Annotated in this window: 324 protein-coding genes and 3 pseudogenes (2 of these 327 running past the window's edge); 169 read left to right on the top strand and 158 right to left on the bottom strand. The window is 39.6% G+C overall.

Annotated features, from left to right (window positions below; translation table 11 throughout):
* The 6 genes from UABAM_RS04990 to UABAM_RS04965 form a co-directional block, all read right to left on the bottom strand.
* Nucleotides 1-1,147, bottom strand: the 5' portion of a protein-coding gene (locus UABAM_RS04990) for a C40 family peptidase (protein WP_173013139.1). It extends 23 nt beyond the left edge of the window; 1,147 of the gene's 1,170 nt are visible here — the first part of the coding sequence; it begins with the start codon at nucleotides 1,145-1,147; its stop codon lies beyond the left edge, outside the window.
* Between the two features lie 162 nt (nucleotides 1,148-1,309).
* Nucleotides 1,310-2,404: a type II secretion system F family protein gene (locus tag UABAM_RS04985; RefSeq protein WP_151966899.1), complete on the bottom strand. Its 1,095-nt coding sequence runs from the start codon at nucleotides 2,402-2,404 to the stop codon at nucleotides 1,310-1,312.
* Between the two features lie 70 nt (nucleotides 2,405-2,474).
* The gene (gene gspE, locus UABAM_RS04980; RefSeq protein ID WP_151966898.1) at nucleotides 2,475-4,178 is read right to left on the bottom strand and encodes a type II secretion system ATPase GspE; all 1,704 of its coding nucleotides are present in this window, start codon (nucleotides 4,176-4,178) and stop codon (nucleotides 2,475-2,477) included.
* An 18-nt stretch (nucleotides 4,179-4,196) separates the two neighbouring features.
* Nucleotides 4,197-5,270, bottom strand: a complete 1,074-nt coding sequence (locus UABAM_RS04975; protein WP_152021962.1) for a type IV pilus twitching motility protein PilT — start codon at nucleotides 5,268-5,270, stop codon at nucleotides 4,197-4,199.
* A 20-nt stretch (nucleotides 5,271-5,290) separates the two neighbouring features.
* A complete protein-coding gene (locus UABAM_RS04970) occupies nucleotides 5,291-6,997 on the bottom strand; it encodes a GspE/PulE family protein (RefSeq protein ID WP_151966897.1) in 1,707 nt (568 codons plus the stop codon).
* Nucleotides 6,998-7,122: 125 nt separating this feature from the next.
* Nucleotides 7,123-9,177 (bottom strand): plasmid pRiA4b ORF-3 family protein, encoded by a 2,055-nt coding sequence (locus UABAM_RS04965; RefSeq protein WP_151966896.1) that lies wholly within the window; start codon nucleotides 9,175-9,177, stop codon nucleotides 7,123-7,125.
* Nucleotides 9,178-9,207: 30 nt separating this feature from the next.
* Here UABAM_RS04965 and UABAM_RS04960 point away from each other — a divergent pair, with 30 nt between their 5' ends.
* The 3 genes from UABAM_RS04960 to UABAM_RS04950 all read left to right on the top strand — a co-directional run bounded on the left by UABAM_RS04960 (nucleotide 9,208) and on the right by UABAM_RS04950 (nucleotide 14,554).
* The gene (locus UABAM_RS04960) at nucleotides 9,208-9,660 is read left to right on the top strand and encodes a hypothetical protein (RefSeq protein WP_151966895.1); all 453 of its coding nucleotides are present in this window, start codon (nucleotides 9,208-9,210) and stop codon (nucleotides 9,658-9,660) included.
* Between the two features lie 144 nt (nucleotides 9,661-9,804).
* Nucleotides 9,805-13,188 carry a hypothetical protein gene (locus tag UABAM_RS33705; protein WP_151966894.1) on the top strand — a complete coding sequence of 1,128 codons (3,384 nt, stop codon included), beginning with the start codon at nucleotides 9,805-9,807 and terminating at the stop codon, nucleotides 13,186-13,188.
* A 1-nt stretch (nucleotide 13,189) separates the two neighbouring features.
* Nucleotides 13,190-14,554, top strand: a complete 1,365-nt coding sequence (locus UABAM_RS04950) for a hypothetical protein (protein WP_151966893.1) — start codon at nucleotides 13,190-13,192, stop codon at nucleotides 14,552-14,554.
* A gap of 3 nt (nucleotides 14,555-14,557) precedes the next feature.
* Here UABAM_RS04950 and UABAM_RS04945 read toward each other — a convergent pair whose 3' ends face one another.
* The 3 genes from UABAM_RS04945 to UABAM_RS04935 are packed head-to-tail and all read right to left on the bottom strand — an operon-like array spanning nucleotide 14,558 to nucleotide 16,199.
* The gene (locus tag UABAM_RS04945) at nucleotides 14,558-15,322 is read right to left on the bottom strand and encodes a class I SAM-dependent DNA methyltransferase (protein ID WP_151966892.1); all 765 of its coding nucleotides are present in this window, start codon (nucleotides 15,320-15,322) and stop codon (nucleotides 14,558-14,560) included.
* 12 nt (nucleotides 15,323-15,334) lie between these two features.
* Complete coding sequence (locus UABAM_RS04940) at nucleotides 15,335-15,817, bottom strand: GNAT family N-acetyltransferase (protein WP_151966891.1); 483 nt, start codon at nucleotides 15,815-15,817, stop codon at nucleotides 15,335-15,337.
* A 1-nt stretch (nucleotide 15,818) separates the two neighbouring features.
* Nucleotides 15,819-16,199 carry a nuclear transport factor 2 family protein gene (locus UABAM_RS04935; RefSeq protein WP_151966890.1) on the bottom strand — a complete coding sequence of 127 codons (381 nt, stop codon included), beginning with the start codon at nucleotides 16,197-16,199 and terminating at the stop codon, nucleotides 15,819-15,821.
* A 101-nt stretch (nucleotides 16,200-16,300) separates the two neighbouring features.
* On the opposite strand from UABAM_RS04935, the gene murD reads away from it, so the two are divergent.
* Nucleotides 16,301-17,587, top strand: a complete 1,287-nt coding sequence (gene murD, locus UABAM_RS04930) for a UDP-N-acetylmuramoyl-L-alanine--D-glutamate ligase (RefSeq protein ID WP_151966889.1) — start codon at nucleotides 16,301-16,303, stop codon at nucleotides 17,585-17,587.
* A gap of 154 nt (nucleotides 17,588-17,741) precedes the next feature.
* Here murD and UABAM_RS04925 read toward each other — a convergent pair whose 3' ends face one another.
* The 3 genes from UABAM_RS04925 to UABAM_RS04915 are packed head-to-tail and all read right to left on the bottom strand — an operon-like array spanning nucleotide 17,742 to nucleotide 23,312.
* Nucleotides 17,742-19,100: a hypothetical protein gene (locus tag UABAM_RS04925; RefSeq protein ID WP_151966888.1), complete on the bottom strand. Its 1,359-nt coding sequence runs from the start codon at nucleotides 19,098-19,100 to the stop codon at nucleotides 17,742-17,744.
* On the bottom strand, nucleotides 19,100-21,484 hold the full coding sequence (locus UABAM_RS04920) for a serine/threonine-protein kinase (protein ID WP_151966887.1): 2,385 nt from the start codon (nucleotides 21,482-21,484) through the stop codon (nucleotides 19,100-19,102). Before UABAM_RS04920 ends, UABAM_RS04925 begins: the two co-directional genes overlap by 1 nt.
* 10 nt (nucleotides 21,485-21,494) lie before the next feature.
* Entirely contained in the window at nucleotides 21,495-23,312 is a 1,818-nt protein-coding gene (locus tag UABAM_RS04915; protein WP_151966886.1) for a bifunctional serine/threonine-protein kinase/formylglycine-generating enzyme family protein, read from the bottom strand.
* Between the two features lie 163 nt (nucleotides 23,313-23,475).
* Here UABAM_RS04915 and UABAM_RS04910 point away from each other — a divergent pair, with 163 nt between their 5' ends.
* The gene (locus UABAM_RS04910; RefSeq protein WP_151966885.1) at nucleotides 23,476-24,381 is read left to right on the top strand and encodes a DMT family transporter; all 906 of its coding nucleotides are present in this window, start codon (nucleotides 23,476-23,478) and stop codon (nucleotides 24,379-24,381) included.
* Nucleotides 24,378-25,154 carry an SDR family NAD(P)-dependent oxidoreductase gene (locus tag UABAM_RS04905; RefSeq protein ID WP_151966884.1) on the top strand — a complete coding sequence of 259 codons (777 nt, stop codon included), beginning with the start codon at nucleotides 24,378-24,380 and terminating at the stop codon, nucleotides 25,152-25,154. The genes UABAM_RS04910 and UABAM_RS04905 overlap by 4 nt, the downstream gene beginning before the upstream one ends.
* A gap of 72 nt (nucleotides 25,155-25,226) precedes the next feature.
* On the opposite strand, the gene UABAM_RS04900 is transcribed toward UABAM_RS04905, so the two are convergent.
* A complete protein-coding gene (locus tag UABAM_RS04900; RefSeq protein WP_151966883.1) occupies nucleotides 25,227-26,534 on the bottom strand; it encodes a cytochrome c family protein in 1,308 nt (435 codons plus the stop codon).
* 320 nt (nucleotides 26,535-26,854) lie between these two features.
* Nucleotides 26,855-27,721, bottom strand: coding sequence for a hypothetical protein (locus tag UABAM_RS04895; protein WP_151966882.1), 867 nt, complete (start codon nucleotides 27,719-27,721; stop codon nucleotides 26,855-26,857).
* A gap of 40 nt (nucleotides 27,722-27,761) precedes the next feature.
* Here UABAM_RS04895 and UABAM_RS04890 point away from each other — a divergent pair, with 40 nt between their 5' ends.
* Nucleotides 27,762-28,187 carry an ABA4-like family protein gene (locus tag UABAM_RS04890; RefSeq protein ID WP_151966881.1) on the top strand — a complete coding sequence of 142 codons (426 nt, stop codon included), beginning with the start codon at nucleotides 27,762-27,764 and terminating at the stop codon, nucleotides 28,185-28,187.
* A 46-nt stretch (nucleotides 28,188-28,233) separates the two neighbouring features.
* On the opposite strand, the gene UABAM_RS04885 is transcribed toward UABAM_RS04890, so the two are convergent.
* Nucleotides 28,234-30,150 (bottom strand): hypothetical protein, encoded by a 1,917-nt coding sequence (locus UABAM_RS04885; protein ID WP_151966880.1) that lies wholly within the window; start codon nucleotides 30,148-30,150, stop codon nucleotides 28,234-28,236.
* A gap of 345 nt (nucleotides 30,151-30,495) precedes the next feature.
* Between UABAM_RS04885 and UABAM_RS04880 the strand changes: the two genes are divergently transcribed.
* Nucleotides 30,496-32,337, top strand: coding sequence for a serine/threonine-protein kinase (locus UABAM_RS04880; protein WP_151966879.1), 1,842 nt, complete (start codon nucleotides 30,496-30,498; stop codon nucleotides 32,335-32,337).
* Nucleotides 32,338-32,731: 394 nt separating this feature from the next.
* Here the strand turns inward: UABAM_RS04880 and UABAM_RS04875 are convergent, their stop codons facing one another.
* The 7 genes from UABAM_RS04875 to UABAM_RS04845 form a co-directional block, all read right to left on the bottom strand.
* Nucleotides 32,732-35,530 (bottom strand): bifunctional aconitate hydratase 2/2-methylisocitrate dehydratase, encoded by a 2,799-nt coding sequence (locus UABAM_RS04875; protein ID WP_151966878.1) that lies wholly within the window; start codon nucleotides 35,528-35,530, stop codon nucleotides 32,732-32,734.
* A 251-nt stretch (nucleotides 35,531-35,781) separates the two neighbouring features.
* A complete protein-coding gene (locus UABAM_RS04870; RefSeq protein ID WP_151966877.1) occupies nucleotides 35,782-36,117 on the bottom strand; it encodes a HesB/IscA family protein in 336 nt (111 codons plus the stop codon).
* Between the two features lie 172 nt (nucleotides 36,118-36,289).
* The gene (locus UABAM_RS04865) at nucleotides 36,290-37,213 is read right to left on the bottom strand and encodes a hypothetical protein (protein WP_151966876.1); all 924 of its coding nucleotides are present in this window, start codon (nucleotides 37,211-37,213) and stop codon (nucleotides 36,290-36,292) included.
* Nucleotides 37,214-37,273: 60 nt separating this feature from the next.
* Nucleotides 37,274-38,167 carry a hypothetical protein gene (locus UABAM_RS04860; RefSeq protein ID WP_151966875.1) on the bottom strand — a complete coding sequence of 298 codons (894 nt, stop codon included), beginning with the start codon at nucleotides 38,165-38,167 and terminating at the stop codon, nucleotides 37,274-37,276.
* Nucleotides 38,168-38,199: 32 nt separating this feature from the next.
* A complete protein-coding gene (locus UABAM_RS04855) occupies nucleotides 38,200-38,811 on the bottom strand; it encodes a DUF4328 domain-containing protein (protein WP_151966874.1) in 612 nt (203 codons plus the stop codon).
* Between the two features lie 10 nt (nucleotides 38,812-38,821).
* Complete coding sequence (locus tag UABAM_RS04850) at nucleotides 38,822-39,745, bottom strand: hypothetical protein (RefSeq protein WP_151966873.1); 924 nt, start codon at nucleotides 39,743-39,745, stop codon at nucleotides 38,822-38,824.
* 244 nt (nucleotides 39,746-39,989) lie between these two features.
* Nucleotides 39,990-41,390 carry a neutral/alkaline non-lysosomal ceramidase N-terminal domain-containing protein gene (locus tag UABAM_RS04845; protein ID WP_151966872.1) on the bottom strand — a complete coding sequence of 467 codons (1,401 nt, stop codon included), beginning with the start codon at nucleotides 41,388-41,390 and terminating at the stop codon, nucleotides 39,990-39,992.
* 135 nt (nucleotides 41,391-41,525) lie between these two features.
* Between UABAM_RS04845 and UABAM_RS04840 the strand changes: the two genes are divergently transcribed.
* Nucleotides 41,526-42,797 (top strand): TMEM143 family protein, encoded by a 1,272-nt coding sequence (locus UABAM_RS04840; protein ID WP_173013138.1) that lies wholly within the window; start codon nucleotides 41,526-41,528, stop codon nucleotides 42,795-42,797.
* A gap of 96 nt (nucleotides 42,798-42,893) precedes the next feature.
* Nucleotides 42,894-45,089, top strand: coding sequence for a serine/threonine-protein kinase (locus UABAM_RS04835; protein WP_151966870.1), 2,196 nt, complete (start codon nucleotides 42,894-42,896; stop codon nucleotides 45,087-45,089).
* A 13-nt stretch (nucleotides 45,090-45,102) separates the two neighbouring features.
* Here the strand turns inward: UABAM_RS04835 and UABAM_RS04830 are convergent, their stop codons facing one another.
* Nucleotides 45,103-45,705, bottom strand: coding sequence for a hypothetical protein (locus tag UABAM_RS04830; protein ID WP_151966869.1), 603 nt, complete (start codon nucleotides 45,703-45,705; stop codon nucleotides 45,103-45,105).
* A 114-nt stretch (nucleotides 45,706-45,819) separates the two neighbouring features.
* On the opposite strand from UABAM_RS04830, the gene UABAM_RS04825 reads away from it, so the two are divergent.
* Nucleotides 45,820-46,389 carry a prolyl hydroxylase family protein gene (locus tag UABAM_RS04825; RefSeq protein ID WP_151966868.1) on the top strand — a complete coding sequence of 190 codons (570 nt, stop codon included), beginning with the start codon at nucleotides 45,820-45,822 and terminating at the stop codon, nucleotides 46,387-46,389.
* On the opposite strand, the gene UABAM_RS04820 is transcribed toward UABAM_RS04825, so the two are convergent.
* Genes UABAM_RS04820 through UABAM_RS04805 form a run of 4 tightly spaced genes read right to left on the bottom strand, consistent with a single transcriptional unit; the run spans nucleotide 46,390 to nucleotide 51,047 of the window.
* Nucleotides 46,390-47,271, bottom strand: coding sequence for an NAD(P)-dependent oxidoreductase (locus UABAM_RS04820; protein WP_261343965.1), 882 nt, complete (start codon nucleotides 47,269-47,271; stop codon nucleotides 46,390-46,392). It abuts the gene before it with no gap.
* Nucleotides 47,272-47,286: 15 nt separating this feature from the next.
* Entirely contained in the window at nucleotides 47,287-48,258 is a 972-nt protein-coding gene (locus tag UABAM_RS04815; protein WP_151966867.1) for a C2 domain-containing protein, read from the bottom strand.
* A gap of 43 nt (nucleotides 48,259-48,301) precedes the next feature.
* Nucleotides 48,302-49,600, bottom strand: coding sequence for a PQQ-binding-like beta-propeller repeat protein (locus UABAM_RS04810; protein ID WP_151966866.1), 1,299 nt, complete (start codon nucleotides 49,598-49,600; stop codon nucleotides 48,302-48,304).
* Between the two features lie 25 nt (nucleotides 49,601-49,625).
* Nucleotides 49,626-51,047, bottom strand: coding sequence for a pyridoxal phosphate-dependent decarboxylase family protein (locus tag UABAM_RS04805; protein ID WP_151966865.1), 1,422 nt, complete (start codon nucleotides 51,045-51,047; stop codon nucleotides 49,626-49,628).
* 120 nt (nucleotides 51,048-51,167) lie between these two features.
* Between UABAM_RS04805 and cdd the strand changes: the two genes are divergently transcribed.
* Nucleotides 51,168-51,572, top strand: a complete 405-nt coding sequence (gene cdd / locus UABAM_RS04800; RefSeq protein ID WP_151966864.1) for a cytidine deaminase — start codon at nucleotides 51,168-51,170, stop codon at nucleotides 51,570-51,572.
* A 26-nt stretch (nucleotides 51,573-51,598) separates the two neighbouring features.
* Here the strand turns inward: cdd and UABAM_RS04795 are convergent, their stop codons facing one another.
* A complete protein-coding gene (locus UABAM_RS04795; protein ID WP_151966863.1) occupies nucleotides 51,599-54,253 on the bottom strand; it encodes a serine/threonine-protein kinase in 2,655 nt (884 codons plus the stop codon).
* A 292-nt stretch (nucleotides 54,254-54,545) separates the two neighbouring features.
* On the opposite strand from UABAM_RS04795, the gene UABAM_RS04790 reads away from it, so the two are divergent.
* Nucleotides 54,546-55,619, top strand: coding sequence for an L-threonylcarbamoyladenylate synthase (locus tag UABAM_RS04790; RefSeq protein WP_151966862.1), 1,074 nt, complete (start codon nucleotides 54,546-54,548; stop codon nucleotides 55,617-55,619).
* Between the two features lie 220 nt (nucleotides 55,620-55,839).
* Complete coding sequence (locus tag UABAM_RS04785; protein WP_151966861.1) at nucleotides 55,840-57,180, top strand: leucine-rich repeat domain-containing protein; 1,341 nt, start codon at nucleotides 55,840-55,842, stop codon at nucleotides 57,178-57,180.
* Between the two features lie 464 nt (nucleotides 57,181-57,644).
* Here UABAM_RS04785 and UABAM_RS04780 read toward each other — a convergent pair whose 3' ends face one another.
* Nucleotides 57,645-58,127 carry a hypothetical protein gene (locus tag UABAM_RS04780; RefSeq protein ID WP_151966860.1) on the bottom strand — a complete coding sequence of 161 codons (483 nt, stop codon included), beginning with the start codon at nucleotides 58,125-58,127 and terminating at the stop codon, nucleotides 57,645-57,647.
* Nucleotides 58,128-58,285: 158 nt separating this feature from the next.
* Between UABAM_RS04780 and UABAM_RS04775 the strand changes: the two genes are divergently transcribed.
* Complete coding sequence (locus tag UABAM_RS04775) at nucleotides 58,286-59,188, top strand: tyrosine-type recombinase/integrase (RefSeq protein WP_151966859.1); 903 nt, start codon at nucleotides 58,286-58,288, stop codon at nucleotides 59,186-59,188.
* Nucleotides 59,189-59,224: 36 nt separating this feature from the next.
* Here UABAM_RS04775 and lhgO read toward each other — a convergent pair whose 3' ends face one another.
* From lhgO to UABAM_RS04750, 5 genes are read right to left on the bottom strand one after another with little or no spacing between them, the layout of a single operon-like run.
* On the bottom strand, nucleotides 59,225-60,430 hold the full coding sequence (gene lhgO, locus UABAM_RS04770) for an L-2-hydroxyglutarate oxidase (RefSeq protein ID WP_151966858.1): 1,206 nt from the start codon (nucleotides 60,428-60,430) through the stop codon (nucleotides 59,225-59,227).
* Between the two features lie 3 nt (nucleotides 60,431-60,433).
* A complete protein-coding gene (locus UABAM_RS04765; protein WP_151966857.1) occupies nucleotides 60,434-61,405 on the bottom strand; it encodes a hypothetical protein in 972 nt (323 codons plus the stop codon).
* A complete protein-coding gene (locus tag UABAM_RS04760) occupies nucleotides 61,405-62,235 on the bottom strand; it encodes a hypothetical protein (RefSeq protein ID WP_151966856.1) in 831 nt (276 codons plus the stop codon). The genes UABAM_RS04765 and UABAM_RS04760 overlap by 1 nt, the downstream gene beginning before the upstream one ends.
* A 3-nt stretch (nucleotides 62,236-62,238) precedes the next feature.
* Entirely contained in the window at nucleotides 62,239-63,447 is a 1,209-nt protein-coding gene (locus tag UABAM_RS04755) for a protein kinase domain-containing protein (RefSeq protein WP_151966855.1), read from the bottom strand.
* Nucleotides 63,448-63,459: 12 nt separating this feature from the next.
* A complete protein-coding gene (locus UABAM_RS04750; RefSeq protein ID WP_151966854.1) occupies nucleotides 63,460-64,560 on the bottom strand; it encodes a prenyltransferase/squalene oxidase repeat-containing protein in 1,101 nt (366 codons plus the stop codon).
* Nucleotides 64,561-64,828: 268 nt separating this feature from the next.
* Here UABAM_RS04750 and queC point away from each other — a divergent pair, with 268 nt between their 5' ends.
* Together queC and UABAM_RS04740 are read left to right on the top strand one after the other, a co-directional pair.
* Nucleotides 64,829-65,509, top strand: coding sequence for a 7-cyano-7-deazaguanine synthase QueC (gene queC, locus UABAM_RS04745; RefSeq protein ID WP_151966853.1), 681 nt, complete (start codon nucleotides 64,829-64,831; stop codon nucleotides 65,507-65,509).
* Nucleotides 65,510-65,513: 4 nt separating this feature from the next.
* Entirely contained in the window at nucleotides 65,514-66,200 is a 687-nt protein-coding gene (locus UABAM_RS04740; protein ID WP_151966852.1) for a 7-carboxy-7-deazaguanine synthase QueE, read from the top strand.
* 3 nt (nucleotides 66,201-66,203) lie between these two features.
* On the opposite strand, the gene UABAM_RS04735 is transcribed toward UABAM_RS04740, so the two are convergent.
* Nucleotides 66,204-67,157 carry a ParB/RepB/Spo0J family partition protein gene (locus UABAM_RS04735; RefSeq protein WP_151966851.1) on the bottom strand — a complete coding sequence of 318 codons (954 nt, stop codon included), beginning with the start codon at nucleotides 67,155-67,157 and terminating at the stop codon, nucleotides 66,204-66,206.
* 322 nt (nucleotides 67,158-67,479) lie between these two features.
* Between UABAM_RS04735 and UABAM_RS04730 the strand changes: the two genes are divergently transcribed.
* Nucleotides 67,480-68,454, top strand: coding sequence for a Ppx/GppA phosphatase family protein (locus UABAM_RS04730; protein WP_151966850.1), 975 nt, complete (start codon nucleotides 67,480-67,482; stop codon nucleotides 68,452-68,454).
* A 55-nt stretch (nucleotides 68,455-68,509) separates the two neighbouring features.
* Here the strand turns inward: UABAM_RS04730 and UABAM_RS04725 are convergent, their stop codons facing one another.
* The 6 genes from UABAM_RS04725 to UABAM_RS04700 form a co-directional block, all read right to left on the bottom strand.
* Entirely contained in the window at nucleotides 68,510-69,559 is a 1,050-nt protein-coding gene (locus UABAM_RS04725) for a glutamine synthetase beta-grasp domain-containing protein (protein ID WP_151966849.1), read from the bottom strand.
* Between the two features lie 320 nt (nucleotides 69,560-69,879).
* Nucleotides 69,880-70,545 (bottom strand): response regulator transcription factor, encoded by a 666-nt coding sequence (locus UABAM_RS04720; protein WP_151966848.1) that lies wholly within the window; start codon nucleotides 70,543-70,545, stop codon nucleotides 69,880-69,882.
* Nucleotides 70,538-72,271: a c-type heme family protein gene (locus UABAM_RS04715; protein WP_151966847.1), complete on the bottom strand. Its 1,734-nt coding sequence runs from the start codon at nucleotides 72,269-72,271 to the stop codon at nucleotides 70,538-70,540. The genes UABAM_RS04720 and UABAM_RS04715 overlap by 8 nt, the downstream gene beginning before the upstream one ends.
* 89 nt (nucleotides 72,272-72,360) lie before the next feature.
* The gene (locus UABAM_RS04710; protein ID WP_151966846.1) at nucleotides 72,361-73,623 is read right to left on the bottom strand and encodes a glycosyltransferase family 4 protein; all 1,263 of its coding nucleotides are present in this window, start codon (nucleotides 73,621-73,623) and stop codon (nucleotides 72,361-72,363) included.
* Nucleotides 73,624-75,252: a sodium:solute symporter gene (locus UABAM_RS04705; RefSeq protein ID WP_151966845.1), complete on the bottom strand. Its 1,629-nt coding sequence runs from the start codon at nucleotides 75,250-75,252 to the stop codon at nucleotides 73,624-73,626.
* A 15-nt stretch (nucleotides 75,253-75,267) separates the two neighbouring features.
* Nucleotides 75,268-78,714, bottom strand: a complete 3,447-nt coding sequence (locus tag UABAM_RS04700) for an outer membrane protein assembly factor BamB family protein (protein ID WP_151966844.1) — start codon at nucleotides 78,712-78,714, stop codon at nucleotides 75,268-75,270.
* A gap of 168 nt (nucleotides 78,715-78,882) precedes the next feature.
* Here UABAM_RS04700 and UABAM_RS04695 point away from each other — a divergent pair, with 168 nt between their 5' ends.
* Entirely contained in the window at nucleotides 78,883-79,419 is a 537-nt protein-coding gene (locus UABAM_RS04695; protein ID WP_151966843.1) for a DUF4416 family protein, read from the top strand.
* Here the strand turns inward: UABAM_RS04695 and UABAM_RS04690 are convergent.
* From UABAM_RS04690 to UABAM_RS04660, 7 genes and pseudogenes are all read right to left on the bottom strand, one after another.
* The gene (locus UABAM_RS04690) at nucleotides 79,416-80,948 is read right to left on the bottom strand and encodes a sensor domain-containing diguanylate cyclase (RefSeq protein ID WP_151966842.1); all 1,533 of its coding nucleotides are present in this window, start codon (nucleotides 80,946-80,948) and stop codon (nucleotides 79,416-79,418) included. The two genes, UABAM_RS04695 and UABAM_RS04690, sit on opposite strands and share 4 nt — an antisense overlap.
* An 85-nt stretch (nucleotides 80,949-81,033) precedes the next feature.
* Complete coding sequence (gene ribH / locus UABAM_RS04685) at nucleotides 81,034-81,513, bottom strand: 6,7-dimethyl-8-ribityllumazine synthase (protein WP_151966841.1); 480 nt, start codon at nucleotides 81,511-81,513, stop codon at nucleotides 81,034-81,036.
* Nucleotides 81,514-81,517: 4 nt separating this feature from the next.
* Nucleotides 81,518-82,159: pseudogene (gene ribB, locus UABAM_RS04680) on the bottom strand (3,4-dihydroxy-2-butanone-4-phosphate synthase); the annotation flags it as partial.
* 10 nt (nucleotides 82,160-82,169) lie between these two features.
* Complete coding sequence (locus UABAM_RS04675; RefSeq protein WP_151966839.1) at nucleotides 82,170-82,796, bottom strand: riboflavin synthase; 627 nt, start codon at nucleotides 82,794-82,796, stop codon at nucleotides 82,170-82,172.
* Nucleotides 82,789-83,871, bottom strand: coding sequence for a bifunctional diaminohydroxyphosphoribosylaminopyrimidine deaminase/5-amino-6-(5-phosphoribosylamino)uracil reductase RibD (gene ribD, locus UABAM_RS04670; protein ID WP_151966838.1), 1,083 nt, complete (start codon nucleotides 83,869-83,871; stop codon nucleotides 82,789-82,791). The genes UABAM_RS04675 and ribD overlap by 8 nt, the downstream gene beginning before the upstream one ends.
* Nucleotides 83,872-83,936: 65 nt before the next feature.
* Nucleotides 83,937-85,289, bottom strand: a complete 1,353-nt coding sequence (locus tag UABAM_RS04665) for an ATP-binding protein (RefSeq protein WP_151966837.1) — start codon at nucleotides 85,287-85,289, stop codon at nucleotides 83,937-83,939.
* 8 nt (nucleotides 85,290-85,297) lie between these two features.
* Nucleotides 85,298-88,012: a hsp70 family protein gene (locus UABAM_RS04660; RefSeq protein WP_173013137.1), complete on the bottom strand. Its 2,715-nt coding sequence runs from the start codon at nucleotides 88,010-88,012 to the stop codon at nucleotides 85,298-85,300.
* Between the two features lie 285 nt (nucleotides 88,013-88,297).
* Between UABAM_RS04660 and UABAM_RS04655 the strand changes: the two genes are divergently transcribed.
* The 5 genes from UABAM_RS04655 to UABAM_RS04635 all read left to right on the top strand — a co-directional run bounded on the left by UABAM_RS04655 (nucleotide 88,298) and on the right by UABAM_RS04635 (nucleotide 95,443).
* Complete coding sequence (locus UABAM_RS04655; protein WP_151966835.1) at nucleotides 88,298-88,756, top strand: DUF2760 domain-containing protein; 459 nt, start codon at nucleotides 88,298-88,300, stop codon at nucleotides 88,754-88,756.
* A gap of 16 nt (nucleotides 88,757-88,772) precedes the next feature.
* Nucleotides 88,773-90,548 carry an Hsp70 family protein gene (locus UABAM_RS04650; RefSeq protein WP_151966834.1) on the top strand — a complete coding sequence of 592 codons (1,776 nt, stop codon included), beginning with the start codon at nucleotides 88,773-88,775 and terminating at the stop codon, nucleotides 90,546-90,548.
* A 39-nt stretch (nucleotides 90,549-90,587) separates the two neighbouring features.
* Complete coding sequence (locus tag UABAM_RS04645; RefSeq protein ID WP_151966833.1) at nucleotides 90,588-92,348, top strand: redoxin domain-containing protein; 1,761 nt, start codon at nucleotides 90,588-90,590, stop codon at nucleotides 92,346-92,348.
* A gap of 5 nt (nucleotides 92,349-92,353) precedes the next feature.
* Nucleotides 92,354-93,100 carry an MBL fold metallo-hydrolase gene (locus UABAM_RS04640; protein ID WP_151966832.1) on the top strand — a complete coding sequence of 249 codons (747 nt, stop codon included), beginning with the start codon at nucleotides 92,354-92,356 and terminating at the stop codon, nucleotides 93,098-93,100.
* 81 nt (nucleotides 93,101-93,181) lie between these two features.
* Complete coding sequence (locus UABAM_RS04635) at nucleotides 93,182-95,443, top strand: serine/threonine-protein kinase (protein WP_173013136.1); 2,262 nt, start codon at nucleotides 93,182-93,184, stop codon at nucleotides 95,441-95,443.
* A gap of 200 nt (nucleotides 95,444-95,643) precedes the next feature.
* Here the strand turns inward: UABAM_RS04635 and UABAM_RS04630 are convergent, their stop codons facing one another.
* A complete protein-coding gene (locus tag UABAM_RS04630; RefSeq protein ID WP_151966830.1) occupies nucleotides 95,644-96,870 on the bottom strand; it encodes an NADH:flavin oxidoreductase/NADH oxidase family protein in 1,227 nt (408 codons plus the stop codon).
* Nucleotides 96,871-97,093: 223 nt separating this feature from the next.
* Between UABAM_RS04630 and UABAM_RS04625 the strand changes: the two genes are divergently transcribed.
* From UABAM_RS04625 to UABAM_RS04565, 13 genes are all read left to right on the top strand, one after another.
* Nucleotides 97,094-98,041, top strand: a complete 948-nt coding sequence (locus UABAM_RS04625; protein WP_151966829.1) for an FAD-dependent oxidoreductase — start codon at nucleotides 97,094-97,096, stop codon at nucleotides 98,039-98,041.
* A 42-nt stretch (nucleotides 98,042-98,083) separates the two neighbouring features.
* Complete coding sequence (locus UABAM_RS04620; RefSeq protein ID WP_151966828.1) at nucleotides 98,084-99,394, top strand: hypothetical protein; 1,311 nt, start codon at nucleotides 98,084-98,086, stop codon at nucleotides 99,392-99,394.
* Between the two features lie 125 nt (nucleotides 99,395-99,519).
* Nucleotides 99,520-101,121 carry a hypothetical protein gene (locus UABAM_RS04615; RefSeq protein ID WP_151966827.1) on the top strand — a complete coding sequence of 534 codons (1,602 nt, stop codon included), beginning with the start codon at nucleotides 99,520-99,522 and terminating at the stop codon, nucleotides 101,119-101,121.
* A 40-nt stretch (nucleotides 101,122-101,161) separates the two neighbouring features.
* Nucleotides 101,162-106,162 carry an NACHT domain-containing protein gene (locus tag UABAM_RS04610; RefSeq protein WP_151966826.1) on the top strand — a complete coding sequence of 1,667 codons (5,001 nt, stop codon included), beginning with the start codon at nucleotides 101,162-101,164 and terminating at the stop codon, nucleotides 106,160-106,162.
* Complete coding sequence (locus UABAM_RS04605) at nucleotides 106,159-107,130, top strand: GDP-mannose 4,6-dehydratase (RefSeq protein ID WP_151966825.1); 972 nt, start codon at nucleotides 106,159-106,161, stop codon at nucleotides 107,128-107,130. Before UABAM_RS04610 ends, UABAM_RS04605 begins: the two co-directional genes overlap by 4 nt.
* Nucleotides 107,123-107,530 (top strand): thiol-disulfide oxidoreductase DCC family protein, encoded by a 408-nt coding sequence (locus UABAM_RS04600; protein ID WP_151966824.1) that lies wholly within the window; start codon nucleotides 107,123-107,125, stop codon nucleotides 107,528-107,530. The genes UABAM_RS04605 and UABAM_RS04600 overlap by 8 nt, the downstream gene beginning before the upstream one ends.
* Nucleotides 107,527-108,912, top strand: a complete 1,386-nt coding sequence (menE, locus tag UABAM_RS04595) for an o-succinylbenzoate--CoA ligase (RefSeq protein ID WP_151966823.1) — start codon at nucleotides 107,527-107,529, stop codon at nucleotides 108,910-108,912. Before UABAM_RS04600 ends, menE begins: the two co-directional genes overlap by 4 nt.
* Nucleotides 108,909-109,994 (top strand): molybdopterin-synthase adenylyltransferase MoeB, encoded by a 1,086-nt coding sequence (gene moeB / locus UABAM_RS04590; RefSeq protein ID WP_229759357.1) that lies wholly within the window; start codon nucleotides 108,909-108,911, stop codon nucleotides 109,992-109,994. The genes menE and moeB overlap by 4 nt, the downstream gene beginning before the upstream one ends.
* Before the next feature lie 100 nt (nucleotides 109,995-110,094).
* The gene (locus UABAM_RS04585; RefSeq protein ID WP_151966821.1) at nucleotides 110,095-111,405 is read left to right on the top strand and encodes an ATP-dependent 6-phosphofructokinase; all 1,311 of its coding nucleotides are present in this window, start codon (nucleotides 110,095-110,097) and stop codon (nucleotides 111,403-111,405) included.
* 95 nt (nucleotides 111,406-111,500) lie between these two features.
* The gene (locus tag UABAM_RS04580; RefSeq protein WP_173013135.1) at nucleotides 111,501-112,463 is read left to right on the top strand and encodes an NUDIX domain-containing protein; all 963 of its coding nucleotides are present in this window, start codon (nucleotides 111,501-111,503) and stop codon (nucleotides 112,461-112,463) included.
* A 357-nt stretch (nucleotides 112,464-112,820) separates the two neighbouring features.
* Nucleotides 112,821-113,408 carry a TIGR00645 family protein gene (locus UABAM_RS04575; protein ID WP_151966819.1) on the top strand — a complete coding sequence of 196 codons (588 nt, stop codon included), beginning with the start codon at nucleotides 112,821-112,823 and terminating at the stop codon, nucleotides 113,406-113,408.
* Nucleotides 113,409-113,489: 81 nt separating this feature from the next.
* Nucleotides 113,490-114,533, top strand: a complete 1,044-nt coding sequence (corA, locus tag UABAM_RS04570; protein WP_151966818.1) for a magnesium/cobalt transporter CorA — start codon at nucleotides 113,490-113,492, stop codon at nucleotides 114,531-114,533.
* 58 nt (nucleotides 114,534-114,591) lie between these two features.
* Nucleotides 114,592-117,987 carry a mechanosensitive ion channel domain-containing protein gene (locus UABAM_RS04565; protein WP_151966817.1) on the top strand — a complete coding sequence of 1,132 codons (3,396 nt, stop codon included), beginning with the start codon at nucleotides 114,592-114,594 and terminating at the stop codon, nucleotides 117,985-117,987.
* 53 nt (nucleotides 117,988-118,040) lie between these two features.
* Here the strand turns inward: UABAM_RS04565 and UABAM_RS04560 are convergent, their stop codons facing one another.
* The 9 genes from UABAM_RS04560 to UABAM_RS04525 all read right to left on the bottom strand — a co-directional run bounded on the left by UABAM_RS04560 (nucleotide 118,041) and on the right by UABAM_RS04525 (nucleotide 126,934).
* Complete coding sequence (locus tag UABAM_RS04560) at nucleotides 118,041-120,212, bottom strand: cation:proton antiporter domain-containing protein (protein ID WP_151966816.1); 2,172 nt, start codon at nucleotides 120,210-120,212, stop codon at nucleotides 118,041-118,043.
* 143 nt (nucleotides 120,213-120,355) lie between these two features.
* Nucleotides 120,356-120,505 carry a hypothetical protein gene (locus UABAM_RS33320; RefSeq protein ID WP_173013134.1) on the bottom strand — a complete coding sequence of 50 codons (150 nt, stop codon included), beginning with the start codon at nucleotides 120,503-120,505 and terminating at the stop codon, nucleotides 120,356-120,358.
* A gap of 6 nt (nucleotides 120,506-120,511) precedes the next feature.
* Nucleotides 120,512-121,183: a hypothetical protein gene (locus UABAM_RS04555; RefSeq protein ID WP_151966815.1), complete on the bottom strand. Its 672-nt coding sequence runs from the start codon at nucleotides 121,181-121,183 to the stop codon at nucleotides 120,512-120,514.
* A 69-nt stretch (nucleotides 121,184-121,252) separates the two neighbouring features.
* Nucleotides 121,253-121,633: a hypothetical protein gene (locus tag UABAM_RS04550; protein WP_151966814.1), complete on the bottom strand. Its 381-nt coding sequence runs from the start codon at nucleotides 121,631-121,633 to the stop codon at nucleotides 121,253-121,255.
* A 2-nt stretch (nucleotides 121,634-121,635) separates the two neighbouring features.
* Entirely contained in the window at nucleotides 121,636-123,141 is a 1,506-nt protein-coding gene (locus UABAM_RS04545; protein WP_151966813.1) for a GspE/PulE family protein, read from the bottom strand.
* A 28-nt stretch (nucleotides 123,142-123,169) separates the two neighbouring features.
* Nucleotides 123,170-123,565 carry an STAS domain-containing protein gene (locus UABAM_RS04540; protein ID WP_151966812.1) on the bottom strand — a complete coding sequence of 132 codons (396 nt, stop codon included), beginning with the start codon at nucleotides 123,563-123,565 and terminating at the stop codon, nucleotides 123,170-123,172.
* Nucleotides 123,566-123,630: 65 nt separating this feature from the next.
* Nucleotides 123,631-125,052, bottom strand: a complete 1,422-nt coding sequence (locus tag UABAM_RS04535; protein ID WP_151966811.1) for a hypothetical protein — start codon at nucleotides 125,050-125,052, stop codon at nucleotides 123,631-123,633.
* Nucleotides 125,053-125,060: 8 nt separating this feature from the next.
* Nucleotides 125,061-125,945, bottom strand: a complete 885-nt coding sequence (locus UABAM_RS04530; RefSeq protein WP_151966810.1) for a DUF58 domain-containing protein — start codon at nucleotides 125,943-125,945, stop codon at nucleotides 125,061-125,063.
* Complete coding sequence (locus tag UABAM_RS04525) at nucleotides 125,942-126,934, bottom strand: AAA family ATPase (protein WP_151966809.1); 993 nt, start codon at nucleotides 126,932-126,934, stop codon at nucleotides 125,942-125,944. The genes UABAM_RS04530 and UABAM_RS04525 overlap by 4 nt, the downstream gene beginning before the upstream one ends.
* Nucleotides 126,935-127,601: 667 nt before the next feature.
* Between UABAM_RS04525 and UABAM_RS33885 the strand changes: the two genes are divergently transcribed.
* Genes UABAM_RS33885 through UABAM_RS04510 form a run of 3 tightly spaced genes read left to right on the top strand, consistent with a single transcriptional unit; the run spans nucleotide 127,602 to nucleotide 130,517 of the window.
* Entirely contained in the window at nucleotides 127,602-129,248 is a 1,647-nt protein-coding gene (locus UABAM_RS33885; RefSeq protein WP_151966808.1) for a DUF819 family protein, read from the top strand.
* Between the two features lie 52 nt (nucleotides 129,249-129,300).
* Entirely contained in the window at nucleotides 129,301-129,723 is a 423-nt protein-coding gene (locus UABAM_RS04515) for a hypothetical protein (protein WP_151966807.1), read from the top strand.
* A 17-nt stretch (nucleotides 129,724-129,740) separates the two neighbouring features.
* On the top strand, nucleotides 129,741-130,517 hold the full coding sequence (locus UABAM_RS04510) for a nitroreductase family protein (RefSeq protein WP_151966806.1): 777 nt from the start codon (nucleotides 129,741-129,743) through the stop codon (nucleotides 130,515-130,517).
* Nucleotides 130,518-130,685: 168 nt separating this feature from the next.
* Here UABAM_RS04510 and UABAM_RS04505 read toward each other — a convergent pair whose 3' ends face one another.
* A complete protein-coding gene (locus UABAM_RS04505) occupies nucleotides 130,686-131,027 on the bottom strand; it encodes a hypothetical protein (RefSeq protein WP_151966805.1) in 342 nt (113 codons plus the stop codon).
* Nucleotides 131,024-131,449, bottom strand: coding sequence for a GNAT family N-acetyltransferase (locus tag UABAM_RS04500; RefSeq protein ID WP_173013133.1), 426 nt, complete (start codon nucleotides 131,447-131,449; stop codon nucleotides 131,024-131,026). The genes UABAM_RS04505 and UABAM_RS04500 overlap by 4 nt, the downstream gene beginning before the upstream one ends.
* 92 nt (nucleotides 131,450-131,541) lie before the next feature.
* On the opposite strand from UABAM_RS04500, the gene UABAM_RS04495 reads away from it, so the two are divergent.
* Nucleotides 131,542-137,832: a transcription antitermination NusB family protein gene (locus UABAM_RS04495; protein ID WP_151966803.1), complete on the top strand. Its 6,291-nt coding sequence runs from the start codon at nucleotides 131,542-131,544 to the stop codon at nucleotides 137,830-137,832.
* A 732-nt stretch (nucleotides 137,833-138,564) separates the two neighbouring features.
* Here UABAM_RS04495 and UABAM_RS04490 read toward each other — a convergent pair.
* Complete coding sequence (locus UABAM_RS04490; protein ID WP_151966802.1) at nucleotides 138,565-139,794, bottom strand: amidohydrolase family protein; 1,230 nt, start codon at nucleotides 139,792-139,794, stop codon at nucleotides 138,565-138,567.
* The gene (locus UABAM_RS04485; protein WP_229759356.1) at nucleotides 139,794-141,092 is read right to left on the bottom strand and encodes an amidohydrolase family protein; all 1,299 of its coding nucleotides are present in this window, start codon (nucleotides 141,090-141,092) and stop codon (nucleotides 139,794-139,796) included. The genes UABAM_RS04490 and UABAM_RS04485 overlap by 1 nt, the downstream gene beginning before the upstream one ends.
* A gap of 183 nt (nucleotides 141,093-141,275) precedes the next feature.
* Here UABAM_RS04485 and UABAM_RS04480 point away from each other — a divergent pair, with 183 nt between their 5' ends.
* A complete protein-coding gene (locus UABAM_RS04480) occupies nucleotides 141,276-143,468 on the top strand; it encodes a VIT domain-containing protein (protein WP_151966801.1) in 2,193 nt (730 codons plus the stop codon).
* Nucleotides 143,469-143,516: 48 nt separating this feature from the next.
* On the opposite strand, the gene UABAM_RS04475 is transcribed toward UABAM_RS04480, so the two are convergent.
* Both UABAM_RS04475 and UABAM_RS04470 read right to left on the bottom strand, forming a co-directional pair.
* The gene (locus UABAM_RS04475) at nucleotides 143,517-144,326 is read right to left on the bottom strand and encodes a lysophospholipid acyltransferase family protein (protein ID WP_151966800.1); all 810 of its coding nucleotides are present in this window, start codon (nucleotides 144,324-144,326) and stop codon (nucleotides 143,517-143,519) included.
* 147 nt (nucleotides 144,327-144,473) lie between these two features.
* On the bottom strand, nucleotides 144,474-145,673 hold the full coding sequence (locus tag UABAM_RS04470; RefSeq protein ID WP_151966799.1) for a serine hydrolase domain-containing protein: 1,200 nt from the start codon (nucleotides 145,671-145,673) through the stop codon (nucleotides 144,474-144,476).
* Between the two features lie 167 nt (nucleotides 145,674-145,840).
* Here UABAM_RS04470 and UABAM_RS04465 point away from each other — a divergent pair, with 167 nt between their 5' ends.
* The 3 genes from UABAM_RS04465 (at nucleotide 145,841) to UABAM_RS33315 (ending at nucleotide 149,379) form a co-directional block, all read left to right on the top strand.
* Nucleotides 145,841-147,775, top strand: coding sequence for a protein kinase domain-containing protein (locus UABAM_RS04465; protein ID WP_173013132.1), 1,935 nt, complete (start codon nucleotides 145,841-145,843; stop codon nucleotides 147,773-147,775).
* On the top strand, nucleotides 147,762-149,111 hold the full coding sequence (locus UABAM_RS04460; protein ID WP_151966797.1) for a serine/threonine protein kinase: 1,350 nt from the start codon (nucleotides 147,762-147,764) through the stop codon (nucleotides 149,109-149,111). Before UABAM_RS04465 ends, UABAM_RS04460 begins: the two co-directional genes overlap by 14 nt.
* A 94-nt stretch (nucleotides 149,112-149,205) precedes the next feature.
* Nucleotides 149,206-149,379 carry a hypothetical protein gene (locus tag UABAM_RS33315; RefSeq protein WP_173013131.1) on the top strand — a complete coding sequence of 58 codons (174 nt, stop codon included), beginning with the start codon at nucleotides 149,206-149,208 and terminating at the stop codon, nucleotides 149,377-149,379.
* A gap of 9 nt (nucleotides 149,380-149,388) precedes the next feature.
* Here UABAM_RS33315 and UABAM_RS04455 read toward each other — a convergent pair whose 3' ends face one another.
* The 7 genes from UABAM_RS04455 to UABAM_RS04425 form a co-directional block, all read right to left on the bottom strand.
* Nucleotides 149,389-150,051, bottom strand: coding sequence for a hypothetical protein (locus UABAM_RS04455; protein ID WP_151966796.1), 663 nt, complete (start codon nucleotides 150,049-150,051; stop codon nucleotides 149,389-149,391).
* A gap of 170 nt (nucleotides 150,052-150,221) precedes the next feature.
* Entirely contained in the window at nucleotides 150,222-153,869 is a 3,648-nt protein-coding gene (locus tag UABAM_RS04450; RefSeq protein WP_151966795.1) for a serine/threonine-protein kinase, read from the bottom strand.
* Between the two features lie 224 nt (nucleotides 153,870-154,093).
* Nucleotides 154,094-155,941 (bottom strand): acyl-CoA dehydrogenase family protein, encoded by a 1,848-nt coding sequence (locus UABAM_RS04445; protein WP_151966794.1) that lies wholly within the window; start codon nucleotides 155,939-155,941, stop codon nucleotides 154,094-154,096.
* Nucleotides 155,942-156,065: 124 nt separating this feature from the next.
* A complete protein-coding gene (locus tag UABAM_RS04440) occupies nucleotides 156,066-156,704 on the bottom strand; it encodes a TetR/AcrR family transcriptional regulator (protein WP_151966793.1) in 639 nt (212 codons plus the stop codon).
* Nucleotides 156,705-156,802: 98 nt separating this feature from the next.
* The gene (locus UABAM_RS04435) at nucleotides 156,803-160,360 is read right to left on the bottom strand and encodes a WD40 repeat domain-containing serine/threonine protein kinase (RefSeq protein ID WP_151966792.1); all 3,558 of its coding nucleotides are present in this window, start codon (nucleotides 160,358-160,360) and stop codon (nucleotides 156,803-156,805) included.
* Between the two features lie 98 nt (nucleotides 160,361-160,458).
* Nucleotides 160,459-161,517: a mandelate racemase/muconate lactonizing enzyme family protein gene (locus UABAM_RS04430; protein ID WP_151966791.1), complete on the bottom strand. Its 1,059-nt coding sequence runs from the start codon at nucleotides 161,515-161,517 to the stop codon at nucleotides 160,459-160,461.
* Nucleotides 161,508-162,179, bottom strand: a complete 672-nt coding sequence (locus UABAM_RS04425; protein WP_151966790.1) for a nucleoside/nucleotide kinase family protein — start codon at nucleotides 162,177-162,179, stop codon at nucleotides 161,508-161,510. Before UABAM_RS04425 ends, UABAM_RS04430 begins: the two co-directional genes overlap by 10 nt.
* A 335-nt stretch (nucleotides 162,180-162,514) precedes the next feature.
* On the opposite strand from UABAM_RS04425, the gene UABAM_RS04420 reads away from it, so the two are divergent.
* Nucleotides 162,515-162,979, top strand: a complete 465-nt coding sequence (locus UABAM_RS04420) for an Hsp20/alpha crystallin family protein (RefSeq protein WP_151966789.1) — start codon at nucleotides 162,515-162,517, stop codon at nucleotides 162,977-162,979.
* Nucleotides 162,980-163,025: 46 nt separating this feature from the next.
* On the opposite strand, the gene UABAM_RS04415 is transcribed toward UABAM_RS04420, so the two are convergent.
* Together UABAM_RS04415 and UABAM_RS04410 are read right to left on the bottom strand one after the other, a co-directional pair.
* Nucleotides 163,026-164,438 (bottom strand): MBL fold metallo-hydrolase RNA specificity domain-containing protein, encoded by a 1,413-nt coding sequence (locus tag UABAM_RS04415; protein ID WP_151966788.1) that lies wholly within the window; start codon nucleotides 164,436-164,438, stop codon nucleotides 163,026-163,028.
* Nucleotides 164,419-164,811, bottom strand: coding sequence for a DoxX-like family protein (locus tag UABAM_RS04410; protein ID WP_151966787.1), 393 nt, complete (start codon nucleotides 164,809-164,811; stop codon nucleotides 164,419-164,421). The genes UABAM_RS04415 and UABAM_RS04410 overlap by 20 nt, the downstream gene beginning before the upstream one ends.
* Before the next feature lie 173 nt (nucleotides 164,812-164,984).
* Between UABAM_RS04410 and UABAM_RS04405 the strand changes: the two genes are divergently transcribed.
* From UABAM_RS04405 to UABAM_RS04360, 10 genes are all read left to right on the top strand, one after another.
* Nucleotides 164,985-167,189: a HEAT repeat domain-containing protein gene (locus UABAM_RS04405; protein ID WP_151966786.1), complete on the top strand. Its 2,205-nt coding sequence runs from the start codon at nucleotides 164,985-164,987 to the stop codon at nucleotides 167,187-167,189.
* A 10-nt stretch (nucleotides 167,190-167,199) separates the two neighbouring features.
* On the top strand, nucleotides 167,200-169,449 hold the full coding sequence (locus UABAM_RS04400; RefSeq protein WP_151966785.1) for an outer membrane protein assembly factor BamB family protein: 2,250 nt from the start codon (nucleotides 167,200-167,202) through the stop codon (nucleotides 169,447-169,449).
* A gap of 23 nt (nucleotides 169,450-169,472) precedes the next feature.
* Complete coding sequence (locus UABAM_RS33880; RefSeq protein WP_261343962.1) at nucleotides 169,473-171,479, top strand: AAA family ATPase; 2,007 nt, start codon at nucleotides 169,473-169,475, stop codon at nucleotides 171,477-171,479.
* Entirely contained in the window at nucleotides 171,448-172,347 is a 900-nt protein-coding gene (locus tag UABAM_RS04390) for a DUF58 domain-containing protein (RefSeq protein ID WP_151966784.1), read from the top strand. Before UABAM_RS33880 ends, UABAM_RS04390 begins: the two co-directional genes overlap by 32 nt.
* A 36-nt stretch (nucleotides 172,348-172,383) precedes the next feature.
* On the top strand, nucleotides 172,384-174,690 hold the full coding sequence (locus UABAM_RS04385) for a VWA domain-containing protein (RefSeq protein WP_151966783.1): 2,307 nt from the start codon (nucleotides 172,384-172,386) through the stop codon (nucleotides 174,688-174,690).
* A gap of 41 nt (nucleotides 174,691-174,731) precedes the next feature.
* Complete coding sequence (locus tag UABAM_RS04380; RefSeq protein ID WP_151966782.1) at nucleotides 174,732-177,074, top strand: VWA domain-containing protein; 2,343 nt, start codon at nucleotides 174,732-174,734, stop codon at nucleotides 177,072-177,074.
* An 86-nt stretch (nucleotides 177,075-177,160) separates the two neighbouring features.
* Entirely contained in the window at nucleotides 177,161-178,120 is a 960-nt protein-coding gene (locus UABAM_RS04375) for an endonuclease/exonuclease/phosphatase family protein (RefSeq protein ID WP_151966781.1), read from the top strand.
* Nucleotides 178,121-178,164: 44 nt separating this feature from the next.
* On the top strand, nucleotides 178,165-179,610 hold the full coding sequence (locus UABAM_RS04370) for a hypothetical protein (RefSeq protein WP_151966780.1): 1,446 nt from the start codon (nucleotides 178,165-178,167) through the stop codon (nucleotides 179,608-179,610).
* Nucleotides 179,611-179,624: 14 nt separating this feature from the next.
* Nucleotides 179,625-182,870, top strand: coding sequence for a tetratricopeptide repeat protein (locus UABAM_RS04365; protein ID WP_151966779.1), 3,246 nt, complete (start codon nucleotides 179,625-179,627; stop codon nucleotides 182,868-182,870).
* A 7-nt stretch (nucleotides 182,871-182,877) separates the two neighbouring features.
* Nucleotides 182,878-184,860 (top strand): tetratricopeptide repeat protein, encoded by a 1,983-nt coding sequence (locus UABAM_RS04360; protein WP_151966778.1) that lies wholly within the window; start codon nucleotides 182,878-182,880, stop codon nucleotides 184,858-184,860.
* 86 nt (nucleotides 184,861-184,946) lie between these two features.
* Here UABAM_RS04360 and UABAM_RS04355 read toward each other — a convergent pair whose 3' ends face one another.
* Nucleotides 184,947-185,801, bottom strand: a complete 855-nt coding sequence (locus UABAM_RS04355) for a hypothetical protein (protein ID WP_151966777.1) — start codon at nucleotides 185,799-185,801, stop codon at nucleotides 184,947-184,949.
* 17 nt (nucleotides 185,802-185,818) lie between these two features.
* On the opposite strand from UABAM_RS04355, the gene UABAM_RS04350 reads away from it, so the two are divergent.
* From UABAM_RS04350 to UABAM_RS04335, 4 genes are all read left to right on the top strand, one after another.
* Nucleotides 185,819-186,709: a DUF58 domain-containing protein gene (locus UABAM_RS04350; RefSeq protein ID WP_151966776.1), complete on the top strand. Its 891-nt coding sequence runs from the start codon at nucleotides 185,819-185,821 to the stop codon at nucleotides 186,707-186,709.
* Nucleotides 186,710-186,718: 9 nt separating this feature from the next.
* A complete protein-coding gene (locus UABAM_RS04345) occupies nucleotides 186,719-190,861 on the top strand; it encodes a serine/threonine-protein kinase (RefSeq protein WP_151966775.1) in 4,143 nt (1,380 codons plus the stop codon).
* A 56-nt stretch (nucleotides 190,862-190,917) separates the two neighbouring features.
* A complete protein-coding gene (locus UABAM_RS04340) occupies nucleotides 190,918-195,570 on the top strand; it encodes a protein kinase domain-containing protein (protein WP_151966774.1) in 4,653 nt (1,550 codons plus the stop codon).
* 96 nt (nucleotides 195,571-195,666) lie between these two features.
* Nucleotides 195,667-196,593: a serine/threonine protein kinase gene (locus UABAM_RS04335; protein WP_151966773.1), complete on the top strand. Its 927-nt coding sequence runs from the start codon at nucleotides 195,667-195,669 to the stop codon at nucleotides 196,591-196,593.
* Nucleotides 196,594-196,800: 207 nt separating this feature from the next.
* Here the strand turns inward: UABAM_RS04335 and UABAM_RS04330 are convergent, their stop codons facing one another.
* Together UABAM_RS04330 and UABAM_RS04325 are read right to left on the bottom strand one after the other, a co-directional pair.
* The gene (locus UABAM_RS04330) at nucleotides 196,801-199,773 is read right to left on the bottom strand and encodes a CHAT domain-containing tetratricopeptide repeat protein (RefSeq protein WP_173013130.1); all 2,973 of its coding nucleotides are present in this window, start codon (nucleotides 199,771-199,773) and stop codon (nucleotides 196,801-196,803) included.
* 40 nt (nucleotides 199,774-199,813) lie between these two features.
* The gene (locus UABAM_RS04325; RefSeq protein ID WP_151966771.1) at nucleotides 199,814-203,248 is read right to left on the bottom strand and encodes a WD40 repeat domain-containing protein; all 3,435 of its coding nucleotides are present in this window, start codon (nucleotides 203,246-203,248) and stop codon (nucleotides 199,814-199,816) included.
* A gap of 195 nt (nucleotides 203,249-203,443) precedes the next feature.
* Between UABAM_RS04325 and UABAM_RS04320 the strand changes: the two genes are divergently transcribed.
* From UABAM_RS04320 to UABAM_RS04295, 5 genes are all read left to right on the top strand, one after another.
* Nucleotides 203,444-203,965 carry an ankyrin repeat domain-containing protein gene (locus UABAM_RS04320; RefSeq protein WP_151966770.1) on the top strand — a complete coding sequence of 174 codons (522 nt, stop codon included), beginning with the start codon at nucleotides 203,444-203,446 and terminating at the stop codon, nucleotides 203,963-203,965.
* Between the two features lie 4 nt (nucleotides 203,966-203,969).
* On the top strand, nucleotides 203,970-204,851 hold the full coding sequence (locus UABAM_RS33310; RefSeq protein ID WP_173013129.1) for an ankyrin repeat domain-containing protein: 882 nt from the start codon (nucleotides 203,970-203,972) through the stop codon (nucleotides 204,849-204,851).
* Nucleotides 204,852-204,854: 3 nt separating this feature from the next.
* Nucleotides 204,855-207,722, top strand: coding sequence for a serine/threonine-protein kinase (locus UABAM_RS04305; protein ID WP_151966767.1), 2,868 nt, complete (start codon nucleotides 204,855-204,857; stop codon nucleotides 207,720-207,722).
* Between the two features lie 10 nt (nucleotides 207,723-207,732).
* Complete coding sequence (locus tag UABAM_RS04300) at nucleotides 207,733-208,857, top strand: hypothetical protein (RefSeq protein WP_151966766.1); 1,125 nt, start codon at nucleotides 207,733-207,735, stop codon at nucleotides 208,855-208,857.
* An 889-nt stretch (nucleotides 208,858-209,746) separates the two neighbouring features.
* On the top strand, nucleotides 209,747-210,373 hold the full coding sequence (locus UABAM_RS04295; protein ID WP_229759355.1) for a phosphoribosyl-AMP cyclohydrolase: 627 nt from the start codon (nucleotides 209,747-209,749) through the stop codon (nucleotides 210,371-210,373).
* A 264-nt stretch (nucleotides 210,374-210,637) separates the two neighbouring features.
* Here the strand turns inward: UABAM_RS04295 and UABAM_RS04290 are convergent, their stop codons facing one another.
* From UABAM_RS04290 to UABAM_RS04245, 10 genes are all read right to left on the bottom strand, one after another.
* Nucleotides 210,638-211,033 carry a hypothetical protein gene (locus UABAM_RS04290; RefSeq protein WP_151966765.1) on the bottom strand — a complete coding sequence of 132 codons (396 nt, stop codon included), beginning with the start codon at nucleotides 211,031-211,033 and terminating at the stop codon, nucleotides 210,638-210,640.
* Between the two features lie 13 nt (nucleotides 211,034-211,046).
* Nucleotides 211,047-212,174 (bottom strand): coiled-coil domain-containing protein, encoded by a 1,128-nt coding sequence (locus tag UABAM_RS04285; protein WP_151966764.1) that lies wholly within the window; start codon nucleotides 212,172-212,174, stop codon nucleotides 211,047-211,049.
* Between the two features lie 8 nt (nucleotides 212,175-212,182).
* Complete coding sequence (locus tag UABAM_RS04280) at nucleotides 212,183-212,893, bottom strand: hypothetical protein (protein WP_151966763.1); 711 nt, start codon at nucleotides 212,891-212,893, stop codon at nucleotides 212,183-212,185.
* A 125-nt stretch (nucleotides 212,894-213,018) separates the two neighbouring features.
* On the bottom strand, nucleotides 213,019-213,411 hold the full coding sequence (locus tag UABAM_RS04275) for a hypothetical protein (protein ID WP_151966762.1): 393 nt from the start codon (nucleotides 213,409-213,411) through the stop codon (nucleotides 213,019-213,021).
* A 50-nt stretch (nucleotides 213,412-213,461) separates the two neighbouring features.
* The gene (locus UABAM_RS04270) at nucleotides 213,462-213,737 is read right to left on the bottom strand and encodes a hypothetical protein (RefSeq protein ID WP_151966761.1); all 276 of its coding nucleotides are present in this window, start codon (nucleotides 213,735-213,737) and stop codon (nucleotides 213,462-213,464) included.
* A gap of 74 nt (nucleotides 213,738-213,811) precedes the next feature.
* Entirely contained in the window at nucleotides 213,812-215,209 is a 1,398-nt protein-coding gene (locus UABAM_RS04265; protein WP_151966760.1) for a hypothetical protein, read from the bottom strand.
* Nucleotides 215,210-215,221: 12 nt separating this feature from the next.
* Nucleotides 215,222-215,803, bottom strand: a complete 582-nt coding sequence (locus UABAM_RS04260; protein WP_151966759.1) for an OmpH family outer membrane protein — start codon at nucleotides 215,801-215,803, stop codon at nucleotides 215,222-215,224.
* A 180-nt stretch (nucleotides 215,804-215,983) separates the two neighbouring features.
* The gene (gene mce, locus UABAM_RS04255; protein WP_151966758.1) at nucleotides 215,984-216,385 is read right to left on the bottom strand and encodes a methylmalonyl-CoA epimerase; all 402 of its coding nucleotides are present in this window, start codon (nucleotides 216,383-216,385) and stop codon (nucleotides 215,984-215,986) included.
* Nucleotides 216,382-216,924 (bottom strand): GNAT family N-acetyltransferase, encoded by a 543-nt coding sequence (locus UABAM_RS04250; protein ID WP_151966757.1) that lies wholly within the window; start codon nucleotides 216,922-216,924, stop codon nucleotides 216,382-216,384. The genes mce and UABAM_RS04250 overlap by 4 nt, the downstream gene beginning before the upstream one ends.
* Nucleotides 216,925-216,961: 37 nt before the next feature.
* Nucleotides 216,962-218,281, bottom strand: a complete 1,320-nt coding sequence (locus UABAM_RS04245) for an MATE family efflux transporter (RefSeq protein ID WP_173013127.1) — start codon at nucleotides 218,279-218,281, stop codon at nucleotides 216,962-216,964.
* A gap of 369 nt (nucleotides 218,282-218,650) precedes the next feature.
* Here UABAM_RS04245 and UABAM_RS04240 point away from each other — a divergent pair, with 369 nt between their 5' ends.
* The 9 genes from UABAM_RS04240 to UABAM_RS04200 all read left to right on the top strand — a co-directional run bounded on the left by UABAM_RS04240 (nucleotide 218,651) and on the right by UABAM_RS04200 (nucleotide 229,773).
* Nucleotides 218,651-219,586: a hypothetical protein gene (locus UABAM_RS04240; protein WP_151966755.1), complete on the top strand. Its 936-nt coding sequence runs from the start codon at nucleotides 218,651-218,653 to the stop codon at nucleotides 219,584-219,586.
* A gap of 79 nt (nucleotides 219,587-219,665) precedes the next feature.
* A complete protein-coding gene (locus UABAM_RS04235) occupies nucleotides 219,666-220,460 on the top strand; it encodes a hypothetical protein (RefSeq protein ID WP_151966754.1) in 795 nt (264 codons plus the stop codon).
* A gap of 86 nt (nucleotides 220,461-220,546) precedes the next feature.
* Nucleotides 220,547-222,376, top strand: coding sequence for a hypothetical protein (locus tag UABAM_RS04230; RefSeq protein ID WP_151966753.1), 1,830 nt, complete (start codon nucleotides 220,547-220,549; stop codon nucleotides 222,374-222,376).
* 212 nt (nucleotides 222,377-222,588) lie between these two features.
* Entirely contained in the window at nucleotides 222,589-223,839 is a 1,251-nt protein-coding gene (locus UABAM_RS04225; RefSeq protein WP_151966752.1) for a hypothetical protein, read from the top strand.
* A gap of 121 nt (nucleotides 223,840-223,960) precedes the next feature.
* Complete coding sequence (locus UABAM_RS04220) at nucleotides 223,961-224,650, top strand: hypothetical protein (protein WP_151966751.1); 690 nt, start codon at nucleotides 223,961-223,963, stop codon at nucleotides 224,648-224,650.
* Between the two features lies 1 nt (nucleotide 224,651).
* The gene (locus tag UABAM_RS04215) at nucleotides 224,652-225,416 is read left to right on the top strand and encodes a hypothetical protein (RefSeq protein ID WP_151966750.1); all 765 of its coding nucleotides are present in this window, start codon (nucleotides 224,652-224,654) and stop codon (nucleotides 225,414-225,416) included.
* Nucleotides 225,417-225,917: 501 nt separating this feature from the next.
* Nucleotides 225,918-226,628: a hypothetical protein gene (locus tag UABAM_RS04210; protein ID WP_151966749.1), complete on the top strand. Its 711-nt coding sequence runs from the start codon at nucleotides 225,918-225,920 to the stop codon at nucleotides 226,626-226,628.
* A gap of 278 nt (nucleotides 226,629-226,906) precedes the next feature.
* Complete coding sequence (gene hflX, locus UABAM_RS04205) at nucleotides 226,907-228,271, top strand: GTPase HflX (RefSeq protein WP_151966748.1); 1,365 nt, start codon at nucleotides 226,907-226,909, stop codon at nucleotides 228,269-228,271.
* Entirely contained in the window at nucleotides 228,268-229,773 is a 1,506-nt protein-coding gene (locus UABAM_RS04200) for an ATP-binding cassette domain-containing protein (RefSeq protein WP_151966747.1), read from the top strand. Before hflX ends, UABAM_RS04200 begins: the two co-directional genes overlap by 4 nt.
* 148 nt (nucleotides 229,774-229,921) lie before the next feature.
* On the opposite strand, the gene UABAM_RS04195 is transcribed toward UABAM_RS04200, so the two are convergent.
* Entirely contained in the window at nucleotides 229,922-233,077 is a 3,156-nt protein-coding gene (locus tag UABAM_RS04195) for a protein kinase domain-containing protein (protein WP_151966746.1), read from the bottom strand.
* A 186-nt stretch (nucleotides 233,078-233,263) separates the two neighbouring features.
* Here UABAM_RS04195 and UABAM_RS04190 point away from each other — a divergent pair, with 186 nt between their 5' ends.
* A complete protein-coding gene (locus tag UABAM_RS04190; protein WP_151966745.1) occupies nucleotides 233,264-233,878 on the top strand; it encodes a protein phosphatase 2C domain-containing protein in 615 nt (204 codons plus the stop codon).
* Nucleotides 233,879-233,963: 85 nt separating this feature from the next.
* Here UABAM_RS04190 and UABAM_RS04185 read toward each other — a convergent pair whose 3' ends face one another.
* From UABAM_RS04185 to UABAM_RS04170, 4 genes are all read right to left on the bottom strand, one after another.
* The gene (locus UABAM_RS04185) at nucleotides 233,964-234,530 is read right to left on the bottom strand and encodes a hypothetical protein (RefSeq protein WP_151966744.1); all 567 of its coding nucleotides are present in this window, start codon (nucleotides 234,528-234,530) and stop codon (nucleotides 233,964-233,966) included.
* A gap of 270 nt (nucleotides 234,531-234,800) precedes the next feature.
* Nucleotides 234,801-235,067, bottom strand: a complete 267-nt coding sequence (locus UABAM_RS04180; protein ID WP_151966743.1) for a hypothetical protein — start codon at nucleotides 235,065-235,067, stop codon at nucleotides 234,801-234,803.
* A 49-nt stretch (nucleotides 235,068-235,116) separates the two neighbouring features.
* Entirely contained in the window at nucleotides 235,117-237,708 is a 2,592-nt protein-coding gene (locus tag UABAM_RS04175; protein ID WP_151966742.1) for an AAA family ATPase, read from the bottom strand.
* A 7-nt stretch (nucleotides 237,709-237,715) separates the two neighbouring features.
* A complete protein-coding gene (locus tag UABAM_RS04170; RefSeq protein ID WP_173013126.1) occupies nucleotides 237,716-239,167 on the bottom strand; it encodes a lipid II flippase MurJ in 1,452 nt (483 codons plus the stop codon).
* A 99-nt stretch (nucleotides 239,168-239,266) separates the two neighbouring features.
* On the opposite strand from UABAM_RS04170, the gene UABAM_RS04165 reads away from it, so the two are divergent.
* The 4 genes from UABAM_RS04165 (at nucleotide 239,267) to UABAM_RS04150 (ending at nucleotide 242,924) form a co-directional block, all read left to right on the top strand.
* Nucleotides 239,267-239,665, top strand: a complete 399-nt coding sequence (locus UABAM_RS04165) for a hypothetical protein (RefSeq protein ID WP_151966740.1) — start codon at nucleotides 239,267-239,269, stop codon at nucleotides 239,663-239,665.
* Between the two features lie 9 nt (nucleotides 239,666-239,674).
* Complete coding sequence (locus UABAM_RS04160; RefSeq protein ID WP_151966739.1) at nucleotides 239,675-240,133, top strand: hypothetical protein; 459 nt, start codon at nucleotides 239,675-239,677, stop codon at nucleotides 240,131-240,133.
* Nucleotides 240,134-240,194: 61 nt separating this feature from the next.
* A complete protein-coding gene (locus tag UABAM_RS04155) occupies nucleotides 240,195-241,160 on the top strand; it encodes a YheT family hydrolase (protein WP_173013125.1) in 966 nt (321 codons plus the stop codon).
* 483 nt (nucleotides 241,161-241,643) lie between these two features.
* Nucleotides 241,644-242,924 (top strand): protein kinase domain-containing protein, encoded by a 1,281-nt coding sequence (locus UABAM_RS04150; protein ID WP_151966737.1) that lies wholly within the window; start codon nucleotides 241,644-241,646, stop codon nucleotides 242,922-242,924.
* Between the two features lie 90 nt (nucleotides 242,925-243,014).
* Here UABAM_RS04150 and UABAM_RS04145 read toward each other — a convergent pair whose 3' ends face one another.
* The 5 genes from UABAM_RS04145 to UABAM_RS04125 form a co-directional block, all read right to left on the bottom strand.
* Nucleotides 243,015-243,758, bottom strand: a complete 744-nt coding sequence (locus tag UABAM_RS04145) for a patatin-like phospholipase family protein (protein ID WP_151966736.1) — start codon at nucleotides 243,756-243,758, stop codon at nucleotides 243,015-243,017.
* Between the two features lies 1 nt (nucleotide 243,759).
* Nucleotides 243,760-244,536, bottom strand: a complete 777-nt coding sequence (locus tag UABAM_RS04140; RefSeq protein ID WP_151966735.1) for an enoyl-CoA hydratase-related protein — start codon at nucleotides 244,534-244,536, stop codon at nucleotides 243,760-243,762.
* Nucleotides 244,537-244,541: 5 nt separating this feature from the next.
* Complete coding sequence (locus UABAM_RS04135; protein ID WP_151966734.1) at nucleotides 244,542-246,011, bottom strand: protein kinase domain-containing protein; 1,470 nt, start codon at nucleotides 246,009-246,011, stop codon at nucleotides 244,542-244,544.
* Nucleotides 246,012-246,029: 18 nt separating this feature from the next.
* Nucleotides 246,030-247,814 carry a phosphohexomutase domain-containing protein gene (locus UABAM_RS04130; protein WP_151966733.1) on the bottom strand — a complete coding sequence of 595 codons (1,785 nt, stop codon included), beginning with the start codon at nucleotides 247,812-247,814 and terminating at the stop codon, nucleotides 246,030-246,032.
* A gap of 121 nt (nucleotides 247,815-247,935) precedes the next feature.
* Nucleotides 247,936-248,859 carry a Type 1 glutamine amidotransferase-like domain-containing protein gene (locus tag UABAM_RS04125; protein WP_151966732.1) on the bottom strand — a complete coding sequence of 308 codons (924 nt, stop codon included), beginning with the start codon at nucleotides 248,857-248,859 and terminating at the stop codon, nucleotides 247,936-247,938.
* 319 nt (nucleotides 248,860-249,178) lie between these two features.
* Here UABAM_RS04125 and UABAM_RS04120 point away from each other — a divergent pair, with 319 nt between their 5' ends.
* The 9 genes from UABAM_RS04120 (at nucleotide 249,179) to UABAM_RS04080 (ending at nucleotide 261,059) form a co-directional block, all read left to right on the top strand.
* A complete protein-coding gene (locus tag UABAM_RS04120) occupies nucleotides 249,179-250,021 on the top strand; it encodes a lysophospholipid acyltransferase family protein (RefSeq protein WP_151966731.1) in 843 nt (280 codons plus the stop codon).
* A gap of 10 nt (nucleotides 250,022-250,031) precedes the next feature.
* On the top strand, nucleotides 250,032-250,949 hold the full coding sequence (locus tag UABAM_RS04115; protein WP_151966730.1) for an NAD-dependent epimerase/dehydratase family protein: 918 nt from the start codon (nucleotides 250,032-250,034) through the stop codon (nucleotides 250,947-250,949).
* A 779-nt stretch (nucleotides 250,950-251,728) separates the two neighbouring features.
* The gene (locus UABAM_RS04110) at nucleotides 251,729-252,277 is read left to right on the top strand and encodes a deoxynucleotide monophosphate kinase family protein (RefSeq protein WP_151966729.1); all 549 of its coding nucleotides are present in this window, start codon (nucleotides 251,729-251,731) and stop codon (nucleotides 252,275-252,277) included.
* Between the two features lie 8 nt (nucleotides 252,278-252,285).
* On the top strand, nucleotides 252,286-254,592 hold the full coding sequence (locus UABAM_RS04105) for a hypothetical protein (RefSeq protein ID WP_151966728.1): 2,307 nt from the start codon (nucleotides 252,286-252,288) through the stop codon (nucleotides 254,590-254,592).
* A gap of 48 nt (nucleotides 254,593-254,640) precedes the next feature.
* The gene (locus tag UABAM_RS04100) at nucleotides 254,641-256,470 is read left to right on the top strand and encodes a 2-oxoacid:acceptor oxidoreductase subunit alpha (protein WP_151966727.1); all 1,830 of its coding nucleotides are present in this window, start codon (nucleotides 254,641-254,643) and stop codon (nucleotides 256,468-256,470) included.
* A 9-nt stretch (nucleotides 256,471-256,479) separates the two neighbouring features.
* Nucleotides 256,480-257,502 (top strand): 2-oxoacid:ferredoxin oxidoreductase subunit beta, encoded by a 1,023-nt coding sequence (locus UABAM_RS04095; RefSeq protein ID WP_151966726.1) that lies wholly within the window; start codon nucleotides 256,480-256,482, stop codon nucleotides 257,500-257,502.
* Nucleotides 257,503-257,508: 6 nt separating this feature from the next.
* Nucleotides 257,509-258,255, top strand: a complete 747-nt coding sequence (locus UABAM_RS04090) for a thioesterase II family protein (RefSeq protein WP_151966725.1) — start codon at nucleotides 257,509-257,511, stop codon at nucleotides 258,253-258,255.
* A gap of 7 nt (nucleotides 258,256-258,262) precedes the next feature.
* Nucleotides 258,263-258,973, top strand: coding sequence for a 4'-phosphopantetheinyl transferase family protein (locus UABAM_RS04085; RefSeq protein WP_151966724.1), 711 nt, complete (start codon nucleotides 258,263-258,265; stop codon nucleotides 258,971-258,973).
* Nucleotides 258,963-261,059 (top strand): serine/threonine protein kinase, encoded by a 2,097-nt coding sequence (locus UABAM_RS04080; RefSeq protein WP_151966723.1) that lies wholly within the window; start codon nucleotides 258,963-258,965, stop codon nucleotides 261,057-261,059. The genes UABAM_RS04085 and UABAM_RS04080 overlap by 11 nt, the downstream gene beginning before the upstream one ends.
* Nucleotides 261,060-261,299: 240 nt before the next feature.
* On the opposite strand, the gene UABAM_RS04075 is transcribed toward UABAM_RS04080, so the two are convergent.
* Together UABAM_RS04075 and UABAM_RS04070 are read right to left on the bottom strand one after the other, a co-directional pair.
* Nucleotides 261,300-262,070 carry a class I SAM-dependent methyltransferase gene (locus UABAM_RS04075; protein ID WP_151966722.1) on the bottom strand — a complete coding sequence of 257 codons (771 nt, stop codon included), beginning with the start codon at nucleotides 262,068-262,070 and terminating at the stop codon, nucleotides 261,300-261,302.
* Nucleotides 262,071-262,118: 48 nt separating this feature from the next.
* Complete coding sequence (locus UABAM_RS04070) at nucleotides 262,119-262,940, bottom strand: aspartate dehydrogenase domain-containing protein (RefSeq protein WP_151966721.1); 822 nt, start codon at nucleotides 262,938-262,940, stop codon at nucleotides 262,119-262,121.
* A 137-nt stretch (nucleotides 262,941-263,077) separates the two neighbouring features.
* Here UABAM_RS04070 and UABAM_RS04065 point away from each other — a divergent pair, with 137 nt between their 5' ends.
* The 3 genes and pseudogenes from UABAM_RS04065 to rho all read left to right on the top strand — a co-directional run.
* Complete coding sequence (locus UABAM_RS04065; protein ID WP_151966720.1) at nucleotides 263,078-264,301, top strand: ComEC/Rec2 family competence protein; 1,224 nt, start codon at nucleotides 263,078-263,080, stop codon at nucleotides 264,299-264,301.
* 81 nt (nucleotides 264,302-264,382) lie between these two features.
* Nucleotides 264,383-265,210, top strand: a complete 828-nt coding sequence (locus tag UABAM_RS04060; protein WP_151966719.1) for an inositol monophosphatase family protein — start codon at nucleotides 264,383-264,385, stop codon at nucleotides 265,208-265,210.
* Between the two features lie 817 nt (nucleotides 265,211-266,027).
* Nucleotides 266,028-267,206: pseudogene (rho, locus tag UABAM_RS04055) on the top strand (transcription termination factor Rho); the annotation flags it as partial.
* A 5-nt stretch (nucleotides 267,207-267,211) separates the two neighbouring features.
* Here rho and UABAM_RS04050 read toward each other — a convergent pair.
* Nucleotides 267,212-270,487 carry an efflux RND transporter permease subunit gene (locus tag UABAM_RS04050; RefSeq protein ID WP_151966717.1) on the bottom strand — a complete coding sequence of 1,092 codons (3,276 nt, stop codon included), beginning with the start codon at nucleotides 270,485-270,487 and terminating at the stop codon, nucleotides 267,212-267,214.
* On the bottom strand, nucleotides 270,484-272,328 hold the full coding sequence (locus UABAM_RS04045) for an efflux RND transporter periplasmic adaptor subunit (RefSeq protein ID WP_151966716.1): 1,845 nt from the start codon (nucleotides 272,326-272,328) through the stop codon (nucleotides 270,484-270,486). The genes UABAM_RS04050 and UABAM_RS04045 overlap by 4 nt, the downstream gene beginning before the upstream one ends.
* Nucleotides 272,329-273,367: 1,039 nt before the next feature.
* Between UABAM_RS04045 and UABAM_RS04040 the strand changes: the two genes are divergently transcribed.
* The 8 genes from UABAM_RS04040 (at nucleotide 273,368) to UABAM_RS04005 (ending at nucleotide 282,362) form a co-directional block, all read left to right on the top strand.
* Nucleotides 273,368-273,748: a hypothetical protein gene (locus UABAM_RS04040; RefSeq protein ID WP_151966715.1), complete on the top strand. Its 381-nt coding sequence runs from the start codon at nucleotides 273,368-273,370 to the stop codon at nucleotides 273,746-273,748.
* Nucleotides 273,730-275,283, top strand: a complete 1,554-nt coding sequence (hflK, locus tag UABAM_RS04035; RefSeq protein WP_173013124.1) for a protease modulator HflK — start codon at nucleotides 273,730-273,732, stop codon at nucleotides 275,281-275,283. The genes UABAM_RS04040 and hflK overlap by 19 nt, the downstream gene beginning before the upstream one ends.
* A gap of 10 nt (nucleotides 275,284-275,293) precedes the next feature.
* Nucleotides 275,294-276,574 carry a protease modulator HflC gene (locus tag UABAM_RS04030; RefSeq protein ID WP_151966713.1) on the top strand — a complete coding sequence of 427 codons (1,281 nt, stop codon included), beginning with the start codon at nucleotides 275,294-275,296 and terminating at the stop codon, nucleotides 276,572-276,574.
* Complete coding sequence (locus tag UABAM_RS04025; protein WP_151966712.1) at nucleotides 276,574-277,677, top strand: SPFH domain-containing protein; 1,104 nt, start codon at nucleotides 276,574-276,576, stop codon at nucleotides 277,675-277,677. The genes UABAM_RS04030 and UABAM_RS04025 overlap by 1 nt, the downstream gene beginning before the upstream one ends.
* Before the next feature lies 1 nt (nucleotide 277,678).
* Nucleotides 277,679-279,562: a heavy metal translocating P-type ATPase gene (locus tag UABAM_RS04020; RefSeq protein WP_151966711.1), complete on the top strand. Its 1,884-nt coding sequence runs from the start codon at nucleotides 277,679-277,681 to the stop codon at nucleotides 279,560-279,562.
* Nucleotides 279,563-279,634: 72 nt separating this feature from the next.
* Complete coding sequence (locus tag UABAM_RS33875; protein WP_151966710.1) at nucleotides 279,635-280,768, top strand: ABC transporter ATP-binding protein; 1,134 nt, start codon at nucleotides 279,635-279,637, stop codon at nucleotides 280,766-280,768.
* A 12-nt stretch (nucleotides 280,769-280,780) separates the two neighbouring features.
* On the top strand, nucleotides 280,781-281,539 hold the full coding sequence (locus UABAM_RS04010) for a metal ABC transporter ATP-binding protein (RefSeq protein ID WP_151966709.1): 759 nt from the start codon (nucleotides 280,781-280,783) through the stop codon (nucleotides 281,537-281,539).
* Between the two features lie 4 nt (nucleotides 281,540-281,543).
* Complete coding sequence (locus UABAM_RS04005; protein WP_151966708.1) at nucleotides 281,544-282,362, top strand: metal ABC transporter permease; 819 nt, start codon at nucleotides 281,544-281,546, stop codon at nucleotides 282,360-282,362.
* Between the two features lie 92 nt (nucleotides 282,363-282,454).
* Here the strand turns inward: UABAM_RS04005 and UABAM_RS04000 are convergent, their stop codons facing one another.
* The 3 genes from UABAM_RS04000 to UABAM_RS03990 all read right to left on the bottom strand — a co-directional run bounded on the left by UABAM_RS04000 (nucleotide 282,455) and on the right by UABAM_RS03990 (nucleotide 289,021).
* Entirely contained in the window at nucleotides 282,455-284,668 is a 2,214-nt protein-coding gene (locus tag UABAM_RS04000; RefSeq protein ID WP_151966707.1) for an ankyrin repeat domain-containing protein, read from the bottom strand.
* A gap of 135 nt (nucleotides 284,669-284,803) precedes the next feature.
* Complete coding sequence (gene ftsH / locus UABAM_RS03995) at nucleotides 284,804-286,987, bottom strand: ATP-dependent zinc metalloprotease FtsH (RefSeq protein WP_261343961.1); 2,184 nt, start codon at nucleotides 286,985-286,987, stop codon at nucleotides 284,804-284,806.
* Nucleotides 286,988-287,362: 375 nt separating this feature from the next.
* A complete protein-coding gene (locus UABAM_RS03990; protein WP_151966706.1) occupies nucleotides 287,363-289,021 on the bottom strand; it encodes a HEAT repeat domain-containing protein in 1,659 nt (552 codons plus the stop codon).
* 107 nt (nucleotides 289,022-289,128) lie between these two features.
* On the opposite strand from UABAM_RS03990, the gene pruA reads away from it, so the two are divergent.
* From pruA to UABAM_RS03975, 3 genes are all read left to right on the top strand, one after another.
* Nucleotides 289,129-290,757: an L-glutamate gamma-semialdehyde dehydrogenase gene (gene pruA / locus UABAM_RS03985; protein WP_151966705.1), complete on the top strand. Its 1,629-nt coding sequence runs from the start codon at nucleotides 289,129-289,131 to the stop codon at nucleotides 290,755-290,757.
* A gap of 151 nt (nucleotides 290,758-290,908) precedes the next feature.
* Entirely contained in the window at nucleotides 290,909-293,080 is a 2,172-nt protein-coding gene (locus UABAM_RS03980) for a dynamin family protein (RefSeq protein WP_151966704.1), read from the top strand.
* A 157-nt stretch (nucleotides 293,081-293,237) separates the two neighbouring features.
* Nucleotides 293,238-293,831 carry a DUF6655 family protein gene (locus UABAM_RS03975; RefSeq protein WP_151966703.1) on the top strand — a complete coding sequence of 198 codons (594 nt, stop codon included), beginning with the start codon at nucleotides 293,238-293,240 and terminating at the stop codon, nucleotides 293,829-293,831.
* Between the two features lie 182 nt (nucleotides 293,832-294,013).
* Here the strand turns inward: UABAM_RS03975 and ftcD are convergent, their stop codons facing one another.
* Entirely contained in the window at nucleotides 294,014-295,486 is a 1,473-nt protein-coding gene (gene ftcD, locus UABAM_RS33305) for a glutamate formimidoyltransferase (RefSeq protein WP_173013123.1), read from the bottom strand.
* A 164-nt stretch (nucleotides 295,487-295,650) separates the two neighbouring features.
* Between ftcD and UABAM_RS03965 the strand changes: the two genes are divergently transcribed.
* The 6 genes from UABAM_RS03965 to UABAM_RS03940 all read left to right on the top strand — a co-directional run bounded on the left by UABAM_RS03965 (nucleotide 295,651) and on the right by UABAM_RS03940 (nucleotide 301,710).
* Entirely contained in the window at nucleotides 295,651-296,187 is a 537-nt protein-coding gene (locus tag UABAM_RS03965; protein ID WP_173013122.1) for an RNA polymerase sigma factor, read from the top strand.
* Nucleotides 296,188-296,199: 12 nt separating this feature from the next.
* Nucleotides 296,200-296,802, top strand: coding sequence for a type II secretion system protein GspG (locus UABAM_RS03960; protein ID WP_151966701.1), 603 nt, complete (start codon nucleotides 296,200-296,202; stop codon nucleotides 296,800-296,802).
* A gap of 26 nt (nucleotides 296,803-296,828) precedes the next feature.
* Nucleotides 296,829-297,143 (top strand): ATP-dependent Clp protease adaptor ClpS, encoded by a 315-nt coding sequence (locus UABAM_RS03955; protein WP_151966700.1) that lies wholly within the window; start codon nucleotides 296,829-296,831, stop codon nucleotides 297,141-297,143.
* A gap of 22 nt (nucleotides 297,144-297,165) precedes the next feature.
* On the top strand, nucleotides 297,166-298,350 hold the full coding sequence (locus tag UABAM_RS03950; RefSeq protein ID WP_151966699.1) for a serine/threonine protein kinase: 1,185 nt from the start codon (nucleotides 297,166-297,168) through the stop codon (nucleotides 298,348-298,350).
* A gap of 42 nt (nucleotides 298,351-298,392) precedes the next feature.
* Nucleotides 298,393-299,757 (top strand): C2 domain-containing protein, encoded by a 1,365-nt coding sequence (locus tag UABAM_RS03945; RefSeq protein ID WP_151966698.1) that lies wholly within the window; start codon nucleotides 298,393-298,395, stop codon nucleotides 299,755-299,757.
* 198 nt (nucleotides 299,758-299,955) lie between these two features.
* Entirely contained in the window at nucleotides 299,956-301,710 is a 1,755-nt protein-coding gene (locus tag UABAM_RS03940; RefSeq protein WP_151966697.1) for a sphingomyelin phosphodiesterase, read from the top strand.
* An 82-nt stretch (nucleotides 301,711-301,792) separates the two neighbouring features.
* On the opposite strand, the gene UABAM_RS03935 is transcribed toward UABAM_RS03940, so the two are convergent.
* Together UABAM_RS03935 and UABAM_RS03930 are read right to left on the bottom strand one after the other, a co-directional pair.
* On the bottom strand, nucleotides 301,793-302,056 hold the full coding sequence (locus tag UABAM_RS03935; protein ID WP_151966696.1) for a hypothetical protein: 264 nt from the start codon (nucleotides 302,054-302,056) through the stop codon (nucleotides 301,793-301,795).
* A 311-nt stretch (nucleotides 302,057-302,367) separates the two neighbouring features.
* Nucleotides 302,368-304,092, bottom strand: a complete 1,725-nt coding sequence (locus UABAM_RS03930) for a redoxin domain-containing protein (RefSeq protein ID WP_151966695.1) — start codon at nucleotides 304,090-304,092, stop codon at nucleotides 302,368-302,370.
* A 111-nt stretch (nucleotides 304,093-304,203) separates the two neighbouring features.
* Here UABAM_RS03930 and UABAM_RS03925 point away from each other — a divergent pair, with 111 nt between their 5' ends.
* The 5 genes and pseudogenes from UABAM_RS03925 to UABAM_RS34110 all read left to right on the top strand — a co-directional run bounded on the left by UABAM_RS03925 (nucleotide 304,204) and on the right by UABAM_RS34110 (nucleotide 309,836).
* Nucleotides 304,204-305,709: an ankyrin repeat domain-containing protein gene (locus UABAM_RS03925; RefSeq protein ID WP_151966694.1), complete on the top strand. Its 1,506-nt coding sequence runs from the start codon at nucleotides 304,204-304,206 to the stop codon at nucleotides 305,707-305,709.
* 115 nt (nucleotides 305,710-305,824) lie between these two features.
* Entirely contained in the window at nucleotides 305,825-306,307 is a 483-nt protein-coding gene (locus tag UABAM_RS03920; protein ID WP_151966693.1) for a hypothetical protein, read from the top strand.
* Between the two features lie 476 nt (nucleotides 306,308-306,783).
* Entirely contained in the window at nucleotides 306,784-307,740 is a 957-nt protein-coding gene (locus UABAM_RS03915; RefSeq protein WP_151966692.1) for a coiled-coil domain-containing protein, read from the top strand.
* A 209-nt stretch (nucleotides 307,741-307,949) separates the two neighbouring features.
* Nucleotides 307,950-308,879: pseudogene (locus UABAM_RS34115) on the top strand (L-tyrosine/L-tryptophan isonitrile synthase family protein); the annotation flags it as partial.
* A gap of 126 nt (nucleotides 308,880-309,005) precedes the next feature.
* Nucleotides 309,006-309,836: a TauD/TfdA dioxygenase family protein gene (locus tag UABAM_RS34110; RefSeq protein ID WP_152021956.1), complete on the top strand. Its 831-nt coding sequence runs from the start codon at nucleotides 309,006-309,008 to the stop codon at nucleotides 309,834-309,836.
* A 235-nt stretch (nucleotides 309,837-310,071) separates the two neighbouring features.
* On the opposite strand, the gene UABAM_RS03900 is transcribed toward UABAM_RS34110, so the two are convergent.
* Nucleotides 310,072-311,358: an IS4 family transposase gene (locus UABAM_RS03900; protein ID WP_261344000.1), complete on the bottom strand. Its 1,287-nt coding sequence runs from the start codon at nucleotides 311,356-311,358 to the stop codon at nucleotides 310,072-310,074.
* 547 nt (nucleotides 311,359-311,905) lie between these two features.
* Between UABAM_RS03900 and UABAM_RS03895 the strand changes: the two genes are divergently transcribed.
* The gene (locus UABAM_RS03895; protein ID WP_151966691.1) at nucleotides 311,906-312,436 is read left to right on the top strand and encodes an RNA polymerase sigma factor; all 531 of its coding nucleotides are present in this window, start codon (nucleotides 311,906-311,908) and stop codon (nucleotides 312,434-312,436) included.
* On the top strand, nucleotides 312,433-313,197 hold the full coding sequence (locus UABAM_RS03890; RefSeq protein ID WP_151966690.1) for a hypothetical protein: 765 nt from the start codon (nucleotides 312,433-312,435) through the stop codon (nucleotides 313,195-313,197). Before UABAM_RS03895 ends, UABAM_RS03890 begins: the two co-directional genes overlap by 4 nt.
* Before the next feature lie 55 nt (nucleotides 313,198-313,252).
* On the opposite strand, the gene UABAM_RS03885 is transcribed toward UABAM_RS03890, so the two are convergent.
* Both UABAM_RS03885 and UABAM_RS03880 read right to left on the bottom strand, forming a co-directional pair.
* Nucleotides 313,253-316,276, bottom strand: coding sequence for an efflux RND transporter permease subunit (locus tag UABAM_RS03885; protein ID WP_151966689.1), 3,024 nt, complete (start codon nucleotides 316,274-316,276; stop codon nucleotides 313,253-313,255).
* Nucleotides 316,273-317,367: an efflux RND transporter periplasmic adaptor subunit gene (locus UABAM_RS03880; RefSeq protein ID WP_151966688.1), complete on the bottom strand. Its 1,095-nt coding sequence runs from the start codon at nucleotides 317,365-317,367 to the stop codon at nucleotides 316,273-316,275. The genes UABAM_RS03885 and UABAM_RS03880 overlap by 4 nt, the downstream gene beginning before the upstream one ends.
* A gap of 267 nt (nucleotides 317,368-317,634) precedes the next feature.
* On the opposite strand from UABAM_RS03880, the gene UABAM_RS03875 reads away from it, so the two are divergent.
* Complete coding sequence (locus UABAM_RS03875; RefSeq protein WP_151966687.1) at nucleotides 317,635-318,264, top strand: TetR/AcrR family transcriptional regulator; 630 nt, start codon at nucleotides 317,635-317,637, stop codon at nucleotides 318,262-318,264.
* 40 nt (nucleotides 318,265-318,304) lie between these two features.
* Here the strand turns inward: UABAM_RS03875 and UABAM_RS03870 are convergent, their stop codons facing one another.
* Nucleotides 318,305-319,120, bottom strand: coding sequence for a fatty acid desaturase family protein (locus tag UABAM_RS03870; protein WP_151966686.1), 816 nt, complete (start codon nucleotides 319,118-319,120; stop codon nucleotides 318,305-318,307).
* A gap of 296 nt (nucleotides 319,121-319,416) precedes the next feature.
* On the opposite strand from UABAM_RS03870, the gene UABAM_RS03865 reads away from it, so the two are divergent.
* The 9 genes from UABAM_RS03865 to UABAM_RS03825 all read left to right on the top strand — a co-directional run bounded on the left by UABAM_RS03865 (nucleotide 319,417) and on the right by UABAM_RS03825 (nucleotide 332,528).
* Nucleotides 319,417-320,199 (top strand): DUF1295 domain-containing protein, encoded by a 783-nt coding sequence (locus UABAM_RS03865; RefSeq protein ID WP_151966685.1) that lies wholly within the window; start codon nucleotides 319,417-319,419, stop codon nucleotides 320,197-320,199.
* Nucleotides 320,200-320,208: 9 nt separating this feature from the next.
* On the top strand, nucleotides 320,209-320,901 hold the full coding sequence (locus tag UABAM_RS03860) for a hypothetical protein (protein ID WP_151966684.1): 693 nt from the start codon (nucleotides 320,209-320,211) through the stop codon (nucleotides 320,899-320,901).
* A gap of 63 nt (nucleotides 320,902-320,964) precedes the next feature.
* Nucleotides 320,965-322,737: an SLC13 family permease gene (locus UABAM_RS03855; protein ID WP_151966683.1), complete on the top strand. Its 1,773-nt coding sequence runs from the start codon at nucleotides 320,965-320,967 to the stop codon at nucleotides 322,735-322,737.
* A gap of 9 nt (nucleotides 322,738-322,746) precedes the next feature.
* A complete protein-coding gene (locus UABAM_RS03850) occupies nucleotides 322,747-323,769 on the top strand; it encodes a permease (protein ID WP_151966682.1) in 1,023 nt (340 codons plus the stop codon).
* An 11-nt stretch (nucleotides 323,770-323,780) separates the two neighbouring features.
* Nucleotides 323,781-324,869 (top strand): alpha/beta hydrolase, encoded by a 1,089-nt coding sequence (locus UABAM_RS03845; protein ID WP_151966681.1) that lies wholly within the window; start codon nucleotides 323,781-323,783, stop codon nucleotides 324,867-324,869.
* Nucleotides 324,870-324,881: 12 nt separating this feature from the next.
* A complete protein-coding gene (locus UABAM_RS33685) occupies nucleotides 324,882-329,315 on the top strand; it encodes a hypothetical protein (RefSeq protein ID WP_229759354.1) in 4,434 nt (1,477 codons plus the stop codon).
* Between the two features lie 9 nt (nucleotides 329,316-329,324).
* A complete protein-coding gene (locus tag UABAM_RS03835; RefSeq protein WP_151966680.1) occupies nucleotides 329,325-329,759 on the top strand; it encodes a hypothetical protein in 435 nt (144 codons plus the stop codon).
* 122 nt (nucleotides 329,760-329,881) lie between these two features.
* Entirely contained in the window at nucleotides 329,882-331,009 is a 1,128-nt protein-coding gene (locus UABAM_RS03830; protein ID WP_151966679.1) for a hypothetical protein, read from the top strand.
* Nucleotides 330,990-332,528 carry a hypothetical protein gene (locus tag UABAM_RS03825; RefSeq protein ID WP_173013121.1) on the top strand — a complete coding sequence of 513 codons (1,539 nt, stop codon included), beginning with the start codon at nucleotides 330,990-330,992 and terminating at the stop codon, nucleotides 332,526-332,528. Before UABAM_RS03830 ends, UABAM_RS03825 begins: the two co-directional genes overlap by 20 nt.
* A 66-nt stretch (nucleotides 332,529-332,594) precedes the next feature.
* Here UABAM_RS03825 and UABAM_RS03820 read toward each other — a convergent pair whose 3' ends face one another.
* The 3 genes from UABAM_RS03820 to UABAM_RS03810 all read right to left on the bottom strand — a co-directional run bounded on the left by UABAM_RS03820 (nucleotide 332,595) and on the right by UABAM_RS03810 (nucleotide 337,880).
* The gene (locus UABAM_RS03820) at nucleotides 332,595-333,380 is read right to left on the bottom strand and encodes an enoyl-CoA hydratase/isomerase family protein (RefSeq protein WP_151966677.1); all 786 of its coding nucleotides are present in this window, start codon (nucleotides 333,378-333,380) and stop codon (nucleotides 332,595-332,597) included.
* A gap of 69 nt (nucleotides 333,381-333,449) precedes the next feature.
* Nucleotides 333,450-334,577, bottom strand: coding sequence for an SGNH/GDSL hydrolase family protein (locus UABAM_RS03815; RefSeq protein WP_151966676.1), 1,128 nt, complete (start codon nucleotides 334,575-334,577; stop codon nucleotides 333,450-333,452).
* A gap of 105 nt (nucleotides 334,578-334,682) precedes the next feature.
* Entirely contained in the window at nucleotides 334,683-337,880 is a 3,198-nt protein-coding gene (locus UABAM_RS03810; RefSeq protein WP_229759353.1) for a S41 family peptidase, read from the bottom strand.
* A gap of 218 nt (nucleotides 337,881-338,098) precedes the next feature.
* On the opposite strand from UABAM_RS03810, the gene UABAM_RS03805 reads away from it, so the two are divergent.
* Complete coding sequence (locus tag UABAM_RS03805) at nucleotides 338,099-338,659, top strand: VTT domain-containing protein (protein ID WP_151966675.1); 561 nt, start codon at nucleotides 338,099-338,101, stop codon at nucleotides 338,657-338,659.
* Between the two features lie 50 nt (nucleotides 338,660-338,709).
* Complete coding sequence (locus UABAM_RS03800) at nucleotides 338,710-339,315, top strand: hypothetical protein (protein WP_151966674.1); 606 nt, start codon at nucleotides 338,710-338,712, stop codon at nucleotides 339,313-339,315.
* A gap of 332 nt (nucleotides 339,316-339,647) precedes the next feature.
* Here the strand turns inward: UABAM_RS03800 and UABAM_RS03795 are convergent, their stop codons facing one another.
* From UABAM_RS03795 to UABAM_RS03770, 6 genes are all read right to left on the bottom strand, one after another.
* Nucleotides 339,648-340,304, bottom strand: coding sequence for a hypothetical protein (locus UABAM_RS03795; protein WP_151966673.1), 657 nt, complete (start codon nucleotides 340,302-340,304; stop codon nucleotides 339,648-339,650).
* A gap of 65 nt (nucleotides 340,305-340,369) precedes the next feature.
* Nucleotides 340,370-341,125: a hypothetical protein gene (locus tag UABAM_RS03790; RefSeq protein WP_151966672.1), complete on the bottom strand. Its 756-nt coding sequence runs from the start codon at nucleotides 341,123-341,125 to the stop codon at nucleotides 340,370-340,372.
* Between the two features lie 5 nt (nucleotides 341,126-341,130).
* Complete coding sequence (locus tag UABAM_RS03785) at nucleotides 341,131-342,120, bottom strand: sucrase ferredoxin (protein ID WP_151966671.1); 990 nt, start codon at nucleotides 342,118-342,120, stop codon at nucleotides 341,131-341,133.
* Between the two features lie 3 nt (nucleotides 342,121-342,123).
* Nucleotides 342,124-342,846, bottom strand: coding sequence for a Rossmann-fold NAD(P)-binding domain-containing protein (locus UABAM_RS03780; RefSeq protein WP_151966670.1), 723 nt, complete (start codon nucleotides 342,844-342,846; stop codon nucleotides 342,124-342,126).
* Nucleotides 342,843-343,583 (bottom strand): YqjF family protein, encoded by a 741-nt coding sequence (locus UABAM_RS03775; RefSeq protein ID WP_151966669.1) that lies wholly within the window; start codon nucleotides 343,581-343,583, stop codon nucleotides 342,843-342,845. Before UABAM_RS03775 ends, UABAM_RS03780 begins: the two co-directional genes overlap by 4 nt.
* Before the next feature lie 3 nt (nucleotides 343,584-343,586).
* A complete protein-coding gene (locus UABAM_RS03770) occupies nucleotides 343,587-345,269 on the bottom strand; it encodes a hypothetical protein (RefSeq protein ID WP_151966668.1) in 1,683 nt (560 codons plus the stop codon).
* Between the two features lie 210 nt (nucleotides 345,270-345,479).
* On the opposite strand from UABAM_RS03770, the gene UABAM_RS03765 reads away from it, so the two are divergent.
* On the top strand, nucleotides 345,480-346,871 hold the full coding sequence (locus UABAM_RS03765; protein WP_151966667.1) for a serine/threonine protein kinase: 1,392 nt from the start codon (nucleotides 345,480-345,482) through the stop codon (nucleotides 346,869-346,871).
* On the opposite strand, the gene UABAM_RS03760 is transcribed toward UABAM_RS03765, so the two are convergent.
* Nucleotides 346,866-347,405, bottom strand: coding sequence for an HD domain-containing protein (locus UABAM_RS03760; protein WP_151966666.1), 540 nt, complete (start codon nucleotides 347,403-347,405; stop codon nucleotides 346,866-346,868). The two genes, UABAM_RS03765 and UABAM_RS03760, sit on opposite strands and share 6 nt — an antisense overlap.
* 506 nt (nucleotides 347,406-347,911) lie before the next feature.
* Between UABAM_RS03760 and UABAM_RS03755 the strand changes: the two genes are divergently transcribed.
* The 3 genes from UABAM_RS03755 (at nucleotide 347,912) to UABAM_RS03745 (ending at nucleotide 351,696) form a co-directional block, all read left to right on the top strand.
* Nucleotides 347,912-349,783 (top strand): serine/threonine-protein kinase, encoded by a 1,872-nt coding sequence (locus UABAM_RS03755; RefSeq protein WP_151966665.1) that lies wholly within the window; start codon nucleotides 347,912-347,914, stop codon nucleotides 349,781-349,783.
* Nucleotide 349,784: 1 nt separating this feature from the next.
* Nucleotides 349,785-351,134: a hypothetical protein gene (locus tag UABAM_RS03750; protein WP_151966664.1), complete on the top strand. Its 1,350-nt coding sequence runs from the start codon at nucleotides 349,785-349,787 to the stop codon at nucleotides 351,132-351,134.
* A 157-nt stretch (nucleotides 351,135-351,291) separates the two neighbouring features.
* A complete protein-coding gene (locus UABAM_RS03745) occupies nucleotides 351,292-351,696 on the top strand; it encodes a hypothetical protein (protein ID WP_151966663.1) in 405 nt (134 codons plus the stop codon).
* Between the two features lie 433 nt (nucleotides 351,697-352,129).
* On the opposite strand, the gene UABAM_RS03740 is transcribed toward UABAM_RS03745, so the two are convergent.
* Nucleotides 352,130-353,446 carry a hypothetical protein gene (locus tag UABAM_RS03740; protein WP_151966662.1) on the bottom strand — a complete coding sequence of 439 codons (1,317 nt, stop codon included), beginning with the start codon at nucleotides 353,444-353,446 and terminating at the stop codon, nucleotides 352,130-352,132.
* Nucleotides 353,447-353,747: 301 nt separating this feature from the next.
* Nucleotides 353,748-354,227, bottom strand: coding sequence for a CBS domain-containing protein (locus UABAM_RS03735; protein WP_151966661.1), 480 nt, complete (start codon nucleotides 354,225-354,227; stop codon nucleotides 353,748-353,750).
* A gap of 384 nt (nucleotides 354,228-354,611) precedes the next feature.
* Here UABAM_RS03735 and UABAM_RS03730 point away from each other — a divergent pair, with 384 nt between their 5' ends.
* Genes UABAM_RS03730 through UABAM_RS03715 form a run of 4 tightly spaced genes read left to right on the top strand, consistent with a single transcriptional unit; the run spans nucleotide 354,612 to nucleotide 356,674 of the window.
* Nucleotides 354,612-355,007, top strand: a complete 396-nt coding sequence (locus UABAM_RS03730) for a CBS domain-containing protein (protein WP_151966660.1) — start codon at nucleotides 354,612-354,614, stop codon at nucleotides 355,005-355,007.
* A gap of 29 nt (nucleotides 355,008-355,036) precedes the next feature.
* Nucleotides 355,037-355,474 (top strand): universal stress protein, encoded by a 438-nt coding sequence (locus UABAM_RS03725; RefSeq protein WP_151966659.1) that lies wholly within the window; start codon nucleotides 355,037-355,039, stop codon nucleotides 355,472-355,474.
* 12 nt (nucleotides 355,475-355,486) lie between these two features.
* Complete coding sequence (locus UABAM_RS03720; RefSeq protein WP_151966658.1) at nucleotides 355,487-355,921, top strand: CBS domain-containing protein; 435 nt, start codon at nucleotides 355,487-355,489, stop codon at nucleotides 355,919-355,921.
* Between the two features lie 6 nt (nucleotides 355,922-355,927).
* On the top strand, nucleotides 355,928-356,674 hold the full coding sequence (locus UABAM_RS03715) for a metallophosphoesterase family protein (RefSeq protein ID WP_151966657.1): 747 nt from the start codon (nucleotides 355,928-355,930) through the stop codon (nucleotides 356,672-356,674).
* A 37-nt stretch (nucleotides 356,675-356,711) separates the two neighbouring features.
* Here the strand turns inward: UABAM_RS03715 and UABAM_RS03710 are convergent, their stop codons facing one another.
* On the bottom strand, nucleotides 356,712-357,740 hold the full coding sequence (locus UABAM_RS03710; RefSeq protein ID WP_173013120.1) for a M42 family metallopeptidase: 1,029 nt from the start codon (nucleotides 357,738-357,740) through the stop codon (nucleotides 356,712-356,714).
* 223 nt (nucleotides 357,741-357,963) lie between these two features.
* Here UABAM_RS03710 and UABAM_RS03705 point away from each other — a divergent pair, with 223 nt between their 5' ends.
* Nucleotides 357,964-358,959, top strand: a complete 996-nt coding sequence (locus UABAM_RS03705; protein WP_151966655.1) for a M42 family metallopeptidase — start codon at nucleotides 357,964-357,966, stop codon at nucleotides 358,957-358,959.
* Nucleotides 358,960-358,968: 9 nt separating this feature from the next.
* Nucleotides 358,969-359,979: a serine/threonine protein kinase gene (locus tag UABAM_RS03700; RefSeq protein ID WP_151966654.1), complete on the top strand. Its 1,011-nt coding sequence runs from the start codon at nucleotides 358,969-358,971 to the stop codon at nucleotides 359,977-359,979.
* Nucleotides 359,980-360,019: 40 nt separating this feature from the next.
* Here UABAM_RS03700 and UABAM_RS03695 read toward each other — a convergent pair whose 3' ends face one another.
* Both UABAM_RS03695 and UABAM_RS03690 read right to left on the bottom strand, forming a co-directional pair.
* Nucleotides 360,020-360,676 (bottom strand): Pycsar system effector family protein, encoded by a 657-nt coding sequence (locus tag UABAM_RS03695; protein WP_151966653.1) that lies wholly within the window; start codon nucleotides 360,674-360,676, stop codon nucleotides 360,020-360,022.
* A 40-nt stretch (nucleotides 360,677-360,716) separates the two neighbouring features.
* On the bottom strand, nucleotides 360,717-361,322 hold the full coding sequence (locus UABAM_RS03690; protein WP_151966652.1) for a hypothetical protein: 606 nt from the start codon (nucleotides 361,320-361,322) through the stop codon (nucleotides 360,717-360,719).
* Between the two features lie 347 nt (nucleotides 361,323-361,669).
* Here UABAM_RS03690 and UABAM_RS03685 point away from each other — a divergent pair, with 347 nt between their 5' ends.
* The gene (locus UABAM_RS03685; RefSeq protein WP_151966651.1) at nucleotides 361,670-362,380 is read left to right on the top strand and encodes a Bax inhibitor-1/YccA family protein; all 711 of its coding nucleotides are present in this window, start codon (nucleotides 361,670-361,672) and stop codon (nucleotides 362,378-362,380) included.
* Between the two features lie 297 nt (nucleotides 362,381-362,677).
* Here the strand turns inward: UABAM_RS03685 and UABAM_RS03680 are convergent, their stop codons facing one another.
* Nucleotides 362,678-366,082: a pilus assembly PilX N-terminal domain-containing protein gene (locus UABAM_RS03680; protein WP_151966650.1), complete on the bottom strand. Its 3,405-nt coding sequence runs from the start codon at nucleotides 366,080-366,082 to the stop codon at nucleotides 362,678-362,680.
* A gap of 203 nt (nucleotides 366,083-366,285) precedes the next feature.
* Here UABAM_RS03680 and UABAM_RS03675 point away from each other — a divergent pair, with 203 nt between their 5' ends.
* The 3 genes from UABAM_RS03675 (at nucleotide 366,286) to UABAM_RS03665 (ending at nucleotide 369,754) form a co-directional block, all read left to right on the top strand.
* The gene (locus UABAM_RS03675) at nucleotides 366,286-366,714 is read left to right on the top strand and encodes an HIT family protein (RefSeq protein ID WP_151966649.1); all 429 of its coding nucleotides are present in this window, start codon (nucleotides 366,286-366,288) and stop codon (nucleotides 366,712-366,714) included.
* Nucleotides 366,704-367,876: an MFS transporter gene (locus tag UABAM_RS03670; protein WP_151966648.1), complete on the top strand. Its 1,173-nt coding sequence runs from the start codon at nucleotides 366,704-366,706 to the stop codon at nucleotides 367,874-367,876. Before UABAM_RS03675 ends, UABAM_RS03670 begins: the two co-directional genes overlap by 11 nt.
* A gap of 204 nt (nucleotides 367,877-368,080) precedes the next feature.
* Nucleotides 368,081-369,754 (top strand): S8 family serine peptidase, encoded by a 1,674-nt coding sequence (locus tag UABAM_RS03665; protein ID WP_151966647.1) that lies wholly within the window; start codon nucleotides 368,081-368,083, stop codon nucleotides 369,752-369,754.
* Between the two features lie 109 nt (nucleotides 369,755-369,863).
* Here UABAM_RS03665 and UABAM_RS03660 read toward each other — a convergent pair whose 3' ends face one another.
* The gene (locus tag UABAM_RS03660; protein ID WP_229759352.1) at nucleotides 369,864-370,727 is read right to left on the bottom strand and encodes a formylglycine-generating enzyme family protein; all 864 of its coding nucleotides are present in this window, start codon (nucleotides 370,725-370,727) and stop codon (nucleotides 369,864-369,866) included.
* Between the two features lie 415 nt (nucleotides 370,728-371,142).
* Here UABAM_RS03660 and UABAM_RS03655 point away from each other — a divergent pair, with 415 nt between their 5' ends.
* From UABAM_RS03655 to UABAM_RS03645, 3 genes are read left to right on the top strand one after another with little or no spacing between them, the layout of a single operon-like run.
* Nucleotides 371,143-372,204, top strand: a complete 1,062-nt coding sequence (locus UABAM_RS03655) for an alkaline phosphatase D family protein (protein WP_151966646.1) — start codon at nucleotides 371,143-371,145, stop codon at nucleotides 372,202-372,204.
* Nucleotides 372,201-373,085 carry a M48 family metalloprotease gene (locus tag UABAM_RS03650; RefSeq protein WP_151966645.1) on the top strand — a complete coding sequence of 295 codons (885 nt, stop codon included), beginning with the start codon at nucleotides 372,201-372,203 and terminating at the stop codon, nucleotides 373,083-373,085. Before UABAM_RS03655 ends, UABAM_RS03650 begins: the two co-directional genes overlap by 4 nt.
* A 10-nt stretch (nucleotides 373,086-373,095) precedes the next feature.
* A complete protein-coding gene (locus UABAM_RS03645; protein WP_151966644.1) occupies nucleotides 373,096-374,742 on the top strand; it encodes a mechanosensitive ion channel family protein in 1,647 nt (548 codons plus the stop codon).
* 547 nt (nucleotides 374,743-375,289) lie between these two features.
* On the opposite strand, the gene UABAM_RS03640 is transcribed toward UABAM_RS03645, so the two are convergent.
* Both UABAM_RS03640 and UABAM_RS03635 read right to left on the bottom strand, forming a co-directional pair.
* Nucleotides 375,290-376,981, bottom strand: coding sequence for a CoA-transferase (locus UABAM_RS03640; protein ID WP_151966643.1), 1,692 nt, complete (start codon nucleotides 376,979-376,981; stop codon nucleotides 375,290-375,292).
* Between the two features lie 320 nt (nucleotides 376,982-377,301).
* Nucleotides 377,302-377,973: a hypothetical protein gene (locus UABAM_RS03635; protein WP_151966642.1), complete on the bottom strand. Its 672-nt coding sequence runs from the start codon at nucleotides 377,971-377,973 to the stop codon at nucleotides 377,302-377,304.
* Nucleotides 377,974-378,013: 40 nt separating this feature from the next.
* On the opposite strand from UABAM_RS03635, the gene hspQ (UABAM_RS03630) reads away from it, so the two are divergent.
* From hspQ (UABAM_RS03630) to UABAM_RS03615, 4 genes are all read left to right on the top strand, one after another.
* Nucleotides 378,014-379,183, top strand: a complete 1,170-nt coding sequence (gene hspQ, locus UABAM_RS03630) for a heat shock protein HspQ (protein ID WP_151966641.1) — start codon at nucleotides 378,014-378,016, stop codon at nucleotides 379,181-379,183.
* A gap of 30 nt (nucleotides 379,184-379,213) precedes the next feature.
* Nucleotides 379,214-381,256, top strand: coding sequence for a S9 family peptidase (locus tag UABAM_RS03625; RefSeq protein ID WP_151966640.1), 2,043 nt, complete (start codon nucleotides 379,214-379,216; stop codon nucleotides 381,254-381,256).
* A gap of 11 nt (nucleotides 381,257-381,267) precedes the next feature.
* Nucleotides 381,268-381,942: a sulfotransferase family 2 domain-containing protein gene (locus UABAM_RS03620; RefSeq protein ID WP_151966639.1), complete on the top strand. Its 675-nt coding sequence runs from the start codon at nucleotides 381,268-381,270 to the stop codon at nucleotides 381,940-381,942.
* 77 nt (nucleotides 381,943-382,019) lie between these two features.
* A complete protein-coding gene (locus UABAM_RS03615) occupies nucleotides 382,020-383,339 on the top strand; it encodes a sugar transferase (protein WP_151966638.1) in 1,320 nt (439 codons plus the stop codon).
* A gap of 92 nt (nucleotides 383,340-383,431) precedes the next feature.
* Here UABAM_RS03615 and UABAM_RS03610 read toward each other — a convergent pair whose 3' ends face one another.
* The 13 genes from UABAM_RS03610 to UABAM_RS03550 all read right to left on the bottom strand — a co-directional run bounded on the left by UABAM_RS03610 (nucleotide 383,432) and on the right by UABAM_RS03550 (nucleotide 413,504).
* Complete coding sequence (locus tag UABAM_RS03610; protein WP_151966637.1) at nucleotides 383,432-386,572, bottom strand: hybrid sensor histidine kinase/response regulator; 3,141 nt, start codon at nucleotides 386,570-386,572, stop codon at nucleotides 383,432-383,434.
* Nucleotides 386,573-386,589: 17 nt separating this feature from the next.
* On the bottom strand, nucleotides 386,590-387,240 hold the full coding sequence (locus tag UABAM_RS03605) for a thioredoxin domain-containing protein (RefSeq protein ID WP_151966636.1): 651 nt from the start codon (nucleotides 387,238-387,240) through the stop codon (nucleotides 386,590-386,592).
* 159 nt (nucleotides 387,241-387,399) lie between these two features.
* Nucleotides 387,400-388,128: a metal-dependent hydrolase gene (locus UABAM_RS03600; protein WP_151966635.1), complete on the bottom strand. Its 729-nt coding sequence runs from the start codon at nucleotides 388,126-388,128 to the stop codon at nucleotides 387,400-387,402.
* A gap of 79 nt (nucleotides 388,129-388,207) precedes the next feature.
* On the bottom strand, nucleotides 388,208-390,580 hold the full coding sequence (locus UABAM_RS03595) for a serine/threonine-protein kinase (RefSeq protein WP_151966634.1): 2,373 nt from the start codon (nucleotides 390,578-390,580) through the stop codon (nucleotides 388,208-388,210).
* Entirely contained in the window at nucleotides 390,558-392,996 is a 2,439-nt protein-coding gene (locus UABAM_RS03590) for a serine/threonine-protein kinase (protein WP_151966633.1), read from the bottom strand. The genes UABAM_RS03595 and UABAM_RS03590 overlap by 23 nt, the downstream gene beginning before the upstream one ends.
* Before the next feature lie 5 nt (nucleotides 392,997-393,001).
* Nucleotides 393,002-395,815, bottom strand: a complete 2,814-nt coding sequence (locus UABAM_RS03585; protein WP_151966632.1) for a serine/threonine-protein kinase — start codon at nucleotides 395,813-395,815, stop codon at nucleotides 393,002-393,004.
* 2 nt (nucleotides 395,816-395,817) lie between these two features.
* Nucleotides 395,818-398,277, bottom strand: a complete 2,460-nt coding sequence (locus tag UABAM_RS03580) for a serine/threonine-protein kinase (RefSeq protein WP_151966631.1) — start codon at nucleotides 398,275-398,277, stop codon at nucleotides 395,818-395,820.
* A 36-nt stretch (nucleotides 398,278-398,313) separates the two neighbouring features.
* A complete protein-coding gene (locus tag UABAM_RS03575; protein ID WP_173013119.1) occupies nucleotides 398,314-400,767 on the bottom strand; it encodes a serine/threonine protein kinase in 2,454 nt (817 codons plus the stop codon).
* Nucleotides 400,768-400,771: 4 nt separating this feature from the next.
* On the bottom strand, nucleotides 400,772-403,663 hold the full coding sequence (locus UABAM_RS03570; RefSeq protein WP_151966629.1) for a serine/threonine protein kinase: 2,892 nt from the start codon (nucleotides 403,661-403,663) through the stop codon (nucleotides 400,772-400,774).
* On the bottom strand, nucleotides 403,653-406,628 hold the full coding sequence (locus tag UABAM_RS03565; protein WP_151966628.1) for a serine/threonine protein kinase: 2,976 nt from the start codon (nucleotides 406,626-406,628) through the stop codon (nucleotides 403,653-403,655). Before UABAM_RS03565 ends, UABAM_RS03570 begins: the two co-directional genes overlap by 11 nt.
* Before the next feature lie 31 nt (nucleotides 406,629-406,659).
* Nucleotides 406,660-409,476, bottom strand: coding sequence for a serine/threonine-protein kinase (locus tag UABAM_RS03560; protein WP_151966627.1), 2,817 nt, complete (start codon nucleotides 409,474-409,476; stop codon nucleotides 406,660-406,662).
* Nucleotides 409,466-412,213 (bottom strand): serine/threonine-protein kinase, encoded by a 2,748-nt coding sequence (locus tag UABAM_RS03555; protein WP_173013118.1) that lies wholly within the window; start codon nucleotides 412,211-412,213, stop codon nucleotides 409,466-409,468. Before UABAM_RS03555 ends, UABAM_RS03560 begins: the two co-directional genes overlap by 11 nt.
* Before the next feature lie 49 nt (nucleotides 412,214-412,262).
* Nucleotides 412,263-413,504, bottom strand: a complete 1,242-nt coding sequence (locus UABAM_RS03550) for an NAD(P)/FAD-dependent oxidoreductase (protein WP_173013117.1) — start codon at nucleotides 413,502-413,504, stop codon at nucleotides 412,263-412,265.
* Between the two features lie 281 nt (nucleotides 413,505-413,785).
* Between UABAM_RS03550 and UABAM_RS03545 the strand changes: the two genes are divergently transcribed.
* The 3 genes from UABAM_RS03545 to UABAM_RS03535 are packed head-to-tail and all read left to right on the top strand — an operon-like array spanning nucleotide 413,786 to nucleotide 418,580.
* Nucleotides 413,786-414,100 carry a translation initiation factor gene (locus tag UABAM_RS03545; protein WP_151966624.1) on the top strand — a complete coding sequence of 105 codons (315 nt, stop codon included), beginning with the start codon at nucleotides 413,786-413,788 and terminating at the stop codon, nucleotides 414,098-414,100.
* The gene (locus tag UABAM_RS03540) at nucleotides 414,100-417,945 is read left to right on the top strand and encodes a DUF4062 domain-containing protein (RefSeq protein WP_173013116.1); all 3,846 of its coding nucleotides are present in this window, start codon (nucleotides 414,100-414,102) and stop codon (nucleotides 417,943-417,945) included. The genes UABAM_RS03545 and UABAM_RS03540 overlap by 1 nt, the downstream gene beginning before the upstream one ends.
* A gap of 8 nt (nucleotides 417,946-417,953) precedes the next feature.
* The gene (locus UABAM_RS03535; protein ID WP_151966622.1) at nucleotides 417,954-418,580 is read left to right on the top strand and encodes an ATP/GTP-binding protein; all 627 of its coding nucleotides are present in this window, start codon (nucleotides 417,954-417,956) and stop codon (nucleotides 418,578-418,580) included.
* Between the two features lie 94 nt (nucleotides 418,581-418,674).
* Here UABAM_RS03535 and UABAM_RS03530 read toward each other — a convergent pair whose 3' ends face one another.
* Nucleotides 418,675-419,448, bottom strand: a complete 774-nt coding sequence (locus UABAM_RS03530; RefSeq protein WP_151966621.1) for a site-2 protease family protein — start codon at nucleotides 419,446-419,448, stop codon at nucleotides 418,675-418,677.
* A 212-nt stretch (nucleotides 419,449-419,660) separates the two neighbouring features.
* On the opposite strand from UABAM_RS03530, the gene UABAM_RS03525 reads away from it, so the two are divergent.
* The 3 genes from UABAM_RS03525 (at nucleotide 419,661) to UABAM_RS03515 (ending at nucleotide 421,839) form a co-directional block, all read left to right on the top strand.
* On the top strand, nucleotides 419,661-420,059 hold the full coding sequence (locus tag UABAM_RS03525) for an ACT domain-containing protein (protein ID WP_173013115.1): 399 nt from the start codon (nucleotides 419,661-419,663) through the stop codon (nucleotides 420,057-420,059).
* 99 nt (nucleotides 420,060-420,158) lie between these two features.
* Nucleotides 420,159-421,337, top strand: a complete 1,179-nt coding sequence (locus UABAM_RS03520) for a polynucleotide adenylyltransferase PcnB (protein WP_151966619.1) — start codon at nucleotides 420,159-420,161, stop codon at nucleotides 421,335-421,337.
* A 301-nt stretch (nucleotides 421,338-421,638) separates the two neighbouring features.
* Entirely contained in the window at nucleotides 421,639-421,839 is a 201-nt protein-coding gene (locus tag UABAM_RS03515; RefSeq protein WP_151966618.1) for a hypothetical protein, read from the top strand.
* Between the two features lie 80 nt (nucleotides 421,840-421,919).
* Here the strand turns inward: UABAM_RS03515 and UABAM_RS03510 are convergent, their stop codons facing one another.
* Together UABAM_RS03510 and UABAM_RS03505 are read right to left on the bottom strand one after the other, a co-directional pair.
* Nucleotides 421,920-422,849 (bottom strand): threonine ammonia-lyase, encoded by a 930-nt coding sequence (locus UABAM_RS03510; RefSeq protein WP_151966617.1) that lies wholly within the window; start codon nucleotides 422,847-422,849, stop codon nucleotides 421,920-421,922.
* Nucleotides 422,850-422,909: 60 nt separating this feature from the next.
* The gene (locus UABAM_RS03505; RefSeq protein ID WP_151966616.1) at nucleotides 422,910-424,376 is read right to left on the bottom strand and encodes an amidohydrolase family protein; all 1,467 of its coding nucleotides are present in this window, start codon (nucleotides 424,374-424,376) and stop codon (nucleotides 422,910-422,912) included.
* Between the two features lie 186 nt (nucleotides 424,377-424,562).
* Between UABAM_RS03505 and UABAM_RS03500 the strand changes: the two genes are divergently transcribed.
* From UABAM_RS03500 to UABAM_RS03480, 5 genes are all read left to right on the top strand, one after another.
* Entirely contained in the window at nucleotides 424,563-425,969 is a 1,407-nt protein-coding gene (locus UABAM_RS03500) for a PAS domain S-box protein (protein WP_151966615.1), read from the top strand.
* A gap of 8 nt (nucleotides 425,970-425,977) precedes the next feature.
* Nucleotides 425,978-427,915 carry an SUMF1/EgtB/PvdO family nonheme iron enzyme gene (locus UABAM_RS03495; RefSeq protein WP_151966614.1) on the top strand — a complete coding sequence of 646 codons (1,938 nt, stop codon included), beginning with the start codon at nucleotides 425,978-425,980 and terminating at the stop codon, nucleotides 427,913-427,915.
* Nucleotides 427,915-429,045, top strand: a complete 1,131-nt coding sequence (gene hspQ, locus UABAM_RS03490; RefSeq protein WP_173013114.1) for a heat shock protein HspQ — start codon at nucleotides 427,915-427,917, stop codon at nucleotides 429,043-429,045. Before UABAM_RS03495 ends, hspQ (UABAM_RS03490) begins: the two co-directional genes overlap by 1 nt.
* 4 nt (nucleotides 429,046-429,049) lie before the next feature.
* Nucleotides 429,050-429,730: a metallophosphoesterase family protein gene (locus UABAM_RS03485; RefSeq protein WP_151966612.1), complete on the top strand. Its 681-nt coding sequence runs from the start codon at nucleotides 429,050-429,052 to the stop codon at nucleotides 429,728-429,730.
* Between the two features lie 154 nt (nucleotides 429,731-429,884).
* Nucleotides 429,885-430,919 carry a hypothetical protein gene (locus tag UABAM_RS03480; protein ID WP_151966611.1) on the top strand — a complete coding sequence of 345 codons (1,035 nt, stop codon included), beginning with the start codon at nucleotides 429,885-429,887 and terminating at the stop codon, nucleotides 430,917-430,919.
* Nucleotides 430,920-430,969: 50 nt separating this feature from the next.
* Here UABAM_RS03480 and UABAM_RS03475 read toward each other — a convergent pair whose 3' ends face one another.
* Together UABAM_RS03475 and UABAM_RS03470 are read right to left on the bottom strand one after the other, a co-directional pair.
* On the bottom strand, nucleotides 430,970-431,251 hold the full coding sequence (locus UABAM_RS03475; protein ID WP_151966610.1) for a hypothetical protein: 282 nt from the start codon (nucleotides 431,249-431,251) through the stop codon (nucleotides 430,970-430,972).
* Nucleotides 431,252-431,409: 158 nt separating this feature from the next.
* Nucleotides 431,410-434,616, bottom strand: coding sequence for an amidohydrolase family protein (locus tag UABAM_RS03470; protein WP_151966609.1), 3,207 nt, complete (start codon nucleotides 434,614-434,616; stop codon nucleotides 431,410-431,412).
* 150 nt (nucleotides 434,617-434,766) lie between these two features.
* Here UABAM_RS03470 and UABAM_RS03465 point away from each other — a divergent pair, with 150 nt between their 5' ends.
* The 3 genes from UABAM_RS03465 to UABAM_RS03455 are packed head-to-tail and all read left to right on the top strand — an operon-like array spanning nucleotide 434,767 to nucleotide 438,949.
* Nucleotides 434,767-437,262 carry a serine/threonine-protein kinase gene (locus UABAM_RS03465; RefSeq protein ID WP_173013113.1) on the top strand — a complete coding sequence of 832 codons (2,496 nt, stop codon included), beginning with the start codon at nucleotides 434,767-434,769 and terminating at the stop codon, nucleotides 437,260-437,262.
* A 14-nt stretch (nucleotides 437,263-437,276) separates the two neighbouring features.
* Nucleotides 437,277-438,800, top strand: coding sequence for a cryptochrome/photolyase family protein (locus UABAM_RS03460; protein WP_151966607.1), 1,524 nt, complete (start codon nucleotides 437,277-437,279; stop codon nucleotides 438,798-438,800).
* The gene (locus tag UABAM_RS03455) at nucleotides 438,797-438,949 is read left to right on the top strand and encodes a DUF2256 domain-containing protein (RefSeq protein ID WP_151966606.1); all 153 of its coding nucleotides are present in this window, start codon (nucleotides 438,797-438,799) and stop codon (nucleotides 438,947-438,949) included. The genes UABAM_RS03460 and UABAM_RS03455 overlap by 4 nt, the downstream gene beginning before the upstream one ends.
* Nucleotides 438,950-439,175: 226 nt before the next feature.
* On the opposite strand, the gene UABAM_RS03450 is transcribed toward UABAM_RS03455, so the two are convergent.
* Nucleotides 439,176-441,401, bottom strand: a complete 2,226-nt coding sequence (locus UABAM_RS03450) for a serine/threonine-protein kinase (protein ID WP_151966605.1) — start codon at nucleotides 441,399-441,401, stop codon at nucleotides 439,176-439,178.
* A gap of 331 nt (nucleotides 441,402-441,732) precedes the next feature.
* Here UABAM_RS03450 and UABAM_RS03445 point away from each other — a divergent pair, with 331 nt between their 5' ends.
* Entirely contained in the window at nucleotides 441,733-444,519 is a 2,787-nt protein-coding gene (locus UABAM_RS03445) for a hypothetical protein (RefSeq protein ID WP_151966604.1), read from the top strand.
* Between the two features lie 112 nt (nucleotides 444,520-444,631).
* On the opposite strand, the gene UABAM_RS03440 is transcribed toward UABAM_RS03445, so the two are convergent.
* Nucleotides 444,632-445,447 carry a hypothetical protein gene (locus tag UABAM_RS03440; protein ID WP_151966603.1) on the bottom strand — a complete coding sequence of 272 codons (816 nt, stop codon included), beginning with the start codon at nucleotides 445,445-445,447 and terminating at the stop codon, nucleotides 444,632-444,634.
* Between the two features lie 287 nt (nucleotides 445,448-445,734).
* On the opposite strand from UABAM_RS03440, the gene UABAM_RS03435 reads away from it, so the two are divergent.
* The 4 genes from UABAM_RS03435 to UABAM_RS03420 are packed head-to-tail and all read left to right on the top strand — an operon-like array spanning nucleotide 445,735 to nucleotide 448,975.
* Nucleotides 445,735-445,953, top strand: coding sequence for an RNA polymerase sigma factor (locus UABAM_RS03435; protein ID WP_173013112.1), 219 nt, complete (start codon nucleotides 445,735-445,737; stop codon nucleotides 445,951-445,953).
* Nucleotides 445,950-446,516 (top strand): anti-sigma factor family protein, encoded by a 567-nt coding sequence (locus UABAM_RS03430; RefSeq protein WP_151966601.1) that lies wholly within the window; start codon nucleotides 445,950-445,952, stop codon nucleotides 446,514-446,516. The genes UABAM_RS03435 and UABAM_RS03430 overlap by 4 nt, the downstream gene beginning before the upstream one ends.
* Nucleotides 446,513-447,871 (top strand): hypothetical protein, encoded by a 1,359-nt coding sequence (locus UABAM_RS03425; RefSeq protein ID WP_151966600.1) that lies wholly within the window; start codon nucleotides 446,513-446,515, stop codon nucleotides 447,869-447,871. Before UABAM_RS03430 ends, UABAM_RS03425 begins: the two co-directional genes overlap by 4 nt.
* A gap of 27 nt (nucleotides 447,872-447,898) precedes the next feature.
* Nucleotides 447,899-448,975 (top strand): serine/threonine protein kinase, encoded by a 1,077-nt coding sequence (locus UABAM_RS03420; protein ID WP_151966599.1) that lies wholly within the window; start codon nucleotides 447,899-447,901, stop codon nucleotides 448,973-448,975.
* Nucleotides 448,976-448,983: 8 nt separating this feature from the next.
* Here the strand turns inward: UABAM_RS03420 and UABAM_RS03415 are convergent, their stop codons facing one another.
* From UABAM_RS03415 to UABAM_RS03395, 5 genes are all read right to left on the bottom strand, one after another.
* Nucleotides 448,984-450,024 (bottom strand): MFS transporter, encoded by a 1,041-nt coding sequence (locus UABAM_RS03415; protein WP_151966598.1) that lies wholly within the window; start codon nucleotides 450,022-450,024, stop codon nucleotides 448,984-448,986.
* Complete coding sequence (locus UABAM_RS03410) at nucleotides 450,024-450,668, bottom strand: hypothetical protein (protein WP_151966597.1); 645 nt, start codon at nucleotides 450,666-450,668, stop codon at nucleotides 450,024-450,026. The genes UABAM_RS03415 and UABAM_RS03410 overlap by 1 nt, the downstream gene beginning before the upstream one ends.
* An 11-nt stretch (nucleotides 450,669-450,679) precedes the next feature.
* Nucleotides 450,680-451,006, bottom strand: a complete 327-nt coding sequence (locus UABAM_RS03405) for a hypothetical protein (protein WP_151966596.1) — start codon at nucleotides 451,004-451,006, stop codon at nucleotides 450,680-450,682.
* A gap of 261 nt (nucleotides 451,007-451,267) precedes the next feature.
* Nucleotides 451,268-453,556, bottom strand: coding sequence for a TerB family tellurite resistance protein (locus UABAM_RS03400; RefSeq protein WP_151966595.1), 2,289 nt, complete (start codon nucleotides 453,554-453,556; stop codon nucleotides 451,268-451,270).
* 93 nt (nucleotides 453,557-453,649) lie between these two features.
* Nucleotides 453,650-454,123: a CBS domain-containing protein gene (locus UABAM_RS03395; protein WP_173013111.1), complete on the bottom strand. Its 474-nt coding sequence runs from the start codon at nucleotides 454,121-454,123 to the stop codon at nucleotides 453,650-453,652.
* Nucleotides 454,124-454,371: 248 nt separating this feature from the next.
* Here UABAM_RS03395 and UABAM_RS03390 point away from each other — a divergent pair, with 248 nt between their 5' ends.
* Together UABAM_RS03390 and UABAM_RS03385 are read left to right on the top strand one after the other, a co-directional pair.
* The gene (locus tag UABAM_RS03390; protein ID WP_151966593.1) at nucleotides 454,372-455,412 is read left to right on the top strand and encodes an RNA ligase (ATP); all 1,041 of its coding nucleotides are present in this window, start codon (nucleotides 454,372-454,374) and stop codon (nucleotides 455,410-455,412) included.
* A gap of 5 nt (nucleotides 455,413-455,417) precedes the next feature.
* Nucleotides 455,418-456,167 (top strand): dimethylarginine dimethylaminohydrolase family protein, encoded by a 750-nt coding sequence (locus tag UABAM_RS03385; protein ID WP_151966592.1) that lies wholly within the window; start codon nucleotides 455,418-455,420, stop codon nucleotides 456,165-456,167.
* A 92-nt stretch (nucleotides 456,168-456,259) separates the two neighbouring features.
* Here UABAM_RS03385 and UABAM_RS03380 read toward each other — a convergent pair whose 3' ends face one another.
* The 4 genes from UABAM_RS03380 to UABAM_RS03365 form a co-directional block, all read right to left on the bottom strand.
* Complete coding sequence (locus UABAM_RS03380) at nucleotides 456,260-457,033, bottom strand: leucine-rich repeat domain-containing protein (protein ID WP_173013110.1); 774 nt, start codon at nucleotides 457,031-457,033, stop codon at nucleotides 456,260-456,262.
* A gap of 220 nt (nucleotides 457,034-457,253) precedes the next feature.
* On the bottom strand, nucleotides 457,254-458,210 hold the full coding sequence (locus UABAM_RS03375) for a HEAT repeat domain-containing protein (RefSeq protein WP_151966590.1): 957 nt from the start codon (nucleotides 458,208-458,210) through the stop codon (nucleotides 457,254-457,256).
* A 14-nt stretch (nucleotides 458,211-458,224) separates the two neighbouring features.
* Nucleotides 458,225-459,106: an MBL fold metallo-hydrolase gene (locus tag UABAM_RS03370; protein WP_151966589.1), complete on the bottom strand. Its 882-nt coding sequence runs from the start codon at nucleotides 459,104-459,106 to the stop codon at nucleotides 458,225-458,227.
* A 65-nt stretch (nucleotides 459,107-459,171) separates the two neighbouring features.
* Nucleotides 459,172-461,373, bottom strand: the 3' portion of a protein-coding gene (locus UABAM_RS03365) for a HEAT repeat domain-containing protein (protein WP_151966588.1). 6,117 nt of this gene lie beyond the right edge of the window; the window shows 2,202 of its 8,319 coding nt (coding positions 6,118-8,319); the start codon falls outside the window, past its right edge — the gene reads right to left on this strand; the stop codon is at nucleotides 459,172-459,174.

The raw sequence follows: 461,373 nt of genomic DNA, 5'->3' as shown, positions 1-461,373 counted from the left end.
AATAAATCTTTCTTAAATATTTTTCATAATCACTTTCACCGCTTAAACTATTGATTTTCACTCCTGAGTAAGGGCCAGAAGCTGAGCAGTGAATAAATAAATCATTATCGATATGTAAACCTACATGGGTAGGATGTTTACCGTGTTTACTGAAAAAAATTAGATCACCCGATTGCGCATTTTCTAATTTTATTTTTTTGCTGTATTGATATTGTTGATCTGAATCGCGAGGCAAAAGTATATTATGCATGCGATAGGTTAGTTGTACAAATCCACTACAGTCGGTTTGTGGCGTTGTTGTTCCACCCCACAAATACTTTTGTGTTGCCAACAGCGATTTGGGGAGGAATTTACGCGCTGTGTCGATTATTTTCTCTTGTTGACTAAGGTACATGCTGAAATCTTCTTTCGCAAACTCCCATTTATTGTTTGCAAAATCGCGAACATGAATGGTTTTACCCTTGTAGGACAGCAGCGCGAATCGTCCGCCTGCTGGAATTGCCATATTTTTCAACATGATTTCTTTGGTGTTACAAGTCACAACACTAGCATTCCATTCATCCCAGTGGTCCTGTGTTACAAAACGAAAGTCGCGGCTATTTATCCACCCCAAGTAGCCGTCACTACAACCTTGTACACGGAAAAAAGTGTTGTCTTCGTTACTCTCCAAAATGAGCAAAGGTGTACCAAATGCCAACTGACTAGCCAAGTTGTCCCCAGCCTCGTCTCGCGGTTCTACATATAAATTACAGACACCCTTCTTCGAAATTCCCCAAGCAATAGGACCAACGATTATAGTTTCATTTGCATTGTACTCACTTATAAAAATACGCAGAGCACTTTTTATAATTTGTTTTTCTTCAGGGTAAAGAACCACTGCATTTGTGTCCAGAGTTTGTTGCTCTTTTCGTACAACAACGCTAAATAAAGTATCGCGTTGACTTCTTCGCGACAAAAAGAAATTCATCTGATTTTCACTTACAGAAAATTCAATCCCTAGACGCGGTTGAGATCGCTGAGTTTTTTGCGCTAAGTTTTTTTCGAGGAGAGGTTTTATATACGATTGAATATTTTTGGCTAAAGTTTCGGAAAATTCAATGGCATGTAGAGAAGTGACAAATAAGAATATCCAAACAAAAACTTTCATATGGTTATTACGAGGTTGCCCCCGCATCTCCTTTCTGATTTATGTGAAAGGTATAGATAATGCGAAATGTTGTGTGTCGGAGTTATTAATAGAAAATGTTATTCCTGCCTATTGCAGGAATAACATTTCAACGGTTTGCTAAAGCTGGTTTTAAAGCTGTGGTTATTGTCCCATATCTTGTACTAGTTTGATTAGCGGTAAGAATAGGGCGATTACAATAAAACCAATGACCAAACCCATTCCGATAATAAGCGCTGGTTCCATCAAACTTACCATGGAAGTAACGAGTACATCTACCTCTTCGTCGTAGTTGTCTGCAACCTTGATAAGCATCTTATCCAGTTCACCGGTTTCTTCACCTACATCGATCATATTTACAACGATGTCGTCAAATTCACCACTATTCGCCAGAGGTTCTGCAATACTTTCCCCTTCGCGAATACTATCTTGAACAGCTTGAATTGCCCTAGCAATGATTTGGTTACCAATCGCATTTTTTACAATTTGTAACGCTTCTAAGATCGCTACACCAGAAGTAATCAACGTTCCTAGTGTTCGGGTAAAACGACTGATACTAGATTTACGAACGATGTCGCCAAACACCGGTAAACGCAAGACAATTGTGTCAAGCATCAGTTTTCCGCGTTTGTTACTAGCAATAAGTCGGAATATAGTCATGACAGCAAAAATAACAAGTAGAGCTACCCACCATAAAGAGGCCATGTTGTCACTCATGTTGATAAGAAGTTGAGTGATAAATGGTAGATCAACTCCCATGTCTCTAAAAATTTCTTTAAACTGTGGTACAACGAGAATCATAATGATTGCCAAGATACCACCCGCAACAGTAAGTACCGCAATCGGGTAAACCGCCGCTCCGATAATTTTCTTTTTCAGTTTTTCGGACTTCTCCATGAAGTCTGACAAACGACGGAGAATGGTGTCTAGTACCCCCCCCATCTCACCAGCTTTAATCATGTTTACAAATAAACGGTCAAAAATTTTGGGGTGTTTAGACAACGCTTCTGAAAACGTACTACCGCCTTCAACATCGTCAGCAACAGTGTAAATAGTACGTTGCAAGGTCCCTGGTTTTAACTGGCCCGCTAGAATTTTTAAACTTCGCACAATGGGAAGCCCCGCGTCTTGTAGAGTAGAAAGCTGAGTGGTGAAAGTTGTTAGTTCTTTTGAACTAACTCCTTTACTAAAACTCAAAGATAGTGATTTACCTTTTTTTGCTTCACCAGCATTAGCCATAACAAATCCTTTCTTATCGAACTACTGGCATGCCAATAATTCTGTTTTTACAAAAGCAAACATAGATCTTCTAAAACAACGTTTCTCGCACAACCTCTTCCACGGTGGTTATACCATCAAAAATAGCGAGTAAACCACTTTCGCGTAGTGTTCGCATACCTTGTTCTCGCGCTAAATCGCGTATTTGTCCTGTAGAACCTCTTTCGAGAATCATCTGCGCAATATTATCATTCGCAACTAAAATTTCATATAAGGCTGTTCGTCCACGATATCCGGACTTATTACAGTTTGCACATCCTTTTCCGTAGGCAAACTTCTTAGAACCAATATTCTCAGGTTCCATACCTAGCTCGTGAACTTCTTCCAGAGCAGGGCTATATTCTACTTTGCAGTTTGTGCATATTCGACGAACAAGACGTTGGGCAATTACCCCCTGCACAGTCGCTGCAATCAAGAATGGCTCTATTCCCATGTCGACCAAACGCGCTACAGAACCAGCGGAGTCGTTGGTGTGAAGAGTCGAAAATACTAAGTGTCCTGTCAGGGCGGCTTCGATTGCGATACCCGCAGTTTCTTTATCGCGAATCTCACCCACTAACACTTTATCAGGGTCTTGACGCAAAATACTACGGAGTGCTGCTGCATATGTCAAACCCACATCATGATTCACCTGACACTGCATAATTCCATCGATGTCATATTCGACAGGATCTTCCGTCGTAATAATTTTCACTTCAATTTTATTTGCTTCACTTAGCGCTGAATATAAAGTGGTTGTCTTTCCAGATCCTGTTGGGCCGGTTACCAAGACAATTCCATTCGGTTTTGCGATAAAGTTGCGCATAGTTTCTAGTTCACGTTCACGTAGCCCTACACTTTCGAGGTCAAGGTTTACGACAGTACGGTCAAGAATACGCATTACACAACTTTCACCGAACATTGTTGGTAAAGTCGATACACGAAGGTCAACCGGACGACCACCAATGGTTAATTCGATACGACCATCTTGAGGAAGTCGCGTTTCAGAAATGTCAAGGTTACTCATTACCTTAATACGCGAGATAAGTGCTAAAGCTAAGTTTTGCGGTGGTGGCATCATTTCGTATAGTACACCATCCACACGGTAGCGAATTTTAAAGTCACGTTCAAAAGGCTCAAAGTGAATGTCAGATCCCTTGTCTTTAATCGCCTGCATAAGTATCAGGTTGAGTAGTTTAATTACCGGAGCCGACTCCGCCATGCGGTTAACATCATCTAAGTCGTAGCCCTCTTTTGCCTCGGAAACTTCCACCATTTCTTCTTCTTGTTTGAACTCGTTGATGAGTTCGTCGAAGTTTCCACCACCATCATCACTGTAGTATTTGTCGATAGCACGTTGAATTTGCTCTTCGTTGGATACAGCCCCTTGCACTTCACAGTGTAGCATCATACGCAAGTCGTCAAGAACTTGTACATTCATAGGATCAGCCATCGCGATGGTCAACATATCATCTTTAAAAGAAACAGGTATTACACGATAGATATTGGCCATGGAATAAGGCACTTTTTTAATAATGTCTGTATCGAGTTCTTTTTCATCGAGATTGATCGCACTCATGCCAAACTGTTCACCAAGAGCAAACAGTACCTCTTGGTCTGACACCCATCCTTGGTCAATAAAAATTTTCCCAATAGCACCACCTTGATTTTTTTGGATGGAAAGTGCTTGCTGAATTTGCGGTTCTGTTATTAAGTTTTTATCTTTTAATATTTGTCCTAATAATCTTCTCGCCATATTTTAGTACCTTCTAAGTTATTGAGACTGAGCCTGTTCACTTGCCTGCTTGATTCGTTCCTGTAGAGCGATAGGATCTTGCGCTCGTTGCATTGCATCCGAGTACTTTATCTTCTTTTCGGCAAAGTAACGAAACAATGTATCATCAAGCAGTTTCATACCATATTTTTTACCCGTTTGTATAGAAGAGTCTATACGAAATGTTTTATTTTCACGGATTAAGTTTGAAATAGCTGAGGTTACGATCATAATCTCATGAGCAGCGATAACTCCTTGCTTATCACATCGTGGTACTAGTAACTGCGATATTACAGCGACGAGAGATCCTGCCAACTGTACCCGAACTTGTTCCTGTTGTGCTTGAGGGAAAGCATCGATAACACGGTCGATTGTTTTTGCTGCTCCCGTGGTGTGAAGTGTCCCAAAAACAAGGTGTCCTGTTTCCGCTGCGGTAATGGCAGCACTGATTGTTTCTAGGTCGCGCATCTCACCAACGAGAATTACATCGGGGTCCATACGCAAAGCACGTCGCAATGCCTCGGAAAACGAATCAACATCTACACCTACTTCACGCTGGGTGATAATAGATTTCTTGTGTTCGTGATAAAACTCAATAGGATCTTCAATAGTAATAATGTGATGATCATGCTCTTCGTTGATAAAGTTAATCATCGAAGCCAAAGTCGTCGACTTCCCACTTCCTGTAGGACCGGTTACAAGTATCATTCCTCGAGGTTTCGCCAATAAACTTTTAATGTTATGCGACAAACCGATTTGTTCCATTGTCAGGAGTGTATTGGATATTTGGCGCAACACTAATCCAATGTTACCTCTTTGTTTAAAAACAGCCGAACGAAAACGAGCCTGCTCACCAAACGCAAAACCGAAGTCAGTGCTTCCCAATTCGTCCAACTCTTGTTGATAACGTTCCCCAGTGATACTTTTCATTAAGTCATTAGTATCTTCTGGTGTCAAAGGAGGGGTATTTAGAGTTCGCATTCTTCCGTGTAAACGCACAACAGGAGGACGCCCAACCGTAAGATGTAAGTCAGAGCCACCTTTGTCAATTACTAACTGTAACAGTTGATTCATATCAGGCAATTTTTCTCTCCTTAATGTTTTGCGTGTGTAACACGTAGTACTTCATCAATTGTTGTTGTTCCTGCTAAAATTTTGCGTACCCCATCTTCTTGTAGGGTAGCCATTCCACCTGAGAGCTTTGCTTCATCGCGTATTTTGATGGTAGATGCTTGGTGGAATACCAGTTCACGTAATTGAGGAGACATCTCCAGCATTTCGTACACTCCCATACGTCCTCGGTAGCCAACGCCTTTGCATTGATCACAACCGACAGCTCTGTAGATTCGCGTATGACGTGTCGCATCAGGGTTTAAACCTACGGAAATAAGTTCCGCATCGTCAGGAACATATTGTTCTTTACAGTGAGGACATATTTTACGAATAAGTCGTTGCGCAAGTACTGCCTGTACCGCGGAAGAAACAAGGAACGGTTTTACGTTCATGTCAATAATACGAGTTAAGGAACTTGGGGCGTCGTTGGTGTGCAGCGTTGAAAATACTAAGTGCCCAGTAAGCGCCGCTTGTATCGCAATTTCAGCTGTTTCTTGGTCACGAATCTCCCCAACAAGTACTACGTTGGGCGCCTGACGTAACATCGCTTTGAGAATTGTGGCAAAATTTAGGCCAATATCGTGGCGTACTTGGCATTGGTTAATACCAGTAATATTGTATTCCACAGGGTTTTCTGCGGTAATAATCTTTACGTCTGGACGATTGAGTTCTTGCAGTGCCGCGTATAGAGTCGTCGTTTTACCACTTCCCGTAGGTCCTGTTACTAGAAAGATACCATTCGGTTTTTTGATAATGCGTTGAAATCGCTCGAAGTCAGATTCGTGAAAACCGAGGATATCTAGACTTACCAGCGCTTTCTCTTTGTCAAGTATACGCATAACCACACTTTCGCCATGGTAGCACGGTAGAGAAGAAACACGCAAGTCGATTCCGCGACCTTGTAGAGTTAGTTTTATACGACCGTCTTGAGGAATTCTTTTTTCGGCAATGTTCATATCCGACATAATTTTTAAACGACTCAAAATCGGACCTTGCAATTTTTTCGGCGGTGAGTCCACCTCTTGACAAACACCGTCAATACGATAACGTACGCGGATTCTGTTTGCCAATGGCTCAATGTGGATATCGGAAGCTCTATTTTTCAACGCTTCGTTGATAATTAGCGTCACTAAGCGAATTACAGGAGCGTCATCATCTTCTTCTTCGACATCTTCCTCTTCCACTTGATCTACGGTATAGTCTAGATCAGCTGCCGTTACTTGTTCATAAAAATCTTCCAGATTACTTTTTTCGATGTTGTAGTATTTCGCAATAGCTTCTTGCATGGATGCTGGGGTTGTTAGTGCGCAGTCGACATCACATGCGAGTAAGAAACGTAAATCTTCTAAAGTGGCTAGGTCCAATGGATCTGTCATTGCCACAATTACCGAACGTGCGGTTTTTTTCACAGGAAGAATTTGCTTCTCTTCTACTATTTGCCTAGGAATACATTCTATTACTTCCATCGGAATATTTCCCTGCGCTACGTCAACAAACGGTAAACTAAACTGTCTTGCTAATGCTTGAGTAACTTGAACAGTTGTTGCAAACTGCATTTGGATTAGCGCTTCGCCAAGTTTAACCCCGTGCTCTTGTTGGTATGCAAGAGCTTTTTTCAGTTGCCCATCGTTTATAATTCCGAGTGCTCGAAGAATAGAGCCTAACCTTCTTCGTTTTTGTTCAGCCATTTTCAACTTTCTATATTGAAGTATTCTTGCATAAATTTGTAAACCAACGACTGTTTATATTCATCTTGATATTTTAACTGGATTTCGAAGTTTTTTTCAAGATTTTTTCAACGATACCTTGTAGATTATAAATTTTCTAAATACTTGTTGACTTCTTTCACGCTAAAAAATTTAGGATCAAATCCCTCTAGCCAATCTTGCAAATCTAAATATTCAGGGTCAGAGGAGTCCTTCAAGATTTGTAACATCTCTTCGTACCCGTAAATACCGCCACAATTTTCGGGCGGGCAGGCATTTTTTCCCGCAAGACATTTAATTTTTACTTCTTTGTCTTTGTGGGTGACAATTTTTTCAACAACGATTTTGTGCTCCCACGAGTCTTGAAAATCATATTCATAAAAGAATGACTTTTTATTTTCTTGGATTAATTGGTTTAAGGTATGTTGGTGTTCATCCTTCATATGATAATCACTATTCATGTCACCGTAAACAACCTCATCAATCGTGAAGCAATGTTCATGGTTGTTTTCCCACCCCATAACAATTTGAATAATATTATGCAGCGCCGCTAAACTAACGTTCCCTGGTACACATATGCGCCGCCAAATAAGTGGTTTTGATTTTTTTAATGAAATTTTGAGGTAGTAGACTGTCGAATCTTGCTCTAAAGAGGTAATGTGATTATTTACTATTTTTAAAATAGGACGCATTGCCACTTTAGCCTCACGCTCTATGACTTCCATAAAAGCTTTGCTAGATTGTTCGATATCTTCTAAAGCAAGCATCATGTCTTTCTGCTTTGCTAAATCTTCACTGTCTCCACTGTTAAAGCCTGCCACAAGGTGCATTAGCATTACCTGCATTTCCCCTAAGGCAAGGGTTTCGCGTTTCGGGCAATTTTTTTCTTCAATACCTTTTTTTTCCAAGCTGTACAACCAAGTGTAATACTCTTCCAAAGTGGCTAGCGCTTTATTGCGGTATTTTCCTGCGTATTTATCGCAAAATACATTATAGCTTTTTTGAGTTTTATTCCACAGTTTTTTGATGAGTTTATGAAAGGACTTTTCTTGGTCCTCATCATAAAACTCTATAATTTGCATTGGTAGGCAACGCTCTAAAGCGTTTGTAAGGCTGTTGCGCTTGGTGTAAAACTCATCGCGCATGAAAGCTTCCACAACCTGCTCATTTAATGCGACCCCCAAATCTTGAAGTATACCATCAATACTGTCGGTGTTTCCCGTCATACCAATTTGATATTCCACAGAATCAAAATCGATGGCATCTTCTGGAGACTGCCCTTTATGCCACAATATACTTGTCATCCCCAGTGGAGCGATCTCCATTTGTTCACTGATCGCTAACATACCGCCTATATGCGCCAGTGGATTTTTGAGCATGTTTTTGCCGCCTTTAAAAAAAGCGATGGCAAGTTGTTCGTAAATGCTCGTGAGTGTTCCCTCATCTTTAAATGTTTCCAACATACTTGTTTCAAAATCTTTGATCCACTGTTTTTTGTTGTTGTGATAGTCTAAATCGCTGTTTATGGTTTCTCTGTATTCTACCGTATATTTTCCCTGTGCCCAATCTTTTACCGTGGTTAAAATATAGTCCCCTTCTTTGAAGTTATGCTGTGCATAAAATTCTTTCATATCAAAAGCATGTAGCAGTACATTTTCGATCATTATATTGGGTTTGGAAAGAATATCAGCATTATCTTCATGGTCGACAAGAAGATAACTGATAATATTCTCCTTGCCAAGTAAGGTGTGATACACTAAAATATCTTGGAACCTTTTTTTCACTGAAATTGCTTTTATTTTGCGCCTCCCCCACCGTAGTTGACAGGCTGTGGGAAAAATCTCCCAATGACAAAAAGGTATAAATCGATGTCCTGGATATAAAATTCCTTCGTTAATTTCTTCAAGCGTGGGTTTAATTAAAAATTGTGTATTCTTAAAAAAATAAGATCTAGGAACATACAATTCTTTGAAACTATCATAAAAAAAACGTCGATCACGGCGAAGCATTCTATCCACCGAAATATATAAGTTTTTTGGAATTTTTTTGAGTATTGGCACAATAAACTGAATTACCTTTTCTAAACGATATGGTCTTTTTGTATTTTCTATAAACTGGTCTAGTGCCTTTTCCAGCGACATTTTATTATGAACTTCGGTCATTTTTTCAACCTTTATTTTTGGAACAACATTATGAATCTAGAGCAAATCCAATCAAAAATGATGATGGCGGTAGACGAAGAAGATTACCATTTGGCATTAGAGTTAGCTCACAAAGCTGTAGACATAACCGACGGTGAAAGAAAAGCGTGGTGCTTACTCAACGTCGCAGATGTTTTAATGAAACAGGAAAATTACAAAGATGCCGGAAAAACAGCAATTAAAGCTGGCCAAATTCTGCAACCTATGTACGGAGCGGATTCTTACGAATATGCTTATGTTTGTTTGTATTTAGGAAAAGTTTATTTTCATTTAGATAAGTACGAAGTTTCACGGCAGTGTCTGGATTTTTTTGTGCAAAGTGCGCAAAACCATCTACAGGATATTACCGATGCTGAAGAAAGAGCGAATATCGAATTGCTTATCGAAGACGCACACATGGGAATTTTAGCAAACAATGAAGTGATACAGAGTATTTATCAGTAACACTATTTTGTAAGCACTTACCATTTTTTTATTTGGAAGCACTAATCACTTTTATTATACTAAGAAAAAGCGCAAAAATAAATACAATAAGTTAAAAATAGTTCAAGATTTTTCGCCAAATTACCACTTCATTAAGGAGGGGGTATGCAAAAAAGAAAAAAAGAAAAAGCTTTTGCACTAATCCTATGTACATCCGTACTATTACTTCTCAGTACCATGGCAGTGACGTTCACTCGTGTTGCTGTTTTACAAAGGGGGGTTTCCGTTAGTTATACCGACGGAGTAACTGCTGATATGCATGGTTTTGGCTCCATTGATATTGCCGTTGCAAATCTCATTGATGGTTTTAAAGATAATATTTATTATCGCGATTATCTTTGTTTTACCGAAGATGCCCCCACACAGTTTAATGGTATTGATATTGCGGACGATGAAACTGCCGCAGGTTTAAACATAAACGATTTGCAAAAAACTTTTGACAACAATGTCAACGAACCTTCATACTCGACGAATGAAATCTTTGAAGGACGCAACATATCGAGCTTTATGAACGACGCCGAGCATATGTACACGCTGAAAGTTTTTGACAGTACATCGCAAATTAACATCAATAGCGACCTGGCTTCTTTAGGACAAATTCTGTCGAATCTAGCAGAGGCCGTCGAGATGAAGCATTTTGGCCCAACAGATGATCCTTCTGTGCCACCATATACTTTTGATGTTGATATTACACAAATAGGCAACATTATTGTTTCTAGTCGTCCCAATGATGGCGTGGGCTATCGTTCTAAAGACAGTATTATTGGTCTTACAGATGGCCAAACCACTATTTCGAAAAGTGACTTTGAAGCGATACAGGACTTCATCACTGTATTCCCCGATCGTTCGGAAATGGACGAAGGTGTATTTTTTCAGCAGATTACTTTTCGTACCATTGGAAACGAAGATAATCTCGAAACAAAATCGGTAGCGCCCATCAACATTAACACCGCAGCGTGGCCTGTTCTCTATGCGCTCACAAAAGGTATCTCCATGGAGAAAAGGCGCAGAGGCGAAACAATTCTCGTAGAAGTAACACAAGACGAGGCTATTCGCCTTGCAAATTTAGTTTGCGTGCGTCGTCAACAAGACATATTTCCAGACTTTGACACTTTTATCAAACTGGTAGATAGTAAACGCAATAAAATTTTCGACGATTTTGAACGCGACAAGGCGAAGATGTTGGATGCCAATTTCAATCCCGATGTGTCACTAAAAAAACAAAACGGCAATCGTTTGAAATTTCAAAATCCTAATAGATCCGATCTAGTGTACCACACAGCGAACCTATGTTTTTTCCCTGGTGGGCACTTTGAGATTACGGCTCTTGTACAAAGATCTTCTCCCACATTGGGAATGGTAGTTTCGCAAAAATATTGTACGACCGCACAAATTTTTGAAATTGATCAATACGATAGTCAGGAAGATTTTGAAGTGGCACGTAGACGACAAAATGTGGATGAAAAAATCGAACAAAATTCGTTTACAGCACCGAACAATTTACAAGTTGACAACTTCGACAATTCCTTTTTAAAATCCAGTGATATTTCGGGTTTTTTTGATCCCGTTCAATTCGATGCCGTAACAGGTTTCGTTGGTTTAGATGAGTCACCAAACCCAGAAGACAGGGGAGGAAATTATTTATTTCGTGCTGATTTTAACGGAAGTGTTACACCAAACAAATCGACGACAGGTCTAGACAATGCTCTTATCAATGAGGAACTTCCTCCGGTACTTGGCGTTTTTGAGATAAAGAGAAGAGCCAATAATTTGCAAAAAATCAACTTGGCCGCCGACGGTTTTGTTCTCAAAAAAGACGACGAGAGGAGTTTGCTATCATTCGATTCTTTTCCTGCCCCAAATATCGCAAACTTGGAAGAGGATGGAAATCTACCTGCTCTCTTGAACGGAAATGCCACAGACAGCATTGATAATCAAGGAAATATTTCCAGTAACAGCGGATCTATCATGTTTTGGTTTAAGATCAACGACGACTGGGGAAGTGAAGACGATGACAACGCGGAACAATTTCGCACCGTATTTTTTAGTAACTCCACATTGAAAAAAGATGCCAATGCTGGCGGAAGTTTTCAAATAGGTGTACAACGACAAATCGAAATGCGCGCCATAAAACCAGAGGCTTCTGGTGATGATGCATTACGTAAATTAGATGTGCGCGTTACCAATAAATTTGTTGTACAAAAATTTGTAGACGGTCAACCCGAAGAACTTTCCGTGGAAGATAAACTGCAATTAGGATCTGAATTTAATTTTGGACAAGTTATCCAAAATGGAAAATTCATCACTTTTACGAAACAATTAACCATTGATCCTGCAGTGGATGGTGCGGGTATTCACACCCAAGAATTCTACCACCTCGCAGTGCGATGGCGCGACGGTCTTTCGATGGAAAGTTTCGGAGATGGTGGCGACGCAATAAAAGTCACCGGGCAATTTTACCGCAATAACGGTGGACTTTTTCAAAGAGGACTATTGTCGAGTCTCACAGATTTTCAAATTTCCGAAGGCCAAACAACAGCTTCTCCGTTGAACTTCATACAAGACATCTTGTCGACTCTCGATATGGATGCCAATAACTTTTCACCTTTAGGTACACCATTCATTGGCGAAGGTGAAGAAGGTGAAGAAAGCGAAGAAGGCGAAGAAAGCGAAGAGGAAGAAGAAAGCGAAGAGGAAGAAGAGGAAGACGAAGGTGATTCTCCACAAGCGGTGGCCAGCAGTTTGACGTTACAAAATAAAATATTCATCGGTCCTCCGGCACCTACTTTTGGTCAGATCCCTGATATTACCATTGATGATCTTCGCATCAGTAGAAATATTGATTGGATGACAGATCCTTCTTTTCTACCATCGCGATATGAGTTAAACCAAGATCCGGACAGTAACTTCTTTGCACAGTTTGACGTTATTGTCGATACACCAAACGGAGCAAATATTCTGTTTGTGAAACCCGAGATTTTGCAAGTGGACAATGCAACAGATGTCGAAGCTACCTTTAACGACGTTTTGGGGATTAGTAATCGTCAACTACCTAATCTTTCTGAATTTTTGGATAAAACAGTAGAGACACTAGACATTGAAGTCGTAGAGGATAAGCGCGGCAGGAAAAAACGCGAAATCAAAATGCATCTCAAGGATCGTAACGGAGAAGATTTAATTGATTCGACATTCAAAGTGAAATTCAAAAATGATCATGAAAAATTTACAGCGACTCCTGGGCAAACTTTAGAACAGAGTCTTCAAGACTATCTTGCCTTTATTGATGAACCACTTAATGTAGGTAGTTTAATTTCCGAATTCAATGTTCTAATACCGTTACAGCAAAATCCAGGAGAGCCGGTATCGATTAAATTTACATTTAATCGCCAAGACCGAAACCCTATTTTTCAGTCACCGCTTCTCGACAAGATCACTTTTGCATATTTTACCCATTTACGACTTTTGGAATATCGCTATATAGGAAAATAATATGAGAAGTTTGCTTCTGCTGTGGATTGTTTTTCATTGTACTTTTGCCCAAGAAGTGTATTTTTCGGAACAAAGAAAAAATAATGACTTATTTTGGAAATTTGAAATAAAGAACCTTCCACACCAAAGCGGCTTTTTATACACAAAAATAGTCTTTGCCGGCGGAGAAGTCAACTCGAGTCGGCAAAGACTACTTATACGCAATAACCGCACAACGTTTATTTATGGTCCCATATCAAAAAAAGCATTAAGTGGTACATATGAACTGCAAATGCTACTTGCCTACAAAAAAATACGCGAAAACTATCGTTATTCATATTCGCAGGGCAATCCTTTTCAAAAAAAGCAACAACAGTTAAACCATATAGACTTCTTAGAAAAGTTCATCGCCACTATTCGCGAAATTCAAGATTGCCTCGGCAAAGAGGACTGTGATACGGCAAAATGCACAGAGTTATTACAACCAATAGAAAAAGAGCTTCACCTTTTGTCTTCAAGTGTACTCGCGCCATATTTTCCACAAAGCATTTTTCACGCAAAAAAAATTAGTCAACTACAAAAGCAGATGACTTTCGAATACCATCGCAATAAAAAAAGAGGTAGATACAAGGCATACCGAGCAAACATCCAGCATTATCTCCATGAAATCGACGCAAAAATTGTCCCGGAGGAATCTTTTGACGACAATTCAGTAAAAGAAGATCTTTTATGGTGCGACAGCATCATGAAAACACTACAACGATATATCGACAATAAAAATCATCGCCACAAGCAAATAAAAATCATGTACGACTACTTCTCTCTCGAAATTCAACATTTACAAAAGCGTGAAAATCAATACAAAAATTCTCCGTTTTGTCAAAAAAAGATTTACCGCCACTTCAAAAAAATTGTATTGTCCATACAAAAAATTGTGCAGCTACATTTTGCCAACTTGAGCCGCAAATATGATGTAAAAATCAAATTACACAACATTCCCACACAAAGTGCCCAGAATATAACGCAACAGTACAAGGGAGCTGTACAAAAAATACAAATTGTGCTAGAAGAGAAACATAAAGCACGAGAACTTGCTTTGAACAAATTACATGCTCGTTATGCCTCGATGTTTGACGCATACAAAAAAGCAAAAGTGGCTCTGTGGAAAAACGATCAAAAACTACCACTACAAAAATTAAAAAAACAACTGCAACAACTTCCTCCTCAGCTCCCAGAGCTACGGCGTAACATGGCGCAAATGATTCATTTTACCGAAAAAGTTCATGAACTTCGTACACAAGACAATGCCGTTGCATCTGTGTATATTTCGCAATACAAGTTGTATATCCAAGATTTGGAAAAATACTTCCACCAAAAGTCACAATAATATCTAAGCTTTCTTTACCACAAAAATCATTTCTGGCCCATCGGCAATAGGGGTTTCATCAAACGAACCATACTCTTCCATTATTTCAAAGCCACAGCATTTGATCAATGCTTGCATTTGCGGATATGTGTAAAAGCTCATTTTTAACTTTGAGCGTTCTTCCTGAATCATTTGATCATTTTCGAAAGTGCGAAATATGAACTCGCCACAGAAAAATTGATAAAAGGGGTTTGCTTCTGTGCGTATAAAACTGCGTTTAATCGTCCGCTGTGGATTTTTAGGATCTTGCCATTCTAGTTCCAATTGTTCGGTATTTACATCTTCCAAAATTTTGTGCCACAGTGGATAAAAAACGTCAAAGACAAGCACTCCATCGTCGGCCATGTGATTTCGCGCACATGTAAGTGCTTTTACTTGATCTTCGAAAGTATACATGTGTTGCAGGGGACGAAAAGGTATTGTCACCAAGGCAAATTTTTTCTCCAAAGAAAAATCTCTCATGTCTGCGTGGTGTAGAGAAACGTTTTCGCCTTGTGTTTTATTGCGTAAAATTTCCAAAAATTTCTCGCAAAAATCTACTCCTGTGGTTTCAAGACCCAACTTGGCTATTTCGAGAAGTACACGCCCTGTTCCACAGGCGATTTCTAAAACAGGTCCACCGTATTTTTTGGCTTGTTTTACATAAAAAGAAACATCTTGAAGATCGGTCTTCGCAGCATATGCCGGGTCATAATAATGAGCGACATCACCGTAGTCTTTCACTTCCATTGTAAATTTCCTTTATAATTTTTTATACATAATATAGGCGTCGACAAATTGTTGCCTTTTAAAGTGAAACGCCTGAGGAATGGTTCCAATAATTTCAAAACCAAATTTTTTCCATAAGTGTACAGCACGCTCATTATTGCTGACGACAAGGTTATACTGCATTGCCAAAAATCCCATTTCTTTTGCCACTTCTAATGAATGCGCGCACATAAACTTACCAACGCCTCGTCCCTGCGCCTTTGTTGAAGTGATGTATCCGCAATTGCAAATATGTGCTCCTAAGTCTGGTTGATTCTCTTTGATATAATATGTTCCGAGAACAACATTGTCTTGCCGCACAACATAAGTCGCTTTAGTGCGATCCATCCACAATTTTTGGGCTTCTTCTTCGCTGATATTGGCAGAATAAACATACGTTGCCTCTGTGGCAAAGGCTTCGCGTAAAATTTCCCAAATTTGTGGCCAGTCATGTTGCTGCGCAATGCGAATGTCCATATTATCCCTTAAGCTTTGCCATCGTTCCTTTTAAATCCCAATACGCTTTGAGTTCGACGATTTCGCCGTCGTCGTTCATTTCAAAAGTGTCGATACCACTAAACGAAACCTCCACCCCGTTGTGTCCTGTGCCATTGGCATTCCACTTAACAGCAGCGTATTGCCCACAAACATAGGTACTTTCTTCGACAAATGATACTTTGGCGAAAGCTTTATTAATACCCGTAAAAAACTTTTCGAGTTGTTCGTGTCCGGTGTACGAAGCCATTCCGATCGGATCGTGGCTGACACCGTCTTTTGCAAACAACTGAACCCAAGTATTGGTATCTCCCTCACGAATAGCCGCAAAATACTTTGCAACTGTATCAGCAAATTTATCCATTTTTTGTTCTCCTTTTGGTAAAATATATAAAATGTACTGTTGGAGTACTATATCCGAATAGACAAATTTATACAAGAGTATGTTTACAGAGATTTCAAGACATGGAAGATAAAAAAATAGCCATTTGGGGCTGGGGAAAAGAAGGAATTTCTACTGCAAAATTTTTACAACGTCGCGGTATATCATTTACACTTCTCAATGACACAGATGTAAAGGTGGACAAAAGCTTTTCTAATGTAGAAGATGTTGTCATCGGCAACAAAATTTCCAACGTATTGCGCCACTTTGATATAGTAATCAAATCCCCAGGTATTAGTCTATATCGTAAAGAAATACAACTTGTAAAACGCAACGTCGTTTTTACTTCCGCCACAAATTTGTGGTTTGAATATTATGCACCCAAGTACAAAACTATCGCCATTACTGGTACGAAAGGTAAAAGCACCACAAGCTCGTTACTTACTCATATCTTGCGCAGCAACGGTTTCGTTGTGACATTGGCAGGCAATATCGGCACACCGCTTCTCGATACTTGCGATGCGGTCTGCGATATTTATGTAATAGAACTGTCCAGCTATCAAATTGCCGATTTAGAGTACAGCGCAGATATTAACATATTGTTGAATCTTTATCCAGAACACCTTGATTGGCATCAAAGCATCGAACAATATTTTCATGACAAAACGAAAATTTTTCGCAATAACGAAAATGCCTTCAATATTGTCAACGCCGCATGTATTAGTAAAAAGCTGCCACACAACGCCACTTTTAATGACAAAGACCTCTATGCTATCGATGACGGGATCTACGACAAACGACAAAAAATAATTTCCGATAGTGATATCTCTTTGCGTGGCGTACACAATTACACCAACATTTGCGCTATTTTACTTGCTTGCCAATGTCTGTGCCTACCGCTCAACAAAATCAAAGAGTCGCTAATCACATTTGAACCATTAGAATATCGCATGCATAAAGTCGCAACACGCGAAACAATTACCTACGTTTGCGACAGTATATCCACAACTCCACAGTCAACACTAGCGGCAATAAAAACATTTCACAATGATAAGTTGGTGGTAATTCTAGGCGGACAAGATCGCGGCTTAGATTGGGAAGAATTTGCCAAAGAGCTACAGCAGTGCAAGGTGCATTTTGTCATAAATACATACGAAACCGGCAAGAAAATTCACACATTTTTACAACAAGATGGCTATGAACAAACAGCCTATGCCATTGATTTAGCGCGCGCCGTATCCTTTGCAAAAAAAATAACGCCACGCGACGGCGTAATTTTACTTTCACCAGCAGCACCAGGCTACGATGCCTTTCTTAGTTTCAAAGAAAAAGGGGATGTCTTCGTAAAATTGATCGATAGTCCGTCTTGATAACGGGCATCCAACTGTAATGACCATTTAAATCAATAGTTCGCATACCAATGGCTTCTTTTATGTACATGTTAGATGTACTTGGCTTCCCCTGTAGGGGGAGCAATCGCTGCTTCGCAGCGATGTGGGGCATCGCACACCAGAAATAAAACGACTACTTACTACCAATAGGTACATTAAAGAATAATATTTGCAAATAACGTTTGTAGCGATTTTCCGAATAGCCAAAGCCAAATAATCGCCACTGAAATCCCGAATCGTTTTGTAAAAAGGCAAACAAGATACCAAAAGGAAGGAACTCTAGTACTTTTTGCTTCCGATCTTCCGAGTAGTGGAATAAAAATTGTTCGGCAATATTCAGGTTTTTAGAAATATTTCCTTCTGAATCTTGTTGCCAAGTGTACTCAAACAGAAAACGTACATTAAAAGATATCTTGGGGTATTCGGGATTGTTTTCATAGTGAATTAGTGGCCACAAAATATCCCATCGATTGAATTGTTCGTCGTGATAAAAAAGAGGAAATATCTTGGGTTGTAGTGAAAATTGCATTCCTTTTGAACCAAAGGTCATGCCAAAAGGGATGATGCTAAACTGGTAGCCTTCTTCGTCGGAAACGTAGTGAAAAAAAGGTAGAAACTGCCACGAAAATTTACCATTGGGGTCCGACTCTATCTGAATAAATGGTGAGAGAAAACCAATACGCGTTGTGGGGGACTTTTTGTCAAGATATAGCTCGCGAAAGGCATGGTTGGGATTAGTGTCATATTCGCGAAAATAGTCGTACTTTGCACCCGGATATTTGTGAAAAGTCGTTGAGAGTTCAAAGAGTGCGAAACTAAATAAAGAAGCGAATTTAAACCATGTATCTTTGCCCCAGTTTTGGTATTGTAATAACTTAAAACCATCTTTGCCAAATGCAACAAAGCTGGGGTTTATTGACCAATTATTTGCATTGTATATCTGTTTTTGTTGGCGAATGAGCGTTTCTTCAAATAGAAATAGCGGGCCACCAAATGCCAAGTGGTCAAATTGCAGCTCTTTGTCGTACAATAATTCGCGGTTGTAATACGATAACGCCGGTAACGAAAACCAACTCGTGGAAAAATATTTTTCGCTAATGTGACGGTTTTGGTAAAAGCTAAGGAGTGAAAAAGAAACAAATGTATTTGTTTCAATATAATCGTCCCCTCCGGTTGTTGTTGAGTGACCACTTAAGGTTAGAATAGGAACCGAATACCAACGAAATTGTTTGGCAAAAGGTAATTCTTCGGGGTAGAGATTCTTGCGCATTTTATAACCAATAAGAAGTGGCCACAGCACGAAATCTTCGGAAGCTTGGTCGCTGTTACGATTATAAGAGTAGAGTGGAACTACCCGGTTATATGTGTTTGCACCTATTTTTTGGTATAAATAGAAAAGCCAGTTGGTACGTTCGACTTCTTCTGCACTATCAACTTCTTGGCAAAACAAGCACGAAATAATTAGGGTAAATACAATGGTGTGTTTTATCATTATTTTTCTCTTGTTGCTATTTCTATATAGTCAAACCACACGTGAGCAGAATTGCCGGCATAATATATCGAAAATACGTTCAATCCCTCGCGCAACATACTTTTATCTATACACCACGTTTTTTTAAGATACTCTGTATTTGGCCATGTACTGCGATTTTCGAGAATGTGGTTATTCATTTCGACATTCACAAGTCCAGGTATAGGGCTCGCGGATACAAGTCCTTTATAACATATAAACACTTTCGCTGGTACTTTTTTCAAAATGAACTGCGCTGCAAATTTTCCCCCGGCGTCGGCGATAATAAAACGATTATGCTTCGGATTCCATCCCAAAGATCTCGGAGCTAAACCAATTTTGTCGAGGCCGATTAAATTTTGCGTTCCTGACTGTTGGCTTAAACGACCGATTACCACCTCTTTTGTCGACACATTAGGAAGTGGGGCAGTGCTAGTAACTACGGGCAAAATAGGACGTACATCCACACGATCTGCACTACTAGTATAACGCTTAACCCCAAATCGACGGAAAATATTGTATTGCCCTTCTTTGCAAAGAGGATCGACGTTGTCATCGACATAGGTGTTGGGTGTACGCACACAGTTTTTATTGCGATACAATGCAACGTCAGCACGATCAAAACACCATTCGCCGATGTGATCAAAGTTTTCGACACCCCAAGTATTGTCTTTTGTAAGAAACTTTTCTTCCACAACTCCGGCGCGAAACATATATTCCCACTGTGCTTCACTTGGTAAAACCCAACCAAGCATTTCACAGTAATCCACCGCATCTTGCCACGATAAACCAAAAAATTTAGGTGGCGACATTTGTAATAATTTTGCGAGGGTTTTGCGATCTAACTTATTTTTTAAAACATAAAATGGTTGTGAAATGGTAACGCGATGTTGTGCGTTGTCGGCATTTTCATCGCCTTTTTGCCCCATGAAAAACTTACCTGGTGGAATTAAACACATCGTTACTTCGTTTTCAGAGATAGTGAACGTTTTATGTCTGTTGATATTGTGTTGTTGCGCGTACCACTTTTGGTAATGGTTACTATACTTTTTTTGATCACTAGACGATAAATTCATCCAGACGGACTCGGTAAAATCAAAATAAGATTTTTTCCAACAAGAGCGCCACAGATTTTTAGGGATCGTTGCTGGTGATTTTGAGTTCTGCACATGACGGCTATCTTTTTGCTGTTGTTCGTAGTCCACTTGATTGACCGTACTCGTCCAACCAATCAAGAAGAAACATGTCGCGACGATCACCATCGTCAATACTTGAGATAGCTTCATATTTTTCCACGATCGCTTTTGTGAAATCTTCTCTCCCGCCAAGGCTCTTTTTAAATCACGCATCATTTTTTCCACACTAGTATAGCGGTCGTGTTTGTCTTTTTCCATCGCCTTTAGACAAATCGTCTCTAAATTTTTTGAAACATAGGGTTTTACTTCACTAGGTGGAACTGGTTTGTGATTTAGAACATAATTGAGTAAATTAAAATAAGATCCTTGAAACGGTGGACGACCGGTGAGCAACTCATAAAGAATTGCTCCAAGAGAATACACATCACTACGCAAATCTAATTCGCGTTTTTTACCGGAAAGCTGCTCGGGAGGCATATAGACAAGTGTACCGACAATGGCACCACTTTTTGATAATTTGGTGTTCTCTGCACTTCTAGCCAAGCCGAAATCCATAATTTTCACCACACCATTTTTCTTGATCATTATATTTTGAGGTTTTAGGTCGCGGTGGATCACCCCCTTGGTATGTGCATAGGCAATACCAGCACACATTTTTAGCATAATTTCAGTTATTTGTGTAGTTGATAAGCGGTTTTCGGCAGCATAACTTTTTAAAGTCTGTCCTTCGATGTACTCCATTGTGAAAAAGTAACGGCCATGCTCGACATTGGAATCATAAAGCTCAATAAGGTTTTCGTGTTTCAGCTGTGCACAAGTTTGCGCTTCGCGCAAAAATCTCTTTACGGCAACTTCGTCGGTATTGCTCTCTAAGAGCATCTTCAGCGCGACGGTTCTCTGAAGGTGAAGATCTCGTGCTTTATACACAATTCCCATACCTCCACGCCCCAGCTCGGTAATTACCTGATAGCGTTCGAATAATGTATTGCCACTCAGAATTTTTGAATTAAAAAGCCCCGTGGAGAAATGAATATTATTTGAAGTTGTGGTTTGCGACATCAACGCAACAACTTGCTGTTGTGTAAGGTATCTTTTTTCCAGCAATATGTCCGCCATAGATTTTGATGCATCGATTTTTTTGAGTGTCAGGCATTCTTGAATCTGCTCACGTGTAACATAGTTCATTTGCAATATTTTTTCGATGAAAACTTTGTCTTGTGCAGTAACCATATTGAAATCCTTACTCTGTGACAAATGGCGTGGAAAGAAAAATATTAGGTTGCTTATTTACAAGATACGACAATGATAGGATGGGGCGAAATCCGATATTTGTACGTGCCCTAGTAGATGAAAATCGCGCTGCAGAGCGGCAATTTTTTTTGTTGTTTTTGCCTCCCCAACTTCCACCGCGCATGATATTACCTTGTGACGGAAGTTTAAAATACGCATCTCCCACTACAGGCTTCACGTTTTTGGCAGACCGTGCTTTATCACGGCACCACTCACGAACATTGTGATGCATGTTGCTACATCCCCAACTATTCACTCCCTGCTCATTAGTGACATTAGCAATGGAACGCGAGGTTTGTAAGTCATTTCCTGTGGCAAAAGGAGTCGTGGTTCCCGCGCGACATGCATACTCCCATTCAACTTCCCGAGGTAGTAACATACCATTTGCAACACAAAAGTCTCTAGCTTCCTCCCATGTGATGTTACTAATGGGGTGCAGTTTATTACGTTCTTTAGTATCGCTGTCCCACTGGGCAACGCTTATTTCATATTTGGCGATGTAATACGGGGCAAATATCGTTTCCTCGCGTTCTAACTCATGCTTTTGATGTCCTTTTTCACTAGGCGAAGATCCCATAATGAATTTACCCGGTGGAATGAGAATCATCATGACACCTGTTTTATGAACAAATTCCTGCGGCACATTTACTTTATTTGCGTACCATGTTTGGTAAGAACGTGCATAGAGTTGCTGGTCTTTTAACGAAAGTTCTCGCCATTTCTTCGCAGAGAAATCCACATAATGTCCGTTCCAACAATCACTCCACAAAGAAGTGGTCCAGTTGTGTGGCATGTCGTGCACGGGACTAAAGTTAGCTCCTAAAATAAAACCGGTAATGACAACAACGAGCCATAAAACGTAACTATGCAAGTTCTTTTTGTGTTTAAGGGTATCGCGAACAACAGCAAATTTCATGAAAAAAGAGTCTTTACGCTTCACTTTTTTCCCTTGCTGTACGAGTTGTATGTCTCTTGCCATTTCCGCAGCATTTGCGTAGCGGTGGTTTCGATTATTGGCCATAGCTTTAGAACATATGTACTGCAAGTCTTTAGGTAAATTACCTTTTATTTTGTGAAGAGGTATGAGTTGTCCTGTTCTGACTTTATTGATAATCTGTGCTGATGTACCAAAAAAAGCGTCGCGTCGGGTAAGCATTTTATACATGATTACTCCTAGGGAGTAAATATCGCTGCGTCGGTCGACGTGGCCTCTTTTGCCCTCTAACTGTTCTGGAGACATGTAACCAATCGTCCCAACCATTACATTCGAGCGAGATAACTGCACACTTTCATCAAGAGAAAGCGCCACACCAAAATCCATAATGATAGGCTTTTTCTGACTATCTAACATGACATTTGCTGGTTTTAAATCGCGGTGTATGACACCGTTTTTATGAGCAAAATCAATAGCTTTGGCAACGGTGACTAAAATTTCAAGTGTGGAGTTGTATGTCAATAGTCTATTGCCAATGGCATCGTCTAGAGAACAACCATTGATAAAGTCCATGGCAAAAAAGTAATAGTTGCCTTCCCAACCGACATCCAAAACATTGATAATATTTGGATGGTTGAGTTTGGCAATTGTTTTTGCCTCGCGTATAAATCTTTGAACAGCGGCACTTTGTGCGTTTTCTCCGACCATCACCTTTAGAGCAACAATGCGATTTAACTTAAGATCTTGGGCTTTGTATACAATGCCCATCCCACCGCGTCCGACTTCTTCGATCACAGCGTAATGCCCCAGACGAATCTCTTGTTCAGTTGTCATTGAAAATTTCCATTAGATTTTGATATTTTTATGTAATATGCTAACATCTGATAATTTATATTGGTTACGTTTTAGATACATTTTTCACAAATAAGTTCCACGAAAACGTGACAAATTATACAATTTTCTCAAAAGTATGTAAAAACAAATCGAGTTGTTACTTATGTTGCATATCATTAATAAATATCGTTATCATCTCTATCTGCATGTGATTGTTTTCATATGGGGCTTTACTGGCATACTCGGAAAGCTCATTTCTTTGAAATCTATTCCACTGGTGTGGTACCGCATGTTGATTGCTTCTGCCGGACTCGCTTTTTTTGCGTGGTTTACCAACAAAAAAATCAACATTCCTAACAAAATGCGTATACTTGGTGTGGGTTTCTTGATCGCCTTACATTGGATTTTATTTTTTGCGGCGATAAAAGTCTCCAATGTCTCGGTGGCGTTAGTATGTATGTCCTCAACTCCTTTTTTTACAGCGTTCTTACAACCGCTCCTTCTAAGAACGCGCCTTGTTGCCTACGAAGTGATTCTGAGTCTTTTTGCCATTTTCGGCCTGTACTTGATTTTTGAATTCGAAATACAGTTTATGTGGGGAATTATATTTGCCATTTGCTCGGCGTTTCTCGCGGCAGTCTTTACCATCATCAATAGTCGATGGATCAAAAAATACGCGGCACTATCCATTAGTTTGTACGAAATGCTTGGAGGATTCTTAGGCATCACAATTACTATGTTCGCAATGCTGTATTACGGATCTCTAGAGAGTATACCTCTTCCCAATGTCAATGATACTGTTTACCTGCTAGTATTAGGTCTGATTTGTACTTCGTTGGCTTTTTTAGTTAGTATCGAAATCATGAAAGAAATCTCCCCTTACACAGTCACAATTAGCGTAAATATGGAACCAATATATGCTATTTTACTTGCCGTGGCTATTTTTGGTGAAAGCGAAACGATGACGCCAGGTTTTTACTTAGGGGCTTCGATTATATTTGCAACTGTATTTGCAAATATTGCGATAAAATACTACACAAACCTCAAAAAACGATCGGAGATAACATGACAAAAATTGCTTTAGTTACGGGAGCTTCTTCAGGAATCGGCAAAGTGTTTGCGCAACACTTGGCGGCACAAAACTACAATTTATTTATTACGGCGCGTCGCGACGAACTCCTGAAACAATTGGCAAACGAACTCCAAGAAAAACATAAAGTTCAAGTAACTCCTCTGGCATTAGACTTGGCCACAGTAGCAGGACGCGATCAATTGTTTGCTGCCACAGAGGGAGAAGGGCACAAAATAGATCTACTTGTCAACAATGCTGGGTTTGGCTATACCGGTTCTTTTTTAGAGCAAACCCGTGAATCTGCATTGCGTATGGTTGAATTGAATGTGAGTGCTGTTACTGACATAACTCACTTTTTTGCAAAGAAAATGGCAGAACGCAAACAAGGAGAAATGATCATCGTCGCCTCGGTAGCCGCTTTTCAACCAATACCGTATTTTTCTGTCTATACAGCAACAAAAGCCTACGATAAATTCTTGGCGCAATCGATATATCATGAAATGCGCAGGCACAATGTTCATGTATTGGCACTGTGCCCGGGAAAAACTGACACAGAATTTGGACAAGTCGCACGAATGAGCAAAGAGAAATTTGCCGACGGCAGTATGACAAGTGATGAGGTAGTTGCAGGATGTTTGAAAGCCTTACGCCGAAAAAAATGGTTATATATCCCTGGATTAAAAAACCGCTTCATCGCAACAGCACAGGTATTCTTTTCGAAAAAATTTGTCGCAAAAGTAGCGGGAGGGTTGGTGCGTAAGGAATTGTAGTGTGAGTAAAATATTTTGTTTTTTGGCTTGTGTTAATTTTGATGCTCAATTTGAGCATCAAAATTAGTAACACTACTTAGTGCGTGTTGGCTTCCACTTATAGTCGCTTTCTTTTGGTAAAGCAGCGTCTACGCCAGAAAGTTTAGACCCATCGTGATTTTGAGTAAACTTACGTGCTTGTAAAGTGATGAAGTTTGCCGCGGTTGTTAAGTTCTTCTTGTTGTTGAAGTTTAACTTTTTAAATAGTGTTAGTAGTGTCTGGATTTCAGGAATTCCACCCGATTTGCTATTAATCGCCTTAAGACGTTTAAAAGCGACATTGGTACGCTTCATTTTTGCATCGTAGTAACGGCCTTTCTTTGTAGCTAGGGCTACTCCGCGCAATCCATACTCAAGGTCAAGCATTGCACCGGTTATAAACATAACACGTAATCTCTCGATAGAACTCTTGGCGTTGGTAGAGTTGTTGCCACGTACAAAATTGTGACGAACCATACCTTGTGACCATCGAACAACTTCGAAATTGTCACTTCCCGCTTTGTGTCCACCGACATTTACCAATTTTTCGTTACCAACACTGTGGCACTGGTAACAGTTTTGTGCAATGTTGTAAACGTCTGTAGTATTGTTCATACCTTTTGCCGACGCTTCTTTTAGTCTTTGCATTCTATCAGCAGCTTTGTTGTTGTGGATGTTTACCCAGTCTCTTGATGCGCCATGGCAAGATTCGCAGGATACACCAGAGATTGCTTTAGGTTTTCCACGAGACATTTGTTGGGTGTAGTGGCATGTTGCGCAAAAACCATTGCGCTTGATACTTCCCTTTAGGCCCATTTTCTTTACAATTTCTTTTGCACGTGGGCGCTTGTGAAGTTGCTTAAAGGTGTTGTGGTGAGGTGTTTTCTTCCATACCTGCACAGCTTGCTTATGGCAATCGTTACATTTATTGAAGGTAAGTACTTTGGCAGGATCTACCTTCAAAGGTTTTTGGCTATCAATTACTTTTAACATTGCTCTATCTTCAGCGGTTAAGGTAATTTTTGCGCCGCCACCGTTGTTTGCATTGCCGGTGTCTCCGCTACTTGCGGAACTTGAAAGTGCTTGCACTTTTGCTTGAGCAGCTTTTAAACGTGCTTGCGCAACTTTCATACTTTTTTGATATTTAACTGCTAGACCTCTGTACTTTTTTGCTTTTGCAGCGTTGCCACTTTTCTTGGCTTTGCTATAAAGGCTTTTGGCTTTTTTGAAGTTACTAGAATATTTTTTCGCTAGTCCTTCATACTTTTTTACCATACCTTGCCACTTGCTCAGTTCAGCATTATCTGCATAGATAGCAGTCATCAAAAAGCAAGCAACTATCAAAATTATGCACTTTTTCATAACACTGTTCAAGAATCATTACGAAACGTATTGGCACTTACAACAATCCCTATACTTTGCGTAATATTCTCGTTCTCCTTCTAAAATAGTATAGATTGTATTGTAATTTTGTGTTGATTTATATTTATAACAGCAATTTTGTGATAGTGCAAACAGCAAATTGTGTTTCTCGTCAATTATTTATCTTCACTATCTTAAAGTCATTTGTGACAAATACAAATATGCTATCTTTTCTATTATGTACTATATTTGCCACAGGTTCAATAAAGTTATGTATTATATTCGCCACAGATTCAATAAAGTACACAATTTTACAAATATTATTTTGAGGCTTCGAGTTTCTCAAACCACAGCAATGCATTAGAAAATTGTGACCGAGGAAGAAGTTTATAACTGGATATCGCAAAGTGGCGATTAAATTTACGCCACACAGTGATGGGCTTTTGTTTTTGGCGTCGTACTTTATCTCTCAAGATATTAATTTGTTGTGTGTCGATCGTATCTTCGGTATTTGCGTCTGTTTGGAATTTAAAGTATTGTTGCTCTAGAAATGCAATGCGTTCACTATTTTGTGCGATGCGATCCTTATTATTGTAAACTTCTTTCACTACCGCTTTTAGTAAATTTGCTTGTAAGATTAATTGTTGTGCGTTGTCATTGGAAAGCTGAGCACTACGTGCTAATTCCGTCGAGTGTCTTTCGAGAACCTTTGATTGTTCACTGAGTTGCAACGCGTTATTGGCGACAACATACGCTTGGTCAGACAGTTGTCCAGCCACATTAAATAAAACCGGAGTAGAGTTTTTTTCCGCCGTTAGTAGGTATTCTCTTATCTGCTGTGCGATTTTTGATTTTGCTAAAATCATACCTGCACGCAAGATAGCTCTACGCGGGAAAATACCTATCTTGCGCATCCGCGTATGAACTTTTTGCCCATAGAGTTTTTTAAAAGTTTTCGAATCTATGATATGATAACCATCTTGGTTAAATTCTTCACGGTGACGTAGTACGTTGGTCTGTAGTGTTTTTACAGGAACTTCATAAAAAGTCGCCACTTGTTGTGTTGTTGCGTATCCATTTTCGTTTAAAGTAATCAATTCGCCTACGCGTTCTAAAACGTTTGTATTTTCATCTTGGCAAAGTTCTTGTCGTAGACTTTGACTTTCTAACAAAACTTTTTCGTTCATCGCGCTCTCTTATTTTTTCTTTTCACAGAAAGGTTTTCCCATGGATGAATATCTCTTCCATCTATCAGCCTACAGTGTTTTAATTTTTTGGTTTCCGATGATTTTTTTTCCCCATAGTGAATTTGTTAAAAAAGTTGTTCGCTCACCATGGATTATTTTACCTCCCACAATATGCTATCTCATTATCTTAATGCCACACCTTAAAGAATCGATTATGTTGTTTTACAAACCGAATCCTCAGGCAGTGGCTGCACTTATGGGGGAAGTTTGGGGCGCTAGTTTATTTTGGGCTTATGCCGGAGCGTTTGATCTTTTTGTCGGGCGTTGGATATTTTTAGATGCCCACGAACACAGTATATCGTTTTGGTTGGTTTCCCCCATTATGTTTGTATGTATTTTATTTGGACCACTTGCTTTTGCGTTGTATGCTATTTTGCGTTTTATTTTTAGCTTTTCTTCTCGCTAAATTTTCTGATAAAGCCTGCTCAGTGTACTGAGCAGACTCGATTTAACTACTTATTTTGCGAGTACATCTTTGCCATTTTTTCTAATTGTTTATATCCACGTGTGAACTCTTTTACACCTTCGCTCAAAGCTTCGAAAAGATCCTCAGGTGACTCACTTGGTCCTTCTTTATCTATATGACGAAAAAAAGTACCCATCGCGCGCATCGCTCTTTGCATTTTTTCTGGTGTCATTTTCGGAGGAGTCTCACCGCGAAACAGAACGCGCTTTGGCTGCGCTTGTTGCGTATCGTTTGTGTTGTTTTGGTACGGCTGTTTTGCTGTTGTCTCATGTTGGGGTTGCTTTGTTGTTTCTTGTGACTTTGTTGTTTCTTGCGGTTTCGTGGCTTCTTGCGGCTTTGTCGCTTGATTTTTATATTCGTCCACTTGGCTTTTGAGTTTTTCCAGTTGTGAACTGTAGCCTTTCACTTGTTGCGAATATTTTTGCTTTTGCAATTTGAGTGTTTGCAGTTGTGTCAATAGAAGCTTTTCGTTTTTCTTATATGTGTTTATTTTTGTTTCATAGCTTTCGACTTCTTTTTTGCACTTTTGTTGCTGCTTTTCCAAGGTCGCAATATTGGAGTTCAATTGCTTTTTTTTGGTGAGAAGTTGCACTAATTCTTGTTGGTATTTTTTTTGTGCACCACTTTGTTGACTATTTTGCTTCTCTACCAACTCTTTGTGTGAAGCTATTTGTGTTTTGTATGTCTTCAGTTGTGTTTTCGCTACATTGGACATCGTCTGTAGATTTTTCACTTCCGCTCGCAAAATTTTCGACTTCGCTTCGAGGATTCTTAATTCACTTTGATGTTTTTTCTGCGCTTTTTCTGCTTCTAATTTTGCCTTTTCCTGCTTCGCTGCTAAGTCAGCAACCTCTTTTTTGAGTTTTGCTTTTTCATTTTTCAGGCCAACAATGTAAAGCTTTGCGGTTTTTTGCGCTATTGCGTACTGCTTTTCTTTCGCCGACATCTCTTTCTGTTTTTTGGCGACTTGTTGTACAATTTTTTGCACTTTGGCTTTGTGCATCTCAATTTCCGCGTTGGCTTTCTCTTGTTCTGTTGCAACTAGAGTTTTGATATTTTTTTCTACAAGTAATTTACGCTCTTGAAGTTCTCTTTCGTACTGTGCTCTTTTCGTTACCATTTCTCTGTCGGCGTTAGCTCTTTTTTCTACAATCTCTTTTTCGGCCTGTGCTCTTTTTTCGGCAATTTTCTTTGCTGCGAGTGCTTCTTTTTCTGCAATTTCTTTCTCGGCTTGTGCTTTTTTTTCCGCAATTTTTTTATCTGCCTCGATTTGCTGTTGCATAATTTCTTCATCAGCAGTCGACTTTTTTTGCGCAATTTCGTTCATCAAATCCTGAAGCATTTTGGTCTTTATTTTTTCCAACTCGCTCTTCATCATTTCTTTATTTTGTTGTTGCTTTGCCAGCCATTCTTTTTGAGCTTGTGTTTTCTTTTGCTGTTCAAGCATTTGCTCCTGTTTTTTTTGTGCAGCGATATGACTTTTTCTTTCCTCTAAAGATTTATGCGCCGTCGAAATATAGGTAAAACTAGTCACTTTAGAGAAATTTGTATTGTACTCATCGTCTTGTTCTGCCACAGTAAAAGTATGACTACCAATACTATCGTTGTTTGTTAAATCCTTGTCGACAATATTGACAGTAACCTTATCTCCCACTCGGAACATATGGTCAATGGCGATAGTTTCTTCTAAGATTAAGTGATTTTGGTATGTCTTACTTTTGAAAATGTTACTACCATTTTTGGAAATACTGATGATCAAATCAGGTGCACCCTTAAATGAATCCCAATATTTCGCACCATTTTTATTTGTCACCTTGATTTTCGTGATAAAAATATAACGAGTTTCACTGTAACAATGGCTACCCAAAATGAACAGTAACAAAACTAAAAAAGTTGTTCTCATCGTAAAATCCTTTGTTAACAATAACTTGAAATAACGGTCTCGTGCAAGTATCCGCCAATAACAGATTTTACCATTTTTGTAAATGTGATTTTTCTAACGCATCTATAAAAATGTATATTGAGATACTTGTAACCATCCGATAGTTCCATAATATTAGCAAAAATTTATCATACTCCTTAGAAAAATTTTAAATAGTTATGTATAATAAATTTTTGTTTTATCTAGGGCCAGCCTAATACATACCTATAATACTACCTCCTATAAAATGATCGCTAGGTAATCCATCATGCTCTAAATAAACTTGTAAATACGCACAAACTCTAAATGAGAAAGTAAGGAACGAAATTGGACCAATTTCGAGACACGCAAACCTCAAACGAAGCTCGTTATTTCGGTAAAGCCAAACGCTATCAAATTTTGCAAGAAATAGGGGCGGGCGGAATGGGACGCGTTTACAAAGCTTTTGACGCAAAAATCAATAGAGTTATTGCTCTCAAGGTTCTGTTATCTGGAAAAAATGCCAACGAAACCGAGAATCGACGTTTTCTTCGCGAAGCAAAAACTCTAGCCAGTCTACAACACAAAAATATTATTCGCGTTTACGATATCGATGTTTTTGAAAAACAATACTTTTTTACTATGGATTACATAGATGGCACCACGTTAAAAGAAGCAGCAAAAAAACTCAAAAAGAATCAAATCATCGACATTATGATCCAAGTAATCAATGCAATACATTATGCCCATGGCCAAGGAGTGATTCACCGCGATATAAAACCAAGTAACATCCTCGTTACTCAAAACAACGAACCAGTAGTGATGGATTTTGGCTTGGCGCGCGCTACGGACTGTAGCACTCTAACGCAATCAGGTAGTATGCTAGGTACATTGCTGTATGCTTCCCCGGAGCAAATCTCTGGAAAAAAAGTCGACCATCTTACCGACATTTATGCGTTGGGTGCCACGTTGTATGAAGTTTTAGCACAGCGTCCTATTTTTAAATCCGAAGGCCAAGCCAATTTATTGTTTCTGGTACTTAATAAACCTCCACAACCTATGCCACGAACAATAGCTAAAGAGTTGCAAGATATATGTTTTTGTGCATTGCAAAAGGACAAGGCAAAACGCTACTCGAGTGCGGCAAAGATGGCCCGGGATTTACGAAACTTCCGTAAAGGCCTTGCCGTACGCAATACCGGACGGGTAAAAATAAAACGCAAAAAATTTCCGATATCTTACATAGTTGCTGTTAGTGTGGTGGTGATTTTGGTGACGAGTTTCCTATTTCTTCGCCAAACGTCTAAACCGAGAAACGTAGGAAAGAAAAAAACAACACAAAAACACGACCCACAAAAAATACTAGAAGAGCAAAATCGCAAAAAAGCGCAGCATCATTTTGCGGAGAGTAAAAAACAACATCACTTGTATCGTATTGAAAAAGCTTGGCTAGAGATCAAAGAAACGATTAGGTGGGATAAAAATCCGCGGTATTATGTCTATGGTTATCGCATTTTTTGGTTAATTATACGCAATCGCTTCATGCCAGAAAAACAAGAAAAAGAGCTCCTTAGACAGGCTGATAGGGACATAGCCACTTTTCTTAGGAGAAAAGGCTATATTCAACCACTACTTGCCGCAACAGACGATGACGCGTTATACTGCCAGGGGCTTATGTATTACCGCGGTTTAGGGGTAGAGAAAAATTTGCCATTGGCTTACGAAAAGTTACACGCGTTACACCGTAAGGGTTTTTTCGAAGCAACATTACAGCTTGTCAATTACTACACATTAACCAATCAAATGCAAAAATTGCAGGAGTGTTACGAATTGGGCGAGGAAAAGCAATTTGCACCTCTCATCATATCTTATGCTAATCGCAGTAAAAAGAGATATTTGTATGTTAAAGCCGCGGAACTTGGCTATCGTGAAGCGATGTGTATGTTGGGGTATTTCCATTCTTTGCCAGGGAGTCCCGATTTGCATTTGCAAAAGTCACTGGGTTATTATCTACAGGCAGAAAAACTAGGTTCATATCGTGCTTTGCGCGGAATCGTCGATACATATAATTTTTATCAACAAAATGCGGTGCAAGTACCACATTCGCTACAATATTGGATAAAAAAAAGAGATCGCAAACAGCAGGAATTGATGCGTATTCAATTACAAGATTTGTTTGACATAAAATAGAGTTAGAAGTGATTTTGTGGTAGGGATTCGTTTTCAGATTGGTGCCCTCACCATCGAATTTAAGGTTTTAGCTTCGCTAAAAGCCTCAATTCTCATGCCTCTCCCACAGGGAGAGGCGTAACGCGTCTGAATTTGATTCCATTCGTTTTCTATGATGCGTATCACAATGCAACATCCATCAAAAGAGTGTATTACATCCCTACTTTGTCCCGCAACTCAAGCAAATTTAGTTTTTAACAAAAGAGAAGCATTACACCTCTCCCTGTGGGAGAGGTATAAGAATAGCAGATTACAGCCTAGCTGTAACTGCTAATTCGATGGTGAGGGCACCCAATCTGAAAAACTCAAACTAATACGAAAATAAATTCGATGGTGAGGGCACCCAATCTGAAAACTAGTAAGAAAGTAAATGAGATGGTGCGGAGGTCATCTGTTTCAACGGCGGTGCAAATTTTGTCAACTCGATACCTTGTACCGCGGACTTGTATTCATCGATCGTAGGTATTCTACCAAGAATCGCAGAAAGAACCACGACGGGTGTTGATGCAAGTAATGATTCCCCCTTCTTGCGATCCGAGTCTTTTACAACTCTTCCTTGGAATAAACGCGTAGAAGTAGACATCACCGTATCACCTTTTGCAGCCTTTTCTTGGTTCCCCATACATAGGTTACAACCCGGTCTTTCCAGATACAAGATATTTTCGTACTCGGTACGAGCTTGTTGTTTAGGGGCCGCATCATCAAATTCAAAACCGGAATACCTCTGTAGTATTTCCCAGTCACCTTCCTCTTTGAGTTCCTCAATGATATTGTAGGTAGGCGCTGTAACGACAAGAGGTGCTTTAAACTCTACCATTCCCGACTGTTCTTCTAAATTTTTGAGCATTTTAGCAACAATCTTGATGTCACCCTTGTGAACCATGCAAGACCCTACAAAACCAAGATCTACGTGCTTTTCGCCCTTATAGTAGGTAAGATCGCGAATGGTGTCGTGAGTGTAACGTTTGGATACATCTTCGTTGTGAACATCAGGATCGGCAATCATTGGCTCATCGATAGCATCTAAGTCAACGACAAATTCTGCGTAGTACTTCGCATTTTCGTCAGGGGTTAATGGCGGCTTTTTGCCGGTCTTCACCTCTTCAATTCTGTTGTTTGCTCTATCGATAAGACCTTGAAGGACTTGCTTCTCATTGTCCATGCCCTTATCGATCATTGTTTGAATTCGACTCTTTGCAATCTCAAGCGACTCGATAAGGGTATCCGCTTCAGAAATACAAATAGACGCTTTTGCTTTCATCTCTGCTGTCCAGTCGGTAAAGGTGAAAGCCTGATCAGAAGGCAGGGTTCCTATATGAACTTCGATAACTCTACCTTGGAATACATTTTCGCCACCAAACTTCTTGAGCATTTGCGATTGTGTTGCATGCACAACATCGCGAAAGTCCATGTGATCTTTCATTTCGCCTTTGAAGGTTACTTTTACAGATTCCGGTATTGGCATAGAGGCTTCACCAGTGGCAAGTGCGAGTGCAACAGTTCCCGAGTCAGCTCCGAAAGCAACCCCCTTTGACATTCTCGTATGAGAGTCACCACCGATAATCACCCACCTGTCGTCTACCGTAAGATCGTTGAGTACCTTGTGAATTACGTCGGTCATGGCATGATACTTATCTTCTGGGTCACGACCGGTAATCAGGCCAAAATCATTCATAAACTTCATCAATCTTGGTGTGTTTCTTTGCGCCTTCACATCCCATACCGAAGCGGTGTGACAACCTGACTGATAAGCGCCCTGAACAATTGGTGAAATCACCGTAGCCGCCATCATTTCCAATTCCTGAGAAGTCATGAGACCTGTGGTGTCCTGAGAACCGACAATATCTACATTCACACGAACGTATGAACCAGCATGCAATGTGGCACCCGAAGTCCCCACAGCATTTTTGTTGAATATTTTTTCGACGGCCGTAAGACCTTGTCCTTCGTGAGAGATTTCTTTGGATGTAGCAAAAACTGGTGGAACTTCGATCCCAAGTGCTTTTGCGGCAAATGCCTGAAGTTTTTTACCAAATACAATGGCGTATGAACCTCCGGCTCTCATAAATTCCATTTTCTGTGGGGTAAAAGCAGATGAGATGTCCATTAACTCCTGGTCGCCATTGTACAGTTTTTTGGTTTTGGTATTAATGGTAAGAACGGTACCTGTATCCACAGAATATGCTTGTTCTAAAACGGGTTCGCCCTCTTCATCGACGACGACATTCCCCTCTTCATCACGTTTTTTCACCCAGTTTTTGAGATCTAAACCAATACCACCTGTTACACCAACAGTGGTAAGGAAGATAGGTGAAATACCGTTGGTACCTGCCACGATGGGAGCAAAGTTAATAAATGGTACATACGGACTGGCAGGTTTTCCGATCCAAAGTGCGACGTTGTTTACGCCTGACATTCGCGAAGAACCTACTCCCATAGTTCCCTTCTCGGCAACTAACATGACTCTCTTATCGGGATGTGCTTCCTGTAGAGCCTTGAGTTCGTTTTGTTTCTCTTTGTTGTGCTCAAACATACATTGACCATGTAACTCACGGTCTGATCTAGAGTGGGCATCACTACCTGGTGACAGTAAATCTGTAGAGATATCGCCTATCCCGGCGACAAAAGTAACCACTTTAATCTCTTCTTCTATCTCCGGCAGTTTAGTGAAAAATTCCGCTTGTGCATAACTTTCAACAATATCTTTCGCGATTTCATTACCATTTTTCAAAGCTTCTTCTAGACGTTCTGTATCCGCTTCATAAAGGAATACCTGAGTCTTTAAAACCTTTGCCGCCTCACCGGCAATCGCAGCATCATCACCCAACGCTAAATCGAGTAGAACCTTAACAGAAGGTCCTCCTTTCATGTGGGATAATTGCTCAAAGGCAGAAGCAGGCGAAATTTCTTCTACGGTCGCTTTACCAAGAATGATTTCCTTTAAAAACTCCGCTTTTACACCAGCCGCACTGGTGGTTCCTGGCAAGACATTGTAGATAAAGAAATTAAGAGAGTCTTTGCGATGCTCATTATTCAAATCTTTGATTTGCGCAATAACTTCGCTTAATAATTCAGCAGTGTCAATTGGCTTCGCATGAAGTCCTTGACCTTTTCTTTCTTCAATCTCTTTTAGATATTCACTATATCTGCTCATAAAAGATTTCCTTAATTTATAGAGACTTTTGAATTTCCTGTTCCGCTAGAATACTCTAGAAAAGAGTACAGGTGTTTTCGTTTAAGGGACCTGGCCGAAAATAACTTACCAGACTAAAAGATCATAAGGTTAGGAGAGAGTCCTGTTATACATGAGATGTATATATGAGGTGTGTAAATTTGTATTATTTTGAAGTTGTATAGATTGGTTGAATTTTCAAAATTTAGAGAAACAAGTGTTACCTTGTTTCTCTAAATTGCAAATGAGCTACCACAGCCGCAAGTGCGTACTGCATTGGGATTTGTAAATTCAAATCCAGAGCCATTAAGCCCACCACTGTAATCTAGTGTGGTTCCGCTCAAATACAGTGCAGATTTTGCATCTACATGTAACTGAACATCGTGTTCAGCGACAACAATGTCGTCTTCTCGTTTTTCACTCTCAAATGAGAGTTTATAAGAAAATCCAGAACACCCGCCTCCTACAACAGAAACGCGTAGAAATTGGTCGTCGGGTATGTTGTCGTTCTTGCGTATTTTTTGGATTTGTTTTGCTGATTCTTCTGTAATTGTTATTATGTTGACCATCACAAATCCTCCATTTATAAAATTGTTATAAAATAACAGAGATTTAGTATAAAATTATACTTATTTTTTCGACAAAATGCAATAGAAATTTTGAACAATAACAATCCACTATACCGTTTTGTCATTGTTCACAGGATGCTTCCATTTTACGAAGCACCCTGTAGTAATTCATTTATAAAACAATAACGACTAAAACGAGCATTGCGATTATGTGTGGTACAAAATGCACGAGTTTGTGACTGGCTTCGACATAATGGATTTGTTGCTGAATGACGTCAGGATCGGGAACTCCATAGTATTGACGTCCCACACGTGTTATGTCAAGCCCACTGCCAATGAGCATACTTTCCCACATTGGACTCACACACTCAATTTCTCCCATATGCACGCGCTGATAGTAATAGTCGGCGATTCTGTACTGACGATCGAGCACTTGAATCTTTTGCATCGCGATCTTTGCACTATACTTTTCCAAAAACTCTCCGATGTATGTCACAAATGCTAGTTCCAATCCAAACAGATAAAAAAGTTCGGAGACCGAGAAACGTAGTGTGTCGTTGATTGCAGCAATTTGTAAACACCTTGGATCGGCAATCACATGAAAACGCGTCAATATCACACCGACTGCGCCACTAACAATTAGAGTTAGAGATAGCATTTTTAGGAAAGATAAGCGGCGAAAAAGAATGTTACTCATACACATAAACGCCAGCGAAAATAGATAAAAACATGCCGCCATAGCACATATATTTTGAATGGAAATCAGATCGACAACTGCTACAGAGTAAATCGTAGATCTAGCGAGAATATCAGCAACAGAGCTCAGTATCATTCCAAGAGTACAAAATACGACCGTTGATATAATAAGAATTAAACGGATAATATTGCGACGAATAATCGTAATGTAACAGAATAAAATACAAAGCTCTACCGCCTCAAATATTCCTAAGAAATTTGGTGGGGCAATGGTTGCGTTTTCCGCAAAAGATTCTGGTGAAATTTCACAAAAACCAACACCAAATAAAAATTGTCGATATCCAAATATATCTATCACAAAGGGAATACAGAGTAAAAATACACAAAAGATTTTTTTCATATACACTCCTTAAATGAAAAAAGAGGATGCCATATAACACAACATCCTCTTCTTAAAAAATTATTTAAAATCAACCCAACAATGTATGTGGTGAGTTGCAACAACCATCATTTCTTGGGCTTTTCTTGCAAAACTTTGCGAATAGTTCTTTTTGGAAAATTTATAAACACGATCCCAAGTCCAGATGGGTTGTTCGTTATAATAAACGACGATAACACTTGCCTTAAAGCGACGATTGCGTCCTCCGACTTTAAAGTTACCATCGTGTGGCATGATGTAAGCATTTAGATCAAATGTACGTTTGCCAACCTTTGGAATTTCAAAGGAGTCTTTCCAACTCTTGGCAGGTGGTAGTTTGTCTCTCAATTGTTTACGCTCTCCGTCCACATTCACTTTTTGCGATACAACACTTGATGCAATTAAAGATGACTTTTCAGCATCTCCACTTAAAGCACAAATCGTGATATAACCATTACCGGCTTCAAGCGTCTCTGTAGGGATTTCGATGCTAGCCTCAGAGTTGTAAAAATATTTTTCAAAAGATGCACCATTATTGTTTTCATAGCTAAAGTACATGAAAGGACTTGTCGCTTGCCATTGATAAACAGTGGGATAGAGTTTATCCATTTTAAGTTGTGGATCAATCAAACTAGGCACAAGTGGTAACACTACATCGTCTGCAAATACGACATCTCCGTTTGTATTTGTCACGACTACCGATGCTGTATCACCTGGTTTCAAAGAAGGGAAACCGCTTATGTAACCTAAAACGGGGTGGTAACCTATTTTTTCGTCGTTGACAACAACGTTTAAATCTTTTCTTACACGGCCATCTTCATAAGCTGTGGCGGAAAATATTACTTCATTATTTTCACAAACTACATTGGCTTGAAATTGTATTTCCGCGTATAAAAAACTGCAAAAAAGCGCTAATAAAATTGGTATTCTAAACATTAATTCATCCTCTCCAAAGTTTCACCTAAAACTCAATTGGTGGCATAACTCTCTTTTTGTAGTTTTTCAATACTACGAACCATAGAAAAAGCAAACATCGCCGCAAAAACGCCCAGCGCATCCGCAGCGATCAGAGCTAAGATGGAGTTTTTGAAAGTTTCCACATCGTCAGAAAAAGCGACCAATAAGCCACTTACATACCCTAAAACGATCGTAAGTAGTACACTAAGCCACCAAAATAAAACCACAAATGACTTTTTTGCTGAGTCTTTGGAACTTTGTGTCCACACTTCTTTCGCAATACGGTAAGGACGAACAATATTGACAATAGGAATAATAAAGCCCCAAAATGTCTGCCCGTGACTATATTTTAGGTCTTTTGCCCCTAAACTTTCTAGATCTTCATGCACCCCATAGAACCACAAACAAAAAGTGATAAATATCAAAATATATAAAATCATTTGTGTAATCGTCAGTAACTGCATTTGCACATTACTTTCTTCGACAGTTTCCACAGAAAGGATATTATTTTGTGAAGCTTCGTTGTAGATACTGTATTGATCAAAAAGCGATACTATACTCCAAGCATTCACAATAACAATAATCACAAACAAAACACTTAGAAATCCAACACTCTTCTTCATCGCACTCCCCTTATTCTAGCTTTTTGAGATATTCCTGTAGTAGTTTATTTAAATATTTATTGTATTCTTGAGCTTCTTCTGCACTCATTTGTTTTGTTGTATAGTCAATTTTTAGACCATCGTTAAAATGTTTTTTTGCCTTTTTATAATCTTTAATAAGATAACTCATTGCTCCGGCAATAAAGTAACACTCTTTGTGAGGAAAAAAGTCCTGTTGAGGTTGCTTTAAAACTTCTTCGGCAATTGCGAGTGCCTTTTTACGATCTTCGGTGGCTTCTTTGTAAAGAATGTCTTGCTCTTCACTCATTTGTTGGTGCCGATAATGTTGCAAGAAATCTTTTGTTTGTTGTGTAATTAAAAACTTCAACACAGGATAAAATACTGCCGATAGTATCGACCGTGTTGCGCCAGGGTGTTTGCGCTTTTCCAAAACCTGTGGCTGTTTTCTCTCAAGAGCCTTCTTCTTGTTTTTCGAATTATCCGCTTCTTTTTCAAGATGATATGCTTTGGTTCGGTAAAATTCAGCCCAAAAGTGATCATGCCCAAGTCCCCAAACCTCATAAACTTTCTCCGCAATCCTCATACGCGTAGAAATAGGAATTGCCGTGTAATCTTCGTATTTAGATAAATCGTGATTCATTTCCTTCAACGCATCGGTAACGGCAATCAATTTATTTGCAGGAAGGGCATGAAAATGCCAGGAAAAAGTAGAGTAAGAGCACTTCTGACAACAGTAAATAGAGCGTGTATCTGTAAATGGCCAAAACACGTATTGAAAACGCGATGGACGCATGTATATTTCATTGGAAAATGATGCAGGTTGCAAAAATGCAGTTTGTTTTAAACAAACAGGACAGGTGGCAATTTTTTCACGCCAATCAGCTTGCACAAAACAAGCGCAGAATAAGATAACAAGTGTGAAATAACGAATCATTTTTTCTAACTCCTAGTATCAGCGATCATTAGTGAGGAGAACTCAATAGGTATTTGTGGAATTTGGTTTTTCGTAGAGCAAAAAACAACCTGAAACGGCAAATTTTTGCCCTATTTTATTAGTTATGAGAACTTTAGTCAAAATCAAAATGATTTATGATGATTATATTCTTCAAATCGCGTTCTGAAAATACCCAAAAACTACTTTTTTTATTAAAAGCTTTTCGTTAGATATTTTATAAAAATCATTTTCTCTCCATGGAACTGTTTTTCATCTCAACAGCAACACTATACGCGTAATCCATGACGCATTCGCCGTAGCCGGGATCAAAAAAACTTTCAATATATTCGGGGCCTGATGGTGGCCACATCGCACTATAGGAGTGCATGAGATAACTGTACCAGCTATTACTCAAAGAAGTCACAATTCCCACATCATAGTGCCTTTCCAACTTCTTACGTAGATCAATGGTCAATGTAGATGAAATTTCGAAGGGAAAGTTTGCAATAGCTGTTTGGTGCAATGTGTTATCGATTGTACTAATTTCTAAATGAGATTCCTCAGGCATATATCCCCAGTCTACCCAAACTCTTCCTACAATTTCAAGAGGTATGAGAAAGTCAGGAATGGCATTGACATTGACATTGCCCAAAATAAACTTGGGCGAATGGTGTTGTAAACGAACCACGGGAGACGTTTGTACTGTACTGCGTATTTCCTTTACCTTGTCGGAAATAAGTTTTCCCATGATTTCAATTTTTTCCATACGCTGTGGTACACGTCCACTGATATGTTTCCAATATTTTGCAGGGGGTCTGGTCGTGACATCTCCTAGCCCTCCTTGAAAAAACAACGCCACATAAGATGGATCTTGCTCTTTTTCTAAAATACGTGCAAAAGCCCCAGGAAAGTCAGAAGAGTACTTCCATAATTCAGGAGGCATGAGTATTGGGTGTCCGGCAAACCACACCATATCCGCCATTATTTTATCATTCTGGTCTTTAACATGGATCAACGTCAGCCTTGTGTCCACAGGGTCGTTTTTACGTCTTCTATTTTTTGTGGTGTTTTGTAGTTGCGCATGGGTAATGCCAATCTTCGCTGGTTGCATGTTCTTTTTTGCGGTGAGAATACTCTGGGAGATTTTTTGTGCCAGGTATTCTAAATTTTCGGCATCAAAAGAGCCCATTGCAATAGATGGTAAAGTACAACACCAATATCCACCGATTGCCGAATGCGGATGTGTGGCACATAAATTCACCACGATTTCAGGACCGACTTGCTCGCGAACTTTTTTTGTCAAAGCGTCTGTTAAAATAAGTAGGTCCACGGACACATAGGCAATGTATTTTTTGTTAGACGCAATTTGCGCGTTGTTATGTAAAAGTACGGCACGGCTGTACAAATGGTGATATAGCTCACGTTTTTCATCGTAATATGTTCCAGAGGCAATGCGATTTCCTGGAGCATATCCCGCCATGTAGGTGTTTTTGTATGGGGTTAAAGCGACGCGACTTGTACCACAATATAACTGTGCGTAGTCCTGTGCAACAGCGATTTTTTTGACAACAGGCTGTTGTTTATAGCCTCCTGAACATCCAAATAAAAATACGACCAGTACGAGGATTTTAATCACGTTGTGCATTCTTTATCTCCTAGTAAAAAAAGATTGCCCGTTGTTTTCTTTTTATATAATATGATACCTGTGTAAACACGGCATGTCCATAAATACAGCATGCCAGTACAAACTGTTTTTTACAACATTTATGAGAGGTATAACATGGCGGTATACGATGATCGAGAAAGGTTTATTCCTTATCAAAAATTCGAATTAGTCAATATGATATCTAAAGACTTAACGGTAGAAAGTCAAAGAGATTTTAAAAGATTTTGCCGTATCCTTGAAAGTGTATATCACTTCAAGTTTCACGAAAAGTTAGAAAAAATGAAGCAATGTTATTATCCCTTTAATCCCGACATCGACACCAGAAAATTCCGTAAATATACTCCTGAAGAGCTAAAGCAGTCCGAAGACGAGCTAGAAGAAGTTTTTAGTGAAATTTTAAACAATGCCAATTATCGACAGATTTCAGAAGAGGAACTGCACGAAGCTCTTGTTAGGGAATCTCTTTTCAAGATAAGTCTCTTTGTAGACTTTGCTCAGTTCGATAAATGTTTACTATTTTGCCGTGGTGATGTTACCAACAAAGTGGTCATTCGCACCTGGAATTTTAAGAAAAAAACCATCGAAGTTCCCACATACAAACGCATAGCAATGTTAATAAAATTCCGCGAAGAAAAACACATTGCAAAAGAGGATAGAGACGGCATCATGTTTACACCAGGAACCATGGTAGTAAAACTGTTCCGTAACATTCCCAAGGCGGATATGGAGATGCTTTTCCCCAACACCAAAGTACGCATGCGTTTGAAAGACAAACTTTTCTTAGGAGTTCCTGCTGTCCTTGGTGGTTTGTTTGTCGTATTGGCAAAAGGGGGATCTGTTCTTTACGCTTTGCCGATTATCTTTACGATCATGTATATATTGTTGACAACAGGAAACTTATCCGAAATAGACTCACAACAAGCGGCCATTTTGATCGCTGGAGGAACAGCGTTAATTGGTATTTTCGCCTATGCTTGGCGTCAATGGGTGAAGTATCGTTCGCGAAAAATAGAGTTTATGAAAACCCTGTCGGAAAATCTGTATTTCAAGAACCTAGACAACAATGCCGGAGTTTTTCATCACTTGGTCGATTCGGCAGAAGAGGAAGAATGCAAAGAAGTGATCTTAAGCTACTTCTTTTTACTACAAAATCCGCAAGGACTAACAGAAGAACAAATAGATGATTCCATTGAAAAATGGTTCGAAACAAAACACAAAACGCGTATCGATTTTGAGATAGACGACGCATTGCGTAAACTTGTGGAATTAGAACTTTGCACAACAAGCGAAATAGAAGGAAAGACTATTTATCAAGCGATTGCCGTAGAAGAGGCATGTAAGAAATTGGATTATATTTGGGATAATTATTTCCAATATAACGAGTAATTGTGAGTGTAGAAGGCTTTGTGTTGTTTTGCGATATAAAGCCTTCTATATGTTATAAAATTGTCTTGTCTAGTAGTAATGTAGAAAGGGTAAATAATGCAAACTCTCTTAAAAAATCGTTATCAATTAAAACAGGAAATTGGTAGAGGAGGAATGGGCACTGTTTATCTTGCGCTGGACACAAAAACAAATACACAAGTTGCAATTAAAGAATGTAATGCTAATGAAGATCTGGATTTACAAGAGCGTATAAAACGCGAATATCAATTTATGACTAGTATAGATCACCCTTGTATTGTAAAAGGACAAAATCTTTTCAAAGTTAATAAAAAGTATTTTATTGTTATGGAATATGTTGAGGGTATATCTCTAAAAGACTTTATTAGCAATAATTCATGGTCTATTAGTTTTAGCCAACAACTACAAATTGTAAGAGATATTTGTAGTGCTGTTGTCGCTTTGAACAATAATGGAATTATACATAGAGACTTAAAGCCAGAAAACATTATCTTGCAAAGAAATCTAACACCTAAAATTTTAGATCTTGGAATTGCAAGGTCCACAAACGGAGAACTTCCAACAATAACAAACACAGGAAGTATTATTGGTACCCCATGCTATGTTAGTCCAGAACAAATCGACGGCGAAAATTCGGTGAATAATATAGATGTTTTTTCTTTAGGAATTATATTCTATCAATTTTTTTCGTGGCAAAAATATTCACCTTTTTATGCTGGTGGTATAGTACAAAGTATAGATAAAGTTTACAACTATAACCCACCTGCTTTGACTTCCATACTCCAGGAAAATAATTCAGTCACCTCGGCTATTTCAGATTTAATAGATAAAGCGTTAAAAAAAAATCCTAAAGAAAGAATCGAATCTACACAAAAAATGTTGACAATGCTTGATAAGATAGTTTCGAAAAGTAATTTGGCTAAACCAAAGAATAGAAACAAATTAAAAAAAGTTTCTCAGGTAAATAAATCAAAATCTTACTTTATTCTATATTCATCTTTTAGCACTATTTTATGTATATTTTTCTTACTTGAAATCAACAATATTTATAAAGAAAAAAATCAAAAAGATAATCAAGTAAAGATATTACAAGATGACTTAAATAACCTAAGAAATATTTATAAGGAAAAGGTTTTAAGTATCAACTCGAAAAAATACATTTCTGTAGAAAAAATGAGTGAGGAAATTCTTTTTCTTTATAATATTGATTCGCAATGGTACAAAAAAGTAGATAAAAAAAATATCTACACGTTTATGAGCAAAATGTTAGCATCTACACTTAAATCGCCTTTTTTACGAGGTGATAACAGTGTTTTATTACATGATAATAGGTTTTTAGTTAGCAAACTTTTCGAATTATTTGACAATGTTTTGAAAAAGAATAGAGGTAGCTTTGCAAGCCAAGAATTACAAAAATTTTATTTTTTGTACAAAAAGGCTGGAATAGAACATTCTCTGCATCCTTTTTGTGAAAAAAAATTTTTATCTAACCTTTGTGCACTCCAAATAGATGATGAAAGTGTTAAAAGAGATCAAGATTTAGTAAAGTTATTCATTAATAGAAAAACAAGGTACCAGTTGACTAGATCGCGTGAAAAAAGTCTTCTTTTGGCTTATTTTCGATATGTAAATCCAGGAAATATTTTTCGGAGAAAAGACAAAGTTGCCTTCTTAAAAGAAAACATAAATTTTTTGAAATCTCTAGTCAATAACAATTTTAGTACTTCTAAACATTACTACCTTTTGGCTAAAGCGTATCAGGAACTTCGACGAGAAGACAGAAATCCGACAAACCGGGCCGATTATCTTTTTCAATGGAAGTTTTTTTTGGAAAAAGCTTTAGAAATGAATAATAGCAATTCTATCTATCTTGAATCTTGGTTTGAATGGTATAGAAAAATGACTTCTTTTGTTAATGACTACCCTAAAATTTCACCTGAACTTTTAAATCGTATATATACAAAAAAATCTGGGTCTCTTAACATGGAGAAAATGCAAGCTAAAGATTGGAAACTGGACTTCTCAAATTACAACAAGACACAAATTATTAACAATTTTTCATTCTTAGCTTTTAATATAAATGAAAGAGAAAGTTTCTTATTCAATTACTTTTATTTTTCAATGCCTGAAGCGCTAAGAAGTGATTATTTAATTAAAAATAGAGAAACGAAGAAAATGTTAAACAACAAGCTCTTGAATTTGAGAGAGGCTAAAAATTATGAAAACCGTCAAAAGATTCTTCGAATTTTTAAAGTCAAACTTGTTAAGTACTAAGGGAAGTCTCAAATCAATCCCCAGAGTTTAAATGCAAAACGTATAGATCATCTTCTTTGTTAAAACCCATTTTTTCTAGATAAATTTGATGCCAATCTCCTTGGCATGAGGAAGTAATCAGCTCTTTTGTAAAACAATTTTTGTTGTAAAAAAAATGTCCTATCTTGAAATCACGGTATTGCGGTACGACATAATCGAGAATAACGTGTAGTCTGTCTTGGTGTTCCTCTAACAAAATGAGCCCTGCTGGTACAGTATTGCGCAATACAAAGAAACTAAGGTAATCTTTTTCCTTGTCTAAAGAAAGTTGCGGATAGAATTTTTGGATGTCTTCGGAGTGAAAATTTAGAAAATGTTGAGTGTATTGCTCCGTATATGTGGTGTTGAGAATGTAAAAATATTCTTTCGCAAATAAAACTTGCACAAGATAGTAGACATTGATGCACACGATTAAGAAATTGACAAAAGCGACGGGGTATGCCGGTAGCATTAAGCCATAAACCACAAAGGTTATCGCCCCAACTAAATTAATAATACGTAGTTTTAAAATAGAACTCATCATCAAAGAAACAGCGACTAGTATAGACGCAGCATAACCAATAAACTCTTCTAACATTTCTTCCTCTTTGTCATCTAATTCTATGGTATAATTGTTTGAAGTAAACTATCGGGCGGGTCATCATAGCAAAACAAATAATAAATTGGTATGTTTTTTTTAGAAAGAAACGTCATGCAAAAAACCGAATTTACGGAAGATATATTTACAGTTACGGATGTTTTATCACCAGAGGAATGTCAAAAATATATTGATTACACGGAAAATATTGGATTTGCGGATGCACCGATTACAACCGCTGCGGGACCTATTATGAGTCCCGGAATTCGCAATAACACGCGTGTCATGTTTGATAATGAGAAAATGGCGGATAAGTTGTGGCAGCGCGTACAGACTTTTCTCCCTCAAAAATGTAAAGGAAGAGATGCTCTAGGTCTAAACGAACGTTTTCGTTTTTATCGTTACGAGCCTGGGCAACGATTTGCTCCTCACGGCGATGGATACTACCAGAGAGAAAACGGTGAGCGCAGTTTTTTTACGTTCATGGTATATCTAAACGACGATTGTGAAGGCGGAGAAACCAAATTCTTTTTCCCTTTGCTAATCGGACAAGAGGATGTTGTCATAAAACCTAAGGCGGGGATGGCCTTATTTTTTAAACATGCCATTATTCACGAAGGGACTACAGTCGTTTCAGGAAAAAAATACGTACTGCGCTCTGATGTCATGTATAGCAGTGAGTAATCACCAATGGGGATTTTCTTCCCACAGCATATATAGGCCTTGTGTTCCCATGTCTTCTCCACCTGACTTAGCGGCTTTTTCGTAATACTCAATCGTTTTTGATAAGACCGGGACGCTCATATTTATACTTTGAGATTCTTTGGCTGCGATTTGCATATCTTTAAGAAAATGTTTGATCAAAAATCCAGGAGAGCTATCTTTGGCAATGATACGCGGTGCAAGATTGTCCAAACTCCAACTGCCAGCAGCTCCCTTGCTAATGGATGCGAGTAGCTCTTTTTGGCAAAGTCCGTATTGTTTTGCATAACGTAATGCTTCAATCATTCCCATCATTGTCCCCGCAATGGCTATTTGGTTACACATCTTACAATGTTGACCGCTGCCAGATTTACCTTGATACACGATATTTTTTCCCATTAGTTGAAAAAGCGGTAGTATGCGATCAAAGGTTTCCTTATACCCTCCGACCATAATAGATAAGGAAGCGTTCTTTGCTCCGGTATCTCCACCGCTAACCGGCGCATCTAGGGTTTCGATTTGCCTTTGCGCGGCTTGCTCCGCTATTTCTATTGCCAATGATGGTTCGCTTGTTGTCATATCACAGAGAATGCTATTGCTCTTTGCGTTTGCAACCAATCCGTTTTCTCCCAAATACACTTCGCGAACATCGTCGGGAAAACCGACAATCGTAAAAATAACATCGCATTCCTGGGCTATTTCTTTTGGAGAATCACACCACTTCGCTCCCATGGAAATTAAATGCGCGGCTTTTGGCTTGCTGCGTGTGTAAACGTGTAAAGAGTGACCGGCATTACGGAGATGAGAGGCCATTTGTGCTCCCATAATACCCAGTCCAATAAAACCAATTTTTTGATTTTCCATATTCACCATCATCTCCTATTTTCTGTGGTCTTTTGTGTTTTCTTTTGGCAAACTTTCTTCTTTCTTCAATTGTTGATTCAACCGATGCAGGCGATTGACAATGCTCATAAATTTAGGCTGTTTTTCGTTAAACTTACCTCGGTGAGCTTTTTGTACATTATCAAAATAGTATTGAGCGGAATCCATTGAAATTCTGGCACTTTTTAAATAATATTTATATTTTTTTTGTAGCGCTTCTTCCACTTCATCAAGCGCTTTCGTCACTTTTTCCAAATCAAATTGCACAAATGCAGGTAATTCCTGTGGCTTCGTTTTTGGAACATACTGCTTTTGTTGTTTTAAGCGCTCTTCCAAAATATAATATCTTTGCTGTAACTCGTTTTTTTCTATCTCTTTTTTTTCAAACTCTTTTTTCCAGTACGCGAGGTCTTCTTTTAATTGCTTAATAAGGCGGTTTGTTTTGGCAACTTGCGAATTTTCGAAATTTAACCTATTTTCTAGAGAGCGAAGTTCTTGCTCCTTTTTCTGTAAACGCTTCTCCCACGATTCCATTTCTTTACTCGCAAGGTAGTTTTTTGCCTCGGGGTCAGAGATGACAAAGTTAAATTTTTGAACTGAACCAAAAGATACTTGGTCTTCCTGATACTGAAAAATGGTAACTTCGTAGCTTCCAATAAAATCATTTCCGTCTACCGCGTCGTGATCACTGACATCAATACGCAATTGTTGTTTTTCTTTTACACTTAGTTTAAACATCTTATCTTTTAAAGTGTGGGTATTCTTAAATACCTTACTCTTAGATATTTGTTGCCAAGCGCCTTTGATCTTCACAAAAAACTTCATTTGAATGTCAGGTTTCCCCAACAAATCCCAGTTTTTGCTATTTTCTTTTTTTTGACTAACCGTCAATTCGCGAATGTATAAACTCTTGATATTTTCGGCTTGAATAAATAATGTGATCAAGACAAAGCACAGTAATAGTTTCATTGAAAGCCTTTCTCTTTTGTATTTTCGACTTGTCGTCTAGTATTTACTTACGTAAGGAAAAACACATTAGCGATTTTTTATCACGTATGAATAGTTTCCCATTTGCAACACTTGGTGTTGTCCAACAAGTCGTCTTTCTGTTAAAAGGATTGAACTGCTGCTTTAATATATACTTGTCTGGGTTGGCAGCAACTAGTCCCAAACGTCCATCCTCACCAAGGACAATGAGATTGTCTCCGAAAGCAACCATAGATCCCTTGCTAAATCCTCTAGCCTGCCACTTTTCTTTTCCCGTGACAGCATGCATACATTTTAATATTCGATTGTGGAAACCATAAATGTGCTCTTTTAACAAAATAGACGAAGAAAAATGATTCTTCATACGTGGAGTTTTCCACGAAAGTTGTGGCTGAATACCCTGATTACTCTTCTGTAGCTTTATAAGTCCAGCCCCCGTATGATAACCAGAAGAAATAAACACATAATTTTTGTACACAATAGGAGCCGCGGCATGAATTTGTTGGAATGTCTTCCACGGAAAACGCCAAATATAACTCTGCTTTTGTGGATTTATACTGACAATCCCCTCTTGGTTAAAAAATAAAATTTGCGATTGCCCAAGGATATTTGCCACCACAGGTGTCGCGTAAGAGGGACCTTGCCCAGACATTGTCCACGCAACAGAACCCGTTTTTTTATCGAAAGCTGCTATTGAATTTTTCCCCTTCCCTACTTGATAGATCAGCCACTCCTTATAGATAATCGGTGAAGAAGAAATTCCAAATAATAAATTATCACTTGCGAATTGTTTAAATATATTCACTTGCCAAATGATTTTGCCACTCTTTAGATCTAAGCAAGACAAATTTCCCTTACCACTCACAGTATAGACCCTGTTGCCATCAATTGCTGGTGTAGCTCGTGGACCGTTGCCCATTTGATTGTAGTAGAGATCGTTAATCTTTGTTTTCCAAAGTACTTTACCTTTTTCAATATTTATCGCAACAACGTATTCGTATTTGTCGACCTCTTGTTCATGAATAGGGATATCAAAATTATAGCCACCATATGACTTTTTCGGTTGTGGTGTTGTTGGTTTCTTTTTCTTAATACCACCTGGAGGATCACCATACATGGTAATGGCCGTTGTACCCGAAACTGAGACTCCTGAAAGACCTTCTCCCAGTGGAAACTCCCACAATTTTTGAAGTCCTCCTTCGGGCCAAGTATTCATAATACTTGTTTCTGTGGATATCCCGTTCCCCTCAGAACCACGCCATTGTAGCCAATCATCACAATATGCAATAGAAAACAATAGAATTGTTGTAAGTAATATACGCATAAATTTTCCTATCTATGAAAAATATTTAAAGAGCTATTTTTTGTATGTGACTTAGTAAATCTTGTAACGTTTCTTCTTTTGTAAATGGATTCATGATGGTTGTACGAAGGTATACTTTATTTTTTAAGGTGGTGCTCACAATATAGAAAACTCCGCTTTGCATAACATTTTTGCAAATATCGCGTTGTAGTTGATCGAGATCACCAGAGAACTCTTCGGGAACGAAGCGAAAACACACGATATTGCCTTGGGGAAATACCGCTAACGTGAAGTTAGGATTTTTCTCAATCAAATTTGCCAAATGTTGTGCCATTTCGAAGGTATATTCTATGTACTTTGCAAAAAATTCTTCTCCATAGTGACGTAAACAAAAATACGCCTTGAGCCCCATAGAGGGTTTTGTACACTCCATGGTACGTCGACTGATGGCGTGCCAATCCTGCTCATCACTATCTTCAGAATATAAGTATGGTGCGTGTTGCTTTAGAGCAAAGTGAGAGTTTCTTTTGTCGCGAAAGATAACACCCGTACACAAACTCGGCATCATCATCATTTTATGTAGATCCCAAACAACAGAATCGGCGCGGTGTATTTGCTGTGCTAGGTGTTGGTATTTTTTGGACAAAACAACAGGGGCTCCATGGGCACCATCAACATGAAACCACAAATCATGTTCCTCGCAGAAATCAGCGATCATCTGTAAATCTTCAAAAGTACCTGGTCCTGTATTACAACAACTTCCCACGACCGCGATCACCTTTCGATATTTTTTTAGGGCTTCTTGGTAGGCAGTCTCAAGAGCTTTACGCGTAATTTGAAATTTTTCATTGCTAACAATGGGAATAGCACCGTCTTGTCCTAGTCCCATAATTTGCGTTGCGCGTTTAACACAATAATGAGCTTCACTAGAAACAAGCACTGATAACGGTTCTTGCACTCCTTCATTCCAAACATCATAACCCGCCTTGATTTGCCTAGCAGCGAGAAGAGCCATCAAGTTACCTAAAGATCCACCGGCGGTGATGAACCCACCGGCATTGCCATAACCTATTTTTTTTGCCATCCATTCAATAATCCGCACTTCAACTGCGGTATGCATGGGTCCCATCTCAACAATCGCAGTACTGTTATTCAAAAAAGAACTCAATAGATCAACGGCGGCGGCCATTGGCAAAGGAACAGCGACTTGATGCCCAATGTAGTGGGGATGGTGCAAATGCTGAGAATGTTCCACCACTTCACGAAGAAAAGTATCCCAGCTATTGGTAAAACGACGATCCATTTGCGAACAACGATCGAGAATCGACTCCCAATCTGTTGTTTCTAACACTTTTTTGTCCGCACGATGCATGGATTTTAAGTGTTCCTGCAATATAAGAACTATTTTGTTGGTGTTATCAGTAAAGGCTTCTGGAGAAAACGCTTGTGAAAATAATTTATCGGTCATTTTTTTCTCTAAAATACAGTTCTATAAAAAAATTAAATAACTTGATTTTTCATAATATCTTATTGTAGAATATAAATCTTTTCCCTTTTTACTAATTTAACCTAAATATGAAATGCTAATATGGAAATACAAAAATATCAAAATCTAATCGAAGCCGCAAAAGAAGTGCGAAAAAACTCTTATGCTCCGTACTCTAAATTTAAAGTTGGAGCGGCTATTTTATGCCAAGATGGTGAAGTTTATGTAGGTTGTAATGTAGAAAATGCTTCTTTTGGTTTGACCTGCTGCGCGGAAAGAAATGCGATTTTTAATGCTGTGGCAATGGGAAAGAGTAAATTTAGCGCGATAGCTGTGGTCGTAAACTCTCCTCAACCTTGTACCCCATGTGGTGCGTGTCGTCAGGTCCTAAACGAATTTTGTAATGATATGGATATTATTATGGTGAATATCCGTGGAAGAATGAAAGTGGAAATTACACCCCTAAATGAACTTCTCCCGCGATCTTTTGATGCGAAAAGTCTTTAGAACAAGTCTAAAGACTTTTACTTTTTCTATTTCCCCGCACGTCTTATTTTATTTTCAAGATCAGCACGAACCTGTCCTCGAATTGGTGGAGGGGCAAACTGCAATAAACCAATCGCCTTTTTCCAGCTTTTTATCGCTCTCTTTTTTTGGTTCATAATTATATAACAATCTCCCTTTAATGCATGAGCAGCAAAGAAACGTGGGTCTTTTTTAGACACTTCCTTCGCTATCTTTAGCGCTTTTTTATGGTCGCCATTTCTCAAAGAAATTTGCCCAATATGAAACTGCGCTTCCACATACCCAGGGTTTATTTTTACTACCTTTTCAAAATCTTTCAACGCTTTATCGAAATTCTTTAAAAGACTCAAATGTACCCAGCCTCGTTCAAAATGAGCATGTGCACTTTGTGGATATTTTTTTATATGGTTCGTAAAAAATGTAATGGATTTATAGGGATCTCCCATTTGCTCTAACACACGCCCTACATTGGTAAATGATACTCTATCGTTGGGTTTTTCATCTATAATTAAAGATAAATCGGCCAAAGCTTTGTCATATTCATGTAAATGTTGTGCATAAATAAGAGCTCTCTCGTTGTAGCAATGAAAGCATTTGCGTTTATTGATAGCTTTTGTATAAAATTGCGCCGCTTCTTGAAAACGGTTTAGCATTTTCAGTATGTGGCCTTTGTAGCTAATGACTCCTGCAGGAGGAGAAGGAATATTCAGAGCTATGTCTACATGCTTCAACGCTTCACTATATTGTTTTTTGTGAACTAAAATGACACTTTTCTCATAGTTCGCCTGTGAATTTTTTGGAAAATCTTTTAAGATTTGATCCACATATTTTTCGGCAAGAGCATAATTTTTCTGCCGAACATAAACGGTGACTTGTTGCAACTTTTGTCCTAATTCAGCAGGAGACATTTTGGTTCTTGGCAAGACTTTAGGATTATTGTTGGCATTTTGTTTATTGGAGTTTTGATTGTTGTCTGTATTCGCTTGTTTATTTGTGTTTTTATTCTTATCTGTATTCGCTTGTTTATTTGTGTTTTGATTCTTGTCTGCGTCGTTTTCCCATTTTTTCGGTGTTTTATCTTTTTTTCGGTTGTTCTCTTGTGTGTATTCAAATTCATTTTCGTAAGTATTATCTTCAGAAGATGACGATGATGATGACGCAAATATCACTAAAAAGAGTATCATGACAAAGATAGAGGCAACGGTGATAATCACATTGGTGTTTTTTGATTGCCCACGACGCCTTCCCGCTTTTTTTCTTGCCTTTTTGGGAACGCTACTTCGTGAGGTGGCGCCCGAAGCCCTGGAAGGTTTTGCTTTTCCAGCAGCGTTTTCTAAATCTTTGGCAAAACGTTGTGCACTAGAGTAACGATCCTTTTTCTTTTTTGCAATCGCCCGCATACAAATGCGCGAAATTTCTTCTGGAATTTCTTTGCGTACGAGATGTGGGGGCTTGGCTTTTCCTTCCGATATTTTTCTTAAGAGTGCCGGAAATGTATTTGCATCATAAGGGGGCTTTCCCACAATCAGAAGATAAAAGACAACACCTAAAGCATATATATCACACTTGGCATCTACCGATTCCGGATGATCTATTTGCTCGGGGGCCATGTAGGCGGGTGTCCCCATAAAACTTCCTGCCTGGGTGAGTTCTTGAATTCCCTCTTTGTCTTTCGCTAAGCCGAAGTCCGTTAGCCATGGCTTTCCCTCGTTATCAATCATTATATTCGCAGGCTTGATATCACGGTGTATAATGCCAGTCTGGTGAGCTGTGTGGAGTGCGTTTGCTATGGGAGTTAATAGTTTGATCGCCTTGCGATAGTGCATAGGGACTTTCTCACGATCCAAGCCATGCCCACTCACAAATTTCATGGCAAAATACGGCATGCCATTTTCACTACCTAAATCGTATACAGGTATGATGTGTTCATGCTGAATCTTGTATACCGACCGCGCTTCTCTTTCAAAACGGGCAACATCTAGTTGCGATGACCCTTCTCCACGAATTAATACTTTAAGAGCAACTGTACGTTGAAAAGATGGGTCATAAGCCTTGTATACGATACCCATTCCACCACGGGCAATTTCTTGTTCTATTTCGTAACGCCCGAAGTTTTTAGGCACACTAGCTCCGACCTGTAAGACACCCTCGCGAAACTGGACTCGCCCGAGACCTTCTTCTATTTCTCCTGCTTTTTTGAAAAGTGTTTGTAGTACATTGCCCTCGATAAAACGGTTTTCCACGGCAAATTTTGCAATATGGCATTGTGTCTGAGTGTACTCCTTTGACCATTTTGCAAGAATTTGATTCACCTGTTGTAAATTAAACATACCTTCTTTCATCGCAACCATACCAAATATGGCAGCTTGCTTTTGATCATTATTCAAACGAAAGTAGTCTTGTTGATGTTGTGGAATATTGTCGATAGAAATAACACCTTCAGTCAGGAGCGAATTTCCTGCAAGTGTAAATGTGCTCATTGAAGTATGAGAAAGCTTTAAATCTTCATTACACAATACCTTTTGCGCTTTATCTTTTACGCCATTTTTGCGAGCTTCGATCAAGATTTTAGTATACGCAGTGATCACGTTTTTCGACTTTGACTGTTGCAGTAAAGTCCCTAGAAATACAATATCTTCTTGTGTTAAATATGCTTGTTCCATAGCTCATTTCTATCAAAGAAAGTTATTATTTTTTGACTCCAGGCGTTCTATTATACTAGAGTTGGAAAATTGATGACACGCCACAATACATTTTGTTTTTGGTTTTTATCGTGGTTTCACATATAAGATATTAGTATGTGAAAATATACTTTTTAGCTCTATTTTTTGATATTTGGAATCTAGTATTGAATATAATTTTACAGCGTTTTATTGTACTGGAAAAAAAACAGGTATTGCAATAAAATTTTTGCAAATAGCAATTTCAAATCGTTTTAAATCGAGAATTTTAATCATGGATATAATAAAACTACAAGACAATTATGAAGAAGTTGTTGCAAAAGCTGTTGCAACATTAAAAGCAGGTAATATTGTGATCTATCCCACAGAAACATGCTATGGTGTGGGGGTTGACGCAACGAATCAGCAAGCGGTGGACAAAGTACTTGCATACAAGAGTAAACGTGCAGACAAAGCGCTATCGGTCGCTGTTCCCCACCGAGAAATGGCGGAAGAGTATGTGGAATTAAACAATACCGCAATAAATCTCTACAACTTATATTTACCAGGGCCAATCACCGTCATTTCGCGTGGAAAAAATAAGGTCGCCAATCATGTACAGGCCGCAAATGGAACTTTGGGAATACGTATACCCGATTATAAACTAGTACGCGATATAGCACAAAGCTTTGGTAAACCAATCACCGCAACGTCTGCCAATGCGTCTTACAAAAAGACTCCGTACAAAATAGACGATATACTGCAAAACACTTCGCAAAAACAACAAAGTCTCATTGGTCTCATCATTGATGCTGGACAACTTCCCAAAAGAAAACCGAGTATTGTTACCGATACGACAGTCGAAGACTTAAAGGTATTGCGCCGCAGCAATTTTGACTTCAAAAACTTTTCACAACTTACTCTTTCTTGCGAAAAAGATACGGAGAATTTTGCAAAAGAAATTTTTGACAAAATCAATGAATATGTCGGGAAAAATTTAATCGTTTTTCTTTTGCAAGGCGATCTTGGTACAGGAAAAACTTTTTTTACCCGCACATTATCCAAGCATCTTAATGTAGAAGGAGCCGTGTCCTCGCCTACATTTATACTATGTCGCGAACATAAACTTCCGCAATCCGAAGGGCGTTTGTATCACATAGATACCTATCGCATGTTTGATGCCAAAGAAATGGACGATTTACGCTGTGAACAGATGTTCAACCCACCCAACATTGTTGTGATCGAATGGGCGGATAAAGTACGTACGCATATTCAACCATTTTTTCACGATGCAATTGTTGTAGATATGCATTTAAAGCATATTGAGGGAGAAAAAAGAGAGCTACTTTACGCAATGAGAAATTTCTAGAAAATCAACGTTTAAATAAAAAACAAAAATAACATTAAGTTATAATATAAATGTAAATTAATTTAAATTTATATTTAATATAAAATCATAACAAAACATGATATTTTTGTTTTTTATGTTTTTAACAAAATAACGAGAAACATATAACTTGCGTTTTCTACGAAAAACTTTCGCGTTTGTTCCTTGCTTAACACAGGGTCTGCGTTATGGGGAGATTTAATTGAAAATACTAGAATTCAAGTTAAAAAAACTCTCAAATATCTATACGAAAGCGAAATACTACGGATGTACTTTCAACATAAAAAACCCGATCTCTTTTCGGGAAACGGAATTCTACAATTGTAATTTTCGTGATGAAGTCGGTTTTCGTAATATCGACAATGTTGTATTTTCGAACTGTAGTTTTAGTAATAAACTAAATTTATCTTTTGGGAAAGAAAGTCGCGTAAAGGAAGGTGAAGAGTTAGATCTCATCATAAAGCAACTTCCACAAACAACAAGCCTATCTCTACATCAGTTAGATCTAACACATATGCCAGATTCTATTGCCACATTAAAAAAAGTGGAATTTTTAGCTGTAACGCAAAGTCGCTTAACCGAAATAGCAAAGACAATTTTTGAAATGCCCTTTTTAAGAGAGTTACATTTGAGTTATAACAACTTAAAAACTTTGCCATCGCAAATAGGCAACTTAAAAAAATTAACCTCACTACATTTGGATAATAATGAACTAGAATTATTGCCGCCTTCCCTCAAAAATTTAAAGTCGCTAGACTTGCTAACCTTAGGGTCAAATCAACTTAAAGAAATTCCAAGAGAATTAGGCGAGCTACATTCATTGACGTATTTGGATTTATCAAACAATCAATTACTGCGATTACCCAACGAAATAGGCAACATGCATAATTTGAAATATTTAATCGTATCATCAAATCAATTGCGAGAATTGCCTTCCAACATTGGTAATCTATTAAACATTGAGGAAATGACCCTGACGCATAATCGTTTGGTGGGTTTACCTTATGAAATGAAAAATTTACAAACATTGCGATCTTTACATGTGCAGAGTAATTCAATTAAAAATTTTCCGCACTGCATTTTTCATCTCAAAAATTTAGAAATTCTGGACTTATCTTTTAACAGGTTGGAGGAACTTCCTAAAAGTTTTGGACAATTAGTTTCCCTAAAAAGTTTTTACTTACAGGACAACCAACTACAAAATTTACCTGCAAAAATTTCGCAACTACAAAGCCTCTCGTACATCGACTTAGCACATAATTGTTTATCGGAGTTACCAAAAGAAATAGCCCAATGTAAAAAACTATCATCTTTAAGATTGGACTCCAACAATATAACTCACCTACCTGATAGTATCACGCAAATGGAACAACTATATTCGTTGGAACTTGAATCAAACCCACTTGTAGATTTACCAACAACGATGAAAAACCTAACAAACTTAAAGCATTTAAATATACGTGGTACACTTCTAAGTACAAAGCAAATAGAAAAAATAAGAAACGATTTACCTTACTGCAATGTGGTTAGCAATGATCCCTAAACGGTTATATTACAAAACTAGTGTATTTCAAAAAAGATGATAGGCAATAATGCCGAACTCGGATCGAAAATAATAATAAGTAGATGTAAACGAAAAAAAGCATTTCGGTATTTCGCTTTAAATTCCGAAAATACAAGAACAAGTAGCGCAATGAACGCGATTCCTATCATAAAAATAACAGGATATATTAATAGTAAAGTTCCAACAGCTTCTCGATATATTACTGAGTTGTAGAGGCATGAACATATAAAGATGATATATAACACCTGAGGAAAAACCACATCGTGTTGATTTTTACATTTGTAACACGAAGTAAACAGACCATTATACAACAATAGAATATAATACTTTTTCGAAGCTCATATATGAACTCTCTTATAGTTGGAGTCAAATTAGTAAAACAACAGAAAAAGCCTTCTACAAAATCGATCTAATTAAATTGCAAAGTTAATCTATTAATCCCGTCAAAAATTTTTTTCCATCGCATCGCGTAGTGCAAAAAATTTTGCTTCGTTCATTTTATATAACCAACCGTTGTATCGATATTCATAATACCCACTGTTGTGTCCCGACAAACAATCAATCACAATTTTTTTGCTCGCGTAGTACAAAGTAATTTTTGCAAGGCTAGCACATTTGTGATTTCTTCCGGGCGAAGAAGCGTTGAGGACATCAATTATTTTTTCCATCAAAATTTTGTCTTGCGTTGTGTATTTTATTTTTTGTGTTTCGTATTTTACACTGGGTATTTTATTTTTTCCTTTTAGTTTTTCTATCTTGTCATTTTTTTTCGCGAGTGCATTTTTTATTTTTTTGAAAGTTGTCACTTCATACGTAATCATACGTAAATCTTTTTTAGAAAATTTTATCGAAATATAAAATACAAAAACAACGGCAAATAAAATCACACACGATGACGCGACAATAATTTTTTTGTTCATTTTCATTTTTTCTCTCCATAAAAAATTTATCTCATCTATTCTATCGCGATCAATGTCATTCCACAAAAATTTTTCAGCAAACAATTGACAGATCATCTATTCAAAAGTACAATAGTTACATAATAACAATTATGTAACTACATATTTTTTATTAGGTGACCTATATGAATATTGTTTTACAAGGAAATAACGATGAGAACCTTCTAAGAATATTGAATAAAAGTATATATGAGACTATAGATGAATATATATATGAAAAATACAGTAATCCCAACACAATATCTTCCTATAAGTCTTATATAATAAGGCATGTAAATAAGATACATTTCGAAAAATTGCAAGATTTAAATCACATCCACTACATTGACATACGCAAGACGATTGTGGCTTTTATAAAAAGTTTTTCGTCACCAAATACAAAACGCGTCGTCATTTCTTGTCTACGTGGTTTTTGGAATTATCTGTGCGATGTTTACGGTTATAAAAAAAATCCCGTGCCCGCCAAAATGAATTTGCCACCGCGACAAAGTAAGAGCCTTACCAAAAGTCTTACTTTCGACAAGATAAAACGTCTTCTCGACAAATTACAATCGTACACAAAATTCGGTTTTTGCGATCATGTCAAATACGTTTTAACAGCAACTTTGGCAACAACAGGTTTACGTATATCGGAAGTTTTGCAGATAACAACACAGATGGTAGAAGAAGGTTGTGTGTCAATTGTTCAAAAACGCGGTAAGACACGAAAATTAGATTTACCAACACAAATACAAAAAGCGCTATGGGACTTTATTTGTCTCTATGAAATCAAAGGTCAAGTTTTCCAAACGTCAACCAGGCAAGCAATGGGGCGTGTATACGCACATCGTATTGTAAAAAAAGCAACGGGAATTAGTCCCCACGGTTTCCGTAAATCAGTAATTGAGATGCTGATAGAGAAGGGAATTCATAATCACGAGGTGGCAAAAGTAAGTGGGCACAGTTCAATTAATATGGTTTTTTATTACGATAATCGCGACACAATTGCGGAAGCTCATAAAGGATTGGCGATGGACTTAATGCAGTAATTTTATCGTAGGTCTGAGGAATAGTTAAAGGTATCGCTACGACAAATCGCTCATTGTGACAATACTTTCGGCAATCGCTAACGAAGCCGTTGCTGCTGGAGAAGGGGCATTTAACACATGAAAAACATTGTGGCTTTTCTCTACACAGAAATCATCCACTAAGTTTCCGTTGTGATCTAAAGCTTGTGCGCGAACACCTGCTTTGTAGTAGACCATATCTCTTGCTGTGATGATAGGCATTAAACGCCGGACGCTTTTAACAAAAGCACTTTTGAAAAAAGAACGTTGGTATTCGGCAATTCCAGTGCGCCAGTGGCGTGAGGTAAATTTCCAAAAGCCTTTATATGAGATGATGTTGAGGAAGTCTTTTGTAGAAAAAGACGTTTTGCGATACCCTTCTTTTTTAAAAGATAAGACGGCATTTGGTCCCATTTCAACACTACCATCAATCATCTTGGTTAGGTGCACTCCAAGAAAAGGGAATTGAGGATTAGGAACTGGGTAAATCAAACCACGTACTAAGTCATTTTGTTGGGGAATGAGTTTGTAGTACTCTCCGCGGAACGGAATCAAACGAATTTGTGGAGTAACTCCCGAAAGTTTCGCGATGTAGTCGGCGTTGAGTCCAGCACAATTGAAAGTATAACGACTCTTGATTACTTTTCCTTGCGTTGTTTTCAGTATACAAGCGTTTTCTTCGGTGTGAATCTCTTTTATATTGCACTTGAAAACAATTTTTGCTCCCCGTGCTTTTACAATTTCTGCTAGTTTAGCACATACACTTGCATAATCAACAATGCCAGTAATGGGAACCCATATGCCTTTGGTGGCATTGACGTTTTTTTCTATTTCTAGTAGTTTTGGTTTGTCGATAATCTCAATGCCTGACACGTTATTTTCAATACCGCGCTCATATAAACGCTGTAAATAGATTTCTTCTTCTTTGTCACTTGCGACAATTACTTTACCAATACGGTTATGTGCAACACCATGTGTTTTGCAAAAATCGTAGAGCTTTTGAACCCCAAGAACGCAAGTTCGGGCTTTTAATGAGCCTGGCCGATAGTAAATACCTGAGTGAATTACTCCACTATTTCGTCCTGTTTGGTGCAAAGAAGGAGCATGTTCTTTTTCTAGTATCACTATTTTTTTTTGTGGGAAACGCTGATTGATTGTATATGCTGTGGCAAGTCCGACAATTCCTGCGCCAATAACCGCAACATCATATGTATTTTTCGTCATAAACTACAAATCAAAACTACTATTGATTTCCTTCAAACATTTTACCCAGGAGTCTTTCTTTTCCTCTGCGGAAAGGTCACTATTAAAAATTTCCTGTGTCTTTTTCCAACGTAGATAATCGATAAAGACCTTCTCGAGCTTTTCGATCTTTTTCTCGTGTTTTTCTAACTTATATACATGCTGACTTTGAGAAATAATTTCAAAAAAATATTTGTTTTCAAATGTGGAGCTAAAGTTTCCAAACTCAGGAGACAAACGGCGTGCGTTGGCGGCATTGTGTATATGTTGTTGATAAATCTCTTTTCCAATATACCACCATGACTTATGTTGTTTCGTTTCGGGAGTGTACAGGGTGCCCACTGTTGTCCGTGCATTTTGCATATCTTGTAGTGCTTCATCTATGCTTTCGCAGGCAAATTCGGTGTAGACTTTTTGCTTGTAATGAGCAATCAGGTTGTCGGAGCCGCCTACTTTGGCTAGTTTGTAGTAAGAGGCAATTTTTTTCGCAAAAAGAGATTCACGTTCTGTAGAGATATTCGCAACATCTATTGCGTAAAAGTTGTCAAAATATTGATACAAACATTCTATAACTTTGTCATTGATAGGAATGCCCCACGCTACTCTGGTTAAATAAAAGGGTATATTCTCATTTTTGAGTAGAGAGATAAAATATAAGATTCCTCTTAAACGAGCGGACATTAGTTTCTGATGGTGTTTATCTTCTATGTTTAAACAAACGACATGCACAGGAAAATTTTTCTCAACAACTCGATATTCACAACCGACAATAATAAATTGCGGGAACTCTTCTTTTAAAGTGAAAGCGTTGCCTACGTTGTGATAGTTTGTAACTGCAATACCATCTAAACTAGGATAGAGAATTTTTGTTGTGTAAATCGCTTCGATATCTTTTTTTAAAAATTTATCGTTGGGTTCTCTATAATCAAAAGTATGATTGTGAAGATCTAGGCGCACTATTCCGCCTTTATTCTGATGATCTCGTCGGTAACTTTTTCCAAATTACTTTCCCACTTTTTTATCTTGTCAATGTAGTACTTGTACTCTTTGTTTACATACTTTTCCGCTTGTTTTTGTGTAAAACCCCTCTTGGTTTTTTCCAAAGTAATTTGCATATCTATCGACCGTTTTGCCATCTTGATCGCGTTATCGTAGAGAACAGCTGATTTGCGAAAATAAATGAGAGCATTGTTCTTATCTTGCTTTCGCAAACGTTCTTTTGCATAGTTGATGTTTACGTAGGCCTTAGAGACTTTTTTCTCCGCATTGGTCCACAATTTTGCTTCGCTTGACTTCTCTGTTGTATTGTCATTGTTGTTGTTATTGTTGTTTTGTATACTTCGGTAACGTAAGATCACCAGTAAACCTAACAACAAAATCACAAATATAATACTTCCATAAAAGCCTATGTAGTAATGAAGTGGGTATTTACGCTTTACCTTGTTTTTACTCATTCGCCTTGTTGAACTAGAACGCGAACCTCTTGTGGGTACTTTTCTGCGCTGTGTTTTTCCCAAACCATCATCTGTAGGAGAAAATAAATGATTTTCAACTTCTTTCTCTTCTGGCCGCCATATGATGTCACCCTCTTCTTCGGATGTACTGTCGATGATGTTAAATAGACGCTCTTTTGAATGGGAAATTTTAATAAAGTTTTGTCCTTTGATAGTGACGGATTCATCCTTTGGGCTATCAGGCAGAGGAAAATCGCTTTTATTGTCATTATCAAAGATCTTTATTTTATCTGTTTCATGAGGATTTTTATCATCCATGTTAAAACCATTCACAAATTATTCCTTTTTTCTTTTGTTTGCAATTTCAGCCAATCGTCCTTCTACGTCTTTGTCATTACTCAAAATAGTAATAACGTTTTCCAACCCTAAAGCTGATAAAATTGTAAAGACTTTCTCGTCCACGTTGAACAAAAATATATCACCGCCTACTCCTTGAACTTTGTCGCTAAAGTTAATGAGGAAACCTATTGCACTGGAGTTCAAGTAATCTATCTTCGCAAAGTCAAAGGCAATGAATCGCAACTTTGTCGATGTAATTTCATCGAGATTTTTTGATAACGTATTGAGGTTTTTTGCATCAACGTAGTTTTTTTCGCCTCCTAAGCTGAAAACAGAGATAATTGCTGTTTGTTCACTAGTGGGTTTAATACCAGGCAAAGCCTTAGGTGCTTGTTTAACAATATCTGCTTTGATAAATTTTAAGAATTCTGTAATGTCTTGAAATACACTATCTGATTTTCCACAGCAATGAGCATATAATTCGTCTATTTTATTGGGAAGGCTGGGATCTATATCACTAGGAAAACCTGCTTGTAAACTGGGGTATGTACCGGTTGCCATTTCAAAAATCAACATACCCAAGGAAAATATATCTGCGCTTTGGTCAAACGAAAAACCTGTTCTTTGTCTCTTTGATTTGTATACAAGTAAGCGCATGATCGGTTTAGGAATTTTGACACTATTCTCAGAATATTCTCGGTAATACTCCGCAATGGTAAGTGTAATGACCTTGCCTATAGGATAATCGATTAGACGCGCATAACCACTTTTTTCTAGTATGATATGTTCAGGCCTTAAGTCCAAGTGCGCGATATTTTTTTGGTGAAGTTTAGATAAAGCGTAAGCTATTTTACCGATTAGCCGTATCGTAAGTTGTGGGGAAAGTTTTTTTCGTTCGCGCAGTAGTTGACGTAAGTTTTTTCCCGACAGTAGCTCTTGGGCAAGATAAGCAGGATTAGAGGTCGGATCGTAATCTTCGACATGCGCTAAGTACTTGGGTGCCTTGACCACAGGTAAGAATTTTTGAGTTCTTAGGTGATGACATATTCTCTCATTTGTAAAGATCTTAAGACATGTCTCTTTACTTTCTAAGTATGAATGCTCTGCTAACCATGTTTCACTAAATACTCCCTGTCCTAACTTTACAGTTAGGATGTAGTTTCCCAAGCGCATTCCTGAACGAGGAGCTCTATATTCTGGGCTCACGTTGTACTCCTGTTATTTTTGAAAAATGGGCAAATATCTGTACGGTACTTGTAGGATTAATGTTGCTACAGCGGTTGCATATACTTCACCAATTACACTATGACCGGTGGTGTTAAAGGGAGTTCGTCCTCCCCAAGAGCCTTTTTTCTTATTTTGCAATCTCAAAAACTCTTTGCGAACAGCAGGGTACCATGTTTTCCAGTAGCCCGTATGGCTTGGTGCTTGAAACATTGCCTGAACAGCATAAAAATGTCCGTAGTAAAAGAAACGGTTGTAAAACTGATCTTTCTTACCGTTAGGTGGTAAGTATTGCATCATGAATTTCAGACCTCTTTTTATTTCAAGAGAGTCATACTCTCCTGTTCCGTTTAAACTCGAAACGCCGGCGGCTGCCAGAGGGAAACTTTTTCTTCGTTGTGTCATCCCCAAGCGATACATAAAAGTTCCATCATCATTTGCCGAACGCCGAATATAAGTTATTGCTCTTTCGATAGTTTTCTTGGGTACGCGAATTCCCACATTTCTTGCGGCGCGTAGTGCTTGAATCGCACACACGGTAATCGAACCTTCATGGTCCTTGTCGTGAGGAAGATATCCCCATCCGCCCTCGGCTGTTTGGGAATCAATAATGATTTTGATAGATCTTTCCAAAGCTCTACGCACATTTTTTACAGAATAAGCTGTATTTTGACTTAACTCCTCACTATAATCCCTAGATGTGCCACATATTTGGGCTAGAAATAGTGCTGCATAGCAATGCCCATGCATTTTTGATTCGTCAATGTTGGTTGTAATATAACCACTTCTGTTAACAGAAGCGAGTATGTATTGCAATGCTTTGTATAAAGCAACTCCATGCTTTCCTCGCTGTGGTAAATTACCAGCGGCCATTAGTGATAAACCTGCAAAACTCGTTACGGAGATAGCATACTTCTTATCGGTTGCCCCGGCAAAAGAACCATCCTCGTCTTGATGTTTTAGCAAATAATTAAGCCCGAGGTCGATAGCTCGTCTATTTTCACGATGTTCTTCAGGAGTCAATTGCAATTCATCATCACCATACACTAGAGCTATGCAAATGAGTGCTAAAGGTAGTAATTTCCAAATGTTCATTTTTACACCAATCACTGTCGGAATTATCAATAAAACATAATTTGCGCTAACTATTTCGCCGTAACTTAAACCTTGTTTTTGGTCTCTTTTTAAAAGTTTAAGTTAAAAAAATCATGTAGTATTTTATAGCTAGAGTTTTATACTACAACAATGAAAATTTGTTCTTTGATTGTTCTTGATTTGTAAGGAAAATGTCTTTTATTTTTGAGGTTAGTATAATCCAAAGACTACAAGTTTTCAAGGTTTTTTTGCAGGATATACATAGAACATGGAAAAAAATAATCGCCACAAAAAAGCAATTGTGCTACTAAGCGGAGGAATGGATTCTGTCACTGCTTTGTATTGGGCAAATGAGAATTTGCAAGTGCAAGGGGCGGTGAGCTTTGACTACGGAGCCAAACACAATCATAAAGAAATCCCTTTCGCACAAAAACACTGTGCTCTTTTAGGAATAAAACACAACATTATTTCTCTACAATTTATGAACGATTTGTTTACATCAAACCTCCTAAAAAGTGGGGGCGATATCCCCGAAGGACACTACGAAGAAGAAAACATGAAACTTACCGTCGTCCCCTTTCGCAATGGCATCATGCTGGCGATTGCTGCGGGCTATGCGGAAAGTATTCAAGCACAGCACTTAGTCATTGCCGCCCATGCTGGAGACCATGCTATTTACCCCGATTGCCGTGAATCTTTTATGCAATCAATGTCCAATGCTATCAAAAATGGAACTTATTCGCAAACAGAGATAATACGTCCGTTTATCGAAGATCGCAAAGAAGATATTGCCCAAAAAGGCAACCTGTTAGGTGTCGATTATGCGCTTACATGGTCTTGTTACAAGGGGAAAGAATTACATTGTGGTAAATGCGGTACTTGTGTCGAGAGAAAAGAAGCTTTCGCAAAAGCGAATTTAAATGACCCCACTCAGTACGAATTGGATTAGGAAAATGTGGATTTCGGAAATATTTTATACTGTTCAAGGCGAAGGAATTTTACTCGGTGTTCCTTCTGTTTTTGTGAGAACATCTGGTTGTAACTTACGTTGCGCTTGGTGCGATACCAAGTATACGTCGTGGAATGCTAGTGGACAGCACATTAACGTGGAAGATGTACTGAAAAAAGTGATGTCCTTTCCCTGTGATCATGTAGTGCTCACCGGTGGCGAGCCACTGTTGGATAAAGACATTACGACATTAACACATTTGCTGCACCAAGAAAATAAGCATATTACCATCGAGACTGCAGCGACCATTTTTAATGAAGATATCATTTGCGACTTGGCCTCTCTGAGTCCTAAATTGAGTAATTCAAAACCGCAGGGGTTGAGTGAAGATTGGATTCAGCGTCACGAGAAACAACGTTTACAACCACAAATAATCAACAAGTGGATAGAAAAGTACGACTATCAACTAAAATTTGTTGTGAGTGAGAAGAATGACCTGCAAGAAATCTTGCAACTCCTGGAGTCATTAACGAATGTTACACGCCAAAACGTTGTATTAATGCCAGAGGGAACGCAGGCCGCGGCACTTTACGAAAAGTCTATATGGCTTACAGAAGTATGTAAAGAATATGGTTTTCGCTACACTCCGCGCATGCATATCGATCTTTTCGGTAACAAAAGAGGTGTATAAGCTCTATTCTTCTTGCGGAGGAGTCAATGTCACTTTTTGACTAAATACATCTCTTTCGCGTTTTGGTCTACCATCTACCTTCACAATCCAATTTGCTTTGGCACAGGTTTTTTTTAGCTCGTCGAGAACCTTGTGAGCATTGCCATCTGTCCACGTAAGGAGAAATGTCGCAGAGTGTTGTGCTTGCGACTCTATCACTTGACTTTTTTTACGCAGTAAGCCTTTTAGATGTTTGAGATGTCCATCTAGCTTGGCGCGTAATTCACTATTTTCCTCCTCAACGATTTCTTCACAAATATTCACAAACTCATTCCAGTGTTTTTGTGGAATTTTTTGCGCTTTATGCATCTCAAAAACCTCTAACCACAATTGAATCTTAGGGTCTTTCGTCTGGCGCAAGCATTTCACAACACATTCATCTATTTCTTTTTCATGTATGAAAGTGTATATCTTACGCATTTGTGCATACTTCACATATGACCAGGAAAGTCCCACGGCTCGCGCAAGAAGTTCATCTACACGATACTTTTTCTTTACCTTGACTCCTCGCCTTTGCCTTTGCTGCGCTTTTTTCTCGTATATGTTTCGTAAAACATTTTCCGCTATACGAAAACGATCAAACCAACTACGTTTTGAAAAAGTGTATTGGTCCTGAGCATTTGTTTGTACCGAAGCTTCAAGAGCTTGTTCTGGCGTTGAAAAAAAAACTATTCGAGCAGGAATGGTTTTCCATCCTAGTTTTTTTGCACATTCAATACGATGGTATCCGCCAATTAAGATGTTGTCTTCTCCTCTACGCCAGAGTAAAACAGGTACGAGAAGACCTTTTTCGCGAATATCTTCCGTTAAACGTTCTATTCCCTCTATATCCAGTGCAAAATGTCGATACTTGTCTGGTTCAAGGCGAATACGGCTTATTTTAACCTCTTCCACCAAACTTTTCGGTAAATCCGACATAGTATCCCCCTATGTTAAACACTTAACACATGCGCAAGTATTCCGCAAGTAAGACTTATTCGTCTTAGTATAATTTATGTTAATTTAATAAAAAACGTATTTTTTTATATTTTTTATATAAAAAACAAAAACACAAACAATTTAGTTTTTTATTTAAATAAAAAAAATATTGTTTTTTACGTTTTTTATTAAAAGATATTATACTTGACAATTTTGTTTTTAGCAATAATAATTATCACAAACTGGCAAAAATATCAAGCATTTAGCCGGAAGTAGCACTTACACTATCCTTTTAACCCCTCTAAAACTACGAAGGAAACATATGAAAAAGATTATTTTAACGCTTGTCATCCTGATGGCTTTCGTCCATGCCGAAACAGTACGGCGTGCCGCTTTTGATATCGGATCTGGCTCAACGAAAATGGTTGTTGCAGATGTTGATACTACAACAAATAAAATGACAATTATTTATACCCAAGATGAGAAAGTAGACTACCAAGAAGCTTTGGAAGGGCAGGACTCCTTTAGCAAAGAAATAAGAAACCTCGGAACTCTAACTTTAGCAACACTAAAGTGGACTGCAATACAAAAAGGCGCCACACAATTCCGCGCAGTGGCAACAGCTTCTTTTCGCACCGCGAAAAACGGTAAAGAGTTTGCGGATTTTATTTCGAAGGTATTAGGGATTCATGTCACCATCATTACCCAAGAGCAAGAAGCTGTTTTAGGTTTTTATGGTGCTCTAGCAGGAGAAGATGTACAAGCACAGAACGTCGTCGTGTGGGATATCGGAGCAGGAAGTATGCAAATGATAGCCCTTAAGGATAATGAGCATGTGATTTATAAAGGAAACCTCGCTTCCGTTACTTTTGCAAATCACATCATTAAAGAGATACAAAAAAAAGACGGCAACTCTCCCAATCCCATAAGCTCAGAAGAAAAAGAGAAAGCACATAAATATGCTCGTGGAGTGGCAAAGAACGTTCCTCAAGCCATCAAAGACAAATTGAAAGATGGAAAGACTCACGTATTAGGTATTGGTGGCGTACACTACTATAGCATTCGCGGTCAGCTAAAAATGGGAGATAAATATGGAATAAGTGCTTTTTCTGAAGCTCTAGTATACAACGGTATTGGTAAGACAGACGCCGATATCGGCAGCAAATATGCTAGTACTGAAATTAGCAATATGATATTAGTAGAAGCATTCATGGCGGAGTTGGGTATTAATGTGGTGAAGCCAAAGAAAGTCAACATGGCGAATGGTGTTCTTTTACATCAAGCGATGTGGAAATAAATTCGTATTTTGTGAGCGCAAAATTGCGCTCACAAAGTGAAATTTTGCAATAAAATTATACGTTACAAACCGTCTTCACTAAACGCGCAGATACTTGATAAGGATCGGCATTTGCATTAGGACGACGGTCTTCAAAGTAACCGTAACCTTTTTCCTGTACATGAAGAGGTATGCGAATAGAAGCTCCACGGTCTGACACCCCGGACTTAAATTCTGTAATATGACATGTCTCATGCAAACCGGTAAGTCTTTCATCTAAACCATGTCCATATACAGCAACATGTTCCATATGTTTCGATTCTAAAGACTTAATGGCATTGTGAATGAAATCTAATCCACCTTCTTTTCGCGTTTCGTTCACCGAAAAATTTGTGTGCATTCCCGCGCCATTCCAATCCCCCTTCACCGGTTTTGCGTCAAAAGAAACCGTAACTTCTTCGTCTTCTGCAATGCGGTGCATCAGCCAACGCGCCAACCATAAATGGTCAGAAATTGTCAGTGGATCTGCTGATTCACCTTCAATGCCACGATAACCAATTTGGAATTCCCACTGTCCTGGCATTACTTCAGCATTAATACCATAAATGGACAAACCAGACTCCAGACAAGCCTCGGTGTGGCGTCGTACGATTTTTCTTCCAAAAGCGTTCTTCGCTCCGACACTGCAATAGAAAGGTCCTTGCGGTGCAGGATAACCCCCCTGTGGCCATCCCAATGGATGACCGTTATTGCTGAAAAATGTGTACTCTTGTTCAAAACCAATCCATGGTTGGTGTTTCTTACCGCCGTTATCGAGAACTTCACGTAATACTGCACGGGTATTTGTCGCGTGTGGCTTACCTTGCTCATCAAAAACTTCGCAAAGTACCAAGTAGTTGCCTTCTCCTTCGATCGGGTCATTGACAACGCGTACAGGTCGTAATACTAAGTCAGATGAATGGCCTTCTGCCTGGTAAGTGGATGAACCGTCATAACCCCACTCTGGAAATTTATCGAGATTGGCATCCACAGGAGAAAAATAAGGCAGTATGCGTGTTTTACAGCGTAGAGCCGCGGTTGGTTGTGCTCCATCGAGCCAAATATATTCAGCTTTGGAGAATTTCATGTATTCTTCCTTTTTTAAAATAGCACTTAATCTATCGCAATAATTTGCATTACGATAGATTAAATCACAATGGTGTTTATAAGTCTTGCGTCATCAATATACAATTCAGTGCCGCAAAAATATTAAGTGGTGATTTGATAGAACTCTTTATATAGAGGTAAAACGTTTATTTACTATAGTAAAAATAAAAAATCTCACAATAAGGGATTCTACTCATTTTTTTATAAGATCTCTCTTATTTTAAGAGATGAGTTCATCTCAGACAAAGCATAAATACAACAAAGTAGGTCTAGACTTTGCAAAAGCCATGAATAAATGCTTTATAGGTATTTCGGTAAATTTCCCGTGGCAATCCATATTTTTGCTACGCGGATCACGTCTTCACCTTTACTGAAGTTCAGTTTTTCTCTAATGTTTAACTTATGTGTTTCTACTGTTTTTACGCTGATATGCAATTTTTCTGCGATACCTTTCACTGTCATTCCTTCGCCAAAGAGACGAAAAATTTCGAGTTCACGTTTTGTTAACTTTTCAAAAAGCGAGTCGTTATCATTTTTATTATTTAAATATTTGGAGAGTAATTTGGAAAACATTTGGTGGTTTAAGTAAATTTCTCCGGAGTGAACAGTGCGAATGGCATTGATAATTTCTGGCGGAGGAGATTGTTTACTTATATAACCGTTTGCTCCAGAACGCAACGCTCGTTCGGCGTAGACATTTTCGTCATACATTGACAAAATTAATACGGGAAGTGACGGATAATTTTCGCGAATCCATTTTAGTACCTCCAGGCCACTTACCTCTTCCAGAGATAAATCCAAAATGATAACATTGACATTGTTCGTGGGAAGCTTTTGCTTTACTTCAATAAAGTTACACGCTTCTAAACAGACTTGTATGTCTTCCTGCTGGTTAAGGAGAAGGGTCAATCCATGACGAAGGATAGGATGATCATCTATTAAGAATACTTGTATTTTTTTACTCATTGTTATCCCCTCTCGGTATTTTACAAATTACAGAGGTTTTACCCACCGTACTATTGATAAATAAATCACCTTGCAGTCTATTGGCGCGATAACGCATGGTGTTCAATCCCATACCGTGTTTTTTCTCCATAACTTCGGGAAAACCGATACCATTGTCACTAATTGTTAGGGTTAGTTGCTCATCCTCGTAAAGAGAAATATCAATTTTTTCTGCTTTGCTGTGTTTCACCGCGTTGTGGATTGCTTCTTGTGCAATACGATATAAATGTTCGCGAACAATGGATTTTACGGTAATCTCTTGTACTGCGACATGCAAAGAGCACTTTATATTGTACAACTGCTGCGTTTGCTGCGTAAGTTTTTGCAGCGCACCTATAATTCCATGCTCATCAATTTCAATCGGATAAAGCCCCCGGGCTAAAGTTCGTGACTGTTCAATTGATGTGCGAATCAAGTCCTCTACCATTTCGAAATCTTTTATATCACCACCAATTTTTTGGTGCTTATCTTTGAGTACGTTCGTTATATAAGCTATACTCGCAAGGCGCTGCCCTAAGTCATCATGTAGATCTTGGCCAATTTTTTTCCGCTCATATTCACTGATATTCAAAATTTCATTTTCCATCAAACGCTTCTGAGTAACATCGCGAATGAAAGCGAGTCCTTCGTCCTCGTTTACCACGTTCACATAAACTTCATAGTCACGTAAGTCTCCTTCGACTTTCTGTCGTAGCTTGAAAAACTGCACTTGCTGTGTTTTTTGCGCCTTATGAAAATAATCATAAAAGATTTGCGGCAACTCTGTATCCGTATAACAATTGCTCAATTCAATAACCCGATCAGGGATTGCCTCAATAATCGCTTTATAACGGCGATTGCTTTCCTCTAACACTGTTTTCGAAACAGTGTTTTCTTCTAATAATTTTTTACTTTCAATAAGTCTCTTTTCCGTTTTTTTGTGTTTTTCTATTTCATCGTGCATTTTTTCACTGTGTTGCTCCATTTTAAGGTAATTATTGCGTAATTCCTTAAAAATAAAAGCTATTCCGACTAGACCGAGTATGGTTATAGCGAAAATTAAAGCTGTAATCGAAAATAAACGATTATTGACCTCGGTAGCGAACACATCCATGGGTAAACGTATTTCAACAATGCCACGCACATCGCCAACACGCCAATCGCTTTTTGGGGTATGCTTGTGAGTGTTATGACATTTTACGCAACTTGGATGCATGATATCGGCACTGGCATAACGAAGTACCCTTTTACCATTTGCCGACTCGTAACGATAGAATGGTTTTTCCTTGTTATTCGTTATTTTTTTCCATGCGTCGCGACGGAACGAATCATTAAGCCCTTCGTTTTTTCTCCATGGAAATGGATACGCGCTATACAAATAGGTTTTAATATCGCTAGATTGGCCTAGTTTGTTACCTATCATCATACTCAATGTGGCTGGTAGAGGGATCGCTTTTTTATTTCTATAGTCATGCGTAATTTCCATTCCGTGCTTTTTTGCTGGTTTTACCACCTCTGAAGTATAAAACTTACGAAAAATGCGCAAAAGCTTAACGTAATCCTTGGCATTTTGTAAAGCAATATTTTCTTCGAAAGTCTGGTAAACATGTGATAAGTACAGAACGACAACAACCACACCTGTGAGAGAAAAAGTAGAGAGGATAACTATTGTATGTTTTTTTAAGATGGCTGAAATTTTATGATGCATGGACGAATTTTACCACAACAAAAATGTAAAATGAAAAAGCAACAAACCCCTAGTTTTACTTAAGGGGTTTGATAAAAAATCTGGTATCATCATGAAGATTTTTTTTCGCAAAACAAACGATAACATACTTTTTCTAAAGCATTTATAGATAAATGCTCCTTTGCTATATCATAGTTTTTTTGCAAAATCTGAGGCTGTGGATTTTCAATAAATTCAAGGACACTTTGCGCGGTGTCTTTCACTCTTTGTCGAGGAAGCTGCAAAACATCTCCAGCCTTTGTGTATGAATCCCCTAAAGAAAAAAGCTCAAAGCCCAATGGCTTTATGTTACTCTTGTATACAGGGTATTCATAGATCACAATGGGTTTCATTGCGGCAATAGCCTCGATAAGTTGATTTCCCCAGCCCTCGTAAGTACTTGTATACGTTACGACATCGGCAGTGACATAAAAGTCCCACAACGAAAATGTTCCCTCCTTACGCGTATGCGTACACAAATCGGGAACAAACGTAGGGGAAAAACCAATTTCTTTGGCATAGCGGTGTAACATTTCGTAGTAAGGAGGATCCTCCTCTAAACCTGGAAATATTAAGTGTACTTTTCGTTGGGTACATTTTTGCATCTGTGCGCACACTTCCAAGGCAAACTCAATGCTTTTGCGTTTTACAATGCGTGTCGCATGTAGAGCAAAAATATCATTTTCCGCTATTCCCAAAGTACTACGCAACTGACTGTTGTAATCGTCTTTGGCAAAAGTCACTTCCTCAAAATCGAAGTAGTTATCCACTACCTTAGATGGTAGATCTTTGCGCTCGCTAAGAGATTGCTGAGCAATGGAGTTTATCACTAAATGCCGTGCTAAATTTTGCGGAGGAAAATACTCTTCTACAAGTTCTGCGATAAATGGACAAGTCACATTATAAATTTCGCGCTCCCAGTAAAAATCATGGTGAAAACCAATAATTTCAATACCGCGCTTTCCACATACATCGCTAATAGCAACGGCTAGCGGAAGATTTAATGGAAGTGAATAGATATTGTTTACCACAACACTATCGGGCTTGACAGAATTAAAAATAGACGTTAACGCACGGCATGCATGACTATAAATTTCTTTGTATGCTACACGTAATTCGTCTTCCGTAACCGATAGTTTTGTAAAAGCATTTGCAAAAAACTTCACGACATCGTCGTGGCGATAGCTCAAATACGGATCGTTATAATCTCCTCCAGAACCCGCGATAATTGTGCATTCGCCACCAATGTTACCAATAGCTTTTTTCCACTTGTCCATTTCTAGGGAAACCCCATCGGTTTCCCCAGCACGAAAATGTAAAAGAGCAATTTTCATCTATGCTTTGCCTCCCCAACTACTTATGATTTGCAACATGTAAATCATAAATACGCAGTAGCCTACAAGAATAGCGTAGTACATCGGCCAATTGCGTTTGTAGTTAAAGAATTTCTTGGCATCCTTGCTGAAGACCAAATCATCGATATTTTCAGGATTGAGTTTTTCACCGCCAACGCGAACACTTACATAGTATCCATAAGAAAAAGTAACCACACAACCGATGAAATTCCACCATAGCCATGAAATTTCTGGATGAAAAATCCACAAATAGGTGTTGACAGCAAAACCGAGCACGATACCACAAACAGCCCCAACACCGTTTGCTTTTCTCGTTAAAATTGCGAGTAAAAATGTCGCGAGAATAGAACCGTTTGCCAGAGAACCAATCTTATTAATCGACTCAATAATCGAATCGGAGATATTGCCAACGAAGAAAGAAAATCCCACACACACAACGCCCCAAAATACCGTCATCATTCGCGACCATAGCAGTTGTGTTTTATCATCCATTTCACCTTCAACAAAAAAGCGTTCAACAATGTCGCGAATTGTTGTCGCCGAAAGGGAGTTGATCGTTGAGTCAAGAGAGGACATCGCCGCGGAGAATAGCGCCACCATAATTAGGCCAATAATCCCGTGAGGTAGATACGTAGTACAGAATATCGGAACGGCTAAATTGTAATCGGGTTGCCCACCAGGTGTCAAAATCAGTTTTTCTATAAACTCAGGATTTTTGACAATAAATGCCGCGAGAGCTACCCCAACAAAACAGTAGGTAACCACCAAAGGAAAACGCAGTACCCCGTTTACAAAAAGCGACATATTGGTGTCATCGATATCTTTTGATGATAGTTCACGCTGTACCTGAGTTTGGTCACAGCCATAATAACTAACGTATAGAAAAAATCCACCGATGAGCATCGGCCAAAAAGCATATGTCTTACCATCACCAAAGCCATGGTGTGCAAAATCAAGTGCATTTGCCTTATCTGCGGGAAGAATACTCCAAATCTCTGCCCATCCTCCGGTGAGAGTAATCGCGTAGTACAAACAAACAGCAATTCCACCATAGAGTACGATCATTTGGATGACATCGGAATAGATCACCGCCTTCATTCCACCAAACATATCATAAATAATGGTGATAATTCCCAAAATCAGTACCGAAATCCAAAAAGGAATTCCCGTTATTTTAAACAGGACAATGGAGATACCATAAACGGTAACTCCAGTGGCGAACGCACGTAAAAATTGGAAAAGGACCGACATAAAAGTCCGCGTCCCTACTCCGAAGCGTTTTTCGAGATACTCATAAACGGAAATAATATTTTGTTTACGGAAAAAAGGAAGCAAAAAAATCATGACACCTATCATCGCAAGTGGTACAGCCAATTCGTACTGTAACCACAACAAACCACCAACAGATATAACAAAAGCAGGGGCTCCTAGGAGACTGTTTGTCGAACACTGTGTTGCCATTGTCGAAATAGCAATCGCAAAATAGTTGACGTCGTTTCCTCCGAGATAGTAATCTTTTTCATTTTTTTGCGATCTTCCTAGATAAATAGCAAGCGCAATCATTGATGATAAATAAACAGCTACAACTGTCCAGTCTAAAACATTCATTTTGATTTTTACCCTTTAGTTTTTTATTGCGTGAATTTGACCTGATTGAGAAAATACAAAAGTGGCATATTCGTCGGTAACCACATGAACCTTTTTACTCTCCTTCATTAATTTTTCACTCCAAACAACAGAACCTTCGAAATTAATCAACAAAATCTCACCTTGAAGATTGGCACCATACATGTGCTCTCGATCATAAGCTACTGTTAAATTAGATTGAATATTGACATTCTTTTTCCAATTTGTAACCCCGTCGTCACGAGATATACTAAAAATGAAACCGTTTTCACTACTGACATATAGATTTTTTCCCCAGACAATGGGAGAAAAATTGATTTTTTGGTCCAAAAACTTATGCCATACTTTATCGCGTTTCTCCATATCAAAACAATACACGTAGCCTTCTTCGGTTGTGATGTATACAAATTCCCCTCTGGTTACAGGTTTGGACACAGCTTTTCCTAGAATTTTGGTATTCCACTTTCTTTCGCCACTAAAGATATCCAAACTCACTAAGTTACCACGTAATGTGACAAACAGTACTTGCGATTTGTAGATAACCGGTTGCGAGTATACAGCACTATCGAGTTTTTTCCGCCACACTTGTTTACCAGAACTACGATTTAAGCAATAAACATCCCCCTTGTTTGTGGCGAAAAATACATTTTTTTCATCCACCGCGGGAGTATTTTGTACAAAATAGTTCGCCTTAAAGCGCCACGTTTCGCGACGTCTTCGTAAATCAACACTATAAAGGTAGTAGTCATTACTCCCGAAGTACACATTGTTGTTATAAATCTCCACTCCGCCAATAATGTCTCCAAAACCCTTCTTTGTCGAAAACGACCATATTATTTTGCCTTTATTTTGCGATAAAGAGAGAATATGGCCACGCGTGTCTGCCACTACGATTTTCTTTTTGTGAACAACCGGCATGGTGGAAATACGAACTTTTAGTTTTTGTCGCCACAGCTTTGGCTTTTTCAACTTAATGTGGTGCTCAGCATTTAACCAGCTAATGGTTGCGGTTTGCTGACGAAAGGATTTATGAACGAGTACGATTTCCTGTTCATCATTCTCTAGCTCGTAAAAACATGGCGTTACAAACGCGGTATTTTTTATCTTTGCCCCTGAGGGAGTCGAGGTAATGTACGTGGCTAACTTGACTTGCTGTGCAATCTTTGTTTTTGACAAACGAGTGTCCTGAACTAATTTCCAGGCCTTTTGATGCGCTTTCTTTATTTCTAAACGTTTGCGAAGTTGTAAAACTTCGTTCCACTCAAGATTCGCTTGGCGTTCCCACTTTTCAATCCGGCTCTTACCGTTCTCCACCTGCTGTAGCGTATCTGTCACAAAGAAAATATCGCGTTCGAGTAGTGTTTTCGTTTTAATTTCTTGCAAAAGTTTTTCTGTTTGCTTGTAATTTGCATATGCCAGCTGCAATTTGCCATCTCTTTCGTTTTGCTCCGCTTTCTTAAACTCGCTTTTTATTGCCGAAGACAATATAGAAATTTCATTTTTCTCAATACGAGTAATGGCATCTGTCGCTTCTTTTTTATATCGCGGTATTTTTTGCAATTCACGCCATATTTCAAGAGCTTCTGCAATCTCGGCCTTCTGCTCTTTTTCGACGGCTTTATTGCGCAATTCTTGTAAAGACTTTTTGCGCTGATCTTTTTCTGCCTTTTCGATAAGATTTTGCACGTTTTCAATTTCAATGTCTATGCGACCGCGTAGATTTCTCCATTTTGGGGAAGAATACTCCCACTCGTATTCTTTCAGTTTGGCGCGCGCCTTGTCAAAAAGACCTATTTCTACAATTTTTTTGATCTCTTCAAGGCGTTCCACAACTTTTTTAAACTGTATTTGTTCTAATTTTCGTTGTTTTTGTTTCATCAAGGCGAAGTGTGCATTAATTTTTGCGATGTTGTTTTTTGCATCGTTGAATACAGTACTCCACGAATAGTTATTCACAATATCTTGGTTTAAATTTAAGGCCTTTTTGTACTCTTTCAATTGGAAAAAAGCATTCGCCGAATTGTGAAGTGACTGTGCAGACAACTCGTAAAAGACCGCATATGCCACAACAACAACCACTACCACACTTGCCGTGAGCATTGTATACACAAAATTGCGCTTTTTTTCCCACTGTAGACTCTTTTCCATCTGCAATATATTTTTTTGTACCTCTTGGTTTTCAACAGGTATATTTGCAATTTTATGTAGCGTTTCTGGATCATCTTTGTTTTCAAGTTGCCGAACCAAAATGTAAGATTTAAAAGCTTCTTCTCCATTTTGATTTTCGATATACAAATCCATCAAGTATTTTTGAAAGGTAAGGTTAGGATGTTCGCGAAATTCTTCACAAAGAGAAATAGCTTCAACAATCGCACCGATTTTTTTCTGCAGATCGGCCAATTTCATGGTGACATTGACGACTTTATCCAAATTGTTTTTCGTTTTCAGTAACGCTATTTTTTCTCTATAGGCAACGACCATATTCGGATTCAAATGCAATGCACTGTCAATATACTTCTCTTTTTTATCGTCATCGTTTTCAATAGTGCTCAGGTCTAAATACCAATGAGCCGCTTGATTCTGGTTACTTATGTTTTCATATGCCTTGGCAATGTTCAACATAATCTCTTGGTCGTTGGGATTTAAAGCCAGCGCTTTTTTCAACAAGTTAATTTGTAGCTGTACTTTTCCCTTAAACTGCGCCTCTTCCGCTCGTGCTACGAAATCTTCGTATTCCGCTGGCTGTATCAAATCTTGTAACAGCATCAAAGAAAACAGCCCGCAAACGGCAATCACAGGAGAATTGGTAATGCGAATAATATCGCGAATATCATGCGTTCCATCAATAAGCTTGCGAATTTCCTTAAATTCATCTCCAAGATTTTCATCTCCCCAACTATCATTTTCTTTGATCACAAATACGATATCTAATGATGGTATTTTTTCGCGGATCTTTTTCCATTCTTCTAATTGCTCTGCTATGCGAAATAATAAACTTTGCACATCAAAGGTGAAAGAAACTTGTTGTTGTGAACCGAAGTTACTTTCTGAAGGAGGACCATCAGTGAAAGAAAAACGAGCATTTTCCCAAAAGAAAATGTCGCAAATCTCTTCTTCCATGTGCTCATAAATGAAATCTTCCACTTCTTCTTCAGCGACTAAACCTTGTTCTACAAGAATCACCTCTAAATTTTGCCCTGTTTGCTGTTGTTCCTCAATGGCGTTTTCCAACTCCCAATCTTTCAATTTCCCTTCCTGGACCAATTTCTCGCCCAGTAAGTTCATCTGGCGGTCTCCGACAAGAGTCACACCATTATCGCGAAAATGGATTATTTTTTTATTTTTGTCATCGAAAACAACAAGAGTACCTTCTTTGTTGATTTTGCATAAAGTGTTGAGAATGTCGGCAAATGAAACGCTATCTAAACTTCCTTCAAAACCCATGTTAATTACCTTAAATACATAAATAAACTTTTCTAACAAAACTAGCTTGACGAACCTTCACGGTGAGGTTAAGTTACAGAGCGTAGTTCCAGGCATGTAATCTTCCAAGATTAATCATATGCCACGAAATTTTTCACATTATACAGTTACCTTGATACGGATATAAAAATGGCACACATTTCACCCCCTAAACCCGTTAAACTTTTTGTTGGTTGCATTTTCGCCGACAAAAAAGTTTTTGAAGACGCTTACCTAATACTTTCAAAAAAATACGGCACCATTGATATTTTTAGCGATATTTGGGATTTTTCACACACCAACTACTACGAAAAAGAAATGGGAAAAAATTTATATAAGACTTTTATAAGTTTTAAAGATTTGATTTTACCAGAAACGATAAAAGATATAAAAATTTTTTCTAACGAATTAGAAGAATCATTTCAAGAAACGCTGGATATGAAGCGTCCGATTAACCTTGATCCAGGATATTTAGATGCGGCCAAAGTCATTCTGGCGACTACAAAAGACTACACTCATCGCATTTACTTAGCATCGGGAATTTATGCAGAGGTGGAATTATTTTACCAACAAAAAACTTATCATGCTTGGCCATGGACATACCCCGATTACCAATTTCCTCACTACATTGATTTTTTCTTAGGTGTAAGGAAAGTATATCGTGAACAACTACGGCATATCAACTAGTCAGCAATAACAACTTCGTTGCGTCCATGTTTCTTACCTTTGTAAAGGGCATCATCGGCTTTCTTGATACATTCATCGATGTCGCTATCACTATTGTGCATTGCTACCCCTGCGGTGATTGTGACGGACATTTCTTTATTTTGGTAAGTATATACTTGCGAGGCTACTTTATTTTTTATTTTTTCGGCAACTGTTTTACATCCAGTAATCGATGTCTCAGGAAGCATTATAATGAACTCTTCGCCTCCCCAGCGTGCAACAATATCCTGTTTGCGTATCGTCTCTTTCATTATATTCGCAATAGATTGTAGTACAAAATCTCCGCAACTGTGTCCATAAGAGTCGTTAAAGGATTTGAAGTGGTCAACATCAATAAGCACGATACTAAAAGGTTTACTCGAACGTCCACTACGATTTTTTTCTTCCTCAAGCTTTTCTAAAAAATAACGGCGATTGAATAATTTCGTCAAAGGATCTGTTCGTGCAAGTTCCTCCATCTTTTTCGCCATTTTTTCTAACTGTTGGTATTGATTTTCGCGTGTTTGAAGCTCTTGCGTACGTAGCTTTACAATTTCCTCGTTTTTTTGATGCTTGTCCAATACCACTTTAACATACAAACAAATGATAAATGTGAAGCACAAACTAATGGACATAATGACGAGTGAGTTACTTTTCAGATGCATGGTTTTAAAATGGCTTGTCACATAAACGATCATTTGCCATTTGCGTTGCGCAATGAGAATTGTTTGTTTGTGTGTTGCCCAAACGCGATCGTAACGAAAGACATCTTGATAAAGAGATTTTCGCTGGTTATTTGTTCGGTCAAAAATGGCAAATGAAAGACCCGAAACGTTTCCACCTGCATGCTTCATCGCCACCTGAAAAATTTTTTCGATGTCAAAAACCCCCGCAACAAAACCGCGTAAAATTTGCGGGGTGCTTTTATCCCCCTCTACTTTATCATACACAGGAATAAACACCATAAAACCTTTTTGTTTTTCTCTGCTTTGAATAAGAAGAATGGGGATGGTTCCGGTCATCTTTTTGCTGCTAATAGCTTGTTGTAACGCTTTTTTTATCACAGAATCTGATGATAAATCAAAGCCCAAGACCGATTCGTTTTCTTGAAGTGGAGCTGTGTAGTATACCGGAAAATACACTTGACGATTCTTTACAGGAATCATCACTCCGTTATCTCTTTCAGTAAACACAAAATTTGTCAGTCCCTCGTTTTGAGCAAGCTGTTCATAGCGCAAACGGTCTTCTGTTTTTACTCTGGGAATCCACTCCAAAGCCTGTACACTCGGGCGTCCTTTTAAGACAGAGTTTGTATAAGCAAAAAACATATCACGCGAAATCGTAGGTGACGCCGAAAAAAATCCCTGTAATCCGGTCAGCACTTCTAAATTGCGCACAATCTCACGCTTAAATGAATTGATGCAGGAGTCACCGCGTTTTTGGAGTTCAAGCTGTAAGTTTTCGTATTCCACAGCTTCCATAAAATGAAAGCTACTAACAGAAAAAAACACTCCCCCACATAGAATAACAAATAAGCTGAGATATTTGAAAAAAGGACGTTTAGGCGCCAAAGTGACATATTCCCTAATAAAGTCTTTAGTTGACGTTTTCGGATAAAGTGTTATTTAAATTTGCCATTTCGATTGCGGCAGTTGCTGCTTCAAAACCTTTATTACCCGCCTTGGTTCCGGCACGTTCAATGGCTTGTTCGATGCTATCTGTTGTCAAAACTCCAAATATAACAGGTGTATCGCTATGTAAAGAGGCCGCAGCAACTCCTTTTGCAGCTTCCGCAGCAACATAGTCAAAATGTGAAGTGGCACCGCGAATAAGAGCTCCCAGGCAAACAACCGCATCGTAGCGACCACTACAAGCTAGTTTTTTTGCAATAAGTGGTATTTCGAATGCCCCAGGGACCCATGCGATATCCACGGCCTCGTCTTCTACTCCATGGCGATGAAGAGCGTCCTTTGCACCTGAAAGCAGTTTTTCGGTGATGAAATTATTGTATCGTGCGACAACTACTGCTATTTTTAAACCTTGTCCAGTTAACTTTCCACTAAAAATTTTTGCCATGTTATTCCCTTTCTCTTCGGTATGCGATCAACTCGGCGATTGTGAAAATTTTCAAATCATGTTGTTGGGCAAATACTTGCAATTGTGGTAAACGCGCCATCGTTCCATCTTCAGACATAATTTCACAAATTACCCCAGCAGGATACATGCCCGCTAGTTGAGCAAAATCTACCGCAGCTTCTGTATGCCCAGGACGTGCTAACACCCCCTCACGGTGAGCGCGCAATGGAAACATATGTCCAGGCATTAACAAGTCTTCTGTTGTTGCGTGTGGATCAATCAACGTGTGAATTGTTTTCGCTCGGTCAAAACTGGAGATTCCTGTGGTTGTTCCGTTTTTTGCATCAACAGAAACCGTAAATGCTGTGCGAAATTTGTCCTTGTTATCTTTGTCACTAATCATCATCGGGATGCGTAGTTTCTCGATACGTTCTTTGGTAAGTGCAATACATATCAATCCACGTCCGTGTGTTGCCATGAAATTGACGATATCTGGGGTTATTTTTTCTGCTGGTATAACTAAATCCCCCTCGTTTTCGCGATCTTCATCATCAACGACAATAATCATTTTTCCACATTGAATTTCATGAATCGCTGTTTCAATTGTGTGAGTTTCGAATTTTTGCTCGCTTACAACAGATGTCATAATACCATCCTTACATAAATCCATTTTCATTGAGAAATTCTCTATTTATTGTTGTGTTCGTGCGTTTAGTTGTGAAGTTTTCTATGTACTTTGCGAGAATGTCAACTTCAATGTTAACAACTGTACCATAAGAATAATTTTTCGCAACCGTATTCATAAAAGTATGTGGAATAAAAGCAACGCTAAAACAGTCTTTTTGAGGATTGACAACCGTGAGACTCATCCCATCAATTGCAACATATCCCTTTTCAACTATATAACGCATTAGTTTTGCATCAAGGGTGAACGTAACTACATAAGAATTACCTTCTTTTTTTACAAAGCTAACTTTTGCTGTAGAATCGACATGACCTTCGACAAAATGACCACCTATGCGATCTCCGACACGCAGACTGCGCTCAAGGTTTACGACACTACCAGCACGTAAAAGTTCTAAGTTACTACGTCGTGTTGTTTCAGGTGTTACATCAACAGTAAAACTATCTTCGTTAAACGTCGTCACCGTCAGACAGACACCATTCACTGATATGCTATCACCTATTTTTGTATTTTGCAAAACAACATTTGCGGTTATTTCCCAAGAAGAAGATGCTATTTTGCGTACTTTCCCTAACTCTTCGACAATACCACTAAACATTTTCACCTCTTTTGCAGTAGCCACTAATTAAGATGTCTCCTGCTAATCTGCTCACTTGTAAATCTTTCAATACAAATGCCTCTTCAATGTAGTTTATTCCTTCTCCTGCCACAGGTGAAGGAGCTTCTTTGCCACCAATAATCATGGGCGCAATGAATGCTAATATTTTATTTACATGATTATTGGCGAGAAAACTAGAGAGTATTGTTCCGCCCCCTTCCAAAAGTACAGAAGTAATCCCTCTTTTTCCCAATTCTTTCAGTAACGCGTTTGTGCAAACACCTTGATCACTTTGCGGTAGTACCATAACTTCGACATTTTTTGGAAAACGCTGCGGGATTGTTGTTGCCAAAATGGTCTGTCCAGGTAAACCGTCACTAAAAATTTTTGCCTCGTGAGGAAGTCCTCCTTTTGAATCAATGACCACCCGAATAGGATGTTGCACTTCGGTGTTCTCTAAACGCGTTGTCAGCATCGGGTTATCTTTCTTTACGGTATTCGCCCCGACAATAATTGCATCAATTTCATTGCGTATTCTATGGCCAAACAAACGCGATTCCTGGGAACTAATCCATCGAGAATGACCTGTTTTTGTAGCAATTTTGCCGTCAAGACTCATCGCAAATTTAGCAATAACAAATGGAAGTTTATGCTCAATCCAATAACAAAAAACTTCATTGAGTTGTAGCGCCTGTTGAGCACAACAGCCGACAGATGTCTCGATACCTGCTTCTTCGAGGATACGTTTTCCCTTACCTTGAACCAAAGGATTGGGATCTAAAATTGCCATATGAACTTGGCGAATACCTGCGGCAATAATAGCATCTGTACATGGAGGCGTTTTTCCATAGTGACAGCAAGGTTCTAAATTGATGTATAAGGTTGCTCCGCGGGCATTTTCTCCCGCCTGTTCTAAAGCAATAATTTCAGCATGGTGCTCTCCTGCACGCAAATGAAATCCTTCACCAACAATGGCACCATCGCGGACGATTACCGCTCCTACCATTGGGTTAGGACTTGTTTTTCCTCTTGCTTTCTCAGCAAGTTCAAGAGCACGTAACATAAACTGCGACATACAAATATTTCCAAGATACTGAGGTGTCTAACATTTTCAAACCACGGGAATTTACTCCCACTTTACTATGCGGATTGATGGTTGAGTGTTTGGCGAATCACATACAGTAAATCGGAGACACTGTATGGTTTTTTCAATAAGCGTAAATGATTTTGACTGGTAAAATGCGTAGGCAATTTTTGATCCGCATATCCCGTCGACAAAATAACTGGTAGATTACTTTTTTCTTGAACAAGATATTCCGCCAACTCTAAGCCATTCTTTTTCGGTAAAATAACATCGCTTATCATCAAATCAAACTTACAATTCTTCTCAAAAAAAATGTCTATCGCCTCTTCGGCACTGTGGGCTTTCAGAACATCATATCCGTTGCGTTGTAAAATTCTACTTGTAAAGCGACATACCTGTACGTCATCTTCCACCAATAAAATTTTCTCTCCTTGACCTTGATAAAGCTCAACAGATACTTGCGGGTCCTGCTCTTCATGACAGTAAACGTTTTTACAAAAAGGCAAGAAGACCTTAATACAAGTTCCACGCTTTGCCGAACTTTCTAGGTGAATCCATCCATCGTGCTGTTTAACAATTCCATAAACCACCGACAGTCCTAACCCAGAATTTTCATTGAGTTTTGTCGTAAAAAAAGGTTCAAATACATATGGAAGGTGTTCCTTGTCGATGCCACAACCATTGTCGGCAACACAAATACATACGAAATCACCAAAAACGGCATCTACCATAAACTCAGAAACACGAGGATTAATATGTACATGCTCCGTTGTAATGGACAGCTTTCCACCATTAGGTATCGCATCACAGGCATTGAGAACCAAATTCATGATAACTTGCTCAATCTGACCAGGGTCAATCTCTACGTATGTATTATCAGAGTGAAAATTTATGGTAAATTCGATATCTTCACGAATCATACGCGTTAGAAACTTGCTCATCTTCTGTAACATACTGTTGACATTGACGATTTCAGACTGTAACACTTGCTTACGGCTAAATGCCAGAAGTTGCCTTGGTAACGAAGTCGCTTGTTGTGCCACTTGTTTAATTTCTTGGGCCAACTCATACACATCGCCGTTGTCAGATGTCTCTTCCATAATTAAATCACTATAACCGAGAATTACGGTAAGTAAGTTGTTAAAATCATGGGAAATTCCCCCGGCAAGACGGCCAATAGCCTCCAACTTTTGCGTATGCAAAAGCTGCGTGTGAATTCTGTGTTTTTCACGAATAGTTTTTTCGTGCTGTTCTATCTCACTTTGTAATTTTGCATTGGCTTTTTGGAGCTTATTGTGCGCTTGTTTTAACTCAGTTTCCCATCTATTGCGCTTGACAATATGCCAAAATAATAAAGAAATCAATGCCAACATAATGAGAAATATATAAACAATAATAGCTTTTACCATACATACTCCTATTTTAGGAGAAGACCTGTAGGGAGAGAGTCTCCAAAGTAATGTTTTTGTAACTTTTCATTGAGAACAGTTATCGTTTCTACAGAAGAACACAATTCATTTATTTTGGCAGAGTCATCGTATTTTTGCAATTCTTCTATTACGCGCTGGCGCAAATCATCGTCGATATCAATACTGCGATCTCCTGATTTTCGCGCAAGTTGCGCTAGCGCGGAAAGACGATGAAAATTATCATTTTCCATAGCGAGAAGAGTCTCAATCCACGGAGTAATTTGGTCTTTTTCTAAAGGGTTTTGATTGTAAAAAAGAATACGCGCTCCCAATCTTCCCAAAGCCCAATACAAATGATCGAGATTTTTTTCCTTAGAGAACAAACGTATAATTTCATCTCCAAGCTGTTGTTTTACCTTGGCAGGCAAATTTTCGAAACTAGACACAGTACGCCACATTTCTACCTTCTCGGCCGGTTTTACATGTTTACGTGTTGTTTTTTTCATCTTCCATTTTGTCGATGGCCCTAACAAATGCTCCGCAAAAAGCTTTAATAAATTAAGCTGCTGCTCTCCTCGTAAACTAGCGGCAATTCTTCTCAGTAGAATCCAATATTCCATCCAATTCTGGATGTTGCGCGTAAAGTGTACACGATTTTGTATAATGGGAAGTAATTTTTTTATGCGCCAATCATCTCCAGGGAATCCAATTCCTGGACGCAAACAGAATCCAACAAGGTGTAGCCAGCGTTCCTCGTGGTTTTCGCTGCGATTTTTTTGTGTAGCAAAAGAAATGAGAATGTCCCATATCTTTCGATTTAATTGTAAATCCCAGGCGTCTTTTTTGCAACCAAGTATTTTTTCAATGTCGTTTTTCAAGGTGCGTGGTGCTAGATCTTTACAGAAAACTCCTTCGATAACCTCTCGTATCTTTTGCTCGGGAAAGACTATTTTCTTTTTGCTAACTTGTTTTTCTATTTTTTTAGGTTCCTGAGCATGGCTCATTTGAAATTGTAAGCGCCAAATACGGTCAGAATCTTTGGCCACCAACCTAATTTCCAAAAGCCCAATCTCATTCATTTGCGCTTGCAAATTTACCGGAATTTGGCGTTTCTTAGCCGTTTTCCCCACTTTAATAACTGTTTGAACAGGAGGAAGTAACACCATGTTTTCTTCGAGGTCCACAACCTGACCTAACTCATCCTCCTTGCGCTCGTTACTAGAATAAATTTTAAAAGACACTGGTTGCTTTGCAATCACCTCTAAAGTATGTTGGTTGATTTCAAAAAATTGCTGTTGTCGCGAAGCAAACGGTAAAATACACAGTCCCTTTTTCTTGCCCTGGTGCTGTTTTATTTCGAGATAGTATGAACGCGGAATACCACCACCGATTTGAATGCCTTCGCCACGTTGCACAAGATGAAAATACGCTGCTCCAATAGCCACGGCCAAATCGAGCTTGTTGTTGGTTAAAACAATAGGTTTCCATGAAGAGCTACCAAACCATTCTTTTAATTGCGACACGATTCGGTCGCGAATTGCCTTAGGAGTCAATACTCCCCCGTTAAACAAAATCAAATCAGGTTTAGTGTTTTCTTCGAGATGTCGATGAAGAAAGTCACAAAGGTGCTTTGTGATTCGCGGATCTGTTTCATAAGGAAGTCCCCAATCCTTCAACCCGGATTGTTTCGATTCCCCTGGAGCTTCCCAAGGTAAAATCGGGAAAAATTGTTCCACGATAACTTCTTGTAAAAGTTCGTGACTTACCTCGAATTTTTTCGCTCCCTTAACAAGAGAACTCCCGCCGCCCATGATCGTAATGTCCGAGTTTTTATCTTCGTTACCGCTTGTCCATAGATACTCTTTTGCATGGCGTGCGGCCGAGACTAGTTCTAAAAACTGATTACTCGAAAGTTTACTCTTTTCCAGTCGGTAAGCAAGAGCAAGATCCATATTATCTCCCCCCAACAGAAGGTGCTTACCAACGGCCACTCTTTTAAATTGGAAATTATCTTCGTTGCGCTGTAACTCGATAAGACTAAAGTCTGTAGTTCCGCCTCCTAAGTCGCACACCAAAGCCAACATATTATCCTGAACTTTTTTTGGCCACTTAAATTGATAAAAATAAATCCATGAATAAAAGGCGGCCATGGGCTCTTCGAGTAAGTTTACATTTTTAAATCCCGCTTTATTCGCCGCTTCTAAAGTAAGTTCTCGCGCATCCTGATCAAAAGCCGCAGGTACCGTCAGTACAATCTGTTGCTGTTGTAGATGCTCATGGGACTCTTTGGCGACATAGTGATTCCAAGCTTCTTGTATGAACTTCAGATATCTCACCGCCGCTTCCACTGGTGAAATTTTTTGTGTGCTTTTGGTTCCCCAGGGTAAAATAGGACTACGGCGATCAACACGTGAATGGCATAACCATGACTTTGCAGAATGCACAATGTTGTCGGGAATTTTTTGTTTCTTGGCAAATTCCCCCACGATATACGATGGTTTGTCTTCCCAAGGCATGGCGACGGATAAGGTATCGAACTCAGACAAACTATAATGAAAAGAAGGTAACGTTTTGCGCTCCTCAATAGCATTTGCCGACACAATTTGTGGTATTTCAAATATTTTTATCTTGTGTTGTGAACGCTTACGCGAACGATGAATATATGCGACACTACAATTCGTCGTCCCTAAATCAATCCCCACTAAATAAGGTGTTTCTTGCATAAATTTTCCCATCGTGTATATGGTCATGGTGCTATTGTAGAAGTAGTCTATACGACTTGCGCCATTAAAAAGAGTAGATCGTTTCCCATCCTGATCTCGAAAAATAAGTAAGTTTCGGGATCGGGAACGGGGTCGGGATCGGGATCGTTTTTAGGCACAAATCATTTATTTATACCAATAGTATCCTGAAAATAAATTGATTGCAAAAGCCATTTATTGTTTGCTCAAATATCACTGATGGATTACAATACTAAAAATTTTTAACAAAATCAAAAGGAGTTTCTGATGAAGAGGTTGTTAAACGCCTTCCGTTGTTTTTTTCGCGCCCTTGCTGATGGAAATTTTGCCAACAATTTGCAAAGTAAAGAAGAACCACTGAAGGATGCAAAATTGTTATTGGCATTCTTGCAAGAGGAAGGTCGCTTAGTCGACTTTTTACAAGAGGATATCTCAGAATTTGATGACGAACAAATTGGAGCTGCGGTTCGCGAAGTTCACACCAAAACGCGTCAAGCACTTCACAAAGTGTTCACCATCGAAGCAATCACCGAACAATCTGAAGGCGAAACAATAAAAATAGTTGAAAATTTTGACAAAAATGCCATAAAATTAGTAGGGAAGGTAACAGGAAATCCTCCTTTCAAAGGAACTGTACAGCACCATGGATGGAAAATCGTCGCAAGTAAAAAACTTCCCACACAAGAAAGTGTATCGGTTATTGCAAAAGCAGAAGTAGAAATATAGATAGAGGCAACGCGAGATGGATGGAAACTACATTATTGGAATAGACCTAGGAACGACAAACTCTGTCGTCGCATACAAGAAAAGGGGTTCAGATTCTGCAATTGAATTGTTTCAAATACTGCAACTGACCAAGGAGGGTCATGTTGAAGAGCGCAAGTCTTTACCATCTTTTTTATACATTCCAGGAGAACACGATTTAAACAAGAAACAAATTGCTCTACCCTGGAATAAAAATATGGGGTACTGTAGCGGAGAACTAGCACGTAAACAGGGTAACAAAGTTCCCGGAAGAATGATCAGTTCTGCGAAATCATGGCTATCTCACCAACAGGTAGATCGCGAAGAAAAGTTACTTCCCTTCCAAGGAGAGGAAGAGCTGGAAAAAATTTCGCCGGTAGAGGCTTCCACAAGATACCTATCGCATATCAAAGAGAGTTGGGATCACCAATTTCGCAAAGAAAAAAACGCAGCATTTGTTGACCAAGAAATTTATTTAACGGTTCCTGCCTCATTTGACGCTGTTGCCCGAGAGCTGACAGTAAAAGCAGCCAAAGCTGCGGGAATTGAGGCCACCTTACTCGAAGAACCACAATCCGCTTTTTACGCTTGGCTATATCGAGAAGGAGAAAACTGGCGTAATAAACTCCAAGTTGGAGATGTAGTTTTAGTTGTCGATGTAGGAGGTGGGACAAGCGACTTTTGTCTCGTTGCTGTTGAGGAACAAGATGGTAACTTAGAGTTAAATCGTATTGCTGTAGGAAACCACATTTTACTAGGTGGCGACAATATCGATTTGGCCCTTGCGCATTTGATTAGTGCAAAGCTCCCCAAGGCCAAACTCGATCCATGGCAATCGCTATCCTTGTGGTACAGTTGCTGTGAAGCCAAAGAAGCATTATTCAGCGATCCAACACTCAAAAAAGCCAATGTTGCTATTTTAGGACGCAGTAGTAGTTTAATCGGTGGAACACTGAAAGCAAAACTAACTCGCGAAGAATTAGAGAATGTAGCGAAGAATGGTTTTTTCCCCGAAGTAGATATTCATAATTTTTCTGTACAAAAACACAAAGTAGGTCTCATGCAAATGGGCTTACCGTATGCAACAGAACCGGCGATTACAAAACATATCGCAGAATTCTTACAACAAAATTCTAACAATCAGGAACTTATTCGTCCGACAGCTGTCTTATTTAATGGCGGCGTTTTTAAAGCCGATGTCTTACAGCAACAAGTCACATCTGTCATTAACTCGTGGCTACCCGACGCCCAGGTAAAAACTCTTAACAGCCACGATCTTGACACTTCGGTGGCAATTGGTGCCGTGTACTATGGTACGACAAAACACGGAGAAGGGATTCGCATTCGCGGAGGTGTCGCACGTTCTTACTACCTCGGGATTGAAACCGCTATGCCCGCCATTCCAGGCGTACCTCCTCCACTAAGGGGACTATGCGTTATTCCCAGTGGAATGGAAGAAGGAAGCGAAAGTGACGTACCAGGTACAGAATTGGGACTTATGATCGGCGAGCCAGTAGAGTTTCCGTTTTTTAGTTCCAATACACGCAAGGAAGACCTCATTGGAGACGATGTGGATGACCTAGAAACATTGCAAAGTAGTTCCCCCCTAGAGACAACTCTAAGTGTAAAAGAAGGCGTTAAAAAAGGAGAAATGGTACCTGTGAAACTACATAGTAAGGTCACAGAGGTGGGGACTTTGGAGATTTCATGTCGCACAACAGATAATAAGCACTCTTGGGATTTACAATTTAATGTTCGAAAACACGACCAATAGTTATGCGAAATTTCGTATAGAAGTTTTAAGGAACGTATTATGCAGAAAATGGTATTGATATTAGTATTATTATTTTCTTGTATTTGTCTGAATGCAGAAAAAATGCCGGATTTTGAAGTGAAAAATTTAGATGGCAAAGTATACAGCAGTAAAGATCATAAATCTGCCAAAATTATCCTCTTTTTTGACGAGGCAGAAACGATAAGCAGTCCTCTTTTATACTCGATAAAATTACTGAAAAAAAAATATTCTGACATAGAATTTGTCTGTTTATTGTCGTCTCTAGAATTTGAGCCTGACACCGAAGCGCTTAAAGATCTGAGTGATAGACTTTCTCTAGACTTTTCTCTTTATATAGATCAAGATCGCTCGTTGCTCAACGAAGTTGGCTATGAGAGCGTACCCGCAACTATTGTAGTTGACCAGAAAAACAACATAGTTGACAAGATAACTTCTCAAAATCAATATTATGATTTGCTACGCGTTAATATACAACTTCTTCGCGGAGAGATAGTTCGAGAAGAAGCGATCAAAAGAGCAAGTACTTTCACAAACAGCATCGCAATGCCAGAGAACATTTACGATGCAGTTGTCAATGCAGGTGAAGATCGCGCAGAAGAGACCAATGACAGCGACGATAACATTGAAGACGGCGAAGATTTTACCGACGAAAACGGCGAAGATGAAAAGGATTTCACAACACCCGAAGACAACACAGATAGCAACATACCTGATATCGATGCGGATATGAACACTGACACGGATGTAAACGCTGGCATCAATACCGACATGAACACCGACACCGACATGAACACCGACACCGACATGAACACCGACACCGACATGAACACCGACACCGACATGAACACCGACACCGACATGAACACCGATACCGACATGAACACCGACACCGACATGAACACCGACACCGACATGAACACCGATACCGACATGAACACCGACACCGACATGAACACCGACACCGACATGAACACCGATACCGACATGAACACCGACGCCGACGTGAATACCGATACCGACGTGAATACCGATACCGACATGAATACCGATACCGACATGAATACCGATGCCGACGTGAATACCGATACCGACATGAACACTGATACCGACGTAAATACCGACACCGATGTAAATACCGACACCGATGTAAACACCGACACCGACGTAAACACTGACACCGACATGAACACCGATACCGATGTGAATACCGACACAAATACTGATGCAAATACCGACACAAATACTGATGCAAATACCGACACAAATACTGATGCAAATACCGACACAAATACTGATGCAAATACCGACACAAATACTGATGCAAATACCGACGCAAATACTGATGCAAATACCGACACTGGTGTAAACACCGACGCTACAAACAAAACGGAAACTCCTCAAGAGAGTGATCGAAAACAAACTTCACCACTTACTTCGCCAGAAAACGCTGTATTTATGGGAACAGTGAATTTTGTGAGTCAGGCACTCCTCGTTTTCGTATGGTTGTGGGGCGTACTATATTGCTTAGTAAAAGTAAAGCTATATAAAAGAATGCTAATAGGTGCTTTAGCATGCTTAGGTTTTTGTGCATGGACATCTCTATACATGATGACGAACGTTCCACAAGAAGTGGTGGTGCTCCACAGTGCAATCGGTGAATGGCAGGGGCATGCAAATGTGGCTCTTGGTTATGTTGCGGATTACACAAAACTCATCTACTTAGGCTTGGTAAGTCTTGTAGTTGTTGCCATCTCTGGTCGCTTTAAAAATGAGGAATAGTAGATATGAGCGTTAAAATCACTTTCCTTGGTACAGGAGACGCCTCCAATTCAGGGGGGCGTGCCCAACAAGCGTTATTATTGACAACTTCTAACTTTACGTTGTTAGTTGATTGTGGAGCCAACACTCTACAACGTCTACAAAAAATGCAAATAGACCCCAATACCATTGATGCGGTGCTATTTACACATTTTCATGCGGACCACTTTTTGGGCACCGTACACTTAGATCTATCTTTAATATTTGACTTTCCCAGAAAGCGCAATTTGCTATACTTGGGTCCTGTTGGTTTAAAAGAACGTTGTCAGCAACTTTTTTCTTTAAGTTATCCACGATTATATCCGAATGATAATTTTGTGAGAGAAATGGTTGAATACGCGCCACACCAAAAATACACTATTTTAGATAATAAGGCGATCGTCGAAACATTTCCGATGGAACATGCTCCCGAATCTTTGGGATATCGAATTTCTATCGGAGGCAAATGTATCGCAATTACCGGAGATACACAGTGGCATGACGGTATTGTTGATTTAGCCAAAGATAGTGATTGTCTAATCTGTGAATGTTTCCACTATAAAAAACCGCAACCGCGGATAGGTCACTGCTCCTATGAAGAGATCCATGAAAACAGCACTCGCATAGATACCAAAAAAATCATCTTACTCCACGCCCATCGCGAAGTGCTGGAACATAGAGAAAAAGTAGACTTTACCATCGCGAATGATGGAGACATTCTAGATATAGAGTAAAGTAAAGCTAGATTTTATCAGGAGAGACTCCTAAAACTCTCTTTTGATAAAATCTAGCAAATGTGTTGGAGGCAATTTCCTATGTCAGATAGCAAACCTGAAGATGTACTATTCGCCCAAAAAGCATTGGAATTAAAGATAACAACTCCCCAAGCCATCAGTGTAAGCCTCAAACTGCAACAACACTTAAGGCAACTTGGCCGCCATGTCAGTCTTTCAGACTGTCTAATGCAAAATAAACATGTCAATAACAGCCAAGTAGACATTGTGCGCTCCGCTTTGTCATGGCAAAGCCAAAGTCGGCAGAGCCAAGCAGTTACTCAACCATTTAGTTCACAACATACCGTTCTTAAAGATAAATTTTTGCACTACCATGTTTTGCAAGAGTTAGGACGTGGTGGGATGGGAGCGGTTTACAAAGTTTACGATCCACGTAGCGAAAGACCTGTGGCATTAAAAATTTTGCTTTCTAGTGGTGGAAGGAGCGAAATAGGACGCTTTTTACAAGAGGCAAAAACCTTAGCAAAACTCGATCACCCAAACATCGTCAAGGTTTATGAAGTAGGAGATCACGACAACCTATATTACACAATGGAATACCTCGTTGGACACGATCTGTCGTTCTACACCGAGTCACAAAATCATCTCTCGCCCAACGTTGTCGCAGATATTTTTTGCCAAATCGCAAATGCTGTGCATGGTATACATGAGGAAGGTATCGTACATCGCGACATAAAGCCAGCAAATATTGTTCTTACAAAAGACAACCATCCCAAATTGATGGACTTTGGCCTTATAAAAAAGAAACAAAGTGATCGGCAATTTTCATGTAGTGGACAAGTCATAGGGACGGCTTACTACATGTCACCGGAACAAATCAATGGCCAAAAGATAGGTAAACGCAGCGACATATACTCCATTGGAGCGACAATGTATGAAGTCCTAACAGGGACCTTACCTTTTTATAGTCCCGTTTATGCCACCGTTGCCTACAAAATTACGAAAGAAGATCCACTACCTCCACGCAGTATCAATCCACAAATACCCACGGAACTAGAAGCTATTTGTTTGCAATGTCTCCAAAAAAATCCTTACAAAAGGTACAATGATGCAAAAAGTTTAGAGCAAGATCTGCGAAATTTTCTCCGCGGAGATATCGTTAGCGCGCGACGTTACACGAAATTAGCCGCGGCACAAACCATTATTCGCCGCAACAAGCTACTTGTCTCCAGTGTATGCACAATATTTTTAGTGATCGTCGCGGCCATTATTTTGTATATTTCGATGTACAAACAATATTCGCAAACACTACTTCGCCAAAAACAAAACGCCCTAAGTGCCGCGAAAAAAGCTTTCACAACTCTTTACAGTATTTACGAAATTAATGGTGCTTTGAAAGAAAACGTACAGCTTATTCAACAACTCAATGATGTTTTTCGCGAATTGGAAAAACTGGATATCATGACGGATTTGGAAAAGCATATCGACGTTCTTATGCTGTATGGTATTGTTTGTTCTGAAACCGAAGAACTTCGTAGTAAAGGGATTGAAATATACGATAAAATTATCGAGAAACGTCCTCGTTACGCAAAAGCGTACACCAATCGTGGGCTTATTTATCAAAAAATGAAAGACTACAAACGAGCAATACGCGACTACAACGAAGCAATTAAGATTAACAACGACTACAAAGCATTCACAAATCGCGGATATATTTATCTCAATCAAAATAATTACGAACTGGCCGAACGCGATTTTGACAAAGCCATCTCCCTCAACGCCGACAACGGCAAAGCCTATGGAAACAAAGGAATACTGTACCGCCGTCAAAAGAAATACCAACGTGCATTGGAATGTTATGCCAAAGCAATTGAATTGTCTCCCATATCGTCTAACCTCTATTCAAATCGCGGATTGTTACACGAAGAGATGCGAAATTTTTCTGCGGCAATGAAAGATTACAAAAGCGCTATTCTACACAATCCAAAGTACTATGGTGTCTACTGCAATCGAGGAAAATTATACGCCAGACTGGGACAACAAGAGTCCGCCAAAGAAGACTACCTACATGCCTTGAAACTCAATCCTGATTTTTACCAAGTGCACAACAACCTGGGAATGGTATATATGAAACAAAATAACTATTCCAAAGCCCTATTTCATATAAAAAAAGCGATTGAGCTACATCCTAAACACTCCAATGCCTATGCCAACCTCGGAGTTTTATATCAAAAACAAGGAAAAAACAAACAAGCTATCGCCGCATGGCGAAAAGCAATTTCCCTTGGATCTGAGCACAAACGCGTATTGGAATCTTATATACGAAGTGCATCCAAACACTAAGTATAAACCGAGCCCGCTTCCGAGCCCGAGCCCGAGCCCGCTTCCGAGCCCGAGCCCGCTTTCGTTTTTTTTATGTACGCTTTGATTTACTTCGCCAACATCAAGGTGTTTATCGCCAAAGTTCTCTTTGTTATCTCTTTTTGAAGATTTTCGGGCCGGGCTTGGGCTCGGAAGCGGGCTCGGTTTTACTTAAACACATATTAACCACGACGACGGCGCAAATTTTTCCAACCAACGCCCAACATTGTTCGGGCTAATGCCGACCATGCTCCCATATTTGGCTTTGGCTTTTTACCTTGACCAATACGTGCTAGCTGAATTTCATACCATGTCAAATCCAGCATCGACAAATTATCAATAAATTTCAAACCCGTTTTGACACTTTCCGGAAGTTCACACGAAAAATCTTCGCCACCTAAAATGCGGTTAGGTATATCGGTAAAAACGGCAAGTGGTCTTGCCAGACCTACTAAGTCAACTTTGTTACTGGCAATCGCTTCTGCCATCCCCTTCGCCGTGCGAAATCCTCCGGTGACCGCTATCGGAACATCGGTAATTTCGCGCACTTTTTCGGCAAATTCGAGAAAATATGCTTCGCGTTGTTTGGTGCTTTCTTTTTTCTTTTTTCCCGTCATGGCCTGGGCTTCGTAAGTTCCCCCAGAAACTTCGATCAGATCCATACCCATTTGCGAAATTTTTTCAATGACTTGTAGTGATTCCTCTTCGGAAAATCCACCGCGCTGAAAATCCGCGGAGTTCAGCTTGATGGAAATCGGAAACTTCTCACCAACGCTTTCGCGCATCGCTTGGTATATTTCGACTAGAAAGCGCATGCGATTTTCCAAACTTCCTCCCCATTCGTCTTGGCGCTCATTATGCAGCGGCGAAAGAAATTGGCTCACAAGATATCCATGTGCTCCGTGAATTTGTACCCCTGTAAATCCCGCTTCTTTGGCAATCGCAGCTGTTTTTGCAAAGCGACGAATCGTATCGCGAATTTCCTCTCCGGTCAAAGCACGAGGTTTATTAAACATCGGCAACGCAAGAGGAATGGCCGAAGGTGCGACAGGTTCCTTACACAAAAAATTAGGTATTTGTTTCCCTGGATGATTGATCTGCATCCATAACTGCGTTCCATTTGCCGTACCCGACTTCGCCCAAACACGCAACGCATCCATGTGCTCATCATCTTCCACAACCACATTTCCCGGTTCTCCCATATAGCGCGAATCCACCATAACGTTTCCGGTAAAAAGTAAACCCGTTCCGCCTTGCGCCCATGTTTCATAAAGTTTGAAATGACGCGCTGTTGGCGCATACTTGGGAGAACCAAGGACCTCACTCATTGCGGATTTCATAAAGCGATTCTTGATCGTGCATCCGTTGGCGAGTTTTAATTCTTTTCCTAATATATTTGCGTAATCCATTTGTATATCCTTATACATACGTTCCCGATCCCGTTCCCAATCCCGTTCCCGACATAATATCGATAACACCGTTAAATTTATGCACAATTTTAGCAAATTTATACAACGTGTCATCAATTAAATTTTGTGCAAATCTACTGCAAAATGTTAAAATAAAATTTTGTAGTCCTTCGCAAATAGGTGGACTGAACAACGAACCACAACCATTTTTAAAGTGTTTTCCATGAAAATAGCAATCATTGGTGGGGGAATATCTGGGTTAAGCTGTGCTATTTGCCTACAACAAGCAGGTTTTTCTCCTACTTTATACTCCGATAAGTGGACACCAAACACCACTTCTGACGTTGCTGCTGCCGTATGGTATCCTTTTACCGTAGAACCAGAGGAAAAAGTAGCCGTATGGGGCAAGAAATCCTATGAAATTTTTTTTGATATCGGCGAAGAATCTCCGGAGTCTGGCGTTTACTTTCTTCCTGGCTATGACCTATTTGGCCTAAAAATGCCTGAGCAATGGTGGCAACATTTTGTTAAAGATTTTCGCCGTCTTAGTGGCGATGAAATTCCATCCGGTTATGTAGATGGTTTCTCGTTTTTGACTCCCATTATCGATATGCACTACTACATGCCATGGTTGGAAAAACGCTTTCTCGATGGTGGCGGGAAAAAGATAACACAAAAAATATCCCATATAGAAGATGTCAAAGCCGACATCGTCATCAATTGTGCAGGACTCGGATCACGAGAACTAGTGAACGATAAAGAAGTTTACCCGTTGAAGGGACTCATTTTAAAAGTACATGCTCCACAAATTCGCGAATTTCGCCACGATTTCAAAAACGGTCCGAATTGTCTTTCATACATCATCCCGCGCAAAGATAACTGCGTTCTCGGAGGAACCACAGAAGCGACAGATGATCTTAGTGTTGATATGGAAGCCGCAAAAGCAATCCAACGTCGCTGTGCGAATCTAAACCCCTCTTTGGAGAATGCTGAAATACTCAAGTACGAAACAGGATTACGCCCTGCGCGTAAAGAAGTACGTTTGGAAATAGACCACTCCTTTTCCGTACCTGTTGTCCACAACTACGGACATGGCGGTGCAGGTGTCACTATTTCGTGGGGGTGTGCAAAAGAAGTGCTTGACCATGTGAACAGTTTGGTAAAAAAATAAAACATTTGGGGCGCCTTAGGTTTACTCTAAGTCAATCGAAACATGAAAACAATAACAAAAACAATATCCATTTTCTCAGTGCTTTTATCTTTGGTCATTGCTTATGCATCATTTCGCTACTGCAATGACTATCACTTTAGTATAGATCCACAACAACTCACTTTCCCTGAAAACACCCCCGCAAAGATTAAAGTTAAGCATGTCGTAAGTGGTTATCTTGCGCAAGGGTTTCTTCCGAAAGTTTCTCGGGGACTGTATGAAATTAACATTCGCTACGAATTGCCCCGTGGTTATAAAAATAGACGTAATCGCGGTGGGTTCTTCTTCATAAAACTCAATAAAAAAAGAATCTTGCTATCCGGTTTGAAAATCAAACCACAAGCCATACTGAAATTACAATTATTTATTGCAAAAGATGGCGAAGAACTTCTTGAATATGGTCTTTTTTACATAGACTCGAAGTTGAAAATACAAAGTGTCGACATAAAATCTTCGACAAACTACCAAAAATGCTTATGGATACTTTGTATCATACTGCTGTTGTTAGCGGCATTACTGAGTAAAGTAACGCACCCTAAGTACGAGATGTTTGAGTTAATGTGGATGGGCGTTGCTGTTGCGATTATTTTGTGGTTTCCTCCTCTACAATTTATTGGTAACGATATTTCATTTATACTCTCGTGGCAACAAATTTTTTACATAAGTATCGCCATTTGGGCATTGCTACGCTTTGTACTCTCACGTCCGAAATTACAAGACTTAGGTGTAAAGGTCACAAATTTCTCCACAGCAATTCGCTATTTATTTGCCCCTTCCTTGTTTGCTGTCGCAGCCCTGTTAACCATCGGATGGTCGTACAACAGTTTAAATCTACGCACGGAGTTTTTAGAAAACTTTTTCCCTCTCTACAACATATCACCGTGGTTATTTTTTGCCGTAGCCATTGGCGGGGCAATATACGTATTGTACAAAAATACCACCAAAGAATGGTTGGTATTCCTTCTCGTTGTTTTTGTTCCCATCAGTGCTTTGTTACAACAATTTGCCATCCAATGTTTTTTTCATCGTCACGTGAGAAAATGGTCAGCGCATAGAAGCCTACTCATAGTGGTTGGTTTCTTCGTCGTTATGCACGCGCCTAATCCATTTGTCATGCTCGGTACTATGTATTTGATGTATTTCTGGGCCAAATGCTATCAAAAATATCCCAACATATACGCGCTAGCTTTATCTCATCACATCATCAGCCGTATTATGAAATATAGTATGCCCACCGCAATTTCGAGTAGAGCTGTCGGGCATAATTTTTTAGAAGAAATTTCATGGATATGGAGCAACTACTTCTATTTTTAATGCTATTTTCGTATTACGAAGCAAACGTTTCTCCAAAAATACTCGTCCACTAACATGGACAAAATAAAGTAGTTTCATTTAAATAAAACGGCGTGCTGTTGGGCACGGTTATTGGGAAAATAAAAATGTACACGCAAAACATAAAACCTTATCAACTATTAGATTACAGTGCCCTACATGTAGAAGATATATACGAAAAAGTAAACCTATGTTGTGAGCACATTGAAAATATGATTCACTTTACGGGTATTGTGGCAACCGCCCTGTATCGCGACTACGCCAAAAAAAATGTGGCCATTGATCACGCTATTTTTATCAGTTTTGAAAAATCATTTTTTGGAAGTTGGTTGTACTTAACACGTAGAATAGGTGAGTTTTTTTACGATGAAAACTATACCGCAACGCATTTTATCCGCTGGGTGGACTTTTTACAAAAATACGGACATGACAACGATCTCGTAGCATTGAGTTCTGATTTTTTGCAATTTCGCAACGACGTACGTCATGGTAGTGCTGCGCAAAATGAACAATTTGCGACGCATATCGTCCAAAAAATAGAATTTTTTCATCGCGAATATCTATCTTTTTTGCACGAATACGACTTAGGCATTTCCGTCGAAGACGAAAAATACCAAGTCAACTCTGCGGGAGAATTACATCCACGAACACTCGGTAATCAGACAACGCTTTGCGACCAAGAAGTGTACTTGAATCTATCCCCTTTTGTGTCTTGGGATCAGGAAGACAAGATTTTGGCACTCCACAATGCGCCGAAGAAAAAAGAGTCGTTTTACGACGACTTTGCCATTGGCGATCGCTACAAAGAATATTTACAGCAGAAAGATGGGATTAGCTCCACAGTACAGGAACAACCCAACAAACATTTTTCCACCCCTATCTTCGAACAAATAAACTCCACGATTGCAGAGGGCAAGAACAAAATAGTATTATGGGCGCCTCCTGGTGGCGGAAAAACTTACGTAATTCGCAACTTGACGTTTCCTGTATTATGCCAGTATTCGATTGAAGACAGCCCTCTAAAAATACGTCCATCAGTCGCTTTGCGAACTTTCTATAAAAAGTTATGTGATCACGTACAACAAGCATGCTCCGTACCAAAAAAGCAACAACAGTTAATCCAGCACCTATGTGAACTAGCCAAACAACATCCACAACAAAAATTTGTCATTGCCATTGATGGTTTATTTTCGATATTTGTCAAGGAATGGTGGAAAGAAGAATGGCTGACCATTTTAGGGAGCGACTATCCAGCAAATATTGTTTGGATTGTCACCGCTTGTCCTGGTGAGCCTGTGCCACAATTTTATGATACGAGTGTTGATATTCCCCCTATCAATACCCAAAGTTTTGCGGAGGCTTTTCCACAACACGACGCACAAAAAGTGATTGCCTACACTTTGGGTTGCGCAAAGTTTATATGGCTATGTGTCACAGCAGGGGAAAATAGTGTATTACAAAAGCGTTACTTTGGCAAATGGTTACGCCACTATGCTCCCAACGAAGACCAAAAAAGAGTTCTGTCTTTTCTTGCACAAACTTCTCAGTATTTATCCGCAAAAGAAATTGCGGCAAGTTTACAAATATTTACCCCAAAGGTAGAACGTTTCTTGGGGGAAATTGATATATTGATGAACGAAAAAAACAATGGTTACACGACATACCATCCCGTATTAGCAGCTTATTTGAAAGACACCTATAGCAACTAGCTCGTTATCCATCGACAAACAGTTTTAAAGGAACAAGGACATGAATATTCGCGATCATTGGCTGCAAAACTTACCGTTTCCGCTGAGTAGTTTATTGCAAAACATTGTACGTTTGCAACGTACCCCAAACCCATTTCGTTTTTTGGATATGTCGTTTGCCACAACGCGATTTTTGACATTTGTCGCTCTTGCAGAACATTTGCAGCACTACGAAGATGACGATGGTGCAAAACACAATCGTTTCATACTCAACTCTTTGGAAAAACCAAGTGACGGAACATGGGTATCTTTACTCGATTACCTGCTAAAGATTGTTCATCCACGAAGCAAATTTTCACAGCAAATCGCCCAAGTAATCAAAAACGAAGACAAATTAATCCATATTCTGCTGCACAATGTCGAACTACGCAACGATATTGTTCACCGTGGAGACTCGGTAAACAGTAAGGAAATGATAAAAAAGCTTACCGAAAATTTAGACAATTTACATCCTCTATGGAATATGCTTTGCGACTATGACCTTTACAGCAAAGACAACACTTTGTTTAAAGGACTGCCGCCTTTTAATGACACGGCACAAAATTTTTCACCGGTATTTTTACGCAAAGACGATTATGAATTGTCGCTTTCTCCGTGGGTGTTCGCCAATGATGATATCTTTTTTTACAGCAAACAACAACAGCAGCGTTTTTTCTTTATAAACTACGCTCACGGTGGCCAAATAAGTGTGGAAAAACTCTCCAATGAAATTGCCCAATCGTGCCAGGTAGTTTGGCAAAGCTTACAACAAAATGCCTTACCCAAAGACGAGCATGCAGAACAAAGCACTATTTTGGACTTTTCACATATTTGCAAATTTCATCAGGCCAACTTTGTGGGACGCGAAGATGTACGAGAAAGTTGGTACCATTTTGTAGAAAAAGCGAGTGGCGAGTATGGCCTTATTACCGGAGAAGCGGGCATCGGAAAAACAGCGTTTTTTGCCTATATGTACCAGGAAAATCTACACAATAACTATGTATGGCACTTTTGTGCAACCACCGAGAATCGCAACAACGCCCAAATATTTCTCCGTTCTCTTTTAGCACAAACCTACGAAAAATTTCCGCAATACAAAGAGGAAATTCTTTTTTCCGTGAAGAAATTACAATTTCAGTGGCAAAAAACCTTAGAAAAAATTTCGGAGTCGTTGCCAGATGATCAAAAATTTGTTTTTGTGATCGATGCCCTGGATGAAGCTTTGCTCAAGAACAACAACGAGTCCATCCCCTACTTGCTAGATAAAACGCTTCCTAAGAATATTGTGGGGCTAGTGAGTGTGCGTCAAAATCTGCTAGGTGATATACCATTGAGTAACTGGGAAAACATCACGAGTATTGCCAAATTACAAAAACTCACCCAAGATGACATTTTGCGCCTTCTCACTGAGAAACTGGGAGTAGACAAGCACAAAATCTCTGCGAACATACTTAATGTGATTTGGACAAACTCTGGAGAAGGGGACCCGTTTTATCTGCGTTTTATGGCCGATGCTATTCGCAGTGGTTCCATTTCGCTCAACAATGTAAGTCTAATGCCACAAAGTCTCGAAGGCTTTTTTGAAGACGCGTGGTTTTCACTTCCCACGCAAGAAGACTTTCTGGCATACCGCATACTCGGATTTCTCGCCGTGATGCAAACTTCGGGTAGCGATTCATTGTTTGCCGATTTATTCGGGAAATCAGAAGACGTCATTGCAAATATACGTTTACAATTTAGTAAACTACTGGTCATGAGCAAAGACAGCTACACAATCTTTCATCAAAAATTTCGTCACTATATCTTGCAGAAATTTGCCGACAGAGACTTGGCCAATTTCCACCATTCATTGCTGGATTACTACAATGTACGCGACAGTGAAAATAAACGTCAAACACGCGACTTCACCATTAATGGTTTGCACTATGTTGCCTATCACGCCTATCACTACGGCAATTTTACCAAAGACTATTCGCATTTGTATTCACTTGTCGATGACGCAGATTTTTTACAATACAAAAGCGAAAAGCTGTCCACTCAGTTCGTTCTCGACGATCTGCAATGCGCTATTTCGGCAGCAACGCTACAGGCAAATGAGGATAAAAATAATTTTACACGCCTCGTGAAATACTGTGTGAACTACAATCGCATTTTAGACAGTGGTCGCAAACAAGTTCCCGAAACGGCTTTGCAGTTTGTGGCCAACAAAAAATACGACGCGGCACTAAAGGAAACGCTCTTAATTCATTCAGAAGAAGAGCGTTTTTACCAATTATTGATCTTGAGTATACCCATTTTAAATAACAATCTGCACGAAGAATGGAACTATATTACCAATGAGTTCAAGCGCTTACCTATTCCCAAAATTGGCTATGGCAATTTGCCTTTATTTTTAGTCTTTTGCAAAGAAAACCTGCGTCATGGTATTGCATTTGACTTTCTGAAATACAATCGCACGTTATGGCATCACCTTTTGCAATTTTCTCTAGACGAAAACTTAAACACCACTGAAAACCTGGCGTTAACTATTTTGCAACAACAACACCACAAAATTTTTCGAGATTTGCATATTGCCGCGACAAGTAAAATGGCGTGGTTTTCATTCTTACAGAACAATATACAAGATCCCTATGCGTTATGCCATGCGCTTATCCCGCTGTGCGAAGTGGGTGAAGTCATGAATGAAATCCTGAGCTGTGTTCGTCAAATAACACAAAATCAGCACAAAGCATCGATTATTTCGACGATTATTTCTCACTGCACAGAACAACACTGCGATACACTTCTCGCAATTATTGATGACATTGACGATGAAGGAGTAAAACTTCACCTTGCGAGTGAACTACTGTACAACAGCAAAAAACTCTCGCCGCAACAACTGTTAGCCCTAAAACAATGGCGCGACAACAGTACATCGTTTACCAAAAAGTTTTGCCTGCAGATCGCAATTACTACTTACTCCATTACCAAAGAAAATCTCGAAGAACGATGGCTCGAAATCGATTCTTTAATCAGCGATCGCGGCACAAATCGCGACGTAAAAGAAGTACGCCAATTAATCGACATAAGCAAAGCGCTCATATTTATCCAAAATGACGAAGTGCGACAAGATCTCGCGACAAAGATTGTCGCAGAAATTTATAAAATCAGTGACGAAGCTACGCGCAATGATGTCATGATATCTGCCGTCGAAGATCTCATCGCTTATGGTATTGATTCCACGGCAATAGAACTGCTGGAGCAACTTTTGTACGCGAGTAAATCGATATTCCCACTTACGACGCGTTGTGAATATCTACGCAAAGTTCTCCATCCGGTGCTAAAACTTCCTGTAGAGTACCAACATCATGTTTACGATATATTTTGGCAGAAAGTGTTGCCTCTATTTCCACAAGGAATATATCCTCAAATATTTTCGTCTTTTTTGAGTGTTTTCCCTCAAAATGAAAAGAACATAGACGATGTTTTGCAGTTTATCACAAAACATACGACTTCAGCCCAAACGTTTTATGCCATTTGTAAATGGTTGCCGCGTAATACTAAGTTACAACCTTGGTACCAATACGTGCAACATTTGGAATCGTTATCATTGAAAGCACAATGTATGTTTTACCTTGCTGAAATAGCCTATCACAATGAACGAGACCTCAGTCTAGAGTGGATGTTAGAAGGACAAAAATATCTTTTAAATAGCAAAGACAGCTCTCAATTGTATCCCAAAGCGCTCTATGAATGTTGTCGCAAAACAACACAACACTATCCCGAAGTGGTCACCAATAGTTCGTGGCGCGAACAACTTTTCAAAGGCTTAAGTCATAATGATTTTATCGCTGCCAACGACTTATTACACAAATCACTGCAGATCATCATCGAAAATCCCCAAGAAGAACAACGCTTTCGTGATATGCGCTATTGGCTACAAGAACTTATGCCCATAAAGGAGTTTTCGCCTTTTCGTTCTGTACTAACGTCTTTTACAGACCACATCGCCAATACACAAAATGCGTTCTGGCAATCACAACTCATTTACGACCTCATGTCACTACTGCAATCCCTAGAGAAAAGTAAAGAAATCAAACAATTTCTTCGTATCTTGCAAGAACTGGCACATAAATGTTTTGCAAATGATCCACTATCCCTGTATCGTCATGTAGCACAAATTACATATACGGCATATCAAAATGATGATCTCAAAGAAGATTCGCAAGTTTATATAGATGAACTATGGCAAGTAGTCGAAGAAAGTGAAGAACCAGAGGTATTGGCACAGGTGCTACGCCTACTTCGTTCTTTTGGTTCGTCCAAAAGAATAAAAGAAAACATCGAGCGCTTTTTAGGACGTCTCAATCAAGAAAAAGATCTACTCATTAGGTGTCGCATCTTGCACAATGTACTCGCGACATTAAACGGTATAGACGCCACATCGCGCATTCAAAAAATAATTGGTAAATTACTACAGGACGTCGCGCAGATGACAGAGCCTGTCGAAAAGCGTAAGCGACTTGTTGAGTTTGCTGGTATGATAAAACGTATTGAAGAATCTTCACACATGGACGATGTGTGGATCTATCTGCCGCGCATTCAAAATATTGTACAGGAAATGAATAATAACTACCAAAGGTTGTTGGCGCAAATACAAATCAATGATAAACTATTACAAAGCGGAGAAATTCCGCCAACCAAACAACAAATACTAGAAAAAATAGAGAATTGTGCAGACGAGGCCTTATCTTTAACCGACTTATATCAAAAAAGTACCGTGTTTTCGAACATCACGAAACTGATGCACAATATACAAGATTACGATTCATGCATAACACATATTCGCAACATTCCCATCTATCGTCACCAAGTAGAAAAGCTTACAGAATTAATTGCAGATGTGCCTTATGAGTGGCAAACACAAATGATTGCGATGTCAGTTGCTGATAAACAAGGTTTAGACACGCTCATTGCAACGACCGTTTTGCAGCACATGACTAGCGAGATTTGCGAACAAGTAGCAAAGGAATTAGACGTATGAAACACAAAAGAATTCTCATCACCGGTGGAGCAGGTTTTATTGGTTCCCACCTCGCCGAATTTTTTCTCGAACAAAATTGTCAGGTAACAATCGTCGACAATTTGTCGACAGGTGCATGGGCAAATATCCAGCATCTTGAACAAAACGAAAACTTCTCGGCTGTTATTTCCTGTGTGACAGATGAAAGACTCATGGACGACTTAGTGCGCAATAGTGATATCGTGTATCATTTGGCCTCTGCGGTTGGCGTCAAACTGATCATGGAAAAACCCATCGATACCATCGACACCATCTTTCACACAACAGACATGGCGATAAAGAAATGCTCGCGCTACCGAAAGCCATTTGTGTTTACTTCGACAAGTGAGGTATATGGAAAATTAGATAAAGATGTGTTTAGTGAAGACTCTGATGTACTTTTAGGTTGCGCAGAAAAACATCGCTGGGCATATGCAGCAACAAAAGCGGTGGATGAATTTTTAATCCTAGCACATCACATGCAAACCAATTTACCGGTGTACATCGCGCGTTTATTTAACACGGTAGGCCCAAGACAAACAGGGCAATATGGAATGGTGTTACCCAATTTTGTAACTCGGGCGCTCAACAATCAGCCCATTCGTGTTTTTGGTAACGGCCAACAAACGCGTTGCTTTTGTTCTGTTTATGACGTAGTCAAGGCCCTCGCCAAATTTCCGCAGTCGAAAAATGCCATAGGTAAGGTCATCAATATTGGTAGCCAGCAGGAAATATCCATAAAAGCACTCGCCGAAAAAGTGGTGGAGAAGACCCAATCTAAATCGACCATTGAACTCGTTCCTTACAGCGAGGTTTTTGGGCCAGGATTCGACGACATCTTAAAACGCGTCCCCGACCTAACACGTGCCAAGAATTTTTTGGAGTGGTCCCCGAAATGTTCTCTAGACGATATTATTGAGCAAGTCATTAAGGACAAACAAGATGGTTAATGAAGATAAGCCCATTTTACTTTTTGACGGTGTATGCAATTTTTGCGATGGCACGGTCAACTTTATCATTGACCGCGATCCACATAAAAATATTCGTTTTGCTGCCTTACAGTCCGAGTCCGGGCAGCAACTCCTGAAAAAGTTTTCTTTGGATACCGAAAATTTTGATAGCCTTGTTGTCGTGCACAAAGGCCGCTACTTTAAAAAGACTTCGGCCGTGTGGCGTGTGGTGCGCTGGATGAAATTCCCATGGAATTTACTAAGTATTTTTATTGTCATTCCGCCATTTATTGGCAACTTTTTTTACGACATTGTCGCGCGAAATCGCTACAAGTGGTTTGGAAAGTTAGAGTATTGTCGTATGCCTACACCTGACATTCAGGAGCGATTTCTCACATGAAATTTCTCGTCGACCAGCACGCACATCATCACCCGACTAATATAGCACTCATTGGCGACAATGAACAATTTTCATACGAAAAGCTCGCGCAAATCACCACAGGTATTGCGCAGTTTTTTCAACAACAAGGTGTTACGGGTCGTGTGGCCATGGTGCTGCCACTCGACATCGACTACGTAATACTTTTTCTGGCGTTGCTGCGTCTGGAAGTTCTTATTGTCCCAATCAATACGCGCTTTCCCGATGAAAAAATACAAGAAATACTCGATGAGCACCACTGTCAATATGTCATCTGTGATCGCGAACGCCATCTAAGCGTAGACAATATATTTTATCGCGAAGACTTTTCGCTCAGGGACTTTGCACAAACACCGTTTTCCTTACAAGAAATAGACGCAGAAAAACCAAGTACTGTGGTCTTTACCTCGGGAAGCACAGGGAAATCCAAAGGTGCTGTACACACATTTGCCAATCACTATTACAGTGCTCTTGGTTCCAATGAACATATCCCCATTTCACCAGAAAATCGCTGGTTGTTGTCACTGCCCATTTACCATGTTGCGGGAATTGCGATCGTGTTTCGTTGCTTAACCGCAGGTGCTACCATTGTTTGTTCGCAAAAAGACATGGCAACTGCCATCACCGACCACAGCATATCACACATATCGCTAGTAACGACACAATTACAAAGACTTATCGACAACAACCATGATCTTTCTACGTTAGAACATATACTTGTCGGGGGAAGTGCTGTGGGAGCTTCGCTAGTACAAAAAGCCATCGATTACGGCCTAAATATTTACACGAGTTATGGATCAACGGAAATGTCATCGCAAATCGCTACCACAACGCGTTTAAGCGCGTCGTGTGACAACGATCGCTTCCGACCACTTCGTTATCGCGATCTCAAAATAAGCACGGAGGGGGAGATACTCGTAAAAGGCCACACACTATTTCGCGGATACTTACAAGGTTCACAAGTCGTAGGTGTTACCGACGAAAAAGGGTGGTATCACACCGGAGACTACGGAGCCGTAAAAGAAGGTTACCTCCGTGTGTACGGGCGCAAAGATCATATGTTTATCTCTGGTGGGGAAAATATCCATCCCCAAGAAATCGAAAAAGAACTCTACACATTGTCCCAGGTCAAAAATGCCATCGTTGTCGCCATTCCCCACGCGGAATTTGGTTTTCGCCCCGTGGCTTTTGTGGATACAACACTGACAGCACAACAACTCAAGCAATATCTACAAAAACGCCTAGCGAGCTTTAAGATCCCCGATCACTTTTTAGAGTGGCCACAACATGTACCGATGAAAGGCATCAAACCCGACCGTAATTACTTTGTAAAAGAAGCACACACACAATGGGGAATTTCATGACACAACTCACACAAGCCGAATACAAACGCTACATGCGTCACTTAATGCTCCAGCAAGTAGGAGAACAAGGACAACTGCGACTCAAAGAAACCAGAGTGATTGTCATCGGAGTTGGAGGGCTAGGATGCCCGATTCTCATGTATTTAGCTGCTGCGGGAATTGGTCATATTGCTATTGTCGACAACGATGTCGTGGAAGAAAGCAACTTGCAACGCCAAGTGCTATACGCCAATGCCGAAATTGGCCAGCCCAAAGCGCTTGTCGCCGCGCAAAAAATACGCGCACAAAATCCTCTTATTTCCGTAGAAGTTTTCCAAGAAAGACTTAACCAGCAAAACTATCACAGGTTATTGTCGGCATATGATATCGTTGTTGACGGCAGTGACAATTTCGCAACGCGCTATTTAGTGAGTGATGCTTGCGTAAAACTGCAGAAGCCACTTGTATACGGTAGCATCTTTCGTTTTGAAGGTCAGGTTTCTCTATTTTCCACAACAAAAGACGCACCATGTTATCGTTGTCTGTATCCTCAAATGCCACAAAAAGACGCCATCCCCGACTGTAGCCAAGCCGGCGTTTTAGGAGTCTTGCCGGGAATGATTGCCATGTTTCAAGCCACGGAAACGCTAAAACATATTCTACAAATAGGCGAAACCCTTAGTGGAAAACTACTGTGTTTCAACGCTTTGGATATGGAAATGCGCAAGCTTAACATCAAAAAAAATCCTAAATGCCTGGCATGTAACGGCCAAATCGACATCGAAAACTATGCATACAACACATCACAAGTTTTCGAAAATGAAATTTCGTGTGCGCAACTACGCCAAAAAAAGGCCGACCTTTTACTCATAGATGTTCGCCAAGAATACGAACACCACGCCGAACACATCACAGGTAGCATCCTCATACCACTTGATCAACTCCCACAAAACCTTCCTTCGTGTGCAAAACAACACCCCATTGTCGTGTACTGTAAGTCAGGACGTCGTAGCCAAAAAGCAACGAATATCCTACGTGAACAAGGTTTTCAAAATGTCTTATCCCTCCAAGGAGGAATAGAGGCTTGGAACTCTAACAAATAGTGAAGTATAATCCCGTAGCCGAAATATACACGTAATTGTATACGAATCATCAACAACGATAAACTCACAAAATATAGATAAGTTTAGAAAGGTAGATATTATGGATTCGCAAAAGTCTGTTTCGATAGAATTGCAAAATTTGCAAGTAGATACATTGGGAACTCCCCAAATTGCCTCACCACTTCGCAACAAAAATTATTACGTCGAAAACAATGCGCGTATCGTTATCGATCCAGATTTTTCCCAAGTCGACAAAAGTAAAACCTTTGAAATCGCCGGGCCACGTAGCGAAGTTTTTTTTGATGGTGCACAAATAACATGTGGTATTGTCACTTGTGGTGGATTATGTCCCGGAATTAACAATGTCATTCGCACCATCGTAATGACCTTGCGAGAACAATACAAAGTTCCTAAAATATTAGGCTTCCGCTACGGTTACCAAGGTCTTTCTAACGCTCCACTCGCAGAGCCTATGGAGCTAACACCGCAAAAAGTAGAAAACATTCATAACCATGGAGGAACGATCCTGGGAAGTTCGCGTGGCAAGCAAGACATAAATGAAATGATCGATGTATTGATACAAAAAAATGTCAGCATTCTTTTCGTTATTGGCGGAGATGGGACATTAAACGGGGCTCATGAGATGGTAAAGGAAATCAAAAAGCGTAATTTAATGATTTCCATCATTGGTATTCCCAAAACCATAGACAATGACATCGTGGGAACATCACAGACTTTTGGATTTAGCAGTGCCGTTAATATAGCCGAAAAAGTAATTTCTTGTGCTCATTATGAGGCTTTGAGCGCTTGGAACGGTATTGGTTTAGTAAAATTGATGGGTAGAGATTCTGGTTTTGTCGCCGCACATGCCACTTTGGCGAATAACGATGTAAACTATTGTTTTGTCCCAGAAGATTCGCTCACGCTGGAGGGAGAAACAGGTTTACTAAACGTTCTGGAACATCGCTTGGAAAAAAAGCGCCATGCCGTTATTGTTGTTGCCGAAGGAGCAGGACAAAATTTATTTCATACATCTGCGACACAGCGAGACGCCTCCGGCAATGTCTTGCATAAAGATATTGGAGTATTTCTAAAAGATAAAATCAACGCCCATTTTTCGCATAAAAACATCCCCATCACTTTAAAATACATAGATCCTAGTTACACGATCCGCAGCGTCAAAGCCAACTCAGAAGATTCAACTTTTTGTCTGATGTTAGGTCAAAATGCTGTTCATGCGGGGATGTCTGGACGCACAGGTATTTTTATCGGATATTGGAACCAAACTTTTACTCACGTGCCATTTAAGGTCGTCATAAATAAACGTAAAAAAATAGATACAAAAAGCGCCCTTTGGAAGATTTTTCAGGAAACAATTGGGTATAATGGAAGAGATAACATAGTGGAGTAAATAGCCCTGCTCGAATACATTTTTGACAAATATGTAAAAAATCGGTGTACAAATGAAATTGTAAATTTTTTACTACAGCGGAAAGGTAAATGACGATGGCGAAAAAATCGACTTTGTTTTACAAGGGAGAAAATCGTGCTGCAGATAGTATTATCACAGCCGAATTTCAAGATCGGGAGCATATTATTCTCGTAAAGCGCAAGGATGACACCTACGCTTTTCCAGGAGGCTTTGTAGCAGGTAATAAAAAAAGTATAAAGCTAGCGGAAGAAACAGCACGTCGCGAAACACGGGAAGAAACCGGTTATAACTTGCACAGTCTAGAAGCGAAATGCAAAGGATATTATCAAGACCGAGATCGAGATCCCAGAGCGGACAAGGATCATTGGGTAACTACTCAGGTATTTCATTTTCATTTAGGCAAACTAGAGTCTCTTCCCGAACTAACGCCGAGTAGTGAGGTACAAGAAGCGCAGTGGTTTGCTGTTTCAAAAGCTCTGACATTGACCTTATATGCCGACCATAAAAAAATACTTCAGGACTTTCTGCGTACCAGGGATGCCAAAGATTGGCGAGACACAAGAGAAGTTGTCATTCGCTATGAAAGTTGGAGATATTATTGGAAATTTTTTTTGGTGAGCTTTCTTCTGTTTGCTTCGGTAGTTGCTTTATATTTTTATCATAAAGTTACCGCAAAATATCTTGGTCTTACCATTGCTGCTTTCTGGGGATGTCACTTAGTAATGCGTTGTTGGCTTATCTATTATTGCAGATATTCCATCACCAAAAATACTCTAATTATTAGCCGCGGTTTTATATTTCCAAGTACAATAGAAATTCCCGTTACTGAAATTACCGACGTGACTTTCGAACAATCGCGCCGCGAAAAACTTTTAGGCGTGGGCTCTTTGTATGTAAGTACAAAAACGACGAAAATGGATTATTGGATTTCCGGAGTACATAATCCTAGAGATATTCGAGATCATATTTGGAAAGTTCGTTTTCTTGCGTTCGAGAAAATCGAAGAAAACGAAACAGAAAATAAGGATACGGACTAGTGTCTTGGAATTAATTTGTGAAATTTGCTTAAGTAGATATTTCCTAGCACTTGGTGCCCACAATCGACTTCGCCGTAAACTCCCCAGTGGGGAGTTTACGTAGTTCAAAAAGTGTCGAAAAAACGCAGCGTTAGTTCAAACTTATACATGGTATAGATTACTTACCAACGTGTCGTTTTTTCTTTTAAAAAGTGCTATACGTAAGCCCTCCCTGTGGGAGGGCAGCCGGCGATTAGCCGGCGGGAGGGCACCGCATACTAGCAAAATACAACTCTCTAATGAAAACTAAAAACTAATGTTCCAAAGCACTAGTTAAAATTGAAAAAATAACCACTTGATAAATAGTGAGAGAAATAGATGTCAAAAAAACAAAAACAAAAACAAATCAAAAATCAAGATGAAGAAAAATGTCAAGATCAAACGCCAGAACAATCAACAGCGAAAACATTTGAAGATTTCTTCGAACGTCTAATTTTTGCCAGTAGGTGGCTATTGGCCCCGTTGTATCTTGGAATGGCCTTTATGCTACTGGTCCTGGTAGTAAAGTTTTTCGGAGAAATTGCACATATCGTCCCCAGTATTTTTAGTATCAATGAAAAAGAATTGGTGATTGCTATTCTGTCGTTGATTGATATGTGTTTGATGGGAAATTTAATTGTCATTGTTGTATTCAATGGCTATGAAAGTTTTATCTCCAAAATAGAAATAAAAAATATCGAAAGAATGGATTGGATGGGCAAGGTGGGTTTCTCGACACTAAAAGTCAAACTGATCAGTTCTATCATTGCCATTGCTTCTGTTGATATGCTCAAGGTGTTTATCAACGCCAAAAACTACACAGAAAGTGAATTTAAATGGCGATTAATTATATATTTGGCTTTGGTCATTTCAGGTGTTGCACTGGCATTCATGGACAAGCTCGCACACTCTCATCATAAATCTTAACTTATTTGATACCGCCACTTGCTGAAAAAAATGAAATCCATTTTGAGCAAGTGGCGCAACCGATTTTCCAAAAGAGATAAAATGCACAGAAAAAAACGCCATCTTAAAATAGGGCTATCACCAGGAACATTGGTGTATATGGGAGATAAAAGCGAAACTCCTGTCGCCATTAATGTTTTTAAGGCCCACACCAAAAGTTTTACAAAACTACAAGAAGAAGAATTATCAGACTCTCTTTCTCATTTGAACCAACCAGTATGGTTAAATGTAAATGGCTTACATCGTATTGAAACCATTCAGTTGATAGGAAAACATTTTAATATTCATTCGTTGGTGCTTGAAGACATCGTCAATCCACATCAACGCCCTAAAATGGAAGAATATCCGCATTATATTTATATCGTATTGAAGATGCTATCCTACGAAGAAGAGAAAAACACCATAGAAACAGAACAAGTGAGTATTATACTAGGGAAAGAGTTTGTCCTTTCTTTTCGAGAAAAGTCAGGAGACGTTTTTAATTCCGTACGCAATCGCCTAAAAAGTGGTAAGATTATTGATAAAGGCATGACCTATCTAACCTATACTCTAATAGACTCTATTGTCGATCACTACTTTTTATTATTGGAAGAGATGCGAGAAGATTTGGAAGAGTTAGAAGACGACTTGATTTCGAATCCACAACCCGAAAATATGCACACCATTCACAATTTAAAACGCGAAATTATTTCTTTGCGTAAAATGGTTTCTCCGCTACGAGAAATTGTCAGAAAACTACAACAAGACTCTAGCATCGTTGACGAAAACGTACGTATTTATTTTCGCGATGTTTCCGACCACATCGCGCAAGTCATAGATCAAATTGAAACGTTTCGCGAAATGCTATCTAGTATGCTCGACATATACTTAACCTCAATTAGCAATAAGATGAACGAAATCATGAAAATGCTCACCTTTATTTCGACCATTTTTATTCCGCTTAGTTTTATCGTTGGTGTGTACGGCATGAATTTTAAACATATCCCCGAATTAGAGTGGCAATGGGGTTATTTTTGTGTTTGGGGAATTATGATTACGATTGTTTTTTCCATGCTCTTTTATTTTAAAAAAAAGAGATGGTTATAATCACATTATAATAGTCAAAGCGTAGACAATTTACATCGTATTTGTACGAGGAATTCTTATGAGAACGTTTTATATATTGTTGTTGATGTGTTTTTTCAGTTTAAATTTACTTTCGCAAAATGACAACACTTCTGTGGAAAGAGACATCACTCAAGAATGGATCCAAACGCGTCAAAAACGATTGGAAGATTCTCAACTCCCAGAAGAGGACAAGAAAAAGTTACAAGAGATATACAATCAAATGTCTGATTATATCAAGAAAACGGAAAATCTTGTTCTCAAAGAAAAAGATTTCGCGAATCACACCACCACAGCTCCTAACCGTGAAGTGGAATTTCGCGACAAAATCAACCAGTTGCAAAAAGAGTTAGAAAAACCCGTTTTTGCACGTAGTGATTTTAAAGACCTTGCCTTTGCCAAAATTTCCCTCAGTGATTTAGAAAAAAAACTTGCGCAGCTTAGAACAGAACGCGATAGTCTCAAAGGTGATGTCGCTACGTTACATGCGGAGTTGGAGTATCGTAATAATCGGCGTTTAGAAATTCCTAAATTACTACTGGAAATAAAGAAAAATATCGAATCCTACCAACTGTCGACGGAAAAAAGTGACACCAATAGTATCCAGACAGCCAACAACATTCTGACAATGTTGATTCGAAAGTCCCTTATTCAAGAACACACGACATACGAAAAAGAAATTGCGAGTTACGATGCACGCAATAACTTGATCAATTTACGCAAAGAACATATGGCAAAAAGACAGCTGTTGTTAGAACAAAATATCAATACCTTGACCAATGAAATCGCGCAAAGAAAAAAAATTGAAGCGGAGGAAGCGGCGCAACAAGCTCGCGAAGCTTTGCTAAATGTTATTCGTTCTCACCCGGTTATCAAAAAGTTGACAGCCGAAAATGCGAACCTTACGGAGAGACGTAAACAAATACTAAAAAATATAACTATGCGTATCGAATACATCAAAACAGTCGAAAAAACTCTAAAAGATGTCCAACTGGAAATTAATCGTACCAAAGAAAAAGCAACAGCCGCCCATTTAACAAACGTGATGGGGATACTACTAAGGCAACAATTATACAATTTACCTCATATCCACGAAAACAAGCAACAGGTTATACAACGTCAATACGAACTACCTGCAACACAACTTGCCATTATTGAACTTGAAGAAAAACTTCTCGAGTTAGCCAATTTTGAAAAAGCGAAGGCATCGTATGCTGCACAATTTGCAAATGATGTTGCAAACTACCAAAATTACTTGCAAACATTGGAAGAGGTGCTTACCAACCGCCGTGCCTACATACAAAATTTAGTGACAGACTACAACACCTACCTATCTAAATTAATCGATCTTGACACAAAAGAACGCTTTCTCATTAGTACCGTAAATGAATATCGTACTTACATAGAGGAGCACATTTTTTGGGAAAAAAGTACCGATGCTTTTAGAGTAAAGCACATCAGTAAAATTTTTTCCGCAATACAGTGGTTGTTTTCACCCGCCAACTGGTGGAAGATTTGCACTACCATTCTCATAGATGCACGAGAAAATATATTACTTTACATTGTCTTTTTCATTGTTTTAGCCTTCCTCATTTACGTGCGATGGTCGATCTATCAACAACTCGATGATATTACCAAATTAATAAGTCGCAAACGCACCGATCAATTCAAACACACATTATATGTGTGCTTCTATACATTAGTAGTTGCTTCGACAGTACCAATCATAATGTGGTCTCTTGGGTGGCGTTTGGAAAAAGCGCCGTCGCTATTCGCCATTTATACTGGTCAAGCTCTTAAGGCAACCACAAAAATATATTTCTTGTTCTCATTGTCGTATGCCATTTGCATGGTAAATGGCTTAGGAGAAGCACACTTTCGCTGGCCTGTAGGGCTAACCGCTTTCATCAGAAAAAGTATTCGTTTTTTCATGTGGCCACTAGTGACGTTATATTTTTTCGTTTTCATTATCGAAAATCACAATATTTGGCAAGACTCTTTAGGACGTCTGTTCTTTAGCTTTTCTATGATCGTTGGTATGATATTCTTTTTCCGCATTTTTCACCACTATCGCACTATTTTTCCTTTGCACACAAAACCCCTGCACAAAATTATCTATTACGTAGCATTCTTTTCTACCGTAATCCTGCCTATTTTTCTCATAGTCATTTCTTTTATTGGTTACCATTACACATCGATTCATTTATCCGAAAAAATATTGCAATCTATCGCAGTATCTCTCCTCATATTTTATGTGGGCAATTTACTACTACGCTGGCTAGAAGTCATTTATCACAAATTTGTCTACTTGCAAAGAAAAGCGACAGAAAAAAAAGAGGCGGAAAACCACGAGGAAAACACAAACGAAGCGCCACTAGACACGCACGCAGTAGAAAACTTACAGTTAGAGACTTCCGAATCATCAGAGGAAGCGATTGCATCCTACAATCTAGAAGAATTTAAAAATCAAGGAAAATACCTGGTTTCCATTTTGCAGTGGTTAGCAGTTGCCGTTTGCTTGTGGTTGATATGGCGTGATGTTCTACCGGCTTTAAAAATGCTCAACCGCATCGTGTTATGGAGTTACACGATTCCAGGTGGTGAAGAAGTGACATCATTAAAGGATTTGATTTACGCGATTATTGCTTTAGTGGTCACCAGTATACTTGCTAAAAACCTACCAACACTACTCGAAATCTATTTTTTACAAAAGATCAAGCTTGAAAATGGCGTTAGTTTTGCCGTTTCCACATTGATTCGTTACACACTGGTAACCGTAGGAGTGATTATCGCTTGTCAAAGTATTGGACTCAATTGGGGCAAAGTACAGTGGCTCGTCGCTGCTTTTTCTGTGGGACTTGGTTTTGGTCTACAAGAAATTTTTGCCAATTTTGTCGCTGGCCTGATCATATTGTTCGAACGCCCTATGCGCGTGGGTGACATTGTTACTGTAGGTGAGACCTCTGGCAAAGTTAGTAAAATTAAAATTCGCGCGACAACCATCACCGATTGGGATCGCAAAGAACTGATAGTACCCAACAAGGAGTTTATTACCGGTCGCTTAGTGAATTGGTCGTTGTCAGACACTACTTTGCGTATTGTTGTAGATGTAGGCGTGGCATACGGGTCTGATGTTGAAAAAGTCAGACAGACTCTGATTGAAGTGGCACAAAGTCACCCCGACATACTTCCCGATGAAGGTGTTACCGTTGTATTTAATAAATTTGGTGACAGCGCTCTCAATTTCAGTATGCGTGTCTTTATACCAAACATTTCGTTTTTTCTAAAAGTGATTCATGATTTACACATGACAATTAACCGTACTTTCCGCGAAAAGGGTATTGAGATTGCTTTCCCGCAACGCGATATTCATGTGCGTTCCATCAACGGCGCTAATGTCAGCAAAATAGTTAGCGAAGTAAAAGAACAACAGTAATGTATTACAACAAAGGATGCCTAATTTATGAGGCATCCTTTGTTGATGCAAAGTCAAAAAAACAATTGTAACAATTCATTTTGATTCTTTGCGTTGCGCAATCCTTTTCGATTTTTCTTTTGAGCAAGAAAGCGCAAAAGATCTGAAGACGTTTCCAAGTGTCTTTGTAAGAAAGTGGCAGGGCTAAGTACAACAAAAACACTCTTTGCTTCTCTATTGGAGATCAACAGAGGATTTTCTAACTTAGCGATACCGATTTTTTGCGTTTCAAAGTCCTCGTGATAATAGTAGTATATGGCAATGTCATAATAATGAAACAAAATAACGTTTTCTTGATTTGCCTCATTGAGCTTTTGCAAAATGCTTTCGGAGGAAATTTGTGGAAAGTCCTCTAACATCTGCACAAGCATTTCTTCCAAAACGCTCTTCAATGATTTCGCATCACTGTACAAGACAGCTTCTTCCTGCAAATTCAATTCTACAGAAACATCTTCTTGTTTGTATTGTAAGACCTGGCAATTTTCCGAAACATTTTCAGGTAAAAAGGGATATATTTTACCCTCATCACAGCAAATGAGCACATTTCTTTTTTGTTTATCGCTTTTTGCGGCAAATTTTTTGCGTTTGACAATTTTATGTTCATTGTCTTCTAGGCTTATAATTCTTTGTACGGGAAGTCCCGACCATACCGGTTTCGCAATATTTACATTATAATAGTCTTGCTCTTTGTCACTGTGCGCATAGAATTCTGCATCGGGAATTTGCTTTTTAAAATGTTGACAAATGAGTAAATTCAGCGATTCGTTAGAAGTGATTGCCAAAACATGGCCCACTTCATAAAGTTGTGGGTACTGCTCTGGTTGCGCCAATAGAGCGTTTTCACAAATGGTCACTAACTTTTTCTTGCGCGACTGACGGATACAGCGTTGGTTGGTGTCCATGAGAAATACCGGGATGTTCTGTGCGTGAATAAAAGAAGCAATGTCGCGTCCAGCTTTGTGAGCGCCGACAATTAGCCAACCTGACGGTTGCGAACTAAGAACCCCTAGTGATCGACCAACCCATTTTGCCGTTAAACCCTGAATGAGTACCGTGCAGATAATGACACAAAAGGTAAATGTCTCCAAAAACTGTACTTGGTTTTGTGCAAAAACATCACCTTTTAAACGCATGGCAAACAGGGACGCCATGGACGCAGCTACAATACCTCGCGGAGCAATCCACGACAAGAAGAGTTTTTCCTTCAAAACAAGTTGCGAACCCAACGTGGAGAGAAAAACATTCACCGGACGCACGATAAAAATCAACATCAGCACCACTGCGTAAAGTTGCCAACCGTAATTTTTAAACGAAGAAATATCGAGGTTGGCCGCCAAAAGCACAAACAGCATCCCGATTAGGATTTCGATCAATTGCTCTTTATAAATCTTGACTTGATGGAACCGCTCTTTGTCAAAAAAGTAGCCAATTAAAAACCCCGAAATAATGACGCTTAACAAACCACTTTCATGGGCGACGAATTCGCTTAGTGTAAAAGTGGCGATGGCGAACGCGAGGACAAAACCGTTGAGTTTGTCAGACTCAATCCACGATTTTCGTACAACAAACGAAATAAGTCCGCCACTAATTAGTCCAAAAACAACACCTACTGCCACTCTCTTTAGAAGTAGCGGTATCGCATGGTCACCACCGCTGATCATCCATTCATAACAGAGCAAGGCGATAAAAACACCGATAGGATCTATCAAAATACCTTCCCAGTGCAATATGTTGCTGAGGTTTTTCTTCGCGTGAATCCTTTTTAAAATCGGACCGATGACAGTAGGACCTGTTACGATGACCAAACTGGCAGTAAGAAAACAAAAATCCCAGTTAAATTGGGGAAATAAAAAGCGAATGCAGCAAGCACATCCCAACCAGGTGATGATGACACCAACAGTCAAAAGCCCCTTTATTTCTCTTGATACTCTGCGATATTCGCGAATGTTGAGCGTTAGTCCACCTTCAAATAAAATTAAACCGACGGCTAAGGCGACAATTGTTTTAAGTGCCTCATGGCTAAAACTTTGAGGTTGCACAAGCCCCAGGCATGCAGGGCCAGCGACAATCCCTCCCAGTAACAAAATGACAATAGAAGATATGTGCAGTTGGTGAGCAAGCTGGATAAATAAAATTCCTAAAACAATGCTCGATGCAAAGGTAGCTAGAACAACCTGATCCTCCATATATTTTCTCCCTTTTAGAATTAAATTTTAAAGTCTTCCTTACGGATGTTGTATTTGGCCATGAGTTTATGGATTTGAGGTGTACCAACGCCGGCAGTCTCTGCTGTTTTTGCAATTTTGCCTTTGTGGAGTAAGTATTTCCTTCAAATATTGATCAGTTGCAAACTTTCTGGTTTCCAAAACTTATCGCGTAAGTAATCAAGTTCCAGTTTAAGCTGCAACGCTTCTTGCGCATTGTGCAAAATATAATGCAACTCTTCGCGATTCACAGGGTCTATCGATAAAGCGATCATAGATCACTACCGAATAGTGTCTAGCAATATTTTCTGCGATTGTTCTCGTAGAGACGTGGCAAATTTTTCCACGCATCTAGTTTTGGCTCTTTTGATGGCATCGTTCGCCTCAATGATTGCCCCTGGTCCCCAAGTAGAGCCTTCGCCTTCTGCGTGAACGGAAAAATAAATGTACTCGTTACGCACATCAAACAATGTTCCTTCCGCAATATACAAACTGTCGATATGCGAACCAGGGATCACCCATGCTCCGACGATGGTGATATATAACACCGACAGTGGATTATAATAGCGATCGAGATCGTTGATTGAGGAAATCACAAATACCACATCCGCTTGGTAACGCGCTGCTGCGAGACGAATCGTACGCAAATTTCTATCGGCCATTACCATCTGTGGAAGTAAGACAACATCCGTGGCCACACCTTGACTTACCAACTCATCACCAACAGCAAGTATTTTGTTCTTATCGTCTTCGTTCCAGTGCGACGTATTTAAGGCAATCGCTACTTTCACCGGTAGATTTGCCAGTGGGCGTCTTTCAAAAAGCGATTCAATTTCGGCATCTTTTTCCGAAATCTTTACTTGTTGCGACAGACGTCTATTTAAGTCCGAACGATCAAAACCAGTTGCACATCCGGCCATAAACATACATAGAAATACACAAAATTTTTTCATTTTAATCCCCTATCTACAAAAAAAAACATCCATCGCCGATGTTATTTTATCAGCAATGGATGGTTTCTTTCATTCTTCGTCTATGAAAAATAATTTGCGTTTTATCGTTTCGACCTGTTCTTCAGAAAGAACCTGTTTGTCGATTTCGACCGATCGAAACGGTATCAGTGTCCAACGAATATGCAAACCGTGATCAAATTCTTTGCACACCACACAAAATGAAAACGCAATAAGATTTTGAATGGACACGTCGGTGTCCATCAACCATACTTTCATATTTGTCGTTTTATACTGCTCTATAGATTCTACTTGTTGCAAATCGAGCAAACTTTGCACATCATTTTTCGCAACGACATAGAAAAAAAGATATAATGTTTGTAAGCCAATGCCGACAAAAGCAATTACGGCAATTGTTTTCACTATTTTTTTCTCTGGTTGTCGATCAGACATTGTTACCTTTCCATGGCAATAATCCGATAAGGAATAACTCTAAGAAGTTCGTCTAGGCTAGTAATGCCTTTTCTCGCCTTAGGTAGCGCGTCTTCCAATAATGATTTCAGCCCCATTTCTCGTGCGGTAGATCTTATTTCTTGAGTCGAAGCTTCCATGTTAATCAATTCCGCAAGTGCGTCATTTACGGCAAATAACTCATATATTCCGGTACGTCCTTTGTAGCCAATGCCATCGCAATGTTCGCAACCCACCGCGTGATAAAATTGCTCATCGTGGGGTAGGCGTAGTTTTGCTTTGAGTTCATCAGAAGGTTCTCCGACATCTTTACAAACTGGGCACAGTTTACGTACCAAGCGTTGCGATAAAATCCCCAGCAAACACGCTGAAATGACACTTGAGTCGACATTGAGTGTCTTTAATCGCGAGAATCCACGTACACTATCTATCGCGTGAATAGTACTTAGAACGAGGTGCCCCGTTTGCGCTGCGCGAAACGCCACTTCCGCCGTCTCTTCATCGCGAATTTCACCGATCATAATCACATCGGGGTTTTGACGCAAAAAGGCACGCACATAGTCTGCAAAACCCATGTCCGCATTGATTTGTTTCTGGTTGGTTTTGGCAAAAATATACTCAATGGGATCTTCCACTGTCACCACTTTATTTTGCGTGGTATTTATGTGATGAAGAGCAGAATACAGCGTTGTTGTTTTTCCACATCCTGTAGGGCCCGCAACTAAAACAAGACCTTCGGGACTACTCACTAGATTTTCAAAATCTTGCTTTTGTTGTGCGTTAAGACCAAGTTTATCCAGTCCAACAATGGCTCGCGAGCTGTCAAGTACACGCATAACCGCGTCAAGGCCAAATGGTCCGGGAACGATAGAGACGCGAAAATCAATAACGCGTTCGCCTCCTTCTTCGTATACGGAGTTAATGCGACCATCTTGGGCAAAACGATGTTCGGTAACGTCGAGGTTTGCCAAAATGCGCAATCGAGAAATCGCCGTGCGGATATTTGCTTTACTTAAAGGATGGTTTATTTGGTGTAACATGCCATCGACACGAAAACGCACATCTATGTCATCGGGATACGTTTCGATGTGGATATCACTTGCCCCCAGAGCAATCGCTTTTCCTAAAATTTCATTGATGGTTTTACTCATCGGCGCGTCGGGGTCATATGAAATAGTCGAAATAGGATTCAAAGTAAGGGTGTAGTCAAAATCTTCTTTTTTATGCACACCATAACCAATATCTATGGCTTTTTGGATTTCATAGGCATTCAGTCTTACCGCTTTAATCGAGTGGTTCAACATCGCCTTTACTTCGGCAAGTAACTCTTGATTTGCATCATCAATCACCCCCAAAGTAATCGGGTCAGGAGAATGAATATTCACTTTGTTGAGAATTACCAGGCGGTTTTCGACACAAAACTTATACGGTAACATTTGTATCGAATCTGCATCTAATTCGAAATGCTCTAGTTCAACAAATTTTTCCATTTTTTATCCTTTTATAATTTCGTTTAGCCTATGAAGCCTGTAAGTGATCCGCGATATCTTGGTCGGCATCTATCTTAACAAAAAGACGCCATAATCCCATCATGTCAAATAAGTGCTCTTTGTCCTCATCAATGTTTCTCATAAAGATTGTACCGTCTTTGTCATTTTTTAGATTGTCGGCTAGTTTAATAAGAAAGCCTATACCAGTGGAGTTGATATGATTTAATTCCGCCATGTTAAAAGCCACATACTTTACATCTGCTTCTTGCACTTTCAGCGAAATGATGTTATCCAACAAATGGATACTACAAGTGTGCGTATCTATGGACCCTGTTACATCAAAAAACAAAACATCTAAATCATCCATTTGTTTCATTGTTGTTTGAATGCGCAAACCTCTTTCATCATCATAAATATCTTCCATTTTACTTCCTTTACAAGATGTGAAAAATGTTGTTTTCGTGTGTTGTTGACTATAAAACGGAATACCTAGTCAATTAGCGATTTTGCCTCTCGAAGAAACAGTGTCTCAAAGCCTTCATCGAACGACATGTACAGTTTATGTAACTCTTCCTTTAGTTTTACGGACTGTTCGCGAGGTGTATGTTTTGTTAAACTGGATAGAGAGCGAAGCTCAAATAAACGCATATCATAATTAATGGCGAGTTTTCGCGCTTGGTGAAAACAGTTTACTGCTTCGTTGAGTTTGAGACTATCACTCAATAAAATTTCGCCCTTTAGTTGTAGTACTTCTATTTTATATATTTGTTGATTTCCATCCTCGATGGCGTTCCACGCATTCTCTATTGTTTCGCATGCTTCTTCATGTAGACCTATTTTATGATAGCTGTCTGCCAATATACTCAATAAAAAAGGTTTGTGCAATGTCACTTTAAATTCTTCTAGTGCGACTAGAGAATTCTCGATTAACATTAAACCTTCATCTTTACTTTTGTTGTGTATAAGTGCCCAGCCTAGTATGACTTGTGAAATATTTTTCCATAAGGAAATTCCATGATTCTTTGACCACTTTACCCCACGGGCTGCAAAATGAATTGTCTTGGGTATATCACGTCTAATTTGGTGAATACGCGCCATAAAAAACAGTGCCAAAGCCACATTATATGGTGTCATAATTTGCTTGGCAAATTCATACGAAAACTGAATTTGTTTCAAAGCTTTGTCCAAATATCCACGATACGCAGAGCTAAACCCTGTTAATCCCAGAACCAACAATAGTGGATTTTCCAAAGAAAAATCTCGTGGGATATTATTTTTGTTTTGCATGCACACTTGCAAAGCTTTTTGTAAATGAAATTTGGCCTGATCCCACGCAGCCATAATAAACAGAGGAAATGCTTGGGTCATATGCGATTCAATTACCAATAGTGGGTGCTCCAACTCGTTTGCGATGGCAAAAAGCTCTTTTGACGTTTGGTAACTTTCGTTTGTTTGGCCCTTCATCACCTGATGTGCCCACAAGCCACGCAAGGCCAAAAATTTTCCCACCACCTTATCATCGGTAATATCAAAAAGCCTTTGATAAACCTTCTTTACCTCATCAGCCTCGTAGCCTTTGGTCACAATGTGACACTTCCCCAATCCCAAACAAATACTAATTTCTTTTTGTATGCGAACCTGACTATTTGGTATGGAATACAAGCGATTCAAACCCTTGTAGAACCAATCCGCAGCCTCGCTGTATTCATTTTCGTCTAGCTTACGCCATCCCTTTATTTCCCAGGAGGTAATTTGTACTTGGTTAATAAATCCGCTAAATAAACTCTGCAAGTGATCGATTTGTTTTTGCGGCGCACCTTCCTGAACAAGGCTTTTAATGACAGAATACAGTTTATTTATTTGCTCTTGGAGCTCACTGCACTCTTTTTCTAAATTTTCTAACCACCCCATGTAGTACCCTACTTTACAATGCCCAGCTTCTTTAAGTACCTGAGTAGCAAATCTTCTATCGGTGCCTGGTTTGATGTATATAAGTAAAATATGCCATTGCGACTACAGTAATCGGAAAGTTGTTGCATAAAACCACTGAGCACAAATTGATAGCGCTGTAATAAATCAGCGCTTATGCTTAAGTCTGTAGTTGCACCATTTTCTGAATCAACAAGTTTAATATCTCCGGTTAAGGTTGGTTCTATCTCTTCTTCAGCGAGAACTTGTATTGCAATCACTTCATAACTTCGTGGAGAAAAAAACTTATACGCTTTTTCTAACCCTTGTACATCAAGAAAATCAGATATAATTACGACGATACCGCTATGCCGAAAACGGATGGGAAAAGCGCGAAAAGCATTGTGCATGTCGGTCTCGCCACCTTCAGGAGCATTCTCCAAAAAGTTTAGTAATTTCCATACATGTTTTTTTCCACGAGATAATGGATAGATATGTTTTAATTCGCGATCAAAAATTCCCACAGCAATGCGGTCTAAATTATTTAAAGCTATATAACCCAAAGACGCGGCGATCTTTTTTGCATATGTGTATTTTGTTGGCGAGCCAAAACTCATGGATTTTGAGTTGTCGATCAAAAAATATAAATTAAGGTCTTCTTCTTCTTGAAATAATCTCAATAAAAGTTTATTGAGTCGTCCGAGAATATTCCAATCTAAAAAGCGCAAATCATCCCCAGGAACGTATTCGCGATAATCAGCAAATTCAATGGATATTCCCTTTTTTTTACTACGCCGTTCTCCCTTGAGTAAGCCACGGAAAACTTTGCGTGATACAAAAGACATGTTTTCCAGTGTTCTCATAAAATCAGGATCTAAGAGTTTTTGTTCGCTCATTTCTTACTCGAGCCTTCGTCTCTTTTCACATGTTCGAGAATATCTTCGACGATAGTATCTGTAGAAATTCTTTCCGCTTCGCCTTCGAAATTTAAAATCATACGGTGACGTAACGCGGGAATAGCACTTTGTGCGACGTCATCAAAACTAGCGTTGTACCGCCCTTGTATCAGTGCTTTAATTTTTGCCGAACGAATGAGCGCCTGTCCTCCACGAGGTGAAGAACCAAAACGCACAAAACGATTTGTTTTTTCACTAGCATATGTCGATCCCGGATGTGTAGCAAGAAGTAAACGCGAAGCGTAATCCCTTACGTGTGGTGCCACATAAACATCGCGAACCACGTCCATCCATTTTTTTATATCTTCTTGCTTCGCAATTTTTTGCGGTGTGACTTCTACTTTTTCTGTGGTGCGGAGTAAAATTTCATTTAAATCCTCACGGGAAGGGAAGGAAACCAAAAGTTTAAACAAAAATCTATCGAGTTGTGCTTCCGGTAACGGATATGTACCTTCCATTTCTAAAGGGTTCTGTGTTCCGAGAACAAAAAATGGTCGATCGAGTTGATGAATTGTACCACCGACCGTTACACTTTTTTCCTGCATACACTCAAGTAACGCAGATTGCGTTTTCGGGGTAGCACGGTTAATCTCATCGGCAAGAACAATATTGGAAAAAATAGGTCCCGGTTGAAATTTGAATTGACGATCTTCTGTGATTAGATTGGTTCCCACAATGTCTGCCGGCATCAAGTCAGGTGTGAACTGAATACGCGAAAAAGGAAGATCAAGAACCTCGGAAAGAGTGCGTACCAACATCGTTTTACCCAAACCAGGAACCCCTTCTAGTAGAACGTTTCCCCCGGCAAAAAGACATATGAGTACATTTTCGACTATTTCGTCATGACCAACGATTACCTTACCAATTTCCTTGCACAATGCTTCGAAAGCATCTTTAAACTCTTTGGCAACTTCAGTGTTCTCTTTCATGTTTTCTTCTACCATTTTTTATAATCACATTGTGAAATTTTCCCGGTGTATTTGGCATACAATCCGACGTGAGAGATGTGGATAGAAATACGCAAATTATTTCGACCGCACTCTTTAAATATCATTTTCTTTTTGAATTTTACGAAAAAAAAATTATAGTCTGTAGACAGAACTTGTGTGAAATGAGGATGTCATCGATTTTACAATCGAATACATAAACACATTGGCGCATAACTTGCATATAGTTCGTTCGCACTTATGTTTCTCAAGTGTAAATTACCCGAAATATTTAGAGATTCGACAAATTCTTCTGATAAAACTCTTAACCCCACAAACCTTTATCAATAAACTATTCTTGAAAAATAAGAAATTTTATTAATAAAAAGTTTTTCATGGTTATATATGTTATAAAAAATAAACATCTATGCAACTAAATTTTTCAGAACTGCTTAGCCACTATTTTCGAGTGTGATTGGTTAGTAAGATCGATCGATCCAAGAAAAAATATACCTTGTATCACACCTGACCTTATAAAACATCTAAGAATAACATTAGAAAAAGTAATGAAAATAAGAAAATACCTTAAAATACTTCTATAATTTTCATGTGATGTGCCGCGTGCTGCACTCCATTTTGTATTTTAATTTTGTCGTTATGGAGCCCATTTATGTTTCCGATCACCAACGATGATGTCATTTTTGGAATGCTAATGGTTATTCTTGCTTTTATTTTTTACACCGCAAAAAGTAAGAATAATTTTTGGCAAAAATTCTATACATATGTCCCTTCGCTATTATTGTGTTATTTTATTCCCTCTGTACTAACAACTACTGGAATCGTCGATATTTCCGATTCTAGTTTATACTATGTCGCGTCGCGTTATCTTCTTCCTGCAAGTTTAGTACTTCTTACACTCAGTATTGATTTAAAAAGTACGTTGCAGTTAGGTCCCAAAGCGCTCATTATGTTTTTTGTTGCTACCTTTAGTATTGTAGTTGGCGGGCCACTTACCATCATGTTCATCGGTTGGGTTTCTCCACAAACTCTGGAACAGCTGTACGCATTTCATCTTTCACCTGAATATAAAAACGAACTGACACTTTCCTCGCCATCAAAAAAACTGTGTGACGCTTTCGCAAAGAAAAAACGTCCGATTAGTGAAAACGCTTCTATTGAAAAAATTGGTGACAATCGCTGGCGCATTACAGAACAAAAATGTGTTGTCGAACAACGCGATGGTTTTCTACACGTGGACGCCAACGGTTCTAAGTTCAAAGTTAAATTAAAAGAGCGTATTGACTTTTTTGAAAACCGCAAAACTCTTGTTTTCGAATTGAGCAAACATAACTTAGTGATCAACGACTATGACATTTTTAATGAAAAAGAAGGTATACTCCATATCGTAATCGGTCCGTATTTGTTGGTTGGTGAAGACGGTGGAGTGAACGTATATCGCGACATTAAGTCACAAGATATTGCCAGAGGTATGACAACATTAATCGGAAGCTGGATCGGTGGTGGTGCGAACCAAACGGCGATGAAAGAGACCTTTCGTGTCGACAATGAAATTTTTTCCGCAATGACCACGGTCGACATACTTGTCGCAAACCTATGGATGGCGCTGTTACTTTTGGGCGCAGCGAATTACAAGCGTCTGGATGAAAAACTACAGGCAGATAATACGGCGATTGAAGAAATTCGCGAACAAATGGAAAAATTTCACGCAGAAAATTCGCGTATACCGTCCCTAAATGATCTAATGGTTGTCGCGGGTATTGCCTTTGGAATTACATCTCTTTCTCACTTTGCCGCAGATTATTTTGCTCCTTATATTAAAAACAATGTCAAATGGCTCGCGGAAATAAATCTGGGAAGTGAATTTTTCTGGACAATACTTCTTGCGACAACAGGTGGACTATTGCTGTCTTTTAGCAAAGCGCGAAAACTGGAAGGCGTGGGAGCTTCTAAAATAGGCTCCGTTTTTCTCTATGTACTCGTAGCCACCATCGGTATGAAAATGGATTTATTTGCCATTTTTCGCAATCCTGATTTGTTTTTTCTTGGCTTTGTATTAATATTCTTTCATATCACCTTGCTGCTAACGACTTCTTATCTGATTCGCGCACCGTTTTTCTTCACCGCTGTGGGTAGTCAGGCAAATATTGGCGGCGCGGCGTCTGCACCAGTTGTTGCCTCTGCTGTAGACCCTGCTTTAGCTCCCGTGGGTGTACTTCTTGCTGTTCTAGGATATGCTCTTGGTACCTATTGTGCATGGCTTTGCGGACAATTGATGATTCTCGCTGCTGGTGGGTAAACATTTGCTACAGATCCCGACAAATCGGGATCTAGATTTATGGGAGAAATTCATGGACGAATCTCATGTCAGTCGCTTACATAAAAAGCTTCATGCACGCGCAGGACGTAGTGGTAACCTGGAAAAGCTCAAGGGATTGGAGGAACAATTTGTGCATAGCTGGAATTGGGTAGAGGATTTATATCGTGCCCACCCATGCTATAACGAAGTCGTCGCCTTCATGAATTCTATGCGGGCAAAGGGTTATCACAAATGTCTCCGTGCAGGACAATCGATGTGGGTTTTAATGCTATCTCGTGCGCTGCATCATGGACTATCACAAGATCAACCTTACGTGTACTTTTGTTTTTCCAAAAATGAGATGACAGCGGGATTTTGCGACAAAACCAAAAAAGAGCTCACGTTTCCCACCATTGAATTAACCCCAGAAATCGAATCGTGGCTCAACGACCTACGTTACCGAATGATTACATAAAGAAAGTAAACGCAATAATGGATATTTTTGAAGTCTTAGAGAATCATAAATCTATTCGTGAGTATAAAAGCACACAGGTTCCTGAAGAACTCCTACAAAAAATTTTACATGCGGGACTTCGTGCTTCCAGCTCGGGAAATATGCAAACATGGTCCGTGGTGGTCACGAGTGATCCAAAAATTCGCCAGAGTCTGTTTCAGGCTCATTTTGAGCAAGAAATGTTACTTCAAGCGCCGTTGCTACTGACTTTTTGTAGTGATTTTCATCGTATGCGCCGTTGGATAAAACTACGTGACGCCGCCGACAATTTTGATAACTTAATGAGTTTTATGATCGGAGCCATTGACGCGACAATTGCGGCGCAAAATGTCGCTCTTGCCGCAGAGGCCGAAGGTCTTGGCATATGCTACATGGGAACGACTCTCGCAAGTTGTGACACCATTGCGCAAATTTTAGAGCTTCCGCCCAACGTAGTTCCCGTCGTAGGGTATGTGATGGGTTATCCCGACGAGTCACCACAATTGCGCGACCGTTTACCATTGTCGGGGCTTGTGCATCGCGAGAAATACACGAAGTATAGTGACGAGGATATTGCAACCATCTATGAAGAGCGCGAAACAAAAGGTTGGGATCGCTACATGTCCGTTCCGCGTTTGCGAAAAATGATTGAAGAGTCTGGGGTGGAAAACTTAGCACAGGTTTACACGCAAGTGAAGTACACGCAGGAGTCGCACAAGCATTTTTCACAAAATGTCTTGCGTTGTTTGCGAGAGCAGGACTTTATGAATAATTAGTGGGTTTATCTCCTAATGGGTGCCCTCACCATCGCCTTGTAGATTTCAGCTGCGCTGAAAGCAACAAGTCTCATGCCTCTCCCACGGGAGAGGCGTAACACGTCTGAATTTGTTTCCATTGGTTTTCTTTGGTGCATGTCATATCAACCAAGTAACTTAAATCAATTCTTAATTGCGTTTCTTTTTCCATTCGTGGATGGCGTCTAATAAGTAGCTTTCTGCTTTGCGAAATTCTTGTTCGGTAGGTCTTTCTGATAGAGGTGGTCCCACTTGTAAATTTTTCTTGCGATTTTGCTTGCGTACGTACATATACATATCTATGCGATAATTGCACATTTTCCACGAAGTTTCGCCTTTTTGGTAATCCTTCATCGCCAGTTCCAAAGACACAATCGACTTGAGTTCTTCCTCATACGCTGCGATTTGCTCGGAAATTTGTTCTTGGGTATACGATTTTTCTGCGACTTGGCAGGAGACGCACAACAATAAAACAATCCAAAAATATCTCATTTGTTTTTCCTCATATCTACATGCATAATTCCATCTTCATCATACGGATCACTGATTGCATCAAAGCCAAAAGAGCTGTAGAAATCTTGTAGATGCTCTTGTGCGGCTAGTTCCAATGTTTGTTCGGGAAACATCTGCGCAATTTTTTGTAGCGCGTGGTCCATCATTGCTCGCGCAATCTTTTTTCCGCGCATCTCCTTACGCGTAATCACGCGACCAATTTTCACTTTATCTTTTTCTGGAATGATCCGCAGATAACTCACTAGCTTTTCGTTATATATTCCTTGCAAGTGTATTGATTCCTGATCTTTATCATCTAAATCCAGATAGAAGCATTGTTGTTCAATCACAAACACTTCTTGCCTTACTTTAAGAATTTCATATAATTCATATAAAGTCAAATCACAAAATTTTTTCAACACGTATGTTACCGACATAATATTTCAAGCCTAAAAAGTTACATCTACCTCGGGTGTGTCATAACACCTATTCATTATTTTATGTAAGGAACGCCATGAAGTACATTTTATTATTGCTTTGTTGTTCTTTTCTCGCCGCGAATGAAATCGGATTTGATGAGTGGTTTAATTTACAGAAAGACCGCAGCGAATCCCTAAAACAACTCATTCCTGGTACAAAGGAGTATTACTATTACCATGCTCTCTATTATCAACAGCAAAAACAATATCCCAAGGTAAAAGAAATACTAACAAAGTGGATCGAAAATTACGGAACCACTTCGCAAGTACGCGAAATTGAAAATCGCCAAGCTCTTTTGGATTATGAAAAGAATCCGCAAGAATCACTGCAACATATTGTAGAAACATTGGGAATTTCTTTTGATCACCAAAAACGTCAGGTGGCGACAAAGGTTCAATATCCGAGTTCTTTAAATCAAAATCTTATTGCGACGGAAAAGTTGTTTAAATATGCCTTGGCGCAACGCAGATACAGGCAGATTCACAACAGTTCTTGGGAATTCTTTGTGAATGAAAATCTTTCTCCTAATGCACGACGTCATATGTTAAAAAACCTGACATATCCCGATCACGAACGTTTGCCAGCACTTGTCGTCGAAGATTTACAGTATCGTTACAGTAGAGGCTTTGGTTCTTTAAAAATACATAGCAAGTTGCTATTAAAACAACTTGAAGAATGCTTAAAACGTATGCCGCAACTCATCAACAACAATACATTTATCCAAACCTACATTCGAAAATTACACCCACACGCAGATAGTAACTGGCAACAAGATGACAATGAACACAGAAGTTATCTATACAAGCTATGGAAGTTTGCCAAAAAACTTCCCCCCGCGCAAAATTCGTTAAAAGCCCATATTTTATACAACTATCTGTTACTCAACCTACGCCAAGGAAAATATCCCAAAGCTCTCTTTATGAGCTACATAAAACTACCACGCAATGATGGATATAGCAATGAAGAATTTTTTGAAAATGCCGAATATGAGGCGGACACCGAAGCCAATTATTCGAGAGATACCGGTTTGAAAAACATTGATGGCGACGACACTGTCATAAATGAATATTTGTTACATTTTTTCAAAACAGCAGATAATTACGACGAATACAGCCGTTATATAGATGAATCCATACTCAAGGAATTATTTGCTGAGAGTAAAATAACCAATGGTGTGGGAGATAAGGAGCAATGGTACAGTCTACTTTCGGTAGAGGATTACCAGCGCCTTACCAACAGAGTAGATCTAAAATTCACGGTGGATAACCAGCAATATTTTCGTTCAAACGATAAAGTACAACTTAAAATAGCCGTGAAAAATGTAAAAGACCTCATCGTCAAAACATATGTTGTGCACACAAAAAACTACTACACAAAAAATAATGACGAAGTAAACACTGCGATTGACCTCGATGGACTCATCGCCAACCACGAGCAAGTAATGCGTTATCATCAAGTAGCGCAAATACGCCACATTGAAACACTAGATTTTCCACACATACAGAAATCCGGTGTGTATATTATTGAGTGTATTGGTAATGGCAAAAGTAGTCGTGCTCTCATACGCAAGGGAAACTTAATGTGTATAGAGCGTGTCGGTGCTGCAGGTCATGTTTTTTCTGTTTACGATGACCAACAGAATTTGCTAAAGACAGCGCAAATTCACTATGGCAATCGCCTATTTAGTGCCGACAAAGATGGAGAGATCACCATCCCATTTAGCAAGCGACCGGGACAACAAAAGTACATTGTGTCGCACAATAATTTTTCGATGCTAAAGACTTTTCAGCACCAGGCAGAGAATTACAAATTTTCAGCGGGTATCTACATCGATCGCGAACAATTACTGCGCCAAAAGTCATGTCAAATCATAGTACGCCCAAGACTTTACGTTAATAACAATCCCATTAGTATTTCATTGCTTGAAGACGTTACTTTACAAATCGAAACGACAAACCGCGACGGAATTCAAAATACACAAGACATAAAAGATTTCAAACTAAGCGACTCCGCAGAAACCACATATACTTTTAAAGTGCCAGAGAAACTTCAGAAAATTACCGTCACACTATCGGGAAAAGTAGAAAATATCAGCAAAGGTAGCAAAGAGAATCTTTCGCGCAAAATTTCCCACCAAATAAACTCCATTGATTCAACATACAACGTCGAAGATCTTTTCTTACGGCGCGTTGGCAAAAAATACATACTGCAAGTATTGGGAAAAACCGGCGAAGCTCGCGAAAAACGCATTGTAAAAATAAAGTGTCAACATCGCCACTTTACAAATACCATTCATGTTACATTGCAAACAAACAAAAATGGTCACGTGGACCTGGGAAAACTGCAAAATATCCAAACCGTTTCTGCTTCTGGTGCAGACAATGTCACACATCATTGGTATTTACACAATGACAAACGTTCTTATCCACAGACCTTACACATCGCCACCGGGGAAAAACTATCGCTGCCCATTCTGGACGATCACACCAATACGCGCGACATATGTTCGCTTCTCGAATTGCGTAACGGAACGTTCGTTAGCGAAAAAAACGCAAATGTTTCGCAAAAAAACGGCTTCTTGCAAATAGAAAATTTATCCGCAGGTGACTATCATTTGTGGCTAAAAAAAGCGCGACAACGCATTACCATCCGCGTGGCAACGGGCTCCAAAAAACACCATACAGTTGTGAGTGCAAAACGTTACCTAGAACTACGTAATCGCAATCCGTTACACATCGTAAACATCACACAACAAAAAAATAAATTGCGTGTACAATTGCGCAACCATCAAAAAAATACGCGCGTTCACATTATTGCAACACACTTTGTCCCGGAAATGGATATCTTTAGTGTTTTTGGAGGTGTATACAGTGCTACTCCACAAAGTAGAAATATACAACAACCCATTTCGATCTATTTGTCAGGGCGCAATATTGGAGACGAGTACCGCTATATTTTGAATCGCAAGTATGCCAAAAAATACCCGGGAAATAGTTTAGCAAGACCCAGCTTATTATTAAACCCATGGTCACTTCGCGACACACACACCACACAGCAAACAGCAGAAAGTGGCGAAAGATGGGGAGATATTCACAAACCTTTGTATGGAACACGAAACGGTTCTGGCATCATACACACCGGAGCACCTTATGATAGGCGACAATCAAATAGCGCATACAGCAATTTTGATTTCTTGCAAAATGCTTCGCTAGTTCTCGCCAATCTAAAACCAGATAAAAATGGTGTTGTTGAATTGACCGTATCTACATTACAACCGCGCCAACATATACACGTTGTTGCTGTTGACCACGACGACATTGTGTACAGAGAATGGGGACTTGCACGAGATAAAGATCATTTTCGCGATTTGCGTTTGGCGCAATCCTTCGATCGCGAAACGCATTTTGCGGAACGCAAAGAAACCACCGCAGTGTTGTCGGGACGTTTGTTCAATATTAACGACATCACCACTAGTAAAATAGAGGTATACGACTCTCTACAGAAAGTACATAGTCTGTTTTCGGTTCTCACCAAAAATGAACATTTACAAAAATTCGACTTTGTATTACGCTGGCCACAGCTCGATACAAAAGAAAAAAATCGTTTGTACTCCGAGCACGCATGTCACGAGTTAAATTTTTTCCTTTACCAAAAAGATCGAAAATATTTTAACAATGTGATCAAGCCATATTTAAAAAACAAAAAACACAAAACATTTATCGATCATTGGTTATTAGAAAATGATCTTAAGAAGTACTTAAAACCATGGCATTTTCATCGCCTAAATGTCGTAGAACGTATCTTGCTTGGTCAAAGGCACAACGGCACAAATATTTTTCGTCAAATCAATGACGTAAACTTACTACGCAATGTAAATGTCGATGATTTAAATCGTAGATACCGCACCGCAATTCAACTGAGTTCACTCACCACACAAGACGACTTAGGTTTAGATCGTGCTTTGGACGAAGTTACCGACAAAAAACCTTTGCCCGACGCCACGGAATACGACGAAGAAAAAGAAAGCGAAGAGTATTCCGAAGAAGAAGCTATGGATGAAGCCGAGGAAGCTGGCGATGAGTGGGGGGATGATGAAGGAGATAGTGACGACGACTGGGACGACGGCGCAGGCGATGATTCTGGCGAAGAGGGCGAATGGGATGATAACGAAGTTAACGAGCCTACCGACGGTCCCGCTTTTTCGGAAAAAGACATAGATGTAGACCGCAAACGCGACGAAAAACGCAGAAAAACCACGCGTTCCTTTTATCGCGGTCCTGAAAAAACGAAAGAGTGGGTAGAGAACAATTACTACCACAGAAGAATAGAAGAGCAAGTGGCTTCTCTTATTCGCGTCAACAACTTCTGGCGTGATTATGCCGCACACCGCCAAGGTCCTTTTTTGTCGGGCAATTTTATCGAAGCAACGCAAAATTTTAGCGAAATGATGTTTGCACTCGCGGTTCTCGATCTTCCATTTACCGCCAAGAAACACCAAGTGGAATACATCAAGGAGAAAATGACTCTTTCTCCAGGAAGCGCTGTGATTGTCTTTCATCAACAGATTCAAAAATCAACAGTAAAAAACAAAAACTCTATTCTAACACGTCAACGTTTTTTCCCACAAAGCAATCCCTACATCTATGTGGACAACCAACGTGTGGAAAACTTCATCGACGGTGAATTTCAAGTGGGCAAAGTTTATGGATGCCAAATTATCATTACCAATCCAACCTCACGGAAAAGAAAAATCAACGTGCTGATGCAAATTCCTCAAGGAGCCATACCTATCCACCGTGGTTTTGTCGCGGAGAGTCGATATTATGAGTTAAATCCATACGCAACCGAGGCGATTAAATATTATTTTTACTTCCCATTCAGCGGAAACTTTGCACTTTACCCTGTACATATTTCAGAAAATGAAACCATCATTGCTCATGAAAAACCACAGGCGTTCAAAGTAGTCAAGGTGCTTTCTCAACAAGACACTACTTCTTGGGACTATATTTCCCAGCATGCCACACAAGACGAGGTAATTCGTTATCTGCGTACCGAGAATCTTTCGCGTATCGATTTGCAACTGATTGCATTTCGCATGAAAGACGCGTCGTTCTTTTCGCGCGCTATAGCGATCTTACAACAACGCCAAGCATACAACAATACACTGTGGTCATACTCCCTAAAGCATAACGATCCGCAAGTCATTCGCCAATATTTGCCGCACACATCATACGCAAATGGTTGTGGGGATTACATTGACTCACAGCTCTTAAGTGTCAATCCCGTGGAACGACATCGTTACCAACATCGCGAATATTGGCCGCTAGTTCATCCACGCGTCAACCAACTTGGCAGCAAACGCCAAATTCTCAACCAACAATTTTTTATTCAATATCAAGACTTTATGAAATACATGCGTTATCGACCAAATCTAAGTGATGAAGATCTATTGACTTGTGCAATGTATTTGCTACTTCAGGATCGCGTGGACGATGTACTTGCAATACTGCAACGCGTTGATCACCAAAAATTGGAAACGCAAATTCAGTACGATTACCTACAAAGCTACATGGCTTTCTATTTGGAAAAACCGCAAAACGCCAAAGAAATTGCAAATAAATATAAGAATTACCCCGTTGAAAGATGGCGGGCATTTTTTAGCGACGTTTTGGCGCAGATCGATGAATTAGAAAGTAGTGAAGCGAAACAACAAAAGCAAGAAGGCAAAAAGGAAGATGTGGTGAAAAACACTCAGGACTTTGATTTTGTCATCGAACAGCGTCAAATACGCTTACAGTATCACAACATCGCTGACTGCCAAGTGAACTATTACCCAATGGACCTTGAATTGTTGTTTTCGCGTAATCCTTTTGTAAAAAGTACTGCGGATCAATTTTCGATCATTCACCCAAACAGCACACAGAAAATTTCTTTGGACAAAAAACAACAGAAAATGACCCATGCCTTACCACAAAAATACGTGGAGCAAAATGTATTGGTCGAAGTTGTCGCTGGAGGAAAAACCAAAGCGCAGGCGTATTACCCACATAATCTGAAATTGCACGTTGCACAAAACTACGGTCAATTGCAAGTCCGCGATGCCAAGAGCAACAGCATGCTAAAGAAAGTATATGTGAAGGTTTATGCCAAATATAACGATGGCACTGTGCAGTTTTACAAGGATGGCTATACAGATTTACGTGGACGTTTTGACTATGCGTCATTGAGTACGGATAATCTCGACCGCGTACAAATGTTTTCCATTTTAATTCTAAGTGAAAAGCACGGAGCGATTGTTCGCGAGGTGAAACCGCCTAAGATGTAGGAAGTTTTCCGTATAGATTTAGCACTTCCATGTTGGTGCCCTCGCCATCGAATTAGCAGTTACAGCTGCGCTGTAAGCTACTATTCTCATACCTCTCCCACAGGGAGAGGTGTAATGCTTCTCTTTTGTAAAAAACTAAATTCACTTGAGTTGCGGGTCGAAAGTAGTGATGTAATACAATCTTTTGATTAATGTTGTATCTATGATATGCATCAAAGAAAACAAATGGAAATAAATTCAGACGTGTTACGCCTCTCCCGTGGGAGAGGCATGAGAATTCAGGCTTTTAGCGAAGCTAAAACCCTAAATTCGATGGTGAGGGCACCAACACTGAGGAGAATCACACCAACACAAATCAATCTTGTTTGTGATATGCATCAAAGAAAACAAATGGAAATAAATGGAAATAAATTCAGACGTGTTACGCCTCTCCCGTGGGAGAGGCATGAGAATTCAGGCTTTTAGCGAAGCTAAAACCTTAAATTCGATGGTGAGGGCACCAACACCGAGGAGAATCACACCAACACAAATCAATCTTGTTTGTGGTATGCACCAAAGAAAACCAATGGAAACAAATTCAGACGTGTTACGCCTCTCCCGTGGGAGAGGCATGAGAATTCAGGCTTTTAGCGAAGCTAAAACCTTAAATTCGATGGTGAGGGCACCAACACCCAGAAGAATTACATCAACACAAACAATGTCGTTTGTGTAAAGGTTCGCCCCTACAATGCGTTAATGACTTTCTGAGCTAACGATTTTTCCGTCGATGATGACCGCGGTACAATGACTTGTGTACTCAAACGGATCACCGTCGTAAAGAGCGATATCCGCGTCTTTTCCTACTTCCAAAGAACCCACACGCGCATCGATACCTAAAATTTTTGCGGCGTCGATGGTAATAGCTTTTAGAGCATTGTCAAATCCCAAACCGTATGCCGCAGCGATCGCTGCTTCAAAAAGTACCACGCGTGTTTTTGGAACGTAGCTTTCATAGCCACTCTGCATCGCGATACGAATACCCGCTTTTTGCAAAATACTGGCGTTTTCCATGCTCATATTTTGTTTTTCGCCAAAAGTTCGCGACATCGAAGGGTGTACAATCACAGATACACCAGCTTCCTTGATTTCATTCACCAATAAATACGCCTCACTTGCCCCATCTAGCACGATTTCGATATTAAATTCTTTTGCTAGGCGCAAAGCTGACAAGATATCATAGTGACGATGTGCGTACACTAACAGTGGTACTTCGCGATTGAGCACACGTTCGAGTATTTCATCGCGAATATTGCGCGGTTGTGTGCTTTTCGCAACGTTTTTTTCATCTTCCTTGCTCGCTGCCTGGGCCTGTTCACGTGCATTTATCTGGTTTTGAATGCGTACAAATTCACCGCGCAACATTGCTACGGCTTTACCTCTTGTTCCAGGGCTTCCTTTTGGCATGAGACCGGAATCTCCGAGAGTTACGGCAATCATTTGTGTGGTTTTCATCACCGCTTTGTCCACTACCGTACCATGCGTTTTTACCACCATTGTTTGTCCAGACATTAGCATTCCTGGTGCATGTCCGGTGTTCACGGTGGTCACTCCAAGTTGACGGATCCATTTCACCAAAGGATCTAGTGAATTGTATGCATCGATGGCGCGTAATTCTGGCTGCATCGGTGCAGAACGTTCCAGTTGATCTTGGTCTTGGCTCTGATTTAACATACCTCCGAGACCAACGACACTACGTGCATCAATGAGACCTGGTGTCACCACTTTCGCGCTAAGTACTTGGCATTCTTTAGGAATAATGACTTCTTTCGTCGTTCCGATTGCCGCAATCTTGCCGTCGCGTATCAGAATAACACCATTGGTGATCTGTTCTCCGGCCATGGTGTGAATTACTTCGCCCTTTACCGCAATTTGTGCGTTTAGGGAAATGAGGAGTGCGAAGATTAAACATATACTTTTTCTCATTATTGTCCCTTTCCATAGCAGCAATATTCCACAGGACGATCCTCACCTGCGCCATAACCACCTACTGCCCACAGATGATCTTGGGCATCTGCACGATCAAAAACTTTCTTACCATCTACCCACGTCTCTTGTATTTTGGTATAAACACTTAAGGGAGAACCAGAGAGTATAACTAAGTCCGCATCTTTGCCCACTTCTAGTGAACCCAAACGATCTTGCAAATCGAGCATAATCGCTCCTGCCATGGTAAGTCCGTATATCGCCGCTTCCTCAGACATTCCTGCGCGAACAGCGAACGCTGCGGAGCGCAAAAATAAACGCGAATCCGTAATGGGATCGTCGGTGTGAAAACCAACAACTGCACCAGCTTTTTCCAAAGCGATACCGTTTTTCCAATCGAGGTCTCGTGCCTCTAATTTACCTCCGGGGCTATCAATGATAATAATCGAACACGGTGCTTTTGCCGCGGCAATCTCTTTTGCTATTTTCCACGCCTCGCTCACGTGATGCAAAACAACGCGAAAGCCGAACTCTTTTTGTAAACGCAGTACCGTCATCACATCATCGTGGCGATGGGTATGATGGTGAACAATGCGTTTTCCTTCTAACACTTCAACAAGAGCCTCCATACCTAAATCGCGCGGTGGCATCTTGGTTTTGTCTCCTTTAGCATCGAGTATTTTTTGTCGATACTCCTGTGCTTTTATATACAAAGCGCGTACCAATGCCGCGGATTTTCCTCGCGTTCCCGGGAAAGGTGCTTGGCGGATAGAGTTTGTTCCATTTGCCATCTTCATACCACCCATAAATTTACCTTCGGCGTTTTTTATCACTAAGTCATTGATAATACGTCCGTCGCGCATTTTGATATAAATTGTTTGTCCACTCATCAAGTGTCCAGAACCGGGCATAACATTCGCGACCGTAACGCCACCCGCTTGCGCTTTTTGAATTCCGGCATCCAAAACATTAAACGAGTCAAAAACGCTAGTTCCGGGATGCAAAGGTTTCGAACTGTCTCCCGCTCCGGCACCACCAATGTGACTGTGTGTGTCCACAAAACCAGGCAAAATAACTTGCCCTGTCGCGTCGTGAACAACAGCATCGTTCGGTAACTCAACGGCGTCGGCAACACCAATGGCACTGATCTTACCTTTGTGTATGACAATGACACCTTTTTCAATAGGTTTACCTACAACAGGGATAATACGCGCACCGACAAATGCATGCGGAGCAGACTCTTGCGCAAATCCTGTTGTCATGTAGGCAAAAATGACAAACATAATCCACTTGTTCATTTAAGTAGACCTCCAATTGTTCATTTAAATAGACCTAGGGCGTATCATCAATGAAAGTTGCCTTGATAACACGCCCTAAAAAAATTATTTTAAATTTTCGCAAAATTTTGGAAACTTTTTTGGTTTATTCGATTCTAAGGAGTAACAAAACTTAATAACTTTCATTATGTAAAGGGAAACAACATGAAAAATATTTTTTTTGCATTACTAGTTCTTGCCCTAAGTAGTGTTCAGGCAAGAATTATTCCCAATATTCCAAATACAACAACACCACCGTCTATTGCACTTCAACCAATAAAAGCGAAGAAGCATCATGTCAACGTTGAGATAAAAAATGGCGTTGCCGTGACAACTTTGGAAACGGAGTATTATAACCCGAATAATCGCCTTTTGGAAGGCACATATCTATTTGCCCTTCCAAAAGGTGCTTCTGTTGCCAATTTTTCGTTGTGGATTGATGGCAAAGAAATGCCTGCGGAGTTATTGGATGCGAAAAAAGCGGAGAATTTATACATAAGCATCGTACGCAAAATGATCGACCCTGCTCTTCTTGAATTTGTAGGACGCGAGACATTCAAAATGCGTATTTTTCCATTTCCTGCAAATGGATCACGTAAGATAAAGCTTACTTATCAACAAGTTTTAACTGTGGACAATAACTTAACACGCTATGAGTATCCACTCACCGCCGTGGGAAGTGGCCACGAAGACACGATTGGTGATTTTTCGTGTACAGTAAAGATTTCCTCACAACATTCTATAAAATCAGTATTTTCTCCGACACATGACATTAAAGTGGAGCAAAAAGGCAAAAACGCTACCGTAACTTTTGCCAAAAATCACATCAACACCGATCGCGATTTTGTGCTCTACACCTCAGATTCCAACAAGCGTGTAGACTTGAGCTTTATTCCATTTTCTAAAGGATCGGAAAAAGGCCATTTTCTCGTCATGCTATCACCAAAGACCGAAGTCAGCAAAGATGAGATTAATCCTAAGGACATTGTCTATATCTTAGATACCTCAGGATCGATGGTCGGAGACAAAATGGACCAAGCGAAAAAAGCATTGCAATACTGTCTACATCAGCTACACGAAAAAGACAACTTCAACATCGTTTCATTTTCTACCGAGGCCACACTATACAAAGACAAATTAGTGAATGCTTCGAAGGCCAATGTCAAAAAAGCTTTAGAGTATGTCGAAGAAGACATCCGTGCACGTGGTGGAACAAACCTCGAAGAGGCTCTACACTATGCTCTTGACATTGCTCCGAAAAACAGTGATCGCCCATACATGATCATTTTACTAACCGATGGTAAACCGACAATTGGTGTTACCAATCCTCAAGAAATCATCAAAAAAGTACAAAAGGCGTCGATGAAAAACTTGCGTTTGTTCTCTTTTGGTATCGGAGATCAACTCAATGCGAAGTTACTAGATCGCCTTGCAGAAGAAAATAAAGGTACACGTGAATACGTCAGTGCCAAGGAAGACATTGAAATAAAAATATCGAGCTTCGTCGACAAAGTTTCCTCCCCGGTACTAAGCGACGTGCAGGTGAAATTCCCCTCTAACGAAGATCTACGTGTAAGCGAAGTGTATCCAAAGGAAATTCCCGATTTATTTAAAGGTTCTCCTTTGACACTACTTGGGCGCTTTTCAGGTAAAGGTGATCAAGTGATTAAGGTCACCGGAAAAGTAAACGGCAAAGAGCAAGAATTTGTATACGAAGTGTCTTTCCCTGAACAAAATACCGAAAACGAACATGTTCCACGATTATGGGCAGTGCGTAAAGTTGGTTTCTTACTAGACCAGATACGCCTACATGGCGAAAACGACGAACTAAAGAAAGAAGTTGTGCGTCTGGCCAAAAAATTTGGAATCGTAACACCATACACATCGTACTTGGTCGTGGAAGACGATCCAAAACCAATTCCAGGAAGACCAATGCCGGAACCAACGATATGGGACCAATCGCGAAACACCAATGCTGCCGAAGAAGATGATAGTTTTGCCGATGGTGGAGAAGCAATGGACGCGGAAAGTGGTGAGTCTGCAGTAGAGGCTTCCAAGGAAATCCAAAAGATGAAAAAAGCCGATGGCCTTTACAACAACGATAAGCAAAGCAGTGTTACCAAAAACAAAATGCGCAAAGTGGGATTCAAGACATTCTACTTATCGGGAAATGCGTGGTACGATAGCGATGCGTTGAGTAAAAAAGCCCAAAAGCTAACAACAAAGAAAATCACTTACTTGAGTGATGCGTACTTTGCACTACTGAAAAAATATCCAAAAATAGGAAAATATTTGGCGATTTCTAAAGACCTCACCATTGAGTGGGATGGTACAATCTACGAAATTCGCGCAAAGTAAATTAAGAGAACTCTACACCCTACCGTATTGAATTACGGTAGGGTTTTTTCATTTAGACTCTTTCTCTTCATCTTCAGGATACGTTTTTTTTGGCTCCCAGCCTTCAGGAAAACCTTTTGTAAAAGCTTTCGGATCTTTGTCGTAGTATTTAAAACCGCGATAGGCCGCTTCTAAAAGTTCATTTTCCATAAATTTGTGAAATTTATCAAACGCTTCCTCGTCGTGCTCCGCTTCCGCAGGAACGTAGAATGGGCCATCGACAAACACGCGAATATCATTAAAGGGCAGTGGGATCATCGTGCGATCCCAAGTTTTCAAGAGAATCTTTCTCTTACACCAAATGCGAACCGTGAGCAGTGGCATGTCTAGTTTTTGCGCCATGACAATGGCACCACTTTTCATACGATATATTGGACCAGATGAACCATCCACCGTAATACCCGTCGGTCGGTGTTCTAGATCTTTCGCATATTCGATAAACTTTTCTAAAACGGGAATACGGCGTTTTTTCCCTTTACTCGACCCACCGCGGAAAACGGTAAAGTTGCACATGCCTAACATTTTGGCAATAATTTCTCCCGCCGCCCCACTACTGGCGATGGTCAAACCATGACACTCCTTGAAAGCATAGCTCACAAAAAACACATCTTGGTGCCACAAAACCGCCACGTATTGCGCTGGTTTGTCGGGGTAATAGATGTAGTCGCCATCAACGATACCATTTTGAACTTTGCTGGTTTTCCAAACAAACCAACAATAGGACATATAGATATAGGGAATTGTATATTTTAGTATGTTTTTGCCCACTTTGCGCATGAAACGCTTTATTTTTTTTCTTATTTTTTTTATCATCGCCATAGAATAAAACTCAAAAGTAGATGTTTATCGTTCGTGGAATGAGCTGCCAGTAATAGGCGACAACTCCGCAGGTAATTGTACTTTGTTTGCTTGTTTCGTGCAAATATTTGTTTGTAAATGCCAAAATCAATGGCGGTGTATATGAATTCATTCCGCTAAATATTTTTGAACAAAAGCGTAACAATGCTGAAATACTTCCTCTTCAATGCGATACCAACCACTGTGCTTTCCTTTTTGCCAATTTTTTGCACCATTACTAATAAATACAATGCCAAATTCTTTGGTCGGTGAAAAATACATATCACTAATCAACCCGTAAGCTTCACCTGGGTGACCGATTAATTTTTCACCGCGAATTAAGTCTGTGGTGGTATGGTTACCTAATGCGTAACTGTTAAATATACCATAGTAATTGTCACCATTCTTTTTATCATACTGCCAAACAATCTTGTACATCAATTCTTTCGTTGGTGATTGTAGAACATTATTATTCTGTTTGTCGTAGTAAAACATCATTAGCTTTGCAAGATTTTTCGCGGATATTCGCAAACCACCTTGGGGAGCGAATAAGAAACCGTTTGTTCCGGGAGTATACCCAGAGAAATCTTTTTTGGCAGGAGGCTTCCCCTGGAAATGATCTGCTTGTGCTTGCCACTGTTCGTCTTTATAACGATACAAAGCCGCAATATTGTCGACATTTTTTAGGGTATGGATATTAAAACTTGCCGTAATGTTAAGTGGCGCAAAAATGTATCGTTCGCAATATTTGTCAAAGCGTTCTTCAGAAAGTACTTCCACCAAAGATGCAATAACACCATAGTTCACATTTGCATATTTGAAGTAACCAGGTGGGTGTTTTTCGTCAAATAAATTCCTAGAAAAGTATTTCCCTTCTTCGCAAAGTAATTCACGCAAGGGAATTATATCGTCTTCGCGCAAAAATGTATAATACGCTTTGTCATCCCGCAAGCCCGAAGTATGTGCCAAAAGGCTACGAAAAGTAATTTTTTCTTTGGGAAAATGCGGATGAACGACTTTGTATTTCAAATAGTCACTAATATCATCATCCAATTGAAACTTACCGCGTTCAAATAGTTGCATTAGTGCCGTGGCGGTAATCATTTTCGAAATAGAAGCGATACGATAAATCGTATCTTGGGTTATGGATAACTTTCGATCTACATCCCTTAAACCATAGACTCCCGAAAATACCATTTTATTTTTGGCCGTCACAATCACCGACATACCAATGGCGTTGTTATTTTGATATACTTTGTGTAATATTTCGTCAAGAGATTGAGATAATAAACAACAAAGCAAAATGGTACATAGCACGAAACGCTTCATAAGAAAACTTCCTCTGTTTAGTGGTAATTTAGCTAACAACAAATATTACGCAAGTTTCAATAATAATACAATTTTCATAACTCTGCAAAAAATACTTTTGAATTTGCCGTAAAAAGTTACAATAGATCGACACTCTAATTTTTATGCAAAAGACTGTGGGAAAAAATATGAAAGATGACTCTTCACACAATGTGTTTCATGACACACAAATAGATACAAAATTTGTACAAACGCGTTTTGCACAATACAAAATATGCGACACTCTTGGACAAGGAGGAGTCGGAAAAGTATACAAAGCACTTGACGCCAATTTAAATCGCGAAGTTGCCCTAAAGGTACTTCTCGATAACTCGCCACTAGAAGACACCCCTGCTCGTCAACGTTTTCATAAAGAAGCGGTGTCCATGGCAAAAATTTCTCATGAGAATATTGCACAAATATACGAAGCAGGAGTATTTGAAGGGATCGCCTTTTTGACGATGGAGCTCATCGAAGGTGGGGATTTAAAAGAATACAAACGCCGTAAGAAATTATCGTTTGAGCAAATCGCCGATATCACAGCGCAAATAGCCAAAGGTGTAGAACACGCGCACCAAAATAAGGTCATTCACCGCGATTTAAAACCGTCCAATATATTGATGGACGGCGACAAACCAAAAATAACCGATTTTGGTTTGGCGCAAACACACAATGTACCCAACAATATTTCGCTGAGTGGCAGTATTTTAGGAACCCTTAACTACATGCCTCCGGAGCAAACCAGAGGAGAAAACGTCGATCAACGCGCCGACACATATGCTATAGGTGCCATTTTATACGAGCTATTGACCAATCGCCCACCATTTCGTTCACCCAATGCGGTCAATCTAGTTTTTAAAATCACCCGCCAAGAAGTTACGTTTCCCGCGCAAGCAAAGAAGAACATCCCCAAAAAATTGCAAAATATTTGCTTTAAAGCGTTGGAAAAAAAGCCAGAAGACCGTTACCAAAGCGCAGCAGACCTGGCAAGCGACCTATACAGTTTTATCAACAAAGAAACACAACGCTCCAAGATTCAGAATTTTCCTCATTGGGCACGCATAAAACGCAAATACGCCAAGTATGCGCTGTTCGTATCTATCGCCATTATGTGTGTTGTTTTATTTCTTAACCTAAGCAAAACAAACACGACAAACACCGCCAATACAACAAATACAACTAAAACGCATAATGAAAAGCAAATATTGGCCAAACTACGGCAGCAAAAGCTAGATCACCTTAGTCAGCTTTACCAGTACAAAGGGCACTACTACGCCGTAATCGCATCAAAAACATCGTGGCTTAAGGCCTATTTAACTTGCAAAAAGTTAGGTGGTTATCTCGTCACGGTCACCGATCACGACGAAAATCAATTTTTAATGTCCATCATGTCCACACGCAAAAAGTACTGGATTGGGTTGCAGTATAAAAATAAAAAAAACAGCTGGGTAACACAAGAGCCTCTACTTTATAAAAACTGGTCGATTGTTGGCAAGCACTTACCAGGATCTAAACCATCGGTAGCAGTTTATACAAAAGTACAATTGGACAATTCCTGCGATTGGCAGTATGACAAATCAGGGCGGCAGCAATTAGAGTTTGTATGTGAATGGGGAAAAAATCGCCAAGGTGCTGCGGGGAAAGGGCGCGATATCATTGCCAAATTCAAAGTAAAACAACGTCACTGCGAAGCAACCAACATGCAATACCCTAAAAACGTACGTATATATCTCAAAGCATTTGTGATCAAGGTCCCCAAACGCAAATTACGTTTTTCTTTTCAAATAAAAAATGTCGCCAAAGAACCGCGCAAAACGCTGTTACTCATCCGAAATTTTTCCGGAACCGTAAACAAGAACAACAGAACATATATAAACATCAATCTCAACGGTCGTTCTTTACGTCGTAAACACGTTATTGTCTATCAAAACCCAGAAGCGGACTACATAGATGTTAGCGATTATGTCAAACAGGGTCTCAACAATCTAAGCATAGAACTTGATCCAAGCAGTGGTACCGTCTACTTCCTAAATGAACTTACCTTTTATACAACAACTCTGAGAAAAAAATATGAAACAGAATGATACTCCCTTTCAAGTAGAAAAAATGATTGGCCAAGGAGGTATGGGGCGCGTATATAAGGTTTTCGACAAAGTATTGCAACGCGAAGTGGCTCTGAAAGTGATGGCAGGTGATGCCACAAAAAAAAGCCGTGTTCAACGCTTCTACCGTGAGGCAGAAGCGACAGCCAAATTAAAACACCCCAACATCATCCAATTGTACAACTTTGGTGAATACCAAGGAAAACCATACTTTACCATGGAACTTATCCATGGGGAACATTTAAAAAAGTATGTAACAGATAATCGCCTAAATTTTAAGCAAATAGCCGAAATACTGATCCAAGTTGCCGCAGCTATCGACTATGCACATAGCCGCGGTGTCATACATAGGGATTTAAAACCCGAAAACATCATGATGGATAACGGAGTACCAAAGGTAATGGATTTTGGTTTGGCCAAACTCAACACCGCAACCAGAAGAATTTCCCGCACCGGTGAAGGATTAGGTACGCTTTCTTATATGCCACCAGAACAAATGCTTGGGCAAAAAGTAGGTCCTTACACGGATATCTATGCGATCGGAGTTATTTTATACGAACTTCTCACCGGAAAATTGCCTTTTTCCGGGAGCACAAATAAAATGATCACCGAAATCACCAGTAAAACTCCGGTACGCCCAAAACTACTCACGGAAAAAGTCCCAAAAGATCTAGAAATCATATGCTTAAAATGTTTACAAAAAAAACCGGTGAAACGTTACCAAAGCGCACAACTTTTAGCAGAAGATCTTGAGAGATTTGCCAAAAACGAACCTCTCACAACACGGGAAAATTATCTTTTACCAAGTGTCATTGCCGCAGTAGTAGGCTGTATTTTCCTAATTTTCGCAATACGAACACAAGCATCGCCATCAACAATATCAACGACGTCAAAATCGCAACAAAAGCCCGAAAAGAAAACCAACATTTCGCCGCTGTTAAAACCTTTTTATAACAAGCCTGACTTTCCAGATATACGCAACATACTGCAACAGTTTTTGGACAAAGAATATATTGTAGTCGACATAAACAAAATCAACGATACGTATTACTTTTTGAGCACAACTCCTGCTTCCGAAATAGCTATCAGAAATATCGCCAACAACTATGACAGTCAATTGGCTTTATTTCATCCGCAAATGGATACAAAAACCAAAAAGTTGATCTATGATTTATTACACAAAAATAAAGTACAAAAATGCTTAGTGTACAACCCTGACACCAATAAACTAAATATCATACAAACCGGCGGTAAAACGATTCGTCACCATGGACCTTCGGTCCATCCCTTCTTGTATGAGTGGAAGGCCAAAAAGTAATCAATTGCCTCTTAACAACGTTGTATATGCAACGTTTTGCGGCATTTATTGATGGAAGATATCAAAAACAATGTGCTAAAGTAGGTAGTAAATAATGTTTAAACCAATAAAAGAAGAAGACTGGAAAAAACTTAGACAGATAAAAGATGACGCTTTATCCGACACACAACAGTTCTTTCACGACAATGAAAGGTTCAACATCGTAGAAGGACATTGTCGTGAATATTGCGAAAAGATGCTAAAAAAAATACAAGTGGCGCTGCATTAGTTTGTATTTCTACCATATGCATTTTTCTTTACACTCCGCAAAACCATTTTCAAAAATCAAATAACCCAGTTCCGTGTATTCTTGAGAGGCTCTTTTCCTCGCGAGTTCTTCACCTCTTTCGTCATTTTCCATCATGGCTTTTGACATCATGGTAATCGGAGAGTCCTCGGAGTGCATATCAAAATGTAAGCTGGGTACCCAAGCTGTCGCTTCATCAATGGCAAAATCGTGGCAAAGATACCCGGGAGAGTACTTTTCTAGAAGATCAGAAGGGAAAGCATATCCCCGTATCGAATAATGTCCAAGAATTAATTTTTTTTCCCATAAAGCTCGTCCAACATCATCGTTAGGATTCGAATGTTCATCGATGAATCCCTCCTCGTCTTGAAAAACCCACCCAAAGTACGACATCGGCTCGCCAACACAACTTGTTGTCACGAAGTCCGGGATCATGGTGTGTCCGCTGCTGCACCATCCCAAGTTTAGATCAGGGCAAAGTTTCCACTCGCTCAGGACAAGCTGAATGTCACGATAAATTTGTTCAAAATAGTTCTTTTCATCAATTTTTCGTAAGATATCATCGAAATCTTCACCCACAGCAATGATAGATCCTATGGAAATTTTTCTTAATTTTTCTAGTCCGCTCTCTGTCAGTGCTCTTTTGTTCTGCATTTTATATTTCCCTGTTTTCAGCTTTTTTACGACGGCAAACTTCAAATATTTCTGTTGCTCTTTATTGTAAGGCAAAATTTTCAAAGATGCCAAATGCAATTCAAAAGATTAGGCAATACTACTGGCGTATTATTAAATGAATCATATTTTTGTCTAAATGATGACACGCCCTACTTTCTATTGAAAAATGCGTCGAGATTTAATCCTGGGAACAAACCAGATATCACTTGTCGCGTAATTTTCTCTTTCAATTTTGATCTACGGTACATATTGGCGTAACGTAGGTGTATATTTTCGGCTTTCATGAGTGCGCGTAACATTAACAGCGCCTCTTCTTTCTCGTTGTTCTCCCAATACGTTTTGGCCATCCACACACTTCGTGAAAAGCCTTCAGGTCTTTGTAGGTGAGCCTTGCGTAGTATTTTTTTCGCTTGGGCAAACATTCCCATTTGCAAATACAACTTTCCCGCAGAGAACTCGATCACCACACTACGCGTTTTGTTTAGTATGGATTTTAGTTCTTCTGCCACCTGCTCTTTTGTCGAAGGATTGTTGAGAAACGTCACTTCCGCCAACATCAATTGATAGCGTAGATTATCTTTTTCTAGATCAAGCGCTTTTTGCAAATCACTTTTTGCCAAACGGTAATTTCGCATTGCTCGGAAATAAAGCGCTCGGTTAAAGTAGTACTGTGCATTTTCAGGATCTAAAGTAACGGCACGTACCAACATTTGCAGCAAATCTTTTTTCTCCTTGTCGTTTAAACGAAGGAGTAGTCGACTGATTCCAGAATAATACAACTCCATAAAATTTTCAGCAGAATTCATCTGATCGTTGTATGAGTTCATTTTACGACGTACGGTAAAATAAAATGCACTGTAAAAACCACGAGCCACACCTTTACGTACAACGACGTCTTTTGAATTTTTCGCCAAGTTATATATATTATTGCGTTCTCGTGTACTCATCGCTGCCCAAGCCGCCCAAGCCGCTTGGCGCATTTTGGGTTCGCGATCGCGGATAAATTTCTTGGCCCACGCAATTTTTTGCGGATGACTCTCTTGGAATATTAAAGGATGGCGGTCTTTGCTCGCGCATTGCAAATTATGCATGATCAGTAGTTTTACGCTGGGGGTTTCTTCGGGGAAAAATTTGATGGCATCGTAGGTCACATTGTAGCCCAAGGTAATTGCCATATAGGCGTAATTTGCGGCACGTATATCTTCACTCGGATAGTTTTTAATATTTTCAGCAATTCTCACTAAGATAAAAGGAATCTCTACAAGGCTTGTTTTTTGCAAATAAATGAGGGAATATACCGCGATATGACGCGCGAGGACGCGAAGCATAAAATGATTTTGCGGATCTTTTATAATTTTTTCTGGAAAAACAGGGCTAATACGCGCCAACGCGTATGTCAATGTAAGTGCTCGTTTACCTACACTGTTCTTCTTAATGTACTCTTCAATATAATTTCTCAATATACCCTCATCAAAAATACGACAATAACGCAAAACAGTGGTGTTGATATCGTAATCCTCGTCTTCAAGACCTTTGCGACATAAATATTTATTCTTTTTATCCTCACTGTAAAGCGAATTCCAGAAATAGTAATGAGCGTAGTGGCGTATGATTCGATCTTTATCCATTCCTGCGATTAAAATTTTTCCCGAACGAGACGATATGCGTTTCGCAGAAGCATTTTGTTGGTTGAATGCGTTTCCTGCCGCACAAATCGCAAGTTTTTCATCGGAAGAGTCCATCCATTTTTTCAGTAACCGCAAATCAAAATCTTCCACGTGTTGTGCCAAGAGTGTTTTTAGAGTATTGTCTTCTATCTTAGAAAAGAATTTTCGCAAATGCGCTGGAACTTTCACGGAAATGTTTTTTGCATGTAAAGCGCACAAACATATACTACCGAGAAAGCGATCACTCTTGTTATAGATACTGCGTCGAATATTTTCAAACTCATCGGTGTACATTAGACTACACGCCGCTAAATACCGATGAAAAGTGTTTTTACCGTTGTACAGAATATTCTTAATTTCCGCTATCGACACTTCATTTTTATTTCTTGGATTATACACCGCATTGTGCAGTTCTTTTTGTATTTGCAAACTATGTAAATTGGCAAAACGGTAGTAATGAATATTTTTTGCCTGCACCTCAAATTTGTCTAACAAGTTATTGCGCCAGTAAAAATAACTTATGTAATGCTCGCGTCGCATCGCTTTTAATTCATTTTCGAATATGTCTGGTGGTGAAAGGTTAACGAAGGCATAATTGACGGCGATGGTTTGGTAGTGTATGAAAAGATGCAATTCCGGGTAGTCGTGGGCGGCCTTATATAAATTAGTCAAAGCCCTAAAGTTCAGACTGTCAATTTCCACAGCCTTCGCAAATTTTCGATGCGCTTCATTGTGTTTGTTTTGTTGTTGTAATGCCTCTCCCAGATAGTTGTGAATATCACTATTGTACGGCTCCAAGCGTATACTTTCACGAAAGTTTTCTACTGCCAGAGACAATTGATTGTTTTCCAAATAATAACGTCCGAGATACTCATAAACTTTCGGCTCTTGAGGTAAACCTTGCTGCGCTTTTTGTAACCAACTTACGATTTCGCCCTTTTCTTCTGAGCTATCGAATCCCTTCTCGATGGAACACATAGATCTATACAGATTCAACATGCACATGTAGTAAGAATCTTTCTTACTAGGATTTTCTTTCACATGTTTAAAAATTTTCTCTAAAAATTTTTGTGCCTCATCATAATCTCGATCCGCCATGAAATTCGTCAGCGGTTGAAAAAACAGCTCCTCTATTTTTACAGGAGGTGTTGTCGGCTCTTTTTGTTTTGGTACATTCTGTACAGGATAGAAGTACAAACAAGCCAACAACAAAATCGCACATGATGCTACTATCCATTTTCCTATGCCACGCTTCGCAAAAATTGGCGATTCACCATTGAGAAAGGATTGTATATCTTGCGCCATTTGCCCTGCTGTTTGGTAACGCCTTTTTTTATCTTTTTCCAAAGCCTTCAGGCAAATTTGATCGAGAGCTTTTGGAATTGTGCGATCCACTTTACTTGGTGCAGAAGACTTTTTATGTAGAATAGAATAAAAAACCTCATTGATATTCGTCATGGGAAACAGCATTTCTCCGGTAATGACTTCATAAAGTATAATTCCCAAAGAAAAAACATCGGAACGGCTATCCATTTCCCGCAACCGCCCACGTGCTTGTTCCGGAGACATGTAGCTAGGGGTTCCCATAAAAGTACCTGTTTTGGTGAGCGACTTATCTTTGGTATGTGTTATTTTCGATAGGCCAAAATCCGTCAAATACGGCTGCTGTTCATAGTCAATAAGAATATTTTCCGGTTTTAAATCGCGATGTAACACATTGTGACTATGGGCATAGTCAACAGCCTCGACAATCTTTACAAAAATTTTTAGCTTATCCTCAAGCGAAAGTTGGTAGTGCTGCATCCCGTCTCTTAATGACATTCCTTCCACATATTCCATCGCAATACACAGCATATTTTCATGGGCAAAGAAATTATAACACTTCACAATATTTGGGTGATCCAATTTGGCGATTGCTTGGGCCTCACGAGCAAAGCGTTTGCGTAAATAAACCTTGTTGTGCAGCAAGATTTTAAGTGCCAATTCTCGGTGTAAAGTGGGGTCATGTACTTTATACACAACACCCATTCCGCCCTTACCAAGTTGATCGATAACTTCGTAAATACCATACTTTCTTCGTGGTTTTTGTGGTGCATTTTGCGGATTTTGATTTTCATTATGTGGGAACATTATTTTCTCGAAAATTATGAAGTAGACATTTATCTGAATATTGCATGACGAATGGTTCTATTTTATATTATAGGACTATGCTTATCCAACAATTATTGTCTTACCAGATAATAAAATGGCTTGTGATAGCGATTTCGAATAGTAAGTGAGGTGAAGTAAGGTAAAGCGAGGTAGTAAATAGGAGGTAAAATTGTTAGGGCACGAAAATCGTGCCCTGGAGATATCTAAGAACTTACTGCCGCGTGTTCTCTATTTTGCTCTACATTCATTTCCGTGGTGTCGGACTCTGATACATCATAACCTTTTTCCGGCTTGTACATTTTCCAATCACTGTAAATTCCCGAGAGTCTTGGTATAACCAGCTTGTAGTAACTCCAGAACAATTCTTTGCGACTATCGTCCATTTGCGCGTGCTGATCAAGAACCCTCAGAGTCTCTAAATAGGATAGTGCCTGACAGCAAGTCTCGGCATGAACCATCAATCGATCAATATTCTCTTGTTTTTGCCAATTTTTGGGGTGCAAGAATACGGAAATATTTCCTAGACGTAAACACTTTATCACCAAAGAAGTAAAATTTTTCTTAAAAGAATACTGCACCTCGCGAAACGTTTTTGTCGTCTGTTCACACCCTTCGATATAACCCGCAAAAGGGTGTCCTTTAATCAAAGACCCGAACCAACGTTTGGGATTTGAAAGAATCGCCTTCAATAAATCCTTCAATGCCATTAACGATTGAATTTGCGAAGTGCCTTCATACAATAGCGCTCCAATACTATCGCGGTGCAGTCTCTCCACATCATACTCTTTCATAAAGCCATAACCGCCGTGAACTTGAATGGCTTTCAAGGATAGATTTGCATATGCTTCGGAACCATAATATTTTACAATAGGTGTGCGGCGTCTCACACACTTTTTTGCCTTGGATAACAGTTGCTTGTGTTCTGGTGACAGCGTCTCTCCGTGCTGGACTTTTAAATCTAATTTTTGATAAATATCATACCAAGAAATCGTATCTGCAATAAGTGCGCGGAATGCATCCATCTCTGCTTTGTAATCCTCAAGGTTGCGCTTCATCAAAGGAAGCTCGGCAACAGGTTTGCCAAATTGCTTTCGTTCTCTGGCATATGAAAATGCGCGATCAAGACTTGCTTCAATACCACCTAAAGACTGAATGCCTGTCGCGATGCGCGCCTCATTCATCAAATGCAACATTATTTTGAAACCTTGGTCGTCATCGCCAACTTGAGTGGCCACACTATCTTCAAAAAGAACTTCACATGTAAAAGAACCATGCAGTCCCATTTTATCTTCATTTTTACTTATGGTGTAATTGTGGTGCTTTTTGCCGTCGATTTCAATCCACTCTTCTACGAAAAACAACGAAAGTCCTTTCAAGCCTTCAGGGGCTCCTTCTTTGCGCGCAAGAACTAAAGCGAGACCACCGCCACCATTGCTGATAAAAATCTTTGCGCCGTTTAGCAAATATTTTCCGTCGGCAGTTGCCACAGCTTTTGTCCTCATAGAACCAACATCGGAGCCGCTATTTGGTTCGGTGAGGCACATACAGCCACTGATTTTCCCTTCTACAATCTGTGGAATATATTTTTCACAAAATTCAGGAGCACAAAAGCGTTCCAACATATCGGCAGTAAAGATAAAGGCCCCTAGCTGTATAAAAGAAGCGGAGCAACCACGTCCTACTTGGGCAGTACCAAACAGGGATAGTGTAACAGGAATCCCCATACCATTGTATTTTTCAGGAACGGCAAGCCCAAAAAACCCAAGATCTGCTGCTTCACGGTAAAAATCCTGTAGTTCTTTGCTGGGAACTGTACTACCATTTTCAATGATTCCCGCTCCTTTTTCGTCAAGTAAGCGTGCACGCGGTGTGACGGAGCGATCACTCCACTGAGATACTTGGGCAAATATTTCATCGAAAAACTCATGTAATTCTTCTTCGTTTTCAAAATCTTCCGTAGGAAAACTCGAATAGTAAAGAGGTAATATCGTCTTCCAATCAATGGCGTTTTTCAAAAGCCACTTCCATTCTTCTGCATGGTAACACGTCATTTTTTTCTCCTGAAAATTAGTAAGCGGACTGGTCCGTCAACTATTATAAAATAAACGGACTAGTCCGTCAACTATTTAAAACAAAATAGATTTTCCATGAGGCTACATGCAGAAATGTATTTTTTTATGCCGTGTTAGGATTACTTTGTAAAATACCATGCAAAATAATATTAAGAATATCTCTCGCTTGATTTTCAAATGATTTGCATCGACCAGAAAAGTAATTGGTGAAGATAGTTCCGTATACGAGATCATTAACCGTTTCCAAAATTCTCTCGTTGGTGACGTTATGCGTGCTGTTTTGTTCGATAACGTTCTTGCACAATTCTTGCCACTGTTCTACGTGCGCAGAAATGCAGCCGAAATAACTTGGTTTCTTATCATCTTTAAAACCTGCACGCTGCTGAATGAGAAGCTCTATGTACTCGGGATACTCATCAAAAAATGACAAGTAGGAGTAAATGGCCTTACTAAACTTATCGAGTGGATCTTTTATGTTGGAGATTTCCGCGTCTACTTTTTCACTTAAGCATCTCATTCCTCGTTCTACTGCGGCGAAAAATAATTCTTTCTTTGTCGAAAAATAACGGTAGATAGTCCCCTTACCGATATTGAGTAAATCGGCGATTGTTTGTACATCGGTGTTGGGATACCCGTGTTGTGCAAACGTTTTTGCGGCCATTTCTAAGATTTGCTTCCGACGACGCACGACTAATTCTTGGTTTTTAGGGCGTCCCGGTTTTTTTTTATTTGAATCACTCATCTAAACTTATCCATAAATTTTGTCACTGTGAAGACAAACCAATTGCAACCTTCTTATTATAAAAACAATTTGCATTTTGCCCAACAAATTTTTCGTGGTTAACGTTTCATTTTCATCGTGATCACATTACCATAGTGCGATGGTACTGCTAAAAACTCCCATGATGGTAAAACAACGGCGGCACCACCTTTGAAGTAACCCGCCAAGATTTCTACCTTCGCATCATAATCGACATCGTAGAGATATATGCGGTCGAATTGAAAAATAGCCAACTTGTTTCCTCGTGGGGAAAAGGAAAGAAAATTTACTTTTCCATATACGGGAATGGACTTTTCAAACGCATAGGTATTTTGTTTTTTCGTATATACCTGTATTGCATTCGTATCTCTTATGTATAGTGCTAATCTTTTTGGTGTCCACGCAATCGCTTGGACTCTCTCATTTATTTTTGTACTAAAATCGAGATGTTTACGAATGCTTGTGGCAGAAATTGTATAGATTTCTACTTTACCCATCATGGTTCCCACAACGAGTTGGTCGCCAACGATAAGGCGCTTTGTGATGATATACTTGGCTTTTTGTATATATTTTTTTGTATGATTTTTGAGATGGTAGCTGTATATTTTGTACGCGTCGTTTTTCTGTCTCTGCGTGAAGAGTAAGTGAGAACTATCTGTGGAAAAAATCGCAAAACCTTCATGCATTCCGCGACGGTATGTAGTTGGTTTAATATCAGCGATTACTTTCATCGTAGCTGTTTCCAAAACAACAATGCGTCCGTCGGTGTAAAAAAGGGACATTTTTTTCTCGTCGGGACTGAAGTCCAGTTCGCGGACCTCGCCATATAAAAAGTTATTGTCCACAACAAAGAATTTTTCAAATTTTTGGGATCTGTCCCATAAAAAAACCACGGTATTGTAACTAACAGCAATGTACTTTCCTTTTGGACTTAGATGCAACAAATTGCGAAACGCAGACGATTTGATCGCTAGCTTATTCAAAACAGCGATGAGATCTTTTTTCTTGTGCACGGCATAGTCGCCATCCAGGTTTTTTTCGACCAAAAATTCCTCATAGGTGAATTTACCTTCGCGAAAACCAATCACTCCGATACTTTGCTTACCAACAAAGTGAACATGCGAAATCAGTAAACCGGTGTCGTACATTACGATTGGCTTTACGGAAACTTGGTCCCACAAAATTACCTTGCCTTCCTTTTCCGCAGTGGCAAAGAGACGTCCGCTTTGGTTAAAGGTGATATCGACAATTTTCGTTTTGTGATAATTGACGGAGGAACTCATCTTGCCCGCCAGCTGCAAAATAGTCAGCTCTCCTTGATCGTCGCCGTAGAATAATAACTTGCGATCTGGAGATAAGCGATTGGCGTGGACTTGACGTCCTAAAAACGAAACACTACTGGTAATACTCCACGCGTCTTTTTTTAATTCCCAGGTAGCAATAGAGCTTTCAATTCCTCCAATTAGCAACGTACCACTTTTATCGAAATAAATAGGGTTTGAATCCGAGATACGATGCTTGGTATCTATTTCTATTTTTTTACGTGTTACAATATGGAAAAGTATTAATCTCTCGTATGCCTTAATGGCAATCCACTTTGTCCGAGGCGAAAATGCCAAATGGTGAATATTACGTACCTCAGGAAACGCATAAGTTTTCTCTTTCATCGTCTTTAGGTGCATAATTTTAATATCCGTTTGCCAAGTACACACTAAGTAATCGCCACATATCGTATAGTGAACACCTTTTGTGACGATTGCCTCCTCTTCCTTCAACGTTTTGCTGCCTCTTTTCCAAACAAAAATACGTTGATTCGATGACAGACTAATGTAATTTTCGTCGACATAAGCTTTATGAACATACGATATGCTTTTGGCCTCTAGAGGGGTACTTCTTTTCACAATGGGTATCGTTGGCGCTACAGAATACTCAAGAAGTAAATCAACATACGCTTTTTGTTGCGCTGGCAGTTCAATCTTTTCAGAAATTTCCTTGGCCGCGAAAAGTTCGTCTTTGGCCCGAGACATCTTTCTCTGCAAAAATTGATACTCTGCCATTTTGATATGCGCCGTTACCAGTTGCTTCTGCGATTTGGCCAAAGCATGTGCTTTTTCTACGTTGTTTTTTTCCAACTGTGCTAAAGCGTGTTCCTTTTCGATATTGTTCGTTTCTAATTGCCCGATTAATTTTGTCAAACGTTGGTTTGTTCTCGATTTTTCGATAGAAAACCAACCGATCACCGCCATCAAAATAGCTGCCAAGAAAATGCTTGCCGTCAAGAACTTGTGACGATAACACCATTTGCGCATGTTGTGCAAAATATTTACTTTTACCGAAATAGGCTTGTGCTGGAGATAGTTCTCGATGTCTTGCTTTAAATCCTGTGCCGTTTGATAGCGACGCTCTTTACTTTTCTCCAAGCACTTTAGACATATAAGCTCCAAATCTTTGGGGATATCCGAGTCGAGCATGCGCGGAGCGATGGGGTCATCATTACAAATTTTATATACGATTTGAATATACATATTCCCCTGAAAAACCGTACGTCCAGTTAACATTTGATAAAAAGAGGCGCCTAAAGAATATATGTCAGAGCGAGAATCGACTTTTTGTCCCTGTGTTTGTTCGGGAGACATATAAAACGGTGTCCCCACAACATCTCCTTGTCGCGACAAACTATTGTTCTCATCAATCATTTTCGCCAAACCAAAGTCCATCAATTTAGGCTCACCTGCCTCGTCCAACATTATATTGTCCGGTTTGATATCGCGGTGAATAATGCGTTTTTCGTGTACATATTGCAAAGCACTACATAGCTTTTGCATAATAATCGCACAGTCTTGGTATTTTCCCTGGAGTTCTGACAGCTTGTCGCGCATACTTTGGCCATTCACATATTCCATCGCAAAATACATCTTAGGCTCCTGCCCTGCATCAAAAATTTGAATGATGTTGGGATGCTGAAGTGCCGCCACGGCTTTTGTTTCTTGGATGAATCGTCGTACATTTAATTCAGATACACGTTGATTTGTAATCACTTTCAGTGCCACAAAACGATTTAACTTCGTGTCTAAAGCCTTAAAGACGATCCCCATTCCTCCACGGCCTAATTCAGAAAGAACCTTATAGTGTCCCACACGCGTCAATTCGCCTTGGGTATTGCGATAAGCGTCTACTTTTTTAGAAAACTTTTGTAGATACTGATATGCCCTTTCGATGTCTATTCCCTCGGAAGGTTCGGACGGAATTTGTATGGCTTGCAAAAAGATTTTCATACTATCGATATCGAATATTCCCTCTTTGAGCATCTGTGAAGCGAGACTTTTTGCCAGAGTAACAGAAAGAACATCGCAGCGTATCAAGCTGATATAGGGTTTTTTCGCCGCAACACGATGCAAATTGTCGTAAAACCATAATGCACATTTGGCATTGTCGACGACTTCTGTTTCTTCGAGTTTGGTCAACAGCAAAAATTCAATATACCAATAATGAAAATTTAATTGGTCTTTCTGTTGTTGCTGCGTATTGAGATAGCCGTATACACTCACAAAGTTTGTTTTGGCAAACTGCTGTGTTGTCGCTTCATTGATCCACCCTAAAGTCTCTAGAATGTACGTAATGAACATCTCTTTTTTCATAATAAACTCCAATGGATTTGGTGGTTTATTTCACAATTACGATAAAATAACGTGAAAAAACAGAATATTGTTTTTGAGCTCGCAAATGGACCCGGAGATCATAGTTCACAAAGCAATTTGTAATCGCGCAAACTATGGATGTCTAAAAAACCATTGTTGTAGTTGATTGGTTTCTGTAGCATATGTGTCTTGAGTTTTAATGGAAAGCTGAGTTCACAAGGATGCGTTACACCTTCCTGGCTCGCCATTATGGCACAAAAAATTGTTCCCAAACCACAACTCGCCTGGGAACCGAGCATGACACCTTTATGGTGTTTTTTTGCCTCTTCGAGCATTTTAAACGAATAGTAAAAACCACTGCGTGCGGTTTTTATATTAAGGATATCGAATGTATTGCATTGTAATTCACGTTGCAAATCGTTTAGGGTAAAACAAGAATCATCACCAATAATCGGCAAAATTTCCAAAGATCTCAGATATTCTCTTTCTTTGATTAGGTGTACAGGTAATGGTTCTTCGATGTACGCAACGCCTAAGTTTGCCAGCTTTTCTAAACGTGCCGGGGCTTCTTTGGCGTCCAAAGTTTCATTGGCATCGACATATAAAATTACTTCATCCGAAAACTCTGTTTTCAACGCTTGAATAATTTGTTCATCGTGCTGGCTGTCACGACCTATTTTTATTTTGAACACACTCACACCGTTGGCAAAGACTCTCTTTGCCTCCTGAAGCATTGTTTCGATATTACTAATTCCCAATATATAACTTACGCGAATTTGATTTTTTTCTCCGGCATAGGCATCCACAATATTTTGTTGTCGCTGCTTGGCGCGGAGATCGTAAATCGCCATATCAATCGCCCCTTTTGCGCAGTGATTGTTGGGAATGCTGTCGAGCACATTGTATATTTCTTCGTCATCGCTAGAAAGTCCAATGAGTTTTGTCGAAAATAGCTGAACGATTGCGGTGATACTCTCACGCGTTTCACCATATATTGTAGGACGTACAGGGGCTTCAGAAATACCAATATTCCCTTCTTGGTCTTCCACTTTAACCAGCATATGTTCTATGGACTTCAATTCTCCAAACTTTCCCCAGCGCAATGCTCCATGCATTTCGAGTTCAAAGGGAGTTGTTTCTATTCTTTTTATGTACATTGTAGCCACTCCTGGATAATCTCATTAACCTGTGTAATGTTGTGGTTACTCGTATCCACATAGCAAAGTCGTTTGCGGGAAAGATTTTCTTTTAAAAATGCCGCCGTTTTTTGCGCATCGTAATTCTGCTTTTCACTATGGATAATTTTTTTGGCTTTCGCCAACTCCTGTGCCGAAACACCATCTACCGCAGCGTCATGTTGCATAATATTTTCGAGCGTAACTTGATCAAACTCGTCTTGTCGACCCAACAAGCGCTGTAAACGAACTTCTTCGGGAGCGTCCAACATCACAAATCGCGTTGTTTCAGGAAATTTTTCTATTGCTCCGCGTACCTCATTTACTCCACGCAGATTGTCAAAAACCAATGTTGACGCGGTTGAAAATTCGCGTTGTTGTAAATACACCGCGACGACATGCGCCATTCCATCGGGAAAAATTTCGCGGTATGCTGCTGTCATTTCAAACCTTTTGGCGCGATCCCCCACTTTTTGCAATTCTTCCCCACGCATTTTTTGGATATGGGGAATAATGATGTCGTCTGTTAGTTTGCGGCGATTAGGAAGAAGTAAAAACTGGGAATTGTTATGCAGTAAAACCTCAAGAGTAGAGCTTTTTCCCACACCGGTGAGACCAATGACGAATATGATATTTTTATGCATCGTTTTTTCTCTGAAAAGGAACAGAAATTCAAGTGACAAAACTGTGTTCGTAAGCGTTGATACATCGTTAACAGAACATTTAACAGTGTTTAAGACAAATTAACAAGTATGTTTTCATTGTACAAGAATAACCACGGCAATTTAAGACGCTATATCCTTTTTTTTCAATATTTTCAAATTGACAGCTCCTTTCCAGTAAATTTTTGGCATAGATCTTGCATATTTAATTAAACAATGAATGAATTCCTTTATATAAAAATTCATAACTTTAAGATAGGTAATACAAATCCATCGTTAAACAGTAAGCTATATTTTATCGATTAGGAGGACTAGCTATGAGTTTTCTATCCAAAAATAACAAAAATACCATTGATACTTTCCAAAAACATATGAACGATCTATTCGAAAACTTTTGGAAAGATCCGTTTTCTTTTCCAAGCAGCAACAAAATGTTCAAAGAGATGAGCTTTTCACCGAGTATGGATGTCAAAGAAGATGAAAATTCCTACCATGTAAGTGCTGAGCTTCCCGGTTTGACCGAAAAAGATGTGGAAGTGAATTTTGAAGACAATGTACTCAGCATTAAGGGTGAAAAAAAGAACGAAACGGAAAAGAAAGAAAAGGGTAGTTACTACAGCGAAAGAAGTTATGGTTCTTTTTATCGCAGTATTCCTTTTCCTAAAAACATAGACGCCGCCAAAATTGATGCGACATTTCGCAATGGTGTACTAGAGGTTACTTTAGGAAAACAACAAATAGCCGAAGATAAAAAAACGAGAATAGAAGTAAAAACCAGCTAAATACATTTTACAAAACCGGAGTTTTAAAAGACTCCGGTTTTGTTGTCTACGGAATGAGAATTTCAATATTGGGAAATTCCTTTTCTAAAACCTCTTTAAATGCGCGCTTTGTGCGATCATCTCCGTGAACAAGGCGTATTTCCTTGGGTTTTTTCTCCATATCGCGCACAAAATTCAACAACCCTTCCTGATCAGCATGTGCAGAATACCCACGCAATGTATACACTTGTGCATTGATATCATAGCGTTTTCCATCTAATTCTACATAACCGTTACGTGGTCCGTATTTTTGAATATCCCTACCAGGAGTACCATAAGATTGATAACCGACAAATACCACATCCGTACGCGAATCATCTAATAAGCTCTTTAGATAGTTGACAACGCGTCCCCCCGTACACATACCACTCGCAGCAATCACAATTGTGGGACGTGCTGTTTTTTTCAAATACTTCACAGTTGAAAGGTGCTCTTCATGATCTCCAATCGTCGTCATTTGGTCAAATGCCAATGGATGCCGACCTTCTTTTATACGATCCTGAGCTTCATAATCCCAATAATCGCGTAATGTTTTGTATACTTCGGTAAAGTTATTTGCCAAGGGAGAATCGATCACAACTTCGACGTCTTCCCAGTTTCCCTTGTCATGAGCTTTATTTTCACCAAACTCATGAATAATATGCTCAAACTCATAGAGGAGTTCTTGAGTACGACCAATACTAAAAGCAGGTATAATCACCACGCCGCGATCGCGAAAACAGTGCTCAATAATCGACTTTAGTACCTCGCGTCTCTCCTTGCGCCCCTTGTGGTTTTTATCACCATAAGTGCTTTCTAAGATAAGTACATCCGTTCCCTTCGGAGCGTTTGGCGAGATAAGAATCGGTGTGTGCGTTGCTCCCAAATCTCCGGAGAAAAGAATTTGATGGGTATTCTTTTTCTCCTGTAATTCACACTCGACATATGCGGAACCAATCACATGCCCTGCGGGCGAAAACTTAATTTTCAGTTCCTTGCCTTTTGCCGTCAATGCGATGTCATGCCACTTGCCATACTCCACAGCGACAATTCTCTCTTCAATAATTTTAAGAAAGCGATCTATCAAACTCTTGTTTTTCGTAACACCAATGTGCAAAGCATCTTCCAAAATAAGAGGTAATAACTTGGCTGTAGGAATTGTACAAATAATCGGCCCCTCAAATCCCGCAGCTAGTAAATACGGAATGCGACCCACATGATCGATATGGCAATGTGTAACAACCAAAGCGCGTATATGCTCAATAGGAAACTCTATTTCTAACTGATTCGCCCCTGCCCCATCCATGGATTTTTCTTCACCTTGGAATAAACCACAGTCAACGAGAATACCGTCTTTACCTGCGATATTCAATTCGTGACAGGAACCAGTGACACCATCGACAGCGCCGTGATGTATAATGTTATAAACGTTGTTTTTCATCGGTCTTCCTTGCCTCTAAAGAAATAAGTGATAATGCGATCATTGTAATACTTAAAGTTGCGGGGTTAAAGGGAAAAATAAACAATTCATGCGCCGTAAAAAACGCTGCGACAAATAGCATTGTCAACGCTGCGATGTTCAAAAAATGTAGCATTTTATGAGACGGGATTATAAAAAAAAGTATTCCAAAAATACATTCGGCAATACCTGCGCAGATCACCATCGTAACCGCTTGATTCTCTGTAAAGAAACCACTGTGTGTGACCATGGCAATTTCTTGCGGATGGCGGGCAATAATCTTAGGTAGTAAACCTTGGTAAATCCAACAGATTCCAAGAGTTATATTTGAAATAACCTGTATCTTTGTATGCATAGAAATTCCTTAACTTGACAAATGAGGGATAATTATAGCAAAAAGCTCTACTACATAAAAGTGTCAGATAATGGCAACGCGCCTACTATCATACTTGACAAGTTCCCTATGCAAATGATATCATTAGCCGAAACTTATTAACATTTTATCTCCAATGTTTTGAGGAGTTAGTCGTGTCTTTAGATCGTGATAAAATAAAAAAGAAAAGAAGTTCGAGCACTTCACGAACATCAAGCAGAACTTCCGCAACCGCAAAACCTCGTGTAAAAACAGGAAAGGTACCTGCCAGCGGCAAGAGGAAATCAACAGGAACAACGCCGCGTATGAAATCGAGTACTACAGGTGAAAAAAGAGTTGCAAAGAAAGCAACAAGGCCGGTAAAACAAGCAAGACCGCCGAAAAAAGCCAAGCCGGCCAAAAAAGCGAAACCAGTAAAAGTCAAACAAGAAAAGGCGCCAAAAGTACGCCAACCCAAACCACCCAAACCGCCGAGAAAAATAAAATTTCCTAAGCTAGGGATCAAAAAGCGCGAAAAGAAAATGAAGGGTCGCGTTTATCGCAGCGTAAAAGAAAGATCTTTAATCCCGCTTTTGGTGTTACTACTCATCGTAGGTGGTGGTGTAGGATTTACATACTGGTACGATTCTCAAGCTCCGATTCGTTTAGTGGGCGACTTGAAGAATTTTGACATTCCAGAAGATCTACAAAATTTTGATCCGCGCAATGACCCTGTTTTGGTTCCCATTTTACGAGAAGGCGAAGGATGTTTGCCCGAATTAATCAAAAAATATCCTGCGATGAAGGAAAACGAAAAAATAGGTACATTGGCTTTGATACGCTACTTCAAAAATGAAGAGAGCATGAAAATTTTGAGCCCAGCTCTTCTCAGTAAAGATGAGCGTTTAAAAACCCTTGCGGCAACCGCGGCAGGCTTTATGGAAGAAAAAGCTGTTGCTACCTTGAGAGAAGATTTGAAGAAAACTTCGGGAGAACAACAGCAATACATCATAAATGCTCTTGGACAAACAAAAACTCCAGAGGCTTTAAACATTCTTCTTGAAGAAGTTGACAAAGAAATAAGCGCTGAAAAGAAGATATATATCATCGAAGCGCTATCTAACTACACAGAACAAAAAGCTGCCGAAGGAATTATTAAACTTGGGGTAGATAAAAACCGTGATGTTGTACAAAAAGCAACTTACATTCTTGAAATTCATCGCCAAAATCAAGTGCTACATCCTTATGCATCGGCGTTGGTGGAAATGGTTGACAGTAAACTTATTGATAGTCAAAGTGCCGTAGAACGCGCGCGTATCATAGACATTATTGGCGTTATAGGTAAGTGTACAAAGCCTTCGGGAGATAATTATGTAAACCGTTTTCGTGGTTCTATACGTAAGTTATTGAACAACGACAACGAAGAGGAAAAAGCTGCCGCAGCACGTACGCTAGGTGTGTTTGGCGATGATCAATACATTGATCGTTTGTTCAAATTACTAAGACACAAATCTGAACTAGTGGCCACAAGTGCCGCAGAAGCCCTTGTGAAAATAGGCGACTCTGAAATTCCGACCAAAGTACTGGAAAACTCCTTTGTCGATAGTAATAGTAAAGTGATCTTAACACTCACAGCAAAACTACTCAATGAATACTATTTGTATCTTTTGAAAGACCAAAAAATACAAGAAACCGTCGAACAAATTTTTAGAGTCATGCACCGTCACAAAACAAACCAAAAGATTGCCGGTGAGTACTTTGAGTTGTTGTTCCGCTACACGGAAACTTCTCCTTTTAAAATGTCGACCAAAGACAGCAAACTGCTTGTTGCACTAATAAAAAAGACACCGACACCTCCTAAAAAGAAGAAGAGGAACAAACCATTAACAAGAGCGGAACGCGAAAGAGAAGAAAGCAGAACTCTGACAAAACGCGAAAAGCTATTTGTGATCATCGAACGTTACATGAAGCATTCTCCACAGGAAGGTAATTTAAAACTGTTTATCAGTGGTTTTAACCAAATGCAAGATGGTGATGCCAAAGAGCGCTTACACAAAGCCTTAGAAGAGTATCGCAAAAAATGCCGTGCTTGCCACCAACAAAAGCCGGTCGAAGCGAATACGAAAAGTTGGCAAAACTGGTACACCACCATGCAGAAAGTCGACAGTTTTATCGCAAAAGCAGACGAAAAAATAGCCCAAGCGAAGCCACTGATGGTGAACAAGCTTAAAGCAGATTTAGAAAAAGCAGAAAAACTTTTGAAATCTGCACAAAAGATGTATCAAGATATAGAAGAAAAGACACAGTTTAAATTCACCCAAAAAATGGAAGATATATCCACCTTGCTGTACGAAACTAAAAAAGCAAGAGGTATCAAGTAGAGGCCCAAATATGAAAAATTCTTCTTATGTTTTGATTTGTATGTTCTTAATTGGGAGTGTGTGGACGCAGCAAGTCCAAAAACGCACCATATATATCGAAAAAGATATCGAGATAGAAGAGCGTATAGATAATGCTATATCGAAACAAATTAGTAGCGACGTTGAATACGCTGCTAGCGAGTATAGCAAAATTTTAAAAATATGTTCCGGAATCGTGACAAAATACCGAAGTAGCAATATTAGCGAATTAAAAAATCTCGAAAGCATTATTTACAAATACAAGGGGCAAAATTTTTCTTTTCAAAAGAACAATCAAAAGCCGCAATCAAATATATATATAAGGGAGATATTTGATAATTTTGATTTAATGCTAACTCCTAAACAGCTCGAGATTTTAAGTGGGAGTTACAAAAAGCCCGTTGCCAAGCTATGGCAAATTCAGTATGAAAATATTGCCCGCGGTCTAAACATAGGTATGCGTCCGTATCTACATGCATTGCTGAAACAAATTTCTCCTGACGTAAAGAAACGTTTAGTTTCTTTTGCCAAGGACCGAAATACAGCTTTGCAGTTATCTTGGAAGAACTACAACCCCAAAATAGTTGAAGAATTTTTAGCCAAAAATCCGCTACAGTTGCACCATGAAGGTATGTTGGTGCAACTGGGGGATTTATATTTTGCCTGTGGGCGAATTGATCAAGCCTTAAATGCCTGGAGAACAAGCATCCAATACTTCCCGAATTATCAAAGAATTCTCACCGTTGCCAAGATTGCCATTGCCGCATATTTGAATAAAGATATGCATATTTACAAACACTTGAGCTCTAGATATCGTAAAAGTAATAAGAAAATGACAATTGGCGGAGAAAATACCTCCATTGGAAAGTTTTTACAAGAAATCCCGAAAAAATTTAGTCACAAACCGGGAAATGGATGGTTTTCTTTTCGAGGGAACAATGCGAATAGTGGTACGACACCAGACTTTGACTTTAGCAAAATCAGACGATCGAGCACCGCATCTTATCGTTACAGAAATGCTTCGACTCAAATATCTTTACCCATATTCGCGAATAATCTGGCATATATAAGACGCCCAAATAAATTGATTTGCGTCGATTTAAATGATATACTTCCACAAAAAAGTATGTTCATGAAACCCAAATGGGCTGTGGATGATATCCCTTTAAGCCCGCGCAATTTTAAAAATAATCCGCGCTATACAACCGCGACATACAACAACGGTAATGTTTACTACTTTACCACACAGAGAAAAGACAATAGTAAGTTTTCCAGAATCTGTGCGCGCGATGCCAAAAGTGGCAAATTATTGTGGCAATGGGGAAATGCAAAACAACATTTTAATTTTTCTCCTGTGGTTGTTGGCAACAAACTGTTTGCGAGTGTAACGCGATTTGTGGGCGAAACAAGTACCGAAGTTTACTGCTTTGACATTAGCGACGACAATGATCCTAAAATCCAAAAGCGCTATAACCGCAAAGGTAAACTTCTATGGCGTCGTTTTATTGGTTCGGCAATAGAGAAGGATTATTACAATACTTCTGACAAAGTAACCATTGGCTCTGGTATTGTAAGTGGATATGGAAAAATATACTGTTGTACTAACCTAGGGGTAGTTGCGGCAATTGATGTGGTTGATGGTCACATACACTGGCTCAATCAATATCACGATCACAAAAAACAAAAATATCAATTGCGTAGTAATGCAATTCCAAGAAAAATCAAATGGGAAAATGTTCCCCCTATTGTCAAAAATGGCAAGTTGTATGTCACCCCCACTGATTCAGATAAACTATACATTTATGATTGCTTCAGTGGCGCCTTACAACGCGTGTATCCTGATAATACACAAAATACCGTTTTTGACCGCGTTTTGGGAGTAGACCGCAATGGTATTGTTTATATTGCGGGGCAAGGTAATCACAACAAAACAAAGGTAGTTGCCTTACAAGAGGAACAGTCGCGCGAAATTTTATGGGAAAAAAATATTTTCGGCGCCATCAACGGCATAGGCAGTATGAGTGACAATAATATATACTTTCCTACGGACACTCGATTACTATATGCCATACGAAAGTCAGATGGCCGTTCATTGAACTTAAATTACGACAAACAAATGGCATATTTATTTACGCGAAGAAGACTCAAAAACTACACAATAAATATATTCCAACATAACAAAAAATCTTATTTCGTTTTATCTGGTAGAAGTAGCATACTTTTTTTTGCAAAACCTCATTAATTTTGAATAGAAAGAAGTTACAGATGTCTCAAGATGAAAATACTCTTGGAAGCCAAAATTCAGATGATCAAAATCGCAATTTGGCACAGAATAGTGAGTCACAAAACGACGAAGGTGTAAAAAAGGAAGACGTAGATAAAGATAATGAGGTATCTGCGACGGATACACCTACAAACAATTTGGGAAACAATGAAAGCTCCGCAGTACAAGAGTCCGATGCCGCGTCATCTACTGTGGAAAAGATAGAAGACCCAGAAGAAGAGTTTGATACCCCTAAGGCGGTAAAATCTGTTAACGATGAGACTATCAGCGAAGAGTCTGGTGTTTCGGCGCAGAGTTCTCCCCCTGAGGACACAGAACAAACATCTTCCGAAACTCAGCAAACAGAGGTACAAAATACTGAAGAGACATCTTCTGAAACTTCGAATAGTCCATCACCTAAAGAGACGCAAGATCGCGTACCTCAAGAAAACTCTTTACCAGATAATGAAAATAGCGAACAAAATACTTCTTCCGATGATGAAACTTCTGCCAGCGAAACCCAAGATACTTCGTCCAACGATAGCGAGCCTGTCAGCGAAGAACAAGGTGCTTCTGATGGTGAAACGTCTGCCAGCGAAGAACAAGATGCTTGCGATGATGAAACGTCGGCCAACGAAGAACGAGATACTTCGCCGGACGATAGTGAGCCTGTAAACGCAACCCCGGATACGGTCCAAGAACCAGTAGAAGAAACATCTACACAAGCGCAGGAAGACGAAAAAAAGGAAACATCGAGTACAACTACACAAGAAACTGAGGCGTCCACCACTCAAAATCAAGCAGCAGAAAATGTTGCGCCAGAAAGTAGCCAGCCAGAAAAACCCGCTACTTCTACAGAACAAACCGATAATGATGAAATTTCTGTTCAAAGTACCCATTCAGAATCACATGATACTGAATCTAAAAATGTACCAGTAGAAAGAAAACCTATGGAAAATACAACGGCTCCAACAAATACAGAAGAAAAAGACCAGGAAGTTATAGCGAAACTCCAAAAAGCATACAAAATTTTAAAAAGTGAAATTAGCAAAGTAATTGTCGGCCAAGAAAGAGTAATCGACGAAGTTCTCATCTCGATTTTCTCACGCGGTCACTGTTTACTTGTAGGGGTTCCTGGACTTGCAAAAACAAAACTAATATCCACATTAGCTCAAGCCTTATCTCTTTCTTTTTCGCGTATTCAATTTACTCCGGACTTGATGCCTTCTGATATTACGGGGACCGAAGTTATTCAAGAAGATAAGCTATCTGGGCAAAGACAATTTAAATTTTTGCAAGGACCTATCTTTGCAAACGTAGTTCTTGCCGACGAAATTAACCGTACTCCGCCCAAAACTCAGGCGGCGCTACTCGAAGCGATGCAAGAACACCAAGTAACCGCTGGTGGACGCAAACATACCCTTCCACAGCCCTTCTTCGTATTGGCAACACAAAACCCCATAGAACAAGAGGGAACCTATCCTCTACCAGAAGCGCAGTTGGACCGTTTTATGTTCAATACACTTGTAGAATATCCTACAGAGGCGGAAGAACTACAGATCATGAAAATGACCACAATGGGTTCTGATGCAGACATCTCTCAAGTAGTTTCGAAAGAAGATATCATGGAACTACAAAAAATCGTGCGCCGCGTTCCTATTGGAGACCATCAAATTCAATACGCAATGAGTTTCGCGCGTATGACACGTGTGACAACACCGGAAGCACCTGATTTTATTAAAAACTGGCTTTCCTGGGGTGCAGGACCTCGTGCAAGTCAATACCTAATTATTGGTGCGAAAGCGCGTGCAATTTTGCGCGGCCGTAACTACGTTTCGACAGAAGATATACGTGCGGTAGCCCATCCGGTACTACGCCACCGTATTATTACCAACTACAGTGCTTCCGCAGAAGGAATTACTCCAGATAAGGTAATTGATAAACTAATTGAAACTATTCCTGATAAGGCAGCAGAAGATGGAAGATTATCAGAAGTACTTAAATCCTAAAGTTTTAAATAAAATAAACAACTTGGAACTCAAAGCGCGTCTTATTGTAGAAGGTTTTATCTCGGGATTACACAAAAGCCCCTTTCACGGATTTTCTGTAGAATTTGCACAGCACCGCGAATATGTTCCAGGAGACGATATTCGTTACATTGACTGGAAAGTGTACGGGCGTTCGAATCGTTACTACATCAAAGAGTACGAAGAAGAAACAAGTTTAACAGCTTATTTGTTACTAGATAGTAGCGCTTCGATGCAGTACGCTAGCGAAGGTAATATGTCCAAATACGACTATGCTTGCCATGTGGCGGCAAGCATAGCCTATCTTGTTTTTCGACAACAAGACATGGTTGGTTTTTGTACTTTTGACGATAAAATTCAAAAAATATTGCCATCGTCATCCAATGCGGCATACCTACGCGATATAGTCAAAACTATGGCGGAAGTTTCCCCACAAGAAAAAACCGATATTTCCGAAGTTCTGAAGTATGTCGGTGAAAGACTTAGGCGACGTGGGTTAGTTGTAATCCTTTCCGATTTTATAGATGAAACCGGAAATATTTTAGCTGGTTTACGCCACTTACGTCACCGCAAACACGATGTGGTTATTATGCACGTTCTCGATCCAGACGAAATCAATTTTCCACTACAAAAATTGACCCAATTCGAAGGTTTAGAAGATGTTAACAGTAAAGTAATCATCAATCCACGCGCTATAAGAAACGCTTATTTAGAAGAGATAAATAAATTTATATCCCATTTAAAGAGTGGATGCGTGGCCAACCGAATTGATTACGTACAGATAACAACCGATCAAGATTTGGGTGTTGCTCTTTCTGCGTATTTAGCCAACCGCGCTGGAAGAAGATAGGCGACGAATTTATCCTAAACAATTGAGGAATGCTTGATGAATTTGCACTTTATACATGCGAACATTTTATACTTTGCTGCTGCGGGGATGATACCTATTATCATTCATCTTTTGTTTCGCAAACGCTATAAAACAGTACAATGGGCCGCAATGAAATTTTTATTAGCCGCGTACAAAAAAAATAAACGTTCTTTGTTAGTGGAAAACCTCCTCTTACTATTAATCAGAATTCTCATTATCATTTTACTCGTTTTGATGTTTGCACGTCCTACGGCAAACGAAAGCGCTTTAGCTGATATATTTACACGAAAAACGGATCACTACGTTGTCCTATTGGATAACTCATTTAGTATGAGTGTACGTGATGGTAACACATCTCCACTAGAGAGAGCCCGTGATCGTATTCGCAAACTAGTCAAAGAATCCAAATCAGGTGACTTTGTATCTTTGATTACCATGAACCAACGTCCCAAAATAGTTGATGCACTGCACAAAGTATCTGCTGGCGAAAAGGGCGTTATTCTGCAACAAATGGAAAGCATAGAACCTTCAGAGATGGGAACAGATGTTGTAGGTTCTATCAGTTTACTTCGCGATTTTGTTGAAAATCCAGAATACGGACAACAAAAGAAGAAAAATAAAAAGGTGTTTATCTTAACCGATTTACAACGTAAACCTTGGATCGCGGCGTGCAAAAGCCTCGGTTTTATGAAAAATATGGAAAAAATCGGTGAACAAACACAACTGACGATGGTAGACGTTGGAATTACCTCAGACCCGATTAATTTAACCGTTCAGTCTATCGAGACAGACGGTGTTATTGGAGTTGGTGGTCTAACGCGTTTTGTCGCAACGATACGCAACAATAGCGACAAGGATGCGGAAGGCATTGCGGTAAACTTTTTTGTTAACAGTGGTGAAACCCCTGTAGCAAAAGACAAAAGAGGTAAACAAGGAACGGAATACGTATCCATATCTGCCGGAGAGCAACAACGCATTCCATTTTTCTACAATTTCCCCAAAATGGGAAGCCATAGCGTAACTGTAGATTTAACAGGTGATAATCTAGTTGCAGATAACGAAAGACACCTTATTGTAAAAGTCGTCAAACACATTCGTGTACTCATCATCGATGGTGATAGCCGCGAAGAATCATTTGAAAGTGAAACAGATCACTTAGCTGCAGCCATCGGGCAATCACAGCAAAGTATTATTCAATCACGTGTTGTTGATATTGGAAGTTTTTCTTCCTCAATAAAGTTCAAAGATTATGATGTAGTTATTCTTGCAAATCTACAAACCTTCGATGACGAAAGACGTTTCGAAGAATTGCAAGAATTTGTACGCAAAGGTGGTGGATTATTTATGTGGTTGGGAGATAAAGTTCCCGTAGATTACTATAACTTGGAATTTTATCGCGATGGTCTTGGTGTTCTTCCTGGCAAGTTAGCTGGGGGAGCCATAGGAAAAGCTTCGGATTTAGAAGACAAGACCACATTCAAACTCGATGAAGTAAAAAAAGACCACAAAGCAATGCGTTACTTTGCAAATAACAAAGATCTTCTTCAGGATTTCCGCAACTACTTTACATATAAATTTTTTCCCGTCGAGATAACTCAAGAGGAGAATGACAGTGAAGAAGAAGAAAACCAAAACGAAGAAGAAATAGTGACAGTGATCGCGGCTTTTGACCATCCCAAAAAATATCCGGCGTTTATTGAAAAGATTTATGGTGATGGCAAAGTAATATTAGCGACAACAACAGTTGACAAAGCTTGGAACAACTTACACTCTGATCGTTTTGGTTACGTATTTTTAATTATGATTCACGAATTTATTCAGTATCTTGTAAGTCCACCAATAGACAAAAACAATTTATTTGTAGGTGCTTCCATTATCAAAGAATTCCCATATTACGTCGGTGAAGACGCAGAAGTAACAGCTCCGGGAAAGTCTCCCATCAAAAAAGGAGTTTATCCTTCTGATACAGGTGGACCTCCATACAAAATCACATATAGCGACACACTAAAATCAGGAGTCTATCACTTAAAACTCAACATACCTGAACAAGTGATGAAAGAACAAGAGATATTGGAAACAACAGAATTATTTGCTGTAAACGTTGACCCTGAAGAAGGCGATATCCACCGCGTATCACAAACAGAAATACTTGGTTTGTTAGACGGTGTGCAAATCTCCTTTAAGACAAACGTAAAAGAAAAAAGCAATATAATGGGACCACTTTCTGATTCAGAGTATTGGAAACCAATGCTCCTTTTGATACTTCTGTTGTCTCTAGTTGAAACATTTATGGCAATGTGGTTTGGACGATACGACAAGTAATTACATATTTATAATAAAAATTTTATTTAGAACGGGAAATTATGTTTGGCTTCTTTATTGCGAATAATGAGCAAGTTACCCATACTTTCAAGTTTAATACAGAAATTCCTGAATGGGGAATAGCCACAGTAGTGGCAGTGATGCTAGTGTGGATATACTTCTGTTATAAGAGAGAAGTGGGTTGCCAATCTGTACTTGCCAGGGGCTTCTTAGGGTTATTACGTCTTGCAGTACTACTAATACTCTTAGTAATACTATGCGAACCAGTTTGGGAAGAAACCCGTTCGGAAGTGAAAAAATCCAACTTGTTGTTTTTGTTGGATTCCTCGGTTTCGATGAACACAAAAGATCGCTATCCTGATGAAAAAGAACAACAAAAATTAGTAACCGCGATTACCAAGGCCGGTTCCACAAAAGAAATTAACCAATCAACACGCGTCGAGATTATTCAGAATATAGTAAATGGCTCAAAGCGTTTAAAAGAGTTGAAAGATGAATGCAATGTACATTTTTTCAAATTCGACACTGCATTGTCAAAACTTTCTCTTCCTCCCGATTGGAAAGTAATTGAAGCGGAAGGAAAAAAAACCGATATATATGGCCATATAAAAAAAGCCATTGATTCCATGCAAGGTCGTACAACAACAGCCGTGTATGTTTTCACTGATGGCCAGCACAACACGGGACATCTAAGTTCTCAAGAGGTAGGAGAATTTGCTTACCAAAAAGAAATTCCCATTTATACGGTTGGTGTCGGAAGTACACTCAAGAAAAAAGACATAATACTCACAGCTGTTGAAGCTCCAGAAATGGCATTAAAAGATGATAATGTGCCTTTTGAAGTCGAAGTAAAACACGTGGGCTATCAAGGTGAAACAGTCTCCATTTATTTAAAATGGGGTGAGATTACGCTAGCAGAAAAGTCGATGACTCTTGGTCCAGAAGAAACGAGACAGCGAATTATTATTCCGCATACGTTTCAAAATCCTGGAGACTACAACATTACAGTTCATGTTGTCGAGCAGCCTTATGAGGCAAACACCGACAACAATATTCGCCAACACAACATTCGCATCATCGAAGAAAAACTGCGTGTTTTGTATCTCGAAGGTCCACCACGCTGGGAATACCGATATTTACGCAACGCTCTAATTCGCGATCGCACCATTACTGCAAATACGTGGTTGTTTTCTGCCGACTCGCGTTTTCCGCAAGACAAAAGTATCGACGCGCCGGTGATTAGCGGATTTCCTTCAGAAGAAGAGATTGCAGAGTATCATTGTATCATCATCGGAGACGTTGGTTTAGAACATTTAGATCCTGATAGGCAAAAACTGCTCACAGACTACGTGAAAGAACAAGGCGGTGGATTGGTCTTCATTAGTGGCGAACGTCACAATCCCACAGAATACTGGGGAAGTGATCTGGCTCCACTACTACCGATCTTTGTCAACTCAGCGAATGAATTAACTCCTCCTTTTGCGACACCTTATGGCATTAGTTTGACCGCAGAGGGGAAGACGCACTCAATTATGCGACTCCTTAGCGAAAACGAAACAAACACCCAGCTATGGGAAAATCAAAGAGTTGGTCTCCCTCCGTACTACTGGTATTATCCAGTGGACAAGGTAAAACCAGGAGCTACAATTCTTGCTCTCAATCGCGAAACGCGATCGAAATTGTTCACGACACAGTTTTATGGACGTGGAAAAACGTTTTTCTCGGCAATTGACTCTACATGGCGATGGCGTTACATCCATGGAGATCGATATTTTTATCGTTTTTGGGGGCAAGTGATTCGCCACATTTCGAAAGGTATATTGTTAGGAAAAGGCCGCCAATATTATTTGCGCGTAGACAACTCGCAATATGTTGTTGGTGACATGGTCAATATCACCCTTAAAGTTGTGGACAATAGAAAAAACGAAGAGATTGACGAAGAAGAATGGTTGGTCTATTATTCCGCACCCGGAAGTGGACGCAAAGAGAAAAAGCTCAAAAAAAATCCGAGTGAAGCGGGAACTTTTCAAGGTAGTTTAGTTGTATCTGAAGTTGGAAACTACAAGATTTGGTTTAAAACGCCTGAAGATAAAGAAATTAGCGTATTATTCAATGTCGAAGCTCCTTTAGCCGAATCAGGAAAATCCGAACTAAACGACAGTGACTTAAAAAAACTTTCACAAAAAACCAAAGGTAAATACTTAAAGATTTATGACTTAGAAAGTAGTCTTGTTGATTTAGAACCAATTAAAGAGACTATCCCCATTCAAGTACGCTCCCAATCCATTCTAGACAAAAATGATTGGGTTATGTGGCTTCTTCTTTTAGTATTGACTATTTATACTTTAGAATGGGTTTTACGTAAGGCATTCCGCTTATTGTAAGCCATAAGTAAGAAACGATTTAGCGACTCCAAAAAACTTTATGTTGGTACTCGTTTTTTTGGAGTCGCTTTTTTTTGGAAAATACTATGGAAAAAAAGTTTCACATCAGTAATGTCATCATGGTTTTTGCATGTTTGTTTTTCGCCGGTTGGATCGTACAATTTTTCGCGCGTTTTTCATGGGTTTGTGAACTTGCTTGTCACTTTGCGTGGCAATACACCGTAGCGATTTTCGCGATACTTGTCATTTTTTGCCTCTACAAAAAATGGAAAATTGCCATTGGTATTTTTTGTATCTTTTCATGGCAAGCCATAAACCTATTCGCCGTTTTTATTCCCCAAAGTGAAATAAAATTACCACAAACCTCTCCCATGACTATTTTGCATTTTAACGTGCTACGTAACAATACCAACTACGATGAAGTCATCTTTTTTTTACAGAAACAACAATACGACTTTGTATGTTTACAAGAGGTGACATTCGCTTGGGAAAATGCCTGTAAAGAACTCTATAAAAGCTATCCATATCATGAATCCTCACCGCGAGACGATAGTTTTGGAATTTTGCTTTTAAGTAAAAAGCCCTTTTTATACAAAAAAGTACAATATTTCTCTCGCTCCCAAGTACCAAGTATTGTTGTCAAGGTCGTACAAGAAAAGCGTGAATTTACCATAGTTGCGACTCACCCACTTCCTCCGCGAACAGCGTCCTATTCTGCCCAAAGAAATGCACAGCTGACAACGGTTGCCAACTATGTAAAAAATTTGGAAACGCCTGTCGTTGTTATTGGAGATCTAAATGTAACACCATGGTCACCATATTTTAAGGACTTTGTACACACCACACAACTACAAGACAGTCGTCAAGGTTTTGGAATACAATGTACTTGGCCATCCATGGCCCCGTTATTGTGGATCCCAATCGATCACTGCTTAGTCTCACCACAAGTAAAGATATACGAACGAAAAGTAATGTCGAATTATGGCTCGGATCACTATCCTATCGCAATCCGTTTTTCTGTACCTGTGCTTGAAGAGAATAATTAGCTAGCTCTTCGGGTAGATAAATCGACTTTCGTTGGGAACGAAAAATGAATACTTTTTCTTTTGTTGCTCATTATTTATATCGTTGTTCCAATCGCCAAATTTATTTACTACGTCGATTGGTCCTGGTAGGATGTATTTGTTTTACCTTCATTATTTTAATTTCAGAGGCCAATATTAGTGCAGGAGAGCATTCGCGTGTGGGCCTAGATGTATTTCTAGCTATCTCCCTGGCGTTATATATTTTCATCATTTTGTTTATACCCGTTTTTGCCAGCAAATTAATCAACGATGACAAGGAGCAAGGTGTACTTCCCCTTCTATTGATCTCTAAAATTCCCACAATGTCGTTAGTTTGGTATAAATATGTCGCCTTCTTAGTGCTAATTTCCATCCATGGCAGCGCAACATTACCTGTATTTTTAATGTGTACGCATATTGGAGGTATTGCAGCGCAACAAATATTTGCCACGTATCTGATATTGTTTTCTTACAGTTCTATCATTGCCAGTTTGGTCATCTGCATTACTGCCAAGACAGACTTTTCAATGACAAAAGCTCTATTTCTCAGTTTTGCACTGGCCTGTGTTAGCGAGTTGACTGCATACAATTTACAAATTCCTGTTTCTCCCATGTTTCAAATGGAATTGTTGCTAAATGCCACATCATCTTCCAGTTATCTCAACTTTTCGCTCATTTGCCTCGCAATGTCGTTAATGCTTTTACTTTCTGCTGGTAAAAATGTAAAAATATTCTCCTCTGCAAAGAGTAAGTACGCTAAAAAATTTAGTGCTTGGCTATTAAAACGTTACAAATTAACCAAGAATTTTTCGCGCAACAATTTTTTATTACGACGCGAAGAACGTCGACAAGTTTTTCAAATCACCCACGCATTCTGTCGTTTTATTTCGGTCGTGGCCATCATTGGCTGGTTACCAATTATTAACTTCATTGTTCTACCTATTGTAGCGTTGTGTGCACTTTTCTCTTTAACATTGTACGCGGCTTCTGCATTTGCAGTGGATAGCCAAGAAATAGAATTATTACGGTTAACATCCATCACTTCAGAAACTTTTCTTGAAAATAAACGTCGGGCTCTCCAATTGAGTATAAGCCCCTTATCGCGTTTTGTGCATGGTTATGTTGCCTCATCAACCATTTTTTTAATGGTATTAATTGGCATCTATATGTGGATTTTTGGATTCATAGTAGGTATGATTTACGTGCCTACAAGTTTTTTGTTAGTCCGTATCGCACTATTTTGTTCCGCAAGATACAGAGTTACGGCAACAGCACTGACATACACAGTGATTGTTTTTTGTGTATTTGTAACTTGTTTGAGCTTCGTTTTCACTTTTTTGGTTATTTTTCTTGAGCCATTTATTCTAATTCACTGTTTGCTGTGTTTTGGAATTATTTTATATGTAGGGAAAATTTTTACAACTCTTACATTGGGCGAATTAAACAACTGGTCTGCGCAGAAAAAAGTATAAACCAGGAGAATAACATGCAAACATCTGTCGAAAAAAAAGTCAACCTCTTCATTTTTTTGTGTTTGGCATTGTATTTAGAACTACACATTTTACCTGAAATTCTCATTTCATTACATCCCATAAAACCCATCGTACGCGACGGATTTATAATAGTAATTTTTTCGGTAATACTGTTTGTATTCGTTTTTTTCGATCACGAAAATATCGAAGTACGCGAAAAAAAACACACGACCCACGTTGCACTGCACCTACTATTTTTTCTCGTATTTATTGCTTTTGTAATGTACTTAAAAACGGTAGATTTTCGCCAACCATGGTCCAAAGATCACATATTGATTCAAATTGCTAGCTACTTTCGAAAGAATATTATTTACCTCACGGCAATATACCGTATTGAAATTTTGTTCGTTTCTATGTTGTGTCACATCACTTTGATAAATATATTCTTTAAAATTCGCTATATTTATTTATGGTATTTGCTCTCTTTTCCTATTGCCATCGCAGCCAACGAAGTTTATACAATCGTACTTTGTCCCTTTTTGTTATACAGTTTTTGGAAGTCACCACATCTACACGTACGACGTTTTTCGGCATTGTTTTTTGGATTGGTTTTATCAACGCTTTTCAACAAGCAATTATGGACACTTCTGTCATACAATGTCGCAAAAATGAACGCCGTATGGCTGCAGTTCTTTTTCGATGACGTCGTTACGCGCTTTGAAGGGCACAACCCGATCATAGGAACCAGCGAATTTTTCGTATACATTGCCGACAAATGCTCGGGAATGGAAGGACTCACCACATTTTTTGTCGCATTTATTGCCATATTTTTTCCCATTTTTCGCCAAATGTACAAAACACGCGCGTTAGTATTTTGTATGTTTGGACTTATCATCATGTATTTTATAAACGTTGTGCGTATTTTTGTGCTGATTAGTTTGGGACACTTTTTTGATTCGGAAACAATTGTCGATGCGTGGCACTCGTATGGGTCGATGGTTTTATACACCGTCACTATTTACACTCTTTTTGCCACTTTGTATCCGTGGTGTAAACTCCCCGAGAAAGAAATAGAACGATTGCAAAACAACGCCAATAACATGCGCCAAAAAAGTTTTTTTGAACGTTTAGAATACTATACTCCTATTCTCATTCGCTTTCCGTTAGACATCATGTTGCTTCTAGTACACTCCTTGTGGATTAATATAACGAAATTGCGTCTTTTTGCATTTATATTCAAAAGAAATTGTCAGTACTTCGGGGTACGCCCCGACGAATACGGAGAAGATGTTGTTGTCTACTATTGCCGCGCCACAAAATTATACGGTTCCCCACAAATGGTAAATTACGTCTGTCCTCTGGTGAATTTACGCGACAACACGAAAGGATATTATGCGTGTAATGCGCAAAGTACCAAACCTAAAATGTACTTATGGCGTACACTTGCGACACTGGGAACGTATATATTGGTTGTTGGTAGTGTATTATTTACAGCGCACATGTATCGTGAATACAAGCAATCCGTTGTTATTACCAATATCAAAGAGGCGCGACATTTTGATTTAATTTTTGAAGCCGAGAACTTAATAAAGAAACAAAAATTTATTGAAGCAGAAAAAAAATTACTCCGTGCTTTGAGCCTAAAATTGCGTTCGTATAAAGCTCTTTACCTTTTGGGAACGGTTTACGAATCTTTAGAAAAGTATGCCATACGCAAGATCGACACCAAACAAATCATCCAACAATATATGATGGCAACGCAAGTAGACCACCACCGTATAGAAGCGCAGTTACGTATATGTCACCTAGGATGGCATTACCTTTCCGTAGATCAGATTCATGAAATCATAAAAAGGTTGCGTGATTTAGGAACGAATAACCAAGAGTGCGATGCTATTTTGGCAGCGGCTTTTGTAAAATCGGGAAACAAAAACGAAGCTGCGAAGATAATCGCCAAGTTACAAGACAGTGATATTCCTCTCGTACATTACTTGCAAGCACTATTTTTTATGGACAATAGAGAATTTCCACAAGCGAAACAAAAATTTAAAATGGCGCAAAAAAGTAGCGACCTTTATGTTCACGCCACGTTAAGACTCGTAGAAATTAACTTGCGATTGCAAAATTATGAAACGGCGGAGCGAGATCTTGAAAACTTGGTGGAAAATCGCTACTCGATTGATGCGGAACTAACACTAATTAAATACTACTTTGTACGTGGGAAAAGACGCGAGGCCATTTTACTTCACTATGATGTAAAAAAGAAAATCTCAGATAATCTCAATGCAGTAGAAATACTCGCAGATCTTTTAATGACGTATCGTTCTTACGACCAAGCAGCGGAAATAGCGGTGGAATATCTCGATAAATTTCCGCAGAGTATTACCCTACACTTGGTGGCGGCAAAAGTATATTTTGAGCGTGGTTTATTTGCAGAAATGATTGTGCATTGTGAATATGTGCTGCAAAGCAAGGCAAGCAATTCGCAGTTGGCTTTTGCTGCTAGTCTTCTAGGCGACATGTACAAACTGAAAGGACAAAATCGACGCGCATTTCGTTCCTACGAGCAACTCACAAAATTATTTCCAGATACTTCATACGCATACTACATTTTAGGCGAGATGCTACGCAAAAGTGGCAAGTATCGTCAAGCTCTCGTCGAGTACGAAAAAGCGCAGAAGAAAGATGCGGATAGCGCGTTTCCTTACCTTGGAAAAGCGCAAGTATTTATCGCATTAAAGAAATGGCGTAAAGCTGTTGCAAACTTGAAGTTAGCCTTAAGGAACAATGGAAATCCCGTCGTAGTGGCCAATATCCGTGGAAAAATGTATGAAAAAATGCAGAATTGGGAAAAAGCAGAACAGCTTTATCGCAAAACGATCGAAAAATTTCCACAAAAGAGCGCGACCACCGCTCATCAACTCGCGAGCATGAAATTGGAGAGAAACAAAGATCTAGGAGAAGCGGTTAGCTTTGCCTTTTTTGCTATTCGCACTGCCAATCTCCCCGAATATCATTTTACTTTAGCAAAAATATACTATGCCATGAAACGTTGGAAAGAATGCGGAGTGATCACACAGCGACTGACAAAAGAGTATGAGCAAAATGGTGAATACTGGCGCCTACATGGTCTCGTATTCTACGAATTGGGCATAAATTTTCAGGCATTGCAATGCCTACGCAAAGCGAGACTATTGATCTCGGACAAGTCGACAAAGCGCGAAATTCAAAAACTAATCGATAATATAGAATCAAAATAGGTGAAAAATGTACAAATATATCCTTATGCTTTTTACAATATTTGTGTGTGCATGCAATAACAACGACGATACGCCCGCAAAACTGTATTTAGAAGCGCGGACTCTGGTGCGTCAAGGCAAAGCAGAACAGGCCGCGGTTATTTTTGAACAAATTCTCATTAAGTATGAGACATCCGAATTTGCTCTCAAGGCCAACGAAGATTTAAAAAAGCTAAAGCGTATCAATATTGGAAGAGAAGAAAAACCAAACGAAAATTTGTTCGGCGACGACGGGAAAGTTGATTACGACACTAGTCTGCGTTCCGTGAAAAAACTCTATAATTTAAAAAGGTACAACCAAGCAGAAGTCATTCTGAGAGACCTTATCAAAGAAGAGCCGGAAAACAACGAATATCACTATTGGTTGGGCAATGTCTCTTTTAAAAAGAGAAACATGGATTTAGCACTAAAGAGCTATGAAAAATCGGCAAATTTACAAAATAACCTCGCTATTTTTACTTTGGCTAGGTACTTTTTTATTAAAAATGACTTTATAAGCTTGCGAAAACACGCACAAAACTTATTAAAAACGCAAGACGCTGTACTGCAAGCCAACGGCCGTGTCTTTTTGGCGATATGCCAAGCAAGTTTAGGCCATCACAACAAAGCCAAAGAAATGATAGACAATGTCAACAAATCCATTACCAACTTTTCACAAGTAGGCATGTTTTACAACTACTGCTTAGGCTTAATACACAGTAAAGAAAAACCCGCCAAGGCCATTGAGTATTTTTCAAATTTAATGACGAGTAGTGATAAAGAAGTTTCTGGTAAAGCCACGTTACAAATGGCGCAAATTTATCTGCGCAAAAAAAACTTCATTACCGAAATTGAAAAACTAGTTCAAACAAACATACAACAAAATGTAAAAATGGCCGTCGTAGAACTACTTTTTGATGCAGGACGTAACACCGAAGCGAAAAATCTATCGAATAAAGTCAATGAGGGTAACTCTAACGTGGAAAGTGTCAAAAAATTAATTGCATTGGCCCTGCGTTACCAAGAAATCGACTACGCGTACACTTTGGCGAAAAATGCCAAAAGAAAGTTTTCCAAACAAATCTTCTTCGATACAGTTCTGGGAGACATTTGCATTCAAAAGCGCGCTTGGGCTCTTGCATATAAATACTATGAGAACGCTCTCAAGAACACCATTGACGCTTCCATCAAGTTAAAAATTTTTAAACGTCTCGCTAAAACCGCCATTATGCGTAGAAAAGAAAACGAGGCGCTAAACTTTGTAGAACAAGCATTAAAAATAGATCCCTATCAATTGGAGCTGCACTTCTTATTAGCCAACGTTTACTTACGTCAACAAAATTTTTCCAAGGTTCTCGATGTTTACAATCAAATACTGGAATTTAGCAAACAGGAAAAGCATCAACAAAAAGTTCGACTACAAATTATTAACGTACATAGTGCCATGAAAAATTGGCAGCAGGTACAGAAAAAATCCCAAGAGCTGCTCACCAAATATCCCAAACTGACAGAAGCACAAATCATGAATGCGGTTTCTTATCACATGTCTGGACAATCTCAACGAGCAATTTCTATATATAAAAAACTGATGGAAGGTGCTAACAAACAAAGTAGTGGCATTATCGCCAACAATTTAGCCTCACTTCTTGCCGATAATAAATTGGAACTAGAATATGCGGAAAAATTAGCGAATGAATCTTTCACTAAACTGCGTATTCCACATTCTCTTGATACATTGGCATGGGTATACTATCAGCAGGGAAGATACAAAGAAAGTAAGAAACTGTTGAAAAGAATACTACCTCTGCTTCCCAAAAGCGCTTATGCAAATTACCATTACGCTTTGCACATGATCAGAGAAAATAAAAAACAAGAGGCGAAAAGATACATCAATAAAGCGTTAGAACTTAGTGACGATGCTTTTCAACACTACCAGGAGTGTAAGAAATATTTGGAAGAATTGAATAAGTAAAAGTGAATCGTTGCCCATACCCGGACCCGCCAAGAAATTCTCGGAAACGGGCTCGGGCTCGGAAACGGCTAGAGAACATAGAGAGTTTAACTTAGCGCGTCATCCCAAGTAAAGTCTTGTAAAAAATCACGCAGCAAATGCACCATTTTTTCGATATCACCGCAGTGTACTCCTTCAGGAGCTTGGTGATAAGGATGTATGGCTGGTTCTAGTGCCACGCTGGGAATGTCATCACCGTTTTTGTTTAGAGTTAAGCCGTATTCAATATAGTCATTATTGGCATTGCTGACAATAATTTCAGGATCTTTTTGTAAAAAGAAATGTTTTATTTTCTCAATCTTTGCACTCAACACTTCGGAAGGAGTAAATTGGTGCTGAAGATGCCAAAAGTTGTCATAAAATGCAATACCTGGTTGTTCGCGAAATTCGGGAGTCGTATCGATAGTGATTGCACAGGAAGGCAGCATATTTTCTTGTAGAAGATATTCTGCCAAGCGAACGGCCCCCATTCCTGGGTATAGATCATTGCTTTTTAACAAATGTGGATGTTTTTTTAATCCTGTACTTTCTTCCATTTCGGAAAGTAAAATAAGCAGTGGGGGGAAAGAATATTTTGCGCTTTCTAAAGCCATAAACAGACATATTCCTACACCCGCTGCATCGTCCATTTGACCAACAATTTTTTGCGAAGATATTTCACATGGCAAACTTTGCGGAAACTCTTCTCCCCAGTGATTGATTTTGTCTAAGTGGGCCGTCAGAGCAACCGCCGGTGCGTCTTTTTTTCCAGGCACACACACCAGTAAATTATTGTCCGCTACCTGAGTAATTTCTACATGGGCGGGTGCAAGGATTTCATAAATCACAGAATGTATTCGTTCTTCGTATGAACTAAAACTGGGAACCTGTGCACATTTTTTTATTATATCAAAAACATTCATTTTTCACTCGTTTAGTTATGGAAAATCAATATAACGCGCAAATATTTAGTACATCCTTTATACAACAGCTCGCCCAATTGCGACTTCTTATCAAAAAAAATCTGGGAAGTAACGCCCACGGTGGTGTTTCCACAAAATCGCGTGGTGTTGGCGACGAATTCAACTTTCATTTGCCATATAATCCAGGAGATGACTTTAAACACATCGACTGGAACATATATGCGCGTACGGAACAGTTTTATATAAAACAATACCGACAAAATAAACATTTTGCCATTAAAATATTTGTCGATTTATCCGCATCCATGATACAGGGAAATCCACGTAAAATAGACATGGCCAAAAAATTTGCCGCGGGGATCGCGTATCTGTTTTTGTATAATGGGTGCTCTATTCAAATCGGCATTATGCAAAATGACTCTATTTTGTATAGTAAACTGTATCGCCATAGTAAATACATAAAAGATATTTTTACGTTTCTGTCACAACACCATCCACAAGGGGCACAATCATTAGGTAACGTAATACAAAAGATTCCACGGAAACGCTCGCAAATGTATGTTCTCATTAGCGACTTTTTCCATGCACCAAATTCTTTCGCAGCCATCCGACAACTTGCGGCAAATAACAGAACTCTACTTTTGCACCTTTGCGCCGTAGAAGATATAATGACTTCACTCAGTGGTAGTTTTACATTGCGCGATATCGAAAGTAATGAAAAAATGATTGTGCGTATCAATGCCGACACCCGGCAGCAATACACACAACAAACGCGAAAATTTCGCGAATACTGGCAATCTTTTGCCAGCCAATATCGTATTCCATACTACTTCGCTCTCAACAACCACGATGTTATCTCATCGATTGCAAGTAGCTTACGCCACGCAAATCTTTTACAAATTCGCTAGGGATTCGTCATGAGCACGTCGCAACACAAAGTGATAGGAAACTATCAAATTATGTCCATTTTAGGACAAGGCGGTATGGGGAAGGTATACAAAGCCTGGGACCCAAATCTAAAAAGAGTTGTTGCTCTTAAAACCATACTCCCCAACCAAATGAACGAATCAGCGGTATCGCGATTCTATCGCGAAGCAACCGCCGTTTCCAAGTTACACCACCCTTCTATTGTGCAAATACATACAATTGGGGAAGAAAATGGGGTGCATTACTTTACGATGGACTATATCGAAGGCTCTCCTTTGGACGAGTACGTCGCAGAACGAAAACTCATTCCAAACAAGATTGCCGGGCTCATGCGCAAGATCGCCAAGGGTATTCATTATGCACATAGTCAGGGGGTTATTCATCGCGATTTAAAACCCGACAATATTCTCGTGGATAACAGTGGAAATCCACACATCATGGATTTTGGTCTTGCCAAAATTGACAGTGGTGGATATGACCTTACCAAAACCGGTGACACTCTTGGAACTCCTTTTTACATGTCACCAGAGCAAGCCGAGGGACTACACAAAGAAGTAGATGAACGCAGCGATATTTTCGCTCTCGGAGCGATATTATATAGACTACTTACTGGACAATTCGCCTTTCATGCGCAGTCATTCATTAGCTTAGTGCAAAAAATACTTAGAGAAGACCCTGTTCCACCGCGACAAATTAACAAAAAAATTCCCCAGAGTTTGGAAAACGTTTGCTTAGTTGCTCTTAGCAAAGACAAAGCACACCGTTACCCTTCAGCAAACGCATTTGCCGATGACTTAGGGCGTTCTTTACGCAATCGTCCTGTCGCGACAAAAGTAAGAAAACCACAAAATAATGTCGCAATACTTGCGGTAGTCGCTTGTTTTAGTGTAATTGTAATGATGACTGTAATATGGAATCTTCTGCGTGATAAAAACCCTGTTGAGTTGCAAAACCTCGAAACATCCGTATCGAAATCACAAAAAATATACATAGAGGCCAGTGAAAACATCGCACAACAAGATTACCTAAAAGCCATTAAATTGCTACACGAGTATCAAAAAGTCTCGAAAAAAACGGGCGATGACATCAATGAAAAACTGTTCTTATGCTACGCAAAAACTCAACAATACGAACTCGCAAGGAAATTATACGAAAGTCTACAGGAGCGTTCATCGTCTACGAAATTCACGATGTCGCAATTGCTTGCTGGTCAGAACAGAAACGCACAAGCGCTGTTGTTGTTGGATGAAGTTATTCACAAAGCAAACGACGAAATCGCCAACGAAGCACTACTGTATAAAGGCTCTATCTATCTAAAAAATAAGTCATATCGCAAAGCCCTCGACTGTTTTCAACGTAAACCTCAAGTTGCCAATATCCCCATTGTACTTTTTTATCAAGGAATTTGTTCATTTCATCTCGACGATTATCAAAGAGCTAAGCAATTTTTTACTAAGGCATCCCCATATATCGAAGATGACCCGCAACTACTCCATTATCAGGCGCAAATATTATTACATGAAGAAAAATACTCTGAGGCTCTGACCAAGATACAACAAGCCATAGATTTAGCTCCGGGACACGATGAATATTACATTGTACGTGGTAAAATACAACAAAAACTCAACTTGTTCGTCGCAGCAAAAACCTCTTTCATCAAAGCGCTAAAACTCAATGCTCTTAATGTAAATGCCATCGGTAATTTTATGGATTTTGCGGTGAAGCAACCGGAAATCGAAAACGATTACTTCTGGACGATCTCTTACTATGTAGGGCAACTTGCGCGAACCGAACGTCCCGATGTATTTCGCGGTGATTTTAAAAAGCTTTTGGCGAACTACTCCCAGGATTATGTACAGTGGCGCACGGCACAACAGCGCAATAATGGTGATCCGCAGGTATTCATTAAGATTTTGCAGACAAGCACACGTCCGCAAATTTACAGTCAGGCACTCAGTGGACTTCTCAGCCTACGCTATCACCCACAATGCGAAATTATACTACAAGATGCCATAGATAAAAATTCCCAAAATGAACAACTGCAAAAAGTTTTTAACATACTACGGGAAAAGAAAATTCAAGAACAAAAACGCATTGTATCCTATTACATCATCGACTTTTACTTGAATCAAAACGCAAGCGCTCTCATCGCTTTGCAAAAGAAACAAACGCTCATTGCCGAACTCTTACACGACGGTACACAAATACTACATCTACGCTACGCCGCCGCAAATGCCCTTGCTCATCTTGGAAAATTCTCTTCTTTGGAAAAACTTGCGCAACACACAGATCCGCAGTTGGCCATCATTGCACGTTGTGTACTACGCGACTGTGGACACTTTATTCCTATTGCTGTACCCGAGATAATAGACCAAATAAACAGTAAATTTCTCACCGCGCGTATTTGTCATGCGATGAACTACCCTCTAGCCAATAAATTAGATCCACGAGATACGTCATACCGTATCCACACGCACTACTTACAAAAGTGGCTTACACATAGTGATCCGGCCATACAAATATATGCGGCGGCAAACCTGTCGCGCATTGCATATATCATCGATACAGCACAGCGTTCAAATCTGCGTCAGCAGGTGAGGAATATACTTCAAAAATTTATGGCGCATAAAATTCCAGAATTCCGCAGTTGCGCGCATCATTATTTTTGGCACACCACTTCCTTCAATGAGTTTGAGCGAGATAAATACTTATACATTCGTGCTTTAAACGATACACACGACGATGTTGTCTCCACCGTATTGTTTTTCTCGTATAGATTTAATATGAACTTAGTGGCCGATCCCCTAATACAACTTATAAGACGCACGGATAACCTACGCCTAAAATTACCAGCGATTTACGCTTTAGCGATCGGCAACTCTGATCACCCATTCCTACAGGAGTTACTTCACGACACTCAAAATTCATTTTTTGTTCGCGCCACAGTTGTGGTTTTCACCGGTTATACGCGCTTGCTCAAATTGACGCGAAATCCAGCAACGGCCTTTCGCCAACTTCCCAAAGATATGGCGGCAGCAAAAAAACAAATAGAGGTTATGTCTAAAGACCCCCAAGAATCGCTACGCATTTTTATCTACTACTGCAATTCATTTGTTTTCAACAACAGTCCACTGTATTTAATTGATCAAGAAACCGACAATGTAAGAGCGCACCTGATCCTCAACAGTGTCGGAGGTTATCAAAACCAAATGTTGTCTCTTATCCAAAAACCGCAATCATCGATAAGTGAACGACGTAATATGGCAAAAAAATACATAAAGTCCACCAACGACAAGGTCAAAGAAAATGCAGTTGCCGCCTATTTGACACTTTCCACACGTGCTCAGCGCAAAAAAATCATGCACAAGTGTTTAAACAGTAGTGAACCTTTGCGTAAAGGTGCCGCCCAAGGTTTTTATAATTTAATTTACTTGGATATATTAAAAAAATATCCCATATACCAAGCTCTTGATCGCGTACTACCTGATACACGCTACAGAACGTATCTATCCTATTTACGTCAAGCATTGCCTACAGATAGAGAAAAATACTTACGTTTTTTATCCAATGCCATCAAGCTCTCGCCGCAAAGCAAATATCTTTATGAACGAGCAATTCTCTATCGTTTACAGAACAAGCTTGTTTTGGCGGAACAAGATCTACAACAGGCCATACAACAAACTCCGCAAAATTCTCTTTACCTTCTCGAACTTATCGAAATATATGTGGATACGCACAAACCAACATTGGCAAAACAAAAATTGCAGGAACTAGAAAAACGCGACCTTGACAACGCAATCAATCTCCGCATGGGAAAAATCTATTGGAATTTGCGCGAGGGCAAAAAAGCCAAACACTTTTTTTACAAGTGCCTTGTCAATAACAAAGAAACATATCATATGATTGCTTATTTGGACACAATCATCGCCAATGTAGAAATAGCACGCATCTTCGCTGCGGAAAACGATGTCAAAAGTGCCGTAAAGTATCTGCAGTATTACGATAGTATTTATCGGCGTATTTATAACGTTTCACTACGCGACCACCGCTTGCTGACAAAAACAATGATCATGCAATACCCCGAACTACGCGCTGTTCTCCATCAAGACTGGGTTAAAAATCTAAAAAGATAGGTTTCGTTATCGTTGGTTTTGGTAGTAAAATAGTTAAGTCAAATAGGGGATTTATTATGAATTTGCAGGACAAGCGTTTTTTGGAAAAAGCTCTTTCGCAAAACTTTATTGACGACGTGAAAATTCGTCAAGCCGCGCACCTTCAACAACAGCAACAACAACAAGGGAAAATTGTTCCCATACATTCGTGCTTGGTACATTTAGGTTTCTTGTCTTCTGCCGATGCCAAAGTCATTTTAGAAGAGTGCGACATGGAAGATTTTTTCTCGGAAGATGAGCAAACGAAGTTTGGTCGCTACAACGTACACCAAGAACTTGGTCAAGGAGGCATGGGAAAAGTTTTCAAGGCATATGACCCGCACCTCCAACGAATGGTCGCACTAAAAATGCTCATCGCGGGATCGGAGAAAAGAGCGACGGAACGGTTTATGCGCGAAGCTAGAGCCACGGCGAATTTAAAGCATCCCAATATTATTACTTTGTATGACATTGGAATCGAAAACAATCAGCCCTATTTCACCATGGAACTCATCAAAGGAAAGTCTCTAAAAAACTTGGCCAAAAAAGAAGGCTTGTCCAATCACCGCATTGCGATGTTAATGTTGCAAGTTGCTGATGCTATCCACTATGCCCACAAACAGGGTGTTGTACATCGCGATTTAAAACCAGAGAACATCATGATGAACGATGGGTCACCTATTGTAATGGATTTTGGTATTGCGAAAATTGCCAACGCAAAAAAATTATCACAAACAGGCATGTTAGTCGGTACATTGCAATATATGGCTCCAGAACAAGCCTCAGGACGCAATAGCGAAGTAGACGAGCGCAGCGATGTCTATGCACTAGGAGCAATCCTCTACGAACTTTTAACAGGGCACACTATGTTCAGTGGTGGATCGCACTTAAACCTACTCCACGATATCATTCACCGCGATCCGATTCCACCTTCTAAACGCAAAAAAATCATTGCGCGTGACTTGGAAAGTATTTGTTTGAAGGCATTGGAAAAACAAAAAGCACAACGCTATCAAAGTGCAAAAGCCTTTGCAAATGACCTCCGACGTTTTACTTTAGGAGAAGTCGTTGAAGCACGTGCAATCTCCTGGCAAAGGAAACTACTACGAAAATGTAAACGTCACAGTAAATTGTTAGCGGTCATAATTTTTACAACGCTCACGACAACGCTTGCGATTAACTTTTTACCGACATCACAAAAACCCACAGGTGTCATATCTATTCATTCCTCACAACTGGAAGTAAAAGCTCTGTTCAAGCATAAAAAGACACAAAAAGTCACCACACGACCTGTTCCTTTAGAAAAAGAACTCTTACAAACGGGCAAGTACGATGTAACTTTTTCCAAAAACAATTACTTTCCTCAGACAGTCAGCGTTGAAATTACTCCCAAAGGTAAAAAGACAATCGATTGTGATTTGCGACCAATGATTTTGTGGCAAAAAAATGTGGAGCGCGATATCCAGGTAAACGGGATGACACTGGCCAATATCGACGGTTCTCAGCAACTTTTATTTTCGGATAGTATTGGAAAAATAACCAGTTATAGCTGTCCTAAATTTCGCAAAAAATGGGACATACCACTTAAACTAGAAATTTCCCCTCATAAGTTAGATATAGTGACGCGCGACCTCAATAAGGATGGGGTTCTAGATATCATAGTCCCCAATTACGCCAAGTTTATGATATTTGACGGTAAAACAAAAGAGTATATGTTACATTGGTACCCTTTTTGGGGACGTAATTTTACTATTATCGATGTCAACGATGACGGCTACGAAGATGTGGTGTTATTTGCGTACTCAGGTATTCATGTATTTCTCTCTCAGCAAGGAACATTTCATGCGCAACGAAAATATTCCATTGCTGTTGGAGCTACAAATATTTTAATAAAATCTCCGCAATTGAATTCCTCCACACTACTGTGTGTTTCTGGTAAAAAGATAATACGTGTCGATTTAAAAAACAAAAAATCAGATATCATCTATCAGGCCAAAAATCGCATTGCTGATATCAAAGTTGTCAAAATCAAGAAACGCCAGAGCATCGTTGTATACGACTCGCAAACTATATTCACCATTGATTCGGAGACATTTCGTTTTCAGGACCTCATTCATACATTTGACCAAGACTTCCCCAGAAGCGCAATGAACATAACAGATATCGACAAAGACAGCCAACATGAAATTTTAATTCACACAGACAAATTTTATTGTATTGACTTACAAAACAAAAAGGTAAAGTGGGCATATGATTCACAAAACGAATTCACTGCGCGCAACATGCCTGTTTTTGTCGTGGATTTCGACCAAGATCACCACAATGAACTCATCACGTGGTCCAGAAAGCAAACCGCAGGACTTAGGAGCACAACCACAATCTACATCACAAATGACCAAGGGAAGTTATTGCAAAAAACCAACATCAACAACGACATTACCTCTATGGTATTTGTCGATACCAATAACAACAATAAACTAGAGGCTATTTTTTTAGCAAATGACGTCATCTCTTGTTTGGAATATCTCCCCCCTACAAAAAAACCACAAGTGGACATTATTGCACGTAATATGCCTGCAATACGCGTTCCATTGGCGTATGATTTACTAGGTGACGCGACAAAAGAATTGTTAATTATCGATCGACTAGCTTATGTTCATTGCGTCAATGCCGTAAATAGACAAAGCCTTTGGAAACACAAAATGGACAAACGTATAAGTGGTGTTCTTGCCGCACAATTTATCAAAAATAGCAAGCCACAGGTTTTTATCGTCGGGATAGATCATATCGCTTTACTTTCGAACAAAGGGCAAGTCATCTGGCAAAAAGAAGGTTCTTTCAACGTTCCCAATCCTCCCATTGCTGTCGATGTAAATAGAGATGGATGCAAAGAAATATTATTTGTCAATAGAAACCCTGCGGTGCTACATTGCATAGATTCCCAAAGTGGAAAAACCATATGGCAAAGTAAACAATATCAAGATACCTTCCATGGACAAATGAAAGTAGAAGATGTCGATGACGACGGTCAAAAAGAGATTTTCTTAATTGGCATACAAAATACACTGTATTGCTTCAATGGAAGTAACGGAAATGTAAAATGGCAGAAACCGACTCCTTCGATTGCCGAAGGCGGACAAATTACTACGTACAAAATGAAAAATGGAAAGGTGTACCTCTTTGTAGGTCAAGAAGAGGGATTTATTTCGTGTTTTGATGCAAATACCGGAGAGAAATATTGGCATAAAAATATCCTCAGTACCAACACGCGTACAGTCGCCACACACAACATTCAAGGTAGAGAATGCATTGTTTTCTCGACAATAAACGACGAACTCTTTTGTCTCGATGCTAACAACGGGGAAATTATATGGCAAAACAGAATCAAACACGGACACTACTTTGCCAATGTACAACAACCAAGAGGCTACGCAGAAATCATAGACCTAAATGCCGATTTAGATAACGATGGCGTAAATGATTTTATCACGACATGCTCCACGTTCTCATTTTATATATTTTCAGGCAAAGATGGTAAATGGATGGGACAAAGTAGCGAATTTACCACATCGCTAAAACGACTACCACGGATCTACGATGTCGATAGCGATCAAAAATACGACATGCTGTTAACAGACCGCGACTTTAGGCTAATCTGTATCTACGACATACAACAGTATTTAGCAAATTTCTTACGTGCACCACAATACTTTACCACGGCCTCGCAAAATGCACAGGCTTGGTACTTAAAATATTTTGACAACTTAGTAAAGCACCGTCGTTACGTCTTACTAAAAAAAGAACTTTCCTCTTTGGATTCGAGGTGGGCAAATTTGCAAACAGACCTTGCTTTTTACAATGCCATCGTAATGGTATCTCAACAAAAACCGGGAGAAAATTTAGAGTTTGCAAATCATATAGAATCATTCGAGTTGGATGTACTGCAAATGATTGCCTACGCCAATGCACAAAGCTGGCAAAATTCATCATCACTCACACAAAAACTTCTACAAAAATCGATCATGAGATTCGACGCTACTTTTTTGAAATACCGACATCTTCTACACAAAAATTCTATTCCACAATATCAAAGTCATATGCTGCAAGCTGCGAAACCTCATTTAAATACTTTGCAGAACATTTACGAGTACGAAAAACAGTCTCTTTATCAAAATATCCCCCTAAAACAGCTTTTGGAAGTTACTTTGCGTTACGCCGATAAAAATAGTGCCTTTCACCGAAAAGTCGCGGACCATTTTATCCGTAATATTTTTGAAGAACTCACACATTTTGATAAATCTTTTTACACAAAACATCGAGTGCGTGAAATACTAGATTATGCCATTGCCAACTTACCAAATGCCTATCAATTTCGCGAACAGCGAGCAATGATGTATCTAGAATACATGCACTACCAAAAAGCCGCACAGGATTTATCCATTGCCCTAAAGGCACAACCGCAAAAGGTACGACTAAGACTGTATCTTGCCATTGCTTATATGGGATTATTTAAACAAGGGAAAATGGATAAAAAACAAGTTGTTGCTGAATTGAGTAAAATTTCTTTTGCTAGTCTTACACCACAAGAAAAGTTCTTGTGGAAAATAATTCATAATATTTTAAAAGGTGAAAACATACCCAGTTCTGTTTATCAAAACGTAATTTTTAAAAGATTGCTGATTTTGCTATAACATCCGACAAAAGCAAATTTCTCTTGATTTACCAGATTATGTCACTTAAATAGAGCTAATAGGATTCAATATTTTCATTCATATAGGGTAACAAAAATGCCATTACAAGTTCATCAACAGCAATGCCGGTGTGGGTGTGAAACAGAAACGGAAATCGACTCTGATGCGAAGTTTGTACGCATTAAGTGTCGTCGTTGTGGTCAAATACTTTTTTTTAGAATCAATGAATACAGGGTTATTGGGCACTTAGGCAAGGGGGGAATGGGATCTGTATACCAAGTAAAAAACAGTAACCAGGAAATGTTTGCCATGAAGGTGATTGAAAACCCCAACCAAAGAATACTCGACCATTTCATGCGCGAATGTATGATACAAAGTCAACTACAACATCAAAACATCGTCAAATCTCACAGCCAAGGTCGCTATGGATCCATCTACTATATTGTAATGGAGTACCTCGATGGACAATCTTTAGACTTGCTGCTAAAAAAATACCGCGCTTTTCCGATAAAAGACGCCGTCAGAATCACCCTTAGTGTTCTCAGTGGATTGAACTACGCTCATAATCAATTTGATTTGGTGCACCGCGACATAAAACCTGGCAATATCTTCTTAACCAAGAGTAACCAAGTCAAAATTTTAGACCTTGGTTTAGCAAAAACGGTAGGTGTGTCTTATGGCCTCACAGGAGAAGGTGCGATAAAAGGAAGTCCCTCTTATATGCCTCACGAACAATTTCTCGAAGCCAAAAGTGTAGATATTCGCGCGGATATATACGCGATAGGTGCCACGTTTTATCATTTGCTTGCGGGAATTAAACCCTTTGGTGGTCTCAACATTACCCAGACAGTAATTGCCAAAAGCCAAGGAAAATGTGCCCCTCTACAAGACATTAAGGGTAATTTGCCGCGTGAAATTGTTGCTGTTGTGGAAAAGGCCATGGCTCTTTCTCCCGATGAGCGCTATCAAAATCCACAGGAAATGCTCAACGAACTGCTGGAGATTTACAACAACTTACAATAGAATCCATTTACCGTAACGATAGTTCTTTACTATCCATTTTCCGATCTTTACGATATACATATTCAAAAATCACCGGAATCTTTTTTAAAACAAGACTTCCTTCTACAGATGGAAAACAAAGCCACTGCCAATTTGGGGAGGCTCTTCGAGAATTTGATAATGTAAAAATTGTTTTTCCATTTTTTCCTCGTTAAGATATCGGCAAATTTAGATACGCGTTTCGCGCAGCTTACGTCTCGTTTGGCGACGCAGCATTTTGTCTTGTGCCTTTCGTTGTATCAATATAATCCAAAATATCAAGACCAAGCACACAATCACCGCCAAACCTAACCACAACACATATTGATACAGCACATTCGGTTTTACATTTGTCACAACTTTTGTGGTACGATCGGGAAAGAGATAATCTCCGCCTTCCATCACGAAATTTGCCCAGTAGTATGGATGAGCGTACTTTTCTTCGGCAATGCACTCCAATTGAGCACTGCGCAAAGACGCTTGAGGAGAAACATTGTTCAAATAATGGCGATAAAATTTCTCCATCAGATGCAAAGTCCCTTTGTCGCTTGCAGGCCACAAAGAAGAGAGCACCGCTTTTGCCCCGGCTTCCTTAAAGGCGCGCTGTAAACTAAACAGTCCATTGCCAAATCCCGCAATTTCTCCTTGGGAAGTATCACAAGCAGAGAGAACCACCAACTCGGTGCCAAATAAATCCAGTGAAAGCACTTCCATTGCCGTTAAGATCCCTTTACTCGGATTCGTGTTCGCTCCACTAAATGCCAAACCACAACGTGCAAAAAGGTTTTCTTTTTGTTCGTTACGCAATTGTACAAAATTTTGCGAAGATTCCTCTATCCCATCATCCATCAATTCTAGCTCTGGAGAATGTGTCTCTTGTGATATTCGTCCAACACCGCGTGAGTTTTCTTGTGCAGAAGATCGTGCAAAAAAACCATGCGTTGCTATGTGCAGTATTCGCGGTGCAACCATGCTTTTCATGTTGTCTTTGTTAGCTTCTCTAGAAAAAAATAATTCGGCGTGCTGTTTCGTAGTGGAAAACATTTCTTTAAGTAATAGTCCTTCTTTCGCCGTGCCGGGCAATGGTTTAAAAAATAATCCCTCATTTTTTTCACTACCGTAGTCGGGATTGGCAAAAATAACCGCTTCGTTTTGCGGAATACCAAAATCGCTGGAGCTATACAGCAAATCATGTATCGAAGGTAACATCTGGAGATTGTAGTTCTCGATGAGATAACGTCCTTTTTCGTCAACGAGAGCTTTCACAGGCAGTAAATTTAATTCGCGATCTGGAATAACATAAATGGTATTTTTCACATCGCAATGTTTTTGGATCGGCTGCCAAATTTTCGCGTATAGTTTCTTCGCCGTATTTTTTATTCGCGTAATAGAAGCTTTGTCGATAATTTGAGTTCTATATTTTTTTATTAAGTTCAAGATAGGTTGAAATTTTCCGAGTTGTACAAATTGTAATGATTTCTGAGTAGTCACTATCGCAATTATTTGTAAAGAATCATTCACGCGTAGGTCTTCACTTTTTAAATCACAAGTTTTCACAGCAACAAAATCGACAACAGTACCTGAAATTACCTTTTGTATCTTCTTGATCGAAACATTCTGTGCTGGAGAGTACCTTTCACAATGAGAACTAATTAGTAATTCGGTTCTTTCTATTTTATCTTGCATTTGCCGCACATCATCTACTTGTTTTTCCGAAAGTTTTTCAGCGTTTAACAACAATGCGGAAAGAGATTCTCGATCATTTTGTAAATTGTTTAGTAGATCTTTTACTAGTGGTTCTTTTTTCGCCAATTGCGAAAGTCCTTTTGTAGAAAAATGTAACAAAATACCTTTTCTCTTTATAGAGTAATCCAATAGTTTTCGTGCATCTTTTCTTTGCAGGTACAGAGAAACTAACAAACTTGTCATTTTTTGTTCTGCAAACAGGTAATGATAGCGTGACTCACGACTTGCTATTTTTAGTGTTTTTTGCAAAAATTTATTTTTAGATTCTAACCAAGCTTCTAAAACAGGCTCCGCATTTTGATATAGACCTTGTTGGCAATAAAGTATCGCTAACATTTCCAACAAAAAAATCGTATGTGGGTGAGATTTACCAATTTTTTTAATATATGTCGACAAACTTTCTCTTATCAATTTCTCCGCCGTTCGATACATTTTTCTCTTTGTGTAGAGAATAACTAACTTATGAACAACATCGAGTGTGTCACGATGAGTTTCTCCCCGACTTAACTTTCGCGTCTGCAAAATGGATTTGTACAAAACTTCTGCTTTGTCATAATTACGATGTTTGATCAAAAAAAATGCCATATTGTTCATCGAAGTAAGTGTTTGTGGATGCTTTATACCTAATATTTTTTTTCTAGCATAAAAAACCTTACGGCACAAAGACTCGGCCTCATTGTCTTTCCCCATATATCCATACAGGACTGACAAATGATGCAACGTCAACAAAGTATGGGGGGAATTCTCTCCAAAAAGTTTTTTATGATTTTGCAATATACGTAGTAAGATTTTCTGTGCTTTGTTGTAACGTTCCTGTTTCATGTATAGGTATGATAGCCTATACAATATTTTAAAGGTACGCTCATGTGTTTTCCCTAAGTTCTGTTTCGACCAACCAAGGGCATTTTGATACAATAACTCTGCTTTGGCGTAATTTCCTCGATTTTGACATAGCGTACCTAAATTCTGCATGTATGCCATGGTAGATTCATTTACTTTTCCTCGACTTCGTTGTATAGCACGAGCAAAAAGAATCATTGCCTTTGTAGACTCATTTAACTGCATATATGTATTTGCCAAGTTGCTCATTGCCATTAGGGTTACACTATGGTTATTGCCAAACCTTTTTTCTACTTTTGAGAGGATACTTTCGTGCAAATAGCGAGCTTTTGCGTACCGGCAATATTTAAAATAAAATTCCGCTAGGAACTCCATGGAATCGATGGTTTCTAGGTGATCCTCCCCAAAAGACTTCAGCGTAATCTCGTACATCTTTTTGGCGTAAAACTCCGCCTTGAAAAAGTCTGTTTGCGAGTGATATTTCTCAAAAAGCATGCGCATCTCTTCCATGTCATCGTTTTGCGCGATCGCGTTTGCAATGAAGAACAACATTAAAATACAAAGGTACCATCTCATTTTTACATCTCCACATATGCAGTTAATTTTTGCAACAAGGTTATGGTAATGTTTTATACTTCGCCACAATGTCTCGTGCACTCTCATAACAAAACTCTGTGGTTTGTGTGTCGAGAGCGAAAAGCGTATCGGCAAAAGAAAGTGGACATTGCGGTACCGTACTTTCGGCGACTCCAAGAATACCAGCCACAGCATGTAACGACGATTTAAATGTTCGTTCGTAACCAATGCCATTTACCGCATTGCTTGTGTCGATAAATTTGTATAAATTCGCTAGCGAAACAATACCGGCTCCGGTCACTGCATCTGCGAATTTTTGCCTCTTCTCCACAGTACCTATTTCTTCGGTGGTGATTAATAAAAGGCCCACATTCCCACGTGGGTTTATGTACTGTGTATATTCACGTTTCACTTCACCGAGCACCGCTTGCGCGTTCCACCGATCGCGATAATTTTCTTCTAGGTCACGAATCATTTTTTTGCCTTTGGTTGTTTTTTGTAATAGGTTACGTAACAATTCAAAATCGCCCTCCGCGTCTTTCTCTAAATCATAAACAGCGCGATACGCTTCCACTTTGTCTTTACCTACCACACGGTACAAACGCTGCAAACTCTCTTGTAATTTTTTGCGTCGTTCGGCAATAAAGTGATGTTTATTAAACGAATACATTTCAGGCAAAATTTGTACTTGTATTTGGTATTTCGCATTGAGATCTCTGCTCAATTTTTCGAGTAATTTTCGTGGAAGTTTGTTCGCCGCCATGATGTGCAACACTTGCGATTTTTTGGACGTAATCGCTATTTTTCCAGGCGTGATGTCAGCGATCTTCTCCTCAGCTTCAGATTTCCATTTACTGCTGTTCAATATAAGAGCTTGGAGATGATCATAAGCCTCTGCCTGTCTATTGTTTTGTAAAAGAAGCTCTGTATATTCGCGTTGTCGTTTCCAGTCACGTGGATTGTGACGCAGAGCTTGTTGCAGCCAATAAAAATATTGCTCACCATCTTGTTTGTATTCTTGCGCTAAGGCAGCATACAGTGGTGTTTTATTCATACTTTTAAAAGGGGCACTACTTTGCAATGACTGTAATTGACCAAGGTTTTGTAATTTTATGTACTGTTGCGCTGCGACACGATAGCGTTTTGCTAACATCGCGTATTCCCAATACCAAATACGGCGAATGCGGTCGCGGGGATATACTTGTAAATAGGGAACAAAAACGCGTGAAATATCACGCCACACATCTTGCTGCTCGTAATAGTCATCGTTGGGTAAAAGTTCACGATGAGCATTGAGAACAATAAAACGCAAAGGAGAATGAGCTGTAGACTCGTTGAGTATTTTTCGCGCAAATTGCAACATTTTTTCTTTGCTGCCATACCAACGCGGTGTCAAATAATGAAATTTTTGCCCGTAGGCTTCTTTGGGCTTGCTGTACTGTATCGCACGCTGAAACCATTTATTCAAAACCTCTTGGGGTTCTTTGAGTGCCGTAACCACTTTAATCATGGATGCGGGAGCTTGCCACCTCTCGCGATTGTTTTTATACGCTGCCTGTAAAAATTGCTGAGCTTTGTCCATTTTTTTGCGAAACATTGCCTTACCGTCGGCCTGCGGTAGTAATTCCCAGGCATAATTAATATAATAATCTGCGGCAATAACATCGTACCAATATATGTCGCGTAGTGTACTACGGCAGTATAACAAAATGAGACGTTGTAACTCCCACTCATCTTCTTGAATAAGAGCGGTGATCATTTGCATGTAGAGTGTGGGATTTTGCGCATCTTTTTCCAATAAGGCCAAATACATTCCCAGGGCCTTAATATTTTGTTTTTCTTTGAGGTAAAAATGCGCAAGCATTTCGCGTACATATGTATGACGTGGATGTCTTTTATCTACACGCAATAAGTGCCATATAGGAGCGAGATGGTCGGGAGAATAACTATAGGAATAATGTGTTGCCACAAAAGTAGAATGAGTATTTTGTGCAGCGATTTTTTTCCAAGCATAAAGTTCTGCGGTGAAACGCGAAGCAAAGTACACCGGAAGAATATCTGCCATTTTGTGTATATCAGCAGCAGCAATCTTTTCATCTCTAACGGGTAATGTTGTGGCTTTGGTATACTCGTGAATCTTTTGCGCTACCCACACAGGAATTTGTGCGACGTCCGCGAAAACTTTCTTTTCTCTACGTTGCGGAAAGTCTCCATCAAAAAAGATACTTAACTCATAACCTTTGTTGACCTTTATGAGTTTTCCCCACAACATATTGTTGGTTGCAAATTGTTGCCGCGCATTTGCGATAGCGCGTTTTTGTAACTTTTGTTCTGCGAGAAGCCAATCGTGTTCATAGTAAAATTCTTCGACTTCACGGAGCGGTAAATTCATTATTTTTTGCGGTGTGTATGTCGCAGTAAACATCGACATAATTGCAAGAAGGCTTCCCAGTTGTGTTGTTTTATTTTTAGCGCTCATAAATGGTAAAATCACAACACCTGGTGCTAACTCTCGCGACGGAGTGCGCAAATTACTCTTTACATACGCCGCCAAATCTCCATCAAACGCCCGGGTGTTTTTTTTTGTCGCCAATAAACGATACACATAGACGTTCTTATTGCCAAATCCCACAAGATGCTTCCAGTTTTCACTATGCACCGTCGTATAAAAAAATGCGTCTTCTAACATTTTTTGCATTTTTTTATCGCGCAAAGAATACAAGTAGACATTGCCACCACTGTAAATCAATAAACGATTACGATCAACAAAAAACACTTGTAGTATGGACTTTGCGGTGGTAAAAGAGGTGAGTAATTTTTTATTCCTCCACAACCGCACTTGTCGATTCACATCGGCAGTGACAATATAATCACTATACATATCTGCACTTACAATATTGAATTTATTTGCAAACTTGTAAAGTATTTGACCGTCAAATTGCAAAAGAGCTACATTACCACGTTGTGTTACCACCAAAACTTTGGCGTTGACAACCTGTAAATGCTTGATTTTTTGTCCCAAACGCACCAACGGAGAAATTTTTCTATTTTGTAAATCAACCGTAAGTATTTGTCCATCGCGTTCGGCAACCACAACCATCTTATTGTAAACAGCCAAATGGGTAATGGCAATATTGCGTTTAAAATGATATAGTTGCTGCCCTTTTGTAAAATCCCAAACGCGTATTGTTCCATCTTCACTACTACTGATGAGATGTTTTTTATCGATAAACGCCAATCCGGTAATTTTTTTTTGGTGGCGCGCCATCGTCGTTTTTTTTATACCAAAAGGCAAAGACCATATCTGAATAACTCCGTCCCAATCTCCGGAAGCCAGCGTATTTGTATCTTTGCTAATAGCACCCTTCTCGATTACATTGTTGTGTCCAACAAGCTTGTATTGCAAAGAAGCAAAATAAGAGTCTTGGGCGCAAACAGTAGATAACGAAAAAAACAACAACCACAAATATCTCATGATAATCCCCTAGAAGTTGATGGATGTAAAAACAATCAAACGTCTCTCTATCAAAACACGTCCTAAGTTATGCGTCAAAAATTCAGTCATAAACGCACAGATGATAACAAACTATGGTTCGAGAAAGTTGATGACACATATTAATTTTACTGTTAAAATATGCCGTGAACAAGAATATTCAGTAAGGGAAAAAAAATGATGCACAAAACAAGTCAATGGATGACAAAAATAACATTGTTAATCACAATTATTTTTGTATGTAGTAGTTGTAGTACTGCAAATCAACTAGCTGGAAGCTTAACCGCGGGGCTAACAGGTTTCAGTGGCGGAGCGCAGACATCTCTTACAAGTGGCGGAGGTGACGATTTCGGAAGTATTGGTAGTGATTTTGCTGAAGAGAGTGTCGACGACCAGTACAAAGCGATTGATCAGAGTTTTGCAAACATCAAAAAACTCAACAATACCCGTAGCGAAATTCCCAACACAGTACCATATGCGTACTTTAAAATTCTAAAAAACTTTCGCGACCAAATAGGTAGTGGTAATGTCAACAATCGCGATGAAACGGGAAAAACACCACTTGTTGCTGCTATTGAAAAAAACGATGCCGCCATGGTACAGTTTTTAGTAGATAAAGGAGCAAACGTAGATGAACAAGCTATCGCTGCCGCAGAAAAAACGGGAAATTCATTTATTCTAAAAGCTTTAGGGAACTAGAGGCATGAGATCAATTATTTTTATACTACTGGTTTTTGCCGTTGTCGGCTGTAAAACAACACAAAAAACGAACAAAACAACGACAGACAACACGAAAATAGTAAAGAATGATCAAGCAAATACAACGGTGAGTACAGATAAGACGCACAATAGTTCAACACAGCCAAATAACACAAACAATACGCCGCGTAATACCGATACAAACGAAACGCAATCGTCACAAACGCAGCCTGCAACAACAGAAACTGTACAAGCACAGCCGACAACACAGCCTGTACAAACGCAGCCGGTAACGCAACCTACGACAACACAGCCTGTGCAAACGCAACCTGCGACAACACAACCGACACAAACGCAGCCTGCAACAACACAACCGAAACCAACAAAGCCTACGACACAGCCAAGTGTTCGCAATAACACTGCGCAAATAAAAAGCGAAGCCGAAAAAATACGCAAATCATACAACTCGCTATCGGGAAGTTTTCATCCCACAACTGTGGTGGAAAATTTTCACTTTAAAGACCATTTGCAATTTTTGGTTCGTGCAAATGTTCGCGATGATCGCGGATACAACATGCTAATGTTGGCCTGTGAGTTTGGTTATTTGTATATTGTCCAAGATATTTTACGTGAAAATGCCCAGAGTTCTTTTGTCAATCAACCATCGACAGATGGTGGTAAAACCGCTGTGATGATCGCTGCCGACCTTGGGCACGCAGACATTGTAGAACTGCTCATGATTAACGGTGCGAATGCCAAGCTGAAAAGGGACAATGGTAAAACCGCAATTGATTTTGCTCAATACAGATACGAAAACTCAACGGGACAACAACAACAAAAATTTAAAAGAATATTGGATAGTCTTCAAGGTATACAAGGATATTAATTCATGACCGATGGTGTAGATAATAAGTATAGTGAAGTGATTCGCGCGGCTTCACAGTATCAGTGGAGGCAGGCTTACGATTTTCTCGTAGCAGCATCACAACAAACGCCAAATGATCCGACTACGGTAATGTTGAAAAAGTTCTTCCTCAATCTCAATGAACACCAATACGAGCTTGCCGGCTCTATATTGGACAATGCTGCTGCCGAGGATCACAATGCTTTTGTAGCGCAGATACAGACACTGTATCAAAAATTTTTAGACGAAAATAGCAAAGTCAGCACCAATAAAAAACGAAACAGTGATGCGACCGAAAGTGATGCGACGATCAGTGAATCGGGTTCTGCCGATGTAACCCTCTGCGAAACTTCTGCCAATGTAACTCCTCCTGACGCAACCATTAACGAAGCGACTTCTGCCAATGTAACCCCTCCTGATATAACTCTCAGCGAATCACGTATTTCTCATGATGTTACGATTAGTGAAATCAGTGAGAAAACAAATGTAGGAGGAGTTTCGACAACGGCAGACACTAGCAAATTTTTGAAAGCCGAAACCATGCCAAACGACAATACTCCTCCACCAGGTGTACCCAGTGAAGCGACCGTCGTCGATTCAAATATTGAGAATCCATGGGAAATGGAGAGTAGTGCCGCAACCATGGTAATGGATGAAGGCGAAAAACCGCGGCCAATGGACTCATTTATTGATGCTTCGACAATCACCAAAGCGCACAAAATAGGCCCGTATCATGACCTAATCGAAATTGGTCGTGGAGGGATGGGAATTGTTTACAAAGCATTCGATACGGAAAACAATCGTTACGTCGCCTTGAAAACCATACGCGAAGAAGATGTTCCTGAAGAAATCAAAAAACGTTTCACTCGCGAGATGGATATTGTTTCCAAACTAAATCACCCCAATATCATTCGCATCTTTGACAAGTTTTTCTATAACAATCGCATGTTTTTTTCCATGGAGTTTATTGAAGGAAAGACGCTAAAGGAACTGCAAGAACAAGGTCGTCCATTCCCCTTAGAAGAAACCATCGATATAGTTCTTAAAATATGCGATGCCCTGGAACATGCGCACGATAAAAGCATCATCCACCGCGACCTAAAACCATCAAATATTATGCTTGATATCAACAACCATGTCAAAGTAGTGGACTTTGGTATCGCCAAAAAAATGGACGAAGAAAAGTACACGCGAACCGGACAGGTCGTGGGAAGTATTCAGTATATGCCGCCGGAACAGATGAATGGTAGCATTCACGATATTGACGAGCGCAGCGACGTCTACACCATTGGCACAATTCTTTATGAACTGGTCATGAAAACTCCGCCGTTTCCTCTACCTAAAATCAAAGATGAAATGCCCAAACGTTTGAAGAGTATATGTTTGAAATGCCTCCATGAATCAAAAGATGGTCGTTACCAAAGTGTAACGTACCTGAAAAAAGATTTGCAGCAATTTTCCAAAACATTTCAAGAGACCAAAGCGCAAAAAACCTATTTGTGGCTAAAACGTATTGCGGTAACCTTAATCATTTTTGGGCTAGGTGGCTATAGCTATTTTCTGCAAAACGGTAATGAACAACTCAACGAGACGATTGGCGAAAAGCAAGCCGAAATCTCACATTTGCAAGATCAATTATCGCAAAGCAAACTACACATTGCCGAACTACAAGGTGACATACATTTTCGCGATCAAAACTACCAACAAGCCTTGGGTTTATATACACAAATATTAAACAAAACCCCAAATAAAATGTCGGCCCTCATAGGAAAAGGCCAATGTTATACCGCATTGCGTAAGTACCAAGAGGCGATGGAAACTTTTTCTGCGGCAATTGAAATACAGCGTGAAAATGCAAACCTTTACTACTTGCGCGGAGTTGTACACCATCAACTAGGTGACTATCCCCAAGCGATCTCCGACTATGAAAAAACACTGTTATTTGCAAACGAACATCGCCAAGCACTCGACAAGCTGGCCGAAATACACTACACCAAGCAAGATTGGAAAAACTTGCACAAATACGTAAAGCAAATTATCGACCTCCACGATATCAAAAATATTGACCACTCGCAGGCAAAGGCATATTGGTACCTCAGCAATATGTATTTGGAGCAAAAACAACGAGCCAAAGCAATTCGTCATTTGTTGTTTGCTTATTTTCTCGACGCGACAATTTCCTTAAATCAAAAACAACGAACGGCACTAAATTTTACCGTAAACAACGAGGCCTATCTAATGCGTACGGTCTCCATATTCCATAGAACTTACCCCGAAACAAGTTTCGCGTGGTTAAAGAAAAACGCCAACAATAAGCATCGTTTGTTGTTCACAGCTGCTGGCTTGATAAAAGAAGAGCAAAAAGACTATACAACCGCCAAAAAATTGTACGAGAAAGCCGCAAAAGAACCCTTTGCGATTTATCGTACCGCGTGCCTATACGACAACGGACATGGGGTCGAACAAAACGCGAAAAAGGCAATGGACATTTTGAATAAAGCATACAAGAAGCGCATACGCAATGGTAACATGTTTGTGAAATTGGGAATTGCTTACAGCCAGGGACGCGGTGTGAAACGTAGCAACCAAGAAAGAAGTCTATATTTCTATCAGGAAGCGGCAAAGCTAAATAACTACGATGCGATGTATCAGTTAGGTATTGAAGAGTATAAGAAAAAACGTTTTAAGCAAGCCTTTGATTGGGTCAATGAAGCTGTAAAAAATGATAGTACCCGAGCAATGGTTGCTTTAGCAGACCATTTTTATAAAGTCGGTGTGTACGAAATGAAAGATGAAAAAAAAGCCACTGCATTGCGTAAAAAAGCCGCTGCTATTGAAGATTACTATAAATAAAGGACGAAAAATGGGTTTACAAGAACGAAAAGCATTGGAAAATTTCCAAAAAAACCAATACGCTACTCTAAAGAAACAATTAGACGAAATTGCGGGCCATGAACTAACAATGGACATCGATTGGGAAAGTATTGTGAAAGAAGTCAACCACGAATACTATGAAAACGATATCCCCAAGTTATACTTCTTGCCACTAGTTAGCGCCCTAGAGTCCATTTGTTGCGATGATTTAGGTAAACAAGCCCTAAAAGAAACACTCAAAACAATCGTCATCTGCAACCATTCCGAAACCTACGGCAAGTCTGCAATCTCTTTTGCCAACCGTGTGTTAAAAATCGACCATCGTTGGACAAACGTAGAGTACGTAGATGAACGTAGCGAAGCCATCATCACCTTGCTAGGTCAAGCCGTAACAGGCGACAAAGAACCACCTAAAGTAAGTGACTTAATCGAAAAGATGCCTGCACGACCTATTCGTGACATTCTTTGTGATTTACAATGGCTTAAGCATCGACTAAAGGACGATAAAAATCGCGCGCTCAACGTAACCTTCACCTTCCACCATGGTGGTTGTGCAAGCGGAAAAATCGTGGACATCAAAACCGACAAAAGCCCAGGATTAATATTACTTTCCGTGGAAAACAACTATCGTAGACATGACCTAATCTACTTTTCCGTTGATAGTATCCAAATGGTACGCATTCACGACGCAGACGAACATCTCCCCGCGTTTTCTCTTAATGCCATTGACCCATTACACATGAAAACCGCTCCCGGAAAACTCACCATCGAACGCAATCTAATCGCAGTGAGTGGTTCTCTAAAAGAAGTGATCGGAAAAGGCCTAACATTTCGCGTAAACTGGAAAACGTTCGACTCCGATAATTTTCTACAAATGGGTTCTATCAGCGAACTGATTGAAAACTTTGAGCAAAGCCTTAAAGACAAGGCTGACGACGAAGATTTCATCAAGGAACTATGCAAAAAAATCAACACAGTGGAAATCGAACATGGTGAAGAAAAGTCGTTAACGCTAAAAGGCAAGACTCTTAAGGTGAAATATCCAAGCGATGGCAAGAAATATGAAAGGCTGTCGCAGGGTGATATTGTCGACGGTTTAAATGCGAATTTGTAGTAGCATTTTTACGTTTCTCTGAAAATACAAAATTGTTTTGTATTTTCAGATTTCACTATGTTTTTTTGACAAAAAAATATATCTCTACAAGAGTAACCGCTTCAACAATTTAAGTAAAAAAAATCGGACAAAAAAGCATTCTATTTCTATAAAATTAAAAAAAATATTTGACATTGTTCTTAGAAGAATATACGATGTTTTTCAAGCAAACATTAAGCACTTTTAAGATGCTAATAAGCTAAATTGTTTTGTACAGAATCTTGTGTAAAACATCTTTTATTTTGCAAAACATATTAACTTTTTATAAAGCATTAATTTTCTAATACAATAAGGTCAGTAACGTATTATGAATTCTTTTTATCATCTTGTATACAATGCCAACTGGTTAAGCAAGGACGTACTGAGTATCTTTACTCTAGTTTAAACCGCTTTTGTAAAACATATTAACTTTTTATAAATCATTAATTTTCTAATACAATAAGGTCTATAACATATTATGAATTTTTTTCGTCATCTTGTACATAACATTAACTATTTACCCAAAGATATCCCAAGAATTATCTAGATTCAACTATTTTTGCAAAACATGTTAACTTTTTATAAAACATTAATTTCCTAACACAATAAGGTCATTAGCATATTATGAACTTTTACTATACTATCCGTCTTAGTTACAACTCTTGCTTCTGGTCAAAAGACATCATGAGTATTATTGTTTGATTTTCAGTTACTTTTGCAAAACATGTTAACTTTTTATAAAGCATTAATTTCTTAACACAATAAGTTTATGTCAGTAGACTTAACAAATAAATCAAAATAAAAGTTCTGAATAAGCGGTATTTTGTTTCGTAAAATCATTCAAAATTTTCATGATAGAAGAGAGTATACTATGTTAAATCCAAAGAGTTTTTCTAAACACAACATTATGTCATTCGCAATAGTTTTTTTCATTGCATTATTTTTGTCCGGCTGTGCCAATAACAACCACATTGTGAGGGCAGAATCGCAATCAAAATCGCAAGAAGGCTTTCGTTACAGCAGTAGCTGTATCACCGAGCAAGAAGTTGTCGAGGCGCAAAAAGCCTGGGGAGAGGGAATTATAAAGATTGGGAAAGCATACTCAAGCAACGGTGATTATGTGAAAGCGGCATCCGAACATATAAATGAATACTATGGGTATGATTTAAGTCTTGTACTCTTCAAGCCAACACTTGCGTCGCATAGTCAATTCAGAACTTCTTTTGATGGGGCCCTATCTTATTTCGTAGGCGGAAATCCATCCTACGAAGAAGATAAGGGGTTTGCTCTAAGACCTTGGACAAAAGTACGTTGGGAAAACACGGGTATAGTAAACAATAGCTGTAATGTGGCAATTGCAATGGGCAACTACTACTTTACAGATGTAGAGGGCAACGAAACAAAGGTTGAATACACGCTTGCCTATGCTAAAGACGAAAATGAAAATTTAAAAATCATAGTGCACAACTCCTCATTACCTTACACAAATGGTAAATGAGTAGTGCTATGACATAGGTGGAGGAAAGCACAAAGCTTTCATGACAAAAATGAAGTTATCGTAGTATCGATTAAGATCCAACAGTACTATAATTCTATTTACCTTTTTATATCTTGTTAAGTTTTTTATAACTATTTTACACGAGTGCGTCCAAAGGGACAGGCGGGTGCCTGTCCCTTTTTTTGTAAATGTAAAAAAAAAGCAGAAGTACAATCTATGATAAATTGCACTTCTGCTTTTCCTAAGTGTTTACCCGTTTAGTCGTTATTTCGGTAATTGGTCTGCGGATATTTTTTTCTCGGAAAATACCACATCGGCCTTATCCACTATTTTTTTAATACCTACATGGAATTTGTTGGTAATTTTCTCTTGCACAAAAAATAGATCGATACTTCGATCTTTCTCTTTTGCAGCGGTAATAGTTTCGCGGAAACGGTCTTCGTTGATTTCGTTTTTACCTTGGTAAATTTTGTCATCGCAAAAGTAAAACGATAGTTCATTTGTTGTTGGTTGGATGGCGTTTGTTCCCCATCCGAGTTGCCCGTTGCCACTGAAGGCGATAATTCCAAAATGGTGTAGAAAATACATTGTACCAACGAAAAATGCTACAAAGGTGAATAGCACTAATTTTTTCAACATACTTTTTTTCTTCTTTGCCATAATACATTCCTCACTATTCTGGCTTATTAGGTAAGAGGTGAACATCGTATATTACTTTCATTTCTTTCAATTCTTTTTCCAACCACTCACGACTAACGAGTATCGAATCGGGTTCCATTAGAACTAAGAAAATACTTCTGCTAGGATCAATGTGCACAGAGCGTGGAATGGTCTTTTCCAAAAAATTTACCAGTTCTTCTTCGGAATTACACTTTAAGCTCTCCGTGCTACCCCCGTTCGTAATAGAGAATTGATTGTCCTCTTTGATTGTCACCTCAAATATATTGTAATTTTTTTTCAGAACCTGCGCGCGTTGATAAATTTTTACGATATTGTGGTCGCCAAAGTCTTTCTTGAAGTCCTCCCACATTTTTTCGTATTGTCTTTGCAATGTTTTGTTAAATATTTTCTGATTTTGTATCTCTTCTCTGTTTTTACGAATAAACTCTTCTTGTTCTTGAATTTTTTCGCGTCTTGATTCGAGTTCTTTGCTCAGAGAAGCTTTTTCCTCTTCCAATTCATGAATTTGAGATTGAAAGTTTAGGATTTGTGATTGCAATTTTTTCAGATCTTCATCGAGATTGGCTTTTTGCGCTTGTAGCTTATCTAGCTTATTCTTTAGAGAATTTTTCTCTGCCTCTAAAAGTTCTTTTAATTTTATTCTTTCCGCAACTTCTTGTGCCAACTCGATCTTCTTCTTCGCGAGTTCTTCTTCAACTTCCTCGATTTTGTCTTTTAGCGATTGTTGGTTTTTTGCCAAGGTGTTTTTTTCATCTAACAATGTTTTTTGTTGTGAAAGTAGCTTTTCCATTTTTTTATCAAGCTTGTCCTTGGCAGAAGTAACTTCTTGAACTTTTTTACGCAATTCAGCAACAAACTGTTTGTTTTTTTCCAATTCTTTTCGCAAAGAATCCTCGGATTTATCCTTATCTGCAAGTTGTTTTCTCAGTTCTTTGATCTCTTCTTGCAAAGATTCCTTACTGCGCTTCATCATGTCAACTTGCTCATTTAGCTCTTGGTGTTTTTTTTTCCCGCGTTCAATTTCACTTTCTGCGACTTCCGACTGGCTACCAATTACCACAAATAATATCACGAAAAGTACATCAATAAGCGGTGTTAAGTTCACAATTCCTCTACGCATAGGCTTTCCTAATCAATAAAGTGCTCCATGGAAATTTCTTGAGTTGTTGCTAAAGGCTTTTCTGCATCTAAAAGCTGAGGCCATCTTTTTAACCAATCTTCCAAAAGACGAAAACCTTCATAACTTGTCATGATTTTTTCCAGTGAATTTTGTTGTTCATTGAAATAATCGAACAAAGCCAAAGTCTCAGCCTCGTGAGTTTTCTTGAGATTGATGAGGTAAGATAAAGCAAAAATCGTACTCGAAGCGGCTAAAAAGAAACCAATACCATTGACATTAAATGAAAATTGGTTGGTAAAAAATGAAATGGCAAAACCCACTAGGGTACCTATGATTCCCATAAAAGGTAGCGTTTCGATTTCCACGCGACCACGTTCAAGTAAGTGATATATCTCTTCTTTTTTTTCCAACAGTTTGCGTTGCAGGGTAATACTTTTGCTTTGTTTATTTGGTTGGACGCGCAAATTGTTATAAAGTTCCCAAATAGCGATGCGCATTTGGCGATCTTGTAGTCCAGGATTACATACACTTTGTCCTGCGGATTCTACACCCAAGATGATTTCGGTATAGAGTTCACTTTCAGATTTCAAACGTTTTTTTACTTCTTTAAAATCTTTGGCACTTTTTTTGGCGAAATAGCGAATAAATGCCAAAGTAATCATAACAACCACTAGATTCACAATCAAATCTAGTGGTATAATAAAAACTAGTAAGTTCATTGATTTGTGACGAAGTTTTTAACCTCGTATCCTTCTCTGGAGTAAATACTACTGACTCTTTCTTGCTTGTAAGTCATAATGATGAAATGATAAAAATTTTGTTAAACACTATAGCAACCTTGTAACTATAGCTGTCCGAACAGCTTTAATTTTTGCTGCTCCTCTTCTGTTAATTTAATCTTGGAAGATTTTTCTCTCTTTTTTGTTGTTCGCGGTTTTATATCATCAAGAAATTCACGAACATAGCGCTTTGTGGTACCAGATACGTTTTGGTCGTCCATTTCTTGGTTCAACATTTTTTTGCGAAGATTTTCCCAGAGTTCCTGTATTTTTTCGTCGGCCTCTACGGTCGTAACTTTTTCGGAGTCGACGTCTTTAATAAATACATCAATAAGATCATTGACATTGGAATCCTGTTTTTCTTCGGGGTTTTCTAATTGATTCAGAAAATCTTCCGCAAGATCTTCAACTCGCGCAACGTAGGCAAGGCGTTCTTTTTTTGATTCAGAATTTTCCATAAAAACCTACTTTTTAAATGAGTTCAAACTTATTGTCAAATCAAACAGTATTACTTATCTTCATTGGCCAATTTTAGCTTATCTTCTTCGTCTTTACTTAGTACAAATTCTTTTGTACTTTTATGAGTACTTTCGGTCTTTTGCTCTACTGCTTTTTCCTGATTTTCTGAAAGCTTCCCCGAAAATAATTTTACGTCTTTTTTGCTTTTTGTGATTGATTTTCCTTCGTCTTGTCCGTCACTATCTTTGAGTTCATCTAGAAAATTGAACAAAATTTTTCGTGTGGAAGCTCCAATATTGTATATGTCCTTGTCCTTATCTACCATTAATATCTCCTCTTATTATATAACTTACCAATGGTTGTACTTCAATTGTCGCCTATCTTTTTGCGTTTTTCAAGTTAAAAATAGGTGGAAAAAGACGCTTGAATCCGACCAACCCAATCTTCATCGCCATCCACAAATTTACGAATATGATTGTACTCGATTTTGAAAACAGACTTTTCAATAGGACGAAAGTTGATTCCCAATGTGTAGATGCTCTGATCATCTAGTTCAGATGCCCCTTTTTGTGACGAATCAAACTGTAAATGATCATAGCGAAGAGAAAGAGCAAATTGACTTTCATCGTTGAAGAAAATACTTTGTCCACGCCACTCTTCGGGGAAGAAAAAGTAACTCACTTGGATATAATGCCCCGACATAAACGAAGCTATTTGAGGAAATAGGTTGATAATACGATCATCGTTTTCAATGTCGAATTGAGCGTATTCTCCGGAAACTTCGATGTAATCCTGTTCTCCAATGAGAGAAAAACTACCCATGCGTAAATTTCCATCTAGTGCTAAACCAATATACTGGTTATTGCCATTGTCATCAAATTCTCCTGCGACTCCTGATACACCAAAAACTAATCCAAGTGGCAAAAGAGAAAGTTGTGGAATGAAACCAATACGTCCGCTAAATTGTTTGTCGGCATTGTTATCTACGTTAAAATCTTGACGTGCATCGCGGTTACCATTGACAATGTCAAAACCACCTTCCCCTAAACCATTTGATATCAAAAACTCATATGTCAAAGTCAAAGGGAAAAAATTATTGAGTTGTCCGTAAATAGAAATTCCCGGTTCCGACCATACTGTGGGAATTAAAAATTCATTTACTAGTGGAATAGAAGTCAACTCATTTCCTGGTGGTGGATAAAAAGAGTTAAACTGACCAAAAGGAACTAAAATCAAACCCAGTTTGATATTAAATTCTGGAGAAAGTAATATGTTAAAGTGCGCATAGTTAATTTCTAAATCGACATCGTCCTCAATAGCAATTTCCGATTGGAAACTCAGCCAATCACTAATAGAAGAACGCATACGCAAAGCAAACCGTGAGAAAATAAACTGTGGATCTTGCTTCTCTTCTGCTAAAAAAATAAGCTCACCGTATCCTCCTATTTCCAAATGTGAATTTAAAACTTTTAGATAATATGTTTGGTCGCGATTATATGATAATTCGTCTTCTAGTTCCTGAATAATTTCTTCGTAAGCAGGTGTTTTCGGAGTGGTTATTTTTTGAGTGTTTTTTTCGATGGTTTTTTGTTGGGTGCGTATAATTTCTTGAAGATTTGTCAGCTCTTCACTCATTTTTTCGACTTGCTTTTCGAGCTTTTTCACTTTTTCTTCAAGGCTTTGCTCTTGAGCATATACAGACGAAAACAGCAAGAGTATCAACAAATGAAAAAAGGCAAATTTGCAAAGTCGAAAAAATCCCTCATCTATTCGCATTTTTTTTTGCTCTTTTCTCATTTGCAGAATCCATTATTTATTGAGTAATTTAACAATACCTTTTGTCACGTCTAAACTGTTTTTCCAGTACAAAACATTGCGCATATCAATCTTTTGTTTTACTTGCGCAGGATCTTGTGCACCAAAAAAATCAGCTTCTTCTATTTTTAAAATGAGTGCAAAGTTATTGTCTTTGGCGTACTTTTCAATTGCTTTAGCAATGTCATGGTATACCATTTCCGTACTGTTACGCAGTTTTAATGCCATAAAGTATTTGGCGCGTTCCGACTGATTTTTCGCTTTGAAAGCCGTTTCGGCCAATTCATTTTCATATCGTTGGCGAATAGCACTTCCTGCACGATAAAGAGGTATTTTTTCTTTGAGCTTTTTTGCTTTTTCCTCTAATTTTTTGATAATAAGAGTTTCTTGTTGGTATTGCTGACGAACTTTTTCTTTTTCTTCCTTCGCCTTGGTGTATTGACTGAATATCTCAGGTATGTTGACAAAACCTACTTTAAAACTTGTGTTCGCCTCTACATTGTTGTTGTTCGACAGTTGTACAACCACAAAAGATGTTAGCAGAAGAATCACGATATATAATATATGTTGTCGCATGTTTATTCCTTTAATTCTCTATCTACAACTTACATTGCCCGCATCTGTCATGCACAAATGTCGCGCAAATAATTTGGAGTAATAGAATATATCAATTACCCGTAAAAGACAATAAAAAAAGTACTATTTCTACTATGAATTATTTGTCATTTTACACGAATGTCAAGCGCAAAATAGACGTTATTCTTCACTACACAGTTCTGTCAAAACACCAAAAGTCGATTTAGGATGCATAAAAGCAATTTGTTTGTTGTCGGCCCCCATTTGTGGCGTCTCATTGATAAGTCTAATGTCTTGTTTTTTTGCGTTATCTAAGTCTTCTTTAATATTGTCGGAATGATACGCAACATGATGAATACCTTGTCCTTTTTTTGCAATAAATTTTGCAATAGGACTTTCATCACTGGTTGCTTCAAGGAGCTCTATGCGAATTTCTCCGGCCTGGAACATCGCCACTTTCACTTGTTGGTTTTCCACCTCTTCTTCTCCGAGAAATGGAAGCCCCAATACATCGCGGTAGTAAGCAACTTGCTCTGCGATACTCTTCACCGCGATACCAATATGGTCTACTTTTTTTATCATTGGTCTTCTCCATTTAATTCAATTTCGTACAAAACGTGACGACACAAACGATGATCTTTATCTAACGCCGGGTGATCAAAGTCTTTAATATATCTCATGCCTAATTTTTCCATAACACGCCGCGAACCTACATTATCAGGTACGGTGAATGACACCACTCGCTCTAAATTTAGAGCATCACGCGCGTATTTGAGTACTCTCTTTGCGCCTTCGGTCGCCAGTCCCTGTCCCCAGTATTTACGGGCAAGACGCCAACCAATTTCCACACAAGGAGTGAAATCGCAAGAGAACGAAGGAATAGAAAGTCCTACAAAACCGATAAACACTCCATCGTGTTTATGCTCACAAGCAAAAAGCCCAAAACCGTACTTTGCAAAATGACTTTCAATCCGCGAGATGAATGCATCGTTTTCTTCTCTTGACAACGTACCAGGCAAAAATCTTACTACCTCAGAATCGTTATTTATATCAAAAAATGGCGCGTAATCTTCTTTTTTCCACGATCTTAAAATTAAACGTTCGCTAAAAAAATGATGCATATCATCTCCTAAACTGTTCATCCCGTCAAAATTTAAGTTACACTTTTATATTTTGCCATGTTCCGCGATGCCAAACAATAGCGAAAACGACACTCTGTAGTCCGCGATAGCCAGCTTGGCAAGCCCAAATACCCAATAAGCCAAATCCAGCAACAGGACCGATATAATACGCGAGAGGTAAGAACAAAACCCACTGCGCGATAAAGGAAACGATCATTACCGTACGACTTGCGCCTGCTCCCAGTAATGCGTTCATGAGCACCAAGCCGATGGCTTCAAAACCAATCGTCGCTCCTACTAATATCATGGGAATGCGTGCTAACTCTACTGTTTGAGGGTTGATAATAAATACCGATAGAATTTGCTTGGGAGCGATCCACATCGGAAGCCCAAGTATGAATAAAACCATACAACCGATTTTTGTCACGTCCCATCCCCATTGTTTTGCATCGGGAAGATCTTTTCTTCCCAAAGCTTGCCCGACAAGAGTGGCCGCCGAAATTCCGAAAGCAATTCCTGGTAGTATGCACACTAAGGTGACGTTTAGAAGTACTGTTGCGGCGGCAACTTCGGCTTTACCAACTAAACCGATAATCCAAAAAGTAGCAACAAAACCTGCTGCAAACGCCAATTGTTGTAAACCATTTGGGACAGACAATCGCACAAGAGAGCGAAAGGTTTGCGAATCTGGTTTTCGTTTGAGGAAGCCATTTTCACGCGCATAACGCCAACCAAGAACGAAGTAACACAATGTTCCTAGGGCCGTGGAAATTGCTGTAGCAAGACCTGCGCCTACTACCCCCAGTTCTGGAGCCCCAAAATTCCCAAAGATCAAAACGTAATTGAGAAAAATATTGGTACTATGCATTATAATGAGTGTTGACATATACAAGCGCGAAAGATCTACCCCATTCCAGTAACCGCGAAAAGCATAATTCGTCCCCACAAATACAATCACCCAAATGCGAATTTGTATGTATGGCACTCCTTGCGCAATGACATCGGGATCTGAATTTAGATACGGGTACAAACTCTCTACAATGAAGTACAATACTGTAGACAAAGGAATACCCGCGAGCACAACCAGCATGATACCACCATTAAGAGGTGTCGCCATCTCATCTTCGCGACCTTCTCCTTTGCGTCTTGCGGCAATCGCTTGTACACCTGTAGAAATTCCCAAAATGATAGCCTGGCACATAAACATCGCAAATCCACCTAGGCCAACTGCCGCTAGTGCCGCGTCTCCTAGTTGCCCCACCATCGCAGTATCCACTAAATTTAAAACGTTTTGCGAAATCATTGCCCCTATGATAGGTAGCGACAAACCCAAAATTCTCTTAACTCTTGATTCCATATATTTTACTACCATAAAAAGATTTTGTTTTTAGCAAATTTTGTGACAAAATGTTACAATAGAATAAACTATTTTAAAAGCATAATACCTGATTCTAACGTTTTTGGTGGCGCATTTTTCGCTTTATTTATCTTTTCCAGCATTTATGATGCAAACCACCAACTTCAGCAGAGTCAGCATAATAATAACAAATTTACATTCAACTCTCGCCACTTTTTTATACAAAAGTAACTAACAATGCTATTTGTTCTTGACCTGGACGCTATTCTTACTCTCAGAAAGGAGATGCGAGGTAAAAATAGGTTTCGAATGTACTTGCTTTCAAGTAACGACTCCTTCTTTGATAAACCCAGGTATCCTCGCCACAACATGATGAAAAATGTTATATTACTTTTAATATTTGTTGTACTACTCACAGGTTGTGTTTCACAAAAAGTATTTCGCTACGAAGCAGAGCCACAATCCACAAATGAAACACTCATGAATGCAAACGTCGTTGTGTTGCCTTTTGCCGATAAACGTGGTGATAACAACACTGACTCTCGAGCCATTACTCTTGTTCCTTTGATGTTGTGGGGAGCACAAAACTTTGATGTTCCCGAAAAAGCACAATGGAGAACAAGTGAAAGCCAATGGTGGTTTATTGGTGGGCATCGCGTAGCAGAACATCACACTGGTGCTAACAAAAAAATTGCTCAGTGGAACCCACGCGAAGACATCGCTCGTGCAACCGCAGATGAGTTGAGTGCAGCAAATGTTTTTACCAAAACATATTACGCTAAATCACCAAAAGGCTCCGATTTAATTCTGCAAGGTGTTATCAATTCAAGTAACTACTACGGCATGTTTTATACCTATGGTTTTTCTGTTTTAAGCCCTATTTTTTGGACCCTAGGGGCCCCTGTTACTGTGAACAACAATACTCTTGATATTACCCTACAGTTAAAAAATAGAGCTGGTACGGTTATTTGGGAACAAGACTATCGCAAAAAAGGTAGTACTTTTAGCACGATTTACTACATCAGCGAAGACTTTGAATTCAATAACTTACTAAAAGAGGCTCTATTAGAGGCCGCTGAAGATATGCGCGCAGCTTTATCACACATGGAAACGCCGGTAAAGGCGAATGTAGATGAAGATGAAGAAGAGGACGACGCACCAATTCCCGGCATGGGAGAGCAAAGCATCGAAGACGATGAAGGTCCGCAAGGAGAAGACTTAGATAGTCTATTACAAAATCTCGATGCCACAGACGAAGAAAAAGATGCCTTGGGTGACATATTAAACGGTTTAGATGAAGAATAATCTTGTTATTTTGGACATTCTAATGAATGTCCAAAATTTCCCGCTCAAACGACCATTACGAAATTCTAGAGGAGAATTTATGTTCCGCAAATTTTCAATCTGCCTCATTGTTTTACTTTCTATCTTACTTACAGGATGTTTAAAGCAATTTTATTCTCTCAAATTTAACGCTGATCTTTCCGGAACTTATGCGATAAGAACGAAAATAGATTTAGCAAAGATCGCTGGTTTTGCTTATAGTTACTTGGAGAAAGCAGACAAACGTAAACTAAGGGGAGCAACCCCAGAGCAGTTTAAGCAAATTTTTATGCTACAGTCAAAGCAAGCCAAGCTCGATCAAGAAAAACAAAATATCATGAAGGCACTTCCCGAAGGCGTCCAGCTCGTTGAAATGAAAAACCGTGTACAAGGGGAGACGATGGTTGTCGATATGAAATTTGAATTCAACAGTGTCGAAGCCCTAGTAAAAATGAATGACCTCGATATTTCCGCAACAGAACTCGCCAAAAAATACATTGCACAAATGGGTGGCGGTGCCGGAAGGATACCAGGCGGAATGGGTGGAAAACAAGGTTTGGAGTTCAAACTCGACATCGAAAGAAAAGGTGACTATCTCATCGTTCAACAACAAGAAGGTGAAGGACAACCATACCCACGCGACCAATTGCGTATGATGGAAGGTGTAGCACCTGGCCTGACCCAAGCATTCGAAGAGTCTTTCGCACAACTTTCCTTAAGACTACCTAAAGGTTACAAGTCGATCAAAAGTAATGCCCAAAAAGTCAAGAAGGCGAAGCATTACTGGAAAAAATCGTATTTGCCTAAAGAAGGCTCAAAAAACGAACGCGTATATGCGAAATTAAAGAAAAAATAGTTATAATTTATCTAAGTTCCCGCGCATTTTGTGGGAACTTTCCCACACTTTCTAGCTACTTCTGCTGTAAAGAAGGATAAAAACATATGGCGTCTATTACTTGCAAAAAGTGTAACGTAGCATATTCCGATGAAGCCAAAAAATGTCCCAAATGTCAATACCCTACTGAAATGAACGATCCCTTCATGTGGTTTGAAGACGACCAAAGCAAAACTACCGAAGATACAGTAGTTGATCGTTACCGCGCCACAGAAGTTGAAGATGCTGCGGAAACTTTTACTGATGAAGCCTATATTGGTGACGACTACGAAGCAACTGTTGTACAGGACATTGAAGAGGACTACTACGAAGACTCCGTTGTCGAAACAGAAGATAACAAAGTATACGAAGTACCAGAAGTTATGCCCGATGTTTATGAAATGTCGGAAAGTGAAATGTCGGAAAATGAAATGTCGGAAAGTGACTATGATGTATATGAAGTATCAGAAATAGAGCAAATGCCTGATAGCTACATTGAAGATATTCCCGATGAAGAGGAATTTGAAGAGGACTCGTGGTACGATGATGAAGAAGCGGATATATACGAAGATTCGCAAATTGATTTGGACTCGGGCAATCGCAGTGATATAAATCCCAATGCTTGGTCGGAAGAAGAAGACCTCAGTGAGAATCAGCAATTCGACGAATCGGTTGCAGAAAATGAGAAAGTAAGTCGTTGTAAGTGCCCACGTTGTCATTCCACCCACCGTTTTTTACCTATTAGCAATCAATATCACTATGAGAAAATATGCGAAGTATGTCGCGAACCTTTTCGCTTTAGCCTATTTACACTCATCGGAGAAATCACCAAAGAAAACGGTTCTTCCATTGACTATCACTGGCAACTCCAAGCTCAAAGCAAAGAAAAAGTCCACTTTTCCGTTAAAGAAAAAATTGACATAGAGGAAAACGACAAAGTAATTTTGGTTTATGGTACAGATCTGAAGTCAAAAGAAGAAAAATTATCGATCATCGCCACTCTACAAGGAAAATTCTTTATTGTAGAAAACATAAAACGTCAACACGACATTCGTGGTGCGATCACTGCTGCCGTTCTTGTCCCCTTGCTTTTTATTTTTGCTTATTTTTTACACGACGCACCAGAATTACCACAGACCAATCTCGCCAATAGCACCATAACATCAAAGAGTACAAATACACAAAATACAAATACACAAAAAACTCAAAAAAACACCTCATCGGGGAAGAATAAGACCCCTCAGGAAAAAAATATACAACTTGCCATTAAGCCAAAAATATATGCCAAAAATGGTTATATCTATGTTTTAGGCCAAACAAATCTACCTAGTGGCACACAACTCGACATCAATATCCATAAAGAGTATGGAAAAAAAGTAGGCAAGGCCACGGCAATTGTACACAATGAAACTTTTCAAGCACTAAAAATTCCGCAAACCGTCACCGCCGGATCTGATGGTCAAAAAGAGCAGCAATTACACAGCGGAGTTGTTATTGTCACCTTGTATTGTGACCTATACACTAGCGGCAAAGAAAAAAGTGTCTATAAGAAGTTAAAACCTTATGTAGGAAAATACATAAAAAAACAAAAACGTTCTCGTGGATACAGTAAAATTCTCGAATTGAAGAGAAAAGTTGTGGTGAGTACGGTCAATGAAAAAAAAGAACGCGAACAATACAAATTGCAACGGTGGACAGTCAAGGATCTTTCCGCTAGTAAAAAGTGGAATGCCAATTACTACGTACGAAAACTCGGTGCATACATCAAATACGATCCCACCAAGGGAGACAAAAATGTCATACAGTGCTTTTATTTTCCTAAAGCCAACATCACTTTGGTGAGCAATCTGTTTACGGGAACAGTCGTTGCATGGCGTCTCGGTAAACAAAGCGAGTAGTTTGTATTTATATAAGTAGCACGGCAACATAATCCTACGCAACTTTTATCAAAAATAAAAACCACAGAGCAGGAGTTTCAGTAATTAGCTAAAGATTAGAATTAACAGAAGAAAGAAGAAAGGAGAGTGATGCAACTGTTTTAATTTAATATAATTAGGGGAATTCAAAATTCAAAAATTCAAAAATTAGTTTCCTTTTTAAGGATATAAAAATGGAAACAGGAATTCCCCTGATAGATAGAGTACAAGAAATATATCCGTGGTACAAGAGTGAAGAGTATAAAAAATTGGAAGAAAGATATGGTACGAGAGTAAAAGAAACTCTAAATGAACTGATACTTTATCCAATATTTCAATTTGATAGTATTAATGATATTTCACAAACGTTACAAAAGAACAAAAACAAATATTATGATCTTTTGAAAGACAAAGATGTCGATTGGTGGCAACTAATCAAAGAAATAAGCTTTGGGCTATTAGTAACGTTCTTAAAAAAATACAGAAGCAAAAAAGAGAAATCGTCAAAGAGTCGTTGGAAAATAAGACTAATTTTAGACAGCACGATAATAAAACGCTGGGGAAGAAAAATGGCATATACATTTAACGTGTACAATCCAACAGATAGGTGCTACATGCATGCGCAAAAATTGTTATTTTTTGCTGTATGCGTAGGAAAAGATAAATTCATTTTTCCTTTAGCCCCCACTTTTATTACATCGAAACAGCACCCTAATCATGTAAGTCCAAAAGTGCAAATAAAACAGATGCTTTTAGAATTAAATAATTATGTACATGCCAACGGTCTTACTCTTGATGGGGTGCGCATGGTTACCGACTCGGAATACTCCATCATTGAAGTTATGAAACTAGCAAAGCAACTTGGTCTTGAATTCTATGGAGCATTAAAGTCTTCGTGGGTTGTTAATATCGATTCTGTTGATACTCATGTTTTAGAACTTAAGAATGGTTGTATTCCTAAGCCTCCGAAGCATAGTCATTCGATCGGTTTGTACTATCGTTTAAATGCATCGCATAACATTCTCGGCGATATTGCTCTGTTAATTAAACCCTACTTTTGCCCATTTACTCGTCGGCTTAAATATTCTGTTTTTCTCTCTTCTAACCCCAATGTTAACTCTAATGTTATACATCAAGAGCATTCTGTTAGATGGAAGATCGAAAACATGTTTCGCGACTTTAAGCATGTTCTTGCCATTGCTTCTTATCATGGAACTTATCATGTCGCACAAAATGCTTCTTTTGCCATCAGTTCTTTACGTTTTATTTTTGCTCGTCTTTCTTTGAAAGTTGCTGCTCTTTCTCCTTCTTTGCGTTGGAATATCAAAAATACTAAATTTACTCTTACTAAACTTTCTCGTTATATTCGAGATCATTATTTTCTTGATTCTAAATCATTTAAATTAAAACGGTTGCAGTACTCTCCCCTTTCTTCTGTTAGGTAACTCCTACTTATCCGACTACTACGGAAACTTCTGCAGAGATTACAGAGAAATATTTACAGTCGATGTTTGTCATTTCCATTTCTGTCCATCTTTGTGGTTTTTTATTTCATAGGGAGTTTTTATGAGAAAAAGCTTTTTACTCTTGAGCATCGCTATTTTCCTTTTAGAGTCACCGATATATGCAGGTATGCCTTCTATAACAATAGGTTACATGACCTCCTTGCGCATCGAAGCGATCTCATTTTTCCTTTTTGTTTTTCTCGTCAGTACCTGGATTTTCAAGTATCTGTGGAACTCTGTATTTGTCGAGATGGCCAATTTACCTAAAGTAACCTACATGCGCGCGCTAGGTATGATGATATTGTGGGGTATGTTATTTAACTTAATTCTCACCATGATTTCAGGAGCACGAGAGTTGATGACCCCAGGAGCCTGGGAGCCAACGGGCATTACCTACAAACTAAAAAATAACGATAAAAAACTTTCCACAGAAGATCGTCTTGCACATATGCAGCAACTCAGCAGAACGCTTGTCGACTATGCAAAGAAAAACAATAATATGTTTCCGCTGAATAACTTTGACAGTGACATCCCTCAAGAACTTTGGAAACTACCTCAAAGCGAAGTACGCTATAAATACATCAGTGGTGTTTATTTCGATAAATCCAAACAACTCATTTTGTTGTACGAACCTGAATTTGTCGGAAATAAACGTTATGTTATGTTATCGAGTGGTGATATCAAACTCATGAGCACGCGTGATATCAAAGCAAGTTTCCAAGACGAAATAGATCGTTACAATGAGAGATAATATGGCCGAAAACGACAAAAAGAAACTTCATCCACTATTACGAATTGCCAGAGTAGTATTGGTCATTTTTTTCATCGGACTAGTGTTGTTCGACGAACTCATTTTGAAATTCGTGTTTGGATGGGTTGTTTTCCTTAAACGCGTGGCCCCACAAGTCAGCGTCAACATCGATATATTGTCTCAAGCGATTATCGCCGTTTTACTACTTCTAGTCGGTGGGCACTCGTTACTCAAGTGGATCTACGAACACCGCACGCAAAAAAAATGGCGTAAAAAATGGACCGTTGCTTTGCTATCCATAGCTATCCTACTATTTATAAGTGGTACAGCAAGCGTAGGTGTGGTTACTTTTGGAGAAAAGACCGCACAACACGGCATAACGAGCGGTTACCTATCTTACAGCTATGATTATAACTTGCGTATCGACGGAATGAGCGTACTTGGAGACCCAAAAATTGACGACTATATGGAAATCATCTACGAAAAACTACGCGAACTTTCCTTACACAACAGCGATAAACCAAAAAACTTGTTTCGCTCTATTTACGAAAATTTTCAGTATATATGCGTTATTTCGCGGGACCACTCATTAGGCGCTGTCATACGTTATCCTATAAAAAACGACGAGATAAAAGAGCACCTTATACTGGTAGCGTATTGGCCCAAAGGACAATTTCAGCAGCAAGAGTTGTACGAAAATATGCCACTGGAAAAGATTATTGCAAGTATCGAAAAGGGAGTTATTTTACCGGGAATTCGTTATTAGATATGAGGTGGTTTTTACTAAGTAAAGGGTATTGTCTTCATATTGGTGCCCTCACCATCAAATAGCAGTATCAGCTTCGCTGAAACCTGCTATTTTCATACCTCTCCCACAGGGAGAGGTGTAATGCTTCTCTTTTGTAAAAAACAAAATTCACTTGATTTGCGAGACATAGCGATGATGTTATGATTTTCTCTAATTGATGCTGAATTTTAGCTGCAACAATACAAAACAATAAAATAAATTAGGACGTGTTACGCCTCTCCCTGTGGGAGAGGCATGAGAATTAAGGCTTTTAGCGAAGCTAAAACCTTAAATTCGATGGTGAGGGCACCAATACGGAAAAAGAATCCCGGCAACAAAACCCACCCAAATCGATGGTGAGGGCACCAATACGAAAAACGAATCCCTAAAACAAAATCCACCCAAGTCGATGGTGAGGGCACCAATACGAAAAACGAATCCCTACAATAAAACCCACCCAACAGAAAGTATAAAAAACTCATGGATGCAGAAGCAAAACAAACAAAAAAAGCAAAAAAATCGAGTATTCCCACAATCATCGTCAGTATTGTTTTATTTATGCTCATAGCAATTATGCTTAGCCCCACTATACTAACACTCCCTGTAGCTATGCTATTCGGGTGGATCTCGTATCCACTACACATTGCCCCAAAGTTCCAAGGCTTTTCCTACGGCATGGCAAAAGGTCTCCTACTGTTCATAGGACTTGTCATTGGCCTACGCCAAATGTTACTATGGGGTAGTAAACGCGACGACGCGGAACGCAAATACTCCTGGAAAAATTGCCTACTTTTCACATGGATGATCATCGTCACCTTTCTCGCAAGCATGGCGGCAATGGGAATTCTCCACCAAGCCGCATGGCTATCTCGCGATGGCTTACAAGTGACCAACTCTTCCAGTATACCTTTCGCTCTCGCAACAAGCCGTATACTTCACAGTCCTAACGAAAAAGATGCTTGGAAACATCTTCAACATACGCAGAGAAAATGGCCAGAACACCAGTTCATCTACATACCCAACAAAAAGTTACCGGTGGTTGTGATCATTCCTGTTCCCGATGGACGGCACTACCCAGGCACCACGGCAATCAAAGTATATAGCAAGAACGGTCGTTATACTTTTCATGAGCTATCTGCCGAAGAAGTCGTTACCTCTCTCAAAAGTGGGATTATGCCTCCCGAGAAATAATTACGACCTAAAATTTGCATTTTCTTTCATCATGTATTACACTTAAAAAGTGTCAATTACATTTGACTTTACTACAAATCACAAAACACCATCCCATCCAGGAGCTGTGATGTTCGTTTACAATTTCGTCTAATTCCTTTCACGATCATTTTTATTCTATTTTTATGATGATTTGTGAAAGGATAAAGGTTACCTCTTGTCGTCTTTTCTCCGCTACTGTGTAAGTAGCCAAAAGACCACAATCCCTTTATGCCTACACAAAACTAAAGGGAAACCAGATGAAATTCCATTCAAAACCCGTTGCAGAACACACAGAAGTTCCCACTGATGATAAGTGGGAAGAAATTGTCGCCTACTGGAACCAGCGCGAAGATACCACAAAGCAAAGTGGTACAAAACACAAAAACACTTGCTATGTCCTTTCGGTAAGCTACACGCGCGACGTAAATGTACAACAAGCCCAACTCTCTGAAATCACTAGTCTTGTCAAAGCTCAGGGAGGTCACATTGTTGGTGAAGAGGTCTACTACTTAGCGAGACATGACTCGCAAACTCTTATTGGCAAAGGTACTGCACAAAATATCGCCGCTCGTGCACATGAGTTAGGTGCGAATATGTTGGTGGTGGATGCCGAACTAAGTCCTTCACAAATGCGTAACTTAGAGGATGCGTCGGGTATTGCTATTTGCGATCGTGAAGGTATTATCCTCAATGTATTTTTGCGTCATGCCAAAACGCGTAGTGCCAAAATCCAAATCGAAATTGCGCAACTACAGTACCTACGTCCGCGAATACGCGGTATTGGTATGGATATGGATCAGCAAGCCGGAGGAATAAGCGGTAGCCGTGGCGCGGGAGAAACAGCCTCGGAGCTATTGGCGCGTAAACTCGACGGACGTCTTGCCGAACTCAAGAAAGCGCAAAAAAAGATTGAACGCGTCGGTAGCAAGCATCGCAAACAGCGCCATAATAGTAAGCGCATAACTCTTCTTGGTTACACCAATGCCGGTAAAACTTCCTTAATGAACGCCCTAGTAGGAGAACAATTGTCGTCGCGCAATATGCCTTTTGAAACGCTCGACACCACGTCGCGCTCTTTGAGTCGCCACGGTGGAGATGTCATTATCAGTGACACAGTTGGTTTCATTCGTCGTTTACCCAAAAGTCTATTGCCCAGTTTTGAATCGACATTGGCAGAGATTTGCGACGCGTCGCTCTTGGTCGTTGTTATAGATCTTTCTGACTACGAATGGTGCGAGCACTTACGAATCGTTCATCAAATGATCGACAAACTACACGCTCAAAAAATACCTCGTTTTTATGTGTTTAATAAAACAGATCGCGTACAAAATATGCCCTCATTCGAAATGTTAAATACGTTAACGTACGACCATAAATGCGTAACTCTGAGTAGTAAAGACGACGAGGCAGTTACTCAACTGAAAGACAAACTCTTACAAGCAGTACGTAGTGAAGAGCAAACATTGGAGATTAGCGTTCCGCACACAGCAAGCCATGTTATGTCGTTAATTTATGGCAAAACACGCATTTTGCATAGCGAAGCCACGGAACAACACATGCAATTTTCTATACAAGCACCTGTACACATCGTTGCCAAAATAAAACAGGAGCTACGAAAATGAAAACGCTGATTGAAACGAGAAACGCCTGTGTTGTCACCGATGAAAAACGCACAATCGTACAAGAACTCAACATGTGTCTGTCACAAAAAGAACGTGTGGCGATCATCGGACGCAATGGTGTGGGTAAGTCGACTTTGCTCAATGTATTTTCGGGCAAAAAAAGTTGCGAAAGCGGCAAGGTCATTTTGCATACGAGTCCGTATTTTGTGGAGCAGCAATTTCAGTTAAGCAGTGTAAATGTTTCTGACGTATTACAACAATTACAAAAATATCCACGGCATCTTGTAGAAAAAGAGCTGCAAGCACTACAATTGAGACCTTTGGCACAACTTGTTATGCAAACTAGTGTTAGCCATGGCGAGTTTCGCAAAATAAAACTCATTATGGCGAAATTACAACAGCCACAGCTAATTATTTTGGATGAACCCACACAAGACTTAGATACATGCGGCATTGCGTGGCTAAGTTCATGGCTTTCAAAATGGCAAGGTGCTGTAATTGTCGTATCTCATGACCAAGAATTGTTGTGTGACTTTAACGATTTCTTCATTGTCGCCGAAAGTGGCTGTCGCTATTTTTGTGGTAGCTTTGCTCAGCTGCAAGAGATGCTGGAAAAAGAATATGTTGCGACCCAAGAGCATTATTTACGTAATTTGCGCAATATGATCAAAAAAGAACAACACACCCATCATATCGCAAGACGTAAAGCGCGTAAAAAACGCTACGGACGCATAAGCGAACTAGATCGCGCGACACCAAGACAAACGCTAAACCAAAAACGCGATGACGCACAATGCCAACACGGCAAAGCGAAAAAAATTCGTGAACAGCGTATAGAAGCGTTGCGCTCGTGGACCAAAGATACGCGCCGCGCTCTTCACGTTGAATTGCCGTTAGTTGCGCCGCAACGCGAAATCGTGAAATCACAGCAGAAATGTCCCGTAGTTGTTTTAGAGAATGTAGGTGTATTCTTCGGTGAAAGGCGTATTCTATCACCAATTTCTCTGTCTCAACTTTGGGAACGGACGGCCGTGGTAGGTGCCAATGGAAGTGGTAAGACAACTCTGTTGCGTGTCATGATGCAAGAAATCATTCCACAACAAGGAAAGGTAGCAACACAAAAGGAGCGAATAGGTTATATTGCACAAAACGCAAACAACTGGAAAACCGAGGAAAGTCTGTGGCGTAAAATATCAAGATATGTAGATTCTTTAGAAATTGCGACACAAATACTTATTGCTCACAAGTTTCCTCTGGCACTTGCAAAAAGACCACTGAACTCATTGAGTCCAGGGGAGCGAATACGCGCCGCTTTGATTTGTTTGTTTCAGCAACCAAACATTGAATTGCTAATTCTGGATGAACCCAACACCCAGCTAGACTTTCTAGGACAAAAAGCGTTGGTTCGTGCCTTACAAGAATGGCCGGGTGGCTTCGTCATTGCTAGCCACAATCGTTCGTTTTTAAAACAACTTGCGATAGATCGAACTTTACAATTGTAACAACACGGAAGTGTTGTTTTTATAAAACTCAATTCTATAACGCATAACGTGCATGCATCTATCTTTTACACCGTGCGTTGTAGGGGCGGACCTAGTGTCCGCCCGTTCCCTCAAATGCCAGTGGATACCCGTTTTCAAGTCCACCACATTATTCTTGTTCTATATTTGTCGATGGCAATGCTTTTTTGAGCCTATCAATACCAGCCTGTGTCGCTTTTGTCCCATGAATGAGAATGTATTCAAGTTGCTTTAAACTTTCCAAATGTATCAGACCTGCATCGCTAATATTAGTGCCATAGATAGGCAAATCCCTAAGTCCAGTAAGGCTTTTCAAGTACATCGCCCCTTTATCGCCAATTTTGGTTTCATACAAGTGTAAAGACTCAATATTTTCCATATCTTTGAGGTAACGCAATCCGTCATCATTGATGCTGGAGCCTGCAAGGTTTAAAATTCTTAGCGAAGTGAGAACGGTTAAATTTTTCAAGTCTTCTGGTTTAAAGTTTATATACCGTAGGTCTAAATTAACGAGTTCCGTTAGTTGTTTTAAATAGACAAATCCTTTACCACTTACCTTTGTTCCCGGTATACTAAAATACTTGAGTTTCTTTAAATTTGAGAGATGCCGTAATCCTTCATCTGTTATTTTTGTTGCGTCAAGAGCAAGAGTATGGAGGTTTTTACATTTTTTTAGAAACAGACATCCCTTGTCGGTGATGATTCGATCATTCAGTTTAACACTGGAAAGATTAGGTAATTTCAGCAGATGACGTAATCCTTTATCTGTTACTCTTGTACTAACTAAATCTAATTCACTAAGGGTAGGGTAAGAAGTGATAAATACTAAATCTTCATCATTGGTGCGCGAACTAATTTTGCGGCGTACTTCAGCATTTGCCTCTGCGCTACTGAGATGAGTCAACTTCTTACGTTTCTTTAATTTTTCTTTGTTTTTCTCAAGATAAGTGGCTATTTCTTTGCGAAAATAATCATCTTCTGTTGTATAAGGATTATCCTCCGCGAAATTTCGCATAAAAATATTCCATCGTTCAAACTTTTTGATAAGATCAATGGTGTCGTCACTTTCCATTGGTATTTGGGCAAAATCTTCACGCATGCGCTCTAATTTTGTATTTAACTCGCGATAAAAAGGCATTTGTGATAAATTTTTCACAACGCGAAACCCGCGAAATTTTTCTTTGTCTTTTGCCAGACATTTTTTGCGTTCGCCACATTTCCCCAGCTCAAGTGTAAATGGCCATGCTCCTCCACGAATCACTTTTACCAAGCTTTTCGAAATATTCACCGGATTTAGCGCATCTTTTTTGGGATACTTTGCATAACTGTCTTCACACCATTCAAAAACATTACCTGACATGTCGAATAACCCAAAAGCATTGGGAAGTTTTTGTCCAGTATTTTGACTCTTTTTTCCTGAGTTTTTCGCATACCACATATAAGCATCGCTTTTTTCACTTCCCCAATAATAATCACTTTCTTGGCCAGCACGACACGCATATTCCCACTGCGCTTCTGTAGGTAATTCAAATTTTGTTTTCTTACAAAATTCTTTTGCTTCGTACCATGATACACTATCAACAGGTCTTCTACTTCCTTTAAAAAAAGAAGGCCTTGACTTCATCACTTTCGCCCATTCTCTTTGGCGAACTTCATATTTTGACATCAAAAATGGATCAAGAGTAATCCTCTGCCCTTTTCTAAAAAATATTCCTCCTGGTACAAGAACAAAACGTATATCGGTTTTTTTATGGAGAAATCGCATTACTCGATGGCGAATTCCCGCACATGAATACTCCCTTTCTTTACCATACTTAAAACCCTTCAGAACAGCTTTGTATTTTTTCCGAGGAGAAATTTCAACTTTCTTTGGTGTTTTGTCCTCTTCACGGAAAACCTTTTCTCCTGTTTTATTTATTTTATTATCTTTGCTAATCGATGTTTCCATCACATCTAGAGGTTTTCCCTGGAGCTTGTCGTTCTCTCCTGTTTCCTCAGTGAGGGTTTCTTCGCTATTCTTTGTTGGTGATTCTTTTGTCGGAGAGTCTTTAGATTCTTCTTTCACAGATCCATCCTGCTCTTTGTAAAAAGAGTTATTCTCTAATGTCTCGGTAGGTTTAGTTTCCGTGATACGATTCATGTCTTCGTTCGGTTGTTTACTGGATAAATCCTCTTGGGCGACATCCTCTCGATTTATTGAATCCGTCCCCTGAGATATCGAACCAGAGAAAAAAGAAAAAAGAATTACGGTCACCAATAGAATACCGGTGATAGACAATATTTTTTTGTAGGGAGGTTTCTGTTGTTGTTTTTGTTTTATTCTACGTGAGCGCAAATTTCGGTACTTGCTCTCTAACTCTTTTAGAATTTCTATCTGTTGACGTTTCAGAGATGTTGGTTGCCAACCTGTTATTTGAGTATCTTGTGTATTAGAAAGGAGCTTTTCGTAAGCTTCTTGCAATTTGAGAGTAACTTCCGCACAACTCTTTGTCCGCAGAGAGTGCTTTTTTTCCAAGCATTCCTCTACTATTTGCGAAAGATTTTGATAGATATTTTTATGAGGAACGTCAGGCATCTTTTCCATAATAGATGGTATTTTTCGTTCACAAATAGCCCCAAATGTAGCGATCATGGTTCCAGAGTGAAAAGGAGATTGGGGGAGCCATAAGAATAATTGATAAAGGACTATTCCAAGAGGAAACACATCGCTATTGCGAGTGGTTGTTCCATCTATTTGCTCTGGGCTTATATATGCCGGTGTTCCCATAAACGATTTGGGAGCTGTAAGGGTTTGTAGATTATGTTCGAAAGATTTTGCGATACCTAAATCTAAAATTTTGATCAAGCGATTTTTTTCATCGACAATGATATTACCTGGCTTTATATCACGATGAATAATGCCCGCGGTATTGATCACTTCTATTGCTCTCGCTATTTGAATCGCAATAGCTATTTGTTCTATTGACGATATCACACCTGACTTTGTTTTAATAAAATCTTGTAAAGAAATGCCAGAAACCCATTCCATCACCATGTAGCAAACATCTTTTTCTTCGAAAAAATCATAAGCTTTGACTACATTTGGGTGCTCAATGGTACTTAAAAAATAATACTCGCGCCGAAACCTTTCCTTACTTTGGTCATTGGCTCGCGAAAGAATGATTTCTTTAACAGCAACTTTGCGATTGTTTTTTTGCTTATCTTTTGCCAGATGAACCTTACCCATACCTCCCTGGCCAATGACTTTTAACAATTCGTATCGTTTATTCAAGATGTTTAGTTTCATATTATCCCTCGCATAATACAAACCTCTGGCCTAATTTTTTTGTATCTATTATACAATTAAACTCAAGTTTCACACTTGTTTTCTACTTTCGTAGTGGGCGAAGATGTTTTTCATTTATGGTATAATAAAAAAGTTGTACCAAAATATGCTCACTCGCAAACCATCTCATCAATTTAGGGATCAAACATGCAATACAAAATTTTGTCGCAAACGACAAACACGTACAATGAAGACCGTGCCCAGGTAATTCTCCGACAAGGTTTTACCATTTTCATCGTAGCCGACGGTGCAGGTGGCACTGGATGTGGAAACCGCGCAGCCCAGAATACCATTGATTACATCTCCGATATGGAAATCACAAAGCTCAATGTAAAAAATCCACGATATTGGGAAACGGTCATCACAGATATCGATTCGTATTTGATTTCCCAAAACCATGGAGGTGAAACCACAGTTGTCATTGTAGCAGTTTGCGACAATGTCATATACGGTGCGAGTGTTGGAGATTCCAGCGCGTGGTTGATTAAAGAAAAAGACCAAATTGTCGATATAACAACGGCACAAGTTCGTAAGCCTTTAGTTGGTTGTGGAAGAGTAAATCCCACTGGTTTTGGGTCAATTCGCATGGAAGGATTTTTGTTGTTAGCAAGTGATGGACTGACAAATTATATCACGCTGGACAAAGTTACGGAAACAGTTATGAAACATGGTATAGATGCGGGATTTCCCTTAGTTGACTTGGTACGCCTTCCATCAGGAAATTTATGGGATGATATTACGGTAATTATTGCCAAAGGATAGAGTTTTGTAAGCATGTATAGATCAAGACTTTGTTTGGTCAAACGATTAAAATCATTGATATTCTAACTCTGCAAGCAAAGATATCTTATTCATTAAAAATAAGACCGACAAAAAATGCTAACACAATTGCCAATAATGCGGGTGCCGGGTTGTTGTATATATAAAAAAATGGCATACCCATAGCTAATCCTATCCCAAAGGTAAGAACAAATCTAATGTCGCGATTCAACTTAGAAGTACGAATAAACGATGTTAGTACTACTGCCATAAGAATAGCTAACGCACTGTAATACATTTGTGTTTGCAATAATGCGCCTTTTGCAATATCCCCGCCCTTGTATGCTAATTCTCCTCCGATCACTGCACAGAAAATGCCAAACATAGCGGCTAATATATTGTAGGAAATCAGCTCTTTTTTACTATGTTTAGGTGCTACAAAAATACCTAAAATAGAGATAAAAGTTATGGAAAAAGAGATAGCGTACAATGTTATGACAAGTAAATATTCGGCATTGAAATAATCACACCAAAACCGACCTATGTATATGGCTCCCACCGTGGCAGCGAACAGAGCTTTTAGACCGATAATAACAAGACTTATAAATTCATATCCCTCTTTTATATTTTGCAGCGGACCTCTTTTGTTTTTCATCGTTATTCCTTTTTGCTATTTGGAAACTGGTGTCGATCTGTATTGGAGGGGACGGGCGGACACTAGGTCCGCCCCTACAACGCACTGTGCAAAAGGTAGATATCTTTCGTGCGATATCCATTCGTGCAAACAACTGATTTTGGATTCGTTGGAAACGTGTATCCATCTGTATTTGAGGGAACGGGCGGACACTAGGTCCGCCCCTACAACGCACTGTTTTACAGATAGATATCTTTTGTGCGATAACCATCAGCGCAAATGGTTGGCGTTCTATTCTTCTTTGTCAAAAGATTTTAGAGCCGCGACTTTTTGTCGCGCTTCATTTCTCTCCATCCTAAACACAATAGCAAGGTATGTAAGAAATACACAAGTGATCACCAAGGTAATAATCGTTACTTGACACATGTCTTCGTTTAAACGAGGTTGTCTTCCCGTCAGCAATGCAGACACAACTTCAGCAGTTACGATAACAGAAGGTATTATTTTTGGCAATATCGCAACAATATACATAATTGTAGGGATTAAGATTTTTCCCATAACCTAATTCCTTTCTTCAAAAGTTTTACGACTCTTTTGATGGTAATCACTAGTTTTTCATTAAGTGCAGCGCTCTTTTGAAATGAAAAGAGCGTTGCAATTTTTGATTGAGTTCCACTGACTTTTTAAAAGATTGCAGACTTATGTCTTTTTTTCCGCCCAATCGTTGCACCATACCGTATTCAAAATATACATCCGCTAAAAAATAGTTATCTTGCATTTGCTGTGCTTTCTCTTCTAACTTTTGCATAAGAGCTATTGCCTTTTCGGTATTGCGTGTGTAAGCAAATAAACGTGCGAAACACAACTTGACGCGGTCATTTTTCCAACTGGCACCTAAGCTTTTCCAAGCTTTACGGCTGTATTCTACATATTTTTGGACACCATTAAAGTTCTTTTGTTGCAAATTTGCCCGAGCGATTAGATGGTAACATTCCGCAGACAAATAACTATCGCGAATATTATTGGCGTATTCTAGAGCTTTGGCCGCCAACTGGTAAGCCTCGTCGGCCTTACGCTCGAAAACTAATTTGTAAATGCCCAGCCCATACGTACCATAACCAAATGCCCTCTCATCTCCCATCTCATTGCCTTTGGTTCGTATCGAGTTGAATAGTTTCACTGCTTTTTCTTTGTTCTCCGCTTCCATCGCAATGAAAGCAGCGAGATAATCATGACAAAATCGAAGATGGTTATCTTTCAATTCTTTCACCGTAGAGGTTTGTAATAGCTCATTGGCTTTCGTGATATTTTTTGTGTACAAAGCCATTTCAGCGCAGTACAAAGAGGCCTGCACAAACTCTTTGGTTTGTTTGAATTCTTTAAAGGAGTGCATGGCCATTTCTAAGTTACTTTGCGCTTCTTCCCATTTTCCAAAATAAAAATCTAAGGCACCACGACAAGCCATCGCCATGGGTTTTAATATCTCTCTATTTGTAGAGATTTCCTCATATTTATTCAAGTAACCATTTGCTTTACCAAAATTGTTTTTCTCTAACTCGAGCGAAGCCAACGCCAAAAAGATCTCTTCATTGGGCTTTGATAATTTTTTTTGCAAATTACGTAGCGCATCTCGGGCCTCACGGTGTTTGTGCTGTCCATACAAACACAATCCTTTTCCTCGCGCAATGCTTTCTTGTTCGTCTTTTGCTGTTGCGTTACCTTTCGCTTCGGAAAAGTTTTCCAATGCTTTCTTATAGTTACCAAGCTGATAATTCGTAAGCCCGGTCGCGATGAGTACTTTACAAAAAATACTCTTTTTTGACACCTGCGCGTAGGGAAGTACTTTGGTGTAATAGTCCAAAGCCTGGGAAAATTTTCCCTGTTCATAAAGCATTTCACCTGCCTGCACGGCATAGAGTAAAAGTTTCTTTTTTTCTTGCGCTTCAAAATACAAATCGGCAATAAATGGAAAATCTTTGGCGCGTTTCTTCTCAATAATTTTCGCCATTTTTAAATAGGCTTTGATTAGCTGCTTTTCTTCGATGCGCTTAATAATTTCTTCTGATATATTCTCGCTGGAAATACTATAAAGACTATCTTCGCCAAAAATATATTTTTGATTGGTCAATTCCTCTAGAACGTAGGGAAGTTGCGCGGATGCTAACCCTGTTACTTCGCTCAATATTTCACTATCAAGACTACGCTTACTCATAGCAATCGCCCGCAATATTTCTTGTTGATACTTACCCTGCTTTGCTAAATTGCTAATGAGCATTTCTTCTACTTCTTTGGGAATTTGGTGAAAAAATAGTGGTGAAATTTCAATAGACCACTTTCCTCCCTCGCAAAATAAGAATTTCTTCTTCGCGAAGTCTTGAACAAAGGCTTGTATGCGGTAGGGGTTTCCATTACTGTTCTTATATAGCATTGTTGCCAAATCGGTGCTTACTTCAACATTTTCGCCAACGATCGATTGAATAAAACCAGGAATATCGCGAACAAGAAAAGGAGAAAGTTTTACCTCTTTGAGTCGACCCGTACGAAACATGGTCGGTAAAGCTCTTTGTAAACCGTTTTCTCCGGAGCTTTCGTCGCCATGATAACAAAATAGAAAAAGTAGACGATCTCCCGCATCGATATCGTTTAGAAAATGAATTAGGAAATCAGCGCTGTTACGGTCGATAAAGTGGATATCTTCGATAACAAAACACAGTGTACTTTGCTGGGCGTGTGAGCGAATGTATCCGCATATACTTTTGTAAATAACACTCAAATCTGATTCGACGTCAAAAAAAACATTTTCCACGGATTCTTCTGTATAGTTGGACATCGCAAAATCGATAAATCTATAATCTAAAGTTCCTCCGGGTGTTCCAACATGGTTTTCTTTTTTCAACTGTGGGCATGTCTTATGGATGCGGAAAATGGTTTGTGCTATGCGCAGAAAAGGTTGTAACAAATCGTCTTTTTCACAAGTGATTTCGAAATAATATGATTCGGGAAACTTCGCTTGGCGATATTGGTTTAGTTCGTCTTTTAAGCGTGTTTTACCTAGACCTTGCTCACCATGCAAGAGAACAAAGTTGGGTTCACCGTTATTGGCCTTTTCTAGATAATCTTTCAAGGACGAAAATTGTTTGTCGCGAGCAGTTAATTTCGCGGGCTTTAATTCTTCAATTTTTTTGTATTCTTTACTCATTTCACACCTAGTTGACAGTTTTTGTCAGTAAATAATTTCCAGCATCTAAAATATGGCGTAGCATAAACAGGCAGCATAGCACTAAAAAACAAGCAGTGGTAAATAAAGATGCTCCCCAAAGTGTCAACAGCTTTTGTCCGATAATATAAATAAACAAATACAAGACACTCGTTGTGTACTTGAGCATTTTGCCGCTCTGTAAATATTCATAAGTTATTTTCATGTAGGATTTGGCACTAAAAATCTGACTTACAAACATCGCTAAAGGTAAACCATATACACCTAACGTGGGCATAAATATACAAATAGATATAGCAAAAATACAAATATACCAGAGCGAGATAAATAGAAAGTTGCTCCCTTTTTTTAACGCAAATGTAATTTTTGCAAAAGGCAATTGAATTGCCCAAACTACATTGTAGGGAACCAATATTATAAACAGATAATACAGCACGTCAAGTTGTTGTGTCGAAACTTTTTCGCCAAACGCCAAGCTGTACAATGGTTTAAATATCCAAACATTGCCCATAGTAAGGAGTACAAAAAGTACCATATTGGTCTTGAGTGTAATGGCCAACAAATTACCTAACTCACGACGTTTATCTTCCGCAATCATCTGTGATGCTTTTGCATACAGAACACTTAACGTCGGGGAATTAGATACAGAAGCAATGTACTTGAACAAACGTTGGGCATAGTGGAATAGAGTGATATGTCCTGTAGGAAAAAAAGATAGCAAGTTTGATACGATTAGTGTTTCACTATGGTAAATATATTTTCCTACATAGAATGGTAAGCTCTGGCGAAATAATTGCCTCAAGTCACTATTGTAAAACGGATTTTTCCATTGAAAACGACTACAACGCATGAAGTATAAGTAAATGATAACAAAATTTACCACTGTTCCCAAGAGAAATGAATACACCAAAGCATAAATTCCCCAGGTAGCCGAAAAAAAGATTAAGGCGATAAAATTGGCGATGGGAGTAATCAGACTCAATTGATAATGAATTTTTAAATACAAATTGGCGACCAAAATTTGGTTTACGATGTTATACATGACATTAAAAAAAAGTGCCACAGACCAGATTTCCATCATTTGCGCTGCTAATAGGGCCTTTTCCTCCGTAAAACCTAAGGAAAATATTTTGACAGCAGAAAAAGAAAAAAAATATAAAAGTACACACACACTGGACATGAGTAGTGTAAAAAAGATAAGTACAGACCCCACCAGTTGGTCTGCACGATCACTATCTTCATTTTTTAATTGTGAGTAAAATGGCACATAGATATCCGCGATTGTGCTGACAAGTAGAATCGCTAGGTACTGAATAACACCAAGAACAATCAAGTACACATCGGTCTCTAAACCTGCGCCAAAAAATTGTAAAAAAATGATCTGGTAAACAATAGCAATAAGTATTTTTAATATGTTGAGGAAATTTAAAGTAAAAACCAAATTTTTTTCTCCATGTGAATTGCAAAATTGGCATTGAAATTTGCCACATTTGTGTATAATAGTTGCTTATTACAAGACAATAAATGTAAGGATTTCCGGATGAACAATTTACAAAGTAATGTAAAAAAGCTGAGTATTGCCGTATACGCACTTCTCATTGTGAGTGTATTTAATTTGACAATGCTCGTGATTCGCACCCCACAACAACAAGAACATGACATTTTATGGGAAGAAAGTTTACAATCGAAAATTCAAGAATTACAAAGCAATTTAGATTTACTCAATAAAAAAATTAACAACTTGCAACAAGAACTTCCTCAAGTATCTGATTATACAACGACCTTGGAAAACTCCATGCAGCAAAGCGTATCTTTGATTTTAACAAACATCGAAACAAAGAGAAATAAGTTCAAGCATCTTACCAAAAAAATTAATGATTTGAGCAAGGATATCTCGACTCTCAAAAAGCGCTTTGCATCCATGAAAACAAAAAAATAGGAGAACAATATGGCCAAAAAGAATCCAGTAACCGCCATACAAGAAGCCATAGAAGAAGAAGAAAAGGAACAACAACCGCGCAAAATACGTCTGTATACAATAATTGTCGGGCTGTGTTGTCTAGTCAACCTCTTTATTTTACCTATGTCGGCTACCCCTAATAACCAAACATTGTCCGATACAGAAATTCCCATAGAGATAGACGAAAGTATTGAACAAATTCGTCAAAATATTACAGAAATGGAAAAATCTGTAGAAAATTTTGCAAGTAATGTGCCACAGCCGTCACAAGTAAAGTCACCTTTCGAAAAGAAAATGGGAAAAAGTATTGAACTTATCGTTCAACGACTTCTCGATATGGAAACAAGTTTGAACGCGATTACCGAAAGTGTAAAAGAAATACGCAAAGAAGTTGTATATTTAGAGCAAAAACAAATTGAAATAAAAGAAGATCTTCGCAAAAAATAGAAGCAGGGACATCGTTGGTAATTGAATGATGTCTCTAGTTACTATGATCACGGATATAAATATGTTAAGACAACAACAAGAATTTGAAACAAGTACATGGCTAACAAACGGCCATATCCAAACCTTAGCTTCGCAGTTATGGCCAAAAAACTTAAAATATATGTTTTGGAACCCATGTCAAAGACATTACGTAGATACGGCAACGAACGATGTTTTAGTGGTAGATACTTATACACCAAAACACGTAGATGTTAAAGCCGATCTACTTATTGTTCCGGGAACAGACGGTTTTGCTGGCTCATATTATATTTTACGTATGGTTGATCGTTTTTGCCAAAGTGGTTTTCGTGTCCACTGCATGAATCTTCGAGGATGTGGGCGTGAGTATTTTTTGTGTAAAAAACTTTACCACATCGGTTTATGGCAAGACATTTTACTTGTGGCAAACAACGTAAGAATTGCAGATAATTTGTTTATCTTGGGACTATCTCTGGGAGGACATATACTTCTCAACTTAGCTGCTAGAGCAGACATCCCCGATTTCATCAAGGGGATCGCCACAATATCAGCTCCTCTCGACTTTACAACAACGCCCAAGTGGCAATACAATGTATCACAATTTTATCATTGGTATTTTCTAAGACTTTTAATGAGAATTTACGGCCGTTTGCATCGTCATGTATCGACAGAACCAATCGCAAAAATCAATGATTTAGAAGATTTCAACCATAAGATAATGGCTCCCATGCATGGATATCAAAGTTCTTTAGAATACTATCGCGAAAATAGTGTATGTTTTCAAATAGACAAAATCAAAACGGACACATTGATGATATTCGCAAAAGACGACCCGGTAATTCCAGCAAATCAATATCAAAAATTTTCACCAGATATACACAAAAATTCAAATATAAAACTCCTGCTATGTGATTATGGTGGCCATGTGGGTTTTATAGGCGAAGAAGACTTTTGGGCGGAAGATCACGTACATCGTTTTTTTCATTCCCTGTTAAAAAAAGTATCGTAAGATATTTTCTACTTGGTAATAAAAGAAATTCTGATTGCTGTATGAAACTGCATAACAAAATGGTTTTGCAATTTTGACCGTAAGCAACTACAGGTCGACACATTACAAGACTAAGTTGTACACTTACAACAGCAAGTTGAAGCAGATTCATTCTAATAAAACAACAGCCAATTGTTAAATACGGGTCATCTCAGTGAAAATGGGATTCACAAATGAAAATCTATTTTCATTGCACGTTTCCTACTTTCATAGGGATGATCATACCCGACACGCTATTCGACAAAATGCATGTTAGCTTTGTAGTTGGTTATTGGCAATGACAAATGACAAAATTGCAAATACTTTCACGTTGTTTATCATAAACATCTTGTTTTCTGCCACAAATTTTCAGATAATAGCCTCTCCTACGTCTAAATTACTCAATTCGTTTTGTTGTTTGTTCCAGGTAACCTTATCGTGGACCATGTAGTGGAAGGTCTTTTCATGAAACCTTTGCTAATGTTAGCTCTTGTCATACTAATTATTTTGACCATATATTTATATCGTATCGTACCATGGCTACGTCTTGTACTTCGTCAACCAGATGTGGTTTTTCTCATTGGATGTAGTAAAGAAGTACTACAAAAATTAAAAGCTATGCTCAAAGGGTATGAATTACATCTCGTCACTGACATTGACGACTTCTATCCTTATCACAAGAGGTTGTGCTTATTTATTATCGAACTAGATGAAAGCAAATCGTATCCTCTAAACATATATGATATTTTCAAAAAAGAAACCAAGGAAAAAAAACGCGCCCCCGTCCTTTTCGTCGGCAAACAAGTCAATGAACTTCAATTGAAACAGTGGAAATATCGTGGACATGATTTTGTTTATGCCGAAGAACTCGATAGCAATCAAGATCTTTTTATGGACAAAATGGAAAAATTAATTGGTAAAAGACGACCCGCCTTGTTGCCCAAAAAAGGTACAACATTTCTCGGTAAATACCGTGTCACTAAAGAATTAGAGCGCAACTCTGTTTATTGTAAATTCGCAGGAACGGCGACGGGAAACAACATACCTGTAGATTTGTATTTTCTACCTTCAGAATATTGGGCAGAAGAAATTAAACAGCGTCTACGCAAAATCGTAGATGCTTCAGAACTAGAAGATTTTTCTTTGTACACAGTTCTCGAAAGTCAGAACGATAGTCATTCGCGCTGTTTTGTACTGCACAATTACGAAGGCATAACATTAGAAGATTTTGTCCGAAAAAAGGGTAATCTCAATATGTTAGAGGCCAAAATCATTCTTCTACAACTCGCCAAAGGTGTACAGGCCTGTCATAGCATAGAGCTATATCATGGTAACATCGTACCTGAGAACGTATTCATTCCCTACGAAAGAGGAACAAAGACGCCTGATATTGCTGCGATTAAATTGTATGGCGTAGAAAAGTGGCCGCGCTATAAAAAATTAGCCGGAGCAAAAATGATCAATACCAGTCGCATTGCAAAAAATAGTTTAGAGCTGGCAGAATATTTTCCTCCCGAATACCTAGAAGATAAGCCTTCAAAACGCTACGACCTATTCCAACTAGGAGCATTGATTGTGTTTATACTTCGCGGAAGAATCCCCTACATGCAAACGGGCAAACACCAACCGAAGACCACGCAGGACGTACCGGAGCTGAGTATAAGTGCCATAGAAAGTGCCAATTCTGAAGAACAATTGGAAAAAGTGGCCAATTACTTTATGGGGGTTGATGGGGAAAAACAGTAGACGTTGAGTTATGGTGTCATCCTGCAAAAGCAGCCAGGGGCAAATTTTTATTGCTGGTTTCCCGCTTACGCGGGAATGTGCTTTACCAAACTAAATGATAATCCGTCCATCTCCAATAGGCATATCCATGGCTTTTTGCATGGCAATGTAGGCATGATTGTAGGCACTTTCACCATTTTGCAATTGATAAGGTCCTACACTAGGTAAAGAAGTCAAAACTAATGTCACCATATTTTCGCGCTGCGGAATGCGCTTAAAAAGTCGCGAATTGTTGTTGTGATTTCGCGGGAGAAGGTGGTGGTAGAAGATGCGCTCGCCCTTTTCCATGGAGCTTAGACCGCCATGATCACGAATTCCACCATCTAAAAAAGGTTTTTTCTTAATCCACACAGGGTGAAACAAAAAAGGTACCGCGCATGAGGCTCGTATTGAGCGTACAATATCCCCTGATTCAATCACTTTGGTTTTTTGTAGTAAAGCATCATATACGGAAATAGAGACCGGAAAACGGCACGCCTTAAAATCAGTAACCGGCATAAAGCTACGTAATTTTTTGTCAAATAACTTACCTTTTAAAAGTCCAAGACCCAGTCCAGGATCCCAAAAGTCTTCGCGTTGTAAAGAAAATAACTCGCCACTCATATTATTTGCCGAAACACCAGCCCCCCAACAAGCTGTAATGAGTGCTCCAGCACTGGAACCGCTTGCTCGTTGGGGAACTAGCTTTTCTTCTTCTAAAAGGGTGATAATACCACAATGGGCAAAAAAGCCAAAGAAGCCTGATGACATGGCCAGCGAAAATTTTTGCTGTTGCAACCAATCGCGCAAAGTCATGTTACTTGCCAACAAAACTTGCCTTTCTTTTTTGTACAAATGCCTCGATACCTTCTTTGCGATCTTCGCTAGAAAAGCTTTCCGCAAATAAGTCCGCTTCGAACTCAATAGCACGCGATATATCCATATTTGAGCCCATATTAATGGCTTTTTTACATAAGGACACTGCCAAAGGTGCCTTCGAGGCGATGGTCTTTGCCATTTCCACGCTTTTCGCCAACAGTTCCTCTGGAGTATACACGGCGTTTACCAAACCAATACGATGTGCTTCTTGTGCATCGATAGTATTTCCTGTATAAATTAGCTCGCGGGCTTTTCCTGGCCCCACAGTTCTCGTAAGACGTTGTGTACCACCAAAACCAGGAATGATGCCTAAATTCACTTCTGGCTGTCCAAATTTTGCTTTCTCAGAGGCAATACGTATATCACATGCCAAAGCCAGCTCACACCCACCCCCCAAAGCATAGCCATTCACTGCAGCAATGACCGGCGCATGAAAATTTTCAATACTTTCAAAAATAAGTTGTCCACTTCGAGCAAATTGACGCGATTGAAGAGGAGTCATGCCATCCATTTCTTTAATATCAGCCCCCGCAACAAAAGCTTTCTCTGATCCGGTCAGAATAACGCAGCGGATTTCGCGTGTGAGATGCTCGGTGAAAACGTGTCGCAACTCAGACAGCACTTCTTGGTTGAGAGCGTTGAGAGCTTTAGGACGCTGTAAAGTTACCGTTGCAATATTTTCTTGTATTTCGCATGTTAAATTTTTGTATTCCATGACTTTTATTCCTGTATTGTTAAAAGTTTTTCAAATAATGATTGCAAGGAGGTTCGTTGTTGTGGATCTACAGTAAAACACTGTATTAACGCCTCTGAGAATTCTTCGTTGATACCGGCTTTTAAAAGTTTTTCTTTTAATTTTGCCCCCAGAGCAAAGTGCTGGTAGTGAGAATGGAGTTCTTCAAAACTCTGTACGTCGCTAAACAACGTGCTATTTGTCAGCATATAACAACAAATCATCGCAAAAGAAAAAGTATCTGCTTGAGGAGTGATTTGTTCCAAATCCGACAGCTCTGGAGCAATAAAGTGGAATTGTCCTTCCTTTTTTTGTTTTTGGTGTGTTGCCTCACTGATCAAAAACGGATTCTCATTGAGAGGGTAATCTCTTATTTTTACAAGTGTTCCAAAAGGATAGGGCACTAATAAAATTTTATGTGGATTCAAATTACAATGAGTAATTCCACGCAAGTGTAAGTATTTAATCGCGACCAAAATTTGATAGGCTATATTTTTAAATATATGCACTGCAATAAACTTTTGGTTGTTGCGTATTAATTCCATATATTTGGCTAAGGAAAAACCAGGATTGTATTCGTTTACTCTGCACAGAAACGTTTGTCCTTGATGTTCCAGTATGTGCATGCGAATAATTTGGCTTAGGTTCAAATGCCCAATAGACGCGGTTTCTTCTAATGAAGAAAAATCCTGATTGGCAATGTCTTCATTGCGTGGATATAGAAAAGTTTGCCTTTCAATTTGTAACAAACGATAGTTGTGAAATAATTCATCGAGTAAGGCATTTTTTCCTTCAAAATGATTCAGATCTTCAAAAAACTTTTTGATTGTTACCAGGTGATCTCCTGAATTATCAAAGGCGATGTATGTTTTCCCGCTTGTACCACTCCCTAAACTTCCCACAAGATTATACAGCAATTCCTCTTTTTCTTGTGGCTCTGCATGAATATAATGGTTTTCCCCTGGAGAGGAAAAGAGATAAGGCGTTTCTTCGTAAAGATAACAGTTGGAATCTTCCGAGAAAAATGTAATCTGATGAGTTTTATCTTTCGGAAAACTGAACACCGACAAATTTTGTAATAAACTAAAATTACATGGATGCTCGTTGACATACACGGTGTTGTTATTGTTTTTGTGTTTGATAAAACCAGAGATTCCTTCTATGGGAAGATAAACGAGCCAACCTGTACGCCTTGAAACACGAGGATCAGCAACAGGTAGCGCAATATCAGGTTTTGGTGAGTTATCTTGAGGTAGACGCCCAAAAGAATAAACTCCATAATGTTTTAGTTTCTCTTGCCAATTATTCGAAGACTCAATGGAAGCTGCCAAGTCATCCGATAACTCGATTTTGTTAGACTCCAAAAGAGGAGACTGAGTCAGTTTTTGAATCAAAGGCACAAAGAAATTTGTGGTATCTTCACTAAAATGGAAAAGGTTTAACAGTCGAACGGCCATTCTTGAAGCTCCAATATTTTACAGACTAGACTTTTGTAGAGAGAGTTCTTCTTGCAACTCAACAAGAGATACTCCTTGGTCTGTGTAAGATTTTAAAAACTCTATTGTTTCTGATATAACTTCGACCAGACGCTCTTTTGTTTGCGCTTCAAACTTATAAGTAAACTTTGGAGAAGTTTGCGAAGCTCTTACAAGTAAAAAACTATTGTCATCAAACACAACGCGAATTCCATCCACATCAATAAGCTCCGTTATTTTTTGTGAAAATTGCGTTGGATTCTCTTTCTGTTGTGCGATAACTTTTTTAATATCGCAAATAATGTCTTCTTTCGCCTGATCCTCATACGGTGAAGCTCCCCGTACCTCGTTAGACACTGGTCGCCAGGAAATAGCATTAAATAAATCAACTATCTTGTAGCTTTCCTGCTCTGCAATAAAATTTTCTTTTGCTTCATAGTCTCTAATTGTGTCCACAATTTGCAACAATTTAATTGCGGAGAAAATTCCATCATCGACCATCGCCTGTGGAACATTTTTGCATGTTGCGTAAAAAAAGTGACCTGATGCTTCTGCAGAAGTGTATGTCTTCTTTATATTTTCGAGTTGTTGACGCGTCTCGACGTCACAATCATCTTGTAAACGCGTAAGTTTTTCTATTTGTCGACGAACATAGGAACGGTGATTAGGATAACCACAAGGAATAAATTCGCTCACAATACCATACTTCTTTTGCTGATGATACTCAGAAATCAATTCACCAACAACAGCAGTGCCTCTTACATCTAGAGCCAAGCCTACATGTTCATTTTGTGCATGCAAGTTCTGCAAGCCCAGTTTATTTTCTAGTAGAAAACGAATATAAAAAATTGCGAGTATGCGCTCTGGGTAAATCACATTTCCGTCCTCAGCGATGACACCTGAGCGATCACCATCGCCATCAAAAACCGCAGCAATCCATGGTTGCTCACCTGGCTCTAAAGAACTATTGAACTCCCGAACTTTATCTTGGGCCATTTTTATGCCATCTTGTTTGGAAGGGTCTGCAGGGTGGTTGGGAAACTCGCCATGCAGGTCAGTAAACATTTCGTAAACCTCCACGCCCAGGGCACGCAGTATTTCCACGGCCTTACATCCTAAGCCATTTCCAGCATCCAACACCACGCGAAATGGTGTGGTAAATTTTTGATCATTAGGTAATATAGGTGCGAAATAGTCAATCATAGCTTTTTGGTACTCTTCATTGACATAATTTATCTCATTTACTTCACCACCTTCGCAATTTTTCTCTACCTGATCTTCGACAATGTTGCGGTGTATTTTTTTGAGATTTTCCCCGTATAAGGCTTGAGGAAAACCGTTCACATCAGGATTTCCTTCGTCATCTTGTTTACTAGTTATCTTGAAACCATTGTTGTAATATGGGTTGTGCGAGCCTGTTATTTGGATAGCAATATCGTAAAGATCTTTACGTTGCAAGATAGTCCAACTCGTTGCCCCCGTTGGTACAGGATCACCATTGATATCAACTTTAGCCCCCGCATCTTTTGCCCCGTGGGCCAATGCTAACCTTAGAGTCTCTGACGTAGGTCGATGATCAGAGGTAATGAGGAATCGCGGAGTTTGCTGCTTAGATGTGTAACTTGATGCCAACGCCTGCCCAATAAGAAAAGCATCTTCTTCGCGTAAATTAATTTTGGGACTTTTGGCTGTTACCTGTGCGTCTCCTCGAATATCATAGCCTTTAAAAATATTGATATCGACAGTTTTTCGTAAAGATTCTGCTTTTTCCGCTAAAGTTTCCATATGACAACCTTTATTCAAGTAAAAGGAATTTTTTTACTAACCAAACAATTAACTTCTGCTGTAGGAACCATCTTTATTGAATGGTTTTATCCTGTGCCCTAAGAAAGGGCACGCGATAAAATTAATGACTTGATAATATTTGCTCGATGCTATCGTAACCTGATGGTTTTTGTGTCCAGTAATCTAAGATACCGTTTTGCACAATCCACGCACCATTGTACCCATCGTTAGATGTAATACGCACCATCATGTCTTGATCATTAAACACCCATTTACGACTATCATTATAGTAATGCTCAATTTTCATTCCTTGACGCGTCTTTATGTGAAAGCCATCTTCCTCTATATCCCAAGAACTATCAACAATAAATTGAATTACTTGATAGAAATTTCCGGAAGCTAAATAACCTTGTTCCACAGCAATTCCCGAGTCATTGGGCAGACCAAAAGCGGCACAATGTTGAAAACGTGCGGCGCATTCGTATATTTCTTGCTCTCGTCCCCACTCATGGTGTAAAGTAACCATTACATTTCGCGCCATACCAAAACCATAAGGGTTGTCTAAATTATGATCTATCGCTTCGGTTAAATATTCACATAGTTGGCTTGCTCCCGCAGAAAAACCAGCAGTTAACTTACCAGCACGTGCTCTTTCGTGTAGGATTTTGGCAAATAGATCTTCATCATTACAATAACGTCTTCCGAGTTCTCGATAGCGTTTAATACCAAGTAAACTGTTTCCACCACCCAGTATCACAACTTGAGAATCGCGAAGTTTTTGAAAAAGTACATCTAAATCATTGTTTGCAAGATGATCATTCCAGAAAAAAGTAGAGTATTCTAAACCCCACTTCTTAAATTGATCAAAGTACCAACGAAAATTTCCCCAACTGTAGTCTTGTTGATGCTGTTCTTTCATCGACATCGGAAGTTGAAAAATAGTTTTATTGTCATGACTTTTTAAAGCCGGTTCTATAATCCAATTGCGGTGTAAATATGGTGAACGATTGTGAGAGCTATATACTAGCGCTGTTGGCTGAAACATGAAAAATCCTTTCTTAGGCCATTATTGTATCTATACAAAAAGAATCCAGAGCATTATCCATAATTTTGCTTACTTTTCAAGAAAGAAAAGCTATGCATCGCAATAGATTTTGCCAGACATACGACTTGTACCACAGCACAAACTCTCTTTCTCCCGAATTTTTCAAATCAACCGCAGATTTTTTATGTGAAAACCATTTACAATGACAAAATAAATATTTGCAACAGTCTCCGTTTATCGTTTGCAAATCATGAAAAAATCAAATAAGCTTAAGTACATACATTATCATTTCATTGGATTTTTGTAAAGCGATCTACGCATGAAAATTTTAGATATGGTCAGTCAAAAAATTACGGAAAAACTTCTTTTAGAAAAAGAAGTTGTCAATTTAGACAACATTCCCAATCAACTCAATTTCTTGGGGTACGATAACTGGGGAATGAACCGCGAAGCGGTAGCAGTGGCACTAAAGTTTATAAAATATCTATATCAATACTTTCGTGTCGAAACCGAAGGTATTGAAAATATTCCCAGCGGACGCGTTCTCTTGGTTGCCAATCACAGCGGCCAGTTGCCTATAGATGGTGCCTTGATATACTACGCCATGGCAACTCAGGCACAACCACCGCGAATCGCAAGAGCGATGTTTGAACGTTTTGTCCCTAGAGTTCCATTTGTGAGTACCATGATGTCGCGATGTGGGCATGTGATTGGAGACCCGATCAACTGCAAAAAACTTTTGCTCAATAATGAAGCAGTTCTTGTCTTTCCCGAAGGAGTACGCGGGTCAGGGAAACTCTATTGGCAGCGCTACAAGTTGCAACGATTTGGTACTGGATTCATGCGCTTAGCTCTCGAAACACAGACACCCATTATTCCTGTCTCCGTTGTTGGCGCGGAAGAAATTTATCCAGCACTGTACAATTTTAAATTTTTAGCGAAGTTACTAAAACTTCCTTACTTTCCCATAACCCCGACGTGGCCTCTATTGGGTCCTTTGGGTGTTGTACCTTATCCATCTAAGGTTTCGTTACATTTTGGTGCCCCTCTCATTTTCGAAGGTGATTTTGATGGCACAGAAGAGCACATCAGCGAACTAGTGGATGTCGTTATTCGCAAAATACAGACAAAAATTAACAATGTTTTAGAAACTAGAAATTAGAAAGTGCACAATGGAAAAGGTATTAATAACGGGTATGTCCGGTGGTTTGGCAAATATACTCGCCGCCAAACTATCGAGAAAATATGAAATTGTGGGGGTTGATTTTAGAAAATACCCTGGCGTTTGGCCGTACCAAGGAGAGTTTATTCAACTCGACTACACCAAAAGATCTTTTGGTGATATATTTGTCAAACATAAGTTCAAAGTCGTCATTCACTTGGGGCGTATCGGAAATCCCACAGAAAAATTTTACAAACGTTACAACTTAAATGTTTTGGGAACAGCCAATATATTAAATTTGTGCACCAAGCACCATGTAGAGACGGTACTGATGTTCTCTACATTTCACATTTACGGAGCACACCAGTACAATCCCGCAAACATTGATGAAGAAGCTCCGCTACGTGCTGGACAAATTTTTCCGGAAATTATCGATGCCGTAGAATTCGACAATCTCGCCACATCCTATTTTTGGAAAAATCGCAATGCACGCACCATTATCCTGCGTCCATGTAATGTTGTTGGCAAAGACCTCAAAAACACCATGAGCAACTACTTTCGCCGTAAATACCCACCGTATTTGATGGGCTTCAATCCAATGACACAGTATATTCACCAAGAAGACATCACCGATGCCATTATGTTGGCCATTGAAAACGAAAACATCTTTGGCATCTACAATCTAACCGGTGGAGAAGCAGTTCCTATAAAAACAGCGATAAAATTGGCGCATAAAAAAGGCGTCTCCGTTCCGCACCATTTAGCGTATTCTTTGGTACACCGCTTGGCGTATTTCGGCCTGGGCTTCCCCACGCACTTATTGGATTACTTTCGCTATCCGGTCGTCATCTCCGACCAGAAATTCCGCAAAATTACCGGATATCAAAACAAATACGATGTAGAACAAACATTATCACAGCTCGACTAACGCACGAAAAACACACACCTTTTACAAAGTGCGTTGTAGGGGCGGACCTTGTGTCCGCCCGCTCCCTCAAACTCTATCAGCTCCATTTGTTAAATCTTCCGGAACTTTACACAACAAATCCCCAATAGCAGAGCGATAAATCCACATAGAATCTTCATATTTAACCTGCTAAAAAAAGTTATTCGCAATCTATGACTTGTATGAATAAGAATGCTATTTTTTACAAAAAAAATAAAATATTACTTCCGATATAGTTAAGATCTCCAGTAAATAGTATGTATACGAAATTAGTGATAGAGGTGCGCCCCTTTACCAAGATTTTCCGATGTTACGCACCTCTAATTATTTCAAAGCAAATTTACGCTATACCACAAAGTAGTATTTCTATAACACAAGCCCAAGCAACTCATAAATGAGTTGCTTATTTTATCATTTTTTTCCACAAGTACATCTATTCTTTTACCTCTTCGGCATAATAAAGCAATTAGAGCAACCAAAAATGTTACCACAAAAAAGTCAGGTTCGGGTACGGCAAGTTGAGGCTAAAAGTGATCGTCGAGCCTGAACCAGCAAACGGGCCAAATAACCTACATACCGACACCTGCGATTAGTATTGTTATTTCGCTCATTTGTTTTCCGTTTTTAATTTTCGCCACAACCATAAGCTAGTTTTATTATGAAAGTTAAATTTGTTAAATTTACGATAGATCTTGCATATACGCGCTTGTTCTCATAAAATAAAGATCTTGCAAATATAACTTGACTCTTAAAGGATAGCAATGGCAAAATATGTAATAGGAATAACTGGAGAAAAAGGAAAAGGAAAAACTAGTTTTGTTCATGTACTTACATATCTTTTGAGCATAAACGGCTATGCGGCGACGGTTTTGAATTTCGCCGATTATATAAAAAAAATTGCCCGTGAGTGTTTTGGAAAGGATATTGGACGAATACATGGCAAACTTAGTGAAGAAGAGCGCCAGTTACTGTGTAGCATAGGGGACGCTTTGCGTGGAATTGATACAAACTGCTTAATTAATGTTGTTTGTAGGCAAATTGATCACAACGACGGCTTTGTCATTATTGGCGATGTTCGTTTAAAACGCGAAGCTGATATTGTTCACGACTACGATGGTATTCTTGTGAAAATTGGAAGTAGTGTGCACAATCGCAATGAAAACTATCTACAAAATCATATAACCGAACAGGAAATAGCAAATATCCAAGCCGATTTTTTGGTCATCAACGAAGGTACTTTTTCCGATTTAATTGAAGAAGCGAAAAAAGTCCTATCGCATTTTATTCCAGATCATAATTGGAAAAGCTAGGGGGATTCATGTCTAAGAAATACTTATTATGTTTTGTGGTATCGCTATTTGCCACACATCTATTGTTTGCAGGGAAAATCATTGTTGTTGAAGTTTCTCCAGCGAAAATCAACTTGAAACCGGGACAAAAATATTCCTTTGTTGCCCATGCATTTGATGCGCAAGGCAATGAGGTATTTTTTAAACCAGAGTGGCAAGCTTCTGGAGGAAAAATCAACCAGGATGGTGTTTTTATTGCAGGGGGAAACTCGGGAATTTTTGAAGTCATTGCTTCTCACGCGGAAACAGGAGCTCATGGTTCCGCTTCTGTGATGATTGACTTTCGCAGTACACAATTTCCCAAACAACAAGTAGTTGTTACTTCAAAAGTGAAGGTACAAAGTTTGCGCCTAACTCCTGGAAGCATTAGCGTAAAACCACGTCAAAAGGTTCAATTTATCGTTCAAGCTTTTGATAATCGCGGAAAATCAATAAAACCTCCTAAACGTCTTATTTGGAAAGTTTCTAGTGGTTCTATTACACCAAGCGGCTTATATCAAGCCGGGGGAAGAGCTGGAGTACAAAACGTTCAAGTGCGTACCTATGATGGAATATACGCAAACGCTCAAGTATATGTAAATACAGCTCCCGGTAGGATTTCACGTATTGAAGTGAGTCCTTCACTTGTCAATCTAAAGCCAGGAGATCAATATCGATTTTTTGCTACGGCATACAACAATGCCGGCAAAATTGTCGCTCTTTCCCCACGTTGGAAGGCAACAGGGGGTAACATCGACAGCAATGGTATGTTTTATGCTGGCAGTATTCCTGGAACGTATATCGTTGAAGCACGTAATAACCGTGGTACCAGTGGTACAGCAACAATTAATATAAATCGCACGTATATTTCCGACGTTGAAGTACTTCCGAAATCCGCTGTTTTGTCTCCCGGACAAACACAACAATTTACCCTTAGGGCTTATGGCCGTGATGGAAAATTGGTGAACGTTTACCCCTCGTGGAGCGCAACAGGTGGAGTCATTCAACCAAATGGTGTATATCAGGCGGGTAATATAACAGGTGACTACAAGCTCAACGCGACAGTTGAAAATTTTAGTCTCAATGTACAAATAAAAATTCGCCATCAAAAACGTCTTGTGCGCATCGAGATTGCTCCGAGTTATGTCAAACTATCACCTGGACAGACCTTTCAGTTCAACATCAATGGTTATGACCAGTACGGAAAAACCGTTCCGCTACGCAAAATTAACATAAACTCAACAGGCGGCCGCATTAATTCAAAAGGATTGTATGTTGCAGGGCAAAGATCAGGGAACTTTTCTGTTGAGATTTCAACGCCACAAGGTTTGAAAAGTGTTACCAATATTGAAATTGGCGGTGGCTCACAAAACACTGTTTCCGCAAACACAACAGACAATACTGCAACCAACAACAATAACCAGAAACAAAACAACATGAGTGGTGGCGTTGAAGGTGAATTTGGTGAGGAAGCAGATACGGCAGATGAAAATCCTGCGATAAAATGGTTGACTGTTTCTCCACAATTTGCCCCCACATCTGTAGGAAAACAAGTTCAATTCCAAGCAAAGGGCTACGATGCCTCGGGCAAAGAAGTAGATTGTGATATCAAATGGCGTTGTACAGGTGGTAAAATCTCAAGTGATGGTATTTTTATCGCCGGAAATAAACCCGGTAAATATAAAGTTCAGGCTCGTGTAGGCAAGGTGAAAATGCAAGCAAACGTTGTTGTAAAAGCGGCTCCTAAAGCGCCAAAAAAACAGCACCGCTTAGTGGTCATTCCTCCCAAAGTCGTACTCAAAGCCGGACAACGTTGTACTTTTAACGCACAAATACGCGGAGATTTGAAAAAAGCTCCTAAACTGCAATGGAGTGCTAGTGGTGGTAAAGTAAACAATAACGGAGACTTTGTTGCTGGAAACGAGCCAGGCAAATACACGATTACTGTAGAAGAAAAAAGCCTGGGAATCAAAACGGAAGTTCCTGTTGTTATCGAAAAAGCACCAGAACCTCCCAAGTCCGTCCCTGGTGCTTTACACATTACCAGATGGTATGTAAAAACCAGTAAATCGGGGCTTGCGTCGATTCACATTGAAGGAAAAATGCTTTTGGACGATGCAAGAATGCTTAAGTTATTACTGCATCGCAGAGGCGATGAAGAGTTGGTATATCAACTCTTCATAAAGAAAAACCAGCGTTTTAGCATCCAAGGAAATTACTACGTAGCTGGTGGAACAAAACTAGAAATAGTTCTCTACGATAGCGATGGTAAAGTATTGCATCGCGAAAGTAAATAGTAATGAATGCGCCAAGAAATTGGCGCTTATAATTCTAGGATACAATATATGACAGAAACTATAAAAGAACTCGAGTCTATAACCATTCGTTTTGCTGGTGATTCCGGTGATGGTATTCAAGTTGTGGGAAGTCAATTCACCAATACTTCCGCTATTTTTGGTAATGATATCAGTACTTTTCCCAATTTTCCTGCGGAAATACGCGCCCCAGCCGGTTCTCTTGCGGGAGTTAGTGGTTTCCAAATTAATTTTTCAAGTCGTGATATTCACACACCTGGAGACCAACCACAGGTATTAATTGCGATGAACCCTGCCGCCTTGAAAAGCAACATCAAAGACTTAGAAGTAGGTGGTATCGTCATTGTAAACATCGATAACTTCAAAGCACAAAACCTCAAGAAAGCGCAGTACGAAAATAATCCATTAGAAGATGGTTCACTACAAAAATATCAAGTGTTTGAAGTTCCCATTACCACATTAAATCGCGAAGCATTAAAAGAAATCGAAGGACTAACCACAAAAAATATCGACCGTTGCCAAAACTTTTTTGCATTGGGACTCACCTTTTGGATTTACGATCGTCCTTTAGAGCACACCAATACTTGGATAGAAAACAAATTTGCCAAAAAACCCGAAGTAGTTGCTGCGAATAAAAAAGCGTTAGAAATGGGTTACTATTTTGGTGAAAATACCGAAACTTTTCAAATACGTTATCGTGTAAAGCCTTCTGAGCAAACGCCGGGTATTTATCGAAAAATTACCGGAAATGAAGCCTTAGCTATGGGGCTTGTTACTGCTGCACAAGTAGCGGACAAACCGCTTTTTTATGGTTCATACCCTATTACGCCTGCAAGTGACATTTTGCACTACCTAGCTGCAATGCGTAATTTTGATGTGCGTACTTTTCAAGCGGAAGATGAAATTGCTGCGATTGGTTCCGCGATTGGAGCTGCTTTTGGTGGTGCCTTTGCTGTTACCGGAACAAGTGGACCTGGTGTATGTCTAAAAGGGGAAGCAATGGGGCTTGCTCTTGCTTTAGAGATACCTCTTATTATTATAGATGTTCAACGTGGCGGACCAAGTACCGGGCTACCCACAAAAACGGAACAGTCCGATTTATTGATGGCGATGTATGGCCGCAACGGCGAAAGTCCTATCCCCATTATCGCCCCATCAACCCCTTCCGATTGTTTCGATACAGCAATCGAAGCTTTTCGCTGGGCTGTATACAGCAACGGACCTGTTATTTTGTTGAGTGATGGTTATCTCGCAAACAGTTCTGAGCCGTGGAAAATACCTGATCCAGATAGTATCGCCAAAATCGAGGTAGTGCATCCGGAACCACAAGAAAACTTTCTTCCCTATCAACGTGACCCAGTGACATTCGCACGCCCATGGGCAATACCTGGAACAGCAAAACTCGAACACCGTTTGGGTGGATTGGCGAAACAACCAGGCACAGGAAACGTATCTTATGATCCAAATGATCACCAACAAATGGTCAACGATCGTGCCGAAAAAGTACAACGTTTACAACAGATTATCCCCGACATAGAAGTTTTTGGGCCAAGCAGTGGAAAATTACTCGTTATAGGTTGGGGGGGAACGTATGGAGCAATCCATAGTGCTGTTGCGCAAGCCCAACAACAAGGTAAAAACGTTTCGAGTATTCACTTGCGACACTTGAATCCATTTCCGAAAAATTTAGGAGATGTGATCGGTAATTTTGAGCAAATATTAATACCAGAACTTAATATGGGGCAACTCATTATTCTTCTTCGTTTACATTTTAAAGCCAACTTTATTTCTTATCCTAAAGTTCAAGGACAGCCTTTTAAAATCGAAGAAATTTTTGACCGAATAGTTGAAATGATATAAGGAGTGAACATGAGCACAACAAAAGATAAAACTCCTACAGCGCTTACGAAAAAGGATTTTACGTCCGACCAAGCTGTACGTTGGTGTCCTGGCTGTGGTGATTATGCAATACTAGCGCAAATGCAAAAAGTATTACCGGAACTTGGTATTCCAAAAGAAAACGTCGTGTTTGTTTCGGGAATCGGCTGTTCAAGTCGTTTTCCTTACTACATGGATACATATGGATTACATACCATTCACGGTCGTGCAACAACCATCGCCAGTGGCCTAAAAGTGGCCAACCCTGACCTAAGTATCTGGGTCATTACGGGAGATGGTGATGGCTTGTCTATCGGAGGAAACCATCTACTTCACGTACTGCGTCGCAATGTCAATTTGAATATTATTCTTTTTAACAATCGTATCTATGGATTGACAAAAGGACAATATTCTCCGACATCTCTCCCTGGACACAAAACCAAATCTTCGCCAATGGGATCGATAGAACAATCTCTTAATCCTGTAGGGGTTGCTATAGCTGCTCACGCAACTTTTGTCGCCCGCACTCTCGATAGACATGTAAAACATATGGGTGAGATACTAAAAAAAGCGGCCGCGCACCAAGGAACCTCCTTCGTGGAAGTTTTGCAAAACTGTCCGATTTTTAATGATGGCGCATGGGAACCTGTGGCGGACACCAAAATGCGTGGTGACAACATGCTAGGTCTTGAGCACGGGCAACCAATGGTATTCGGCAAAACCGTAAAAAAAGGTGTGCGTTTAAACGGTTTAAAGCCTGAAGTTGTCGAACTAAACGACACCGTAACCGAAGACCAGATGTTGGTACACGATAAAGAAGATGAAATGCAGTCTATTCTGGTGAGTCGTATGCAGTATCCTGACTACCCAATTCCTCTTGGAGTAATTCGTCAAGTGGAAAGACCATGCTACGAAGATCAACTCATTGGCCAAGTCAAACTTGCACAAGAAACAAAAGGCAAGGGGGACTTAAAACAACTGTATCATGCGGCGGATACCTGGGAAGTAAAGTAGTGACTTATGAAAAAAATTATCGCACGCAATCCGTGGCTACTTTGTCATGAAAATCAAAGTGCCTCATTGCGTTTGTTTTGCTTTCCTTATGCGGGTGGTTCTGCGACTGTTTTTCGTAAGTGGCCGGAATATTTACCAGAAAATGTTGAAGTCTGTGCAATTCAATTGCCTGGCCGGGGCTCACGGTTACGTGAGCCTCTTCATAACAATATGAGCGATTTAGTCGCTGATTTAAAAGTCGCCATCACAGATATTATCGATGAAATGCCTTTCGTTTTTGTCGGCCATAGTATGGGGGCTCTCACAGCATTTGAATTATGCCATAGTTTAGAAACCTTACCACAACATCTTTTCGTCTCGGGTTTTCGTGCACCGCAGCTCCCGATGCGTTCCAAGGTGATATTCGATTTGCCAGAAAATGAATTTATCGAAGAACTAAAAATTTTAGGTGGAATGCAACCGCAAATTATGGCCAATCGCGAATTGATGAACTTACTGTTGCCGGTGTTGCGCGCCGACTTTCGCGTTTGTGATACATATTCACATAAGCAGCGCTCTGCCATCGACTGTGGAATCACAGCAATAGGAGGTATTCAAGACCCCCGCGCAACGAAAGACGAACTGCAAATGTGGACAGAACACACCACAGAGAATTTTGCGTTACACATGCTTCCGGGAGATCATTTCTTCATTGATATGTATGCCAACTTGTATTTTGAAATTTTAAATCGCGAACTATACAATCATTTGTAGGTGTAAAATGTTCTTACCTTCTAATTTTTGGAGTAATTTACCGCAGGTAGAGTTGCAAAAAGACGATACCCACGTATGGTACATTTCGCTACAAGCGTCTACACATGATTTAAGTTATTTTTCACAACTGCTCAACGAAGAAGAAAAAAAACGCGCCGCGAAATTTCATTTTGAAAAACACCGTATCCATTTTACCGTTGCACGAGCAGTAATGCGCATATTGTTGGGAAAATATCTAAACAAAGAAGCACGAGAAGTACAATTCTATTATCAAGAGCGCGGAAAACCCTATGTGCAAGAACTCATTCATTTTAATATATCGCATTCAGGTGATCGCGCGCTCTTTGCCGTCAATAAAAATTATGAACTTGGTGTTGATATAGAATTCATGCGCGACAATGTTTCCTGTGAGCAAATTGCCACCAGATACTTTTCGCAGACGGAAATAATCGAGCTAGCGAAAACCACCAACAAAAAACTCGCTTTTTTTCGCGGTTGGTCGCGTAAAGAAGCCTATATTAAAGCTATTGGCGATGGGCTAACTATGCCACTCGCCAGTTTTTATGTACCATTAATGGCAACAGAAAATTTAAGTATACACCACAATGATCCCCGCACATGGGGATTGTGGAATCTTGAAGTCGGTGAAAATTACACTGGTGCCATTGTCGTACAAACATTGAATACTAATATACGAAAATATACCTATGATGGATGATCTCTCAAAAAACCTAGATCTTTTGCGTCAAAAACGCAACAAATATATTCGCGAACACAGGTGGAACCAGGCACTTGAGACTATCGAAGAAATGATTCGCTTACTTCCTACACCATCTTTTTACACGCGAAAAGGAATGATTGAAATAAAGTTAGGTCGTTATGCCGAAGGAATTGACAGTTTAAAACAAGCACTTCATATCGAACCAAGTTATATAAAAGCACGACAAATTCTAATGAAATTAAGTGCTCGCATGGCTAAGGCAGGAGACGATCCTCTCGACAATATGATGTCAAACTCTCAAGCAATGCTCATTTATAGTGAGTCCGTCAATAGTGACACGGACAGTCTCGAAACTTTAGACAAAACCTTTACCAATCCAGATGGAACATTACTTCTAGTACCGGACTCAGATGAATTGGGGCAAGCCATTTCTCCACCGAGTGACATCACCAATATGTCGGCGTTGCCACAGCAGTTTGGAGAATACAAAGATTTACGCTTGATAGGTTCGGGGAGCATGGGTATTGTATATCGCGCCTACCACCCGCGCCTCAATAAATATTTCGCCATTAAAGTAATTCATCCTGAAAACAATGTCGACCATCAAGCGTTGCAAAAAGAGGCGCAAATGCTTTCGCGCCTTCACCACCCAAATATTGTTAACATCAAAGAGGTTGGCACCTCCGAGGGGTCGCATTACATAGTTATGGATTATGTAAAAGGCGAAACATTAAGTGAGTATATCCAAAAAGGAAAATATTCTTACAAAGACGCACTGCAAATTATTCGCTTTATTGCCTTGGCCATTGACTATGCTCACCAAAGTCAAATTATTCATCGCGACTTAAAGCCGTCCAATATCATTATCGAACAAGACACGTGCTTGCCGATCGTGATGGATTTTGGACTTGCCGCCAATATTCACTCCCTAAGCAAAATACAGCGTAGCATTTCCGGGACTCCTCGTTATATGGCTCCCGAACAAGCAATGGGGCAAACATATAAAATTTCGCCAGCGACAGATGTATACGCAATAGGAGCTATTTTGTATGAAATGCTTACGAAAACACCTGTTGTTACAAATAATATGCCGAAAAAAACTCTACAGGAGATTGTCGCTCACGAAGCAAAACGACCTACAAAAATAGCAAAAGACCTTTCTCCGGAAATAGAAGCCATCTGCATGAAATGTTTGTACAAAGACCTACGCTATCGCTATTTCAATGCTCGCGAATTGGCAGATGATATTACGCGGTACTTTGACGGAGAAGCCGTCATTGCACCGCGATTAACAATTTATAATAGAGGTATACGGCGTATCAGACGCAGTAAAAAGCTCTTCACCATTTTATTTTTGTTCGTACTTGGTTTTTGTAGTATGCTAGCATCGGCATTACTCGGTTATAACAGTACCGCGGCTACATTACGCAAAGATTTACAAACGTTACACAAATCTAACTACAGCAAAGAAGATCTTCTAGTAAAATTTCCCCTTGGCAACTCAAAAAAACTGCCTCTTGTTTTACAACAACAGCTAGAAATTTCTATTCACAATTATTTAGCGACCATTGATCTGCTAAAAAGATTGGACTCCATATCACCGCGAAAAAAAAATATCAAAGAAATCCGTCAACTGAACAAACAACTACTAGAACTTGCGCAGTTTTCTCCGAAAAAATCTTTTACTTACTTATACGACCAGCCAGCAAATTCATTTTTTAAAGACGACTACGACATTTTATTGCAACATCAAAAAAAAGACAGCGAAAAAGACAAACGTTTCGTGAATGACATTATGGAACAACTACGTACATCAAGCAATGGCTATGAGAAACATTTGCGTGACTTAATTTACGCGAGAAGTTCGTTTGTGACCGCAGCAATGATCGGCTATGCAAACTCGTCGCTACCATTACAACAAAGACTTGCTTTAGACTATTTGATTACGGTGGATATGAAATATGGTAAGCAAAACATAAAAGAAATTTTGTTAGAAAACTTACGAAATATCGAGGCGACTCCTGAAAACAAAACAAAAATCACACAACTAGTCGATGCTTTGTACAAACTACGCAATAAATAACTATTTACGACGGACAATCATTCAGAGTACTGTCTATTTTTCGAGCCCGTTTGCGAGCCCGAGCCCGGCTACAAATTAGAAGAGTATTAAATTTTTCTTTGAACTTTAATCAAACGAGTAAGCATTGCTACAACTCTTAAAAGAAGCTCACGTCCATTGATAAAAATGCTCAAAATTTTTTGGCAGCCAACGGATAACGTTGGCTTTCAAAGTCAAAATTTCTGTTCTCACCCTACATGACTACCTTCGGTGCCCCACAACAGTATACATTTTATTTTTTTTACCATTATAAAGTTGAGAGTGGTAGGTAACATGTATGTCAGGAAAACCTAATATACGCAAATATTCCGCGATTAACTGTGGAGATAAATTCCACCATGTTTCGTAAGGTTGCAATTTCTTAGCGTTTGGTAAAAAACGAATTAAATTCGCCCCAGTAATCCACTGTGCTACAGACATCATTTTACTGATGACGCCTTCGGTGACAATTACTGTTTCTTGCACATGTTTTGTCACATTTTGCAAAGCGAGAAAAGGATCTCTTAAATGTAAGAGAATCGCTCCAAAAGTGCATATATCGAATGTACCTATATTCTCAGGGATGTCATATACCGTACCATAAACAACTTTCGCCTGCGAATTGTTCGCTTTGTGGGCTAACCAGTATCCGTTGTTGAGTTTTTCAATATGCTTTTTGCGATTTTTTATATGTTGCTCATAATCGTAATCCGCATAAGGAACAATATCCCATGGTTGCTTGCTAGACAAGTCATAAGCGGTCACACGGGCCCCCATCTTTTCCATTGCAAAACAAAGATGACCACTTGCCGTACCAAGTTCTAGTACATTTTTATCTGCAAAATCAACATTGGCAAAGTAATCCTTCTCTTTTCCTCTTAAATCCCACATACCTTTGACCAAACCATGTCCAGGTATATCCATTGTATGGTAAAACAAACAATCTTCTATATTAACAATATCCCGAGGTTTTGCCCAAATATTCTGATCCATACTTTTCCTAGCAAAAAATGTAAACGATAGTTAGGTGCTATATGTTTTTTAACAAAAATGTAAACCGTTTTTATGTCCATGCGCACGTTTCATACTGTTCAAAAAAGATAAATACGTGGCGCTGCCAGTAACGGCTCCTTTTTTCGCCGGGTTATAGCGTTGTGCTTTTTCTACATAACAATCTTGCCCTTCACCCGCCCCATAAAGCTCCACTTCAATAATATGCGACTCCAGTTGCGGATCTACCACTAATTGTGCAGTTACATTATCCATTCCTAGTTGCGAAGCCAATGCAGCAACTGCCATAGTATTGACGTTATTTGGAGCATAGGAGCAAACCTGTCGCACACTTCCAGAGTAAATAGTGGTTTCTTTTGTTATTTCCGCAAGCGGTATCTCTAAGGGGCCATAGTAGTGTATGCTCAAAGGATGTTTCTTCATCGTCACATTCATTTTTTTGAGTTTGTTATTTGCCACAAGTTGTAGAATACAATCTAAATACCACATAGCCCCTCTAGGAACATACATCGCATGTGATTCGTCCTTTTCCACGAAATCTAATACCTTGCTTTCTAACTCTTTATCGGCAAATGCGGTAGGAGAACCCGGCATGTAGTCGGCGTGTTGTAAAAAACGTGTTGCGTATTTTTTGCTAATTTCAGGGTGCGCAACTTCAACAATCAAGTCAACATCATAATTTGTAAAATCATCGAGGTTTTGTAATACCTTCTCACCATCAACACCCTTTATTTTTGACGTATCTCGATTATATACAAAGCTAAGTTCAAACGAGTCGTCCATATTTTCCACCAAGTATTTTCCTAAATTACCATAACCGACAATTCCTACTTTTCGCGGTGTTTCTTCCATATTCAGTTCCCCAATAAAATGTGAATAATATTTTACATATGAATGCGAATAACCTATAATAAATAAAAATGTGCAATAGCATTCAACATTATTACATAAATGTGTAAATTTTTTCACTGTTTGTGGAAGGTTTTTTTATGAAAAAATACACGGCTATATTTTTTATGGTGGTTACTTTCGCATTCGTAAGTGCCGAAAGTCTGGAAATCCATCATTTTGGAATAGGTCAGGGAGATGGAACACTTATTGTTGCCAAGCACAGTGATGGACAATATAGTACAATCCTCATCGATGCGGGAAACAGTAGTGGCAAAGGCCGTGCCATTTTTCGACGTATGGAAGAACTGTTCGGTAGTAAGTATAAACGTCTTGATTGCTTAGTTGTTTCGCACCTTCATTCCGACCACTATGGCGGAGCGCCAGAAATTTTGACTCTTTGTCAGGAAAAAAATTGGACAGTCGGGAAAGTCATTGATAAAGGAAAAAAGACCCACGGCATTGCTCCTTTTATCATATATGACTGTTGCTACGACACCTCGATAGGGGACCCTTACTTTGAAAACGATCCAGTAGATGAGCTTACTCGTGGTGCTTCCCTTGATGATTTTCTAAAAAAAGCAGCTGAATTTCCACGCGAAAACATTGATTTGGGTGTCGATTTATTTCAACTCACCAAAAAAGTCAAAACAAAAATGACCATGACATGCGTGACCAGCAACGTAAAGGTATACAAACGTTATGGAGCCAAATACTACATAGATCGCGAAAATGAAGCGCATTCGGAAAATGATTACTCGTATGGATTCTTATTGCAATTTGAAGGATTCAAATACTTTACAAGTGGTGATTTGGGCGGAAAAGATCCTGCATATCTTGATATTGAATCACTCATCGTTGATTATTTCAAAACTTGGCCAGAGGATAAATATTTTCATTTCTGTGCTCTCAAGGTAAATCATCACGGCAGTAGACATAGCACCAATAAAACATTTGCAGATTTTTCAAGACCAACCATTTCCGTCATACAATCTGCTTTGAGATCCTTTTCGGGAACACAAATACCAAACAAAGAAACCATTGATGTTTTAGAAGATGTAAACTCGCGTATTTTTTACACCTATCTACCAGAAAGTGGTTCTTCTTACTGGCAAGGAAAAGTCAAATACTACAATGACGTTGTGTTGAAAATTCCTAGAAATCCTGGATATAAGAATATCAAGATTGATATACAAACCCGCTTACGAAGTAAAACAGGCGATTTGGAATGGGTTGGCAATAGCAAAAATTCCTACCTAACCTGTACGAAAAAGCATGCGTATATCTCTCCACTCACAGGAGAAGAATTAGAAACCACTAAATAATTACGTCTTAGATATTTGTTATTCTATAAAGAAAGTAAACGTTTCTGTTTACTTTCTTTATTTTTTTAGCTAGGATTACATTTGACCGACAAAGATTTAATACGTCAAGCCCTCAAAGTTAGTCGCGATGCTGTACGTTTAGCAGCAAAGGAAGTATTAAAACTGCAACAGCAAAAAGGCTTCTTGACATCCTTTAAGAAAGATGATTCTCCTGTAACTGCAGGAGATAAAATCGCAGAACAAATAATTGTTGAAGCGATACAAAATCATTTTCCCCAACACAAAATACTCAGTGAAGAATTTGGCAAAATTAATTTTAGGACAAAAAGTCCTTTTCTATGGGTTTTAGACCCCATTGATGGTACATGGTCATACGTAAATCAAGAAATTACCATGTGCATACAAGTCGCTTTGTTAAAAAACTCACAGTGTATTAGCGCAACAATTTACCATCCATTTACAAAAGCAATGTATCAAACTTCATTGGGTAAGGTCGCAACTCTAAATAGACGACATTTACCTTTCACCAATTATCAATCGTTGAAAAGAGCTGTCGTGAACTATCATATTCCTCGCTCGCAAACAAAATTGATTTATTCTCTTATCGATTTGTGGAAAGAATATCGCATTGCCAAATTAATTACCCAAGGAGGATCTATTGCTTACTCGCTGGCTTGTGTTGCCAAAGGATCTCACACCTGTTTTATTACCACAAACGATAAAACAGTCAAAGCATGGGACCTATGCGCCGGTGTTACACTGATTCGCAACATGGGAGGATGTGTCACTAACTTTCAAGGAGAAAATGTGAGTCCAGTGGAACATAAAGGTGGAATTATCGCTAGTTGTAACAAGAAAGTTCATAAAGCACTATTAAAATGTCTAGCGAATTATGAGTTCAATGTCTAATGCTAACGCCGTAATATTTACCCTTGAAATACTCGAAATAATAAAAAGTTACAAAAAATTTATTTTTTAGTTGCGAACAAAAAAAGGTAGTGCTATAATGTTCTTAAATTAAGAATAACTTAACTGAATATAAAAATTCACTTATGTTATCTCCTTATCTAGACTTTCAAAAATACTCTTAATACAATCCCTTATTATGTAGTATTCATTCCTGCATTGTTTACCTATGTATTAGGTAAACAATTTTTTTTTATTACCGTTTTTACTTAATTCAAATCTTGCAATAGAACTTTCAGTATGTTACTAGGTGTATCATACATTCCGCTCTCTAGCACTTGCAAAACTAATGTGTTAAATTCTATCACTAAAAGTGCCTAGACATTTAAACAAATCCTATGTTGATACCCTAAATAAATTCAGATAACATCAAAACCCTTTAAAACAAAACATTGTACTAACAAACTTTTAATTCACTACGTTTCATTTACAACAACAAAACTCCGATTAAAAACATGGATAGAAAAACATTGACTTAAAAACATAGAATTTATAATCACAGGATATGAGGTTTTATCCATCCAGAAACACATACCCAAATTACCATTTCACTTTTCACCAAAAATCTATTTTAGGGCATGTCTTCACTTTTAATTGTTTGATTGTTATTTAGATGTAGAGTCCAGTAGTGATTTTATACATTTTCCAAAACAAAATGTATAAAAGTAAATTAAGACATTCCGTAATCCATCAAAAATTACCTACAATGTTGAGAATTCTGCTATTTTTCAATTAGGGGAAAAAAATGCAAAATAATAAACGAAATTATACAAACAAAAAGAAAAATAATAACCGACGAAATACCAATACAGTGACAACAAGTGGAGAAGGTGTTTTAGAGATTTTACCTGATGGATTTGGTTTTTTACGCTCACAAAAACACAACTACCTACCATCGAAAGAAGATATCTACATTTCTCCCGCACAAATATCCAAATTTAAACTACGCACCGGAGTTACCATTAACGGTCAAGTTCGTGCAGCAAAAGGTAGCGAAAAATACCGCGCTCTTGCAAAAGTAGAGTCTGTAAATGGCGGACCAGCAGAAACCTTCACCAAACTACAAACCTTTGATACTCTTACCCCCATATACCCGGATGAGCAAATCCGTCTTGAAATACAAGGACATGATGACGTAGCACCACGGGTAATCGATATGCTTATTCCTTTTGGTAAAGGACAGAGAGGTTTAATTGTTGCTCCACCACGCGTAGGAAAGACAGTTCTTCTAAAAACCTTAGCAAAAAGCATTTCGACAAATCATCCTGAAACTGCACTCATCGTTCTTTTAATTGATGAACGCCCAGAGGAAGTAACTGATATGCGTAGATGCATTCAAGGCGAAGTCATTAGTTGTACATTTGACGAATCGGCGAACAACCACATTCAAGTCGCAGAAATCGTACTAGAAAAAGCCAAAAGAATGGTTGAAGAAGGAAAAGATGTTGTTGTGCTTCTCGACTCGCTAACAAGACTTGGTCGCGCATACAATACAGAAAGTACTCCAAGTGGAAGAACATTAAGTGGTGGTATGGACGCCAATGCCATTCAAAAACCGAAAAAGCTTTTTGGTGCAGCACGCAATATCGAAGACGGTGGAAGTTTAACCATTATTGCCACAGCGCTTATCGAAACGGGAAGTCGCATGGACGATGTTATTTTCGAAGAGTTTAAAGGAACAGGTAACATGGAGTTATACTTGAGCCGTAAACTAGCTGACCGCAAAATATTTCCTGCCATTGATTTACTAAAGAGTGGTACACGTGGTGAAGAACTTTTACTTGGAAAAGAAAATATCCAAGAAATTTGGGCTTTACGTCGTATTTTAAACGATATGAAAAGTCGCGAAGCGATGGAATACTTAATAAAAGGGCTAAAGAAAACACCTAATAATGAAGCACTATTGAAGCAATTTTCTTTAACCCGTAAAATATCATAATGCGATTATTTAACCATTTTAATCTTAAAATCTTGGTGAAGAACCAAGTAAACCGTCGGTATTAATAATAATGTAAGTAGTGTTGCTGTCATAAGTCCGAAAATTACAACATTGGCCATTGGTGTCCACAGAGGACCGCCCCAGAAAGACAATGGTAGTAATCCACCGGCAGTTGTAAAAGTAGTCAGCAAAATTGGTATCATGCGCATACGACCGGCTTTCACAAGAGCTTCCTTTACTGGTAAATCAGATTCTTTAAGCTGACGATCAATAAAATCGATGAGAACAATCGCATCGTTGAGAACCATACCAGCTAGAGAAATCATACCTAGTTGTGACATAAAATTAAGCGGCCATCCAGTAATAATTAGGCCGATCATGCTTCCGGCAAAAGCCATCGGTAGCGTAAGTAAAATCATAAAGGTTTTTGCAAAACCACTGTACTGACATACTAAGATAAAAATAATCAATATAAAAGATATGCTAAAAGCAACATTGAAGTTTTCTTCACTTTTTAGAGTTTCTTCCCACTCGCCACCGATTTCTAAATGGCAGCCGTCTTTTTTCATGCGTGCGTTGATTTCATCGAGCCGTGGCATTATATCCGTTACAATACCATTGGGAAGAGTACGCGCACGTACAAAAGCGTATATTGTCAAAGTGCGGCGTTGGTGATAGTGAACAATAGTACTTGTTTCCCATGTTACCTTGTTTTGCGAAATACCTTCGATGGGAACCACTCCATTGTTGCCACGTATATAAAAATCATTGATAGAGTGGAGATGTTCTCTTTCTTTTGCTGGTAGGCGCAAAAACACAGGTATGTTCGTATCTCCCTCGCGAAACGTCGTCAAATATTGGCCGTCGAGAAATGTATTCATTGTCTCTGCAACATTTTGGTTGGTTACCCCCGACATATTAGCAAGTTCAGTGTTTACGTTGACATTGACTTGGTATACAGGATTTCCCCAATCATTATACAAAAGGGTAATATGAGGGTGCGAAAATAACAGTGCTGCCACTTCCTTTTCATAAGCATAAATTTTTTGGGGATCTTCACCAACTAAGCGCAGTGAAACAGGAGCACCTGCACTTGTTCCCATATTGAGTTTACGAACAATAATACGTGCATCACTTACTTGTTCATCGACAAGTTCACGCAACTCCGCGACGTAACTATCCGTATATACAGCCTCCGTCGTGTTCACAAGTATTTGGGCCACATTATGTAGTTCAGGACCAGGCTCAAACATTAGGTAAAAGCGCGGTGCACTTCCTCCCACAAAACTAATCATATTTTTCAAACGTTTTACTTTTTCGCCTTTAATGTTGGTATGGGAAAGGCTTTTGATAATATTTTCTACTTTTTCACATGTGCGATGTGTTCTTTCTGTAGAAGCTCCTTCTGGAACAGTGATGTCTACAATAAACTGATCGCGAAGTGCCATCGGAAAAAATTGACTTCCCACCATCGACATTAGCGTAATACTGAGAACGCACATTCCAAAACCAAAAGTCAAAGTTATGTAGCGATGATTGAGACACAAACGCAATAATTTGGTATAGCGTGTCTTCACAATTCCTTCCTGGTCGTGATCATGATGGCCACCGCCGTCGCCACCTGTCATTGTATTGCGACCTATAATCCAACCAAATAAACGTTTACTAAAAGAAAATAGTTGCCCTTGGCCAGTACGAATTCGCGTCAGGAAAGCGACAATAGAAATCCAACAACGTACAAAAAATGCCAGTATACCACCTTGGACTACCGCTGGACGCAAAATCCAATAGCCAAGAATTGTAGTAACACTCATCGCGACAAGCCAGCTAACGAGAAGTGTTGTACTCACAACAACAGGTAAACCATACACATATTCACCTTCGTTTCCAGGTATGGTGAGCATCGGTAAAAAAGCGGCAACCGTCGTTAGAGTAGCGGCTAGAACAGGTAGTGACATTTCACTTGCCCCGCGCCACGCAGATTCGAAGCGACTTTTGCCTTCGGAAAGAAAACGGTGAATATTTTCCGAAACCTCAATGGCATTGTCCACGAGAAGCCCCAACGAAACGATCAAAGCAGCGACAGATACATCTTCAAGTTCCACGCCAAACAACCGAAAAATCCCAATAGAGATAATCATTACAATCGGGATCGACATTGCCATAACGAGAGCTATGCGGAAACCAATCATCAAAAAACCAACAATAACAACAACGACAATCCCTTGTACCAAACTCGACGTAAAATTTTCTAACGCTTCTTCTACGTGAATTGGTTGGTCGGAAGCAATGGTGAGCTTAATATCCTCGGGAAGAATATCTTTGTCCAAAAATTCTTGTAATTTTTCGCGAACGCGTTGACCTAAGGCAACGATGTTCCCACCTTTTTTCATATTGAAACCAATGATAAGACACTCTTCGCCGATAAAACTGTCTTCAGTAAACCGACAATATAAACTCTTTGGGTCGGCAAACCTGCGCGTTACTTTTATTCCCAAATCAGGAAGATACGTTGGCGCTTTGTCTTGAACTGTCCTTATCACCACTTGTTCAATTTGTTTGGTGGTTTCAAACTCTCCGCTGAGACCTACAATATAGCGCTGCTGTCCGGTGTCTAAACTCCCCCCCGGGGCCACAATATTTTTCTGGTTGAGAGCCAATGACAACTCAGTGACACTGATGTCCATCTTGCTCCACTCCCCAGAGGAAACTTCCAAATTCACGACTTCGTTTTGTATACCTGTTGTTGTGAATTTTCCGATCATGGGAACATTACTTAAATATCGCTCAATTTCTTTGGCATATTTGCGCAGACGTTGATAGTTCCCTTCTTTTCCAGGGCTCGTTGAGTACAAAGCAAAAAGCATTACCGATAATTCCGTAAAATCGGACTTTACGATAGGAGGATACGCGTCTCGTGGTAATAAATGAGTAATTTCGCGAATACTCTTTGTGACTTCAGCGAAAATGGGTTTTGGATCTTTTATACGTTGATCAACGTCTACGTATATGACCGCAACCCCTATACGCGACTCCGAATAAATACGCGAGACGGAGTTAATTTTACTCACCGCTCTTTCAATAGGCTTTGTTATATGTTGCTCAACTTTTTCGGCACTAGCTCCTGGCCAAGGAACGGTGACTAAACAAGTGCGTATTATGATAACTGGGTTTTCATTACGCGGTATGGTATCGTAAACCGTGAGTCCCCATAATAACGCAAAAAAAGTAGCTGTGAGAGTAATGGTTTTGTATCGTAAAGAAAAACGTGGTATATTCATCGAGTTGATCCTTTTAACGCGTAACCTTCCACTAAGTGGTTGATATCAATTTCTTTGATAATATTGATCGGTATGTTTCTATTCAGCGGTCTATACAAATTATTTATACGATACCCACCGTAAATAATAACCTTCTCTCCTGGTTTTAAACCATCCTCTATTTTCCATACATCTTCTACTTTAGTTTTTATGACATTGCGCCTTACCGCTTCCCCGACGTTTTTACCATTTTCTTCTTTTTCGTTTGCCACGACAAAAACATAATAGGATTGTGTGGCTTCGCCTTGTGATTTGATAATAGCATCGGCAGGCAGATATATTCCACGTGGAAGCTCACTTGCATATTCTATTGTAACAAGTTGTCGAGGACGAAATACCCATTCGCTTTGCTGACGTACAACAAAGTCACCATCTTTCAGTTTAACAAAGTCCTCTTGGTTTCCCACGAGTAACACATCATTTTCGCGAAGACCATTACTTTTTTCTAACGAACGAAAAATCCATGTAACGACATTGGCAACGTCTTTACCTAACTTGATGTATATCTTTCTTGCCGTGGCAACAGGGTTACCCCCTTCTAACTTCCAAACGTAGTTGCCCTTAGCGTCTTTTAATACGCATCGCGTATCCACATAGAGTTTTCCACCCCCCTTGGGATTCTTATATATTAAGCTACTAAAGTTGCTAAAACGTTTATATGCTTCCGCTTTTTGATCCAAGACGATTTCATCTTTTTGGTAGTTTCTCGCAGCAAAAACAGCAAGGAAAGTTCTAGTAGACGGATCTGCAGCCGTATTTAGATAATACAAAATACCTTTTTCTGGTTTTTGATACGCGTTGTAGTTTTCCAATGTGTATATGGAGACTTCTTCTCCTACTTGGAAATCGCGAAGTTTCTTAAAGGATACCGACACGTCTATACGCATCGGGTCCATCATCGCTAAGTTAAAAATCGAAGTCGCCGGAGAAACGAGAATACCAGGGTTCACATTAATCCCCGCAATAACACCATCAAAAGGAGCACGCAAGTCGCATTTATCTAAGGATTTTTTCGCGCGTTTTACCGCCGCTTTTGCATGCAATAACTGCGCTTTATATATATCTATTTCCGCTAACCGTAAATCTTTTTCGACCCTGGCTTTTGATAAATCTCCTTGGTATGTACGTAGCTCTTTCTGCTTCAAGGTTTTAGCAAGCTTCAACTTCTCTTCTTGGATTTGCGCCACCAGCATTTGTGTACGACTTTGTAAGATGCGCGAGTTTGTCGTATCTTGTTTTGAATATGCTTTTTCGGTAAGTTTGTATTCATCCTCTGCCAATTTTCGTTGTTCCTGCGCCATTTTAAGATCCAAAGGAAAAATCTTTTGAATTTCGGTTGTCGTCGCGTCTACGCGCGCTTGTGCAGCTTTGATTGTTTCGTCGGATACAATCAGTGATTTTTCTGCTGCTTTCAGCTTGGTTTCCGCAGCGCGTTGCTGGTTTTCAGCCTCTTCTAAAGCTAGTAAATACGGCTCTTTATCCAGTTCTGCAATAATTTCACCACGATGAATTAATTTTCCATTTTCGTCTTTCAGCTCTCCTTGTACCATTTTTCCAGGGCTGCGAACATGTAATTTCACTAAGCGTCCGGAAACTTGGAAACGCAATTCCTCTGTTTTCCACGGTAACATAGTACCTGTCAAACGTGCTTTACGTGCCAAACTATACTCTTTCACTGTAGTTGTTTGTACCGGAATAAAGCGTTTTCCTTTTCTTGATGCTCGAGGAGGTTCACTACAAGAACTAAGTAGTAGTAGAGCCACCAGTAATAGTGTAAAATAAATTTTCCCACGAAACCTCATATTGTGTCCTTTTACTTACCTTGTGTTATGTGGATTTTAGCAATTACGGAGCTTATCCATTTATGTATTTAGTTCTGAGTATTATAATTACAAAATTTAGCTTTTGTAAAGCAAAAAAACTTACGCAAGACCCCAAAAAACAGGAAGCAAATACTTTATCGGCCATTATTTTGCCTTCGAAAAGAATATCTTGACGTTATCATTCTGCATCTTGTAAAGCTTTCGCCGTCACCCATACAAATTTTGCATGTTAAATTGACCAATTTATTTCGCACCTATCCCTAAAAAACATTGACAATAGCGATTCATTTTCTTATTTTAATGAACATATTACTTTACTATTTTGGTATTATTCAGGGAAAAAAGTGATCATGCTCGACTTTTCACAAGAAGTTGTCTTTCAGTTTGGGCTGTTGGTGTTGTGCACAACGCTTGTTGTATGTAGTTTCCATGCAATATTATCTTATTATATTTACTGTTTAGGTTGTAAAACTCATCTTACGCAACCTACAACAAAAAATGTCCACACTCTACTTAATCCCCAATTAGCACTTCAACATCATTCCTTGAATAAAACAGCAATGACATTTCGGCAAATGCGTAATCAAACACAATATCGATTTTTAGATACCACGTGAAACTATTCTTCGATAACGTAAACGTCCGTTCATTGAATATACCACACTTGTAGTTAACGATAAATCCACAGAAGTATATCTCACACAAAACCTTGTAATGAGATCCACAAGACAGTGGCATTTCCCCACAAATTAGTGGTTATTTGGAACTACATAACAAAATGGCTTTGCAATTTTGACCGTAAGTAATAATCTCAGCTGTTCTTGGAAGTAATTTCATTTACACAAAATAACAGCGAGTTGTTAGTCTGGTCATTCAAAACTATTTGATTCAAGGTTTCGTCTTGCTCTGCAAAATGGTGAAGTAATAAAACATTTTGAGAAGGTTGAACACCATGGTTACACGTTCAATTTTCAGTTATTCCTTTGAACTTTTATAATTCTCAAACCGGGAAATAAATATGAATGACAACGTTGCGATGAAAAAAGCAGAAAATATTGCTTTCTTTGCGTGTTTTCTGCAATTCTTATTTTTTATCTTAACTTTCTCCATATCATATTGGGAATCTATCTCTATTCGCACACAAAGCGTTTTCTATATGATGGGTATTGCCATATGGTTGCTTAGTTACTTGTCTATACGGCAAGAGAGACTAGCGGAAGAGGAAGAACAAGCAGAAAAAGAATATGTTACAGACAATAATAATTCTATTTTTGACGAAGCCGATCAATTAGATCCTCTATCGGCGAGAAACCGCTTAAAAACTTTCCAAACATGGGTCATTCCCATAGCTTCTTTCGTCATAGCGGTTATCTTTATTTTTTGGCGGCATATAACCTAAATGACATCATACAAGGCGTAAGGACAACCGTAAAGCAAGCACCCCTAAGTGCTGCGTTTCTCGGCGGATTTGCATTCTTTTCACTTCTCATTGCAAAATATACTCTGGGAATGGCACAGCGAAAAAACCTGCGTATTCTACGTGCGGGAGGTAGCTATCTTTTTGTCAACGCCGCGACATCTTTTCTTTGTTGCGTTGCCGTTACAATGTCGCATACAGGCTTTGAAAATATAGACTTGTACGTGGCGTATGGTATTCTTACCATTATGGGTTTAATTGGCATCGAAATACTGTTTAACCTACTTCTGGATTTTTATCGACCACGTGTTAGTAACGAAGAAACACGAGTTCCTTTCGATAGTCGTTTACTAGAAATTTCGTCTGGCTCAAAGGGAGTACTCAACACGATTGCGCAGATGTTTGATTACCAATTTGGCTTCAAAGTTTCGGAAACGTGGTTCTACCAATTCATGGAAAAAGCAATCGCCCCTCTACTTCTCTTTCAAATTTTTTCTCTATATATACTCAATTGCATCATATTTGTGGGGCCGAGCGAACAAGTTATTGTCGAAAGATTTGGAACACTTAATCGTATTTATTCACCAGGATTTCACGTAAAATGGCCGTGGCCTGTGGAAAGTGCCATTCACGTAGACAAAGAAAAAGTCCACAACATCATTGTTGGTCAATTCGGAGACCCAGAACTACCCCTTATTGAAAAATATGATGAGTATGGTGACAAAATCCACACCGCACGAATTTTTGCCAAGAAGCATCATGCCGACGAAGATGTGTTCCTGGTAATTGGTCCACAACAAGGAGACCAAAACCTCATTGTCAATTTGATGGTGGCGAGAGCCTCGGTTGTCTATGTGATTAACGATCTCAAAAAATATACATACAACCATCAAAATCCAGAGATATTGATTGACAGCTTGGCAAATAAAGTCATGACACGCTTCTTTGCTTCCGCAGAAATTTCAGAATTAATCGGGGAAAAACGTGAAGCGACCTCTATTTTTCTCAAAAAAACACTGCAAAAAGAATGTGAAAAGAAAGAAGTGGGTGTCGAAATTTTATCCTGTCAACTTCTAGAAGCACATCCTCCGCAATATGTCGCGCGTGATTTTGAAGATGTTATTTCAGCTCTAGAGGCAAAAGAAACCAAAATCATGGCGGCAGAAACATACGCAGCCAAAGTCGAAAAGCAAGTGGAAGCGAGTGTGGCAGAAATACTTCTCAAAGCCAAAGTACGTCAACTGGAAAAGGTAAAAATAACCACAGCAAAGGCGAATATGTTTGATAATACACTCAAAGCTTACAAAGAAAGCCCTGAAGTGTTTTTACTCAGACAGTATCTACGAACTCTAGAGAAAAACATGAAAAACCGCCGCTTGATCATCAGTAATGTGAAGAATACCAAACGTCAAGTGGATAGTTTAAATTTAGAAGATTCTGGTATGAAAATCGTGGACTACAAAATACCTGTTGAAAATGAAGAAAACGATCATGACCATGGTATAGAGGGAAACTGAGGTATAAACAATGACGAACGAAAACAAAAATGAAAATACACAAAATAAACCAAATGTGGTTACCATAATCGTTGCTATTATTATCGCGGTTACTTTACTTTTCTACTTTTTTACCTTTCAAGTGCGTATCACAGAAAAGGCCGTAGTCACCACTTTTGGAAAACCCACGAAAGTGATTGATCCAAGTACGGACTCTGGGGCAGGACTTTATTGGAAATGGCCATACCCTTTTCAAAAAGTCAATGTATTCGATGCACGTATGCGCATTTTTACAGGTACACTGGAACAAATATTCACTTCCGACAGCAAAAGTATTATTCTACAAACATATACCGGCTGGCAAATCGATGATGCATCAAAATATCAAATTCGCAGTGTAAACGAAAGTAGAGCAAAAAGTCACTTAGAATCGTTTATCCGTTCACACACATACACTGTCATTGCCAAATATTCTTTTTATCAAATTATTTCTAGCTCCAAGGGAAAATCATTCCTCGAAGATATTGAAGAAAAAATTCGCCAAAAAGTAAATCAAGACGTGATAGAGTTTGGCTTTGAGGTAAAAGAGTTTGGCTTTCGTCGCTTAGTACTTCCTGAGAGTACCACCAAAGAAGTTGCCAATCGTATGAAAGAAGAACGAAACCGCCTTGCCGAAGAGTACCGTTCACAAGGAGCGAAAGAATCGAAAATTAAGCGCAACCAAGCAGATGCTTTCCGTCAGGAAAAAATCATTGTTGCTGAGGCGCGTGCCAAAGAGATAGAAGGTGAAGCATTTGCGCAAATCGCCGATGAGTATAAAACATTCGCCAAGGACAAAAAATTGGCCATTTGGTTGCGTAAATTGGAATCGCTACGTAACATTCTCAAGGCAAATCGCAGTACCCTTCTCTTAGATCCAAGTACACAACCATTCGATCTACTTCAAAACTCAAGTATTAACAGTGTTTTTTCTGAAAATGAAAATATAAATAACACGCCAGAGAATACAAACAACTCTGAGGAACAAAACGACGAATCTACCGCAACATCTGAAAATGCAGACACAAAAGCCTCATCGACCACAGATACATCAACAGAAAAGAACGTAGATGAATCGACAAAGGATGAGTCTACACAGGAAGAGTCGGCACAAGAAAAACCCACGGAAACGTCGGAGAATAACAACACAGATGAAAAACCAGTAGAAGAGTCCGCGAATAGTGACAAAGCGTCTGCAACACAAGACGAAAATCAAGCGAAAAAAGATGACACTCCAGATCCATCGCAAGAGAAGACGAAGGAGAATAAATAATGTCTCAAGAACCACATAGCAACTCAGAAGAGCTTAGTTATGTCAACGAGCTTGCGGATCAATCTCTTGCGGAAGCTTTAAATCTCAGTTTTAAGATTCTAAAAGGAATTATGTTACTGCTGATATTTATTTTTATTGGCTCTGGGGTATTTATCGTCAACCAGCATGAAGTAGCTCTTGTAATGCGATTTGGCGATATTGTCGGTGCGCAGGGAGCAAAAGAAAAACAACCAGGTCCTCATTGGACGTTTCCGTTTCCCATAAGCAAAATTATTCGCGTTGACAAAAGGGATCACTCACTCACTTTGGAAGACTTTTGGTATTATGAAGATCCTGATGTTTCCGAAGAAAAGCGTCGCAGTCGTGCAAAAGGCAATCTCGATCCTGAAAAAGATGGCTATTGTCTTACTAGTGACGCCAATATAGTTCATGTTGAAAAACTACAGATACGCTATAAAGTCGATAATGCTTATGATTATGTTATGTTTAACAAAAATCCAAAGCAACTACTCCACAATATAATTCTAGGAGCTACTGTTAAAGCCGTTGCTTCCTTTACAGTAAACGAAGCGCGTCAAAAAACCGATGAAGTAATCCGTTTTGTTCGCGTAAATGCACAGCAACGTCTCAATAGAGCTCGCTCTGGCTTACAAATAACAGCCTTATCTCTACGCATCATACCGCCACTAGGCGTTCAAGACGCTTTTGATTCGGTGATTAAAGCTGAGGCGCAAAAGCTCAAGGACTTAGAAATGGCCATTGGTTATGCGACAAGGATAAAAAACGAAGCGGAAGCCTCAGCAAAAGAAATTATAAACAAAGCAAACACTTTCAAATCGAATATAGTACAAAGCGCCCAAAGCGACGTCAAATATCTACAGCTTATCAAAAACCGTTTTAAAAATACTCCTGAGATCTACCAACAAACTTATTACCATCAAGTTTTACAAGAAATTGCAGCGGAAATAAATGAGTTGTTTATTTTGTCTAGTTCTGCAGAGAATCGCGAGTTACGCATTCGTTTAAATCGCGACCCGGAATTGAAAAAATTTAGTGCTCCGGAAGGACAAGAACCCGATATCCTTGAAAAGGAGGAAAATTGAGATGGCTGTTGCCCAACACCAACACCAACAACAACAGCAACGTGTAATGTTGCGGTTGTTTGCTACATTTCTAGGAGGGGCTCTTATAATAAATTCTTTCTTTCTGGAAATGATGTTTAAAACTTCAGCGGAAATTGCAGCACTATCGGCATTTTTTGGAGCGATTGTACTTGGTGCCCCGGTTATTATTCAATCCATTCGTTCCATCACGACAGGACAAATGAAAGTAACGGAGCTTGCCTCCATAGCCATACTCTCATCTGTGGCTCTGGAAATGTATCAAACAGCTGGTATTGTCGCCTTTTTTATGCTTGTTGCTGACGCACTGCAAACGCGAACGGCATTGGGGGCACGCGATGCTATTGAGAGCTTGATACGTCTTGCGCCAAACGAAGCAACACTCATTTCTTCTGGTAGTGAACAGCGCGTTGTGGTCTCTGCACTGAAAAAAGGTGACATTGTACGTGTACGTCCGGGGGAAAACATTCCCGCAGACGGTATTGTCGTCAAAGGGCAAAGTGTCGTTGAACAGGCAAAAATCACGGGGGAATCCCTACCTGTAGACAAAATGATAGATAGCGAAGTTTTTGCTGGTACAACGAACGCCACAGGTATGTTAGAAATCAAAGTAACAAAAGTCGGTGAAGATACGACTCTGGGTCGTGTGAAACAACTTATTCTCGAAGCGGAAAAGACAAAAACGCCGATCATGCAAATTATCGACAAACACGTTAGTTGGTATACGCCAACAATCATTATGCTCGCCGCTCTCATTTTGTATTTTTCACAAGAAATAGAACGTGCGATCACCGCACTAGTAGTAACATGCCCGTCTGCGCTGGTACTTGCAACGCCCACAGCTCTTGTTGCGGCAATATCCTGTGCGGCACGACTGGGTATTCTCATTAAAGATGTCAAATATCTCGAAGAAGCGGCGCAACTCAATAGTATTGTATTTGACAAGACGGGAACCCTAACCACTGGAAATCTTGCGGTAACGAGATTGTCTCCCGCTCCAGAAATCGAAGCTTCTAACTTGCTATCTCTAGCGGCTTCTTTAGAGCAATACAGTAATCACCCTGTTGCAAAAGCCGTTGTTACGATGGCAAAAAAAGCAAATATTGAACTAATAGACTTGCCAGAAGTACACGAAACCGCTGGTAAAGGTATGAGTGGTTATATTGAACAAAAGCATATTTTAATTGGACGCGAAAGTTGGCTACGCGAAGAAGGGTGCGATTTTTCAAAACTTCTTCCCGAGGATATGGAAAATGCCGAATACAGTGTCTTGTACATTGCACAAAATAAAGAGTGTGTTGGATGGATTGGCTTAGAAGATACCACGCGTGAAGAAGCATTTTCCACTACCAAAGATTTAAAAAGCCTTGGTTGCAAAGAAATTACCATGTTAACGGGTGACCGCTGGCCTGTTGCGCGCAAAGTAGGAAAAGAACTAGGCTGTACAAACGTTCATGCGGAATGTCTTCCCGAAACCAAGCAACAACTGGTGGAGAAAATCAAGCAACAAGGTAGCCGTGTGGCAGTAGTTGGTGATGGTGTAAACGACGCTCCCGCTCTTGCCGCAGGTAATATCGGAATTGCGATGGCCGCAGCGCAAAATGATATTGCGATCAACAGTGCATCAATTGCGTTGCTCAATGACCGTTTAGACCGCCTACCTTTTTTGATTAAATTGGCACGAAAAACAAAATTGATTATTAATGAAAATTTATTCTTTGGTATATTTTTTATTATAGTTGGTCTCACTCTTTCTGGCTTTGGTTTACTAACACCTATTTGGGGCGCCATTTTACATAATATTGGTGCTTTAGTGATCGTATTCAATAGTGCACGATTAGTGAGGTTTGGTGAAGAACTCATGTAGTTTACCGTAGACATCGTTCGTAGTATGCAAATGATGTCTACAACATATAAATTTACAATTATGGAGATTGCGATGAGCAATGCAAAAAAAATTGTAGAGGTAATAAAACTCCACAAAGTATACAAAGATTTTTGGGGGAGAGAAAAAGTTCGCGCCGTGACCAATCTAAATTTTGATGTACGTCAAGGTGAAATTTTCGGCCTTTTAGGTCCTAATGGCGCTGGTAAAACTACAACGATCAAGTTACTTCTCGGACTGTTATTCCCCTCGCATGGCAAGGTGACCATTTTCAACCAATCACCGCGCAGTATTTTTAGCAAAAGTCGTTTGGGCTTTTTACCCGAAGAAAGTTATTTGTATCCCTATCAAAATGCGGAAGAAGCCTTAACGTTTTACGCAAAACTATTTAATTTACCGCCGAAAATACGTAAAAAACGCGTAAACGATTTAATTGAAATGGTCGGCCTGGAAAAAGCGCGCAAACGTTTTATTAAAGAATACTCCAAAGGTATGGCGCGACGTATTGGTATCGCACAAGCTCTGATAAATGATCCTGAATTTATCATTCTCGACGAGCCAACATCGGGACTAGACCCACTTGGTACGCGTGAAATCAAAGATTTGATACTGGAACTCAAAAAACACGGTAAAACTATTTTGCTGTGTAGTCATTTGCTTTCGGATGTGGAAGACGTCTGCGATCGTTTTTGCATTTTGTATAGCGGTCACAAAATCTGTGAAGGAGACATAGATACTCTCTTAGCAAACGAAGACATGATGCAAGTTACCAGTGAAAAAATGGATGCCGATCGTCAAAAAAGACTTGCAAGCTGGTTTGCAAAAGAGGGTCTGGAAGTCTACAACTTCGGAAATAAAAGGCAACGTCTCGAAACCTTTTTCCTCCAGCAAATTGAAAAAGCACGCGAAGAACACATGGAACAGCAGAAATCAAAACGCGAGCTAAAAGAATTCGTCAGCGAAGCGAAAAAAGACACAAAAGGTCAAGAAAATATACTCGAACAACTTGTTAAGACAAACGAACCAGAGGAAAAACCTGAACCTGTTGTCGAAGAAAAGGCTCCGGAAGTCAAGGTAGAAGATCTACTAAAGAAAGAGGCTCCAGCACCTGAACAAAAACAACAACAAGAACCCAAGAAAGAAGTCGACCAAAGTTTAATTGAAAGTCTGACAAACAAGAAAAAATAAAAGGAGAATTAGTTGGAAAAAGAACAAGCCCAACAAGAAACACCAATTATTGTCGCGGAAAAAGCCAATATTGGCTACGGTAAAAAGGTGATTCTCCAAGATGTAAATATGGAAATACATTCGGGAGATTTTTGGTGCTTCATTGGATCAAACGGAAGCGGCAAAACCAGCCTGATCAAGTCTATTCTCGGTGCCATCAAAACATTACGTGGTGTTGTTGTTCTGCGTAAAGATTTCGCACGTAGAACAAGAATTGGCTTTGTTCCACAAGAAAGTGAACTAAACAAGTCGGTCTCCACAACCCTTGAAGAATTTGTGGCCTGTGGACTAGCTGGAATTCCATTCAAAAAGAGTGTCCGCCACAAACGTACTCTTAAGGTAATGGAAATTATGGGAATAAAGCATATCAAAAACAGCAGTATTTGGAATGTTTCCGGGGGACAACGCCAGCGCGCGATGATTGCACGAGCACTTATTCGCGACCCACTCCTCATGATCGTCGATGAGCCCACTTCTGGTCTCGATTTTCGCGCCGCACATGAATTGCTACAAACAATCACTGATTTAAACCGCGACAAGAAGATTACGGTCATTTTTGTGACTCATGACTTGAATATCTGTCAGGAACTAGCCTCCCACGTAGCGATGTTCCACGATCAAAAAGTCATTGCCGGAGTTAAAGAAGAAGTTTTTAATAGCGAAAATCTAGAAAAAACTTTTGGTATTGCTGTAGAGTTTCCCTTTTATCGCACGCTAAAGAGTAAGGAATAAATGGATGCTACAAGAATTTATCACATCGTTTCCTTTGTTTTTTGAAACGTATTTATCTGCACTATTCATGGCTATTTTTTTAAGTATCATTGGTATTCTTGTAGTCAATAGAGAACAAATATTTCTTACGGCAGCGATTTCTCAAGCAGCGACTTTAGGTCTAGCCATTGACATACTTCTTAACTTACAGCAACCAATGATCTGTGCTGTTGTTCTTTCCATTCTTGCCGCAGTGGTCTCAGGACGCAAAGATAAGCGCGGAGGAAGTAACCGCGAAGAGTTTAGTGCCTGGGTATTTTTAGTCTCGGCGAGCTTGTCGGTACTCCTTCTCTCCAATCATCCTCAAGGAATCAAGCAGATTCAAGCATCTGTAGCCTCTAGTATTATTGGCAGTGGCATTTTCGAAGTGGTGGTATTTGCGATCATATCGGTGTTTGTTGCTGCGGTTTGCCTGATCTTCAACGACAAACTACGCCTATTTGTAATGGACCCCATTATGGCCGCGGCCGTTGGTATACCCATTGTCCTCTGGGGGTGGTACATTTCTTTATTTTTGGGATTTTCCATTGGTATGGCGATGTGTTCTTCAGGAATGTTGTATACTTTTGGATGCGTGGTACTGCCAGCGCAAATAGCAAAAACACTATGTCAGCGACTCTCGTATATGTTTATTGTGTCACCTATTGTCGCTGTAATAAGCGTTGTCTGCGGTTTAATTTTTGCCAATCACTACAACTACCCTCCCGGACAAATGGTCATTGCCCTTATGGGGATGATCTTAGTGGTTTCTTGGATGATACAGTGGCTACGTACAAAAGCGTAATTTTTTATGCAACACAGAGATCGCAAAAGTAAAACACTCTGCGACCTCTGTGTTTTTTGTCACATCAAAGAATTCTCTTCATACAGAAAATTCTACTTACTTTGCAACAACTCTAAGATTTTACCTTTGGCAATATCAACTACCGTCTGACCTTTTTTGTTTTTGAGTGTCAGGTCAACGTTTGCCTTCAAGAATGGTTTTACCAACTCTTCTTTTTTTGCATATATGGCTAGATGCAAAGCGGTATTCCCATAATCGTCTTGGATATTCGGGTTCGCACCTTTTTCCAATAGCAAAGAGATATTCTTCACCGACTCCTCGTAGGCAGCATAGTGCAATGCCGTTTTACCACCCATTCCTGCGACATCCAATTTTTTTACACCGTTTTCCAATAAAAACGCCACAGTTTCGGCATTGTTTTTACGTGCCGCATGGATAAGAGGTGTTCTTCCATAACCGTCGACAACCTCGACATCAGCGCCTTTTTCGACTAAGTACTTAATCATTGGTAAATCATTGTTACCACCCGCTTCGGAAAGAGCAGATCCACCGTATTTGTTTTTGGCATTGACATCGGCGCCTTTTTCCACGAGTAGTTTAACAAGTTCCAGACTTTCGCCATCCGCAGCTTGTATGACCAAAGAATTGTTCTCCGCATCACTCACATTTACATTCGCGTTTTTCTCTATCAATAATTTCGCAAAGGCAACATTCCCTGCTTGACAAGCATATGACAACGCGGTGTTACCCTTTTTATCCGCAACATTTACATCAGCACCTTTTTCGATGAGAGCTGTGGCATAATCCGCCAACTTCGGCGTATACTTGATGTATTCCAAAGCCGCTATCAATGGAGTTTGTCCTTTTTTGTTTTGCGCGTTGATGTTGCTACTTTTTTCTACCAGTGATTTGTATAGTTTCAAATCCATTTTAGTGTTAAAAAGAAGTGATTCCGCACCTTCAACATCTGGAGACGCGCCAGCATCTATCAACAACTGCACTGTTTTGGGGCTATCTTTATCAAGGGCGACATGCAAAGCGGTTTGCCCCTTATTGTTGACCTTATTCACGTCAGCACCATTTTTCACTAGATAGGAAACAAAATCCACTTTGCGATCACTGTAGCTAGAGCATGCCGAAAGTAAAAGAGTATTGCCCTCTTTGTCCACAGCATTGCCATCGGCTTTGTTTTTTAGTAACAACTTGACTAAATTTAGTGCCTTTTCGTTATTATAGTGGTCTACACTAGCCAGTAGAGCGGTTTTGCCTTTATTATTTTTTTTGTTCAAATCGATACCTAAAGACACCAAGGTTTCCACTGCCGCTTCTTGCAATTCGGCATCTTCACCGGTTAGCTCGAACAACACCGTTTCACCGTCTTTATCAAGACTATTTATATCGACCTTACCTTTTTCCACCAGTATTTTTAGCATTTTTTGGCATGCAGGAATGTTGTCCTTATCGTATCTTGCACAACCAATGGCGGCCTTCAATGCTTCTCTTCCTTTATCTGCTGAAAGATCGGCCTTATGAGCAAATAGCAAATCCATTGTTTCCGTATCCGTATTGTCAATAGCCTTTGCCAATAGAGTTGTTGTACCACTATACGTAGAATACCCCTGGTTCACATCGGCGCCATTTTCGAGAAGAAATTTGACAATTTGCTTTTTTTTCTTGTATACAGCCAGACTTAGAGCACTATTTTTATCTTTGTTAACCGCATTTATGTCTGCTTTTTTTGCCACAAAAACCTCTAAGAGACGTAAGGCTTTGTCTTCGTCTTCACTGACAATTTTCATCATAGCGGTGTTACTACGATTATCTTTTGCATTGACATCGTTACCAAGCTCTAAGAGTTTTTCTACAACCGCAATACACTTATCGTTATCGCTGATGAAAGATATCGAAGTAAACAAAAAGCTATCGCCACCTGCATCTGCTTCCAGTTTCAAACCTGCTTTTACTAATGCTTCTATTATTTTATTGGTGTTTTCCACTTTTGATTTGCCACTTGAGGCATAGTGCAAAGCGAAACTGTAGGTGCGTAGACCATACGAATAACGCATATTCACATCTGCACCTGAGTCGATAAGCAATTGCACGGCTTCTAAATTTCCATCGCGTAGACTGTAGGACATCGCCGTATAACCAGAGCTTTTTTTGGAACTGTAGTTGACATCGACACCCGCCTTGATCATTTCTTTCATCGCAGCAATATTACCTTCTTTTGCCGCTTTTAAAAAATCATCGTTTGCCATTACCATGTTAAGTGTCACACACACACAGAGTAATAAAATTTTTTTCATTTTCTATCTTTCTAACACTAAATTTTCCTGTACTTAAAGCACAATTCGTACGTAGTTTTCGCTATAAATAAAAAAGTGCATCGCTTTGTAGACGATGCACTCTTTTTTCAGACGATTCATTGTAATAAAAAAATATTATTCGTTGTCGTCTTTTTCTGTTGTATTTTCTTCGGTTTTCTCAGCTTCTGCCTCTGTTCCAGCTTCAACTTCTGCTTTCTGAGCTTCGGCTTCGGCTTTTGCTTTCTCCGCTTCGGCTTTTGCTTTTTCGGCTTCGGCTTTTGCTTTCTCCGCTTCGGCTTTTGCTTTCTCCGCCTCGGCTTTTGCCTTCTCCGCTTCCGCTACTTTTTCTTTTGCAGAAGAGTTTGCGGGCTCCTCGAAATAGGCATCGACATTTTCACCATTTTTAATTTTGTGGACAATCTCCGAAAACTCAGCGCCTTCGAGACTCTCACGCTTAAGCAATATCTTCGTTGCCGTATCCAAAATTTGACGATTCTCGGTGAGGATATCTTTTGCTTTTTGATAACAATTATTTACAAGCTTTTGTACTTCAGCATCTATCTTATTCAAAGTCGCTTCGCTAAAATAACTGTTGCGTTCATTTTGAGATTTACCGAGGAACACATGACCCGAATCTTTTTCATAAGCAATAGGTCCCATTTCCTCACTCATTCCGTACTTAGCCACCATAGAGCGTGCAATATTTGTAATCTGTTGCAAATCGTTTGCGGCACCGGTGGTCAGGCGATTATACACAATCTCTTCCGCAACTCTTCCACCAAGAGCCATGCAAATATTTGCCAGTAACTCTTCCTTGCTCTGCGAAAGTTTATCTTCGTTAGGCATTTGCAATACATAGCCCAGAGCACGACCACGTGGAATAATTGTGATCTTGTGTACGGCAGAATACGAATCGGGATGAAGAACAGCGATAATTCCATGTCCGCATTCGTGAACAGCAGTATTTTCTTTTTCTTTGTCTGAGATAAGACGGCTACGTCTTTCAGGACCTGCCATTACTCTTTCTACCGCTTCCGCTATATCTGATTGTTGGATCTCAGTTTTATCTTTTCTTGCGGCAAGTAATGCTGCTTCATTCATCACATTCGCTAAATCAGCTCCTGAAAAACCGGGTGTTCTTCTCGCTAAGGTCTTCAAATCTACCTCATCGGCCAAGGGCTTACCCTTGGAGTGTATTTTGAGAATTTGTTCGCGACCGCGTACATCGGGTTGGTCAATGACAACCTGTCGATCGAAACGTCCAGGACGTAACAACGCTGGATCTAAAATATCAGGACGGTTAGTTGCAGCAAGTATGATAATACCCTTACTTGATTCGAAACCATCCATTTCCGCCAACAGTTGATTCAAAGTTTGCTCGCGTTCGTCATGTCCACCACCTAGACCTGCTCCACGGTGACGACCAACAGCATCAATTTCGTCGATAAAGATAATACATGGGCTCTTGGCTTTCGCTTGCGCAAATAAATCACGCACTCGGGAAGCCCCCACACCAACAAACATCTCTACAAATTCTGATCCCGATATGTTAAAGAACGGTACTCCTGCTTCACCTGCAACAGCACGAGCTAGCAGTGTTTTACCTGTACCAGGAGGACCAACTAACAACGCTCCTTTAGGAATCTTACCTCCTAGCTCTTCAAATTTTCCGGGAGACTTTAAAAATGCGACTATTTCACTGAGTTCTTCTTTGGCCTCATCGCAACCGGCCACCTCTTCAAAAGTTGTTTTGGTATCTTCTTCGGCAGTAATTTTGGCACGACTTTTCCCAAAGGACATCACATCGCGTCCGTAACTGTTCATACGCCGCATAAGTATAATGAAGAATATGATGATGAGAATAATGGGAAGTCCCCAAGTGAAAAACATTGCTCCCCAGTAGTTCTCCATCTCTCCTTCAAACTTAACATTATATTTTTCAAGCAGTTCCACGAGTTTAGGATCTTCGTAAACGCGCGTAGTTGTAAATTTTCCTATACCTTTTTTATCTTCAATGATTGTTTTGAAGGTTTCTTTTTTTAGTTTTTCGTCTTTGATAATTTCAGGGTTTGCTTTGATTTTTTCTACAAATTGCTTCCACAGTTTTTCGTCTTTGATATATTTCCCGTGTATAGATGTTCGCGAGATAATACATCTTTGAATACGGTGCTCTTGCTGTACATATTGCTTAAATTGGCCATATGTCAGACGATCAACATTGCGTTTAAAAAATAATATTTGAATCAGCAAAATGATCGTGAGTAGTAACACAAAGTAAAAAAAAGAAAACCTATTTTCATTTTTGTTCGTGGGGCGCATAATACATATCCGTTGACTTTAAATTATAATTTATGGTAATAAATACACGTGTGCATACTATCTGCAAGTGGGTATATTTAGTATTGTAATGTCCCGTGCTAGTTGAAATTTTATTCAACCTACACCAGTAATATAACAAATACTACTTTTCTACAAGTAGTGTTTGATTTTGTTTTGTGTCATTAAAATAATACACGCCTTGTCAAGTAGCATTCAAATTAAGATACCTAGGGCGCGTCATTCATTAAACAAAATTTAATGGATGGCACGCCCTATATAAAAAATTACTAAGACGTATTTGCCTTTCATACGCCTTAGTAACCCAGGGGAAAATTATAGTTTCTTTGGTGTATAATTTCAACTCAAATTCTTATCTTACTCCTGTATCATCTCCGAAACTCGCTTTTGCAACTCCGGCTTTAGTCGTGAAAGAAGATTGCGCAAAGATGCCTTTAGATTGTCCTCAAGATCAGGGTCGCCTTTTTCGAGCATATTTACTAGAGTAGGAGCAACATCATTGGCTTTACGTCTCATCTGCCCCAACGCATCTATACAAGCACGTTTCAAATCAATATCTTCTGTTGCGTTCATTACATCGGTAATGGGAGTTATTGCTGCTGGATATTGAAACTTGCCCAGAGTTGTGATCGCCGCTTGACGAATGGCAGGATTCTGGCTGTTGAATACAACTTCGAGTAAATCAGGACTAACATTTGCATCTCCAATTACTCCAAGTGCCAATCCAGCATTTAGACGCACATCTTCATTTTCTTGTGTATCCATAAAAACTTTTTTCAGCAGTTTTGCCGTAAAAGGATTTCCCAATATTCCCAAACTAGTACAAGTTTCGGCTCGTACATAGTCTTCGCGATTCTTATCTTCGAGAACTTCCACTAAAAATGGTACCGCTTGGCGGTAACGCTTTTCCCCCAAAGTGTTAACAGCCACCCAGGTAACTTGAGGATCAGCGAGCATCGCAATCAGCACTTTACCTGTCATAGGATCTGTAGAACTCCCCATACTGCGAATTTCATTTTCGCGCTCTTTCGGAGGAAGACCTTTGAGTTTACGTACCCAATCCCTTAGTTGCGAACTATTATCTTCCTTGATTTCTTTTGCATAACGACGATCTTGTGGAGAGAGATAGTTGCCGTCATCTTCTGTTTTATGATGCTGACTTTTACGCGAGGAAGTATTATTAGATGTACTGGAAGAGTTCTTTTTGATGATGTAATTGGTGTTGCGTTTTCCCAAATTTTGGCCGGTGTACCCATTCGGGTTTTCGTTTCCTGTCCCACCGAAATATGACCATGGTTGCCATATCATCAGGAATAGTGCGGCAACAATTCCGGCAAATACACGTGGGTGTTGCCATAAAAATTTAGATCCAACAACCGCGGCTTTGGCGGATCCACGCGCTACTTTTTGCATGGTCTCTGATTTCGAAGAACTACTTTCAAGTAATGACAGTTTCTCTTCTAATTTTAGCAAACGTTCTTCCAGTGCCGTAATTTTTTGTTGGTACTCGCTATTCTGGTTCTGGTATTCGTTGTTTTGTTGCTGATACTCGCTGTTTTTTTGTTGGTACTCGCTATTCTTTTGTAGCTGTTCTTGCACAGACTTCCATTCATTACTACTAATAAAGACAATATCCTGCTGTGGAATTTTTTCTAAAGCCTCTATCCTTTTCTGTAAGTCAGGAATTGCTTTGTTTACATCTTTTACACTTTCCATTTGTTTTTGCAAGTCGTTAACATCTTTGGATACAGATGCTGATGCTGGTGTCGATGTGTTTATGCCTTTATTAATTGTATTGTTGTCTTCACTGTTTTGAATGTCCATATGACTTGTTGCTGTGAGTTTCTTCAAAGAATTACCCTCTACTTTAAAAATGAGAGTATTCCCTTTTGGAGTTTTTATGAATATGTTTTTTTGTTGTTGAGAGACAACCGAACAATCTAAATAACGCGTATACGATTTAGGTATGTTCACTTGTTCTCCTAAAACACTTCGCAATGTTTTGGTTTCTGACATTTTTTTCTCCGTAGTGACAAGTAAAATTTTAATTGAAAGCAACAAACACTTAGAATAAAATGGCACAATGATTTACTTTTATTCAAAAATTTACTAAAGGAAACAGCATGCTTTTTGGAAATTTTAATATCCCACAACCATACAACGAGCCAGTGAAAAATTACGCACCTGGTTCACAAGAAAGAGCAAGTTTACAAAAAAAGTATCAAGAATTAAAGCAAGAAAAAATAGAAATTCCGATGGTGATTGATAACACAGCTCACCACTCGCAAGATATTCGCGAAGTAAGGTGCCCTCATGACCACCAACATGTTTTGGCGACATTTCACCATGCCAGTACTCAAGACGCACAAAAAGCTATAGATTCTTGTTTGAATGCCCGTAAAAAATGGTCAACAACTCCTTTTCATCATCGTGCATCTATTTTCTTAAAAGCAGCTGAGCTTATTTCTACCAAATACCGAGACGTTTTAAATGCCGCAACGATGCTTGGACAAAGTAAGACATGTCACCAAGCCGAGATCGATGCCGCTTGTGAATTTATCGATTTTCTGCGTTTCAATGTAAAGTATGCCGAGCAAATCTATCAAGACCAACCTATCTCTTCTCAAGGTATTTGGAATTGTTTAGAATATAGACCTTTAGAAGGTTTTGTTCTGGCGATCACTCCTTTTAACTTCACCGCGATTGCTGGAAATTTGTGTATAGCTCCGGCGATGATGGGTAATGTAATCCTATGGAAGCCCTCTCCTAAATCGATATTTTCATCGCATTTCTTGATGCAAATTTTGCAAGAGGCTGGTCTACCAAAAGGTGTTATTAATATGTTACCAGCTGATGGCGCAGAATTTGTCCAAGAAGTCATCAAAAGTCGCCATCTTTCCGGAATTCATTTCACAGGTAGCACAAGTGTTTTCCGTGCTATTTGGAAAGCTGTGGGAAATAATATCGATCTATACGATAGTTATCCGCGTATTGTTGGCGAAACTGGTGGAAAAGATTTTATGTTTGTACATAAATCTGCCAACGTTCAAGCCGTTGCAACAGCGATGATTCGTGGAGCCTTTGAATTTCAAGGACAGAAATGTTCTGCGGCCTCTCGCGCATACATACCGCAAAGTATGTGGTCACAACTAAAGGACATACTTACTGCAGAAGTTCCGACGATTAAAGTAGGAGATGTAGAGGATTTTTCTAACTTTATGGGTGCGGTCATAGATGATCTTTCTTACCAAAAAATATCTGGCTATATTGACAGAGCGAAAAAAGCCGAAGATTGTGAAGTTCTCGTTGGAGGAAACTGTGACAACAGCAAAGGCTATTTCGTAGAACCGACAATTCTTGTAACACAAAATCCACAATATGAAACAATGGTTCAAGAAATTTTCGGACCCGTTCTCACTGTTTATGTCTATGCAGACGATAAATATGAAGAAACACTCGAACTTTGCGGCTCTACCTCTGAGTACGGTCTTACAGGAGGTATTTTTGCTTCAGATATATATGCAGTAGAAACTGCATATGAAAATTTACGTGACAGCGCCGGAAACTTTTATATAAATGATAAAGTTACAGGAGCTGTTGTAGGACAACAACCATTTGGTGGAGGTCGTGGTTCAGGTACAAACGATAAAGCCGGATCATATCTCAACTTGATTCGTTGGGTTTCTCCACGATCAATCAAACAGGCTTTTTGTCCTCCTACAGATTATCGTTATCCATTTCTCGGTAACTAAAAAACGATATTTACACACTATTATACGGCAAACATACGACTTTGTCAATTAACAACTTACAATTCGACAAGTTGCTGGACAAATTTATCCCAGCACTCCTAGTAAAGTCCTTGTCTTGCGACAAGGACTTCACCAACAAAAAGGAAAAAAAATGGTTGATAGTTCTCCTGAAGTAGGAAAAATGTTCGATGAATTCAACGAAAGCAGACAGGCCTTGTCTTCGCAGTTTTATGGACTTATCGATTTGGTTGCCAATCACGTTTTTTCTGGTAATGTCAATATTCAAGACAAAAAAAATCTACTCCATCAAATCAATAATCAACAAAACCTAGTAGAGGCAGAGAAGAATTTACTGAGAAATTTGTATTTTTATGCAAATAACTTACAAGAAAGTCAGTTTTTACTTGGTGTTTTTGGTCGATTTAAAGCCGGAAAAAGTACTCTGCTAAATACTTTAGCGGGAGAGTATATTTCCCCAATGAATACACGTATTTCTACAGGCGTGCTCAATTTTACGTATAGTTCTGAAATCGAAGAATGTACTGTACATTACGACAATGGTACAAAAGAAGTCATTGAACCCGCTCTAAAAGATGAATACATAGACTTTCGTCACAATCCCGATAACGAAAAAGGCATTCACAGTGTGCGCCATGGTTGTCCAAATTTGGCACTGCAAAAAGAAATTGTATTTGTAGACACTCCAGGCTTAGAAGCGGTGAACAGTGTGCATGAAAAAATTACGCTTGATTTTGTCATGCAGTGCCACGTCGCCGTAGTGGTTTCCACATACCCTCCTTTTGGCGAAGGTGAATTGCGTTTTTACAAAAGAATACATAAAAATATTCCCAATACGTTTCTCGTACAAAATCTTCCAAAAGATAAGTTAGAGTCATGGATTCCTCTTGAGGCACAAACGTTAGAAAATCTTCACAAGCTAGGCTTTTACGAAATAAACAAAGAAGTTTATGGTGAGGAAGATCATTGTGAAATTTTGCGCACCATAGGTGATAATAAAGACGAGCAGCAACTTTTGAAATTTAAAAAAGCCCATGACATCCATCTCTATAGTTTGTGCGCACTTACTGCTCATGATATTTTGAATGGTGCAGGAAAAAATAACTTGAGTGCCGACGAGCAACAAAGACTAGACGATAGCCGTTTTATGCTATTCAAAAAAGATCTTTATGGTTTTTTAACTAGTCACCGCGGGCAAAGTATGCTTGCCGATTACTTACTCAAAGGGCAACTTATTTTAAATAGCCTTGTCAAAATGGTAAAAGATCGCCAGACCTTGCTACAACAGAGCTTGGAAGAAATTGAACGCAATATTGCCGCAGAAGAGCAACAGCAACAAAAAACAATTCAACTAACGGAAATGATTGCCGACCGCGCAAGTTTAAAAATACTTGAATTGTACCGAGAGCTTAAATCCGCAGTAATGAACGATGATATCAATCAAGCGCTTGGCGAAGTAAAACAGAAGTATGCCGAGAAAAATATTTATCGTCTGAGTAAGAGACAACTGAAAGAAATAAAATCTCAGGTGTCTGCCTTCAACCGACTTTTCGGACAACGCTACCAAGGATTTGTTGGTGAATTAGAAAAAATAACCGAAACAGCACAAAGTGAAATCTCGGAACAATTACAAAACCAAGCTGTTTTTAAAAATATAGTTCTCGATACAAATGCGGGAGCCGTCAACGTAGGTGAAATAAGCGGTGCTGGCTACCTTGACCGCACATTTGACTTCATTTTTCATGGTGGGATTACTTACATTGTCGCCAGTATCTGTGGAGGATCTGGCTGGAGTATTCTCGAACCATTTGTGAAACCTGCTGTTGGAGTAAACTCAGCCTCCCTTGTGGCTCTTAGTATCGGAGGGATTATCGGTCTTGCCGCTTCCATACCTTTGGCCAAACACTTTGCGCCTTTTCTCGACAAGTGCAAAGGTTTCATTGGTAAATTTTATACCAAACCAGCAAAAGTTGTTTTTGATGAGTTCGAAGGCAATGTACGCAAAAAACTTGACGAAGTAGAAACGACAGCGGTTGATAACTTGAAAAAAAGCTTTAAAGAACAAGCGAGTGCTGGTATAAATCAGTTCTTTGAAATGGTAAATAAGACTCTAAAAGAGCTTCGTGAACAAAAAGAAAATGGCAATGAGACCCAGGAAAACGAGAAGTTATGCAATATTCTCGCGCAACTAAGCCAAATTCAACAACAATTTTCTGTTATGGAGAAGAAAGACGATGTCTCTCAGCAAAAAGTACAGAAAGTTCTCACAGGATTCAAAGGCTTATTTGGAAAATTAAAAAAATAGGCACCAAATTTGCTCAAATGATCGATAACCTGAATATACATTTTAGATTGTACACTTGTGCGTTTATTTTTTGTGTACAAGTGTCTTAACAAAGTTTAGAAATTTCACGGAATTTCGTCGAACCTGGCGATATTCCGTCCAAAAAAGGAGTTTGAAAATGGTTTCGCGTTTTATAATCATCTTATCTGCTATTCTTCCTCTTGTGGGATGCATCGGTGGAATTCGCGATACAACAACAGCAAGAACTGCAACGGAGATACTTCTTGTTTCAACTGCGGCAGAACGCGCTATTAAAAATTATAAAGTAGACAAAAGTCTTAGTGGGAAAAAAATAACTATTGACGATTCGCGTTATGATGCCGTTGATAAACCTTATGTATCAAGCGCACTACGTGAACATTTGTCTGCTGCAGGAGCCATTGTAGTGGCGGATGGCTCTGACTACACTGTCGAAGTACGCAATGGTACTCTAGGTATTTTTGATAGCGACTTTACTCTGGGTATTCCAGGCTTACCTGTTGCGTTAGGTGGTATTGGAGCAGAACTGCCACCAGTTATTACTCCTCCTCTTAGTGTATTTAGACGCGATACATCACAGGGATGGTGCAAAATGCAGTTATGGATTTATAAAACAGAAGATAACACTTTTGTCTCGAAATCTGGAGATCTTTGGGGATCGAGTTATTACAATCAATGGATTTTCCTTTTCATAGGCCCATTTGATGGTTCAAACGACATCTACCCTGACTAATATTCGTGTAAAATAGTAACAAAACTAAAAGACTAATACGAGTGTCATCCCTGCAAAAGCGGGATCCAGCGTTTATAAGTCCACTTTATATTGCTGGTTTCCCGCTTACGCGGGAATGACACAGTTTTATGGTGTCATCCCCGCAAAAACATGGTGTATCTGGGTCAGCAAAAAAACAAACCTTACAAGAATTTTTCAACCTCACACATTATTTTTGATGCAAGTTCATGTCTTTGCTTTTCGATTTCCTGTATATCTTTGCGAATCTGCGCAACAACATCTTCATCTTTGGTAAAAGATAAATTTCCTCTTATAGTAAGAATACTTCCCTCAATCGCCGAGGAAATTTGAGAGGCAACAATCCCGGCATCGGACATGGTTGTTTTCGATAGGTATGATATGGGTAACAGTTTTAATACACCAAGACTTGTTACCGCGATATCTAAGGGAACAAGAATACAGCGGATCAATGCTGAATCTACGGCCTCTTCATGTTTCTTTTTTTCCTCAGCAGTCTTTCGCGGCATTTTTTTCGCGTTAAGATACTCCTGATAGACCCCGGCATCTTCTTCGATCAGCTTCGCTAAGTGGCGTTGTAATTTCTGCAACTCGTTACGCTTTTCGAGTAAGAATTCGAGATGATCGCGGTTTTTTCTTTTGCGCATGCTAATTCCAGTAATCATAGCCGCCAAAGCCGCAGCTGTTGCACCTGTTAGGGCAGCGCAACTTCCCCCTCCAGGACTTGGTGTCGCCAGTGATAATTTTTCTAAAAAAACGTTGAGATGGTAACTTTCTAAAGACTGCAATCGATGTTCAATCACTTTATCATTCACAAAGTGATACAATTTCAGCTCTTCCACAATACCACTACGCAAAGCATCTTGAGGGATGAGTCCAACAATTTCACTGTCGAGAATTTGTACGCCATATGCATTTGCCTGTCGTTCAACTTCATGAAAAATTTTCAACAAGGATGTTTGGCGGTAATCAATTAAATTTGTAGATACTTGCACGCAATTGCGCTCTTGTAAGACAAATGCCAAAGCTTTCACAGCCTTTAAACCATCGTTTTTTTCGCGTATTGCCTTGGCAATTTTCTTCGCAATAGTCACATCTTGGGTTTGTAAATTAATATTGTAGGCGATTAAAAAGAAACGCGCCGCAATACAAACATAACCAGCCGTCGGGTGTGGTTCTACGCCAAAATCCGGGGTAAGTGTTTTTTGTTTTAAACGAATATCCGCCAGATTTTTATGTTGTGGTTTTACCGCCGCTTCTTCATATAAATAGACGGGGATTTGTAATTCTTCATGTACTTTTTTCGCTAGTTGTTGCGCGCAATCTACACATTCTTCCATCGTGACATTTTTGTAAGGAATAAAAGGACATACGTCCGTAACTCCCAAACGCGGATGTTCACCACAATGCTCATTTAAATTGATCAAGTCTTTCGCTCGCGCAATTCCGCGAAATGCCGACTCGACGATGTTTTCGGGAGTACCTAAAAAGGTGACCACCGTACGATTGTGATCCGCATCCATATCGTAGTGTAAGACGTATATACCGTCGACACTGGCAATAGATGACACGATTTGTTCTATAATTTCTCGATTACGACCTTCACTAAAATTTGGAACACATTCTATTAATTTCATTGGAATACTTTTACAAAAATTTTGTTGTTGTTTTGTCAATACATTTAGCTTTTAGAAACCGCGAAAAGATGGTATAAAATATATGAAACAATTTTTGACAAAATAACAATAAAAAAATTATAATTGCACACAATTGTCTTACGCTCTAATCATAAGGAAATATCGTGCAGTCTGAAGAAGATTTAATTCACAGCTTCATAGGAGGTAACGACGATGCTTTTCGCCAATTGGTGGAAAAATATCAAGGCCCACTTCTCAACTATTTATACCGGTTTACCGGAAAATACGAGGTTGCGGAAGAAATCGTCCAGGATACTTTTTTAGTTGTTTTTCAAAAAATAGATAGTTTCAAAAAAAATAGTTCTTTTCGAGCGTGGCTCTATGCAATAGCAACTAATCATGCTTCTAATTATTTACGAAAGCACGCACCTGTATACAACAACGAAGCGCTCAATATGGCGAGCAATGTCCTATTTGAACCATCGGAAAAAACGATAGAAAAAGAACGTGCTCTTGCCGTACAACAAGCACTAAAAACGCTACCAGAAAAACAAAGAGCTATTTTTATATTGCGCTTCTACCAACAATTTACATACGAAGAAATCGCCGATACACTTAAATGTCCCATCGGAACGGTAAAATCGAGAATCTGCTACACTTTGCAAAAACTAAAGGGTATCTTATCTTCGCATGAAGAATAGTAGGACAATACCATGGAATGCAACAAAATAAAAGATATTTTAGATGCTTATATACTTGGCGCGCTGGAAAATGAAGAGAACAACAAAGTAAAACAGCATATACAACATTGCACAGAGTGTAAAAAATATCATGACGAAAGCGTGCGTTCGTGGCAAAAACTACAAAATTTGCCAACTGTTTCGCCATCAGTATCATACGCAGATCGCATCATTAAAAATCATCGCCGCGGGAAAAGAATAATGCAATGGACTATTTCCACCGTCTTTATTCTTTTGGTTATGGTACTATTTTTACTATTTCTACTATTTTTTTTATTCGAATACAAAAAAGAATATCCACAACACCATATAGCAAATCTTGAAAAAATCGTATGGCGCTTTTATTCTGAAAATAAAACATTTCCGAATACCCTGCGTGATATTCCCGAAAAACTATTTCCCAAAAAGATGTTGTTCCAACGCGACGACAATGGTCAAGTGCTCGACATGTGGGGACGCCCATATGAATATCATGTACCTGGAAAACACAATAAAGGTTTTTTCGATTTGTATTCTTTTGGCCGAAATGGCAAAAATGACAACGGCAGCAAAGATGATATTCGCAATTGGAAATAATTTTATGTGGTGAAAAAGGAGACAAAATGGACAAACACGAATTGGATGACATCGTAATTACCCAGAAAAAAGAAAAATTACAACGTCCCAAAATGTACAGAGTCTATCTGCATAACGATGATTACACTCTACAAGAATTTGTGGAATTCGTTTTACAGGAAGTATTTTTTAAATCTTACGAAGAAGCGCGAAAAATCATGCTGGAAGCACACATGAAAGGTATTTCAATTGTGGGAATTTATACCTATGAGGTCGCCAACGATGGTATTCAGCAAGTGGAAATATATGCGGAAAAATTAGGTTATCCATTACTGTGTACCATGGAAGAAATTGATATTTAGTCTTTAATGAAGAGACATTGCAATGACAAAAAACATCTTAATCATAGATTATGAAAGCGAAGATTATCCACAGGAAATGTTTAAGGGGTATCGAGTTTACAACGTTTCGACAATGATGGATGCGGTGAAAAGAATTTTGCTGCAACGCCCGCATGTAATCGTCGCCAATATAGATATTTATGAAAACGACGCGTCGATATTAACTCACATATTAAAAGTAAACAAGAATACCCCTATTGTCGCGATTACCAGCGACAAAAAAAATGTCAAGATTGTTAGAAAAAATCTCCCCAAGCAAGTATACGCTTTATTTTGTAAGCCTGTATCCATGTTAAATTTAGTCAATGCAGTGAATAGTGCACCACAAAGTATCGTTACCAAAGACGAACACAAAAGTAACCAAGCCGTGGGAAAAAAAATTGATAATTACGTGGTGAAAAAAACTTTGGGTTGTGGGGCCAGCGGTACCGTGTACAAAGCAAGCGATGGGACCACAGAAGTTGCGATCAAAATACTCAAGGCGCAATTTAACAATGACATGAAACGATTTAATCGCGAAACAAAGTATCTAATGGCAGTTGACCATCCAAATATAGTGAAAGCGATGTACGCTCGCCAACTCGACGATGAATATTATTACATTGTCATGGAGCTTTTTGAGGCAGAACATCTCAGTAGGCATCTAGCACGACAAGGCTTTTTTTCGCTGGAAGAAAGTACTTTTTTAATACGCGAAATTGCCAAAGGTATGGCCGCAGCCCATAAGGTTCAATTGATTCATCGCGATTTAAAACCATCAAATGTCTTATACAATCGTCATGAAAAAAAAATAAAAATCATAGACTTTGGCATCGCCAAAAGACCGGAAGATTTTAGTTTAACTACCGAAGGTATTGCTTTGGGAACACCTGCTTATATGTCACCAGAACAAATAATTACCCCAGAAATCGACCATCGCTCAGATATATATAGTTTGGGCATCATTTTTTATAACTTGTTAATGGGAGATCCGCCTTTTGATGGGGAAGACGATCACGAGGTAATGCGTGCACAAATGTACGAAGAAGTCTCGTGGCCTGTTGCCGAGAAACAAGTTCCCCAATATATTCGCGACGTGATAGAAAAAATGTTACATAAAAATCGCGAACATCGTTACCAAACGATGGAAGAAGTTGACGAAGCGCTGGCAAATGTTACGTCAAATTAATAACTTGATGCGAGATGAATAGCCCTTTTTTAGAGGTACATAATGCGATTTTTTGTGATAATCATACTTAGTGTTTTTGTGTATGCCAATGACACACAATGGGTGACAAAGGATTTTGCCCATTTTTCCTTCAAAGTGCAGGCATCGTGGAAAAATTCTTCTGCAAACATGTACCAAATAAACAATAGCAACTACGTGGATTTTCGTCATTACCCCGTAACGAGTAACATCGAGGAAGAAATTGCCAAAATCGAAAACATCCTATTTGCCCAACAAGTGTATAGCAAAGTACAACAAAAGTCACACATGGTGAATCACGCATCAGGAACTGCAATTACCTACAAGACTGCGACGCAATTCTACGATGTATTTTTTTGCATATTTGAAGACAAACTATATGTCGTGCTGTATTGTTTTAGCGATAAACTATATGCGCAAATGCTACAAAATTCGGCCCAATCATTTACCGTAAAAAAAGTCAATCCATCCACAGTGGAAGAATACCATAAAAATTTTGCGGTAAAATACAGCATCGACCCCAAATGGCAAAAAGAAGTACTCACAAATACGGTAGATAAAAAAACAATTTTCTACCGCATATCTCCTTTTTTCTCTATGCAAGTCTATATGGAAATTTTACCTTTTGAAGTACCTCTTCATCTCACCATCGAAAAGATCCAGAGAATTTTCTTTCCTCACCACGTGTATGCGCGGGTCATCAAAAAGCCACAGACATCCGTTCCTGGAAAACAATATTTTTACATAATACGCGACAAGAGTTTTCCTTTGCGTTACCGATACGCCGAAATTTTCTTTTGTATAAGAGGTAGGCGCGCCTATGCGGTGGCATATTTTTACCAAAAAAAGAGTGTACATTTAGAAGATATTCTCAAATCACTTGTCATTGAAAATAAATTTTCCTACACGGACCGTAAACAAGACACTACAACAGAAACAAACGACAACAATCCAGATGAAAATAGCGAACCAAGTGAAACGGAAAAGCCGCGCGAGGAAGATGTCCCAAAAATAACCAAAAGTTATCTTATTCATGTGACAAGTGCCAAAATTTTCATACAAAAGACCAACGGCAAAAAATGGGATTTTGGCTGGGGCAAAACCACAGCCCCTGATAGCTATGCCACCATAAAAGAGTTTGGTAGCGAAAAAGAGTATACAACATCTATCGTGCGTAATTCCTTACAACCAAAATGGAATTACGCAACACCTATTGTGGCAAAAAAGGGACAAGTGCTTGTCATCAACGTATACGATGATGACTCGCGAAAAAACGATGAAATAGGTACCATCATGATCACCATCAAAGAAAGTGATATAAAAAAAGGCTTTCGCGATATTCAGTTCAACTCTGTCGAAAAATTAACGCTTACCTTTATGGCAAAGTAAACTATTCGTGTTCGACGATTTTACAAAATTTTTTTATGCCACCCACACTACAGTAGTATTTCTTTACTTTTCCCCCTCGATAAGATATACTAATAAAAATACTTACTGATTCTAAACACTTTGTAACAATACATTTGAGTTGCAACTTGTTAGGAACATACATTTTGTTGTAAATACAAAATAACCAGGAGGTTAGAAATGAAATGGTACAAGGCACTACTTGTAGTGTTGATGTTAAGTTTTACCGTTCCTGCGGCAGCAGAAGAAGTAAAACTTTTGGCGTACAATGTATATCTACGCCCTGATCCTGTCGGATGGTTTGATTACAAAGCAGAGAGATTTGCCGAGTTGTCAGAAGCAGTTCGTTCTTACGATGTCGTTGGTCTTTGCGAAGTTTTTGATAACAAACTGCGTAAAGAGTGGACCGAACTTCTCAGTGACACTCACCCTCACGTAATACAACCACCTAAGCGACAACAAGGTCGTCACGTGGTAAACGGTGGTATCATGATTTTTAGTCGCTACCCCATCGTTTTTCACGAAAAAATTATCTACCGTAAAGCCAACAACTGGGATTACTTCTCTGACAAAGGTGCTATTTTTGCACGCATTGAGCTTCCTAGCGGCAAACAGTTTGAAGTAGTTTTGACACATGCGCAAGCAGGTAGAGATTACCACGTCGAAAGAAAAACACAACTAGAGCAAATGCAAGAGCTTGTGAAGAAAAATTCCACAGGACCTACTTTCCTAATGGGAGACTTCAACGTAAGAGACGCATTTGACGAATACAATGTGATGCTGGATATCTTTCAACATCCACGTGATCTCTTCCGCACACTGCACAAATCTCCCGGCTACACAACAAACGGGCAGGAAAATCCACTGAGTGGCGGTAAACCAAAGCGTATCGACTACATATTCCTAAATGATCCCGACAATGAAGTACGTGTAAAACAGTGTTTGGTCAACAAATTCCCAATGAAAAATCCTGTGGAAGACGCCAAATTCATGTCTGATCACTACGCAGTACAAACAACAGTGGAAATTGTAGATCCAGCGCAAGCGTTTGATTATCCTCAGGTAAATATGGTCACTTGCGACAAAGGCAACAACAAATTTGTCGATTCGCCTGCGGATATGGACTTAAGTAACGTACAAAGCGACTTTGATCCACAACTCGACACCATCGTTATGGTTCACGGTTTTTTCAACACTTTTGATAGTGCAAAAGACTCGTATACGGCGATCAATAAAGTGATGCAAACCAAAACCGGAAAATACAACTACGTTGGTTTTTCATGGCCGTGTAATATCGTTCTCGATTTCGGTAAAGGTATGAAGCACGCCAACAAAGCTGGTGAGTACTTAAGTCACCTACTTACTGAAATTTCTGGATGGTATGGCAGTGACGAACGTCGTGTTCATGTCATGAGCAGTAGTCTGGGAAATCGCGTTACCTTTAGTGCCTTGAAGCAAAACAGTTCTCGCTTCATTAAATGGGGACAGTGCTTTAACTTTTGCCCTGGCGTTCACCAAGACGTTTACTTAAACGAATTCAAAGGCACAAACAACATTCCGCAAAAAAATTGGATCTTTTTTGCAAAAAATGATTTCGTATTGGGTTATTTGTACGCAGCATACCACTGGCTATTCGGCCGCGATGGCGAAATTCCTCAAGAGTGGCAACAGCTAAATGGCGAAGAACGCATCGCCAAAATGCGCGAACTATGGGAAAATAAAGACAACCGTAGTTTAAATGCCTTCGAAAGCAAAGTTGTCGAAGCAATCGCTAGAGCACAAAAAAATGCAATGGGACTTGTCGGCGCAGACTTGGGACAACGTACAGTAGAAAATGTGGTCAATATTGAAGTTACCGATATGGTAAAAACTCACTCTTACTGGAAAAACCCAAAAGTTCTCAACATTGTAATCAACAAACTGCAAACTAAGTAGACAATCGTCTATTGCTTCAGTGATCCCTGTTGTAGTACGACAGGGATCGCTGTTCTCCTTTTACCACTCCAAATACATCGTCTTATGGGAAACGAAAAATGAGAGATTCTTCTTCCGTATTGGTGCCCTCACCATCACCTTGTGAGAAACTGAAGATGAGAGATTCTTCTTCCGTATTGGTGCCCTCACCATCGAATTGTGAGAAACTGAAGATGAGAGATTCGTCTTCCGTATTGGTGCCCACCATCACCTTGTGAGAAACTGAAGATGAGAGATTCTTCTTCCGTATTGGTGCCCTCACCATCGAATTTAAGGTTTTAGCTTCGCTAAAAGCCTTAATTCTCATGCCTCTCCCACAGGGAGAGGCGTAATGCTTCTCTTTTGTAAAAAACTAAATTCACTTGATTTGCAAAACGCTAGTATAGCGTTGTTACATTGATCGATTACGGCTGTATGTAAAGCGGCTCAGAGTAAAACGATTGGAAGCACATTAAGACGTGTTATGCCTCTCCCCGTGGGAGAGGCATGAGGCTTGTTGCTTTCAGCGTAGCTGAAATCTACAAGACGATGGTGAGGGCATCAATACGGAAAACGAATCTCTCATCTTCCGTTTCTTACAAGGCGATGGTGAGGGCACCTATACACAAAACAAATACACTACAACTTGCTATATTGCAAGTAACCAATGAACATTTCATCCCAGCTTTGCTCTCCCCAACCTACGGTCTGTGAGGGATCTATGTCGTATTTATTGCGCGAAGAGTTATCAAAAACTCCGTACATGCGGATTGTGGTACCCTTGGGTAGGTTTAATGGCTTTTGTAGATAGTACGAGTATTGCCAATTGAATTCGTATTTGGGAACTGACAACAGTGTTTGTCTTTTACCGTTGGGAAAAATCGCTTCCATCTTTACTTGGCGTCCGCGGTAATGCATGTGTGGGTACAAACCGTATAGTGTTACGTTGTCGCGAAAAGTGTAACGTCCTTGCACGCGGTGGTTTTGCGCAAAGGGTGGTATGCGAAACCTCGCGTTGATCACACTGCTCATTTTCAATACTTTTTGTGGTTTTTTGTCGTGAAAGTATATGTGCATTTGTGTGGCATCTGTAGTTCTTCTTCCATAGGGAGTGTAGTGCATTTGGAATTGGAATGTGGTGCCTTTCGGGAGAAATTGCCCGGAATTTTCGGGAAAATTTTGTGGATTGTACCCAGGAACGTAAATGGCGAAAAAACCACGACTTCCATTTCTCCATTGTGGTTGTAAATGTCTCAAGCGTCTTGGAAAAATAGTCATCACCAGGGCATGATGCACTGCTTTCTTACTACCTGGTATGACTTTCACTTTTTTGACCCACATGTCCTTTTTTAAATTCGTGGGCACATTTATATACTTATAGTCCACCACTCCTGTTGCCGGAATTTTTTGCGTAGGGATGGTCACGATCAAATCGGGCTTTTCTTCTTCTTCGCGAACAGAGGTCATACTTTTCAGTGTGTCTTCACCATCTAAAGCACATCCTTGCTTTATCCATGTCAGCAACTTGCGCTTTTCTTCGGGAAAGATTTGATGGCTGGATTTGAAGCTTCCCACTTCCGGATCAGCGGGCCATGGTGGCATGCGTCTTGTTAGAACTGCTTCGCGGATCATTTCCGACCAACCATGAACTTTCTTGTGACTATTCATCGACCATGGTGCTGCCCCACCTTTGCGGTGACATATCACACAACGCTTTTTTAAAATGGGAACCACTTCTTTGTTAAAAGAAACCTGCTTTTCTTTGTAGTAGGTAATCGCACAACCTTTTACATCTAGTTTTGATACTCTTGGTTGTCGCTTTACCAGAGTTGCTAATATTGCATCATGCAAAAATTGCCTTGTTGCCAATGATTTCTGTTTTTCATAATCCACACGATTGTCTACCGGACCACGATAAATAATTCCCCAGCTCTGAGGATTAATAACAATGGCCTCCGCGGTGCGTTTTACCTGCAATAACTCAATCACATTCTGACTGTAATCTTTTAAGATGGGAAGTGAAATGGCAAAGGATGTGGCCTCTTCGCGAATATCCACTATTTCATCTTGGATGTTGCCATTGATCATTAAAAACGCAACGTCATCTCGATAACGTTTTTGTAACTTGTGTAGGTCTTGGAGGTTGTGACGCACAATGGGACAACCCACACCATGGATGTATAAAACGAGCGCTTTTTTGTCTTTATATTCAAAGAGTTCGTGATATTCACCATTGTGATCAAGAAGAGCAAAATTTTCCACTGTGGCGAGTTGTTTTATTGTTGGTTGCGGAGTATTTTTTACATAGAATGTGGAATACACTATAATAATACATACAGCGAGCGGTATAATAGTCTTGTTCATTTTGGTCCTCTCCAAAACTTACTATATTATTGCAGACATAGAGTTACATTTATTATAGCACATCCCGTAAAAAAATGACTTTAATTTCCATCGCAAAACCATGGAGAAAACATGACAGAAAAAATAGTCAAAGGTAAATCTCTTAGATATGTACGTCCAAATACCAAATACATGGGTTGTACTTTTTATTTAGAAACGTCAGAAATAGACAAAGAGCAAGCACAAAATTTTACGGATGTTACATTTGACAATTGTTCGTTTCGCGGTGAAGTATCTGTTGACCTCTCCAATGCGAATTTAACAAGCATACCGCCGTGGATTTTTTCACTGTCTTCTCTCACATTTCTGGAATTACAACACAACAACATAGAAATTCTCCCGCAAGAAATCGGTCATCTTCTTTACCTCGAAGAGTTGCGTTTGTCGAATAATCAACTTCGCGAAATTCCTGTAACAATTGGCAAACTTTCTTACTTGCGATACCTCTATTTAGATAGAAACCTTCTGCAAAATCTTCCATTGGAATTGGGGAATCTAAACCATTTACAAGAGTTAGATTTGCATTCCAACCGACTTCAAAATCTACCAAATTCTCTACAAAAATGGATCAAATTAAGCTATTTGAATCTACAGCACAATCAGCTGACAGAATTACCTGAGGCGATATTAAAACTCCCTAATTTAGAAAAACTTTACCTTTATCCCAATCGTTTTGAAGAAGTTTATCCACCATGGATTACCTTTATGGGCTACAAAGCTGGTAGTATCAACTGGAGAATGGGCAGTGGCGAAGATTGGTGGCATGGTATTTTTCGGCCTTTTTGGAATCATCTTAGCGACGAGCAAAAATACTCTTATGTGGATAAATGGAATGGTGACGAGTCGTGGTGTGAGTATCTAGAAACTATGTCAGATCACACCATCCAACTCAGTCAAAAAAGCCGTGGAATTGCCCAGAACATTCACGAAGCTGCCGAAATAGGAAATTTATCAGCATTGCAATCATTTATTGAACAAGGTGTTGATGTGAATTCCCTCAATCGTTTTGGTTGGAGTCCTTTGAGATATGCTGTTGCTTGGGGAAATTGCCAACGACTTAGACAAGGTAATCTCGAAGTGGTGCAATATTTATTGCATAATGGCGCAGATGTCAACATTAGTAACGATGGGGATACACCACTATTTTATGCCGCAAGTCCCGAAATAGCGCGATTACTCATTGAAAATGGTGCTTCTGTTCACCAACGCAATCAACATGGACAAACACCTTTATTTTACACCTCTCATATAGAAATCGCTCAAGTACTCATTGACGCAGGTGCGGAGATAAATGCCCTAAATAACGAAAACGAAAATGTCTTATACCACCTATTTTATGACGATGAAACAGAGTTGATTGATTTCTTCGTTCGTGCAGGAGTCAATGTGAACATACAAAATAGTGAAGGAGATGCACCTCTTCATAAAGCAGTGCGCTTTGGTAGTATAGAAACGATTAAAATTATACTAGATGCCGGAGCAGACCCTAGTCCTATAGATGATAACGGCGACACACCACAGGAAATTGCTCATGATCAAGAAGTAGTGTCGTTGTTAAAATCGCACTCAAAAAAGTGATAGATTTAACTAAAATCTTATATTTTTTCGCCAAATGTCATTTTGCACTTTTCATTATATTTTCATTTTGTTTTAATAATAAAAACAATAATAAAGTACTATTTGGAGAAAACATATGCAAGAAGCATTGATGAATGATATCCGTAAAACGACAAAAAACCTCGGGTATATGGGGATATTTTTCTTTTGTTTATCTATTTCTGCCCTTTTTTTACGTTCTTTGAGTTCGGCATCTTTTCTGCAAAATCTTTCCTGGGGAGCTACGATAGCCTTTTACACCATCACACCTCTCTTTGTTATCTTGGGGCTTTTTTTGATTTATGTTGGTCTGTACGTAAATGATCGCCGCGGTAAAGAATTTATTCATTGTCTAAACAATGATCCTAAAAAAATAAAGGAAATATATTTCCAAATAATGCAGGGTCAGGAAAAACCAAAAAGAATTCGTCTTTCTGATGGCATACCTGCCGAGGGAACCCTGTATATGATTATTCTTTACCATGAAAGTAATCAGTACCAAATTAGTATATCGCTAGCCAATGCACAGCAAATTTTTGAATATGTTAAAACGCAAGCTAGTCATCTTAACATTGAGTAGTCCATGAATATTTTGTACTAGGGCGTGTCATCAATTAAAGTTTGTTTAATATTAAAGTCATTGTAAATTCTAGCTAGGCGCTCCGAATGCATCATAGCTAGGTTATTTAAATACGGAGCAACGACGCTAGTATTTATAAGGGCTAAATAGTAAGTAAAGGTTAATTGATGACACGCCCTAGTGTACCCACAAATTTTCACTTGTGTCTCTTTTTCGAGACAGACTTTCATATATTTTTTGCTTATGTCGCAAGAGTAAAATTTTTTCTCTCTTTGATATACAGGGCATACAACGCAATTCTTGCAGAAAAAATTTCGTTTGGCACACAAGTTGTATTAAACCCCTGGCATAATCATGAATGTTTTTTGAAATCATTTCTAGATGAGTTATACGAGCGATCTTGCCATCCTTACCTAAAATTTTTAGCCCCTTTGGTATAGATCGGCACCATACTCATCGGATCAAAGGAGAACACTATGAAAAAGTCTATATTTATTATTTTAGTTATTGTGAGCTGTGGTCATTTGTTCGCTGGTGGAATCAATTACAAACTCGCCATTGAAAACAAAGTACTCAAAAAGCAAATTTGGCAATTAACACATGCCCTGAAGCAAGCAAAGGCGACCAACAACGCGGCACAATGTCAAATTACGCTTTTAGAAAAGAAAAATGCAAAGTTGCAAAAACAATACGATGCCGTTTTATGTGAAAAACAAGAACTGGCAAAAACCGTTCATCAACTTCAAATACAAGAGCAGCAACTGGCACAAACCATTCATGAACTGCAAACGCATGCGACAAGCTACGAAGATAAGTACAACAACGCTTGTAAAGAAATTGCTCAGGTAAAGAATGCGTATAGTGTCGTATGTAGCGAACGAGACGAATGGAAGAGTAAATGTCATCAGCTTCAGAATAACAATGTGTTCAAAACAAAGTACAAAAATACCCACAAAAAACTAGCAGATCTTCGCTCACAGTATACAAGTGTCTGCGAAGAACGAAATGGTTTCAAGAAACAATGTAAGAGTGCCCTCGCAAAAGTACAGGTTCTCGAAGAACAGGTAGTTTGTCTACAAAAAGAAAATGCTACCTTAAAATCCAAAAATACATGCGTACCCCAGACACCTATAAATTTAGGGCAAAAGCCCGCTTGCAATGCGAATGTCGGTCAAGTTGTCAAATTGCAATTTCATCAAATCTTTCCGCATTACAAAGGTAAGAAAATTGTGAAAACATTGCAAAACGCGGGATGGAAAGTAGCGAACCACAACAGCGATTATTTCGGAAATATGGTGGTAAATGTCGCGATACAGAAACCAAATTCACTGAAGAAAATTTTTCGCCAAGTGAAAAAGACTCTACGCTCAAGTGGAGTTAACGTCAAACTGCACTCGATATCTACCAATACCATCAGCATCATCCCCAGCTAATATTTACAAAATAACGCATCGCGAACAAAAAAGGGAGGACGATAACGTCCTCCCTTTTTTAGTTGAATCTAATAATAAATTTCACTTATGATAATAATAGTTGTAATTGAATTTTCTTATACTAAGTTTTCGTTATAATGAATAAATATCATGCAATTAACTCTACAATCTTTATAAATAATTTGATGCGTTAGACACAGGAGAACACGATGGACAGCAAATCAAGTGCAACCCATTCCAAAACATTACCTGATTCTGTTGTAGAGACCGCTACAAAAATATTGGCAGAGGTAATGGAATTTCGCCGTATTCCAAGATCAAGCGAGCCATGTGGTGGCCCTCAATGTCCAAAATGCACGACGCTTTTTCTACCAAAAATTCTTTCATGTGTGGAACAAAGAAAACCAGTTACTTTTGTTTTACCTGCTTTCCCAGGAAAATCTCCCAACCTTGAAAAAGTATTGGGTGTTTTACCTGATTATGCAGAGAGACTTGCTCTTGAATTTTTGGGAAACCTTTGTCAAAAAATAAAACAATATTATTCCCCGGGAATTAAAATAATTATTTGTTCCGATGGTAGAGTATTTAGTGATGTCATTGGCATGAGAGAAAGTGATGTTACACAGTACCAAACCGAATTGGACAAACTCATCCAGGAAATGTCCCTTACAGACATATCCACTTTTAACCTCGACCATTATTACACCGATTTTGATTTTAACCTAATGCGCAAAGAACTAATGACGCGCTATGGAAGATCGCTCGAATCGCTGAAAGAGAAAATTCGCGGTGGAAAAAAAACATCCGCAACCCCCGAAGAGCAAGAAGCATTGCGCATGTACTGCGGTATCACACGCTTTTTATTTGAAGACTCTCTCAAACCTGGACAAACGAGAAGTCGTGCATCTCTTCAAAAAGAAGCTCGCGCCAATGCTTGCGAAGTGATCCGTAAAAGTAACGCCTGGGGGGAACTGATCGCAGAATACTTTCCTGAAGCGGTTCGTTTGTCCATACATCCTCAAACCTGCGGTTCCAAAAAACTGGGCATTCGTCTCGTAGGTAATGAGAGTTGGATGACTCCCTGGCATGGAGTTGCTGTGGATACCAATGAAGGTTTCGTTTTGCTCAAACGTAGTGAAGCGGAAAATTTAGGGGGAAAAGTTATCTATTCCAATGGTCGTCCCAGCCACTATACATTAAAAAAAACAGCCATGTCTATTACACGATCCCGAAGACTAAGAGTATATCGCATGGAAGAAGACACGGTGAATTACAGAATCACTCACCTAAAGCCATTTGGGGTACTTTTAGAACCTTGGGATGAAAATGTCAGCATCAACGATTTAGACATAGAAGGTGCTCGTAAATTATTCGGGGAAGAGCATCTCGTTTTATTGAGAGGGTTTGAAACCTTTCAAGCCCCGGAAGACTTTCCAAACTACTGTGATTCGTGGGGAGAAGTAAGTGTTTGGCCCTTTGGAAAAGTACTAGAATTGCAGCAACAACACGATCCACAAGATCATATTTTTGACAGTAGTTATGTGCCCATGCATTGGGATGGAATGTATCGCTCGCAAGTTCCAGAATACCAGATTTTTCACTGTGTCGCAGCTCCGCCAGCAGGGAAAGGCGGAAGAACCATTTTCTCGAACACCATATTAGCATTAGACCATACCTCACCGGAATTGAAAAGACTTTGGAGTAAAGTGACAGGTGTTTATCAAAGAAAAATGGAGTTTTATCATAGCAAGGTAGTCTCCCCCATTATCACCAAACATCCTTTCAAAGACTATTCGGTAATTCGCTATATGGAACCGCATGAGGGAGAAGATTTTATCAATCCACCTGACCTTCAATACACCGGAATCAGTGATGAAGAATTGCAAATATTTCACCGTAGTATAAAAGAGGCTATTTACGACCCACGTCATATTTATGCGCATCAGTGGCGCGAAGGAGATATTGTCATCGCCGACAATTTTACACTTTTACATGGTAGAGAAGCATTCATTTCTCATTCCCCACGTCACATTCGACGCGTTCACGTTTTAAGCAATCCTCCCTACGACAATCCTAATCTCGAGTCTTACAAATAAATTCTTCTACAAAAAACACGGTACAACAGATCATACGTTGTACCGCGTTTTTATTTTTGAAATACCAAATTGCCCTCCAACAACACTCAACAAAGACTTCCAAAGCCATGTCATTCCCGTGTAGGCGCATATCTGTCAAGCTAAGAGCAAAACTTTCTTAATAAAGGCTTACAAATCCATGTCATTCCCGCGTAGACGCATATCTGTCAAGCCAAGCCCATTGACTTAAGAAAATCTAGTAAGTAGGTTTTCGTTTTCTTTTATAGTAATTAACTTGTTTTCGAGGAGATTTAACTCGGGGTCGAGGGCGATCTTTTCGAATGCAAGTAGGAGAAGAAAGAAAAAGTTGAGTAAGTTTTTCAAAAAGTAAATCAGAGTCATTTTCAAAAAGTAAATCAAGAGCGTAGTTTTTAATGGTATTAAAAGAAACGGATTTATTGACCTGCTGAGGATACTTATTGCTAGAAGTTTTCTGATCAAGAATATCTTGAGCATCTTCAATAAGAATAGATTCAAGACCACTAATGTAAATAGTAGCATAGAAATCTTGTTGAACAGATAGAGTAGTTTTGCCAGTGAAATTCTCAAGGTCAAGACGGTTTTTAATGCGATCAAAGAAAGTTTCTATACCCCATCTAAACCAATAAAGCTCTTTAAAATCATCAGTGGGGTACAATTGTTCATCCACTAAGGAAGAAACAAGGACTTCAACATCACCTGTATCAAGCATAACACGAACAAAACGTACAGAAATTTTCGATGGTAGAGACTGGTCATTAACTAATTTCTTTTTATCGTCAGGAGGTTCAATAGTTGTAATACAGCTCTCAATTTTCTGCTTAAACATTTTGTTTGCTTGATAGAAAGAATTAACAGGACATCTAACTACAAAATTGATACCTTTTTTACATAAATGTGCTAACAGGGTATATGAACAATAACCTCTGTCGAAGAGAATGAGATCATTTTCATTTGCATGTTGAAAGTGTTTGTAAGCAAATAGCTCTTCATCTTTTTTACAGTGTCCTATTTCGCTATCAATTGCGATTTCGTTTAGTAGATCATAAAGTACTGACACTGTTGCAAATGCGTGTGATCCTTCTACACTTATGTTTTTATTTTTATATCTTATTGTGCCAAAATGTTCTTCTATCTCTTTTTCATTTGGAAGTCTTACTTTTGATCCGTCTATTGCACATAGACGAAAACCTTTGTATTTTCTGTAGTCTTCATCTTCATACAATGTTTCAACTACTGCTTGCTTATTTAACTCTATAAAGGCTGTATAATTCAGCTTTTTCCTTGCTTTTGTATATGCTCCTGAGGTTACCGTTGTAAAATTTGTAAGCAAGTCTTTTACGAATTCGTTTAGCCTATTTTGTATTGATTTTATGCTTTTACGTATCATGAATACCATTAATCTTGAAAAAGGTAGTTTTCTTTCTCTTGTAAAGTCTTTTTCGTTTTTACGATGCATTTTTTTGAAACGCTCTGACTCTAATAGTTCTTTACTTTTATCTATTACTCTTTTTTTTCATAATCTCTTCTTTTACTGTTTTAAATTATTTTATACTATATACTTACGCTTAAGTCAATGGGCTTGATCTGTCAAGCTAAGAGCAAAACTTTCTTAATAAAGGCTTACAAATCCATGTCATTCCCGCGTAAGCGGGAAACCAGCAATATAAAGTTGACTTGTAAACGCTGGATCCCTGCTTTTGCACATATGTGTCAAGCTAAGAGTGAAACTTTCGTAATAAAGACTGACAAATCCGTGTCATTCCCGCGTAAGCGGGAAACCAGCAATATAAAGTTAACTTGTAAACGCTGGATCCCTACTTTTGCAGGGATGACACAATAAGAGGCTTATATCTTAGCTTGACAGCCATGTGCTTTTGCAGGGATGACACCATAAGGTTTTATATCTCAGTTTAACGGCTATGTGCCAAAGCAGGAATCACAAATATGAGACTTTCTAGGAAGGTATATTTTATATTTATAAAAAAATTTTGAACCTTTTAGAATATTGCGTGGTATACGCCTGTAAATATTTTTGATTAGGATTTGGTATGGAAGAAAAAATAGAAAACGTTGTTGCCAGAATGCAGCAAGGTGATCTAAAGGCATTTGAGAAACTTTTACACTTGTTTTCACCACAAGTGCTGTCTTTTATAAAAAAATATATAAAAAACGCTAGCGATGCCGATGATATTTGCCAAGAAACGTTCATTCGTGTTTTTCGTTACCGGTTGTCTTACAAATCCCGTCAAGCGAAATTTAAAACGTGGCTACTACGCATTGCCATGAATTTGGTCACAAATGCATTGAAGAAACAGCAAAAAGAAATACAACATCTGCGGAATTACCATCAGCAACGTGAGCGCCAAGACGTTGCTCATGACCAAACATCAACAGCAGAGGTACTTGAGATTGCCATTGGCGAACTATCGCTCAAACACCAACATGTCATTCGCTTGTCTACGGATTATTCTATTGAGGATATGGCCGAAATTTTGAAATGCCCTCCGGGAACTGTAAAGTCGCGATTATTCCATGCACGAGCGCTTTTATATGACAAATTGAAAGGAAAAGACCTATGAATACACTACAATTATACAGCGAACTAATTGGTAATGAAATGCTGGGATGTGAAGGCTTTGTGGAACATTTAAAATCGTGTTCCTGTTGCGCGGAAACATTGCAAAAACAATATAAAATTCAAATGTTGCTAAACAATAACGTTTCTCCACAAGAAAACAGTGATGTTCCCCATATTACACAACGCATTTTGCAAAATTTGTTTTTAATTTTACCCGCGACTTTTTTCTGTATAGCCGCACAGTATATTCTGTTTACCTCTTTAAATTTACGACATATCCACCAAGGATTATTTGTCGATTTCTCTTTGCTAATACCCGGAAGTATGTTGTTACTTGTCAGTATGTACATATACGCGGGTAAACGCGGCAGCGTACTATTGAATAACCTGTTGTTGACATTATTTGCCATTTTGAGTCTTATGTTTATTATTCATAGTTACCCCAAATACACCATGTTTACTTTTATGCTCAGTTTTTCGTGTGCTACTTACATACTTGTTGAACAATATCGCGTTATCTATCGCAAAAAAAACTTTTATTCTTTTACCAAAGTATTTGCAGGTTTTCTCGTTATTTTTTTATTCTGGTGGAGCCTAAATCTTTACGCCGTTTTCTACCAGTATTGTTCTCTCTATGTAAATAGTTTTCTATTAATCTCCATTGCTCTTTTTTGCTTTTGCTTGCCCATATTCATCTTAAACAGTGGCGCACTAATAAAAACACATCAACTTTTTTTTCCCGCAATTCACGCAATAGAATAACCATTTAACTTCGATGTAACCTCTGTGATGAAAAACACAGAGGTTACATAAAGAACTATTCCTTGACCTCATCTTTTACATCGTACACAATGCAAAACAAGCAAGGAACAAAAATCAAAGACAAAGTTGTCGCGCCAAAAATACCGCCACTGATGACAATCGCCAATGGTGGCCAAAATGTTCCTCCACTAAAGAGAAGCAGTGGTAAAAAACTGGCTATGGTTGTCAATGTTGTCGATAAAATATGTCGCGTACAGTGAACAACCGTATCTACTATTTGCTGTGGGTTTGCCTTACCTTTGATCGCATGGAGTCCTGCTAAAACCACAATCGTGTCATTAAGGGCAATGCCAATTAGACCTGCGATTCCCAAAAATGGATTAAACCCCAAAGGATACGAAAACATCCATAAAGAGAATAAACCAAAACCAACCGATAGAATTGCCACGCAACCGATAATAAACGTCAATGATAAACGGTTAAATGTCAGAACTAGAGTGGCCAACATCAAAGTCATCAATACCGGAATATAGCGAAGCAAAGACGCCACAGCTTTTCCTTTTTCTTCGCTGTCCCCACCAATAGAAATAGAGTATCCCTCTTCTAACTGTAACGTGCGAATCTTTTGCATAACGCGTTTGGTGACTTCTATGGGAAGAGCATCGTGGTATAGATAACCACGAACAATATTGCAACGTTCATGATTGTAACGCGTAATTGCATTTGTCGTTGGTTGCATCTCCAAACGTCCAATCGCATTCAAGGGAACACCTTGCACATTCATCGTTGCGATGTGATAAAACTTACGTCGGTAATCGTTTGGGTAACGAATCGTTACGGGAATTTCTTCCAATTCTTCGAGAACAGAACCTCCTGAGACTCCTTGGATACTACTGTATGTCTTTGTCGCAATGTCCTTTAAAGTCAATCCCGCTGTGAGAGTTTCACGGCGATCGACATCCAACCACAGTTTTGGTATTCCCGAAGTTATGGTTGTTTGGGCGTGCAGCACTTGTTCGTCGTTCAGTAAGATAGCTTTTATTTTCTCTCCATAGTGACGCAACTTGTCAATAGAAACGCCGTAAATGCGAAATTCTAGAGGTGCTTCCCTCGGTGGACCTTGCCCAAATATACGTACAACACATTGTGCTTGTGGAAATTTCCGGTTTAACGCGTTTTGAATTTGCGGAACTAAGTGACGCACGATGTTGGCATTTTTGGTATTGACAATGGCATTTGCATAAAATGGAGAATTATCTTTTGTCATTAGCATGTTGTAATACACCGACGGAAAACTATTGCCTATCATCCACATGAATGAATCTATTTGGGTAAATTTTTGTAATTGTTCATTCATTTCGCGAACCGTACGCTGCGTTTCGTATATAGAAGATTGTTCTGGTAACCACACCTGAATTTCAAACTGATTACGATCTGCGCCCGGAAAAAACTGTTCTTGTAACTGCGCAGCTGCGATAAAACCAAATAACGCAACACCTGCAATATAAAAAACCGTCATTTTACGGTATTTCACAAAAAACTTTAGAGTTGCAGAGTACCAACCCAGTAACGTTTTACTACGAAGACCTCTTTGCCACCACCTATGGGTACTTTTCCGCGCGAATATCGCCGCAAGAGCTGGAATAATGGTCATCGAAGCCAAAAAGGATACACATAACGATGCGACCACACTCTTTGCAATAGAACTGATAAAATCACCTATATTGCCCGCCAGTAAAAAAACCGGCATAAATCCTAATACCGTGGTAAACGTAGAGGAAAGTAAAGGAACAAAAAGATGCCGGATTGTTTTTTCTATTGCCTGTAAACGACCACAGCCGTTGTGAATGTGCATCACAACTTCGTCGGTGACCACGATGGCATTATCAATAAGTAATCCCACGGCAATAATCATACCAAAAATAGACATCTGATGTAGCTGCTCACCAGATAACATGATAATGAACAGCGCAAGTGCTACACTAAAGGGTAATGCAAAGCTAACAATTACCGCGGAACGCCATCCCATCACCAAAAAAATGATCATCATCACCAAAACGCAACCCATAATGAGGTTCTCATATAAATTTAGTAAACGTTTGTATGTGTATTTGCCTTGGTCAAACACGCAACGGAGAGTTGTTTCATCATCCAAATAGCGGCGAAACAATTTTGCGCGATGATGAATAGTTTCCATCCACTTGTGCATTTGTTCGTTCTCTTGTATACGTGCGGCAATAAGAATTGCGCGATTATTTTGCACGATTCCTATTTCTTGAGGAGGGTCTTTGGCGATTTTTTTGACAACAGCAATGTCTCGCAAAAACAACATACCATTGCGAATAGGCGTATTTTCTATGGTTGCGATTGTATCAAATGCACCACGTACCTCCATGGCAATCGAATTTTTCGAACCATACATCACTCCGGCGGGTGTTTTTACATCTGCATTTGTCAAAGCGTTTTGTATTTCCTGGGGTGTAATTCCCAAAGCAGTCACTTCTTCAACGTTAAGTTCTACGCGATACTCTTCTTCAATACTACCGTAAACACGTACAATTTCAGTACCCGAAACATTGCGAAAACGATTTGCCAATTCGGTAGCTAAACGTGAAGTGATACTGAGATTTGTATTACTGCTACTGAGTGCATATACAACAGTAAATGACGTCGTACGTGTATCGTCTAACACCGGTTCGCCAACTTCTTTTGGAAGAAATTGTTTGGCGTCTTTTAATTCGTCGCGAATTTTAGAAAAAATATCTTGGTTGTTGGTGTTGGTGATCGAATCTTGCAACTCCACACTAATAGAGGAAATGCCTGCGCGAGAAGTAGATTTCATTGTTTTTATTTCTTTGATCTCTAACAATTGAGCCTCTATTTTCTCGGTGACAAGACTCTCCACTCTTGCGGCAGAAGCGCCGGGAAAAGATGTCAAAATGATGGCATTGCGATTGTCTAATCGCGGATCTTCTAGACGCGGAATTTCAAGAAATGCCGTAGTTCCCGAAACCATGGCAATCACAATTGCACATGCCAACAAATAGCGGTTACGATAAAATAATGTCAATAGATTCACGGTTGAGACTCCAATATCTGAACAAATTTTCCTGCGGTCACCCGATGAATCCCTGTACTTACAACATAGTCACCATTGCGTAAATTACTTTCCACAAAAACATAATTATTTCGATACGCATGTATTTGTAGTGGATGTGCAACTAAACGATATTGATGTTTTTGTGGTACAGCAACGTAACAACTCCACAGTCCTCTTACGCCTTCCACTAAGGACGAGATTGGTATCCATGTGCCTTTTTTTTGTTTTGTGTACTTTGTGTAAAAAACCGCCAAATCGCCTACAGCAACACCCTCAAGACGCGGTAGATCGAAAATAACATCAATAGTACGACTCATTGACGTACGGTTTGGTAAAATAGCAGTGGCCACTGCTGTCACCTTTCGCCCGTGTATTTCGATAGGATATTTTTTGCCTATGGTGATATTGTCAATCCCCTCTCTTGTGATGCCCACCTGTGCTTCGAGAAGATGATTTGACATCAACCAAATCACCGGTTGTTGTAGGGAAACAACTTGCCCTAGATCAATATACACTTTAGAGATCGTCCCCGTAAATGGTGCAAACAGCGTCGACTTTTTGATATCGACCTCCACGGTTTTGATTTGCGCTTGTGCCAAAGAAACATTCGCCTTTTGCATATAGTAATTTTGCTGTGCCTCATCTAGGTTTTGGAAAGAAACACCTAATTTTGCATTGCGAAAACGATTTAGCGTTAATTTTGCCAATTCTAAATTTGCTTTGGCACTTTTTAATTTACTGATTAATTCGGATTTCCTCGCGAGTAGCCTATCAACGTTCAGTGTGGCTATTTTTTGTCCTTTTCGGACAAAGTCACCTTCATCAAACACAAGACTTTCAATTTGCCCAGAGATCTCAAAACCAACTTGGCTAGTACGTTTTGCGGCTATTTTGCCTACATAGGGATACTTGACAACATAACGATTCACTTTTTTTACTTTATGCACCGCCACATAAAATGTCTTGCGTGGTTCTTTCTTCACATCTTTTTTTGTTTGTAAAACCAATGTCGCCGTGTAAACAACCGCAACAGTGATAGTAATGACAAACAGCTTTTGTAGTTTTTTCAATGTAGGATCTCCTCATAAAAGCTAATTCGCTGCACAACAAAAAAACTAGACCGTCTAGTATTAAAACAAAATATGTTCGTTGTGAGAAAGGCAACTCTATTTGTTTAGAACTTGATTATTAAAGAAAATGTTATTATAATAGAAGTAAAGGGAAACAGGTAATACATGTTATTTTGTAATCGCAGAAATATATTTAAAGACTCCAAAGTCTAGAAATCAATTATAAGACTAGTTAGTCTAAAAAACAACTACAATTTGGAATTTTTTATGTCAAAAATAAAAAAACATGCTGGTCGCCCACGCGATTTAGAGAAAAAACGCGCCATTATAGACTCTGCGACAACTTTGTTGTTAGAGTTGGGATATGGACATACGAGTATGGATGCTGTTGCTGCAAAAGCAGGTGTCTCCAAACAAACAGTGTACTCGCATTTTCAAACAAAAGAAAATTTATTTCGCTGTGTTATTATGGAGAGATGCGATGCTTTTAGTCCCTCGGTAGAATTACTAGACCGTCAAGGACTTTCCCCACGAGAAGTTCTAGAAAAACTGGGCCGAGGCTTTGCAAATTTAATCTTTTCACATCAATGTATTTTGATGCAAAGACTCCTCATGAGTGATGCCGCGAAACACCAACGAGCATGCGAAATATTTTTTGAGGCCGGCCCACAACGTATGCTCGATATGCTCGAGAAATACTTTCACGAACAAAACAAAAAAGGCAAGATGGATATAAAATCACCACAACGAGCTGCGGACCATTTTTTTTCGATGATACAGGGTACCTATCATTTAAAGTTATTACTAAACTTAGAGCAAGACGTCAGTGAACAGGAAATTGAAGAAACTGTCCAATCGGTGGTCGATATATATTCAAAAAGTTACGACTTTGAATAAGGCAAAATTGTAGAACGATTATGTTCTTACGGACAACTACTCAAAACAAATGATAAATACGTACACCTTGTTCTTCAAGAAATGGGTCCAGCCTTTTTGCCAGTTTGGGTAAATTATGGCTGGGAACCTGCGGATATAGGTGATGTTCCAAGTGATAACTAAGTCCTAAAAACAATTCACAAAAAACCCAGCCGCGTACTGTACGGCTCTGGTGAATTGCATCATCACCAAAATCTTTATGTAGCCAATATACGTTGAGCGCTGGATACACCCAACTCCCCACAATAGCCATGATTGCATAAAACAATGGTGCAAACGTCCATGGCAAAACACTAATACTGATCGCGATAAAAACAAAAGGCCACAACGCTTCGACAATAAGCAATCTTCTTTCCATCGAGCCTTTCTCGCTATGTTTAAACGCCCATATCCATAAACGTGGTATAAATACGGGACCATGGAGTACACTTCGCCAAAAACCAATATGCGCTGGTGTACCTTCTAAATCGCTGTGATCGGGGAAATTACGATGATGATAGTGGTGTGTTTTGCGATATGCGTGTCCGCTCTCTAGTAAAATAGCCCCCATGATAAACATTAGCCACTCACTTTGCAGGCGTGACAATCCGATGCTATTGTGAACGATATCATGAGTCGCGTTGACTACCGCTACAAATATCAGAAACATCAAAAGCGGGAGAACATACCACCACTCTAAATATGCCGCCAAAATAAAAACGGTCACTGTCACGAAAGGACGCAGGACAGTCAGATATTTTTGGAATAGTGAAGTTTCAAGTAAATCTCTACCTAGAGTTTCTAATCTCGGAAGTTCGGCATATCCAGAGCTTTTCATATTTTTACTCCTAGAAAGAAGCGGTCTAAACATTGGTAGTTGCTAAAAATATAGCTACATAATAGAACGAAACGTAGCAAAAATCTATAGAAAATTTGCTTTTTTGCATACGCTTGTTATCTGTCATACACAGTTGACACAACCGAGAAATCGCTAAATCTTTCCTGGTAAATGGTTGTCAATAAAAACACACCATGATATTATGGAAAGTATTGCGCAACAATTCATGAAACACTACCACTCTAAACCACAAACGCCACAAGTTACCTATTCGTTTTGCAACAAAGGATTAGCATATGGATTATTACACAATATTTTTATGGGGAGGTGGAGTCGTATTTTTATACGTTTCAACCATATGGATTATGAGCCTTCTCAAAAAAGATGCCAGCATCATTGATATATTTTGGGGTTCTGGTTTCGTCGTTTTGGCATTTTTCTACCATATTCAATGTGGAGGGACTTGGGAAGCGAACTTACTCACATTGTCCTTGGCAAGTATTTGGGGGTTGCGACTATCACTATATCTCGCCGCCCGCAATTTAGGAAAACCTGAAGATTACCGCTATCAAGCGTGGCGTAAGGCACATGGCAAAAATTGGTGGTGGAAAAGTTTTTATCGTGTTTTTATGTTACAGGGAGTTGTGATGTGGGTTGTATCGGCCCCTCTACTTTCCGCTCAATTTGCCGTAGAAAATACCACACCATGGAATGCCTTTACCATCGCCGCCATTGTTTGCTGGGTGATTGGAATTTCTTTTGAGGCTGGTGGAGATTGGCAACTCTCACGTTTTAAGAAAAATCCGCAAAACAAAGGAAAAGTACTCAACAGTGGCTTTTGGGCGTTTACACGCCATCCAAACTATTTTGGAGATGCAATGGTGTGGTGGGCTTTTTATTTGTTGGCTTGCGCAAATGGCGGTTATGCTTGTGTTGCCAGTACTTTAATCATGAATTTCTTTTTAGTTCGCATTTCTGGCGTTAAACTTTTAGAAAAAAACTTGGTAAAAACCAAACCGCAGTACAAAGATTATATAGAAAAGACCAATGCTTTCTTTCCATGGTTTCCCAAAAAATAGGAGAACAAAATGAAAAAGACATTACTTTGTGCCATTTTGTGTTTTATGACAATATTTACCTATGGCTTAAATGAGGAATTTACAGTTGTAGGTAATAAATCACTGCTATCTGTTGTCGTACAAAAGGCAGGAGTTGCATCTTATTTAGCACATGATCACTTAATCTATGCCTACAAGTTTGACGCGACACTGAATTACAGTCACAAAAATGAGAACGACACCACGTTTTCTATCAAAATAAAAGCCGATAATCTATATGCGGACTACCACCCTCTTTCAAAAATGTGGAATCCTACATTGAACAAGTTGGGGGCTTTTTCAAGAAAATTTACAAAGTTATCCGATTCGGATCGCAAAAAAGTGCGCACGAATATGTTGTCATCTTCGCAACTCGACTCGAAAAATCATACCTATATCAAAGCCAAAGTATTACAAATCATTGACAAAGAAACCCAGGTAGGTGAACGTAAGTTTAACAAACTCATCAAACTGTCTTTGACAGTTAAAGGTAAAACCATTACTAGGGAAATACCTGGTAACATGAAATTAAAAAATGGTACTCTCTTTGTAGAAGCATTAGGAAAGTACAAATTCACAGAGTTTGGTATCACTCCTTACTCTGCACTCCTGGGAGCTATTCGCAACAGTGATGACTTTCATCTCTATGTAAATATGCGCGCCAAGGGAAAAAGTAAAAAGTAACAACACCGCTATAAATAGGACCACGGAGTGAATGACTTCGTGGTTTTTTTACGAAAGAAAAAAATGAAAAAAATAGGTTTTTTACTCGGTATTTTTTTATTTATCCTCCTTCTATCCTGGGCACATTCACTTGATACACAATCAGAGAGTGGACTTACGCCAGAAATGGTAAAAGTTCTCGCCGTAGCTGCACTGATGGCTTGTTGGTGGGTAAGCGAAGCCATTCCCATTCCTGCAACCTCCATCATTCCCCTCGCCGCTTTTCCTTTCTTGGACGTGATGGGAACGAAAGATATCGGCCCGGCATATGGTGATCGGATGGTTCTATTGTTAATGGGAGGTTTTTTCATTGCAACGGTTATCGAAAAAGTTAACTTACACAAACGCATCGCCCTAAACGTTATTTATCGCGTGGGAACAAATCCACGGCAACTTTTACTTGGGTTTATGATCGCCACGGCGACTTTATCGATGTGGATCTCAAATACAGCAACAACCTTGATGATGTTGCCTATTGCTTTGGCCGTCGTGGCACAGTTAGAAAAAAAATTCGACAATACACGTCTTGCAGCCGCTTTTCTACTATCCATAGCTTACTCTGCGAGCATTGGCGGAGTCGGAACTCCGATCGGAACGCCTCCCAACCTCATTATGATGCAGCGTTATGAAAAAACACGTCGCGACTTTATTGAATTAAATGCCAACAATAGTTTAAAAAATCCCAGTGAATTTTTACGTGAGTTACGCGAAAGCAACGCCTTTGAAATGACGACATTACGCGAAAATCTGCCTCTCGAAATGCGCAAGCAACTCCAAGAAGCAAAAGACGACAAAATTTTGCCTTCGCTACTCGTCGCCATCAACGCCATTATGAAGACCAAACCACTTTCACAACAACAACAATCCGTCGATAACCAAAATTCTACAGACGCTTTACTCTCAAATCGCCTACTTCTCGAATCGAATTACCCCAATTTGATTCGTCCTCACCGTCGTGTCAAAGAGATTTCATTTGCCAGTTGGATGGCAGTTGGGATTCCAACGGTCATTGTATTACTTTTCATTATGTGGGGTTACATGATATTCATGTTTCGCCTGCCCAAATCAAGCGACGACAGTAGCCGCGAAATTTTAGAAGGGGAAATTCGCGACCTAGGCAGAATGACGCGCGATGAAAAAGCCACCGCCATTCTGTTTTTGATCACGTCCTTACTATGGATTTTCCGTAAAAATATCAATTTAGGCTTTATGGTAATACCTGGATGGGCCAGTACATTCAACTTGCCCAAATGCGACGATACCACTGTAGCTATCTTGATGGCTCTTGTCATGTTTAGTTTTCCTATGCAAAGAAGCGGAAAATTACTCGACTGGCCTACCGCACAAAAAATTCCTTGGGGAATGTTGCTACTCTTTGGTGGTGGTATAGCACTCGCACGTGCTTTTGACCATACGGGTTTATCTCAGTGGTTAGGAGAAGGTTTACAACACATTGCACGTTTTCCAACTATTTTAGTGATGTTAATATTGTGCACATTTATGACCTTCCTCACCGAAGTTACGTCAAATACTGCGGTAACAAATGTGATGATGCCTATTTTAGGAATCACGGCCGTGTCGATAGATGCCAATCCAGCATTACTGATGATGCCCGCAGCAATTTCGGCATCTTTTGCCTTCATGCTTCCTGTGGCAACAGCACCAAATGCCATTATGTATGGATCAGACCGATTTTCCATCGCAACTATGGCGAAAACGGGCTTCATGTTGAATATTATTGGTATTTTTATCGTGACAATTATGTGTTACTTATTAGGACAAATCTTCATTTTTTAGGTATATAACATGGATATTTTGTACGGGATTATGAAGGAAACCTGGGCAATCACTGTAGAAATGTCTCCGTATTTGTTATTTGGATTTTTATGCGCAGGTCTTCTACATAGTATTTCTTCTAAAAACCACATATTGCGTCACTTATCAAAACCTAGTTTTGCCAGCGTTGTAAAGTCAGCTTTAGTGGGTGTTCCCTTGCCTCTGTGCTCTTGCGCTGTCATTCCCGTGGCTTCGCACCTACATGAAGAAGGAGCAAGTCCAGGTGCCACAATATCATTTTTAACCTCTACACCAAATACCGGTGTAGATTCTATTGCCGTTACTTACGGCATGCTTGGTCCGGTGTGGGCTATCGTGCGCCCCATTACCGCGATGTTTTCCGGCATCTTTTCCGGCGTTGTTACCAACTGTTTCTCACAACAAGATGCCACTAGCACAGCGGAAGATCCACCACAACAACAAAGCACAAAGACATGGCGAAACAAATTCGTCAGTATCTTTCGCTATGCTTTTTTTGATATTGTACACAGCATCGGCAAATGGCTTTTGATTGGTATTATCATTGGTGGTGTTATCGCCTTTGCCTTACCGCAATCTTTCGTAGACCAATATTTGCATTCGCCTGTCGTATCTTATTTGGCGATGATTATCATTGGTCTACCAATGTATGTATGCTCCACGGGTTCTATTCCCATTGCCGTAGCTCTTATCGGCAAAGGACTTTCTCCTGGGGCAGCATTAATTTTTTTGATCACTGGCCCAGCAACTAACAGCGCAACAATGTCTTATGTCTGGGGTAAAATGGGTAAAAAAGTTCTTGTTGCCTACTTGGCGTCTATCATTATCACCGCCATCTCTTTTGGCTTTATGTTTGACTATTTTTATCCGCACATCAACACGATGATACATCACCACCACCATGGTCATGAATCGTCACCATTTGCTGTTGCTTGTGCTGTATTTTTGATCGTACTTTTTGTGAATGCTTATATTCCAAGAAGAAAAAAAACTAGCTGCTGTTCAAAAAAGTAAGTGAGAACATTATGGAAAAAGTTCGTTTTTTCTTTCGAACAATATTGCAAAAACTCAAATACAACGAATGGGGAAAAGAAGGGCACTTATTACTTTTCGATCCACGACACTACAAATCAAAATATGTAAAAAAAACCCCCACGATTATCGTTTACTTACCTCCAGATTATTACTTAGGAATTCATCGTTACCCCGTTTTGTATGCTCATGATGGACAAAATCTATTCGATGAAAAAACATCATTTGTCGGCGAATGGCATCTCGATGACAACATCAACGCTCTCATTGCACAAAAACTTCTAAAGGGTATCATTGTTGTTGGTATCTACAACACCGGAGAGCAACGCATTTACGACTACACCCCCACACAAAGTAATTGTAAATACGGTAACAACGAAGGAGGGCACTTGCGCGAATATGCCAAGTTTATCGTCGAAGAGCTCAAGCCGTTTATCGATAAAAAGTTTCGCACATTGCGCTCACGACAACACACCGGGCTTATGGGATCTTCATTGGGAGGACTTGCCTCTTTTTATATTTTAGGTTGGTATCCGAAAGTTTTTTCCAAAGCGGCTTGTCTGTCACCTTCTTTTTGGTGGGATCATGTCCGCGTGGTAAAAGATATACAAGATGGCTCGTTAGTTTTTCCGAAGGATTCCAAGATATATATCGATGGCGGTTGGTTAGAGGGAGACGATGAAGGTAATATGGTGTGGTTTATGCGTGAGGTATATGTTGCCCTCAAAGAACTTGGACTACAAGACTTCTACAACATTTTTTACCATGAAGACCCGCAAGGCATGCACAACGAATCGGCATGGGCGCGACGTGGAAAAATGCCCATTACTTACCTGTACGGAAAATTTTGTGATAAAGTACGTGAGTTGTCTTACGCCCTAAACCCGAAAAATAATATGCATGTCATTCCTATTGCCCAACTGGCCCATGAAATGAACTTTACCGCATTGGAAGCAGAAATGACCACTAACAATAGCGAAATCGCCATTGTTGATAATGGTACTGTGCAAATAAAAAAACCCGGTCATGACTTCAAGGTACACATTGCATTTGCCGATAAAAACATTACAGTTCCAGAATAGGACGTGTTAAAAATGGAAGATTTTTCTCACGTAAAGTCACTGAGGGAATTTGAAGAAAAAAGGCAACAATTTCTTCACTTTACCCACAATACAAAAGATGCCACCGCAATAGACTTTTTTTCACAAAACAGCGCGTGCGCATATTTTCTTGCAGAATGCTGGTTATCTGTTTTAGAAGAAAAACCACAACACTATCTCAGTGCAATACAATTCTTAGAAAACGCGAAATTAGAAGTGCCGGATAATTGCTATGTAAAGGAAAGTCACCAACAAACCACATTGCGTTATTTGCAACTTCTGCCCAAAAACAAAATGTGGCACCAACATCTTTTGCAAAACAACCTGCATGCGAGTTATATATTTTCTCTCATGATGAAAATTGCACAAAATAAGGGAAATTTTGGCGAAGAGTTTATTGCACAAGCGCTAGAGTGCGAAACGTCTATTGCCGCGTATGCTTTGTGGCTGGCTTTTTTTCATTTCCCACTTCCGCAAAGCATACGCACAAAAATTGCGCAACTACACAACGAAGAGCTGAAATATTTACAAGACAAAATAGATCTTCTCTACAGCGATGACTTGGAAGTGATCGAAGAATTGTATTCCGACAACGATGTAGAAAGTTACTTTTTGTCACTCTATCATTTATTCCGTAATGAAAAAACTGCGGACTGGCCGATCATTTTTAGCGATCACATTTTTGATGTTCCACAGTACAAAGATTTTTTTCTACACCTAATTGCGAATGTCATCCCGCACAATTTGGTCAACGAACATATTCGCGTTGTCGAATTGCTGCGTTGCAATGATTTCCACCTGAAAACTCTGGGATTAAACCGTGCGTTACAAGACCCTCGCGAAGAATATATAGAAGTCGTGTTGGAAAATATTATGGAACTTCCCAACAATTGCGATGAAACATTCCAGCAAAACTTGTTGTGCTTACTCGCCAGCATGAATAAACAAGACGAACTTATTGTTCAAGTATTATGTGACGCTCTTAACCAAAAACAACACAGTCACCAAAGCCAAAAATATTTCGTGAGTGTCATCGCACAACTTGGTGCCACGTACACAGTCACCTATTCGACTCTGCAACAATTTTTACCATACGCCGACCCAGAAATTACAATGTATACTTTAGATACATTAGGTAACTTAGTCGTTCAACATCCTCAGCACTATGTATATTTAACCGACATACTCGCCTCACAAACAGATTTTGCCTTGGTACCTACTCACAAGACAAGGATCATCGAGTGGATTGTGCAAATCCCATCGCATGAAGAAAATTTTCTCCAGGAAGTTCTCTCTTTCACAGAGATGAAGTTATTTTTATTTGTGAGTGATAGAATATTAGATTTGCCTTCGACAGGATTGCGCGAAGTGTATTTGCAAAACATGCGCGTCATGTTGCACCAACGCACTTTGAACAACGAAGATTTCATCAGAGTACTTTGTGCGACGGCTCACCTGAAACCACAACTAACGGAGTCCGACATACGCACTTTACTACGATACTCAGGAAATGAAGAAGTAGACGCATGGATTTTGTATACTCTCGGTGTTACCAATGCCGTTTTAAACAAAGAAGACTTTCTGCATTTGAGTTATCAGCACAATGACAAAAAAATATTCACATATTTGCAATATATAAAAATCAAACTCCCTGCAACATTTGAAATCTTTTGGCAATACGCAATGCAACCGATCCAAGATATCATCAAAGAAAATTTACGACACAACCGTGAATTTTATCGCAAAAATCTCTATCGACAAAAATCGCAATGGCTCACCTACCCACGAAATGTGATGGAGTACCTAAAATTAATACGCGATGATGCAGGACTTGCAGAGTTGATTCCACAACTCGATGTCGACATACAGCGCGAAGCCATAAAGGCATTGAGTACTCTACCTCTTTCGCATGACATGTGGAGTATCGAAAATATTTTGCAGCAACACACTGCGGAACTTCGTGAAGCATTTGTCGTTTTGTCACACATGGCCACAAAAAAACACCACATGTCTCTTGTTGGTAGCGTGCAACAACAAATTTATCACTTATTGTTGCAAGAAGACTCCCTTCCGCAAAATACATTGGCATGGCTAAGTGAAAAAGACATAGAACTTATTTTGCAAGAAACTCCTCCACTACCTAATGTAAAATTTATTGAAAAACCGACACTTCCGCAGCGTATTTCGTATTCACCTCCTCATTTTACTCCTGAGGACTTGCTTCCGCAATTTTTGATGTTTGCCAAAGCTCCTTACCCTGTTTTACCTGAAACTAAGTGGATTCAACTGCACGAATCTACCTACTCTATTTTTAAAGAGCCTTTATTATTCGAAAAGCAAAACATTTCCGGTTCTCTGCAACAAGAAAAAGATGTTACCTTGCCAAATATATTCATACAATTGAAACATTACCAAACATACTCTTATAATCCGCAACAAATACCCGGGGAAAAAAATCGCCTTGATTTTGTTGTTGTTCATCTGCATACCAAAGCAACACGTCGCGAATTACAAAATTACCTACTAGATCTTTTAGATGATTATTTTGCACGCGGAATCAATTTTTTCGTTGTCATTCGTTTCTACGATACCCCAACCGAAGACTTTAGCACAATACTGGCAAGTGAATACTGCCTTATGGTGAGTACGCAAACGTCTATACGTGATATGCTTTCCCATTTTTCATTTTTCGACAACCTTGAAGAAGCATTTATCTACGGTAAAGATTCTCCACTTACTTTAGAAGATAAACGCACAGTATACAACAAACAAAAGCCGATAAAGCCTACCATGGACTTCATGGAAATGGAGCAAGAGCGTGGTATCACCTTAGATGCAAAACCTGCTTACTTAAAAGCCGATATGCCTAGAAGCTTGTCGCCTCTCAAGAAAAAAACCAAAAAACCTTCACCAAAACCACCGATGCCCGCTGCAGGTGGTATGGCTCCCCCAACTGGAGCACCAGCCGCTCCATCACTAGGGTTTGGTGGTGCACGACCATCAGCCCCACCTCCGGCAGCGGCACCGCCACCGCCACCACCTCCTCCTGCGGCGGCACCGGCGAAGTCCATGATTCCACCACCCGCTCCGATGAAACCGCGTCCAGAAAAAGCGGAGGTTATTTCCCCATCAGAACAGGAATTTGGCGGTGGTATTGGCGGAATGATTGTCGAACCGGAATTGGAACTGGGCATACGAAAACAAATGCCTGGTGGAGAAGAGATCGAACCACAACCCGAAATTCCAGAACCACAAGTTCAAAAACAAGACTTAGCCATACAACCCGAGCAAGTAGCCAAGGGGCTATTGGACTTAGAAAAAGAAAAAGAACAACTACAGCTCGAATATCATGACAATGTAGAGATATTACCACAAAGATGGTTTGAAAAATGGCTCAGTGATGATGCAGGGCACCCGGGTCCTATTGAGCGCCTAGTTGCACAGTCAACAATGATCATGAAGTCTATACAACGTTTTATTGGCCTGCGTTTCATCATGCTCGCCCACTTTGGTGATGTCGTTGTCGAAGCGGTGACAAGTTATGTTCGCGGTATTTTTGAAACGTGGAAAAACTATAAAACCATTCAAAAACGCCTAAGTATAAAAAATATCGACCAACAAATCGACATGATCAAAGAAGATCTCAGTGTCGCACGTGAGCAAATGAGTCGCACTTTTTATTTTGCGGGTTATAGTGTATACGACAACGAAACCCCACAACAGACATTTGCTCTAAAACTCGTCATTGAATTACGCGGGCATCTTGACCAAATGAAGCGAGATTTGGCATTTGTCAATGCACAACAAATTCAAAAAAATATCCAAAACAGCATTGTCGATTTCTTGAAAAGTTTTATTCCCAATCCGATGGAAATAGTATTGCCAATAAAAGATTCGTTCATCATAGCGTTTTGTATGAAATACGAGCGCCGCGAAATCGAAAAAATGTATGTCGACATGTTCGTCTCGTACCGCGTTCTATTAGATAGCCTAGTGCAAGAAAATAGAGCTTTTCATTTGCAAAAATTTCCATTGCACTCTTACGAAAAAGACTTATGGGAAAATGCACAGCAAGGCTACCTTCCACAAGATCCTAACGATATTCAAGTTTGCATAGAAGAATGCCAAGAAAAAATTCAACGTATCATACAGATGACGTGCAACTGTCATTATCTGGTCTCTGTCAGAAAATGGAGCAAGAGCGATTTAATCGCGGAATGCAAAAAGCACAATGAGCGCCAAACCATAAATCCCATCGTTGAGTTGGAAATGGAGTGTTGGACGCGAAAACTTGCGCAAAAATACATCAAGAAACAACGTATTAAAATGTCGCCTCAAGAGCAACAAAGGCAAATAGACGAATATAAAAACTTCGTACGCCGTTACAAAGTGGCAATGACGCTACATCGTAAATTCCTTCATGGATAGGAGTGTAATATGAGAATGATCGCTTTACTGAGTATAGTACTTTTGATAGCAGGCTGTAATCCAGACACAAGCAATGTCAACAATAATGAGGATCATGCTGTGGAAAATTGTATTTCCTTCCCCAATACCGATAAAATTAGCATCACCTACTACGCAAAAATGTCCGATGAAACCAATCCCAAAACTAAAGATATTACCGATGCCGCTACGGTACAATTGTGGTTAAACACTCTAGCAAAAATTCCCCAAGAAGGATCAGGCAAAAGAATCAAGATGGGTGACGTGGCGAAATACATTATCGACTTTTACCAAGGTAAAAACCTCATAGGTACTCTACGCGTACTCGGCAGTCACCTGGACGCTCCTGCAGAAGAAAGCTATGATTTTTACAGCCCAGGTATTGATGATCCTTTTGTTGATTTGGTAGCAAAACTATTTCCATAGATTAGCTTTATGGAATATAAACAGGTTTTATTTTTTATGGAAAAAGTAAAACGCCACAATGTATAATATCAATATGAGGACTAAATACCACTTCAAACTTACGTTTTAATTACGGCAAAAATATGATCCCTATAAAAACTCATCCAACACCAAAATTAACCACTTTGGTATGCGATTTACCCCCTTTTCGCGTAATAGAAAATGCGATATGGTTAAATGTGTGCAGTAAACCTCTTTTCGGATCGGCCGCCAACCATAAATTTACATACGAAATGACCGAATCTATGTTTGGTAGGACCGAAATTACATCTGATGTACTGCCTCCTGCGAATAGCAAAAATTTGAACGAGCATGGTATTGTAATGGTAGGGACTACCGTAAAAAAAGGTGACACTCTCATAGGGGCCGTAAAACCCAAAGATGTCCCCTTCGAACTTAGTCCGGAAGAAAAACTTTTACATGCTATCTTTGGACGTTGTGCCGAAAATGTCAAAGACGACTCTATTTATTACCCGTTTACTGATCCCGGTGTTGTGGTTTCGGTAAACTCTATTCCCTTGAGTTGGACAGACCAAAGAGTTCGCAGTTTAGCAAGAGCCGACGTTTGTGTGAATACGATGTATTCTCTGGAAATTGGTGATATTTTGCGCGATAACCAAGGAAACACAGGAGTTATTTCCACCATATCCGAGGGCACCGTCATTTTACCAAAACAACGTGATCTTCATGCTGTCATTCATCCGTCCTCGACCATGGTCGACCAGCTACACAGCATACAACATCTGTACCTATGGCGCTATCCGTCAAAATCTGGTTTAGAGCAAAATTTCGGCTATCGCCTTTTTGCAGCGGCCAACGAAAAAACAGGGCAGAATGTCAACTACATCGCACGCATGATGGGGAAGAAAAAATGCCCTCCAAACCTCAATGATCTCGTTTATCTCGGTAAATACGCACTAGGAGAACTGGAGTTATGTAGGGAGACATATGCCTATGAGCACAAAATCGAAGAAAGTGAAAATGAGATGCATAATATGGTCGCTCTAATTGGTTATCAACATCTGAGTAAGCATTTGTTTGCCGAAGAGTGTTTGGTGGAAAAATTCCAAGATGAATACGACGATTACGCCGAAGACCACTATAACGACTACGATCGTGACGACGATTACGAAAATGTACCAGGGCAAAACCCCTATGAGGATCACAAAGGCGATGAGGAGTACAACGACTATGAACAGTACTATGAATAATTGCCACTGTACTTCGAGCTTGCAATGGTTCATCAAATATTGCCAGGCACTTGGTCTTGATGTTGTACACAGCGAGAGCAACATGCAAATCATACCATTAACCACAAAGCAGTACGATACTTTAAGTTTTGGAAAAGTAACCAGCCCTCTTATGATAAATCCGCGTACAAATAGCGCCGAAAAGGACGGCTTATACTGCGAAAGAATCTTCAATTCCAAAGAACCATACACGTGCTATTGCGGTAAATATAAAAAAAAGAAAGTCAATGTAGAATATGCATGCGATCGCTGTGGAGTCACTTTGGCGGACAGTGACGCCTATTATAAACACCAAGGGCATATTCATTTGGCAACAGCAGTAATTCATCCGTTTATGGTGGAATACTTGGCTCCACGTATGAATTTAAGTGTAGAAAAATTTCGCGCTATGATATATGACATGTTGGAACAAGACAGTCAACAATTGTTTGCCATGTTACGAAAGTACGACAATGTCAATGACATGATACTGCGTAGACTACTCGTTCCTCCCGCAGGATTTCGTCCACAGCACCAACCGCAAATAGAAGATATAAATACTTTATATGCCGAAGTAATAAAACAAAATCATCGGCTAAAGCATTTTATTGACAAAGAGGCCGCCGCGCCCATTCTCAGAATAGAAACCGCCGCTTTACAACGCAAAGTCGACCAGTTATTCATGAATGAATCCCTAAAAAAGCCTTTCACTGGCTATGGTAAAAAACGTCACACTTATACTAGTCTTTGGGGTTATATGCGCAAATACCTACAGAATTTTTTCCAACATGCAACAAGCTTTTCTCAAAAACACACCGCCACTTACGATCCAACCTTGCAGGAAAACCAATGTGGTGTGCCTTTGCAACAATTGCTGCTTCTATATAAAAATTTTATTACCCAGTTCCGCGACGGACAAAAAACGAAAAATGTAGAAATCGCCCTACAATATTTAGATTTTTATACACCTGTTGTCGACGATATTTTACGCGCAAAATCTCCCGAGAAGAAAAAACTGGGAAACAGTCTACATTATCACCATAAATTAAAACATCCAATGAAGAGCAATCAACAAATTACCAGCGAAGTAGTAGAGATTCTACAACACCTTGATTCATTCGCCACAACACTCAAAAGCCTCATGGAATATATTGCCAAATGTCCCATTGTATTTTCTTACAAATCAGTGGCAACAGCACTTTATGCAACACCGCTTCTCGACCGTCGTACTACGGTTGCTTTTTCCGAACGCACGCGCCGCGAACTACATTTAAAATTTGCAGGCGAAAAGGTCCGTCTTTTTATTCCCCGTAACGAAGATATGCAACAAGAAGCACGAGACCTAGTAGGCAAATACACCAGCAAAAAATTCACTAGCTCTTTTTCCTACTTAGCGAATCTTTCGGCGCAAAAGTGGAGTGAGTTAGCTATTGGTAAACACAAGATTCCATTGCAAGATATCGACAACACATTTGTTGCGGCAAATCAAATTACGCAATAAATGTGGAAATTTGTCCCTAACGCAAAAACAAATGCCTGTAGTCGTTTTTACTACAAGCATTTTCAACTATTTTCCGCGAAATAGCGGTTTTTTCTTATTTAAAAAGGCATCAACAGCGCCGCGAAAATCTTCTGTATTTGTTGAATCTACAAAAAATTGCGCTTCTAAATCTAATTGTTGCCCAAGATTATTATCATATGTGTGATTCAATAACTCTTTGACTTTTGCATACGCCAAAGTGGGGCCAGATGCCAATTTTTGCGCCATTTCGTGTGCCTTAGGTATCAATTTTCTTTTTGGTACAACATAGTTAATCAAGCCTAATTTTTGTGCTTTTTTTGCGGTGAGTAAATCTTGTGTAACAAACAATTCCATTGCTTTCTTCACCCCTACATGTCGTGGCAAGAAATAGGTAGACCCGCCATCAGCAGAAGCACCTATGCTTGTATAGGCCATAATAAACCGTGTACTTTTTGCTGCAATTGCTAGATCACAGCAAAGCATGAGACTGAAACCTGCTCCAGCACATGCACCATGAACAACTGCAATCACCGGCTTGGGTAAACTGCGAATCCCAGACATAATTTTATGCAAACGTTCAGGGTCTTCAACCAAAAGTCCACGTCCGGTTTCTATTGCTTTAGAAAACTCTTTGATATCACCGCCCACGCAAAAAAACTTTCCTTCCCCTCGTATGATTACGGCGCGAATGCCAGGATTTTTTGCTTGTTCGACACCTTCCATAACTCCATCAAATAAATCAAAGTTCATGGCATTGTAGCAGCTCGGACGATTGAGAATGATTTCCAGGATATCCCCCTGTTTTTCTATTTTTACAACTTGTTTTGACATAATCTAATCCAATCTTTTGCGATAAACATTAACTTGCAGCCTGTAGTATATTCAGATAAAACGTTCATGTCACTTAATAGAACGCTCGATAAACTTAGCGATCGCCTCAGCAACTATTCGATTTCCCAAATTGTTATAGTGTGCCTGTAAAAAATATTTACGGGGATTCTCTACGTCGCGAAATGCTTCGGCGATGTCAATATATTTATATTGCAACTTATCCAATCGCGAAAGCAAAGGTTGGTAATACTTTCCTTGTGGAAGGTTCTTTATATCGTAGATGTTTGGAAATATAACGATAACAGGCATTGCTCCATACTTTTTCACTTCTCGATGGAATTTTTGGAAAATTCTACACAGCAAATCCAAAGAAGAGGAGTGGTAAAACTCAAACTGGCGTGTATGCCAACGCGTTTTTAAAAGTCGTACACTCGGTAAAACGTCCAGCAAACCACGTTGGTAACAATTCATATAAAAAAAATCATTCTGCCCCAGTTTACTCAAGGTGGGAAGCGGTTTTGTGACAAGTAGGTTGTAATCAACAAGTGATAACGGATTTTTGCAGAGTACGAGTTCGTCATTTATTAACTGAAAACGGGGTTTTGCCAAAGGTATTTTAGTATTTGTCTGATAAAACGGACGAAAAACATTTTCTGAGCGATTGATGTTCTCGGTCATGTACCCGATCACCACAACCTTGGCGCCTCTGTAAATATCTTTTTTTTGCACGTAGCGTAAATAGGCCTGATCTAAACCATATCCAGATACTCCAAAGTTAATTATTTCATACTGTGGGAAAAGTTTGGTTATTTCAAATTGCCATGTCTCGTCATTCCCCACCTCATCGCAATGGGTGTAAGAATCGCCAAAGCATAAAACTCTCATTTTTTCTACGGAACACTCTTGGGTATAATCGTATTGTGATCTCGCTCCATGACGGTTGTATTGGTATGTGGCATCAGAAAAACCAGGCCGCGGTTCCCATCCCAACGTTTGCGAATACCTCAAACGCGTGGATTTCCCAGAGACAATGAGTGGTATGAGTTGTTTTTGTTCCACAGACAGTTTCACAAAAGATGGACGTCTATGATGAAAATGCAATAAGAAAAAGCAACATGCTTCTACAAAAATAAACATCAGCAGCAACAAAACAGTCACAAAAATTACTTTTTTCTTACGTGGTGACAGATGGTACATCCTATTTCCCTAATCGAAACTTTAATGTAAAAATTGCTGATAAAGTGCTACTTGCAAAATAAGCGCAGAGGGTCTGTAACCCTCTGTCAGCTTATAGGTACATAACTATTCCACTTCTTTTAACAATTCTTCTATTGCCTTCTCCAATTGTTGGTCACGACCTTTTGCCACCTCTCCAGGGTCGTTATTTACGAGAACATCTGGTTGCAATTCGTTGTTTTCTAAGTAGTTACCTTCGTTGTCGAGCATCCCAACTTGTGGTATACCAAAAAACATATCACCACCGAGCAATGTTTCCCACCATACAGCGGTTCCCGTTCCTGCGACAGGCATTCCAACAAGACGACCTATTTTCAAAGTTTTATACGCTAGAGGAAATAAGTGTGCGTCAGAGTAATTGCCCTCACTCATCACAACAATAGACGGTTTGCTCCACTTAAAAATAGGCTCACCGCCCATATTGTCTTGCTTACGTGGATAAAAAGTGAAGTACTTTTTTCCACTCAACAGTGTGACTAAATCGTCATGTAACCATCCGCCACCGTTAAAGCGCGTGTCAACAACAATGGCCAATTTATCATTATGCCGTCCTAAAATTTCGGAGTAAATTTCGCGATAGCTCGCATCGTTCATGCCACGAATATGAACATAACCCAATTTACCCTTAGATAATTTTTCGGTTAGAGCACGGCGCTGTTTCACCCATCTTTGATAAGCGAGTTCATTTTCCGCACGTACGTTTATCGGACGAACAACTTCCTCCCAACGTTCATTTTTCTTCGGATTGTAGAGGTGAATCAACGTACGTTTATTCACACAACCATTTAGGTATTTATGATAGTTGTCGTTGCTTTTTATCTCTTGGCCGTTTATTTTTTCGATAATGATTCCCGCTTTGATTTTTGAGCTGGCTTTTTTCAATGGACTTTTATCCATCACTTCCGCAATTTTCAAACCTGCACCATTATGGGTATGATCAAAAAACACCCCCAACGCTGCAGTGTTTTCGCCATTGCGTGGACGATAAATATAACCAGATCCGGTATGAGAAGCATTGAGTTCTCCCAAAAGTTCACTAAACATTTCCGCTAGATCATATTTGTTGTTGATGTGCGGCAAGAATTTCGCGTACTCTTTTTTGTAGAACTCCCAATCGACACCATGTAAGTCTTTGACATAGAATTTTTTCTTTACTTGGCGCCATACGTGTTCGAAAAGGTATGCTCTCTCTTTCGAATGATCCACGGTCATGTTTGCGGAGAAAGAAATGGAGGACAATTGTCCACTCGCAGCGTTTACTTTAAAAATGCGTCCGTCGGCGAGGAGGTACAAATTGTTTCCGGTGCTATCCATGACAAGTCCCGCACGATTGGCATTTAACTTTGTCAATAGGCGTGTTTGGTAATCAAAAATTTTGTGAACCCACAAATCGTAACCGCGTTCAAATTTAGCCAGGTAGAATAATGATTTTCCATCTGCGGACCAAATAGCGTCGGCCAGATCAGAAGAGTGCATGGTTAGCCGCAACTTGCGATCTTCAATTCCATCGAGATTGATCTTAAGAACATCCTCTTTTTTCTTGTTCTTGTCTTTGGCGTCCTTTTTCTTTTCCTTTTGCAGTTCTTCTAGAAGTTCTTGGTCTTCTTTACTGCGTTTCAGATAATCAAAAGTTTCTTCATCAAAAACCATGGCGTAAACATCGTCTTGGCTTCCCCAGCTACCATGGGAACGCATACCATGACGATCGGAAAACCAAGTAATCGCTTTGCCTTTCATGGCCCACTTTGGCGCATAATCGCTATAACCACTTTGTGTTAGATTAATCGCTTCGGATTTCCCATCAGCAGCGACGAGTCCTATTTCGTCCATCCAACGGTTATTACCGAGAAAGGTAACTAAAAACCACTTACTATCCGGAGACCATTGATACCACTGATCACCATCGGCATAGGAGTAATTGTACTTGCCGTCCAAAACTTTACGAGAGAACTTTTCTTTGATATTGTAAACTTTTAGGGTCGTGCGTTCTTCGAGGTAAGCAATTTCTTTACCATCCGGAGAATAACTCGGTTGAAATGTCTCTACTTGCGAAGAAACAATCGCTTTTTCTTCAATCAATGTCGCCGCATAAAAATATTTTTCATCTTTGCGTTTTATCGACGCTTCGTAAATATTCCAACTTCCATTTTTTTCACCCGCATAAATGAGAGAACGACCATCAGGACTAAAGTCGACCGAACGCTCTTGCTCAAAACTTTTGGTAATTTGTTTCGTTGTCGCATATTTTGTCGAGGTGACAAATACCTCTCCACGATAAATAAAAGCGATTTCCTTACCATTTGGTGAAAGTGCCATTTCTGTGATACCACCACGGATATTCAAGGTTTCTTTATCGTTCTTTTGCGGACCGCCGTAGACTTCAACTTTTACCTTAATCGGGTTTTGTCCCTCTTGTAAGATATAAATCTCACCATTGTATCCAAAACACAGTAGACCATCGACAGATCTACTCAAAAAACGAATCGGGTGATTTTCAAAGTTAGTGATTTGCGAAGCCTTATTTTCTTTAAAGGAGTGCTTCCAAATATTTATAGAACCACTTTGTTCCGAAAGATAAAAAAAACTATCGTCGTCATTCCACATAGGATTGCGATCTTCACCGCGGAACTGGGTAATTTTTGTGTGTTTTTGTGTCTTTACATCGTAAAGCCAAATGTCTCGTGTGATCGAAGAAACATGGTGCTTACGCCACTTATCTTCAAAACCCTTCACATCTTGGTATAACAGTTTTTCACCTGAACTGTTGTACTGTGCTTTTTCTGCGGGAGTTGTTAGTACCTGCTGTACGCGACCACCTGCAACGGGAACTTGGTAGAGTTCACTTAAAGCTCGTGTAGGAAAGGCCGCATTCGTTACGGAATCAAGACGTGCAGAAGAGAAAAGCACGTGGCTATCGCTATTGGTGAAACTCCATGGATAATCTCGCGAAGAATGATATGTCAAGCGCGTTGTTTCTCCCGAAGCCACATGTAATTTGAATACATCAAAATTACCGTAGCGATCTGAAGCAAACGCAAGATATTGTCCGTCGTGAGACCACACCGGCTGAAAGTCATATGCCGTGTGACGAGTAAGTTGCTTGGCTTGTCCACCTTCCGTAGCAACAGTGTAAATATCTCCCTGATAACAAAAAGCAATATTTTTACCGTCAGGTGAGATCACGGGATATCTCATCCATAACGCTTCATCTGCATATACAGTAAAGAGCGTGGTGACAGTAAAGAGTATTAACCACTTTTTCAAGGTAACCTCCTTTATTGGGTTAAGATCATGAAAACCTTATTCTAACGGTATACAACACAATAACTAAATGCGTTAGAATCCGTATTTTGTTATTGAATAGTAAACAAATAGACGTATATAATAACTACGACAATAAAAAACTACAATAACGAATTTAGGTAGGTGCGGGTCCACGGCACATATCGATTTTACTTAACCGTATTTTTAAGAATATTTAAATGACAAAAAGAAAAAAAATTATCTTTTACATGTGGCTAGTTTTTATTTGCGGAACATTGGGTTTGTATTTTTTCAATCCGCAGTTTTTTACTGCAGAGAATATAAAAAAAATGTCTTCCGACAATACAGCACTGAACTTAACAATCTACTTTATATTGGGAACACTAAGAGGATTCACTTTGATTCCGTCAACGCCCATGGTTCTCGCAGGCGCTTTATTTTTACCGCTGTGGCCACTATTTTTAGTAAATCAGCTATGTGTTTTCACCTCATCTACCATTGTTTACTATTGGGGGAAATATCTAGAGTTTGACGTGTATTTTAGTCTGAAATTTCCCACAGAAATGGAAAAGCTCAAGGTCGCATTAAAAGGCAAAGAAATCCCCGTAGTCATTATATGGTCATTTTTCCCATTTGTTCCTACCGACATAATTTGCTACACCGCAGAAATTGTTCGTGTAAAGTTATGGAAATGTCTTGTTGGTGTCGGTATTGGCGAGGGTATTCTTTGTGCCACGTATATCTGGGGAAGCAGTAGTATATTACAGTGGCTTATCTAGAACAGGATATCTGTTTTTGTAAGATAGTTGTTATCAATAAGGAGGTCTATATGAAATACCTAACCATCGCCGTAATATTTTTCTCGTGCGTACTTTATGCGGACAATAATAAGGCGCAAAAAACAAAAACCAAAACGACAGACAAAATTCACTATGCCACTCCTTTGGTTCTCGACATGGATGGAGACAAAAAACTACAAGCTTCGGGAGGAAAGTGGTTACCTCACCGTTTCGATCCAAAATCGAAAACAGCGACCTTTGATATCAACGGAGATCATTTTGCTGAATTCATGGAATGGGTAGGCCCCAACGACGGACTACTGGTACGCTACGAAAAAGGTGAAATGAATGGTCTGAATTTATTCGGTGATGCTGGGGGATTCAAACATGGTTTTGAAAAACTGTCGGTACTGGACAAAAACAACGACAAAGCCATCAGCGGTGAAGAGCTAAAGGGACTGAGTGTATGGCAAGACAAGAATGGCAACGCCAAAGTCGACAAAGGCGAAATAAAATCTGTACAGTCCTTGAAAATCACGTCAATTAGTGTAAAACATCGCATGTTTTCCTCTTCTTTCGTCCAAGATGGTAAAACAAAATCGATGTGGGATTGGCACCCCGCCATTCAAATTATCAAAAGAATACGCAAAAATTAAAACACACCAAAGTCTTTTTTACCAAGACCGCAAAAAAACAGATGCTGTTTCAAACTAAATTTTCCTCAGGGTGTCATTCCTGCGAAAGCAGGAATCCACAATATGAAGTCGACTTGTAAACGCCTGGATCCCTGGTCAAGCCAGGGATGACAACCTGGGGATTTGTTAGTACAAGAACATCTATCTCTTTTCTTTACAGACACTTAACAAAATACCTACCCTTGATAGCCCTCTGTGAGGGCATCAACACAAAAAAGAATATCTCAAACAAATACTAAATTTAACAGTAGTCACATCAAAGTAAACACCACAAAACTGTTTCGAGTCGAAACCTAATGCAGTATTCCACCGTGAGTTATCTTAAAAGCAACGCGTTGCAGTTCCTTAAAGTTAGGAACTTTTATATCCATCGGCACACGACACCAGCGTGCATCATCTCTATCAATGGGGCACTCTATCTTACTGCGAAACAACTCTCCCCACAAACGTGGAGTACAGCTAAAAAACAAACGTTCGCATGCTTCAAGATCATCGTACCACTCTTCTAACTTTACATTGATGTTTTCAAAAAAACGCATGGTATTATTAAGTCGTATTCGCGACCCCTGTCGCGATTTTCCCTTTTGATTGAGGTGTGTTAGTTGACTTTTCCCTTGTTTTTTGCGTACCATATACGCCGTAATTACCTTGTGATGTGTACACTCATCGTTCCACCATATGCCGAGGGCGGCAGCACCCGCTTGGACTAAAACAATGGCAAAACTAATTTCTTCTTCAATTTGCAAGTTACTGCGGTACTCCTCAAGATTTTGCTCACCTTGTATCTTGTGTATGAGTGGTGGAATGAGGTTGAACACGACTTCACCTTCGTCGTTTTTTTTGACAAAACATTTTTTTTCTTTGTCAAGGACAGCACCTTGCTGTTGCGCTTTATGTAGATATTCATCTATTTCGTACCACAGAAAAGATTGTTTATCCAAGCCTTCCATTGTCATCCTCAATCAAATTTGCACCAACTTCTCCTTGGTGTTTGTCCAATAAAAAGTCCGTAGCCTTACTCCAGTTTATCAATAATACACACCGCAAATCCGCCTTGTTTGGTCCCGGGGATGGGAAGCATATCCTGACGGTTGATAATTACTTCAAATTTTTCGCCAAAAATCTGTTTTCCTTCACGGTTTATGGCTTCAATTTGTTTGTACATCACGCGACCGATGTCGGCTGTCATCGTTTGTTTTTCAATTAAAATGTGATAACCTCCGCGCGTTTCGATGATGTGGTGCTTACTCGTAGCGATGATTTGCAAAAAATCCCGCACGTATTTTTTTCCCTTATTCTTATCGACCACATCAAAATCTATATCGACATAGTGCTTTCGTGCGCGACATTTTTGAATCTCACTGAGTGTTTTTTGATAAATACCAGTAAATTTCTTACGCTCGCTACTACTTACGGCCAGAGAAAATAAGTAATCAGTAAAAGTAGTGATCAAATTTTTCGCGGCAGCAACGGTACTACGTGGATTTGCCGTGCAGTATACAACGCAGGCTTCTTCGCGGATATCATTTCCCTCCGCATCAAAGTATGCACCACGTTGGCAGTTAAACTGCTTCAATTTGCGAAGAAACGATTCTCGTTTTGTCACAATCTTGCGTTGTAGGAATTCCTTTTTGATCGCTTGTTGTGGAGCGTATTTTTTGCGCGCTGCGAGAAACAACACCACAACTTCGTCTTCCTCTAAAGGAAAGAGTATTTGCGAAACAAAACGTTGTACCTGCTTTTCGCAATAAATAAAATTGTAGAAATCCATCACGCCTAACCAGCAGTAATCTTTTGCCAATCCTTGACAACAAAGTATGTCCAAGGTTTTTCTTTTCCCTCTGCCATTTTGCTACATGATGCTGGACGAAGCTGCGAGGATTGCTTTTCTTTTAACATGACAGCAAAGTACTCCGTGTCGCCAGAGGTATAAGTGCGCTTAATATAAACTTGCGATACATCGTCTTTCACCCATACCGATTTAATGGTATCATCCTCTTTTGTGTCACGTGTCCATGCGAGATGTTCCGCGTTTTGTAACTTGGGATTTACAGTGGCCAAGCCTCTGTATTTATTTTCTTTAAGAAAAGGTTTGTTTACATATGCACATTTCAAAAAAGCCGGAACGTCAGCAACTTCGATTTGACCATAATACCGCGCTTCGGGCATGGAAACCAACGTTGCAGCAAAACGGTGGCCTCCTATGTGGCTACAACGCCAGCTTTCAATACCATGACTGGTAATTTCGTCGTGGATAACCTTGCCACGACTACAGCAACGATCATAGACATTATGGTTACATACAAATATACGCGGTGTGACATCTTCCATACACAAGAATTGGTCTTTGTCGAACTTTTCGGCAATGGGCTTTAACACCGAATGTATTGCATCAGGTACATCACGCACATGGTAAAATAAATAATGGCAAAAGATCGACAATACCGAAGTTAACGAATCTATTGTGTACGTGTAGCAACGGTATGTCCCTTCATGTAAACTGTATATAAAAATACAGTGTTCATCTTCTTCGCGATCCTGGTCGATAAGAATTGGACGCACAAATTTTTTTTCTAAACCGTTGATTAAGGAAAAAAATACGTCGAGATGTTCGTAGCGTTCATTGTATTTTTTTTGCGTGGCGGAACCAGTTATTCCTTGTTTCCACTGCGACTGCTTATCTTCAATACAAATATAGTGTTTATAGACAGGTGCAGTACCAATAAGCGGTTCTTGTAATTTCCGCGCTGTTTGTGAACAAGTCATACATCACCTTTGTAAAAATTCAAAAAGATCGTGGAATTGTAATTGTGGATACTCACGACAAAATCTCGTATTGTCTACAAATGAGTTTTCTTTAACTTCTATAGGCGCAATTTTTTCTTGTAAAAGATTTTTTTCATGTGCAAAGTCGATAATCGACTTCCACGAATGTCGCGCTCCATCACTTAAATTGTAAATTTTTTGTGTCGGACGTTTACACAGCATTAGTTTTAAAGCCGCCACAATATCATCGCGATGAATAAGATTTAGTTGCTTGTCGCTGTAACCTACACGTGGTGAACGTAACCAGTTTAGAGGTACTCGCTGTGGCCCGTAAATGCCAGACAAACGGACGATAATACCACCACGTTCTACAAAATATTCCTCAATTGCATAGCGTTTATGTTCTTTTTTCAACTCGCTGTCTTCGGTGATCACTTCGTCAAAATGGCGACGATCGTATATTCCCGTGGACCCCAGAAGTATATTGTAATTACAAATCGAAAACAACATAGAAATAAATTCTTCATTTTCGATGGGAAAAGTCGTGATCGTGGCATCGTATTTATGATGCTTCAGTTTTTCAATGTCCTTACTATTTTGTGCATCAAAAATAAAGCTTTGCCCTATTTGGGTGTTAGTGGAAAACGCCACAGTCTCGTGATCCTCTTGTAAAGAAGGAAAGAGAAATTTTCCCACATAGCCTAAACCAAAAATAGCTACCTTCACTTTACACCTCCGTGTTTTTCTAAAGCAAAAACTTCTACGTCCACTCCTGGTGACATAAGGCTATGTACAGGCGCACGATCACATTCAAAACCATTGATATCCAAAAAATCACTGCCCCACTTATCCAACTTCGGTTGACAGATCGGATAGGGTTTGTGATGTACGTGTCCGGTATAAAGGTTGTTTTTGTACATACAAAACAAAATATAACGCTCCACCAAAAAAAATTCAAGTGTTCCGGGTTCCGCTGTTTGTAAAGGTTGCTGCGCAGTATAAACAAACGAACTTTCATGGTCACCGCGTTTCCAATTGTAGTCAATGCAACCGTTGATGTCTTGCGCTTGCATCTTTGCTTGAAAATAAGGTAAGTGAAATAAACCGCGCGCCAACTTTACCGCAAGCCACTGGTTAGCATCCAAAGAGTAAAACCATACTCCACTATTCCCATTGCCGTCATGGACATATGTACGTAAATTCATTTCTAAAAAATTAGAAATACCAGGTACGGCAGGCAAAAAGCGCGGGCGAATGTTCTTCATGTAAAAAGGTACGATACCAATAAAAGCGCGCCCATCAAAAGTATCGACGTAAAGCCCCTTAGGTAGGGTTTTTTGTATTGTTTCACCATCGTATTCCCAATGTAAAAACAACAAGTTTTCCCAGCGTTGATACATCACATTTGCGCGTTGTGGACGCTGGCGAAGTTGTAATCTTTCCTCTAGTTGTGGTCGTCTCATTTTTTATTCGTTTCCTTGGGGAGTTATTAAAAATTTTCCCACTTGCGTTTGTATTTTTAGCAAAAGTCCGTCGGCCTCCGCATACTCTTGTAAAATTTGTCGCAGTCTTGGTTGCGTAGTTGCTTTCGCCGGGCTGACTTCGCAATTTAAAAAAGCTTCTCCGCTGGTAAAATTATTGGCCATTTCTAAAAAACCATCTTCTTGTACTTCTTGCAAAATTGTTTTGAGCTTTTGTAGCTGCTGCTGTGAGAGATTATCGGCAACAATGGCGATGCGTGGCTGGTACACGGAAAAGTTTTTTTCTTTTGCAAGCAGTTGACTTACTTTATATACGGCACGTTTGGCCAATTGAGTAATCGCTTCACGACGCGCATGTTCTTCGTCTCTTGTTACCATTACTCCACGTTTGAATTCCGTAGCAGAATCTAATTGATAATACGCAACGGTCTCTGCTGTGACCATGCGCACAATGCGAATTCCAAGTTTGGCAAAACAGTATTTTTGCTGTTGTGTTTTAAACTCTGTTGTTGCCCAATAATAGACAGTATGTGTCGCTAGATGATTTTTTTTCGCAATGTAATCCGTGGGGTTGGTTGCGGCAAATACTTGCATTCTCTGGCTTTCATCTTTGAGCTTTTTCCATAACTCTGCCGCATCAAACAAGCGATAATTTGTTTGCATATCCTGCCATAGAGCATCTTTTAAAATATATTGATTTTGTTTGCCATCATCATTTTGCTGTAGTTTGTGTTTGACAATGTGTTTTCGGTCGATAGTTAGAACAACGGTTCCTGTAAACTTTTCGTTCGCTTTTATCGGAGAGGTGTCCACCTCTTTTGGATATGTTTTCACACTGAGTCCATCAAAATCACACACCATATTTTCTAAAGGCGGGTAAGCCGAGAACTTCTTTTGTAAAACACTAACGAAGGCCGTAATCCCATTTTTGCAAGTAATCTTAGCGGCGATTCCCTGGTCTGTGGTGTATCTTTTATCGCGAATCTTAATGCCATTCTCTGTTGTGTCAAGAGCATCCAACAGTTGCCACATGGCATTTTTCTTGTCACCAAACAAACGTACCGCCAAAAAATCAAAGGCGTTTAATATTTCCTTATTGATATCCAGTTGCTCTAAAAGATCGGGTATCAGGGGTCCTATACTTTCTTCAATTGCGCGATGGCGTGAAATACGATTGAGTTGCCAGTGAACGGCAGTTTTTCCGTTGAGCGGAGGCTCTAAAATAAGCTTGGGAGTTTTTCCCTTCACCTGCGCGTAAATTTCACTCCACCCCGACTTATCCACTACTTTAATGGTCGTTTCTGCTTGGTGGCGATAAACGCGTTCAAAAGGTGCATCGCGAATCGTACTTACTTTAGAACTCACAACGACAATTAATTTCGTAGGCAAACTGAGTGCCGCCAACTTATTTTGTAGATCGGTAGGATCTAGATCGGGATTTTTTCGGTACATATCATCAATACGTTTGCGGTACAAGTCTTCATCAAAAAAACGACAATGTGGCTTTAAATACTTCATAACGACATTGTATGCCGAGCGGCGATCTTGTTGTAGAATTTCATAATCAACTTCACCTTCGGGCATAAGTGAAATAAGGGTTACCGCATAACGTGGTTGTGCGTAAATCACCGTTACAAGGCAAAAAGCAACGAACATGTACTTTCTCATAAATCCTCTCCATCGATAAATCCTGCGTTGTAGAACAACAAACCCAGAAAAACCCTACTATAGCAAATTTTGCACTATCTGTCATCGTTCGGCAAAATTTTATGTTGTGCTGTGCTATGTATTTTGTTATTTTGTAACTACAAAGCCGTCTCAAACAACTCACTGTTGTTTTGAAACCTACTCTCTTTGAGTAAAAGTGAAAACATTTGTTTGTCAAAAACCTATCGCAAAGTATTAGATATGCCCCAAGAAAATACCATTCTCACACTTCCCTATCCCATATTTGCCAAGGCATATGAAGAGTCCTCTCAGTCTTTTGCTGGAGGTATGGGAGAAGTTGTACTCGTACGTAAACGCGACGACAATTCTCTTTACGTTAAAAAATCGGTTTTACCACATGAAAACCCACAAAAAAGAGAACAAAACGAAAAGCTATTTATGCGAGAGATGGGGATACTCAAAGAGTTGGGGCAACATCCCAACATTCAAAGTCTTCATGCCATTGTCATTGAACAAGACGCCTCTTTTGCCTACCTATCAGAGTATGTTGAGGGACCAACACTCCACGAAATTATAAAAGAGCAACGCTACACCAAAGCTGTGCCGTCTATTCCCCTTGTTTACAGCATTCTCAAACAAATTGCCAGTGCCCTTGAACATGCCTACCAAAAAGGTATTATTCACCGCGATATCAAACCGGCAAATATGATTTTTAATGAAGAAACACAACGCGCTGTATTAATAGACTTTGGTATTGGTAAATTTGCAGAGCAAGATGATGACAAAAACATGGACATAACCGATCCCACTAAATCATCTTTTCGCGGAACGGTTCATTACATTTCGTACGAGGCAGTACAAGCATGCGACCGCGGTCTAAAAATTGATTTTCGTACAGATATGTACTCTTTAGGAGTGAGTGGCTACGAGTTACTGACCTACGCCTGCCCTTTTGATGAGTCTGAATTGATGGTGATTATTGGCCAAAAAGAAACCGGAGCAAAAGGTGTACCGTTAAAAGACCGGCTTGCTTTGCGCGAAACACTGCATAAAGTTCCGAAATCCCTTATTGCAATCATCGAAAAGAATTTACACCCTAAACGCGAGAGACGATACCAAAGTTATGCAAAATTACTTGCAGACCTCTCTTATTCTGAATGCATGTACTACTTGAGTTCGCAAGCAAATCATCACGATACGCAGGCATATCTCAATGAAGCATATGAAGATTTTCGCAAATACAACGATCATAAATGGTGGAAAGTAGGACGTTTACAATTTTTAGCACTTCGCAAAATATTCTCACTGTTTACCAGCCACAAATACGATGTTGCCGAAGAGGTTTACCAATTTTTTTTAAAAACAAACGCTGTGGGTAAAAAATTACTTTCCTATATGCTTCCGTGGATTGTAGAACAAGCGACAAAAGAAATTCCTAAACTGGAAACGCAAAAGAAATATCTTAGCGAAGAAGATTATCTCTACCAAAAGAAGGCTCTTTTTTCTTTGGCTCAAAAACCTACACGCGAAATTGACCTACAAATTCTTCGGCAAAAGACCCTTAGCGAAGACGATGACTTTGAAGAGATCGAAGAGTTATAAACTAAACTCTTGATGCCAACTTAAAAAAGTTTCGACCTTATCTTGCCCTAGTATCCCCAAATGTTTTGTTATCGCTTCTATGCTTTTTTCTTCTTTCAAGTGCGCGATGTTTTTTGAGAAAAAGTTATCCGCGTAGCAAATAATTTTTTCTTCCAAAGAGATCGGAACCATATCGCGGTGTGGCAAAGGAAGATTACTGGCAATAATTTCCTCTTTGCGAATGCCGACTCCTGTATGCCTCTCGCATACAAGTGCGTGTGCATCTAGCCCTTCTCTTTCTAAAATTTCACGTCCTAAATATCCATGACATAAATAATGATATTTGCCGTGACAGTCAATTCCTGGGGCATTGGTAAAAATAATACCGATGTCATGAAGTAAAGACGCTTCGCGTATGAAGTCTAAATCTACATCTGGAAACTTTGAAGCAACAGATACTGCTTTTTCCATCACCATGTTGCTGTGAGTGAGTATTATTTCGTGTACTTTTGTTTGCGGAGAGTAGTATCTCTCTATGATATTAAGTGGATTCATGTCATCCTAACAAAAATGTGACTAAAAAATTACGAAGCTGTGACACAACTGTGACATATAATATTATATAATAGTAATAACAAAACAACAGTGTTGTATTATATGTTTACAGCATGTGTAATGAAAACAAATATTATTTTTGTTATTTGTGTAATGAACAATATATACAAACACACCAAAGTACAAAACTTTTTAAAGGAGACTGACTATGATGTATCAAGACCTTTTAGCAGATGCTATTCGTGAAGCAGTCATCGCAATGCGTGGAGATAATAAGCCTCAAGATCAGCAACCGTTACACACGAAAAAAGAAGAGGAATAGGGCTTAATTCACCAAATGTTTCATTTAAAGACTGTTTATCATGAAAAATGTAATAAAGAAATCCCCAAAGATCTAGACATAAGGTTTTTGGGGATTTTTTATTAGACTTTGGAATCTACAAACGACTATAATAAAGTTGTACTAATTCCTATATTATGTAGATTTTGAGGGTAAACAAGTTTGTATGGCAACGCCTCCTGAAATATTATTTTTAAAAATAGCTATCAACAAAGGCTACATGAGCAAAGATGAAGCCAACCATGCCCTTCTTTACCAAAAACAATTTGCGGAAAAAGGTCAGCAAATCTATCTGGTAAACTACTTGCTCGCCAAAAAAATGATTACCGCACAACAAGCCGAAGAAATTAAACGCGAATATCAAAACCACATTGCCCAACAAAAAACACCAAACACCACAAATATAGCGACTCCAAATTCTCCCAACCAAAGAGCACGGCAAAGAACACAAGCCAACCAATACCTAAAAGGTTTAAGCAATACGCGCAAACTCAACAAAGTTACGGTGCAAAACAAAACGGAGACCAAACGCTACAATAAATCCGATTTTGCCAATCTTTCACAGAATTCTTTACCAAAGAACATCGCCAAAGTGGAGAACACCGTTTCATCTCCAGTGATAGGAACTGGCGAAATGTTTGGCCACTATCGCATAGAAAAGGAAATTGGTCAAGGAGGAATGGGGTCCGTTTACAAAGTATATGATACAAAACTGAACCGTACTGTCGCTTTAAAAGTTATTTCTACGGAGCACAAGATCAAAGAAAAGCGTAAAAAACGTTTCTTGCAAGAAATTAAGGCCACGGCGCAACTCAATCACCCCAATATCGTTCAAGTTTTAGAAGCAGGAGAAACACCACAAAACTATTTTACTATGGAGTACTTAGAGGGAGGAACACTCTCCCCTCTTATAAAAAATGGTCCACTAAAACCTGTTCAAGCGGCAATGATTGTCCAGAAAATTGCAGAAGCATTGTATTATGCCCACAAAAACGGAATTATTCACCGCGATATAAAACCCTCGAATATCATGTTTAATGCAAATAGAGAGCCTAAACTTATGGACTTTGGTCTGTCAAAAATGATTGACGTCGACGATAACCTGTCCAAATCGGGAGAAGCTCTTGGAACACCGGCATATATGTCGCCAGAGCAAGCGAACGGAAACGAAACTGAACCACAAAGCGATATTTATTCCTTAGGTGCCACACTCTACGAAATGCTTACTGGGAAACAAGTTTTTGAAGGTGAATCATACTACGATATACTAAATAAAGTATTTCACGAAGATCCAATTCTACCTCGCGAATTGAACCCAGATATACCCAAGGATCTACAGGCAATTTGTTTAAAGGCTCTACAAAAAAAATCGCAAAACCGCTATGTAAACGCACGCAATTTTGCCAAAGATTTAAAAAATTTCGTCGAACGTAAACCAGTAAGCGCACGACCGATATCCTTATGGCAGAAAATCTCAAAATTCAGTAAAAGGTACCGCATTACGATTCTAGTTTCGACTCTTCTTTTTAGTTTTTTCGTCATGGGCACTATTGGCTACATGTATATGCTCTACGATAAACACAAGTCGCACATATTATACCTTTACGAATTGCAGAGAACAGAAAAGTCATTACAAACAAATCCCATATTTTTTAAACAACTCTACATCGCCTTTACAGGTTTAGAAACCTACAACCAAATAGAAAAGCTTTTCACAGAGGAGACACGTAAGGCTTTAATCCTCCATCTGTGGGCACTTCATCATGTAGAAATGGATGACAAAGCAAATATCAAAAAATGGATACTTGCGTACGACTATTTTATTCAGCAAAATGCAATGCATCGCGCTTATTATTTTTGCAATAGAGGATATCTAAATCTGTTGCGCAAAAACAACTCTGCCGCAGCAAATGACTTTGATCGTGCGTTGGAGTTATTGCAACGTAACAAACAGCCTAATTCAGAAGAAGATGACTATCTCTTTGAATTTTGCAATCGATCTAAAAAACAAGTAAAGCAAGAGTCAAGAGGAGAGTAACTTGAAAATAAAAACTAAATATTTATCCGCTCTGCGTTATTTTTGCTACAACCACAGAAGAACTTGGGAAATCAAAAAAGAAATTGCGCAGTCTTTGCAAGAAAAGAATTGCACAATAGCCAATAAGGCGATTCCCATTGCGATGATGCCTGTTCTTCTGACACAACAGGAGCAACAAAAAATCGCAACAATAGCCGAAGATATGGGAAAGTTGGTAAATAAAACCGTTGAAGCTTGTTTTGCCTCTCCACGAATGAAAGATTATCTATCTACGGAAATTTTACCGGAAGAATGGACACAAAATCGTCGTGCATCTATTTTGCAAAGAATTGATATTGTGTACAATGGTAACGATTACAAAGTAATTGGGGTAGAATGCGATGCTCCGCGTGGGCAAGCGTGGACCGATTATGTGCGCATGGCTTTTGCACAACACCCCTACTACGAAAAGTTCATCCATTTTCCCGAACGTGAAAAAAAAGCATATTTTCTCGAATCGCTTCTCAAAGCGTTACAAAAAGCGGCAAAGGTAAGTGCCCCAACTGTTGCACTTGTCGATTTTCGTGAATCCACTGCAATCACTGACTTACAAATTGCCAGTCGTTTTTTGACGCAAGGAGGCATTAAGGCATTCATTGCCGACCCAAGAGATTTTACTTTGCAGGGAGATAAAGCTTATGTAAACGATGCTTGTGTGGATATCGTAATTCGCGGTTGCAATACAAAAGCCCTTATCCAACATGCCGCTCATATTTCCGACTTTATGTCGGCATACAACAAAAAGGCTTTTATCATGGTAAATTCGCTTTTTGGTGCCTACGCAAGTGATAAATCGCTATTCTCACTGATGACAAATTCCGATTTTGCCGATATATATGATAAAAAACAGCGACAGTTTATCCAAAAATATATCCCATGGACAAGACGATTCTCGGAGCAACAAACTTTTTTTGGGAAAACGGCCATAGAGTTAAAAGAATTTGCAAAAGAACATCGCGAAAATATTGTTTTAAAACCAGCAAATGGAGACGGAACTCATATGGTGCAAATGGGAATAGGAATGGAACAACCACGCTGGGAAGGTATGGTCAATAATTACAGTGGCCGCAGTGATTGGATTGTACAACAATACGTTCCCTTACCACAAATACATCAACCACATTTAGTGAAGGGTAAGGTAAGCAAAGAAATACGTTACTTTTGTTTTTCGGCCTTTATCTTGGATCAAAAATTCCAGACTCTACTATGTCGTTGTGCCCCGCGCTTCGATATCCATATGGAACACGGATGGGTCGTACCTGTTTTTAGTTATGAAAAACAAAAAAGAGGAAAGAAATCATATCTCAACTAGAAATACGATTATGTTAAGAGCATTTTGGGTGTGTTTTTGTGTGTTGTGCGTAAGTTGTTCCAACACATGCAAAATACCTGACTCCCCTATAGTAACTACAACACCTTTTTGGGAAAAAAATAAAGACTGGCAATACTATGTATTGCAAGTGAAAGAAATGCAAAATCAAACAAAACCGCTTTATCAAGAAGCAAAACAAATCATTTTGCAAATCGCCCAAGAAAATACACAAGAGATTGTCAAAATACGCAAAAAAAATTTGAGCAATACAAAGTTGAATGCCGCACAGCAGCAACAAGTGACCAAAGTATGGAAAGATGTTATAGATTTGCGAAGAAAGTTTTTGTATAGCGCCGTGATCATCGCTGACTTACGCGGTGAGTGGCGAAAATATACAAAAAATTGTACTGTGGAAAAGCCATCTCTGTCTAAAGAGCTTGCCAATCTGCCCAGCGTGCATTCGTTAGAAAAAAGAATAAAGGTGTGCGATGTGTTGTATGACGCTTGTTTGCAGCTATCACTGCAAAATATCGAGGTGATCAATCCTTATATTGAAAAGTAGGTTTAGAAGTTTGTCTTTGGTAAAGGGATTGCTTCTCCGAATTGGTGCCCTCACCATCGAATTTAAGGTTTTAGCTTCGCTAAAAACCTCAATTCTCATGCCTCTCCCACAGGGAGAGGCGTAACACGTCTGAATTTGTTTCCATTCGTTTTCTTCAGTGCTATCATAGGTACAACATCAATCAAAGAGTGTATTACATCACTACTTTTGACCCGCAACTCAAACGAATTTTGTTTTTAACAAAAGAGAAGCATTACACCTCTCCCTGTGGGAGAGGTATGAGAATAGCAGCTTACAGCGCAGCTGTAACTGCTAATTCGATGGTGAGGGCACCCACCCAAAGACGACTTTTTTTCATCATTCCATAGAACGGGCGGACACTAGGTCCGCCCCTACAACGCACTGTGTTATAGATAGATTTATTTATACGTTTCTACTTCTTATCAAATGTGTAGTCTTTTTTCTGTAGTTGCTCATGCAAGGTCTTGGTAATTGCTGTTTCTAGTGTGTCTTTACCACCTGATTGTTCGCGCATTTTTTCTGCAACATACTTCTTGCGTGCATCCATAAGAGTTTTTATTGTCTTTTGGATTTCGGTACGCTTTTTAAGAAGAGAATCAACGTATGCTTTGCGTTCTTCAATGGTCATTTTACGCATTTCTTCTGGTAAGTCCTCTGTTTTCACTTTTTCCAGGTCAAGTTTACCTTCTCTGTTTGCATCGACCAAATCCCAAGCTGTGTTACGATAGTGCACAGAAGCTTTTGACATCGCACGTTGGATGTTACCACTGTAAGAACTTTTCTTTGCCATCTTATCTTGCATCATCTGACGTTCTTTACCTTTTGATCCACCAGAACCGTAAGCAATGTATGTTGAATTCAACTTTTGATTAAGTTCTAGGATTTTTTTGTCTTGTGGAGCTTTTATATCAATCACTTTGCGGTTTTGATCAATGTTCATGTAGATACCATCTGCCAAAGTTGCTCCATCACGCCATTTTCCATTTATACCTGTTTGATAATCACCGCAATGGATTGTGTTAACAACGATTCCTTTGGAGATAGCTTTTTTGCAAGAAACTCTGTAATCGATGTCCTTTAGCTTTTCTGGCTTCTCCGACTTTTCAACGTTTTTAGCCACGTTGTTTTGTGGTGGATTGTTTGGTACATTGGGGACTTTCTGTACTTGTATTTGTTGTTGAGCTTGTTGTTGAACGTTATTTCTGTTTTGATTTCGCGAGTATAGATTGATGCTAACGCGTGTGTTGCCTCCTGGCATTTGTGCAAAAGATTCGTTTCCGGCAATGTAAATTGCTTTGAAATCTTTATCGCTTTCGCTCCACTTCAGTTCTTTTACTGCCTTGTCAATTACCCAACCGCAATATTCTGTTCCACCGTTGGTTTTCAAAGCGAAAAGTTCTTCTGAAACCTTATCAAGGTCCGTTGTTAGAGGTAATACGCGACGTACATAACCGTTTTCTGCGGAAAGAGAATCGTTACCGTATTCGTACAGTGCGACTTGCAACTGTGGAATAACGCCATTTTTTTTCGCTGTTGCTAGTTCGTTTACAATATTCCATAATTGGGTCTTTGCTTGGTGGATAAGACCGTCCATACTGTTACTTGTATCCAGTAAAACAGCAATTTGAATTGTGTAAGTTTTCTTCTTTTCGTCTTCGGCAACAGTAGAAATTGTTGTGGCAAAAAATACCAATAAACATAAAATACCTGTAATAATTTGACGTGTCATGGTTGTTCCCTTTCCATGTAAATACGATTTTGTTAAGTTTTCTACTTAGATGAAGAATAATACGTTAAGTTCCCAACTTTTTATTTTTCTTCTAATTTTAGTATAGCACAAAACAATGAAAACTTTTGTAACACATTTGTAACAATGACCGAATTCAAAATCAAGCTGTTGTTTTATTTAAGTGAAACTATTTTAAACTTGCAGTTGCAAGTGTACAATTCGGTCGTTTAGTGCGTTGATGTATTATTACCTACGGTCAAAATTACAAAACCATTTTGTTATGTAGTTTCATACAATTCACCTAAAATAACTTTTGTTCACAGGCAAAACGTAGAACATCTATCGTGGTGATAATACCTGCCAAGCATTCGTTACTTTGCACAAAAACGCGATGAACACCTGTATTCACGATTAATATAGCAACTTCTTCTATAGGAGTCGTTTCATCCACATACAATGTCAGAGGAGTCATCACATCTTCCACCACCAGATCTTCATCTTCAACTTGATCTTCCGGAGACAAGTAAAAACTGGGATCTAGAAAAAAACGGCTCGTATCCGCATCAAGGATCTTATTGTCGTCAACACTCGCTCGTTGTCTTTTCACGAGATCACGTAGTGAAATAACTCCACGCAGTTTTTTATTTTTGCCAATAACGGGTGCTCCGGATATCTTGTTCTCAATCAAAACTTTTGATGCCTCAAACAACGACATTGTATTTTGTATCATAATGAGTTCCGTACTCATAATGTCTTTGGCTATAAATACCTTCTTTTCCATAATTTCGTCCTCTATTTCATTTTATTATTCTGTAAATTACAATAGGTTATGCAAAGAGCATACCTATTTTGATTCATAACTCCTATTTTGCGTTTTTTTACACTGTTTCACCAGATAAATTTTACTTTTCACTAGGGTGTGTCATCACATCCGAAGGCAAAACCTGACAAAATATTAACAGTGTTAAATTTTCTGGCAACTATTTTACAAAGTAAAAATGTAATTTTCTCAATTAAAATGGTACTATAGTCGTTTGCCGAATGAAAACCACTTTTCTCATAGATAAAGTTGCACAAAAATTTCTACATGATAAAATTATGGCATGGTTTTCGCTAAACAAAAACCTGCAAACAAAATATTGATTTTTATTAGGAGATATACACAATGAAAAGAGATACCACAAAAGTAAACTGTTGGATGAGCAAATCGTTATTGACAGTAGAACCATCCTCTTCCGTAGAAGACGCCTTTGATATCATGCATCAAAATAACTGTCGCCACTTATTAATTACCGACAAGGGAAAATTAATCGGCGTTGTGTCCAACGAAGATTTATACAAAGCGATTCAAGGAAAAAAAACTTCTGTAGATAGCGTTATGTCCACGGATATAACGACATTCAAAGATGAAGATCCGATTATTGACGTCCTGCGTTTATTTATTTCCGAAAAGCTCAGTCTTGTACCGATTGTGCACGGAGAAGATACTCTTGTAGGTGTTGTATCAAACCACGATTTACTCGTTGCTTTTGAAACAATGCTATTGGAAAAAACAACTTAGATAGTACAAATTTTGTGGGTGAACATTATATGGACGCTATTTCTGAAATTTATCTTGCCACTGACTTTGCGGAACACTCGCAAAAAGCGGAAAAAAAAGCGATGATGATGGCGAAGAAACTTCATGTGCCTCTGAACATTATTTACATTCTCGATACGGAAATAATGTCTCCAGGTCTGTATTACGAAGTTATGGACAAACATCCAGAATGGATAGAGGAAGCACGCGCTGAGATGCGCAAGAATAGCCAGGCGCTTATTACAAAGTTGCATAAAGAACTAAAAGCGACAGGACAAAAGTATATATTGGAAGGAAAACCGAAAGAAAAGCTCGTTGAATTTATTGAAAAAAATAATGTAGAGCTTCTTATCATGGGAAAACGCGGTGGTAAGGGTGTTAGCTATGTCGGTAGTGTTTCTGAGTACGTTACGCGACATGCAAATTGTTCGGTTTTACTCGTTTCTTAGGATGTGTCTCGTATGAAAAAACAATGGACCATTGAACATTGGATGACAAAAGATCCGCTGATGATCTCCGTCGATTGCTCGGTAAAAAAAGCGTTTACGATAATGGAAGAAAAAAAAATCCGTCACTTGCTTGTTGTAGAAAATCAAAAGCTTATGGGAATTGTGAGTGATCGTGATTTACGTAGGCCTACGGCTCCCGAAGGGGGGGAGTTAGATTATTTTTATCGTTTAGATGATACCTATGAAGTTCAGTATGTGATGACCAAACAAGTAAAGTTTGTCTACAATACAGATTACATAGGAAAAGCGGCACAAATATTCAAAGAAGAACGCTTTGGGGCAATTCCTGTTGTAGATAAAGATGAAAATGTCGTTGGTATCTTGTCCATTTACGATATTCTAGACGCTTTTAGTGAAGCTTTTTCAGTTTTTACAGCACTGGCGTAATAGAAAATGAATTGCTATGTCATCGGTGATATTCACGGTTATGCAAATTTATTAAGTCAGCTAGTTGACTTAATAACTCCCAAGATACAAAAACAAGACACCATTGTTTTTTTAGGTGATTATATCGATCGCGGTCCAGACTCAAGAGGTGTGGTCGATATTATTTTGCAATTAAGAAAACATCATAACGTCATTTGTTTAAAAGGGAATCATGAGCAGTGGATGTTACAAGCCCTAGAGAAAAGTAAAAACTCATGGGTTACAGGGATGGATGGATTCAGTATGATGGAATCATACTCTCGTGATTTTGCCGACAATTTTCGCCAAGCTTTTCGTAATTTAGGGGTAAAAATTTTCACCCAACCCCAAGTGAATGAAGAACACTACCGTTATTTTTTTCACGAGATTATGCCTAGTGAACACCTTGATTTTTTTATGTCTCTGCAAAACTATTACGAAAATAAGTACTGTATATGTGTGCACGCGGGACTCAACGCAGAACTTCCTTTAGAAGAACAACAAGAGCAAGATTTGTTATGGTCATTACCAGCAAACTTTTTACAAACTTGGCAAGGTAAAAAAACATTGGTAATGGGGCACCAAGGTACACATAGTGTAGATGAGTCTATGTGGGGAAAACCGATTGTTACCCCAAAGGTGGTGTTGTTAGACACAAGCTGCTATGAAACAGGTGTTTTGAGCGCAATACGCTTTCCCGATCGCAAAATATTTCAAGCACAGCAGCCTGTTTAACAACCCTACCTAGACAGCTAACTTTTCTGTAGAAATTCTAGGGTGTCGCGACAATCGCTTCGGGAACCTTGGCGAGAAGTTTTCGTAGATTGTCAACATCGTTTTTATCCGCCATTTCGCATTGGGCATGAGTGTAACGCAGTGGAAAACTAAGGGCCATCATATGTGCACCAGTCATCTGCAAAGCAGCGCCATCTGTAGAACCGCCACTCACAGCTTGTTGAATGGGGATGTCGTGCTGCTTGGCAAGATTCATTAAAAATTTACTCATCCATGGTGATGCGATACACCTTGAATCGACCATCCGTAGAGCAGGTCCGTTACCACATACGGATGTGGCAAGGTTGTGCGGAACGACAGGGGTACAACCACTTGAAATAGTATCAAGAGCGATTACATAGTCTGGAGACATTTGATTTGCCAATACTTGGGCTCCGCGCAAACCAATTTCTTCTTGGACGGTCCAGGCAAACGTGACGCGTAAAGGTAAATCTTTGCCGGCGAGTTCCTGTAGTACTTTCACCATAGCCCAACACCCAAGACGGTCGTCGAGAGAGCGCCCCATTAGAAATTTTTTGCCGACGTAATGTAATTCTTTATAGGCGACAATGGTATCAAATAATTGAATTCCCATCTCGTGAGCTTCTTCTCTACTTGTCGCACCTGCGTCAACGTACATTTCTTCAAACGCGATGGTTCTTTTCATTTCAGAGCGATCGACCATGACATGAGGAGGCTTTATGGCTATGGCTACGGGAAGAATAGCATCTTTTGTAATAAGACGCATTGTTCGTCCTTCAACGGTACGTGGGTCTACACCACCAAGTTTGCGAATTCTCAAAAAACCATTTTCTTCTATATGGGTGACTGTTAAACCAATTTCATCCATATGTGCAGTAATGACTAAATGTTTTTCTCCTTCACCAATTGTTGTGATGAGGTTTCCCATGTTGTCTACTTTGTAATCCACAAGATTTTTTATTTCTTCCTCAATGCGTAGACGAATTCGCTCTTCTTGTCCACATACACCTGGCAAACGAACCAGATCTTCAAGTAGTTTATCCATTGTTGCACTCCATTGAAATTTTGAATATAATATCATTAAATCTTAAAACATTTATTGACAGATACTTGCCAAAATACTTGATAAATTTGTTTATTTCCGAGTTTATATTCTAGCAAATTTACGGTATATTATCAAGCAACATAGCGGTCTCGGTAGGTTTATTTCATGTACTTTGCCGCTCGCCAAACTAATAGTTTTTTGAGCTAAATTTCTGGACAAGCGAATGAACACACTATTAAAAAAAATTATTCAAACATGTAGCGTTCCTGGAAACGCAATCTATCTTCGTGATTTATTGGTAGATGAATTACAAAAATACGGTAAAATTTATCACTCGAAATGGACATCATTTTACTGTGCCCACAATAAAAATAGTAAAAAAAAGAAACGCAATATTGTCGTCACCGCACATATGGACTCCCCAGGATTTATTGTAAAAAATATCGAAGATGATGGTAGAATAACCATTATCTCGCTGGGAGGGCTAAGTCCTGGTTTAATGGATACGCGTAGCGTTATATTGCGCACAACAAGTAAAACATACGAAGGTATTATCACTCTTAATGAAAAAGAGGAAACCGATCGTCGTATGGCAACATACAGTGGCTTTTTTGGCTTCTCTTCCCAAAAAGAAGCAGAAAAAAAAGGGGTGCGTGTTGGTGACAGTGTATGTTTCCATTCTCCGATCATTACTATGCCCAACAAGTTTATCGCTGCACCTCATTTAGACAACCGTTTGGGGATTTTTTTACTGGTCGATATCGCAAAACAACTGCGCGACGAGGACCTTGACTGTAACGTTTACTTTGCAGCGACGGACTGCGAAGAAATGGGTGGACGCGGAGCGAAAATTCTGGCCAATATGATTGAACCAGACATTGCGATTTGTCTCGATGCGACATACGAAGAGGGAAATGTCAAAATGGGCGATGGTCCTGTACTTACCCTGGCGGATGCCTCGGTTTTACTCCCCACTTCCGTACGTGACGCCGTGGGAGAAATAGCAGCACAAGATAAGATTCCACTACAATACGAAGTTTATAATTACGCTGGAACGGATGCGAAAGATTTCAAAGATATCGGTGCTGGATGCCTCACTTTGTGTTTATTAATCGCTACACTCAATAATCACAGTCCTCATGAAATTTGTTCCCTAAAAGACATAGAGTATACAAAAAAATTAGTGTGTTCGATAATCAAAAGCGAGTTAGCAGTATAGGAATTTGATATGCCATATGGACAAGAAGACTCTTATCAGCAAAATAAAGCCCAGGATGTTGGGGGACGTTATAAGATCATCCAAAAGATCGGACGTGGTGGTATGGGAACAGTTTATCGTGTTTACGATAAATTGTTGTCGCGAGAACTTGCATTAAAGGTGCTTTCAGACGATCAATTTGGAAAAGAGGAGCGTCTGCGTTTTCAAAGAGAAGCCGCGACAATTGCGAAATTGCGGCACGAACATATTATTCGTTTATACGATTGTGGCGAATACAACGGCTACCCATATTTCACCATGGACCTCATTGAAGGGGAAAATCTTTTTGAAATGTGCAAAAAGAAAAAAAGAGGTTTCCCGGCGAAGTATATCGCTGAAATTATGGCGCAGGTAGCCGATGCGGTGCACTATGCAAATGAACAAGGAATTATTCACCGTGATTTAAAACCCGACAATATCATGATTGATCCCACAGGTAAACCGGTAGTGATGGACTTCGGCTTGGCAAAAGTGCAACATGCCGAAACAAAACTCACATGCGATGGCACTATGTTGGGTACATTAATCTATATAGCACCAGAATATGTAAGTGGTAAGGTCAAGGATGTAGATGCACAAAACGATGTGTATGCCATCGGCGTTATTCTTTATGAAATGCTCACCAGGTATAATCCTTTTCATGGAAGGACCCATACGGACACCATGGATAAGATTTTATTTGGAAAAGTTCCCAAACCGAGTAAAAAGAACCCTCGCATTCCAAAGTCATTGGAAAATATATGTCTAAAAGCCATGGAACGCAGCAAAAAAAGTCGCTATGCAAGTGCTTATGACTTGAAGAAGGATTTGGAAGCGTTTCTGCGCGGGAAGAAGATAGTATATAAAAATTCTTCTTTGCCATCATTGTCGTCTTTATCTCAGCAATTTCAAAATCCAAAAGTTGTGATGATGGCGCTTATCACCACCATTTTTATTATCATCACCATAACATTGGTTTTACTGCTAGTATATGCTCGATAGTGGATTTTCTCCTTTTCAGGAGAAAACCACTCTACTTTATTTAGCTAATAAATATAGCTGTAGAAACAAATGTTGCAAAAGCGAAACACAATGTAACCAACAAGTATTTTATGCTACTGCGTAAGCACGAATATTTTTGTGAACAAACATGCCCGTCCGTATGGATCTGATACACATATTCTTTTTTCAAATCCTCTTCAGAAAGAGCTTTGTATTCTTGCCATAATTTTTCTTTGTCGTCCATGCTGGGAAAAGCAATCGTCATACCAACATTAAAAACATGTCGCGTTTGACGGTAATCCACTGGCAAGGTTCGCGGGAAAAAAACGCGTATAGCATACAAGAACGAAATAATCTGTAAGGTAAGATACACAACAAATAACCCACCTACAACATACGCTGTTTCGAGTGCGACATCTCCTGCAACAACAGCTTTCTTCCACAACACCATTTCTTGTAAGATAAAGCTGATGAGTACACCATGAACGGTAAGGACCAATCCCGACTTGGTATCGGCAAGCGTGATCCATTTTTGCGTGTGTTCGTATGTCTTGACAACGGCATGAAAAGTATCATCGGTGTCAACATGTAAAGGTTGTTGTACACTACCTGCTTTGGGTTTTTCTGTTTGAACAATCGCAGGTGAAGTTTTTGGCTGTGGGTTATTTTTCTTCTTGTTTTTTTTCTTTTTACTCATAAATATTTTTAGCTGCTTTTAAAAGCATTAGAATTTAAAGTTAAGATATTGGTTCTATCGGCCCTGTTGCAAATCCATGTGTCCTCCAAAAACTAAAATCACTTTGTGGAGGTGCAAGAGTTCCTGGGAAAGCGGTAATCAGTACCCACTCACTCGGACTTTGTATGAATTTCCATTGCCGGTGTTCCTCTTGTGTTTTGCATATACCCAAAGTAACGTCTGACTCAATTTTTTTAGCTAGACGCTTTTGGTCAAAACGCATAATAACCAGAGCAACTGTTTTGCATAATTTAGGTTTTAAGGAAGGGAAAACTTTGGTTAAGTAGCCGCGGCGAATTTCCCACTCTACTTTTGTACCATCTTCAACTTCGCGAACATTGACTAAAGAGTGCCAGCCCACATTTTCCTCACACTCAACCACTGTGCGTATAGAATAAGGACCTAATGGTGGTCGCGGATCTCCCCAAAAACTTTTACAAGTCTCTGGCGGAAGTGTTACCTCGCCTAACCATTTTGAAATTTTTTCTACGGCAACATCCATTTCGCGAAACAAAAACGTTCCACCTGATTGATCGGGATCAAGGTGATTTTCCAAATGTTGTGTATCGATAAATACTTCGATACCATTTTTACTTTTTGCTATCATAGAAGTGAATAATTTTAAAAAAGGTCAACAAATTTTAGTAAAAATCGTAATTAATTATGGAGGAGTGTAGCATAAACTGCACTGAACTCAAATTACGATTGGTGTTTCCATAAGTGAATTATGTTGTATGAAACCTTACTGACGCAAGTTTGGAAGGTATTTAGTACAAAATCAATTGAAGTCACTTAGTAGATGTCTTAAGAGAAGACATAGTAACACCTAAATAAAATATACAAAATAATTTGACAATATCCACAAATTTATTGCAACTACGTAAAATTTTCAGTATTATTCTTCATTAGAGGTAATACAAATCTTTTACAATCCTTTTTATTATGGGGGATTTTATGAATCAATCATACGCACATCCAAATCTTGCAGCAAATGTTGCTGCGAGCGAACGTGCTCTATTTATCCAACGTACATACAACCACCTTGCAGGTGCCGTTTTAGCATTTGTTGGTATTTCTTTCATTATTCAAAAAACAGGTCTAGCGCTTACCATGACAAACACAATGTTAGGTAGCGGTAGAGCTAGCTGGGCAATTGTACTGATCGCATTTATCGGAGTATCATGGATCGCTGAAAATTGGGCGAGATCTTCGACTTCTCGTGAAACTCAGTACATGGGTTTAGCACTTTATGTCGTGGCACAAGCCATTATCTTTGTTCCACTTCTTTACATTGCGAATAATTTCGCTCAAGACCCAAATCTTATTGCCAAAGCTGGTATAACAACCCTTGGATTGGTAGCTGGAATTACTATTGTTGCATTTACTTCAAATAAAGATTTCAGTTTCCTCGGTGGTTTTTTGAGAGTGGCAAGTCTTGTTGCTTTTGGATTTATTATTTGCTCAATGATATTTGGATTTCACGTAGGAAACATCTTTGCCGCATTGATGGTTTTAATGGCAGGTGGATTTCTACTGTATGATACCTCGAATGTGATTCGTCACTATAGAACAGATCAATATGTTGCTGCATCTCTAGCGCTATTTGCATCTATCGCTTTGATGTTGTGGTACATCATTCAACTGTTCATGTCATCTGGTGAATAATACTTTATTGACCTAGGTGAGTAGAAATGAAAGCAGCGGTAAAAACCGCTGCTTTTTTTTTTGGACTAATTTGTTTTCGGGAATAAGAAAACTTACTTTAGGTCCTCTCTAAAACTAAGAAAACTCACCTTCGTGTGTCATCCCTGCAAAAGCAGGGATCCAGCGTTTACAAGTTCAACTTTACATTGCTGGTTTCCCGCTTACGCGGGAATGACATGGATTTGTAAGTCTTTTACCAAAAAAGCTTTTACTCTTAATTTGACAAGTATGCGCTTTCGTAGGAATGAAACTTCAGGATTACTGTATTTCTTCAAAAGAAAGATGTTCAAAATTAATCACAGTTACCTGAACAGAATCAAGAGCGGCACAAATGCTTCCCACGGCACCGGCCACATTGCTAGGCGTACGAAAAGTGATGGAGTACACCACGGCGTCACCTTCATTGGCAACATGTGAACCATTGGCAGGAAGACCGCTCCCATCACCCCCTGGGTCAGTTTTACTTGCTGGATAAGCAAATACGCCGTTACCATTTAACGTCGCAGAACCTTCTACGGTTGCCGCTTGCGTAATATCATATCTCCCACTGTTATTATATGCTGTCCAACGCAACGTACCTAATATACCACGGCGATTGATCGCAATAGAATTTGTGTACGTAGATGTGGGACTAAACCTATTTAACGTAGCACTACGAGTGTGATTCCCTTCATAAGAAATGAAGTTGTCGATGGTTGCATTTCCCAGATAAACACCCGAACTGTGTTGGAAAAATTTATTGGTGTTTCCCACACTATTTTGTCTACGGAAAACGCCATTTAATAAAATATAATTTAGACCATTTCCCACATTAGAATTAGAACTTCCAACAGTAAAGACATCGCGCTCTGCACATACAACAAAACGTGGGTCACCGTTTCCTCTGTCGGCGATACCAAAGTAGCTTTGTTCTCTGTCTGTAGCCGCTTGATTGTCCACAATGAGAGACAAACTATTTGCAAAATTGTTTCCTGCCTCAAATTTAGGTCCCTGATTTGACTCGTCCCCCACACCATCTTCTTTATCATCCCAACTGATAATAACATGGTGCCAAGTGTTGGCCAACCAATCGGATATGTCAATACTCACATCGCGTTTCGCAAAGCGGCGTTCAATGTCTCCGTTGCGATTGAAGATCGTGGCATTTTCGCCATTGTTTTTACCAAAGTAACCACAGTAATAATAGCGAGTCAGTTTCAAACGCCCCTCTGTATCTTTCACCAAGAATGTTTGGGTTCCCTCACGAAACGTGTCATCGTCCCCAGGATCATTTTCAACATCGTCATCTAAATCTGTTGGCCCGGTTTTTTCTTCACCAACGGTAGAAAAAGACAAAATACCACACTCTGTTGGCGAATCACCATCGATCGCGAGTTTGATCCAAAATTCCATGGTTCCTCTGTAGTTTCCAACACGATGATTACTCAAACCCGCATCCGCGTCTCCCGAAGCGTCAGCATCGCGCAATCGTGCACTATTGTTTCCGTTACTATCACTACTATTTACGCTACCAATACTAGCATTGTCTAAAGCGTACTTTGAGTAATAACGTACGGGAGGGGCTCCTGTAATCCCGTTAATGAGTCCATCAATAACACCATCTTGACTATTGTAGTAACGCGCCGTTGATACCAAACCGTCGTTTACAATGTTACTCGAAGCGTTCGGACCAATGATGTTCTCTTGCCTGATCATTGTGTCTATACTGTTTGTCTCACTTATTTTTACAATTTGCTGTGCCTTAGTTCCCGTCAGAGTGCGGTTCGTTGATCCTAAAAAATGGTCACTATTGTTAGGGGCCGAAGATTCACTGGCACTTCCGGTGTTGAATAGTACATTTGAAGTGTTGATCGGATTTATCAGCTGTGGACGCGGCTCAACACGCCCGGCAAATGGCGAAATAAATGTGGTATTATGCCTTCCGGGAAAAGAGATGGCATCGCTGCCAAAATTACCACCGTTGACAAAATCTTGTTGTGTGGTGTGCTCCACAACATCGAATAAACGCAATTCCGAACGAAAAGTACACGCTCCCGCGACAAATTGTCCATTGTTAGCCGTAATTCTAGAAGAAGAGGTAATTTCATACACACCATCATCAAATGCGGTTAATTCTGTGGTATGATGGTTTACAATGGGTGTTGTCAGTGGAGCAACAATTAAACCTGTAACACTGGTAGAGTCTCTTCCAAAAAGATTTGATTTCACACCAAGCATACGCACCGCGAGATTTGGATTCCAAAAATTATCGATCACATTAGGGTTAAAATTGCTTTTTAAAATATCGCGGCATGCGCGTTTCCATAAAATTTTTAATCTCACTAAGTCCGCATCCGCATCACCAAACAAAACACCTGCCCCACCAAATAGAGTTTTTACCTCCACTGTTGGAAAAGCGGGGAAAAAAGTGCTGCTATCCAAAAGAGCCGCCTCTCCGGCGTCAACGCCGTCACTAGGATCAATTTCTTGAATGCGATCAATTTCTTCATTGATTTGCGCGCTAGTGCTATACGTTTTTCCCACAAGAAATTGCGCGATGTTCAAAGCTTGGGCAGCGGTAAAGCTAACTTCGAGACGTGGAATACGATGATCAATAGAAGTTTCTTTACGAATCTCAACAGATCCTGGAGCAGTGTTTTCAGCAAACGTACCGTCGATACTACGCTGAACACGGCTTAATAAAAGTACGGGTATCGCCTTCAAGTTTTCAATCAGTGTCGCCACAAGTTCCTCAGATGCGCGATTGATATTAATCGGCGCACGCATTTCACGAACAAACTGTGGTGCCACATCAGTGCGATAGTCACGTGCCCGCAAGCTCTGCGGAGAGATAGGGTTTCCGGTGCTGTTGTCTACAAGAGAGGCTTTTGCGGTATTTTGGTCAATGCGCGAGTTCACACAAACATTTGCCAAAAAGCGATCACGTGCTTGCTGTGTACTGCTTGTACACAAGTCTGTAACAAGGGCCTCAATACTTGTCGTATTAAAATTAGGTACAGAGGCGTCGTTCGGACGAATAGCCGCCGCAAGGGTAGTGGCCTCACCAGATGCGATCCCACATCGCCCAGCGAGAGTTTGAATCAAATTGCGCATGATGCGGTTGGAATCTATCTGTTCATTGGCTAGAGGATTGCCCGCTTGGTCTACGCTTATGTGACTGTTGACGTTTAAACGACCACCTATATCAGTAATTTTGATACCATAAAGATTACCACTATCTTCGTAAGTACCGCGAATAGTCGTCGTACCAATACGTCGTCCTACCAAACCAGAGTATGAAAATTCGCCCTGTACGTCGTCATGCAGTGATAAAAGAGGAGGTGTTGCCTCTCCTCCACCGCGCATAGCATTGTCTAAATCAAAAATATCTGTTTGCTGCCCATCGATAGTCGCCGTATCACCTGGAGCATGAGGATACAAAACAGCGACGCCGTTTATTGGTTGCCCAACACTACCGGTTTTCGCTTGTTCAAAAAGTACGGCAACGGCATGATCTATGCCAGCGAAAGCGGCAAGTTTTGCTTCAACGCGGTCTTTATAGTTACTCGCCGCGGTTCTTTCGTACGACGTCATGCGCACAAACGTCACACCTGTTGTCGACAATACAAGCAAAACTCCCATGGTAATCACTAGGGCAAGACCTTTGTTTCTTTCTTTTATCATATATATCCCCTCACCATGTTTTAAATGTAGGCAAAATAGATTTTTTTCTATCTTTTTTAAAGTTTTAAGGTAAATTTATAGGCCAGTTTGCTCACATTTAAAAAATATAAAGAATTTTCCCAATATACTAGGATACTTGTTTTTGCAACGCGTTGCAAGGAGATTTCTAGACTCAAACGCTATTTTAAAGTGGAGAAAAATATATGGACTGCGTTTTTTGCAAAATTATTCATCGCGAACTGCCATCGGAAACACTTTTGGAAACCGACAAGGTCATCGTTATCTTAGATATAAATCCAATCAACGATGGCCACGCACTGGTAATTCCCAAAACACATTGTGAAAACTTTTGGGCGGTGGGCGCTGAGTTTTACAGTGAAATTCTTCAAGCCATTCATCGAGCTTCACAAGCGATTTGTAAAGTGACACAGTGCACAGATTTCAATATTCTGCAAAATAATGGCGCATGTGCTGGCCAGGATGTATTTCATGTTCACTTTCACATCATACCGCGACACGAAAACGATGGAGTAAAGTTTGGATTTAAACCTAAGAAATACAAAAAAGATCGCATGGCCACTTTGGGTGAGGATATTCGTTTACAATTAAATAGAGATAGCCATGCATACTAGAAACTTGGTACTTTTACTTCTGGGAAATATTTTAAGTCACATTGGCACCGGAATTACGATGTTGGCCATTCCGTGGCTGCTCATCAAAAAATTGCAAGCCACCACCACATATGGTTATTTGAGTATTGCGGCCATGGCTCTCAGTATCCTTCTCCTACCTTATATCGGGGTTATTGTAGACCGTTTCTCGCGCAAAACCATCTTACTTGGCGTGGCATTGGGAGGTTTCTTCACCACTTTTTTATGTGCAATGCTACCACCCGAGAGTTTGTATACTCTTGCTTGCGTCTACTTACTGGGTAATATCGTGTATAACTTCCAATTCCCGACACTTATGGCTTTGATCCAGGAAATTTTTCCCGTAGAAATGTACGAGCGCGTCAACGGGTGGATGGAAGTACAATCGCAATTCGCCATGATGTCCGCAGGGGGTGCTGCGGGAATCTTACTCGACATAGTGTCACTACGCGTTATTTTGATTATCGATGCCTTAACGTATTTATGTGCCTTTGCGTTGTTTGCTTTTCTACGGTATCAAAAAAAACAACCCCAAACGCAAAAGAAAAATAAACAAAGTCCCTCGTTGTGGGAAGGCGTTACTTTTATCCGCAAATTCCCGCAAACGTTTCTATTCTTGTTCCTCACCACCTTTACTTTTATATCGATCATTGCCTTCAATTACCTTTTACCCACACACATTATTCGCGTTTTAGACGGTAGCGCACAAGTCTTTGGTTGGTCGGAAATCGTGTGGGCAAGTGGTTCGATTACCGCAGGCTTAACGATCTCGCGTTTTTTACTCAAAATGAGCATATCACACACGATATACTTGTGCTTTTTCGTGTTCACCGTGGTCATGGGGACTCACGCTTTTAACCACAATATATACCTTTTTGTGGGTATCATGTTTTTCCTTGGCTGGGCAAACGCCAGTATTCGCGTTATGCGCAACACCGCGATGATGCGTATTGTCGACAATCATACCATTGGCCGTGTCAATGCCACCATTTTTGCCTTGGTGAACGTCATGAAAATGACCGTTGTGTTCATCATGACTTTGTGCGTAGACTATGTGGGGACATCGTATTGTTTCTTTGTTCTTTTCCTGGTACTTCTAGGCGTACTATACGCTTTGTTACGCAATAACTACACAGATGTTTGATATGTCGAGGAATAACAATGCACTACAGAAGGAAAGTTTGGTATGAAGACGGGCTTCTTTTTTTTGGCGAACGGGTGAAACATTAGAAGTCGATCGCCATCCTAAATTTTCTAGACGCTCTAGCTTTTTCTCGCTATAATAAAAGTGAAATCAACTAATGTAGTTGTTTAACTATTCTGATAATGCTTTTATGGAAGTCAGAGAATGCAAAAATTTATTTTACTTGTTGTGGCTATCTTCTGCTCTATGCTTTTCGCAGAAGACGGTAACAGAAAATCCAACGATATCAAACGCGTTACTTCACAAAATGAAGTTGTTTTTGCAGTAAAAAGCACTGCAGGAATACGTGCAAATGACGTTGCGGGGCTAAACGCTGTATTGCCAAAGAGTTTGCGTCCTTACGATGCGGAAAGCACCAAAGTTCTTTTTACCTATCGCGAAAAAGACGGCAGTATGGTAAGCGTTGTAGAGCATCGCATTGCAAGTCGCAGTAGTGTCGAAGCGGCAATTAGTGCTCTAGGTAGATCTTCTGCGGTAAAGTGGGCATCTCCTAACTATTCTTACGAAGGCGATCCTCGCGAAGACATTAGCACCGAAAACGATCCGCAAACCGGCGAACAATACCATCACCCAGTAATGAAGAATCCTGAAGCATGGCAAATTAGCCAAGGAAAATCTTCGGTAGTTGTTGCGGTAACAGATGACGGTGTTGACATAGACCACGTTGACTTAAAAAATCGCATGTGGAAAAACACCAAAGAGATACCTGGAAACAATATTGATGATGACAACAACGGTTACGTAGATGACTACGATGGTTGGGATTTTTCTTCTGATGACAATGATCCTCGTCCAAGTGGTGGCTCTCACGGAACACACGTTGCCGGAATTATCGTTGCCGAACGCAACAACAAAACCGGTATTAGCGGAACCGCCCCCGGAGCGAATGTTATGCCGATTCGTTTTTACGGTAGTGGCGCATGGACATCTTCTGTTGTGGCGAAAAGCTACGCTTACGCTGTAGACAACGGTGCGCAAATCATCACCACAAGTTTCAATATCAATGGCTTTGTGGGGGACCCTGTATACGAAGCATCTCTAAAGTACGTTTATCAAAACGGTGTATTGCTGTTCAACTCTGGTGGAAACGGTTATGCTTCTAACCCGAAACGCCAAGCATTCCACGAAATTTTACTTGTCGCAAGCACCATTGCTGACCAAGAAAAAGACGATCAAAAAAGTGCATATAGCAATTGGGGAATCGGCATGGACGTTTCTGCTCCTGGTGGTGGTGGAAAAGCCGGTATTCTTTCGACACTACCTGGCAATAGCTATGGCCGCAAGAGTGGAACAAGTATGGCTTCGCCAAATGCAGCAGCCGTTGCGGCAATGATCTGGTCGGTAAATCCACAGTGGACACGCGAACAAGTTGTGGCACACCTATTCAGAACTTGTGACAATGTCGATGAAGTAAACAACAAATACAAAGGTTTACTAGGTGCTGGTCGTGTGAATACACTCAAAGCCGTACAAAAGCAAACCCTAGCTCCACGTATTCGCGGTTTGCGTGAACTTAGCAACAAAACCATCCCGATTTTGAAAAACGTCACCAAGCTAACTGTTGCGATCGTGGATCTATTAGACCGCGAAGCAGCTGAAGACGTAAACAATTGGAAATTAGAAAATCGCGACAATGGTCAGCAAGTACAACTTAACCTAGACGCTGATTATTTGATTGGTTCGAATGAAGTGGTTTTCTCTTTTGACAAACTTCCTGCGGGAAATTATCGCTTTACTGGAATCGCAGAAAAACTTCAAGATCCTTTTGGTACCTCACTAGAAGAAGATTTCGTCGTTGAATTTTCCGTAAACGAATAATTTTTCGCACAATCGCTGAGTAAATTAGCGTTTATCGACGTTGCCCTGGTTGTAATACTAGGGCAACGTCTCAAATCTCCCAAGCTAAACTTATCCACAGTTCCACTCTTTACTTTTGCGACATCAGGCAAAACCGAAAACCAACGAAGTCGTAGCGATTGCCCGGTTCGTCCCAACCACGAAATGCAGAGCGCACGAGGCTGGACGAGCTCCGCCAGCTACCGCCGCGTATGACGCGGCCCATACCACTAACAGCTCCAACAGGATCTGTCGTTTTTGAGTCACCATACTCACCATGCCAATCACTACACCATTCGATCACATTCCCATGCATCTCGTACAATCCCCAACTGTTGCACGGCAGTGATCTTACTTCTACTGTTTTATTTGTATAATAATTTACTTGTTCCGGTGTAATCGTTTCCCCAAAACTACATGCTGTTGTTGTTCCCGCACGACACGCATATTCCCACTGTGCCTCCGTTGGAAAACTCAATTTTCCTCCTGTTATCTCTTTGTTCCATTTATCCATGAATGCCTGACAATTATGCCAACTTACACTTTCGACAGGACGCTGGTCACCTTTAAACTTACCGGGGTTTTTTCCCATCACCGCTTTCCACAACTCTTGCGTGCACGCCGTTTCTGCTAGCCAAAATCCTTTGCTGAGCGTCACCTGATGCTGCACCTCCTCAGAAGACCTCCCCTCTTCTGTCTGTGGAGACCCCATGACAAACGTTCCCGGTTTTATCCAGCGCACCACCTGACGCACATTTTTGTAAGTGATTGCCATCCACAATCCATATTCATCCCTCCCCCAATCGTGAAACGATCCGCGAAAAGAGCAGTTGTCGAACTCCGTTTCTTCCAGATCTTCGCCATCTACATAATCCAAATAAAAACTACATCCCATATATTTGGTGTGCGATTCTACTTCCTGTAACGATTTGCCTTTGACTATTTTTTTATCCATTTTTTACTCCCTCATAACATCTAAGTGCAAAATAAAAGCCTACAAAAAATTTTACTTCGCTATTGTTAGAAATAAAATATCAAAACTTAACACAATCTTAACAAAACCCACAAACAATCCTTACATTTATCTCTATAATACCCGCATCTAATGATTACACATGAGCGTTATTCAATAGATTTACAAAAACGATTCACAAACAGCAGACATTCAAATATTATTTGAATAATTTTTTACCACCTAAAACCAGTAAGAATGCTGAAATAATTAGTTTTTTGCCGATGTAGCCGTAGTTATCACAATAACTACGGCTTTTTTTATGCGAAATATTCGCAAGAATTTTATCCTGTTATCCTGCCTAAAATTTCGCTAACATATTTGTGTAGAAACTAATTTTTTGTAAAGGGTCAAGAGTATGTCTCGTGTTGTTGTGATATTTATCTTTGTAATACTGTCGGTCGTTTGTATATGCCAAGAAAGCAAAACAAACTTTTACTTGGCGTTTGGTTCTTGTTGCCACCAAGACAAGCCGCAGCCAATATGGGACGCTGTTGTTGCATCCCAACCAGATGTCTTCTTATTTCTCGGAGACAATATTTATGCCGATACTTCCGATATGGATGTCATGCGTGCGAAATACAAACGTTTTTCCGCAGAACCTGGATTTCAAAAGCTGAAAAAAACCTGCCCGATTATCGCCACTTGGGATGATCATGATTATGGTTACAATGATGCGGGAGCATCGTATAGTCGCAAAAAAGAATCTCAGCAAATCTTTTTGGATTTTTTTGGGGAAGACTTACAGTCGCAGCGCAGAAAAACTCCGGGAATATATACCTCTTATTTCTATACGTTAGGCGACAAAAAAATTCAAATTATTTTGCTCGATGTACGATATTTTCGTACACCGCTACTGCGTATACTCGATCAGGAAAAACAACTACAGCGCAAAAAAAAATATATGGGGGCATATGTTCCGGTAAATTATGAGGGCGCAACTATGCTGGGGGCAACACAGTGGAAATGGTTAGAAAAAGAATTACAGAAACCCGCCGCCGTACGCATCATTGCCACAAGTACACAATTTTTAACGTATTTTAATGGGTGGGAAGCATGGCAAAATATGCCTGATGAATACCAACGTATGCTAAATTTAATTCGCAAAACCCAGGCAAATGGTGTATTTTTCGTAAGTGGAGATACCCACTGGGCAGAACTATCCAAAGTGCAAACTCCAGGGTTGTACCCCATCTACGATTTAACCTCTAGTGGTTTAACCGAAGTGTGGGAAGGACTGGGACCTAACAAACACCGTATGAAGTCTTACTTGGGCGAAAATTTTGGAGGTGTTACATTGACGACTCTTGGCAACGATGTCCAGATCTCCTTAGAAATTTTCGATATAAATGGTAAAGTTAAGATAAAACAAACTATTCGCGCCTCTGAACTGCAAATCAAAAAAAAGGACAAAAAGTGAAAATAGTATATTTGTGTTGCACAGTACTATGCTTATCATGCACAAGCATCGACAAAGAAATGGACCAAGCGCTAAATTCAGATCTTGTAAGAAAAGCAGGGATTGGTAATACGACAGCTAAATCTGTAAGCAACGCTTCCTCTGCCTCGTCTTCATTATTGAGTTCCGTTAAATTGATAATGAGTGATATACCATACGAAGACGAAAGACGCTACGGAGAAAATGTTGGCCTCGCCATGTATGCCACACCAGGTTTTGGCGAACCAATTATGAATCAAGAACTTGGACTATATATGAATATATTGACAAATATTATTGGCCGCGAAAGTCATCGTCCAGGTATCATTTATCATACCGCAGTGGTTCATTCTAATGAGAAAAATGTATATGCCGTTCCTGGAGGCTTTATATTTATCACCTCAGGATTAATTCTTGCATTGGATTCGGAAGCAGAACTGGCGTTTGCTCTAGCACATGCCGTAGCAGCTATCGCCAAAAAACAGGCGCTCAACGCCATCAAGAAATCGCAATCGTTACGCATACTATACCAAGCGAGCAAAGAACTTGCCAATCTACACGACGTTCCTGATAAAGACTTCCATAAAGCGGTTTTAGAGCATAAGCAAATGATACTAACACCCGAAATATTATTACAACAAGAGGCGGATATGCTTGGCGTAAGATATATAACCGATGTGGGTTACGATCCACGCGTTGCACCGCAGGTTCTCGATAAGATTAGCATTAGTGATGCGCAAAAGAAAAAACGCCACGAAAGTTTGCAATATGCACTTTCTACAGAGTATGATTTAGATGGTTTAGTTGTCAGAACAGGTCGTCTACAGAAAATGAAAAATATTATTCGCACCGCAACCAAGTAGAGATTTTAGTATGTCGATATTTTTGAAAATTTTTGGAATGTCCATAGACAATATTCCGTTGTTTTTTGTGTCACTTTTTTTTCTAGTACTGCTCTTTTTATTGGTAGTTGTCCAATTCATTGGCAAAACGTATAAAGAATTTGCATGGCTTGGCAACGTCATTTTGATTCCACTCGCACTTATCGATTTGCAACTCATGTTACTAGGAATTGCCGGAGACAAATACTTCTACGAAATACATCTCGGATTTCTAACGGTGTTGTGGATCGCGGGGCTAAAGCTAGTGATTCAAGCACTGGACCTTTTTTGGTGGTCGACAAGCTTTGTTAAACTCACGGGAGAAGAAAGTCCACGGCTACTACGTGGCCTCACCACCGCTATTTTAGTTGTTTTCACCATATATGGCATTACCAACTTTGTTTTTGGCAAATCCATCGGCAATCTACTCATCCCCACGGGAATTGTTGCTGGTATCATCGGTTTATCACTGCAAAGTATGTTCAGCAACTTGTTCTCCAGTTTGGCAATCGCAGTAGAAAAACCTTATCAGATAGGTGACTGGATTGAGGTAAAGGAAGGAATCATTGGCAAAGTAGTCGACATTACGTGGCGCACAACGCGTTTATTGTCGTGGAATAACAGTATATATGTCATTCCCAACAGTGTGGCGACAAGTAGTATAGTGCATAACTTCGATTTACCAGAAAAAAAATATGCTTTGTGGTTCCAAGTATGGATTGATTGTAAGATAAACCCCGAATTTGTGCAACGTATACTGGTAAATGCTTGTCTAGAAACGCCCAAGGTTTTACAAGACCCTCCCCCACGTATATACATAAGTGAAGTTGGACGTCCAATGAAATATACGGTCTATATTTATTTTGAAGACTTCAATGCCCAATGGGGTGGAAAAACCAGTCTCATGTCGGAAATTCAAAGGAGATTGGCAAAACATGGTATTTCACCGGCAATGACGGAAATGCACATCGCCAAAAGTGATATGCCACAAATACAGATAAACGAACCGGGTATTTCCGAATATCTAAAAGGTATTGACATTTTTAAAACGCTCAACATCGAAGACATTCATCTACTCAGTGAAGGAAGTCGCCTACGTGTTTTCGAAGCTGGCGAGACCATTATTAGCGAAGGTGACCATGGAGACTCGTTGTTCGCCCTCATTTCAGGATCCGTTGTGGTGATAAAAAACGACGGAGATTTTGAAATTGAAGTAGCACAATTGCGCGCAGGCTCGGAATTTGGAGAGATGTCGCTTCTCACCGGAGAAAAACGTTCTGCAACGGTGAAGGCCATAACCGATACAACCGTCGTGGAAGTAAGTAAAGATAGTATGTCACCACTACTCAAGAAAAAGCCGCGACTGAGTACCGAATTTACCAAAAAAATGGTACAACGCAAAGCCAGCACGCAAAAGACCCTTGATGAAGCGGTACACGAAACTCAGGCAGAAATTAGTAAAATACTCAATAAAATATATTCATTTTTCAATTTGGATGGTGACAGTGAAAGTACGCGTGACACCAATGTTACGCGCAGACTAAAGCCCTCTGATGTCGCCAAACGCAACACCACAAAGATATACAAAAATAAAGAGGATAGAGAACAGGAAGATGAAAATAAAAATGGGGAATCGTAAGATTAGGGGTTCTTTCTCCGTATTGGTGCCCTCACCATCGTCTTTCGGTTTGAGGGGAGAGATTCTTTCTCCGAATTGGTGCCCTCACCATCGTCTTTCGGTTTGAGGGGAGGGATTCTTTCTCCGAATTGGTGCCCTCACCATCGTCTTTCGGTTTGAGGGGAGGGATTCTTTCTCCGAATTGGTGCCCTCACCATCGTCTTGTAGATTTCAGCTACGCTGAAAGCAACAAGCCTCATGCCTCTCCCACAGGGAGAGGCGTAACACGTCTGAATTTATCTTATGGTTTTATTTGTTGCAGCCAAAATACAACCTCAATTAAAAAATTGATTAAATCACTACTTTTGACCCGCAACTCAAGCGAATTTAGTTTTTTACACAAGAGACGCATTACACCTCTCCCTGTGGGAGAGGTATGAGAATAGCAGTTTACAGCTGCGCTGTAACTGCTAATTCGATGGTGAGGGCACCAATCCGGGGAAAGAATCCTTACGATAAAAACCCACCTTCAAACCCAAAGACGATGCTGAGGGAGAAGGAATACCACCTAAACTACAGACAATGTAAAACCTTTACCGCTAATGATCGAGCGATCTACTTCTTGGCAATCGTCGGCAACTGCGATCTTCATTGGCGAAAAGTTTAAGATATCCTTCTCGATATCGATACCGGGCATCACATATTTTAGTGTAATGCCTTCTTTTTCTAAGATAAATACACCGACATGTGTAATAAAAAATACATTTTGTTTCTTACGTAGTCCCTCACTGCCACTGTAAGTAATTTGTTGCACCTCTTCTACAAACTTTGGTTTCCCTTTCGCTTGAATAGAGATAGAATTGTCGGTTATCTTCAATTTTCCTCCGGTCATCCATGAGCCGACGAAAAAGATGTTTTGCGAGACGCTGGTAAAATCGATAAATCCACCTGGCCCGACAAATCCTTGTGCTCCCTCTCTTTTTTTCGATGCATTGACATTGCCATTGTTATCCACTTGCAAAAAGCCGAGCACTGTCGCGTCTAGCCTTTCGTAGGTTTTGTGAAAAATCTCGGGAGAGGAAACAATGCTTTCGGGTGCTGCTGCCGCACCGAAGAAAATACCTGGGGCGGGAATCCCACCAATTGCACCCGCTTCAGTAAAGAACTTGACATCGTGATGACAGTTGTTTTTGTATAAATTGTAGCATATCTCTTCGGGTAACCCGGTTCCAATATTTACATAGGCTCCTTTGTGAATAGCTTGTGCGAGAATCTTTGCCCCTAATCTCGCCAGCACGAAATCTTTTTTGCCGCGCTTTGGCGTAATACCAGCCACACGGTTGACAAAGCGAATCATTTCGATTCCGTAATCGAGGTCCGATTGTGGGTGGACAGTTAGATCCTTACTGTAATTAATGTGTGGGTACAAACCTGTTTGTTCGGTGATGGGATTTACAACAACAGCGTCGACATTTTCCGCAGGTATATAGATTTCTGCCGCATTTTTTTCCACTATTTTGCCCACATTGGCAATTACCTTACCGCCGTTGCGACGCGCGGCCAATGCCGCATATTTCGATTCGCAAATCGTCGCACTATTCTTTACATAGATATTGCCTTCGCTATCCGCAGCAGGGGCGTTAAAAATAGCCACGTTGATTTGTGGAAGGTGATACTTGAGTTTTTCGCCATCGACCTCGCATAGCTGCATATTCTCTCCTGTGGGGTCCATAATACAAGACCCTTCGACACGAGGATCGCAAAAGGTACCAATGCCGGTTTCTGTGGAAATATATTTTTCTCCTTTGCTTTGCGCCTCAACCAAAAGAGCAATAAGTCCTTGAGGAATACATTGCAACGCCACCCCATTTTTGTCGGCGAGTTCTAAAAATGAACGATATGTCTCGTGATGTGCGGAGATTAATGTGGAAACCATTCCCGGTAGTGCCCATTCTTCCAGTGTTCCAGGAACACGCCCACGTCCACCTTGTCCTCCTGGGGTAATGAGCTTTAAATTTTGTGGATGTTTTTCCTTGTGAAATTTTTCTATCAATGCCCAAGAAATGACAGAGATTCTTTGATTACCTGCGAGTCCTGCCACCATACACACATCATCGTCTTTTATGAGTTCCACCGCTTGACGTGCACTTATAAACTTAGGATTATCAACCGCCCCTTTGTAGTTGATATCACGTCGATTCCATGTTAGTCGCCACTTTACAATACGATATAAAAGATAGAGTTTTGAAGATAAATTCATGTTTTTGCCTCGTTCTGAAACTACAAAACTCTCTTATTGTGTCATCCCTTACTTGATAAGGGATCCAGGCGTTTACAAGTCAACTTTGTATTGTGGATTCCTGCTTTCGCAGGAATGACACCCTGGAGAAAGTTCCGTTTTAATAAAACTGGAGTTTATTTCAGATTGTAGTTCTCTGAAACTACAAAACAAAATGATTTTACGATTTTAACCGTAAGCAATAACTATACAACACCTTACACGACCAAACTGTACAATTCCAACAGCAAGTTGAAGTAGTTTCACTTTGACAAAACAACAGCGAGCTGTTGGGCATGGTACTACAAATCAATAAATATGTTGTTATCACAATCAAAAACACAACGTACATAACCGAGAAATAAATCGATGATTTGAATACCTGCAATTTGTTGTGAGTCGCAAGCGGGGTAGGTATATACCGTTTTGTTTTTTTTGGTTTTCTTGGCAGAATGTTGCCATGTTGCATAAACATAATCGCTAATGGTAATCTGTAAATTTTTTCCCGGAGGAAAATTCTCATTATCAATATAAATATTTATTTCATCAACATCAATGCTCTTAGGTAACTTAGACAAAGCGTTTTCAATTACTTCAAGTAAGCATATAAATTTTACTTGATTCGCTTTTTTTAGACTACTATAAAATTGTATTACATTTTGCCCTGGAGAAAAATGTAGAGATTTTAACTTAAAGAGAAATGATTCGCGTTTTTTGCGATAATTATCTCTGGCGAATCGCTGACAATGAAAATATGCGTGTGTTTGTTGCTGTACCTCACAAGTAATTTCTTGTAATTTTTCTCGGGATAGGCTTTTGCTTTTTAATTCGCGAAAGTCTTCGCAATTGTGCGAAAAGTTTTCTATAATAGAGGGAAGTTTGTTGTTGTCATACTGCCCAATAATCAAAAGGACTCCCCACAATCGCGAGTCTGTAGATTGTCCAGAAGCATCGACATATAAAAATATATTCATTTGTTTGTCTCTTACTTTGTGATCTCAATATGGTGAAAAGATGTCTTCTCAACTAAAATATTTAATGCAGCTTATCGAGGATGAAAATCCTGAAGTAATGAATACTGTGCTAGAAGAGTTGTTGAGCTTTGGTCCTAGTTTAGAACTTGAATTAGCCAGGCAATCGTTGCGACCTAACGCAAAACAACGAGAAATACTACACGGTATATTTGAAGAACACAACCGTCAATGGCTACGGTTTACTTGGCCCAAATTATTTGATATTTACGATGAAACTGCCCGACTAGAGCAAGGATGGGAATGGTTGGCGGCTTTTCAAAATGGACGGCTATACCCTTTTAAGGTAAAATACTTACTCGATCAAATAGCCCACGAATATCTGCAAACTCACCAAGAAAAAAACGAAATAACCTTGGCGCAATTTTTATTTGGAGATGAGGGACTTAAAGCCAATCAACACGATTATCATTCCCCACTCAATAGTAATCTTGTCCATGTAATCCGTGAAAAAAAGGGAATACCACTTAGTCTTGCCAGTATCTACATCCTAATTGGTGAACGATTGGGTTTTCATATAGAAGGATACAATTTCCCCGGTCATTTTTTAGCCAAAATAAACTACAACGATCGCAGTGTACTTGTCGATTGCTACAACAATGGTTTACTTATCGACGAAAAGCATTTACTATTCACTAGTAACTTATTTTCGGCCAATTTGACAGAAGAAGATTTAAAATCTTCCACAAACATTATCTTGTCGCGTGCGTTGCGAAACCTAATTCGTAGTTACCAAAACGAGCCACAAAATGCCGCATTTATATTGCAACTTCTCAAAGATTTTGAAGAGTTGCGCAAAGAGGTGGAAGACGATAATAAAGAAACGCCCACCACAGATCATGCCATGTTTCATATAGGTCAGCTCGTCAAACACACCAAATACGGATATAGAGGTGTTGTTGTTGATTACGACCTAAAATGCAAAGCGGATGACAACTGGTATTATTCAAATCAGACGCAGCCGCCACGTAATCAGCCATGGTATCATGTTTTAGTACACACATCAACACACAATACTTATGTGGCGCAAAACAATTTAGTTGCGGATACCTCCAAGCAAAAAATTATCCATCCACTTGTATATTATTTCTTCAGTGAATTTAAAGACGGCGAATACTTTCGCAATGATAATAATTGGCCAAACCAATATTAACATCGCACACTAGATTTAAAAGAGGTTTCTATGTCGGAAAATACCCCCAAAGCGAAAAAAATACCAAAAGAACTAACGATCCACGACCATACGCGCATTGACGACTACTATTGGCTAAATGATCGTGAAAATCCACAAGTAGTCGACTATTTAAATCAGGAAAATAGTTATACAGACAATGCCCTAGAACATACACAAGACCTACAACAGAAGCTTTACGATGAAATTATCGGACGTATTAAACAACAAGACGAATCCGTGCCATATTATGCAAACGAGTATTACTATTACGTCAAATTCTTTGAAGGAAAAGAATATCCTGTCTACTGTCGTAAGCATTTAAATTTGGAAAACGAAGAACAGGTGATACTAGATGTCAATGTTTTAGCTGAAGGGCATAGTTATTACCAAGTCAAAGGGCTAAATGTCAGTCAAGACAATACCTTAGTCGCCTTTGGTGTAGACACCAACGGACGCCGCCAATATAAACTGTACATCAAAAATTTGCTTAACAACGAGATTACGGATTGCGAAATAGAAAACACAGTTGGTGGTGTGGCATGGACAAATGACAATGCTGTATTCTTCTACGCAGAAAAAGATCCGCAAAGTCTACGGCCAAACCGCATCTTACGCTATTCGTTAAAAACAAAAGAACGCGAAGTTGTGTATACGGAAGATGATAACACTTTTATTACATTTGTTTATAAAACCAAATCCCGTAAATACATCATGATTGGCTGCTACAGTACCGTTTCCACAGAATACCGTTTTGTCGATGCCGACAACTACCACGAAGACTTCCGCATCATTGAGCCACGTAAGCGCGACTTAGAATATTCCGTGGATCATTTCGCGGAGAAATTCTACATTGTGACCAATGACCAGGCAAAAAACTTTAAGTTAGTGGAAACCTCTATTCATAACACTTCGCGTGAAAACTGGAAAGATGTTATTGCTCACCGCAGTGATGTTCTCATAGAGGCCATTGAAATATTTAAAGATTTTCTCGTCGTGGAAGAACGACAAAAAGGTTTACCACAACTGCGCATCATCAAATGGGATGACAAGAGTGAACATTATCTCGATTTCGGGGAGCCAGCATACATGGCGTATATCTCGGTGAATAGAGAATTTGATACGTCACTACTACGCTACGGTTATACCTCCCTCACAACTCCGAATAGTACTTTTGATTACAACATGAATACCAAAGAGAAAACATTGCTAAAACAGCAAACTGTACTCGGAGACTTTAGCAGTGATCGTTATCAAAGTGAGCGAATAGAGGCCACAGCACAAGATGGTGTTAAAGTTCCGATATCTTTAGTGTATCGCAAAGACAAAAAAAACGATGCGGGAAATCCACTTCTCCTCTATGCATATGGTTCTTACGGACATAGCATTGATCCTAGTTTTAGTTCTGCACGTTTAAGTCTACTTGATCGTGGTTTTATATTTGCCATTGCACATATCCGCGGTGGACAGGAAATGGGGCGTGGTTGGTATGAAGATGGCAAGCTATTTAACAAAAAAAATACCTTTAGCGATTTTATCGCTTGCTCTGAACATGTTATAGAGAAAGGGTACACCACAAAAGATCTTCTCTTTGCAGAAGGCGGAAGTGCCGGAGGTCTTTTAATGGGCGCTGTAATTAACATGTCCGAAAATTTATATCGTGGCGTAATTGCCGCAGTGCCATTTGTCGATGTTGTCACAACAATGCTCGATGATTCTATTCCTCTTACCACCGGCGAATACGACGAGTGGGGGAACCCCAATGTCAAGGAATATTACGAATATATGTTGTCGTATTCACCATACGACAATGTCACCGCCAAAGATTACCCCAATATGCTTGTTACCACTGGGCTTCATGATTCTCAAGTTCAATATTGGGAACCGGCAAAGTGGGTTGCCAAATTGCGTGATATAAAAACCGATAACAATTTACTACTCTTGCATACAGATATGGATTCAGGCCACGGCGGAGCATCAGGTCGTTTTAAGCGACATAAGTTAACCGCTTTGGAATATGCCTTTTTATTCCATCTGTTGGGGATAAAAGAGTAGACAGGTAAGCAATGAGTATATCGCGATACCGTGCCGCCATTTTATTCACTTATTGGCGCATTCGTCGTAAAGTAGGTCATGTCATTAAACGAAAAGGCAAGGTCGATTTACCCCCAGAGTTTTGCGAAAAAAAACTTGTTTTTTTTCACATCCCCAAAGCCGCGGGGAAAAGCCTTGCCACAGCGATCTACGGCACAGATATCAACCACTTTACCTATCGTCAAGTCTCGCAACAACTAGATATGTGTAACTATTATACATTCACTTTCGTACGAAATCCTTGGGATCGAATGGTTTCGGCATACAATTTTTTATGTCGTGGTGGGTGGGGAAAAGTCGATCGTTTCTGGGTAGAGTCAAGGAAACCACACTTAGAAACGTATAGTAAGTTCCTAAGTTATGTGGCGAATCACCCACAAGAAATGGTACATTTTTTACCGCAGACTTATTGGTTAAGTAATCATAACTCCGAAATTGCGCTTGATTTCATCGGTAAATTCGAACACTTACACCACGATTACCAAAAGCTATGTGCTATCCTCAACATCGACAGTCCACTACCGCACATCAACGCATCAAAGCGCAATAAAGATTATCGATCTTACTACAAAACAAGTAAAGATGTAGAGATCATAAGAACTCTCTATAAAAATGATATTCGTGTGTTTGGTTACGAGTATGAGTAAGGTGCCTCGCTACTCTCCCACGAAAACGAGGAATAAATATCATCTAGAATAACAGCACCAGAAGAAGTAATCATAAAATGACAAAAAATGGGATAGTGTGGTCACTACGCAACAGAATTTTTTTATTAAAATTGGGAGAAATCGTCACCTTAACATTGTCGATGTTTCTGTCGCTATTTTTGTGGGAATTTTATAGCAACTCTTCTATGAGCTATACATTTCGTCAATACCAGACCATGGTATTTCTCGAACTATCATGGATATTTGTTGCCATGATTTCCGAATCATACGATCGCAAAAATATACAAAATTTGTTTCTCTACTTTTGTGAACCGCTACGAACCGCTTTTTTTTGTGGTGTCATCTACGCCGTGTTTTACTTTTTTTCTCCGCGAAACACCCTTCCTCGTGGTACCGCTTTTATATACTGCATTGCATCGTGTTTCCTTACCATAATATGGCGCTATACACATTTCAAGATATTTTCTTGGCAAGAACTACGAGAGAATATTGTTATCATCGCCACGAAAAACCTTTTAGGGATTGATAAGCGCATAAATAAAAGTCATTTTAGCGTAGTGGAGATCATCGCCCCGTCACAGCTCGAAAAAATCCTCAACCGAAATCTGCAAAAAGTACATCGTATCATATACAATCCCAACGAGATTACGAAAAACGAAATATACCAGTTATGTGCTCTAAATGACCGTGGAATTCAAATTATTTCCATTTACACGTTTTACGAAGAACTTTTCTCACGTGTGTCCCTCGAATCTCCCGATCTTTTGGAATTACCTCACATACGTCGCAATTTAACAGCATATAAGTTTCTCAAGAGAGGCATTGATTTAACAGGCGCACTCATAGGTTTGGCATTCGCTTTTTCGTTATTACCGTTTGTGGCGTTACTCATAAAAATAGACTCCTCGGGACCAATATTTTTTTCACAAATGCGCAAAGGAAAAAACGGCAAAAACTTTCGGCTGTGGAAATTGCGCACTATGTTTGCTATTCACGAAGAAAATCATATGTGGACACAAAAAAAAGATTTACGCATCACCAGAATAGGCAAATTACTACGAAAAACGCGCATAGATGAACTACCACAACTATGGAACGTATTGCGCGGAGATGTATCTCTTGTCGGAGTGCGGCCACTGAGTATTGAGCAATGTGAAAAGTTTGCCAAAGAAATTCCCTATCACAATTTACGTCATCTCATCACTCCGGGCATTACGGGATGGGCAGTTATTAACCAAGGGTATGTTAACAGCAATGAGGGGGCATTGATTCGCCTAGAGTATGACCTTTTCTATGTTAAACATTGCAATATGTGGTTAGACTTATTTATCCTGATGCGTACAATCACAACGGTGATTACTTTGAAGGGGCTGTAGAATAAACAGTCATCGTGGCCCACATGACTATCAGCTAAGATATAAAACCTTTATGGTCATTCAGCGGCACAGTCATGTGTTTTCATTGCATTTTATATGTATGCAATTTTAGATGCCAAAGTATATTTCTGAATTTGTTCAATCAGCTCATATGGTTCAATGGGCTTCGTTATATAGCCCTCACACCCTGCCGCGTATGCTCTTTTCTTAAAATCATGAGTGTGAAAAGCACTACATGCAATCACCGTTGTATTTGCTGTCGACGGATTTTGTTTAATTTTTCGCGTTGCCTCAAAACCATCTACTTCGGGCATCGCTAAGTCCATCAAGACCACATCGGGATTCTCTCTCACCACCTTCTCGACGATATTTAGCCCAGAAGATGCCTTACTTACGGAATATCCGGACATACTGAGTAATGAAGATATTAAGTCTAAATTTTCGTCGTTGTCATCCACAACCAAAACCGAACGCGAACGAGCTAAACGGAACGTTTGTGCCACTTCTTGAACATAACACTCAAAATCACTGTACTCAAAATTGCCTTTATTCAAAAGCATGGAGGAGCCTTCTTCAATGATAAACTTTTCATCCTGTGTTAGATCTTTCCCCGTCACAATCACAATGGGAATTTTCCGCAAATGAGTATCTTCTTGCAATTTTGCTAAAAACTCGAAACCGTCCATTCCCGGTAGCAATAAATCGAGAATGATCAGTTGAAAATTATGGCACGCCGACACGTAATCAAGGGCCTCTTTACCGTTTTTGGCTATTTTACACCGAAACTTTACGCTCTCTAGGGTAGATTTGTACATTTCCGCGGTATCAACATCGTCTTCCACAATTAAAATATCACCGCGTTGGTGACTGTTTGCCTGGATAAGCGCTTCCAGAAAATCTTTCTCTTTGCCGCTTTGTACCCAGTGATTAATTTGCGCACAAAACTTAGGTACCTCGTCTTCTCCTGAATACAAAATTACCGGAACGTGTTTGGTCGTTGCATGTTCCTTCAATGTTCGAAGTGCCTCAATACCCGATAGTTTAGGTTCAGCAACTATCGCCCAGATATTTTGACTGTTTAAACAATGTTCTAAATCGCAAAGTTCTAGAAAAAATGGTAAATCTTTCAGGCATCTTTGTAGAGAGTCAAAAGACTTTGGGCTCACAATACATGGAACGTACGCTTTGTTCTTTGCTAGTACAAAACGTTTTTCCACGGAAACATTGCCACGTTCTTCCGGCGTATAAACATCCCCGTTTGTGGCAAAGACTTTCTGTTCTTCCACAACATTATTTTCTGTGGAGGGCTCTTGCCACAACGGTACAATCAAGTAAAAAGTTGTCCCTTGTTTTTCTTCACTTTCTACGGAAATATCAATATCCAAAAGTTCGCAAAACTTTTTGGTAATAGCAAGTCCCAAACCTGTGCCACCAAATCTTTTTTTCGTAGTGCTGTCTACTTGTTTAAACGATTCAAAAATATTTTCAATGGTAGAAGCAGGAATACCACAACCGGTGTCGCTAATCGTCACTTTGAGCGCGTCGCTCAAATGAATCACATTTATGGTAATTCCCCCTTGTTCGGTGAATTTTATCGCGTTGCCAATGATATTGGTCAATATTTGTTTTAACTTGGTGAAATCACTGTCAATTTCTTGAAAATTTTCGCCGCGTTGTATCCAATTTAAAGTGATTGACTTTGATTGGGCCAATCCCTCTAGGGTATCTAGGCATTCCTCAATAACATTGGATATGGAAATTCTACTGCGATGTGTTTGCGTTTTACCTGCTTCGATTTTCGAGAAATCGAGAACATCATTGATTAACTGCAATAAACTTTTCGCTGATTTTTCGGCTTTTTTGAGATTGCGGATATTGCGTTCCTCAACCTTACCTTGTAATTTTTTTACGGTAAGAGCCGTATAACCAATCATTGCATTTAGCGGGGTGCGTAATTCGTGACTCATATTCGCCAAGAATTCACTCTTATGGCGGCTCGCCTCTTCTAACTCTTTATTCTTCTGCTGTAGCACTTCTTTGCTCTTTTGAATTTTGCGGTTTTGTTCGCTGAGTGTTTGTGCCAACATCTCGGTTTTTCTTGTGGACATTAAATTCTGTAAGCGCAGAGATATTTTCTCTGCCGCCAGTTCTATAAATTCTTGTTTTTTATAGTCTTCCAAAGTTGCGATAACAATAAGTGCATTGATTTCTTCTTCAAAAATAATGGGTATATACATAACTTTTTTGGGTGTAATCAAGCCCACACCCGTATTGATTTTGAGACGATCTTCGTCTTCTAAAACCATTAACTTACCTTTTTTGACAACTTCCCCGAGTAATGTTTCGCCAAAGGTAAAACGCGCTGGTAAGTTTTTTCGATCAAACGCTTGTGTGGCAATCAAGTCGAAGTGATTTCCTTCACGATGATAAAAAGCGGCCATTAATGACTTAGTGTGAAAATGAAAAAATTCCAAACACGCATCCGCAAAATTTGTGATATTATTTTGTGCAAAAATCTCTTCATTGAGTTTTGCAATATTTGACTTTAGCCAGTTACTTTTTTGCAGAATTTTTTCATTCTGCCATAGTTTATGGTTGAGAGACTCATAATTCGCCTGTTTATTGGCGATTTCCCTCATTTCTTTGCAACTGCGAACGCAAGAGTATATCAGAAAAATATCTTCAAAAACTACCCATGCCGTATGCTCCACCCATCTCCAGTTACTCGCCGTTATGATCCCAAATACCGACTGCGGAAAATAAACACCACGTATAAAATGATCAAGAGCAACAACAGCAGATGCCGAAACTAAAACTTTCCAATCGCGGTAAAACGCAAGAAATGCCAAAGAACCAAAAACGTGGAAGTGGCTTTCAATTCTTCCACCTGTAAGGTGTATAATTAACGCTGAAATAAGTACCTGACTAATGCCTATAATATGTCGTGTAATCGCTTTTCCAGAGTAGAAGTATGCTAAGAAAACAGGAAATACCGTAAATATGCCACCAAATATAAAAGCAGACCACAAGTGAATATGAAAACTCGACTCACTACCCACCCACGTCTTCGGCGAAACTACAACAGCTAAAAACAGGCAAAAGGCATATTGAAAAACCATAAGATACACGAACATTTTATCGACAAATTGACTATTTCGGTGATAAGACTTCTCGTAAATATTTAGCGAATATGCTTGCTCATCGTATAACTCGAGCGATTGTTCTTTTTGCACTCTCGTGCTCCTTTAATTTAGAAAATAGAGCATCCAAAAACAGGCGTTTGGGTAATTTTATTCGATTTTTTATTCAGTATGTTGACGATGGCCTCTACGCCGAAATTATCTCCTGAGTCAAAATGTCCTCGCGAAAGTGTGATACCGCCGTGGAATCTCAACGCATCTGCTGCGTCGTAAAGCAGAACGGTACCGGATATCGTAGCTCCAAATTTTTTGGATTGTTGCGCTTCTCGATCTACATAGGTTCGCAGTTGAATTTTCGATTTCTTATGCTGTAGCAGTAAGGATATTTTTTGAGCCTTTTGAAAAAGCCGTGTTTGGTACCAATGCTTTTTCTCATCCTTGGGAGCGTAAAAAACAACAACGACTTCACAAGGATTTGCCGTGCGGCTAATAATTATTTCAAGGGCACCAATCGTCGCATGGGAACAAGGGCAACGCGGATGAAGAAAAACAAGAAGAGTTGGCTTTTTTTTACTGATGCCTAGTTGGGGTGTTCTCAGCAACTTTTTCGGAACTATACCTAATTTTCCCGGAGTATTTTCATATACACCAAAAAAATAGAAACTCGCAATAATAGCTCCAAGCCATAACACACCAAAGAAAAACACAAAAAACGTTATCGTATTTTTTTTAAATTTGCTACTTGTTTTGGCTTTTTCCATTTTTTAATCGCTTACATATTTTATCATAAAATGTGTCATATATTCATCATATTATTTTTTTCGGCAATATCAACATCGGTTTTACAATAATTTTAAACAATTAAAAAATAATAGACTAATTAGAGCATAAATCCCCGTCTTCACGAGGATTTATAAACGCTATGCAGTAACTACATCTCCAGGTTGTAGAACGATCACTTTGTTTTTATCATTTTCCTCCAGACAATCTTGTAAAGCCTGAGGTGTTCCCGTAAGTATGGGAAAAGTTCCCCAATGCATAGGAACAATATACTGCGCACGCACTTTTTTCGCAAATATTGCGGCTTCTTCGGGGCCCATGGTGAACAAATCACCAATAGGTAACATCAACAATTGTGGATGGTAACGATCTGTAATCAACTCTTCCAAACCAGCAAATAAACATGTATCTCCGGTGTGGTACATGGTAAAATCATTGTCAAAACGAATAATGAAGCCTGCCGCTTCTCCGCCAGGCAAAACTTTTCCCTCAAAATCTATTCCACTAGAGTGCTCGGCATTTACCATCGTTGCGCGCAAATCACTTTCGCGATATGTTCCACCTTTGTTCATTCCCACTAACTGTTCTTGTGGGACACCTTGGCTCGCCAAAAACAGCATGACTTCATAAATAGCGACAATTTTTGCTCCGGTACTATTTGCAATCTCTACGGCGTTACCCACATGGTCAGAATGCCCATGAGTGATGAGTATTAAATCAACTCCGCCATCAACCACTTTCGTTTTTGCATCCTGTGGTGCTGTTGGGCATTCAAACCATGGGTCGATAAGAACTTTTAGTCCTTCGGGAGAAACAAACGAAAATGTGGAATGTCCGTACCAAGTTAACTGAAGTTGTTGCAGTTCCATTATTGCTCCTTTGTCATTTAAATTTTGTATTTAGATTATTTATTTTCCGTTGTCGACAACCGCTGTTCTTTTTTCTATGTCATTTCTTTTGTAAATTTAGAGTTGCCGCAAGAGCATCATCGCGCAATTTTCGGTAATGCTCCTTACACCATGGTGCTTTTGCAATCGCTCGCTCCCACAAAAAAACAGCTTTTGCCATTTGACCGTTTTCGTAAGCCAAATGTGCTTCACTGGCATAACGTTCATAGTGATACTGTAGTCTTTGTTGCATTTTTTGGCGTAAATTCGCACTTTGTTTGAGATATATTACTCGCTCATTTTTGGGACATTTACGCAAAAATAAGTACATATATTCGTAATATATCGACAGATTATTTTTAGGACTTAGAGAATTTTTTGCACATGTAATTACATCGTTATATGCCTTTCGCCAAACAGGTGAAACTTTGGCTATTTTTTTTCCTTGTCGCTCCAACATCGCTCGATAAATGGCAAATCTTAAACTAGCATAGTTTACATGGTTAATAAGCGCATACGCTTTTTCTATTTTACCAAGAGAGTAATAAAATTTTGCTTCCATACCTTTTCTCGGCAAATCAAAATTCCAATTGTTATTGCGAATCTTCGAAAGTACTCGCAACCAATCTTTGCATAGACTATTCACCGTTGCTCGCGCAGTTTTATCTTTATGATGTTTATTGATCCATCCTTGTGCTTTTTGTAGATTTTGACGCGCAAGCTTCCATTTGCTTTGCGTCATATAAATTTGTGCTCTCTGTAAAAAAAGAAGTTCCTTATGTCCAGAATAATAATGCTTATCAACGATATTCAAATGGTACAATGCTTTTGTTGTATTTCCCGAGTAAAACAGATTAATTGCCAAGTAATAGCGTACAACCATATCGTACGGATATTTCTTTAAGCACACTTCTGCGGTGTGGATTGTCTTCTCATATAAATGATGAGCGTGATAAAAAGAAACGAGTTCTTTTAGTAAATACGGCAATGGTTCACAAGCAATGCCGCGTAGTAAATATTGTTCTCTCTGTGTTCCTACCGCATGCATAGCCAAATAATAATTTGTGTCTGCTAGATGCGAAGGTAACGGATTGTCGTCCTCTTTTTTTCCTCTAACAATCGCCATTAGCACCCTAAATTTCTGCGTTAATTCTTGGTTGTTGGCTTTTAGGGCTTGTAGGTTTCCCCAAATACATAGTTGGGCAAATGGTATATTATTCGACCCCAGATTTGCAATACCAAACATGTCTTTCAATTTTAGAATAGATCTCGCAAAAGAAAACAATAAGCGTGGTGGACTATTTTTGCCTATCTTAAGCTGTTTTCTCCAACGATAAATAACCTCATTCTTCCAAGAGTCGTCCTCATGATGACGATCGAAATTTTTCATGTGTGCGTCAAGTCGCATTTGGTCAATGTACATCATACGCGACTTATATTCTTTACGTAATAACTTGTCGCGTTCAAATTCCCATATACTATGAACCTCACTTACCGATGGCTTACTTGTCGCATAGACAAACGCTAAAATAAGTACACTGGCGACCAGTAATAGCTCCGCTATTTTCGCAGAGAAGCACTTGCGTAAAAGCGGATGAGAATACCATACAGGATATAAAAAACTCTGCAAGTCATTATATAAAAACTTGCCATTGGCATAGCGATTTTCAGGACATTTTTCTAAACATTTTAAACAGATGTTTTGCAAACATGGGGAAATACTCGTATTAATACTTCGCAACGGTGCCGGAGATGAATGGCTAATTTGATAAAAGAGCGCCGCAGGATTTTTTTCGTCAAAAGGAAGTTTTCCTGTCAATGTGCGATACATTGTTACCCCTAAAGCGTATATATCACTGCGTTTGTCTACTTTGCTATTCTTCAATTGTTCCGGAGATAAGTATGCGGGTGTTCCCTGGACACGACTTTCTTTTCTCTCGGCATTTTTTTTGTAGGCAAGACCAAAATCCGTAATCTTTGGTTCCCAGTTTTTTGAAATAATAATATTCCGCGGTTTAATATCTCCGTGGACAATATTCCTCGTATGAGCATGGTACAATGCCAGCGCTAACTTAGAAAAAATTTTGCCAACAACATTTTGCGATATATTTTCTTCGGCAATCACCTCGGCCAGTGTACGTCCAGGTACATACTCCATCGTAAAGTAGTACTGTGGATGGGAGCCTACATCATACAGCTTTACCACATTTTTATGGTTTAAATGAGCAATAGCTTTTACTTCGCGAATGAAAGATTCACGATGCTTTTGACCAAGCGCCGTCATCTGCAAAATTTTAAGTGCGACATATTGGTTTCTTTGTGGATCAAAAACTTTGTACACGACCCCCATCGCTCCATGGCCCAGGTAGGAATCAATACGATATTGTGCAAACGTTTGTCCTGGACAAAGACTATTTGGCATATCGTGTTTCATTATTCTTACTTTCTGTGAGTTTGGCAAAAGCGCGCTTTTGCATGTTTTTGAAATGTACGGAGGGTATAATGTCGTTTGCTTTATCCCAGTAAAGAATCGCCGTAGCGTATTCGCCTTTATAATAGTATTCTCGGGCTTTTATATAAAAAAATGCATAGTTGTCGACGATTTCCTTTAGTCTTTGTTCGTCAAGCACCGGCATATTATCAACATTGTTTTGCAAACACCAAATTCTAAAATTTGCAACGGTTAAAATTTTTAATAGATCAATGGGCCTACCTACATCAGAAATAGCTTTTATTTTGCGCTTTATTTTTTTCATTGTCTGTGCATCCACGCGATGGGTACTCATAATTTTCTTCACCATGAAACGCAATTCTTGTAACGCACACAAACATTTTAAACGCTGAAAAGACCTATTTGCCTCATTTTCTTTAGTATCGTGAAGCAATTGCTGTATCTTCTTTAACAACTCTTGTGCTTGTGGGAAAAAACTTAGTTCGATCCATATATCCGCAAGAGCTAAATGTCCCGCAAAAGTCATTTGAGAATGCTCATAATTTTTCAACAATTCGACAGTGGCTTGTTGCTTGGTGGTCAGTTGTTTTCTATCAATACTTTGCATTACGCGTTTCGCAAGTTCTTGATTATTTGTGGCCAATAAATACTTGATTCTTAAAACTTGTACCCATGATGTCTGTTTTTGCCAAACATTCGTTTTCCACTTGCGAAAGGTCTCCTTCACCTTGTGAAACTCACCAACGGCGAGATGTTTTTTCGCCATGAGAAAATCCATCTCCACAAGAGAGTTATTCATTTTCTTCAACAGATCATAGGTTTCCTGTGCTTTGTCAAAAAATCCACAGGCGATATACACATCCAATAATTCAAGATAAACGCGCTCTTCGTGGGGAATCAATAGCTGCGCTTGGTGCAAAAAAACTATTTTCTGACCTAGTTGCGAAGCGGAGCAACATAAATACAAATCTCCGTAGCCTGTATTGAGTAACGTATTGCGCGGTGTATTTTCTAAACAGTGCCGTGCAATATTCTCCGCGCATTTAATAAAACGCCTATCCGCAAAACCAAGGTGCTTATTTTTTAGCAATGCACTCTCCTGCAAAATACGCGCTGCCAATTTTTTCACTTGCTGATTATCTTGCTCTTTTGTCTTTAAAATAAGTTCTAATACATGTACGCGTACTAAAAATATTCGACTTTTCACTCTCTCCATTTTTTGCGCGTCTTGTAAAGCCTTTTTCATGTTATCTTTTTTGAGTTGTCGCATTTGATACAACAGATTGCTACGCTTTGCATACGCCCATTTTTGGCGAGAGCCCTTCTGCGTTTTTACCTCGCGCCCGTAGTATTTCAATAGCTGCGTGGGATCGGTCTTGTGGGTAGAAACCAACTCCTCTTTGATTGTCGTTATCTGACGCACTGGTTTGCCTAATGTAAGCATAATTAACAAAATACTATTTATCACTATCCAAAATGCGATACGCAAATTGCGCGATAATTTCCATGGAGTTTTGGCGTCATTTTCTATCGCAGAGTCTTGTTTTTTTGTAGCGCATATTTTTAATGACTCATCACCAAGTAATTTTTTTAGCATATGCACCGACTCGATGCGTTCGCTAGGGTCTTTGCGCAAAGCCCCACTAATTATTTGGGAAATACGTTGTTGTTTGTTGTCCTTTGTCTTGGCAAAAACAGGCGGCAATTCATAATGCATAATTCGGTCAATCGTCGAAACAATACGTCCCGTAGAAAAAGGAGACTCTGGTAACCACGCCAAGAATTGATAAAAAACAATTCCCAACGAAAACACATCTAAATTTTCGTAACTCTTGATACTCCGATCAATTTGTTCCGGCGTCATGTAGTCGGGTGTTCCGATAATATTATCGGTTTTCGTGATGGTCGCCAATTCACCATTAATCGCCTTAGCAATACCAAAATCCAGCAGTTTCGGTGCCAAATCAGGGGGAGTGAGAATAATATTTTCTGGCTTAATATCACGGTGGACAATTCCACTGCGATTCAAGGTCGCCACCGCATCGCAAATTTGCATCATAATTTGCAACTGCTTTTCCAGAGAAATACTCTTGGGATGATGGCGCACGAAATCACAAAGAGTAATCCCTTGCACATACTCCATGACAATAAAGTAACGATTTTGAATCTGAAAAAAATCCAATCCGCGTATAAGGTGGGGATGTTGTATTTTTGTCATAAAATAATATTCGCGCTTGATGCGTTCCGCCACATTATCTTCCTGTGGACAACAGCATTCTTTAACGGCGACCTGTTTTTGTGTGCGAAGATCTGTCATTAAATACACTTTACCCATACCACCTTGGCCAAGCATCTTTTCCCATTTATAGCGATTGTGGAGTAAACGAGACTTTGCCATAATTATTACCGCTCGCTTGCTTTTTGGCGAAACTTTTTCAATGTTCTATCTCCCCAAATATGACCAGGATTTAACTTTAGATACTTTTTCATATATACAATGGCTTTATCATATTGCTGCTGCTCAGCGCAAAGAAGACTATAGTGGTAATAAAAGTCCATCAAGTCCGACATCGCAAGTTGATGTGGATTGACTTGTTCAAAGTGGTATTTTGCAAGTGAAATGTTTTTTTTCACATAACTACGACCAAGTAAGTTGTGCGCAGGACCGTAGCTTTCCTCGTCAATGATTTCCCAGGCTATTTTTCTTGCAGTATTCACTCTAACTTTGGCGTTCATACTTTTTGGCTTGCCACTATAGTACCAACGCGCCAAGTAAATCTTTTCCATACGTTCAATTTCGCGGCGATACCATGGAGTGATTTGTTTCGCTTTGTGGCACAGAGTCACAGCTCTAGCATAATGCCCTTTGCCATAGAAAAAGCGCGCCATATACAAAGGTACAAAATAATACCCATTCCATTCTTTGGCAAGATTTTTTAAAAACTCAAGTTGATCTGAATGTATGTTTGCGTACTGTTTATAACGAGTGCTTGGGCAAAGCTCCAAAAAGTCTAAAGCATAGCGATAAGCTATCGCCCGATAATCGCGTTTTTTTCCATATAAAATAGTAGTTATTGCAGTATCATAGGCTTCTTTCCAAATAGAATCGTAGGCGCTAAAACTAGAAATCTTGTTATAAAGAATAGTACGGTAAATGGCCAAGATTAAAGTTTTATCACCGGCCTTATCTATTACATTGTAGGCTTTTTCTATTTTACCCAACTCATAATACCACCTAATCGCTTCGGAATCAGGGAGGTCTAGCGTAAAGTCCTTGTCTTTAACATTCGAGATCACTTGTTGCCATATTTGAAATTTACTCGAAAAGTTATTGATACTTTCGCCATATTTATCGACCCATTCCCGCGCTTTAGTCAACGCGTTCTTCGCTTTTTGGTATTTTTTTTGGAGAACAAATATACGCGCTTTCTCGAAAAAAATTAACTCCCGTGATGTGTCGAAGAAATTTTGTTGCAAAAACTCTAAATGGAGTAAAGCTTTTTTGTATTCTCCCACAAAACCAAAAGCGCGGGCTATTATATAATGACTTGACAGTTCATAAGGATTGAATTTTAAGTGACACTGGTGAAGAGCAATGGCTTCATGATAAAAATGATGATACATATAAAAATTTCCAAGCCTACCATACAAACGATGGCCCTGTTTACTGTCAACGGCACGAAGAAGAAGCTTTTCGCGCAACCAAGTATTGTCACAACGTACTGCTAACGAAAGCATTAGATAGGGATTTGTTATATCCTTTGAGATCTGTGAAATAACCTTATATTTGGAAGTGTGTAACCAGTCTATCGATTCTTTTTTTTCCTTGTAAACACGCTCCAATCTGTCTATTTCCATGTTCATTTCATGAACTTTTTTGAATTGTGTAAACTTGTTTATATATTCTTGTTGATTGTGTTTTTTTGCTAACTGTAATGCTAGACTACAAACTTCGTTAAAATGATATTTTTTTTCCGTAATGTACTCATTTTTCTGCATTTCAATCAGTAACTGCAAAAACCGGTACACATGCTTTAAATCGGAAATACTTGCTGTCTGCATTTTTTGGTAGGTATTTTCAATGGCTTTGTCGGTATCTTTTTTCCAGTGCAAATCTCCCGACCAAATACGCTGTGACAACAACTCCAAATAATGAATAGAAAAATCTTGCTTGCGATGCCAAGACAGTAGAGCTTTACTTTTGTCGTTATGCCAAGAATAATCACTCGTAATTTCATTTGCCTTCACTTTTTGTGGAACAATTACACGTGTTTTATCATACCAAACGACGATAAAAATTGTTGTTGTTAGCAACAGCAACACTTCACCGTAGAACAAAAACGTATTTTTCCACATTTTTTGCGAAAGCTCTTGTGCTAAAGATTTTCCGTCAACAAATTGCTTGAAGTCACAGGCCAAAAATTTACTATTCACATAACGCGATTCGGGGCTACGTTGAATACACTTTAAACAGATTCTCTCCAAACTTTTGGGAATGTGCTTAATGATTTCTCGAGGTTTCTGTGGCTCGTGGTGAACGATCTGATAAAAAAGTGCCGCATAATTTTTTTCCGAAAACGGCAGTTGTTTGGTCAAACAATAATATAGAGTAACACCTAAGGAATATATATCAGAGCGTTTATCAACAGCTTTGTATTGTAGTTGTTCGGGGGCTAAATACGCTGGTGTCCCCTCGACAGAAGTACTATTATTAGTTGTACCTTTGCGATTTTTTGCCAAACCAAAGTCCATAATTTTCGGTTCATAATTTTCGTCAATCATAATATTTTGCGGCTTAATATCCCCATGGATAATCCCCTTAACGTGAGCATGATACAATGCCAGAGATATCTTGTGAAAAATTTTACCGAGAGTCGAAAAATCAAGATCTTCGCTGTTGACAACTTGTGCAAGCGTTTTGCCCTCTACATACTCCATAGCAAAATAGTGGAGCGGCTCAACACCTGCGTCAAACAATTTTACAATATTTTGGTGATAGAGTTTTGCAATTGCTTTTACTTCGAGAACGAATTTTCGGTGCTGCTTTTCTCCAATAAAATCTGCCTGTAAGATCTTAAGAGCTATATGCTGTTGGCGTTTTTTGTCAAAGGCTTTATAGACAATTCCCATCGCCCCTTCGCCAACAACTTCTTCTATCCTGTAATGGAGAAAATTTTGGCCTACTGACAAATGCGTATTTTTTAGATGTCTTTGCATTATTATTCTCCATTCTTGAGAAGTTGCCAAGCACGATATTGCTTTTTGGTGAGATAGTTGCGAAAAACAGGTTGCTCTTGAATGGCATTTTCCCAATAACCTATGGCATCCAGGTATCTTTTTTGCTGGAAATGGTATTGTCCATAAATATTAAAAAAAGTGTAATCGTCACAATGCAAACGTAAAATATCGTTATATTTCTGTAGATTACCGTTGTTGTAGGTTGCAAAACGAACCATCGCTAGCAGTGACAGAAACTGTTCTGTAGACCCTTCAATATTCTTTAATGCGACTATTTTGTCAAATTTAGCAATGGAAAAAACCGTTTGGCCATGTTGCAACTCATGGTTATATAACCGTAATTTAGTGCAAAGCAAATCCACTTTTGTGCGTTGCGTTGCCAATCCATAGAAGCGACTTTTGTTTGCGTCAAGACTATCTTCGACATAATCGGTATACTTTTTTGCCAGCGCAATATTATTTTTGAGCAAATATAACTTTGCTGTTTGTAGCAATACGTCATCACTTCCCAGCCTTTTTTCATCAAGAGCACATTCAAGCGAAGCTTTCAAATCGCCTTCTTTTTTAGAAAGCTTTTTAGACTCCGGTAATTTACGAAGAGTTGTACGCACTGCGTCATAATCACCCATCAAAAATAAGTATTGACAATGCAAAAGTTGTAGCAAATGACTATGAAATATTTCGTAGTGGACAAGTTTACCTAGTATTTGTTTCGCTTTGTGTACTTTGCCACACAACATAAAAATCGATAACATTTCAACATCCGCACTCAACAAATGAGAGTTTACATTTTGTTGTAAGTGATCATACAACGCCTCTGCATCATCGTAAAAACCAGCCACGGAGTAAGTCTCCAATAATTTAACGAGCACAAGTTCTTCATCGGGAATCGCAAGTAGAGATTGCTGCAAATACTTTATTTTCTTGCTGAGTGGTAGCTCTCCATGTAATGCAAAAAATAAACTCACATAGCCACCAAAAATTTTTTGTGTTGTGAGAAGCTTGTTGCCCTGAGTTTTTTTAAACTCCAATATAATTTGTAAAACCTCTGCAAATTGAAGACACCTATCAAGCATTTTTATTTCCACTGGATTTTTGTCCGTCTTTTTTTCAAGAGCAGCGATTATTTCCTTATTTTTGCTGCGTTGCTTTTTAATGTTCCTACTTAACCAAGTTTTACGCAAAATAGTATCCATCATACCAACATAAAATATTTGATAGGTCAATCGAAGTGAGCGATAATCGCCTTTGTTTTTACGACTATGTAAACCCCTCAACCAAGTTTGAAGAGCTTCTTGTCTGTAACGCTTATCTTTTTCACGCATTTTAAAAAAAAGCATACCACGCTCGTAAAATTCCAACGTAGGACGGTTTTTTTTACTAAATTCAATCAGTGTGTTTGCGTAATCAATGCCTATACGTTGTACGTTCTGTTGTGTCGTTGGTAATTTCAATAAAGTCACAATCAATACGAAATTTAATACCAACCAAAAAATAAGGCGCATGTAACGAAAATTCGAATACTGGGGAGAAGAAACCGCCGCACTAACTTGCGTTTGTTGCTTTTGTATCGAAGTGTCTATGGTAAGTACTCTACGAATTTTTTGCTCGTCACGATGGCTGATTAGGTGTTGCAGCTCTCGAACCGATTCAATTCGTTCTTGCGGATTTTTGCGTAATGCCCAGGCAATTACCTGCGAAATGTATTTTTTATGTGGCTCTTTTGTTACCTGAAACAATGGTGGTAACTCGCTATTCATGATACGATCAAGAGTAGAAACCATTTGCCCTGCAAAAAAAGGTGAATGTGGCATCCAAGACAAGAATTGATAAAATACAATTCCCAAAGAAAAAACGTCTAAGTTTTCAGCATTTTCTATGCGTGGATCAATTTGTTCAGGCGTTATATACGCCGGCGTGCCGATGATATTGCTGGTTTTGGTGATGGTCGCCAATTCACCATTGATGGCCTTGGCAATACCAAAGTCTAGTATTTTCGGCTTCAAATCAGGAGGAGTGAGAATAATATTTTCTGGTTTAATATCGCGGTGAATGATGCCACTTGCGTTTAAAGTCGCCACCGCATCACAGATTTGCGCCATAATTTGTAACTGTTTTTCCACAGAAATACTTTTGGGGTGGTCGCGTACAAAATCACAAAGAGTAATTCCTTCCACATATTCCATCACGATGAAGTAACGATCCTTTATCTGGAAAAAATCAAGACCTTGTATTAGATGCGGATGCTGTATTTTCGTCATAAAGTAATATTCGCGCTTTATGCGTTCCACAACATCATCTTCCGGTGGACAAAAACACTCTTTGACCGCAACATACTTTTCGGTGTGCACATCTGTCATTAAATGCACTTTCCCCATACCGCCTTGACCAAGCATCTTTTCCCATTGATAACGATTATTGAGCAATCGAGACTTTCCCATAACGCTTTATCTTTCTAATACAATTTACTAGCACTGCTATTCGATCTTATTTACCTGTCGCCAGGCTTCTTGTTGTTTTTCCGCGAAATAGCGACGAAAACTCGGTGCTGCCTGCTTTGCTTTTTGCCAATAAATGATTGCTTCCTTATACTTTCTATTATGAAATAGATAGTCGGCATACACAAAACGGAAAGTGTACGTATCGCAGCGTACCTTCAGCAACTGCACATGCTGACTGCTAAGATCCATATTGCGCTTCTTTGCAAATCGAAAAGTATTCACAATCGACATGCTTCCCCCTAACAGAGTTGGAACTTTCTTTATGGAAACGTCTATCATTTTTTGCTGTTTGCTATGTAAAGGCAACTTGACACGATACAGTAGCCCCTGTAGCCGCAGTAGCAGCATCTTTTTTAAAGATCTCTTATTTTTGGCAATAAAGTCTTCGACATAACGTATTTGTTTTTCCGCCAACTCCAAATTTCCTTTTTGTACATGCAGTTTTGTCGCTCTAAGAATTGTCATCACAGGCTTATTTTCGAACTTTTTATGAATGGCCATTCGCAAACCTTCCCGGAAATTTTTTTCTCTCTCTGAAAGTTTATGCCGTGATGTATCTTTTAAAATATCGAGGGCCAAATTGTCGTTGCCAGCAAAAAAATGATATTCACAATAAGGAAGTTGCACATCTCTATTCTTAAAAATTTTGTATGGCGTTAGTTTCTCTATCATTTGCCGCGCTTTGTCCATTTTTCCCTGGCGCATAAACACCTGCAACATTTCAACATCGGGTCGAAGTAAATGTGGGTTAATGTTGCTTTGTATATATTGGTATAAGAACGTCGCCTTATCATAAAATTCAAATTCCTTATACACTTCTAGTAACTTTACATAGAGAAGTTCCTCGTGTGGAATCATACGCAACGCCCGATGTAAGAACTCTAGTTTTTTACTAAGTCGTGTCTCCTTACGACATGCGAGGAGGAGGTTTCCAAAACCATTTCCCAGTAATTTTTGTTCAAAAAATTCCGTGATTTGCTGTCTCTGCGAAACTTTTTGGTATACGGTAATAATGTCCAATATTTCTTGAAGATCGCGACACATTTGCAACATTTTCATATATGTAGGGCTTTTGCCACGATTTTTTTCCAAAGAAGAGATGCACTGTTTACTTTGCTGGTATAGATTTTCAATTCTTAGTTGTTGCCAATTTTCCGCGGTAATGATTAGCTCGATCATATTTGTATAAAACAATTGATATTGCGACATCACATTTCTTGCATCTTTTTGCCAAATTTCGATAGCCTTTTTCTTGTACGCGTGATTTTTTTCGCGCATACGATACAGCAACATACCTTGGTGGTAAAGGGAACTAGACTTTTTGTCGTAAAACTCAATGAGTTGCGGTGTGTAGTCGGTTACGGGTACGGCAAAGCTTTTCTCTATTTTTGCGTAAGTCGTCATTTCGTTTTTGTCATTTACTTTCGAAGAAATAGGCGCTTTATAATTCAAATACAAAAGAATAGCACTGTTAGCAACCACGAGTAACAGAATGCGAATATAGGAAAATGTCGCGTTTTTTTTCACCGACGTAGTGGAAAGGTTTGGCGTAAACGTTTTTGGCGAAGTATGCGTTTGCGGTATGTTGTTCATCTGCGCGACATTTCTCTGACAGAGTAGTTCCTGTAGTTGCTGAACAGAGCCAATGCGTTCACGAGGATTTTTACGCAGTGCCCACGCAATGACTTGTGACACATAGCGCTTTTGCGCATCTTGTGTCTCGGGAAATAGCGGCGGAAGTTCACTATGCACGATTCTGTCAAGCGTTGAGACAATTTGCCCAGAAAAAAAAGGGGATTGCGGCATCCATGCAAAAAACTGATAGAAGACAACACCGAGAGAAAATACATCTAAGTTCCCACACATTTCAATGCGCAAATCAATTTGCTCTGGGGTCATATATGCCGGTGTACCAACGATATTGTTTGTCTTAGTAATGGTAACGAGTTCGCCATTGACGGCTTTAGCAACACCAAAATCGAGAAGTTTTGGTGTAAGACCTGGAGGAGTAAGAATGATATTCTCAGGCTTAATGTCGCGGTGAATGATACCATTCTCGTTCAAGGCCGCCACTGCACTGCAAATTTGTGCAGCAACTTGTAACTGTTGCTCTAGGGAAATACTATGTGCATATTGCTGCAAAAAGTCACTGATGGTAAAACCTTCGACATATTCCATCACGATGAAATATCGCCCTTGAAGATGAAAAAAATCCAAGCCCGTCACCAAATGCGGATGCTTTATTTTTGTCATGAAATAGTATTCGCGTTTAATACGTTCTACGAGGCTCGCATCTTGTTCACAAGTCAAGCATTCTTTTATTGCTACACGACGTTGCGTGTGAGTATCCATCATCAAATACACTTTGCCCATACCGCCGCGGCCAATCAATTTTTCCGGTTGATAACGATTGTGGAATAACTGTACCATGAATCTACCTATTGTCCTTTTTGCGAAAGCGTTGCAGCGCATTCTTAGCATACATAAAATCGGGATTGAGTTTCAGATAGTTCTCCATATAAAAAATAGCCTTGTCGTACTTCTGAAGCTTCGCATGTAAGTGTGCGTAATCATGACAAAAATCGAGTAAATGAGTTACCGAAAGCATCTGTGGGTCCACTTGACCAAAATGATACACCGCTTTTTTTATATCAACGCTCATATGTGTATAAACATAACCCAGTGAAATATGTCCTGAGGTGTAATTGTGGTTATTGATCAATTCCCTCAACAATTTAATCGCAATATCGGCATTGCGTTTCTTCTTTCCAGGTGCGAGATAAATGTGCCAGCGTGCCAGAGAACTTTTTTCTAATATATCGATTTCACTCTTGTACCATGGGGCACGATTCCGCGCCTCTCGACACAAATGTATCACTTCCTCATACCCTCCCACATGTCTTGCAAACTTAGCAAGGTACCACGGCACGAAGTAATACTCTCCTAGTTCCCTTCCGGTTTTGATCAGGAATTTCATGTGCGACTTATCTACATCAAGGTATGCATTGTACTTCTTACCTTGGCGCGTAGACAACAACATAAGAGCATAGCGGTAGGCCATAGCACGATGATCAAAACTTCGCGCGTTTTTGATGATATTGGTCGCCAATGTATACCCACGTAACCAAATTTCATGCGCCCGATCAAACTCATGTGTCTTTTTACAGAGTAACTTGTAAAAAATGGCCAATTGTAAACTGGTGTCTTTAGTCTCGTTTACTAGTGTATATGCTTTATCCACTTGACCTGTCAGGTAATATAATTTCACCAATTCTTGTTTGGAAATATCTCGTTTTTGCAAGTCGTTCTTTTCCACAACCTCTTGCCACAACCGCCATTCTTTATAAAACCCGCCCAGTTTCCTACTAGCATTTTCATGACAGGTTTTGGCATCCTGCAGCGCCTTCTTTGCTTGTGTCATATCTTTTAGCATAACAAACAGCCGTGTTTTTTCTAGATAGATAACCTCTTTACCTGTACCAAAAAAAGTCTTTTCTAAAAAACTCAAATGGCGAAACGCCGTTTTGTACTCTCCGCGAAAAATAAGGGCATGTGCCAGGTAAAAGCGCGCCACAAAAGAATAGGGATTTCGTTGCAATGCCTTTTTGCACAGAACAATGCCCTCTTCAAGAAGATAATTTTTAATGTAGTACTCTCCCAGCTTTTCATAAAAACAATAGCTGTCTTCAAGACGAATTGCATGAAGAAGAAGTTTTTCGCGCTGCCAATTGATGGTTTCCCCAAAAAAAGCCAACTCTAAAAAGGCATGCCCTCCACTTACTTCATCGACCACTTGCGAGATTATATTTCTTTTCGCCTGTCGATGTCTAACTTCAAGATTTTTTAGCCGTTCGCGGTGAATAAGTTTTGCGGAGAGGTCCTTCGTTTCGTTGAGATTATCTCTTTGGGTTGCCAACTCTTCATTGTACCAAGTTTCTAAATCGCGTAACCTAACATGCAAGTCGTACACTCGTTTGAAGTCTTCAAATTTTGTAATATAGCTTCCTGCACGATATTTTTTGGCGGTTTGTAATCCGTAATCGCAAACCGTGGCAAAATGAAATTCCTCATCTAAAATAAATCCGTCTCTTTGAATTTCCACCATCGTTCGCAAATATTTATCGGCGAGGGTCATAATGTGCAACGGTAAGTTTAGTTGACGTTGTTTTTGTAATTTGCGATAAATTTTTGTAACAGCTGGCCTCGTCTTCTTTATCCACTGTTCTTCTGACTGCATTCCATATCGTCGTGCCGACATGGTGAAGAAACCTATTCCCTCTTTATCAAAAAACGTTTCGAGATACTTTCCTTGGCGATCGTCCCAGCGATCGTCGCCCAAGAATGTCATATTTTTTTTGGCAAATTCTTGCTTAGAATTGTAAACCACGAAAGTCAAAACAGCAAGAATCGCAACGAACAGTAGTTCAATGTGAACTCGCTTGTCGTATATCTTTTGCGACAACATTTGTAGGAGCGATTTTCCGGCAATGAACTCTTGCAAGTCATCCGCTAAAAATTTTGCGTTGACATAACGAGATTCCGCAGAACGCTCCATGCACTTTAAGCATATCTCTTCTAAGTCTGTAGGGACCTCCGCGTTTATCTCACTGAGTTTTTGTGGACGCGAATTTACTATCTGATAAAAAAGTGCAGCATGGTTCTTTTCCGAAAATGGCAGCTTTTTTGTCAGAGCATAATACATGGTGACACCCAAAGAATATATATCGGAACGTTTATCCATGGTTTTGTACTGTAGCTGTTCTGGTGCAAGGTATGCCGGTGTCCCTTGTAAAACATCCACACAATCCCCACTGTTTTTGCGATTTTTTGCCAAACCAAAATCCATGATCTTTGGCTGATAACGCTCATCAACAACGATGTTTTGCGGTTTGATATCTCCATGGATAATCCCCTTTACATGCGCATGGTAAAGGGCTTCTGCCACTTTATGTATCATCTTCACAACAGTGGAGATACAAATAGCGCTATTGTCGTCGCGAATAAGGTCCTGTAAGGTTTTTCCCGCAACGTATTCCATGGTAAAGTAATACGTCGGATGGGTCCCGACATCAAAAAGTTTTACAATATGTTTGTGGTCTAATTTTGCAATCGCCTTAACTTCGCGTACGAATTGTCGATGTTGTTTTTCGCCAATAAAACGCGCCTGTAAAATTTTAAGCGCCACATGCTGTTTTCGCTTCGTATCGTAAGCCTTGTAGACAACCCCCATGGCCCCTTGCCCAACAATACTTTCAATGTGATAATGCAAAAATTGTTGTCCGGGGGATAGTTGTACATTGCGTTTTGCGGTGTGTTTATTTTCCATTGCCTAACTCATCCCGTTTCTTTTTTTGAAATTTTTCTAGGGCTTGGTGCGCGTATATAAAGGAAGGGTCTATTTTTAAGTAATTATTGATGTACTCAAGCGCCTTATCGTGCATTTTGTTCATAGAATACACGTGCGCGGCATCATACTGAAAGTCAAAAAAATGTATCGTGGATAACGTATCGGAATGGATTTGCTGTACGTGGTGTAACGCTCTTGCTGCATTTTTGTATTGCGGAGCATGGGTATAAATACATGCCAATAGGTTGTGTGCCGCGGCGTAGTTGTGTTTCTCTACCATATCTATCGCCAAATTTACAGATATATCTGGCCTTTCTCCTTTGAAAAAAGACCAGCGTGCAACACAAATTTTTTGTAACAATTCCATCTCACTTTTGTACCATGGAGCTAAGTTTTTTGCGCGGTTACACAATTCAATCACAAGACCATGCTGTCCCTGCGCTTTTAAAAAGTGCGCCATGTAAAGATGTGCAAAGTGATAGTCGGCAAACTCTGTTTGAACCTGTCGTAAATACTGAACATGTGCGCCGTTTAAGTTGATATATTTTTCATAATTTTTACCGTGGCGCGTTGATAAAAGCATAAGGGCGCAACGATATGCGGCAGCACGAAAATCAAAAGTCTGGTTCGGATCTTGAAGGATTTTAATCACATGGATATTTGCCTTTTTCCAAATTTGATCGGCTTGATCGAAATTGCGTAGTTTTTCCTCCACGATTGATTGATAAATCGCTAATTTTAAAAAACCATTGTGCATCGGCTCGTCGATTAAAGCATACGCTTTCTCATATTCCCCTATCTCAAAATACATTGTCGCCGCTTTTTCTGGTGCCAGTTGTAAAACGAAATCTTTATTGTCAATATTGTGAGCGATGTCTTGCCAAGCTTTGCAACGTTCATCAAAATCGCCGAGGATCGCTCTGTGTTCAACACGCCATTTTTTGGCATCGTCTATTGCTTTGAGTGCTGCATGAGAATTCTTTTGTAATACAAACAATCGCGCTTTGGCAAAATACAGCATTTCTCTACCCACATTGAAGTAGTTCTTCTCTAAGTATTTTAAGTGCGACAAAGCTCGCGAATACTTTTTATGTGAAATGAGCGCTTGCGCTATATAGTAATGAATCGCAGAACTAGTAGGATTTCGCTTCAGAGCTTCACGACAAGCGGCAAGACCTTCTGCATATAAAAAATGATGAACATAGTACTCGCCGAGTTTTTCGAAAAACCGATGACTATCTCCTAAAGCTGTTGCGTGAAGAAGAAATTTTTCGCGTTTCCAGCTAGTAACGTCATGCAAAGTCGATAAATCAAAGTATGCATAGGGATCTACGATTATCTTCTCCACCTTAGTGGTTTCCTCACGATTGCGATTGCGAAAAGCTCTCCCAGCTTTCTCTGCGCCCTTTGTATCGTTGTTTTTTTCTAATTCGGCGATCCGCTTTTGTTTCGCGGTATCGTTTTTATGTACCTTTTTGCGCAATGGGTATAGTTGTTGAAAGTTTTCCAACTTATTTGTTGTATAACGTAATTCATGCTCTTTTGCGACCTCAAGGCCAAAGTCACATATTTCAGAAAAATAAAAGTCTTCCCCCGTCAAAATTCCATCTTTGCGAATCGCAATCGTGGTTTCCAAATAACTACGAAATAAATTGGTCCCCTTTACCGATTGTGATGTTATTTGACGATGAACTCTTTTCGCAAGAGAGACAGCGTTTTTTTCCCAGTCCTGTTGCTTTGCATAACCATATCGTTGGCATTGTAATTTCAAGTTATATATAGCATGCTTAAAGCGATTTTTATACCATGGTAACACCTGAACAACTTTTTCGTTGTGTTTGTCCCACACATCCTTTTGAAGCTGTGGTGCCACATATTTCGCGTGCTTTGGCAATATACGCTTCTGGCGCTGTACCACTTTGTCCTTTTTCACAGTATCTCGCGGCGCAATGGTTTGTTTTTTTGCGATCTCTCCCTGAGAAAAAACTAGGTGTGTGATTAAATACAGACAACTCAAAGTGCACGCTATTTCCAACCACCAAAAACGCAAAGCGCGCTTGAAAAAACGTAACACGTTAGAAGACGATTCCGCCCATAATGGGCGACCTACGAGAAAATTTTGTAGATCACGTGCTAAAAAGCGTGCATTGGCGTAACGTTTTTGCACACTTTTTTGCATGCACTTACTACAAATAAGTTCTAAATCCACAGGGATCGAACTATTTACACTGCGTAACTTAGGAGGTTCTTCGTTGATGATCTGATAAAAAAGCGATACATAATTTTTTTCATTAAACGGTAATGTACCGGTCAGAGAGCGGTACATAGAAACACCAAGGGCGTAAATATCCGCACGTTTATCCACCTTTTTCTTTTGCAACTGCTCAGGAGCCATATACGCAGGAGTACCTTGAATACCACTTTGCGAAGCCTGGCTACTCTCATGATCTTTTGCCAACCCGAAATCCATTATTTTTGGTTCACGATTGCTGGTAATCATGATGTTATCGGGCTTAATATCACCATGGATCACACCTTTTATGTGCGCATGGTACAACCCCATGGCGATTTTAGAAAAAATACGCGTGATGGCGGCATGGCTCAAATTTTCATTAGCGATGACTTGAGCGAGCGTTTCGCCTTCGATATACTCCATTGTAAAGTAGTACGTCGGCTCAATTCCCACTTCAAATAACTTTACGATATTGTGGTGGTTTAAATTGGCAATGGCTTTGACCTCGCGTACAAACTGCTTGTGCTCCTTTTCGCCAATGAAATTTGTTTGCAAAACCTTCAAGGCAACATATCGTTGAAGATGTTGATCAAAAGCTTTGTAAACAACTCCCATCGCCCCTTGTCCAATCACACCTTCGATACGATATTGGCGAAATTCGGTTCCAGGAGCTAATTGGTAAAAATTTTGCTTCACCGTTTTTTCATTCACCGTTTTTCTCTCATCCTCATCTTTGAAAATCTTATTTTTTCTTTTCGCGAAACTTTCTTAGCGCACCTTCGGCCCAAATAAAACCAGGATTTAACTTTAGATATTTTTCCATGCTATCAATAGCGTCGTCATACATTTCTTTTTTCGCGTACAAAAAAGAGCGATCATAAAGAAAATCAAGAAAATCCCAAATAGCAAGTTTGTTTTCGTCGATTTGCTCAAAGTGATGCCTGGCTTTTTCAGGGTCTGTCGAGGTATAGATATAACCAAGTAGATTGTGTGCGGGAGCATAGTCGTCTTCGCGTATCATTTGTGCTGCGATTTTAACAGCAATATCTATTTTTTGCTCTACAGAAAAGCCCTTTATCTTTTCAGTATACCGGTACCAACGTGCCAGACATATCTTTTCCACAAGCTCAATTTCATGACGATACCACGGCGCAAGTCTTTTTGCTTCGTTGCATAGAGAGATGGTATGGCCATAAAGTCCTTTTCCTCTTGAAAACAAGGCCTGATAAAGAGAAGCAAAGTAATAGTTCTGTAACCTCTTACCGACTTTATTGAGTAACTGAATACCTGATTTAGACATTTCGTATTTCTTGCAAAGTTCAGAATGTCTACTTGTAAGAAACTGGTATGCGTAACGGTAAACAATAGGACTATACACCAAAACTTTTCTTTGTTGCTCGCTGCGAAGAATATGAACGGCATAGTTATATGCTTTTTCCCATTCCTGTTCCGCAGTGTCAAATTCAAATAATTTTCTATCGAGAAATCCACGATAAATCGCCAAACGCAACGGAATATTATATTTCATTTTATTCACTAATTCGTAGGCTTTATCCAATTTACCTAAACGGTAATACCATACGGTAGCTTCGTCCGTAGTTAAATCTGAAGTAAAATTTTCATTGGCGATAATTTTTTGCCATATGGAATATGTTTGTTGAAAGTTAAAACCACTACGGCCATATTTATGCGCCCAATTCCTGGCCTTTTGTAAAGCTTTTTGTGCCTGTATATACTTTTTCTGTATCGTAAATATACGCACTTTTTGCAAAAAAATCTGTTCGCGAAGTGTATTGAAAAAGTTTTTTTCTAGAAAATGCAAATGCTTTAGAGCACTGTCATAATCTCCTATACAAATCAGACCACGAGCCATATGATAATGTGCCAGTGGTGCATAGGGATTGTAATTTAAACATTGTCGACAAACAGCAATACCTTCATAGTAAAAGTGATAGTTTATGTAAAACTCACCCAATTCACTGTAAAAACGTTCGTTTTTTGCGCCATGAATGGCGTGTAGAAGTAACTTTTCACGTATCCAGACATCGCCATGATGGCATGCCAAGTAAAAGCAACAATAGGGGTTTGTTATTTTCGGTATTGCCTCTGTTAAAATACGATCTCTTTGAATACGTAGTTCGCCGTTTGAATTTTTGAATTTTTTTCTTAGAGAAACCAGTTCTTTGTTTATCTCATACACTTTTTTAAATTGTTGAAACTTGATCAAATAGTTTTTTAAGTTGCGTTTTTTCGCTACTTTAATTCCTAAAGCACAAATATTGGCAAACTTTTTATTCATATACTCATTCTTTTGTGTTTCTATGATGACTTGCAAAAGCCCTGTCGCCAATTTAAGGTCCGCTCCCTTCAATTTTTGAATTTGTTCGTAAGTGTTTTCAATGGCTTTTTCAAAGTCCTTTTTCCACATTAGATCGCCAAAATCCATACGTTGCGATAACAGCCGTAAATGATGAATAAATTTGTTTTTGCCTCGATACCACTCAGAAGCCTTTTTACTTTTATTTTGCAGCCTACTAAAATGGCTTTGTTCTTCGTTGTGCGATGTTTTATCCACAACTACAGGTATATTAAATTGAACAATGGCCAAAAATACCAAATATATGCCACTCAAACTTAGTAGTATCTCTAACCAGCGAAATTCCACCATGCGTTTGCAAAAACTCCACATATTGGAGGATGATTCTGCCCACAACGGACGCCCCACTAAAAAATTTTTTAGATCACGGGCCAAAAAACGCGCATTTGTATAACGCTTTTCTGGAGATTTATGCATGCATTTTTCGCAAATAAGTTCCAAATCTGTGGATACCGAACTGTCGATACTGCGTACCCTAACAGGAGTTTCGTTGATAATTTGGTAAAAAAGCGATACGTAGTTTTTTTCCTGAAAAGGTAATTTACCTGTAAGAGCGCGATACAACGTCACCCCCAAGGCGTATATATCTACGCGTTTATCTGTCGCGGCATTTTGTAATTGTTCGGGCGCGAGATATGCAGGAGTTCCTTGAATCCCACTTTGCGACATTTGGTTATTGCGCTGATCCTTCGCCAGCCCAAAATCCATGATTTTTGGCTCGCGGTCACGCGCAATCATGATGTTTTCCGGCTTTATATCCCCATGTACAATTCCCTTTAAGTGCGCATGATACAGACCCTGAGCTATTTTGGAAACAATACGTGCAATCGCCGCTTGGCTAATGATTTCATTTTCCAACACTTGCGCTAGTGTTTCTCCTTCAATGTACTCCATGGTGAAATAATGCGTTGGTTCTGTACCGACCTCGAAAAGTTTCACAATGTTGTTGTGATTAAGGTTCGCAATGGCCTGTACTTCACGCACAAATTGTTTATGTTCTTTCTCGCCGATGAAGCTTGTTTGTAGTACCTTTAGGGCCACATGACGCTGTAGGTGCTCATCAAAAGCTTTGTACACCACTCCCATTGCTCCTCGCCCCAAAAGTCTTTCTATGCGATACTGCCGGAATTTTTTACCTGAAGACAATTGATATAAATTTGTTTTTTCGAGGCTACTTTGCATTTAGCGCCTCCAATGCTTTCAACTGCTTCTCCGCCAAATAGTCATGAAAAAAAGGTAGCGCATGTATCGAACTTTCCCAATACCCTATGGCATCCAGGTATTTTTTATCGCGAAAAAAATAGTCACCGCGGATGCGAAAAAAAGTGTGCTCGTCACAACGTTGCTGCAGAGGTTCTATGAATACATCAAAGCTGAGATTGTGATCTATCGCAAAATATGCCCCCGCAATTAAAGATTTAAATTTTTCGTGATGGCCACCGACATCACTCAACTTAGTATTAAATTCACGAATCTGTGACAAAGACATGCGTTTATTTCGTAATTCGCTGCGATACAACAACAGTTGTGTGCGGTACAAATTGGCTTTTGTGCGTAAATAAGATTTTTTTTCAGCAGCGCGGTCTTCTCTGGCAAGTTTATTCTCGACATATGTGATATACTTTTTGGCTAATGCAATATTATCTTTTAATATGTACAATTTCGCGGCTTGCAGCAAAACATTTTGATCCCCGACGGTCTTGCCGACAAGACCACGTTGAATAATTGCCCGCAAGTTGTTCTCTTTTACGGTAAGACCCTTGGGTAACTTTTTAAGAACGCTTTGTGCATCGTCGTTTTTGTCGACTAAAAACAGATATTGCGCGTACAAAATTTGTACTTGGCTGCTAGCAAAAATTTCGTAGTTTTTCAACTTGTCTAAAATTTGCTTGGCTCTTTCGATTTTTCCGTGTGACATATATATGGCGAGCATCTCTACATCGGCACTCAACAAATGTGGATTGATATTTTCACGTAGGTGATCATACAGAGCCTCTGCTTCCTCATAAAAACCTGCTTCACGGTACACCTTCAATAATTCTACGTACACTAATTCTTCGTAAGGTATTGCATTTAAGGCCTCGTGTAGAAACTTTATTTGGTTGCTCAAGCGTTGTGTTCCTTGTAATGCGAGAAATAGATTTTCATATCCCCCGTAACGCCGTTGAGAGTCAAAAAACGCGCGTTTGGCTGCCTGACTTTTGTTACCTTCGTATTCTCTCTTGTAATCACGAATTATCTGCAGTACCTCATTGAATTGTCGACAATTGCGCAATATCTTCACATCCACAGGTGACTTGTCCGAAAAATTCTCTATCGTTGCCATTATGCCACGACAATCTTTGTGCAATAACCTTATAGGATTTCCCGCCCAATTTTTTTTATACATAACGGCGATCATATCCATGTAGAACAACTGATATTTTAGTTGCGTCGCTTTTTTCTCGTTGTCTTTAAAAATGGTAACGCCTTTATTCCAAATGTTTTTGGCTTTTCTTTGATACTTAGAATTTTTCTCCCGCATTTTGTAGAAAAGCATACCACGATGGTAGGGATCCCACAAAAATCTACTTCGCTCACCAAAATCAATGATTTCTTGGGTAAAGGTTCCATCGTCTAATTTATGCGATGTTTCTACCTTTGCAAAATCAGAGTTAGGCACAGAATCCTTATCTTTATTGCGATCAGGAGTGGCCACAGAAAGACTTCGTGGAACATTCTCACCGACAAGCGCCAACAAAAAAACATTGCAAAACACTAAAAACAACAATCCCTTTCTCATGGTGAACTTGTGTAAATAGTGCGTGGTGGTACGCCATACGTTTTTTCCGGCGTAGACAGGTTTTTCATCAATGAAATTTTGCAAATCATCGGCGAGTTTTTGTGAAGTTGCATAGCGATGTTCAGCTTTTTTTTCTAAGCACTGCAAACATATGCTTTCCAAATCTTTGGGAATTTCTTTTTTTATACGCCTAGGAGAAGGTGGTGTGGTGTGCAATATGTCAAAAAATAACGATACAAACGACTCATCGCGAAACGGCGGCTGTCCTGTTAAAATGTAATAGAGTGTTGCACCAAGAGAGTAAATATCGGACTGTGGCGTCACTTTTGCCCCTTGTACTTGTTCGGGAGATAAAAAAGCTGGTGTTCCCACAATATTTCCCGTACGCGAAATACTACTTTGTATCTCGGTATCTTTCGCCAGTCCAAAGTCAGTCAGTTTTGCTTGGTATTTGTCCGAGAGGATGATGTTATCGGGTTTGATGTCGCGATGTATGATGTTCTTTTCATGGGCATAGTCTAATGCCACGGCGACTTGGCGTAGAATATCCGCAATTTGTTTATAGGAAAGTTTGTGAACATCCTTGAGCGTTTTACCTTCGACATACTCCATCGCATAGTATAGCGTAGGTTGTTCTCCCACTTCGTAAAGTTTCACAATATTGTCGTGCTCTAGGCGTGAAATCGCACGTACTTCCTGAAAAAAACGTTTGTGGTCGTTCTGCGTAATAAACTGACTGCTAATAAATTTTAGCGCCACAACTCTACCCGTAATAGTGTCCACCGCTTTGTACACTTTTCCCATACCACCTTCGCCGAGTTTTTTATCCATTTTGTAATGGCGAAATGTGTTATGCGTCTTGGGAACAAATACTTGATCTTTTGTTTGGTGATCTTCAGACACATTCTGTTGCTTGGGTGGCGCGACGGGTGGATTTTGAGGGTCTAAAACAAACGAATGCGGCAATGCAACGTTTTCTTTGGGAAAGATTTGCTTCCAACGCCCTTCGTTTAAATACCGATTGTCAATTAACCAATTGCGGAGGGGTATATGTGATGATTCTCGGAGATATTGCGATGCTTGTTGTGGTGTCAAAATACCTTTGGCGATCAGTTTTTTTAATTTTTCTTTACTCATGATACCTCCATCGAGAATCATCTTTTTTTCATACGTATGAAAACCTTATCTACTCCGTGAGATTTTTTTGTATCTCTTCTGCGGCTCTTCTTCCCGAGAGCATAGCCCCGTTAATAGATGGCATATCCATATAATCGCCACAACAATACACATGATCGGCCACATGAGATTTCTTTTGTGAAATGCCGCTACTCATAAAAGGAATCGCGCGCTCAATACGATATGTTTTTAGGTGTTCCCATTTGTCGACCTGCTCGCCAAACCACGTACGCATTTCCTCGCGAATTTTCGCCAAAAGTTCCTCATCTTCCATATCTTGAGTCACTGTAAGTGAAATAAGATGCTGACCTTGTGGAGCATATCCAGAGGCCACAACACTGGGCACGCAAAGGGTATTGACAACTCCGCCCTTATTACCATTCAGAACAAGTATTGATTCAGTAATCGGTGCGACAGGTGACTTAAAGTAAACACATTGCGCTTCACTGTAGGTGTGGCTCGCCACTTTGTCGTCTAATTCATGCGCGCTAACAGCGTCTGTGGCAAAAAGTATATTCTCTGCCTTTATTCGCTCTCCACCTTCGAGCTCTATGTATTTACCATCCACACGTGACACGCGACTATTAAAACGAATAGAATCTTGTGGAAGTCGGTTCGCCATTTGTTGTGGAATTGCGGCCATTCCGTTTTGAGGTAAAGAAGCACTGCCTAATGACAACATACGAAATACAAATTCAAATTTACGACTGGAAGTTTCCAATTCGCGTTCGAGAAAAACACCTGATAAAAAAGGTCGATAAAATCTTTCTATCATTTTGTCAGAAAAGCCAACGCTTTTTAAATATTCCATTGTCGTCATTTCGCGGCGTGAAAAAATATCCTGTGTTTTTCCCTGGCAGATTTTGAAACGAATAAGAAGTGTGCGAATCTTATCCCCTAAATTTCCAACTTTGTTGCCTACGGCAGAAAAAATATGTTGCGGATGACGGATAGGATCTATGGCCCGTTCAAACTTGTCACCAACGCGTACCAGCGCACCATTTATAAATTTACCAAGACGCAAATCGTTATAATCTAGTACACGTTGGGCCTCAGGATAAGACGTCTGGAATACTTGAAACCCACGATCGAGTAAAAAACCATCTATATTATCTGTTTTTACGCGCCCACCAACACTATCGCTAGATTCTAATAGTAGAAATTTGACATTCTTTTCATGTAAAGACAGCGCCGCACCCAATCCTGCAAGACCTGCGCCAATAATAACCACATCGTAACTCTGTGCCGACACACTGCACTCCTTTAATTTTATCTACGAATAATTCTTTTAATTTTTACGCTTGTTGCGCAACAAACAATTTACTACCCCTTGTCGTATAAAGATGTTAATACACAGTATATTGCCATTATAATATATTGTTTGTAATTACAAGTACAACATTTTATTGTAAATTTTATGGCGTTATACTATGATATTTATGATGTTGTACTACCGTAAACTTACGGTAGTTTGCATCCTGACAAAAAATAATCCCGCGCTACGCACAAAAAAATTCATTAGAAAGAAATGCTATGTCAAAGAAAGTAACAAAAGGGCAAGGGTGGAGTTTAGTTTCAGCGACAACAGAGGAAACCACGAAAGTAACATCGCTAAGTCCTCAACAGCAAAAGGTTAAAATTTTTGTCGAAAAACGCAAAAAAGGAAAAGTAGTCACAGTGGTGGACAATATAGTGCTCAATGATAAAGATATGAAAGCTCTGAGCAAAAAGCTCAAAGCGGCATGTGGCGTAGGAGGAACCGTTGGAAAAGAGCATATAGAATTACAAGGTGATTGTTGTGAAAAAGTCAAAGCATGGTTACAAAAAGCAAATTGGGGGGTAGCGTAATGAAAAAGTGGCATGTAGTACGTATTTTTATCTCATCTACTTTTCGCGATATGCATGCCGAGCGCGAAGAAATCGTTCGTGGTGTTTTGCCAGCGTTGCGCGAAGAGTGCCGTAAACGCAGAGTGTTAATTGAAGACATTGACTTGCGTTGGGGCGTTCTTGAAGATCAAATGGCTGTGGATGTCTGCCGCCAGGAGATAGATCGTAGTTCTATCTTTGTTTGTTTATTGGGAGAGCGTTACGGTACGATACCACAAAACAGCGACATTTCCATCACCCACGATGAAATACAATATGGAATTTTCGACAGTAAAGAACAACGCAAGTGTTTTTTTTACTTACGTAAAGAACAGGCAAGCGAGCAAATCCCCGAAGATAAACGCAGTGACTACTGGGAAACAGTAGATTCAAAAGAGGCACACAAACTACAAGAACTCAAACAACAAATCAAAGACAGTGATCATTCCGTCTACGAATATAACTGTGATTGGGATACCGAGAAAACGTGCTTATGGGACGAATCGTTAACCGGTTGTTTTTCGAATTTACAACCGCTTTCCCAGCAAATGTTGCAAGACTTATGGAACGAAATAGATCGCCAATATCCCGAAGACCGCGACGAAATAGTCAATCCTCTCGCAGAAGAGCAACAAGCAATGGATTACTTCATTGCCCTCAATACCAAAGTTTACGTCGGACGGCAAAATTCTTTTGCGGAGTTACATAGTTTTCTTGATTCTACACACAACTACCTAATGGTTACCGGAAGCTCGGGAAGTGGAAAATCAGCATGCCTCGCCAAGTTTTGCAGCGAATACTCAGAAAATCGCACACAGCTTTTGTATCATTTTGTAGGTGCAAGCGCTGATTCTACCGACATTACCCGCTTATTACAGCGTATGTGCTATGCCCTTAGCGAAAAAGAAAATATTCTATACAATCGCGATTATCACAAATTGCGTAAATTATTTGGCGACTTGTTACGTGGTAGCAGTGAAAAAATTGTCATCGTCATTGATGCCGTCAATCAATTGCAAGATTTTTATGAGGCACACCATTTACATTGGCTGCCAGAAGACCTTCCACAAAACGTAAAAATTATCGTGAGTACCTTGCCAGGTGTCAGTGAAAAAGCCCTACGCCAAAGATTTCAAGCACAACATTGTCACCTGGAGCCTTTGACTGTAGACGACCGTAAGCAGTTTATTCATGATTATTTGGCACAATACGGCAAAGTGCTTGACGAAGAAAGCGTCAACTTTTTGGTACAGAAAGAAGAAAGTGCCCATCCTCTTTATCTAAAAGTGGCCTTAGAAGAGTGTCGAACCCTAGGTGGAAATGAAATATATCGCGAAATTCGCGGTATTCTCGCCAACCTTCCGCAAGACGTTTTGGGACTATTCATGCGCATGTTCGAACGCCTGGAAAAAGATCCGATGTTTAGCGAAGACTTGATACAAAAATTTTTATGTGCGCTCGCTTTAGCCCGCGGTGGTTTACAAATAGGTGAATTGCGTATCATGCTGCGTCGCGAAAATGAAGAGCGTTTGCCTGCACTTGTGTGGGCACGCCTTTATCATTTGCTATCATCTTACTTAGTTATACGCGGTGAGCGTTTAAATTTCTTCCATCAGCAAGTCTACGAAGCGGTAGAAAAAAAATACGATAACTTTGCCAATAGTACCCATAAACTTTTAGCAAAATTTTTCATGGAACAGCAATTTGATTATGTCCGCACTCTAAACGAATTGATTTATCACTTGACTTTGTCAAAACAATGGGACAAAACGTTTTCCACTTTAACCAACTTAGAATTCATAGAAAACAAATGTTCGTATGCGATGGTTTATGAACTACTGCAAGACTACAAAATGGTCGTGGAACACATGCCTTCGGGTATTGGCCACGACACTCTACACGAATTACAACAAGCCCTACAAGATGAATTTCACAATGTCTTGCGTTTTCCACAGTTGGTATTCCAACAACTTTACAATCGTTGTGCTACCAACACTAATTTGCGTGACTTATGGAAAAAAGGAAAAGAAAAATACAAAAACAACCTCATTTCGCTAATCGCACGTCATCCACAACAACTCACCAAAGATTCGCCTCTACTACAAACATTACCGAATAATGAACACTCTGTAATCGCCATTGATAGCAATGCCGACAACTCCATTTGGGTATCTGCTGGAGCAGACAACGAAGTGAAGATATGGAGTTCTCCACAACGCCAAATACTACGTACGCTATGTGGTCACACAGGTATGATTACCAAATTGTGCTTGTCACAAGACAATTCGTTTGTGGCATCGGCCAGTCGCGACGAGACAATTCGCATTTGGAATACCACAAATGGCGACGAAGTACAAAAACTCGAGGGGCATACACCCACAACAAGTTTGTGCTTTACAGCAGACAATGAATTTTTGTTATCCACGGGAATGGACAAAAGATGTTTGTTATGGGACTGGAAACAACAAAAAATTCTAAAAGAAGCGGTACTCAAGAATGAAATTACCGCCGCTATTTTTAACGGCAAAGAAGTCATATGCGGTTGTAAGAACGGTGACGTTTACATTTTAGACGAAGAGCTAAATGTAAAACATGAAATCAATGCACATCCAAAGGGAATTTATGCTCTCGCATTGACCGCAAATGGTTCCATCTTAGTTTCAGCAGGCGAAGATCAAGCGATCAAGGTCTGGGATTTCCAAACCAGTACCGCCAAACTCACGATCCAAGAGCACGAAGACTGGATTTATGATCTAAAAATTTCTCCTAAAGGTAGTCATATTGTTTCCGCAAGTGGCGACAAGACCATCAAAATTTTTAACATAGAAACAGGGGAATGCACCGCGACGCTGTTTGGACATAGCGACTGGGTTTACAATGTGGCATTTGTCGACGATACAACGTTAATTTCGTGTAGTGAAGATAGCACAATCCGTTTCTGGGATATCACGCGTGCCAAATCTGAGTCGCGCATTGGTCATAGTAGTCATGTTTCGTCCATCGACATCAATAAAAACACTCAACAAGTTATGACCGCGAGTTTCGATAAAAAAGTGATGTTATGGAACTTACAAGGAGAAATGATACAAACATTCGCTACGGTAAATAAAGCTCTACAAAAAGCCATATACTCTCCTGATTTCAAAAAAGTACTGGCGGTTGGCGACGATTCCATTGTCCATATTTGGGACGAAAATGGTGAAGAACGCCAAATCGACTCTGGACAAGAAGTTCGCATATTTTCAGCATGCTTCTCTCCTGATGGTGCAAAATTTGCTTCGGCAAGTCGCGATTGTAGTGCAAAGGTATGGAAAGTAGACAGTGGTAACGAATTGTTAAAGGTCAAACAGGAGGATGGGCTTGAAGATATTCAGTTTGCCAAAAGCGGTAAGCATTTTGCAACGTGTGGACGCGACAAACACATTTGTGTTTGGGATGCCCAAAGTGGCGAGCGCGTCGCACGTTACTTAGCACACCAACTTTCTATTGAGCAAGTTTGTTTTGCCAATGGCGATGATTGGATTGTATCTGCTGGTCTTGACAATGTAGTAAAAGTCTGGGAGTGGCGCAACACACTTCTCATGGTAGAGTGGCAACACCCCGCATCTGTTTATTGCATTGACATGGATGAAAACGATCGTTTTATCGCCAGCGGTAGTGCAGACAAAACCGTACGCATTTTCGACACGAAATACCACAAAGAGGTGGCAATGTTTGTGAGCGAAGGAATGGTCAATGCCATCAAACTACATAATAATTTACTAATAGCAGGAGATGAAGGAGGTATCGTGTATTTTTGCGATATCAGCCGGTTACTAGATTCATAGGAGACAACATGATACAACCTGGAAAAAATAATTGTACAAACAACAAAGACGATAATTGTAATTTAATTGTCCTTACCGGAGGACCAGGAGCAGGAAAAACCGCAGTACTGGAAATTTTAAATCGTCAGTTATGTGAGAGTGTCGCCATTCTCCCCGAAGCGGCAAGTATCATTTTTAGTGGCGGTTTTTGGCGACTGTCTAGCACCTCGGCGCAGATCGCAGCACAAAAAGCTATTTTTTTTGTACAACGTGAGATGGAAAACTTGGTCCTCGCCGAAGAATCTTGGACAATGGGACTTTGCGATCGTGGAACCTTAGATGGATTGGCGTACTGGCCAGAAGAAGAAGATAGCTATTGGAAAACTTTTTCCACCACGCGCGAAAAAGAGTACGCGAAATACAAAGCGGTTTTTCACCTGCGTACCCCTAGCTTAGAACAAGGTTATAACCACCAGAACCCTGTGCGCAACGAAAGCGTAGATGAAGCAAAAAAAATCGATAAACGCATAGAAGAAGTGTGGAAGGACCATCCAAATTATTTTATTATCAATAGCGCCGATTCTTTTGTGGAAAAGGCCAATGCCGCTTGTAAAAAAATTATCGATTTTATTCCAGAGAGTTGTCGCCATAAGTAAAATAAAAGATATGGTCAGATATTGACCATATCTTTAGTTATTTGCGTTTACAAATATTCGCTATTGTCTGCGAACTATCTGCAAACGCAAATAATTACCGGTGTCGATAAAAAATATTGCGTAGATCGTTGAGGAGTTGTTCGCGATCTTGCGTTGTATAAAAATAGTAATGTGAACCATTGTTCCCGTGTGGGAAATGCATATGGCTTTGTGATGCAATCATATTTAGTTCTGCACGCCCCGCAAAATAGACAAATATAGCGATGAAAACCAACATGGGATTCATAAAAATTCCCACAATTCCCATAATAACCGCCGCCCAAGTCCCCACCTCCACCGCTTTTTCCGTTGCGCTGAGGAGACTCATTCTTTTCGCTAAAATTGCTCGCAAAATTCTCCCACCATCCATGGGAAATGCGGGCACTAGATTAAATAACATCAATATCACATTGACCGCGACTAAGTACATGAAAATATGCACATTCCACAAAGAAGATGCCACAACAGCCAAAGGTAGTAGTAAAAGTGCAATGAAAAAATTTACCAGAGGACCCGCGATCGTCACACGTAGTTCAACGTCGGGATTAGAAATCGGTGCAATACTTGCAACTCCGCCAATGGGTGTTAAAGTAATGTTTTGTACATGTACACCGTAATGCTTTGCCGTAAGACAGTGCCCATACTCATGGAGTAATACACAAACGAATACTAGTAGTAAAAAAAATACCACTTGTACAGCAAATAAAATGCCCACAGACAATGTATACATCAACCCCAAAAAGCCGACAAAAACAAAGAACAACATGTGTATGAACACATCTATTCCCCAAATTCGTCCTAGATAAAAAGATTTTGTTAACGAATTCATAAAATCTCCTAGAAAATGGATGATGTTTGTTACCAGTTACTTACTTTCTCGCATGCAAATTTGATGCCGGTTGAATATATTTGCTTTGATTTCCAAAAATACTTGACATAGAGACAAATTTATACTAATTTACTGAAAAAAATATGCTGCCAAATTATACACTTAAATTGTGTACATATGACAAAATGCATTTATATGTTGAGGAAAATTTCATGAGAATTGTAAAACAACTTGCTGTTTTTTTAGAAAATCAACCAGGGGCATTACTTCGTGTAACAGAAGATTTAGCAAAAAATAGTATTAATATACTTGCTCTTGCCGTCTCCGATACAGTGGACCATGCCGTAGTAAGACTCGTTGTTGATGAACCTAAAAAAGCGACCCATTTACTGGGAGAAGCAGGCGTATTGGTTGTAGAAAACGATCTAGTTGAAGTAAATGTAGCAAACGACCCTGGACAATTGACCAGAATTTGCAAAACGCTAGAAACTATCGGAAGCAACATCGAATATGCTTATGGCAGTGCTCCTAAAGATGGTAACTCTCTTATTTATTTGAGAATAAAAGACGCTGAATCAGTATTGGAAAAGCTGAAGAACGAAGATTTCTAAATGCTTTTAGGGATGTACTTCTCAAAGTATTTTGAGAAGTACATATCGACATTGGATTCGCAATTACTTTTAGGCAAACTACAAACGTAAGCGTAAAAAATGCAAAATAAAAACGAAATAAAATTTGATTTAGTAAAACCGCTTCCACACGAGTTATTTGACAAAGATGCTTTAAAAGTCTACCACCGCTTAAAGCGCAACCGCTTCACCACATATTTTGTCGGGGGCTGTATACGCGACTTGCTATTGGGGAATCCGCCTAAAGATTTCGACATAGTAACCTCCGCGCGCCCCAAACAAATAAGAAAACTATTTCACAATAGTAGGATCATAGGTCGTCGCTTTCGCCTGGTAAATGTATTTTTTGGCAAAAAAGTCATTGAAGTAACAACTTTTCGCAAAACCCCTTGGGAAAATGGTGAACCAGAAAACCAAAAGAAGTTGCTCATTCAAAACGACAATTTCTTTGGCAGTGATGAAGAAGATGCCATGCGTCGCGACTTTACAATAAATGCTTTATTCTATTGTCCTGACGAGCGTGTAGTTGTTGACTACACAGGCGGATTGGAAGACTTACAATATGGAAAAGTTCGCACAATAGGCGACTCGAAAATACGACTCGCGGAAGATCCGGTGCGAATTATACGCGCAATAAAATTTGCCGCATGTCTTGGTTTCGAAATGACTCCAGACTTATACAAAGCGGTAATACAGTGCTCACATTTTTTAGAAAGAACCCCACCGGCACGTATTTTACTAGAGATGTTGAAGGTTTTGAGAACGAGGAAAGTATATTTTTGTTTCGATTCTCTTCTAAAAAGCGGAGTACTTGAGGTAATTTCTCCTGATTTGGGCAATATTTTACATCAATCGCGAACAGAGCCTTATCGCTTATTACATCGCTATTTTCGCGCCTTAGATGCACTTGCTGACTCAGATCGTTCAGAACTAAAGGATGAAACACTATTTACGATTATTTGCTGGAGTATTTTTATTCACAAAAACCAAAAAGGGCGTAAGATGTCTTTTGAAATTTTTGAAAATGCTCTAGAAGATACCAAAAATAAACTCTCGCTATCGAAAAGATTGCGCCAAAGTATTTTTAATATCATCATATTACAAAACATCTTTGATCGTAAAATTAAGAAAAAAATTCCTGCCAACTCAATTCCGGATATGGAAGCGGCGATACAAGTTCTTAAAATTCGCATGTTGATGGGAGATGTTAGCGAAAAAAGCTATCATCACTGGTTGGCAAAAAGCCAACGCTTTTCATAAGCGTTTAGCTTAGTTTACATTTAAATTTGCTACTATTCCCACTTTTGTGGGGAGCAGCAAATTTAAATTTACCCGCAAATCACCGACACATCCCAACTGCAATCACAAAATATTCATTTCTCGCGACAAAATCATCAAATTGGCATAGTATTTGACTATATAAATATCATACTTAACAGAATATAATATAAAAAAGCGTAGAGACAAGTAAAAATGGGCAATAGCTCTACTTAATACTGTTAAAACTTAACCTATATATGAATCAAAATATTATTGAAATAGATTTTGTCAGGGGAAAAAAATGAATGCAACACAAATAAATGAAGCTATTTCACAAGTACCAGAAGAAGTTGTCAAAGCAATAGAAATGAATTTATTGAAAAAACTAGAAACAATGGGTATTATCAAAGCATGCCCAGTTGGTGTACATGAAGCGTGTAGTAGCACAAACAAAAAATTCGTTGGAGACACGTGCGTTTGTTCTAACACTACACAATTCTAACAATGCACATGAATATTACTTGATAAACATCTCTTCGTTTTCTCCGATCAATTTGAAAACACAAATTGATCGGAGAAAACCTATTCTTGAAGTATTTTTACAAATTTGTCCATATCAATACTTCCCCCGGTTAAAATACAAACGCATTTCCCACGCTCGTCTTGTGGTACCTGAAGCGCTGCTGCAAATGCAAGAGCCCCTGAGGGTTCAATGATCATCTTGTGCTCTATCGCCAATGTGCGAATCGCTTTCTTAACGTCTTCTTCTGTGACAAGCACAACTTTATCACTTACATGTGCCAAGAGCGGATACATCTCTTCGGTGATGTACGGTACAGCAACACCATCACATATCGTTTGACACTCTACACTACTCGGCTTTTGCTTTTGTATACTTGTATGTAGCGCTGGGCATCCAAGTGGTTCGACTGCGTAGATTTGCACATGGGGATGGGCCTGCTTGATGTAGCCCGCAACGCCAGCAATCAGTCCTCCTCCTCCTACAGGAACAAAAACCGAATTTACGTCTTTCATATCACGTAAAATTTCAATACCAATGCTCCCATGTCCCATCATCACGTCACGATTTGTCCATGGGTGGATAAACGCATACGGATCACTGTTCCAACGCTGCTCTTTTAGATAGGCAAACACCTCATCCATACTCACAAGCATTGGTGTACCGCCGTATTTTTTTACCATATCTATTTTTGTTTGCGGAGCGGTGTCTGGCATAATACTATAAGCAGGAACACCGAAATACCTCCCGCTCCACGCCAAAGCTTGCGCAGTATTACCAGCACTGACAGTACTAATACCTTGTTGGCGTTCCTTTTCACTAAGTTGTGATACCGCATGAAAAACACCACGTATCTTAAACGAATTGATGACTTGATGAATCTCTGGCTTCAAAAAAACGTCGTCTCGGTGCTTAACAACAGGTGTGTGCGTAACGACACTCCCAATCTTGTCATACGCACATAAAAAATTTTCCACTGTCGGCAATTGCATATTGCGAACTCCTAACCAAAAATTAGACAGGAGGGAATTTTTCCTCCTGTCTAATTTTCATTAACAATGCGCCCCGGTGCCTTTCAGTTTGAGTTCTTCGGCGCGGTAGTCTTCAAACATTTCGGAAAGCAACTGTACTTGCTCATTGATCTTCGGCATATCTAAAGTCGTAAATTGATAGTTATCTTTAACAACTTTACCTCCGGCAATCACATATTGTGCTTCGCTACCATCGGATGCCCACACTAAATTTTCCAAAACATTGTTAATTTTTGACGGTGTCAGATTTGGTCTTGTTGTGTCAATGAGAACCATATCTGCATCTTTGCCACTTTCTAAAGAACCGGCATTAAGACCCAATAATTTTGCTGGCTCCACAGTGATCATTTCCATTACTTTTTGCGCAGGCATAAGTCGCGCGTTGCGATGAAAAGCTTTTTGGTACTGCGATGCTAACCGAGCCGCAGAAAGTATATTTTGACTATCGGCGCTACCCGAACCATCCGTAGAAATCACCACTTCAATTCCGCTCTCTAGCATTTCAATTACCGGAGGAATTCCCGAACCAAGAATAGTGTTTGCCAATGGGTTATGCACGATTTTCGTTTGGGTGTCTTTGAGTATTTCTAAATCTTTTTTCGTGCACTGTACTTGGTGAGCAAGTACTGTATTTGGCCCTAGAAAACCGAGCTTTAAGCCGTATTCTACCGGTGTCATTCCGTATTCTTTTTTAAACCACTCTGTGGTATTGTATTCTTCGGAACTGTGGATGTGGATAAGAGAATTATTGCGATCCGCCCAGCCCTTTAAGGCTTTTAATAGATCGGGGCCATTGGAAAAAAATTGATCGGGTCCGGGAACAACACGTGTACGCGTCAGATGCGAAAATCGTTCTTTATTTTCCTCAAGGCGCTTTACCGCGTCTTCTGGAGAATCGAGAATCGCGTCGTAATAATGACGGTCTTGGCTTCCCACAGCAACAATCATGTTGGTCGCGGCAGTTTCATTGGCCTCAACGATATCGGCAACGTGATATTTATTGTAGTTACAGTGGTGCACCATCGAGCTGGTAATGCCATAATAGATATCATCCACACGTGCTTTTAAATATGTAGCTAAGTGCGGACGAACGCCCAAAGTATCTTCTAGTAATTGCTTTTTTTCCTGCATAAACTTACCAAATATATTTACCGCACCATCCAACCATTCCGTAAGTGGCGCATCTTTAACAATACCGATTAATGGCGATTCATGGTCATGTCCATGAGCTTTAATAAAACCAGGTAATAGCACACCTTCGAGTTTCACAAAATCTTGTAAGTGGCGCGCGACTTTATTATTGTTACCAACTACTTCGATATGATGGGGAAAACGTTCTAGAAGGCTTTTTCCCAGATCATCATTGAAAGCACCTACTTCGAGTATTCTTTCTCCCTCGAAAAGAACATAACCATCTTCAATCCGCGTTTCACGTCCTATTTGATCACTGAACGGAATCAAAAATTTACTGCGTATAAATTTCTTCATCTCTACCTCACTATTTTCAAATTTGCCGACTTATTTTTTGCATATTTTACCAAAATTTTGTGTGTAATGGTACTCGTGACCACAATTTTCTATTTTCTTCAAGTCGTGTCTGTTATATAATGCGACACAGAAAAAGTTAAATGTGTAATTTTTGTGCATTTACAACAAATATTCTGAGGAGAGTCTATGAAGAAAGTGCCTGCCGCACTGCTAAATAAAATATTTACTTTATCCCCTATCGCGATGTGCCTTCTCACAATAGAAAAAAAACAAATTGCCTTTGCAAACCAAGCTTTTTTTGAACTAGTGGGCTATTCGCAAGAAGATGTCGAAAATACTTCGTTGCAAGACCTCATTTATAAAAAAGACTTTCGTAAAATTGTCAAGCGTATCGACTGCTTACCCGATGACAATTATGTTTACGAAGAGTTGCGTATTTTAAGTAAGGGAAAATCTTGCAAAGATATAGAAATTGCGATTCGTAAAATTGCCCATAGTAAAAAACATTATTTTTTGTGTACATTTCACGATATCAGCTGTTTCAAGGAAAGTGATCGTAACTTACAAAGTAAAATTCAGGAAGAACAGGAAAAAACATTAAAAACAGTGAAAGGTATTATCCGCAACCGCCTTCTTCTGGAAAAAATACACGTTGCTCCTGTCCTTTTACGAGAAATTTGCAAATGCAAAGATGTCGACACTCTAGCGCAAAAAACCGTAAAGTTAATGTGTCATGGCAGTGGATTGCAGTATGCTTCGGTGAATATACTTCTCGCAGAAGGTGAATTTTTACAGGTTAAACATTCGAATACCTCACAACCATTGCAAAAATTTCATTTACAAAAACAGCACAAATTTGCGCAAGTTTTTCGCGGAGAAACAAAGATATCCTCAGAAGAAACAGGAGAAATCACCGTTGCCATTCCATCCCCTGTGGATTCATTGGGAGTTTTGCAAATATTCTTAAGTGAAAAAGAACGATCTCTCATCGAAACCAATAGCAATCTTCTGCAATCGCACCTCGACTTGGTCGAATGTCTAGCACAATTTATAGGTCTTATACTACATAATTTACAACGCAGCTCACAAATAAGTTTGCAATCGCATCATGGTATTGTGCTTCTACAAAAAGAACTTGCGACAAAGATAAGCGCCGAGGAAGATTTTTGCATAATGCAAATACATTGGAGTAGTTTTGACGAAGATCTACTAAACTATCTACAAGATATGGAAGAACTTCATGGTGAGTTGTCGAAAAATATATTGTCGTTTAAACCGACAGGCAGTATATTATTTAATGTAGGGCAAAAAGATTTTTTCTTGATAGTGCCTTCTAAACTCATTCGCTCTGAGAGTGCAGAAGCAGAAAATATTTACCGTAAACTAACACAAGAAAGCTATGTTGTTAACGAAAATACCATTCAGCCTAAAATAGCGGTGGCTGCCAGAACCATAGATGAAGAAGTAGAACCGCGAGATATATTGATTTCGCTACTACATTGCATAGATGAGTCCAAGAAAAAAAGTAGCGTATTCATCTGGGATGGCAAGGTAAAACCCGTGCGCCAACGCGTAAAGCGAAAACTTCAATAGGATAGTGTATGATGAGAGCAACATTTTTAGTCGTATTTATTGTGATATCAAGTAGCCTATTCGCTGAAAAATGGGCATTGTGTGTGGGCATAGACCGTTATCCACAAATGGCAAATATGCCAAACTTGACCCACAGTAAAAATGATGTGCGCCATACAATAACGACATTAGAATCGTGCGGTTTCGCCAGTGAAAAAGTGGTTTCCCTGGTAAATCACAACGCAAATATTGGCAATATTCACCGTGCTTTTCGCGACTTTTTATCCCAAGCAACCACGGAAGATTTAGTGGTTATTTACTTTGTAGGACATAGCTTCTACAAAAACGATCGTGTGCATTGGTTGTTAAACAATAGCTCACTCGATGAAATAGAGCGTACTGCTCTCTCTCACCAGCAATTAGGTTTTTTAATACAAAAATACTTAACGGCAAAAAATATTTTTATTTGTAGCGACGCTCGCTACCACAAAAGTTCCTTCGGAAAACCGCAACGGCAAATTCATGATTACGTAAACAACCGTAACATCTGTTTTTTGCAATCTTCCAGTTATCGCGAACAAAGCCATGCGCGAAATGGGCGTAGCATATTCAACTACTTTTTTGAAATCGCTATGCGCGGTAAACCATACTTGCACCGTAATGCCGATCACAACAACGATCAAAAAATTACCATTTCTGAGTTGAGCAACTTCTTAGTGTGGTCTTTGAGTTTCTGTGGTTATTCACAACATCCTGTGGTTAAAGGGCGCAATTTTTATACCATAAACACCGTTCCCAAGACAGCCGCAAAATCAACAAATCAAAACCGCAAAGGGTGGTTTGGAGAAAACATGCCTGAGGGAATGGAAAAAGCTCCACAACGCGGTTTTTACCATTGGCAAACAGACAAAAGTCTGATGGTTTTTATTCCACAAGGTAAAACAACCACAGGAACTTCGCGCAAAAAATTACAAGAGCTACGTAAAGAATTACCGGCACTACGCGAAGAGTTACAACTGTATGCATCGCTTTTGCAAGACGAAGAGAGTTTAAAAACCATTTTAGCCAATACACTACAAGAAACCAATATATCCATTCTAAAAGTAAACAATCGCATGAATGCGATTTCGCAACAAATAAAGGGCTTCGAAGAAACTCCGGATGTCGATGAACCACAATTACCCGTTGACATTGCCATGCAACAACACATAAAAGAACATATTTACTATAAAACCTCTCAGTCTATTTTGCGAAAATGTTATCGTGACTTACAAGTTGCACGCAAGAAATTACGTGAAATTGAGCAAGACATTGGTTATTTACAACAATTAGAAAAATTGAAACCCTATGCTGTGTTTCTCACAAATACCCACAATATCAAAAGCTACTACATTGATGTTTATGAGGTAACTAACCAACAATATTTGCACTTTTGCGATGAAACTTCACGCCCTTATCCCCCGAATCCATGGTGGCAAGAAAATTACTTACTAGATCTAGGTAAACACCCTGTAGTGAATGTATCGTGGAAGGACGCGGTGGCGTACTCGTTGTGGAGTAAAAAGAGCTTACCCACAAACGTACAATGGGAAAAAGCGGCGCGCGGCCCACAAAAATTTAATTTTCCATGGGGAAATGAGTTGCCATATTTAAAGATCGTGAACGCCTCAGTTCCTCCTAAACCCAATAATTTTAACCAACAATACCCGCTTTTCTATCCACAAGTGGTGGATTCTTTTGCCGCAGGGCGCTCTTTTTATCAGTGTCATCATATGGCGGGAAATGTTTGGGAATGGTGTATCAATACACCTGTAGGACGCTTTAGGGCAAACCATGAATACCGGATCATGAAAGGCGGAAGTTTTAATAGTAGTGATGTCATGATCACCACATGGTTTTCTCAACCAGTACACGTCGACTCTCGCAGAAGCGATTTGGGATTTCGTTGCGTTGTGGAGATAGAGTAATGCAAAACCGAGACATGTCACAACTCCCTTACCTGATAAAACTTATGGATGATGACTCTCCGCAAATCCGTCAAACGATCATGAACAAAATATCACAACTTGGCAACGAAGTTTTAGAGGAAATTGAGAAACAGCAACTCCCTATTTCGGCGAAAAACTACCGACAAATAGAACAGCTATTTACCAAACGCTATCCCAAACCGCCGAGTGTCGAAAAACAGTGGTTGAACGTTCTACGTACCACGAGTAGTATTGAGCGCCTCGCAAAATTTTGCCAACTTATTATGCTTTTGCAAGGTGACAAACAAAGCCTACGTGTAGCGTTAGAGAAAATATGCCGCTTGTATTCCCCTAACGAAAATAACGCGGTAGCCCTAGCCGAGTACCTATTCATTAAGCGCAAGATACAATATGCCTCTTGCGACTTTGACGACCCGCGACGCGAAAATCTTTACCATGTAACCACACAAAAATTGGGTAGTCCACTCAGTTTATTGGTTTTGTACATGTTAACCGCTCATATGCTAGACTTTGAGGTCAAAGGTGGCTTCCTTCGCGGAAATTTTTTCGCCTGCACAGAAGATGATATGATCGTTGAATTTCACAACTTGGGAAACGCCGTTCCCCTGGAAAAATTTTGTCGCGAAAACAGCATAGAAAAACGTGATCTTATCATCAATATAGACACCATCATACTACAATTACTCGATCAACTGTTAACCGCATACGAGAGCAAAAATAACTGGGAAAAACGCAATCAAGTATTGCAACTCACCAATGACTATGCAATGTATCTAGAGCAATTGAACATCACCGCAAAAAAAATTGTCGATTCCCAGGTAAAATTCCGTATAGGACAAATAGTCGTGCACAAGAAATACGGCTACCGCGGTGTCATTGTAGATTTGGATCTACAGTCCAACAAACAGACACAAGATATATACCTAGGCTCGCAACCATGGTATCGCGTTCTAGTACACAATTCTCATCAAAATACTCACATCCCACAGTGTAATTTAATGAAAGATGACCAACTTAAAGAAGTCATTAATCCGTTGGTAAACTATTTTTTCGACGGTTTCCATGACGGAATTTATCACCGCAACAACCGTCTATGGAAAAACGAGTAATTTCATGAGACACTGGGTAATCGGCGACATCCACGGATGCGCAAATGCTTTACAAGCACTGCTAAACACAATCCCTCTAAGTGACTCAGATGCCATTATCACTGTAGGTGATTATGTTGACCGCGGCCCAAATTCTTATGGCGTCATCGAACAATTGCTGCACATTGTTAAAAGCCACCGCCTGTATCCCTTACGTGGAAATCATGAAATTATGATGTTACGCGCCAGAGACAATAGCGATGACTATGAAGAATGGTTACGAAATGGTGGAGACAAAACCCTAGCCTCATACTCACCACTAGGCGACGCGGGAAACATACACGACATCCCTGATCACCACTGGTCGTTTTTGGAAAACTGTCTTCCCTACTATGAAACCATAAATCATTTTGTGGTGCATGCCAACGCATATCCAGACTATCCACTTAACGAACAACCCGATTACATGTTGTACTGGGAAAGGCTAAACATTGCCGCCGCGCATATGTCTGGCAAAACAATGATTTGTGGTCACACTCCGCAAAAGACAGGTCTTCCACAACAACAATCACATGCCGTTTGTATAGATACATATGCTCACGGTGGTGGCTGGCTGACATGCCTGAATCTAGAAACGTTCAAATATTGGCAAGCAAACCAACAACAACAAGTACGCAGCGATTATTTACCATTGTTCTTACCATAAGCAGCGTAATAAATATACAGTTTTATCACCTATCACTAACCTTTGAAAAAAATACAGATTTTTTTATTGCGACAACGATGTCCGATTACTATAATGTAATTGAGTAAAATTAATTTATTGGCCTAAAAACAGGATATTATGTTAGAAAGTAACTATGAAATACATTATCACACTTTTATTATGTATAGGAAGTGTTCTGGGAGAAACAATAATTGTTAGTGTACCTTTGGGTATCTCTACATTATCTTCCACAGACCAAGATGTAGTTAGTGGTTTTCTAAGTAGCGGTGTGCAATCCGTAGACTCTCAACTGCAAAATTTGGACTTCGCAAGTGACCTTCACCTTAATATCTCTGGAACAGATACTTTTACAACAGATACTGTCTTTACAACCAACATAAGCGTACTGCGCGAAAGCCCTGAAGTCATTTCCATTGCACAAGAGTTGGCAAACGCCGAGCAATCAGTTGCGGAAGCGGAGGTATCTGTGGAACAAGCGGAACAAAGTTTTTCGGAAGCAACAGATGATCTTCAAGAAGTAAGAGATGCTAGAGCCAATCTTCGCGCCGAAAGACAAGAGTTACGCAATGCGCGTCGTGGTCTTCGCGAAGCGAGAAGACTAGCCCAACAGTTGGGAGAACCTGAAGCAGAACAAATCCTTGCCGATGCGGAGCAGATCCTAGAGGAAGCAGAAATTGCCGTAGAAAATGCCGAATTGGCCTTAGATGAAGCAGGTAACGTCGCAGATGCAAGAAGCGAACTTACCACTGCGCGGCAACAACTGAGAACCGCCAGAGGTGAATTGCGCAGTGCCAACCGCGATTTCCGCGTTACTAATCGTGATTTAGAGCGCACTATTCGCAACCAAGACCCCAATGAACTAGCCGATATATTGCTATCCGTTGAAGATATTCGGACAATTTCGGCAGGAGATGGTTTTAATTTTGACATTTTTGTTGATGCAGACAATTTTGAAATATTTAGCAACCAAATACTAAGACAATCTTTTTCCGACGAAGTTCTTATTTTCAGAACCTTCATCGAAATATCTGCCAATGGAATTACCAATGCGGTAGCAAATGGTAACGAAACACTAAATTTTACCGCGACCATTCCCGAATCCTCTACTTGGTATATTTTGCTAATAGGTATGCTCTGTTTGCTTCAAGCGCATCATGTGCGAAAATAAGTATTGCCTATCTCATCATCAAAAATTCGAGCAAACCGTAATAAAAAATTCTACTTCTCAGACCGTTCCTTATTTACGTATTTTTGGAAAATGTCGTAGCAATAAGCATAGCCTAACAAAAAAAACCACCAAGCAATAAGTCCGACAAACAAAGGAGCTAACACCATAAACGCAATGACAACTTCCTTAATATGAATAAGATTTTCCGAAAACAACCCCCCCAAGCAAACCGCTGCGCTCAACAAGGCAGCAAATAATCCGCAGGTAATAGAAATAACCCATTGAAGAATTGCGTATTTTCCCGTTAGACGGCACGCTTTTAAAATTTTCATCCTTGATCACTCCATTACAACACACAAAAAGTTAGACAAACAAACTATACATTTAGATAGAATGTAACGTTACGCTTTGCATTGATATTTTGATGACTATTTCATGAATGATAGGCGTATCCCACTTTTTGGGGATACACCTCACAATAATTTTCTGTCTACTGATTACAACTACATCTTCCCGGCATAAAGCCATTGGCTTCTCCATACCAAGAAAAAGCGCTACTGCTGCGACTGTGTTCCCAGAAGAACTTGTGTCGTGGGCGGTCGTAGTTGCCAATTTCGTTCATGGTGTCACAATCGTATAGGCGTCCATTGACCATGGTAAAGCGTACGCTTTCGCTGTGATAGATATTTTCCAATGGATTTTTGTCCAACACGATTAAGTCGGCAATTTTTCCTACTTCCAAAGAACCAATTTCTTTGTCCATACCAATGTACTCTGCTCCCATAAGAGTCGCGGACCTTAGAGCTTCCATTTCGCTAAAGCCCCCTTGGTGCAACATCCACATTTCCCAATGTGAACCAAGGCCTTGCAATTGTCCGTGAGCACCTAATTGTACATTCGATCCGCCATCGAGAATTGCTTTGCATGCTTTGGCGTTTTCGATATGCCCAAAGTCATCATCGGGAATCATCATACGTCTTCGTGAGCGGCTATCGATAATAGAGCGTGGGGTAAAAGAAAGCAGACGCTTCTTTTCCCACACTTTGGTTTTTTGGTACCAATAATTCTCACCCCATATTCCGCCATAACCCACAATCAAAGTAGGGGTATAACCGGTTGTACTATTTCCCCAAAATTTAATGACATCTTCATACACAGGAGCGATAGGCAAACAGTGCTCAACACCGGTGTGTCCGTCCATTACCATGCTTAGGTTGTGGCAATAAAAAGATCCCCCTTCGGGATATACCATCATTTCGAGCTCTCTCGCTGCGGCAATAACTTGCTGGCGTTGATTGCGTCGCGGTTGGTTGTAACTTTTTACCGAAAAAGCGCCCACGGCTTTCATTCTTTTCAAATGCATGCGTGCATCATCCAGACTATTGATGACCGCTTTGAAGTCACCTTCCGCTCCGTAAAGTATGGTTCCCGTAGAATAAATACGTGGTCCCACCATATATCCCGCCTTGACCATTTCCGATTGCGCAAACACCATTCTTGTACTGGTGGAAGGGTCGTGAGTTGCGGTCACTCCATATGCGAGAGAAGCATAGTACGACCATTGCTGCTGCGGAGAAATTCCGGTATAGCTGTTGCCGAGATGTGCGTGGACATCAATAATTCCCGGCATAATTGTCTTGCCTTCGACATTGATAATTTTTGCCTTAGAAGGAATACTTACGCTGTCACTTTTGCCAATGGCTACGATGCGATTTTTGTCAACGAGTAGTGTTCCATGAGCAATGACTTCGTTATTGCGCATAGTAATAATACGCGCGCCAACAAAGGCAATCATACCTTCGGGAGTGTCTGTGGTAATATCGAGCCCCAGTTGTGAACCGACCTCTTCTTTTGGCAATTTTTTCTCGCCCGTCAAACACTCTTTTATGCTACGAGAGAAGTAACTCTCTCCCATTGTCCAGTGAACACCCTTTTGCGACCAATGTAGATAGTCACCTGCGTCACTTGAGAGTTTGTAGAGTGGAATGGACTTAGTTCCCGCAGCAAGATCAATCGTTGTTCCAGTACGCGGGAACGCAGCCACATACGCTTTAAAAAGTTCGGTAAACGCCACCCATTTGTTGTTAGGGCTCACCACAAAACTCGTTGCGTATTGCGAGGTAAAGTGCGTCCGCGCGTCACGTCCGTACAAATCGCAACTTTTCAACGCTTTTTTACGTCCTTCACGGCTGTGAAAAAAAATACGTTTGTCATCTTTGTTAAAGCACGGTTTGCTACCCTGAGTCACCAAATGATGTTTTTTGCCATCTGTCCAAAAAATACCGCGCTTTTTGCCGTGAACAAAACCGAGAATATAGTCTCCTCCCCCGCGTTGGTAAACGATTTTTTTCCCATCGTTTGAAAAAGACGGAGAATGGTAGTATCCGGGCTCTATTGTAATTTTTTGCGCTATTTTTTCTTGTAGAGAAAATACTTGAATACTTCCTTTTTGTGCGTCACTCCATGTCGTATAGACAATCTTTTTACCACTCGTATCAAAACGTGGAGAAAATTCCCAGTGGTCTTTTTGCTGTGTCATGCGTTGCGGTTTGCCATCGGGAAGGTTTTTCACCCAGATATATCCTGCGGCAAAAAATGCCACTTTGCTGCCATCTGGCGAAGTATGCGCGTCGCGAATCATTTTCGCGCGAAACTTATTCGGACTGACTTTTTGTGCAAACTTAACACCGCGTGCAATCGTCTGCTTCACATTAATTTCAAACGGAATCTGTTGTGCTTTTAAAGTATACACGTTAATGCGCCACAATTTGCCTTTTGCCCAAATGACAACACTTTTGCCATCCGACGTCCAATTGTAATTGGGATATACGCCAAATGTCGCCCATGTTTCTTGCTGGTCTTTGCTTAAATGCTCGTAAATCGGCCATTCTTCCCCTGTTGTCAAATCGTGTAAAAATAGAACACTTTTGGTGCGCACGCGACGCACAAACGCCAATAGCTTACCATCAGGTGATATTTGCGGTCGTACAGCGCCTCCTGGTCCGGTAATGATATTTTCAATTTTGCCATCTTCCAAACTCACACGGCGTATCATGTAAATTTGCTTATTGGGGTCTTTATTATACTGAAACGTACTACCCCCACTCATGTCCTCGCTAAAATACAAATATTTATTGTCGGGAGATAAACAAGGTTCGCCAACATCTTGTTGATCATTTTTGCGCTTTGTCAGACGTACACCACTACCGCCATTTGTATGATATAGCCACATTTCCCCTGCACCAAGTGAACGCGTACTGGTAAAGTGTTTTTTGGTGATAATGTAATCGCCATCGCGGCACCAAACGGCATTATTGCACAGCCGGAAATTTTCTTTGGTGATCTGGCGCTTGTCGCTACCATCGCGATTCATCATCCAAATATTGTCTCCCCCAGCACGATCACTCGTAAACAGAATTCGTTTTCCATCGGGACTATATCGCGGATGGCCTTCGTAAGCGAGACCGCCTGAAATCAACTTTGCTTTGCCGCCTTCCATGGGCAAAGAGTAAATATCTCCAAGTAAATCGAAGACGATTTCCTTGCCGTCGGGATGAACGTCTACATTCATCCATGTTCCAGAAGTAACCGTAAAGGAAACATTTTCATGTGGTCCTCTTACTTCCGTAACGTCCCAAGTTTTGTCTTGGGCCATCAAAAAACTACATAGTAATAGACAATAAAATATTTTTTTCATAAAAAAGACCTCCAGAGTAAAGTAAATTTTTTCTTATTCTACCTACGAACAATAGTAAAGAAAAGAAACTTTTGATTCATTTGCATTGTTGATATAATGTGTAAAAAAATACAACCCGTGTCAGGGATAATTTTTGAGGGAAAATGCAAGATGTCCATACAACGAAGAAATCAATTAGTGGCCCAGTGTATCAAAATGCTAGGCCTCAACATTTCCATACCTATGGACTCACTACAAGGTCTTCAGGGCGACCTTCTGTTATATCTACAACAACAAAAAGCGATTAATCCGCAACAAACAGAAGCACTGCACTATTTCATCGCTTACTACTGTTTATTGAAAGCAATGAAGCAGTCAGGAAGCACAAGTGACGTTCATATTGAAAATTTGATGAAAGTTCGCACCACAAATCTCTCTAGAGGAGATTGTAGTATTTCATTAAATTATTTGGAAAAAAGACTCATTGACCAAAGTGTTGCTGAATCTTTGGCAACCACTCTACACCAAAGCGGTGTGCTGAATAACCACGAAACCAATATCATCCGCAACTGGACCGCGCAGTTGAGCAAAACCACTGAAATGAAAATGCTAAAAACCATTGGTCAGTATGAAGTAAAAGAACTCATTGGTTCTGGAGGGATGGGACAAGTATATAAGGCTCATCACCCTATTTTGAACACGACCATCGCCATAAAAGTTTTACTACAGTTGGGTGATGCTTCCGAAAAGGCCAAAAAGCGATTCTTTTCCGAAGCGCGGATGATGGCGCAACTGACACACCCCAACATTGTCAAAATACACGATGTGGGTACACACAACAAAACGTCCTACATTGTCATGGATTTTATCGATGGTCATTCTCTAAAAGAATTGCTAAAAGACGGAAAGATTTCTGCACGTAAAGCTTGCGAAATGATGATAGAAGTCACGAAAGCCGTCGAGTATGCCCACAAAAATAAAATCATACACCGTGACTTAAAACCTGGAAATTTAATGATCGAGGACAAAACCAAAAAAATATATCTTATGGACTTTGGTTTGGCAAAAGATCTTGATTCCGATAATGACCTAACACGTTCTGGCCAACTTTTGGGAACCCCAAAATACATGTCACCGGAACAAGCAGAAGGTAAAGCGCGTAGAGTAAACCATCTAAGTGACATTTACGCACTTGGTGTGATCTTTTATGAAATGCTTTCGGGAGTCTGTCCGATCCAAGGAACGACCCAATCCAAAATTATGTATAACATCACCCATGGTAATGTAAAACCTATTCAGACCTACAAAAAAAATATCTCTCCCAAATTAGAGGCCATCTGCCTAAAAGCGATGGCAAAAAATCCCGATAAGCGTTACCCTTCGGCAAGAATGATGGGTGACGACATTGAAAACTTTCTCAAAGGCAAAGCCACATCTGCACGAACAATTCGCATCTCCAATCACTTTGAGAAAAACAAAAAAAATTATACCTCCACGATTGTATTGGCAATCGTTGTGATAACGAGTGTGTTTTTTGGAATATACATCGGTAAAGATGGGCAGCAAAGTGCCAATACCACAAACCAACTCGTCGAGAACACCAAAAATACAGCAAATCCCAAAAAAGTTGACAAGATCGAGAAAAAGCAAACGCCAAAAAACCAACAACAGACAAATGAAACTGTGGAAAAAGTCGAAAATTCCAATAAAAATATAGAAAAACCAAAAGTTTCTGGCTCGTGGAAACAGGAAAAATTCAAGACGCACAATGTCAGTATTGAGATCGACAGTTCCTGGGAGAAACAAGCCTTCTTCGACCAGCCGATGCATACAAAGCATTATTATAAATTAGATAGCAATGCTGCGGGAATTATTTTCTTTTTGTCTAGAACACTCAACAAAAACATGCAAGAGTGCATGACAACTTTTGAAAATAGCTCTTGGCCACGCAGTAAAGGGTACAAAATAGAAAAGCTCAAAACCCAACCATATACGATAAATGATATTAAAGGTCAGAAAGTACAATACAATGTCAATTCACCTTCCGGTATTAAAATGACCCTGGATGCGTTTTATCATTTTGAAGAATCACAACGACGACTGTATGCCATAGGCATTTTAAAACGCAAAGGCATGGCCTTGAGAAAAAAAAATGCGGCAGGCTTACACAAAGCATTCCATTCCCTAAAACGCATCAAGGCCGAGCCACGACCTAAAAAAATCGTTATTCAACATTCGGACTTTAATATTTTGTACAACATCGACAAAACCTGGCTTCACCAAAAAATAAGCCGCAAGCCGGTAAAAATACTTTTTCTATATGCAAGAATGGCCGGTGTACAAGTAGAACTAAGACGTGTGGCGAAAAACAGCAATTTAGACGTGTTGGCCGAAGAGTTAGAGAAGAAACACCTAGAAGAGCTACATGACCATAAATTGGTAAAAACTGGCAAAGCCAAAGTCAACGGTTTTCGCACCAAAACCTTCGTATACGCTATGCGCTATAAAAAGGGTGGAAAACCAATATTTGGCTGTAATTTTTACGCTTTAGACAACGGAGATCTTATTTCGATGTACGTATTTTGTTTGGTCAAGGACAGGGATCGTGCCATCGAGCATCTAATGAAGCCTATAAGAACTCTCCGTAGAGATAACCAAGAGAAATAGAAAGCGAGTTATAAATGGTAACCTTGCGTTTACTACTAGGAGATCAGCTGACACATACCATTTCCAGTTTACAAGATATTGATATAGACAAAGATGTGATACTCATGTGCGAAGTTGTGGAAGAAGCTTCGTATGTCAAACATCACCAAAAAAAAATTGCCTTTCTGTTTTCCGCAATGCGCCACTTTGCACAGGAACTACGCGACAAGGGCTACAATATGGCTTATGTGAAGTTGGATGACAAAAAAAATACCCAATCCTTCGGTAGTGAAGTCCAAAGAGCGATTGCCGAATACCAAGCCACGAAAGTAGTGGTAACATTCCCGGGAGAATACCGCGTTCTTCAAGAAATGAAAGAATGGCAAAAACGTTACTCCACTCCTGTCGAAATTCGCGAAGACGATCGTTTTCTGGCATCTCCACAAGAGTTTGCCGATTGGGCAAAAGGGCGCAAGCAATTGCGTATGGAGTATTTCTATCGCGAAATGCGCAAAAAATACTCCATTTTAATGGACCGCGACAAACCACTCGGAAGCAAGTGGAACTACGACGCCGAAAATCGCAAACCACCCAAAAGCGGTTTACATGTTCCACAACCGTACCGCGTAAAGTGCGATAAAATCACCCAAGAAGTTTTCAAGCTGGTGGAGAAAAAGTTCTCTCACCATTTTGGAGATCTAAAACCTTTTCACTACGCCGTCACCCGCGAACAAGCACTGGGCGCTTTGGAGCACTTTATTGAAGAACGTTTGGTGCTCTTTGGCGATTACCAAGACGCCATGATCGAAGGTGAACCATGGATGTATCACTCGCACATTGGTCTATATCTAAATTGCGGTCTTTTGACTCCTTTAGAGTGTGTAAAACGCGTGGAGGAGGTATATCACCAAAAAAATCTTCCACTCAATGCCGTGGAGGGCTTTATAAGACAAATCATCGGGTGGCGCGAATACATTCGTGGAATTTACTGGCTAAAAATGCCAGAGTACAAACAGCAAAATTTTCTCGACGCCCAGCGCAAACTGCCTAGCTTTTTTTGGGACGCTGATACCGACATGAATTGCTTAAAGCAGTGTGTCAGCGAAACCAAGGAGAATGCCTATGCGCATCACATCCAACGCTTGATGGTTTTGGGGAATTTTGCTCTCGTTGCCGGAATACACCCCGATGAGGTCAACGAGTGGTATCTCATCGTCTATGCAGACGCCTACGAATGGGTAGAGTTACCCAATGTTTCGGGAATGATTCTCTTTGCTGACGGTGGATACCTCGCCAGTAAGCCGTACGCGGCAAGTGGTGCGTATATCAACAAAATGTCAAACTATTGCAAAAATTGTCGCTTTAAGGTCAGTAAAAAAAATGGCGAAGATGCCTGTCCTTTTAATTACCTTTACTGGGATTTTCTCATGCGTAACCAAGACAAACTACAAAAAAACCACCGTGTCGCGGTGATGTATCGCACCTTAGCACGCATGAAACCAGAACGCCTCGAAGAGATTACCACAGACGCACAGCGTTTTTTGGACAGCCTGTCGTGAAAAAGAAACGCGATCTACCACAAAAAATTTGCGTGGTGTGTAAAAAACCGTTTGCGTGGCGCAAAAAGTGGCAAAAAGTGTGGGATGAAGTAAAATACTGCTCAGAAAGATGCCGTCGTAATCGAAATAAAGCTGAGACGAACAGTTAAGTATAGAAATATGCTAGTAGTTGGTGCCCCACAGGGGGAATTCTTTTAAAATAAAGCTTTTACATTCAAGTGTTGCACCGAATTTTCATGACCGTGACGGTCACGATTTTCATAATTCACATCAACGTAAATCTTTTTTTTAAAAGCTTTATAATAAAACCTACCTTTATCCCCTGTGGGGGCATTGCACACCAATGTCGTTTATCTATTACGATTAGTATATTTCCTACCGGCGTTTATCTCTAATCCGTCGAAAAAACTCTTTCATCGCTTGTTGTTGTGGAGAAAGGCTACTATTACTTGGAATGTCCTCAAAATATTCTTCTTCGGTCGCTAGTTTCTCCAGCGACAACGCTTTGACATAACTCGTTCGGGCCAAATCGTACTTTTCTAACATATAGTAACTAATCGCACGATTGTAATACGCGTCGCCAAACTCCTCCAACTCGATACTTTGTCGTGCTACGCCTAGCGCGTCGTCGTACATACCTTGGTGATTAAAAATTTCCCCCTTGGTATCTAATGCTGCTCGCGTAACACGTATTTTCAACGCGTTATTTACATGTTTTTTCGCGACCTCAAATTGACCTAACTTGGCATACGAATATGCTTTGGTATTGTGCATAGTAACGTCCTGTGGTTCTTTTTCGAGCACTCTGTTTATATCCTCGATCGTCTTCGCGTATTGCTTTTTCTCCGAATAACAAGCACTTCTGTTGCGGTAGACACTCACGTCCTTGTAACCAAACGCGACGGCCAAAGAATAATGGCGGATGGCCTCATCATAGTCTTGTAAACGATATTGAGTAACCCCCATCGAAAAATGAGCTTGCGGACCATGTTTTACTTTAAGAGCATTGTTGAAACTTTTTGCGGCCTCGGAGTATTTTTTTTTGCCTAAATGAATGCGACCGATGCTTAACCATGCACTGTAAAACATTGGTTTCGATTTTACGGCTTTTTCAAGATACACCAAAGCCTGATCGTATTTGCGGTTATTCTTATATCCTGTGCCTTTGTTGTATAGTGCCATCGATTCAAAGGGGTCTAGTTCGAGAACTTTGTTGGTATTTCTGCTGGCTAAGTCCCAATTTCTTTTTTGATAGTAAATCAAACTGCGCTCTAAATATGCACGTGTATAAGAAGGGTCTATGGCAACGACTTTGTCAAACTCTTTGAGCGCTAAATCTGGCTCACCGGCATTGCGATACTCGATTGCCTTAGCGAAAACGGCGAACAGCTGTTCTTTTTGCGATTTCCCAGGAATATTTTTCGCGAAGTTGCGGTTATTACTTAGCGCTTGGTACTTGCGCTGTAGCGCGTCGTAAGAACTCCAAAAAATAAAAGACACCATTCCCAAAATCAAGGCAAATACCAACAGAATAATGGTGTTGCCTTTCAACCACGAAGTTACTTTCTTGTACTGCTGCGATTTACCGCGCTCGACTTTTTCACCGCGCAAAAACTTTTGTAAATCTTTTCCCATTTCCGCAGCACTTTGATAGCGATCGTTTTTTGCCTTCGCCATCGATTTTTGACAAATGGCGTCAAGACTTTTTGCCACCATGTGTTTGATGTTACTCGGAGGGACAATTTCTTTTTCTAATATTTGCTGCGAAACTTGTGGTATGGAGTTTCCGGTGAAAGGTGGTCTTCCGGTAAGAAGAGTGTACAAAACAGCCCCCAGTGAATAGACATCGCTACGCGCATCAATAGAAGCGATACGCCCCTGTACTTGTTCAGGCGACATGTAGTAAATGGTACCGATAATAGCGCCACTCATCGAAAGTTTTTGACTCGCATCTTGAACTTTTGCCAGCCCAAAATCCATGACCTTGGGTTCGTCGTCTTCCAACATAATGTTCGCTGGTTTTAAGTCACGATGAATTACCGACTGTTCATGAGCATAGTGAATCGCATCGCATACTTTAATCATCAACTGCACAACCTTGCGTATCGAAAGCGATGCTTCGCCCTTCATCACTTCGTCTAGAGAGTGTCCTGTCACAAAGTCCATGGTAAAGTAATACATATTTCGTTCTTGGCCCACGTCGTACAAACGCACAATATTTGGATGCTGTAAACGAGCTATCGTTTTCGCCTCGCGTAAAAAGCGCTTATTGTTTTCTTCATTGCTATGGAGTAGAATTTTCATCGCCACCACGATGTCGGTGATCGTATCGCGTGCTTTATATATAACGCCCATACCACCACGTCCCACCTCTTCGATGATTTCATAGCGTCCCACTTTTTGCGTGTTGCGCTCCACAAGCCGATTTTGTATTTGCGTTACCTGCTGAGAATTTAAAAAACCATTTTCGACTAAAAGAGTGGATAAACTTTTATGCGGCGCACTTTTTTGTAAATTCATACAGTAAGTGAGCATTTGCGAATTGATCATATTGTTGCTTAAAGCCAATTGGCCAAATTTCGTATCTGTTTCTTTCATCATAGGTTTCCATAAAACGTCGCAAAATAAAAATATGATAACATAAATATAAACTTTTCCGAAAAAAGAAAATAGCTAACCAACAACTCTCAACGTTCCACGAGTCAAATAAATCCTAACAATACGCGTTTATATATGTATACGGACACATTATTGAAATGCCAAAATTTGCTGCGCGTTTCGCAGCAAATGATGAGTTCTCTGCAAAAAATATACGACAACCTAATTTTTGGTTGTTTTCTTTGCCAAAAAGAGATAGTGTTTCATGGTAGTAACAACAAAAAATGACGTCGCAGTAACAGAGAAACCATCATGCTAAAAGTGAGGAAACGCAATGAAGCACCTTATCACACTATTCTTGGTATTCATATTTTTCAACGAGGGAAAAGCGCAAAATTCTTTTCCTGTGTATCCCCAAAGTCAGCAAATACAAGAACAATCATTTCCCATCCCAAACTTTGCACAGGTCACTCTTATCAATAAAGAGGACTGTACGCAAATTTACAATTGGTACAATGCACAACTAAAAAATAAAGGTTGGAAAATAATACAGCAACAACCAACCACAGGTAAACAAAAACGGTGGGGGATTGTTGCGAAATATGAAAAAGTTACCGCGACTATTCGCGGAAATTGGCAACATAGAGATAAACATTCGCGTTTCAAAATATCCATAATAGGGCCTGGCATACACCAAAAAATATTTTCACAAGTTCCACAGCACAAGCCGAAAGTAGTCGAGAAAAAACCACACAATACCACCCCTGCAAACCCACAAGACGAAAAAGAAGATTTGGAGGACATAAATAAAACTTTGCAAAAACTTTTCGGGAAAAAAATCCCCTTTATCGACAGATTACCCAAAACGGAAAAGGAGCAGCGGGAATTTGAGCAATTGATGGATAAAATGGGAGAAGCTCTAGACAAGGGCGAGAAAATGGACCCCAAAGCCATATCGAAAGTTTTGCAAAGATTGCTAGGTAAAAAGGTGCCCATTCCACAACTCAACCCACAGGACATGCAAGCACTAACAAAAACCCCGCCCAACAAATTTCAAAGTGCGATGACGGAATTTCCTCATGAAGTCGAACCATTATTACAAGCGCTCGAAAATTTTTGCCTTAAGTCCGATTCCGTCAGCATCAATCGTGTACTATACCAAGCCATGCGTTGTCGTCACTATAACCGTCGCTTGGATAAAGAAGCGAAAAAATGGGCCAAAAAGAATATGGGCAGCGCTGCCTCGGTTTTTGCCATGAGTGCTCAGCTAGACATGAGTATTGGTATCGCCGTTACCGGTGTCGAACGTATCAAAGAAAATCTAGAGTTGTTGTCTGTTGTAAAACCACAAATATGCGAATTAGTACAGCAAATACGCAACAAACAAATGCCGCTCATCACAGCGACAATGAAATCCACTTCACAACTCATCGAAGTCGCTAAACGCAAAGAACAAGACGGCGGACCTGATACTCCCATCAAGAAAGTAATTCTGCAAAAATCACGGCAACATTACCAACCCAAAACCACTTTAACCGTCACCAAGCACTGGACACCAACGAAAGAATATTGGGCGCAAATTCTGCCCAAAACTTGGATTGCATTGCGCTGCTGGAATATGGGATGCCCTGATCGCTGTATTTCCCAGGATTACTGCTTGGCATTTCAGGACAAAGAGCATTGCGCGCGTACCAATGGCGTTCGCGGCAAAGACAACATCGAAAATCGTATGGCCGCATTGAGTGATCCTATGACCCTATATGGCCTCACATCGTTAACTGTCGAAGTAGGAGACCCTCAACAACTGCAACAAGGGGGCTATGTACGTTTTTGGATCAACGGTGATTTTTTGATGGATATCGCTCTCGACCAACAAACGCGTCCCTTTGTTCCTGCACAAAATATTCAAGATCTTGGTAAGGATGGTGGAGTCAATATATTTGATGGCTTTGCAAATAATATCGAACAAACATATGGCAGTGACGCCGCGGAATACTATAAAACTTCTGCTCGTTACCCTCGCGCAGTGTCAGAAAGTAGTGGTGGTGAATTTAATGGCTATGTCCTATTTGTTCCGGTAGGCGTTGGTGGCGTGGACGACGACAACGCGAGTCTAGTCGTTATTCCCTATGTTGGTCAGGTAGCGTCTTTACTAAAGCGTATTGTCTCAATTGCGCGCAACAATCATCCCGCTCTAGAGCGTCCACATAAAGTGAGCATCCAAGCCGTCGTCGGAGGGCATCAAAGTCAAGTTCACGAATTTACCATACCTTCGGTATTTCAACAATTGAGCGAAAGTGCTGGTACTTGGGACGCTTGGCCTGGAGGTGACCCCCAGGAATGGAAATTTAACGCGGTCCTTGGTTCTCCTCCGGAACCGAAATGTCCTGCAAAAATGGACATTAAAAAAGCCGCAAATAAGATGTTGGAAGACTCGAAAAAGCTGGCCAAAGCATACCAATGGTTGATATACAAATACTGGCTCGAAAAAATACGCGATTTGGGTATCAAAAAACTCATGGAAAAGTTCACCGGTGGTAGTTTAAAGTCGTATCAAAAACTTGTGAATGGTACCAAAGGAAAGTATGTAGGTTTTCAACATTACAGCAAAAAAGGTTTCAATAAACTTACCGATTTCATTTTTGAAAACTTAGACACCACCGCTGCGGAATGGGCAAATCAAAATATACAGGACTCAATACAACAAGCCGCGACCGAACAATTTGATGCCAAAATAGGCAAAAAATTTTGGCAAGAGGCCGAACAACGTCGCCGTCGCTATATCATCACCAAAGACCTAACATGTCGTAGTTTGCGCATCTCCGCAATACGTCGTTTGCAATACCATCGTTGGAGGATTATGGTTGCTGGAGAAACAGCTTTACAGCTGCAAGAAAAGTGGGGCGATTTAGACAGTATCATCGGCGCTCCTACCTCTTTTATCGGTACAATAGGAGGTCCACTCGCCCAAAAAATGATGTTACCGGTGACTAGTTTTCAATACAGTGGAGCAGCTACCTTGTTATTGTCTAACTTAAATGCCATTAGAGAAATAGACCGGCATTTGAACGCGATCAACAATATCTTGGGATATCCACATTCATATCGTTGGCGCGAGTAATACAATCCCGAACCTAATCCTGATCCCGTTCCCAAAAATTGAGCAATCTTTTTGTTATTGTGAATTTATAAAATAACTTTGTTCTCTTACGGGAACGAGATCGGGATCTGGATTATTTCTTTCGCAGTTTGAGAATAGTAAACAAACCAAAAATGGCAAATACAAAATAGGTGGCTGGTTCAGGAACCGCTGGTGGCTCGGGGGCACCTCCTCCTACCGTTGGTAAAGTTGTCGAAGACTGACTACCTAACGTATTTTCTGGAAAAAATTGATCTCCTGCATTCGTGACATTTATAAGCCCTGGTGTGGGCAAATTAAAACTACCCGTCGCAACACTATTGGCATCGCCAAAGAAAATATCATCGATAGAATGTAAATCACCGCCGACACTATAGTCTATAGACTTAATAAGAGATCCACCGTTGGCATCGACTCCAATAAAACCGTTGATAGCGTTTGTTCCGGGTGCTCCATTACCCACAGGCGGTAATACTCCATTTGCGGTGAGCTCGGCAACAGGTAAGTCTAGGGTGGTGTTATCGACAAAAGTAACGACAATGTTTCCCGCAGGGCCTGTGAGACCTCCGAGAAAAAAACCCACGGCATCCACTGGGTTTGCGGCAAAATTCATATTGAAAACAATGGCACCTCCCGCAATGTGTCCAACTCCGCTTACTGGACCACCATCCAGTCCTTGAAAAGGAGAACCGGGATTTATCGAACCTTGCGATAGACTAAAAGTTGCTCCTGTGGATGCGATCGCGGTATTAATTCCCGCAGTGGTATTTTGTCCAGAGCCTGCCTCAAAATCAATATGCGAATGTTGCGTATTATCGAAGGCAAGAGTGTCTAGTATAATAATAGGTTGCGCGTTTATGAACGTCACTAAAAATAGTAGTGCGCAACAATTTTTAAGGAATGGTATCATAAAACCTCCCTTGCATAATAGGAATATAAAAATGTTTGTAGTTTTCGCGTGAAAAACTTTACAAAATGTGCATTACTTGGTTAAATCATTAAAGTGAATTCTACTATTTTTGCACGTTAGTAAGAGAGATGCATTACAAGAAATGAAAGTCCCTATTTTCAAAGCCTTCGCCACGAAAAAGCACTTTGTGAAATAGACATTCCGCTGTAAGCATTTGTCAATAAATAAGATAAAAAAAATAACGGTTTATTGTAAAATTTGATAAACCAACGCGAGAAAGCAAAGGCGTGAACAAAAGGCTATTAGAGGTTTTACAAAAACAACCGAAACAACAAAGAATCGCTTTTATTCTTTGTGAAGTAGGGGGTTTCACCTATAAAGAAATTGCACAAGAAATGAATATTAGTGTCGGTGCTGTCGGCAGATACATCTCAAATGTACGCCAAGAACTTTTTCAAGTGGCACAGCGAGAAAACATTGATTTTGAACTGAGGATTTCGCTATGAGTCGACCTTGCGATTACGAAATGATTTCGCGTGCGATCGATAACGAACTGTCAGCAGCGGAGAAACAGGAATTAGAAAAGCACTTAAATTCGTGTTCGCAGTGTCGAAATTACTACGCGGCATGTCGTCGCACAAGTCAAGAAGTTCGCAACTCGATCTTTGGCGATGGGAATACACAAAAAATTTTGGCCGATTTAGAACTTCCCACAGCCATGATTAAGGCTATTGCCGCCAAACAAAAACTCCGTGAAAATGTTACAACAATTTCTCGTGATAGTTTACCTGCCGCAGCAGGTTCCACCGCTAGATTTATTGGTATTCCGAGTGAAGTGTTACAAGAAAATGGCTACCCCACCCACACGGCAATTGTCGCTGAAAAAAGACGAAATGGTTACATTGTGTACCTTCAATCAAATATAACAATGACTTTGAGAGCAACTTTTCTTCGTGACGATAAAGAATTGTACAAAATAGAGATAAACAATCACATCCCACACGACAACAATCTGATATTTGTCGATATTGAAGGGTGGACACACCTTCAATTAGAAAGATTGTCATGAAAACAAGATATCGGATAGGATATCCCTATGCCAATCCTTCACCTGAAAAACTACGCGACGTTGTTGTTGTTCTTGAGCCCAATAATTATGCAGGATACCGCGAAGTACGCGATAGCAATCACAATATCTACGTCTTGCCGTCCTCCGATCCTGGACCGCCTATTTTAAACTTGTGTCACCACGGAGTATCAGGAACCATCATCGAGCAAAATGATCATAGTAAAACAAGTATTGCGCAAAATGGTCGCATAAACGGCGCGGGCGTATCTATGCAGTTGGCATTGGTCTTGGCCGCTTTTGCACAGTATGAACACAACAAAGCACAAAACTTACCATTGGTACTTTTGAGCGCCGCGATCGCTAAGCCCATTGGAGCGCCACCATTTCTCGACGCAACAATTAAGACCTACTGCGATGCAAATGAGGTGGAAGAAGACATAATAAAAAAATATAACGCTGCGAAGATGGCAAAGGCCGTGGCATTAGTTTTACCTACGAGGGATGCGCATATTCTATCGCAAAAGTTACAGCAAAAAGTGAACGATATAACTATTTTTCGGCAACAGTTATCCAATGAAAAACCATGTATTGTTGCTGCCGACGACGTATCTTTGCCACAACTAGCTGCGCATCTTGGTATCTGTAAATTCCACTACACTTCTTCTAAGAAACGCACTTCTCTTTCCAGAAAACTTGTGCAAAGTTTGCTCATCACTTTCGCAGCGACATGTCTTTTTTGGTGGCCATGGGTCTCCCCAAAAGACCTAAAAATTCACGATGAAAACTTCAATGCCGCAAACTACCAAGTGACTTATTTTGCAAATAGTAGTCAGATAGATCGCTTTCCTCAACACGCGAACGCCCAACTTGTCCCCAATAGTAACCAACGTAAGCTGTATATATCGCTGAAGGTCAAACAAGGAGACATTAACGCCGCTGTTTTTTTCGCACAACCATATCAGCCAACAAAACACGGTGCACTTTATGCGCTAACATTTAAAGCCACGGCTCTATGCAATCAAGCAACAGTAGGAAATGACATGGACCACAACGGACGCTTGTATTTTTATTTTGCCCTTGAACAAGACGGAAAAATATACATCACCAACAAAGCGCATGAGTTATTGCTCAATGATTTCCGTATTTGTGAAGAAACTGCCACTCAAAATAATTTTAAAGAATTTGCCAACTCTTATCTGCACACAAACGAAAGTGTCCAGCCAGATTTTTCTGCTAGTGGCTCCCAAATCAAATATGGATTCATTTTCTTTGGCGGCACAAAAAGTACCGCTTACATCGGAACTTGCGGGTATGTGGAGAAGTGGTCTGTGACTATCAAAAGAAGTAAATCGTAAAAAATATTATGTGTAAGGAAGGAATAAATGAGCGAACAACAAGAAAACTCCCCTGAGCAAAAAGCCAAACAAAATACGAAAAAAGACATCTTTGCGCAAAATATCGAACCATCCAATCAACAACAGGACTTATACTATAGCAAATTTGACACATTGCCAATAACTCAGGATAGCAAAAGCAATCATTTGACCTCACCATCCACAAGTAATTCCACCTCACACGATAAAATCGCTGATCGCTTTCAACAGCTTGCGAACAGATCACATAGTAGTAAGCAATACAACCGCAACTCTCAAAAAGAGATATGGATAGAAGGCAAGTACAAAGTCATCAAAAAAAGAGAAACTTCCGACGACTCTATCTACTATGAAGTGTGCGATTCACACAACAACAAAGCCATTTTAGAGTTCATGCACCGCCTGAACGAAAAAGAACAACACAAAACTCATCAACGCATAGCCCAGATCATGGCACTTAGCCATGGCAATATTCAGAATATACTAGATCACGGTATGTATAAAAGTAATATTTTTATCGTTCGCGACTACATAGAAGAAAAACGTCAACTCCAACACATAACATCGCCACCAATAGATATCAGCATCGGTATCGTAATACAGATATTAACTGCCCTAGAGCATCTTCATTCATACAATTATGTTCATCTCAGCTTAAATCCATCCACAATTTACGTTTGTAATAACAATATAAAAATACAAATGGTCTTACCGAAACGACTACGAAATCCGGTAGACTTCCATAAAATGAACTCTGAATATGTACATGCTTACTATATCCCGTTAGAACAAATACAAAAAAGTAAAAGCGCCACCAGCTTAGCGGATATCTACGCTACAGGAGCTATTTTATTTTACCTACTGGCGGGTAGGGCTCCTTTCGTAGAAATAAAAAAAACTTTAGACAGATTATTCTACGCCAAGCTCAAAGATCATTATCAGCGTTTACCTGAAATACGTTCCGATTTACCACAAAATATTGTCGCGGTTGTGGAAAAAGCGATGGGACACAAACTTCATGACCGTTATCAAAGTGCTATGGAAATGAAGGAAGATTTACAAAATTGCTTAGCAATGGATGGGTAAAGCGGTGATTATTTGCGAATTTCTTTGCGAATATTTGCGGGATGCCACAAGATCACTAGCATCGCCATTGTAAGAGCAACAATACATAGCGGAGAAGACATTTCCTGACTCCAACCAAGATAATAAGGTATACTTCCGAGAACGATCGCCAAACCAAAAGTTAAACCAGCACATAAGGCGGGATATTTTGGAATATATTGTGCAATCATCACCACCAACACCGGCGTTGTTGATTGCAATAATCCCACACCAATCAGTAAATATATTTGATGATATCTCTCGATCGTTAGTAATATAGCGGCAGAAGTTGCTGCAAAATACACCCAATTTTTCCACCCCACATAGTCGGCAACAATGCCTCCGATGAGTTTGCCAATACCAGCAGCAATAGCCATGAATAGTATGGTGTGTACTTCCCCAGCATACAAAGATTGCATAGTTAGCCATATCGCAGAGCGCAATGCAATTGCCGTAATAATAGCTAACATGATAATGTCATGGCCATCAAGAAAAGACTCGCGAGGTTTTATAGACTTTTCATGGTGGCTTTGTTGTTGTGGAAAAAAGCACACCAACACAATCAACAATGCTGCAAGAGTTACGCATACAGTAGTGATTTCATATGCATAAATCGCCAAAAATCCACCGATCCCAAGGCCCAATACACCTGGAGCCGCAAAAATCCCTGGGCCCAGGGCCTTTTTTTTGGTAAAGGTTATCGCCATTCCCCCTCCACCAACGTGAAAAAAAGATGAGCCAATACCTGCAACAATGACACTGTACAAGTGTACATTTCGCATAAGTAAAGATGCGGCAATGCATAGCAAACCAAATACGGTTGCCCATTTGTAAATTTTAAGGTAATCGGTTACCCAGCCCGCTGCAGGTTGCAATAAAAAGCCACAGATGTTGTAGATGAGAACCAAACGCGCAATTTCCATCAAATCCATCTCGTATGGCAAACTAGCCAGTAGCCAGCCTGCCATACAATCCGCAATTCCATGTGCGACACCTAAAATACTTACAAAAACAACTTCTTGTCTGTTCATTATGTTTTACGTCTAAAAACGACCAATATTACTCCCATAAGTGCAAGAATGGGTATACCTAAATAGTAAAATTCCTTTTGCTCAAATGTAGACGCTTGTTCATCACCACTAGATTTCTTGTCCTTTTTTTCATAGTCAATAACCTTGTGCTTGTTGTTTTTGTAAACGTATATTTTTTTGCTGTGAACGACTTCAAAAATTTGTGTTTTCTTTTTTTGCTGAAGACGATATACATCAACGATTCTTTGCGTTGGATCAGAGGAACGTACTACCTGCTTTGACGAAAAATTCAGCGATATAACCTCACAATTTGCAGAGGATATGGTTTTATCAGTGTCCATATCGTTATCCGCAACCATTTTCGCAAACGCTTTGTTATCGTAGGCGTCTTTTTTGAAAACGAGGACCTGTGTACGGCAAAAACGCCCTGATGACACAAAAGAGTCCTTGGTCAATACGCGATGCTCAAACATAGGACGTCCGCGCGAAACATTTACCGGGTATGCGACGAAAACATTATTAGAATACTTCTCGCATCCCTGCAAATTGAAAACATGCTCAATTCTCTTCGTATTGGGAATAATAACATCGGAAAACACAAAAGTGGTCGATAGCAATACCACGAAAAAATATAGGTATCTCATAATTTTTTCTCCTAGTGAAAGAATAGGCCCACAGTTGCCGTTGCGAAGTTCGCAACAACAGATAAGTACAAAGCAAAAAGGTGGCTTCGCTGTAACAACAAACGCCACAAAAACATTTCAACAACAATGACGCTAAATTCTAGTAGTAAAAACGCCGAAACTTGTTCCCAGTTGTGAATGATGAACTCCGTATACAAATAGTTGGCAAGAGGCTGTGTTAAACAATTGACCAGTACGCAATACAACAAAAGTCTTTTTAAGGTAATGTTCTTTACCAAGATGCACACAATCAAAAACTCGGCAGTGATGGTGAACAGTAATGAAATGATGTCGCTCAATTTTATGCTTCTTTATGTTATTGTTTCTATACGTTGTCGTTTCCGCGTAAGCGGGAATGACATGAACTCACTTTTTAAGTCAATAGTGTTAAGGTCAGGGTCACGGTCACGGTCAGGGTCAGGGTCAGGGTCAGGGTCACGGTCAGGGTCAGGGTCACGGTCAGGGCCACGGTGACGGCTACGGTTACGGCTACGATTACGATTATGGCTACGGTTACGGCTACGGTTACGATTACGGCTACGATTACGATTTAAATGGATTTAGCTACTGCTCTGTTCAAACATAATCTTTTCGCGTTGGTGATACAAAACAATGAGATTTTTCAGCTGCTGTTGTTCTTCTGCGTTTACCTGAGTAAATTTCGAAATATTCAGCAGCAACTCCATCACATCCTTACCGGTCTTTTGCTCAATATCTTGTTTGCCGTATACGTCAATCGCACATGGTATACTCGGTAAATCTACGGGGTGCTTAAGTGGAAGCCCCCAACTATCGGCTAGGTCAATTAACAAAAAGATAATCACCTTGGCTTTCTCCCAGTTTTTTTGATTCGCGTAAGATAAGGCACATAAAATACATGCGCTGTTGAAGTTATTCTTGCGCAACACGTAGAGAAGGCTGTCTAAATAGCCACTAATTTTATCGAACTGTCCTAAATGATATAAACAGACATAGTGGTTCATTTGCGCAATATAATTATTGACGGTAATATTTTTTGCCTGCAAGCACAAATCTGCGGCGGCTTGCCAATTTTTGGGGGTGCTACTTTGTATTTTATACGCTTCCACAACATACTGCGTATAGCGATGACTGCGTTCGAGACTTTTTTGTAGCGAATCTTGCAATGCTTGAAACTCGGCGTAGCTTTTGTAGAGGTTTGTTATATATCCCACCTGCTGTTGATAGAAATATGCAGTGTCAAATTCCGCAGAAATCGTCAAGTAGGCGAGAGACGTATCTATATCATGCTCCGCTTTGGCAATCCATGGGTCCAGTAGTTGCATGGCCATCGCAAAATTTCCAGAGTACGCGAATATATAAGCGAGTAGTACATGATAAGAAGGTTGATTTGGCTCTATATCTATTGCATTTGTGGCGAAATGTTTGGCGGCATCTAGTTGTTGTAGAAACATCAAACAACGCGCTTTGTTGATGAGTGCGTGTGTGTGATGACGATTTTGACTTAAAATGCTGTTGTAGATTTTTAAAGCCTGTTGATAGTCTTTATTGTTAAAACACGTAGACGCTTCGGCAACCAATTCTTCAAAGTACGCTGCATTTTTTACAGAATAGCGGCAAGGTTGAATTTTAATGAGAGCCCCTTGGGTTTGGTGAAACGCGGCATATAAATAATGAATACCTGCGGTGCGCAACGCCTCCCCCCCTTGAATCGTCTGTTGCAAACATTGCTTACACTCTTCACTATCGACGGGGAACTCACAAATTCCCGCTGTGGACAAAATCAGATTGCTGACATCGTTTCTCAACGTAAACATAAAATATTGCTTGTTTTTCTCTACGTAGTTATCTAGGGTATACGTCGCATTGTTGATCACTATTTTTTTTCCCACCATACTCTCAGGTGTTTTGTGCTTTTCGTAGTCGAAATATAGGCTCAAGTTATCGACATTCTTTGCACAGTAAACGCAAGTTTGCTGTGCTGCGGGAAGACCCAATTTTATGTAGAACTGATTGTTACACGATGTACAAAGCTGTGTCACTAGTTGACTGGAGGGATTTAACAGCGTAACTGTTTTGGCCGTTTTATGACTGAGGGGATAAACATGCTGACATTTCTTGCATTTCTTTTTTTTGCCAACGGGTTTAAAACTGTGCTTTAAATTCGTTGGGTGTTGACAATTGGGACACATAAAAACAATGGATGTTACATCAATATCAAAATATTGCTGGACGATACGGTTGGCATTTTCTACAGGGATTTGCAAAATGTTTACCAAATTGTAAATCATTTGCTGCTCTTGTAACTGAAATTCCCCATCAGCACTCGCTATTTCCATCGCCGCTTGTAAAACTTTGATTTTTCCCTGAAGATTTAGTTTAGGATAAACATCTTTTAAATAATCTTTTAGAGTTTTTTGTTCCTTTGCCATTTGCTCACCAGACAATTTTATATGCTCTTTGGTGAGATATTGATTGGTGAATTGCTTGTACACAGCCGCAATTTGTTCTAGTTCTCCGTCATCAATGACTCCGTCCGCCATCATAATGAGCAACATGACGTTTTTTATGGCTTCTATATACTCGGCCTGCTCTGCATCCATCGTATTGACAGCAGGAGAACTATCTTTTTGTGCTTTTCTTTCTAGAGCTTTTGACTTGCGCAATACGGTCTTTTTGAACGTTCCCTTACAGTACAAACATTCCACATAAGAGCCCAAGCGATTTAACGGTATAATGGGAATAAAATACAAGGTAAAGTATTTTTTTACCTCAATAATTCGGTAAGATCTTTTCTTTGTGCAACTGGGACACGAAAAATTTCCCCGAGAAAGAGTCCTCTCCACACCTTTTGTACCATATATGATCATAATTTTGCCTTTGTCGATTTATCCTAAATTTTCCTACTATTTTAAGCGCAAAGGCTTTATTTTACAAGACGTAAATCGCAAAATTGCTCATTGTTACGACACTTCTTCTCTAGCGACAATCCCCACCATATCCATTGCCGAAACAATACCAACAACGTTATCATTTTTTGTTACCAATAAACGGTGAACCGCTGCGTCCAACATAATTTTTGCTGCTTTAGTGACCGATTCCTCTTCATCAACGCATACCATCATCGGCGTCATAATTTGCCCAACGGTCGTATTTTCTTTGAACTCAATATCTAAATTAAATATTTCCTTTTGCGACAGATCGTGGTAAAAGAAATTTTTATCGATATTTGCTTCTTCACAATAGATATCTACACACTTCTGACTGTACTCGATCAAGTCTCGTAGCGAAACAACTCCCGCAAGCCTTTCGTTTGCATCTACAACAATTAAACCAGTTAGATGGTAATTTGCAAAAATGTTACTCAACTCGCGTAGTGTCATATGTGCATTCACAACTACAATCTCTGTTTGCATAATATCTTTGACTTGTAACATGGTTATCTCCTGAATTGTATTTATTATTTTCATTGGCGATCAACGCGTAAAACATAGAACATACTCATTGCAAAAACCGCACCAATTAACATTGTTAATTCATGTTTGCGGCATTGATTTAATACGGCGTAGAAGTAAATTTATTCATTGTCCTACAAAAAAATTGTCAAACACCGACGAGCTGGTACAAGTATATGTTAGCTAGAACCTTGACATAAAATATTCTCTTTTCTTATTGTGAGAAAAAAATGCGAAAATTATGTAGCGTACAGCAAGTAGTCGACATCAGCCCTATTGAAAAAGCTGATAAAATTGAGCAAATTCAAGTTCTCGGTTGGACATTGGTCGCCAAAAAGGGTGAATTCCAAAAGGGTGACCTATGCGTGTACTTCGAAATCGACAGTTTATTACCAGATTTACCGATGTTCCAATTCATCAAACGTTCCGAAAAACCTTCGGCTTTACGTTTGCGCACCGTAAAACTACGCGGCGTGATTTCGCAAGGTTTGGCAATGCCAACGGACATTCTCAACGAGTTTGATGTAGACACCGCGAACCTACACGTTGGTCAGGATTTAACAGAGGTGATTGGTGTCAAAAAATACGAACCACCGCAAAGAGGTCAACAAAGCCGTAAACTTTTGCCATTTCCTTACTACGTGCGTAAAACCGATGAAATACGCATTCAGTCACAACCACAACTAATAGAAGAGTTTGTTGGTAAGGACTGCTACATTGCGATTAAGTTAGATGGGTGCTCTGCTACATACAGTTTAAAAGACGGAGAATTCCATGTGTGTTCACGCAATTACGCACTAGGCGAACCGTTAAACCCCAATATTTCGGCAGAAAACGACTACTACTCGCAAATAGCCGAAAAGTACACCTTAGAAGAAAAACTAAAATCACAGGGGAATTTTGCCATCCAAGGAGAAATTTGTGGACCTCGTGTACAAAAAAACCGACTAGAACTCTCAGAACTAAGCTTTTTTGTGTTCAATGTGTGGGACATAGATAAACAAGAGTATTTGGCATTTGATGACTTTATCGAATTCTGCAAACGCATAGATTTACCAACGGTTCCCATTTTAGAAAGCCATTTTCATTTCGACGAAACCGTTACCGCAGAATCGTTGTTAAAAATGGCCGAAGGAAAATACGCAAATACCAAAAACGAACGCGAAGGAATTGTCGTTCGTCCACGGCAAGAAACACAAAGTGAAATTCTAGGTGGACGTCTATCGTGCAAGGCAATATCCAATAAGTTTTTACTCAAAGGCGGCGATTAAATTCCATGTACAAATATGCCCTTACCCGCAAACCCGGGGAAAATTTCCACAGCGGACAAACAGAAGCGCAGTTAGGCGCCCCACAACAAAGTCTTGTGCTGCAACAACATCAAACTTACTGCGAGGCTTTGCGGAAATGTAACATCGACGTGCAAATACTAGAAGCACACCAAGACTACCCCGACGCGCCATTTGTGGAAGACACCGCCGTTGTCACCGAGAATTTGGCGATCATAACGCGCCTGGGCGCCAAATCCCGGCAAGGAGAGGAACAAAGCATTCGTGAGCAACTTTCGCAACACAAACGCATTGAAGTGATCGACAGCGGTACGATAGAAGGCGGCGATGTAATGCGTATAGACAATCACTTTTTCATCGGAATTTCGCGCCGCACAAACGAAGAGGGCGCAAAACAGCTTGGGGATATTCTACGTAAGCAAGGCTACACTTGGGAAATGGTACCTGTCCCGACACAACTGCATTTGAAAACGGGTGTGACCTATATCGGCGAAGGTATTTTAGTGATGACGCAAGAATTCGCCAACTCACCGGCGTTTTCTAAGTACGACAAGATCGTTGTCACAGATAGTGAAACTTACGCGGCGAATTGCCTATGGATTAACAACACGGTTATTATGCCCAAGGACTTTCCGTTAACAAAAGCGCAATTGTCTGGGCGCGATGTGATAGAACTAGACATGAGCGAATTTCGCAAAATGGACGGTGGCCTTACTTGTTTGTCGTTATTGTGGTGATGGGTTTGGGTTTGACGAAAATTTTTTGTTTTGGTGTGCGATGCCCCCACATCGGTGCTTCGCACACCAAAACAAAAACTTTTACAAAACGTCTACTTGTTGTGTAAACCATCAAAACGCAGCGTGCTCTTCGGCAACCACAATGACAGTTCATCTTGGTGTTGTTGACTGATTGGGTTCCCTTCTAAAAAAAGCACTTTAAGCTTTGAAAGGTTCCCTATTTCTTTCGGTAGTTTTGCTATTTTGTTGTATCCCATATTTAGAGTTATAAGATTTGACAAATTGCCCATTTCTTTTGGTACTTGAGTTATTTTATTGTTATGTAGGTGTAGGGTTGTAAGATTTGACAAATCGCCCATTTCTTTGGGTATGCTACGCAAAACTTCATTATGACCGACAACCATGCGTTTGAGTTTTTTTAGCATCCCAATTTCTTTTGGTATCTCTTCGATTAGAGTTCCTAAAATATTTAAGTATTCTAGATTTTGTAGGTACTTTATGTCAGGAGGTAAACAGTCAAGTTTTTTTGTCTTTGATTGAAGTTGATCGATAAATATCATTTGAATGGCTTTGAATTTTTTGCAATTGCTCAGAATGACTTGTATTTCATGTTCATCAACATACGCGGAGGTGGAAACTTCGAGAGTTAAAAAATTCCATTTCATAAATGTTCCATAGAAGTTTACATTGCTACTGTTAACAACACCGTAACAATGCGGAAAAGAATATACGCATATTTCATAGTCTTTACCAAAACGCTTCATGGTATCACTACGTAGTTTGAAATAGCATGCCGTGACAACCACTAAGAATATAGATACGAGCATAAACAAAGCGATCAATAACCAACGTATTGTTTTTCTCATAGCTTTATCTCCAAACATAAACTTCCACAAGGCTCGCACACCAACGTCGTCTTTTCCTGCACGCATCAGATGTGTTAGGCTCCCCCTGTGGGAGCGATTGCTCCCACGCAGCGATGTGGGGGCATCGCACACCAGAACAAAAACTTTTATAAAGTCGCCCCTACAACGCACTGCGCGATAGGTTGATTATTTTTTATGCATTCACAGAATCATGGTGTTTTCAATAATCTAGGTACTCTTTACCTAGTTCCTTGAGTTCGTCTCTTTCTCTTTGTGTCATTTCATAAATGCGGCGTATACTTGCCTGGCTGATGTCAAAATTTCCCAGGGCGCGGATTACGGCTCTTTTTGTCGACATGTCGGTTTCGTTGGGGTAGGCTTTTACTAGCGCTTTTACTGCCTTGCCGTGTAAAGCATCATATTCTACAGCGCTGTAGCTGGCAACGATCTCAATAAGGCGTATGCGTAACGCGTTGTCATTTTTGCGGTTGTTGAGAATTTTTATAAATAGAGGAAACCCTTTTTCGCGGTCGAGTTTATAGATGGCTTCTACATATTCCCTTTGTACGCCTGCGTATTTTTCGCGCGCACAACCTTTGATAAGTAATTTGACATGATCGGTGGCGTTCAAGGCTTGAAATGTTTGAATGGCGCGTATGCGCACGCTTTGGTACTTGTCAGTGAGTGCTGCGGAAACGGCTTTGATGTGATCTGCGTTGCCGATGGTGGCAAAGGCCTGCACAATGCTTTCGCGAACTTGATACGAGTCGCGCGTAGAGCGTAGTCCTTTTTTTAGCACATTGACGATTTTCTTGACTCTTTTTTGTGCTTTCGTGTCTTCGGTACTGTCATCGTCTCTTGCCATTACCGCTAGTGAATTTGTGGCTTCAATCTTTACTTGTCGCGATTCTCTTCGCGATAGTAAGGTATTGCCAATGATTCCCATTGCTTTGTCGCGTTGTTCCCCTCGCCATCGTCCGAGTACTTTCATGTACGCAATTTTCTCAATGGTATTCATTTTCTGATAATGTTGATAGAGAATGATAAAATTTTCTTTGGTGTGCAGTGAACCTATGGAGGCAATTGCCCTAGCGCGCACTTCCACATTTCGCGACTTTAGGCCACTTCCGTCCGCCATCACTAAGGTCAAGGTGCATAAAAATAACAAGAAACGCATACGTACCTCTCTTTCTATTTTTCGCTTAGATCATCAAATAAGATGGTCAGGAAAAGTTCTGATTTCATAAATCCTTGTCCCCAAACGGGATTTAAGTCTTTTAGAGGGTCTTTTGCTATGATTTCCTTCAGAGTTAGTTTATCGTCGACTAGCTTTTGCACTCTTTTTTCTACTTCCATGAGCATATTGCGATAGTCCGTTAGTTCCTTGGTGCTGGAAATACTACCGTGCCCTGGAATAATTTTGGTCTTATCTGTCGCTATTTGCAAAACTTTATTTGCCGCTTCTATGATCCCACGTATCGAGCCGCCGTGGTCTTGGTCTATAAACGGGTAACGACCTTTAAAAAAGGTATCTCCCATGTGAATGACGTTTGCTTGTTGAAAAAAAACAATCGAGTCTCCATCGGTATGCGCATTAGGAACGTGTATAAGTACAACGTCTTGTCCATTGAAATGCAGGGTCATGGTTTTCGAGTAGGTAATCACAGGTAATGCTTTTTCAGGAGATGCGGGGCGGAGGCTTTTAAAATATTTTATCATCTGTGGTTCGGCCATAGTTTTACGAACATTGTCGTGGGCTAGTACCGTACTGTTGTGATTTACCACAAATAACTCGTTTCCTTCGGAGTGATCGGCGTGCCAATGTGTGTTGATCACAAAACGCACTTTTTGGTCAGTCAGTTTAGTGATCGCAGCGGTGACTTCCTTGTAGTGCCTTGCGTATAAATCGTCGATGATAAAGACTCCGTCTTTTCCAATAGAAACGGCAATATTTCCACCAGGACCTGTTAGCATATGGATATTGTCACCGACATCGTGGGTATTTATTTGTGCTTTTTGTGCCACCAACATAGAGCTCAATACAAAAAACACTAGAACGATATACTTTTGCATATTTTCTCCACTGTGGTATAAAAAAAAAGCGCAACCGCAGTTGCGCTTTTGTAAACTCAAAACAATTATTCGAGTTCTTCGAACCAGTCTCTGATTTCACCTAATGCGTTTTCGCGTTTTTCTTCGCTAGCATCTGGATCATAGTCTACAGATTCTGGGAAATATGGACTCAAAGCATCGGCAGCTATTTTACGTGCAGAGCTATAAGAGCTACCAAGAGCGTCGACTAAATCTTTGACATTATCTCTGGTCACATCTTCTTTACTCTTCAAAACAGCCGCTTTATCACGAAGTGGCACAACCGCGTTTTGTTCTGCCAACCACGCATCGATATCTTTCTTTGCCAAATCGCGTTTTTCTTTATCTGCTTTCGGATCCCAGTCAAAGACATTATTCGCGAGTTTGTTCAACTCGGATATTGCTTTTGCTCTGGTACTTTCCTCTGCAGAGTCCAGATAAGACACAAGTAGCTTTACGTTTTGCAAGTCAAGTGGGGTTGTCACTCCACCTTTTAAATCACTTGCAATGCTGTCAATGCGATAAATAGGTTCTTGTAGTTTGAACCACGCATCAATCTCGCTCAGTGTTTTGCTGCGCTCTTCGGCATTGTCACTCCAGGTCAAATCTTTGCCGGTCTCGCGACGCAACCATGAAATCGCAACATTACTCAGTTCCGCAATTGGATTTTTTGCTTTCAAGATGGTGATCATCTCTAAAGCGCGTCTCCGCGCTACGCGACTCGATATACCGGTTTCTAAATAATCCCCGTATACCTCTTCCAATAAGTTTGACTTGTTATGCGCAAGCCATGCGTCCCATAAGCGCAAAGCTTCGTTCTGCTCTTGTGGGTTCACATTCACATCGTAACCATAATTGGTTTTTGTGTAGCCTTCAAGAGCTGTAATTGCAGCTTCGCGAACATTGACAGAGTCACTACGTAAAGATTCCACCAATTTTTTCGCAGCATACAAACCACGAGAATTTGCAAAGTTGTTATTTAGAAGCGTCTTGCCTAGTTGTAGTACACTGCTTGTTTGTTGTTCTTGATCTCTCACAATAGAACCAACATTTTTTGTATACCACTTTTTCCAATCGGCGATTGGTTTTTCTAACTTGTCGATTGGGGCCTTCGCGTCATAACCAAAACCTTCACGAACCTGAGTCTGTGCATACTTATTGGTGTAAGCTTCAAGAGCTTTGTACGCCTCAGCGCGCCATTTTTCGTCCTGTAAACTATTTACGAGAACGCCAATCGCCATAGCTTCCGAGGCACTACTCGCTACTTTTGTTAAGCCATTGACAGTGGAAAGAGCTTGTTGCACATTTTGACTTTGTTGCAACGACTTTTTCTTTTCCGCCAACCACTTACTCCAGTCTTCCGCTTCTTTGTCACCGTTGGCTGCCTTTAGAGCACCTAAGGCCTTTTCGCGATCAGAACCACTAAGTGCAGCGATCAAAAGTTCTGCGGTTTTTACGTCTTCATCCGTAGCAACATCCTTTTTCTCTTCCAAAGATTTCACTGCCGCAGCGATTTTTTCACTTTGCGCTTTTTGTTGATCTTCAATCGATTTCTTTTGTTGTGTTAACCACTCTTTCCAACTTTGCAATGCTTCATCGCGCTCTTTCTTGTTAGCAGAAGCGTCATAACCTTGTAGGTTACCTGTTGCACGTTGTAAAGTATTGGCAATTTCACTACGCAATTGATAATCGATATTTTTTTCTAGTGCAGAAACAAGTGCCGCGATTTTATCCAAGTCTTCTAAAGTATTTGATTGTTTAACATCTAGTTTGTCCTCGATGCTCTCTTCAACTTCATCACTTGTATCGGCTTGCTCTTCTAGTTTTTGACGCAGTGAATATATTGAGGTTTCGATATTGTATAGTTGATCACTTCGCGCTTCTTCACCGGCATAAGGATCAAATTTAGAAACATCGCAACCGTATTTTTCCAACAATTCGGCGTATTTTTTCAACACTTTCGGGTTGGTTTTGTCAGCCATTTCCCCAATAATGTCGCGTACGTCTTCGTAATCGTCAAGAGTGTTGATACCACCTTGCAATTCTTCTTTTTGCTTATCTAAGTCATCGAGAAGAGTTTGCACTTCACTTTGTAAAGTCTCGAGATTCTTTTCGGCATTGCTTAACCAGTCCACATACTCGTTGTAGTTGGCATCAATGTCTTCTTGTGATCGCGCCTCATCATCGTATTGAACGTCTTCATTTTTCGAAGCTTCGGATGCTGGTCCGTCGTTTAGAATGTCGGCGGC

It is taken from the genome of Candidatus Uabimicrobium amorphum, from assembly GCF_009002475.1.
GTDB lineage: Bacteria > Planctomycetota > Uabimicrobiia > Uabimicrobiales > Uabimicrobiaceae > Uabimicrobium > Uabimicrobium amorphum.
The sequence above is the reverse complement of the archived record's forward strand: the minus strand, read 5'-3'. Positions and strand labels throughout refer to the sequence as shown.

What these genes read in the sequence shown, in the direction of transcription:
- UABAM_RS04210 (WP_151966749.1), top strand. Translation starts at nt 225,918, where the DNA reads ATGGATGCAGAAGCAAAACAAACAAAAAAAGCAAAAAAATCGAGTATT.
- UABAM_RS33885 (WP_151966808.1), top strand. Translation starts at nt 127,602, where the DNA reads ATGTTTCCGATCACCAACGATGATGTCATTTTTGGAATGCTAATGGTT.
- UABAM_RS03510 (WP_151966617.1), bottom strand. Translation starts at nt 422,849, where the DNA reads ATGCAATTGCCGACAGTGGAAAATTTTTTATGTGCGTATGACAAGATT.
- UABAM_RS04345 (WP_151966775.1), top strand. Translation starts at nt 186,719, where the DNA reads ATGAGCACGTCGCAACACAAAGTGATAGGAAACTATCAAATTATGTCC.
- moeB (WP_229759357.1), top strand. Translation starts at nt 108,909, where the DNA reads ATGACACAACTCACACAAGCCGAATACAAACGCTACATGCGTCACTTA.
- UABAM_RS04320 (WP_151966770.1), top strand. Translation starts at nt 203,444, where the DNA reads ATGATGCACAAAACAAGTCAATGGATGACAAAAATAACATTGTTAATC.
- UABAM_RS03790 (WP_151966672.1), bottom strand. Translation starts at nt 341,125, where the DNA reads ATGGATTTCTACAATTTTATTTATTGCGAAAAGCAGGTACAACGTTTT.
- UABAM_RS04985 (WP_151966899.1), bottom strand. Translation starts at nt 2,404, where the DNA reads ATGGCTAATGCTGGTGAAGCAAAAAAAGGTAAATCACTATCTTTGAGT.
- UABAM_RS03635 (WP_151966642.1), bottom strand. Translation starts at nt 377,973, where the DNA reads ATGAATATATTTTTATATGTCGATGCTTCTGGACAATCTACAGACTCG.
- UABAM_RS03700 (WP_151966654.1), top strand. Translation starts at nt 358,969, where the DNA reads ATGCCATATGGACAAGAAGACTCTTATCAGCAAAATAAAGCCCAGGAT.
- UABAM_RS04740 (WP_151966852.1), top strand. Translation starts at nt 65,514, where the DNA reads ATGTGGATTTCGGAAATATTTTATACTGTTCAAGGCGAAGGAATTTTA.
- UABAM_RS03895 (WP_151966691.1), top strand. Translation starts at nt 311,906, where the DNA reads ATGGAAGAAAAAATAGAAAACGTTGTTGCCAGAATGCAGCAAGGTGAT.
- UABAM_RS04300 (WP_151966766.1), top strand. Translation starts at nt 207,733, where the DNA reads ATGGGTTTACAAGAACGAAAAGCATTGGAAAATTTCCAAAAAAACCAA.
- UABAM_RS03625 (WP_151966640.1), top strand. Translation starts at nt 379,214, where the DNA reads ATGTCGGAAAATACCCCCAAAGCGAAAAAAATACCAAAAGAACTAACG.
- UABAM_RS03680 (WP_151966650.1), bottom strand. Translation starts at nt 366,082, where the DNA reads ATGATAAAAGAAAGAAACAAAGGTCTTGCCCTAGTGATTACCATGGGA.
- UABAM_RS03975 (WP_151966703.1), top strand. Translation starts at nt 293,238, where the DNA reads ATGGTTTCGCGTTTTATAATCATCTTATCTGCTATTCTTCCTCTTGTG.
- UABAM_RS03690 (WP_151966652.1), bottom strand. Translation starts at nt 361,322, where the DNA reads ATGATAGCAAAAAGTAAAAATGGTATCGAAGTATTTATCGATACACAA.
- UABAM_RS03960 (WP_151966701.1), top strand. Translation starts at nt 296,200, where the DNA reads ATGGAATGCAACAAAATAAAAGATATTTTAGATGCTTATATACTTGGC.
- UABAM_RS04115 (WP_151966730.1), top strand. Translation starts at nt 250,032, where the DNA reads ATGGAAAAGGTATTAATAACGGGTATGTCCGGTGGTTTGGCAAATATA.
- UABAM_RS04795 (WP_151966863.1), bottom strand. Translation starts at nt 54,253, where the DNA reads ATGGAACAAGCATATTTAACACAAGAAGATATTGTATTTCTAGGGACT.
- ftsH (WP_261343961.1), bottom strand. Translation starts at nt 286,987, where the DNA reads ATGCGCCCCACGAACAAAAATGAAAATAGGTTTTCTTTTTTTTACTTT.
- UABAM_RS03935 (WP_151966696.1), bottom strand. Translation starts at nt 302,056, where the DNA reads ATGAGAATTAAGGCTTTTAGCGAAGCTAAAACCTTAAATTCGATGGTG.
- UABAM_RS04970 (WP_151966897.1), bottom strand. Translation starts at nt 6,997, where the DNA reads ATGGCTGAACAAAAACGAAGAAGGTTAGGCTCTATTCTTCGAGCACTC.
- UABAM_RS04810 (WP_151966866.1), bottom strand. Translation starts at nt 49,600, where the DNA reads ATGCGTATATTACTTACAACAATTCTATTGTTTTCTATTGCATATTGT.
- UABAM_RS03580 (WP_151966631.1), bottom strand. Translation starts at nt 398,277, where the DNA reads ATGGGAAAGTCTCGATTGCTCAATAATCGTTATCAATGGGAAAAGATG.
- UABAM_RS04025 (WP_151966712.1), top strand. Translation starts at nt 276,574, where the DNA reads ATGTCTCAAGAACCACATAGCAACTCAGAAGAGCTTAGTTATGTCAAC.
- UABAM_RS04400 (WP_151966785.1), top strand. Translation starts at nt 167,200, where the DNA reads ATGAAAAATTCTTCTTATGTTTTGATTTGTATGTTCTTAATTGGGAGT.
- UABAM_RS03390 (WP_151966593.1), top strand. Translation starts at nt 454,372, where the DNA reads ATGCGAAAATTATGTAGCGTACAGCAAGTAGTCGACATCAGCCCTATT.
- UABAM_RS33705 (WP_151966894.1), top strand. Translation starts at nt 9,805, where the DNA reads ATGCAAAAAAGAAAAAAAGAAAAAGCTTTTGCACTAATCCTATGTACA.
- hflX (WP_151966748.1), top strand. Translation starts at nt 226,907, where the DNA reads ATGAAATTCCATTCAAAACCCGTTGCAGAACACACAGAAGTTCCCACT.
- UABAM_RS04705 (WP_151966845.1), bottom strand. Translation starts at nt 75,252, where the DNA reads ATGAATGTTTTAGACTGGACAGTTGTAGCTGTTTATTTATCATCAATG.
- UABAM_RS03465 (WP_173013113.1), top strand. Translation starts at nt 434,767, where the DNA reads ATGTCCATACAACGAAGAAATCAATTAGTGGCCCAGTGTATCAAAATG.
- UABAM_RS04925 (WP_151966888.1), bottom strand. Translation starts at nt 19,100, where the DNA reads ATGATAAAACACACCATTGTATTTACCCTAATTATTTCGTGCTTGTTT.
- UABAM_RS03670 (WP_151966648.1), top strand. Translation starts at nt 366,704, where the DNA reads ATGCATACTAGAAACTTGGTACTTTTACTTCTGGGAAATATTTTAAGT.
- UABAM_RS04820 (WP_261343965.1), bottom strand. Translation starts at nt 47,271, where the DNA reads ATGGAAAATCAAAAAATTGGTTTTATTGGACTGGGTATTATGGGAGCA.
- UABAM_RS04875 (WP_151966878.1), bottom strand. Translation starts at nt 35,530, where the DNA reads ATGAGCAGATATAGTGAATATCTAAAAGAGATTGAAGAAAGAAAAGGT.
- UABAM_RS04655 (WP_151966835.1), top strand. Translation starts at nt 88,298, where the DNA reads ATGAAGAGGTTGTTAAACGCCTTCCGTTGTTTTTTTCGCGCCCTTGCT.
- UABAM_RS04695 (WP_151966843.1), top strand. Translation starts at nt 78,883, where the DNA reads ATGGCACACATTTCACCCCCTAAACCCGTTAAACTTTTTGTTGGTTGC.
- UABAM_RS03575 (WP_173013119.1), bottom strand. Translation starts at nt 400,767, where the DNA reads ATGGTACAGTTATTCCACAATCGTTATCAACCGGAAAAATTGATTGGC.
- UABAM_RS04535 (WP_151966811.1), bottom strand. Translation starts at nt 125,052, where the DNA reads ATGGGGTGGTTAGAAAATTTAGAAAAAGAGTGCAGTGAGCTCCAAGAG.
- UABAM_RS04715 (WP_151966847.1), bottom strand. Translation starts at nt 72,271, where the DNA reads ATGCATCATAAAATTTCAGCCATCTTAAAAAAACATACAATAGTTATC.
- hspQ (WP_151966641.1), top strand. Translation starts at nt 378,014, where the DNA reads ATGTCTTCTCAACTAAAATATTTAATGCAGCTTATCGAGGATGAAAAT.
- UABAM_RS04415 (WP_151966788.1), bottom strand. Translation starts at nt 164,438, where the DNA reads ATGAAAAACAACGTTTATAACATTATACATCACGGCGCTGTCGATGGT.
- UABAM_RS04675 (WP_151966839.1), bottom strand. Translation starts at nt 82,796, where the DNA reads ATGTTTAGTGGTATTGTCGAAGAGTTAGGGAAAGTACGCAAAATAGCA.
- UABAM_RS03415 (WP_151966598.1), bottom strand. Translation starts at nt 450,024, where the DNA reads ATGAACAGACAAGAAGTTGTTTTTGTAAGTATTTTAGGTGTCGCACAT.
- UABAM_RS04000 (WP_151966707.1), bottom strand. Translation starts at nt 284,668, where the DNA reads ATGAAAAAAATTTTATTACTCTGTGTGTGTGTGACACTTAACATGGTA.
- UABAM_RS04475 (WP_151966800.1), bottom strand. Translation starts at nt 144,326, where the DNA reads ATGGCGATGATAAAAAAAATAAGAAAAAAAATAAAGCGTTTCATGCGC.
- UABAM_RS04410 (WP_151966787.1), bottom strand. Translation starts at nt 164,811, where the DNA reads ATGCATACAAAGATACAGGTTATTTCAAATATAACTCTTGGAATCTGT.
- UABAM_RS03660 (WP_229759352.1), bottom strand. Translation starts at nt 370,727, where the DNA reads ATGGATAAAAAAATAGTCAAAGGCAAATCGTTACAGGAAGTAGAATCG.
- UABAM_RS04135 (WP_151966734.1), bottom strand. Translation starts at nt 246,011, where the DNA reads ATGGCCGTTCGACTGTTAAACCTTTTCCATTTTAGTGAAGATACCACA.
- UABAM_RS33880 (WP_261343962.1), top strand. Translation starts at nt 169,473, where the DNA reads ATGTCTCAAGATGAAAATACTCTTGGAAGCCAAAATTCAGATGATCAA.
- UABAM_RS04750 (WP_151966854.1), bottom strand. Translation starts at nt 64,560, where the DNA reads ATGAACATTTGGAAATTACTACCTTTAGCACTCATTTGCATAGCTCTA.
- UABAM_RS03725 (WP_151966659.1), top strand. Translation starts at nt 355,037, where the DNA reads ATGGACGCTATTTCTGAAATTTATCTTGCCACTGACTTTGCGGAACAC.
- ftcD (WP_173013123.1), bottom strand. Translation starts at nt 295,486, where the DNA reads ATGAAATTAATAGAATGTGTTCCAAATTTTAGTGAAGGTCGTAATCGA.
- UABAM_RS03715 (WP_151966657.1), top strand. Translation starts at nt 355,928, where the DNA reads ATGAATTGCTATGTCATCGGTGATATTCACGGTTATGCAAATTTATTA.
- UABAM_RS03450 (WP_151966605.1), bottom strand. Translation starts at nt 441,401, where the DNA reads ATGATGAAAGAAACAGATACGAAATTTGGCCAATTGGCTTTAAGCAAC.
- UABAM_RS04640 (WP_151966832.1), top strand. Translation starts at nt 92,354, where the DNA reads ATGAGCGTTAAAATCACTTTCCTTGGTACAGGAGACGCCTCCAATTCA.
- UABAM_RS03380 (WP_173013110.1), bottom strand. Translation starts at nt 457,033, where the DNA reads ATGAGAAAAACAATACGTTGGTTATTGATCGCTTTGTTTATGCTCGTA.
- lhgO (WP_151966858.1), bottom strand. Translation starts at nt 60,430, where the DNA reads ATGACGAAAAATACATATGATGTTGCGGTTATTGGCGCAGGAATTGTC.
- UABAM_RS03395 (WP_173013111.1), bottom strand. Translation starts at nt 454,123, where the DNA reads ATGTTACAAGTCAAAGATATTATGCAAACAGAGATTGTAGTTGTGAAT.
- UABAM_RS03855 (WP_151966683.1), top strand. Translation starts at nt 320,965, where the DNA reads ATGAAAAAAATAGGTTTTTTACTCGGTATTTTTTTATTTATCCTCCTT.
- UABAM_RS04340 (WP_151966774.1), top strand. Translation starts at nt 190,918, where the DNA reads ATGAATTTGCAGGACAAGCGTTTTTTGGAAAAAGCTCTTTCGCAAAAC.
- UABAM_RS04455 (WP_151966796.1), bottom strand. Translation starts at nt 150,051, where the DNA reads ATGCAGAACAAAAGAGCACTGACAGAGAGCGGACTAGAAAAATTAAGA.
- UABAM_RS04540 (WP_151966812.1), bottom strand. Translation starts at nt 123,565, where the DNA reads ATGGAAGATATTTATGATGATGAAAGAGGTTTGCGCATTCAAACAACA.
- UABAM_RS03850 (WP_151966682.1), top strand. Translation starts at nt 322,747, where the DNA reads ATGGATATTTTGTACGGGATTATGAAGGAAACCTGGGCAATCACTGTA.
- UABAM_RS04720 (WP_151966848.1), bottom strand. Translation starts at nt 70,545, where the DNA reads ATGAGTAAAAAAATACAAGTATTCTTAATAGATGATCATCCTATCCTT.
- UABAM_RS04735 (WP_151966851.1), bottom strand. Translation starts at nt 67,157, where the DNA reads ATGTCGGATTTACCGAAAAGTTTGGTGGAAGAGGTTAAAATAAGCCGT.
- UABAM_RS04420 (WP_151966789.1), top strand. Translation starts at nt 162,515, where the DNA reads ATGAGTTTTCTATCCAAAAATAACAAAAATACCATTGATACTTTCCAA.
- UABAM_RS04845 (WP_151966872.1), bottom strand. Translation starts at nt 41,390, where the DNA reads ATGCACAACGTGATTAAAATCCTCGTACTGGTCGTATTTTTATTTGGA.
- UABAM_RS04625 (WP_151966829.1), top strand. Translation starts at nt 97,094, where the DNA reads ATGAAAATAGCAATCATTGGTGGGGGAATATCTGGGTTAAGCTGTGCT.
- UABAM_RS04945 (WP_151966892.1), bottom strand. Translation starts at nt 15,322, where the DNA reads ATGGAAGTGAAAGACTACGGTGATGTCGCTCATTATTATGACCCGGCA.
- UABAM_RS04260 (WP_151966759.1), bottom strand. Translation starts at nt 215,803, where the DNA reads ATGCGACAACATATATTATATATCGTGATTCTTCTGCTAACATCTTTT.
- UABAM_RS03745 (WP_151966663.1), top strand. Translation starts at nt 351,292, where the DNA reads ATGCAAAATCAAACAAAACCGCTTTATCAAGAAGCAAAACAAATCATT.
- UABAM_RS04305 (WP_151966767.1), top strand. Translation starts at nt 204,855, where the DNA reads ATGACCGATGGTGTAGATAATAAGTATAGTGAAGTGATTCGCGCGGCT.
- UABAM_RS04780 (WP_151966860.1), bottom strand. Translation starts at nt 58,127, where the DNA reads ATGAAAATGAACAAAAAAATTATTGTCGCGTCATCGTGTGTGATTTTA.
- UABAM_RS04940 (WP_151966891.1), bottom strand. Translation starts at nt 15,817, where the DNA reads ATGGACATTCGCATTGCGCAGCAACATGACTGGCCACAAATTTGGGAA.
- UABAM_RS04040 (WP_151966715.1), top strand. Translation starts at nt 273,368, where the DNA reads ATGAATGACAACGTTGCGATGAAAAAAGCAGAAAATATTGCTTTCTTT.
- UABAM_RS03675 (WP_151966649.1), top strand. Translation starts at nt 366,286, where the DNA reads ATGGACTGCGTTTTTTGCAAAATTATTCATCGCGAACTGCCATCGGAA.
- UABAM_RS04250 (WP_151966757.1), bottom strand. Translation starts at nt 216,924, where the DNA reads ATGCATCATTTTTTTAGCGAACGTTTAATTTTAAGATCGTGGAAAAAA.
- UABAM_RS04330 (WP_173013130.1), bottom strand. Translation starts at nt 199,773, where the DNA reads ATGAGATGGTACCTTTGTATTTTAATGTTGTTCTTCATTGCAAACGCG.
- UABAM_RS03940 (WP_151966697.1), top strand. Translation starts at nt 299,956, where the DNA reads ATGAAATGGTACAAGGCACTACTTGTAGTGTTGATGTTAAGTTTTACC.
- UABAM_RS04725 (WP_151966849.1), bottom strand. Translation starts at nt 69,559, where the DNA reads ATGAAATTCTCCAAAGCTGAATATATTTGGCTCGATGGAGCACAACCA.
- UABAM_RS03720 (WP_151966658.1), top strand. Translation starts at nt 355,487, where the DNA reads ATGAAAAAACAATGGACCATTGAACATTGGATGACAAAAGATCCGCTG.
- UABAM_RS03640 (WP_151966643.1), bottom strand. Translation starts at nt 376,981, where the DNA reads ATGAATTTATCTTCAAAACTCTATCTTTTATATCGTATTGTAAAGTGG.
- UABAM_RS03835 (WP_151966680.1), top strand. Translation starts at nt 329,325, where the DNA reads ATGAGAATGATCGCTTTACTGAGTATAGTACTTTTGATAGCAGGCTGT.
- UABAM_RS04900 (WP_151966883.1), bottom strand. Translation starts at nt 26,534, where the DNA reads ATGAAAAAGTGCATAATTTTGATAGTTGCTTGCTTTTTGATGACTGCT.
- UABAM_RS03470 (WP_151966609.1), bottom strand. Translation starts at nt 434,616, where the DNA reads ATGAAAAAAATATTTTATTGTCTATTACTATGTAGTTTTTTGATGGCC.
- UABAM_RS03755 (WP_151966665.1), top strand. Translation starts at nt 347,912, where the DNA reads ATGGCAACGCCTCCTGAAATATTATTTTTAAAAATAGCTATCAACAAA.
- UABAM_RS03595 (WP_151966634.1), bottom strand. Translation starts at nt 390,580, where the DNA reads ATGAAACACGATATGCCAAATAGTCTTTGTCCAGGACAAACGTTTGCA.
- UABAM_RS04530 (WP_151966810.1), bottom strand. Translation starts at nt 125,945, where the DNA reads ATGAGCGAACAAAAACTCTTAGATCCTGATTTTATGAGAACACTGGAA.
- pruA (WP_151966705.1), top strand. Translation starts at nt 289,129, where the DNA reads ATGCTTTTTGGAAATTTTAATATCCCACAACCATACAACGAGCCAGTG.
- UABAM_RS04920 (WP_151966887.1), bottom strand. Translation starts at nt 21,484, where the DNA reads ATGGTTACTGCACAAGACAAAGTTTTCATCGAAAAAATATTGCAAATG.
- UABAM_RS03830 (WP_151966679.1), top strand. Translation starts at nt 329,882, where the DNA reads ATGATCCCTATAAAAACTCATCCAACACCAAAATTAACCACTTTGGTA.
- hspQ (WP_173013114.1), top strand. Translation starts at nt 427,915, where the DNA reads ATGCAAAACCGAGACATGTCACAACTCCCTTACCTGATAAAACTTATG.
- UABAM_RS04185 (WP_151966744.1), bottom strand. Translation starts at nt 234,530, where the DNA reads ATGAAAAACAAAAGAGGTCCGCTGCAAAATATAAAAGAGGGATATGAA.
- UABAM_RS03475 (WP_151966610.1), bottom strand. Translation starts at nt 431,251, where the DNA reads ATGAAAATTTTAAAAGCGTGCCGTCTAACGGGAAAATACGCAATTCTT.
- UABAM_RS04515 (WP_151966807.1), top strand. Translation starts at nt 129,301, where the DNA reads ATGGACGAATCTCATGTCAGTCGCTTACATAAAAAGCTTCATGCACGC.
- UABAM_RS04045 (WP_151966716.1), bottom strand. Translation starts at nt 272,328, where the DNA reads ATGAGGTTTCGTGGGAAAATTTATTTTACACTATTACTGGTGGCTCTA.
- UABAM_RS03495 (WP_151966614.1), top strand. Translation starts at nt 425,978, where the DNA reads ATGATGAGAGCAACATTTTTAGTCGTATTTATTGTGATATCAAGTAGC.
- UABAM_RS04445 (WP_151966794.1), bottom strand. Translation starts at nt 155,941, where the DNA reads ATGACGTGTTACCATGCAGAAGAATGGAAGTGGCTTTTGAAAAACGCC.
- UABAM_RS04215 (WP_151966750.1), top strand. Translation starts at nt 224,652, where the DNA reads ATGGCCGAAAACGACAAAAAGAAACTTCATCCACTATTACGAATTGCC.
- UABAM_RS04375 (WP_151966781.1), top strand. Translation starts at nt 177,161, where the DNA reads ATGGAAAAAAAGTTTCACATCAGTAATGTCATCATGGTTTTTGCATGT.
- UABAM_RS04295 (WP_229759355.1), top strand. Translation starts at nt 209,747, where the DNA reads ATGTTAAATCCAAAGAGTTTTTCTAAACACAACATTATGTCATTCGCA.
- UABAM_RS04710 (WP_151966846.1), bottom strand. Translation starts at nt 73,623, where the DNA reads ATGAAAATTGCTCTTTTACATTTTCGTGCTGGGGAAACCGATGGGGTT.
- UABAM_RS04235 (WP_151966754.1), top strand. Translation starts at nt 219,666, where the DNA reads ATGTTCCGCAAATTTTCAATCTGCCTCATTGTTTTACTTTCTATCTTA.
- UABAM_RS03400 (WP_151966595.1), bottom strand. Translation starts at nt 453,556, where the DNA reads ATGATCATATATGGTACAAAAGGTGTGGAGAGGACTCTTTCTCGGGGA.
- UABAM_RS04835 (WP_151966870.1), top strand. Translation starts at nt 42,894, where the DNA reads ATGCAAACTCTCTTAAAAAATCGTTATCAATTAAAACAGGAAATTGGT.
- UABAM_RS04165 (WP_151966740.1), top strand. Translation starts at nt 239,267, where the DNA reads ATGAACAATTTACAAAGTAATGTAAAAAAGCTGAGTATTGCCGTATAC.
- UABAM_RS04460 (WP_151966797.1), top strand. Translation starts at nt 147,762, where the DNA reads ATGAAACAGAATGATACTCCCTTTCAAGTAGAAAAAATGATTGGCCAA.
- UABAM_RS04050 (WP_151966717.1), bottom strand. Translation starts at nt 270,487, where the DNA reads ATGAATATACCACGTTTTTCTTTACGATACAAAACCATTACTCTCACA.
- UABAM_RS04700 (WP_151966844.1), bottom strand. Translation starts at nt 78,714, where the DNA reads ATGGGTTTTGAAGGAAGTTTAGATAGCGTTTCATTTGCCGACATTCTC.
- UABAM_RS04855 (WP_151966874.1), bottom strand. Translation starts at nt 38,811, where the DNA reads ATGAAGAAGAGTGTTGGATTTCTAAGTGTTTTGTTTGTGATTATTGTT.
- UABAM_RS04960 (WP_151966895.1), top strand. Translation starts at nt 9,208, where the DNA reads ATGAATCTAGAGCAAATCCAATCAAAAATGATGATGGCGGTAGACGAA.
- UABAM_RS04225 (WP_151966752.1), top strand. Translation starts at nt 222,589, where the DNA reads ATGGAAACAGGAATTCCCCTGATAGATAGAGTACAAGAAATATATCCG.
- UABAM_RS04870 (WP_151966877.1), bottom strand. Translation starts at nt 36,117, where the DNA reads ATGGTCAACATAATAACAATTACAGAAGAATCAGCAAAACAAATCCAA.
- UABAM_RS04110 (WP_151966729.1), top strand. Translation starts at nt 251,729, where the DNA reads ATGGCAAAATATGTAATAGGAATAACTGGAGAAAAAGGAAAAGGAAAA.
- UABAM_RS03555 (WP_173013118.1), bottom strand. Translation starts at nt 412,213, where the DNA reads ATGAGTAAAGAAAAATTAAAAAAACTGATCGCCAAAGGTATTTTGACA.
- UABAM_RS33875 (WP_151966710.1), top strand. Translation starts at nt 279,635, where the DNA reads ATGAGCAATGCAAAAAAAATTGTAGAGGTAATAAAACTCCACAAAGTA.
- UABAM_RS03800 (WP_151966674.1), top strand. Translation starts at nt 338,710, where the DNA reads ATGAAATACCTAACCATCGCCGTAATATTTTTCTCGTGCGTACTTTAT.
- UABAM_RS04830 (WP_151966869.1), bottom strand. Translation starts at nt 45,705, where the DNA reads ATGTTAGAAGAGTTTATTGGTTATGCTGCGTCTATACTAGTCGCTGTT.
- UABAM_RS03645 (WP_151966644.1), top strand. Translation starts at nt 373,096, where the DNA reads ATGTCGATATTTTTGAAAATTTTTGGAATGTCCATAGACAATATTCCG.
- corA (WP_151966818.1), top strand. Translation starts at nt 113,490, where the DNA reads ATGCACAGAAAAAAACGCCATCTTAAAATAGGGCTATCACCAGGAACA.
- UABAM_RS04270 (WP_151966761.1), bottom strand. Translation starts at nt 213,737, where the DNA reads ATGGTAGATAAGGACAAGGACATATACAATATTGGAGCTTCCACACGA.
- UABAM_RS33310 (WP_173013129.1), top strand. Translation starts at nt 203,970, where the DNA reads ATGAGATCAATTATTTTTATACTACTGGTTTTTGCCGTTGTCGGCTGT.
- UABAM_RS03515 (WP_151966618.1), top strand. Translation starts at nt 421,639, where the DNA reads ATGAATGCAACACAAATAAATGAAGCTATTTCACAAGTACCAGAAGAA.
- UABAM_RS04580 (WP_173013135.1), top strand. Translation starts at nt 111,501, where the DNA reads ATGGCGAAAAAATCGACTTTGTTTTACAAGGGAGAAAATCGTGCTGCA.
- UABAM_RS03815 (WP_151966676.1), bottom strand. Translation starts at nt 334,577, where the DNA reads ATGTACCATCTGTCACCACGTAAGAAAAAAGTAATTTTTGTGACTGTT.
- UABAM_RS03860 (WP_151966684.1), top strand. Translation starts at nt 320,209, where the DNA reads ATGAAAAAGACATTACTTTGTGCCATTTTGTGTTTTATGACAATATTT.
- UABAM_RS03420 (WP_151966599.1), top strand. Translation starts at nt 447,899, where the DNA reads ATGAGCGAACAACAAGAAAACTCCCCTGAGCAAAAAGCCAAACAAAAT.
- UABAM_RS04560 (WP_151966816.1), bottom strand. Translation starts at nt 120,212, where the DNA reads ATGGAGGATCAGGTTGTTCTAGCTACCTTTGCATCGAGCATTGTTTTA.
- UABAM_RS03615 (WP_151966638.1), top strand. Translation starts at nt 382,020, where the DNA reads ATGACAAAAAATGGGATAGTGTGGTCACTACGCAACAGAATTTTTTTA.
- UABAM_RS04565 (WP_151966817.1), top strand. Translation starts at nt 114,592, where the DNA reads ATGAGAACGTTTTATATATTGTTGTTGATGTGTTTTTTCAGTTTAAAT.
- UABAM_RS04510 (WP_151966806.1), top strand. Translation starts at nt 129,741, where the DNA reads ATGGATATTTTTGAAGTCTTAGAGAATCATAAATCTATTCGTGAGTAT.
- UABAM_RS03950 (WP_151966699.1), top strand. Translation starts at nt 297,166, where the DNA reads ATGACAAAAAACATCTTAATCATAGATTATGAAAGCGAAGATTATCCA.
- UABAM_RS03370 (WP_151966589.1), bottom strand. Translation starts at nt 459,106, where the DNA reads ATGCAAAAGTATATCGTTCTAGTGTTTTTTGTATTGAGCTCTATGTTG.
- mce (WP_151966758.1), bottom strand. Translation starts at nt 216,385, where the DNA reads ATGATAAAAAAAGTAGACCATATTGGTATCGCGGTGAAGAGTATCGCA.
- UABAM_RS04815 (WP_151966867.1), bottom strand. Translation starts at nt 48,258, where the DNA reads ATGAAACTATTACTGTGCTTTGTCTTGATCACATTATTTATTCAAGCC.
- UABAM_RS04200 (WP_151966747.1), top strand. Translation starts at nt 228,268, where the DNA reads ATGAAAACGCTGATTGAAACGAGAAACGCCTGTGTTGTCACCGATGAA.
- UABAM_RS04265 (WP_151966760.1), bottom strand. Translation starts at nt 215,209, where the DNA reads ATGAGAAAAGAGCAAAAAAAAATGCGAATAGATGAGGGATTTTTTCGA.
- murD (WP_151966889.1), top strand. Translation starts at nt 16,301, where the DNA reads ATGGAAGATAAAAAAATAGCCATTTGGGGCTGGGGAAAAGAAGGAATT.
- UABAM_RS04545 (WP_151966813.1), bottom strand. Translation starts at nt 123,141, where the DNA reads ATGGAAAAATTTGTTGAACTAGAGCATTTCGAATTAGATGCAGATTCG.
- UABAM_RS04080 (WP_151966723.1), top strand. Translation starts at nt 258,963, where the DNA reads ATGATGGATGATCTCTCAAAAAACCTAGATCTTTTGCGTCAAAAACGC.
- UABAM_RS04660 (WP_173013137.1), bottom strand. Translation starts at nt 88,012, where the DNA reads ATGCAAGAAACACCTTATTTAGTGGGGATTGATTTAGGGACGACGAAT.
- UABAM_RS03535 (WP_151966622.1), top strand. Translation starts at nt 417,954, where the DNA reads ATGATACAACCTGGAAAAAATAATTGTACAAACAACAAAGACGATAAT.
- UABAM_RS04550 (WP_151966814.1), bottom strand. Translation starts at nt 121,633, where the DNA reads ATGTCTGATCGACAACCAGAGAAAAAAATAGTGAAAACAATTGCCGTA.
- UABAM_RS03740 (WP_151966662.1), bottom strand. Translation starts at nt 353,446, where the DNA reads ATGACACGTCAAATTATTACAGGTATTTTATGTTTATTGGTATTTTTT.
- ribH (WP_151966841.1), bottom strand. Translation starts at nt 81,513, where the DNA reads ATGGCAAAAATTTTTAGTGGAAAGTTAACTGGACAAGGTTTAAAAATA.
- UABAM_RS04470 (WP_151966799.1), bottom strand. Translation starts at nt 145,673, where the DNA reads ATGAAGCGTTTCGTGCTATGTACCATTTTGCTTTGTTGTTTATTATCT.
- UABAM_RS04090 (WP_151966725.1), top strand. Translation starts at nt 257,509, where the DNA reads ATGAAAAAAATTATCGCACGCAATCCGTGGCTACTTTGTCATGAAAAT.
- UABAM_RS04600 (WP_151966824.1), top strand. Translation starts at nt 107,123, where the DNA reads ATGGTTAATGAAGATAAGCCCATTTTACTTTTTGACGGTGTATGCAAT.
- UABAM_RS04390 (WP_151966784.1), top strand. Translation starts at nt 171,448, where the DNA reads ATGGAAGATTATCAGAAGTACTTAAATCCTAAAGTTTTAAATAAAATA.
- UABAM_RS03665 (WP_151966647.1), top strand. Translation starts at nt 368,081, where the DNA reads ATGCAAAAATTTATTTTACTTGTTGTGGCTATCTTCTGCTCTATGCTT.
- UABAM_RS03920 (WP_151966693.1), top strand. Translation starts at nt 305,825, where the DNA reads ATGCAAGAAGCATTGATGAATGATATCCGTAAAACGACAAAAAACCTC.
- UABAM_RS33315 (WP_173013131.1), top strand. Translation starts at nt 149,206, where the DNA reads ATGTTTAAACCAATAAAAGAAGAAGACTGGAAAAAACTTAGACAGATA.
- UABAM_RS04635 (WP_173013136.1), top strand. Translation starts at nt 93,182, where the DNA reads ATGTCAGATAGCAAACCTGAAGATGTACTATTCGCCCAAAAAGCATTG.
- UABAM_RS04485 (WP_229759356.1), bottom strand. Translation starts at nt 141,092, where the DNA reads ATGAACAAGTGGATTATGTTTGTCATTTTTGCCTACATGACAACAGGA.
- UABAM_RS33320 (WP_173013134.1), bottom strand. Translation starts at nt 120,505, where the DNA reads ATGATCGCTTTATCGATAGACCCTGTGAATCGCGAAGAGTTGCATTAT.
- UABAM_RS04245 (WP_173013127.1), bottom strand. Translation starts at nt 218,281, where the DNA reads ATGGAATCAAGAGTTAAGAGAATTTTGGGTTTGTCGCTACCTATCATA.
- UABAM_RS04350 (WP_151966776.1), top strand. Translation starts at nt 185,819, where the DNA reads ATGGAAAATCAATATAACGCGCAAATATTTAGTACATCCTTTATACAA.
- UABAM_RS04525 (WP_151966809.1), bottom strand. Translation starts at nt 126,934, where the DNA reads ATGAAAGAGAACACTGAAGTTGCCAAAGAGTTTAAAGATGCTTTCGAA.
- UABAM_RS04180 (WP_151966743.1), bottom strand. Translation starts at nt 235,067, where the DNA reads ATGGGAAAAATCTTAATCCCTACAATTATGTATATTGTTGCGATATTG.
- UABAM_RS04585 (WP_151966821.1), top strand. Translation starts at nt 110,095, where the DNA reads ATGGATTCGCAAAAGTCTGTTTCGATAGAATTGCAAAATTTGCAAGTA.
- UABAM_RS04085 (WP_151966724.1), top strand. Translation starts at nt 258,263, where the DNA reads ATGTTCTTACCTTCTAATTTTTGGAGTAATTTACCGCAGGTAGAGTTG.
- UABAM_RS04195 (WP_151966746.1), bottom strand. Translation starts at nt 233,077, where the DNA reads ATGAAACTAAACATCTTGAATAAACGATACGAATTGTTAAAAGTCATT.
- UABAM_RS03460 (WP_151966607.1), top strand. Translation starts at nt 437,277, where the DNA reads ATGGTAACCTTGCGTTTACTACTAGGAGATCAGCTGACACATACCATT.
- UABAM_RS04145 (WP_151966736.1), bottom strand. Translation starts at nt 243,758, where the DNA reads ATGACTTTGCGCGATTGGTTGCAACAGCAAAAATTTTCGCTGGCCATG.
- ribD (WP_151966838.1), bottom strand. Translation starts at nt 83,871, where the DNA reads ATGTCGCAGTTTATGTTACGTGCTCTTGAACTTGCTGAGAAAGCAAGA.
- UABAM_RS03890 (WP_151966690.1), top strand. Translation starts at nt 312,433, where the DNA reads ATGAATACACTACAATTATACAGCGAACTAATTGGTAATGAAATGCTG.
- UABAM_RS04220 (WP_151966751.1), top strand. Translation starts at nt 223,961, where the DNA reads ATGAGAAAAAGCTTTTTACTCTTGAGCATCGCTATTTTCCTTTTAGAG.
- UABAM_RS04480 (WP_151966801.1), top strand. Translation starts at nt 141,276, where the DNA reads ATGAAAAATATTTTTTTTGCATTACTAGTTCTTGCCCTAAGTAGTGTT.
- UABAM_RS04430 (WP_151966791.1), bottom strand. Translation starts at nt 161,517, where the DNA reads ATGTACATAAAAAGAATAGAAACAACTCCCTTTGAACTCGAAATGCAT.
- UABAM_RS04495 (WP_151966803.1), top strand. Translation starts at nt 131,542, where the DNA reads ATGAAGTACATTTTATTATTGCTTTGTTGTTCTTTTCTCGCCGCGAAT.
- UABAM_RS04440 (WP_151966793.1), bottom strand. Translation starts at nt 156,704, where the DNA reads ATGAGTGATTCAAATAAAAAAAAACCGGGACGCCCTAAAAACCAAGAA.
- UABAM_RS03785 (WP_151966671.1), bottom strand. Translation starts at nt 342,120, where the DNA reads ATGACTTGTTCACAAACAGCGCGGAAATTACAAGAACCGCTTATTGGT.
- UABAM_RS03375 (WP_151966590.1), bottom strand. Translation starts at nt 458,210, where the DNA reads ATGCGTTTCTTGTTATTTTTATGCACCTTGACCTTAGTGATGGCGGAC.
- UABAM_RS04825 (WP_151966868.1), top strand. Translation starts at nt 45,820, where the DNA reads ATGCAAAAAACCGAATTTACGGAAGATATATTTACAGTTACGGATGTT.
- menE (WP_151966823.1), top strand. Translation starts at nt 107,527, where the DNA reads ATGAAATTTCTCGTCGACCAGCACGCACATCATCACCCGACTAATATA.
- UABAM_RS04070 (WP_151966721.1), bottom strand. Translation starts at nt 262,940, where the DNA reads ATGGAAGAAACACCGCGAAAAGTAGGAATTGTCGGTTATGGTAATTTA.
- UABAM_RS03845 (WP_151966681.1), top strand. Translation starts at nt 323,781, where the DNA reads ATGGAAAAAGTTCGTTTTTTCTTTCGAACAATATTGCAAAAACTCAAA.
- UABAM_RS03705 (WP_151966655.1), top strand. Translation starts at nt 357,964, where the DNA reads ATGAACACACTATTAAAAAAAATTATTCAAACATGTAGCGTTCCTGGA.
- UABAM_RS03410 (WP_151966597.1), bottom strand. Translation starts at nt 450,668, where the DNA reads ATGAGATACCTATATTTTTTCGTGGTATTGCTATCGACCACTTTTGTG.
- UABAM_RS03485 (WP_151966612.1), top strand. Translation starts at nt 429,050, where the DNA reads ATGAGACACTGGGTAATCGGCGACATCCACGGATGCGCAAATGCTTTA.
- UABAM_RS04160 (WP_151966739.1), top strand. Translation starts at nt 239,675, where the DNA reads ATGGCCAAAAAGAATCCAGTAACCGCCATACAAGAAGCCATAGAAGAA.
- UABAM_RS04975 (WP_152021962.1), bottom strand. Translation starts at nt 5,270, where the DNA reads ATGAATCAACTGTTACAGTTAGTAATTGACAAAGGTGGCTCTGACTTA.
- UABAM_RS03820 (WP_151966677.1), bottom strand. Translation starts at nt 333,380, where the DNA reads ATGTCAAAACAAGTTGTAAAAATAGAAAAACAGGGGGATATCCTGGAA.
- UABAM_RS04385 (WP_151966783.1), top strand. Translation starts at nt 172,384, where the DNA reads ATGAATTTGCACTTTATACATGCGAACATTTTATACTTTGCTGCTGCG.
- UABAM_RS03795 (WP_151966673.1), bottom strand. Translation starts at nt 340,304, where the DNA reads ATGGAAGGCTTGGATAAACAATCTTTTCTGTGGTACGAAATAGATGAA.
- cdd (WP_151966864.1), top strand. Translation starts at nt 51,168, where the DNA reads ATGGAAATACAAAAATATCAAAATCTAATCGAAGCCGCAAAAGAAGTG.
- UABAM_RS03600 (WP_151966635.1), bottom strand. Translation starts at nt 388,128, where the DNA reads ATGGAACTGCAACAACTTCAGTTAACTTGGTACGGACATTCCACATTT.
- UABAM_RS03925 (WP_151966694.1), top strand. Translation starts at nt 304,204, where the DNA reads ATGACAGAAAAAATAGTCAAAGGTAAATCTCTTAGATATGTACGTCCA.
- UABAM_RS03560 (WP_151966627.1), bottom strand. Translation starts at nt 409,476, where the DNA reads ATGCAAAGTAGCCTCGAAAAAACAAATTTATATCAATTGTCTTCAGGT.
- UABAM_RS03875 (WP_151966687.1), top strand. Translation starts at nt 317,635, where the DNA reads ATGTCAAAAATAAAAAAACATGCTGGTCGCCCACGCGATTTAGAGAAA.
- UABAM_RS03425 (WP_151966600.1), top strand. Translation starts at nt 446,513, where the DNA reads ATGAAAACAAGATATCGGATAGGATATCCCTATGCCAATCCTTCACCT.
- UABAM_RS04120 (WP_151966731.1), top strand. Translation starts at nt 249,179, where the DNA reads ATGAAAATTTTAGATATGGTCAGTCAAAAAATTACGGAAAAACTTCTT.
- UABAM_RS04280 (WP_151966763.1), bottom strand. Translation starts at nt 212,893, where the DNA reads ATGAACTTACTAGTTTTTATTATACCACTAGATTTGATTGTGAATCTA.
- UABAM_RS03770 (WP_151966668.1), bottom strand. Translation starts at nt 345,269, where the DNA reads ATGAGAAAGTACATGTTCGTTGCTTTTTGCCTTGTAACGGTGATTTAC.
- UABAM_RS03505 (WP_151966616.1), bottom strand. Translation starts at nt 424,376, where the DNA reads ATGAAGAAATTTATACGCAGTAAATTTTTGATTCCGTTCAGTGATCAA.
- UABAM_RS03540 (WP_173013116.1), top strand. Translation starts at nt 414,100, where the DNA reads ATGAAAAAGTGGCATGTAGTACGTATTTTTATCTCATCTACTTTTCGC.
- UABAM_RS04575 (WP_151966819.1), top strand. Translation starts at nt 112,821, where the DNA reads ATGTCAAAAAAACAAAAACAAAAACAAATCAAAAATCAAGATGAAGAA.
- UABAM_RS03480 (WP_151966611.1), top strand. Translation starts at nt 429,885, where the DNA reads ATGAAATACATTATCACACTTTTATTATGTATAGGAAGTGTTCTGGGA.
- UABAM_RS04840 (WP_173013138.1), top strand. Translation starts at nt 41,526, where the DNA reads ATGGCGGTATACGATGATCGAGAAAGGTTTATTCCTTATCAAAAATTC.
- UABAM_RS04895 (WP_151966882.1), bottom strand. Translation starts at nt 27,721, where the DNA reads ATGAACGAAAAAGTTTTGTTAGAAAGTCAAAGTCTACGACAAGAACTT.
- UABAM_RS03520 (WP_151966619.1), top strand. Translation starts at nt 420,159, where the DNA reads ATGCAAAATAAAAACGAAATAAAATTTGATTTAGTAAAACCGCTTCCA.
- UABAM_RS04275 (WP_151966762.1), bottom strand. Translation starts at nt 213,411, where the DNA reads ATGGAAAATTCTGAATCAAAAAAAGAACGCCTTGCCTACGTTGCGCGA.
- UABAM_RS04365 (WP_151966779.1), top strand. Translation starts at nt 179,625, where the DNA reads ATGCAAACATCTGTCGAAAAAAAAGTCAACCTCTTCATTTTTTTGTGT.
- UABAM_RS04775 (WP_151966859.1), top strand. Translation starts at nt 58,286, where the DNA reads ATGAATATTGTTTTACAAGGAAATAACGATGAGAACCTTCTAAGAATA.
- UABAM_RS03865 (WP_151966685.1), top strand. Translation starts at nt 319,417, where the DNA reads ATGGATTATTACACAATATTTTTATGGGGAGGTGGAGTCGTATTTTTA.
- UABAM_RS04555 (WP_151966815.1), bottom strand. Translation starts at nt 121,183, where the DNA reads ATGAAAAAATTTTGTGTATTTCTATGTATGTTTATGGCCGGATGTGCA.
- UABAM_RS03945 (WP_151966698.1), top strand. Translation starts at nt 298,393, where the DNA reads ATGCGATTTTTTGTGATAATCATACTTAGTGTTTTTGTGTATGCCAAT.
- UABAM_RS04790 (WP_151966862.1), top strand. Translation starts at nt 54,546, where the DNA reads ATGGATATAATAAAACTACAAGACAATTATGAAGAAGTTGTTGCAAAA.
- queC (WP_151966853.1), top strand. Translation starts at nt 64,829, where the DNA reads ATGGAAAAAAATAATCGCCACAAAAAAGCAATTGTGCTACTAAGCGGA.
- UABAM_RS03990 (WP_151966706.1), bottom strand. Translation starts at nt 289,021, where the DNA reads ATGTCAGAAACCAAAACATTGCGAAGTGTTTTAGGAGAACAAGTGAAC.
- UABAM_RS04650 (WP_151966834.1), top strand. Translation starts at nt 88,773, where the DNA reads ATGGATGGAAACTACATTATTGGAATAGACCTAGGAACGACAAACTCT.
- UABAM_RS04465 (WP_173013132.1), top strand. Translation starts at nt 145,841, where the DNA reads ATGAAAGATGACTCTTCACACAATGTGTTTCATGACACACAAATAGAT.
- UABAM_RS03695 (WP_151966653.1), bottom strand. Translation starts at nt 360,676, where the DNA reads ATGAGTAAAAAGAAAAAAAACAAGAAGAAAAATAACCCACAGCCAAAA.
- UABAM_RS03500 (WP_151966615.1), top strand. Translation starts at nt 424,563, where the DNA reads ATGAAGAAAGTGCCTGCCGCACTGCTAAATAAAATATTTACTTTATCC.
- UABAM_RS03655 (WP_151966646.1), top strand. Translation starts at nt 371,143, where the DNA reads ATGTCTCGTGTTGTTGTGATATTTATCTTTGTAATACTGTCGGTCGTT.
- UABAM_RS04095 (WP_151966726.1), top strand. Translation starts at nt 256,480, where the DNA reads ATGAGCACAACAAAAGATAAAACTCCTACAGCGCTTACGAAAAAGGAT.
- UABAM_RS04030 (WP_151966713.1), top strand. Translation starts at nt 275,294, where the DNA reads ATGACGAACGAAAACAAAAATGAAAATACACAAAATAAACCAAATGTG.
- UABAM_RS03870 (WP_151966686.1), bottom strand. Translation starts at nt 319,120, where the DNA reads ATGAAAAGCTCTGGATATGCCGAACTTCCGAGATTAGAAACTCTAGGT.
- UABAM_RS04230 (WP_151966753.1), top strand. Translation starts at nt 220,547, where the DNA reads ATGGCGTCTATTACTTGCAAAAAGTGTAACGTAGCATATTCCGATGAA.
- UABAM_RS04325 (WP_151966771.1), bottom strand. Translation starts at nt 203,248, where the DNA reads ATGAGATATTTGTGGTTGTTGTTTTTTTCGTTATCTACTGTTTGCGCC.
- UABAM_RS04850 (WP_151966873.1), bottom strand. Translation starts at nt 39,745, where the DNA reads ATGATTCGTTATTTCACACTTGTTATCTTATTCTGCGCTTGTTTTGTG.
- UABAM_RS04285 (WP_151966764.1), bottom strand. Translation starts at nt 212,174, where the DNA reads ATGCGTAGAGGAATTGTGAACTTAACACCGCTTATTGATGTACTTTTC.
- UABAM_RS03620 (WP_151966639.1), top strand. Translation starts at nt 381,268, where the DNA reads ATGAGTATATCGCGATACCGTGCCGCCATTTTATTCACTTATTGGCGC.
- gspE (WP_151966898.1), bottom strand. Translation starts at nt 4,178, where the DNA reads ATGGCGAGAAGATTATTAGGACAAATATTAAAAGATAAAAACTTAATA.
- UABAM_RS04075 (WP_151966722.1), bottom strand. Translation starts at nt 262,070, where the DNA reads ATGGATCAGAATATTTGGGCAAAACCTCGGGATATTGTTAATATAGAA.
- UABAM_RS03445 (WP_151966604.1), top strand. Translation starts at nt 441,733, where the DNA reads ATGAAGCACCTTATCACACTATTCTTGGTATTCATATTTTTCAACGAG.
- UABAM_RS04450 (WP_151966795.1), bottom strand. Translation starts at nt 153,869, where the DNA reads ATGTTCCCACATAATGAAAATCAAAATCCGCAAAATGCACCACAAAAA.
- UABAM_RS04370 (WP_151966780.1), top strand. Translation starts at nt 178,165, where the DNA reads ATGAATACTTTTTCTTTTGTTGCTCATTATTTATATCGTTGTTCCAAT.
- UABAM_RS04130 (WP_151966733.1), bottom strand. Translation starts at nt 247,814, where the DNA reads ATGGAAACTTTAGCGGAAAAAGCAGAATCTTTACGAAAAACTGTCGAT.
- UABAM_RS04155 (WP_173013125.1), top strand. Translation starts at nt 240,195, where the DNA reads ATGTTAAGACAACAACAAGAATTTGAAACAAGTACATGGCTAACAAAC.
- UABAM_RS03730 (WP_151966660.1), top strand. Translation starts at nt 354,612, where the DNA reads ATGAAAAGAGATACCACAAAAGTAAACTGTTGGATGAGCAAATCGTTA.
- UABAM_RS03605 (WP_151966636.1), bottom strand. Translation starts at nt 387,240, where the DNA reads ATGGAAAAAGCCAAAACAAGTAGCAAATTTAAAAAAAATACGATAACG.
- UABAM_RS04860 (WP_151966875.1), bottom strand. Translation starts at nt 38,167, where the DNA reads ATGTTTAGAATACCAATTTTATTAGCGCTTTTTTGCAGTTTTTTATAC.
- UABAM_RS03760 (WP_151966666.1), bottom strand. Translation starts at nt 347,405, where the DNA reads ATGAATCCACTTAATATCATAGAGAGATACTACTCTCCGCAAACAAAA.
- UABAM_RS04665 (WP_151966837.1), bottom strand. Translation starts at nt 85,289, where the DNA reads ATGGTAAAAGCTATTATTGTTTATATATTTCTCATTATGTTGGCATTG.
- UABAM_RS03590 (WP_151966633.1), bottom strand. Translation starts at nt 392,996, where the DNA reads ATGGCAAAGTCTCGTTTACTCCACAATCGCTATAAATGGGAAAAGATG.
- UABAM_RS04865 (WP_151966876.1), bottom strand. Translation starts at nt 37,213, where the DNA reads ATGAAAAAAATCTTTTGTGTATTTTTACTCTGTATTCCCTTTGTGATA.
- UABAM_RS04890 (WP_151966881.1), top strand. Translation starts at nt 27,762, where the DNA reads ATGGATGAATATCTCTTCCATCTATCAGCCTACAGTGTTTTAATTTTT.
- UABAM_RS03710 (WP_173013120.1), bottom strand. Translation starts at nt 357,740, where the DNA reads ATGGATAAACTACTTGAAGATCTGGTTCGTTTGCCAGGTGTATGTGGA.
- UABAM_RS04425 (WP_151966790.1), bottom strand. Translation starts at nt 162,179, where the DNA reads ATGCATAAAAATATCATATTCGTCATTGGTCTCACCGGTGTGGGAAAA.
- UABAM_RS03585 (WP_151966632.1), bottom strand. Translation starts at nt 395,815, where the DNA reads ATGCAAAGACATCTAAAAAATACGCATTTGTCAGTAGGCCAAAATTTT.
- UABAM_RS03775 (WP_151966669.1), bottom strand. Translation starts at nt 343,583, where the DNA reads ATGAGACGACCACAACTAGAGGAAAGATTACAACTTCGCCAGCGTCCA.
- UABAM_RS04730 (WP_151966850.1), top strand. Translation starts at nt 67,480, where the DNA reads ATGAAAAAGATTATTTTAACGCTTGTCATCCTGATGGCTTTCGTCCAT.
- UABAM_RS03385 (WP_151966592.1), top strand. Translation starts at nt 455,418, where the DNA reads ATGTACAAATATGCCCTTACCCGCAAACCCGGGGAAAATTTCCACAGC.
- UABAM_RS04935 (WP_151966890.1), bottom strand. Translation starts at nt 16,199, where the DNA reads ATGGATAAATTTGCTGATACAGTTGCAAAGTATTTTGCGGCTATTCGT.
- UABAM_RS04905 (WP_151966884.1), top strand. Translation starts at nt 24,378, where the DNA reads ATGACAAAAATTGCTTTAGTTACGGGAGCTTCTTCAGGAATCGGCAAA.
- UABAM_RS03955 (WP_151966700.1), top strand. Translation starts at nt 296,829, where the DNA reads ATGGACAAACACGAATTGGATGACATCGTAATTACCCAGAAAAAAGAA.
- UABAM_RS04885 (WP_151966880.1), bottom strand. Translation starts at nt 30,150, where the DNA reads ATGAGAACAACTTTTTTAGTTTTGTTACTGTTCATTTTGGGTAGCCAT.
- UABAM_RS04615 (WP_151966827.1), top strand. Translation starts at nt 99,520, where the DNA reads ATGTACACGCAAAACATAAAACCTTATCAACTATTAGATTACAGTGCC.
- UABAM_RS04505 (WP_151966805.1), bottom strand. Translation starts at nt 131,027, where the DNA reads ATGAGATATTTTTGGATTGTTTTATTGTTGTGCGTCTCCTGCCAAGTC.
- UABAM_RS04150 (WP_151966737.1), top strand. Translation starts at nt 241,644, where the DNA reads ATGAAACCTTTGCTAATGTTAGCTCTTGTCATACTAATTATTTTGACC.
- UABAM_RS03915 (WP_151966692.1), top strand. Translation starts at nt 306,784, where the DNA reads ATGAAAAAGTCTATATTTATTATTTTAGTTATTGTGAGCTGTGGTCAT.
- UABAM_RS04140 (WP_151966735.1), bottom strand. Translation starts at nt 244,536, where the DNA reads ATGGAATACAAAAATTTAACATGCGAAATACAAGAAAATATTGCAACG.
- UABAM_RS04175 (WP_151966742.1), bottom strand. Translation starts at nt 237,708, where the DNA reads ATGAGTAAAGAATACAAAAAAATTGAAGAATTAAAGCCCGCGAAATTA.
- UABAM_RS04435 (WP_151966792.1), bottom strand. Translation starts at nt 160,360, where the DNA reads ATGAAAAAAGAGATGTTCATTACGTACATTCTAGAGACTTTAGGGTGG.
- UABAM_RS04335 (WP_151966773.1), top strand. Translation starts at nt 195,667, where the DNA reads ATGCCATTACAAGTTCATCAACAGCAATGCCGGTGTGGGTGTGAAACA.
- UABAM_RS04490 (WP_151966802.1), bottom strand. Translation starts at nt 139,794, where the DNA reads ATGAGAAAAAGTATATGTTTAATCTTCGCACTCCTCATTTCCCTAAAC.
- UABAM_RS03980 (WP_151966704.1), top strand. Translation starts at nt 290,909, where the DNA reads ATGGTTGATAGTTCTCCTGAAGTAGGAAAAATGTTCGATGAATTCAAC.
- UABAM_RS33685 (WP_229759354.1), top strand. Translation starts at nt 324,882, where the DNA reads ATGGAAGATTTTTCTCACGTAAAGTCACTGAGGGAATTTGAAGAAAAA.
- UABAM_RS04020 (WP_151966711.1), top strand. Translation starts at nt 277,679, where the DNA reads ATGGCTGTTGCCCAACACCAACACCAACAACAACAGCAACGTGTAATG.
- UABAM_RS03825 (WP_173013121.1), top strand. Translation starts at nt 330,990, where the DNA reads ATGAACAGTACTATGAATAATTGCCACTGTACTTCGAGCTTGCAATGG.
- UABAM_RS04605 (WP_151966825.1), top strand. Translation starts at nt 106,159, where the DNA reads ATGAAACACAAAAGAATTCTCATCACCGGTGGAGCAGGTTTTATTGGT.
- UABAM_RS03570 (WP_151966629.1), bottom strand. Translation starts at nt 403,663, where the DNA reads ATGGAAAATAAACACACCGCAAAACGCAATGTACAACTATCCCCCGGA.
- UABAM_RS04125 (WP_151966732.1), bottom strand. Translation starts at nt 248,859, where the DNA reads ATGTTTCAGCCAACAGCGCTAGTATATAGCTCTCACAATCGTTCACCA.
- UABAM_RS04915 (WP_151966886.1), bottom strand. Translation starts at nt 23,312, where the DNA reads ATGACAACTGAACAAGAGATTCGTCTGGGGCATTACGCTGTGATCGAA.
- UABAM_RS04360 (WP_151966778.1), top strand. Translation starts at nt 182,878, where the DNA reads ATGTACAAATATATCCTTATGCTTTTTACAATATTTGTGTGTGCATGC.
- UABAM_RS04630 (WP_151966830.1), bottom strand. Translation starts at nt 96,870, where the DNA reads ATGGATTACGCAAATATATTAGGAAAAGAATTAAAACTCGCCAACGGA.
- UABAM_RS04190 (WP_151966745.1), top strand. Translation starts at nt 233,264, where the DNA reads ATGCAATACAAAATTTTGTCGCAAACGACAAACACGTACAATGAAGAC.
- UABAM_RS03430 (WP_151966601.1), top strand. Translation starts at nt 445,950, where the DNA reads ATGAGTCGACCTTGCGATTACGAAATGATTTCGCGTGCGATCGATAAC.
- UABAM_RS03545 (WP_151966624.1), top strand. Translation starts at nt 413,786, where the DNA reads ATGTCAAAGAAAGTAACAAAAGGGCAAGGGTGGAGTTTAGTTTCAGCG.
- UABAM_RS03805 (WP_151966675.1), top strand. Translation starts at nt 338,099, where the DNA reads ATGACAAAAAGAAAAAAAATTATCTTTTACATGTGGCTAGTTTTTATT.
- UABAM_RS04240 (WP_151966755.1), top strand. Translation starts at nt 218,651, where the DNA reads ATGATGAAAAATGTTATATTACTTTTAATATTTGTTGTACTACTCACA.
- UABAM_RS04355 (WP_151966777.1), bottom strand. Translation starts at nt 185,801, where the DNA reads ATGAATGTTTTTGATATAATAAAAAAATGTGCACAGGTTCCCAGTTTT.
- UABAM_RS03440 (WP_151966603.1), bottom strand. Translation starts at nt 445,447, where the DNA reads ATGATACCATTCCTTAAAAATTGTTGCGCACTACTATTTTTAGTGACG.
- UABAM_RS03525 (WP_173013115.1), top strand. Translation starts at nt 419,661, where the DNA reads ATGAGAATTGTAAAACAACTTGCTGTTTTTTTAGAAAATCAACCAGGG.
- UABAM_RS04380 (WP_151966782.1), top strand. Translation starts at nt 174,732, where the DNA reads ATGTTTGGCTTCTTTATTGCGAATAATGAGCAAGTTACCCATACTTTC.
- UABAM_RS03930 (WP_151966695.1), bottom strand. Translation starts at nt 304,092, where the DNA reads ATGAACAAGACTATTATACCGCTCGCTGTATGTATTATTATAGTGTAT.
- UABAM_RS04645 (WP_151966833.1), top strand. Translation starts at nt 90,588, where the DNA reads ATGCAGAAAATGGTATTGATATTAGTATTATTATTTTCTTGTATTTGT.
- UABAM_RS03685 (WP_151966651.1), top strand. Translation starts at nt 361,670, where the DNA reads ATGAATCAATCATACGCACATCCAAATCTTGCAGCAAATGTTGCTGCG.
- UABAM_RS04065 (WP_151966720.1), top strand. Translation starts at nt 263,078, where the DNA reads ATGAAAAAATACACGGCTATATTTTTTATGGTGGTTACTTTCGCATTC.
- UABAM_RS03735 (WP_151966661.1), bottom strand. Translation starts at nt 354,227, where the DNA reads ATGGAAAAGAAGGTATTTATAGCCAAAGACATTATGAGTACGGAACTC.
- UABAM_RS04100 (WP_151966727.1), top strand. Translation starts at nt 254,641, where the DNA reads ATGACAGAAACTATAAAAGAACTCGAGTCTATAACCATTCGTTTTGCT.
- UABAM_RS04610 (WP_151966826.1), top strand. Translation starts at nt 101,162, where the DNA reads ATGAATATTCGCGATCATTGGCTGCAAAACTTACCGTTTCCGCTGAGT.
- UABAM_RS04950 (WP_151966893.1), top strand. Translation starts at nt 13,190, where the DNA reads ATGAGAAGTTTGCTTCTGCTGTGGATTGTTTTTCATTGTACTTTTGCC.
- UABAM_RS04910 (WP_151966885.1), top strand. Translation starts at nt 23,476, where the DNA reads ATGTTGCATATCATTAATAAATATCGTTATCATCTCTATCTGCATGTG.
- UABAM_RS03530 (WP_151966621.1), bottom strand. Translation starts at nt 419,448, where the DNA reads ATGAATTCGTTAACAAAATCTTTTTATCTAGGACGAATTTGGGGAATA.
- UABAM_RS04965 (WP_151966896.1), bottom strand. Translation starts at nt 9,177, where the DNA reads ATGACCGAAGTTCATAATAAAATGTCGCTGGAAAAGGCACTAGACCAG.
- UABAM_RS04620 (WP_151966828.1), top strand. Translation starts at nt 98,084, where the DNA reads ATGAAAACAATAACAAAAACAATATCCATTTTCTCAGTGCTTTTATCT.
- UABAM_RS04105 (WP_151966728.1), top strand. Translation starts at nt 252,286, where the DNA reads ATGTCTAAGAAATACTTATTATGTTTTGTGGTATCGCTATTTGCCACA.
- UABAM_RS04005 (WP_151966708.1), top strand. Translation starts at nt 281,544, where the DNA reads ATGCTACAAGAATTTATCACATCGTTTCCTTTGTTTTTTGAAACGTAT.
- UABAM_RS04805 (WP_151966865.1), bottom strand. Translation starts at nt 51,047, where the DNA reads ATGACCGATAAATTATTTTCACAAGCGTTTTCTCCAGAAGCCTTTACT.
- UABAM_RS04290 (WP_151966765.1), bottom strand. Translation starts at nt 211,033, where the DNA reads ATGGCAAAGAAGAAAAAAAGTATGTTGAAAAAATTAGTGCTATTCACC.